Source organism: Kocuria salsicia (assembly GCF_007681555.1).
In the GTDB taxonomy this organism is placed as follows: Bacteria; Actinomycetota; Actinomycetes; order Actinomycetales; family Micrococcaceae; genus Kocuria; species Kocuria salsicia.
The window spans coordinates 113,668-575,040 of sequence record NZ_VELE01000001.1 but is presented as its reverse complement, the minus strand read 5'-3'; the positions used below and the strand labels follow the sequence as shown (position 1 = coordinate 575,040).

The following is a 461,373-nucleotide window of genomic DNA, read 5'->3' as shown; positions in this document are numbered from 1 at the left end:
ACCTCCGCCGGGGCGGTGGAGGTGGCGCGCACGGCGCCGTAGTCTGGCGGTGCCCGTGACAGCACGCGGCTCCAGATCCCGCGAAGGAGCAACCATGACGCAGCCCATCCCGGACCCCAACCCGCTGGACGATCCCGAGGTGCACAACGAGATCCTCGGCAAGGACGAGTTCTCCGAGACCTCGGGGGACGAGGACGACGCCTGGGAGGAGGACGACGCCCAGTGGGGCCAGGACGACGACCCCCTGAAGCACCCCGAGGGCGCGGACGCCCGGCAGCTCGCGGACGACGAGGACCTCATGGTTGAGCCGGGTACGGACCCGGAGCTCACCGACCCGGAGGTCGAGCGGATGATCGACGACCCGCAGGCTGACGAGGAGGTCAACGAGTCCCTCGAGGACGCAGGCTTCGACAGCTCCGATCCCCTGGTGGACGAGGACTGACCGTCCGGGGGTGCCCTCTCCAGCAGCGGAGGGGGCACCCGCCCGGGTGACCGGACGCCGCGGCGTCGTCGATCACTCCGGACGCGGCGGTCGGCGCCCCGCGGGGAGTGGACACGGGAAACACGTGGTGCGCAACCGTGTCCGGGCGGAGGTCTATCCTGTTCCCATGACTCGTTTCAGCCCCATGGAGTGGCCGGTCATCCGCCAGCTCCGCACGGGGGACCGCACCGGCCGCAGCTCTGCGGTGGAGTCCCAGCACACCCGTGACCTCACCGCCCGCACCGCCACGGCGGACCGGGTGGTGCAGAGCATCTGTCCCTACTGCGCGGTGGGCTGCGGACAGAAGGTGTACGTCAAGGACGAGCGCGTCATCCAGATCGAGGGTGACCCGGACTCGCCGATCTCCCGCGGGCGGTTGTGCCCCAAGGGCTCCGCGAGCGAGCAGCTCGTGAACTCCCCGGGCCGCCAGACCCAGATGCTCTACCGGGCGCCCGGCGCCTCGGAGTGGCAGCCCCTGGAGCTTGACACCGCGATCGACATGATCGCGGACCGCTTCCTCGAATCCCGACGCCGAGGCTGGCAGGACGCGGACGAGGACGGCCGTCCGCTGCGGCGCACCATGGGCATCGCGTCCCTGGGCGGCGCCACGCTGGACAACGAAGAGAACTACCTGATCAAGAAGCTGTTCACCGCGGCAGGGGCGGTGCAGATCGAGAACCAGGCCCGGATTTGACACTCCGCCACGGTTCCCAGTCTGGGAACCTCGTTCGGTCGCGGTGGCGCGACCCAGTCCCTGCAGGATATGGCCAACGCCGACTGTATCGTGATCCAGGGCTCCAACATGGCCGAGTGCCATCCCGTGGGCTTCCAGTGGGTCACGGAGGCCAAGGCGCGCGGTGCCAGGGTCATCCACGTGGACCCGCGCTTCACACGCACTTCCGCGGTCGCTGACAAGCACCTGCCCATCCGGGCGGGATCGGACATCGTGCTGCTCGGTGCGCTCATCAACCACGTGCTGAGCAACGACCTCTGGTTCCACGACTACGTGGTCAACTACACGAACGCCTCCAACCTGATCAGCGAGGACTTCGAGGACGCCGAGGACCTGGACGGACTGTTCTCCGGCTACGACGAGGAGAGCGGCGGCTACCACCTGAAGTCGTGGGCGTACCAGACCGAGGACTCCGAGGGGCAGGACTCCCGCGGAGAGGCGTCCGACGACGCCGCGGGCCGCGGCGTCGACAACCACGTCTTCGGCGTCGAGCACGAGCACGCCAAGGGTGCCAAGCAGCGGGCCGAGGCCGGTGGCGACAAGTTCGGCAGCGGCGGCGCACCCGTGGGCGGGGGCGCTTCAGTGCGGGACGAGACCCTGCAGCACCCGCGCACGGTGTTCCAGATCCTCAGGCGCCACTATGCGCGGTACACGCCGCAGATGGTGCGGGAGGCGTGTGGCATCTCGGAGGCGGACTTCGAGTACCTGGCACGCTCCGTCACGGAGAACTCCGGACGGGACCGCACCACGTGCTTCGCGTACGCGGTGGGCTGGACCCAGCACACGCTGGGAGCCCAGTTCATCCGCACCGCGTCCATCCTGCAGCTGCTGCTGGGCAACATGGGCCGGCCCGGTGGCGGCATCATGGCGCTGCGCGGGCACGCGACCATCCAGGGCTCCACCGACATCCCCACCCTGTTCAACCTGCTGCCCGGCTACCTGCCCATGCCCTCGGTGACCCAGCAGTCGTTCTCCGACTACGTGGACGGCATCCGCACCACGGAGCAGAAGGGCTACTGGGCGAACGCAGAGGCGTACGCCGTCAACCTGCTGAAGGCGTGGTGGGGCGACGCCGCCACGGCCGAGAACGAGTGGGCGTACGACTACATCCCCCGCATCAACGGTGCCCACGGCACCTACCAGACGCTCATGGCCATGCTCGAGGACAAGGTGGAGGGCTACTTCCTCCTGGGGCAGAACCCCGCCGTGGGCTCGGCCAACGGACGGATGCAGCGGCTGGGCATGTCCCACCTGAAGTGGCTCGTGGTGCGGGACCTGAACATGATCGAGTCCGCCACGTGGTGGAAGGACGGCCCGGAGATCGCCTCGGGGGAGCTGAAGACCGAGGACATCCAGACCGAGGTCTTCTTCATGCCCGCGGCCACGCACGTGGAGAAGTCCGGCTCGTTCACCCAGACCCAGCGGCTCGTGCAGTGGCGCCACCAGGCCGTGGCTCCCCCGGGAGACGCGCAGAGCGAGCTGGAGTTCTTCTTCGAGCTCGGCAAGCGCATCCGGCAGCGGCTCGCGGACTCCGAGGACCCCCGGGACCGTCCCCTGCTCGACCTCACGTGGGACTACCCGCTGGACGAGCAGGGCGAGATCGATCCCGTCTCCGTGCTGGCCGAGATCAACGGCCGGTTCGAGACCGGGGAGAACGCCGGCGAGCCCCTCAGCAGCTACGGCCAGATGACGGCGGACGGCAGCACGTCCGGCGGGTGCTGGATCTACGCGGGCATCTACGCGGACCGCGTCAACCGGGCGGCCATGCGTGTTCCGGGGTGGCAGCAGGACGAGATCGCCTCGCAGTGGGCGTGGGCCTGGCCCGCGAACCGCCGCATCCTCTACAACCGCGCCTCCGCGGACCCGCAGGGCAGACCGTGGAGCGAGCGCAAGAAGCTCGTGTGGTGGGACGAGGAGAGCCGGCGCTGGACGGGAAAGGACAATCCGGACTTCCCCGTGGACAGGGACCCCTCGGCCCGGCCGGGACCGGACGTCGCCGGGCCTGACGGCCTGGCGGGCAACGACCCGTTCATCATGCAGGCGGACGGCAAGGGCTGGCTCTTCGCGCCCAAGGGCATGCTGGACGGGCCCCTGCCCACGCACTACGAGCCGCAGGAGTCCCCGGTGGCCAACCCGCTGTACGCGCAGCAGCAGAACCCCACGCGGGTGATGTTCCCGCGGGAGGACAACCTCTCCGCGGCCAGCGGTGACGCACCGGGAACGGACGTCTACCCGTTCATGTTCACCACGTACCGGCTCACGGAGCACCACACCGCCGGCGGGATGAGCCGGTGGCTGCCGTACCTCTCCGAGCTGCAGCCCGAGATGTTCTGCGAGATCTCCCCGGAGCTCGCGCAGCTGAAGGGGCTGGAGCCCTACGGGTGGGCCACCATCGTCTCGCCGCGCTCGGCCATCGAGGTCAAGGTCCTGGTGACGGACCGCATGACCCCGCTGACCGTGGCGGGCAAAACGATCCACCAGATCGGCCTGCCGTACCACTGGGGTGCGGGAACGGACGCGGTGGTCACCGGTGACGGTGCGAACGACCTGCTGGGCATCACGCTGGACCCCAACGTGCAGATCCAGAACTTCAAGACGGGTTCGTGCGACATCCTCCCCGGGCGGCGGCCGCGCGGTGCGCAGCGCAACGAGCTGGTGCGCGAGTACCAGCAGCGGGCGGGCCTCACGGTGCGCACGGGCATGGATCGGATCACGGATCCCGAGCGGGAGCTCAACCAGGATCCGCTGCGAGCACGCGACAGCGGTGACACCGCGGGCCGGTCCACGGCCTACCACCCGGGGGAGCACCCGGAAGACCAGCCCGCGAACCGCCCGGCGGACCAGGAAGAGGACACGTGAGCACGGACCGGATGACGCCCACCTCGGCCTTCGAGGATGACACCTACTGGGAGCACTCGCACCCGCGGCGCGGCTTCTTCACGGACACCTCCATCTGCATCGGCTGCAAGGCCTGCGAGGTGGCGTGCAAGGAGTGGAACCGCAACCCCGCGGACTCGGACTACCAGATCCTCGGTTCCTCCTACGACAACACGGGCGGGCTCGGCGCGGACACATGGCGCCACGTCGCGTTCATCGAGCAGTCCCACGAGCGGATCGAGGAGGCCCGGGAGTCCGGGCGCGCCCTCGTGAGCCTGGGGATGCCGCGGGTGGGACCCCCTGCGACGTCGCCCGCGCCGTCGTCCGGTGGGTGCGCATGCGGCTCCGCAACCGGGGCCGACGCCGCGGCGGCGGCCACCGCTTCGCAGGGCGGGGCGTGCGGCTCGGGCGCGTGCGCGTGCGGTTCCACTCCGGACCCGGTCGACGCCGACGCGGCGGGGCCCGGGTGCGCGTGCTCGTCGCAGTCCACGCCGGGCGTCACCGCGCCCCTGGGCTGCGGCTCGGGGGGTGGCTGCGGCGGTGGCGCCGGGGCGTCGTCGACCCGCGGCACGCACGGCACGGACGCGGACGACTCGCCCGTGCTGGACACCCCGGACTTCCGCTGGCTCATGTCCTCGGACGTGTGCAAGCACTGCACCCACGCCGGCTGCCTGGACGTCTGCCCCACGGGGGCGCTGTTCCGCACGGAGTTCGGCACGGTGGTGGTGCAGGAGGACATCTGCAACGGCTGCGGCACGTGCGTGGCCGGGTGCCCGTTCGGTGTGATCGAGCGCCGCAACGACGGTCTCGTGGAGCCCAAGACTCAGCGCGGCGCCCCGCCCATGCCGGACACCGTGAAGGTCCCGCAGGACGGCATCGCCCAGAAGTGCACGCTGTGCTACGACCGCATGAAGAACGACCAGACCCCGGCGTGCGCGCAGGCGTGCCCCACCACGTCCATCAAGTACGGCGAGCGGGAGAGCATGCTCGAGACCGCCCAGCACCGCGTGACCCAGCTGCACGAGCAGGGCAGGACCGAGGCGCGGTTGTACGGCGCAAACCCCAGGGACGGCGTGGGCGGCACGGGCTCCATCTTCCTGCTGCTCGACGAGCCGGAGGTCTACGGCCTGCCGCCGGATCCCCGCGTGCCCACCGCGGACCTGCCGCGCATGTACAAGCGGGCGGGCGCCGCGGTGCTGGGGATGCTGGCGCTGGGTGCGGTGGCCTTCACGGCGGGTGACCGCGCATGAGCATCTCGCCCTACGACAGCTACCGCCCGCCCGAGGAGCCCCACCGCAAGCGGCGGCGCCGCAACCGGCCCGCCGGCGGGGGTGCCTTCCGCCGCGGTGGTGGGGACGGCTCCCGCGAAGTGGCCATGGTGCCCGAGCCGGAGTTCACCTCCTACTACGGCCGTCCGATCGTGAAGGCCCCGCCGTGGGACTCGAAGATCGCCACGTACCTGTTCCTGGGAGGGCTCTCCGGCGGCTCCGCGATCCTGGCGCTCGGCGGCTGCCTCACGGGCAGGTCCGCCATGCGCCGCAACGGTCGGCTGGCGGCGCTGACCGCGGCTGGGCTGGGCGGCATCGCACTGGTGGCAGACCTCGGGCGCCCGGAGCGCTTCCTGCACATGATGCGCACGTTCAAGCCCACCTCTCCCATGAGCGTGGGCTCGTGGGTGCTCGCGACGTTCTCCACGAACGCGGGGGTGGCCGCGGCCGTGGAGCTGGACCGCATGACGGGAGAGCGCCTGCCGCTGGGCCCGCTGCGCCCCGTGCTGCACGCGCTGGAACTTCCCACGAGTGTGGCCGCCGGCCTGCTCGGGGCGCCCATGGCCACGTACACGGCCATACTGCTCAGCGACACCTCTGTGCCCACGTGGCACGAGATGCACGGCCACCTGGCGTTCGTGTTCGCGTCCTCGGCATCCCTGGCCTCGGGCGGGCTGATCCTGCTCACCACACCCACGTCAGAGACGGGGCCCGCGCGCTTCTTCGCGGTGGCCGGTGTGGCCGGTGAACTCGTGGCCATGCACGTGATGAAGGGTGAGATGGATCCCGTGACGGTGGAGCCCCTGGAACAGGGCAAGCCCGGTGAGTGGCTGGAGTGGAGCGAACGGCTCTCGATCCTCGGGGGTCTCGGCGCGCTGCTCGGCGGACGACGCCGCTGGGTCGCCGCGGTCTCCGGCGCCGCCTTGATGACGTCCTCGGCCCTCACCCGTTTCGGCGTTTTCTGGGCCGGCAAGGAGTCCGTGAAGGACCCCAAGTACACGGTGATCCCGCAGCGCAACCGCCTCAACAAGCGGCGCGCGGCGGGTATCACCGACGACTCGATCACCACGGGCCCGCAGCACCCGGAGGGCTGAGACCACGCTTCCGCGCGGCTGCCGCCGGATGGTGCGCCCGCCGCCACCGCAACGGTCTCTTCACCGCGTGCTGCGGTGGCGCGGACGAGCAGGCGCCGCACCCTCGGTTAAGCTCACGCCTCAGCGCACGGTGACGAAGGTCTGCGCCGCCTCCGGAAGCACGGTGGTCTCGCCGATCACCGGGTATCCCGGGACCTCGCCGATCACCAGAAGCCCGCCGGAGGTCTGGGCGTCCGCGAGCAGCAGGAGTGTCTCCTCCGGGACGTCGGCCCCGGCGGTGAGGGAGGGACGCACCCAGTCCAGGTTGCGGCGGGTGCCGCCGGAGACGAAGCCGTCCCGCAGGGCCTCCGCCGCGCCGTCGACCAGGGGAACGGCGGCGGCGTCGATTGTGGCGCCCACGCCGGAGGCCCGGCACATCTTGTAGAGGTGGCCCAGCAGGCCGAAGCCGGTGACGTCCGTGGCGGCCTCCGCCCCGGCGGCCAGTGCCGCCTCGGACGCCGACTTGTTCAGTGACGTCATGGTCTCGATGGCCGCAGGGAAGATCTCACCGGTGATCTTGTGGCGGTTGTTGAGCAACCCCACGCCGATCGGCTTGGTGAGGGTGATCGGCAGACCGGCCCGGGCGGCGTCGTTGCGCATTAGGCGCTGCGGGTCCGCTGTGCCCGTGACGGCCATGCCGTACGTGGGCTCCGGAGCGTCGATCGAGTGCCCGCCGATCACCGGGCAGCCCGCCAGCTGGGCCACGTCCAGTCCACCCTGGAGCACCTCCGACATCAGCTCCATCGGCAGCAGCTCGCGCGGCCAGCCCACCAGGTTGATCGCGACGACCGGGGTGCCGCCCATGGCGTAGACGTCCGAGAGGGCGTTGGCGGCGGCGATCCGCCCCCAGTCGTACGCGTTGTCCACCACGGGGGTGAAGAAGTCCGCCGTGGAGAGCACAGCGAGGTCCGGGCGCACGAGAACCGCTGCGGCGTCGTCGCCGTCGTCCAGACCCACCAGGACGCCCGGCGCGTTCTGACCGGTCAGTCCGCGAACCGCGTCCTCCAGCTCTCCCGGGGGAATCTTGCACGCGCAGCCTCCACCGTGGGCGTAGCTCGTGAGGCGGCCGAGACCGACTGCGGGGTCATGGGCGGGGGAGTCCGCGGGGCGTTCACTCATGGGACCAGTGTAGGAACGCGCTCCGACAGCCTACTGAGCTCACGTGTCCGCGGGCGGTGATACATTCGGCCGCGGAGGCGTACGTGTCCTGGTGGGCGCCCCGGTCTTCAAAACCGGTGAGACCGAGCACCTCGGTCTGGCGGGTTCGATTCCCGTCCGCCTCCGCCAACCATCGCGTATCACGACCCCGGGGCTGCTGCGGTCAGGCCCGCGACCGATAGGTCCCGCTCCCGGGAGGCTGCCCCGCCCCAGCGCGGGCGGTGGGGTGCGGGGTCGTCGCGGACAGCCACGCGCAGCGCCCGCCGTGCACCGGGCCCGCGCTCACCCGGGCGCCGGGCGGCCCCTGCGCGACCGGGGCGCCCGCGGGGAGCGGCGTCCAGACATCCACTCGAGGAGCAGCGTGAGCACAGAGGACCCCCGCCGTCGCATCCCCCGCACGGACCGTGTGCTTGCGGACCCGCGGGTCCGCGCGGCGGCCGCAGGACTGGGCGACGCCGCCGTGCGCGCCGCCGTCCGCGCCGCGCAGCAGCGCGCGCGGGGCGGGGAGATCGCCCCGGAGGCCGTGGTGGAGGCGGTGGTCGCGGGCCTGAGCGCGCGCGGCGCGAGCTCCCTGAGCCCGGTGCTCAACGCCACGGGCGTGGTTGTGCACACCAACCTCGGGCGGGCCCCACTGTCCCACGCCGCGAAGCAGGCCCTGCTCGCCGCCGCCGACTACGTGGACGTGGAACTGGACCTGGCCACCGGGCAGCGCTCCGCGCGCGGCGCGGGGGCCCGGGAGGCGCTGCTGGAGGCATGCCCCGCAGCGGAGGACGCTCTGGTCGTCACGAACGGCGCCGCCGCGCTGGTGCTCGCCACCACGGCCCTGGCCGGCACCCGAGAGGTGGTCGTCAGCCGGGGTGAGTTCGTGGAGATCGGAGCCGGATTCCGGCTCTCGGACCTCATGGAGTCCACGGGGGCGCGTCTGCGCGAGGTGGGCACCACCAACCGCACCCACCTGGGCGACTACGAGGCCGCTCTGGGTCCGGGGACGGGCTGCATCCTCAAGGTCCACCCCAGCAACTTCCGGGTGGCCGGCTTCACCGCGGCCGTGCCGCTGCGGGAGCTGCGCTCCCTCGCGGACGCGCACGGCGTGCCGCTCGTCGTGGACGTGGGCAGCGGCCTGCTGACCCCGGACCCCACCCTGCCGGACGAACCGAGTCTCGCCGAGGCCCTGGAGGCTGGGGCGGACGCGGTGATCGCGAGCGGGGACAAGCTCCTCGGCGGGCCCCAGGCCGGTCTGCTGCTGGGCCGCGCGAAGACTGTTCGGCGCCTGGCGCGCTTCCCGCTGGCCCGAGCAGTGCGCGCGGACAAGCTCACCCTCGCGGCGCTGGAGGCCACGCTGCGTGGGGGGCCCACTCCCGTCGGCCGGTCCCTGCACGCGGACCCCGAGCGGCTGCGCGAGCGCGCGGAGGCACTGGCCAGCGTGGTCGGCGCGGAGGCGGTCCCGCATGACGGCCGCGTGGGCGGGGGCGGCGCACCGGGGGTGCCTCTGCCGGGCTGGGCGGTGCGACTGCCGGAAGCGGCCGCCGAGGCGCTGCGGCTGGGCACCCCCGCGGTGCTGCCGCGCGTGCACGACGGCGCGTGCCTCGTGGATCTGCGCTGCATCCCGGAGGCGGACGACGCCGCACTGACCGACGCCGTGCGCGCCGCGCTGGAGGGACTGCGCTGATGTACGTGGTGGCAACCGCCGGTCACGTGGACCACGGCAAGAGCAGGCTTGTGCGGGCGCTGACGGGTATTGAGCCGGACCGCTGGGACGAGGAGAAGCAGCGCGGGCTCACCATCGACCTCGGCTTCGCCTGGACCGCGCTGCCCTCGGGGCGGCACGTGGCGTTCGTGGACGTCCCCGGGCACGAGCGCTTCCTCGGCAACATGCTTGCCGGTGTGGGACCGGCACCCGTGGTGTGCTTCGTGGTGGCCGCCGACGAGGGCTGGCAGGAGCAGTCCGGCGACCACCGGGACGCCGTGGCGGCCCTGGGCATCAGCGACGGGCTGATCGTGGTCACCAAGGCGGACCGCGCGCCGGAGCGGGTGGCCGACGTCGTGGCCCAGGCCCGCGCGGAACTGGCGGGAACGGGACTCGCCGAGGCCCCCGCCGTCGTCGTGTCCGCGCAGGACGGCACAGGGCTCGACCGGTTCCGCACCGCGCTCGACGACGTGCTGGCCCGCGTTCCCGCTCCTGACCCGGACGCGCGCGTGCGGCTGTGGATCGACAGGACGTTCACCATCTCGGGCGCTGGGACCGTGGTCACGGGGACGCTCACGGCGGGCACCCTGCGCGCGGGGGACCGCATGGTGCTGCGCGGGGCCGCGGGGGAGCAGGACGTCACGGTGCGCTCCCTGCAGAGCCAGAACACGTCGGTGCCGGAGATCGGGCCAACGAACCGCGTGGCCGTGAACCTGCGCGGCACGAGCAAGGACGCGATCCACCGCGGGGACACGCTGCTGACCCCGCGGGCCTGGCCGGTCACCGACGTCCTGGAGGTGAGGAGGGAGCGCGGGGAGCCCTTCACGGAGGTCCCGGAGCAGGTGGTGGTGCACGCCGGAACGGCCGGGGTGGGCACGCGGCTGCGACCGCTGGACGCCGAGCACGCCCGCCTGCAGCTCGACCACCCGTTGACGCTGGTGCCGGGGGAGCGGCTGGTGCTCCGCAGCCCGGGGGCGCGCGTGGCGCTCGGTGGTGCTCGCGTGCTGGACGTGGACCCCCCGGCTCTAAACCGCCGCGGTGCCGCGTCGCGGGAGGCGGCGCGGCTCGCGGAGATTCCCGAGCACGGGGACCCCGTGGCCGAGACGGTCAAGTACGGCGCGGTCTCTGCCGCCCGGCTGCGGCTGCTCGGATTCCCCGCCGAGGCCGCACCCGCCGGTTCGCCCGTGCTGGTCACGGACGGATGGTGGATCCACACCCCGCACCTGGACCGGTGGGCTCGCGAGCTGCGCGACGCCGTGGCGGCCCTGCGTGCGCGGGAGCCCCTGGCCCCGGGACTCTCCCGCGGTGCCGCGGCCACCGCACTGGGGGAGCCCGCCGCCCACGTGCTGCGCGCCGTCGTGACCCGTGCCGGTCTGGAGGAACGGGACGGGTACCTGCTCGTGCCCGGTCACGGGGGCGGGCTGGGCGCGGCCGAGACCGCCGTGGCCGCGCTCGAGGACAGGCTGCGCGCCACCCCCTTTGCTGCGCCCGAGGCCTACGAGCTCGACGACCTGGGACTGGGATCCCGCGAACTGGCCGCGGCGCAGCGGCTTGGCCGGCTGCTGAGGCTGCCCGGCGACGTCGTTCTGCTGCCCACTGCCCCCGCGCTCGCCATGCGCGAGCTCGCGCGCCTGCCGCAGCCGTTCACCACGAGCCAGGCCCGCCAGGCGTGGGGCACCACGCGCAGGGTCGCCATCCCCTTGCTCGAACACCTCGACGCGAAGGGCTGGACGCGCCGCGAGGACGGCAGCAACCGCAGCATCGTGCGCTGAGGAGCCCTGGGGCGACGACGCCGCGCGGCGGCCGGCGCGGCGGCTGCCGGTTCGCGCTGCGGTCCGGGGCACCGGGGGACCGTCCGCGTGACCTGCGGCAGGACGTGTGGCCCACTGACATGCAGGACGTGGCGCCCGACCTGTCGCGGGCCCTGCCACAGGCCGTGAGTGTGTCGGACGCCCCGCGTAGGATGACCGACACCGAACGCACCCCGTGGACCCCAGCGGTCCCCGACCCAGCCAAGGAGAAGCCATGACCGAGAACCCCGCACAGGAGCCCGGCGAGCAGAACGCCCAGCCGCCGCTCGAGAACGGCACGCCGGATGCGGCTCAGAACGGCGTCCAGGGTGGCGCCGCGCAGGGCGCGCCGCAGAACCCGGCCGGCAACGGGGCGCCCCAGGGCGAGACCATCGGTGCCACCGGGGACGCGCAGGACTCCACTCTGGAGAAGGACCCCTCCGAGTGGGTCAGCGGCGACGAGCCCATGACCCCCGCGCAGAAGTCCTACCTGGACACCCTCGCCAAGCAGGCCGGCGAGGAGCTGCCCGCGGACCTGACGAAGGCGCAGGCCTCCGAGCACATCGAGCGCCTCAAGGGTTCCTCGAACTGACCGACCCGGGTCTGTCCCGAGGACGCTTCCGGTGGGTCGCACCGCCGCGGTCTCACGACGGCGGCGAGCGGCCCACCGGCACCTCACGACCCTGCTCCGAGCGCGCCGGGCCCGGGTGACAGCCCCGTGCGACGCTGTCATCCGCTTTGGTGGCGCACGGACGGCGCAGTAGATTGACCGGCGTGCCGCAGGAAACGAAACCCACGCTGAAGACCACGCTCATCGGCTCCGGAGAGCACCGCCTCGTGTTCCTTCACGGGCTGTTCGGGCGGGGCAAAAACTTCACGAACATCGCCAAGGCCCTGCAGCCGGACTTCACGTGCCTGCTCGTGGACCTGCCGAACCACGGTGACTCGGCCTGGACGGAGAGCTTCGGCTACGCCGCGATGGCAGACACCGTGGCGGACGAGCTGCGCCGGGACTTCGCCGCGGACGGGCCCGTGGACGTGCTCGGGCACTCCATGGGTGGGAAAGTCGCCATGCTCCTGGCGCTGCGCCACCCGGACGTGGTGCGCAGGCTCGTGGTCGAGGACATCGCCCCCGTGGACTCCCAGGAGGCGGACACGGAGGCCTCCCGCGGGAACTTCGAGCACCTGCTCGGCTCCCTCAAGCGCCTGGACCTCACGGGCATCACGCACCGTTCCCAGGCCGACGCCGCCCTGCGCACCGAGATCCCCGAGGAACAGGTGCGCGGCTTCCTGCTCCAGAACCTGCGCCACCGCGACGGCGGCTTCGGATGGCAGCCCAACCTGGACCTGCTCCACGACCAGCTGGACGACGTGGGCGGCTGGCCAGAGGAGGACATCGCGGGCCGGACCTTCACCGGACCCGTCCTGTGGATGGCCGGCGAGAACTCGCCCTACATCCAGGACGCGGACGCACCGGTGATGCGTGCCCTGTTCCCCCGGACCGTGCGGATCACCGTGCGGGACGCCAGCCACTGGGTGCACGCGGACCGCCCGGACGAGGTCGTCATGGCGCTGCGCACGTTCCTGCTCGCGGACCGCTGAGCATGGTCCGCACACCCCGCACCGCGACGGTTCCGCGCGGGACTCCACGGCTCAGGGTGTGCTCCTGGTGGTGGCCGCCACCCTCGTCACCCAGACGGGTGCTGCCATCGCCGTGAGCCTGTTCGACGAGATCGACGCCCTGGGGGCCGTGTTCCTCAGACTCGCCATGGCCGCGGTGGTGCTGTGCGCCGTCGTCCGGCCCTCCCTGCGGGGGATGACCCGCGGGGCCCTCGGCGTGGTCCTGGCGTTCGGTGTCAGCCTGGGCGGGATGAACATGCTCATCTACCAGGCGTGGCGCGCCTGCCGCTGGGGGTCGCGGTGACCATCGAGCTGCTCGGGCCACTTGTCCTCTCCGTCGTGCTCTCCCGTCGGCTCACCGGGGTGCTGTGGGCCGGGCTCGCGCTCGCGGGTGTGCTGCTGCTCAGCGGAGTGGGTCCCGGAACGGAGATCCCCGATCCCGCGGGGGGGCTCTTCGCGCTGGGCGCGGCCTCCCTGTGGGTGCTCTACATCCTGATGTCCCGGCAGGCCGGGCGGTCGTTCCCCGGAGTGCAGGGGCTTGCGCTCGCCATGGTGGTGGGCGCGGTGCTCGCCGCGCCCTTCGGGATCGTCAGCGGCGGGGCGGCACTGCTGCGGCCGCACGTGCTGCTCATCGGTCTCGCCGTGGCCCTGATGTCCTCCGCGTTGCCGTACGCACTGGAACTCGCGGCGGAGACGTTCTCGATCCTCGTGAGCATGGCGCCCGCCGCCGCTGCACTCGTGGGGTGGCTGATCCTGGGGCAGGAGCTCGGGGCGGCGGAGCTGGCGGGTATGACGCTCGTGATCCTCGCGAGCGTGGCGGCGGTGCGGGCCGGGCGTGCGCCGTCGAAGGGGCCGACGCCGCCCACAGCCTGAGTGCCGGGACGTCCGGCCTAGCATGGGCAGCATGGGATTCACGCGCGCCGAACTCGACTCCTACCGCGACTGCACGGTCTCGGACCTGCTGCCGGACCCCTTGCGGCTGCTGTTCGTGGGCATCAACCCCGGACTGTGGACGGCCGCCACGGGGGCGCACTTCGCCCGGCCGGGCAACCGCTTCTACCCGGCCCTGTACCGGGCGGGGATCACCGACACACTCATCCACGCGGCGGACGGCTACGACCCCGCGGACCTCGACCAGCTCATGAGTCGGGGGATAGGCATCAGCAATGTGTGTCCCCGGGCGACGGCCCGTGCGGACGAACTCACTCTGGACGAGTTTCACGAGGGGGCCCAACGGCTCGACGCCCTGATCCGCGAGAAGCGGCCAGCGGTGGTGGCGGTCCTCGGCATCACCGCGTACCGCGCTGCTTTCGACCGTCCCAAGGCCACCGCGGGTAAGCAGGAGTCCCCATGGTCCGGCACGGAGCTGTACGTGGCACCGAACCCCAGCGGCCTCAATGCGCACTCCTCGCTGGACAACCTCGCACAGACCTACGGCGAGATCGCCCGGGCGGCGGGGATCGCCACCCACGTTCCCGAGGACTGAGGGGCCGCGGCAATCCTCCGCGCACCGCGGGGTCAGGACGGCGCGGGTTGGAACGACAGCCACGCCGGGGCAGAACAGCGGGGGGCGGCAACCCCGCCAGGCAATCTTCTGAGAGTCAGTCCGCGCCGCCCGCTGTGTCCTGCAAGTCGAACACCCGCAGCCCAGCACGGGCGTCCCCGTGGGCCCCGTGGCCCCGCGCGAACTCGGCCCAGGCGCGCCGCAGCCGAGCGCCGTCGTAGAGCACCTGGGCCCACGTGTGGCCCTCCACGAGAGGTGTGTGCTCCCAGACCCCGTGGCCCGGGAAGAGCAGCGGGAGCTCCGAGATGTGTGCACCGGCCACGGGATTGCGGCCCACGCCCCACGAGAACTCGTACCGCGCGCCGATGCCGCCGGCGTGCGCGTGCCGACGGGCGAAGCGAACCGCACCCTCCCCGTAGATCCGCCGGGTGAACGGTGCCACGAGGAACCGGTCCACGCGGGCTCCGCCGCGAGGACTGTGCATCCGGCGCAGCAGCGGCGGGATGCGGGCTGTGAACAGCGCGGCCTCGCGGACGGTGTTGCCCACCAGGACCTCCACGCGGTCGGCGGCCTTGCGCCAGCGGGCGTCGAGCTCCGACTCCGGCGGCAGGGGCGCCTGGCCGTACTGGAGTCCGAACGGCATCTGCCCCTTGAGCCCGTACCGGGTGGCGGCCTTCGCCACCCGCTGCTGCATGGCCCGCACGGCGGGCAGCGGCGCATCCTTCGCCAGTGGTGCGGCCACGGATGCCATGAGGGCGTTCATCTTCGCCCGGCCGGGGAGCAGCCCGAACGGCGAGCTCTGGATGATGGCGCGGCGAAAGAGCCCGCGGGTGCCGTCCGCGATCATCAGGTGTGCGACGGCGTCGCCGCCCGCCGACTGGCCGAACGCCGTGACGTTGCCGGGGTCCCCGCCAAAGGCCTCGATGTTCTCCCGCGTCCAGCGCAGTGCGGCGATCAAGTCCAGCAGGCCGAGGTTCGCGGGGATGTCCTTCCCATCGCCGAGAAACCCCAGCAGCCCTAGACGGTACGTGACGCTCACGATGACCACCCGTTGCTCACTCACCAGCGCGGCGGGGTCGTAGAAGGGCGCGTCACCGGCACCGGCGGCATAGGAGCCACCGTGGATCCACACCATCACGGGCAGCCCGGCGTCCGGCGCTGTCCCGGCGGGCACCGTGACGGACACCCGCAGGCAGTCCTCGTCCTGGGGCAGGTCGCCAATGTTGCTGCCCACGATGTCGTCCAGGAACGGCATGGGCGGCTGGGGGCAGGCGGGTGCCGGATCGGTCGCGTGGATCACGTTGGTGGCCGGGGGCAGCGGTGTGGGGAGTCCATAGCGTTCGGCCCGTGCATACCGGATGCCGGTGGCACGGTCCACGGGCCCATCGTGGCGGCCGAGCACCGTGCCGCACGGGGCATTCCACCGGGGCGCCCGGGCAGCGTGCGCATTCTCGCCCTGGAGCTCTGAGGCAGGGATCGGTGGGAGCCGCTGCCCGGCGGGCTCAATCGCGGGAGGCTCAGCCACGGGAGTCGTCCAGCCACATGGTCATGCCCTTGGTCAGCGGCGCAGGGTCCGTGAACCCGCGCCCGGCGTGCAGCGCCTGTCCGGGGCGGTCCGCCATGAGGCTCACGTACGCGCCCGGGGGCGTGGAGGTGCGGATGGTCTCCAGCAGCCGGTCCAGGACGGCGCCGCCGAGGCCCTGCCCCTGGTGCTCGGGCAGCACGGCCATGTCGATCACGTGGAAGTACCACCCGCCGTCGCCGATCACCCGGCCCATGCCCACGGTCTCTCCGGAGGCGTCGTGGCGCACGCGCAGCGCTGCCCACGCCCCGTGGGTCCCGGCTTCTGCCTGCTCCTCGGTCTTGGGGCTCATGCCGGTCTCCCGGCGCAGTCTCAGGTAGTCCGCCACGTCGGGCGGGCCGTCCAGCAGGGTGTATCCGGGGTGCACGGTGGTCATGGCACCATCCTGGCCCACCCCGCCGACACGCATAAGCGTTCCGGCCGTGGGCTGCCGCGTCCGGTCCCTCGGGGCGGGCCCGCGTCACGCCGGGACACCGCTGGAGACCACCGTCAGGCCGCCCCCTATGCTGTACGGGGCGCCGAGCGGCGTGACCGGGAGGTGAGGGCGCACGGTGAGCTTCGAGGCGGACGTCGTCTTCGACGTCGTGGACCTGCTGGGTGTGCTGACCAACGGCATCCTGGGCGGAGTGGTGGCGCGGCAGCTGCGCATGGACCTCGTGGGGTTCACGGTGCTCGCGATCCTCTCCGGCCTGGGCGGGGGCATCCTGCGCGACACGCTGCTGCAGCAGGGCTTCCCCGTGGCGCTGACGAATCCGGCCTACCTCACGTCCTCGCTCGTGGGCGCGGTGCTCGCGTACCTCATGGTCTTCGGCAGCACGTGGACCTTCCGTGCCCTCTTCCTCGCGGACTGCCTCTCGGTGGGCTGCTGGGCCGCGACGGGCACGGTCAAGGCCCTCGGGGCCGGTCTCGCGTGGCCGCCCGCCATCCTGCTGGGCGTTGTCACCGCGGTGGGCGGCGGCATGATCCGCGACGTCGCCGTCGGCCGGCTCCCCGCGATCTTCGGCGGCAACACCCTCTACGCCACCAGCGCCCTGATCGCGAGCGCCCTCATGGCGCTGTTTGCGGGACTCGGCCACCCCACGTGGGGCATGGCCGGCGCGATCGTGGTGAGCGCCGCGGTCAGCATCTCCGCGCGGCGCTTCGGCTGGCGGCTGCCCGGCCCGGCGAACCTGAGCCCGAGCACCCTGCGCAAGCTGCGACGTCGTCCCCGACAGGGCAGGCACGCGCGCCGGCGGTGAGGAACGGTGCTCGCCGGGTGGCGACGACGACGCCGCGTGGCCGCCTTGCCCGCGACCGGACGCTCAGCGGATCAGGGACTTCCACCGCATGGCCGGCTTCTCCACGAGCGTCCATGAAAGCCACGCAAGCGGCAGTACGAGAAGGAGACAGAGCAGGCAGTACCCCCCAGTAGCCCAGCGTGGTGTGCACACCCAGCACCACGAGCAGCTGCTGCAGGGGAAAGACATAGATATAGGTGCCGTAGGACCGGTCCGTGCGAGAGCAGAGCCGGACCGGGAGCACGGCACCGAGCCACAGCAAGGCGTAGGCCAGAGGCAGAGCCGAGACGATGTCGCCGTACGGTACCTCCCAGCGTGAGGCCACTAGCGCGAGCCCGAGGGCGGGCACGCCCAGCCATGCGCTGAGGGGCACCGACGACCGGGCCGCCCACAGGATCATCCCCGCGAAGAAGAAACCGGCCAGGCGCAGGCCGTTGAGGTAACGGCTCGTGGTGACGTCCAGGGGACCGTGCGCCAGGACCGCCAGCACGAGCACCGCCACGAGCACCCCCGCGAGCCAGGGCAGCGGGCGCCGTCTCACGATCCCGACCGAGAGGACGAGACCAGCGGCCAGGTACGCGACGCCCTCGAACCACAGGGTCCACAGGGAACCGTTCCAGACTCCCGGATACGGCACCCCGAGCAGCAGGTGCTCGATGCCCCACTGGTGGATGGAGAGGCTCGCATTGTGGAGGACGTAGTCCACGGCGCGGCCCGCGATCCAGGACTCCCCGCTCAGTCGTGCCGTCAGGGGAGCGACCAGGAACGCCGTCGTCAGCAGCGCCACCCAGAACGCGGGGTACAGGCGCAGCGCCCGCCGCCAAAGGAAGCTGAGGAACGAGGTGCGCACACGAGAACCGGCGATCAGGAAGCCGGAGATCGCGAAGAATCCGTTGACAGCCATGCCGCTGAGGTCGTGCCACCGCTGTTGCTCGAAACCGCCCAGTACCGCGCCGTGACCCACGACCACGAGGGCTGCCAGGGTCAGGCGGATGAAGTTCAGGGCGTTGTCATGCGTACCCAGCCGGTCACCGAGCACGCGCCGAGGCGGGAGGTGGGTGCCGGGGGATGCAATGGTCCGGACGGAACGCAGCCGCCGCGTGGGGGGATGGGGAGCCACCCTCGCAGAGTAGTGGAGCGGAGCCTGCTCTAGGGTGAGGACATGGCCCTCCCCAAGATCGTGCTCTTCTACGTCTTCACCCCGCTCGCTGACCCGGAGGCCGTGCGGCTGTGGCAGCTCACCCTCGCGCGGGCGTGCAACGTCACGGGCCGGATCATCGTCTCGGAGCAGGGCATCAACGCCACGGTGGGCGGGGACATCCAGGACGTGAAGGCATACGTGCGCGCACTGCGGGAGTACGCCCCGTTCAAGCACGCGGACGTCAAGTGGTCGGACGGAGTGGGCAACGACTTCCCGCGGCTCAGCGTGAAGGTCCGCCCGGAGCTGGTGACCTTCAACGCCCCGGACACTGTCACCGTCACCGCGAACGGCGTGGTGGGTGGCGGCACGCACCTGTCCCCGCGCGAGGTGAACGAACTCGTGGCGCAGCGTGACGACGTCGTCTTCTTCGACGGCCGCAACGAGCTGGAGGCGCGCATCGGCAGGTTTCGGGATGCCGTCGTGCCCCAGACCGGGACCACCCGGGACTTCGTGGCCGAGCTGGACTCCGGCGCCTACGACCACCTCAAGGACAGGCCGGTGGTCACCTACTGCACCGGCGGGATCCGCTGCGAGGTGCTGAGCGTGCTGCTGCGCAACCGCGGTTTCCGGGACGTCTACCAGCTGGACGGCGGCATCGTCCGCTACGGCGAGGCCTACGGCAACGAGGGGCTGTGGGACGGTTCCCTCTACGTCTTCGACAGGCGCATGCACGTGGAGTTCTCCCCGGACGCCCGCTCCCTGGGTCGCTGCGCGCAGTGCCACGAGCCCACGCCGCGCTACGTCAACTGCGCCGATCCGCAGTGCCGCCGCCAGTTCCTGTGCTGCGAGTCGTGCACGGCCTCCGGTGCCCGCACCCGCTGCCCGCAGTGCGTGCCCGTCCCCGCGTGAGCCGCGCCCACCGACCCTGACAGGAGCCACATGGACAACCCACAGCCCACCGTCACCGACGCTCGGGTCCTCACGCTGCGCACGGGTGAGGTGCGTCGGCAGCACTGGGGCGGTCGTGACATCAGCACGGCGATCGAGAAGACCGAGCACCAGGGCCGCGTCTTCGTGAGCGGGTCCGGATTCATCGGGGACGAGCAGGGAGATCTCGTGCACCACGGCGGCCTGGAGAAGGCCGTGTGCTGCTACCCGGCCGAGCACTACGATGCGTGGCGCTGCGAGGGGCGTGACCTGGGGCCCGGCGCGTTCGGGGAGAACCTCACGCTGCGGGGCGCCACGGAGGACCGTGTGCACCTGGGCGACGTCTTCCAGGTGGGCACGGCGCTCGTGCAGGTGACGCAGCCTCGCACGCCGTGCAACACGCTGTCCCGGCGCTGGGCCGACGCCGAGCTTCCCCGTGACATGGAACGCCTCGGCCGGACGGGCTTCTACCTCCGTGTGCGGCGCGAGGGCCACGTCCGCGCCGGGGACGCGTTCGAGTTCGTGAGCCGGCCGTCCGGCGCGGTGTCCGTGGCCGACGTCGTGCGCGTCATGGCCGCGGGCGTCACCGACCGGGACGCGCTGCGGGCCTTGACCCGCGCCCCCGAGTTCCCTGAGCGGTGGCGCCGTCAGATCCTGCGGCGGCTGGGGGAGCAGAGCCTGCTCTGACCGGGGTGGCCGCCGCCGGCGGTCCAGAGGCGCGGCACGTTCTGGGCCGGGCCCGCCCTGGGGCCCGCGGCCCGGCAGGAGCGCGACGACGCCGCTCGCGCCGTGGCGTCCGGGCCGCGCGGTACCCTCGGGGCGCCACGATGTCGTGATCCCGCCCTGCCGAGCCCGGCCCGGACCCGGGGGCCGCACGCTGAGAACCGAGAGAAGGGCACACCCATGAGCGAGACCCCTGAGCGGCTGCTGCCACACCCTCTGACCGGTCAGCTGTTCGCGTCGCCCGTGCCGCCCGGGACAGGATGGCCCGAGGACCCCGCCGCGCCGGACACCCCCGTGGCGCACACCGCGCGGCAGGTCCGCGAGCTCGCGGCGACCGCCCAGGACGTGGACCAGCTCAACGCCCTGTGCAGCGTGTGCAGCGCGTGCGAGCGGCTGGTCGAGTGGCGGGAGGACGTGGCCGAGCGCAAGCGCGCCTCCTTCGCCGGTGAGCCCTACTGGGGCAGGCCCGTGCCGTCCTATGGGGATCCGCACGCGCGGTTCGCCGTCGTCGGGCTTGCCCCCGCGGCGAACGGGGGCAACCGCACGGGCCGCATGTTCACCGGCGACCGCTCCGGGGACTGGGTCTACGCGGCCCTCCACCGGGCGGGTTACGCCGAGCACGAGACCGTCTCCACCGCCGGGGACGGCCAGGCGCTGCACGGCGTCCGCATGATCGCCCCGGTGCGCTGCGCACCACCGGCCAACAAACCCACCCCGGAAGAGAAGGCCACCTGCAGCGGCTGGTTCGACCGCGAGATCGAGCTGCTGCCGGAGCTGCGCGGCATGCTGGCCCTCGGCGGCATCGCGTGGCAGACGGTCCTCGCGGCCACCGCCCGCATGGGCTGGGAGGTTCCCCGGCCCAGACCCAAGTTCGGCCACGGCGCGGTCGCATGGCTGCGCACCCCGGACGGGCGGGACATCCGGCTCGTGGGCTGCTACCACGTGAGCCAGCGCAACACCTTCACGGGCCTGCTGACCGAGCAGATGCTCGACGACGCCCTGGCACTGGCCGCGGCGCCCGTCGAGTGAGTGCCCACGCCCCGCAGGATGCGCTCCCAGCCCACGCCGGAGGAGCGGCCCGGTGCACGGGCCCGAGGCTGCTCTGGCTGCGGGATCCGCCATTGATGCCGTCCCCCGGGCTTGCACGGCTTGCACACTGAGCCCTCGTACCGCTGGCGGTAGGCTCGTCCACCATGAACGTATGTCCCTGCGGAGGTCTCCCGGCCGGTGCGTCCCTGCCCGAGTGCTGCGGCCCGGCGCTCGCGAACGAGGTGTGGCCAGCCACGGCGGAGACGCTGATGCGCTCGCGGTACACGGCGTTCGCCACCGGCGCGGAGGACCACCTGTTCCGCACGTGGCATCCCCGGACCCGCCCTACGGACACGTCCGTTGACCCGGAGACCCGCTGGACGGGGCTGGCCGTGGAGCGGGTGGTGGATGGCGGCGCAGAGGACGACCACGGCGTCGTCGAGTTCACCGCGTCCTACGTGAGCAACGGCGAGCCGGGCCGCCTGCACGAGGTCTCCGAGTTCACCAGGCGCGCGAAGCGCTGGATGTACGTGGGCCCCGCGTCCGAGTGATTCCCACGTGGCCGCTGGGCGTCGAACCTCGGGGCACGAGATACCCGGCCGCGGCTCGCGTCACGTAGCGCGGCCGCGTTCTCACGGGCTGGCCGGGCCCTCCGAGCGGGGGAGCGGCAGTAGGGTGGCCGCATGAACATCGAGATCCGCAAGGGTGACATCACGAAGGTCCACACGGACGCGATCGTCAACGCCGCGAACTCCAAGCTCCTCGGGGGCGGAGGCGTGGACGGTGCGATTCACCGAGCCGCCGGGAAGCAGCTGCTGGCCGAGTGCAGGCGGTTGCGCGAGACCACGCTGCAGGACGGTTTGCCGGCCGGTCAGGCCGTGGCCACGGACGGCTACGACCTCCCCGCCCGCTGGGTGATCCACACGGTGGGCCCGGTGTACGCGAAGACGAAGGACAAGAGCGACATCCTGGCGTCGTGCTACCGCGAGTCGCTGCGCGTGGCGGACGAGCTCGGGGCAAAGTCGGTCGCCTTCCCCGCGATCTCCGCGGGCATCTACGGCTGGCCCATGGACAGTGCCACGCGAATCGCCGTGGACACGGTCCTGGCCTCGGACACGAAGGTGGGCACGGTCGTGTTCGTCCCGTTCTCGGAGGACGCGGAAGGGGCCTTTCAGGAGGCGTTGAGGACGTCGAGAGACGCGTAGCACTGCCGGAACCTCTGCACTGACGGAGCAAATGCAGAAAACCGCGCCAAAGTCTGCGCCTGCTCCGCAGTTGCAGCCCCGGCCCTCAGACCAGGCCCAGCTCCGTCACCGCCGCGCGCTCCGTCTCCAGCTCGGCCACGGACGCGTCGATGCGCGTCCGCGAGAACTCGGAGATCTCCAGCCCCTGCACGATCGACCAGTCCCCGCCGGAGGTGGTCACGGGGAAGGAGCTGATGAGCCCCTCGGGCACGCCGTAGGAGCCGTCGGAGACCACCGCCATGGAGGTCCAGTCCCCGCGGGGGTTGCCGAGCATGAGGTCCCGGGCGTGGTCGATGGTGGCACTCGCGGCGGATGCGGCGGACGACGCTCCGCGGGCCTGCAGGATGGCCGCACCGCGGTGGGCCACGGTGGGGATGAACGTGTCCGTGACCCAGTCCCGAGAGACAAGTTCGGTGGCCGGGCGACCGGCCACCGTGGCGTGGTCGAGGTCCGGGTACTGGGTGGCGGAGTGGTTGCCCCACACGCTCAGGTGCTTGACGTCGTTCACGGACGCGCCGGTCTTCTCGGCCAGCATGGCCACACCCCGGTTGTGGTCCAGCCGGGTCAGGGCACTGAAACGTGAGGCGGGGATGTCCGGTGCGTTGCGCTGCGCGATCAGGGCGTTGGTGTTGGCCGGGTTGCCCGTGACCACCACCCGGACGTCGTCGTGGGCGGCGTCGTTCAGGGCGCGGCCCTGCTGCGTGAAGATCGCACCGTTGGCCTCCAGCAGGTCACCACGTTCCATGCCCTTGGCGCGGGGCCGGGCGCCCACGAGCAGGGCGAGCTGCGCACCGTCGAAGACCTCGTGGGGGTCGGATCCGATCTCCACGTCCTGCAGCAGCGGGAACGCGCAGTCCTGCAGCTCCATCACGGTGCCCTCCAGGGCGGGCAGTGCGGAGGGGATCTCCAGCAGCCGCAGCCGCACGGGCCGCTCCCGTCCCAGCAGGTCGCCGTTGGCGATCCGGAAGAGCAGGCTGTAGCCGATCTGACCGGCGGCCCCGGTCACGGCAACGGTCATGGGGTTGAGGCTCACGATGCTTCCTCCTGGGATGCGCAGTGCCTGTGGGGTGCGTGACGGGGACGTCCGTGGAATCGAGGCTATCAGCGGGCCCGGTTCAGCGCACGGCGTAAGCACCTGTCGAGGCCCTGGGTGGCGCACCAGAATGAAGCCATGACTACCACCGCATTCCAAGGAACCCCCGTCCACACCGTTGGCGAGCTGCCCTCCGAGGGCGAGGCCGCCCCCTCGTTCGAGCTGGTGAACACGGACCTCGCGCCGGTCACCTCGGACGAGTTCACGGGCCGCCGCGTGGTGCTGAACATCTTCCCGTCCGTGGACACCAGCGTGTGCGCCCAGTCCGTGCGTGAGTTCAACAAGCGCGCCTCCGCCCTGCAGGACACCACCGTGGTCTGCGTCTCCAAGGACCTCCCGTTCGCGCTGGGCCGCTTCTGCGGTGCCGAGGGGATCGAGAACGTGGTCACCGCCTCCGCCTTCCGCTCCGCGTTCGGCGAGGACTTCGGCGTCACCATGACCGACGGCCCGCTGGAGGGCCTGCTCGCCCGCTCGGTCGTGGTGGTGGACGAGAACGGCACCGTGGTCCACTCGCAGCTGGTCCCGGAGATCTCCGAGGAGCCGGACTACGACGCGGCTGTGGCCATCCTGTCCTGACGCGCCCGTGAGCGCGGGGCCAGGTCACGCCAGGACCCCGTTGCGAACGAAGAGCGTCATGGACAAGCGCTGGCCGAACGGACGGTGCCTTGTACAAACGCCGCAGTGAACGAACGCCGCCGTGTCCCCGGGAAGGGGACGCGGCGGCGTTGTCGTGCCAGGAGCGCCGTCCCGATGCTGCCCGTGGTGCGCGGCGCTCCCGGAGAAGCGCCGCGCACCCCGAGCGGAACCAGGCCGCGCGGATCCGCCCGGTCGGCTCAGGCGGAGAGTGAGTCCATGATCCGGTTCAGCGTGGCGGAGGGACGCATGACGCCCGAGACCAGTTCAGGCTTGGGCCAGTAGTAGCCGCCCAGGTTCACCGGGGAACCCTGCACACCGAGCAGCTCGGCGTTGATGGCGTCCTCGTTGGCGCGCAGCTCGGAGGCGACCTTCTGGAATGCCTGGGCGAGCTCGGCGTCCTCCGTCTGCTGGGCCAGCTCCTCGGCCCAGTACAAAGCCAGGTAGAAGTGCGAGCCGCGGTTGTCGAGTTCGTGGACCTTGCGGGACGGGGACTTGTTCTCGTCCAGGAACGTGCCGGTGGCCCGGTCCAGGGTGTCCGCGAGGACCTGCGCCTTGGCGTTGTCGTAGCGCGTGGCGAGGTGCTCGAAGGACGCCGCCAGTGCCAGGAACTCACCGAGGGAGTCCCACCGGAGGTGGTTCTCCTCCAGGAGCTGCTGCACGTGCTTGGGCGCGGAGCCACCGGCACCGGTCTCGAACAGGCCGCCGCCGTTCATCAGCGGGACGATCGAGAGCATCTTCGCGGACGTGCCCAGCTCCAGGATGGGGAACAGGTCCGTGAGGTAGTCGCGCAGCACGTTGCCGGTCACGGAGATGGTGTCCTCACCGCGGCGCAGGCGCTCGATGGTGAACGCGGTGGCGTCCACGGGGGAGAGGATGCGGATGTCCAGCCCGTCCGTGTTCTCGTCCGCGAGGTAGGTGTTGACCTTCTCGATGAGGTTGCGGTCGTGGGCGCGGGTCTCGTCCAACCAGAACACGGCGGGCATCCCGGACTCGCGGGAGCGCCGCGCGGCCAGCTGCACCCAGTCCTTGATAGGGGCGTCCTTGGCCTGGCAGGCGCGCCAGATGTCACCCGGCTGGACCTCGTGGGACATCAGCACCTCACCGGCGGAGTTGACCACCTGAACGCTGCCGGCCTCGGGGATCTCGAAGGTCTTGTCGTGGGAGCCGTACTCCTCGGCCTTCTGCGCCATCAGGCCCACGTTCGGGACGGTGCCCATGGTGGTGGGATCGTACGCACCGTTCTCTCGGCAGTCGTCGATGACCGTCTGGTAAACACCGGCGTAGGAGGAGTCCGGCAGCACGGCCAGGGTGTCCTTCTGCTCGCCCTCGCGGCCCCACATCTGCCCGGAGGTGCGGATCATCGCGGGCATGGACGCGTCCACGATCACGTCCGAGGGCACGTGCAGGTTCGTGACGCCCTTGTCCGAGTTCACGTAGGCGAGCTCGGGCCCGTTGTCGATGGCCTCCTGGAACGCGGCGGCGATCTCCTCGCCGTTCTCCAGCTGGGAGACCCCGGAGAGGATCGCGGCCAGGCCGTCGTTGGGGGACAGACCCGCCTTCTCGAGGTCCGTGCCGTAGCGCTGCAGGACGTCCTTGAAGAACGCCTTGACCACGTGGCCGAAGATGATGGGGTCCGAGACCTTCATCATGGTGGCCTTCAGGTGCGCCGAGAAGAGGATGCCCTCCTCCTTGGCGCGGGCCACCTGCTCCTCGAGGAACGCGTCCAGCGCGGCGGCGCTCATGAACGTGGCGTCCACGACCTCACCGGCGAGCACAGGCACGGACTGCTTGAGCACCGTGGTGCCGTGGTCCGTGACGTGCTGGATGGTGAGGGTGTCCTCCGCCGGCATCACCACGGACTGCTCGTTGGTGCGGAAGTCGTCGTGGCCCAGGGTGGCCACGTTGGTCTTCGAGTCCCTGGACCAGGCGCCCATGGTGTGCGGGTGCTTCTTGGCGTACTCCTTGACGGCCTTCGGCGCGCGGCGGTCCGAGTTGCCCTCCCGCAGCACGGGGTTCACGGCGGAGCCCTTGACGCGGTCGTAGCGCGCGCGGATCTCCTTTGCCTCGTCCGAGGAGGCGTCCTCCGGGTAGTCCGGGAGGTCGTAGCCGTCCGCCTGCAGCTCCTTGATGGTGGCCTTCAGCTGCGGGATGGACGCGGAGATGTTGGGAAGCTTCACGATGTTGGCTTCCGGGGTCTTGGCAAGCTCCCCCAGCTCGGCCAGGGTGTCCGGGACGCGCTGCTCATCCGTGAGCCGGTCCGGGAACTGGGCCAGGACGCGGGCGGCAAGGGAGATGTCCCGGGTCTCCACCTCCACACCGGCGGTCGACGCGAAGGCCTCCACCATGGGCTTGAACGAGTACGTGGCCAACATGGGTGCTTCGTCGGTCTCGGTGTAGATGATCTTGGGCATGAGCAATGACTCCTTGCATTGACGGTCACCGGGCTACCCTCCAGCCTACCCGCTGCGGGGGCGGCGCAGGCGGGCCCTGCGGGCCAAAAGCCCCGTCCCCGCGCGGATTTCCGGCCGTGGTCACCTGCGCCCACGGTGCCGGGGAGACCTCCGTCACGTGCCCTGCGTCCAGGGCCGTGAAGGGCCCATGGAGGGCGGGCGGCGGGGACGACGACGGCGCGCGGCACCCCGCGAGAGGTGGCCGCGCGCCGTCGTGGGCTCTGGGGGCGGGGGATCAGTCGGACACGGCCGTGCGGATCCGCTGCCGCTCCTTCTCGAGCTTGCGCAGGCGGTGCCCGAGCGTGAAGATCCGCACCGATCCCACGAGCGCCATGATGAGGGCGCCGGCGATGGCAGAGAACAGCATGGCCACGCCCAGCGGCAGGCTGAACTCCCAGGCCATGTACTCGAAGCGGGTGCTCACGTTGTTCTGGATGATGAACACGAGCAGCAGGATCAGCACGACCACCCCGAGGATCAGAGCGGCCCACACCGTGCCCGAGACCCCCCGCTTGGCGGGCTTGTCGAGGGCCGGGTCCACGGGGGCCTGCTGGCCCGTGGCGTGTGCCGACTCCGAGGTGCGGGGCGGTTCGGAGGGGCGGGGCTCGACGTCGTCGGCCGCGGTGGTCCGGGGGGCGCTTGCACGTTCCTCGGCCACGGGCGACGGCGCCGCCCGGCCGGCTCCCGCGCGCTGCTCGCCGGGGGCGGGGGAGCCGAGGGGCTCGCCCGCCGGACCCCGGGTGCCGCGCGGGCGCGCGGCGTCGTCCCCGCCCGGCTCGCGTGCGGCGGTGGTGCGGTCGTGCGGCGTGGTGCTCACTGGGGGCCTCCCGGGACGGTGACGGTCTTGCGTGGTGGCACCAGGGTAGGCCAGCGGCGACGGTTCGGGGACCGCTTTCCTGGATGCGCGACACGCACGGGATGCCGACACGCCCACAACACGCTGACACTTTGACACGAATCAGGTTATCCACGGGTAACCTCTCGTTCACTGTGAGACGCACCACGGTCATGGGTGAAGCCAGCCACGGCCGGGGAATCCATCAGCGGGGGTGCAACGCACATTCCATGGACACCACATCGGGAAAAACCGACACGGGAAATCACACCTTCAAGGGCAAGGCTGCCCTCTCCGTGGCGGCGATCGCCGCTCTGACGCTCACCGGCTGCGCCAGTGTGGGCGGCGGCGCGGACGGCAAGGCCAGCGGTGACAGCAGCGCAGCGGGCCAGGACGGCGGCGTCGTGACCGTGGCCGAGACCAACAAGTTCTCGGGCGCGAACCCCGGCTACACCAAGACGAACCTGGACATCAACGGCCACGTGGCGGAGATGACCCGCGAAGGGTTCACCACGGTGGACCCGGAGCAGAAGATCCACCCCAACGAGGGCTTCGGCACGTACAAGAAGACCTCGGACGACCCCCTGACGGTCGAGTACACGCTCAAGGACCCGCAGTGGTCGGACGGCAACAAGATCGACAAGGCCGACCTCATGCTGTGGTGGAGCGAGCTCTCCGGCTACGCGAACGACTCCAGCGAGGACGGCAAGACCGGCAAGGACTACTTTTCGATCGCCGGCTCCACGGACATCCTGGGCTCCACGGAGATGCCCACGTTCTCCGAGGACGGCAAGACCATGACCGTCACGTGGGGCAAGCAGAACGCGGACTGGGAGATCGCCTTCGACGAAAACTACCTGATGCCCGCGCACGTGGTGGCCAAGAAGGCCGGGATGTCCGAGGACGAGCTGCTCAAGGTGCTGGAGAACCAGAAGAAGGGGGGCTCCAAGAGCCCGCAGAAGCAGCCCGATCTGGAGAAGATCGGCAAGGCCTGGGACACCTCCTTCAACTTCACGTCCACCCCGGACGACAAGGACGTCCTCGTGGCCAACGGTCCGTACACGATCGACACCGTGGTGGAGAACAACTCCGTCACGCTGAAGAAGAACGAGAACTACAAGGGCGAGCACCAGGGCAAGCTGGACGAGATCACCCTGCGCACCATCGGCGACGCCACGGCTCAGATCCAGGCGCTGCGCAACGGCGAAGTGGACATCATGCAGCCGAACAACGTCAACAAGGACACGATGGACCAGGTCAAGCAGATCGAGAACGTGAACGTGCAGCAGGGCGACCAGCTCGCGTACGACCACGTGGACCTGAACTTCGGCTCGGACACCTTCAAGGACAAGGAGACCCGCGAGGCGTTCCTGAAGACCATCCCGCGCCAGCAGATCCTCGACCAGCTGGTCAAGCCGGTCAAGGAGGACGCCGAGGTGCTCAACTCGCAGATGTTCGTTTCCAGCCAGGGCGATGCCTACACGAAGGCCGTGGAGAAGAACGACGCCAAGAAGCTCTACGGGGACGTGGACATCGACGGCGCCAAGAAGCTGGTCGACGGCAAGACGCCCACGGTGCGGATCCTCTACAACAACGGCAATCCGCAGCGCGTGGACACCTTCCAGCTGATCAAGGAGTCCGCGGAGAAGGCCGGGTTCAAGGTCGAGGACCTGGGCGACCCGAACTGGTCCGAGAAGCTCTCCGACGGCGACTATGACGCGTCCCTGTACGGCTGGGTCTCCCCGGGCGTGGGCACCGAGATGCTCTCGCAGATCTTCAAGACCGGCGGCGGCGGCAACTACAACAAGTACTCGAACGCGGACGTGGACAAGCTCGTGGACGAGGCCCGCGCCAACCTGGACGAGTCCTCGCGCAACGACCAGATCGCTGAGGTGGACAAGCACACCTTCGAGGACGCCTACGGCCTCCCGCTCTTCCAGTCCGCGGGCTACGTGGCCACCTCGGACAAGATCGCCGGCGTGGACAAGTACCAGCCGAACCAGACCGGCGTGTTCTGGAACGTCTCCGAGTGGAGCCGCAAGTAGGGCGGCAGAGCCCCGACGACCGGGTCAACCCCTTCACGAGCACTGCGTGGGCGCGGGATCCCCGCGTCTGCGCAGTGCCGTGACCACCACTCGTCCTCCGAGGCAGCGACATGACTTCTTACATCCTCAGACGGCTCATCACAGCCGTGCTCATCCTGCTGGGCGCGTCCTTCATCGTGTACCTCATGACGGCCGCGTCCGGTGACCCTCTGTGGGACCTCTACGGCAACCCCAACGCGCAGCAGCTGATCCCGGCTCGCGTCGAGGCGCTGAACCTGGACACCCCTCCCGTGCTGCGCTATTTCACATGGCTCGGCGGGGCCGCCGGGTGCCTCGTGCCCTTCGCGGACACCTGCTCCCTGGGTGTGAGCCGCGAGGGCCAGGAGGTGACGAGCCTGCTCTCCTTCGCCATGGGCCAGACCATCATGCTCGTGACCGTGGGGACGATCCTCGCGATCGTCGTGGGCATCACCCTGGGCATCGTCTCCGCCCTGCGCCAGTACTCCGGGCTGGACTACGGCATCACGTTCCTGACCTTCCTGTGCTTCTCGCTGCCGAGCTTCTGGCTTGCGGTGCTGCTCAAGGAGGTCGTGGCCATCCAGTTCAACGACTTCCTGCAGAACCCGGCCATGTCCATGGGCTCGATCCTGCTGATATCGCTCGTGCTGGGCGTGATCTGGTACCTCGTCTCCTTCGGCAGGCCGCGGACCCGCATCCTGATGGGGGTGCTCGGCTTTGTGGTGACCTTCGGCGTCGTCTACTTCGTGCTGGCCACCAACTGGCTCAACCACCCGTTCCTGGGCATCCCGCTGATCGCCCTGACCGGGATCCTCGTGGCCGTGATCGCCACGGTGCTCATGGCGGGGCTGCGCAACCGGCGCGCCCTCTACGCCGCGCTCGGCACCGTGCTCGTGGGCCTGGTGCTGTACTTCCCGGTGCAGTCCCTCTTCAAGGGCGCCGGGGTCTGGACCGTGCTGGGTCTGACGGTCGTGATGGTCCTGGTGGGCGCCGGGATCGGGTACTTCGCCGGCGGCTACGACCGCGGCCAAGGCGCCCGGGTGGCCGGTGTCACCGGGTTCTTCGTGGCGCTGCTGCTCGTGCTGGACCGTTTCATGCAGTCCTGGCCGAGCTACGTGAACTCGGGGCACATCCGCGGCCGCCCGATCGCCACGGCCAACTCGGCCACCCCCGGGCTCACCGGTGACTTCTGGACCATGGGTCTGGACCGCTTCACCCACCTGCTGCTGCCCACCATCTGTCTGACGCTGCTCGCGCTGGCCTCCTACTCCCGGTACTCGCGGGCCTCGATGCTCGAGATCATGGGCCAGGACTACGTGCGTACTGCGCGCGCCAAGGGCCTCTCCGAGCGCACGGTGGTCATGCGCCACGCGTTCCGCAACGCGCTGATCCCGCTGGCCACGCTCGTGGCCTACGACATCGGTGGGCTGATCGGCGGTGCCATCATCACGGAGTCGGTCTTCGCGTTCACCGGCATGGGCCAGCTCTTCGTCCAGTCCGTGCGCAACGTGGACCCCAACCCCGTGATGGGCGTCTTCCTGGTCACCGGCATCGTCGCCATGGTCTTCAACCTGGTGGCGGATCTGGTGTACTCCGTACTCGACCCGCGCGTGAGGGTGAAAGCATGAGCCAGCCACAACCGATCGACGTCCCCCAGCCTGTGGGGCAGGTCCCCGAGGCGGGAGAGAAACCCCAGGACGTGCACGGCAAGAGTCAGGGCCAGCTGGTGCGCCAGCGGTTCTTCGGCAACACGGGCGCGGTGGTCTCCCTGGTGGTGCTGCTGTTCATCGTGGTGCTCTCCGTGACCTCCCTGGGCGTGGTGCCCGTCCCCGGCTGGTGGAAGTGGAGTCCGGACGCCACCGGCACCGTGCTCGACGGTGGGCGGCCCACCCTCTCCCTGCTGCCCCCGGGTCTCGGGGAGCACCCGTTCGGCCAGGACAACCTGGGGCGGGACCTCTTCGCCATGGCCATGCAGGGCACGCAGTACTCCCTGGTGGTCATGATCGTGGTGGGTGTCGTGGCTGGGCTCGTGGGCACCGTGGTGGGTGGCCTCTCGGGCTACTTCCGCGGCTGGACCGAGGCCGTTCTGATGCGCCTCACGGACGTCATCATCATCATTCCGCTGGTGATCCTGGCGGCCCTGCTCGGGCGCCTCGCCATCACCTGGGTGCGCAGCCACGGCCTGCCCACGTTCGCCACGGTGGTGGCCCTGGGCCTGCTCGTGGGCCTGGCCTCATGGCCACCCCTGGGGCGGCTGGTGCGCGGCGAGTTCCTGACCCTGCGCGAGCGGGAGTTCGTGGACGCCGCACGCCTGGCGGGGGCCTCCAGTGGACGGATCATCTTCAAGCACATCCTGCCCAACACCGTGGGCGTGATCACCGTGAACATCACGCTGCTGATGTCCTCGGCCATCCTGCTGGAGACCGCGCTGTCCTACCTGGGCCTCGGCATCCAGGCGCCGGACTGGTCACTGGGCCGTCTGATCAGCGAGAACCAGACCGCGTTCGCCACCCGCCCCTGGTTGTTCTGGTGGCCCGGCGTGTTCATCGTGGCCATCGCCCTGACCATCAACTTCATCGGCGACGGCCTGCGGGACGCCTTCGACCCGCGCCAGCGCAAGTTCAACCCCCGGCGGGCCCGGGAAATCGGCTCCGGCCGTGACGAGCACGCGAGCGACGCAGCGACGACGGCGACGGCGTCGTCCTCCGGGGGCGCGGCCGGCACCCCTGCCGCTGACGGCGGGGGCGTCCGGTGACCTGCCGCGGGCAGCGCGAAGCTCGAGTGCTTCCCGGTGTCGGTCACCAGGGTCACAGCGAACCGGGTGCCCACGTCCACGATCCGCGCCCACGGCACGCAGACGGTGCGCAGGGGATTCACCAGGCGCACCTCCCGCTCGTGGACCTCCAGCCGGGGACGCCAGTAGAGCGTGTAGCCCAGCCCCGCGAGGGCCAGGGCACCCAGCACGGCCGCCGCGTGGTGGGCCGGGGTGCGGCCCCAGCCCGAGACGCCCACCGACAGTCCCAGCAGCACCAGGAATCCTGTGAGCCACGGGGCCGACGCCGCGCGGTAGATCTCGTGCTCCGGTGCTGTGTCGTAGCTGGTCGGCATGGTCCCCATGCTAGGCAGTCTGCGGCCCCGCACCGTGAACCCTCCGCTGCCCGGCACCGCAGTGCCCCGCACTCCGCGCGCGTCCGCCCCGCGCACCACGTTCTCGATACGATGGAGCACACACGATGAGCACCTCGAACCAGCCCCACGGCGTCCCCGAGGGTGCGCCCGATCCTCGCGACGGAGCCCAGTCTCCGGATGCGGTCCCCGCGCAGGGCCCGACCGCCGCCGAGCACAACGCCCCGTGGGACGGCTCGCTGGCCGGAGACGGCCGAGTGGCCACGTCGCCGACGGGTGATGCCGCGGCGCAGAACGCCGGGGCCCAAGGTGCTGAGACCAGCCGCGCCGAGGTCCTCGGGGCGAGCGAGGGCGTCGCGCCGGACAGTTCCGGTGCCACGTCGGAGGCGGGGAACGCCGTCGACGGCTCGACCGCCACGGACGCCAGCGCCGCGGCCGGGACGAAGAAGCGGGGCCGCCGAGCCCTGCGCGCCGAGCCCAGCGCCCGGCGTGGCCGCTCCCGGACGAAGGTGGCCCGCGGGGAGCCCGTGCTGAGCGTGCGCGGCCTGAGCGTGGACTTCGGCGTGGACCGCGAGTGGGTTCCGGCCGCGATCGACCTGGACTACGACGTCGCCGCCGGTGAAGTCCTCGCGATCGTGGGTGAGTCCGGCTCCGGCAAGTCCGCGAGCTCGATGTCCATGCTGGGGCTGCTGCCGTCCAACGCGCGGGTGCGTGGCTCGGCGAAACTCGGCGGTGAAGAGCTGATCGGGCTGCGGGGCAGTGCCCTGCGCCGGGTGCGCGGTGAGGAGATTGCCGTGATCTTCCAGGAGCCCATGACCGCGCTGAACCCCGTGTACACGGTGGGCCAGCAGATCGTGGAGACCCTGCGCCTGCACCGGGACATCTCGCCCACGGAGGCCGCGGAGCGCGCCAAGCAGATGCTCACCATGGTGGAGCTGCCGGACCCAGAGAAGGCGTTCCGCTCGTACCCCCACCAGCTTTCCGGCGGCCAGCGCCAGCGCGCGATGATTGCCCAGTCGCTCTCGTGCGACCCCAAGCTGCTGATCGCGGACGAGCCCACCACTGCTCTGGATGTGACCGTGCAGGCCGAGATCCTGGACCTGATCCGCAACCTCAAGGACCAGCTGGACTCAGCGGTCATCCTCATCACGCACGACATGGGAGTGGTGGCGGACCTCGCGGACAAGATCGCGGTCATGCAGAACGGCGTGATCGTGGAGCAGGGCAGCGCCGAACAGATCTTCTCCGCTCCGCGCCACCCCTACACGCGCACCCTGCTGGAGGCGGTGCCGCACCTGGGGCAGGGTACGGAGGGGGACGAGTCCGTGGACATGGTGGCCGCGCTCGAACGCTCCGTGGCCGCGCCCATCGTGGTGGACCGGAGCACGGCAGAGTCCGCCTCCATGGACACGCTCGCCCAGCGCGTGGTGGCACCCATCCTGCAGCTGAAGGACGTGGCGATCGAGTACCCCAAGCAGGGCCGCAACCCGGCGTTCCGCGCGGTGGAGGGCGTGAGCCTGACCGTGGCCTCGGGTGAGACCGTGGGCCTGGTCGGGGAGTCCGGATCCGGCAAGACGACGATCGGGCGCGCCGCCGTGGGCCTGCTGCCGGTGGTCGAGGGCTCGCTGGTGGTCGACGGCGTTGAACTCCACGGTGCCCCGCGCTCCACGCTAGACCGGGTGCGCAAGGACGTGGGCATGGTCTTCCAGGACCCGTCCTCGTCACTGAACCCTCGGCTCCCGATCGGCGAGTCCATCGGCGAGCCCATGTACCTGGCCAAGGTGGCCAAGGGTGCCGAGCTGCAGCACCGGATCGAGCAGCTGCTGGACCAGGTGCGGCTGCCGCGCAACTACCGCAACCGCTACCCGCACGAGCTCTCCGGCGGTCAGAAGCAGCGCGTGGGCATCGCCCGGGCCCTGTCCCTGAAGCCCAAGCTGCTTGTCGCGGACGAGCCGACCTCCGCGCTGGACGTGTCCGTCCAGGCTACGGTGCTGGACCTCTTCGAGGAGCTGCAGGCGGAGATGGGCTTCGCGTGCCTGTTCGTCACCCACGACCTCGCGGTGATCGACCGGCTCGCCCGGCGCATCGTGGTCATGCAGCACGGGCACATCGTGGAGCAGGGCTCGCGCGAGACGGTGCTGCGCCACCCGGAGCAGGAATACACCAAGCGGCTGCTCGCGGCGGTGCCCGTGCCGGATCCGCAGACCCAGCGCGCGCGGCGAGAGCTGCGCCAGCAGCTGGCGGAGACGCTGCCCTGAGCTCCTGAGCTCCTGAGCTCCTGAGCTCCTGAGCCCCTGAACCGCGGATGCCAGGAGGGCCCATGACGGAACCGCAGATGACCGGTTCCCGCCCTGGGCCCTTCGTCATGGCGCGGCTCACGGTCGGCTCACTACAGTGGGGTCCATGACGAACCCTTTGCGCGTGACCTCGGACCTCGCCCGACTGCGGCGGGAGACCGAGAGCTTCCTGGCCACCGTGGACTCCCTCTCAGACGCAGAGCTGGCTGAGCCGTCGCTGTGCGAGGGGTGGGACCGTGCCCACGTGGTCGCCCACCTGGCCTCCAACGGCCGGGCGCTCGTCCGGCTGGTCGACTGGGCCACCACGGGGGAGGCCCAGCAGCCCTACGACTCCCGGCAGGCACGGGAACAGGACATCGAGGCGTACGCGGTCCTGCCCCGGGAGGAGCTGGTCCAGGCGTTCGTGGACAGCGCCCGCTTCTTCGCTGAGCAGTGTGAGCGGCTGGAGGGGGAGCTGGCGGTCGAGGTGCTGGACCTGCACGGCAAGCCCATTCCCGCCGTGTCCATTCCCGCCGTGCGGATCACGGAGATCGTGCTGCACCACTGGGATCTCGACACCTCCTGGTCGCTCGCGCAAGCAGAGCCCGAGTCCGTGCTCGACGCGCTGGAGGCCGCGGTGAAGACCATGCGTGCCAAGAACGCTCCGGGCATGACGCTACGCACGGACGAGCACGACGAGTGGGTCGTCGGCGACGGCGGTCAGCTCGTCACCGGGGACCGCGTGGGCCTGCTGCTGTGGCTGGCCCGCGGAGAGACCGCCGCGGTCGAGACCGAGGGAGCACTGCCGGAGCTGCCGAGCTGGTGAGACCCGGGACGACGGCGGCGCGCGCCCGCGCTGCCGAGGGAATGGACCCGGCGACGTCCCGTCAGGAGAAGACCACGATGCCGTAGGCCGTGAAGAGCACGAGGTGAGCCGCCCCGTGCACGGCGGTGACGCGGGGCGCCGCGAGCGCGACCGTGGACAGCGCGAGCGTGACCCCGAGCAGCAGCAGGTTCGCGGGACTTTCCGCCAGCACCACGGTCTGACCTGTGAGCAGGCCGATCACGAGCACGGCGGGAATCGTCAGGCCCACGGTCGAGACCAGTGCACCGTGGCACAGGTTGCTCGCGCGCTGGATCCGCCCGGCACGCGCCGCCCGCAGAGAGGTGATGGACTCCGGCAGAAACACGATGCCTGCGATCAGCACCCCGGCCACGGCGGGCGGGGCGCCGGCGCGGCCCAGAGCGTCGTCGAGCAGCGCGGCCATGTCGTGGGAGAGCAGCACCACGGGCAGGACACTCACCACGAGGACCACCAGGCGCGCGGGCAGCTCGGGGCGGTGCGCGCGAAGGACCTCTCCCAGCGGAGGGCGGGACGCGGCGTCGTCGTCCCCGGTTCGAACGCTGCCGCTGGTGCCGGGAACAGGGGAGCTCACCGGCGCAGCGCCGCCCACCTCCGTGAAGTCCTCCGCCTGCGCGCCCGTCTGGCGCCACAGGAAGACGGCGTAGCAGCCCAGGGTCACAGCGACGACCGCGATCACCTGCCAGGGACGGAACGCGCCGTCCGTGCCGAGCGCCGCGGGCAGCCCGAAGGCGAGCATGCACAGCACCACGAGCAGGGACAGGTAGGTGGAGACGCCAGTGCGGTTGGGTTGCAGGTGCCCGTGCGCCAGACCGCCCACGAGCAGACAGAGTCCGACCACGAGGTTGAGAATGATCATGGACACCGCCATGACCGAGTCGCGGGCGATCGTGGGGTGCTCACCGGGGCCGAGCATGACGGCGCAGATCAGCACCACCTCGATCATCACGATCGACAGGGTGAGTACGAGGGACCCGTAGGGGTCGCCCAGCCGGCGCGCGAGCTGCTCCGCCTGGTGGACCACGCCGGTCGAGGCGAAGATGATCACGCCTACGATCACGGCGAGCGCAACCAGCAGCGGGACTGCCGGCACGGGTGGCGTCAGGAGATCAGAGACTGCCCACAGCACGAGGACGGTGAGCCAGCCCACGGCGGCGCGGGCGGTCGTCAGGGGTGTCAGGACACGGCGCAGGGCGGCGGTCATCTCGGGTCACCTGGTTCCTCGGGGCCGGGGGCACCGGTCGGCGCGGGACCGTGTGCTGCCCCGCTGGAGGCGGGGTCGTCCCCGGAATCTAGGACGGCGACCGGGTCGTCCCGGCAGCCGGGGGGGGGGGGGGAGAGACTGCGCCGCGGCGGCCCCTGGCGGGTGGGGCCGCCCCCCGGGATGTCGAACGGTCCGGGTCCGACGGCGCGCGGCGCGGTGCCGCGCGGTGGGATCAGTCGCGCACGCCGAAGAGCCAGGGGTCTGCGCGGTCGGTGTGCGGGTCCTCGAAGTTCACGAACGTGCGGCCCTTGGCGGAGACCACCTTGTACTCCTGGACCACTTCGAGGCTCAGTCGTTCACGGTGCTCGACCTCGGCGATCACCGCGGCGGCGCCAGAGCGGTCCGGGAGGGTGGCGGGGTAGGCGAGAGCACCGACGAGGATGCTCGGAGCCTTCTCCCGCGCGATGGCACGCAAGGAGTCCAGGATCTGCTCGGGTCGCATGCCGGCGGCCTCCTGCGGGTCCACGGAGTTCAGCTCGAACTCTCCGTCCTTGCCACCGGTCACGAGGAACGCAGGGAAGGTGCCGTAGGCGGTCACCTGCTCCTCGACCACGGCCTGCACGTGGCTCAGTGCGGTGTCCACGGTCTCCACGGCGGAGTCCGAGATCCACTGCCGCCAGGCGTTGTCGTGGTCCGCGCGGGCGCGGGCGGCCTCGGCCCTGGTCATCCGGGACGTGCCCCGGGCGGGCGTGGAGCGGCGTCGGGAAGGGCGAGCGGAGGACTGAGCCACGAAGGAGGACCCCTTAGAACGGTGGAGCGGCAACGGGTGTGATGAGTCCAGGGTAGGCGCTCGCTAGACTGGATCGGAAACACTTTAGTCAATCCCAGGAGCATGCATGTCTGCGATCAACCGCGAACAGGTGGCGCACCTGGCGGAGCTGGCGCGGATCGAGATGACGGACGAGGAACTGGCCCGGGTGGCCGGGGAACTCGAACTGATCGTCTCGTCCGTGGCCTCCGTCAGCGAGGCCGCTGGACCCGACGTCCCCGCCACGAGCCACCCGCTGCCGTTGCAGAACGTCTTCCGCGATGACGTCGTGGGTGAGACGCTCACCCAGGAGGAGGCCCTCCTGAATGCCCCGGACGGCCAGGACGGCAAGTTCCGTGTCCCCGCGATCCTGGACGGTGAGTGAGCATGAGCGAGTCGATCATTGAACTCTCCGCCGCTGAGCTCGCGGCGAAGCTGGCCTCCGGCGAGGTCGCCTCGGTGGACGCCGTGCAGGCGCACCTGGACCACATCGAGGCCACGGACGGCACCGCGCTGGACGCGCAGGACCGCTCCCGCGGTACGGACGGGCTCAACGCCTTCCTGCACCGCAACACCGAGGAGGCGCTGCGGGTGGCGCGCGAGGTGGACGAGGCCCGCGCGAACGGTGAGGAGCTTCCCGAGCTCGCGGGCGTGCCGGTGGCCGTCAAGGACCTCATCGTCACGAAGGGCCAGCCCACCACGGCGGCCTCCCGCATGCTCGAGGGCTTCATGAGCCCGTACGACGGCACCGTCACCCGCAAACTGCGCGCCGCGCGGATGCCGATCCTCGGCAAGACCAACCTGGACGAGTTCGCCATGGGCTCCTCCACGGAGCACTCCGCCTTTGGCCCCACTCGCAACCCGTGGGATCTCACCAAGATCCCGGGCGGCTCCGGTGGCGGTTCCGCCGCGGCGGTCTCCGCGTTCCAGACCCCGCTGGCCCTCGGCACGGACACCGGCGGCTCCATCCGCCAGCCGGCCGCCGTGACCGGCACCGTGGGCGTGAAGCCCACCTACGGCTCGGTCTCGCGCTACGGCGTGATCGCCATGGCGTCCTCGCTGGACCAGGTGGGCCCGTGCTCGCGCACCGTGCTCGACGCCGCTCTGCTGCACGAGGTCGTGGGCGGCCACGACCCCGCAGACTCCACCTCCCTGCCAGACCCGGTGGGCGGCTACGCTCAGGCCGCGCGCACCGGCGCCGCAGACGGCGGGCTCAAGGGCCTGCGCGTGGGCGTGGTCAAGCAGCTCACCGGTGACGGCTTCCAGGCCGGCGTGCAGCAGCGCTTTGAGGAGTCCCTCGAATTGCTGCGCCGGGCCGGTGCGGAGATCGTGGAGGTGGAGACCCCCAACTTCGAGTACGCGCTGGGCGCCTACTACCTGATCATGTCCTCGGAGGTCTCTTCCAACCTCGCCAAGTACGACGGCGTGCGCTTCGGTCTGCGCGTCACGCCCGAGGGCACGCCCACCATCGAGAAGGTCATGGGCGCCTCGCGCGCCGCGGGCTTCGGCGACGAGGTCAAGCGCCGCATCATCCTGGGCACGTACGCGCTGTCCGCCGGGTATTACGACGCCTACTACGGCTCGGCGCAGCAGGTGCGCACCCTGGTGCAGCGCGACTTCGCCGCGGCGTTCGAGAAGGCCGACGTGCTGATCTCGCCCACTGCACCCACCACAGCGTTCGACATCGGCGGCGTGGACGAGTCCGCGGACCCCATGCAGATGTACCTCAACGACATCGCCACGATCCCCACCAACCTGGCCGGGATCCCCGCGCTCTCGCTGCCCGGTGGGCTGGCGCCCGAGGACGGGCTGCCCGTGGGCATCCAGTTCATGGCACCGGCACGCGAGGACGCCCGCGTCTACCGCGCGGGGGCAGGCCTGGAGCGGCTGCTCGCAGAGAAGTGGGGCGGGCCACTGTGGCAGCACCGCGGCGACGTCGCCGGCACCGTTCATGATTTCGCGGCCACCGCCGCGCAGGGAGGCAAGTGATGAGCCAGGACGTGCTGTCCTTCGAGGAAGCCCTCGAGCGCTTCGACCCCGTGCTGGGGTTCGAGGTGCACGTGGAACTGAACACGAAGACCAAGATGTTCGACGCCGCCCCCAACACCTTCGGGGACGAGCCCAACACCAACATCACACCGGTGTCTCTGGGCCTGCCCGGGGTGCTTCCCGTGGTCAACGGCAAGGCCGTGGAGTCCGCGATCAAGCTGGGCCTCGCGCTGAACTGCTCGATCGCCGAGAAGTGCCACTTCGCCCGGAAGAACTACTTCTACCCGGACACGCCCAAGAACTTCCAGACCTCCCAGTTCGACGAGCCCATCGCGTACGAGGGCTACCTGGACCTGGAGCTGGAGGACGGCACGGAGTTCCGGGTGGAGATTGAGCGCGCCCACATGGAGGAGGACGCCGGGAAGCTGACGCACATGGGCGGTGACGCCGGGCGCATCCAGAACGCCCAGTACTCCCTGGTGGACTACAACCGCGCCGGCGTGCCCCTGATCGAGATCGTCACCAAGCCCATCGAGGGTGCGGGGGAGCGGGCGCCGGAACTGGCCCGCGCCTACGTGGCCGCGATCCGCGAGATCGTGAAGAACCTCGGCATCTCGGACGCCCGCATGGAGCGCGGCAACGTGCGCTGCGACGCGAACGTGTCCCTGATGCCCAAGGGCGCCACGCAGTTCGGTACGCGCTCGGAGACGAAGAACGTGAACTCGCTGCGCGCCGTGGAGCGCACCGTGCGCTACGAGATCCAGCGCCACGCCGCCGTGCTCGCCGCGGGGGAGAAGGTCACGCAGGAGACCCGCTTCTGGCACGAGGACACCCGCTCCACCACGGCCGGGCGACCGAAGTCGGACGCGGACGACTACCGCTACTTCCCCGAGCCGGACCTGGTCCCGGTGGTCACCACCGCGGACTGGATCGAGGAGATCCGCACCACTCTGCCGGAGCCGCCGTCCGAGCGCCGCAAGCGTCTGAAGGCGGACTGGGGCTACTCGGACGAGGAGTTTCGCGACGTCGTCAACGCCGGCGTGATGGATGAGATCGAGCGGACCATCGCCGCGGGTGCCTCCGCCGCCACGGCCCGCAAGTGGTGGATGGGTGAGATCGCCCGTCTGGCCAAGCAGCGCGAGGTCGAGATCGCGGAGCTGCCCGTCGCCGCGGAGCACGTGGTGGAGCTGAACCAGCTCATCGAGGGCGGCAAGATCAACGACAAGCTTGCCAAGAAGGTCCTGGGCTTCGTCGTCGACGGCGAGGGCACGCCGGGAGAGATCGTCGAGGCCCGCGGCCTCGCGGTGGTCTCCGACGACGGCGCGCTGAGCACCGCCGTGGACGACGCCATGGCCCAGATGCCGGACGTCGTCGAGAAGATCAGGGGCGGCAAGGTGCAGGCCGTGGGCGCGCTGATCGGACCCGTCATGAAGGCCACGCGCGGTCAGGCGGACGCCGGGCGCGTGCGCCAGATCATCCTGGAGAAGCTCGGCATGCAGGGCTGATCCGCACTCTTCGCACGAGTGGTCGCTGAGGGCCGGTCCGGAAACGATCCCGGACCGGCCCTCAGTCCTTCCGGTCCTCGCTGAGCTTCCACTCGTGCAGCCCGTGCTCCCGCGCGGAGTCCGTGGTCACGATCCCCGCGATGCGCTCGCGGATGGCGGCGTCCTCCGCCTCCGAGCGGCAGACCCCCGAGGGGGCGTCCGACGCCACGGGGCACCACGCGTAGGCCCCGCCCTGCGTGTTGGAGCTCGGGACCCAGGCGAGATCGCTCACGCGCCAGTCGCCGTCGCCCGAGCGCGCGAACTGGAAGCGCGCCGTAATGCCCTGATTGTTCGTCTCGTTCACGGGCGGGGCGGTCTCGGTGACGTTGTTGCCCACCCCGTAGACGATCCACGTGTCGCGGTAGTTCTCGATCGGCTGGACGCTGTGCGAACCGTGGCCGTACACGGCGTCGAACACACCGGAGTCCGCCAGGGCGTGGGCGGTCGTCCGCTGGTACTCGTCCGCGGTGTCCGTGTACTCGAGGATCGAGTGCATCGCGGCCACCACCACGTCCGCGCCCTCTTCCCGGGCCTTGCGGGCCTGCGCGACGGCGTGCGCCACGTCCTCGCGCGCCGCCTGCTCCCCGACGGCCGGGTCCGCCCCGTCACGCAGCCGGTCCACGCGCCAGGGTTGGTCCGCGGTCTTCTCGTTGAGGCTGTTCGTGCCCGTGACCACGGCGAGCTTCCCGGTGGGGGTGTCCACGATCATCGGCTCCTCGGAGTCCGCCTCGGTGGCGTACGAGCCCGTGTGCTGCAGACCGGCGTCGTCGAGGGCCCGCAGGGTGCGCTCCACGCCCTCGGTCCCCTGGTCGATCGAGTGGTTGCTCGCGGAGGTGCAGGCGTCGTAGCCCGCGCCCTTCGCCGCCGCGAAGATCTCGGGTGGCACGTTGAACTCGGGGTACGCGGAGTACGGCCCGCCGCTCGGGGCCACGGGAGTCTCGGCCTGGCACACGGCCACATCCGCGTTCTCCAGGTACGGCTTCTGCTGGGCCAGCAGGGGAGCGAAGTCGAAGTTCGCGCCGCCGGTCTGGGCCGGGTCCGCGGCGAACCGGCTCCACAGGCCCTCGTGCAGCAGCAGGTCGCCGCTGACCGCGAGGCTCAGGCACGTGTCCTCGGGGCACGCCGGGCCCTTGCCGGGTTCGGTCCGGTGGGACCCCGTCGAGTCCGTGGAAGCGGCTGCGGACCGGTCGGGTGCGGTGCCTTCGCCTTCCGCACCGGCCGAGCCGCCGGAGGACGACGACGACGCCGCGGCGTCGCCTCCCGCCCGCTCGCCGCCCGCGTCCCCGCCACCGGTCGGCGAACCGCAGCCGGTGGTGACCAGCAGCGTCGCCGCCGCGACCGCCACGGGCAGACGCCCGCGCAGGCGTGAGCGGTGGTCGGGGGTCCTGGCGGTCGTCGGCAGGGGAGTCATGCCCCGATGCTAGCGCCGGGTGAGGCACGCCACCATGACGATTTAGGACACGGCCGTGTGACCGAATTGCCGTCAGAACTTCCAGATCGCCGGTTCAGAGGTTAGGCTTTCCTAAGTTTTGCAGTCGAGATGAGCGGGGACGATCGTGGGTCGGTCGAACAACCAGGTGCGCGGTGGCCGCGCGAGCGTCGAGGAGCGGGCGGTCTCTCTCGCCCACCGGATGCTCGCCGGCTCGGGCCAGGCGAGCGTCGTGGCGTACCGGCTGGACGAGCAGCCCGTGCTGAACTCCGTGGCCCACGGCTTCACCCGCCGGGGGGAGCTCGTGGTCGCGGCGGTCGTGGACCCCGCAGAGGTGGGCGAGGAGCTCGGTGTCACGGGGGAGCCCCTGGAGGTCCGCGTGGACATCACCAAGGTTGCGCCCGAGCCCAACGTCCGCATCGTGGCGGCCAGCGCGCACCTCCTCGCGTCCCTCGAGTGGCTGCACCCCCTGGATGCCGAGCTGCTCGCGGGCACCGGGGAGCTCCCGGAAATCGTGGCCGCGGTGGCGGCCGCACCCAACGGCCGCCTGGGCGTTCTCGACGTCGCCCGCGTGGTCCTCCACGACGGCGCCGGTGTCACGCCGCTGACGTTCGGCCAGCTCCTGGACCACCGCCACGGCGCCGTCGGAGACCCCGCCGAGGCCGTGGTGAACACGGAGGCCGCCGGTCTGGACGTGGTCACGGGCGTGGACCGCACGGACCTCGCGGTCATGTGCGACGCGGCGGAGCAGGGGTGGATGACCGCCCACATGCTCACCCAGAAGCCCTCGCTGAGCGGCTGCGCCCACACCACCAACAAGGACTTCGTGGTGGACGTGGACCTGACCGGGGTCACGGTGCTGCGCCACGGTGCGCAGCTCACGAGCGTCTACTTCATCCCGTTCGAGCAGGGCAGAACCTCACCGGCGGAACTGACCAACAACATCAGGACCCTGCTGGGAGCCCACGCCGCCGCGTGAGCCGCGGCGCATAACGAGCACGAACACGACGAAGGACCGCGGGGGTGTCCCGCGGTCCTTCGTCATGGGTGAGGTCGTGCGACCGAAGTGGCCGGCAGGGTGTCCCCGCCGGCCTGCTGCGAGGGGTCAGGCCGCCTCGTAGCTGCTGCAGTTGGCATCCGCGGTGACCTCGATGGAGGACGCGGTGCACAGCAGGTCCTTGTTGTGCTTGCACTCAAGACGCTGGCAGGCACCCACCTGGCCGTTGGCCGTGGGCAGGCCGCCGCGGGCGTCCAGCGAGATGAAGGTGGTGCAGGAGGCCTCGGAGCCCTGGCCGCCCACGGTGATGGCGGGGGCCTTGCAGCCGTTGTCGTTGAAGGCGCAGCCGGTGGCGGTGCAGGCGGACACAGCGGTGAGAGTAGCCATGAAATTCTCCTCGGTTGGTGTGGTGCTCTGTGCAACAAATGACGTTGGAACCAGATTAAAACCCTTTTCCGAAGCCGTCTAGCAAGTTCAACCTTACAACAGACGGGTATTTCCTAATTGCCGCCGCGCGGTTAGCGGTCAGCACAGGAATACCTCACCGGATTAAGAAAACATTCTGTTTCCTAATGTCCGCCCGGCGGTACGAGAGCGCCGGGCGCCCCTCCCATGCCGCGCCGTTGCGGGGGTGGGAGGGCACTGGAGTTGGCCGCGCGGCTCTGGTGGAGCGGGCCCCGCGGGGGCCCGGAACGGCGTCGTCGTCCCCGGGGGGCCCGGAAAGTCCCGTCAGAAGAGCAGGCCCGAGAGGGAATATACGAGAAATCCTGCCACGAATCCCACGAGGAAATTCTTCGTCCCCAGTTTCACCAGCACGGAGACCGCCGCCGCGAGCAGCAGGCGGCCGAGCTGGGCGCCGGAGTCCGCCTCGAGCAGCGTGTAGACCACCAGGATCAGCATCAGCCCCGCGGGCAGCAGCGCCGCGAACTCCTGGAGGTCCTCCCGGTCCCGGTAGCGGTGCGCGACCAGCACCGGGACGAAGCGCAGCGAGAACGTCACGGCGGCGCACACAATGATGGCGGGGATCATCTCAGACCGTCCCTTCGGCTGCCGTCGCGGAACCGTGCCCACGGCGGCCCGAGGAACGGCCCGGCCGGGATCCCGCGAACCGGACCAGCAGGACGCACAGCAGGGCGTAGCAGAGCATGGCCCCCAGCAGGAACAGCGAGCGGGGCAGCAGCAGCCCCACGCCGATCGAGACACCCGCTGCGGCGAGGATCGCGACTCGGCGCGAGGCCCCTGCCAGGGCGTCCACGAACAGCAGGGAGAACAGGCCGGTCAGGGCGAAGTCGAACCCGTCGAACGAGTCCGGCACCAGCCCACCCGCAAACGCACCCACCGCGGCTCCGAAGACCCAGTAGAAGTGGGAGACGCCCTGGACCAGCAGTAGCTCGCGCTGCGTGGTGGGGTGCACGCCGCTGCTGATGAGCGCGTAGGCCTCGTCCGTGAGGGCGTAGGGGCCGTACACCTTGGCGAACGGCGAGTGCAGCAGGTGGGAGGGGTAGGAGAAGCCGTAGAAGATGTGACGGCTGTTGACCAGCAGAGTAGTCACGACGATCTGCGCGAGACCCACGCTCGCCGCCACCAGACCCACGAGCAGGAACTCGATGGAGCCGGCGAAGACCACGAGCGCCGTGAGCGGCGCGAGGTACGGGGCGAAACCCAGGGAGACGCTGTATGCGCCGAAGGCCATTCCCAGGGGCAGATAACCCATGGCCACGGGCACCGTGACCCGCAGCGCCCAGGCGAGGCTGCCCTTCTCCGTGTTCATGGGGCCACTCCTGGCTCTCGGGACTGACGGTGTGCGGGGGCCGCCCGGTGGCCCGGTGGCCCGGTGGCCCGGGCCACCGTAGCGCGCGGACGCCGCGGCGTGGACCGCGGGCGTCACACGGGCGCCTGTAATCTACGACACATGACCTCCCGCTACGCGCACCCCGAGCAGCTCGTGACCACCCCGCGGATTGCAGGACTGGCGGCTCACCGCAACGGGCCGGTGGTGGTCCTGCGCCAGGAGCCCGCTCCGGACGGCAAGCGCTTCGTGAAGCACGCGTGGTCCGTGCTCCGCGACGGCGCGCCCGTGCAGCTGACCCACGACGAGAACGGGGTGCAGGAGGTGCGCCCCACGGGTTCCGGGGCCGTGTACTTCACCTCCGAGCGTCCGGTGCCCGGTGAGGACGCCAAGCGCACCCGGCTGTGGCTGCTCCCCGGGCACGGTGAGGCCCGTCCCGTGCTGGACGCCCCGAACGGGATCTCGAACCTGCAGCTGGGCGGGGGGCGCGTGTTCTTCGTCTCCGGCCTGCACCCCGGGGCCCGGGGCGCGGCGGACGAATTCGCCCGCAACCGGGAGATCCACGACCGTCGCGAGGAGACCGGAGTGAGCGCCGTTCTCTACGACCATGCACCCATCCGGTACTGGGACCACGACCTCCCGGCCGCGCAGGACGCCCTGTGGTTCCTCGACCCCTCGGGCCGGGTGCGACGTGTCGAGCTGCCCACGGGACGGTTCCTCGACTACTCCGTGGCCCCGGACGGGACGTGGCTGCTGGCGACCATCGGCACCCTGCTGCCCCGCGGGGTGCAGCGCTCGCAGCTGTGGCGGGTCCCGGTCTCCGGCGACGACGTTGCGGACCCCGACGGCGTGGCACCCCCCGGTCCGCAGCTGCTGCACGACTCCGCCGAGGCCGAGTCCTGGGACTGCGGCGAGGTCAGCCCGGACGGCACGCGCGTGCTGCTGACGCGGGAGCGGCTGTGGCGCGACGGTGTCAACATGGCGCTGTCCCTGTGGGTGCACGACGTCGCGACGGGCGCCGAGACCGAAGTGGTTCCCGCGGACGAGCACTGGGCCCACGAGGGGCGCTGGATCGACGACGAGTCCTTCGTGTGCACCGCGGACCACAAGGGGCGTGGCATCGTGCTGCGCGTCCACTGCCCGCGGGACGGGCAGCCGCGAGTGGTCGTCGAGGCGGGCGGGGACGGTCAGGACTGGACGTACTCGTCGGTCCAGCCGGCCGGTGACGACCTCGTGGGACTGCGCGCGAGCTACGCGCACCCGGCGGAACTCGTGCGGTGGCCCGTCGGTGCGGGGGCGGTGGCCGAGGGGAAGGGCGTGGCGGCGTCGTCGAACGGCCTCGCGGAACCGGAGACCGTGGGCGGTCTGGTCCCCGAGGACACCGTCCCCGGGCACCTCGAGGAGGTCACCACCACCGCGGCGGACGGCACGGAGATCCGCGCGTGGCTCGCCCTGCCCGTCGACGAGCACACCGGGCCGCACCCGCTCCTCGTGTTCGTCCACGGCGGGCCGTGGGGATCCAGCAACCAGTGGAGCTGGCGGTGGAACCCGTGGCCGTTCGTGGCACGCGGCTACGCGGTGCTGCTGCCCGATCCCGCGATCTCCACGGGCTACGGGCAGTCGATGATCGAACGCGGTCAGCAGCAGCTCGGGGGTGCGCCCTTCGACGACGTCATGGCCCCCACGGAGGCGGCCACGGCCCGGGCGGACGTGGACCCCGCACGGCAGGCGCTGCTGGGCGGCTCCTACGGCGGGTACATGGCCAACTGGGTGGCCACGCACACCGAGGACCGGTTCCGGTGCATCGTCACGCACGCCTCCCTGTGGAACCTCGACTCGATGGGCGCCACCACGGACAACACGGTCTGGCGCGAGGCCCTGGAGCCCGCGCAGGCCGCGGTGTACTCGCCGCACCGCTTCGTGGAGCGCATCCGCGTGCCGCTGCTCGTGATCCACGGGGACAAGGACTACCGCGTGCCCATCGCGCAGGGGCTGGAGCTGTGGTCGGACCTGCAGCTGCGCACCACCGTGGCCGGCCACCGGTTCCTGTACTACCCGGACGAGGGGCACTGGATCCTCAAGCCCGCCAACGCGCGCACCTGGTACGAGACGGTGCTCGCGTTCCTGGCCGAGCACGTGCTGGACGAGGACTGGACGCGCCCCGAGCTGCTCGGCTGAGCCGGACGGGCACGACGGCGCGGCCCGGGTGGCGCGGTGGTGCGGCGCGGGCGCGACGTCGCGGCATGCGCTGGCCCGACGGCGCGGCCCGGGTGGGCGGCCCCGGGAACCCGGGGTGCGGCGTCGTCGTCGGCGCGTGACGGCGGAGAGATCCATCACGTGTGCGCGGGAGGGTGCGCGCGGGGGAGTAGAATCACCAGGAATCCCCTCTGCCTCTATCTTGCGAAGAGAGACTTGTGTATGTCTGAAAACACCGCCCAGCGCGCCGATCTGCGCAACGTGGCCATCGTGGCCCACGTTGACCACGGCAAGACCACCATCGTGGACGCCATGCTCCAGCAGACGCACGCGTTCTCCAGCCACGGGGAGGTCGAGGAGCGCGTCATGGACTCCGGGGACCTGGAGCGCGAGAAGGGCATCACGATCCTCGCGAAGAACACCACGGTGTTCTACGACGGCCCCGCCGCGAACGGCGAGACCATCACCATCAACGTGATCGACACCCCCGGCCACGCGGACTTCGGCGGGGAGGTGGAGCGCGGGCTGTCCATGGTGGACGGTGTGGTGCTGCTCGTGGACGCGTCCGAGGGCCCGCTGCCTCAGACCCGCTTCGTGCTGCGCAAGGCCCTCGAGGCCAAGCTGCCCGTGATCGTGGTCGTGAACAAGGTGGACCGTCCGGACGCCCGGATCGAAGAGGTCGTCTCGGACACCATGGACCTGCTGCTGGGCCTGGCCTCCGACATCGCGGAGGACCACCCGGACCTGGACCTGGACGCCGTGCTGGACGTCCCCGTGGTCTACGCCTCCGGCAAGGCCGGCCGTGCCTCCACGGACCAGCCCGCGGACGGCGAGCTGCCGGAGAACGAGGACCTCGAGCCGCTGTTCAAGACGATCATCGAGCACATCCCGGCGCCGTCCTACAACCCCGAGGGAGTGCTGCAGGCCCACGTGACCAACCTGGACGCCTCGCCGTTCCTGGGCCGTCTCGCCCTGCTGCGCATCTTCAACGGCACCCTGAAGAAGGGCCAGACCGTGGCCTGGGCGCGGCACGACGGCACCCTGAAGAGCGTGCGGATCTCCGAGCTGCTCGCCACCAAGGGCCTGGACCGCGTCCCCGCCGAGAGCGCCGGACCCGGTGAGATCGTGGCCGTGGCAGGCATCGAGGACATTACAATCGGCGAGACGCTCACGGACCTGGAGAACCCGGCTCCGCTGCCGCTGATCACCGTGGACGACCCCGCGATCTCCATGACCATCGGCATCAACACCTCCCCGCTGGCCGGGCGCGTCAAGGGCGCGAAGGTCACTGCACGCCAGGTCAAGGACCGCCTGGACAAGGAGCTGATCGGCAACGTCTCCCTGAAGATCCTCCCCACGCAGCGTCCGGACGCGTGGGAGGTCCAGGGCCGCGGTGAGCTCGCGCTGGCCATTCTGGTGGAGCAGATGCGCCGCGAGGGCTTCGAGCTCACGGCGGGCAAGCCCCAGGTCGTCACCAAGACCGTTGACGGCAAGGTGCACGAGCCGTACGAGCACATGACCATCGACGTCCCCGAGGAGTACCTCGGCGCGGTCACGCAGCTGATGGCCGGGCGCAAGGGCCGCATGGAGGGCATGAGCAACCACGGCACCGGCTGGGTGCGCATGGAGTTCAAGGTTCCCTCGCGCGGTCTGATCGGCTTCCGCACCAGGTTCCTCACGGACACCCGCGGTGCTGGCATCGCCTCCTCCTACGCGGACGGCTACGAGCCGTGGGCCGGTGACATCGAGTACCGCACGAACGGCTCCATGGTGGCGGACCGCGCCGGCGTGGTGACGCCCTTCGCCATGATCAACCTGCAGGAGCGCGGCTCGTTCTTCGTGGAGCCCACCTCGGAGGTCTACGAGGGCATGATCGTGGGCGAGAACTCGCGCGCGGACGACATGGACGTGAACATCACCAAGGAGAAGAAGCTCACCAACATGCGTGCGGCCTCCTCCGAGACGTTCGAGAACCTGACCCCGCCGCGCAAGCTCACGCTCGAGGAGTGCCTCGAGTTCGCCCGCGAGGACGAGTGCGTGGAGGTCACCCCGGAGGCCATCCGCATCCGCAAGGTCGTGCTGGACGCCAACGAGCGCCTGAAGGTCGCACGCGCCCGGGCCCGCGCCTGATCGTGGTCGACCCGAAGTACCCGGGCGGGGGACACGCCACCGCGGGCGCAGTGGACTCGCTGCTGCCCGAGGGCGTGGACCCCGCCCGGGCGCGTCTGCTCTTCGTGCACGCGCACCCGGACGACGAGGCCGTGAACACCTCGGCCACGATGGGCCACTACAGCGCCCTGGGGGCCGAGACGGTGCTACTCACCATGACCCGTGGTGAGCGCGGCGAGGTCATCCCGCCCGCACTCCGGTACCTGGAGGTGGGTCAGCCGGGCTGCCCGGACACGGACGGCACCGCCCTGGGGCTGTACCGGATCGCGGAGCTCGACGCCGCCGCGCGCGCCATGGGTCTCGCGGACCGGTTCTACGCGGGGGAGCCCCCGGCGCAGGACCCGCGCGTGGGATTCGCGAACGGCGCGGGGAAGTACGTGGACTCCGGCATGAGCTGGGGTCCAGACGGCTACGCCCAGCCGGCCCTCGACGTCTCGCCCGCCGCCCTGACGGCGGCGGATCCTGAGGAGACGGCCGCGCACGTGGCTGCCGCGATCCGGGCGTTGCGCCCGCACGCCGTGGTCACCTACGCGGACGACGGCGGCTACGGCCACCCGGACCATGTGGCAGCCCACCGGGTCACCCAGCGCGCGGTCGAGATCGCGGCGTCTGCACCGGACGCCGCGGACGCCGTCTGGGACGTCCCCCTCTTCTGGGGCATCGAGAGCCAGGTGGACCCCGCCGACCCCCGGCTGCAGGCCGCGATCCACGGGGAGCTTGCCGTGAAGCGAGCCGCCATGGCGGCCCACGCCACGCAGATCGTGCTCGCGGAAGACCCGGAGGACCGCAGCTACACGATGTCCAACGGGGTGCCGCAACGCATCAACACCACCGAGACGTACCGGCTGCTGCGGCGGGCGGGCGCATGAGCACCTCCTCGCCGCAGCGCCGCGAGGCCCCGTGGGCGTCCCCCGAGGGCCAGAGATCGTACGAGACACCGGCGATGGACGAGCTGTCGGCGCCGGACGAGGAACGGACGACAGACGGGCCACGGGCGTCGGACGAGCGCCCCGGCGCAGCGTCGTCGGCCCTGACCTCCGTGCTCACCGGCGTGCTCGTGGGAGCGGTGGCCACCGCGATGCACGGTGGGATCTGGTACCTGGACGGGTGGTGGCTGCCGTGGGGGCTCGTGTTCTCCGGTGCTCTGCTGCTGTGCGCGGGTCTGTGGTGCGGCACCTCCACCCGCAGGGTCTGGGCCGCCGCGGTGCCCGGCCTGGCCACGTACCTGATCGCCTGGGCCACGGCCTACCTCCGGCAGGGTTCGGCGCTCGTGGTCACCCAGTGGAGCGCGCCCATCGGCGTGGTGGGCATTGCGTGGTTCGTGGTGGTCTTTCTGGCCGTGATGGCCTCGGTGATTGTTACGGGACGTTGGCTGGCCCGCCGGTGCACGCGGTAGCGTCAAAGGCCCGTCGCTAGAATGGTCGAAGTTTTGGGAACAGAAGGAAAGGTCCAACAACCGTGACTTACGTGATCGCTCAGCCCTGCGTGGACGTCAAGGACAAGGCGTGCGTGGAGGAGTGCCCCGTGGACTGCATCTACGAGGGTGAGCGCAGCCTGTACATCCACCCGGACGAGTGCGTGGACTGTGGTGCGTGCGAGCCGGTGTGCCCCGTGGAGGCGATCTACTACGAGGACGACACACCGGACGAGTGGGCCGACTACTACAAGGCCAATGTGGAGTTCTTCGACGACCTCGGGTCTCCGGGCGGAGCCGCGAAGCTCGGCAACACCCACAAGGACCACCCCCTGATCGAGGCGCTGCCTCCGCAGAACCAGGACTGAACCGGTGGATGAGCGCCGCGGCTTCGGCCTGGACCTGCCCGACTATCCCTGGAACGCGCTGGCTCCGTACCGTCGTCTCGCCGAGGAGCACCCGGGCGGTGTCGTGGACCTGTCCATCGGCACGCCGGTGGACCCCACGCCGCTCGTGGTCCAGGACGCCCTGGCCGCCGCCGCGGACGCACCCGGGTACCCGACGACGCACGGTACCGCCGCGTTGCGCGAGGCCGTGGCCGCGTGGTATGCCGAGCGGCGCAACGTTCCCGGGCTGGATCCCGATGCCGTGATGCCCACCGTGGGCTCCAAGGAGCTCGTCGCGTGGTTGCCGCTGCTACTGGGGCTGGGCCCCGGGGACGTCGTCGTGCGGCCCGTGGTGGCCTACCCCACCTACGACATCGGGGCCCGGCTCGCTGGCGCCGAGGCCGTGGCCGCGGACTCCCTGGACGAGCTGGACCCGGCCGTGCGCGAGCGCGTACGCATGGTGTGGGTCAACTCCCCGGGCAATCCCACCGGCATCGTGCGGGACGTCGAGTCCCTGCGCACCCTGGTAGACCAGGCCCGCGCCCAGGGTGCCGTGGTGGTCTCGGACGAGTGCTACGCGGAGCTCGGCTGGGGCGCGTGGGACCCGTCGGAGGGCGGCGAACCCGTTCCGTCCGTACTGGACCCGCGCGTGAGCGGCGGGGACATGTCCTTGCTGTTCAGCGCGTACTCGCTGTCCAAGCAGTCGAACCTCGCCGGCTACCGCGCTGCGTTCCTCGCCGGTGACCCGGCGCTGATGCCGTCATTGATCAACTCCCGCAAGCACGCCGGGATGATCGTGGCGTACCCCGTGCAGGAGGCCATGCGCGTGGCCCTGGGGGACACCGTCCACGTGGCCGCGCAGAAGGCGCTCTACCGGGCCCGCCGCGCGGCGCTGAGGCCCGCGGTCGAGGCCTTCGGGCTGCGCGTCGAGCACTCGGAGGCCGGTCTCTACCTGTGGAGCACCGCGGGGGAGGACACATGGACCACCGTGGAGCGCTTCGCCCGCCTGGGCATCGTGGTGGGGCCGGGAACCTTCTACGGGGACGCCGGCGACGGCTTCGTCCGGCTGTCCCTCACGGCGTCGGACGAGCGCATGGCCGCCGCGGTGGAACGGCTCCGCACCGGGCGCTGAATGCACCTCCCGCGGGGCGGGAAAGTGGAATCGGGATCACACCAACGGGTAAGTTGGTGCCGGATCAATCTGTGTTCCCACCCGGCCCGCGTGCATGTCACCCGCCACGACGGTGTGGCGGACAGGGCCGCGAACAGGTCGCGGGACACCCCAGTCGAATTGCGAAGGACTCACCATGACAGAGGCCAAGAAGTCCACCGACAAGGTGGAGCTGAACTACGAGAAGGGCAAGTCCCTCGAGCTCCCCGTGCTGGAGGTGACCGAGGGCAACAAGGGCTACGGCGTGGGCTCCCTGCTCAAGGAGACCGGCAACGTCAGCTTCGACCCCGGGTTCGTGAACACCGCGAACACGCGCTCCACGGTGACCTACATCGACGGTGCCCAGGGCATCCTGCGCTACCGCGGCTACCCCATCGAGGAGCTTGCGGAGCACTCCAACTTCCTGGAGACCGCCTACCTGCTGATCTACGGCGAGCTTCCCACGCGTGAGCAGTACGAGGACTTCCAGCACCGCATCACCACGCACACCATGGTGCACGAGGACATCAAGATGTTCTTCAACGGCTTCCCCCGCTCCGCGCACCCCATGCCCGTGCTGTCCTCGGCCGTGTCCGCGCTGTCCACCTTCTACTCGGACTCCCTGGACCCGTTCAACAAGGAGCACGTGGAGATCTCCACCATCCGCCTGCTCGCCAAGGTCCCCACTCTGGCCGCGTACGCGTACAAGAAGTCCGTGGGCGAGCCGCAGCTGTACCCCCACAACAACCTCAACTACGCGGAGAACTTCCTGCGCATGTGCTTCGGTGTGCCCGCCGAGGACTACGAGGTGGACCCGGTGGTCGCCAAGACCCTGGACATCCTGTTCATGCTGCACGCGGACCACGAGCAGAACTGCTCCACCTCCACGGTGCGCCTGGTGGGTTCCTCCCACGCCAACATGTTCGCGTCCGTCTCCGCGGGCATCAACGCCCTCTACGGCCCGCTGCACGGCGGTGCCAATGAGGCCGTGCTTGCCATGCTGGACCAGATCCAGAACCGTGGGCTCTCCGCGGACGAGTTCATGGAGAAGGTCAAGAACAAGGAGGACGGCGTCCGCCTCATGGGGTTCGGGCACCGTGTCTACAAGAACTACGATCCCCGTGCCCGCATCATCAAGGGCTACGCGCACGACGTCCTGGCCAAGATGGGCGGCAACAACGAGCTGCTGGACCTGGCCATCGGCCTGGAGGAGAAGGCCCTCGCGGACGACTACTTCGTGGAGCGCAAGCTCTACCCGAACGTGGACTTCTACACGGGTTTGATCTACAAGGCCATGGGCTTCCCGGAGAAGATGTTCACCGTGCTCTTCGCGATCGGCCGCCTGCCCGGCTGGATCGCGCAGTGGCGCGAGATGATCGAGGACCCCGAGACCAAGATCGGCCGTCCCCGCCAGCTCTACGTGGGCGAGGGTGAGCGCCACTACCCCACGACCAACTGACCGCTCCCCACACGACGCCGCCGCCCCGGTCACCTTCTCGGTGACCGGGGCGGCGTTCTCATGGGGCTTCGGCTGCGGCATCCCACCGCAGTACCGTGGTTGGGGCGGCCGGGGCTGCCCCAACGGCGATGGCGCTTCGGAACCAGCCCGGTTGAGCGGGCCCGGCGGCACCAGCCGAGGGACCAGCTCCGGGAGAGGGCTCAGCCCTCGTAGCCGTTGGGGTTGTTCTTCTGCCAGTTCCAGTGGTCGCGGCACATGGTGTCCATGTCGCGGTCCGCGGACCAGCCCAGCTCCGCCAGGGCGGAGGCGGGATCGGCGTAGGACACGGCGGCGTCGCCGGGGCGGCGCGGGGCGATCTCGTAGGGGATCTCGCGCCCGGAGGCCTTCTCGAACGCCTCGCGCACCTCCAGGACGGAGTAGCCGCGGCCGGTGCCCAGGTTCCACACGTGCACCCCGGGGTCCTCGCTGATCCGGTCCAGGGCCTTGAGGTGGCCGTCCGCGAGGTCCACCACGTGGATGTAGTCGCGCACGCCCGTGCCGTCCGGGGTGGGGTAGTCACCTCCGAAGACCATGAGCTTCTCGCGCCGTCCCACCGCCACCTGGGCCACGAAGGGCATGAGGTTGTTGGGGATGCCGGAGGGGTCCTCGCCGATCCGCCCGGACTCGTGCGCGCCCACGGGGTTGAAGTAGCGCAGCAGCGCCACGGACCAGCGCTCGTCCGCCGCGGCGAGGTCCGAGAGCATGTCCTCGATGTGCTCCTTGGTGCGCCCGTAGGGGTTCTGGGCATCCATCTCGAGCTTCTCCGTGAGCGGCATGGTCTCGGGGGCGCCGTAGACCGTGGCCGAGGAGGAGAAGACGATGGAGCGACACTCGTTCTCATCCATGGCCCACAGCAAATTCACGGTGCCACTGACGTTGTTCGTGTAGTACCACAGGGGCTTCTGCGCGGATTCCCCCACGGCCTTCAAGCCCGCGAAGTGGATCACGGCGTCCGGGCGGTGCTCGCGGAACACGCGGTCCAGGCCGGGGCGGTCCAGCAGGTCCACCTGCTCGAACGCGGTGACGTCCCGTCCGGCGAGTTCCGCCACGCGCTCCAGCGAGGTCCGCGAGGAGTTGGAGAGGTTGTCCAGCACCACGACGTCGTGCCCCGCCTCGAGCAGCGCCAGGACCGTGTGCGAGCCGATGTATCCGGTTCCCCCGGTGACAAGAATCTTCATGGACTCCACCCTATCCAGTGGGCCCCGGGAAACGGGTGTGGCCGGCGTCGCCAGAGGGCGGCGCCGGCCACGAACCGGGCGACGGGACTCAGTTGGCGTGCAGCACCGAGTTCAGCTTCACGGAGCCGCCGCTGCGGGGCAGGGCCTCCACTGCGCCGGTGGTGGAGTTGCGGCGGAACAGCAGGTTGTCGAGGCCCGAGAGCTCGGACGCCTTGACCACGCGGGGCTCCGCGGCGGCGTCGTCGAGCAGAGAGACCCGCGTGCCAGCGGTGACGTAGAGCCCGGCCTCCACCACGCAGTCGTTGCCGAGGGAGATCCCCACGCCGGCGTTGGCGCCCAGCAGGCACCGCTCGCCCAGGGTGATGCGCTGCTTGCCGCCGCCGGAGAGCGTGCCCATGATGGACGCGCCGCCACCGATGTCCGTGTGGTCGTGGACCACCACGCCGGCGGAGATCCTGCCCTCGACCATGGCCGCGCCGAGTGTGCCCGCGTTGAAGTTCACGAAGCCCTCGTGCATCACGGTGGTGCCCTCGCCCAGGTGGGCGCCCAGGCGCACGCGGTCCGCGTCCCCGATGCGCACACCGGAGGGGACCACATAGTCCACCATGCGGGGGAACTTGTCCACGGAGAAGACCGTCACGGGCCCTCCCGAGCGCAGGGCCAGCAGGGAGCGCGTGAGCTCCTCCGCGAGCACCGGCCCGCGGCTGGTCCAGGCCACGTTGGTCAGCAGACCGAAGAGACCGTCCAGGTTGAGGGTGTTCGGCCGCGCCAGGCGGTGGGAGAGCAGGTGCAGCCGCAGGTAGGCGTCGGCGGTGTCCTGCGGGGCGTCGTCCAGGTTGATGACAGTGGTCACGATCTCGGAGCGCACGTTGCGGTCCGGGTCCGTGGTGGCGGCCACACGCAGGTCTGCCTCGTAGCTCGTGTCGGGGTTGGCGCGCAGGGCGGGTGCGGGGTAGAAGACGTCCAGGACGGTCCCCGCGCGCTCGCCGGAGTCCACCACGGTGGCCAGGCCCACCGCGGAGGCCGTGCGGGAATTCTCGGTGCTCTCGCTCGTTGAAGTCATGGTCCCATCCTAGGGGGAGCGCCGGCACGCACAGGCGACGACGACGCGGCGTCCCCGCTGGTGGGACGGGCCCGGCCCGTTGATGCGAGGGCCACGCTCAGCCGAGTGGCCCGGCGCTGGAGGCCGTTGCGGTGACTATGCTGGCAGCCATGGCAGCCGATCAGCAGACCCCCGTACTCGACCTCACCACGGACCCCGCGGACCTCACGGCGGCGCTCGTGGACGTGGAGTCCGTCTCGGACCACGAGACGCCCCTCGCGGACGCCGTGGAGGCGGCGCTGCGGGCGCTGCCGCACCTGAGTGTGCACCGGGACGGTGACACCGTGGTGGCCCGCACGGACCTGGGACGGGCCGAGCGCGTAATCCTCGCCGGACACCTGGACACCGTGCCCCTGCCCTCCGTGGAGGGGGCGCTGGGCACCGTGCCGTCCGTGCGGCGTCGTGAGGGGGAGCGGGACGTGATCTACGGTCGCGGCACCACGGACATGAAGGGCGGCGTGGCCGTGCAGCTCGTGCTCGCGCAGCAGCTGCGGGAGCCGAACCGGGACGTGAGCTACGTGTTCTACGACCACGAGGAGGTTTCCAGTGACGCCAGCGGCCTGGGGCGCGTGATGCGCAACGCACCGGAGCTGCTCGAGGCGGATTTTGCGGTGCTGCTCGAACCCACCAACGGCACCGTGGAGGGCGGCTGCAACGGAACCATGCGCTTCCGCATCACCACCCACGGAAAGGCGTCCCACTCGGGGCGCTCGTGGATCGGGGAGAACGCGATCCACAAGCTGGCGGAGGTGCTGGCCACCCTGGCGGGCTACGAGCCGAAGACCGTGGGCGTGGAGGGACTCGACTACCGCGAGGGCCTCAACGCCATCCGCGTCGGTGGGGGAGTGGCGGGCAATGTCATCCCGGACACCGCGTGGGTGGAGATCAACTACCGCTTCGCCCCGGACAAGACCCTGGAGCAGGCGCAGCAGCATGTGCGCGAGGTCTTCGAGGGCTACGAGATCGAGTGGCAGGACCTCTCCCCGGCGGCGCGCCCTGGTCTGGACCGCCCCGCCGCCGCCCAGTTCGTGGCGGCGGTGGGCCAGGAGCCCCAGCCCAAGTACGGATGGACGGACGTAGCCCGCTTCTCCGAGCAGGGGGTCCCTGCCGTGAACTTCGGACCCGGGGACGCGCTGCTCGCCCACACGGACCACGAGCACGTGCACGCCGACGCCGTCCGCGAGTGCCACCGCGCGCTCCTCTCCTGGCTCTCCTGAGACCAGACGCGCCCCGCCTCGGGGGCGCACGGCGAGCGTGCAGAGCGGGACAGTAGCCTGTCCTGCATGCACACTGCCGAGTCATTGAACGAGCACACCATGCCCCCGGAGCGCCACAAGGGCCCGGTGGTGCTGCGCCGCGAGCAGCTGCGCCGCAGCACCTCCGACGAACGGCTGCTGGACCAGCGCCCCGCCCCGCCGGAGGACTTCACCCGCACAGATCCGTGGCGCGTGCTGCGCATCCAGGCGGAGTTCGTGGAGGGCTTCGACGCCCTCGCCCACCTGGGACCGGCGGTAGCCGTGTTCGGTTCCGCGCGAACCGCACCCGAGCACCCCGAGTACGAGCAGGCCCGAGAGCTCGGGCGCGCGCTCGGGGAGGCGGGGTACGCCGTCGTGACCGGGGGCGGGCCCGGCGTCATGGAGGCCGCCAACCGCGGCGCCGTGGACGCCGGCGCGAAGTCCGTGGGTATCGGCATCGAGCTGCCCCACGAGCAGCACCTGAACGAATGGGTGGACCTGGGGATCAACTTCCGCTACTTCTTCGCCCGCAAGACCATGTTCGTGAAGTACAGCCAGGGCTTCGTGGTGCTGCCCGGGGGCTTCGGCACCCTGGACGAGCTCTTCGAGGCGCTGACGCTGGTGCAGACGGGCAAGATCACGCGCTTCCCCGTGATCCTGCTCGGCACCGAGTACTGGGGTCCGCTCGTGGACTGGATCACCAGCACGCTCGTGGCCAGCGGCAAGGTCGCCGAGGGGGACCTGGACCTGCTGCGCGTGACCGACAGCGTGAGCGAGGCCGTGGCCGTGCTGACCGAGGTCCACGCGGGCTCCGAGTCCCTGCCCGACGACGCCGCGCCCGGTTTCGGGGCATGAGCCGGGCGGCACTCGATCCGGCCGCCCGCGCTACCCCGTCCGACTGCACCGCACGGGTGCGGCACGCCCTCGCGCGGTGCCCGTGGTGGCTCGCGGTGGTGCTGGTCTACGGCCTCTCGCGGTTGTGGGGCTGGGTGGTGTTCGCCACGATCGGCGGGCAGCAGGGCCCGGGGCCGTGGGGCGACGGCGCCCTGGGCTACCTGGACTTCGTGAACACCTGGGACGCGGACTGGTACCACCGGATCTTCAACGAGGGGTACCCCTCCACGCTTCCGGTGGACACCCTCGGCACGGTGGTGGAGAACCAGTGGGCCTTCTACCCGGTGTATCCGCTGCTCGTGCGGGGCATCACCGGACTCACGGGCACCGGGTGGGCAGGCACCGCGGCCACCGTGTCCCTGGTGGCCGGATTCGGGGCGGCCCTGGTGCTGTACCGGCTGTTCTGCAGCGCACCCGTGATGACGCAGCCGCGCACGGCGGGCGGGGTCTCCCGGCCCGCGCTGTGGGCTGTGGCTGTCTTTGCCTTCAACCCTGTGGCGCCCGTGCTGCAGACCCCCTATGCAGAGTCCCTGAGCATGCTCTTCCTGTGCGGCGCGATCCTGTGCGTGGTCCGCGAGCGGCCCGTGTGGGCGGTGGTGCTCATTGCGGCGCAGGCTCTGACACGGCCAACTGGGGTGGCGCTCGCTGCAGCCCTGGGCGTCTGGTGGCTGTGGCGCAGCGTGCGGGACGTCCGCGAGCGGCGTCGGCCCTGGTACCGTTGCGCGGATCGCTGGCTGGCCGTGGCCCTGTGTGCGTGCGTTGCCGCGCTCGCGTGGCCGGCCGTCGCGTGGGCGGTGACCGGGGAACCGGACGCGTACACCGCGACGGAGGCCGCGTGGCGGGGCAGCGGAGTGGTGGTTCCGGTCGTGCCCTGGTTCCACGAGGCGGCGACCTTGTTCGGCCCGGTCGGGGGCCTGGTGGCCCCGGTGGTCCTCATGGTGGTTGCGGTGCTGCTGCTGCGGTCCGCACCGGTCAAGCGCTCACTGCCGTTCTTCGTGCGCGTGTGGCTCGCCGCGTACGGGATCTATCTGCTGCTCGTGCTCAACCCACAGACCTCCACGTTCCGGCTGCTGCTGCCATGGGCCCCCGCCGCGGCCGCCCTGGTGCACGTGAGCGACTCGCGGGCCTACCGCGTGCTGCTGGTGATCACGGGCGCTGTGCTGCAGTTCGTGTGGGTCGGGTGGCTGTGGCACTGGAAGCAGCTGCCCGGCGGAGGCGACTACCCGCCGTGACGGCCGTTCCCGGACCAGTGTGTGTGTTCGATACCATGGAGGGCGTCAGTACACACGAAGAGGAGCTCTCAGATGGCGGCCATGAAGCCGAGAACTGGTGACGGACCCATGGAGGTCACCAAAGAAGGACGCAGCCTGATCATGCGGGTCCCCCTGGAAGGCGGCGGGCGTCTGGTGGTCGAGCTCAAGGCGGACGAAGCGGCGGAGCTGCGCGAGTGCCTGGCGTCGGTGACCCAGTAGCACCGGCGTCCACCCCACCTCATGCAGCGAGGGCCCCCGAAACCGGGGGCCCTCGCTGTGTGTTTGGGGTCTTCCGAGGGGGGATTCAGCCGGCCCAGTGCGCGCCGAGTCTCATGCCGGCGGCGGCGGCGAGCAGGCTCCAGAACGCCGTGCCGAGCACCATGGCCAGCATGGCGCCGCCGCGGTGGCCGCGGGCCAGTCGAACGGCGTCCACCATCGCGGTGGAGAACGTGGTGTAGCCCCCGCACAGCCCCGTTCCCAGGGCCATGGTCCACACGGGACCGAGCACCATGCCCAGCCCGCTCACGAGCCCCAGCACGAACGAACCCGTGACGTTGACGACGATCATGGCCCACGGGAACGGACGCTTTTGACGCGAGGCGATCAGCCGGTCCACGAGGAAGCGCAGCACCGCGCCGGCGGCACCGCCCAGGGCGACGGCGAGCACGGCGATCACGGGGCCCCTCCATCCTGGGTGGCGCGCCCGGCGGCGTCGGACGAGCGCTGCAGTGCAGGTGCCGGATCCCCTCGCCCGGCCGCAGGACGGTCCCGCAGGGCGCTGCCGGCGAGAACCCCGAACGCTGCAGCGAGCAGACCGGCCCCGAGCGTGACCACGGCGTAGCCGAACGCCCCGGCGGAGTCACCGCCGTCGACCAGCTGCCACATCTCCTCGGCGAACGCGGAGTACGTGGTGAAACCGCCCAGCAGACCGGTGCCCACCAGCAGCCGCACGGTGTGGGCGCGCGTGCTCTCAACACCGGGGCGGGTCAGGAACTCCAGCAACAGGCCCAGCAGGAACGCACCCAGGGCGTTGACGGCGAACGTGGGCCAGTGCCACAGGGACCCTGCGGGCAGCACGTGGGCGACCCCCCAGCGGCCCAGGCTGCCGAGCGCTCCGCCGACGGCCACGAGCGCGGCGTCCCGCACGGGTGCCCGGCTCACCGGCGGACGGCCAGCAGCACGCCGGTGCCGGTGGACAGCACCGCGGTGGACAGCCTCGGCTCGTCGCGCAGCGTGCGCACGACCTCCCGCATGGCCACGGTCTCCTCCTGGCGCTGCGCGGGCTGGGGCACGAGGTCCTGGTGCAGGGCGTCGTTGACCACGAGCATCCCGCCGCGGCGCAGCAGCCGGGCACCCTCGATCACGTAGTCGGCCGTGCTCGCCACATCCGCGTCGATGAACACCATGTCGTAGGCGTTCTCGGTGAGTCGCGGCAGCACGAGCCCAGCCGCCCCGGAGATGGTGCGGGTGCGCTTGGTCTCGAACCCGGCCTCCCGGAACGTGTCTCGCGCGGCGCGCAGGGCACGGATGTCCGTGTCGATCGTGGTGAGGACGGACTCGGCGGGCATCCCGCGCAGCAGCGCGAGGCCCGAGACACCCGCACCGGTGCCCACCTCCACCGCGGTGGCGGGGCGGGCCGACGAGGCGAGGACGGTCAGCAGCGCGGCGGTCGCCGGGGTCACGGGGTCCAGCCGCAGGGCCAGGGAGCGCTCGCGGGCACGGAAGGCGGTCTCGTCCTCCGTGGCGTAGGCCTCGCAGTAGGCCCAGCTCGTGGTTTTATCCGTGGTCATGGACGCGGGGTGCCCTTCGCTGCTGTGTCTCGACGGTGCGCTCCCGGGTCCAGTGGACCCCGCGCTCCGCGGTTGGTGGACACGGCCTCGCGGCCGGGTCTCTTCGCTAGGCTCAGCTTATCGCGGACCGTGCGCGGCGTCGGGAACACCCGGAGGACGCCCAGAGCTCTGTCAGGCTCCTGCACCACAATGGTCGCCGGAACGGCCCGGAACGGAGCCACCACCGGGGACGAGCTGAGCGGGAAGGGGAGCACATGGCCACACGTCTCGAGGGCCCTAGCACCCCGCGCACTCGTCTGCCGGGCAGGCGCACCGCGGGGCTCGTGGCCGCCGTTGCGGCGTGCGTGTGCGTGGCGCTGCTGACCGCGGTGGCGTTCACCGTGGGCAAGCGCTCGCAGCCGGAGGAGCAGCTCAGCGCCCGGGCCACCGCCACGTGGGCGCCCGGGGCCCAGGGGATGGTGGACACGACCTCCGAGTCGGACATCGGCACCCTCCGCTCCCAGGGCTGGGCGCTGCCTAGCCTCTCCTCGCAGGGCTACTCCATCGCGGACATCCGCCAGACCCGGGTGGGCGGACAGCCCGCCGTCGTGCTCTCCCTGCACAACGACCACGGCACCGTGACCATTGTGGAGCAGCGCGGACGGGTGAACGCGGAAAACCCACTGGACGGCGTCACCGGGTTGCCGGTGAGCGCGGAGGGCATGGCGGCCTCCTCGATCTCCGGGTCCAGGATGTGGCTGGAGCGCCGCGAGTGGCGCGCCGTCGTGGCACGCACGGACGCGGTCTACACCGTGACGTCCCAGACCCCTCCGGCGACCATGGCGCAGACGGTCAGCGGAATCGTGGCGGAGGACCGGGGTCGGGTGAGTTTGCCCTCCGCGCAGGACGAGGGGTTCGCCGCCACCGTGGCGGACGGGCTCCGGAAGATGTTCGGGTAGGAGCGCCCCCGCGGGGGAGCTCCCTGACGTTGATAGGCTCGGCGAGTGTTCGGGATTTCTGGCGGAGAAGCCATCATCATTCTCATCGTGGCCCTGGTGATCATTGGGCCCGAACGGCTTCCCGAGTACACGCAGAAGTTCAAGGAGATGGTCAAGGCCGTCCGCCGCTACGCCACGGGTGCCACGGACGACCTCAAGGAGACCCTGGGCCCGGAGTTCTCGGACCTCGACTGGCGCAAGCTAGATCCCCGGCAGTACGACCCCCGTGTGATCGTGCGGGAGGCCCTGCTGGAGGAGGACCAGGACCGCGCGGCGCAGTCCCCCCGCGAACCTGCGCCGGGCACTCCCACGGTGCGACGGCTGGCCCGCGGCGAACGGGCGCCGTTCGACACCGAGGCCACCTGATCAGCCCCTCGGCGTGATTCCGAGGCTCTTCCCGGCGAGTCCCCGGCCCTGCTCGTCCAGAGCCCGGGCCACGTCCCACATCGCGGTGGCCGCGGGGGAGTCGGGGTTCGCCCACACAGCGGGAACCCCCCGGTCAGAGGCCTCCCGCACGGTGACGTCCAGGGGCACGCTGCCCAGCAGGGGGACGTCGTAGCCCAGCCGCTCGGTGAGGGACCTGGCGATCGTCTCGCCCCCGCCGGACCCGAAGACCTCCATCCGGGTGCCGTCTGGCATCACCATGGCGGACATGTTCTCCACGACCCCCGTGACCCGCTGCTCCGTCTGCTCGGCGAGCGTCCCCGAGCGCTGCGCCACGCTCACGGCAGCGTGCTGCGGGGTGGAGACCACCACCACGCCGGAGCGCGGCAGCAGCTGGCCCACCGAGATCGCGATGTCCCCGGTGCCCGGGGGCAGGTCCAGCAGCAGGTGGTCCAGGTCCCCGAAGTGCACGTCCGTGAGGAACTGCTCCACGGCCCGGTGCAGCATGGGGCCGCGCCACGCGACCGGTTGGGACGGGTCCACGAACATCCCGATCGAGATGACCTTAATGACACCGCGGGACCGGTGCCCGGCTCCCGCAGCGCTGTCCTCGGGCCGCCGGTCCACGCCCTCCGGGACCTCGACGACGGGCGGCAGGATCATGTCTCCCACGCGCGTGGGCGCCTGCGTGATGCCCAGCAGACCGGGCACGGAGAAGCCGTGGATGTCCGCGTCCACGATGCCCACGGTGCGTCCCATCGCTGCGAGCGCCGCCGCGAGGTTCACCGTGACGCTCGACTTTCCCACGCCGCCCTTGCCACTCGTGACAGCGTGCACACGCGTGAGGGTGTGCGGGTCGGCGAAGGGGTTGCTGCGGTGGTGGCCGAGACGTTCCTGCAGCTCCTGGCGCTGGGCCGGGGTCATCACCCCCACGTCAATGGTGACGTCCGTGACCTCGGGGACCTCCCGCAGGGCGGCGGTGAGGTCCGCCTCGATGGTCGAGCGCAGCGGGCACCCGGAGACGGTCAGCAGCACGCTGACCCGCGCCGCCCCGTCCTCCAGGGTTGCCGAGGGGATCATCCCCAGCTCCGTGACGGGGCGGCGCAGCTCGGGGTCGAGCACCCCGTCCAGGGCGGCTCGCAGCCGTGGGTCGACGTCATCCGTGGTCATCGCCGTGCTCCGTCCGTGTTCTTGGGCTGCGCGTCCTGCGCACCGCGCTGCGCCGCGCGCTCGTCCTGGTCCTGGATGATCTCCTCGAGCAGCCCGCGCAGCTCGGAGCGCACGTAGTCGCGGGTGGCGACCTCGCGCAGCGCGATCCGCAGGGACGCGATCTCCCGGGTGAGGTACTCGGTGTCCGCGAGGTTCTGCTGACCACGCTTGCGGTCCTCCTCCGCGACCACGCGGTCACGGTCGTCCTGCCGGTTCTGCGCGAGCAGCAGCAGGGGAGCCGCGTAGGAGGCCTGCAGCGAGAGCATCAGAGTGAGCAACGTGAAGTTCAGCGACCGGGGGTCGAACTGGATCTCCTCGGGGGCCATGGTGTTCCACCCGAGCCAGATGGCCACGAAGACCGTCATCCACAGCAGGAACTGGGGGGTGCCCATCCACCGAGCGATCGACTCGGTGGACTGGCCGAAGGCGTCCGGGTTGGGCCGGAACCGGGTGAGGAACTCCTGGCGCTTCTCCCGCGGCTGGTCCAGGGGACCGGGGGAGTACTGCGAGGACGGGTTCTGTCTTGAGCTACTCATACCGCTTGCCCACCTTTCGAACAGGGGTTCCGTCGTCGTACGTGCGCCAGTCCTCGGGCAGCAGGGCGTCCAGGACGTCGTCGATCGTGACCGCGCCCACGAGCCGGTCCTGGTCGTTGACGACGGGCAGGATCGTGAGGTCGTACGAGGCCAGCTCGCGCGCCACGTCTGCCAGGGATGCCTGGTCCGAGACGGGCTCGATGGAGCGGTCGATCAGGTTGCCGATGGCCTCGGGCGGGGGATAGCGCAGCAGCCGCTGGGTGTGCACGAAACCCAGGTACTTGCCCGTGGGAGTCTCCAGGGGCGGGCGGCACACCAGCACCGCGGACGCCGCTGCGGGGATGATCTCCTCCTGGCGGATGTGCGCCAGGGCCTCCGCGACCGTGGCCTCCGGGGAGAGCACGATGGGCACGGGGGTCATCAGCGAACCGGCGGTGCCCTCCTCGTACTCGCGCAGTCGTCGGACGTCCTCGGCGTCCTCGGGCTCCATCATGGTGATCAGTCGCTCGGCCTCTGCCTCCGGTAGCTCGTTGAGCAGGTCCGTGGCGTCGTCCGGGTCCATCTCCTCGAGCAGGGCGACGGCGCGCTCGTTGTCCAGGTGCGTGAGGATGAACACCTGGTCCTCCTCGGGCAACTCCTCCAGGACGTCCGCGAGGCGTTCGTCTTGCAGCTCTGCGGCGATCTCGAGCTTGCGCTTGTCCGGCATGTCCCGCAGCTCGTCCGCGAGGTCCGCCGCCTGGTCCTCCTCGTGCTGCGCGACCCACTGGGTGGCCGGCTGGTGGCCCGCGTTGGAGGGGTCGTCCGTGTCCTCCCAGTCCACGATCAGCGTCTGGTTGCGACGCCGGATCAGACCACCGGTCGTCTGAGAGCGGCGCACGAAGAGCTGCGAGATGACCCAGTCCCCCCGGTTGCCGGACTTCTCCATGGCGACGTCCTCGATGGTCGCCGTGCCGGAGCCGTCCAGGAGCACCACCGTGCGGTCGAAGAGCTCTCCCACCGCTAGCGTCTCGGCACCTCGCTGCTCGAAGCGGCGCAGGTTCACCAGGCCCGTGGAGATGATCTGGTCCGCGTCGATGCTCGTCACCCGGGTCATGGGCACGAACACGCGTTTCTTTCCCAGCACCTCCACCACGAGACCCACCACGAGGGGACGGTTCATCACCGACGGGCGGGAGCCGGGGCGCAGCAGGACCACGACGTCGCGCAACCGCCCCAGGCGGTCGCCCAGGGGGTCGAAGACGTCCAGGCCGATGAGCCTGGCGACGAAGATCTTGGAAAGGTTTGTGCTCACCTGCCCAGCCTAGTGAACACGGCGACACGCACGCATTCCGGGCGCGGAGATCCGGTTCACGGGCCCCGCGGAGAGGGGAGGGGGGCGTCGTCGTGTTCACCGGTCGCGATGCCCCGGCGTTCTCCCGGCGGGCTCCGGGGCGGATACGGGACAATGGTGGACATGAGCAACTCGAGTCGAGGTCCCGCACAGCTGTCCATCGCCCCGGAGATGCCGCGCGGCGAGGTGGTCGGTCGCTACCGCACCTACGCGCAGGCACAGAAGGCTGTGGACCACATGGCGGACGAGAACTTCCCCGTGGCCATGGTCTCGATCATCGGAAGCGACCTGAAGTCCGTGGAGCAGGTCACCGGGCGCCTGTCCTACCCGCGCGTAGCCCTGCAGGGTGCGCTCAACGGCGTGGTCTTCGGTGCGTTCTTCGGCCTGCTCATGTCCCTGCTGGGCGGCGCGAACATGGCGGCCTCCCTGGGGCTGACCATGGTGCTGGGTGGCGCGTTCTGGATGCTGATGGCCACCATCACGTACGCGATGTCACGCGGCAAGCGGGACTTCACGTCCACGAGCCGGATCGTTGCGGGCAGCTACGAGGTGCTGGCGGCGCCGGAGGTCGCGGGCCAGGCGCGGCAGGTGCTCAGCGCCATGGAGCGCGGCCAGGCCGCGGGACAGAACGGCCAGGGCCAGCCCCCCGCCGGGTTCGGCGGGCAGGCGCCGCAGGGCGGCCAGTGGGGCGGCCCGCAGCAGGGCGGCCCCCGCAACGGCGGCTTCCAGGGCGGACCGGGCCAGGGTGCACCGCAGCAGCGGCCCCCGTACGGCGGCCCCGCGCAGAACGGCCAGTACGGCAACAACGGCCAGGGCGCCCCGTCGCAGCCCTACAGTCCCGAGCCCTACAACCCGCAGTCCCAGGATCCGCGGACCCAGTCGTCGTCCGCGGGCGGCACCGGCTACGCCGGGGACGCGGCGCGCCCCGACGGCTCCACCGCCGCGGGCCAGTCCGCACAGGAGAGCGCCAACCGCTCGGCGAAGTTCCCCGACCTGCCGGACGGCCGCCCCCAGTACGGCATCCGCATCGACCCCGAGGCCAACGGCACGCCCACGGCCCCCGCGGCCCGCCCCGAGTCCGACCAGAGTCAGCCTGCCCAGGCCCAGCCGGAGCAGACGGCGCCGTGGAACCGCCCGTCCGGCGACGACGCCGCCCAGCGTACGGACGAGACGGAGCGCCTGCCGCAGGACCGCCGCGACTCCTGAGCCGGGACTGGGCGCTCGTCACCCCCACCCCCCCCTACGAAAGAGACCGCGCCCCGCACCATCTCGGTGCGGGGCGCGGTCTCTGCCGTTCGGCGTATCCCGAGCGGGAGGTCAGGCGGCGGGTCCCGCGGCGGGGCCCACGTTCTGGTCCCGGTTCCAGATGCCCTGGATCCAGGACTCGACGTCCTCCGGGCGGCGGGGCAGCGCCTCGGAGAGGTTCTCGTTGCCCTGCTCGGTGATCAGGACGTCGTCCTCGATGCGCACGCCGATCCCGCGGTACTCCTCGGGGATCGCGAGGTCCTCGTTCTTGAAGTACAGCCCGGGCTCGATGGTGAAGACCATGCCCGGTTCGATGACGGCGTCCAGGTACAGCTCGCGCTTGGCCTGCGCGCAGTCGTGGACGTCCAGACCCAGGTGGTGGCTCGTGCCGTGGGGCATCCAGCGGCGGTGGTGCTGCCCGGCCTCGGACAGGGAGACCTCCGCGGAGACGGGAAGCAGCCCCCACTCCTCGAGCCGCTGGGCGAGCACCGTCATGGCGGCCGCGTGCACGTCGCGGAAGCGGTTGCCGGGCACAGCGACCTCGAATGCGGCGTCCGCGGCGTCGAGCACCGCCTGGTAGATCCGGCGCTGCACGTCCGTGTAGCTGCCGTCCACCGGCAGGGTGCGGGTGAGGTCCGCGGTGTAGAGGGACTCGGCCTCCACCCCGGCGTCCACGAGGATCAACTCACCGGGCTTCACGGAGCCGTTGTTGCGGATCCAGTGCAGCACGGTGGCGTTGTTGCCGGCGGCGGCAATCGTGTCGTAGCCGAGGTCGTTGCCCTCCAGGCGGGCACGCGAGAAGAACGCCCCCTCGACCACACGCTCACCGCGCTCGCCGCCGATCGCGCGCGGCAGCACGGAGACGATGTCCTCGAAGCCGCGGATCGTCGCGGCCACGGCCTCGCGCAGCTGGGCGACCTCGTACCGGTCCTTGACCAGGCGCAGCTCGCTCAGCGCCTCGGACAGGGTGGCGTCCTTCGCGTCCGACTGCTCGAGGTCCACGCCAGTGTTGATCCGGGAGGTGTCCACGAGCGCGTCCATGTTCAGGTCCACGTCCCGCACGAGCCGGATGCTCAGACCGCCCAGGGCCGAGTTGCCGGCATCCTTCGTGACCGCGGTCTCCAGTGCGGAGAGGTCCTGCGTGGGCAGCGCGAACTCGTCCTGAAGCTGCTCGAGCGTGGGGCGCGGACCCACCCAGAACTCGCCGTTCTTGGCGTCCGCGTAGAACTCGGCGGAGTCCCGCCCGGCCATCGGGTGGAAGTAGAGGGTGGCCACGTGCCCCGAGCCGTCGTCCCCGGCTCCCTCGTCGGTGGGCTCCATGACCAGCACGGCCTCGGGCTCGTGGTCCACGCCCATGCCGGTCAGGTGGGCGAAGGCCGAGTGGGGACGGAAGCGGTAGTCGGTGTCGTTGGAGCGCACCTTCGGCGCGCCGGCCGGGACCACGAGGCGCTCACCCGGGAACAGTCGCGAGAGCCGGGCGCGGCGGGCGGCGGCGAACTCAGCGACCTCGGAGCGCGGCGTCGTCGTGTGCTCCGGCGCGGCCCAGCCGGAGGCCATGAACTCGCGGAACTGCTCGTTGTCGGGGCGCTGGGACCGGTTGTCCACGCGCTGCTCCATGGGCTGCGCGGCGTCCTCGCTCGCGTGCCCGGATGCTGTGGCGTGCTCTGAGCCCTGCGTCATGGGGCGCTCATCTCCTTCGCGGCGCGGATCCTCGCGCCCGTGGGGTCTGGTGGTGTCCGATCCATAGTGTCACGACGGTCAACCGGGCGGCGCGTGGGAGCCCGCGGGTATCGTGGCACGGGTGAAGATCGACCTGCACACCCACTCCATCGCCTCGGACGGCACCCAGACTCCCGCGGACGTGGCCCGCTCAGCCCGCGAGGCCGGACTCAACGTCTTCGCGCTCACGGACCACGACACGACGGCGGGCTGGCAGGAGGCTGGCGACGCCGCCGTGCGCCTCGGGGTGGCATTCGTCCCGGGGATGGAAGTCACATGCACCACGCAGGACGGGATCTCGGTGCACATGCTCAGCTACCTCCACGACCCCGGATACCAGCCGCTCGTGGAGCGGATCGAGGAGTGCCGCAGCAACCGCCTGACGCGGGCGCGCAGCATGGTGGAACTGCTCGCGGAGGACTACCCGATCTCGTGGCAGGACGTGCAGCACCAAGTGGGTCCGGGCGCCACGGTCGGGCGCCCGCACATCGCGGACGCCCTCGTGGAGCTCGGAGTGGTGCCCACCCGCTCCGCGGCGTTCTCCGGCCTGCTCTCGGGCCGATCCAAGTACTACGTGCGCCACCGGGCCCTGGACCCGGTGGAGGCCATCAAGCTCGTGCGTGCGGCGGGCGGGGTCCCGGTGTGCGCGCACCCCATGGCGCCGCTGCGGGGACGCGTGGCGAGCGCCGCGGACTTCGACGCCATGATCGACGTCGGGCTCGCCGGTCTGGAGGTGGCCCACCGGGACAACCCGGACGAGTCCCGCGCGATCCTCATGAAGCTCGCCGCGGAGCACGACCTGATCGTCACAGGCTCCAGCGACTACCACGGCGCGGGCAAGCCCAACCGGCTGGGGGAGAACTCCACCTCTGTGCGTTCGCTCACGAGGATCTGCGAACAGGCCACCTCTGGCGTGGAGGTGCGCTGGCCCTGAGGTCGGCAGCGGTGACCGGAGCGCGGCGTCGTCGGCGAGGGGCGGCCGCGACCTCTGGTCAAGCCGTCTCCCCACCGGATGGAAAGCAGGTGCTGCCGTCGGTTCGGGACCGGTGGTCGGGACAGTCGGTGGGCGGCGCGTCGTCCTCGGCCTGCTCGGCGAACGGCCCGCTCAGGGGGCGCGCAGCACCGGGACGCCCGGGAGGCGGCGGTGCATGACCGCCACGGACTCCGGGTTGCTGTCCACCAGCACGAACCGGCGGTCCAGGGCGGCGCAGACCGCGCCGGTGGTCCCGGAGCCGGCGAAGAAGTCGAGCACCCAGTCACCGGGGCGCGATGACGCCGTGACGATGCGCCGCAGCACCCCCTCCGGCTTCTGGGTGGGGTAGCCGGTCTTCTCCCGGCCCGTGGGGGAGACGATCGTGTGCCACCACACGTCCGTGGGCAGCTTGCCGCGGGCGGCCTTGGCCGGGCCCACGAGACCGGGGGCCATGTACGGCTCGCGGTCCACGTCCTCGGAGTTGAAGTGGTAGGCGTCCGGGTCCTTCACATAGACCAGGATGGTGTCGTGCTTCGCGGGCCAGCGCTTGAGCGTGCGCGCCCCGAAGTCGTAGGCCCAGACGATCTCGTTGAGGAAGCACTCCCGCCCGAACAGGGCGTCCAGCAGGATCTTCACGTAGTGCACCTCGCGATAGTCCAGGTGCACGTACAGGGTCCCGTGGCTGGCGAGCACGCGCCGGGCGTGCAGCAGCCGGGGCTCCAGGAAGCCCAGGTAGTCCGCGAAGGAGTCCTCGTAGCGGCGCAGGCTGCCGAGCACCGTCTCGTAGGAGCGGCCCGCGAAGCCCACGCGGTCGCCCTCGCCCGCCGCACGGTGGATGGAACGGGTGGTGCGCCGCACCTGGTCCCGGCCCGTGTTGAACGGGGGATCCAGGTAGATCAGGGAGAAGCTCTCGTCCGGCAGCGACTCCAGGACCGTGAGGTTCTCACCGGCCACCACGGCACTGACGCCCTGCGGGTCGAACGCGAAGGGCGCCCGCGCCGTCATCCGCCTCAGTCCTGGGCGGCGGGGGAGTTCTGCTCGCCCTGGGCGGGCCGGTTCTGACCCGAGGGACGGCGTCGCCGACGACGCCGCTTCGCCCCGGTTCCCGAGTTCTCCATGGACTTCTCGCGTGGAGCCCGGGTGGAGTCCTCGCGGGAGCCCTCACCGCCGGCCTTCTCGCCAGCGGAGCCGTCCCGCGAGCGCTCGCCCGAACGGCCGGGGCCATCCGAGCGACCGCGGCCCGAGCCCCGGGAGCGGCTACGGCCGGAGCCGCCGCCGGAAGTGCCCGAGCGACGTCGTGACCCCGAGCCGTCGCGCGAGCCGCCCGGGGAGCGCTTGTCGCCGCGCGCCGGGCGGGCGTCGCCCAGGTCCTCGAGCTCCTCGCCGGCGAGGCCCTCGAGCGTGCGCTGGGAGCGGGGCAGCTTGCCCTTGGCCGTGCGCGGGATGTCGAGGTCCGTGTAGAGGTGCTCGGAGGATGAGTAGGTCTCCACGGGCTCGGGGATGCCGAGATCCAGGGCCTTGTCGATCAGCCGCCAGCGGGGGACGTCGTCCCAGTCCACGAACGTGATGGCCGTGCCCTTGTTGCCTGCGCGCCCGGTGCGGCCCGTGCGGTGCAGGTAGGTCTTCTCGTCCTCGGGGCACTGGAAGTTGATGACATGGGTGACGTCCTCCACGTCGATGCCGCGGGCGGCCACGTCCGTGGCGACCAGCACGTCAACCTTGCCGTGGCGGAAGGCGCGCAGCGCCTGCTCACGGGCACCCTGGCCGAGGTCCCCGTGCAGGGGAGCGGCGGCGAAGCCACGGTGGATCAGCTCGTCCGCGAGCTTCGCGGCTGCGCGCTTGGTGCGCGTGAAGATGATGCTGCGTCCGCGGCCCTCGGCCTGCAGGATGCGCGCCACCACCTCATCCTTGTCCAGGTGGTGTGCGCGGTAGATGACCTGGCGGATGTCCTTCTTGGTGGTGCCCTCGTCCGGGGCGGCCGCGCGGATGTGCATCGGGTGGGTCATGTAGCGGCGCGCCATGGCGACCACGGGGCCCGGCATGGTGGCCGAGAACAGCATGGTCTGTCGCACCTCGGGAACGCTCGCGAGCAGCTTCTCGACGTCCGGGAGGAAGCCGAGGTCCAGCATCTCGTCCGCCTCGTCCAGTACGACCATGCGCACGTGGCTCAGGTCCAGGTAGCGCTGCCGGCTGAGGTCGATCAGGCGCCCGGGGGTGCCCACCACGACCTCCACGCCCTTCTCCAGCTCGGCGATCTGCGACTCGTAGGGCCGCCCGCCGTAGATCGTGGCCACGCGGGCGTTGCGGGTCTTCGCGGCGATCGCGAGGTCGCTGCCCACCTGCACGGCGAGCTCACGCGTGGGGACCACGATCAGGGCCTGGGGGGCGCCAGGCTTCTTGAGCTGCTCCCACCCGGCGTCGTCCCGCCCCACGGCGCGCTGCAGCGCGGGGATGCCGAAGCCGAGGGTCTTGCCCGTGCCGGTCTTGGCCTGGCCGATGATGTCCTGCCCGGACAGCGCGATGGGCAGCGTCATGGCCTGGATGGGGAACGGGGAGGTGATGCCGTGGGCGGCGAGGGCGTCCACGATGTCCTGGCGGACGCCGAAGTCCGCGAACGTGGTCTCGGCCACGGGCTCGGCGGTCTCGACGGCCTGGGTCCCGGCCTCGTCGAGCTCGGGGGCTTCGTCCTGCGGTGTTGCGGTGATGTCGGTCACGAAAGTCCTTCACGGGTTGGCGCGGGGCACGAACCGCGGTGTCCGCTGCCGAGTCCGTCCTGGTGGACGGGCGGCGCGGGCCGGGGGCCGCCGCGCGGTGAGAGGAAGCCGATCGTGAAACGCACCCCGTCCGAGCGCTCTGCGGAGGGCGCTGGGGCTCTCCGGGCGGGATCCTCGAAAACGGGTGACAAGTGAACGTGACGGTCTCGTGGGACGACCGGTCATCCTGGCAAACAGTCCCAGTGTACCTGCTGCACGCACGGTGCCCCCGGACGGGAGGTCCGGGGGCACGCACGGCGGGTCCTGGTGGTGGCGCCGGGCGGCGTCGGGCGTCCCGGGGCGTTTGAGCGGATCAGCCGAGGGGCAGCGGCGTGAAGCCCACCTTGCGCTTGGTCTCCTGGCCGGTCTCCACGTAGCCGATGCTCGCGGCGGGGACCACGGTGGTGCTGCCCTTGGTGTCCTGGAGCACGAGCGGCGTGCCGGACTGCAGGGCCTCGCTGACCTTGGCCTGGACCTCCTCCGCGCCGAGCTCCGAGTTCACGACGAGCTCGCGGGCCACGTTCTGGATGCCGATCTTGATTTCCATGGCTTGCCTCCTGCGACGGCGCGCGCTCACCGCGCGCCGGTGGGTGTCCTGTGTGCCGGACTCGGTGCCACCTCCGGGGCGGCGTGCCGTGTCAGGCGTGATCGTCGCCGCTCAGTCTAGGAGCCGCCTCGGCCCGGCCCTCGTCGAGCATCCTGATTCCGCCCCAGGCTAAACGGAAAACCTGCTCCTGCACCTCCTCCCGGGGGCCGGAGTCCGGGTGGTTGACCCAGAACACCGCGGAGGACTGCACCATGTGCACGAGACCGCGGGAGAGCAGGGTGGCCTGCAGCGCGGGGATGCCCGCGTTGGGTCCCAACAGGGCTGCCACGGCCTCCGCGACCCGCTCGTAGAACTCGTCCAGCTGGGCGGCAACCTCCGGGAAGGACATCAGGTCCGCGGAGAACACGAGCTTGTGGGCCACGGGGCTGGTGCACACGAAGCCGAAGTGCGTGTCGATCACGTTGCGCACCCGCTCCTTGTCCGTGTCCGCAGCGGACAGGGAGGCCTCCAAGCGCTCGGAGAGCTCCCGGAGCGTGAACTCCACGAGGCCGAGGAACAGCTCACGCTTGCCGGGGAAGTGCTGGTACAGCACGGGCTTGGACACACCCGCCGCCGTGGCGATCTCGTCCATGGACGTGGCGTGGTAGCCGCCCTCGGAGAAGACCCGCAGGGCGGTGCTGAGTAGCTGCTCCCGACGCTGGTCCCGGCTCATCCGGCGTGCTCGGGGGTGCTCGGAACGGCTGCGCGCCTCGCCGAGATCGGTCGCGTTCATGGGGTCCTCCTCCGGTCCGGGCGGCACGCCCGTGGTGTCGTCATCCCGCGGCACGCGGTCGGGGGGTGTCTGAGGAGGATCGTTCAGCGGGGGGTTCCTGTGCTTCCCCTGCGGTGCTGGGTGAACCGACCTCCAGGCCGTACAGCGCTTCCAATCCGGTGATGTACTCGTCCGCGCGGCCCTCGGCGGCGAGCTGGCGGGCCCGCACGGTGGGCGTGTGCAGCAGCGAGCGCACCATGCGGCGCATGGCCAGCTCGATCTGCTCTTCCGCACCCGTGCAGCCGTGGTGGGTGCGGACCTTCTTGAGCTCCGCGTCCAGCACGGACATGGTGTGCTTGCGCAGTGCCACGATCGCCTCGTCCATGCCCCGTGCGCTGCGGGCCGCCTCGAAGCGCTGGGCCGCGTGATCCACGATCTCCCGCGCGGCACTCACGGACTCGAGGGTCTCCTCGGGTGCGGCCACGCGCACGGACTCCAGGGTGATCAGTTCCACCTCGGGCAGGTCCGCGACGGCGGGGTCGAAGTCCCGCGCCAGGGCGAGGTCGACCACCGTGCGGGGCCCCTCCGGGAACACGTCCGCGGGCATGGGCGCCGAGCCTCCGGAGCAGCCGATGACGACGTCGGCCCGGCGCAGCGCCGCGGGCAACTCCACCTGCGTGACGGGGGAGCCGCCGCGCTGGTCCGTGAACTGCTGGGCGCGCCCGGAGCCGGAGTAGACCTCGATGTCCGCGCAGCCTCGGTCGCGAAGGGCAGCCATGGTGGCGCCGGCGTAGGCGCCGGTGCCGAAGACCAGGGCGCGGCGGCGGGGCCACTGCCCGGGGGTGATGTCATCCGCGAGGTCGAGGGCCACCGAGACGATGGACCGGCCACGCTCGCCGAGCGCGGTGCGGGTGCCCACCTCGCGCGCGGTGCGGGCGGCGGCCTCGAAGAGCTGGACGAGGTGGGGGGAGGCGGTGCCGGACTGGCGGGACTGGTTCAGGGCGCGTCGCACCTGACCGGTGATCTCCCGCTCGCCGACGACGGCGGACTCCAGCCCGGATACCACGGTGAAGAGGTGGCGGGGCACGCCCTCACCCTCGTGCGCGTCCATGGTCTCGAGCACGAAGCCCGCGTCCAGCCCGCAGCGTTCGGAGATCCGTTGGGCAACGTCCTGCTGGGCCCGGTGCACGAGACCGGGGGCCTCGCCCGGGACCTCGCCGTAGAACTCCAGCCGGTTGCAGGTGGACAGCGTCACGGCGCCCGCCAGCGCTCCCGTGGAGACGGCGTCCTCGGCCACACCGAGGGCTCCGGTGCTCAACCGGGCAACAGTGTTGAGGTCAACGGATCGGTGGGATGCGACAAGACAGAAGAGAACCACAATCAAGCCATCCTAGACGAAGTCGATGCGCTACGCCCAGCATAGCCACGGGCGGCCCCTGGGCCCGGAAGGGCAGCCCCTCGACTCGGGCAGGCGGGCGGGCCCGGCACCGGGCGGGACGGACAGTCCGTCGCCAAAAGTCCCAGGTCTCCTTTGGCACAATGGGGAGCACTATGGCTTCCCAGATCGAGCGCGACGGCGACCACCGCGACCCCCTCAGCAGCGAGACCCCCGCCGCGGCCGCGCCAACCGTGGCGGACGGCACGGGCGGGTCCCGCCGGGCCGCGCCAGGACCGGGCACGCCAGGCCCGGACGCGGCAGGGGTGCACGAGGCAGTCTGGGCGCGGCGCCTGTCCCGCGTGCCGCAGGGCCACCCGCTGCACGGCACGGTCCGTGACTCTGCTCTCATCCGCACGCTGTGCGCCCTGCCGGTCCCGCACACCCCCGTGTGGTTCATGCGTCAGGCGGGCCGCTCCCTGCCGGAGTACCGCGAGGCGCGCCGAGGCACGGGGATGCTCGAGGCGTGCCTCGACCCGGCCCTCGCGGCGGAGATCACGCTGCAGCCGGTGCGCCGCCACGGCGTGGACGCCGCCATCTTCTTCTCGGACATCGTGGTTCCCATGAAGCTCGCGTCCGTGGACGTGGACATCGTCGCCGGGCGCGGCCCGGTGCTGGCGCATCCGGTGCGCACCGCCGCGGACGTCGCCGCCCTGCCCGAGCTGCCGGACGCGGCCCTGGACCCGATCCGCGAGGCTGTGTCCCGCACCGTCGAGGAGCTCGGGGACACCCCTCTGATCGGCTTCGCGGGAGCCCCGTTCACCATTGCCGCCTACGCGGTGGAGGGCGGGCCGTCCCGGGACCACCTGCGGCCGCGCACGATGATGCACGCGGACCCCTCGGCCTGGAACGCCCTGGCGCAGTGGGCGGCCCGCACCTCCGGGGCGTTCCTGCGGGCGCAGGTCGAGGCCGGGGCGAGCGCCGTGCAGCTGTTCGACTCATGGGCCGGCTCCCTCTCGCTCGCGGACTACGAGCAGCACGTCCGGGCGCACTCTGCGCAGGCGCTCGCGGCGGTCGAGGACCTCGGCGTGCCCCGGATCCACTTCGGCACCGGCACGGGGGAGCTGCTGGGTGCCATGCGCGACGCCGGTGCGGACGCCGTGGGCGTGGACTACCGGATCCCGCTGGACGAGGCCTCCCGGCGGCTGGGGGAGCGTACCGTGGTGCAGGGCAACATCGACCCCGCCCTGCTGGGCGCACCGCGGGAGGTCCTGCACGAGCACACCCGGGACGTCCTGCGCCGCGGCCGCACCGCACCCGGACACGTGGTCAACCTGGGCCACGGTGTTCCCCCGGAGACGGACCCGGACGTGCTGAGCGAACTCGTGACCTTCATCCACAAGGAGACCCGGTGACAACTTCCTCCGGTGAGAAACGGCGCACCCCCAGGCGCCCTCGGACCGCACTCGTGGTGGGTGGCGGCGTGGCGGGTCTCACGGCCGCGCGCGATCTCGCCGCGGCGGGGCTGCGCGTGACCCTGGTGGAGGCCTCCGACCACTTCGGCGGGGCCGTGGGTGCACACCAGGTTGCGGGACTCGTGCTGGACTCCGGCGCCGAGTCCTTCGCCACCCGTTCCACCGCCGTCCCGGAGCTGCTGGACGAGCTCGGTCTCGCGGACCGGGTGGTCACCCCGGACCCGGCGGGCTCTTGGCTCTACCTGCCCGAGGGCGCCATCCCCGCACCGCACTCGGGCGTGCTGGGGATTCCCGCGGATCCCTCCGACCCCGAGCTGCGAGTCCCCCTGGGACGCGCCGGACTCGCGCGGGCACGGCTGGACCGGGTGCTGCCCGCGACCGTGGGAGCCGGCGAGCGCACCGTGGGCGGTCTCGTGCGCGCCCGCATGGGTCAGCGCGTCGTCGACAGGCTCGTGTCCCCGTTCGTCTCCGGCGTCTACTCCATGCACCCGGACCGTCTGGATGTCGACGCCGTCGCGCCCGGTCTGCGCAGCAGACTGCGAGAGCTCGGCAGCCTGGGGGCCGCGGCCGGCGCGCTGCGCGAAATCACCCCCGCCGGCTCGAACGTCGCGGGGCTCGACGGCGGGATGAATCTGCTGAGCGAGCGCCTGGTGGACGACGCCGAGCGGCTGGGCGTCAAGCTCGTCACCCGCTACGACGTGATCGCGCTGGACCGCGATCCCCGCCGGCCGGGCTGGATGGTCATCCAGCGCCAGCCCATGGACGGGGACAAGACGGCTGTGGCGCGCGGCGAGCTGCTCGTGATGGCCACGGACGGGCCCACCGCGGTGCGCCTGATGGGCAGCCACATGCAGGACGCCCAGAACTACACCCCGCGCTCCGGTCCGCGCATTGCGCTGGCCACGCTCGTGCTGGACTGCCCCGCCCTGGACCCCGCCCCGCGCGGCACGGGTCTGCTCGTGAGCGAGGACGTCCGGGACGTCCGCGCGAAGGCCCTGACCCACGCGAGCGCCAAGTGGAAGTGGGTGGCCCGGGAGGCCGGTGAGCACCGGCACGTCCTGCGGCTGTCCTACGGCCGTGCGGCGCAGCGCGGCTCCGGCCCCTCCCCGGAAGTGGCGCTGGAGGACAAGCACCTCATCGCCCTGGCCCTGGGGGACGCCAGCACGCTGCTGGGGGTCCCCATCGAGCCGGAGCAGCTCGTGGGTGCGGACGTCGTGCGCTGGCACGCGGCGCTGCCACGCACGGATGCGGGGCACAGCGCCCGAGTCACGGGCTTCCGCCGGGCGCTGAAGGAGATCCCGGACGCCGCCGCCGTGGGCGCGTGGCTGTCCGGAACGGGTCTCGCGGCGGTTGTCGCGGACACCCGAAAGCAGGTCCGCACGCTGCTGGAGCACCACGGCTACGACACCGGCACCCCCTCGGGGAGCGCGGGCACGAGCCCGCACTAGGCACCGCGGTGCGCGGGCGTCGTCGTCGTGGGCAAGGAGGCCCGTGCGCGGCGGCGGACGCGCGGCGCGGAACGGAAGAGAACGAGAAGTCGAAAGGAACGCACAGGATGAGTGAGCACGCAGCGAAGACGCAGGAGCACGGCGGCCAGGAGGCCGCGCAGGGCGGCGGGGACAAGCTCTACTGGTCCCAGTACACGGTGCTGGAGCGCACGGGTGACCGGGCGCAGGACGCGGACTCGGCGGCCAGCAGAGAGAGCTTCGACGCCCTCGTGGCGCGGCTGGCGGAGCGGGACGTGACCGTGCGGGGCGTGTACGACGTCTCCGGGATGCGCGAGAGCGCGGACCTGATGCTCTGGCTGACCGGCAAGGAGCCGGACGCCCTGCAGTCCGCCGTGCGCGAGCTGCGCCGGGAACCGCTGGTGGCCGGCACCCGCCAGTCCTGGAACGCCATGGGCGTGCACCGCGAGGCCGAGTTCACCTCGAACCACTCGCCGGCCTTCGCGCGGGGTGTCGAGCCGAAGGACTGGGTGTGCGTGTACCCGTTCGTGCGCTCCTACGACTGGTATTACATGAACCCCGAGCGCCGCAGCGAGATGCTCAAGAACCACGGCATGAAGGCGCGCGACTACCCCCAGGTGCTCGCGAACACCATCGCGTGCTTCGGGCTCAACGACTTCGAGTGGCTGCTGGCGCTGGAGGCCCCGGAGCTTGTGGACCTCGTGGACATGATGCGTCACTTCCGCAACACCGAGGCGCGGCTGCACGTGCGCGATGAGACCCCCTTCTACACGGGCCGCCGGATCCGCACGGACGAGATCGGTGAGGTCCTCGCCTGAGATGACTGAGATCCGCGACGACCAGACCAACGCCCTCAGCGCGGCGCGCAGCGCGGCGCCGCACGACTTCCAGGCCCTGATCCTCTCGTCCTTCGGCGGACCCGAGGGCCAGGAGGACGTCATCCCGTTCCTGCGCAACGTGACGCGCGGGCGCGGCATCCCGGACGAGCGGCTCGAGGAGGTGGCCACGCACTACCGTGCCAACGGCGGTGTGAGCCCCATCAACGCCCAGAACCGCGCGCTGCGGGACGCCCTCGAGGCGGAGCTCGCGCGGCGGGGGATCGAGCTGCCCGTGCTGCTCGCCAACCGCAACTGGGACCCGTACGTGGCGGACGTGCTGCGCGAGTGCCACGAGCGCGGCTACACGGACCTGCTGGTGATGGCCACGAGCGCCTACTCGGGCTACTCCAGCTGCCGCCAGTACCGCGAGGACTACGGCGTGGGACTCGAGGAGACCGGGCTGCAGGATCAGATGCACGTGGAGAAGATCCGGCAGTACTACGACTCCGAGGGCTTCCTGCGTCCCTACGCGCGCAAGCTGCGCGACTCGCTGCAGGCCCTGCGCTCCCGCACGGATGGCGGCCTGCGGGTGCTGTTCACCACCCACTCGGTGCCCATGACGGACGCCAACGCCGCCGGCCCGCAGCGCATGGACTTCGAGGGCGACTCCGCCTACGTGGCCCAGCACCTCGCCGCCGCCCGCTGGATCGTGGAGCAGGTGGGGGAGGAGATGGCCGACGTCGAGTGGGAACTGGTCTACCAGTCCCGTTCCGGGCCCCCGTCCATGCCGTGGCTGGAGCCGGACATCTGCGACGTCATCGAGTCGCTCCCTGAACAGGGTGTGACCGGAGTGGCCGTGGTGCCGCTGGGCTTCGTCTCCGACCACATGGAGGTGCTGTGGGACCTCGACACCGAGGCCCGCGACGCCGCCGCCGAGGCGCAGCTCGAGTTCGAGCGGATCCCCACGGCGGGAACGGACCCCGAGTTCGTAGCCGCCCTGGTGGACCTCGTGGAGCAGCGGCTGGGGACTCCCACCGCACCACCCAGGATCTCCGCGTGCTCGCGCGGCACCTGGTTCGACGAGTGCGCTCCGGACTGCTGCGTGAAGGTGTTGCACGGGCGGGACGAGCCCCGGCCCACGATCGCCCAGCGGCCGCAGGGGGAGCCCATCCCCGTGGACCTGGACGCTGACGGCGGGGTGGTCCTGCGGTGAGCGCCGACTTCTTCACCGTGGGCACCCGCGGCTCCCAGCTCGCGATGACCCAGACCCGCTGGGCCGCGGACGCCGTGACCCGCGCCGGGGGCGTGCCCCACGAGGTCGTCACCGTACGCACCGAGGGGGACGTCCTCACGGGTCCCCTCTCCCAGCTGGGTGGCACCGGCGTCTTCGCGACCGCCCTGCGCTCGCGCGTGCTGGAAGGGGACGTGGACCTCGCGGTGCACTCCCTCAAGGACCTGCCCACGGCGGACGTCGAGGGACTCGTGGTCGCCGCGCTGCCCGAGCGCGAGGACCCGCGGGACGCCCTGTGCGCCCGCGACGGCCTCACCCTGGAGGAGCTCCCCGAGGGGGCGGCCGTGGGAACGGGCTCGCCGCGGCGCGTCGCGCAGCTGCGGGCCCTGCGCCCGGACCTGCGCATCGTGGACATCCGCGGCAACGTGGGCACCCGCCTCAACCGCGTGGCGCCGGCGGACCCGGGAGATCTGGACGCCGTCGTGCTGGCCGCCTCCGGACTGATCCGGCTGGGACTCGAGGGACGGATCACCCAGTACCTGGACCCGCACCTGATGCTCCCCGCTCCCGGGCAGGGTGCGCTGGCGCTGGAGGTGCGCGCGGACCTGGACCCGGACACCGGGCTGGCCCGCGGCCTGACCGCCGTGGACCACCTGCCCACGCGCCTGGACGTCACCGCGGAGCGCACCGTCCTGGCGACGCTCGAAGCGGGCTGCGCGGCCCCGGTGGGCACGTACGCGCGCCTGGTGGACGGTGTCCTGGAGCTCGAGGTGGTCGTGGCCGACCCGGACGGCTCCGAGGTCATGCGGCACGCGGCGTCCCTGCCGGACGCGGACCTCGAGGGTGCCGCGGCCCTGGGCGCGCACGTGGCCCAGGAGCTGCTGGGCAACGGTGCCGGACGACTGGCGCGGTTGAGCCTGTGACCCCAGCGCGCGTGCTCATCACCCGCGATCCCGCCGCAGCGCACGAGCTCGCCGCGCTGCTGCGGGAGCGGGGCCACGAGCCGTGCGCGTCCCCGATGCTGGAGGCGCAGCGTCCGGCCGATCCCTCGGAGTTGGCGGGGCTGCTCGACCAGGCCGCTCACCCGTCCGCGCCCACGTGGCTGTGCGTGACGTCGGCCACCACGGTGGCCGCGCTCGACGCCGTTGCGGAGTCACCGGGCTGGGGCGCGCAGCTGGAGGCGGCGCGCGCCACGGGCCTGCTCCGTGTGGCCGCGGTGGGAGAGGCCACCGCCCGGGCGCTGGGGGAGTACGGTGTGGGGCTGGACTTCGTGCCGTCCCGCGTCCAGAGCGCGTCGGGAATGCTCGCGCAGTGGCCCGAGCGTCCTGGCGCACACCCGGGTGAGGGCGCTCGGGAGGCTCACCGCGCGTCCCGGCAGACGGGCGAGACGCCGCTGGCGCTCGTTCCCGTCTCGGCCCTCGGCTCGGACACCCTGGGCCAGGGTTTGCGCGAGCGGGGCTACGACGTGCGGCGGGTGACCGCGTACGAGATGGTACCCGTGCCCGCCCGACGGCCCGTGCCCCGCCGCCGTCCCGAGCCCCTGGCCGGGAACACGCCTGCCGGAGAACAGGCGAGCGAGGAACCGGCAGCGGTGGGGCCGACTGGCGCGGAGCCGGTGGTCGAGGAGCTGGCTCCGGGGGCCGCCCGGGCCGCCTGTGTGGCGGGTGGGGTGGCGGCGGTGGTGGTCACGGCACCGTCGCGGGCCGCCGCACTGCTCGACGGGCAGCGGCCCGCCGCCGACGTCGCATGGGTCGCGATCGGCGAGCCCACCGCCCGCGCGCTGCGGGAACGGGGCCTGAGCCCCGTGACCGCCACCTGGCCGACGCCGCGGGACCTGGCGGACGCGGTCGACGCCGCGCTCGGCACCGCACGACCCGACGGCCGCACCACGGCCGAAACAGACGCACGACCAACGACCTGCACCGACACGGATCAGGAGAACGAGAAGATGAACGACGACGAGATGTCCTACAACCTGGTGGCGCGCCCGCGCAGGCTGCGCACCACCCCCGCCATGCGCCGGTTCGCGGCCGAGACGCGGGTGACGCCCTCCGAGCTGATCCTGCCGGTCTTCGTCAAGGAGGGGCTGAGCGAGCCGCAGCTGCTCGCGTCCATGCCGGGCGTGGTCCAGCACAGCATGGACTCGCTGAAGCGCGCGGCCGCGGAGGCCGTGGAACTCGGTCTCGGCGGCTTCATGATCTTCGGTGTCCCCGAGACCCGCGACGCGGTGGGCTCGGCGGCGCTGGACCCGGAGGGGATCCTCAACCGCGGCATCCGTGCCGTGAGGGAAGAGGTGGGGGACGAGATCGTGGTGATGTCGGATCTGTGCCTTGACGAGTTCACGGACCACGGCCACTGCGGCGTGCTGGACGGGCAGGGCTGCGTGGACAACGACCGCACCCTGGAGATCTACGGTCGCATGGGCGTGGTGCAGGCGCAGGCCGGAGCGCACATGGTGGCTCCGTCCGGGATGATGGACGGTGAGGTGGGCGTGATCCGTGCCGCGCTGGACGCAGCCGGGCAGCAGGAGACCTCGATTCTCGCCTACAGCGCCAAGTACTCCTCTGCCTTCTACGGACCGTTCCGCGAGGCCGTGGACTCCACGCTCACGGGGGACCGCAAGGCCTACCAGATGGATCCCGCCAACCGCCGCGAGGCCCTGCTGGAGATGCAGCTGGACCTCGACGAGGGCGCGGACATGGTCATGGTCAAGCCGGCCATGAGCTACCTGGACATTCTGCGCGAGGTCGCGGACGCCTCCCCGGTGCCGGTCTCCGCGTACCAGATCTCCGGGGAGTACGCGATGATCGAGGCCGCCGCCGCGAACGGGTGGATCAACCGGGACGCCGCTGTGCGGGAGTCCGTGCTGTCCATCAAGCGCGCGGGCGCGAACTCAATCCTGACCTACTACGCCACGGAGCTCGCGAGGTGGTTCCGTGACGAGAACGGCCGGTAAACGCACGAGCGCCGCGCGTGGGTCTGCCGCGCCACGGTGTCCCCGGGAGCCGCTCCCGGCGAAAGGAATGAAGTGATCTCATGAGTGTTTCGCAAGAACTGTTCGACCGCGCCCGTCGGGTGATGCCCGGGGGAGTGAACTCCCCCGTGCGCGCGTTCAACTCGGTGGGCGGCACCCCGCCGTTCATCGCCGCAGCAAAGGGCCCCTACCTCACGGACGTGGACGGCCGGGAGTACGTGGATCTCGTGTGCTCGTGGGGTCCCGCCCTGCTGGGCCACGCCCACCCCGTGGTGACCGAGGCCGTGCACGAGGCCGTGGAGCGTGGGCTGGGCTTCGGTGCCTCGACCCGCGGGGAGACCGAGCTCGCGGAGCTCGTGGTGGACCGCGTGGCACCTCTGGAGGAGATCCGCATGGTCTCCACGGGCACGGAGGCCACCATGACGGCCCTGCGCCTGGCCCGTGGCTACACCGGGCGGGACCTCGTGGTGAAGTTCGCCGGCTGCTACCACGGCCACGTGGACTCCCTGCTCTCCGAGGCCGGTTCCGGGGTGGCCACCCTCGCCCTGCCCGGTTCCGCCGGAGTCACGGCCGCCACGGCCGCCCAGACGCTCGTGGTGCCCTACAACGATCTCGCCGCCCTCGAGGCCGTCTTCGCCGAGCACCCGGGAGAGATCGCCGCCGTCATCACCGAGGCCGCCCCCTGCAACATGGGCGTGGTCACCCCGGCGAACGAGTTCAACGCTCAGATCCGGCGTCTCACGCAGGACAACGGCGCCCTGATGATCCTCGACGAGGTCCTCACGGGCTTCCGTGTGCACGAGGCCGGCTACTGGGGACTGAGCAACGAGCACGGCGAGGACTGGGCCCCGGACCTCTTCACGTTCGGCAAGGTCATCGGCGGGGGACTGCCCACTGCCGCACTCGGCGGACGCCGAGAGATCATGGAGCACCTGGCGCCCACGGGTCCCGTCTACCAGGCGGGCACGCTGTCCGGGAACCCCGTGGCCATGGCCGCGGGCCTCGCCACCCTGAAGCTCGCGGACCGGATCGCGTACCAGACCATCAACCGGCGCTCGGAGCAGCTGCGCGCCGGGCTGCGCGAGGCGTTCGACGCCGCCGGGCTCGACTACTCGCTCCAGGAGGCGGGCAACCTCTTCTCCGTGGCGTTCGGCACCCGCGAGCACGGCGTGCACGACTACGCGGACGCCAAGGCGCAGGAGAGCTTCCGCTATACCCCGTTCTTCCACGCGATGCTCGATGCCGGGGTCTACCTCCCGCCCTCGGTCTTCGAAGCCTGGTTCCTCTCCGCGGCCCACGACGACTCGGCGATGGAGCGGATCCTCTCGGCACTGCCCACCGCCGCGGAGGCCGCTGCCTCCGCGCAGCCGCCGCAGGACTGAGCGGGCACCCCGGGCCGCCGCACACGGTGGCCGCGAGGATGTGACAACGGCGCGGCCCCTTCACGGGGTGCCGCGCCGTTTTTCTCTCGGCAGGTCGGCAGGTCGGCAGGTCGGCAGGGCAGCGGGGCCGTCTGAGCCAGCGGGTCAGCGGGCAGCGGGGTCACCAGGGTGCTCGGAGCGGAGGTGCCCAGAGGCGCGGGCGACTCGGCGCGGCCGTGACCAGGGCGCGGGTGCGCGGGGCGGAGGACGTCAGGGGCGCGGGTGCACGGGCCAGGTGCCGTCCACCACGGCGGCTGGATCCTTGCGCCGGAAGTACTCCTGCAGGGAGGCGGCCTGCTCGGCGGCCCACCCGATCTGCTGCTCGTGCAGCCGGGCGGCGGGCTGGCGCAGCTCGGCGAAGCGCGTGGCGAGCGCGGTGGCGAGGCGCTCGGTGGCGAGGGCGTCCGCGGCGGAGGTGTGGGCGGCGTCGAGCACCACGCCGTACTCCTCGCACAGCGCGCCCAGGGTGCGCTTGCCGCGGCGATAGCGGTGCACCTGCTTGTTGAGAACGAACGGGTCGAGCACGGGCAGCGGTGCGGGCGCGGTGAGGCCGTGGCGTTCGTTCTCACGCGCGAGGACCGTGAGGTCGTAGGCGGCGTTGAAGGCGAGCACCGGCACACCGTGGTCCCAGAGCCCGGCGAGGACGTCGTCGAGCTCCGCGGTGACCTCCGCGGCGGGGCGGCCCTCCGCGCGGGCGCGCTCGGTGCTCACGCCGTGCACCGCTGCGGCCTCCTCGGGGATCTCGACCTCGGGGTCCGCAAGCCACTCCCACTCCCGCAGCACGTCCCCGGAGGGCGAGACCAGCACCACGGAAGCCGTCACGATACGCGCCTGCTGCGGGTCCCGGCCGGTGGTCTCCAGGTCGAAGCACGCGCGGGGACCGTCGGTCCACGACGAATCTGGGTCCACGAGGGTGCCCTCGAGCGGGTTCACGGCGGCGCCACTGAGCGGTGCGCCCGTGGCGGGCGGCTGCGGGGAGCCGACGACGTCGGGCGCGGCGGTGCCGTGCGGCGCCAGGTCCCGGGGCGGTTCTGCGGGAGCCGTCGGCGCGGCGTCCACCTGCGGGGAGTTGACGTGCGGTGCCTCGAACAGGGCGGGCTGGCCAGGGAGCGCCGGTTCCGGGGCCGGGTCACCGGCGCCGGCCGGCGGCGTGGGCGCGTCGAAGAGCGCGGGCTGGTCGGAGTCCTCGGGACGGTGCGCGGAAGCCATGACCTCACGGTACCGGGAGCCGCCGACATGCTTATGAGTGTCGGAACGCCGTGGTCTGATGTGGTCATGCAAACGCAGCGTGAAGCGTCCTGGCGCGTCCTGCCGCCGCGCGGACTGGGCTCGGCCCAGGCCCCCGCGGTGCTGGACCCGGCTCAGGAGAGGGTTGCGGACCTGCCGCCCGGCCACGGTCCCGTGCTGGTCCTCGGCGCCCCGGGAACGGGTCGCAGCACCGTCACGGTCGAGGGCGTGGTGCGGCGCATCGCCGCTGGCGCGGATCCCCAGCGCATCCTCGTGCTCACGCCGTCGCGGGAGACCGCCGCCACGCTGCGGGACCTCGTCAGCAGCCGGGCCGCAGCGACCATCAGCACGCCGCTCGTGCGGGCCTGGCAGGCCTACGCGTTCGACGTCCTGCGGCGCGCGCTGGCCGAGGGACTGCTCCCGGGGGTCGCCACCGCCCCCGTCCTGCTCTCCGGGCCCGAGCAGGATGCCTTCCTCGCGGAGATGATGCGCGGCCACGAGGCCGGGTACGGGGGCGCGGTCGTGTGGCCCCCGGAACTGGACCAGGCCTTGGGCACGCGGGGGTTCCGTGGGCAGCTGCGGGAGCTCTTCGACCGGATGAACGAGTACCGTGTGGCGCCTGAGCAGCTCGCGGCCTGGGCCGAGCCCCTCGGCCATCCGGAGTGGCGCACTGCCGCGGCGTTCCGAGCCGAGTACCAGCAGATCCGGGCCCTGCGGATGCCGAACGCGTTCGACCCCTCAGAGCTCGTGGACCGGGCCGCGGGCGTCCTGGAGGAGAATCCCGAGTTCCTCGCCCGGGAGCAGCAACGGCTGGATGCCGTGCTGGTGGACGACCTCCAGGAGGCCACCCCCTCGGCCCACCGGCTCATCGGTGTGCTCACGCGCGGCCGGGACGCCGTCTACACGGCGGATCCTGACACCACAGTGCAGGGATTCCGCGGCGCCCGTCCGGACCTGTTGCGCACCCTGGAGGAACGGGTGGCCACTGCGGCCCACCCCCTGCAACGGCTGCACCTCGGCACGAGCCACCGCATGCCGCGGCAGGTGAACCTGGCATGGCAGCGGGTCGCGCGCGCGGTGTCCGTCGTGGCGGGTGCCCGCACCGACCGCTCGCCCGCGCCGCCGGAGACCGAGGGTGAGGATGCCCGCGTGGGCTCGGTGCGGGTGGCGCTCTTCGAGTCGCCGACCGCCCAGGCACGCTGGTGTGCGGACCACTTCCTGCGGCTGCATGTGCTGGACGGTGTGCCGTACCGGGAGATGGCCGTGGTGGTCCGCAGCGGCTCCCAGCTATCCGGGCTCACCCGTCAGCTCGCCGCATTGGGAGTCCCCACCACCACCTCCGCGGCGGAGACGCCGCTGCGGGACGAGCCCGCCGTGATCCCCCTGCTCAACGCCCTGCGCATCCTGCTGGCGGCGCAGGACCGCGGCGTCGGGCCCCAGGACGCGTTGAGGAACGCGACGGACGGTGCGGCTGAGACAGCAACAGACACAGAGACCGGGGACGGGACAGACGCCGCCGGGGACCTGGACCGTGACGAGCGCGGCACCATGCTCACTGCCACCGCGGCCGTCTCCCTGCTGACCTCGCGGATCGGCGGCGCCTCACCCATGGAGGTCCGCCGGATCCGCCAGAAGCTGCGCGGCTACGAGCTGCGCACGGGCGGTGGCCGCACGAGCGACGTCCTCCTGGTGCAGGCCCTCACGGACGGGGTGCTCCTCGAACTCGCGGAGGTCCGCTCGGACGCTGCCGCCCGTGTCGCGGACATGCTGCTGGAGGGCCAGAACGCGCTCCAGGAACCGGGGGCCACGGCGGAGTCCGTTCTGTGGGCCCTGTGGGAGGCCTCGGGCGTTGCCCCGAGATGGCGCCGTCGTGCCCTGGCCGGTGGAGCGGAGTCGGTGCGCGCGGACCGGGACCTGGACGCCGTTGTCGGCCTGTTCGAGGCCGCCGAGCGCTTCGTGGACCAGGTTCCCGGCGCCACGGCGCGTGCGTTCATGGAGTACATGGACCACCAGGAGCTGCCCATGGACACCCTCGCCGCGCGCGCGCCCGCTGAGGACAACGTGGCGGTGATGACACCGGCGGGGTCCGCGGGACGGGAGTGGAAGCACGTGGTGGTGGCTGGCGTGCAGCAGGGCGTGTGGCCCAACACGGCACTGCGCGGGCAGCTGCTCGGCACGGACGTCCTCACGGACGCGCTGGACCACGGGCCGGAGCAGGCCCTGCGGCTAGGGGTGGTGGACCGGCTGCGGCAGGTGCGCTTCGACGAGCTGCGCCAGTTCTCGACCGCCGTCTCCCGGGCGGGGGAGAGTCTCGTGGTCACTGCCGTGGCCTCGCAGGACGAGCAGCCCTCCGAGTTCGTGAACCTGGTGGTAGGGAACGAGGGACAGGACACCGGGATGGTCGTCGAGCACCTCACCGCACCCGAACCCCTCACCCTGCGGCAGCTCACGGGCACCCTGCGCCGCACCCTGACCAGCGGCGCCTCCGACGAGCACGAGCGGGAGGCAGCGGCTCGGCTGCTGCACGATTTCGCCACCGCGGCGCAACCGGTGCGCGGGGCGGCCCCCGACGAGTGGTGGGGCCACGCCCCGCTCTCCAGCGAGGAAGCACTGTTCGACGCCGAGGAGGCGGTGCGTGTCTCGCCGTCCAAGATCGAGACGATCCACCGTTCACCACTCGACTGGTTCGTCGCCGAGGCCCGGGCCACCGAGGTCACGGACCTCAGCCGCAGCCTGGGCACCCTGGTCCACGACATCGCCGAGAACATGCCGGAGGCGGACGCCACGGAACTGGTGGCCGAACTGCGACGCCGCTGGCCCGCGCTCGGCATGCCCGCCGGGTGGACGGGCGCGCAGGAGCTCGAGCGCGCGGAGGAGATGCTCCGCAAGTTCGCCCAGTACGCCCGGGACATGGGTGGCAAGCACGGACGGCGGCTGGTGGGCGTGGAGGGAAGCTTCGAGGTGCTCGTGCGGGACGCCGCCAGGGATGCGCTGCTCACGGGTCGGGTGGACCGTCTCGAGGTCGACGCCCACGGACGCCATGTGGTGGTGGACCTGAAGACGGGCCGCTCGAAGCCCTCCAAGGAGGACCTCCCCGAGCACCCCCAACTCGCGGCGTACCAGGTGGCGCTGCAGGCCGGGGCCGGGCAGGCCATGGCAGAGCTCAGCCGCGCCGAGGACCTGCACGAGGCGCACCGGCCCGAGCGGATCGAGCTGCCCGAGGGAGTCGTGCTCGCCCAGCCTGGTGGTGCCCTGCTGGTCCAGCTCGGGGACGCCACGAAGACCCCGGGCGTCCAGGTGCAGGAGCCGCTGGACGAGGAGCAGAGCTGGGCGAGGGAACTCATCACCCGGGCCGCCGCACTGGTGGCGGGAACCCGGTTCGAAGCGCGCCACACGGCGGCCCAGGAGTCCGGGTTCGGCATCCGGTGCTCGGTGCCGTGGGTGTGCCCGCTGTGCGCACAGGGGAGACAGGTGACGGAGAAGTGACCGTGCAGCAGAACTTTGAGGAAAAGGTCCGGTACTCGCCGGAGCAGATCGCCGAGGCGCTGGGGGAGCACCCGCCCACCGAGCAGCAGTCGACGGTGATCTCCTCGCCGCTGACGCCCCGGCTGGTGGTGGCGGGAGCGGGGTCGGGCAAGACGACCACCATGTCGGACCGCGTGGCGTGGCTCGTGGCCAACGAGCTCGCGCAGCCGGAGGAGATCCTCGGCGTCACGTTCACCCGCAAGGCCGCCGGCGAGCTCTCCCAGCGGATCAACCACAAGTTGCGCAAGCTGCGCGCCACGGGGCTGATCACCGAGCCGGACGACGGGGACGACGCCCCGGAGGCCGTTCAGGAGCCCACCGTGAGCACCTACCACTCCTACGCGAACTCCCTGGTGCGCAGCTACGGCCTGAGACTCGGCGTGGAGTCGGACACCGTGCTGCTCGGGCAGGCCCAGGCATGGCAGCTGGCCCACGACCTCGTCCAGGGCTGGGACGGGCCCCTGCCCGCAAAGGTTCCGGCGGCCTCCACACTCACCACGGGACTGATGAAGCTCGCCTCCGAGGCGTCCGAGCACCTGGTGGACGCCCACCGCGTGCGCGAGTACGTCCACAACCTGCGGCTGCGCTGCCAGGGCGCTCCCCCTGCCGGCCGCAAGCGCAGCCCCGGGGGCAAGGTCAACGACGCACTGGCCCGAATGGAGCAGACGGAGGTCCTCGCCGAGCTCGTGGAGCGCTTCCACGCCGTGAAGCGAGTCGACTCCGCACTGGACTACGGGGACCTGCTCGCCCTGGCCGCCCGGATCGTGCAGGTGGACCCCCAGGCCCGCGCCGTCGAGCGGGACCGTTTCCGCGTGGTCCTCCTGGACGAGTTCCAGGACACATCCCACGCCCAGCTCGCCCTGTTCGCCGGGCTGTTCGGGGAGGGGCACTGCGTCATGGCGGTGGGGGACCCGCAGCAGTCGATCTACGGGTTCCGTGGCGCGTCCTCCGGGCAGCTGTTCAGCTTCGTGGAGAACTTCCCGCGCAGAGGGGCCTCCGAGGAGGACCCGGCACAGTTCGCGGACACCAGTTTCCTCACCACCGCGTGGCGCAACAGTCTCTCGGTGCTGGACGTGGCCAACACCGTGGCCCAGCCCCTGCGCACACCCCCGCCGTGGAGCCGCTCGGCCGCCACCGTGGAGGTCCCCGCACTCGACCCCGCCCCGGGCGCGGTGCGGGGCAGGGTCCGGGTCAGCAGGTTCCTCACGGACACGGAGGAGGCTCGGGAGGTCGCCGGCCGCATCCACGAACAGCGTGCTGCGCACAAGGGCCAGCCCCTCGAGGAGATGCCCACCATGGCGGTGCTGTGCCGCCGTCGGGCCCAGTTCGAGCCCCTGCGCCTGGAGCTCGAGGCGCTGGACATCCCCTACGAGGTGGTGGGCCTGGGCGGGCTGCTGGACACCCCGGAGGTCGGCGACGTCGTCGCCATGCTGTACGTGCTCACGGATCCGGGCCGCTCGGACGCGCTCGCCCGGCTGCTGACCGGCGCCCGCTGGCGGCTCGGCACCCGGGACCTCGCGGCCCTCGGCGACTGGGCCGCGGCGCTCGAACGAGGCCACGAGCGCGCGGCCCGGGGCGAGACCGACGATCCCACCCGCGCCGACGGCGGTCCCGCCGGGGACATCACGGGCGGGAACGCCACGGGTGAGCACGCACCGGGTGGGCACGCACCGGGTGGGACCGACGCAGCCGAGGAGACGGTCGTCATGGCGGACATCGTGGACCGGGCGAGCCTGATCGAAGCCCTGGAGACCCTGCCCCGCGAGGACTGGGTGTCCCCGCGGGGTCGCAGCATCACCCCGGAGGGGATGCGAAGGCTGCGGGCGCTGCGCCAGGATGTCCGGGAGCTGCGACAGGTGCTCGGAGACGAACTGACCAGTGTGCTCCACGAGGTGGAGATGGTCCTGGGCCTGGACGTGGAGCTCGCCGCCCTGCCGGACACGGATCCGGTGCACGTTCGGCGGAACCTGGACGGTTTCCACGACCAGGCCGTACAGTTCACGGCCACCACGCGCACGCACGACGTCCCGGCGTTCCTCGAGTGGCTGGAGGCGGCCTCCCACGAGGAGAACGGTCTGGAGCTGCCGCCGTCGCACACCCGGCACGACGCCGTCCAGCTGCTCACGGTGCACGCCTCCAAGGGGCTCGAGTGGGACCATGTCCACGTGCCCGGGCTCAACCGGGACGACTTCCCCAGCAAGAACCCGTCCGCGTGGACGGGGGAGGCGGCCAAGCTGCCGTGGCCCCTGCGTGGGGACGCCCACCAGCTGCCCCAGTGGGAGGCGCGCACCGAGGACGTGCGGGAGCTGGAGGAGTCCTTCGCCGAGTTCCTGGAGGACGTCTCGGAGCACGACCTGGCAGAGGAGAGGCGCCTCGCCTACGTCGCGTTCACGCGCGCCAAGTCCCTCCTTGAACTGTCCGGGAGCGTCTTCCGGGGGGCCTCCAAGGGTGCGAAGGACCCGTCGCCGTTCCTGCTCGAGGCGCGGGAGCTTGCAGAGGGGGTCAGCGCAGGTATCGAGCTCGGACCGTGGGTGGAACCGGAACCCGGTACCGCCAACCCGCAGCTGGACACCCGGGTCAGCGCCCTGTGGCCCTACGACCCCGTCGAGGGCCCGGAGATCGTGCGCACCGCGCGGGACGCAGAGGGGGAGCTCACGGAGACTGTGCTGCCGCCGGCGCACCGGGGGCGTCGCGCCCGGTTGGACGGCGCGGCCCGTGCCGTGCGCGAGGGTGGCTTCGACGCGACGCGCGACCTCACGGACCAGGATCTCGAGTGCGGCCCCGCGGGAGATCTCGTGACCCGGTGGCGGCGGGAGGCGGAGCTGCTGCTGGCGCGTCGTGAGGCCACCGACGAGCTGCGGACCGTCCACATGCCGTCCCACGTGTCAGCCTCCGCACTGGTGGCCATGGACACGGACCCCGAGGAGTTCGTGAGCACCCTGCGGCGGCCCATGCCGCGCCGTCCGGGCACCGCCGCCCGCGCGGGGACCGCGTTCCACTCGTGGGTCGAGGACTTCTTCGGGGACACGGCCATCTTCGACCTCGACGAGCTGCCCGGCTCGGACGACTACGTGGACGAGGACCTCGACCTGCCCCGTCTCACGGAGACCTTTCGGCGCAGTCCGTGGGCCACCCTGCAGCCCTATGCGATCGAGCTCCCCGTGGAGACCCCGGTGGGCTCGCTCACCGTGCGCGGCCGCATCGACGCCGTGTTCCGCACAGGGGACGGCTGGGAGCTCGTGGACTGGAAGACCGGCCGGGTGCCGCGAGGACGGGACCTGCGGCGCAAGGCGGGGCAGCTGGCCCTGTACCGGCTGGCCTTCGCAAGGCTGCAGGACGTGCCCCTGGAACGGGTGTCCGCCGCGTTCTACTACGTGGCCGCGGACGAGGTGGTCCGTCCCCACGACCTCGCCGGGGAGCGTGAGCTCGAGCGGATCGTGGAGTCCCTCTACCAGAGGGGCGTCCCTGGCTCGGATCAGGACCCGGATCGGGGCCCGGGCTCCGAGACCTGGCCCGGCCGGACGCGGCGGTCGAATCCGGCGGAGGAGGCTGGGAACTAGGCGTCGGTGCGCCGGCTCACCGCGGCGGCGGTCGAACCACCGTTCCCGGGACGGGCGGGCCGGAGCCGGGGCCCGTCGTCGCCCGCGGATGTGGCTCCGGGGGCTGTAGAAGCCGTTCCCTGTGTCCCGGTCGCCACACCGTCCGCGTTCTCCGCAGCACCCGGGCCCGGCACACTGTCGGGAGCGGACGGGCCGTCCAGGTCCGATGCCGCGGGACGCCCCCACGACCCGACCCGGCCGGTCGTTCGGCCGAGGGGCGACGGACCGTGCTCGTCCACATCGAGGCCCGTCACCGTCGCGTCCACCGTGGCCCGAGCACCGGGCGCGTCCACCCCCGGGGTCGGCGAGGCACTTGCGCGGACGTCCTGCGCGAGCGTGGCGAGCATGCGCTCGGCGTTGTCCACCATGGACGGGATCCCGCGGTCCACGCCGCGCACGAGCCACTCGGCGAGCGCGAACTCGGCCTTGAGGTGCGCGCGCCGCAGCAGGTGGCGGTCCGGCGGCTGCACCGCGCTCACGGAGTACGCCTCGAGCACGGTGTCCACGAAGGTCGGGTCTGCCATGCCCACGAGCCACGAGAAGTCCTGGGCCGGGTCGCCCACATGCAGGTCGCTCCAGCCGGTGAAGGAGACGAGCGACCCGTGGTCCACGGTGACGTTGTCCTCGTGCAGGTCGCCGTGGACCACGCGGGTGGAGAACTGCCAGAGGGTGGTGTCCTCCAACGCGTCCTCCCAGCGGCGCAGCAGCTCACCGGGGATCAGCCCGGTGGTGGCCGCCTGGTCGAGGTCGTGCAGCATCCGCTTGCGGCACTGCTCCGCAGAGTAGGCGGGAAGGTCCGCGTCCATGACGAGGGCGCGGGGCAGAGAGTGCAGGGTCCCGAGCGCGCGACCGAGCTGCACCGCCAGCGGTGCCCGTGGCGCGGCACTCGGGGAGGGCACGTGCAGGGGCGGCTCGGGGTCCTCGTTCTGCCGCTGCAGCTGCCGGAGGCTGAGGGTGTGCCCGGGCAGGTGCGAGTACACGAAGGTGCGCAGCCCGTTGTGCGCCACGGAGCCGGCCACGGAAGGCAGGTGGAAGGGCAGGCGGGCGCGTACGGAGGGTGTGAAGGCCTGCAGCACCAGGTGCTCCGTCTCGAGGCGCATGCTCGACTCGGTGTTCAGGGGGCTGCGGACGCGCCAGCGCCGACCGTCCGCGTCCTGGATGATGCACGAGCGGAAGTCCGCGGGGTCGTCGGGGGAGGGACCGGTGGCCACAGGGGCCACCCCGGGCACGGCTGCGGCCGCCACGGCGGCTAGCAATTCGGGGGTCGTCCTCACCTCACCCACCCTACCGGCCTCGGCCCGGGGCGGGCTGTCCACCGCGGCCCGTGAGGATGTCCGGACCCCGGTCTACAGTGGTCGGGTGATCTCATCCCAGGACCGTCCCGGCGCCGTCGCGCCACTGCTCGACGACGCCCAGCTGCCCTTCGCCGGGCGCCCGTTCGACCGGGACGCGGTCGCCCGGGAGCACAGTGATCTCGTGGCTGAGGCGCTCGCCTCGCCCACCGCGCGGGTGCTCGTGCTGCGGGGCTCCCAGGCCCCCGCGCGCGACGGCGCCCTGGTCCTCCCGCTCGTGGCGGAGGTCCCGGGACCCACGGATGATGCCCGCCGCCCGGACGTGTACCTGGGCCGCCTGGCGGACGGCACCCAGGTGATCCTGCGCACCTTCCCCGAGGACACCCAGCTGTCCGGTCTCGACGGTGCCCGGTGGGAGGGGCTGCGCACGCTGGCCACCGTGGTGGACCCCGAGCAGACGTCGTTGCTCGTCACGGCGCAGGCGGTGGCCTTGTGGCACCGCGACCACCCGCGGTGTCCTCGCTGCGGGGCGCTCACGCAGAGCATCCGCTCCGGGTGGGCCCGGCGCTGCCTCGAAGACGACTCGCTGCACTTCCCCCGCACGGATCCAGCGATCATCGTGGCGGTGGTCGAGGACGGCCCGGACCCCGCCTCGCAGCGCATCCTGCTGGGCCGCTCGGCGGCATGGGCCGGCAACATGTACTCCACGTTCGCGGGTTTCGTGGAGCCTGGGGAGTCCGCGGAGCAGGCGGTGGTCCGCGAGGTCGGGGAGGAAGCGGGGATCACCGTGCACACGGTGCAGTACCAGGGCTCGCAGCCCTGGCCGTTCCCGCGCTCCCTGATGCTCGGCTTCCGGGCTCTTGCGAGTTCCGACGCCGCCGTGGCGGACGGCGAGGAGATCCTCGAGGTCCGCTGGTTCACCCGGGAGGAGCTCGTGGCGGCTGTCACGGACGGCACCGTCACCCTGCCGGGCGCCGTGTCCATCGCACACGCCCTGATCGTCAGCTGGCTCGGTCACAAGCTGCCAGAGACCGGGTGGTGAGCGTGGCGGAGCAGCGTGTCGAGGAGCAGAGCGCGGAAGAGCGGATCCTGGGCGGGCTGGACCCGGAGCAGCGAGCCGTGGCCACCACCCTGCACGGGCCGGTGTGCGTCCGGGCCGGAGCGGGCACGGGAAAGACGCGAGCGATCACGCACCGGATCGCGTGGGGGATCGCCTCCGGTGTGTACACCCCGCAGAAGACCCTGGCCCTGACCTTCACGGCGCGGGCGGCCAACGAGATGCGGCAGCGGTTGCGCGTGCTCGGGGCCCCGGGCGTGCAGGCCCGCACCTTCCACTCGGCTGCGTTGCGGCAGCTGCAGTACTTCTGGCCGCAGGCCGTGGGCGGGCCGCCCCCGGAGATCGTGAACCACAAGGCCCGGCTGATCACCGAGGCGGCGCAGGCCATGAGGCTCACCACGGACCGCGCGACCGTCCGTGACGTCGCCGCGCAGATCGAGTGGGCGAAGGTCACCATGCTCACCCCGGACACCTATGTCCAGGCGGCGGAGGGCCGTGACATGCCCGCGGGTTGGGACGTGCGCACCATGCAGCGGCTCTACCAGTCCTACGAGGACCTCAAGGCGGACCGCCACCTCATCGACTTCGAGGACGTCCTGCTGATCACCGTGGGCATCCTGGAGGAGGACGAGCGGATCGCGGCGGCGGTGCACTCCCAGTACCGCCAGTTCGTGGTGGACGAGTACCAGGACGTCTCCCCGCTGCAGCAGCGCCTTCTCGACGCGTGGCTTGGCTCCCGGGACGACCTCTGCGTGGTGGGGGACGCCTCCCAGACCATCTACTCGTTCACCGGGGCCACGTCCCGGCACCTGCTGGAGTTCCCGGCGCGCTACGCGGGTGCCACGGTCGTGGAGCTCGTGCGGGACTACCGCTCGAGCCCGCAGGTGGTCAACACCGCCAACAGGCTGCTCGCGGCCCGCCGCCCCACACTCGGCACCGCGCCGGACACATGGGCCACCCCGCTGCGGCTCGTCTCGCAGCGCCCGGCGGGGCCCGAGCCCACCTGGAACGAGTATCCGGACGACGAGGCCGAGGCCGCCGGCGTCGCGGTCCGTGTCCGGGATCTCATCGACGACGGCGTGGCGCCCCACGAGATTGCCGTCCTGTTCCGCACCAACGGGCAGTCGCAGGCCTTCGAGGCGGCGCTCGCGGACGCTGACATCGGCTTCCAGCTGCGCGGTTCAGAGCGGTTCTTCAACCGTCCCGAGATCCGCCATGCCATCGTGCAGATCCGCTCCGCCGCCCGCACCGAGGGTGCGGACCGGGCGGACGTGCCCCAGCAGGTGCGGGACATGCTGCGCTCGCTCGGCTACAGCGACCGCGCGCCGCGCTCGGACAGCGCCACGCGGGCCAGGTGGGAGTCGCTGCGCGCCCTCGTCTCGCTGTCGGACACCATGGCCGCCCGGGCGGCGGAGAAGGACGAGACGCTGTCACTCGCGGGTTTCGCCCAGGAGCTAGAGCGCCGCGCCACCGCACAGGAGGCACCCGTGATGGACGGGGTCACGCTCGCCTCGATGCACTCCGCGAAGGGCCTCGAGTGGGACGCCGTCTTCCTGGTCGGGCTGTCCGAGGGGCTCATGCCCATCTCCTTCGCAGACACCCCGGAGGCCGTGGACGAGGAACGACGTCTGCTCTACGTGGGGATCACCCGCGCGCGCGAGCACCTCGTGTTCTCGTGGTCGCTCTCGCGCACGCCGGGTGGCCGCCCGAACCGCTCGCGCTCGCGGTTCCTCGACGCCGTGCTGCCCCCGGCGTCGGGCGCGCCCGCGCGCCGTCGTTCCCGGTAGGACGACGACGCCGCGGCGGCTCAGCCCCGGTGGTCCACCTCGTCCCAGAACTCGCGCGCCAGGTGCGCGAAGTCCTCAGCACGCTCGATCTGTGGCCCGTGCCCGGTGTCCGCGAAGCGGTGGGTGCGAGCGCCCAGGGCCTTGGCGCCGCGCGCCATGTGCCGGAACGGCAGCACCGTGTCCTTGTCGCCCCACACGATGAGCACGGGCACGCCGGTGGCCCGGACGCGGGGGAGCAGCGCCCTGCGCCAGCCACCCTTCACGCCCGCGACTCCACCGAGCGAGCGCAGCATCCCCAGGAACGCGTCCGTGCCGCCGGGGCGCCCGGCCAGCTCGTAGCCGTGCTGCACACGCTCCTCGGTGACGAAGGCGGGGTCGTGGTACATCGCGCGTTCGGAGCGCCTGGCGCCCTCACGGCTGGGGCGCATGGCGCGCTCGCCCAGACCGGGGATGCTCGCCAGGCGCAGCGCGGGACTCACACCGCGGCCGAAGCCGGCGGAGTCCGCGAGCAGCAGGCTGCGCACGAGCTCCGGGTGGTCCGCGGTGAGCTGCATCGCCACGGCGCCGCCCAGGGAGTTGCCGACCACGTGGGCCGGGGCGACGCCCTGCGCGCGGAGGAACCCAGCGACGTCGCCCGCCAGGCGTTCCAGGGTCATGCCGCCGTCCGGGGCGGGGGAGTCCCCGAAGCCCGGGAGGTCCACGCTCCACACCTGGAAGGAGTCCTCCAGCAGCTCGTGCTGGGCCTGCCAGTCGGCGCGGCTGCGGCCGATGCCGTGGATGAGCAGCACCGGGGCGCCCTGCCCGCCCACGCGGTACGCGATGTCGTTGCTCAGCCGAGCGCTCACGACGCCACCGCCGCGGTCTCAGGGGTGGCCGGTGTGAACTCGAGCTGCCCGTCGCGCTCGCTGCCCGGTCGGAACAGGACTTTGTCCCGCAGGTAGTTCTGCCGCACGTGCCACGCCCCGTCCGGACCCTGGCGGGGGAGCAGGTGGGCGCCGCGCTGGATGTAGCCGGAGGCCAGGTCGATCAGGGGGCGCAGCTGGGACCGCGGCCCCTTGTAGCGCGGCGTCACGGCCACGGCGCCCCGGCGGTCCGTCTGGTCCAGCAGCCGACGGAAGTAGTCGGTGATGAGATCCACGCGCAGCGTCCACGACGAGTTGGTGTAGCCGATCGCGAAGGCGAGGTTCGGCACGCCGTCGAGCATCATGCCCCGGTAGCTCACCCGCGTGGCAGGATCCACGTGCTGGCCGTCCACCTGGACGTCCACGGCCCCGAAGAACTGCACGTTCAGGCCGGTGGCGGTGACGATCACGTCTGCCGGCAGGTGCCGTCCGGAGGTGAGGTCGATGCCGTCCGCGGTGAAGCGTTCGATGGTGTCGGTGACCACCTCGGCGTCGCCCTCGCGGATGGCCCGGAAGAAGTCGCCGTCCGGGGCGGCGCACAGCCGCTGGTCCCACGGGTCGTACTCGGGGGTGAAGTGCTCGTCCACGGGGAAGGTGGGACCCAGGTGCTTCACCGCGCCCTTGTGCAGCAGCTCGCGCATGGCCTGTGGGCGGCGGCGGCTGAACTCGTAGATGAACATCCCGCGTGCGATGTTGCGCCACCGGTTGGCCTCCCCGGCCAGGCGCGGCGGGAGCCAGGAGCGCAGCTTCATGCCCGCGGTGTCCCTGCCGGGCACGGAGGCCACGTAGGAGGGGGAGCGCTGCAGCATGCTCACGTGCGCGCCGCGCTCGGCGAGCGCCGGGAGCAGGGTCACGGCCGTGGCGCCGCTGCCGATCACGACGACGCGCCGGCCTGCCACGTCCACGTCCTCGGGCCAGTGCTGGGGGTGGATGACCGTGCCCCGGAATTCCTGCAGGCTCGGCCACTCGGGCGTGTAGCCCTCGTCGTAGCGGTAGTAGCCGGTGGCCATGAACAGCCAGCGCGAGCTCAGTCGCGAGGTCTCCCCGGTGTGGACGTCCTCGTGGGTGACTGTCCAGGTGCTGGTCTCGGAGGACCACTGCGCGCTGCGGACCCGCTGTCCGAAGCGGATCTCGGAGGTGACACCCGCCTCGTCCGCGGCCTCGCGCAGGTACTCGAGGATGGTGTCGCCGGTGGCCAGGCTGCGCTCCCCGGTCCAGGGGTGGCTGCGGTAGCCGAAGGTGGCCATGTCCGAGTCGGAGCGGATGCCGGGGTAGCGGAAGAGGTCCCACGTGCCCCCGAGGTCGTCCCGGGCCTCCAGGACGGCGACCGTCCGCCCGGTTCCCGCAAGTTCGCGCGCGGCCCCGATGCCCGAGATGCCTGCGCCGACGACGATCACGTCAACGTCGTACGTGCTCATGGTGCGTCCCACTCCCTGTGGTCCTGTGCTGATGTGCTCGGTGTCCCGCCGCTGCCAGCCGGTGCCCTGCCCACTGTGCCGACTGCGTGCACGGCCCGGTGTCGGGCGGGTGTACTAACGCGTGTTAGTGTCTGTGGCACCGAGTGTAACAGGTCACATCAAGGGCGTCAGGGGCCAGGCTGTCAGAAGCTCAAAGCACCGGTGCATCTGTGCATCGGAGGACCAGGGTGCGCGGTGGTGCATCCAGCGCGTCTGCCCTGGGCGGAGCACGGCGGGAGAAGGAGCACGCGTATGGACGGTCAGGAGATCTCGCCCCGGCGGGCCACGAGTGCGGACGTCGCGCGGCTGGCGGGCGTCTCGCGCACCACCGTGAGCTTCGTGCTCAACGACACCCCCACCCAGTCGATCTCCGCGGAGACCCGACGCCGCGTGCTCGCCGCGGCGCGAGAGCTCAGCTACGCGCCGTCGGCCGAGGCGCGGGCGCTCAGCCGGGGCCGTTCCACGTCCGTGCTCGTCTACCTGCCGCCCGCCCGTTCCCTGACCGAGGAGATAGGGCGGATCGTGGAGCGGCTCTCCATGCTGTTCGACGAGGCCGGGCTGTCAATGGTCATCCACGCGTGGACCCGCCGCCCCGCGGCGCAGGTGTGGTCCTCCGTCACCCCGGCCGCGGTGCTCGCGTGGGACCTGACGGACGAGGACGCGCAGCTGATGCGCGGCAACGGCGTGCGCGGCGTGGCCTCCTGGACGGGCACGGACGCGATAGGCCGGTGGGTCACCGGCGCGAGGGAGCAGGACAGCGCACGGCTCCAGGTGGGACGGCTCGTGGCCGCCGGCCACCACCGGCTCGGCTACGCGGTCACGGGGGCAGACCACATGCACGGTGCATCCCAGTGGCGCTGCGAGGTGCTTCGCCGTGAGTGCGAGCAGCGCGGCCTTCCCGCACCCGGCGTGATCAGGTTGCCCGCGGATCCGTCGCGAGCCGCGCAGGCACTGGAGCAGTGGCGTGCCAGTGCGCCCGGGGTCACGGGGATCTGCGCACACGACAGCACTGCGGCGCTGGCCGTGCTGGCCGGTATGCGACGACTGGGGTGGCGCGCCCCGGAAGACCTCGCGGTGGTGGGCGTCAGCGACTCCGCAGCGGCGGCCCTGGCCGATCCGCCGCTGACCATGGTGGCGCTGGATCCAGAGGTCACCGCGCGCTACATCGTGGACGTCGTCACGGCGCTCGTTGCCGGGAGTCCGACACCGCCTGCGCCGTCCAGCGGCGGAGCGATCCTCGTGGACCGTGATTCCGTCTGACCCACCGCGGGCCCAGGCGACACGCTTCACGGGCCCATGAAGGACAGCGAGCACAGGCATCCGGGCTCGGGCGGCAGCAGAATCCGCCGCAGGCCGTGGTGCAGGGTGGGCCCCGCGAGGCACTGTCCCGCTGGAGGTTCACCGAGCTCCGCGGCGTCGTCGAAACCGAGCGCGAGGGACAGCAGGATTCCCGCGATCTCGCCTGCCACCACGGTGCGGGTCACCCGGCGGAAGGGCTGCGCGCGTTCCGAGAGGGCGGGTGCGGTCGCCACCAGCGGGTGCTCGCGGACGAACGCGCGGGCGTGGCGGGCAGCACCGGTCACGCAGCTGCGGCACGGCCGGTGCGCCCAGTCCGTCACGGGCCAGCGCACCACGCACGCGCCGTCCGTGAGCACCGTGAGGGTGGGCAGGTGCCCATCCACGTCCGGCACCGGGGGCTCTCTGAGATCCGCCAGGAGATCGCCCGCCACCGACCACGCGTGGACCGCGACTGCCCCGCCCACGGCGGCGCTCGGAAAGAGCTCCGGCGCGGTGAGGGGCACGCAGCGCGGGGAGCGCCGCCGGAGCATGGCGCGCATGGCGAGCTCCCGGGGCAGTCCTTCCGTCTGCGCGGGGTAGGGCCCGTCGAGGGCGTCCAGGGCGAGCACGCGAGACCGGTCGTTGACGTCGAAGAGACAGACCCCGGCGTCCGCCAGGGCGAGGGCCACCGCCGCCGCGAGCGGGTCGAGCCCGGTGAGGAGCACCCGGACATCGTCCACCCTCGGCACGGCGGCGCCCGGCCCCGCGAAGTTTTTGGGTGGTGATGCCGAGGTGGCGCGGACGGTGGACGTGCGCTGAGTCATGGCACCACTGTTCGACGCGAACCAGGCGCCGGGCCAGGCGCCGCGGGTAATCCACAGGGCGGATCGGCTTTGGCCACGCCCGGGTGGGGTGGTGGACTGGTGACATGCCCAGGAGACGAGCCCCCCAGCAGGCGCAGGACATGCCGGAGATCATCGTGCAGCGCAGCGCGCGACGCACCAAGACCGTGAGCGCCCACTTCAGCGGGGAGGCGATCGTACTTGCGGTGCCCCAGCGGGCCACCCGGGCGCAGATCGCGCACTGGAGCAGCACGCTGGTCCCCAAGGTGGTGGCGAAGCGTCGGACGGCGGAGGCCGCGGCCCGGCAGCGATCGACCGACACCGCGCTGGAGGAGATGGCCCAGCGGCTGTCCCGCACGTACCTGGACGGCGCGGCGCGACCCACGAGCGTGCGGTGGTCCGCGCGGCAGCACACGCGCTGGGGCTCGGCCACGCCCAGCACGGGAACCATCAGGATTGCCCGGCGCCTCGCGGACGCGCCCTCATGGGTTCTTGAGACCGTGGTGCTGCACGAACTCGTCCACCTGCTGGAGGCGCACCACAACGAGCGCTTCTGGGAGCTGGCGCGGCGCCATCCCAGAGCGAACGACGCCGCCCAGTTCTTGGACGGCGTCGCATGGGCAGAGCGTCACGGGGCCGGGGAGCCCGAGGATAGCGTTGCCAGTACTCAGCCCCGGTAGGCCCCGGGCTGGCGTCGTGCCCGGGGCCCGCACGGCGCCTGGTGGACCCAGCCGCGTCTGGTGGACCACCGCGTTCTCAGCGGATCGGGAGAGCAGGGCAGGTCAAGGAGACCCGGCGGATCGAGCGCACCGAGCACACCTGGTGGACCGAACAGACCCGGCGGACCCGTGGTGGCCGGTCCGCCGGACACCGGCCCCGTCTCAGCGCGCGGAGGGCCCCTCGGGGTCGGTGCCATCGGCGGGATCCTGGCCCTGCGGCCCGTTCTTCCCGGGCCCGTCGTTCGAAGCTCCGTCGTCCGCAGTGCCGTCGTCAGAAGCCCCGCTGTCCGGAGCACCGCTGTTGGCAGACCCGCTGCTCCGGGAGCTGTCGTCCTGAGATTCGTTGCCTTGTGCTCCGGCGGCCTCTGAACCTGGGGCCTCCGAATCGGTGGTCTCCGACCCGGACGCCCCGGACCCGTCGTCGTAGCCGCCCGAGAGCAGCTTCTCGAGGGCGGCGTCCATCTCCTCGTCGCTGGCCGTCAGCAGTCCGCGGCGCTCCTCGAAGCCCTGGGGGTCGTCGAGGTCCTCGTCGGTGGGCAGCAGCTCGGGGGACTCCCAGAGGCCGTCCCGCTCGGTGGTGCCGCGCTGCTCCTCCAGGTACGCCCAGAAGGCGGCCGCCTCGCGCAGTCTGCGTGGCCGCAGCTCGAGACCCACCAGGGAGCCGAAGGTGCGCTCGGCGGGCCCGCCCTCCGCGCGGCGCCGCGCCATCATCTCGGTGAGGGCGGGAGCGGACGGGATGTTCTGCGTGGCGGCCACAGTGACCCTGTTGACCCAGCCCTCGATGAGCGCGAGAACGGTCTCCAGCTTGGCCAGCGTGGCCTCCTGGCTGGGCGTCATCTCGGGGCTGAAGACCCCGGAGGTCAGGGCGTCCTGGATGCCGGAGGGGTCCGAGGGGTCCAGCTCCTGGGCGATGGACTCGATGCGCTCCATGTCGATGTGGATCTCGGAGGCGAAGGCCGTGATGAGGTCCAGCACGTACTGGCGCAACCAGGCGACGCCGTGGAACAGGCGCGTGTGGGCGGCCTCGCGGATGGCCAGGTAGAGCATGACGTCCGAGGCGGGCAGGTCCAGCCCCTCGCTGAACTCGGCCACGTTGGACGGCACCAGGGCGCACTTGTCCTTGGCCAGGGGGATCCCCACGTCCGTGGAGGAGAGCACCTCGCACGACAGCGCGCCCACCGCCTGACCGAGCTGCATGCCGAACATCATGGACCCGGCACCGGCGAGCATCCCGGAGAGGTCCGCACCGCCCATGGCCTGGGAGAGCTCCGGCGGAAGCTGCTGGGTGAGGGCCTCCGTCATGGCCTTGGACACCGAGGTGGCCACCGGCGCGGACATCTCCTGCCACGTCTGCCACGTGGCCTCTACCCACTCGGCTCGCGACCACGCGGACGGCAGCACCGGGGCCTCCCCGAACGCGGTCTTCTCCGTGAGCCACAGGTCCGCGAGCTTCATGGCGTCGCTCACGGCGCCCTTCTGCTTCTCCGTGACGGACGGATCGCCCTTCTGGGCGGCGGCCTGCCGGGCGTTCTGGTGGGCCAGCTCCCAGTTCACGGGTTCACCGCTGCCGGAGGAGCTCATCATGGACCGGATCTGCTGGAACATCATGGACATGGCCTGCGGGTCCACGGGCATCCCGGCGGGCATGTCACCGGGCTTCATGGCGCCGGAGCCAAGCAGACGTTCGAACATCTCCTGGAACGGGTCTTTGGGGTTCTCCCCGTTCTCGTCGTTGGGAGGATTCGAAGGCATGGGACCGCCAATCATCGAAAGAAGTCTGGGACTGCTTCCAGACTATCGGGAGGGCCCCAGCCCGAACCACTGTTCCCGCTCCCGGTTCGCTGACGGCTCAGGTCCTGCAAGCCACTTGAGAATGGGCGCCGGGACGCATGGCAAGGGGGTTGCCGCACCCACTGGCCGGGGGAGCTGTCCACAACCCGGGCGACGTCGTCCCAGGGACTGCGGGGGAGGGCACGTGCCGGGCACGACGACGCCGCGTGGCGACCCCGCGGCGTCGTCACCCCGTACCAGGGGGGAGCGGGGCGCGGCGCGCCGAGTACCATGGGGCGGTCCAGGAGGCCGCGGGAAGGGAACGAGACGTGACAGCTGAGCAGAAGGGGCGGTGGCGCGCACGCGTGCGACGGCCGTCGTTGCCCTCGGCGGCGCTCGCCGGTATGAGCGTGCTGCTCGTGGCCGGTGTGGTGCTGCCCGCACCGTACGTGGTCGAGGCCGCCGGACCCACGTTCAACACCGTGGGCAGCCACGACGACAAGCAGCTCGTGAAGATCACGGGCGCCGAGACCTACCCGAGCAACGGCCAGCTGGACCTCACCACGGTCTACGTCCAGGGTGGGCCCTCCGGCCGGATCAACTCCATCAACGCGATCCTCGGCTGGCTGGACCCCACGGAGGCCGTGCTTCCCGAGGACACGCTCTACCCGCCGCAGACCACGGGCCAGCAGGTGGACGAGTCCAACGCCGTTGCCATGACCACGTCCCAGGAGGACTCTGTGGCCGCGGCCATGACCTACCTGGGCAAGCCCTTCACCACCACGCTCACCGTGCACGCACTCGTGGCCAGCGGGCCTGCGGAGGGCGTCCTGCAGGCGGGGGACGAGCTTGTGTCCGTGAACGGCACGCGCGTCACGTCCCTGGACGGGCTTCGCAAGCAGCTGGATGCCGCCGGGGCCAGGGGTGCCGAGATCACGGTGCGCAGGGACGGGAAGGAGACCACCCGGCACGTGGCCCTCACCCGGGATGCGGACGATTCGCGCTGGCAGCTCGGCGTGTACCTTGTGCCCCACTACGACTTCCCCGTGGACGTGGACTTCCAGCTCGACCAGGTGGGCGGACCCAGCGCGGGCATGATGTTCGCGCTCGGGATCATCGAGGAGCTCACCCCCGGGTCCATGGCAGGAGACCAGCACATCGCAGGGACCGGGACCATTTCCCCGGACGGCACGGTGGGTCCCATCGGAGGCATCCGCCAGAAGCTCGAGGGCGCCAAGGACGCAGGGGCCACCTACTTCCTGGCGCCATCGCAGAACTGCGACGAGGTGGTGGACCACGTCCCGGACGGGCTCACCGTGGTGGAGGTGAACACCCTGGGCGAGGCCGTGAACTCGGTGGAGCACGCCGCCGCAGGCAACGTCACGGACCTGCCCAGCTGCGGCACGCGGTGACACCTCCGACACCGCGCAATTGCGCGTGTCAGAAGGGCTCAGCACAATAAGGTTGACACTGATCGTCGACAGACCGTCAGCCGCGCCCAGGAATCTACGAGGTATGCAGTGACCGCCGGATCCACATCCCCCCGTCCATCCAGCAGGTCCGCGACGGGCCGGCGCAAACGAGGGGCACTGCTGCCCACGGTGATTGCGGTGGTGGTCCTCATCGCGCTGTTCGTGGGCTTCACGCAGGTCTACACGAACGTCCTGTGGTTCCAGCAGCTCGGCTACCTGCGGGTTTTCATCACCCGGAACCTCGCCGTGGTCGGGCTGTTCGTGGTGGCCGCGCTGATCGTGGCCGGCCTCATGTTCCTCAGCCTGTGGCTCGCCTACCGCAACCGCCCCCGCGGTGAGGAGCGGATCAGCGAGAACATGCAGAAGTACCAGCAGGCGCTGGACCCGGTGCGCAAGGTCGTCATGGTGGCAGTGCCCGTGATCTTCGGGCTCTTCGCCGCCTCCACGATCGCCTCCCAGTGGAAGACGGTGCTGCTGTTCTTCAACCAGGAGCCGTTCGGGCAGACGGATCCGCAGTTCAACCTGGACCTAGGGTTCTACGTCTTCACCATTCCGTTTCTGCGCCTGCTCCTCGGGTTCCTGGTGACGGCACTGCTGCTCGCCGGGGTGGGTGGGCTGCTCATGCACTACGTCTACGGCGGCATCAGGATCCACGAGCGCGGGATCGACACCACCCGGGCGGCCCGCGTGCAGCTGGGATCGATCGCGGCCGCGTTCCTGGCCCTGCAGGCCGTGAACTTCTGGCTCGACCGCTACTCCACCCTGACCTCCAACTCCGGCAAGTGGACGGGCGCGCTCTACACGGACGTCAACGCGGTGATTCCCACCAAGGGGATCCTCGCCGTCGCTGCCGTCCTCGTGGCCATCCTCTTCGTCGTGGCCGGGTTCATCGGCCGCTGGAAGCTTCCGCTGATCGGCGCCGCGATGCTCGTGGTGGTGGCAGTGGTGGCCGGCGGGCTGTACCCGTGGGCCATCCAGCGATTCCAAGTGACGCCCACGGAGCAGGCCCTCGAGAACGAGTACATCCAGCGCAACATCACCATGACCCGCCAGGCCTACGGGCTGGACGACACCGAGGTCACCCCCTACGACGCCACCACGAAGACCGAGCAGGGCGCACTGCGTCAGGACACGGAGACCACCTCCAACATCCGCCTGCTGGATCCGAACGTGGTCTCCTCCGCGTTCGCCCAGCTCCAGCAGTTCCGGCCGTACTACCAGTTCGCGGACAACCTGAACGTGGACCGCTACGACATCGACGGCCAGACGCAGGACACGGTCATCGCCACCCGCGAGCTGAACCCGGACCAGATCCAGGGCTGGTACAACCAGTCCGTGGTCTACACGCACGGCTACGGCGTGGTCGCGGCCTACGGCTCACGGGTGCAGGAGGACGGCAAGCCGCAGTTCATGCAGGCTGGCATCCCCTCGAAGGGCCAGATCTCGGACGACTACGAGCCGCGCATCTACTTCGGTCAGAACTCCCCGGAGTACTCGATCGTGGGTGGCGGCGAGGGCGACGCCCCGCTCGAGCTCGACCGGCCCCAGACCAACGAGGGGGACGCCGCGGACGCGAAGACCACGTTCAGCGGTGACGGTGGGCCCAACGTGGGCAACCTGTTCAGCAAGCTCGCGTACTCCATAAAGTTCCAGTCCACGGACATGCTTCTCTCGGACGCGGTCCGTCCGAACTCCCAGATCCTCTACGACCGCAACCCGCGGGAGCGCGTGGAGAAGGTGGCCCCGTACCTGACAGTGGACGGGAAGCCCTACCCGGCGATCGTGGACAACAAGGTGGTGTGGATCGTGGACGCGTACACCACCGCGGCGTCCTACCCCTACTCCACGCCGTCAGTCCTGCAGGACGCAACCCAGGACACGCAGACCGCCCAGGGCACGGCCGCCGCGCTGCCGCCGGAGCGGGTGAACTACATCCGCAACTCGGTCAAGGCCACCGTCAATGCCTACGACGGCTCCGTGGACCTCTACGCCTGGGATGACGAGGACCCGGTGCTCAAGGCCTGGCAGAAGGTCTTCCCGAGCACGGTGAAGCCGTACTCGGAGATGTCTGCGGACCTCATGTCCCACGTGCGGTACCCGGAGGACATGTTCAAGGTCCAGCGGGACCTGCTGAACAGGTACCACGTCACGGACGCCAACAGTTTCTACGCGAACGACGACGTCTGGTCCGTCCCCAACGACCCCACCCAGCAGAACCGCAGCGTCTCGCAGCCGCCGTACTACCTGTCCATGCGGATGCCGGGGGAGAAGGAGGCGAACTTCTCGCTCACCTCCTCGTTCATCCCCCAGCAGAACGAGTCCGGCAACAGCCGCAACGTGATGTACGGGTACCTCTCCGCGAACGCGGACGCGGGTACCGGCCAGGCGGGCGTAAAGGACGAGAACTACGGCAAGCTGCGGCTGCTGGAGCTGCCACGCTCATCGGTGGTTCCCGGTCCGGGGCAGGCCCAGAACCTGTTCAACTCGGACACGGACGTGTCGCAGGATCTGAACCTGCTGCGCCAGGGTGCGTCCGAGGTGATCAACGGCAACCTCCTGACGCTGCCCGCCGGTGACGGGATGCTCTACGTCCAGCCGGTCTACGTGCAGTCCTCCGGCGACGCCGCGTACCCCACGCTGCGCAAGGTCCTCGTGGGCTTCGGCGAGAAGGTCGGCTACGCGCCCACGCTCGACGGTGCGCTGGACCAGGTATTCGGTGGCAATTCGGGTGCCACCACGGACAAGGGCGCGGGCGTGGACGAGAAGGCCGCGGAGGCGGCCCAGGGTGGGAGTTCGAGCGGCTCCAGCGACGACGGGGCCAAAGCCACCGCGAGCCCATCCCCTTCGACATCGTCGTCCGCGGAGCGCTCGGCCTCGCTCCAGGAGGCGCTGGACAAGGCGAACACCGCCATGAAGGACTCGGACAAGGCCCGGCAGGACGGTGACTGGGCCAAGTACGGCGAGGCCCAGGACCGGCTGCAGCAGGCCATCGAGGACGCCTTGCAGCAGGAGGGCGCCTCGCCCTCGAAGTGAGCACCTGCTTCCCTCGCCAGGGGCGGCTCCCGGGTTCCGGGGGGCCGCCCCTAGCTCGTCGGGCGTCGGACGGACGTGCCGAACGTGAGGCCGGGCGGGGGGAACCCCCCGATTTGCACGACCAGCCAACCCTCCGTATAGTTGTGGATGTCGCCGCGGGGTGGAGCAGTTCGGTAGCTCGCTGGGCTCATAACCCAGAGGTCGCAAGTTCAAATCTTGCCCCCGCAACCACGAAGAAGGCCGGTTCCCGAAGGAGCCGGCCTTCTGGCATGTCCGGACCCGTGAACGGTCGGCGGCGCGGGGTATAGATTCGAATGCGCGTATGAGTAGGGCGTGTCACCGGGGATGCCGCCTGCGGGTGCGAGCACGCCGCCACCGGTCCCGTTCGACGGGCGCCGGCGGCGTGGGTTGCAGCAGGCAGCCACACGGCCCGGTGGGGCCGCTCAGCTCACCCGTCGGAGCGCACACCCACCTTGCGGGCCGGACTTCCGGCCCAGATCTCGTTCTCACCGGTGTCGCCCGTGAGCACGGAGTTGTCCCCCACGGTGCTCCCCGCACCGATCCGGTTGGCCCCGCCCAGCACCACGCAGCCGGGGAAGAGCACGGCGTCGTCCCCGAAGTGCAGCCGCCCGAACGGGGACTGCTCGCGGGGCAGATGCGCGTCCTGCCGACCGATGATCACGTTCTGGTCGATCCGCAACCGATCGCCCAGGGTGACCTCGGCGTCGACCACGGTGCCCATGCCGTAGTGCACGAGCCGCAGGCCATTCCCACCCCTGCCCCCCCGGGGGATGGAAGTGTTCGCGGGCGCCAGCGCGAGCCGCGCCCACCGGTGCCGACGTAGTGGCACGAGTTTCTCGGGCAGTCCCATGCCAGCGCAGACGAGTGGACCCGCGGGTCCCTGCCCGGGGCCGCCGCGGAGCCCGGTTGCCGCGGCTGGCGGACAGGGCCGGGGTCCGGTCCCGGGGGCGCAGGTCACTCCGCTTTCGCGATGGCTCGTGGCCCGCACAGCACGACGCCGACGGGCCCGTGGAGGGGCACCGGTGGCGCGTCGTGCGTTGCAGCGCTCGTCAACCGCGGCAGCGGCTCAGCGGCGACGCCGCGATGTGCCGAAAATGGACCGCGTGATCTCCCGGCCCAGCACGGACCCGGCTGAGCGCATCATCGAGCGCACCGCGGGATTCTCCATGACGGAGCCCAGGAAGCCGCCGTCCTCCTGCTCTTCGCGACGACCGCGGGGAGCGTCGTCACGGTCCTCGTCAGGACGTCGTTCCTCCGGGCGCTCCTCACGGGGCGCCTCGGGTGCCGCGTCCGTGCCGTCGGAGTCCGCCTGGGCCTTCTCCCGCCGCCCGCGCAGCAGCTCGTAGGCGGACTCGCGGTCCACCGCCTCTCCGTACCTGGACAGCAGCGGGGAGGCGGCGACCGCGGTGTCCACGGTGTCGGCCGGGGCCGGCTGCATCAGCGACTGCGGGGCGCGCATCCGGGTCCACGCCACGGGAGTGGGCGCGCCGGTCTCGGACAGCACCGTGACCACGGCCTCGCCGGTGGCGAGCTGCGTGAGCAGCTGCTCCAGGTCGTAGGCGCTCTTCGGGTAGGTGCGCACCGCGGACTTCAACGCCTTGGCATCGTCAGGGGTGAACGCGCGCAGGGCGTGCTGCACACGGTTGCCCAGCTGCGCCAGGACGTCCGAGGGGATGTCCTTGGGGGACTGCGTCACGAAAAAGATCCCCACGCCCTTGGAGCGGATCAGGCGCACGGTCTGCTCGATCGAGTTCAGGAACTCCTTGGAGGCGTCCTCGAAGAGCAGGTGGGCCTCGTCGAAGAAGAACACCAGGCGGGGCTTGTCCGCGTCCCCGACCTCGGGCAGGTCCTGGAACAGGTCTGCGAGCAGCCACATCAGGAACGTTGAGAACACGCGGGGGTGCTGCTGCACCTCGGAGAGCTCGAGGCAGGAGACGACGCCGCGGCCGTCCTCGGCCGTGCGCAGCAGGTCCGCCGTGTCGAACTCGGGCTCCCCGAAGAACACGTCCGCGCCCTCGTTGGCGAACGTGGTCAGCTCGCGCAGGATCACTCCGGCCGTCTGCTTGGACAGGCCGCCGATTTCCGCGAGCTCCTCCTTGCCCTCGGGTGAGGTCAGGTGCACGATCACCTCGCGCAGGTCCTTGAGGTCCAGCAGCGCATAGCCCTTGGAGTCCGCCCAGTGGAACACGAGTCCCAGGGAGGACTCCTGCGTGGTGTTCAGGCCGAGCACCTTGGACATCAGCGTGGGACCGAACGAGGTCACGGTGGCGCGGATCGGCACCCCCTTGCCCTGGCCGCCCAGGCTGTAGAACTCCGTGGGGCTTGCGGTAGGCGTCCACTGCTGGCCCACCGACTCCGCGCGCTGCGCGACCTTCGGGTTCTCCTCGCCGGGCTGCGAGATGCCGCTGAGATCGCCCTTGACGTCCGTGAGGAACACCGGCACACCCTGGGCGCTGAGCTGCTCCGCGAGGGCCTGCAGGGTCTTGGTCTTGCCCGTTCCGGTGGCACCGGCCACCAGACCGTGGCGGTTCAGAGTGGACAGGGGCACGCGGACCGGTGCGTCGGTGTGGGGACCGTCTTCGTCCAGGGCGGCACCGAGCTCGAGGCACGGGGCCTCGCTCGCGTAGCCGGTGCGGATGGCCTCGAGCTGCTCGCGGGCGCTGCCCGTCGTCGTCGCCACGACTCAGACTTCCTCGGAGGAGACGATGTTCTCCCCGTCCTTGGCGCCGGAGCCGGCCTTCAGCGCGGCGAGCCGGGCCTCGATCTCCGTCTGCTGGCCCATGTTCTCCAGCGCCTCGAACTGACGGTCCAGGGAGGAGTCCGCGAGCTCCTGCTGTCCGGCCACCCTTGCCTCCTCGCGGCGGACCTTCTCCTCGAAGCGGGAGACCTCACTGGTGGGATCCATGACGTCGAAGGACTTCAGGGCGTCCTGGACCTGGGACTGAGCCTGCACGGTCTTCTGGCGGGCGGCCAGCTCGTCGCGCTTGGTGGAGAGCTCCTGGAGCTTGCCGCGCATGCTGTTGAGCCCGTCCTTGAGCTTGTCCACGACCTCCGTCTGGGAGGAGATCTGCGGCTCTGCGGCGCGCGCCTCGTTCTCGGACTGGATCTGGCGCTGCAGTGCCACCTTGGCGAGGTCGTCGAACTTGCCGGCCTCCAGCTCCTTGCCGGCCCTGCGGAACTCGTCCGCCTTGTTGGACGCGGCGAGGGCCTTGTTGCCCCACTGCGCGGCCTCCTGGACGTCCTCCGCGTGGTCCTTCTCCAGCAGGCGAAGGTTGCCGATGGTCTGGGCCACGGCGGACTCTGCCTCGCGGATGTTCTCCGTGTAGTCGCGGACCATCTGGTCCAGCATCTTCTGCGGGTCCTCCGCAGAGTCGATCATGGCGTTGATGTTGGCCTTGGCCAGCTGGGCGATGCGCCCGAAAATCGACTGCTTGCTCATGTCGTTCTCCTCTTCTCGTGTGTCGGATGGAGCTGAGATCTTGCGGGTCAGGGCGGTGCGTGGCAGCCCGTGGGGACCCGGGGCGGCTCAAAAGCTGCCGCCCACCCCGCCGTCGAAGCCGCCGCCGTCGCCGAAACCACCGCCGAAACCGCCCCCGAAGCCGCCGCCGTCGCCGAAACCGCCGTCGTGGTGGCCGCCGCCGTAGCCGCCGCCCCCGTTGAGGATGCCGCCCAGCAGGATGCCGCCGAGCACCGCACCGCCAAGACCGTTGCTGCGGCGCCCGCCGTAGCCCATGCCGCCGTAGCCGGTGGGAGAGCTGTAGAACTGGTCGACGTCCGCGGTCGCGGAGCGCTGTGCCTCCTCGGCGAGCCGGATGGACTGGTTGGCCTCGTTCAGTGCACGCTCTGGATCGGACTCCTGCAGCTGCTGGGCGATCTGCAGGTGGCGCTCTGCCTCCGCGAGCTGGGTGCGCGCTTGAGCGCCCACGCCGCCCCGGCGCGCCCACACGTAGTCCGACGCCGTGGTGAGGCTCGCCTGCGCGCTCACCAGCGTGTGGGAGAGGGTCTCGCGGGCAGAGCGGGCGCGGTCCTGGGCGTTGCGGACGTCCTGAAGCCCCTTGTCCAGCTCCGCCTTCGCCTGGGCCAGGCGGCGGGCCGAGCCCACGGGGTCGTAGTGGCCCGAGGACATCTGCTCCGTGACCGTCTGCAGCACAGAGCGCACCCCCGCGGCGGCACCCGCGAGCTCGGGGCGAGAGCCGTGCTGCACGATCCCCTCGGCCTCGGCGACGTCCCGCTGCGCGATGCTCACGGCATCCTTGAGGGACTCCTCGGCCTTTGCCAGCTCGCGGCGCGCGTTGTCCACCGAGGTGATGAGCCCCTCGGCCTGACCCGTGGCCTCCTCGGCGGCCCGGATCGCGAGCACCCCTTCGGAGACCTCACCGGAGTCCAGGTGCTGCTGCGCCTGCTGGATCGAGGACTCCGCGAACTCGAGGCGGTCCCGCGCCTGGGTGCCGTTGTCCGCCACGGGGGCCAGGGCGGCGTCGTCGTAGGTCCCGTGCAGCGAGACGAGCGTAGCCTCGGCGTCCGCAAGGCGTGGCCGCGCGTCCGCCACGGCGCGGCGGACCCCCTCCAACGCCTCGGGGGCGCGGGTCTCCAGCTGCCGCAGCTGGGTGAAGTTCTTCTCCTGCTCCGCGAGCGGCGCCCTGGCCTGCCGCGTGCGGTCGATGATCTCACCGAGCCACGCGCGCTGGTCCGCCTCGGTGTCCGGGATGTCGTCCTCGAGCTTCTGCTGCAGCTCGAAGGACTCCCGCATGTGCTCCTTGGCGCGGGCGATCGCCTCCTGGAACGGCCGTGTCTGCTCCTCGCCGTACTGCAGCTGCGCGAACGCGAGCTCCTGCTCGGAGTGCTGGATGGCGTTGTCCGCCTCCACGAGTGCCGAGCCGGCCTGCCTGTGGAGCTCCGGCAGGGGCACCAGCGGACGCTGCGGCGCGCCACCGCGCTGCTGCTGGCCCCCCGGTACGTCTGCGCCACGACGACGTCGCTTGCGCGCCACGACCACGGCACCCACGCCCGCGGCGGCGAGCCCCCCGACCGCCACGGTGCCCAGAACCGCACCGCCACCGCCGCCCAGACCGCCGCTGAGGGCAGAGTCGATGCCCTTCACCGCGCCCTCGGCCGCGCCGTTCCAGTCACCCTTGTTCAGTGCGGGGGCAATGTCATCGGTGTAGATCTTCTGTCGATCGCTGGTGGAGAGTGGCCCGGCGGAGCTGGCCAGGAATCGTGCCTGGCGAGCCTGTGTGGCCACCGCCAGCACGGCGTCGTTGCTGCCGAGACCGTTGTTGGAGGCGAACTGCTTCGCCCACTGCTCCGGGTCGGTGGGATCCGTGAAGCGCTCTACGTAGACCACGTAGAGCGTGATCTGGTGTTCCTGGGACAGGGACGCGATCGAGTCCTGCAGCGCGGAGGTGTCACCGAGCGCGTCCGCTGAATCCACGACGCGGACGCCCGGATCCACCGTGGGCGGGGTCTCGGCCAGTGCTGCGGGGGAGAGGAGCATCAGGGAGGAACCTGCGAGTGCGGCCGCCGACAGTGTGCGCCGCCAGTAGGTGCGTGAACTCATGACCCTCGTTCTTTCGACGTCAGCCCGGTGGTTCGGCGCCTCCCGTGATCGTCGGTGCGTTCTGCGCGGGAGCGGCGCCGCTCAAGTCACAGAATACGCTGAGCACAGGTGCTGGATCCGTGATGTCAGCGCGCACCCCGGAAAGGTTGAGCTGATTCACGAGAACCCGTCAGTTCTCACAGCACCGACACAGCACGGGCGCGCATACTGTGGCAACGGAAAGAGACCGGCCCAGGAGTCGGTACCTGAGGTTCTGAGGAGAGAAGATGGCCGATTCCCACGATCCCCGCGACGGCGGCGATCCGCAGCGTCCCGTCCCCCGCTACGGAGAGCAGGCCTACAGAGCGAGCGACTCCGGGTCGACCGGCGCCGCGGGGGACACCGGGGCCGATCCGCGGCACGGTTCGCCCTGGAACCCGAACGACACTCAGCCCATTCCCCCCGCATCCCAGAACGGCCACAACGGCTACGGCTCGGGCAGCGCGGACGGCCAGGCTGGCGGGTACGGCGGGGGTTACGACGGTGCGTCGTTCCAGGGCGGCTCCGCGGCCCACCCGGGTGAGGGCGGCACGAAGACCCGCCGCAAGTTCTCCGCCGGCGCGATGGTGGCAGGCATGGCGCTCGCCGGTCTGCTCGGTGCGGGGACCGCGATCGGCACCGGTGCGGTGGCCGGTGGGAGCAGCTCGTCGACGAGCGCGAACAGCTCCCCGGTGATCGTCAACAACACGGACTCGGTCAACGAGATCACGGGTGCCACGCAGAAGGCGTCCCCCTCCGTGGTCACCATCTCCGCGACGTCGGGCAGTGAGGGCGGCACCGGCTCCGGCGTGGTGCTCGACGACCAGGGCCACATCCTCACCAACACCCACGTGGTCACACTCGACGGCGCCACCTCCAACGCGAACCTGGAGGTGCAGACCGCGGACGGCTCGGTGCGCAAGGCCACCGTCGTGGGCACGGACCCCGAGTCCGATCTCGCCGTCATCAAGGTGGACCCCTCCGGGCTGACCCCCGCAGAGTTCGCGGACTCGAGCAAGCTCAACGTGGGCGACGTGGCGATCGCGATCGGTGCTCCTCTCGGACTGAGCGGAACCGTCACGGACGGCATCGTGTCCACGCTCAACCGGACGATCGCCGTCGCCTCCTCGGCGGCGCAGGAGACCCCGGAGGACTCCCAGCAGGGCGGCGGCGGGCAGGACTTCTTCTTCAACTTCCCGGACAACGGGCAGTCGGGCTCGCAGTCCGCGAAGTCGAGCGTCTACCTCAACGTCCTGCAGACGGACGCGGCGATCAACCCCGGCAACTCGGGTGGCGCGCTCGTGAACTCGAGCGGTCAGGTGATCGGCATCAACGTGGCGATCGCCTCGGCGGCGGGGTCCTCCTCGAACGACTCCTCCAGCTCGGGGAACATCGGGGTGGGATTCTCGATCCCGTCCAACACAGCCAAGCGGGTCGCGGACGAGATCATCAAGGACGGCAAGGCCACGCATGGCTACCTGGGCGCGTCCGTCTCCTCCTACACGCCGTCCGGGAGCAACTCGGGGCAGTTCTCCTCGGGCGCCCTGGTGCGCAGCGTGGAGAGCGGCTCCCCGGCCGCGGACGCCGGGCTGAAGGCCAACGACGTGGTCACGAAGTTCAACGGCAAGTCCATCACGGACGCCGATGCGCTGACCGCGGGCGTCCGCGAGCTCGCGGCCGGTTCCCAGGCGGAGCTCACTTTCCGCCGCGGCAACGACGAGAAGACCGTCACGGTCACCGTCGGCAACGCGGCGGACCACACGAGCAACTAGCCACTGCACGGGGACAGCCCCGGACGGAGCGCCCCTCGACGACGGCGCCCTGCGCACCCGGGTGCGCAGGGCGCCGTCGTTGTGCGCTACGCTGGGCCGCCGTCGCCGTGTTCCCCGGCGTGGTGGCTGCGGTACCGGCCCCGCGCCGCCGTCGTCCCCGGCTCAGACGCCGTCCGGGAAGCCCAGCTGGCGCCAGGCCTCGTAGAGCGCGATGGACGCCGAGTTGGCGAGGTTGAGGGAGCGGCGGCCGGGCAGCATGGGGATGCGCACGCGTTCGCCCACGTGCGGGTCCTCCAGGACGTCCCCCGGAAGCCCCGTGGACTCGCGGCCGAAGAGCAGGACGTCCCCGTCCCGGTAGTCCAGCTGCGTGTGGCGGGTGCTCGAGTGGGACGTGAACGCGATCACGCGGGCATCCCCGAGCGAGTCCCAGAGCGCGTCAACGCTGGGGTGCACGTCCATGACTGCGAGGTCGTGGTAGTCCAGGCCCGCGCGGCGCAGGTTGGCATCGTCAAAGTTGAAGCCCAGGGGCTCCACCAGGTGCAGCCGTGCGCCGGTGCACGCGGCCAGGCGGATCGCGTTGCCCGTGTTGCCGGGGATCTCGGGGGTGTGGAAGACGAAGTGCAGCATGGGGGCGATTGTAGGCGCGCCTAGAATGGGGACCATGCCCACACCCCGCGTCTACATGGATCACGCCGCCACCACGGACATGCTCCCGGAGGCCGTTGAGGCGTTCGTCGAGCAGGCCCGCAGGGGCGGCAACCCGGCCTCCCTGCACTCCGGCGGTCGCGCCGCGCGCATGACGCTGGAGACGGGGCGGGACCAGATCGCGGCAGCCCTCAACGCGGAACCGGTCGAGGTCATCCTGACCTCCGGCGGCACCGAGGCGGACAACATGGCGGTGCTCGGCCTCTACCGTGCGGCACGGGAGGCCGACCCTCGTCGCACGGTGATCGCGCTGTCCACCGTGGAGCACCACGCCGTGTCCGAGACAGCCGAGTGGCTCGTTGCCCACGAGGGCGCGGAGCTCGCGTGGCTCGAGGTGGCCGAGGACGGCCGCGTGGACCCCGCCGCGCTCGCGGACCTGCTCGCGCGGCGCGGTGACGAGGTCGCGCTGGCCACGGTGATGTGGGCGAACAACGAGGTCGGCGCCGTCCAGCCCGTGGCGGAACTCGCGGCCCTGTGCGACGACGCCGGGGTGGCCTGCCACGTGGACGCGGTCCAGGCGTTCTGCGCCGTGCCCGTGGACGCCCATCTGCGCGGCATCAGCACCCTCGCAGTCTCGGCCCACAAGCTCGGCGGCCCGATGGGTGTGGGTGCGCTCTACGCCCCACGCACGGTGAAGCTCGCCGCAACCAGCTTCGGGGGAGGTCAGGAGCGCAGTGTCCGCTCCGGCACCGTGAACGCGGCGGGTGCCGCGGCGTTCGGCGCGGCGGTCGAGGCGGCCCGGTCCGATCTGCGCGGGGAGTTCCTGCGCCGCGCACGCCTTCGCGACGCCCTCGTGGCCGGGATCCGGGAGCGGGTCCCGGACGCCGTTCTGCGAGGGCCCGAGCCGGGTGCCCCGGAGGCGGAGTGGGAGCATCCCACCCGGCTGCCGGGCAACGCGCACTTCACGTTCCCCGGTTGCGAGGGGGACTCCATGCTCTTCCTCTTCGACGCGGCCGGGGTGGCGCTGTCCACCGGCTCGGCGTGCAACGCGGGCGTGCCGCGCGCCTCCCACGTGCTGCTGGCCATGGGCGTGCCGGAGGAGACTGCCCGCGGCGCGCAGCGCTTCTCGCTTGGGCACACGAGCACGCAGCAGGACGTCGAGCGCGTCCTGGACGCGGTGGGCGAGGTCTACGAGCGCGCCCGCACCGCGGGCCTCTCGGGACACGTGCCCGGAGCGTTCTGAGCAAGGCGCCGCCTGAGCACGACGACGCCGCGGCCCGTGCCGCTCGGACGTCCCGGCGCCGGGCACCCGCTCCGGCGTGCGGCGTCGTCGGGAATAGCGGCCGGAGAGGCACCGTTGTTAAGGCGTCCCACTCGACGACCTTCCCTGGAGGCACCCCGTGCGCGTTCTGGCAGCCATGAGCGGCGGCGTGGACTCGGCAGTGGCCGCGGCACGCGCCGTGGACGCCGGGCACGACGTCACCGGCGTCCACCTGGCACTGTCCCGCACCCCCGGCACGCTGCGCACCGGAGCGCGCGGGTGCTGCACGATTGAGGACTCCCGGGACGCGTGGCGCGCCGCGGAGAAACTGGGCATCCCGTACTACGTGTGGGACTTTTCCGAGCGCTTCCAGGCGGACGTGGTGGACGACTTCGTGGCCGAGTACGCCGCGGGGCGCACGCCGAACCCGTGCATGCGCTGCAACGAGAAGATCAAGTTCGCTGCCCTGCTGGAGAAGGCGCTCGCCCTGGGCTTCGACGCCGTGTGCACCGGCCACTACGCCAAGGTGGTGGAGGACGCGGACGGGCACAAGGAGCTGCACCGCGCCGCCGACTGGGCGAAGGACCAGTCCTACGTGCTGGGCGTGCTGACAGCCGAGCAGCTGGAGCACGCCATCTTCCCGCTCGCCGAGACGCCGTCCAAGGCTCAGGTGCGCGCGGAGGCGGAGCAGCGGGGGCTGTCCGTGGCCAAGAAGCCGGACTCCCACGACATCTGCTTCATCCCGGACGGCAACACGCGCGGGTGGCTCGAGGACCACATGGACCTGGACTCCGGGCGGATCGTCGACACCGAGGGCAACGATCTGGGCGAGCACCGCGGGGCCCAGGCCTACACCGTGGGACAGCGCCGTGGCCTGCACATCGGCCGCCCCGCCCCGGACGGCAAGCCCCGGTTCGTGCTGGAGATCCGGCCCAAGACCAACGAGGTGGTCGTGGGCCCCGAGCAGTTGCTCGCGATCGACGTCATGGAGGGGATCCGGCCCTCGTGGGCGGGTCTGGCCCCGCGCGAGGTCGCGGCCCTGGGGGACGCGACGGACGCCCGTTCCGAGGAGTTCCCGGTGACCGTGCAGGTGCGCGCCCACGGCGATCCCGCACCGGCCACCGCCTCGCTGAGCCGCGAGGCCGGTGAGCCCCGTCTGCACGTGCGCCTCGCCGAGTCCCAGCGCGGCGTCGCACCCGGCCAGACCATGGTCCTCTACCAGGGGACGCGCGTGCTGGGGCAGGCCACGATCGACTCCGCGCACGCGGACCGCCCTGTCGTCGCGGCCTCCTGAGAGCGTTTCGGGGCGCCGCGCCGCGGTGATTACAGTGGACGCATGACCTCAGCCACGCACCCGACCGGCCGCCCCGAGGACCACGCCCCTGTGGATTCGGCAGCATCCTCCGTCCCGCACCGCACGTCCGAGACCGCGCTCGAGCGGCTCGACTCGATCCGCGGCACGATCGACAACATCGACGCCGCTCTGATCCACCTGCTCGCGGAGCGCTTCAAGGCGACCCAGCGGGTGGGCAAGCTCAAGGCCGAGAACGACCTCCCGCCGTCGGACCCGGAGCGTGAGAAGGCACAGATCCAGCGGCTGCGCAGTCTCGCGGAGGCGGCCCACCTGGACCCCGAGTTCGCGGAGAAGTTTCTCACCTTCATCATCAGCGAGGTCATCCGTCACCACGAGGCCATCTCCGAGGACCGCCACCGCGGCCACGACGCATGAGCGCCCCCACGGGGGACGCCGTCACAGCCACCCTCACCCGGGCGCTGCGGGGGACGGACCTCTTCGAGACGTTCACCGTGCTGCGCGGTGAACTGGGGGCTCCCCACCTCGCGAGTGTTCCCGTGCTGCCGGACCGGGGGCCCCAGGCAGAGCTCGCGGCCCGCACGAGTGCCGTTCTCGACTCTCTGCACGCGGACCGGCAGCCCCACGGGTGGCGGATCACCTCGGTGCCCGGTGCTGACTCCCGGCAGGCCCGGGCCCTGCTCGCGAGCGACCTCAACGTGGTCGCGGACGTCCTGGGTGCCGAGTCCGGTTCGGACACCGGGCGCGTGTCCTTCTCCATGCTGGGCCCCGTCTCGCTGGCCGCCACGGTCCACGTGCACAACGGCGAGAAGCTGCAGTCCGATCCAGGCGCGCGGCGGGACCTCACGCAGTCGTGGCGCGCCGGGCTGGGCGAGCTGCTCGCAGCCCTGCGGCGCAACACGGACGGCCGCGGCACGGTGCTGGTGATCGAGGAACCCGAGCTGGACCGGGTGTTGCGCGGCACTATTCCCACCGCCAGCGGCTACCGCACCCTGCGCTCGCTGCCGCGCCACGAGGTGCGGGCGACCCTCACCGAGGCCGTCGGTGCAGCGCGCGACGCCGGTGCGGAGCGTGTGCTGCTCGCCGCCGGTTCCGCGGAACCGGCCTGGGCGTTGCGCACGGGGGCGGACACTGCGGTGACCGCGCTGCCCACCGGTCCCACAGAGGCGTGGGAGCCCCTCGCCGCCCTGCACGAGGCGGGGGTGGGGCTGTGCTTCGACACCGCACCCGTGACCGGTCGTCCCGCCGTGCGCGCCCACGTGGAACGGGTGCTGCGTCCCTGGACCGAGCTGGGCATGAACCCCGCCGCGCTGCTGGGGACGCTGCTGGCGCCGTCGTCGGCCGTCAGCGAGCTCACCCCGCCCGAGCTGCCGGGCGCGCTGCGACGCGTGACCGGGCTCGGGGACGCGCTCACGGAAGCGTGCAGCGAGGCCTGAGCCCCACCAGGCCGTAGAATCTCAGCAGGACGCGGGGCGCCCGGTTGTGGCCGCACCCGATGGAGGACTCGAGTGCGAAAGCGGGCCATGAAGGCGAGAATCTTGGTAGTGGACGACGACGCCGCGCTGTCGGAAATGATCGGCATCATCCTGGCTTCGGAGGACTTCGAGCCGGTGTACTGCTACGAGGGTTCCAGTGCGCGCGAGGTCTTCCGCGCCTCCGAGCCGGACCTGATCCTGCTGGACCTGATGCTTCCGGGCATTGACGGCATCCAGGTCTGCCAGCAGATCCGTGCCGAGTCGGACATCCCCATCGTGATGCTCACCGCCAAGTCGGACACCGCGGACGTCGTGCGCGGGCTGGAGGCCGGCGCGGACGACTACGTCCCCAAGCCGTTCAAGCCCGCCGAGCTGGTGGCCCGCGTCAAGGCGCGGCTGCGCCCCACCGACCGCAGTGCCTCGCAGGAGATCACCCTGGGGGACATCGTCATCGACGTCACCGGGCACACGGTGACCCGCGACGGCGAGGAGATTGCCCTGACCCCGCTGGAGTTCGACCTGCTCGCCACTCTCTCGCGCTCCCCGCACCAGGTCTTCAGCCGCGACGAGCTGCTGCGAGACGTGTGGGGCTATCCCCACGCGGCGGACAACCGGCTCGTGAACGTGCACGTGCAGCGGCTGCGCTCCAAGGTCGAGCGCGACCCCGAGAACCCCGAGGTGGTGCTGACCGTGCGGGGCATCGGCTACAAGGCGGGCGGGCACCCGCATAGATGACGGTCGCCTCGGTGGACGCTGCGGCGCGCAAGCCCGGCCCGCGCCGTCGCCCCAAACGCTTCCGCAGGCTCCGGCTGAGCCGTCGTGTGCTGTTACGCCGCTGGCGGCAGTCGCTGCAGTTCCGGGCCATCGCGGTGGCGCTCACGCTCACCTCCATGGCGTTCTTCGCCACGGGCAGCTTCCTGTCCCACCAGATCGCGGACCGGCTTTTCACGGACCGTCTCAACCAGGTGCTCGAGGAGGCGCGCACGGACATCGGCACCGCGCAGGCCAGCTTTGACGCCTCGGACGCCTCGGACCGCACCGAGGTGCAGGCGCTCATCAACTCCACACTCGGCAAGCTGAGCCAGGACCCCAGCACCACGGACCACCGCTGGGTGCTGATCCCCCTGGACCAGGGGACGGGGCAGTCCTTCGTGGGGGTGCAGACGGAGAGCTCGTGGATGACCTCGGCATCGGTGCCCCAGCAGCTGCAGCAGCGCGTGGCGAGCGGGGACGGCACATACTGGCAGCCGGCGTCCGTGCGGATGGCCGAGAACGGGCCGGAGCAGCCCGTGATCGTGATCGGGGACGTGGTCCAGCTCAACCAGAACTCCCGCTACGGCCTCTACTTCGTCTACGACTTCTCGGACCCGCAGGCCACCCTGGACTCGATCCACGCCGTGCTGCTGCTGTCCATGGTGGCGCTGCTGCTGCTCGTGGGAACGATTGTGTGGTACGTGACCCGCGAGGTGGTGCGTCCGGTCTCCAACACGGCCCGCGTCTCCCAGCGCCTGTCCGAGGGCGACCTGGACGTGCGCATGGACGTGCGCGGCAGCAATGAGGTGGCACGGCTGAGCCGGTCCTTCAACCGGATGGCGGACTCCATCCAGAACCAGATCACGCAGCTCGAGCAGCTCTCGTCCATGCAGCAGACGTTCGTCTCGGACGTCTCCCACGAGCTGCGCACGCCCCTGACCACGGTCAAGATGGCCGCCGAGGTGCTCTACAACGCCCGCGACGACTTCGATCCCGTGAACCGGCGCTCGAGCGAGCTGCTGCACAACCAGGTGGAGCGCTTCGACTCGATGCTCTCGGACCTGCTGGAGATCTCCCGTTTCGACGCCGGCGCGGCGCGGCTGGACATGGCCTCGACCGACATCTTCGCCGTGATCTACGACGTTGTGGAGGCGGCCGCGCCGATCGTCCTCACCTCCGGCTCGGAGCTCACCGTGCGCTCGACCCTCACCCGCGCCGTGGTGCAGATGGACCAGCGGCGCATCGACCGGATCCTGCGGAACCTGGTGACCAACGCGCTGGAGCACGGGGAGAGCAAGCCCGTGGACATCTACGTGGGCGCGAACGAGAACTGCGTGGCGGTGGCGGTGCGGGACCACGGCATCGGCATGACCGAGGAGCAGGCCAGCAAGGTGTTCAACAGGTTCTGGCGCGGCGATCCCGCCCGCGCCCGCACCGTGGGCGGCACCGGCCTGGGGCTGGCGATCGCTACGGAGGACACCCTCCTGCACGGCGGACGGCTCGAGGTCTGGGCCGAGCCGGACAACGGCGCATGCTTCCGCCTCACCCTGCCGCTGCTGCGCGTCCAGCCCCTGGACCCGGAGCTGCCGAACCCCCTGCCCATGCCGCCGGACGTGGACTCCGCCGAGTCCACGGCGCGCGTCACGGACACCGGCTCCCTCCAGCTGACGGCGCCCACGCGCTTCGTGAGCGAGCCGGCCACGGGCGAGCTGCGCATCGACATCCCGGGGGCACGCGATGGACAGGACCCCTCGGCGGGCCCCGCAGCCCCGGAGCACGGGGACGGCTCCGGCGACGGCCGCGGTCAAGGACACGGTGACGCCACCGTGGACGTGACAGGGGGCGGTCACGGTGGGCGCGGCGTCGTCGCCGGCGCGGGAAGCGGTCAGGGCACGGGCTCGAGCCCGGCCGCGGACGGCCGCGGGACGGAGGAGTCATGACGGTACGGAAGCACTCGCGGCAGGTGACGGGACGGACCGGCGGAACCCGGACCGGGAGGACGCGCGCGAAGCACCGGCGCGCCCGGTACACCGGTGCGCTGACTGCCGTGGCACTCGGTCTGATGCTGTCCGCGTGCGGGGCCATGCCGCGCTCCGGGCCGGTGCACAAGGTCATCGAGCCCACCGAGCAGTCCGAGCAGACCGCCATGGCGTTCAACCCCCAGGCCCCGCAGGTGGGGGCCTCGGCGCAGGAGGTCGTCGAGGGCTTCCTGGCCGCCGGGGTGGGAGCGCAGGACGACTACTCCGTGGCGCGCAAGTACCTCACCCCGCAGCTGGCCACCACGTGGAAGCCGGACACCCGCGTGCTCATCCACTCGGGTGAGCCCACCACCGTGCCCCGGCTCAACGAGGGCGAGTTCCGCACGAGTCTGGAGATCAGCGGGGAGCTGGGATCCAACGGCGTCCTCACATCCCAGCCCTCGGGCAGCACACGGGTGCTGGACTTCATGCTGACATCGGTGGACGGCCAGTGGCGGATCTCCAAGGCCCCGGACGGCGTGATCGTGCCGAGGGCCGACTTCGAGCAGATCTTCGACCCCATCACGCTCTACTTCTACTCCGCGAAGGACCCGAACTACCTGGTGCCGGATCCCCGGTGGTTCGTCAAGCGATCCACGGCCTCGACCGCCGCCGTGCGCGCCCTGCTGAGCGGGCCGGCGGGATATCTGGGGGGCGCGGTGACGAGCGCGCTGCCGCAGTCCGCGTCCCTCTCCCGCTCGTCTGTGCCCGTGTCCGGGGGGGCCGCCACGGTGGCACTGAGCCTCGCGAACTTCGACCCCGCGGATGTGGACGAGGCCCACCGCATGGACCAGCAGCTGCGGGCCACCCTGCAGTCGGTGCCGAACGTCGAGGACGTGGACCTCACCATCAACGATGCCCCCGTGGAGACCACCGGGCGGACGAGCAGCGAGGCCGTCCGCTCGGTCACCGTGCCCAACAGGCAGATCGGCGTGTCCGAGAACCACCTCGCGTTCTACCAGGGCGGGCAGTCCGAGGAGATCCCCAACGTGACCCTGCCCGAGGGCGCCTCGGTCGCCCGCCCGGCCATGGGCACCGAGGCCACCGTCTTCGGATTCGTCAACAACGCGGACTCCGCCGTCTACACCGTGGCCCCGGGGAGAGAGCCGGAGCGGCGCTGGTCCGGCACACAGCTGACCCGCCCCAGCTTCGACCGCATGGACTACGTGTGGGGCTCCGACCGTTCCGGGACGGTGCACGCGGTCCGCGCGTCCGACGAGGGCGAGGGCATGACCGTGAGCGCGCAGTGGCTGGAGAACCAGCACGTGGCATCCCTGCGGATCTCGCGGGAGGGGAGCCGGGCGCTCGTGGTCACCACCACGGGAAGCTCCTCCCGCGCCACGGTGTGGCTCGCGGGCGTGGTCCGGGATGACTCCGGACGCCCCACAGAGCTCGTGAAGGGCAACGCGGTGGCGGCGGACGTTGACGTGGACACGGCCCAGTGGATCAGCGCGGACGAGTTCGTCACCACGGCGCTGGACCAGGACGGCAACGCGAAGCCCCGGCGCTACACCGTGGCCGGGCGCTACGACGAGCTGCCCTCCCTGAAAGGCGTGACTTCGATCGCCGGCGGCAACGGCCCGGCCGCGGTGTACGGCGCCTCGGACGGCAAGCTGTACATGCTCACCGGCAGCTCGTGGGCCCTGCAGAGCGAGACGGTCACGGACACCGCGTTCGCGGGGTGAGACGGGGCTGATCCGGTGCGACATGCCTCGCCCCCTCCGCGAGGCGCACCCGGGGCCCGTGCGGTCTGCGCTCCCCACGGCTCTTGCGCGCTGTGGCCCGCCCGCCGCACGGTGTGGAGTGGTCCCATGATGACGACGCCGCGCCGCCCGCTCCCACGGCCGGCTCACCGCCCCGGGGCGGCGTGGGACGCCCGTGCCGCGCGGTTCGGCGGCTGGTGGGCCCAGGCCTTGGAACTTGTCCTGCCCGTGACCTGTGCAGTGTGCGGAGAACCGGGCAGGGCCCTGTGCCGCGAGTGCCGGATCGTGCTCCGGCGTGCCACGGCGCGCCCCCGTTCGCTGGTGCCCCCTCCGCCGCTTGCCGCCGCAGGGGTGCGTGTGTGGACGGCGGGTGAGTACGAGCACGAGCTCGCCTCCTGCCTCCTGGCGTTCAAGAACGGTGGACGCACAGACCTCGCCCCGGTCCTCTCGGCCGTGCTCGCCCCGGTGCTGGCCGCGGCCGCGCGGGACGTCCGGGAGGCGGCGGCTCCGGGGACGGTGCCGCTGTACTGGGTGCCGGTGCCCACGAGCGCCCGCGCGCGGCGTCGTCGCTGGCTTGATCCCGTGGCGAGCATCCTCGGGGGTGCCCCTCTGCCACGGAACACCTGTGTCACTGCCGCCGTGTCCCACCGGCGGGTGCGGGGACGAGGCACCGGGAGCCAGAAAGGGCGCGGCGGGGCCCAACGGGAACGAGCGCTGCGCGCAACGATGCGTGCCTCTGGAGTGCGCGGCGCGGTGTGCGTGGTCGTGGACGACGTCCTCACCACGGGTGCCACGGCGGCCGAGGCCGTGCGGGCGCTGCGGGCCGCCGGGGCGTGCGTGCCCGCTGTTGTGACCCTCGCCGGGGTCCGCGTCCCGCGTTCACCCCAGGAGAACGCATGGACGTCCGAGGTGGCGGTCAGTGAATTTCCTCACGGATTCATCTAGCGTTGGATCACGGGAATCAAAGGTGTCCCGCGTGGGCGAGCCACTGGTCCCACACCGTCCTCAAGCTCTGGAGGTTCTCATGGAACTGAACATCAAGGGTCGCAACATCACTCTGCCGGACCGTTTCCGGGAATACGTCGAGTCCAAGAGCGAGCGGTTCCAGCAGCTGGGCGACAGGGTGGAGTCCATCGAGGTCAAGGTGACCAAGGACAACCCTGGTTCCGGGCGCCAGGGGATCCGTGTGGAGATCACAGTGGTCGGTCGCGGTCCCGTGGTCCGCGCGGAGGCCCGCAACGACGACAAGTTTGCGGCATTCGACGAGGCCTACGCGAAGCTCATGGAGCAGTTGCGCCGGGCGCGTGACCGTCGCAAGATCCACCGCGGAGGCCACCAGCGTTCCGTCGCCGTCCACGAGGCCACGGGCTCCCTGCCCGTGGTGCCGAGCGATGCCGGGCCCACGTTCGGCTCCGAGCAGGAGCTGGCCGCCGCCGAGGACGAGGTGTTCGACGACGATTTCGTCCTGAGCGACACCCCCTCGCCCGTGGAGATCCGCCGCAAGCGCTTCCCGGCACACGAGATCACCGTGGACGAGGCCGTGGACCAGATGGAGCTCGTGGGCCATGACTTCTTCCTGTTCGTGGACAAGGACACGCAGGAGCCCTCGGCCGTCTACCGCCGCAAGGGGTGGGAGTACGGCGTGATCAGCCTCAGCGCGGACGGCGCCTCCGGCGAGGAGAAGGTCGCCTACCAGGCAGACGCCACTGCCCCCTGAATCCGCCCGCCGGGCATCACCGCCGAGCACCCCGCACCACCACCGGGCCCCGTGACCACGTCGCGGGGCCCGGGTCGTGGTCACGGGCGGCGTGCGTCCCGCGAGCACGCGGGAATCGTCCAGCCTCACTCACGTACACTGTTCGGCGGTGCACCCCCAGCCCATCTCCGGTGCCCACCACCGATCTCGGAGGAGCGAACACACGTGGCGTCATTCCTGGAAAAAGTCCTTCGCACGGGGGACAAGCGTGTCCTGAAGCGGCTGAGGACTTATGCGGACGCCGTCAACAGCCTCGAGGACAGCTTCAGGGAGCTCTCCGACGCCGAGCTGCGGGCCGAGACGGACTCGTTCCGGGAGCGCATCGAGGGCGGCGAGTCGCTCGACCGGCTGCTTCCGGAGGCGTTTGCGGCCGTGCGAGAGGCGGCTTCCCGCACGCTCGGCCAGCGCCACTTCGATGTCCAGATCATGGGCGGTGCGGCGCTGCACCTCGGCTACATCGCCGAGATGAAGACGGGTGAGGGCAAGACACTCGTGGCCACCCTGCCCGCGTACCTCAACGCGCTCACTGGCAAGGGCGTCCACGTAGTGACCGTCAACGACTACCTGGCCGAATACCAGGCGAACCTCATGGGCCGCGTCTACCGCTTCCTCGGGCTGGAGACGGGTGTGATCCTCAGCGGACAGGACCCGGCCACCCGCCGGGAGCAGTACAGCGCGGACATCACCTACGGCACGAACAATGAGTTCGGCTTCGACTACCTGCGCGACAACATGGCCTGGAGCAAGGACGAGCTCGTCCAGCGCGGACACAACTTCGCGATCGTGGACGAGGTGGACTCCATCCTCATCGACGAGGCCAGGACCCCGCTGATCATCTCAGGGCCGGCCTCCGGGGAGGCGAACCGCTGGTACCGCGAGTTCGCGACCGTCGTGAAGAAGCTCGTCCCGGAGACCGACTACGAGGTGGACGAGAAGAAACGCACCGTGGGCGTGCTCGAGCCCGGGATCGAGAAGGTCGAGGACTGGCTGGGGATCGAGAACCTCTACGAGTCGCAGAACACGCCGCTGATCGGGTTCCTGAACAACGCCATCAAGGCCAAGGAGCTGTTCCGCAACAACAAGGACTACATCGTGGCCGGTGGCGAGGTGAAGATCGTGGACGAGCACACCGGTCGTGTGCTCGCCGGTCGCCGCTACAACGAGGGTGTCCACCAGGCCATCGAGGCCAAGGAGGGTGTGGAGATCAAGCCCGAGAACCAGACGATGGCCACGATCACCCTGCAGAACTACTTCCGTCTCTACGACAAGCTCTCCGGCATGACGGGCACCGCCCAGACCGAGGCGGCGGAGTTCATGAACACGTACGAGATCGGCGTCGTCGCCATTCCGCCGCACCGGGGCATCGCCCGCGAGGACAAGCGGGACGTGGTCTACAAGAACGAGGCCACCAAGTACGCCGCCGTGGTGCGGGACATCGAGGAGCGCCACGAGAAGGGCCAGCCCGTGCTCGTGGGCACGGCCTCTGTGGAGAAGTCCGAGTACCTTTCCCGGCTGCTCGCCAAGCGCGGGGTGCGCCACGAGGTGCTCAACGCCAAGAACCACGCCCGTGAGGCCGCGATCGTAGCCCAGGCCGGGCGCAAGGGCGCGGTCACGGTCGCCACGAACATGGCCGGGCGCGGCACGGACATCATGCTGGGCGGCAACGCCGAGTTCAACGCCGTCGAGAAGATGGCCGAGCTGGGGCTGGACCCGGAGCGAGACGCCGAGAAGTACGAGGCGAAGTGGCCCACGGTGCTCGAGCAGTGCGAGGCCGCCACCCGCAGCGAGCACGACGACGTCCTGGAGGCGGGCGGCCTGTACGTGCTCGGCACGGAGCGCCACGAGTCCCGCCGCATCGACAACCAGCTCCGCGGCCGCTCGGGTCGTCAGGGCGATCCCGGGGAGTCCCGGTTCTACCTGTCCCTCTCGGACGACCTCATGCGCCTGTTCAACCCGGGTGCCGCCCAGCGTCTGATGGCCATCGCCCCGGATGACGTCCCTGTGACCGGGCGCCTGATCACCTCCGGTATCGCCAACGCCCAGAACCAGGTGGAGGGGCGCAATGCCGAGCAGCGCAAGAACGTGCTGAAGTACGACGACGTGCTCAACCGCCAGCGCGAGGTGGTCTACCGCGACCGTCGTCGGATCCTCATGGGCGAGGACATCAAGGGGCAGATCGAGCAGTTCACCGAGGAGATCATCACCTCCACCATCACCGACCGCACCCGCGTGGGACACTCCGAGGACTGGGACCTGGACGAGCTGTGGACCGCTCTGCGCGCCATCTACCCGATCTCGATCACGCACCAGGAAGTGGTGGAGGAAGCCGGCGGTCTTCCCCGTCTCTCTGCGGACTTCCTGCAGGAGCAGATCCTCTCGGATGCGAAGGTCAGCTACCAGGAGCGTGAGGAGCAGCTGGGCTCCGAGGCCATGCGCAACCTGGAGCGCCGGGTGCTGCTGTCGGTCATCGGGCAGCGCTGGCCGGAGCACCTGTACGAGATGGACTATCTCAAGGAGGGCATCGGGCTGCGGGCCATGGCCCAGCGCGATCCCCTGGTGGAGTACCAGCGCGAGGGCCACGCCATGTTCCAGGACATGATGGCCGCCATCCGTGAGCAGACCGTGGTCACGCTCTTCAACCTCGAGGTCCGCAGGCAGCGCACCGGTGAGACTGGCGGGGCGGTCGAGCTGACCACGCCGCAGCGCCCGGCGTTCCTGCAGTACACGGCTCCCGACGAGGACGGAGAGCCCCGCGCGGCGGTCGAGGCCGAGGCGCAGCCGGCGCCCGGCTCAGAGGCCGGAGCGGCCCGGGCGGCGTCGTCGGCCTCGTCGACCACCGCCTCGGCTGCGGCTTCCGCCGCTACCGCTACCGCGACGTCGGACGGCGAGGCCGGTGGGGACGCAGACTCCGGGACGAACCGGGCCCAGCGGCGCACCAAGGCCGGCAAGGGCGCAGCCAGGACCAGGCGCAGCAAGCGCCGCTGAGCCGATGGCTCCCAGCACGGGAGCATTCAGCCGACCTCGAGGTGGGTGACCCGCCACTGGCGGCTGATCCGCTCGATGCGCAGCGCCACCGCGCGTGCCCGGGTGGTCTCCTCGACCACGAGCGAGGCTTCCCAGCACCCCGGGGCGGGACTGCACACGCGCACGCGACGGATTCTGGAGGCGCGGTGCACGTCGAATGCCGCACGCCGTTCGGGGCACTGCTCCTGCACGAGCTTCAGCATGGCCGCACGCTGCGTGAAGCGCTCGACCACCTCCGGTTCCGTCCACCGGGACAGCTGCGAGGCCGGACGGGTTCCCGCCAGGATCTCCACGGCAGCCTGGCCGATACTGCGCGCCATTGCTCCCACGCGCTCCATCTCATTCTTGCCGGTCAGCGCGGCGGCGGAACGGTCCTGCCGCCAGGTGTAGCCACCCGCGGGAGTGCGGGGTGCGGATTCGGGAACGGCGACGCTCATGGTGTGCTCCTCGTGGTTCGTGGTTCGTGGTTGCTGGTTGCTGGTTGGTGCGATGGGGCCTCTGGCGCATCGGGGCTGCGCGGCGTGCGGTCTGCGGATTCAGCCTCGTCCTGCCTGCGCTGTCAGCAAGTGCGGTGGCACGCGCAGCTGGTCCCCGGGGTGGATCAGGTCCCCGTGCTCGGCGAGGGCGTTGTGCTCCAACCAGGCGCTGAGGGTCTGGGGGAGGAGCGCGTCCGAGACGTCTGGGCCCAGCAGCTGGGACGTGAGGTCCCAGAGGGTGTCCCCGGCCATGACGGTGATGACCCCGTCCGCCACGCGATCCCGGGCGGGAGGATTGGTGGTCGGACTCGTTGTGCCGAGCGGCGCCCCTGCCCGCGTGTCAGCCTGGTCTGTGCTCTGGCCGAGCGGCAGATCCGTGGTCGAGGGCGTGCCTGCGGCGGGCGTCTCAGCCGTGCTCCTTCCGGCGGTGGGCGAACCGTCAGCGGGCAGGTCGGGGCTCTCCGGGGCGTCAGGGTCTGTCGCGGTGTCGGGTTCCGACGCCGTGGCATCCGTGGTGCTGGGCTGCTCGCCGGGCGCTGCGAGCTGCTCCGTGCCCGAGGCCGCGGAACCCCAGAACGGGTCCAGTGCGGCGTCGTCGGCGTGGGCGGGAGCGAGGACCGCGAGCTGGATGCCCACGGCGGCCGCCGTCGTCCGTGCGACAAGGCCCGGGGTGAGCCGAGTGGCCCAGCGCTCCAGGCCGGCCCAGCGCAGCCGTCTCGCGACCGCGGCGACGTAAAGCATGGCCAGTCCGCCGATCCACCACCCGGCCACGGCCAGGCACGTCCCGGCGGCGAGCACGGCGACGGCCAGGGTTGGGTCGTCGGTGGCGCCCGCGGAACGGAGGCGATCGGCCTGCACCCATCCGAGGGCTCCCAGAGGTGCAGCCGCGAGGGGAACCACGAGCCAGAGCGCCGCACGCGGTGACGGTGCGGAGGATTCGATCATTGCTCGTGGCATGTCGGACTCCTGATGATGTTGTTTGATGTCGTTTGATATTTTTAGATCATTCAGAGGTTTCACTCGGGAGTCAATCAAAGAACCAAATGCATGGAGCCGGAACGGGAGAGCGGCTGGGGCCCGAGCGCCCGGTGCCCTACGGTGAAGCGCAGGTCCTGCAGGGGCGCCGCCCCGGAGGGTGGCAGCTGGGCAGGGATCGGCACGGAGAGGCAGAGCTGGACATGCGGTGGGACGAGCTCTTCGAGGACATGGAGGCGCAGCTCGAGCAGGCGCACGTGCGCACCGTCGAGCAGGAGGCGGTGGAGACGGCGCGGGCGGAGCTCTCGCGGCTGTCGCTGCTGGAGCGGCTGGCCGCGCACAGGGAGCGCCCGGTACGGTTGCGACCCACACGGGGCGACACGCTGGAGGGCGTCCTGGCGGATGTTGGCGCGGGGTGGGTCGTGGTGCGGGAACGCCATCTGCAGCACCTGGTTCCGCTGCACAGTGTGGCGTGGTGGGAGGGGCTGCCGCGGCGTTTCGAGGTGCTGCCCGAGAGGTCCACGATCCGCAGACTCGGCATGGGCCACGTGCTGCGGGCCCTGAGCACGGCGCGGGTTCACGTGCGCGTGCTGCTGCAGGATCCAGCCGGTCAGGGTGAGCTGGAGGGCACGCTGGACGCGGTGGGGCAGGACTTCTTCGACGTGGCGGTGCACCCCGAGGACGAGTTCCGGCGACGCCGCGCGGTTACAGCGGTGCGCACGGTCGGATTCTCGGCGGTCGCCCTGGTCTCCTCGCTCGACACCGGGTCGGACGCGCTGTGAATCTCGGCCGAGCTCAGTGCAGGGTGCCCTCGCGCACCGCGGTCTGCGTGCGCTCGTAACCCTGCTGGATGTACTCCTCGAGCTTGCTCTTCTCCACGCGCCACTGTCCGCGGCCCCCCACCTGGATGGCCGGCAGCTCTCCGGAGCGCACCATCGCGCGGGCCTGCGCCACGGAGACGGAGAGGATCTCCGCGACGTCGGAGAGCGTGAGGAATCGTTGCTGCGTCACGGCCCTGTCTCACTTCCTTTGGCGCTGTTCGATGTCGAATCATCGGAGTTCACCGGACATTGTCCCACGTGGGGTGAGTGGGAACCGGCTATCAACAGGATCGACCGGGCATGGAGGCGTGGACATCTCTGTCCACAGTGTGTCCCGTCACACTTTCCAGCGCACTTCCGCGCGGGGCACACTCGGGTGGATCCGGTGGGTGCCGGGCACTGGGGAAAGGATGAGCACATGGGCAGCTCGGCATCGCAGGGGCGGGCATCCAGCACGGCGGCGAGGTTCCGGAAACCGTCCTGGCGTGACCCGCGGCTGCTCGTGGGTCTGCTGCTGGTGCTCGTCTCCGTGATGGGCGTGGTGCTTCTGGTCGCCACGGCCAACAGGAGCCAGCCGTACTACGCCGCCGCCGGGGACCTCGCGGTGGGGCAGCGGATCACCCGAGAGGACCTCACCACCGTGGACGCGCACCTCCAGGACGCGTCCGAGCGCTACCTTTCCGCCTCTCGGGAGCTGCAGGAGAACACCGTGGTGACCCAGCGCGTGGCGCAGGGAGAGCTGGTCCCCGCCACCTCGCTGGGCACTGCCGACGAGCTGGACAGGACCCCGGTGGGCATCAAGCTCGAGACGCCAGTCCCCGCCCAGGCCGGGCCCGGTTCCCACGTGGACGTGTGGGTGGCGCAGCCCAAGCCCACGGGTCGGGGGTACCAGGAGCCCAGGAGGCTCGTTCCGGGCGCGGAGATTGCCCGGGTGGACACCACAGACACCGCGCTCGGCGGCACGGGCGGCGTCACCGTCCACGTGCTCGTCCGCCAGGCGCAGGTGGGCCCGCTGGTGGACGCCCTCGGCAACGACGCCAAGGTCACCCTGGTGCTCGACGTCACCGGGAGCGGCTCGTGAGCATCTCCGTAGCCACCCTGGGGATCAGCACGTGGGAGCTGGTGGACCGGCTCGAACGGCTGCACGGAGACGTCACGGTGGTGCGGCGCTGCATGGACCTGTCGGAGCTGCTTGCCTGCTCGCACACCGGGATGGCGGACGTGGCACTCGTCGCGGAGGGCGCCGAGGAGCTCACAGGGAGTCTGCTGGAGCAGCTCGGCGGCAACGGCGTGAGCGTGCTCGTGGTCGAGGGGCACGACAGCTCACGGCTGTCCCGGCTCGGCGTGGGCAGCGTGGCCGTGGCGGCCTCGGGCGAGGACCTCGCGCAGCGGATCCGCCTGGCGGTGCGGGGATCCGTCGGCGGTCACGCCGGGAACCGGCCCGGCGTGGGGGCGATCGGTGCGACGTCGGCGGCCGCGGTGGAACACGAGGACAGCGCAGCTCCCGATGACGCTTCGGCGGGACAGGGGCGCAGCGGCGACAAGGGCAGTGCCGGCGGGGGCACGGCCGGGACCGGCACGGTCGGTGGTGGCCGGGACAAGCGCGGCAAGGCCGTGGGCCGTGCGGGCGGCGGTTCGTCCGACGCCACGGGGCGGAAGGCCCCCGGCAAGAGCGCTCGCGGGAAGGGACGCGGCCGCGCCGCAGATCCGGCGGGCGTCTCCGACGGCGCACGTGGCAGCGGCTCGGCGCGCGGGGAGTCCCCGTCCGCGGCACAGCCCACGAAGGGGGCTGGAGCCGCCACCTCGGCTGGTCCGGAGATGAACGAGCTCGGCCTGCGGTCCGGGGGGAACACCTGGCGGCCGGATGCTGACGCCGTGTCCGCATCCCCCGGGTCGGCCGAGGTCGGTTCTGGGGCCCGCGGACTCGTGACCGTGTGGGGCCCCGCGGGTTCCCCGGGCCGGACCGTGACCGCCGTGAACCTCGCCGCGGAGGCCGCTCTCCTCGGCGTGCGCGTGCTGCTCGTGGACGCGGACACCTACGCCGCCTCGGTGGCCGCGAGCCTCGGCATGCTGGACGAGGCCGCCGGGCTCGCCCAGGCCTGCCGGCTGGCGGACCAGGGCCGCATGGACGAGGCGGGGCTTCGGCGCTGCGTCACGGCGGTCTCAGTGGCGGGTGGCTCGATGGACGTGCTGACCGGGATCACCCGTCACGACAGGTGGCCGGAGATCCGAGGGTCCGCGCTCGAGAGCGTCCTCAAACGGGCACAGCTGGACTACCAGCTCGTGGTGGTGGACGTCTCCTCGTGCCTCGAGGCGGACGAGGAGATCAGCACGGACTTCCTGGCCCCGCGCCGCAACGCTGCGGCCCTCGGCGCAGTCGCTGCGGCGGACACGGTGATCGCCCTCGGCGGCGCCGACGCCCTGGGGGTGCCCCGGCTCGTGAAGGCGTTGCCCGACCTCTGGCAGGCCACGCCCTCCGCCCGCCTCGTGGTGGTGGTGAACAAGCTGCGACCCGCGGCCGCGGGGCGCTCCGCGGGCGAGGCCGTGCGGGAGGCCTGGGACCGGTTCTCGCCTGGCCACCCCGTGGCCCACACTCTTCCGTGGGATCCGGCCGCGTGCGACGGCGCGCTGCTCGCCGGCGCGGTGCTCGCGGAGACGGCCCCGCGCAGCGCACTGCGGGTCGAGCTGGCCGCCCTCGTGCGCGTGCTGGAGCACCCGGAGGAAGACTCGGGTGCAGCGCAGGCCACCGTCAGGGGGACTAGGCTGGGGCGTCGAATGGGCGCGTGGTTGCGCCGCGGTTGACGGTCGGAAAGCGAGCCTGCCATGTCCTTCACGGACCCCCTGCGAAGCGTCCCGGACTTCGATGCGGGGGACGCCGAGTGGCTGCACCTGCTGGTGGGCGACTGGCAGATGGTCGCAGACCTCGGCGTGGGAGACCTGTTGCTGTGCTTCCCCCGCTCGGTGGTCTCCGCCGCGCAGAGTCCCACGGGCCGGCCCATCCCTACGGAGGACAGCGATTTCCTCGTGCTGGCCCACGCCCGGCCCACGACCGGGCCCACCGCGTACCAGAAGGACATGGTGGGAGAGACCGTTGGCGGGGACGTAGCGCGGACCCTGCGCAGGGCGTGGATCGACCAGCGCATCGAGAAGGTGGGTCCCTCGGAGTGGTCCAGCCTCGCGCCGCGGTCCGTGACCCTGGTTCCGCTCGTGCGAAACAACCGGACGATCGCTGTCGTGAGCCTGACGGCCGAACCCCACCACGACAGGCTGCCCTCCCACATGGAGCTGGTGTACCGGCAGTCGGCGAGCGACCTGCTGCGGATGGCCAACGAGGGCACGTGGCCGGACTTCGCCGTGCGCATCGACTCCAGGCGTGGAGCGCCACGGGTGGGCGACGGCCTGATCCGTCTCGACACGGACGGGGTCGTGGAGTTCTGCTCGCCCAACGGCCTCTCGACGTTCCGCAGGCTGGGCCTGCAGGGGGACCTGACGGGGCAGAACCTGCTCCACGCGGCTCGGCAGCTGAACCTCAACGCCCCGGGGGTGGACGAGACCCTGGCCCCCGTGCTGGCCGGGACCATGCCCTGGCGCGCGGAGCTCTCGGCAGTGAAGGCCTCGGCCTCGTTGCGGGCCTTCCCGTTGCGTCGCGGCACGGAGCGCGCGGGCGCACTCGTGCTGTGCCGCGACGTGACCGAGTTGCGGCGTCGTGACCTGCAGCTGGTCTCCAAGGACGCGACGATCCGCGAGATCCACCACCGGGTGAAGAACAACCTCCAGACCGTCTCCGCCCTGCTACGGCTCCAGTCGCGGCGCATGAACTCCGCCGAGGGCAGGAACGGTCTGCAGCAGGCCATGCGCCGTGTGAGCTCGATCGCCCGGGTGCACGAATCCCTCTCACACGAGATCTCCGAGGACGTGGACTTCGACGACCTCATCCGGCACCAGGTGAAGCTCGCCGTGGAGACGGCCTCCGCCTCCCAGCACGTGCGCACCGAGGTGCACGGGGAGTTCGGACGGCTGCCGTCCAAGAGTGCGACGTCGGTGGCGCTCGTGGTCAACGAGTTGGTCGCGAACGCGGTGGAGCACGGGCTCAGGGACAGCAACGGCACCGTGGAGCTGAGCGTGGCGCACCTGCAGGACGAGGTGGACGCCGCGGGGACCACCCACCGGGTCCTGGAGATCACGATCGACGACGACGGCAGGGGCATGGGGGACACCGTCATCGAGGAGTCCGGAGTGAACGCATACCGCCCTCCGGCCGAGGGGGAGGGGCTCGGGATGCAGATCGTGCGCACGCTCGTGGCGAGCGAGCTGGGCGGCGGCATCAGGTGGCAGCCTGGAGAAACCGGTGGGACCAGGGTGGTCATCACGGCGCGGTTCCCCCAGCAGACGTCGGGGCGGCGCTGAGTCGAACACGTGGGGCGCCCGCCGCGGCGGGGCCATCACCTCCCGGCGCTGCCCTGCAGCGGCCGCGCCAGTTCCATCCGAGCGAGGGCGCGCGGGTTCGCACCGGGGAGTGGGCAGGAACCAGGTGAGGTGCCCCGGACACGCCGACGGCCCGCGCACGTCTCTCTCCGAGAGGGTGCGCGGGCCGCGGAGTGTGGGACGTCAGGTCCCCGGTGCGTGGCTGCTCAGGAAGCGCGGCGGGCGCGGGCGGCGCGACGCTTGAGCGCGCGACGCTCGTCCTCGCTCATGCCACCCCAGACGCCGGCATCCTGACCGGACTCCAGGGCCCACTGCAGGCAGGTGTCCATGACCTCGCACGTGCGGCACACGGACTTCGCTTCCTCGATCTGCAGCAGGGCGGGGCCCGTGTTGCCGACAGGGAAGAAAAGTTCGGGGTCTTTCTCGAGGCAGGCTGCGCGACTACGCCAATCCATGATGGCTACACCGCTCCTTTCAGGTTCGGGTGTGCCGGTCCGCGCACGTGCCGCAGTGCGCGGCGGGCCGTCGCGGCAGGGGGTGCTGGGGAGGGGCACACAGAAAAGGCCCGGGGGATCGGGCCTTTTGGGATCTTTTGGTAGTTTCCCACGTAAACACACCGGAAACAAGAGTGTGAGCGCTACATCACAGGTGGGAAAGATGCGGGTTACTCGCGCGTACCGAGGGTCCGTGGAGACTGCCTGACCTCCCCGTGGGCGTGGGCGGGATGTGCGTTGCGCGGTGGTTGTCGCGGATCACCCGCAGCCCTCTGCTCACGCCCCAGCCGCACGGGGGGGGGAGGGGCACGGGCGGTCACTAGAGTGGAACGTGTCGTTCTTCCATTGAAAGGTCCTGTTCATGCTCAGCCCGGCGTCCCGTCCCTCCCCGGAGCTCTCCGAGGTCCGCCCGCGGACGGCAGGGGTGGTGACTGTGCTCGTGGCACTGGAAGCGGTGGCGCTGCTGGCCGTCGCGGTGGGTCTGATCGCATCGCTGTTCTCGGTCCACGTCCTACCTGTGGGCGGCATCGTCTTCGCAACCCTCGTGATGGCCGGGGGAAGCCTGTGGCTCGCGGCGGCCGCCCGGGGCACGTGGGGTGGCCGACGCTGGCCGCGGGCCGCGGTCCTCGTGTCGCAGGCGTTCCTCCTGATCGTGGCGATGTCCCTCCTGCGGGTGACGCTGGGGTGGTGGGGAATCCTGATCGCGGCGGTCCCCGTCATGACCATCCTGTGCCTCTTCGCCCCGCCCACCACGGCGTGGATGCACCGGACCCGCGATGATGCCGCCCGCTGAATCGACGCGGCACGGCGGCGGTGGCGCCGCTCGCTCGGGACCCGTTCCCGGATGGACAACGCTCGGTCGGGTGGCCCGCAAGTGCTGAAACCATCCCGTACGGCTGACCCCGTCGGCTCCGCCGCGGGCTCACGCACCGCTCCCCCCAGACGGACGCGGCACGGGTGCCGGGCTCTGCAGCAGCTCGACGAGACCGCGGTGCACCCAGAATGCCCTGCCCGCTGGGCCGCCCAGGGGCTGTCCCGTGAGCGGTGCTCCGAACAGGTCGCCGTCGAACGCGCGGCGGGGCCGGAGCAGGAGAGCATCCGCGCGGTGCCGCCACGAGAGCAGGGGCGGGAACGTGGATGTCAGCGAGTCGCTCAGGTGCACGGAGAGCACCAGGCGTGGGCCCGGTCGGCTCCCGGGTGGGCCCTGCGCCTCCCCGTCCGGCCGCTCGGAATCCACCCGGCCGAAATCCTCCCGCGCGGAAACCCGCGGCTCCCACGCCGCCGCCAGGGCACGAATCGCCTCGATGGGCAGGGCGTCAGCGTCGTCGATCACGATGGTCACAGGGCGGGGGATCGCGCGGGCTTGCCGCAGGAGGGTCTCCACCTCCGCCGTTGTCCTGGGGGATGCCCGCACGACGCGATGGCTTGGGGTCAGCGCGGTGGGCCCGGTGTCCGCAGCGGCTCCGAGCCCGTTCGCAGTGCAGGCGGAGCCTGCTCGCGACCCCGCAGTGGTCCGCGTGGTCGCCGTTTCCACGACCCTCGGTGTGGTTCTCTCGCACTCCGACAGGCGTTCGGCGGCGCCGTCGAGGAACGTGGTGCGTCCAGAACGGGCGGGTCCGGCCACCACGAGGGTGGCGCCCGGCCCCCACGGGTGCACGACGACCTCGCCGTGCCGGGAGACGCCCAGGAGCAGGCCCGGGACGGCACGCGCGGGCGGCTGCCACGCCTCGGGCAGGGGGAAGGAACGGGGCCAGGCGTCGATCCCCGCTGACGCGAACGCGGGAACCGGTGACGGGCGTGACCCGGGACCGGGAAGTGGTGCGGTGCCGACCGCGAGCTGCACGACTGCCGAACCGTCCGTCGGCTGGGTGGTGCCCGGAGTGGTGCACCGGGCAGCACCCGGCCCGAAGTAGGCCGCGCGCAGGACGTGGTGGGCCATCGGTGGCAGGCGCGGCCACTGCAGCAGGGCTTCCGGGGCCTGACCCACCGGGAAGTAGAGACGGCATGATCCCAGCTGCGCGGATCGCCCAGCGAGCAGCGCCCTGTCGCCGGCGACGAGGGCGGAGAGCCCGCGTGCAGGACCCACGGCCACGAGTGCCAGCAGCTCGTCCTCGAGGTGCGACCACGCCCCTGAGCGGAGGATCTGGCTGCAGCGGTCCCAGTCGTCGACGGCCAGGACTGCCCGCGGTGGTTTCTCCCCGGCTGCCGCCCCGGTCCGGTCGAGAGCCTCTCGCAGACGCTCGAGCAGATGTGCCAGGTCCGCGGGCCGGTCAGCCCGAGCCCAACCGCGCAGCGCCCCGTGCCGGGGCAAGCCCTCCGCGCTCGCGAGACCAGGGACCTCCGTGCCGGTCGCTGTCACGAGGTAGACCACGGGTGCCTGCTTTCCTCCGCCGGTTCGCGAGGTGCGGGCGCTCGCCGTGAGATCCGACGACGCCGCTGCCGCACCCGTACCCGCGTCCGCGCAGCGCCGGGCGAGCGCGGAAAACGGCTCACGCACCACGGACGGTCGGCCGATCAACAGCAGTGGTCCGTCCGCCCACGGTTCCCACGTGGACCGCCCGCACCAGTGTTCGGCCGGGTTCTCCCCGGGGCCGAGGTCCACGCCGGTGCCCTCGTGCTCTACAGTTCGGGCAGTGCGGGGCAGGGGCAGCGGTACCGCCAGCGACGCGGGGTCCGGTTCCACGGGACCCGCCCACGCCGCGCGGATGTCGGCCACTGCGGCGTCGATGCCCTGCACGGTGTGGTCTGAATGGCCGCCGTCGACCGCCGCTGTCTGCATCGGGCGGTGCAGGGAAGGGAAGTGCATCGTCAGCGGTGCGGGTGCCGGTGGAGACATGCGGGTGGCCACGGCGCACTGCACAGCCACCGGGCCGCCGTCGCCGCGGTGCAGGAACCCGCGCCCAGGGATGGCGGGGATGCCCGCGGCGGCGGACGTCCCGAGCACGTCCATCGACTCCTGCTCCGTGCGCACCCGCAGGCACAGTGCCTGGGTGACGTTGGCGCGGACGTCCGCGGGCAGTGCCCCCTGGGGCCGCTGGGTGGCGAGCACCAGGTGGACGCCGAGGGAGCGGCCCACCGCGGCGATCACGGCCAGCTGCTCGGCGGCGTGCGGGAACGAGTCCGTGAGCATCTTGGCCTCGTCCACCACGACCACGAGCTCCCGGACCACCGGGTCCGGGCCAGCGTGCTCAAGCGCCTGGGCCATGTCCACGAATCCGCACCGGGCGAGGACCCGCTCGCGGCGCTGCAGCTCCGAGCGCAGGAAGGCCAGCGCACGTCGTACCTCGTCGGGGCCGAGATCGGTGAGCAGCGTGGTGGGGTGCGGCAGCGCCGTCAGGGGCGCGAGGGCCGCGCCTCCCTTGAAGTCAACCATTACGAACTCGAGACGACCGGGAGGGGCGGCCGCCGCGAGCCCCAGGATGAGCGTGCGCAGCACCTCCGATTTGCCGCACCCCGTGGTGCCGGCGATCAACAGGTGAGGGTTCTCGTCGTCGAGACCGATCCTCTCTGCGCCCGTGCCAGAGACCCCGATCGCGGTGCTCAGGCGCAGGGAGGTGGTGCCGGGCGCTCGCGGTTGGGCGCGGTTGTCGGGAACGTGCCCCGGTGCGTCGTCGCGCAGGAGCTCGTGCGTGCCCAGCAACCGGGGGAGAGAACGGTCCCCAGCAGTCCCGGCGCGCCCCACCGCACGCTTCCAGGTTCCCAGGGCCCGCGCCGCGGTCTCCCGTGCCACGGTGTCGGCCAAGAACTCCACGGTGACGCGCTGCTCTGCCGCGCACAGACCGGGGACCGCGGTGTCCACCGGGGTCGTGAGGCGGTACCGCGCACCGTGGGACGTGAGGAGGGCTGCCGTTGCATCCGGACAGCCCCCGCGCGCCACGACCACCCGCACCGCGTCCGGCCCCGGTGGCGATGCCCCCGCGTCCTGCGGGGTCAGGACTTCGAGCGTTGTGAGGGCCAGCGGGTCGGGTTCCGTGGCCCGGGTGGACGCGGGTCTCGGACCTGGCTGCACGACGTCGTGGTCAAGCGGGGGATGCCACGAGATCCCCGGGGAGAGAACGAGGCCGTGCAGGGCCTGCGGACCGGTGAACAGCTGAAGCACCAGGGAGTCGAGGACACCGCGCAGCCGTTGCCCGTTCAGCTGGATGGTGAGCGAGGGGACGGCGGCGAGGTCCAGGAGCACGGGAGCGCGGCGGTGGCTCACACTCGCGAGCGGTGTGCCGCGTTCTCTCGTGAGCTGCGCCGCTCGCGGCCCGTGACCAAGCCGCACCCAGCGGGAGTGGCGTGCGGAAGGGGGTGCGGCGTGCCCGTTCGAGGGCTGAAGCGGGACGTGGAGTCCCTGGCGCGTGGCAGGGTCTCCTTGCAGCGCGTCGCACCGCTCCACGACCTCCGCGGACGACGGCGCGGCGTGGGCACTGCGGCGCAGGTCCCGGTCGAGCGCGGCGGCCACCCGGTGCCGGTGCTCCTGGCGGGCGCCCCGTTCCGAGGCCCATCCCGCGAGCGAGGTGGCCGCGCCGAGTGCGCTGAACAGGAGGAAGAACCACCAGCCGGTGGCCACGGCGATGCCGATGCCCGCCACGAGCGGCAGCAGGCCGGTCACCAGGGCGATCCGGCCAGCGTGCCGGCCCGGGTGCTCCAGCCGAAGAGGGCGCGACGGATCGGCCTCCTGCGCCGAGAAACCCGGCGGGGGCAGCGTCGGATCGGGCCAGCAGGTCTGCGCCACCACATCCCGGGGGAACATGCACCGGGCCCAGGACTCGTGCTCACCGTCGGACACGCGCACCCGGTCCCCGTGGGAGAGCACGGTCCCGCGGGGGAGAAGCCGCAGCCCGGAACCGTCCATGACGAGCGTTGTGCGGCGCGAGCCGTCCGTGGCACCGGTGTCGGTGGGTGGAACCGGGAGCAGCCGGGGAACGCCGTCGAGCAGCTCGAGCCGGAACCGGCCCCGCTGCAGCGGGAGCCTCAGCCCGACGGCGTCGCCCTCGACGACGACGAGGTGAGCGACGTTTTCGGACGCCACCGTGGAGGGCCCGTTGCGGCACGCCGTCCGCTCGGAGCCGGCGGGGGATTCTGGGGTGCCGGGATGGCCGGTCCCGGGATGCCCTTCACCTCGCGGGGGCGCAGCATGCGCCGAGTCCGCAGGATGCGGCCCGGAACCTGCCTCGCAGCACGGGGGATCCGCTCGTGCGCCCGTCAGCTTGCCCTCACCATCAGCGGGGCCCGCGGCCCGCAGGACGATCGTGGCGCCGTCGTCCAGGGGCGGGTGCCCCACCCGCGTCAGCTCCAGAGGGACCCCGTCCACGCTGGCTTCGTGACCTGGACCGAGGTGCCGGAGCAGTTCCCGGGCGAGCTCCTGCCCGCTCGTGTCGGCGGGCGCCGAGAGGGACACGGTGTGGAAATCCTGGGACCCGTGCCAGACCAGGCGGAGGGAGAGCTGCATGGGTCCACTGCAGTCGACCCGAGATCAACGGGGGTGGCGCCCCGACGTCCTTGGGGAGGCACAGGACCCACGAGGCTGCCCTGCGGATCGGGGGAGGGCGCTCGCCGTGCACCCACCACAGGGGCGCAACCCCGCGGTGAATCATGAGACAGTAATGCCCATGAGACCCCGCAAGGTTGTCATCGTCAGCCGCATCTTCCTCCCCGAACCGGCCGCTGCCTCCTTCCGCCTCGCCGCTCTCGCCAGGGGCTTCGCTGCCGAGGGCGCGGACGTCACGGTGCTGACCACCCGGCCGCCGCGCTCTATGGCTGCCGTGCGCGTGGACGAACCGTACGAGATCGTGCGCGTGCCCGTGCTGCGGGACAAGGAGGACTACGTCAGGGGCGTCGCCCAGTACCTGAGCTTCGACATTCAGGCCTTCACCCGTCTGCTGGTGATGGACGCGGACATCGTGGTGAGCGAGCCGCCGCCCACCACGGGCGTGGCCGTGTGGCTCGCGAGCGCGCTGCGTCGTCGGCCGTACATCTGGTACAACCCGGACGTCTGGACCTCCGCGACGCTGAACATGGACGTTCCCGGATTCGTCACGCAGGGGATGCGCGTGGCGGAGACGATCGCCGCCCGGCGCGCTGGCGGCGTCATCACCGTCTCCGAGTCCATGGGCGAGGAGCTCCACCGTGTGACCGGCGCCCGCTGGGACAGGATGTTCGTGGCGGAGAACGGGATCGACACGGACACCTTCACGGCGGACGGGCCCACCGAAGCTGTGCCCGGGCCCTATTTCGTCTACGCCGGCTCCATCTCGGAGTGGCAGGGCATGGACATCTTCATCGAGGCGCTGGCGCAGATCCTGCCCGAGCACCCGGACGTCACGCTCCAGGTGCTGGGTCGGGGCTCCGACCTCACGCGGGTGCAGGAGATCGCACAGCGGCTCGCCCCGCAGAACGTGGTCTTCCACGGCGTCCAGAGTCCGGCTCGCACCGCGGCCTTCACTCGCGGGGCGGTCGCCGCCCTCGCCTCGGTGATCCCGCACACCGGTTACGACTTCTCGAAGCCCACCAAGCTCTACGCGGCCGCCGCGTGCGGCACACCCTCCATCTACGCCGGGGTGGGGGTAGGGGCACGCCTGGTCGAGGAGAACGACCTGGGAACCCCCGTGGAGTTCACGCCCGACGCCGTGGCACAGGCCATGCGGCGAGCGCTCGGGGATGCTCGGTCCGGAGACAGAGCGGCGCAGCGCGAGCGCCGCAGCCGGTGGGCACGGGAGCACGCCTCCCTGGGGGCCTCTGGACGCGCCGCCGCCCGGTGGGTGCTCAGCGGTTTCCAGGAGTCGGGCCACTGAGCCGCGGGAGTCAGCCGGGCGGCATGTTGGGCGCCCGGTGCGCACCCGTCTGGACGACGACGTCGCGACGCGGGACGACGCCGCGGCCCACGGCCGTGCCGACGCCGGGGCGATGTCCTGGCACTGGGCGGCATCGCCCCGGGAAGTCTCGGGCGGCCCCGCGACCTGGGGTGATGCCGGGCACTCGGCACGCCACGGCCAGCGGGTCACACAGGGCCCTCGTGGCCTGGTCCGGTATTTTTAGCGCAGACGATGTGCGTGCATGGAACGTGGAAGAGGGTAGGAGAGACAGATGAACACTGATCTTGTGGTGGTGGGCTCGGGGCTTTTCGGTCTCACCGTGGCCGAACGGGCCGCGCGCGAGCTGGGTCTGAAGGTCACGATGATCGACCGGCGGCCGCACCTGGGCGGCAACGCCTACAGCGAGAACGAGGAGCGCACGGGCATCGAGGTGCACCGCTACGGCGCCCACCTCTTCCACACCTCCAACGAGCGCGTGTGGGAGTACGTGAACCGCTTCACCCAGTTCACCAACTACGTGCACCGCGTCTACACCCGCCACCAGGGCGAGGTGTACCCCATGCCCATCAACCTGGGCACGATCAACCAGTTCTTCCGGGCCGCCTACTCTCCCGGTGAGGCACGCGAGCTGATCCGCGAGCAGGCGGGCGAGCTGGCGGGCACGGACCCTCAGAACCTCAACGACAAGGGCATCCAGCTGATCGGCCGCCCCCTGTACGAGGCGTTCATCAAGCACTACACGGGCAAGCAGTGGCAGACGGATCCCAAGGACCTGCCCGCCTCCATCATCTCCCGGCTTCCGGTGCGCTACACGTACGACAACCGCTACTTCAACGACACCCACGAGGGTCTTCCGGTGGACGGCTACACCGCGTGGCTCGAGCGCATGGCGGACCACCCGAACATCGACGTCCGGCTGGAGACCGATTTCTTCGACGACTCCCAGGAGTTCTCGAAGGACAACGTTGTGGGTCAGGTCCCGGTGGTCTACACCGGTCCCGTGGACCGCTACTTCGACTACGCCGAGGGCGACCTCTCCTGGCGCACCATCGACCTGGAGGAGGAGGTGCTCGACATGGAGGACTTCCAGGGCACGTCGGTGATGAACTACCCGGACGAGGACGTCCCGTTCACCCGCATCCACGAGTTCCGCCACTTCCACCCGGAGCGGGACTACACGAGGGACGCCACGGTGATCATGCGCGAGTTCTCCCGTTTTGCTGAGAAGGGCGACGAGCCCTACTACCCCGTGAACACGTCCGAGGACCGTGAGAAGCTGTTCGCCTACCGAGACCTCGCCAACGGTGAGTCCTCCGTGCTGTTCGGCGGACGCCTGGGCACGTACAAGTACTTGGACATGCACATGGCCATCGGCTCCGCGTTGTCCATGGTGGACAACAAGATCGCACCGCACTTCACGTCCGGTGCACCCCTGACCAGTGGAGGAGTGGACGCGTGAGCGCCGATAACGCCCAGAAGACAGAGCAGTCGGCCGACGGGAACCACGAGTACCTGGCGAAGATCAACACCCAGCCGAGCACGCAGACGGATCTGCGAGAGGTGGCCCGCGTGATTTTCCCCGCCGACAAGGACCTCGACGCGCTGCCGCTGTACATCGACGGGCCCATCAACAGGGAGGGCCCGTCCTCCGCCGGCTCGGACACCGCCAACCAGCACCCGGACGACATCATCTCCCGGCGCTCGGTGCGCATCCGCGCGGGCCGCCGGGTGTCCTTCGGCTCCTACTTCAACGCGTTCCCAGCCTCGTACTGGCGCCGCTGGACCGTGGCGGACTCGGTGGTGCTGCGTGTGCGCACCACGGGTGCGGGCTCTCTGATCGTCTACCGCAGCAACGCCCGGGGTGTCTCCCAGCGCGTCGAGGACCGCCGCGTCAGCGGGGAGACCACCTGCGAGTTCGAGCTCACGCTCGCACCGTTCGGCGACGGCGGGTGGTACTGGTTCGACTTGATCTCCGACGAGGAGGGCATGGTCCTAGACGAGGCCTCGTGGCTGGTGCCCTCCCAGGGCCGTCCCGTGGGGCGGGTGACGCTCGGCGTGACCACGTTCAATCGGCCGGACTACTGCGTGAACACCATCAAGACCATCGCGAACGCGGACGGCCTGGACGAGGTCCTGGACGAGCTGATCATCGTGGACCAGGGCAACAAGCTGGTGCAGGACGAGCCGGACTTCGCGGAGGCGCAGAAGGCCATGGGCGGGAAACTGCGCATGATCCGCCAGGGCAACATGGGCGGTTCCGGCGGCTTCGCCCGCAACATGTACGAGGTCGTGGAGGGGCGGCAGGGTCCGGACGGCGTCGAGAAGTCCGATTACGTGCTGATCCTGGACGACGACATCCTGCTGGAGTCCGAGGGCGTGCTGCGCGCGGCTGCTTTCGCGGACATGTGCCACACGCCGTCGATCGTGGGCGGGCACATGTTCGACATGTACAACAAGCCGCTGCTCAACGCGTACGCGGAGGTCGTGAACTCCTACCGCTTCCTGTGGGGTCCCATCGACGGCCTCGGCGCCGTGGACTTTGCCGAGCGTGGTCTGCGCTCCCGGCCCAGGCTGCACCGCCGCTGGGACGCCGACTACAACGGCTGGTGGATGTGCCTCATTCCGAGGGTGATTCTCGAGGAGATCGGGCTGTCGCTGCCGGTGTTCATCAAGTGGGACGACTCCGAGTACTCCCTGCGCGCCAAGGCCGCGGGCTACCCGACCATCTCCCTCCCGGGCGTTGCGGTGTGGCACGTGTCCTGGGCGGACAAGGACGACGCCGTGGACTGGCAGGCGTACTTCCACGAGCGCAACCGCCTCATCGCGGCACTGCTGCACTCGCCCTTCTCCAAGGGCGGGCGCATGCTGCGCGAGTCCATGACCACGGAGACAAAGCACGTGGTGTCCATGCAGTACTACCCGGCCAGGTCGGTGCTGCTGGCCATCCAGGACGTTCTGGACGGCCCGGACCGCCTGCACGAGATGCTGCCCAACCGCATGCCGCAGATCCGGGGCATGAAGGACAAGTACTCCGACGGTCGCGTGGTCAAGGACCTCTCCCAGCTGCCCCCGGTGCGGCGCGCCAAGCCGCCCAAGCGCATGGAGGCTCCCAAGTCGCCCACCAAGGCCCAGCTCATCCCGTGGGCGCTGCGCACCGTGCTCAAGCAGACGCTGCGCCCGGTGCGTGAGATGGCCAGGGAGTACCCGGAGGCCACCGTCGCCCACATGGACGGGCACTGGTCCTACCTGGCGACCCTCGACTCCGCGATCGTCTCCAACGCGGACGGCACGGGTGCCTCCTGGTATCGCCGGGACCCTGCGCAGGTGCGTGAGCTGATGGCGGAGAGCACCAAGCTGCACGCCGAGCTGCTGTCCCGGTGGGACGAGCTGAGCGAGCAGTACCGGGCTGCGCTGCCGGAGATCACCTCCCCTCAGGCCTGGGCCCGCACGTTCGCGGAGAACGGTCCCGCACAGTAGTTCCCTCCCGCCCGACGCCGCACGCCTGAGCAGGCGTGCGGCGTCGGCGTGTATTCCGGTCACGGCGCGTGAGGCGCGCCACGAAAGGACGGCAGATGCCAAACGAAGCCCCCGCCACTCAGCTGCGGCCACCCGGGCAGGACCGCGGCCTGAGGGACGTGTTCGCCAACCGGTTCCTGCTCAGGCTGATCGTGGACAAGGAGATCCAGATCCGGTACCGAGGCACGGTGCTCGGACTTCTGTGGTCCTACCTCAAACCGGGAGTGCAGTTCCTGGTGTTCTACATCGCCATGGGCGTCTTCCTGGACCTCAACAGGGGGATCGAGAACTTCGCCGTGTACCTGTTCTCCGGGATCGTGGTGATGAACCTCTTTGGGGAGGTCTTCGGCAACGCGTCCCGCTCGGTCGTGGCCAACGGCGGACTGCTGAAGAAGATCTACCTGCCGCGGCAGCTGTTCCCCGTCTCCAACCTGCTCGTGGCCTTCATCCACTTCGTGCCGCAGCTGGTCATCCTGCTGCTCGCGTGCTTCGTCACAGGGTGGCACCCGGGGATCAAGCAGCTGCTCGCGGTGTTCGTGGGAACCGCGATCATCGCGGTGTTCTCCCTGGCCCTGGGCATGCTGTTCACCACGTTCAACGTGTTCTTCCGGGATGCCGAGAACATCGTGGACCTCATCATCATGGTCTCCACGTGGGCCTCCCCGGTGCTCTACCTGTGGACCATGGTGCACGAGAAGCTGTGGGACTGGGTGTACTACGTGTACATGCTCAACCCGCTCACGGTGGCGGTGGAGCTGTTCCACTACGGTTTCTGGTTCCCCACCACGGACTCTCCGCAGACGTGGCACATCCCGCCGCACCTGCTCACGGGGTGGACCCCGTTGGCCATCGTGACCAGTCTGATCGTCTTCTTCGTGGCGGACCGGTTGTTCCGGGCCCACGAGGGCAACTTCGCCCAGGAGCTGTGAACCATGTCCAGTGCAGTCAACGAGAACACACCGGGTCGCACGGACGCGGACCTCGCCATCCGGGTGAGCCACATGACCAAGGAGTTCGTGCTGCGCCACACGCGCTCCATGAAAGAGGCCTTCGTCTGGCTCGTGAAGGGCCGCAAGGGGGACCTGACCGCCAAGTTCACGGCACTCAACGACGTCTCCTTCGACATCCACGACGGCGAGACGGTCGCGCTGCTGGGCTTCAACGGCTCGGGCAAGTCCACCACGCTGAAGATGATCTCCGGTGTGATGAACCCGGATTCGGGTGAGATCCTCACGCGCGAGAAGGTGGCCGGCCTGATTGAGGTGGGTGCAGGCTTCCACCCGGACCTCACGGGCCGGGACAACGTCTACCTCAACGGCGCGATCCTGGGTATGACCAAGGAGGAGATCGACGAGAAGTTCGACGACATCGTGGCCTTCTCGGAGATCGCGGAATTCATCGACACCGAGGTGAAGTTCTACAGCTCGGGCATGTACCTGCGACTCGCGTTCTCCGTGGCCGTCCACACGGATCCCGAGGTGTTCCTGGTGGACGAGATCCTCTCGGTGGGTGACGAGCCCTTCCAGAAGAAGTGCATCGGCCGCATCAAGGACCTGGTGCGACGCGGCAAGACCCTGGTGGTGGTCTCCCACGACCTCAACCTGGTGATGGACATCTGTGAGCGCGGCATCGTGATGGACCACGGCACCAAGGTCTTCGACGGCAGCGTGCACGGCGCGGTCGCGCACATGCGCAACCAGCCGGAGGAGGACGTTCGCCGGGAGCACGAGGAGGGCTTGGCCCGGGCGCTGGCGGACAAGCGCCACAAGCGGGAGTGGCAGGCCCGCGAGGCCGCCGAGCGCGGCGAGGAGTTCGTGCCCCAGTACGATCCCGACCTGGACGGGCCCCTGCCGGGCTGAGCTCGGCACTGTTTCGGACCGGATGACGACGGCGCCGCGAGAGACCATCTCTCGCGGCGCCGTCGTCATCCGGTCCAGGGTCAGTCGCCGCAGCCGGTGATCTTGTAGAGCTTGGCCTCGGGGCCGGTCTGGGCCAAGAGCTCGAAGCCCCTGTCAGGGGTGAGCTGGTCGTAGCCGCGCGTGTCGAAGTAGGCGAAGGGGTTCACCTGCCGGGTTCCGAAGTCCAGGACGTACTGCACGTTGTGCTTGTGCAGCGCGGGGCAGACCTCCGGGTCCGTGGTCAGTTCGTCGAGGTGGTGCGCGATCACGGAGGCCTCCCGGTCCGCGACGAGGCCGTTGTGGGGGAACAGCACCTTGACGTCGGAGACGGCGTAGGCCTGGGAGGTGCCCGTGAGGGGGTTGCCGAAGACCACGGCGTCCTGCGGCACGTACTCGGGAAGCTGCTCCAGCAGCTGCTCCTCGGCGGGGTCGAGCAGCGCGTACGGGTGGGCGCCGCCGCCGGCGTAGAGCGACTTGCCGTAGTTAACGACGTCCGTCATGGGCTCCGTCTGCACGGCCTGCCACCCCAGGACCACGGCCAGGAGGCCGCCCACCACGGCCGCGGTGCGGGTGCGCATCAGGGGACGCGTACGCTCGGCGGCCCGGCGGACGGCGGGAGAGGTCCCGGAGCGCTGGGAGAGCTTCAGGACGAAGGTGCGCACGTGCGTGACTACCCAGTGCAGCACAGCGAGCGCGCCGGCCACGGAGAGGGGAACGGCCATGACGGGGATGAGCGCGAGCAGTCGATTGGAGTCGTTGTACCAGACCCCGGTCCAGTCGTAGCGCAGCGGGAAGTTCCGGGAGGAGGCCACCAGGACGTAGAGCCACATCAGCAGGACCCACGCACCCACCAGCCAGCGAGAGGTGTGGCGCAGCAGGGCCGCGGCGCCGAGGAGCACCAGGACCATGAGCACCCAGGGGGCGTGCGGCGCGCCGGGGTAGACGGTGGCGAGCGCTTCACCCACGGCCTGGGGCTGGGTCGCGTGCGGCTTCCACGAGGAGGAGTCCCAGGAGGCCCGGGCGGAGAACCAGATCTGCTGCAGCACCAGGAGCATGGCCACGAGGGCGACGGCGCCGAGCAGCTTGCGCCACCACGCCCGGGGGGAGCGCAACTCCCGCCACCACAGGGTGAGCAGCATGATCCACAGGATCGCAAGCCCCAGCACCACGGTGGAGGGGTGGGCCAGTCCCATGGCCCCCGTGACCGCCAGGACGGTGATCCACAGGGCGAGCTTGGACCGGAGGTAGGGGCCCCGGGAGAGACCGAGCGCGTCCGTGAGCAGACCCAGCCATAGGGGCAGGAACGCGATGGACATGGCGTTCGGGAACAGGTTGCCATAGAAGCTCAGCAGGTAAGGGAACGCGGGGAAACTGGAGGCCATGAGGCCGGTGGCCACCGCCACCGCGGGGCGGGAGCCCAGGACCCGCGTGGTGAAGTACAGGCAGCCCAGCACCCACACGACCCCGCACACCAGCATGGTCATCGCGTTGGCGGCCAGGGCCACGGGTAGGTGGCCCACCGCGGTCACGAAGGCCACGGAGTTGTGCCAGGCCGCGGGGTAGAACGAGGGGTCCGTGACGCCGAGCCCGCCGATCGTCAGCGAGGACGCGGTGCCGGTGTCCTCGATGTAGCGCACGGCGTTGTAGTGGAAGTTCGCGTCGTAGGTCTGGGAGAGCGCGTCGGGGACCTGGAGGATCAGGTACAGCCTCTGCACCACGATCCCGACGCCGAGAACCGCCCCGCACCAGATGCCCACCGTGGGGGCGGTGATCCGCTCCCGCCACGGGACGGTGCCCGCCCACGGAGCCGCGGCGACGCGGCGTCTTGCGGGGATCATGACAAGCCACAGCAGCACCGCCACTCCTGCGAACGCCGCCGTGACGGTGAGGGGGTTCCACGGCACGCCGAGCATCCCGTAGACCACCGCGGAGGCGCTGAACCCCGCCACGGACAGGGGGACCACGCTCGCCCACCGCGCCAGGCCGCGCAGCCCCAGGGCCACGCTCAGCAGCGCGCCGGGCAGGACCATGAGGACGGCCACCAGGGTGTAGGGGGGAAGTGCTTCAAGCCAGCTCAAGGGATCCAGGGCTCCAGACGGGGAAGGCGGGAGGGTCTGTGGGAAGTTTAGTGGACCGCCCGGCGCCCACCCCCGCGACCTGCGGGCCCCGCCTGCGCGCCGGAGGTCCCCAGCCGACTGTGGAACAATGAGGGGTGTGAGTCGAGCCTGGATAGTGATGCCCGTGTACAACGAGGCCCAAGTGGTGGGAGAGGTCCTGGAGAGTCTCCGGAAGACCTTCCCGCACGTGGTCTGCGTGGACGACGGCTCCCGGGACGACTCCGCGCAGATCTGTCGGGACGCAGGGGCCGTGGTGGTCCAGCACCCGATCAACCTGGGGCAGGGTGCGGCGTTGCAGACGGGTTTCGAGTACGCGCTGCAGGATCCGGAGATGGACTGCGTGGTGACGTTCGACTCGGACGGCCAGCACCGCGTGATCGATGCGTACGACATGGTTCAGCGCATCCGCAGCGGCGAGGCCGAGGTGGTCCTGGGGTCGCGGTTCCTTGACGACCGCACACAGGTGTCCTCCTTGAAGCGACTCGTGCTGCGCACGGCGGCGTTCGTGTCCAAGTTCACGAGCGGCATGGACCTCTCGGACGCGCACAACGGCCTGCGGGCCATCAACCGGGACACGCTCGGCAAGCTGCACCTGAAGCAGAACCGCATGGCGCACGCCTCCGAGATCGTGAACCGGTTCGCGGAGATCCAGCCCAATTGGGTGGAGCACCCCGTGGAGATCATCTACACGGACTACTCGCGCGGCAAGGGCCAGTCCCTGCTCAACGGCGTGAACATCCTGGCCGAACTGTTCGTGAAGTAACGGGGCACTGCAATGACCATCGTGGTTCAGATCGTTCTCATCCTGGGCGTGGCCTACGGCGCGCTCACCCTGGTGCGCGGCGGCGCCAACGCCAAGCACCAGGCCATCCGCCGTCTGGGAGCGGTCGCCTTCTTCCTCTTCGCCGCCGTCTCGATCCTCGTGCCGGACCTGGTCACGCAGGTGGCCCGCCTGCTGGGGATCGGCCGTGGCACGGACCTCGTGCTCTACGCGCTCGTGGTGCTGTTCATGGTCTCCCAGTACAGCGCCGCCCAGCGCCGCCGCGTCGAGGAGGTCAACATCACGCGACTCGCCCGGCACATCGCCATTGCCGAGGCCGAGAAGCCGTGGGAGCCCGACGGCGCCCACACCGAGCGCGCCTCCGTGCTCACCTTCGCAGCGGCCTCCCCGCTGCAGCGTCCCGCCGAGGCACCCCACGTGGGGCCCGCGGGCCCGGACGTGTCCGTCGAGCGTCCCGCCACCGCTGCCCCCGGCGACGACGCCGCTCGCGGGGGTTCCACGGCCGTCTGACCTTCCGCACGTGCTCCACTGTGGTTCGGAGCACCGCGCATCACCCTGCCTTCGGCAGTCCCCGTCTTGTGGCCGGAGGGGCAAGGTGTTCCCGTTCCCTCGACCAGTGGGTGGTGGGTGTCACGTTGCATGAGGATGCATTCTGCGTCCGAGCATGACGCGTCGTGCTGCGGGCATCGGCGCAGGTCATGACGGGTTATCCACAGATCGGGCCCCGGGCCGTGTTCGCGGCCGGAAATTTCCCCTAGCGTTCCCTCCAGAGTTGACCAGCCAGTAACGGGTTCGGGGGAACCCCAGGGGGAGCCATGGCCACCGTTGTCGAGGACGCGATCGGACTGATCGAGGCGGACGTCCGCGAACAGATCCGGCGTACCGGGCTGGACCCGTTGCACGAGGTCGAACCCACGCGCCGGATCGTGGCCGCGGTCGTGGCCGAGTACGACGTCCGCTCCGCGCAGGCCGGGCTGCCCCGGATCCAGGACCTGGAGGCCGCGCGCAAGACCGTGCTGGACCTCGTCGCGGGCTACGGGCCGCTGCAGCCGTACCTGGACGATCCCGAGGTCGAGGAGATCTGGCTCAACGGTCCTGCGTAAAACGCGTTTAGGTTTCTTGGTGTCAGGAGGTCACAACGACCTCACCGGACCCAAGAAGGGCGAGCACCATGAGCAACCGCACCGAATCCCAGATCCCCACCCCCGCCGAGATCAAAGCATGCCCCAAGTTCAAAACCTGGACCCTTGGCATCACACCCGGGCCCACCAGCCACCTGCACCAGGCCTGGAACGGCGACTACCTCTGGATTTACGGGGGGATGCTCTATGACTCCACCAGTCACACCATCTCCGCCTACTCCATGAAGGACGCCACGGACCGCGAGCGAACTGCCGTGAGCCGCGCCCTCGAGGCGCGCCGCCGCCAATGGTTCCAGGGTGACGGAGAAACCACCCGCGACAAGATCCTCAGCGACGAGAACTGGCAGCCCGTGGACGGCCGGGAAGGGGTCTACGTGGTCGCCCTCGCCCGGGCGTGCCCCTTCGGCGGACCAGACACGGGAATGGAACCCGGCGCCGCCAGTGAGATCGGCGAAGACTACGGCCACTTCGAGACGATGCTGGACACCGACGTGGACGGGCCGGACGGCAAGCGCCTTGAGTCCGAGTTCATCCTCACCCGGGTGTGGTCCCCGGAGCACGGGGTGCAACTTGCCCTGCGAATCGAGGACCGGAAAGTGGACGGCCCCGGGCACCCAGTGAACAACCTGGTGGCGTTCCACCAGCGCCTCGGCGAGGAGCTCGACCGTCTGCTCGAGGACCACCCGGAGCAGGCCAGCTACTGATCCGGTGGGTAGCCAAGTAACAGGGGACACCAGGGGATAAGAGAGCGGCCCTCAGCATCACGCTGAGGGCCGCTTCTTCATGCCAGGGAGACGGGGCTACGGGGTGCCGTCGTTCTGTTCCGCCATGTACTCCGACTGGATCTCGCCGCTGGTCTTGCAACGCCCCAGAGAGGGCTCGAAGCACTCCGACCCGACCTGGTACTCGAAGCCAGGTTCCACGTACCCCTCATAGCTGTAGTACTCCTCGGAGGGTCCCACGTAGCCGTTCTCGTCGGCCTCGGGGCGCTGGTGCCCGTTGGACTCAGTGCTGTTGTCAGCGCTCTCCTGGGAGGCGCAGTAGTCCTGGACATCCGCCATGGCCTCGTCCGTCAGAGGGCCGGCTGGGAAGTAATCCGACGCGCACTTGCCTCCACTGGCGAGAAACTCATTCAAACTCGTCGTTTGCCCATCCTGGTCCGCCGGGGGGCCGCCGATCGCGCTGCCTGACCCTTCGGACCCTCCCGTCGGTTCATCGCTCGGCGCCGCCTCTGAGGGCTCCCCGCTCTCAGAGGCGCTCGCGGTCGCAGTGGCAGTGGGCGTGGCGCTCGCCGTGTCAGTCGGGGAAGCGCTCGGACTGCTGGACGCGCTACTGGGCGATTCGGCAGGGGCGGTCTCGTTTGAGCCGCACCCGCTCAAAGCGAGCGTTAGGAGGGCTAGAGGGACGATGTAACGACGCATGGATTGGTCTCCTGGTGGGGATCGGCTGGGATGCGGGGGACGATGCCAGGGCTGCAGGTACTTCAGCAGCCGGCACACTGAGGATGCGGAGTCACCTGCCCCATCGCTGCAGTGCCCCCGTCTGAGGTGCGGACCGCCACGAGGTCGAGTGCCGCGATGTTCGGATCATCCGTGTGCTGACGGAGGGCGTCTGCGACCTCCTTGACCATGGGGCCCGCATAGTTGGTGGTGGCATTGGCCCCCATTGGCAGCTTGAAGTCAATGATCACATCGTCGTCCTCAACACCGATCTTCGTGATCGGTGTGTTCGGGTTGTACAGATGCGGCAGATCGGCCCGCAGGTACTCGTCCACGGAGGCTGAGGGCCCCCTGTGGTTAGGATCCCACGCGGGAACCTGGGTTGCCGCAGGCTCCTCGGCCGCCTGGGTGGCGTCCGCGGCCGGAGCCTCCCCTTGGGCGTCCTGCTCGGACATCGTTTCCCCGGTGTGGACGTAGCTTTCACTCGGGGTCGCAGTGACCGTGACCGTAGGGGCGGCCTCGGGAGTGAAGGCGGCGCACCCGGTCAGGACGAAGGATGCGGCGACGACGGTGAGGGGGATGGTGTAACGGCGCATGGGGGTGCTCCTAGGTTCGGTTCAGTCGAGTTTTGGCATGGTCTCTGGGACCGCGGGGGATTACCCGCCGTACCCCTGGTCCAGCTTCCGCTTGGAATAGAAGTGCTCGACACCGTGCCGGTCCACGATGACTACACCCGTGGCCGGGTTGTTGTCGGTCCAATCCGGGTCCGCGAGAGTGTGCGCGTACCGCCACCCGTCCTGACTGTCGGAGTCCTCAAGCCCGGTCTCCACGGTGATCTCGCCGGGCGCCGTAGCTGTCATGGACTTCATGCCGCACACCCAGGAGAGCGACGTCTCCGCACACGCGTTCTCCCACGAGCTCGCGCCCGCGTTGCTGGCAAGGGACTGCTGGTAGCCGGCCATCCATTCCTTGCCCTTCTGCTCGTTCATATCGTTCTGGATCATCGTCCAGGTCATGATGACGGCGACGGCCACGAGGGCCCAAAGGCTGGCGATGAGGGCGTTACGGCGCGTGATGTGGCGCATGGGGGGGGTCCTTAGCAATGGGGGTTGCTTCCGCTAAGTATTCCCGCCCCAGAGCCTGATACAGGTTGGGGCGGGAATGTTACCTGGGGGTCAGTGCGTGCCCCGCAGCTCACGGGTACCGTGCCGGTTTGCCGCCCGGCGCTCCCGCTGAGCCAAGAACCGCTCCAGTTCGGCCTTGATGACCGCCGCGTCCTGGGCGGTGTTCGCCGAGACCTGCACGTAGATGCTCTTACCGGCTCAGTACCTGCCGCACGGTGGACGCGTGCCAGGTGCGCCCGGTGGCGGTGGGGATGCTCTCATCGTTGAGGGCCGCGGCGATCTTGGCGTAGGACAGACCAGCGGCGCGCTCGCGGTGGATCCGGTCCACAGTGGCCTGGGGGAGCGCAGACGGGCGGCCCATGTGCTTGCCGGTGGTGGCTTTGATCTTGGCCATGCCGTCACGGGTCCGTTCGGCGATCTTCTTCCGCTCCATCTCCGCGAACGTGCAGGTGACCTGTGCCATGGCGGCGCCAGTGATGGTGGACGTGTCGATCCCCAGGTCCAAACAGATCAACGCCCAGTGCTGCCGGGTTGCGGTCTCGAGCAGACCGGCGAAGTCGGCGACGGAGCGGGAGAGTCGGTCGAGCTTGGACACGGCGAGCGCATCAGCTTTCCCGGCTTTGAGGTCCGCGAGGGCTTGGGCGAGCACTGGGCGGTTCTTGAGTGTCTTGGCGCTCGCCGCGTTCTCGCGTCGCAGGTCGAGCTCCCAGCCCAGCCGGTCCGCTTCGGCTCGGAGGGCGGCGATCTGCACCTCAGGGCCAATATCCTGCTTGCTGGTGGAGACGCGGACGTAGCCGATGACGTGCAGACGGGGGGTGGTCATGCCCTGATCATACACAAAGGGAACCCTTTATGTATGTTTTGCGCGGTAGCCCATCACGAAACCCTCCACCCCAGCGCGGGTCGCTCGGTCCACAGGGTCCGCATCGTCAGCAGGCAGCGCGGCCAACATGCTCGCGAGCGCGTCCACCGCCCGGTCCGCGTCGTCCGGGGCCATGCCCGCGAACGTCTCCCTCACATCGTCCATGCCCTCATCCTCTCAACCTCTCGGTGGGCGGGCCCTGTCCCAACCCCGCCCACCGGGGTGTTCGTCCTGCTGCTGGTCCTACGCGGCCGCGTCTGGGGTTGGTTCCGGTGTGCACCGCCGCTGGTCCTCACGCGCCGCTTCGACCCCGGCCTCCACAGCACGCGCCTGCCACGACACGGGTACCTCCTGACCGGCGGGCCGCGCACGGGCACGCTCCATGCCCACATCCTCGAACACCCAGTCCGCCAGCTCGCGCAGGTCACGGGCGAGGCGGTAAGGATCTGGGTCCGGGTAACCCACTCCGTCGAGCTTGACCAGGGTGGGGGACTTCACCCCGTCTGGTGCCGTGTTGCCGGGTCCATAGAAGGGGATCTCCCCATGCTCGGCCCGGACCGCGGCCCGCATCTCAGACCACGCGTCGGAGGCCGCGTAGGCGCGCCGCAAAAGGTCCTCCATGGCCGTACGCACCTCGGCGGTACTGAGGTCCACCTGGGTGGCCTGCGCGGCCTCTACGAGCTCACGGTGGCGGGCTTGGGCCTTCTCCTTGACCACGGTGGCCTGTTCGGCGTCAACGGAGGTCTGGGCACGCTGGACCCGCTTGGCCTTGATCCCGGCGTCTCCTTGGGCGCCGGCCAGTTCCAGGGGGTCCACGGTTTCGCCAGCCACTGCCCGATCTTCGAGGGCGGAGAACGCGGCCGCGGCGCTCTGGTGTGCCTGGGTGGCCTGTTCGAGGGTGGTCTGGGCTTCTCGCAGTCGTCGTTCAGCTCTGGTGCTCATTGTTCTTCTTTCTCGGGGTGGGGTAACGGGCGTCATGCTTCAGCCACGTTTTCGCGGTGGTGGCCTGTGTGGCCTTGTGGAGGGTTTCGAGGTCCGGGCGGCGGTACACGGTGCCGTTGACCCAAAACACGGTTGTGCTGGGCCGCCCCAGGTCCACTAGGGGCACCCCGGACAGACCCTCGGGGCCCTCCCCTCCCGCGAACGGGGAGAAGGCGCCGCACTCGGCGAGGACCCTGGCACGGAGTTCGTCCCATGTGGCGATGTCTCGGACGCCTTCCCGGAAGTAGTCCTCAATGGCCTTGATGAGGGGCATCCCGTAGGACCCGAACCGGCGCATGCCCTCCACCGCGGCCACGAGGTCAGGGCTGGGCGTCATGGGTGGCGCCGCCCAGGGGACGCAGGTAGTCGGCTACGGCGAGTCGGATGAACCCTGCACGGCTGGTGCCGGTCAGCGAGCGCAGGGTGTCCACCCGGCGGACCATCTCGGGCGGCATGGCCACCACGAGGCGCTGCAGGTGGGGCGTGCTCACAGGCCCACCCCGTCCGCCCACGCGTCGAACCGTTCGGTCTCACGGGCCGTGTGGAGGGACGCCGCGGTGGCCTGGGACAGTGCACAGGTGACGGCCACTTCGGCGACCTGGGCGGGGTTGGTGGTCTCCCCGAATCGGAGGGTGGTGAGTTCTCGCCAGATGGACTCCCCGAATGTTGCGAAGTCCGGGGGGTTGTTTGGGTCAAGGTGGGCCATGGGCGCTCCTGGTGGTCGTGCCCCGGGGCTGGGTGCCCCGGGGCGGTGATACCAATGTGGGGTCAAACCGATGCCGAAAGGTGGACGGCGGGCAATGTCACCGGGCGCTCGCAGGCCGGCGTTTCCGCCGTTTCCCGGGCACTGGGCCACTCATAGCCGTGAACCGTTCCTGGGCCAGCAGCAGGCGGCGTCGCAGGTCCGGGAGCGCGTGCTGGGGGATGAACACGACCCCGGTGCCGCCGTCGAGTTCGAGGCCGTTCAGGGACCCGCGGCGGGTGAGCCGGGCGCGGACCTCGTGCGGGTCCACCGGGGCGAAATCGGTAAGTCCATTGCGCGAAAGTTTTTGCCCCTCCGCGGTCTCTTGTGGCCCATGGGACGCCAGTCCATTGCACGCCATTGCCGGGGTCGTTTTGCCGGGGGCGGCAGCTCCTGTGGTGACAAGTTCCGCGGACTGCTGGGCCGCGCTCGTGGGGTCCTGTGGCCGCGGTTTGTTACTGTCCTGTGCGTTGCTCTGGTGGGTGTTCATGGGGTGTCCTTCCGGTGCTGGTGGAGCTGGTGTTGGAGTGCGCGGTTGATGTGCTGAGTTGCATGTTCCGGGCGTCCAGTGCCCGCACGAGGTGTTGCAGGTCCGCCTGGGCTGACCCCGTTTTGTAGGTCCAGTCGTTATGAGAGTCGTCCTGTTGCCCGCGGTCGCGGGCAGGGAGACTGGTCAGATCATGACGAACAGCAGGAAGCGTCACACCCCGGAGCAGGTCGTCCGTAAGCTCGGGCAGGCCGACAGGATGCTCGCCGATGGTCAGGACGTCGCGGCGGTGTGCTGGGAGCTCGGGGTGTCCGAGCAGACGTACTACCGGTGGCGGAACCAGTACGGCGGCCTCAAGGCCGACGACGCAAAGCGCCTGAAGGAGCTGGAGAAGCAGAACGCGACCCTGAAGCGTCTGCTCGCGGAAGCGGAGCTGGAGAAGGCCGCGCTCAAGGAGCTGGCTGAGGGAAACTTCTAAGCCCGGACAGGCGCCGCGCCGCCGTCGATCACCTCAAGCGCAAGCTGCGGGTGAGCGAACGGATGGCGTGCCGTCTGGTCGGGCTGAGCCGCTCCGCGTACCGGCGACCGCTCAACCTGAGTTGGGTCACTTTGACAGGTTCTTGGGGTCGGGATCGCGATGACCTGCGGCGATGCGTCGGGTTAGTGCGTCGCTGTCGCGCGTCAGACTTGGTGGTGAGCCTTCCTGATGGTGGGCACGTCGGTCGGGGGCCGGGCAGACAAGACGTTGATGGGGCTCTCCAGGCTCATATGAGGTCATGCAAGGCCTTCGACCGGCGCTCCTCGTCGGTCACCCCACCGGCGAAGGGGTCGTGGACGGTTCAGATCAAAGACAGACCCCCTGCGGGGCCGCCAGTCAAGTTTCGGGTCACACGCCCCCTTGCCGGGGGACAGTTACATCCTCTACGTCTAGGCTTGGCAGAACCATTCAGATAACCACGCTAAGGAGCGGTGCATCATGAACGAGGCCAAGGCGAAGGCTGCCGAGGAGATCCGGGCGACGAAACAGAGGGAGGGACTCTCCTGGGCCGAGATCGCCGAGGCGATCGGCAAGCCGAAGGAGTGGACCGTCTCCGCCCTCCTCGGGCAGCATCCCGTCCCCGAGGATGCGGCGGTGAAGGTGGGCGAACTGCTCGGGCTCAGCGACGAGTCGGTGCAGGCGCTGCAGCGTCAGCCCTACCGGACGGGGCTTGGCGATGCCGCCAACGATCCGACGATCTACCGCTTCATCGAGGCGATCAACGTCTACGGCCCGGCGATCAAGGAGTTGATCCACGAGGAGTTCGGCGACGGGATCATGAGCGCGATCAACTTCAAGCTCGACGTGTCCCGACGGCCCGACCCCTCGGGTGACCGGGTCGTGGTGACCCTCGACGGCAAGTTCCTCGACTACAACTGGTGACCGGGTCGGCGGCACCGGCCTCGGTGCCGCCGTCATCGGTTCATGGGATGAGTCGGCTCACTTCTTGGACTTCTTCTTCTTCTTGGACATCTTCGAGTCGTCCTTCTTCTTCGACTTCTTGGCGGCCCTGTCCTTGACCTTTTCGTCGACGGCGATCGCGTCGGCGGAGGTCGGGATGGTGGCCGCGGTCGCGGCCGCGAGGTCGGGGGCCATCTCCTCGAGCAAGGCCTGCTTGTCCTCAAGGGTCGTGGCGAGGTCGGCCTCGAGCTCGGCCCGGCGCGACTCGATCGCGGCGATCGCCGACTCGCGGGTCGCGTCGTCCGCGTGGGCGTCGCGCAGTTCGGCGGCCTCGAGGCTGACGTCCATGCTCGCGTCGATGGACTTCTGCACGATGCCGGCGGACTCGGCGTACAGCTCGGGCGACATCGTCTTCGCCAGCCTTCGCCGCTGGACCTCCGGGCTCCAGCGCACGCGTGGCCACTTCAGCTCCATCTCGATCAGGGCCCGGGTGAGGATCTCCGTGATGGCGAGGCGCGAGTACCATTTGCGGTCGGCGGGCAGCACGTACCAGGGTGCGTGCTCCGTCGAGGTGCGGCGGAAGACGTCGGCATACGCCTCCTGGAACTGGTCCCACTTGGAGCGGGTACCCAGGTCGCCGGTGGAGTACTTCCAGCGCTTGTCCGGTCGGTCGATGCGTTCCATCAGGCGCCTTGCCTGCTCGTCGTAGGACGGCATCAGGGCGAACTTCAGCACGGTCGTCCCGCCGTTGACGAGGGTGCGCTCCCAGCGGTTGATCTCGGCGAAGCGCGGCTCCCACACGTCCTGGTCGACCAGGTTGTCGACGCGCACGACGAGCACGTCCTCGTACTGCGAACGGTCGAAGACGCCGATCAGGCCCGGCTTCGGAAGGGCCTTCTTGATCCGCCAGAGGTAGTGGTGGCTGCGCTCCTCGGCGGTCGGCACCCCGAAGCTCCTGAGGGCCACGCCCTGCGGGTCGACCATGCCCATCACGTAGCGGACGATCCCGCCCTTTCCCGCGGTGTCGAGGCCCTGGATGATCACCAGGACGTTGCGCTTGCCGCCCGCGCGCCCGTTGGCGAAGAGGCGTTCCTGCAGTTCGGAGAGGAGCTTTCCGCGCTCGGCGGTCAACGTCTCGGCGGCGGCCTTGTCCCCGATGAACCCGAAGGTCGAGGCGCGGTCGAGGCTGTCCAGATCGAACTCTTCGCCCGCCCGCAGCGCCTCGCGCGGGTCAACGGTCCACAGGTCAGACATCGGTGTCCTCTCGTCGTCGGATGGAGAGAAAGTCTAGTGGCCGCCGTCCGAGGTTGTCTGATGCTTTGCGGGTATCCGACCGCCGCCGATCGACGTGCGGCAGGGGTGCTCGGTGGATGACGAGCGGCGGCCCCCCGAAGGGATGGGTGCCGCCGCCCAGCTTGGGTTCAGCCGACCGACAGGCGGATCTCGTTGTTCCAGGGGTCGAGCACCGACATCGTCCTGCCGTCGAAGGGGGCGGCTCACGCCTTGCTCTTGGCGTTGGTGAGCATCCCTTCGACCCGGCGGTGGTGGTAGTCCTGCTCGGTGTTGTCCTGCCTGTTTGTGTCCTGTGCGGTGAATGCTTTCTGCTGTTCCATGAGGTGTTCTCTTTCTCGTACCCCCTGACTCTCGGGTGGGCCGGAGTCAGGGTTGAGTCAGGGTCCAGTCAGGGGGCCTGACCCCCGAGAGTCAGCGGATAGTCAGGGCGAGTCAGGGGTGAGAGTCAGGCCCCCTGACTCTCCCGGGCCCCCCTTAAGGGGGCCGGGAGTCAGGCCACCGGTCAGGACGACCAGTGAGAGAGGCCGTAGCCCTTCTTGTTGTCGTGGAGAACCTGGCCGGAATCGACAAGCTCTCGTAGCGCCTGAGTGACGGTTGGCTGGGATCCGCCAACTCTGCTGCGGATGCGGTCCCGCCCCTGCCAAGTGCCAACGGCGGAGAGGTAGTCGAGGATCTGCTGCCCCTTGGCATCTGCGATGCTCTCGGGCGTGATGTGCCCCAGGATGGTGAGGGTCCGCCCCTGCGCCGCCAACCGGGTCTTGGGCATGCCCTCGATCCGCCCCATGGTCTTGAGGAACCGGGACGCGCCTGGTTCCTCCCCCTCGCGCATCAGCGTCCACACTGCAGAGCAGGACCCCAGGAACGCGGAGGCACCACGGGCGCGCTCGCCGTTGTGCCCGGCGTGCAGGGTGACCATGGATTCCTGACCGCCGAGCTCCCGCACGAACTCGTCCCAGGCCGTGAGCAGCCGCTGCACGTCACTGTTGGAGTTCTCGTCCAGCCCGAGCGAGGCCAGCAGCGGCCCTACGGGGTCGAGGATGTACGTGTGGGCGCCGCCGTACCGTTTCACCAGCTCGGCGCGCACGGCGGGATTCGTGAAGTCGAACCCTGAGCCCAGCCCGTTGAGCAGCACGGTCTCCACCTTGTGGGTATTGGCGATCCCAGCATCCTCGTACCAGTCCAGGAGCATGTCCTCGGTCATCTCGAAGTCGAACACGACGACCGCGGGGCCCTCGCAGTCGGGGACGGCCTCGGTGGTGTACTTCCCGAGGAACTGACCGCCGTCCACCAGGGCCCGCACCACGTTGGTGGTCATCGTGGTCTTGCCGGCCTTGGGTGCCCCTACAAGGTTGATGCGCCCCCCGGCGGGCCACATGTCTTGGATCCGCCAGCGAGGGCGTGTGCGGGGCGCTGCGAGCCGGTCCGCGAGGTTGGACAGCGCCGGGAGTTCCGAGACTGTGGAGGACTCGGCCGCGATCCGTCGGCGCGCCTCCTCGCGGATCTGCATGCGCTCCATCTCGTTGACGACCATGCGTTCGTAGGTCGCAGCTGGGTCTTCGAACTCGGCGCTCGCCGGGAAGTCGGCGAATGGTTCTACGGTCATGCTGCTGCGCCCCCTTGAGCGTTGGAGCCTCTTGGGGCGGCTGCGGATCGGATGGTCTTGACGGCTTCGGCCTGGGGAAGACCGGCGGTTTCGGCTGCGTGGAGCAGAGCGGTGGCGTACTCCTGGGTCAGCAGCCCGTCCTGGGCCAGCTGCCACGCCGCCCAGTTGAGTGTGCTGTTCCGCTGCCCCTCGGGAGCGGTGGACACAGTGCGGAGCAACCCGGCCACACGACGGTCCGCCTGCGACCGTGTGGGAGGGGCCACGGGCATGGGGCGGCGCTGTGCGGGCTCCTGCGGGGCCAGCATGTCGCGAAGCCACTGGGGGAGAGGCAGGAGCTTCCCAGGATCTCCGGAAGGCGTGTAGGTGCCTTGCTTGAGGTTGGTCCCGGGCCCGCAGGCGTATCCACCGCGGGCGCGCACGTCGACCTGCCATTCCAGCCCGGTACGGTTCCGGATCCTGGAACCGGCCGGTGCCCGGAAGTACAGGTGCAGCCCCCCGCTCGGTGTGGTCACAGTGAACGTGTCGAACATGGACGCGCTGGGGGAGTGGCGGGACCAGAGGTCCGCGAACACGTCCACCCCGTCCCGGATCCCGGGCCGGTCCCACTCAGGCGGAGGGGTGGAACCATGAGAGTCACAGTCGATCACCACCAGCCCGGAGCGGCCGCACGCAATACCCACGCCGGCATCCTTCGGCCACCGGTCGAGCTGGGCGGGGTCCACGGTGGCCCGCTTCTCCCAGTCCATGATCGCCGGCCGCTTCTCACCCGGGATCAACGGCAACAGGTGGAAGCCGTGGATAGCGAGCGCGTAAAGCCAATCCCGAGTAGAATTGGTGGTGTTCAGAGGATTTTGTTGAGAGACCCCTGGGGTGCCCACCCGGGGGTTTTCTTCTGCCGTCATGCTGCAGCACCCCCACGGTTCTCCACGGGGCGCAGGAGACCTGCGAGCGCGGCCTTCTGGGCGTCGTTGAGCGGGGGAGCTTCGGCCACGAGGCGGGCTACGTAGGCGTCCACACGGGCCGTTTGCAGGGAGGCACGGGCCTCGGTGAGTTCGGGATCATCCGCGGCGCGAGTGCGGGAGAGGGATGCGACGCGTGCGCGCTCGCGGGCGCGGTCTGGGTCGATCCGGTAGGGGCGCTTGGAAACAGACAAGTCCGTCGGCCTTTCGGGCATGGCTAGTAGCCAAGCCCGCGCCAACGGACCTTACTGTCATTCTGAGGGCGGCTTCGGGGTCAGGAGTTGCCGCTTCCTGAGTGTCATGGTCTGACGAGCACGACACTCACGAGTATACCTCTAATCAATTAGTAAAGCCATACCACTGCCATGAAGCCCATGAGGGAATCGTGCCGTCGTCGCTCACTCGAACCATGCCGTCCTCGCTCCCCGGCATCGGCGAATATCGAACGGCTCGATGTTCCTTCGCGGACAAAGTGCTTAGATACGCCGCGATCTCCTGGAGAGTTACTTCGGCACGGCCTGCTTCAGAAATAGCGCCGAAAAGGATGTCAGCGGTGGACCACACATTGGGCTTCCGCCGGTTCAAGCCCCGCAGGGAGATTGTCTGTGGGTGGCCACCGCGGGCGCACTGTTTGCAATGCAACTTCCAGGTCTCATGGTAGACCTGGCGTGATTCTCCGGGCTCGTCGAATTCAGCCTCAGGGCGCCGATAGGCAACCCCTGGCCCCCGGCCCAGCCACTGCCCGATCACACGGCCGTCATTCAAAGGGGCGACTGGCGGGCACCAGCCGAACATGCCGATGGTCTTGCCCGGCTTGTGGGAGCCCCCTACCCCCGAACAAGTGATCCTGATTCTCGCTGTGTTGTCCATGATCGCCGCGAACTGGCGGGGTTCCATGCTCATGCCTTCCATTCGATCTTCACGGATTCGGGGTCCCGTCCCCGGCCCGGCCCGGCGGGCAGGATGGTTATGGTCATCAGGGTGTCCACGATCTCTCGCTTCACCAGCAGGGTGGCGTCCTCCCAGCGGGCCACAGCATCCTCGCCGGCTATCGCGGCCGCGGCGCTCGCCGGTGTCAGGTCCGCCAACTGTGCCCGAGTCTTGTCCAACTGGGGGCGGACCCCGGCGGTGATCCTGGACAGCTGCTCACCAGTGATCGTGCCCGCCGTGAACAGGTCCGCCGCCTCGGACAGCTTGGCCTCGAGCGCCTCGGCCTGCGAGCGCAGGTCGTCCCCCCGGGCTGGATCCACCGTGGGGAGCGTCTCGAGGACGTCAGGCTGCTGCAGACGCCCCAGCACGGCACCCTCAACCACAGCGTCCACCAGCCCCATGGAGCGGGCCACACGGGTGCAGTCTCGGCACCCGTAGGACGGCATGCCGTCACGGCCTCTGCTCTTCAGGTAGCGCATCTTCCCACCGCACCGGCCGCACTCGGCGATCCCGGTCAACAGGTAGGCGGGGGTGGTGCCGTGCTGCACCCGGCGCCCCGGGTCCGCCAGGAGCGCCCGGACCCGGTGCAACTCGTCCTCGGTGATGAGCGGTTCAATCACGTCGGAGGGGAACAGCTCACCCTTGTGCTCGCGGAGCCCGGCGTTCGCGGCCCGCCGGAGGGTCTGCCGGACCGTGCCAGTCCTCCATCCGTTACCCCGCTGGGTGGGCAATCCGTCCGCGTTCCAGCGAGTCGCGATGGAGCGGATCGATTCACCGGCAAGGAGGCGAGCGACCCCGTCGCGGACCTGCTCCGCCTCGGGTGGGTAGGCGACGTCTCGGACCCCGGACCGGCGCGCCTGGTCCTTGTAGACCCTCCGCCACCCAAACGGACACAGCCCATTGGGGAGGCCCTGCTCAGCCCGCTCGCGCTGCTTGCGGCGGATACGTCGCGCCATCTGGTCCGTCTCATGCCGCGCCACACTGCCCTTGATCCGGGCCGTCATCCTCCCCTGGGGGGTTGCAAGGTCGATCTCACCGCCGATGGACACCAGCGCGATGCTGTGGGCGTCCGCGAGGTCGATCACGTCCTCGAGCTCCCTGGGGGTTCGGGTGAGCCGGTCCACGTCCCACACAATGAGCGCGCCGGCTGTCCCGTTGGCGAGGTCCCGGAGCATCTGCTGGTACTGGGGGCGGACCTTCGCCCGGGTGGCGGAGGTGTCGTTCTCCACGTACTCATGGACCACGGCCCACCCGCGGGCGCTCGCGGCCTGCCGACAGTCCTCGAGCTGACGGTTCACACCCAGGCTTGTGCCCTCAACGTCACGGCTGATGCGGGCGTAGATGACAGCGTCCATAAAAGAGATTCTAGCTCAATCTTGACACCGGCCGAGGTGTACGTGGCACGCGGCGGGGAGTCCGAGCTGACGAGTCTCGTGCTGAGCGAGTCCCAGGTGCGCACCCTCGTGGAGCGGATGCTGAAGTCCTCCGGCCGGCGTTTGGACCTCAGCTCCCCGTTCGTGGACGCGTCCCTACCGGACGGCTCCCGGCTGCACGTGGTCATTCCTGACGTCACCCGGGCGCACTGGGCGGTCAACATCCGCAAGTTCGTGGCCCGGGCACGTCGGCTGCAAGACCTCGTGGCCCTCGGCTCGATGACGGTGCAGGCGGCGGAGTTGTTGCACGCCGCGGTGGACTCCGGCCTGAACGTCCTGGTCTCGGGGGCCACGCAGGCGGGGAAGACCACCATGCTCAACTGTCTGTGCGCGGCGATCGGTCCCCGGGAGCGGGTGATCACCGTGGAGGAGGTCTTCGAGCTCAAGGTGGCGCTGCGCGACGTCGTCGGCATGCAGTGCCGGCAGGCCAACCTGGAGGGGACCGGTGAGATCCCGCTGCGGCGGCTCGTGAAGGAGGCGCTGCGGATGCGCCCCGACCGCCTCGTGGTGGGGGAGGTCCGGGAGGCTGAGAGCCTCGACATGCTGATCGCGCTGAACGCGGGTCTGCCGGGGATGTGCTCGATCCACGCGAACTCGGCCCGGGACGCCGTCACCAAGATCTGCACCTTGCCGCTGCTCGCCGGCGAGAACATCAGCAGCGCGTTCGTGGTGCCCACCGTGGCCTCGTGCTTCGACATGGTGGTCCACTGCCACCGTGCCCCGGACGGGCACCGCTGCGTGGCCGAAATCCTGGGAGTCGGCAACCGGGTGGAGAACGGGGTGATCGAGACCTACCCCGTCTTCCAGCTGCGGGACGGCATCCTGCGAGCGGTCGCCTCCGAGGTGCCCGCGGCGCACAAGTTCGTGCGCGCCGGGTACTCGCCGGCGGTTCTCCTCCACGACGACGCCGCCCCGGGCCCCGGGGACGAGGGCACCTCGGAACCGGTGTGGACTCGCGGTGGGTCGTCCCACCAGACAGGGGAACGGTCCTCGGCCGAGGACCTCACGGCAGTGAGCAGCGCGGGCGGCCCGGCTCCCGGTGCACGTCGCAACGGCTCCGGTCCACGCCGGGGCAGCTCCGGCCCGCGGGGCAACGGATCCGGTCCACGTGGTGAGGCGTCGAGCGGGCGTGCGGGGCGGGTCTCCCGGTGAGCGCGCTGCTCGGAGCCCTGCTCGGCACGGGGATCTTCCTGGTGTGGTGGTCCTTCTGGACCCGGCCGTCCGCCCCGCGCACCCGGCACGCGCGCACGGGCAGGTTCCGCACCCTGATGATCCAGGCGGACCTTCCCGCGGTCTCGCTCGCCGCATTCGTGGGCCTCAGCGTCCTGCTCGCGTCAGTTGCTGGCGTCCTGGTGCTGGCGCTGACTTCCGCCGCTGTCTTCGGACTCTGTGTCTTCCTGGTGTCCCTGTGCACTCCGCTCTGGTTCGTGCGCCGCCGCGCCCGTCGTCGCACCGCCGTGTTCCGTGAGGTGTGGCCGGACGTCGTGGACCACCTGCGCTCGGCGATCCGGGCGGGCATGGGGCTGCCGGAGGCGCTCATGCAGCTGCAGTACCGCGGCCCGGAACCGCTGCGGCCAGCCTTCGCGCGGTTCGCCGCCGACTACCGTGCGAGTGGTCAGCTGCACGGATCGCTCACGATGCTCAAGCAGCGCCTGGCCGATCCTGTGGCGGACAACATTGTGGAGGCCCTGCGGGTCACCCGCGAGGTGGGCGGCACGGATCTCGGCCGGCTGCTGGGGACGCTCTCGGAGTTCCTGCGCGAGAACGAGCGCACCCGCAGCGAGCTCGTGGCCCGGCAGTCCTGGACCGTCAACGCCGCCAGGCTCTCCGTGGCCGCCCCGTGGCTCATCCTCGCGCTGATGGCCACCCAGCCCGCCGCGGTCCAGGCGTACAACACAGCGGTCGGTGCCGCCGTCCTCCTGGGAGGCCTCGCGGTGTCCGTGGTGGCCTACCAGCTGATGCTGCGCCTCGGCGCGCTGCCCACCGAACGGCGGGTGCTGCGATGAACGCCACCGTGGTCTCCGCCCTGCTCGGTGCGATCCTTGCCCTGGGGTTGTGGCTCGTGCTGGTCGCCACCCGGGCGGTGGGCGTGCCGGGCTTCGCGGAGCGCATCGCACCCCAGCTGCGCGCCGCCGAGCTGGCGAACGGCTTGAGCGATCCCGCGTGGTCCTCCCGGCAGACCCGCGGCACGGCGCTGGCCGGTGCGGTCGGGGGCGCGGCCATGGAATGGCTCCTGCGGCGTGCCGCGCCCCTGTTCTCCAACGCGGACGTCCTGACCCGCCGGCTCGTGCGGGGCGGCTGCCGCAAGGACGTCATGGACTACCGGGCCGAGCAGGTGCTCTGCGCGGTGGCGGGCGCCGTGGCTGGCTGCGCCCTCGGTGTCGCCCTGGTGCTGCGGGAGGACGTGAACGTCGCGATCCTCGCCGTCGGGGCCGTGCTGGGTGCCGGGGTGGGCGTGTGGCTGCGCAGCGACCTGCTCACCCGCAGCATCCGCGGCAGGGAGAAACGGATGCTTGCCGAGTTCCCCGCCGTGGCGGAGCTCATGGCGCTCGCGGTGGGTGCTGGGGAGAGCACCGTGGGTGCGCTCGAGAGGGTCTGCCGCGTGGCGGAGGGGGAGCTCGCGGGAGAGTTCCGGGCCGTCCTCGCCCAGACGCGGGCCGGTGCCGGGCTCACGACGGCGTTGCAGGACTTCTCGGCCCGCACGGACGTGGTCGCCCTGGGACGCTTCGTGGACGGCATCGTGGTAGCCATCGAGCGGGGCACTCCGCTCGCGGACGTGCTGCGCGCTCAGGCCCAGGACGTCCGCGACCACGACAAGCGCGTCCTGATGGAGATCGCGGGCAAGAAGGAGATCGCCATGCTCGTGCCCGTCGTGTTCTTCATCTTGCCCTTGAGCGTGGCGTTCGCGGTCTTCCCGGGCCTTGCGGTCCTCAACCTGGGGTTCTGAACGGCAGTCCCCGCCTCACTTCCACGAAGGAGAAACCCATGAAGCACCTGATCCGTCCGCTCGCCCTGCTGGGCTGGCTGCTCACCACGGCGGTGCCCGCGCGGCTGCAGGCCGACGGTGACGAGACCGACCGGGGTGACGTGCCCGGCTGGGTCATGCTCACCCTGATGTCCGCCGTGCTCGTGGCGGGGCTGCTGCTGATCGCACGCCCGGCGCTGGAGGGGCTGTTCCAGGATGCCATCAACAGGGTCTCCGGTCTCTGAGCCTCTCGCGCCCCGCCGCGCGGGCACGGGGGGAGCGCTGGCCGTGGACGAGGGCAGCGCCGTGGCGGAGTACGTCATGGTGCTGGCGCTCGCGAGCATCCTGTTCGGGATCATCCTCCAGGTGGGATTTGCCCTGCACGTGCGCAACACCCTGATCGACGCCGCCGCGACGGGTGCCCGGTACGCGAGCCTCGCGGACCGCACCGACGCTGACGGCGCCGAGCGCACCCGCGGGATCATCGCGGACACCGTGGGGGAGCGCTACGCGCAGGAGATCTCGGTGTCCCGGACCAGCGTGGGTGCGCTGCCCGCGGTGGAGATCCACGTCGTCGCCCCGCTGCCGGTGCTCGCAAGCCTCGGCCCTCCCGAGGGACTGGAGGTGAGCGGCCATGCGGTGGACATGGACTCCTGAGGCGAGGCAGGAACCGCTCGTGGACGACGACCCGGACCGGGGCAGCGCCATCGTGGAGTTCATCGGGCTCGGCCTGCTGCTGCTCATCCCCGTCATCTACCTGGTGGTCACCGTCGCCCGGGTGCAGGCGGCGTCCTTCGCAGTGGTCGCCGCGGCCGAGCAGGCGGGTCAGGCGATCTCCGTGCTGGAGGCGAAGGACGTGGACCGCACGGGCATCCACGACGTCGCCGCCGTGGCCGCGCAGGACCACGGCTTCGCCCCGCAGGACCTCACGGTCACGGTGGACTGCTCGGACGGCACGTGCGCCTCCCCGGGTGCGGTGGCGCGCGTCCACGCGAGCATCCGCGTGGGCCTGCCGGGCATGCCCGGATTCGCGACGGCCACGGTCGCGAACCTGTCGGCGGACGTCTCCGTGATCGCGGGGCGGTACTCGTGAGGCCGGTGCTGACGACGGCGGGGCGCGGGCGTTCCGGTCCGTTCACGCTGCTGCGCTCGCGATGGGCGGCGGAACCTGACGAGGACCCGGACGCGGGCCAGACCACCATCGTGCTGATCGGCTTCGCCCTCGTCTCGCTGCTGCTGGTGGTCACTGTCCTCGCGATCACGAGCGTGTACGTGGGCCAGCGGCAGCTGCAGTCTCTCGCGGACCGCGCGGCGGGTGCGGCGGCGGACACCTTCACCGACGTCGACCGCTCCGGCTCGGGTCCGCCCACGCCCATCCTCACGGACGAGGGCGTCTCCGGGGCCGCCACGAGCTACCTCGGAACCGTCGGCGCGTTCCACGACGTGAGCGGCCTGGCGGTGGGCGGGCCCACCGGCTCCACGGACGGGACGACGGCTCAGGTCTCGCTGACTGCTGTGGTCCACCCGCCTGTGGTCAACGTCGTCGTGCCCGCCGGTGTGCCCATCAGCGCCACCGGGGATGCCCGGGCCGTGATGCGTCGCTGAGGCATGACGCCGTGTGACACGGTGCCGAAACCCGTCCCGCGTCCGCCACCTCGGCCCCCGCCGAGCGCCCCGTGCGCCGCATCTGGCACTACCACGCGGTGGCCCCGGGCCTGCTCGTGCTGCGCGTGGTCCTGGGCAACACGTTTCTGATGCATGGCTGGCAAGATGTCCCGGAGTGGCGCTTCTCCGGCACCGCACAGAGCTTCGAGGGCATGGGCGTCCGCGCGTCCACCGCGTCCGCGGCCTTCGCGATCACCGTCGAACTGGTCGGCGGCATTGCGCTGATCCTCGGCGTGCTCACCCGCATTCCGGCCGCACTGCTGGCGCTGGACAGGGCAGCGGGCGTGGTCAGCGACTCCGGAGGTTTCGCGCCACCTGGCGTAATGCACCGTAGCGGCGGTACAGCCCGATCAGGGGGAGCACACCGCCCGCGCGGCGGACGGCCTGGTGGCGCACCGTGCGGAACAGCTCCCGCCGCAGCGCGGGACCGAGAGTGGCGCGGGATGGACGTCGCATGGCAGAGGCCTTTCGGGTGAGAGGACTGGGAGGACTTGTCAGTACTGTTCCCAGTTCCGGGGCAGTGCGGCGGAGGTGTCGAACGGCTCACGGTCCGCGACGGCACCGGATCGGTCGATCACCGTCACGTGCTGGGAGGATCCGCGCCGGGAGCCGCCGCTCACGTGTGCTCCGGTGTCCGCGACCACGTTCACCAGCTCCACGCCGGAGCCCACGTGCACACCGTCCAGCAGCACACAGTTGCGCACCACCGCACCGTGCTCCACCGTCACGTTCTGCCCGAGCACCGAGTGATCCACCGTACCGGCCACGTGCGAGCCGGGAGCCACCAGGGAACGGATGACCGCGGCGTCGTCGTCGACGAATGCGGGGAGCAGAGGGAGCTGTCCGCTCCAGACGGGCCAGGAGGGGTCGTCCAGGACCGCGCCGTCGCCGTCGAGCAGCTGCTGCTGGGCGGTCCAGAAGGACTGGACGGTCCCCAGGTCCATCCAGTACCCGCTGTGGCGGTGCTCCACCACCCTGTGGTGCTCCAGGACGTGGGGGATGAGGTCCTCGCCGTAGTCGCCGAGCTGGCCCAGCTGATCGTGCAGCGTCTCGAGCGAGTCCAGCAGCACGTCCGTGGTGAAGAGGAACATCTCCCCGGCCACCAGATGCCCCGAGGGTGCCTCGGGCTTGTACTCGAAGCCCGTGACCTCCCCGGACTCGGAGGTCTGGACCACGCTGTAGCGGGAGGGGTCCTCCGTGACCTCAGTGGTGACCATCGTGAGGTCAGCGCGCCGGCCCAGATGGGTGTCGACGACGTCCCTGAAGTCCACGGTGTAGAGGTGGTCCGCGGAGAGCACCAGCACGAGGTCCGGGGCCGCCTCCCGGATGACCGCGGCCTGCCGGAAGATGGAGTCCGAGTTGCCCGTGGCGAAGCCCTCCCCGTCCGCCCCCTCGTAGGGAGGCAGCACGTGCAGCCCGCCGTGGGAGCGGTCCAGGTCCCAGGGGCGGCCACCGGCCATGTAGAAGTTGAGGTCGTGGGGCAGGTACTGCTGCACCAGCCACACGTCCGTGATGTGCGAGTGCACCAGGTTGGACAGCGAGATGTCGATGAGGCGGTACGTGCCGCCCACCGAGAGGGCAGGTTTGACGGTGTGCTCCGTGAGTGCGCCCAGACGGGAGCCCTTGCCTCCCGCCAGGACGAGTGCGAGCACTGCAGGACGTTCCATCGACGGTCTCCTCGGTGAGCAGGCGGGGTGGATCCGAGCCTACCGGCTCCCGGGGCCCGCGGGCCATGACGTAAAGTGGTCTGCCATGGCCTCCATTGACTACGCTGCAGAAATCCGTGCCCTCCGCGCCACCTACGACTCCGTGGCGGCGGTCAGCGACGTCGAGTCCATGAAGACGCAGATCGCGGACCTCTCGGAGCAGGCGGCGGCCCCGGACCTCTGGGACAACCCGGAGGAGGCCCAGAAGGTCACGTCCCAGCTCTCCCACGCGCAGAGCAAGGTGGACCGGCTGAACAAGATCCACGGGCGCATCGACGACCTCGAGGTCATGGTGGAGCTCGCGGAGGACGAGGACGACCAGGAGACCCGGGACGCCTCGGCCGTGGAGCTTGAGTCCATCCGCAAGGCGCTGTCCGAGCTGGAGATCCAGACCCTGCTGGCCGGCGAGTACGACGAGCGCGAGGCCGTGGTCACCATCCGCTCCGGTGCCGGCGGCGTGGACGCCGCCGACTTCGCGGAGATTCTGATGCGCATGTACCTGCGCTGGGCCGAGCGCCACGGCTACCCCACCAAGGTGCTGGACACCTCCTACGCGGAGGAGGCCGGGCTGAAGTCCGCCACGTTCGAGGTCAAGGCCCCGTACGCGTTCGGCACGTTGTCCGTGGAGGCCGGCACCCACCGTCTGGTGCGCATCTCCCCGTTCGACAACCAGGGGCGGCGCCAGACCTCGTTCGCCGCGGTGGAGGTCATCCCGCTCATCGAGTCGGACGACACCGTGGAGATCCCCGAGACCGAGCTGAAGGTGGACGTGTTCCGCTCGTCCGGTCCCGGTGGGCAGTCCGTGAACACCACCGACTCGGCCGTGCGCATGACCCACATTCCCACGGGGATCGTGGTGTCGATGCAGAACGAGAAGTCGCAGATCCAGAACCGTGCGGCCGCGCTGCGCGTGCTGCAGTCCCGTCTGCTCCTGCAGCGCCAGGAGGAGGCGGACGCCAAGAAGAAGGAGATGGCGGGGGACGTGAAGGCGTCCTGGGGCGACCAGATGCGCTCGTACGTGCTGAACCCCTACCAGATGGTCAAGGACCTGCGCACCAACTACGAAGAGGGCAATCCCAGTTCCGTGTTCGACGGCGGGATCGACTCTTTCATCGACGAAGGCATTCGCTGGCGTGCAGGCGCGCGCCGCGACGACGAGAGCTGAGAGACTCTCACCGGCCGCGCGGCGTCGTCGGTCCCCGAGGGTGGGGGCCGTAGCGTGCACGGGGACCGGGGGAGCAGTGAGGAAAGAACAGGCCGATGGCCAAGAAGAACGCTGATGACGGCCGCCAGATCGTGGCCAACAACAAGAAGGCGCGCCACGACTACAACATCTACGACACCTATGAGGCCGGTCTGGCGCTCATGGGCACGGAGGTGAAGTCGCTGCGCATGGGGCGGGCGTCCCTGGTGGACGCGTTCTGCCAGTTCGACAACCGCGGTGAGCTGTGGCTCGAGCACGCCCACATCCCTGAGTACCTGCAGGGCTCGTGGACGAACCACTCCGCGCGGCGGCGGCGCAAGCTGCTGTTGCACCGCTCCGAGCTGGACAAGATCGCGGGCAAGACGCGCGAAGCCGGTTACACCATCATCCCGCTGTCCCTGTACTTCGTGCACGGCAAGCGCGTGAAGGTGGAGATCGCGGTGGCGCGCGGCAAGCGCGAGTACGACAAGCGCCAGACCCTGCGCGAGAAGCAGGACAACCGCGAGGCCCAGCGCGCCATGCGCTACCGCAACATGCGCGGCTGAGCCCTTCGACTCACGGCGTCCCGGCCGGTACCTCCAGTGCGAGGTGCCGGCCGGTCCAGTTCCTGCGCAACCAGCGGTCGTGGGAGGCCACGACCACGGTCCCCGGGTAGTTCGGCACCGCCGCCTCGAGCTGCGTGGCGAGCACGAGTGAGAAGTGGTTGGTGGGCTCGTCCAGCAACAACACGTGCGGCGGGTCCGCGAGCAGCACCGCCAGGGCGAGTCGACGCCGCTGACCCACGCTGAGCTCGCCGAGCCGACGGTTCTCGTCCCGCCCGGCCAGCAGCCCGAAGGTTCCCAGGGGTACCGCCTCGGCCCGTTTTGTGCCGACGATGTTCCGGTAGACGGCGGCCACCGTGCTGTCCGGATCGGCGGTGGCCAGGGTGTCGTCCTGGCCCAGCATCCCCACGCGCAGCCCGGGTGCGGTGTGCACCGAGCCGCCGGTGGGACCCAGCCGACCCGAGAGCAACCCCAGCAGCGTGGACTTCCCCGCGCCGTTGGATCCGGTGAGCAGCCACTTCTCACCGGCACCCACGCTCAGGGACACGGGGGCGAGGCGTCCCTCCACCGAGGCGTCGACGGCCGTGACCGCTGGTCCTGACGCCCGCAGCCGGTGCTCCGCGGCGGGGTCGGCGGCTGTGAGACCGCGGAAGAACAGCTCGGCGGGTGGCTTGCGGATCTGCTTCTCCTCGAGCTCGGCCAGCCGGGCGCGGGCGTCGTTCACGCGGCGGGAGACCACCGTGGCGTTGCGGTCCGCGTAGAACTTCTTGGCGGCCCGCGCCTCCGTGCGGGGGCCGCGTCCCGCGTGCCCCACGGTGTGCTGGTCCTTCACGGCGGCCCGCAGTTCCCTGAGTCGCTCCTGCTCGTCCCGGTAGGTGCGCTCCCAGCGCTCGCGGGCGTCCATGCGGGAGAGCACGTATTGGGAGTAGCTGCCGCTGAACCGGGTGACGCCGATGCCGGTGCCCGTGCCGTCGCCCACGAGGTCGCCGGTGGTGGCGTGCGGCTGCGGGGTGGGGTCCAGGTCCACGAGCGAGGTGACGGTCTCGTCCAGGAACGCGCGGTCGTGGCTCGCGAAGAGCACTGGCCCTCGCCATTCGCGCAGGGTGGCGGAGAGGAAGCCGATCGCCGCGTCGTCCAGGTGGTTCGTGGGCTCGTCCAGCAGCAGCACGTCCGGGGCGCGGAGCAGGGTCCACGCCAGGGACAGCCGGGCGCGCTGCCCGCCGGAGAGCTCCCCGGTGGGCCGGTCCCGGGGGATTCCCCCGAGGCCCAGGCCCTCCAGAACCGTGGAGATGGTGGTGTCCACGTCCCACGCTCCCGTGCGCTCGGCTTCCTCGAGGGTGTGCGCGTAGGCGGTGGCGGCGCGCTCGTCCTGCGGGGCGGCGGCGAGGGCGCGGGCGGCGTCGTCGACGGCGCGCGCCACGTCGCGCAGGTGCCGCACCGCTGTCTCGACGGCGTCCGCCACGGTCTCGGCGGGGAAGAAGGGCGGTTCCTGGTGCAGCAGACCCACGCGCACGGGGGAGCCACCGGGTACGGAGAAGCGCACGGTGCCGGCATCGGGATCCTGGACGCCGGCGATGATGCGCAGCAGGGTGCTCTTGCCGGAGCCGTTCCCGCCGATCAGACCCGTGGGGCGACCGGCCGGGACCGTGAAGGAGACGTCCGTGAGGACCCGGTGGGTCCCGTAGGAGCAGGAGACGCCGTCCACCGTGAGGTGGGCGGAGGCGCCGTGGGCGGAGACGGGTGTGCGCAGCTGTGTGGTGGTCATCAGAGTCCTGGGATGGGCGCGGTCCCCGCCGGGCAGCGGCCTCGGGCGCGGGGAGTTCAGAAGGGCTCATCGGGACATGGCCCCCACCGTAGGCCACGGTGGGGGAGCGGGCAAGGGCCGCACGGGACACCTTCCCCCGTCCGATCCGGGCGGCCTGTTGACGTGTGGTCAGGGGCGGGCGTATTCTTGTGTGTCCACGAGGTTCTCCGGTACTGGTACCGGGCGCACGTGGTGCTCATTGAAAAATGAATACGGGGATGATCGGTTTCGACGATGTGAGTTGAGACAGGGGAAGCGGGTCGAGGACACAGAGTTATCTCGTAAACGCTCTCTGTAAAAATATAAGTGCCAAATCCAAGCGCACTGACTTCGCTCTCGCTGCGTAAGTAGCGACAGCAGTCTGTCAGCCCAGGTACACCTTCGACCTGGGATCTGACATCAGCTAGAAGGTCACTGCTCTGGACGTACGTCACGGACGTCCAGAGGACTTCTACGTGACTGAGTCCGGCGGCCACTCGTGTGCGAGATGGCCGGGACTGAGAAACCTGCAAGCACACTGCACCCGGAGAAGCCCTGACAAAGCTGCATCGGACGGGGGTTCAATTCCCCCCATCTCCACTGGAACGGCCTGGGCCGCGACGTCGTGAACACGACCTCGCGACCCAGGCTTTTTTCGTGCGCCCGCCCCGCTGCATGCGTGCAGCGAACCCGCGGGCGCAGAGCCCCGTGTGAAAGACTGGAGTCCGCAACGGACCACCACCACCGAAAGGCAGGCGCCTCCATGAGCGAACGTCCCTCCGAGCAGTCCGGCTCCTCGTCGGCCTCCGACCGCGAGCAGCCCCGGTACGGGCAGTACTCCGAGAACCGCCCCCAGACCCCGGGGCAGGCCCAGCCCGAGTACGGCCAGTACGGGGACCACGCCACAACCGGTCAGTACGGGGACGCCGGCCACCAGGGTGCGGACCGCTCCAGCTACCGGGGCGGCTACGGCGAGCCCGCCGGGCCCCAGCAGGGCTACTCGCAGAACGGCTACGGCGAGCACAGCACCCAGCAGGGATACGGCAACCAGGGGTACGGCAACGAGGGCTACGGCGTCCAGTCCGGCACGGGCGAGCAGGACTACTCGGGCCAGAGCTACGGGAACCAGACCGGCGGCGGGTACCCCACGCACTACCAGAACGACTACTCGCAGCAGTCCTACGGACAGGGCTACAACGGCTACCAGCAGGGCCCGGTGCCAGGCAAGGGCCTGGCGATCGCGTCCCTCGTGCTGGGAATCCTCGGCATCCTGACCTTCTGGTTCTTCGGACTCGGCGGCCTGCTGGGCCTGGTGGGCCTGGTGCTGGGCATCATAGGCCTGGTCAAGATCCGCAAGTCCCGCCGTGACTCCCCGGCCCTGGCCATCGTGGGCATCGTGCTCTCGGCCCTCGCGCTGATCGGCGGGGCGTTCATGGCCGCCATCTTCGTGTGGGTCATGGGCTCGATGGGCGACTGCATGCAGTACGCCCAGCAGCAGGACCAGACCCAGATGGAGCAGTGCATCAACGAGAGGCTGGGCACCTCGATCGACTCCTGACGGGGTCCCTGGCGGGGCCGGTCACGGTCCACGCCGTTGCTCCCGGTACGACGACGCCCGGCACAGCTGTTCGCAGCGGTGCCGGGCGTCGTCGTGTCCGGGTCTTCGTACCCGGCTCTCCGTGTCCGGGTTCTTCTCGCCATGCCCTTCGCGCCTGCCCGTTCGTGCCTGGCTGTGACGCACGGGCTCCGGGGCGCGTGCGGGAATCGACCGGAGCGTGAGGGCGGCCGCTCCCGGCTCAGGACTCGCGGGTGCCGAGGGCGTCCAGAGCGGCGTCGTGCAGGAGGCCGTTCGTGGCCAGGGCGTTGCCCCCGAAGGGGCCGTCCTCCCCGGCGAGGGACGTGAACCGCCCGCCGGCCTCGGTCACGATCGGCACGAGCGCGGCCATGTCGTAGAGGTTCAGCTCGGGTTCGCACGCGATGTCCACCGCGCCCTCCGCCACGAGGCAGTAGGACCAGAAGTCACCGTAGGCACGGGTGCGCCACACGGTGTCCGTGAGATCCAGGAAGCGGTCGCGCACGCCGAGGTCCCGCCAGCCGCCGAGCGAGGAGTAGGACAGGGAGGCGTCCTGGAGCGTGGACACCGAGGACACGTGCAGGCGCTGGGCCTGGGAGAGGGAGCGGCCGGTGAACGCGCCGGAGCCCTTGGCTGCCCACCAGCGGCGGTTCAGGGCGGGTGCGGAGACCACGCCCAGCACCACCTCGCCGTCCTCCACGAGGCCGATGAGTGTGGCCCACACGGGCACGCCGCGGACGTAGTTCTTGGTGCCGTCGATCGGATCCACGACCCACTGCCGGCCTCCGGAGCCCGTGGTGCCGAACTCCTCGCCGATCACGGCGTCACGGTTGCGGATGCGTCCCAGCTGCGAGCGGATGATCTGCTCCGCCTCCCGGTCCGCGTCCGTCACGGGCGTGAGATCCGGTTTGGTCTCCACCGTGAGGTCCTGGGACTTGAAGCGCTTCATGGTCAGGCCGTCCACGGAGTCCGCCAGGATGTGGGCCAGGCGCAGGTCGTCCGTGTGGTTGCTGGGTGCTCGCATGTCCCTACGTTATCGCTTGTCCGAGCCGCTTTTCGCTGTCGCCCCGCTGTGTCTCCCCGCGCGACGCCGCCAGCAGGCGCCGCAGGGACTCGAGCCTTCCGGGGGCGGCGGGTGAGGCCTCCGGCCGGTGCACCCACGCATCGAGCGCGCAGCCGGGGGAGTCCTCCGTGTGCAGGCACCCGCGGGGGCAGTCCGCGGTGGCGGGGACCAGATCCGTGAACGCGTTGAGGAGGTCCTCCTCCGCCACGTGCGCGAGTCCGAGCGAGCGGATGCCGGGGGTGTCCACCACCCACGTGCCGGGGCGGGTGCCCGGGACGGTCAGGGCCAGCGCGGAGGAGGACGTGTGCCGCCCGCGGCCGGTGACGTCGTTGACGCCGCCGGTGGCGCGCTGAGAACCGGTGAGCGCGTTGACGAGCGTGGACTTCCCCACGCCGGAGGGCCCCAAGAACACGCTCACGTGCCCGTCCAGGACGGCGCGCAGCCTGTCGAGGGACTCGGGGGAGACCTCCAGCGAGGTGTCGTGCAGACCGGCCTCGGGGCGCTGACCGCGTTCCGTGGCGCGCTGCGTGGTCACCGTGAGGACGTCGAGGTCCTCGAAGTGCTCGAGGAACTCCGTGGGATCCTGGAGGTCCGTCTTGGTCATGCACACGACGGGGGTGATGCCGGCGTCCCAGGCGGCCACGAGCCCGCGGTCCACGAATCCGGTGCGAGGCGTGGGGGAGGCGGCGGCGAGGACGAGCACCAGACGGTCCGCGTTGGCCACGATCACCCGCTCCACCGGGTCGGTGTCGTCCGCGCTGCGTCGCAGCACCGTGGAACGGGGCTCGATCCGCACGATCCTGGCCAGGGTGTCAGCCTCCCCGGAGACGTCTCCGACCACTCCCACACGGTCCCCGGGCACGATGGGCTGACGCCGCAGCTCCTTGGCCCGGACGCACAGCACGGTGCGCGGGGTCGGGCCGTCCTCGTCCACCACGCACGTGTACCGGCCGCGGTCGACGGCGACGACACGTGCGATCACGGCGTCGTCGTGCGCCGGGCGCTGCTTGGTGCGGGGACGCGAGCCCCGCTTGTTGGCCCTGACGCGGACGTCCGACTCGTCCCAGCTCCTGCCCGCCACCGTTCAGGCCTCCGAGCCGAGCGTCCGGGCCCACATCACCGGGAAGTCCGGCAGGGTCTTCGACGTGGTGGCGATGTCCTCGACCTCGATGCCCGGGACACGCAGCCCCAGGATCGCCCCGGCGGTGGCCATGCGGTGGTCGTGGTAGCTGTGGAACACGCCGCCGTGCAGGGGTGCGGGGGTGATGACCAGTCCGTCCGGCGTCTCCTGCACGTTCCCGCCCAGGGCGTTGAGCTCCGTGCTCAGCGCCGCGAGCCTGTCCGTCTCGTGCCCCCGCAGGTGGGCGATGCCCCGCAGCCGGGACGGCGTGGTGGCCAGCGCGCACAGCGCGGCCACGGTGGGGGCCAGTTCGCCGGCCTCGGAGAGGTTCAGGTCCACCCCGCTGATCTGCTGCGGACCGCTCACCGTGAAGGTGGTGCCATCCAGCTGGGCCTGCGCGCCGAACTGGGGCAGGATCTGCCGCCAGTGGTCGCCGCCCTGGGTGGTCTGCACAGGCCAGTCCGGGATGCTGACCGATCCACCGCTCACCACGGCGGCCGCCAGGAAGGGGCCGGCGTTGGAAAGGTCCGGTTCCACGGTGACGTCCATCCCTGTCACTGCTCCGGGGGTCACCCGCCACTCGGCGGGACCAGTGCGCTCGGCGTCCGCGCCGGCCTCGCGCAGCACCGCCACGGTCATGTCCACGTGGGGCAGGGACGGCACGCCCCCCGAGCCCTCGTGGCGCAGGACGAGGGGGGCGTCGAAGGCAACGGCCGCCAGCAGCAGGGCGGAGACGAACTGGGACGACCCGCTCGCGTCGATCGACACGGTTCCCCCGGCCACGGCTCCGGTTCCGAGGACGCGCAAGGGCAGCGTGCCCCGGCCGTCGTCCTCGACGCCCACTCCGAGCTCGCGCAGCCCCGCGACCACGGGACCCATGGGGCGGACGCGGGCTCCGGCGTCGCCGTCGAAGTCCACGGCCCCGTCACGCAGTGCTGCCAGCGGCGGGACGAAGCGCATGACCGTGCCGGCGAGACCGCAGTCCACCGCTACGGGCTCCTCGAGCGCGCGGCCCACCGGCATGGGGGTGACGCGCAGATCCGGGCCGAAGGGGCCGGGATCGGGGAGGGGGGTGACCACCGCGCCCAGCTGCTCGAGCGCGGCCACCATCAGGGCGCTGTCACGCGAGTGCAACGGCTTGCGCAGCACCGAGGGCCCGGAGGCCAGCGCCGCGAGCACCAGGTACCTGTTGGTCAGGGACTTGGACCCGGGGATCGCCACCGTGGCGGAGACGGGAGTGGCTCGCCAGGGTGCGGGCCAGTGCGGGCCTGGGGACTGCGGCAAGCCGTTGCTCGGCGTCACGTGGGTACGGCTCCTAGTTCGAGACGGCGTCCTGCACGGCCTTCTCGGCCTGCGCCAGCTTCTTCTTCGTGTCCTTGCCCACCTTCGCGGCGTTCTTGCGGACGTCGTCCGCGAGGTGGCTCGCGCGCCACGCCAGCGAGGGGTTGCCGGAGGTGTCCACGGCGGCGATCATCACGGCACCGAGCAGGGACACGTTCTTCAGCAGACCGGCACGGCGGGTGGCCTTGCCCTCGGCAGAGCCCGTGTCCGCGGAGCGGTACTGGGTGTAGCCGTTGAGCGCGGTGGTACCCAGCAGCACGGTGGCCGAGAGGCGGGGCAACTTGCTGATGGCCAGCAGGGACGCAGCGGTGACCTGCGCGGCGGCGACACCCTGGGCGACGACGGCGCGGTTGGCGGTCACGGGGCGCAGCTGGGGGACAGCGGACTCCACGGCCTTCAGCACGGGATCCAGCTGCTGGGCGGCCGCGGACGAATTGCGGAACGCATCAATGCCTCCGGCGATGTAGCCGGTGGCCAGCAGCGGGCGGGCGAGACGACGAACGATGCTCATGGTTCTCCTCCTAGCATCCCGGCACTTCCGGGAGGGCACACCGACCATCCTATCGGCCTGCGCCCGTGCCTCCCCGGGAATACCCGCGTGCGGACGGCGTGTTATGCCGAATGGACAGACGGCGCCGCGCCCACGGTGCCGTGCCGCGTACGAGCCACGGAATGGGGTGATCACTGCAGATGCCGGTCGCGACCCTAGACTTGGGAACGATGAACGATCAGCGAAGTCAAGACTCCCGCGCAGTGGACCACCCGGAGGAAGTGCCCGCCGGGGAGGAGTCCACGCAGCAGCGGCGCGAACGGTTCGAGCGCGACGCCATGCAGTACGTGGACCAGCTCTACGCCGCCGCGTTGCGCATGGCGCGCAACCCCTCCGATGCCGAGGACCTGGTGCAGGAGGCCTACACCAAGGCGTTCTCCGCGTTCCACCAGTACAAACCCGGGACCAACCTCAAGGCCTGGCTGTACCGGATCCTCACGAACACCTACATCAACCTGTACCGCAAGCGTCAGCGCGAACCCCGCCAGGCCAACACGGACGCGGTGGAGGACTGGCAGCTGCATCGAGCGGAGTCGCACACCTCCACAGGTCTGCGCTCTGCCGAGGTTGAGGCGCTGGACCACCTGCCGGACTCGGACGTCAAGCGGGCACTGCAGGAGCTGCCCGAGGAGTTCCGCCTGGCGGTCTACTTCTCCGACGTGGAGGGATTCGCGTACAAGGAGATCTCCGAGATCATGGACACGCCCATCGGCACCGTGATGTCCCGGTTGCACCGGGGGCGCAAGCTTTTGCGAGAGAAACTGGGCGACTACGCCCAGGAACGAGGATTTGACACGTCCAAAACCCGCAAGGGCAAGGACGGCGCACCAGCGAAGGATCGAGGCTGAAAACATGACCGACAAACCGTGCCACAACGGCTGCACGGACGAGCGCATCCGCAGGATCTACGAGTACCTGGACGGCGCGCTGACCACCGAGGACCTCGAAGAGATCCACGCGCACCTCACGGACTGCCCGGAGTGCGCGCGTGAGTACAACTTCGAGTGCATCATCCGCTCGGTCATGAAGCGTTCGTGCTGCGAGACGGCGCCCACGGAGCTCAAGCGCTCGATCCTCGAGCGGATCGACGCCCAGTGCCGGGAGCACCCGGTGGCCTGAACAGTCATCTGTTCCAACCCCGGACGTGCAGAACGCCCGTGACCATGACGGTCACGGGCGTTCTGTGGTTCGTGTGCAAGACCTCAGGAGTTGGGCCGCTTGCCGCGGTTTGCCGAGTTCTTACGACGATCCTTGCGCTTACGTCCACGCTTGCTCATGATGTACCTCCTGCAGTGATTGGCTGGGACATCGTCTGTCAGTATCTCACATCCTCGCGCCGGTGCGAGCCACCCGAGCAGGCCACGGTTGCGAGCGACCGGGGACAACGACCCGCGTCCGCGGAGTGCGTGTGCGTACCGGGTTCCGCTCGGGTCAGCGGGGCTCGGGCAGCTGCAGCCAGGAGTACCAGCCACGGTGCAGCACGAGCCACGCGATGAGGCCGTAGCCGGCCTGTCCCGGGTTGCCGTGGTTCGCGGCGAGGTCCTTGCGCCACTGCTCGTGGTGCTGCAGGGGGTTGAACGTGTCCACGTACACGTGGTTGCGGCGGGTGGTGACGTCCCCGTAGGCGGCGGAGAGGTCAGCGATCTTGCGGTTGCGCTGCGGGTCCAGCGTGGGGGGAGGCCCCACCACGAGCACCTTGACGTTGTTCTGGGTGGCCTGGTCCACGATGTTCGCCATGTTCAGGCGGGAGCGCGCGGACGTGATGCCTAGGTCGATGTCCAGCACGGAGGGCGCGATGACCAGGCGGTTGTCGCAGGCCGGGTCGAAGCGGCGTGCCGCTTCGTCGAACCAGCGCTCGTTGAGGGTCTCGCTGCCTTCGCCCGGCGCCGCGAGGTTGTACGCGTCCACCGGGACGACGTCGCGGGGGGTGCGGGCCATGACGCGGCCGAACCAGCCGAGCGCGCGGGGGTCGTCCACGCCGGCCAGCAGTTCGTCTCCCACGGCCACAATGCGGATCCTGCGTTGGTCCACTCTTCTACATCCTTCGGGTTGCCGCGCGGACCGGGGTGGCCGCGCTGTCGTCGATCCCCCGCTGCCACGGACTCGACCAGGCCGGGTGCGGAACAGCGGAGGATCCGTTCCGGTGCCCCGGCGTGCGGTGTGCCCCGGCCCGCAACCGGAGCGCACCGCACGGGGATCTCACTCGCCGCGGTCGAACGCCTGCTGCACGAGGGTCTCCAGCTCGGCGGCGTGGCGCTTGGCCGAGCCGTTCGCGGGGGAGGCGGAGGCAGGGCGCGAGGCCAGCGTGACGGGGCGGTCCAGCTGGGGCACCAGGTTCACGGCCATGAACGGCCACGCGCCCTGGTTGGCAGGCTCGTCCTGCGCCCAGATGATGCGCGCATCCGGGTAGCGGTCCAGCTGCGCCTTGATCTCGTCCGTGGGCAGCGGGTAGAGCTGCTCAACGCGCACGATCGCGGTGGAGTGGTCGTCCGACTTTTTCCGCTGGGCCGCGAGGTCGTAGTACAGGCGGCCGGAGACGAGGATCACGTCCGTGACCTTGGCGTCGTCGAACTCCGCGGCGTCCGGGATGACCGACTGGAAGTTGCCGCGCGTGAACTCCTCCACCGGGGAAGCGGCCGCCTTCAGGCGCAGCAGCTGCTTGGGGGTCGCCACGACCAGCGGACGGCGGGGACGGGAGTACGCCTGGCGCCGCAGCAGGTGGAAGTGGTTCGCCGGGGTGGAGGGCTGAGCCACGATCATGTTCTTCTCCGCGCACAGCGACAGGAAGCGCTCGATGCGGGCGGAGGAGTGGTCCGGGCCCTGGCCCTCGAAGCCGTGAGGCAGCAGCATGACCAGGTTGGAGCGCTGGCCCCACTTCTGCTCCGCGGAGGAGATGAACTCGTCCACGATCGTCTGCGCACCGTTGATGAAGTCGCCGAACTGGGCCTCCCACACAGTGAGCGCCTCGGGGCGCTCCACAGAGTAGCCGTACTCGAAGCCCAGCACGCCGTACTCGGAGAGCAGGGAGTTGTAGATCGAGAACCGTGCCTGGTCCGCAGAGAGGTTGTTCAGGGGCGTCCACTCCGCACCGTTCTCGGCATCGAAGAACACCGCGTGACGCTGGGTGAACGTGCCGCGGCGGACATCCTGGCCGGACATCCGTACCGGAACGCCGTCCATCACGAGGGAGCCGAAGGCCATGAGCTCGCCCATGCCCCAGTCGATGCCGCCCTCGAGAGTCATCTCCCGGCGCCTCTCCGCGAGCTTCTGCAGCTTGCGGTGCATGGTGAAGTTCTCGGGGAAGTCCACGTGGGCCTCGCCGATGCGGCGTGCGGTCTCCTCGGAGATGGCCGTGGTCTTGGGCACGGACACCCCGGAGTCCGCCTGCTGGGCGGAGGGGCGCTCGATGTTGGCGATCGCCGCGGCATCCCCGGTGACCAGGGGAACCGTGGAGTTCTGGGCTTCGTGCGTCTCCGCGAAGACCCGCTCGAGGCGCTCCTGGTAGTCCTTCAGTGCCCGGTCCGCCTCCTCTTGGTTGATGTCACCGCGGCCCACGAGGTTCTCGGTGTAGATCTTGCGGGTGGAGCGCTTGCCGTCGATCAGCGAGTACATCAGCGGCTGGGTCATCGAGGGGTCGTCGCCCTCGTTGTGGCCGCGGCGGCGGTAGCACACGAGGTCGACCACGACGTCGTGGTGGAAGCGCTGGCGGTACTCGAAGGCGAGCTGCGCCACGCGGGTCACGGCCTCGGGGTCGTCCGCGTTGACGTGGAAGATCGGTGCCTGCACCGTGCGGCCCACGTCCGTGGAGTAGGTGGAGGTGCGGCCCGCGGAGGGCGAGGTGGTGAAGCCCACCTGGTTGTTGACCACCACGTGGATGGTGCCGCCCACGTTGTAGGCGTCCAGCCCGGACATCTGCATGACCTCGTAGACGATGCCCTGCCCGGCCATGGCGGCGTCGCCGTGGACCTGGATGGGCAGCACGGGGAACTCGCCGTTGCCCTCGGGGCCGGCGCCCAGCACGTCCGTCTTGGCGCGGGCGATGCCCTCGATCACGGGATCCGCGGCCTCAAGGTGGGAGGGATTCGCGGCCAGGTAGACCTGGGTCTCGTTGCCGTTGTCGGAGGTGAAGACGCCCTCGGTGCCCAGGTGGTACTTCACGTCGCCGGAGCCCTCGGAGGCGCGCGGGTCCTGGCTGCCCTCGAACTCGCGGAAGACCTGGGCGTAGGACTTGCCCGCGATGTTGGTGAGCACGTTCAGGCGCCCGCGGTGGGCCATGGCGATGCCCACGCCCGCGAGGGAGGCGTCCGCGGCGTCGGAGATGATCGCGTCCAGCAGCGGGATCAGGGACTCGCCGCCCTCCAGGGAGAAGCGCTTCTGGCCCACGTACTTGGTCTGCAGGAAGGTCTCGAAGGCCTCCGCGGCGTTGAGACGCTCCAGGATGTGGAACTGCTCCTCACGGGCCGGCTTCTGGTAGTCCCGCTCGAGCTTGGACTGGAACCACTCGCGCTGCTCGGGCTCCTGGATGTGCATGTACTCCACACCCACGGTGCGGCAGTAGGCGTCCCGCAGCCGGCCGAGGATCACGCGCAGGGTGAGCAGGTTCTGGCCGCCGAAGCCGCCGGTGGGCCACTCGCGCTCGAGGTCCCACAGGGTGAGGCCGTAGGTGCGGATGTCCAGGTCCGGGTGCTTGCGCATCACGTACTCGAGCGGGTTGGTGTCCGCCATGAGGTGTCCACGCACGCGGTAGGCGTGGATCAGCTGCTGGATCCGCGCCACCTTGTTGATCTGGATCTCGGGGTTGACCTGGTTGTCAACGGCCCAGCGGACGGGCTCGTAGGGGATGCGCAGGGCCTCGAAGATGTGGTCGTAGAAGTCGTCCCCGCCCAGCAGGTAGTGCTCCACGAGCTTGAGGAACTCGCCGGAGCCGGCGCCCTGGATCACGCGGTGGTCGTAGGTGGAGGTCAAGGTGATGATCTTGGAGACCGCGTTGCGGGCGATCGTGCGGGGGGAAGCGCCCTTGTACTCGGCGGGGTAGTCGAGCGCGCCCACGCCGATGATGCACGCCTGGCCCTTGGACAGCCGCGGCACGGAGTGCACGGTGCCGATGCCGCCGGGGTTGGTCAGGGAGACGGTGGTCCCGGCGTAGTCGTCCATGGTGAGCGCCCCGTTGCGCCCGCGCTTGACGATGTCCTCGTAGGCGGTCCAGAACTGGAGGAACGACATCTCCTCGGCGCCCTTGACGTTGGGCACCACGAGGTTGCGGGAACCGTCCTTGTTGGGGATGTCGATCGCGATCCCGAAGTTTACGTGCGCCGGGTGGACGGCGGCGGGTTTTCCGTCCGAGTCGTCGTAGATCACGTTCATGGACGGGAAGTTGGACAGCGCACGAATGACGGCGTAGCCCACGAGGTGGGTGAAGGAGACCTTGCCGCCGCGGTTGCGGGCGAGGTGCGAGTTGATGACCAGGCGGTTGTCGATCAGCAGCTTGGCCGGCACGGCGCGCACGGTGGTGGCGGTGGGGACCGTGAGAGAGGCCTCCATGTTGGCGGCCACGGCCTTGGCGGGACCGCGCAGCTTGACCACGGTGTCCTCGGCCGGCTTCTCCTTGGCGGCCTTCGCGGACGCCTCGCCCTGGTGATCCTCCGGCTGTGCACGGATGGGGCGCTTGGTGCCGGAGGCCTCCGCGGCGTCGGCCTCGGTGTCCACGCCCGCGGGACGGCCCTTGGCCTTCGATCCGGTGGCGGCGGGAGCCGGGGACTTCGCGCGCTCGGGCGCGGCAGCGGCCTTGGGAGCGGACGCCGACGACGACGCCGCGGCGCCGGTCCCCGAGCTCTTCGCACCGGATGCCTGCGCGCCGGAGCTCTGAGTGGCGGAGTTCTGCTTGGGGGAGGCCTGCTTGCCGGAACCCTGCGCGCCGGAAGCCTGGTTGCTGGAGGCCGCGGGCTTCGCGTCCGAGTCGCTGCGACGGGAGGACGAGGCGACCTCTGAGGGCTTGTCGCCGCCGTCCATCTGCTCGAAGATGGGCCACCACTTCTTGTCCACCGAGTTCTTGTCCGCCTGGTACTTCTCAAACAGCTCGTCCACGAGCCATTCGTTGCCGGCGAATTCTTCAGGGATAAGGTGCTGCGGCTGCTCTGGCACGAGTGATACGCCTCTTCCGTAAGTGCTGTGTGTCCCGGGCGGCGAGCTGGTCCTCGTGGCCCGCTGGTGGCTCCCACGGAGCTTACCCGCCGTGGCTGACCTGCAGTGGCTTCGCGCTCGCAAAGCCGTGCCGACTTTCCAGTCTAGTAAGGCAGCTGGGCGCGTGCCACCCGTGACGGTGCGCTCCCGCACCGCACCCGGCACTAACCCGCAGCCCTGCCCGGCCCCGGCCCGCGCGGCCTCGGCGGGGACACCGTAGACTCCCGTGACGTGCGCTACCTCACGACTCCGACCACGGACCTCACCTACAACGACGTCTTCCTCGTGCCCTCCATGTCCCGGGTGACGTCCCGCTTCGACGTGGACCTCACGCCCGGCGACGGCACGGGGGCCACGATCCCGCTCGTCGCCGCGAACATGACCGCGGTGACGGGCCGCCGCATGGTCGAGACCATGGCGCGGCGCGGCGGCCTGGGCATCCTCCCGCAGGACGTCCCGCTGGACGTGATCGCCGAGGTCACGGCCTGGGTCAAGGACCGCTCCCCGCTCTACGAGACCCCCGTGGTGCTGCCCGGCACGAGCACCATCCACGACGCCCTGGGCATCATGCACAAGCGCCCGCACGGTGCCGTGCTCGTCACGGACGAGGAGGGCGGCTACGCGGGGGTCGTGCTGGACGCGGACTGCCGGGACGTGGACCGCTTCACGCAGCTGCGCGACCTCGCGCGGGCGGACGGACCCGTGCTTCAGGTCTCGGAGCTTCCCGCCACCTCGGACCCCGCCGCGCTGCGCGCCGCCTACGACACGCTCAGCGGCGCCCGCGTCCAGGCCGCACCCGTGCTGCGCGGACGCGAGGTGGTGGGGCTGCTGACGCGGCAGGGACTCGTGCGCTCCACCATCTACACGCCCGCGCTGGACATCTCCGGGCGGCTGCGTGTGGGCGCCGCGGTGGGCATCAACGGGGACGTCTCCGGCAAGGCGGCCAGGCTCCTCGCGGCCGGGGTGGACGTCCTCGTGGTGGACACCGCGCACGGACACCAGGTCAAGGCGCTCGAGGCACTGGCGGCCGTGCGCGCGCTGGACCCGCAGGTCCCCGTGGTTGCGGGCAACGTGGTCACCGCGGACGGCGTCCGGGACCTCGTCTCGGCCGGTGCGGACATCGTGAAGGTGGGGGTCGGACCCGGCGCCATGTGCACCACCCGCATGATGACGGCGGTCGGGCGCCCCCAGTTCTCGGCGGTCGTCGAGTGCGCGGAGGCCGCGGCGGACCTCGGCGCACACGTGTGGGCGGACGGCGGCGTCAAGCACCCGCGCGACGTCGCCCTCGCCCTCGCCGCCGGAGCAAGCCAGGTGATGGTGGGCTCCTGGTTCGCGGGAACGCACGAGAGCCCGGGGGAGATCAACGTGGACGCGAACGGTCGCGCCTACAAGGAGTCCTTCGGAATGGCCTCGGCCCGTGCGGTGCGCCACCGCACGGTCGGCGAGGACCGCTTCGCCCGCGCCCGCAAGGCCCTGTTCGAGGAGGGCATCTCCAACTCCACCATGTACCTGGACCCGCAGCGCCCCGGCGTGGAGGACCTGCTGGACCACATCACGTCCGGGGTGCGCAGCTCGATGACCTACGCGGGGGCCGCGAGCCTCGAGCAGTTCGCGGCGCGCGCCGTTGTCGGCGTCCAGTCGCAGTCCGGCTACGACGAGGGTCGCCCACGCTCGGAGTCTTGGACGTGAGGCGCGGGGCCATGTGCCGACGCGGGCGCGAGTGGGTGTTCTCATCTGGCCGCTAATTGAGAATTGTTCGTGATAAGCTCGCTCACGCTCACGTGCCACCGATTCTCACGGCCCCGGTCGGGATCGCGACGGGAAGGAACCCCATGACCCAAGGACGCACCACTCGCACCGGCGGGCGCACCGTGGCCGCCGTCGCGCTCGCCGCGTTGACGGGTCTGACACTCGTGGGGTGCGCGAACGGCTCCACCGGCGGATCGGACGAATCCTCCGACGGTGGGAAGATCCGCGTGGTCACCTCCACCACCGTGTACTCGGACCTCACCTCCCAGGTGGGAGGGGACAAGGTCGAAGCCACCCCAGTAATTGACTCGAGCGCCCAGGACCCGCACTCCTACGAGGCCACCACGCAGGACAGGCTGCGGGTGGGTGAGGCGGAGCTCGTGGTGGAGAACGGCGGCGGGTACGACGAGTTCCTCTCGGGCCTCACGTCCAAGGACCAGCGCGTGGTCGACGCCGTCGACGTCTCCGGGCTGCGGAGCGGGGACCAGACGCGGGAGGCCGAGGACCACTCCCACGCGGCCGAGGACGGCCACCACGACCACGGCGACTTCAACAAGCACGTGTGGTATGACCTTGAGAGCATGCAGAAGGTCGTGGACGCGATCGCTACGCAGCTCGGCGAGGTGGACCAGGAGAACAAGGACTACTACGCGGACAACGCCAAGCGGGTCTCCTCCGAGCTGGGAACGGTGCGGGACGAGGTCTCGAAGATCGGGGCCTCCGGCGGCTACGTGGCCACCGAACCGGTGCCCGGGTATCTTCTGGAGGACGCCGGTCTGCACGACGACACCCCCGCGGAGTTCACCGCCGCGATCGACTCCGAGTCGGACGCCTCCCCGGCCGTGTTCAGCAAGACCGTGGACCTGGTCAAGAGCGAGCACGTCTCGCTGCTGGCGTTCAACAAGCAGACCTCCACGGGCCAGACGGAAAAGCTGCGCACCGCCGCGCAGGACTCCGGGACGCCCGTGGTCGAGTTCACCGAGACCATCCCGGACGGCCAGAACTACCAGCAGTGGATGACGGAGAACACCCAGCACGTCGCCCAGGCACTCACGAAGTAGGACCATGCAGCCAGCCACACCACGCACCGGCCCCGCCGGGCCCGGACCGCAGAACGACGCGGCCGCACCGGCCACGGCGGCGGACGCCGCGCCCGCGATCAGCCTGCGGGACGCCGAGCTGGCGTTCGGGGACCGCGTCCTGTGGTCCGGGCTGAACCTCGACGTGGCACCGGGGGAGTACCTCGCCGTGCTCGGGGCCAACGGCACGGGCAAGACGAGCTTCCTGAAGGTGCTGCTGGGCCTGCTGCCCCTGACCTCCGGGACCGTGTCCGTGGCCGGAACCCGACCGCGCGTGGCTGCCGCCCACGTGGGCTATGTGCCCCAGCAGCGCGGCTTCCCCGCGCGGACCCCGCTGCGCGCCAAGGACCTCGTGGCCCAGGGCGTGGACGGGCACCGCTGGGGCGTCCGGCTGCACCCGCGGCGCGTGAACCGGCGCGTGGCCGAGCTCCTGGAGCGGGTGGGCGCCACGGAGTACGCGGACGCGCCCGTGGGACTGCTCTCCGGCGGTGAGCAGCAGCGGCTGCGCGTGGCCCAGGCGCTGGCGGCGGATCCCTCCGTGATGCTGTGCGACGAGGCCCTGCTTTCTCTGGACCTGCACCACCAGCACGTGGTCAGCGAGCTCGTCCACGAGCAGCGCGAGCGCCACGGCAGCACCGTCGTCTTCGTGACGCACGACGTGAACCCCATCATCGACCACGTGGACCGCATCCTGTACCTCGCCAACGGCTCGTTCCGGATCGGCACCCCGGACGAGGTGCTGCGTTCGGACGTGCTCTCGCAGCTCTACGGCACCGACATCGAGGTGCTGCGTAGCAACGGCCGGATCCTCGTGGCCGGACGCTCCGACAGCACCCACCACACCGACTCCCCGGAGGAGATCATCCCGTGATCCTGGCCGAGATCGACTGGAGCTCCTTCCTCAGCTCCGTGTTCGTCTTCGACGACTACGGCGAGCTGTTCGTGCTCGTGCGCAACTCCCTGTGGGCTGGCGCCGTGCTGGGGCTCGTGGGCGGCGTGGTGGGCACGTTCGTGATGATGCGCGACCTGGCCTTCGCGGTGCACGGGATCGCCGAGCTGTCCTTCGCGGGTGCGGCCGCCGCGCTGCTGATCGGCGCGGACGTGATCACCGGGTCCCTCGTGGGCTCCGTGCTCGCGGCGCTGATCATGGGCTTCACGGGCCTGCACGCCCGGGAGGGCAACTCGTTCGTGGGCGTGCTGATGCCCTTCGGCCTGGGCCTGGGCATCCTCTTCCTCTCGCTCTACGAGGGGCGCTCCTCCAACAAGTTCTCGCTGCTGACCGGGCAGATCGTCTCGGTGTCCTCGCTGCAGCTCACCTCTATGGTGGTGCTCTCGGTCCTGGTGCTCGCCGTGCTCGTGGCCGTGTGGCGGCCGCTGACATTTGCGAGCACCGACCCGTTCGTGGCCCGCGCCAAGGGTCTGCCCGTGCGCGGGCTCTCGATCCTGTTCATGGTCCTGCTGGGGGTCTCCGTGGCGCTGTCGGTGCAGATCGTGGGGGCGCTGCTCGTGCTCGCGCTGCTCATCACCCCGGCCGCCGCAGCCATGAACCTCACCTCGAGCCCCGGGCGCACCGTGGTGCTCTCCGTGCTCTTCGCGGAGCTGGCCATGGTGGGCGGGATCCTGCTGGCACTCGGGGGGAACATCCCGATCAGCCCCTACGTCACCACCATCTCGTTCGCCCTGTGGCTCGTCTCGCGCGTGGTGCGCGCCGTCCGTGAGCGCTCGGCCTCCTACCGTCGCGCGGTGACGGCAACGGCAACGACGACGACGCCGCGCGGCGCCGTGGCCGCGGACGGCACCGGGGCGGCCACGGCGTCGTCGACCCCGGCACCGTGACCCGCGGGGATCCGGACGCCGCGGGGCAGGATGTTCAACACGGGCAGGGTGCTCAGCAGGGGCAGGACGCTCAGAAGAGGATCTGAACCGCCGCCGGCACGACCTCCAGGGACACGGGCAGGGGTCCCAGGCGCTCGCCGTCGCCGTACGCGGCGGCCTCGTGCGTCCCCTCGCCCTCGGTGGCCGCACCGTGCACCGCCACGCGGGCGGACACGGCGGGCTCCACCGAGACCTGCGGCAGCGCCAGGTGGGTGCCCCGGAACAGCTGCGGGAACCGCCAGACCAGGCGCAGCGGGTCCACGTCCGCGACCATGAAGAGGTCCAGCGCACCGTCCGAGGGGTCCGCGTCCGGCAGGATGGTGAGCCCGCCGCCGATCGAGGACGTGTTGGCCAGCACCAGGAACGAGAGGTCCCGGTCCGTGGCGTGGAGCATGCCGTCCGGGGAGGTCCACGACAGGTCGTAGCGCCGTGCGCGCATGGACAGCGCCTCGACGGCCAGCGCGACGGCGTACTTCGCGGAGACCTTGACCCGCGACCAGCGGTTGGCGCGCGCGTTGACGCGGGCGTCCAGACCGAGACACACCGCGGTGGCGCACAGGTGCTCGGTGCCGTCCGCGCAGGTCACACGGACCATGTCGGTGCTGCAGGGCTCGGACTCGAGACCGCGCAGCACGCGTCCGGCCGCGCGCTCCACGTCCCCCACGGGGATGCCGTGGAACCGGGCGAGGTCGTTTCCCGAGCCCGCCGGGACGAGCCCGAAGGGGAAGTCCACTCCCTGTCGGCGCAGGGCGTCCAGGCACTGCAGCACCAGGTGGGCCATGCCGTCCCCGCCCACCGCGACGACGGCCGCGATGCGCGGGGAGTCCGCGCGCAGAACGGCGACGAGCCGGCGGGACAGCTCCGCAGCGGTGGGCGCGGCCACGGGCACGGGCCGGTAGCCGCCCGCGCGCACGATGCCGGCCGCCCTGGCGTAGGCGGTGCGACCGGTGCGGGACGAGCCGTTGTGGACGAGCAGAATGTCTGAGGGTGGCTGCGGACTCACCGGTTCCGGCCCCGGGTGCGGGAGCCGTGCAGGGTGGAGGACGTGGTGGCGCGCGTCTCGTCCCGGGGGTCACTGGTCCCCGCGCCGGTCCCGGCGCTCGGCGCAGGGTCGGTCTCCGCCGGGGACCCGGACGCCTGCTGGTCCTCGGGATCGCCCCCGGCCTCAGCCCTCGCCGCCGCGGCGCACTCGGCGCAGATGCCGCTGATCTCCACCGTGTGGTCCACGTCTGCGTAGCCGTAGCGGCGGGCGGTCTGCTCCGCCCAGGACTCCACCTGTGGGGCCTCCAGCTCCACGGCGGCCCCGCACGAGCGGCACACCAGGTGGTGGTGGTGGTGCTCGGCCTCGCACCGGCGGTAGATGGCCTCGCCGTCCGAGCTGCGCAGCACGTCCACCTGTCCGAGCTCCGCCATGGACTGCAGGATGCGGTACGTGGTGGCCAGAGAGACCGACTCCTCCCGCTCCTGCAGCACGCGGTGCAGGTCCTGGGTGGAGATGAAGTCGTCCAGGTGCTGCAGGGCCCGGACGACGGCGCGGCGCTGCTTGGTGTTGCGCACTTCCGCGTGCTGCGTCTTCCTGGTGGTCACCCGGGTGTCCTTTCCATGGGCGGGCTGGTGCGGCCATCGTAGCGCGGGGCCCCGACACCCCGATCGCGGCTGGCAGCGTACCGGCCCCGGCACGGCAGGGCGAGCGGGGGAGCGACGGCGCCGCGGCGTCGTCGCCGCAGTCGGGACGGGCGGTGGAAGCTGGGCCTGCTCCCGAACCCGTCCAGCCGCTAGGGTGAGGACATGCTGCTGACCAAGTTCACCCACTCGTGCGTGCGTCTGGAGAAGGACGGCGCGGTGCTCGTGATCGACCCCGGGACGTTCTCCGAGGTGGAGGAGGCGCTCGCGGGTGCCGGAACCGTGCTGGTCACCCACGTGCACGCGGACCACTACGACGCCGACCGGCTGGTGGCCGCGCTGGCCACCTCCCCGGGGCTCACGGTGTACGCGCCCCGGCAGGTGGTCGAGGAGCTCGCGCCGCGGGTGGCGGACGCCGACCGGCTGCACGCGGTGGAGGCGGACGGCGAGTTCACCGCGGGCCCGTTCACCGTGCGCACCTACGGGGGGCAGCACGCCCTGATCCACCCCCTCATCCCCACAATTGAGAACGTGGGATACGTGGTCGACGGCGCGGTGTTCCACCCCGGGGACTCGTTCACCGTCCCGCAGGGTCTCACGGTGCCCACCGTGCTTGTGCCGTTGCACGCCCCGTGGTCCAAGATGTCCGAGGTGATCGACTTCGTCATCGCCACGCGGGCCACCCGGGTGCACCAGATCCACGACGCCCTGCTCTCCGAGACGGGCGTCGGCGTGGTGGAGAAGCAGGTCTCGCACTTCGCCGGGGTCTACGGCACCGAGTACCAGCACCTGGACCCGCGCGAGAGCGTGGAGATCGTACCCGCATGACTTCACCCGTGCCCCAGCCTTGCCCCTCTGCCCCGTCAGCTGGGCGACCGACCGGCTGAGCAGCCGAACTCGGGTGCCGTCCGTGTACCCGCCCGACCGAGTTCCACCGCATCCCAGTGAAAGGACACCGCCGTGAGTTCAGTGTTCACCAAGATCATCGAGGGAGACCTCCCCGGCCGTTTCGTGTGGCGCGACGAGCAGTGCGTGGGCTTCCTGTCCATCCAGCCGCTCGCGCAGGGACACGTGCTCGTGGTGCCGCGCCAGGAGGTGGACGCGTGGGTGGACCTGCCCGCGGACCTCGCCGCACACCTCATGACGGTGTCCCAGAGCATCGGGAAGGCCATCGACGCCGCGTTCAAGCCCAAGCGCGTTGGCCTCATGATCCAGGGCTTCGAGGTCCCGCACACCCACCTGCACGTGTGGCCCACCAACTCCATCGAGGAGTTCGACTTCGCCAACGTGGACCAGGACCCCGACTCCGCGGTCATGGACGAGTCCGCGCGGCGGATCCGTGAGGCGCTGATCGCCCAGGGCCACGCGGACGAGGTCGAGCAGGACTGACCCGCCCCACGGTCGCCTGAGTCGGCCGTCGGCGGCCGACACCGAGCACGTCACGCGCACCGCACGAGGCGCGGGCCACCCGACGGTGGCCCGCGCCTCTGTCGTGCCGGTGTGCCGAGTCCTGCCGGGCGGGCGCCTCTGCCTTCCACTGCTCTGGTGCTCCGGGTCATCCCGGGGCTCCGGTGTCGGCGGACCGTGGGCCCCTGCTCAGGAGCGCTCGCGTAGCTTCTTGCGGATCCGCTTCTCCGAGACCGAGTGGGCGGTGCCGAGCTCCTGGGCGAAGAAGGACACGCGCAGCTCCTCGAGGTCCCACCGCACGGCGGTCAGCGCCGCGGGCACCGGCACGGTGGCCGGGACGGCCTCGCGGACGCGACGGTACTCGGCCTCGAGGTCGTGCACCGTCTGCATGGCCACGGCGTCGCGCTGCAGGTGCCCGGAGAGCTTGTCCAGCCGCGCGTTCACCCCGGCCAGGTAGCGGGGGAGGTGCTGCAGGGCCTGCCACCCGGTGCGGGCCACGAACCCGGGGTAGACGAGGCGCTCCACCTGTTCCGACATGTCCTTGAAGGCGGCGACGGCCCCCATGGAACCGGGTTTCTTCAGCCGTTTGCGCACCGTGGTGGCCTCCGTCAGCGTGGTGGTCACCAGTGAGGTGACGGCGAAGACGGTGTCGATGAGCTCCGCACGCACGTGCTCGGCCACGCGGTCGAACTCCTCGCGGGTGAACGGGGGCTCCTGCGGCACGAGCCGGTCGATCGCGGCCACCGTGCAGTCGTGGATCAGCGCCTCCACCGAACCGTGCGGGTTCTGGGTGAAGATCAGCCGCTCCTTCTGGCTCAGGTGCTCCACCACGTAGCGGTGCACCGAGGGCAGGACGCGCTGCAGCAGTGCAATCACGCCGGCGCGCTGGGCGGCGCGCTGCTCCTCGGAGTCGCTGAGGATCCGCAGGTCCACGCGGGGGACCTCCGTGGTCCCCGGTGTCGCCGGGGGCACGGCCACGAGCGTGGGGTAGCCGGTGACCGTCTGACCGGCCACGAGCGTCTCCACGCTGCGGGGCGGGTCCGGCTCCGGCCAGGCCGTGAGGTCCGTGCGCTCCAGCGACGCGGTCGGCGGGGTGGCCTGGGCGCCGTTGCCGCCCGGGCGACGTCGTCCCGAGCCCGAGCGGGCTCCGTCACGAGAGCCCGAGTGTCCGGCGCTCGCCCCTGCCGACTCCGAGCCCCGCGACCGTCCGCCCGAGCCGGCAAAACCGGTGCCGCGACGGCCTCCCGGGCCCGCGGCGTCGTCGTCTGCGTGGGCGGCGTCGTAGAGCTGGGCCGCGGCACCGCCCAGGGACGCCGCGAGCGCCTCCCGGACCCTGGGCCGCAGCCGCTGCTTGAGCTCCGTGAGGTCGTCCCCACGGCCGAGCACGGCGTTGCGGGCGTCGCGCACCTCGAAACGCATCCGCAGGTGGGGCGGCAGCGCCTCCGGGCGGAAGTCGGCGGCCGTGACAGTGTGCCCGCGCAGGCGCTGCAGCACCGTGGCCAGGGAGGTGAGCAGCGAGTCCCGGGCGGGGTCGAACTCCTCGTCCAGGCGGGCGACGGCGCTCGCGGCGGTGTCCGGGGCGGGCACGAAGTTGCGGCGCACGGCCTTGGGCAGGGACTTGATCAGGGCGGTCACGAGCTCCACCCGCAGCCCGGGGATGTGCCACTCGAACTGCTCGGGGGACAGCCGGTCCAGGAAGAGGACGGGGATCCGCACGGTGACCCCGTCCGCGGTGTCAGCGCCGGGGGCGAACTCGTAGTCGAGGTCGAGGCTGAGCTCGCCGTCCGGGGTGGAGACCGTCCAGGAGCGGGGGAAGGACTCCGTGTCCAGCGCGGGAGCCTCGGGGGCGATCAGGTCCTGCGGTGTGAGGTCCAGCAGGTGCTCGTCCTCGTGGCGAGCCTTCTTCCACCACGAGTCGAAGTGGCGCTGGGAGACCACCTTCTCGGGGACGCGGGCGTCGTAGAAGTCGAAGAGCACCTGGTCGTCCACCCGCAGGTCCTTGCGGCGCATGCGGTTCTCGAGCTCCTCGACCTCCGCGAGTGCCCGGCGGTTGCGCTTCACGAACGTGTGGCGCGTCTGCCAGTCGCCCTCCACGAGGGCGTGGCGGATGAACAGCTCGCGCGAGAGCGCGGGGTCGATCGAGGAGAACAGCACGGGCCGTTCGCTCACCAGGGGCAGGCCGTAGAGCGTGACCTTCTCCGAGGCCATCACCGCACCGCGGGAGCGGGACCAGTGGGGCTCGGAGTAGCTGCGCTTGACGAGGTGCGGGGCGATCTCCTCGACCCACTCGGGGGAGATGGCCGCGTTGGTGCGCGCCCACAGCCGGGAGGTCTCCACGAGCTCCGCGGACACGAGCCAGTCCGGGGACTTCTTGAACAGGGCGGAGCCCGGGAAGATCGCAAAGCGTGTGCCGCGCGCGCCCCGGTACTCCCGGCTGCGCTCGTCCCGCACGCCCACGTTGCTCAGCAGCCCGGAGAGCAGGGACTTGTGCACGGCGTCCTGGTTCGCGGCCACGTCGATCTCGCGCGAGCCGCCGGCGTCGATGCCCACCTGCCGCGCGATCTGGCGCAGCTGGGCGTAGAGGTCCTGCCACTCCCGGATCCGCAGGAAGTTCAGGTACTCCCGCCGGCACAGCTTGCGGAACTGGGAGGACGAGAGCTCGTCCTGCTGCTCCTGCAGGTACTGCCACAGCAGCCCGAAGGAGAGGAAGTCTGAGGTCTTGTCACGGAAGCGCGCGTGGAACTCGTCCGCGGCCTGGCGCTTCTCGAGCGGGCGCTCCCTCGGGTCCTGCACGGTGAGCGCGGCGGTCAGCACGAGCACCTCGCGCACGCAGCCGCGGCGCTGGGACTCCACGATCATCCGGCCCAGCCTCGGGTCCACCGGCAGCGCGGCGAGGATCTCGCCCGTGCGGGTGAGCGGGCCCTTCGCCCGTTCCCCGCCCCGCGGACCGCGGCCGCGGCGACCACGCCGGGAACGCTGCCGTGCGGAGGACGACGACGCGGCGGCGTCGTCCTCGTGCGGGTCCCCGGAACCCCGCAGCGCACCGAGCTCGCGCAGCAACAGGACCCCGTCCTTCACAGCGCGGGCGTCCGGTTTCTGCACGAAGGGGAACTCCGTGATGTCCGAGGGCTGCGAGACCACGCCCACGGAGATCATCTGCAGGATCACCGCCGCGAGATTCGTGCGCAGGATCTCCGGGTCCGTGAACTCGGGGCGGGACTCGAAGTCCTCCTGCGAGTACAGCCGGATGCACACGCCGTCCGAGGTGCGCCCGCTGCGGCCAGCACGCTGCTTCGCCGAGGCCTGCGAGATGCGCTCGATGGGCAGCCGCTGCACCTTGGTGCGGGCCGAGTAGCGCGAGATCCGCGCCGTACCCGGGTCCACCACGTACTTGATCCCCGGCACCGTCAGAGAGGTCTCGGCCACGTTGGTGGCGAGCACGATCCGCCGGTGCGAGGAGGGGGAGAACACCCGGTTCTGCTCCGCCATGGACAGCCTGCCGAACAGCGGCAGGATCTGGGTCCCGGCCAGCGAGCGGTGGGAGTCGATGACCTTCTGCAGGGCGTCCTGGGCGTCCCGGATCTCCCGCTCGCCCGCGAAGAACACGAGGATGTCCCCGCGGGGCTCCCGGGAGAGCTCGACGACGGCGTCGCACACCGCGTCGATCGGGTCCCGGTCCTCGTCCGCGAGCCCGTCCCCGGTCTCCTCCTCGTCCTCTCCGCCGTCCCCGCTGCGCTCCTGGCTCAGCGGCCGGTAGCGGATCTCCACGGGGTAGGTTCGTCCGGAGACCTCGATGATCGGGGCAGGCTCAAGCTCAGCCTCCGAGTGAAGCGGATCCGGCTGCGCAAAGTGCTCCGCAAAGCGCTGCGGGTCGATGGTCGCCGAGGTGATCACGATCTTCAGATCCGGACGCTGGGGAAGCAGCTGGCGCAGGTAGCCCAGCAGGAAGTCGATGTTCAGGGAGCGCTCGTGGGCCTCGTCGATGATGATCGCGTTGTAGCGCGAGAGCGTGGGGTCGTGGCTGATCTCGGCCAGCATGATGCCGTCCGTCATCAGCTTCACCCGGGAGTCCCGGCCCACCTCGGACGTGAAGCGCACCTGGTAGCCCACGGTGTCGCCCACGCGCTCGCCGAGCTCGTGGGCGATCCGCTCGGCCACGGAACGTGCGGCGATCCTGCGGGGCTGGGTGTGCCCGATCAGGCCGCCCTCGCCCAGACCAAGTTCCAGACACATCTTGGGCAGCTGGGTGGTCTTTCCGGAACCCGTCTCACCGGCGACCACCACCACCTGGTGGTCGCGGATGGCGGCCATGATGTCCTCCCGCCGCGCACTGACGGGCAGGTCTTCCGGGTACACGATGCGGGGTGCGGTGCTGGGCTCAGTCATCTCATCGAGAAGTCTACGGGTCGCCTCCGACACGCGAGTGTGACGGGGTTCCGGCCCAGGTCACGAGCCCCGTTGTCCTCACATGTGAGCTCCGTCGCATTTTTCGACCGATTGTTAGGTAATATCCAGTCACCACTCATCCTGCGGGGAAAGGACACCCACATGAAGCGTTTGCTCCCGATCACCGCGGCGGCCACCGCCGCCGCGCTGCTGCTCACAGGCTGCGGATCCGGCGGTGACGAGAAGTCCGACGAGAAGAAGGACGTCACCGTGGGGATCTCCCAGTTCGTGGAGCACCCCTCCCTCGACGCCGCGCGGGAGGGGTTCGTGCAGGCCCTCAACGACGCCGGGTACAAGGAGGGCGAGAACCTCACCCTCGACGTCCAGAACGCCTCCGGGGATCAGGCCACCGCCACGAACATCGCCTCCAACTTCGCCTCCTCCAAGGACGACCTGATCCTGGGCATCGCCACGCCGTCGGCGCAGTCCCTCGCGCAGGCTGTCACCGACAAGCCCGTGCTCTTCACCGCCGTGACCGACCCTGTGGACGCAGGCCTCGTGGACTCTGCCGAGAAGCCGGGCGGCAACGTGACCGGCACCACGGACATGAACCCCGTGGCGGACCAGATCAAGCTGGTCAAGGAGCTCAAACCCAGTGCCAAGTCCGTGGGCATCATCTACAGCTCCGGCGAGACCAACTCACAGATCCAGGTGGACGAGGCCAAGAAAGCCGCGGAGTCCGAGGGCCTGAAGGTCGTGGAGAAGACCGTGACCACCACGGCCGAGGTGGCCCAGGCCGCCGAGTCCTTCGACACGGACGCGATCTACGTGCCCACCGACAACAAGGTCGTTGCCGGGCTGGAGGCCGTGATCTCCGCCGCCGAGTCCAAGAAGATCCCTCTGATTGCCGGCGAGGGTGACTCCGTGGAGCGCGGTGCGCTGGCCACGCAGGGCCTTAACTACAAGGACCTCGGCAAGCAGACGGGTGAGATGGCCGTGCGCATCCTCAAGGACGGGGCGGAGCCCGCGGACATGGCGGTGGAGTCCCAGAAGGACACCAAGCTCATCATCAACGTCAAGGCCGCGAAGGCCATGGGCGTGGAGATCCCGCAGAGCCTGCGGGACAAGGCCGACCAGGTCATCGAGTAGCACCGGTGATCGCTGGAATCGAGCTGGGCCTGATCTACGCGATCATGGCCCTGGGGGTCTACCTCACGTTCCGCGTGCTGGACTTCCCGGACCTGACCGTGGACCAGTCCTTCACGAGCGGCGCCGCCACCGCCGCGATGGTCATCATCAACGGCGGCAGCCCGTGGCTCGCCACCGCGGTGGGATTCGTCGCGGGCGGTCTGGCCGGGCTGATCACGGCGCTGCTGCACACGAAGGCCCGCATCAACGGGCTGCTCGCGGGCATCCTGACCATGACGGCCCTGTACTCCGTGAACCTGCGGCTCATGGACGGCAAGGCAAACCTCGCGCTGCTGAGGGAGGACACCGTCTTCACCCCGCTTCGCGAGGTGGGGCTGCAGGGAACCATCGGGGGAGTGCTGCTCCTGCTGGTGGGCGTGCTCGTGGTCAAGGTGCTGCTGGACTGGTTCCTCTACACGGACGCCGGCCTGGCCATGCAGGCCACGGGTGACAACCCGGAGATGATCCGCTCGTTCGGGGTCAACACGGACAGGCAGAAGATCCTCGGGCTGTGCCTGTCCAACGCGCTGGTGGGTCTTGCGGGCGCGCTGATCGCCCAGTACCAGGGCTTCGCGGACATCGGTATGGGCATCGGCATGATCGTGGTGGGCCTCGCCTCCGTGATCCTGGGCCAGGGCATCTTCGGGACCCGCACCGTGGTGGTCACCACGCTCGCCGTGGTCCTGGGCTCGGTGCTCTACCGCCTGGTCATCACCGTGGCGCTGCAGGCGGGCCTGAACCCCTCGGACATGAAGCTGATCTCCGCGGTGCTCGTGGTGATCGCACTGGTGCTCCCCCAGCTGAGCGTGTTCAAGCGATGGAAGCGGCGCCGCACGCTCAGAGCCGCCCAGGAGGTCCAGGCCGACGTGGGCGCGACCACCGAGCACCCGGTCACCGCGGCCATTGGCGCCGTCGACGCACGGAAGGGAGCGTGATCCCGTGCTGAGCATCACCGACGTCCGCAAGACGTTCTTCGCCGGGACGGTCAACGAGCGGGTGGCTCTCAACGGCGTGAGCCTCACGGTCAACGAGGGGGACTTCGTCACCGTCATCGGCTCCAACGGCGCGGGCAAGTCCACCCTGCTCAACACGGTCTCCGGGACGATCATCCCGGACAGCGGGGAGATCAGGGTGGGGGACCGCACGGTCACCCGCCTGCCCGAGCACCGCAAGGCCAGGTGGATCTCCCGCGTGTTCCAGGACCCCATGAAGGGCTCCTCGCCCACCCTGACGATCGAGCAGAACATGGCCATCGCCCAGCGCCGGGGACTCTCCCGAGGTCTCTCACGTGGCGTGACCAGGGCTCGGCGCCAGGAGTTCACCGAGGAGCTCAAGACGCTGCAGCTGGGGCTCGAGAACAGGCTCGGGGCGAAGGTGGGTCTGCTCTCGGGCGGTCAGCGCCAAGCACTGTCGCTGCTCATGGCCACGTTCTCCGCCCCGGAGATCCTGCTCCTGGACGAGCACACGGCGGCGCTGGACCCCCAGCGCGCGCAGCACGTCACGGAGATCACCGAGCGGATCGTGAACGAGCGGCACCTGACCACGCTGATGGTCACGCACAACATGGAGCAGGCGCTTCGGCTGGGCAACCGGCTGATCATGATGCACGAGGGGAGGATCCTCTTCGAGCTCGACGCCGAGCAGAAACGGGGCGCCACGGTGGCGGACCTGCTCGCGGAGTTCCGCAAGCTCCAGGCCGCCACGGGCGAGCCCGCGCTGGATGACGCTACGCTTCTGGAGACAGCTCGCAGCGCCGGGCCCAACGCCGCCGCGGAAGCAGTGGCACCGGGTGGCGCACCAACGGGTGGCTCCTCCGCCGCGGAGGTGGCACCGGAGAATCGGTGATCCCAGTGAATCAGCCCCATCGCAGACAACGACTCACCTCCGTCGTGACAGCGGTGGGGCTGATCCTTCTCTTCGTGTGCTGCTTCACGCTTCCCGAGGGGCTCGTGGCCCTGGGCCGGGCGGCCGCCGACCACGGGGGAGAGCCGCTGAACGCCAGGGGCTGGACGATGGTGCTCCTGGGTTTCGGGACCCTGGGGGTCGGGGGAGTCCTCACGATCGTGGGAGTGGTGCTGCGGCGCACGGCCGCACCGCAGCCGGTGGCGGAGGACGCGCTGCTGGAGGAGCAGTACGTGGGGGACGACGTCGTCAGCGCGTACGACCCGCTGCAGCTGCACCCGAACCTGCGGACGCGGGAGCAGCGGCGCGAACGGCGCTGAGACACTGCTCTGAGACGACGGGGTCCTGCGCTCCCGAAGGGCGGCGCCCGCACAGCGCGGAGGTTCGTGTGCGCGGGCGGGGTGAAGAGGGCATGGAAAGTGCCCGCGACAGAATGCGAACCTACGGCCTTCTGCGTCGTCGGTACCAGCAGCGGGTAATAGGGGCGTGGGGAACGAATAGGTGTCAACTGATCGTTGGCGTTGAGAGGCGCTGGCGGGGAGGATGTCATCATGGCTGGTCCTTATCCCGGAGAGTTCCGTGAGGACGTCATCGCGGTCGCTCGTCGCCGTGAGAGTGGTGAGAGTGGCGACACCATTAAACAGATCGCTACCGACTTCGGTATCAGCGAAGCGACCCTGCAGAACTGGCTCCGTCAGGCCGACGGTGCAGAAGGAAATCGGCCTGGTCACGCTGCGGCACACGCGGCGGAGGCTCGGGAGCTGAAGAAGCGGATCCGCCTCCTCGCGCAGGACAACGAGGTGCTCAGGAGGGCTGCGGCGTATCTGTCGCCAGCGAATCTGCGCCTCGGCAGCTGCCCACAATGACATACCCGCTCGTTGCCGAGCTCGCCGAAGCGGGGATACCCGTGACGGTGTCGTGCCGGGTTTTCAAGCTTCCCAGGCAGCCCTGCTATCGGTGGCGCCGCTCCCCGGTCCGAGACGCGGACCTCCTGGGCGCGCACCGCATCCACGCACTGCGTGCTGCCCGCGATGGTGACCCTCCATTCCGGTACCGGTGCCTGCGGGAGGAGGCGCGGCGGGCCCGCCGGTGTTCGAGGGCCACCTCCAGCGGGTCTTCTGTGGCGACGAACCGAACCGGCTCGCTCTGCTGTTGCGCGATCAAAGACGTGTTCTCCAACCACGTCGTCGGATACGTGATCCCGGACCGGATGACCGCGAAGCTCGCCGTCAACCAGCCCAGGACAGACTCGGCGGGTTGACGCCCATCGAGTTCGAAGCCCGCTAGCCGAGCCGCTCACACTCGCGGCCTAAACCGAAACTGTCACCGGTTCGTTTTCCACCCCCTCCCGCAAACGAACGTTTATGGCGGACCGCAAACAACGGTCGAAATGAACAAGAACGGGGGGATCCGCCACACAGTTGTCGCGGCGAGTGGCCTGACTCGACTTATGACAAAGACAATGACACGAAGATGCACGCAACTGAGTCCACTACTGTGTGGAATTGGGGCAGCCAAGGCTCCGCAGGTCCGCAGGGAGTCCCGCAGTGTGGGGGTGGAGGTTCTAAGAGGGCCTGGGCCATTAGGACCTGTGCGGTGTCGACCGCACCCCTACCCGGATTGCCCGAGGCTGGTCACGAGGTTAAGGGCCACAGCGATGACGAACGTGCCGAAGGCGTAGGCCAGCAGGGAGTACCCAAACGCCACTCGACGCATCTCGGTCGAGGACAGTTTGGCGTTGAAGGTGTAGGTCATCCCCACCATGAAGGACACGAAAGCGAAGTCGCTGTAGGTCGGGTCCTGTCGTTGCTCGAAAGTGAACTCGTGTTCCTCATCATGGTAGTACAACCTTGCTAGCTTGAACGCGTAGACCGTGTTGATCAGCGCCCAGGAAACCACCACCGAGACCAGTGCCAGGACCCCCGACAGGGTACCGACCACGTCGGTCTGCCGCGATCGCAGCAGGCCGAACACGACGGCTACGAGACTGACCACGGTGGCACCAATGATCAGCGCGTCCACAACTCGCCGGGCCTTTCCTTCCTCCCGGGCGATAGCGCGCGTGGTGCGGGCATCGGCCCGCCAATACCGGGCCCACGCCCAGAACAGGAACGTGAGGCCGGCACAGATCCAGCCGAGCAACCCGATGATCTCGGCCGCAGCCCCCAATAAGGCGGCCACGACCGCCACCGCGATCCCTACCATCATGGAGAAGAAAACCTTGCGATTGATGTGCGATTTCATGACAAACTCCTGTCATCACGGACAAATAGACGGCGCTCGGCTCGCTCGCGCACCCCTCCGCGGATAAGCGGGGTCACGCGGATCAACCCGGTCCAGATCGACTGCAGCGCCACTAGGTACAACCAACGGGGCCCGCTAGCGTGAATGGCCTGCACGTAGGGATTTGCGATCAGCAAGCACAGGGTGGGGAGCAGCCTCGACGGAACACCCCAACTCAACACGCTCCTGGAGCGTCTCGTGCCGGGCAGGACGTTGGTCGCCATGTGAGGCGCGCAAGAGCAAGTGGGTACGGACGATAACGTTCCATGGCATCCGCATCGCCACGGACTGTCCTTCCTCCGCGGCTCTCTGACGAACAAACCTCCGAGAAAAGGCCTGTATTTGAAGCGATGGCCGCCCCGGGGAACAGTCGCAATCATTTAACGATGTGACTATCTTCAAGTTCACTCTACGCCTGAAGTACATCGTCCCTTGGGCAACCCGCATCCAGGCGGCGACGCGTTGCGTACTGCGTACCTCAACGCGTACTTGGCCACTACTCACTCCGGGCACCAAAAGGGCCCCTGATCGGCGTTTCTCATGATCAGGGGCCCTACCTTGTGCCCGCGACAGGATTCGAACCTACGACCTTCTGCTCCGGAGGCAGACGCTCTATCCACTGAGCTACGCGGGCGTGTCAGGTGCGCCACCCGTTTCATCCGGGCTGCAACGACGACTCGACGATACTACCAGGTGCACTCGGTGCACGAATCCGCACCAAACCGGGCCCGCACGGGCCCGCGAGCGTGTGAACCGTACCGGTCCGTGGCCGCGGGAACCGCTGCGCGTGACGGTCGGCGAATCGGTCCGCATGCACCTGCCCCGCTACACTGTCACAGTGACTCCTGAAGAACTTTCCTCCGCCGTCTCCGCATGCCTGCAGGACGCCGTGGCCGCCGGTGAACTCACCGTCGTGGACGGCGTCGACCTGCCCGAGGCGAAGGTGGAGCGCCCGAAGAACCGTGACCACGGCGACTGGGCCACCACGGTGGCCATGCAGGTGGCAAAGAAGGTGGGGCGCAGCCCTCGGGACGTCGCACAGATCCTCTCCGAGCGCCTCGCGCAGGTGCCCGGTGTGAAGACCGTGGACATCGCGGGCCCGGGGTTCCTCAACATCACGCTCGACGCCGCGGCGGCCGGTGAGCTCGCCCAGTCGATCGTGGAGCAGGGCGCGGCCTTCGGCACGGGGGAGACACTGAAGGGCACCACCATCAACCTGGAGTTCGTCTCCGCCAACCCCACCGGCCCCATCCACCTGGGCGGCACCCGCTGGGCCGCGGTGGGGGACTCCCTCGCCCGGATCCTGGGCGCGCAGGGCGCGAACGTGGTGCGCGAGTACTACTTCAATGACCACGGCAATCAGATCGATCGCTTCGCCCGCTCCCTGCTGGCCCGCGCCCGCGGCGAGGCCGCGCCGGAGGACGGATACGGCGGCCAGTACATCTCGGAGATCGCGGACCAAGTGCTCGCGCTGCACCCGGACGCGCTGGAGGCGGAGGACCCCCAGGAGGTCTTCCGGGCGGCCGGTGTGGAGCTGATGTTCGAGCAAATCAAGTCCTCGCTGCACGAGTTCGGGGTGGACTTCGACGTCTTCTTCCACGAGAACTCGCTCTTCGAGGGCGGGCAGGTGGAGACCCTGCTGGAGCAGCTGCGGACCTCCGGCTCCCTCTACTTCAAGGACGGCGCATGGTGGCTGCGCTCCACGGACCACGGGGACGACAAGGATCGCGTGGTCATCAAGTCGGACGGCAACGCCGCGTACATCGCCGGGGACATCGCATACTTCAAGAACAAGCGGGATCGTGGTGCGGACCTGTGCATCTACATGCTGGGTGCGGACCACCACGGCTACGTGGCCCGGCTCAAGGCCGCGGCGGCGGCCCTCGGGGACTCCCCGGACGCCGTCGAGGTGCTGATCGGGCAGATGGTCAACCTGGTGCGCGACGGCCAAGCCGTGCGGATGTCCAAGCGCGCGGGCACCGTGGTGACCATGGAGGACCTCGTGGAGGTCGTGGGCGTGGACGCCGCGCGCTACTCGCTGACCCGCTTCTCCGTGGACTCCAACATCGACATCGACCTCGACGTTCTCACGAAGCGCTCGAACGAGAACCCCGTCTTCTACGTGCAGTACGCCCACGCCCGCACGTGCGCGGTGAGCCGCAACGCCGAGGCCGCCGGTGTCTCGCGCACGGACGAGCAGGGGCAGTCCTTGTTCGACGCCGCGCTGCTGGAGCACCCGCGCGAGGCGGACCTGCTCGCGGCGCTGGGACAGTACCCGTCCGTCGTCGCGCAGGCCGCGCAGTTCCGCGAGCCGCACCGCGTGGCCCGCCACCTCGAGGCGCTGGCCGGTGCCTACCACCGCTGGTACGACGCGTGCCGGGTCACGCCGCAGAGCGAGGACCCCGTGGCCCCGATCCACCACAGTCGACTGTGGCTCAACGACGCCGTGCGCCAGGTCCTCGCCAACGGCCTGGACCTGCTCGGCGTGAGCGCCCCCGAGAGGATGTGACCCGTGTCCGAAACCTTTGAAACCCACCCCCTCGCACCGGCCTGGCTGGCAGTCCCCGCTGACCCGGCGGAGCTAGACCCACTGGTCTTCACGCGCCAGTACACCCGTGACGCGGACGGGTGCGTGTGCGTCTCCGGTGTGCCCGTCACGGAGCTCGCGCGGCAGTACGGGACGCCCAGCTACGTGCTCGACGAGCGCACCTTCCGTGAGCGCGCCCGAGCGTTCCGCGAGGCGTTCGAGGATGCGCTGCGCCCCCTCGGCATCGAGGTGGCCGTCTTCTACGCCTCCAAGGCACTGCTCACCACCGCCGTGGTCGGCTGGGCCACCGAGGAGGGGCTCAATGTGGACACCGCCTCCGGGGGTGAGCTGGCCGTCGCGCTCGCCGCGGGGGTCGATCCCGCACGCATCGCGCTGCACGGCAACAACAAGTCGGCCGCAGAGTTGGAGCTGGCCCTGCGCGTGGGCGTGGGGCGCATCGTCGTCGACTCCCTCGCGGAGATCGAGCTGCTCTCAGGACTCGCCCGTGACCGGGGCACCCGCGCGCCGGTGATGATCCGTGTGACCCCGGGCGTGCACGCCTCCACGCACGAGTTCATTGCCACGGCCCACGAGGACCAGAAGTTCGGCCTCTCCCTGAACCCAGCGCGGGACGGAGAGGACTCTCCAGCGCTGACGGCCGTGGCGGCGTGCCTGGAGGCCTCCGACGCCCTCGACCTGCGTGGGCTGCACTGCCACATCGGCTCCCAGATCTTCGCCGCCGAGGGTTTCGGTCAGGCGGCCGAGCGCGTGCTCGCGCTGCGAGAGGCAGTGGCGGCCCGCTGGGACGTCGTCCTGCCCGAGGTGGACCTGGGCGGTGGCCACGGAGTGGCCTACACCGCCGAGGACGCACCGCGCGAGGTAGCGGCCATCGCGGGTGACCTCGCCCCCCTGCTGGCCGAGTCGCTGGAAGCCTCCGAGCTGCCCGCACCACACCTTTCCTTCGAGCCGGGGCGCTACATCGCCGGTCCGTCCGGCTGCACCGTGTACACGGTGGGCACGGTCAAGACCGTGACCGTGGCCCCGGGCGTGCAGCGGCGCTACATCTCCGTGGACGGCGGCATGAGCGACAACGCCCGTCCCGTGCTCTACGACGCGGACTACACCGCGGTGCTCGGCAACAGGGTCTCCCACGAGGCCCCAGTGCTCAGCCGCGTGGTGGGCAAGCACTGCGAGTCGGGGGACGTCGTCGTCAAGGACGTCTACCTCCCGGGCGACGTCGCGGCGGGGGACCTGCTCGTCGTCCCCGTGACTGGCGCCTACTGCTGGGCGCTGTCGAGCAACTACAACTGGCTGCCGCGCCCTGGAATCGTGTCTGTGGCACCGGACGGTGCCACGCGCGAGATCGTGCGCCGTGAGACGGTGACGGACCTGCTCGGCAGGGACACCGGTGTCGTCGATCCCGCGGGCGCCATCACCGCGCACGCGCGCCCCGCATCCTGACCCCCCCCCCTTCCCGAAGCCCCCTTCCCAAGGAACCCGAGGACCATGAACACATCAGCCCCCGCACGCGAGACCCCCGTCCTGAAGGTCGGCCTGCTGGGTGCCGGCACCGTGGGTTCCCAGGTGGCCCGCGTGCTGCTCACCCAGTCGGACGAGCTGGCGCAGCGCACCGGTGTGCGGCTCGCGCTGACGGGTATCGCGGTGCGGGACGTCACCGCTCGCCGGGACGTGGAGCTGCCACCGGAGCTGCTGACCACGGACGCGGACGCCGTGATCGACCGGGCGGACGTGGTCGTGGAGCTGACGGGCGGCATCGAGCCCACGCGCACCCGCGTGCTACGTGCCCTCAAGGCCGGGAAGTCAGTGATCACGGGCAACAAGGCATTGCTCGCGGAGTCCGGGCGCGAGCTGCAGGACGCCGCCGCGGGGTCGGGCGCGCAGCTGTCCTACGAGGCGGCCGTGGCCGGCGCCATCCCGATCGTGCGTCCCATGCGGGACTCGCTCGCCGGGGACAGCGTCAACCGCTTCCTGGGGATCATGAACGGGACCACGAACTTCATCCTGGACCAGATGGACAGCACCGGTGCCGCGTTCGACGACGCCCTGGCCGAGGCTCAGGAACTCGGCTATGCGGAGGCGGACCCGACGGCCGATGTCGAGGGCCACGACGCCGCGGCCAAGACCGCCGTGCTGGCGTCCCTGGCGTTCCACTCCAGCTACACGATCGCGGACGTTCACTGCGAGGGCATCACCGGGGTCACCGCGGACGACGTCGCGGCGGCACGGGAGGCAGGCTACGTCATCAAGCTGCTCTCCGTGGGAGAGCGCTGCGGGGACGGCGTGAACCTGCGGGTGAACCCGGTCATGATCCCGCGCGATCACGTGCTCGGCGGGGTGCGCGGGGCGTACAACGCGGTGTTCGTGGAGGCGGAGAACGCCGGGTCGCTGATGTTCTACGGGCAGGGCGCAGGCGGTGACCCCACGGCGTCGGCCGTGCTCGGGGACCTCGTCTCCGCGGCACGGGCCATCGCGCTGGGGGCCACGGGGATCCCGCTGGAGCCCTACGCGGCCCTTCCTGCCGTGAGCATGGACGACGTCACCACACGGCTGGCCGTTACCCTGGCCGCCAACGACCGGCTGGGCGTGCTGGCACGGCTGGCGAAGGTATTCGCGGACCACGGCGTGTCGATCTCCACCATGCAGCAGAGCGAGGACCCCCGCGAGAGCGACACGTCCCTGCTGCGACTGGTGACCCACAGCGGCCGCCACGAGTCCCTGATGGCCACGGTGGAGGCGCTGCGCGAGCTGCCGGTGGTGCGGGACGTCGTGTCCGTCACTCCGGTGGAAGCCGGAGAATGAGTTCCGGTGCCCGCCCACCGAGGGGCGGAGCACCGCGTGGAAGCAACGAGTCGAACCGAGGAGAGCGCCGCATGGCACACGTCTGGAAGGGCGTCATCAACGAGTACAGGGACCGGCTGCCGGTCACCGAGCAGACAGAGGTCGTGACCATGGGGGAGGGCGGCACGCCGCTGATCCGTGCGCGTGCGCTCTCCGAGCTGACCGGCTCCGCCGTGTGGCTGAAGTTCGAGGGAATGAACCCCACCGGCTCCTTCAAGGACCGCGGGATGACCATGGCAATCACCAAGGCCAAGGAGGAGGGCGCCAAGGCGGTGGTCTGCGCGTCCACCGGCAACACGTCCGCCTCCGCCGCCGCGTACGCGAAGCAGGCCGGAATGCGCTGCGCCGTGCTGGTGCCCGAGGGCAAGATCTCCATGGGCAAGATGTCCCAGGCCGTGGCGCACGGCGCGGACATCATCCAGATCGACGGCAACTTCGACAACTGCCTCGAGGTGGCGCGCAAGCTCTCCGAGTCCTACCCCGTGTTCCTGGTGAACTCGGTGAACCCGTACCGCATCGAGGGGCAGAAGACCGCCGCGTTCGAGGTGGTGGACACCCTCGGTGACGCACCGGACATCCACGCGCTGCCGGTGGGCAATGCGGGGAACATCACCGCGTACTGGAAGGGCTACCGCGAGTACGCGCAGGACGCCACGGCCACGGACGGCACCGCGCTTCCCGCCGTGGCCACGCACACCCCCGTGATGTGGGGCTTCCAGGCGGAGGGCGCCGCTCCGCTCGTGCTGGGCCACCCAGTGACCGAGCCGGAGACGATCGCCACGGCCATCCGGATCGGCAACCCCGCCTCGTGGCACACCGCCGTGGCCGCCCGGGATGAGTCGGGCGGGCTCATCGGCTCCGTCACGGATGACGAGATCCTGGAGGCGCACCGCTGGCTCTCCTCGCGCGAGGGCGTGTTCGTGGAGCCGGGCTCCGCGGCGAGCGTCGCGGGTCTGCTCAAGCAGGCGCGCGCCGGTCAGGTCCCCTCCGGGAAAACCATCGTGGCCACGGTGACGGGCCACGGCCTCAAGGACCCCCAGTGGGCGGTCAAGGGCGCCGAGGCGGAGGACGCGCAGGCGGCCGCGCCCAAGCGGGTGGCTTTCGACGTGGTCTCGGTGGCCGCGGCCCTCGGTCTCGAGTGAGCGGGTCCGTGGTGAGCGAGACACACGCAGCCGGCCCCGGCAAGGACGGCGCGCCCGGCCACGGTGCCGCCTCCTCTGAGGACGGCGCCCCGCTCGGTGCGACCGTCACGGTCGAGGTCCCTGCCTCCACGGGAAACGTGGGGCCCGGTTTCGACTCGCTCGGGCTGGCCCTGGGCCACTACGACACCGTGCGGGTCACCCGGATCGCGAGCGGCCTGGAGTTCGACCTCACGGGGGAGGGCACAGACGGCGTTCCGCGCACCCCTGAGCACCTGGTGCTGCGGGCAATGCAGGCCGCCTTCGACGCCGCGGGTGCGGGAGCGCTGCCCCCGTTACGGCTCGAGGCGCACAACGTCATCCCGCACGGCCGAGGCATGGGCTCCTCGGCCTCGGCGGTGGTGGCCGGGGTGCTCGCGGCGAACGCTCTGCTCCCCATCCGCTCCCGGCTGAACCCGGACGAGGTGCTGCAGGTGTGTTCCAGGCTGGAGGGCCACCCAGACAATGTGGCGCCCACGCTGCTGGGCGGTTTCACGGTGTCGTGGCAGGAGACGAGCCGCTTCCACAGCGCCCCCGTGGACGTGCACCCGGACGTCGTCCCCGTGGTGGCGATCCCGGACTTCGAAGTGGCCACCGCGGTGGCCCGTGGACTGCTCCCGGACACCGTGGCCCATCGCGCCGCGGCGGTCAATGCGGGCCGCGCGGCCCTGCTCGTGGTAGCCCTGGGCGGGCGCCCCGAGCTGCTGCTGCCGGCCACGTTCGACCTGCTCCACCAGCGGTACAGGGCGCAGGCGATGGCCCCGAGTGCCGCTCTCGTGGAGGGGCTGCGCGAGCGCGGCCACGCCGCGCTGATCTCCGGCGCGGGACCCACGGTGCTGGTGCTCGCCAACGGGCCGCAGGGTGCCGAGCGCGCGGCCGAGGCGGTGCGTGCGATCGCCGCCGACGCGGCGTCGCCGGCACACTCCCACCACGGCGGGCGGGTCTCGTGGCGTGTCCTCACTCTGCACGTACCGCGCGAGGGTGCTAAGGTGAGTGTATCCACGCAATAGGCCCCGGGCTCCTGTCCGTCCAGGACGGGCCAGCCCCGTAGTCGAGCGTCATGCGCGGTTTTCCACCGCAGGTACTCGAACAGCATCGCCTCTCTGCGATCCTCTCTCGTGCAGACCCGCCACCTCTGTGATGTGGCAATTCGGTCCCACGAGGGATTCGGGGGTCTCCATTGCTGATGTCGCGTGCTCACGGCACGCACACCCGTGGCCCGCAACGGGCGGCCCACACCATCACCGCCGGGCTGCTGGCGATCTGGATGCCGCAGCCCCCACCGAGTCAGAAGGAACCTTCGTGACAGAATCCACCGCCCCCGAACAGGGAACGGAAACCTCGCAGGCCCAGAGCACCGGACTCTCCGGACTCAAGCTTGCGCAGCTGCAGGCCCTGGCCGCTCAGCTCGGCATCACCGGTGCCCGCCGGATGCGCAAGTCCCTCCTGGTCGAGGCGATCGAGGCGCACCAGCGCGGGGGCGCCGTCGCCGCCCGCGACAAGGCCGTCGAGGAGAAGATTGAGCAGACCGCTCGCCAGGCCTCCCGCCGCCACAAGGACACGGACGGCGACGACGCCGCCAAGGCCGGCACCGCGGAGGGCACCTCCCAGAGCGGCTCGGGCGGCACCGAGGACACCAGGTCCTCGGACGCGTCCTCCGCAGAGGGGGAGGACGGTGAGTCGAACGGCAAGCGCCAGAACGGCTCGCGCCGCTCCCGCCGTGAGGCCGGCTCCGCCGAGCGGCAGAACGAGCAGTCCTCCCAGGAGGAGAAGTCCGAGAACCAGAAGAACGGGTCATCGGACTCCGGCGAGGAGATCAAGGACGGTTCCGGCCGCGGCGGACGCAACCAGCGTTCGCGCGGCAACCGCGGGGAGAAGTCCTCACCGCAGGAGAATTCCGGCGCCAAGGACGAGAAATCCCAGGATGCCAAGCGGGACGAGAAGTCCGATGGCGGCCGTGGCCGCGGCAACCAGAAGGACTCCAAGGACGGCGGCCAGGACCGCAACGACCGCGGCAACCAGCGCGACTCCAAGGACTCCGGGGACGGTGGCCAGGAAGGCTCGAACCGCAACGAGCGCCGCAACCGCAACAACAACGGCGGCAACGACGGCGAGAACGGTTCGCGCCGCAACCGCCGCAACCGCAACCGGAACGACCGGGACAACCGCGGCGATCGCAACGACCGCAACGAGCGCCGCAACCGCCGCAACCGCAACAACGGTCCCGACGTAGACGACGTCGAGATCACGGAGGACGACGTCCTGCTGCCCGTGGCCGGCATCCTGGACGTGCTCGACAACTACGCGTTCGTGCGTACCTCGGGCTACCTGCCCGGGCCCTCGGACGTCTATGTGAGCCTGTCCCAGGTCAAGAAGAACAACCTGCGCAAGGGCGACGCCATCGTGGGTGCCATCCGGGCGCCGCGCGAGGGGGAGCAGCACAACAACTCCCGCCAGAAGTTCTCCGCGCTCGTGCAGCTGACCACGGTCAACGGCCGCAAGCCGGAGGAGAACAGCGAACGCGTCGAGTTCAACAAGCTCGTGCCGCTGTACCCGCAGGAGCGCCTGCGACTGGAGACCGACCCGAAGAAGATTGGCCCCCGCGTGGTGGACCTGGTGGCCCCGATCGGAAAGGGCCAGCGCGGTCTGATCGTCTCCCCGCCCAAGGCGGGCAAGACCCTGATGCTGCAGTCGATCGCCAACGCGATCACCACGAACAACCCCGAGGTCCACCTCATGATGGTGCTCGTGGACGAACGGCCCGAAGAGGTCACTGACATGCAGCGCACGGTGAAGGGCGAGGTCATCGCCTCCACCTTCGACCGTCCCGCGGACGACCACACCACGGTGGCGGAGCTCGCGATCGAGCGCGCCAAGCGTCTCGTGGAGATGGGAATGGACGTGGTGGTCCTGCTGGACTCCATGACCCGCCTCGGCCGTGCGTACAACCTTTCCGCCCCGGCCTCCGGACGCATCCTGTCCGGCGGCGTGGACTCCGCGGCGCTGTATCCGCCCAAGAAGTTCTTCGGCGCGGCGCGCAACATCGAGAACGGCGGCTCGCTCACCATCCTGGCCACCGCGCTCGTGGAGACGGGTTCCAAGATGGACGAGGTCATCTTCGAAGAGTTCAAGGGCACGGGCAACATGGAGCTGCGGCTCTCCCGCCAGCTCGCGGACCGGCGCATCTTCCCGGCCGTGGACGTCAACTCCTCCGGCACGCGCCGCGAGGAGAACCTGCTCTCGTCCGAAGAGATCAAAATCATGTGGCGCCTGCGCCGTGTGCTCTCCGGTCTCGAGCAGCAGCAGGCCCTGGAGCTGCTCACGAGCAAGCTGCGGGACACCCAGTCCAACGCCGAGTTCCTGCTGCAGGTCCAGAAGACCACGCTCGCGGGCCACTAGGACGCCAACCCCGCGTCACGTCCCGCCCGTCGAGAAGGAGAACACCCCATGTCCGATCCCGTGCAGCCGCTGCTGGATGAGCACGCCCAGCTGCAGCACGAACTGGCGGACCCCGCCGTCCACGCGGATGCGGGCAGGGCCAGGAAACTGGGTCGGCGGTACTCCGAGCTCAACGCGATCGTGGAGGCGCACCGCAGGGTCGAGCGGCTGTCCGAGGACTTGGAGGCCGCGCGCGAACTCGGGAGCATGGATCCCGAGTTCGCCGCGGAGGTCAAGCCCCTCGAGGAGCAGCTCGGCGAGGCCCGTGAAGTGCTGCGCCGCAAGCTGGTGCCCAGGGACCCGGACGACGGCCGCAACGTGATCCTCGAGGTGAAGGCGGGGGAGGGGGGGGACGAGTCCGCGCTCTTCGCCGGGGACCTGCTGCGCATGTACATGCGCTTCGCGGAGCAGTCGGGGCTGAAGACGGAGATCCTCTCCTCGACCCCCACGGAACTGGGCGGCTACAAGGACGTCCAGCTGGCGGTGAAGGGAAACTCCCCGGACCCGTCCGAGGGCGCCTGGGCACGGTTCAAGTACGAGGGAGGGGTGCACCGCGTGCAGCGGGTTCCCGTGACGGAGTCCCAGGGGCGCGTGCACACCTCGGCCGCCGGGGTGCTCGTGTTCCCGGAGGTGGACGAGCCGGACGAGATCGACATCAGCCAGAACGACCTCAAGATCGACGTCTACCGCTCCTCGGGTCCCGGCGGGCAGTCCGTGAACACCACGGACTCGGCCGTGCGGATCACGCACGTCCCCACGGGCATCGTGGTCTCCATGCAGAACGAGAAGTCCCAGCTGCAGAACCGTGAGGCGGCAATGCGCGTGCTGCGGGCGCGCCTGCTCGCGCACCAGCAGGAGCAGATCGACGCGGAGAACGCGGCGGCCCGCAAGTCGCAGGTGCGCACGGTGGACCGCTCCGAGCGCATCCGCACCTACAACTTCCCCGAGAACCGCATCGCGGATCACCGCACGGGCTACAAGGCCTACAACCTGGACCACGTGCTGGACGGTGCCCTGGAGCCCGTCATCACGTCCGCGGTCGAGCTCGACGAACGCCACCGGCTGGAGCAGCTGAGCCAGGACTCCGCTGGGCAGGGGCCCTCGGGCCGGAAGAGCTGAGCCGTGACCACGACTCTCGCCCAGGCGATCGGGTGGGGCCGGCGCGAGCTCGCGGCCGCGGGCGTCCCCTCCCCGGACGCCGATGCCGTCCTGCTCGCCTCCCACGTCCTGGGCCTGGGCCGCGGGGAGACCGAGGCGAAGGCCATCCTGGGCGCGCCCGAGCCTCCTGGCTACCGGGGCCTCGTGGCGCGCCGTGCCCGGCGGGAACCCCTCCAGCACATCACCGGCCGAGCGCCCTTCCGACAGCTCGAGCTCGCCGTGGGGCCGGGGGTCTTCGTGCCACGGCCGGAGACCGAGCTGCTCGTGCAGCTGAGCCTGGACGAGGCACGGCTGTGGCGCGAGCACGGGGAGCTGCACCCCGCCGTCGTCGATCTCGGGACGGGCAGCGGGGCGATCGCCCTGGCTGTGGCCACCGAGGATCCGGCGTGCCGTGTGAGCGCGGTCGAACGGGAGCCAGAGGCCCTGCGGTGGACGCGCCAGAACCTCGCGGGCTCCCCGGTCCGTCTGCTCGAGTGCGACTACCGGGATCTCACGCTCGTAACGGCGGGCAGCTTCTGCGTGGTCGTGACCAACCCGCCGTACGTGCCCGACGGGGAGATCCCAGAGGACCCGGAGGTGCGGGATTACGACCCGCCCACCGCGCTCTACGGCGGCGACGAGACCGGGATGCGTCTGCCGTGCGCGGCGATGGACACGGCTTTGCGCCTGCTTCGCCCCGGTGGAAGCTTCATCGTGGAGCATGCGGAGTCGCAGGTGGCTGCCGTGGCCGAGGCACTGGTTGGGCGGGGTTTCACGGATGTAAGGCTGCACCACGATCTCGTGGGCCGGCCCCGCGCGACCACCGCTGTCCTGCCGGGAGAACGCTCCTGAGCCACGACCGACGGTTGCAGGCAGGGCGGGCCTACGCCCTGGGTGGGAGCACTGCACCCGTGACGACGAATCCCGGACAACAGAAGCCTCGACGGCGTCATGCTCCGGGGAATCAGACGAAGTACGTGAGCGGAGGAGAAGCCCGTGAGTGAGATCAGGCCCTGTGGGGACCAGCAGCAGCTGGACGAGGCCGTGGCGGCTGCCGCGGAGGTCGTGGGCGGCGGCGAGTGCATCGTGTTGCCCACCGACACGGTCTACGGCATCGGCTGCGACGCCTTCTCCGCCGCCGGGGTGCAGGCCCTGCTGGGCGCCAAAGGCAGAACGCGGGAGATGCCCCCGCCCGTGCTCATCGCCCGGCCCGAGGTCATGGACGCCCTCGCGGACCAGGTCTCGGCGGACGCCCGCGCGCTCGCGGAGGCCTTCTGGCCGGGTGCGCTGACCATCGTGTGCTGGGCGCAGCCCACGCTCGGCTGGGACCTGGGGGAGACCCACGGCACGGTGGCGCTGCGCGTCCCGGACGACCGCGTGTCGCGAGCGGTGCTCGAGCGGGTGGGTCCCATGGCCGTGAGCTCAGCGAACCGCACGGGCATGCCCGCCGCACTGACCGCGCAGAGCGCCCAGGCGATGCTTCAGGACCGGGTTCCGTTCTACCTCGACGACGGCCCCCGCCCGGTTGTGTCCACCGCCGCGGGCGCACGGGACGTGGCCTCGACCATCGTGGACTGCACGGGGGAGACGCCCGTGGTGCTGCGCCACGGTGCCATCACGCTCGAGCGGCTGCGTGAGGTCGTTCCTGCGGTCCACGGCGGCGCCATGGAGCCTGGCCAGGACGCCGCGACAGGCACCCCCGCGGAGGGCGTAGCCGCCGCTGCAGCCACCACGTCGGCCGAACCAGCTGCCGGAACCGTCGGCGCGACGGTCCCGTTGGCCGCGTCGCCCGCCGAGGACGGTACAGCGGCAGTGGCAACGGAGACCGGCGCGTCGGCGCAGACCGCCGCGGGTGCGGCGTCGTCGTCGGCCTCGCATGGCACGGCAGAGACGACGGACGTGACGTCCGCGGCCGGGACGACCGGTTCTGCCGACGCCGCGGACGACGGCGACGTCGCGGCGCAGTCCTCCGCGGCGCACGAAGTGCCGCGGACCCCCACCACCCGGGATGCCTCCGATGTCTCGGACGAGGAGCTCATCAACGCCATGGTGCAGGACGGCGCGCCCACAGCGGAGAGCGCCGTCGACCAGGGCAGGGACCGCCGTGTGCGTCACGAACCCCGGTGGGACGGCACGAGCGCCCTGAGCATAGAGGACGCCGAACGTCTCGTGGGGGAGTGATCCCCTGACCTCACACAAGAACTCGCCCCCGTGCAGTGCTGCTGCGCCGCGAGGGGGCGGGCTCGTTGTTGGAAGGGGTCAGCGTCCGAGTGCGAGGTGCGCTTCTCGCAGGATCTCCTGGACGTGGGGCTGCGGAATCACGCCGTGCTCGTGGGCCCACCCGGGGACCTGCCGCTGGCCGAACCAGGTGACCTCGAGGCGGCGGATGAGACCCGCGTAGCGGTGTCCCACCGCGTCGGAGCCGAAGCGTGCGCACGCGATCACTGCGCGGCACAGCAGCGGCGGGAGGTTCAGGGGGTGGCGCCGGCCGGCGTCGCGCAGCACGGAACCGGTGGTTGCGCCCTCCCAGGGCTGCAGGATCACCGGCGGAAGCTCGCCCCGGAACTCGCCCACGGACGCGGTGAACTGCGCGAGCGCCGTCACCGAGGTCACGGGCGTGGGTGCGGTTCCGTCGCCGGCCACCGAGCTCAGCGGAGAGGAAGCGAAGCGGGCCAGCATGCGAGTCGTCCGACGGGCCGTGCCCATCACGGAGGTCGCCCGGATCACGGTGAGCTCCGGGGCGCTCGGCTCCTCGCTCCACTGCGAGTGCAGCCGGTACAGCGCGGACTCGCCGAGGGCCTTCGAGAACGAGTAGGGGGAGAACGGCGCCGTGCGGATGGACTCGTCGAGCACCGGTGCGTCCGCCTGCACCGATGCGGAGCTCATGTGGATCACCCGGCGCACACCGGTGCGGTGCGCCGCGAGCGCCACGAGCACCGGGAGCAGGGCGTTGGCGCCGGTCAGCGACTGCTGGTGGGTCTGGTCCGGTGCGGCGAGGCCCGCGGCATTGACGACGGTGTCGGCGCCCGCGAAGGACTCGGCCAGGTAGTCGATCACGGACTCCAGCCGGTGCGCGTGCTCAATCACGTGGTGGACGGTGGTCGCCGGAGAGGCCAGGCGGGGTGTGGCCACCGGGGTGACCGGGATGTCACGCGCCCGGAGGGCCGTGGTGATGGCGGAACCGATGAAGCCCGTTGCTCCGAGGACGCGCCAGCTGTGAGCCGTCACTGTGTATCTCCTCCCGTGATGGTCCTCCCATCGTACGGTAGCGCCGGAAGAGGACGGGGCCCGGCGCGCACCCGCAGCGGGCGTCCGGGTGACGTTGAGCGGGCACCATGGTGAGCGTTGATAGACTCCGGGAATTCGCCGGGCTCCGGCCCGCAGCGCGTCCGCCCGCGGCGGAGGGGAGCGCGACGGAGCAGCTTGGACTACCACACGACCAGATCGCCGGGGGCGTCATGACGGAAACCTACCCGAGGGCCGTGGCCCCCACGAACCCCATCGTGAGTGTTGCCTGCGTCACGCAGGACAGGCCGCGGGATGTGGCGGTGCTGATCGACGGGCTGCGCTCACAGACCGATCCCGTGGCGAGCCTGTGCCTCGTGGACGCTGGACGCACCGCACTGGACGAGGCCGCCCTGCGCGAGCAGATCGGGGGGGCTTTCGAGCTGCACTACCGCCGCTCCGTGGCGAACCTGGGGGGCGCCGGCGGCTTCTCCCTGGCCATCCTCACGGCCCTGGCCAGCGGAGCGGAGCAGGTCTGGCTCATGGACGACGATGCCCACCCGGAGGACCCCGACTGCCTGCGCGTGCTGCGCACGGCCGCCCGTGAGCGCGGTCTCGCCGTGGTCTCGCCCCTGATCGTGGCACCGCAAAACCACGAACTCCTCTCCTTCCCGTTCCGCCTCGACGGCGGGATCACGCACCGGCGCGAGGACCTCGTTCCGCTGGGTTTCATCGACTCCTACGCCAACTTCTTCAACGGGGCCCTCATGGATGAGTCCGTCTTCTTCCGTGTGGGCCTGCCGGACCTGAAGCTGTTCCTGCGCGGGGACGAGGTGGACTTCCTGGTGCGCCTGCGCAAGAGCGGGCTGCCGTTCGGCACCGTGACCACCGCCGCCGTCTCCCACCCGCCGGGCTGGGACGAGGAGCACGTGGTGATCCCCGGAAGGCTCCAGGTGCTGATCCCCCCGGGCGAGTTCAAGCAGCGCCACTTCTTCCGCAACCGCGGCTACGTCTCGTGGCGCTACAAGCGGTTCGTGCAGCTGGGCGCGGACGTGATCGGCTACCCGGCGCACTATCTCAAGAACCGGGACCTCGAAGGCCTGCGCACGTGGGTGCGGCTCTACGGCAACGGCATACGCGGACGTGGTTTCGGTGGCCCTCGCTGAGCCGCTGACCCCGTCCGAGCTGCCCGCGCGCTTCTCCCTGCTGCTGCCCGTGTACGCGGGGGACACACCCGAGCGCCTGCGCCGGGCGGTCGAGTCCAACACGGTGGAGCAGACCAGGCCCCCCGCCGAAGTCGTGGTCGTCCAGGACGGCCCTGTGCCGCCTGAGCTCCACGCCGAGCTCGAGCGTCTCGAGCGCGGGTGCCCGGTTCCCGTGCGCCTCGTACGCATCCCCGAGAACCATGGGCTCGCCCACGCACTGCGCACGGCCCTGCCCAGCTGCTCGTACGACGTCGTTGCGCGCGCGGACGCGGACGACGTCGCCTACCCTCGCCGCTTCGAGCTGCAGCTTCCGTTGATCGAGGCCGGCGCGGACCTCGTGGGGGCGTCGATGCACGAGATCGGCGACGACGAGGGCACGCCCCTGGCCCTGCGTGCGGCGCCCGTGGGGGCGCGGCGCATCATGGCGGTGAGCAGGCGCCGCAACCCCATCTCGCACCCCACCGTGGTGCTGCGCCGCAGTAGCGTGGAGCGCGTGGGCGGCTACGAGGACGCGCCGATGGCGGAGGACTACTGGCTGTGGGCACGCATGCTCCACGCGGGCGCGGACGTGCGCAATGTGGCCGAGCCGCTCGTGGGGTACCGGGTCTCCGCCGGCTCCTACGAACGCCGCGGCGGGTACAGCGTGCTCAGGGCGGAACTCGCGCTCCAGGCCCGGTTGCGGGCGCTTGGCCACGTGGGGTTCCTACAATGGGCAACGAACGTCATGGTGCGCGGCGGCTACCGGTTCGTGCCCGTCCGAGTGCGAGAAGCGGCCTACCGGCTCATGGTGGGTCACCGCAGCGGCTGATCCGCGCGCCCGAAAGGACTACGCCCCCATGCCCAACCCCCCGAGACCCACCACCCGAGGCGAGAAGCCCGTCGCGTGGCTGTGGATCCAGATGATCCTGGATTCCGCCGCGTGGATCGTGGCGCTGTGGGTGGCCGTCCTGCTGCGCTTCGAGCTCGACGTCGAGCTCGTCTCCGTGGGCGGTGTGGTGACCGCGTGCGTGGTGGCGGTGGCCCTGCAGCTGCTCTTGGGGTTCTCATTCGCCCTCTACAAGGGCCGGTACTCGTTCGGCAGCTTCGAGGAGGCCAAGCTGCTCGTGGTCGTCACGGTCATCGTGACGGCGCTGCTCGAGGGTGTGCTGCTCGTCTTCGGCGTCACGCTGCGGGTGCCGCGGTCGCTCGGTTTCATCGCCTTCCCCTTCGCGTGCCTGCTGATGGCCGCGTTGCGCTACCTGAAGCGGATGTACCAGGAGTCCACCGCCAAACCCGGGGACGAGGCCCAGCACGTGGTGATCTTCGGAGCAGGCGCCCTGGGCACGTTCCTGGTGCACCGCATGATGCAGGACCCCGCATCGGGCTTCCTGCCGGTGGCCCTGCTCGACGACGACCCGGCCAAGAAGCACCTGCGCATCTCCTCCGTTCCTGTCATGGGCACGCTGCACGACGCCGCATCCGTGCTGGAGCACACTCGCTCCGGTGTGCTGATCGTTGCGCTGGCGGACGCGGATCCCCGCACGATGCAGCGCGTGTCGGAGACCGTGGAAGGCACCGGCACACGCGTGATGACCGTGCCCCCGCTGAGCGAGATGCTCGCCGGTGGGAACCAGGGCATGGACCTGCGCGACATCTCCATGGAGGACCTGATCGGCCGTCGGCCCGTGGACATCCATGTGGACGCCATCGCCGGCTACATCACCGGCAAGCGGGTACTTGTCACCGGCGCGGGCGGGTCCATCGGCTCCGAGCTGTGCCGTCAGCTGGTGGGCTTCGAGCCTGCTGAGCTGATCATGGTGGACCGGGACGAGACCGGATTGCAGGCCACCCAGATCTCCATCACCGGCCGCGGGCTTCTGGACGGCAAGGACACCGTGCTGTGCGACATCCGGGACGGGGACGCCCTGACCCGGGTGTTCCAGGAGCGCAGGCCACAGGTGGTGTTCCACGCGGCCGCGCTGAAGCACGTCTCCCTGCTGGAGCAGTATCCGGACGAGGCGTGGAAGACCAACGTGATGGGCTCCCTGAACGTGCTGGAGGCGGCGGCGTCGGTGGACGTGGACGTCTTCGTGAACGTCTCCACGGACAAGGCGGCAAACCCCACCACCGCGCTGGGCCACTCCAAGCGGGTCGCCGAGAAGCTCACGGCCTGGATGGGAGAGCAGACCGGCAGGCGCTACGCGTCCGTGCGATTCGGCAACGTCTTCGGCTCCCGCGGCTCCATGCTTCCCCTGTTCGCGGAGCAGATTCGGCAGGGTGGGCCGATCACCGTCACCCACCCGGACGCCACGCGCTACTTCATGACCATTCCTGAGGCCTGCCAGCTCGTGATCCAGGCCGGAGCGATCGCCCGCGGGGGAGAGGTGCTGATCCTGGACATGGGCGAGCCCGTGCGGATCATGGACATCGCCCAGCGGCTGCGGGCCATGTCCGGGCGGGAGGACATCGCCATCGAGATCACCGGGCTGCGCCACGGGGAGAAGCTGCATGAGGACCTGATCGGCACGGGGGAGACAGACGAGCGTCCCTTCCACCCCAAGATCTCCCATGCCAAGGCTGAACGTCTCGACCCCGCGAACCTGGACCGGCACGTGTGGAAGGTCCGCGGCGGCATGGTGTTCACGGGATCCATCCCCCAGGTTGTGGTGAGCACTCAGCCCAGGATCACGAGCTTCTCGGTGCCCCGCGCGGCGCGGTGCGTGTCCTCCCAAGAGGACGGGCGCGAGAGCGGGCACTCCTCGGCGGACACGCCGCGTGGTGCAACAGGCGGCGCCGTCGGGGCTTCCTCGGCGAGCCCTGATGGCAAGGGCGGCCATGCCGGCGACGGCGCGGGCCGGGTCCCGCAGCCACCCGCTGATCCGCACACCCCGGGGTTGAGCGTCCGAGACAACGAGGGGCACCGGGCATGAGCGCCGTGCTCACGGGCCTCCTCGCCCCCGCGCCAGCAGTGCTGGCGTTGACCGCGTCGTCGCCGGGCGCTGCCACCGTGCCGCGTGCCGCGCAGCTGCCGGCCATGGCCGAGCCCGGCGCGGTGACGGGCGGGGACGCGTTGTCGATGCTTCTGGGGCTGGCGCCTTGGACGCTGCTCCTGGCCTTCGTGCTCTCTGCGGTGCTTCCCTTCACGGTGAAGCCGTGGCTGACCCGCTGGGGGGTCGTCGACATCCCTTCGGACCGCTCCTCACACTCGAAACCCGTGCTGCGCGGCATGGGGCTCGCTGTGGCTGTCTCGCTCGTGCTCACCTACGGGACCTGCCTGCTGACCGGCCTGATTCCGGTGGACCGCTCGGTGGCCGTGGTGGTGCTCGCGATGACCCTGGCCCCGGCGGCCCTGGGCTGGGCGGAGGACTACCACGGCGTCTCCATCGGCATGCGCCTCGGCGCACAGGCTCTCGTGGGCGCCGTCGGCACGGCGGCGTTGATCGTCACCCTGGGCGTGCCCGCGTGGTGGTGGCCCGTGGGCGTCGTCGCGACCGTCGCGTACATCAACATCGCCAACTTCATGGACGGCATCAACGGGATCTCAGGTCTGCACGGCGGGGCCGTGGGGCTGCTCTACGCGTGGGCGGGTGCGGCCAACGGGATGCCCTGGATGGTCTGCGCCGGTCTTGCCCTGGCCGGAGCGTTCCTCGGGTTCCTGCCCTGGAACCTGGGACGCGGCACGGTCTTCCTGGGCGACGTCGGGTCCTACGTCCTCGGTGGCGCCATCGCGGCCATCGCGATCGCCGCCTTCCTCTCGGGTGTGTACGTGGAATACCTGCTGCCCCCGCTCCTCGTCTACCTCGCGGACACGGCCGTGACGCTGGTGCTGCGCATTCGTCGCGGCGAGGTCTGGTACAAGCCGCACCGTCAGCACGTCTACCAGCGCCTCACGGACGTGGGACTGTCCCACGTCCAGTCCTCGCTGGTGGTCACGGCGGCCACGGTGCTGGTCAGTCTGATCTCGTTGTACGGGCTGCGGGCGGACGGCACGGGCTCGGCGATCGCAGGCCTCGCCGTGGTGCTCGTCATCGTGGTGTACCTCGGCTCCCCGCAGCTGTTCTCGCGGCTCCAAAGGGTGAGGGGCGGGGCCGCATCGTGACGACTCGCCCAGAGACCGGGCGCGCCGGGGAGGACATCCCTCGTGCCGCCACCGACACGGCATCCTCCGTTGCCCCGCCAGCCGCGTCAACGATCCCGCAGTCCTACGGCCCGGGCGTGCGCCGCAGCTCCTTGGCCTGCCTCGGCCTCGGGGCGCTCCTCGTGCTGGTGGCCGGCCTGGGAACCTCCGACACGCTGCGCTCCGTCGTGCTCGGCGCGGGCCTGGTGGCCCTCAGCTCGAGTGCCACGGTGCTTGTTGCGGCGCAGATGTACCGGGTGGCCCCCGCAGCCACGGCCCCTGCGCTCGCGGCCCTCTACCTGCTCAAGGTACTTGTCCTGGGATGGGTGCTGCTCGTGGTGGGCGCCCCCGGATGGTTGGCCTCGCGGGCCTTCGCCGTGACGGCGCTGGCCTGCCTCGTGCTCTCGACTGCTGTCTTCGCGCTGCTCGTGCGGCGCGTCACCGCCGGAATGACGCCCCGCTCCGAGCTCGCGCTGCCAGACGCTGCTGGCGGCGCGAACCGGCCCCTGGGGGGCCTCCCAGGGAACAGGGACGCCACCGTCGGATCTCACCACCACGAGAGCGAGACGCCATGACCGCGACACCGGACCAGCCCGGCTCTCCGGGACCCACCGACCCGGACACTGACGGGTCTGCTGCCGACCGGCTCCGCAAGGCGTCCCACCGCTACCGAGACGCCGCGCGTGGGGAGACCCTGCAGACTGCGGGGGAGCTGGTCGAGGAGGGCGGTCTCGGCGGAGGACTCGCCGTGTTGCTCTACATAGTGGTCGGTGCGGTGTTATGGAGTTTGGTAGGCTGGTTCCTGGATCACCTGCTGGGAACACGGTGGATTGTGATCGCGGGTGCCGTCTTCGGCGCGTCCGCCGGGGTGTACCTCGGCTACCTCCACATGAGGGACGCCTTGAACCGCAGCCAACCCCCGCAGAAGACCACGTCGGAGACAAGGAAGTCATCTGAACCGGGCCACCGGCCCGGAGCATGACCGGTCTGGATACCGCAGAAAGGACCCGTATTGAACCCCGCCCTGAGGATTCCGGCCGAATTCGTGGCCCCTTCCACGGAAGACGCCCATCTTCCCCCGTTCTTCGAACTCGGGTCCCTCGCCTTCGGCAAGCAGTCTCTGCTGATCCTTCTGTCGGTGGTTCTGATCGCCGGCTTCTTCATGTTTGTGATTCGCCGCCGGGCCATGGTGCCCTCCAAGGGCCAGTACGTGGGCGAGATGGGCTACGGCCTAGTTCGCAACCACCTGGGTCGGGACATCATCGGGGAGAAGGACTTCCGGCCCTACGTGCCGCTGCTGTTCAGCTTCTTCTTCTTCATCCTGGTCAACAATCTCTTCGGGTCGATCCCCCTGCTCCAGCTTCCCACGCTGTCGCACCCGGGTTCCGCCTACGTGCTGGCCGCCATTGCCTACGTCGTGTGGGTCGGTGTCGGCATCAAACGTCACGGTCTCGGCCACTTCATGGTCAAGATGACCATGCCGCCGGACGTGCCCAAAGTCCTCTACGTGATCCTGATCCCGCTCGAGTTCCTCTCGAACATGATCATCCGTCCGGTGACGCACGCGCTGCGTGTGTTCGCCACGATGTTCGCGGGTCACATGGCCATCATGGTCGCAGCTGCGTTCATGGCGTACCTCGCCACCGAGGTGGGCGGCGTGCTCGGCATCGCCGGCTCGGCCTTCGGCCTCGTGCTGGGACTGTTCATCTACTTCCTGGAGGTTCTGATCCAGATCCTGCAGGCCTACATCTTCACCCTGCTGTTCGCCGTGTACGTACAGGGCGCACTGCAGGAGGGGCACTAGCCCCACGAAGGAGCGCCGCCTCCGGGCCGCTCATCTGACCATCGTCCGTTCACGGTTCTCGTAACGGCACCACCGCTCGCTCCTGCGGGCACCCAGAAAGGAAACATCCACAATGGAAGGTTCGCTTAGCGTCATTGGCTACGGTCTTGCTGCCATCGGCGGTGGTATCGGTGTGGGGCTCATCTTCGCTGCCTACATGCAGTCCGTCGCTCGCCAGCCCGAGTCCCAGCGCGTGATCCAGCCGATGCTGTTTATGGGCTTCGCCGTGGTCGAGGCCCTCGCCATTCTGGGCTTCGTCCTGGCGTTGCTCTGAGGCGCCCCTCAGAACACGCCCTAACTAGAGAACAGGAATCGCGCTCATGAACGCACTGGTGTTGGCAGCCGAGGAGGCGAAGAGTCCTCTCTTCCCCGACGGCTGGGAAATGCTGATCACCTTCATCGGGTTCGTGATTCTGCTCTTCATCGCGTTCAAGTTCATCGTCCCGGCGTTCGAGAAGGTCTACAAGGACCGGGCGGACGCCATCGAGGGTGGACTTGCCAAGGCGAAGGCCGCTCAGGCCGAGGCCAAGGCAGCACGCGACGAGTACAACCAGCAGCTCGAAAGTGCCCGGCTCGAGGCCCAGAAGATCCGTGAGGAAGCTCGCTCAGAGGGCGAGAAGATCCTGGCGGACTTCAAGGATCGCGCCAACCTGGAATCCGCGCGGATCACCGAGAACGCCCACAAGGCCATCGAGGCCGAGCGTGCGGCGGCCGTGGTGTCCCTGCGGGACGAGGTCGGCACTCTGGCAACGCAGCTCGCGTCCAAGATCGTCGGGGAGTCCTTGAACGACGACGACCGCGCCAACCGCGTGGTCGATCGCTTCCTGGCTGACTTGGACGCCGAGCAAGGCCGTACGGGAGCTGCACGGTAATGGCAGAAGCATCGAACGAACCCTACCGACCCCTCACAGTGGACGTGGACCGCTGGGCCGGGGCCGCGAGCACCGGGATCACGAAGCAGCTCTTCGAGATCCTGGACATCGTGGACGCCAACGGCCCACTGCGCCGGGCACTCACGGACCCCTCGCGCTCCGCAGAGGACCGTGCCCGCCTCGTGCACACGCTGTTCGACGGCCGGGCCAACGACGTCGCCGTGGACATCGTCGCGGAACTCGCCTCCCAGCGAAGCGCCACCGAGCGCCAGCTGGGGGACGGGATCGAGCGGACGGCCGTGCAGCTCGCAGCCGCGGCCGCCGAGAACCGTGGCGGTGTCGACGCTCTCGAGGCGCTCGTGGACGAACTCATCGGGTTCAAGTCCATGCTGGAGCGCTCCGCCGAGCTGCAGCGCGCGTTCTCGGACGCGCGTGCGAGTGCCGAGGCCAAGGTGACCCTTGCCCGACGTCTTATGGCGCCGGGGTCCGAGGAGGCCGCACTGCTCGTGGAACGCGCGGTCAGCGAACCGCGCGGCTCGCTGCCCGGGCGGCTGCTCGAGCACTTCGCCCAGTGGGTCGCGGACCGGCAGCATCGTTGGATCGCCCGCGTGCAGACGGCTCGGCCGCTGCGCGAGGACCAGCTGGCGAAGCTGCGGGACGCGCTGAACCGCCTGTACGGACGGGATCTCAAACTGACCACGGAGACCTCTCCGTCGCTGGTGGGGGGTCTGCGCGTGCAGGTGGGCGAGGAGATCATCGACGGCTCGGTCACCCACCGGCTGGATCAGCTGCAGCAGCGGATCGCGGCCTGATCCTCTCGTGGAGCGAGGATCGCGGGGAGTCGGTCGATGCCGGCATCTCGTCGCGTTGCCTCCACGGGCGGCCCACGCGGCTGCACGGCGATGGGGCAACGCATCGCGACAAGAACAAGCCTGGTCATTGCTCACGCGATGATCACACGACGTAGAGAGCAGGGACAGCAGATGGCCGATGTGACCATCAATGCCGACGAGATCCGTAGCGCGCTGAACGATTTCGCCGCGTCCTACGATCCCGGCAACGTGGAACGAGTAGAAGTAGGACGCGTGTCGTCCGCGGCAGACGGCATCGCCCATGTGGAGGGCCTTCCCTCCGTCATGGCCAACGAGTTGCTCAAGTTCGAGAACGGGGTGCTGGGCCTGGCCCTGAACCTCGACACCCGCGACATCGGCGTCGTGGTCCTCGGCGACTTCCAGGGCATCGAGGAGGGCCAGGAGGTCCACCGCACCGGCGAGGTGCTCTCCGTGCCCGTGGGCGAGGGCTACCTCGGCCGCGTCGTGGATCCGCTCGGCGAGCCCCTCGACGACCTCGGGCCGGTCGCCACGGACGGCCGCCGCGAACTCGAGCTGCAGGCCCCCGGCGTGACCATGCGCAAGTCCGTGCACGAGCCGCTGCAGACCGGCATCAAGGCCATCGACGCCATGATCCCGATCGGTCGCGGCCAGCGTCAGCTGATCATCGGCGACCGCCAGACCGGAAAGACCGCCATCGCGGTGGACGCCATCCTGAACCAGCGCTCCAACTGGGAGTCCGGAGACGTCGAGAAGCAGGTCCGCTGCATCTACGTGGCGGTCGGCCAGAAGGCCTCCACCATCGCCGCTGTGCGCCAGACGCTGGAGGACAACGGTGCCCTGGACTACACGACCATCGTGGCGGCCCCGGCCTCGGAGTCCGCGGGTCTGAAGTACCTGGCTCCCTACGCCGGCTCGGCCATTGGCCAGCACTGGATGTACAACGGCAAGCACGTGCTGATCGTCTTCGACGACCTCTCCAAGCAGGCCGAGGCCTACCGTGCGGTGTCTCTGCTGCTGCGCCGTCCGCCGGGACGCGAGGCGTACCCCGGCGACGTGTTCTACCTGCACTCTCGCCTGCTCGAGCGCTGCGCCAAGCTCTCGGACGAGCTGGGCGCGGGCTCGATGACCGGTTTGCCCATCATCGAGACCAAGGCGAACGACGTCTCGGCGTTCATCCCCACCAACGTCATCTCCATCACCGATGGCCAGATCTTCCTCCAGTCGGACCTGTTCAACGCCAACCAGCGTCCCGCCGTGGACGTGGGCATCTCGGTGTCGCGCGTGGGCGGCGCCGCTCAGGTCAAGGCCATGAAGAAGGTCTCCGGCACGCTGAAGCTCGAGTTGGCGTCCTACCGCTCCATGCAGGCGTTCGCCATGTTCGCCTCGGACCTGGACGCCGCCTCCCGCCAGCAGCTGACCCGCGGTGAGCGTCTCATGGAGCTGCTCAAGCAGCCCCAGTACACGCCCTACCCCGTGGCGGACCAGGTCGTCTCGATCTGGGCCGGTACCACGGGCCAGCTCGACGACGTCGAGGTCGCCAACGTGTCCGAGTTCGAGCACGCGCTCCTGGACCAGGTGCGCCGCACGACCAACGTCATGGACTCGATCAACTCCACCGGCAAGCTCGAGGGCGACGCGATCGAGGCCCTGAAGACCGCGGTGGCCGAGGTCAAGCGTGACTTCCACGGTTCCAAGCACGGCATCGAGCCGGGCGTGGAGGAGCACGACAGCCTCGGCGCCACCGCTGTGAACCAGGAAACGATCGTCAAGAAGTAGCCGCTTCCGGTGGTGCGCCGGTCTTTGGCGCACCACCGCGGTGCTGAAAGGAAATTTCATGGGAGCGCAGATTCGGGTCTACCGACAGAAGATCGCATCCACGTCGTCGATGAAGAAGATCTTCAAGGCGATGGAGATGATTGCGACCTCGCGCATCAACAAGTCCCGGCAGAGCCTCGAAGGTGCGTACCCGTACGCCAACGCGCTGACCCGCGCGGTTTCCCAGATCGCCACGCAGCACAACATCACCCATCCCCTGACCACCGTTCCGGACGAGGTCCGGCGGGCGGCCGTCGTGGTCTTCACGTCGGACCGTGGGCTGGCGGGTTCCTACTCCTCCAACGTGCTCAAGCGCACGGAGGAGCTGCTGGAACTGTTGCGTTCGCAGGGCAAGGAGACCCGCGTGTACCTCGTGGGCCGCAAGGCCAAGGCGTACTTCGACTTCCGGCACCGCGACTACGACGACTTCTGGACGGGCAACACGGACAGCGCGAGCACCGAGCGCGCCGAGGAGCTTACCGAGCGTCTGATGAGCGACATCAACGCCCCCTACGAGGATGCAGGCGTGGACGAGGTCCTCCTCGTCTACACGCAGTTCAACTCCATGGTGAACCAGGAGCCGCGGGTGCTGCGCCTGCTGCCCCTGGAGGTCGTGGATGCGAACGACCTGGGCGATGAGGTCTCCCAGCGCTACGAGGCGCTGGAGGACACGCACAGCAACTTCGAGTTCGAGCCGAACCCGGAGGAGCTGTTCAACCAGATCCTTCCCAGGTATGTGAAGGCCCGCATCTACTCGGCACTGTGCCACGCGGCGTCGAGCGAGCTCGCGTCCCGCCAGCGCGCCATGAAGGCCGCGGGGGACAACGCCACCGAGCTCATCAAGAAGTACACGCGCCTGATGAACAACGCCCGCCAGGCGGAGATCACGACCGAGTTGACCGAAATCGTCAGTGGCGCCGAGGCCCTCTAGGCCCGCGCTGCCCATTGCCAGCCGAAACGAAGTGAGAGAAATGACTGCCACTATCAACGACCAGGCGACCCAGCCGGTCGCGGGGGGCGGCACCGGCCGCATCGCCCGCGTGATCGGACCCGTGGTCGACGTCGAGTTCCCCGAGAACCAGGTTCCGGACCTCTACAACGCGCTGACCGCTGACTACGACTTCAACGGCAAGCCGCGACGGATCACCTTCGAGACCGCCCAGCACCTCGGCTCCAACGTGGTGCGCGCGATCTCCCTGCAGCAGACCGACGGCCTGGTGCGCGGCACGCCCGTGCAGGACACCGGCGCCCCGATCTCCGTGCCCGTGGGCGAAGTGGTCAAGGGCCACATCTTCAACGTGCTCGGCGACTCCCTGGACTTGGCCACCTCCGAGCTGGACGTCCAGGAGCGCTGGCCCATCCACCGCAAGGCGCCGTCCTTCGCGGAGCTTGAGGGCAGCACCGAGATGATGGAGACCGGCATCAAGTCCATCGATCTCCTGACCCCCTACATCAAGGGTGGCAAGATCGGTCTGTTCGGCGGTGCCGGCGTGGGCAAGACGGTGCTCATCCAGGAGATGATCACCCGTGTGGCCCGCAACTTCGGCGGCACCTCGGTGTTCGCCGGCGTGGGCGAGCGCACCCGTGAGGGCAACGACCTGTGGGTCGAGATGGAGGAGGCCGGGGTTCTCAAGGACACCGCCCTCGTGTTCGGCCAGATGGACGAGCCGCCCGGAACGCGTCTGCGCGTGGCACTGACCGGTCTGACGATGGCGGAATACTTCCGCGACGTCATGAACCAGGACGTGCTGCTGTTCATCGACAACATCTTCCGCTTCACGCAGGCGGGCTCCGAGGTCTCCACGTTGCTGGGCCGCATCCCCTCCGCCGTGGGCTACCAGCCCACGCTGGCGGACGAGATGGGTGTCCTGCAGGAGCGCATCACCTCCACGCGCGGTCACTCCATCACGTCGATGCAGGCCATCTACGTGCCGGCGGACGACTACACGGACCCGGCTCCGGCCACCACGTTCGCGCACCTGGACGCCACCACGGAGCTCTCGCGTGAGATCGCCTCGCGCGGTCTGTACCCCGCGATCGATCCGCTGTCCTCCACCTCCCGCATCCTGGACCCGCAGTACGTGGGCCAGAAGCACTACGACGTGGCGACCCGCGTGAAGTCGATCCTGCAGGAGAACAAGGAACTGCAGGACATCATCGCGATCCTCGGCGTCGAGGAGCTCTCCGAGGAGCAGAAGGTCGTGGTCTCCCGCGCCCGTCGCATCGAGCAGTTCCTTTCCCAGAACACGTACACAGCGAAGCAGTTCACCGGTGTGGAAGGCTCCACGGTTCCCCTCGAGGAGACCATCGAGGCCTTTGGCAAGATCTGTGACGGGGAGCTGGACAATGTCCCGGAGCAGGCCTTCTACAACGTGGGCGGTCTGGACGACGTCATGCGGCGCTGGGACGAGATCAAGGCCGAGACGGGCGAGAAGTAGAGATGGCCGAACTCATCGTGGAAATCGTCGCCCTGGATCGGAAGATCTGGAACGGCACCGCCCGACTCGTACGGGTGCGGACCACCGAGGGCGAGATCGGCATCATGCCCGGGCACGAGTCCATGGCTGGGCTGCTCACCGCCGGGGAGTTCGCGATAGACCGCGTGGAGGGTGACCGCCTGCGCGGCACCATCGACTCCGGTTTCGTCTCCGTCGACAACAACCGCGTCACGGTCGTCGCGGACGAGGTCTCCCTCGAGTCGGAGAACCGGTCCGCCTGACCGGATCGCCTGACCCGTCGTCATCGACCCTCGTGCCTGCTGGTGCGGGGGTCGACGACGTTGTGAGGTCTCCGCGGTGTCGTCACGGCCGCGCACGGTCACCGTGGCTGGCGCCGTTCCCAACTCCCCCAGACAATGCCGTGGCCACCAGGAGGAACCGTGGAAGAAATGATCGAGGTGCAGGGCCCGTCTGCCGTGGCCGGGGCACTGCCGGTGTATGGCGCCAAGAACAGCGTGCTCAAGCTCATGGCGGCCACGCTGCTGGCGGTGGGACGCTCCACCATCACCAACGTTCCCGAGATCCACGACGTCACCGTCATGGCGGAGCTGCTGCGGCGCCTGGGCTGCGACGTGTCCTACCGGCCGGCTGAGCACGAGGTCAGCATCGACGTCCCCGAGGAGCTCGGGCACCAGGCCGACTACGACCTCGTGCGGGCCATGCGCGCGTCCATCTCCGTGCTGGGGCCGCTGATGGCACGCTGCCACCGGGCGGAGGTGGCCCTGCCCGGGGGAGATGCGATCGGTACGCGCGGTCTCGACATGCACCGCGCCGGGCTGGAGGCCATGGGCGCCCAGCTGAGCATTGAGCGGGGCTTCCTGCGAGCCAGCGCGGACGGCGGGCTCGGGGGAGCGACGTACCGTCTCGGCTACCCGTCCGTGGGTGCCACGGAGAACCTGATGACGGCAGCGACCACGGCCCGGGGCGTGACCGTGCTGGAGAACGTGGCGCGTGAACCGGAGATCGTGGACATCGGCCGGATGCTGCGGGAGATGGGTGCCCGCATCGAGGGGCTCGGCACCACCACATTGACGATCCACGGGGTGCCCCGGCTGTCTCCGGTCACGCACCGCACCGTGGCGGACCGCATCGTCGCGGGCACCTGGGCTTTCGCCGCTGCGGTGACGGGTGGCAGAGTGGAGATCCAGGGGGCGGAACCCGAGCACCTGTCCGTGGTCCTCGACAAGCTGCGATGCGCGGGCTGCGAGATCGACACGCGCGAGGGACGGTTCGTGGTGCAGGGCCCCGAACGACCACGAGCCATCAACGTCTCCACGCTTCCGTACCCCGGGTTCCCCACGGACCTGCAGCCGTTCGTGGTGGCCCTCAACGCGGTGGCGGAAGGTTCCGGGATCATCACGGAGAACGTGTTCGAGGCTCGCTGGGGCTTCACGGCCGAACTCGAACGGCTGGGGGCGCGTGTCCGGCTGGACGGCCACCACGCCCGCGTGGACGGCGTCCCGGCTCACGAGCTCTCCGGCGCGCCCGTGGAGGCCATGGACATTCGCGCCGGCGCGGCCCTCGTGATCGCGGGCATGGCCGCCCAGGGCGTCACGGAGGTCTCCGGGGTGGAGCACATCGACCGCGGCTACGAGCACTTCGTGGACCACCTCGCCAACGCGGGTGTCCGGGTGCAGCGGCGGATCGCGCGCGGCTGGAGCTGAGCCGGGCGCGGGTCCCGGTCCTCCGGAACCCGCGCCCGGGCTGTCGGCGGGGGACCGTTCCCGGTCGGCTGTTCCGCCGCCGCATCCCGTGCCCGTCCCACCCCGGGCACGAGAAAACCCCCGCCACCTCTCGAGGTGGCGGGGGTTTCGTCCGGGGACGCGACTCAGATGAGGGTCACACCGGTGGCCTGGGGGCCCTTCTGGCCCTGGCCGATCTCGAACTCGACGCGCTGGTTCTCTTCGAGGGTGCGGAAGCCGCCCGACTGAATTTCGCTGTAGTGGACGAAGACGTCGCCATCAGCGTCGTCCGGCGTGATGAAGCCGAAGCCCTTTTCTGCGTTGAACCACTTAACGGTGCCCTGAGCCATAATGGGGCATCTCCTTCTGGAGTAATAGTGCGTGCACATGGATGTGCACCTGAACTGGTACCGCGAGAAGGCTGTGGATGCGGCTCACGATATGTTGTGCCACAGCGCCAGTCAGAACTTCACGCTCGCTACCATTCCTGCGAGCATGTCAAACATGATGCGAGAACACCTCAAGCATCACATACTGTTGCGGGACGGTCAATCGTTCCGCGTGGCCGCGGCGAATGTGTCGCCAAGATCTCAGTGGTAGCGCACTGGTCACTCTGAGCTCCGCAGGACACCACGACCTGCCATCCGGAGCGGTTGCAGCGACTGCGGCCCAGGAGGGAAGCGGCGCGTGCTGCCGGCCGGGGAGGCTCAGAAGAGTCGTGACTGCGTGTCGACGGCCCCGCGCATCTCGTCGTAGTCCAGGCTGAGGCACTCGATGCCGCGGTCGCGGGCCAGGGTGCGGGCCTGGGGTTTGATCTGCTGGGCCGCGTAGACGCCGCGGACGGGCCGCAGCAGGGGATCCCGGTTGAGGAGCTCGAGGTAGCGGGTGAGCTGCTCCACGCCGTCGATGTCGCCACGGCGCTTCAGCTCGATCGCCACGGTGGCCCCGTTGGCGTCCCGCGCGAGGATGTCCACGGGTCCGATGGTGGTGGGGTACTCCCGGCGCACGAGGGAGAAGCCCTCACCCAGGCGGGTGATCTGCTCGGCGAGCAGCCTCTGCAGGTCCGCCTCCACTCCGTCCTTGACCAGCCCCGGGTCCGCACCGAGCTCGTGGTGGAGCTGGCTGTGCACGGTGGTGATGTGGATGAGCAGGCGGTCGTCCGACTTGCCCGCGCGGACCTCCCACACCTCGGTGACTCCCTCCGCTGCAAGCTCCTCGGAGGGTTCGCGGACGTGGAGCGTCGCGGGTGGGCTCATCCAGTTCAGGGGCTTGTAGGAGCCGCCGTCGGAGTGCACGAGCACCGAGCCGTCGGCCTTGAGCATGATGAGTCGGCGGGCCGGGGGAAGGTAGGCGTTCAACCGTCCCTCGTAGCGCACCGAGCAGTCTGCAATCATTAAACGCACCAGGACAGCCTAGCGGCAGGCGTGGGTTGCGGCGGCGTCGTCGCTCACCGGGCGTCCTGGCGCGGGACGAAGACCTCACGGACCAGCAGCAGCCCCGCGGCCGCGGTGGGGATGGCGATGAGCGCACCCAGCACGCTCCACAGCGCGCCCCCGGCGGCGACGGCAATGACGGCCACCGCGCCCGGCACCGCGACAGCCCGGGCCATGATGCGCGGAGAGACCACGTAGGCCTCGAGCTGGAGGTAGGCGAAGTAGCAGATGGCGTAGGGGATGGCCGTGTCCCACCCGCCGAGGGAGGCCGCGATCGTGACAAGAATGCCGGCGAGCACGCCGCCCACGAGCGGGATGAACGCGAGCAGTCCCACGAAGAGCACGAGAAGGGTTGCGTAGGGCACTCCCCACACGTTCATGAGGATGAACGCCACGGCTGCGTTGATCAGCGCCACGCACGCCTGGCCCATGACGTAGTTGCCCACACCGTTGGTCATCCGCTCGCCGAGCTGCTGCACGCGGGCGCGGCGGCTCGCGGGGGCCAGCCGGTAGCACCACGCTTTCATGGTGGGCAGGGAGAAGAGGAAGTACAGGCTCAAGGCCATCACGATCAGCGTTCCGGTGATCGCGTTGAGCACCACCCCGCTCACGTTGACCACGGAGCCGAAGATGCCGCCCAGGAAGTTCTCGTCAGTGGTGATCCGCTTCTGCAGCCCGTCCGCGGCGGTCTGCACGGAGGAGGCGATGTCGAAGCGGGCGTCCAGGGTGTGGAAGAGGTCCGATTGCATGAAGTCGTTCACGAAGTCCGGGCCCCGCGCGGCAATCTGCTGCGCCTGTTCGACCATGCGGGGCACTACGCCCAGGATGAATCCGGTGATCAGCAGCGCCAGGGCGACGATCACAATTCCCGCCGCGAGCGGGCGGGGAAGGCCTTTGGATTCGAGCCACCGCACCAGGGGGTCGAGCCCCAGGCAGATGAACGCGGCCGTCACGATCCAGCCGACCAGCCCGCCCACGTTCGTGAGCACGTAGTAGACGAGCAGCGCGAGGCCCACGCCCACCGTGAGCATGAAGCCCGTCTGGACCGGGTGCGCCCGCACGTCACCCGGGCGATCCCAGGGGGCGCGGCGCCCATCCTGGTCCCCGGCGGGTTCCGGCGGCACCTCGAAGCGCTGGCGGGAGGGCCGGAATCGCGCGGGCGGCCTGCGTCGTGGATCGGAGGTTGTGCTCACGCCGGAAGCGTACATCGCGGCGCCGTCGGGACATCCCCGCCGCCCGGTGCACATAATGGAAATGACGACATCCGCGTGCTGTGTGGCACGGCGGGCACATTTTCGACCCGCGCTCCTCGAGGGCGCGGCTTCCGAGGAGGTCAGCCATGAGCGAGTTCCCCCCTTCACCGTCAGGACGTCAGGCCGGTGCGTCGGCCCGTGGACAGCAGGGTGCGCCCGGGCAGGGAGAGCAGCAGGTTCCCGCGTCTGTGCGCGGTGCCGTGGACCTGGGCGCGGCTACGGGCGGCGCGGCCGCCGGCGGGGCACCCCAGGCGGCGCAGGCGGCGTCGACAGCTGCGAACACCAGGGGCGGTTCCTACCGGGTGGCCCTGAACACCGGGAACTTCCAGCAGTACGCGGAAGCTTCCACGCAGTACCCGGTGGTCGTGGTGCTGCACGCGGCGCAGAGCCCGGAGTCGGAGAGCTTCGTTGACCTCGTCGCGAAGGTCGTGGACGGTTTCGACGGCAGGCTGCTGCTGGGCACGGTGGATACGGCCGCCGAGCCGCAGATCGCGCAGGCATTCCAGGCCCAGTCGGTTCCCACGGTGCTCGCCCTGCTGGGCGGGCGCGTGGTGCCGCTCGTGACCTCGACCGTCCCCGAGGAGCAGCTGCGCGGGCTGCTCGGCGAGCTGCTGGGCCTCGCGGAGCAGAACGGTGTCACCGGCACGGCGGAGCCCACGGATGCTGGGAACGGGGAGCCTGCACCATTGCCGCCCCTGCACCAGGAGGCGGTGGACAAGCTGGAAGCCGGTGACCTCGACGGCGCCGAGGCCGCGTACCGCAGGGCACTCGCCGAGAACCCCGGGGACCACGACGCCAAGCTCGCGCTCTCCCAGGTCCACCTGCTGCAGCGCGTGAGCTCCATGAACGCGAAGGCCGTGCGCGACGCCGCGGCGTCCGACCCGGAGGACCTGCAGGCGGCGCTCGCCGTCGCGGACCTCGACCTCTCCGGGGGTCACGTGGAGGACGCGTTCCGGCGGCTGCTGAACCTCGTGCGCACGAAGGCCGGCGACGAGAAGGACACCGCCCGGCAGCGGCTGGTGGACCTCTTCGACGTTGTGGGAGCAGACGACCCCCGGGTGGTCGCCGCCCGTTCGCAGCTCATGCGCGCGCTGTTCTGATCCGTTCGCGGTGTGGAGCAGTGACACCGGGGATGCCGGTTCCTAGGCTGGGAGCATGAGCATCCCCACAGACGGACCCACGACCCCGCGCCGCGAGCCCGGCCCAGGGGCCGCCACGACCGAGCGCACCCACCAGGACGTCCCCCGCCCGCAGGACCACGACCCCGCTGCGCGCCCCGGTGCGGCTGCGCTCGTGGTGCGGGCGCTCACCAAGGTCTACGGCCACGCGGAGCGCCCCGCCGCGGACCACGTGGACCTCACCGTCCCGCGCGGCTCCTTCTACGGCCTCGTGGGTCGCAACGGCGCGGGCAAGACAACCACCCTGTCCATGGCCACCGGACTGCTGCGTCCATCCTCCGGCACCGTGCTGGTGGGCGGCGGCAGCCGTGACGAACTCGTGGACGTGTGGGGGGACTCCGTGCGCGCCAAGCAGCGCATGGGCGTGCTGCCGGACGGCGCGCACCTCTTCGACCGGCTGACCGGCCGCCAGCTCGTGGCCTACTCGGGCCTGCTGCGCGGGATGGACAGGGAGGTCGTCAAGCAGCGCACGGAGGACCTGGTGAAGGCCATGGACCTTCAGGACGCCGCCGGACGCCAGGTGCAGGACTACTCAGCGGGCATGACGAAGAAGATCGCGCTCGCCGCCGCCATGATCCACGCGCCCAGCCTGCTCGTGCTCGATGAGCCGTTCGAGTCCGTGGACCCCGTCTCCGCCGCCAACATCCGCTCCCTGCTGTACCAGTACACGGAGGCGGGCGGGACCGTGGTGGTCTCGAGCCACGTCATGGACCTCGTTCAGCGCATGTGCGACCACGTGGCCGTGATGGACCAGGGGCGCGTGCTCGCTCAGGGCACCACGGCGCAGGTGTGCGACGGTCTCTCGCTGGAGGACCGCTTCGTGTCCCTCGTGGGCGGTCGCACGGACGCAGGGGAGGAGCTGCAGTGGCTTCGTCCCGAGTGAACCCCGACCAGTACCCTCTCGACCCTTCGCGCACCACATCGGGGCGTGCGCAGCCCCGGGACGGCACGACGTCGTGCGCGGAACCCGGTGCTGCCCCGTGGGACGGCACCGGGAGCCCGACGGCGCACGGTACGGACGCGCGCGATGCCGCCACGACGGTACCTGCGGAAGCCGACGCCGCGGTGCCCCGCTCCGTGCACCCGGCGGGTGGCGGGGCAGCTGCCACCGTGCGGCACCTCGGGGTGCTAGAGGAGGCCCGTCGGCTCGCCTCACTGAAGTGGCGGGTGCTGCGCAACACGCTGTCCCGCAGCACGTGGGTGCTCGTGGGGACGATCCTCGGAGGGCTCTATGCCCTTGGCGTGCTCGCGATGCTGATGATCTCTCTCTACTTCCTGGGCGCGGAGGAGCTGCGGTGGGTGGTCACCGCGTCGGTGCTGCTGGGCACGGCGCTGCTGCTCGGGTGGTGGATCCTGCCCGTGGCCACGTCCAAGGCGGACGCGACGCTCGACCCCGCCCGGCTGGGACTCTTCCCGCTGAGCACGTCGGGTCTGCTGGTCGGACAGGTTCTGGGTGCGCTGATCGGCATCCCCGGAGCGCTGACGCTCGTTGCGGGCCTCGGGTGGGCGGTGGCATGGCGGAGCTCTCTTCCGGCGGTGCTCGTGTCCATTCCATGCGCGCTGCTCGGGTTGCTGCTTGCGTTCGTGGGATCGCGCTGCGTCTCCGCCGTGAGCCTCCGCCTGGCTGGTGGCCGGCGCACCACGGAGACGGTCTCGATCGTGGCGCTCGCGCTCGCGGTCCTGACCGGCCCGATCATCACCGCCCTGGGTGCCGGTCTGGAACGGGTCTGGGGCCTGCTCCCCACGTGGGCGGCGGTGCTCGCATGGACACCGCTGGGGGCCGTGTGGGCCGTGCCCGGCGACGTCGCCCTGGGCCACTGGGGCGCGGCGCTGGCCCGCCTGCTCATCACCGCGGTGTCGATCGTCGCCCTCACGGTCCTTGCCCGTGTGGCCCTGCGCCGTGCCCTGGGGGACGCCGCAGCCGGAGCCGCCCGCGGCAGCACGAAGGCCATGGAGGGCATCGGGCTCTTCGGCCGTGTGCCCGCGACGCCCACGTGGGCGGTGGCCGTCCGCTGCCTGCTCTACTGGATGCGGGACCCCCGATACAGCGCGTCCCTGGTGATGGTCCCCGCGATGTGCGCGGTCGCGTGGTTCCTCACCTCGCAGTCCGGGTTCGTAGTCTGGCTGCTGCCTGCGGGCATCGCCCTGCTGATGGCCTTCGCGATCTCCGCGGACATCTCCTACGACAACTCCGCGTTCAGCCTGCACGTGCTGGCCGGGGTCCCCGGGCTGGCGGACCGGCTCGGGCGGGTGATGGCGCTGTTCGTCGTGAGCGTGCCCCTGGTGGCCGTGGCGCTCGTCGTGTGGCTCGTGCGCGCGGGGGACTGGGGCGCGGTGCCAGCAATGCTGGGCCTGTGCGCGACCCTGCTGCTCGGGGGTGCCGGAGTGGTCTCGGTCGTCTCTGCGCGCTACACCTATCCCACACCGCCCCCGGGGTCCACGCCCATGAAGAGCGCCCAGGGGTTCACCCTGCTGAACCTGGTGATGCAGTTCGTGCTCATGGGGGTGATCGTGCTGCTCGGCCTGCCCGCTCTCGCCCTGCTGGTCGTTTACCTGATCTCCGGGGACCACACGTGGAGCTGGCTCGCGCTGGCCGTCGGCCTCGTGGAGGGTCTCGCGCTGCTGTGGATCGGTGCGCGCGCAGGCGGGCGGTGGCTCGACGCGCGCGCCCCGGAGCTGCTGCAGGAGGTCTCCGCCTACCGGTGAACAGGGAAGTCGGCACTGGCACTCGGGGTACAGTGGGAGACATGGAATTCACCGATGCCCAGGAATCCCAGGTACCTTCCGTGCGGTCCTCCCGGGTGGTCAGCAGCACCGAGTCGGCGACCGAGCCGCAGACCGTGGGTGGCACCTCCACCATTGAGCGCGAGGACACCCGCCAGTTCGCGGAGCCCGGTGACCACGAGCGCTTCGCGCACTACGTCCGCAAGGAGAAGATCATGGAGTCGGCGCTGTCCGGCGAACCCGTGATCGCCCTGTGCGGCAAGGTGTGGACCCCCGGTCGGGACCCGCAACGCTTCCCGGTGTGCCCGGAGTGCAAGGAGATCTACCAGGGCCTGCGCCCCGGCAAGGACAAGCCCGAGAACTGACTGGCATCCCAGAGCAGTGAGGCCCCGCAGAGCTGCGGGGCACCCGACGGCGCCCGCAACTGAGCGGGCGCCGTTGCCGTGCGACGTCGTTCCCTCGTGTGAGGACGACGCCGCCGCGGTGGTCGCGCGGTGCGCGACCGGGGCAGTGCGCGCCGCCGAGCGCGCGGAGAGGACGAACACCACGTGTCTGACGACGACCAGCTGTCCCTTTTCGGGGCGGCCGCAGATCTTCCCCCGGCCTACCCGGACAGGGCCGCGTGGGGCACCGCACCCAAGCTGCGCGCGTGGCAGGCCGAGGCGATCCAGCGCTACGAGGCCGCCCAGCCCCGCGACTTCATGGCCGTGGCCACCCCCGGGGCCGGCAAGACGACCTTCGCGCTCACGGTCGCGAAGAAGCTGCACGACTCCGGTGCTGTCCAGCGCGTGACGGTGGTGACCCCCACCGACCACCTCAAGCGGCAGTGGGCAGACGCGGCCTCGCGCGTGGGGCTTGCCATCGACCCCAACTTCAAGAACGCGGACGGCCAGCACGGCCGCGGCTACATGGGCGCGGCCGTGACGTACGCGCAGGTGGCGAACAAGCCGTTGCTGCACCGGGCGCGCACCGAGGCCGGGCGCACGCTCGTGATCATGGACGAGATTCACCACGCGGGCGACGCCCTCTCCTGGGGCGACGGGCTGCGGGAGGCGTTCGAGCCCGCCACGCGGCGGCTCGCCCTCACGGGCACGCCGTTCCGCTCCGACACCTCACCCATACCGTTCGTGACCTACGAGGAGGACGGCGAGGGCATCCGGCGCTCCACGGCGGACTACACCTACGGGTACTCGAACGCGCTGCACGACCACGTGGTGCGCCCCGTGATCTTCATGGCCTACTCGGGGCAGATGCGCTGGCGCACCTCCGCCGGTGAGGAGATGGCCGCCCAGCTCGGAGAGGGCTTCACCAAGGACATCACCTCCCACGCGTGGCGCACCGCGCTGGACCCGAACGGCCAGTGGATCCCGTCCGTGCTGCGGGCCGCGGACCAGCGGCTCACGCAGGTGCGCCGAACGGTTCCCGACGCCGGTGCGCTCGTGATCGCCACCGACCACCAGGACGCGAAGGCCTACGCCGAACAGCTGCACGCGATCACGGGGGAGCGTCCCACCGTGGTGCTCTCGGACGACAAGGCGGCGTCGAACAAGATCGACCAGTTCTCCGAGTCGGACAGGCGCTGGATGGTGGCCGTCCGTATGGTCTCCGAGGGTGTGGACGTGCCGCGTCTCGCGGTGGGCGTCTACGCGACTTCGACGTCCACACCGCTGTTCTTCGCGCAGGCCGTGGGGCGCTTCGTGCGCGCCCGCAAGCGCGGCGAGACGGCCTCCGTGTTCCTCCCGTCCGTCCCGGCGCTGATGGCGCTCGCCAACTCCATGGAGGAGGAGCGGGACCACGCGCTGGACAGGCCCAAGAACATGCCCGGCGTGGTGGACTTCGACCAGCCCATGGAGGAGGGCTGGGACGACGACCTCCTGGACGCGGCAAATCGCGAGGAGAAGGCGTCTTCCGCGCTGGCCCAGGGCAACTTCCAGGCCCTGGACTCGGACGCCTCGTTCCACGGCGTGCTCTTCGACGGCGGCGCGTTCGGCGGGGGAGCGGCCGTGGGCTCCGAGGAGGAAGCCGAGTACCTCGGGATCCCGGGGCTTCTGGACCCGGAGCAGGTCTCGGCGCTGCTGCGGGAGCGCCAGACGCGCTCGTCACAGCGGCAGGGGTCGGGCGCCTCGCAGCCGGAGCAGCCCATGGTTCCGGACCACCGCCGGCTCAAGGAGCTGCGCTCTCAGCTGTCGAAGAACGTCTCCGCGTGGTCCGCCCGCACCGGCACGCCCCACGGCGTGATCCACAACGAGCTGCGCGCCAAGTGCGGTGGCCCGGCAGTGGCGCAGGCCTCGGAGGAACAGCTGGACGCGCGGATCGCGCTGCTGCAGCGGTGGTTCATCGGCCGCAAGTGAGCACTTGCCGCAGGCCGACGACAACACGGTCGTTCAGCGCCGTTCGCTCGGCGCCGTTCAGTCGAGTTCGGTGACGACCTCCGCGCCCGTGTCCTCGAGCTCTGCCACGGCCTGCTCACCGCGCTCGCGGTCCACCGGGGCGGTCAGGGGCAGCAGCACCCGCGTCTCGTAGCCGGCCTCCACAGCGTCCTTGGCGGTCGCGAGGACGCAGTGCTCCAGCGCGAGGCCCACGACGTCTACGACCTCGACGTTGCGCTCCCGCAGCCAGTCGTCCAGACTCACCCGCTCCTCGTCCGCGCTCTCCTCGGGCTCGCCCATCGGAACGTCGACGTCCGGGGCAGAGAGGCCCTCGAAACCGGAGTAGGCGGCGTCGTAGGCGCCCTTGCGGAAGAACTCGGCCACGTGCTCCGTGTCCAGGTCCGGGTGGATCTCCGCGCCGCGGGTCTCCGCGACGCAGTGCACCGGCCAGCTCGTACGGTAGTCCGGGGTCTCGCTGAAGTGTGAGCCGGGCTCGATGTGCCAGTCCTGCGTGGCCGCCACGGCATCGTAGTCCGCGTGGTGGTCCTCGAGGTACTCGGAGACCGCAGCGGCCACCGCCGCGCCACCCGGCACAGCCAGGCTACCGCCCTCGCAGAAGTCGTTCTGGATGTCCACGATCACAAGTGCGGTGCGCATGATCGCCTTCCTTTCGGTGTTCTCAGCCCGGTGTGCTCAGTGGGCAGTGCCGGGTTCGATGACGGTGGGAATCACGGGCTCGCCCTCCGAGAGCCTACGAGCCGCGCGCGGCAGCTCCGCGATCGACTCGGCGTGGCGAGTCCGGGCCCGCACCACGGCCTCGGGGCCGGTGAAGCCCTCGCGTAGCTCGCCGCCCGTCACGTAGTCCACGAGCAGGGGGCGGTCGTCGCCGTCGTCTTCGGGCAGGTGGGAGACGCCCACCATTTCGTGCGTGGCCACGCCCTGGGGGTTGCGACGGCGCAGCGCGTACTTCTCGCCGCCCACGGACGCCTTCCCGGACGAGGCCTTCGCCACGGGTTCCATCGTGCCGGAGGCACCCTCGCGTGAGACGAGCTTGTAGACCATGGACGAGGTGGGGGCGCCGGAGCCGGTGACGAGCCGCGTGCCCACGCCGTAGGCGTCCACGGGAGCGGCCCGCAGCGCGGCGATGGCGTACTCGTCGAGGTCGCTCGTCACTGTGATCTTCGTGTGCTGGTTGCCGAGCGTGTCCAGCAACGCGCGCACCGACGACGCCTGGGTCACGAGGTCCCCGGAGTCCAGCCGCACGCCCCCGAGGTCCGGGCCTGCGATCTCCACGGCGAGTCGGACGGCCCGCTCGACGTCGTACGTGTCCACGAGCAGCGCAGTGGAGACGCCCAGAGCGTCGAGCTGCGCGCGGAACGCCTGCTCCTCGGTGTCGTGCAGCAGCGTGAAGGAGTGCGCGGCGGTGCCCACGGTCTTCACGCCGTAGCGGAAGCCCGCCTCCAGGTTGGAGGTGGAGTCGAAGCCGGCGACGACGGCGGCGCGCGCCGCGGCCACGGCGGCCTGCTCGTGCGCGCGGCGCGAACCCATCTCGATGCACGGCCGGCCCCCCGCGGCACCCACCATGCGTGACGCGGCGGAGGCCACGGCGGAGTCGTAGTTGAGGACGGAGAGGATGAAGGTCTCCAGCACGCACGCCTCGGCGAACGAGGACTCGACACTCAGCAGGGGTGAGTGAGGGAAGTACGTCTCGCCTTCGGCGTAGCCGCGGATCTGGCCCGTGAACCGGAAATTCTCCAGGTATGCGACGGTGGCGGCGTCGACGACGTTTGTGTCACGCAGGAAGCGCAGCTGCTCGTCCGTGAAGCGGAACTGCTCGAGGCCTTCGAGCAAGCGGCCCACCCCGGCGAAGACGCCGTAGCGCCGGCTGTGCGGCAGCCGCCGGGCGAAGACCTCGAAGACGCTGCGCCGCGACGCCGTGCCGGCGCGCAGGGCCGCCTGCAGCATGGTCAGCTCGTAGTGGTCCGTCAGCAGGGACGTGGGCTGCGGGTGCCAGGAGTAGGTGTGCTCGTTCACCCCGCCAGCCTAGTGCGCGCGCTCGACGAGCACATCCCGCCTGCGGATACGGGAACGCGCGACTACCATGAGGACAATGTCCGGTTCCTACACGGCGGCCCACACCCCGGCCCCCAGCACCAGCGCGGTTCCCGCGGTCCTCATGAGCGCCGCACCCGCGGAGTCCCCGACGGTCTCACGGGACGAGCAGGCCGCCACGGCCGTGAACGTCCCGTGGAACGTGGTGGTCTGGGACGACCCCGTCAACCTCATGAGCTACGTGGTCTACGTGTTCAGGGCCCACTTCGGCTACCCGGACGCCAAGGCCCGCACGCTCATGCTGGAGGTCCACCACCAGGGGAGATCCATCGTGTTCACGGGCTCGCTCGAGGAGGCCGAGGCGCACGTGAGTGCACTGCACGGCTACGGCCTGTGGGCGACCTACGAGAAGGCCGGGGAGAACTGATGGCACACGGGTTCAAACGCACGCGCAAGGGCATCACGGCTCGTTTCGAGCGTCCGGAGGTACGGCTGCTGCAGAAGCTGTTCTCCGACGTCGCCACCACCCTGGAGCCCGAGCCCCGCGAGGACGCGGACCCGCTCGAGTCACTCGTGGGGTGGGACGAGGAGGTCCCGGAGCCCGAGGACCCCGCGGTGCGTCGGCTGCTGCCCGCCGCGTCGTCGGACCCGGAGCAGGCCGCGGAGTTCCGGCGTCTCACTGACCGCACCCTGCGCGAGGGCAAGACCGCCGCGCTGCGGGCGTCCTCGCTCGCGCTCGAGTCCGATCCGGTGCTGCTCACCCCCGAGCAGGCGCAGGACTTCGCCCGCGCCCTCAACGACGTCCGCGCGGTGCTCGCCGCCCGGCTGGGCATCGAATCGCCAGAGGATGCCGAACGAGTGGGAGAGCTCACGGACTTCAGCCGCACGGAGACTGTGGAGGACTACATGGCGGTGGTCTACAACTTTGTCTCCTGGCTTCAGGAGACTCTCATGACGGCGCTGCTGAAGACGCTGCCGTCCCGGTAGCCCCGGCCCTGTTACCGGGTGACTCATGTGGGAGGTGCTCCCCGAAAAGCACTACAGTTTTCCGGTATGCAGGCTGAGCACGGACGTCGACCAGGACCAAACCCCAACTCGCCCATCGGCGTCTTCGACTCCGGTGTGGGCGGGCTCACGGTGGCCCGCTCGATCATCGACCAGCTGCCCCACGAGGAGATCCTCTACGTGGGCGACACGGCTCACGGGCCCTACGGCCCCCTGCCCATCGCGGAGGTCCGCTCCAACGCCCTGCGCATCATGGACGACCTCGTGGACTCAGGCGTCAAGCTGCTCGTGATCGCGTGCAACACAGCCTCCGCCGCCGTGCTGAGGGACGCCCGCGAGCGCTACACGCGCGGTTACGACATCCCGGTCACCGAGGTGATCCAACCGGCCGTGCGTCGAGCCGTGGCCACCACGCGCACGGGCCGGGTGGGCGTGATCGGCACCGAGGCGACCATCGGCTCGCGCGCCTACGACGACACCTTTGCCGCCGCACCCCAGCTGGAGATCACCTCCGTGGCGTGCCCCGAGTTCGTGGAGTACGTGGAGCGCGGCGTCACCACGGGCCCGCAGCTGCTGCGCACCGCCCAGGAGTACCTGCAGCCGCTCAAGGACGCCCAGGTGGACACGCTGGTGCTCGGCTGCACGCACTACCCGCTGCTCACCGCGGTGATCTCCTACGTCATGGGGGAGAGTGTCAACCTGGTCTCCTCCGCGGAGGAGACCGCGCGGGACGTCTACCGCTCGCTCATGGACCACGGCCTCGAACGCGATCCCGACCTTGCTCCCCACCACGAGTTCCTCGCCACGGGGGACCCCGTGGGCTTCGAGACGCTCGCGCAGCGCTTCCTCGGTCCCGAGGTGGTCCGGGTGCGCCACACCGCCTCCGTGGCGGAGCAGTACCCCACTGGCTCGCTCGCCACGATCCACCCGGCTCAGCGCTGAGCCGGCGGCAGAAAGGTCAACACATGCTGCTCACCGTGGTCGGCAACACCGGCAGCTTCCCCGGTCCCGACGCGCCTGCCTCCTGCTACCTGCTCAGCGGCGAGGACGCGGACGGCCGGACGTGGCGGATCGTGCTCGACATGGGCAACGGGACACTGGGCGCCCTGCAGCGCCACATCCAGCTCGATACCATCGACGCCATCATGCTGTCCCACCTGCACCCGGACCACTGCGTGGACGTGGGAGGACTGCACGTGGCGATCAAATGGGATCCCCGCAGCTGGACGGCCGGGAGCATCCCGCTGTTCGGCCCGTCGCAGCTGCCGACCTACCTCAACCAGCTGCACCTGCTGCCTCCGGAGCACTCGATGGACACGGAGTTCGAGTTCCACGTGTGGCAGCCCCTGTGCGCCGTGACGGTGGGACCGTTCACCGTGACCCCGTTCCCGGTGAACCACCCGTGCCCCGAGCCGTACGCCCTGCGCGTGGAGTACCGGGGGCCCTCCGGGACCGAGGTGCTGACCTACTCGGGGGACACGGACGCGTGCGACGAGCTCGTGGAGGCGGCACGGGACGCGGACCTGTTCCTGTGCGAGGCGGCCTACCAGGAGGGGCGTGAGGACGGGTTGCGCGGCATCCACCTCACCGGCCGGCGCGCGGGAGAGACGGCCGTGGCCGCGGGAGTGCGGCGGCTGCTGCTCACCCACCTGCCCGTCTGGAACTCCCCGGAAACCGTCGAGGCAGAGGCAGCCGCGGTGTACGACGGCTCGGTGGAGGTGACGCGTGTGAACAGGCGCTACGACGTCGCCCGCCCCACCGAACGTTCGGTCGACGCGTTGGCACCGGCCGGAGCCGACGACTAGGCTGAGGCGCATGACCTCGCCTTCCGATCCGGCCACGTCCACCACCACCGCCGAGGGTCAGAGCGACTCGTCCGCTGAGCAGCTTGTTCGCTCGGACGGCCGCGGAGTCGCGGAGCTGCGACCCATCACCGTCACCCGCGGGTGGTCCGAGCAGGCAGAGGGCTCCGCGCTCATCGAGTTCGGCGGCACCAAGGTGCTGTGCACGGCCTCGCTCACGGAGGGCGTGCCACGCTGGCTCAAGGGGCAGGGGCGCGGCTGGGTCACCGCCGAGTACGCGATGCTCCCCCGCGCCACCTCCACCCGCTCGGCCCGCGAGTCCGTGAAGGGCAAGATCGGCGGGCGCACCCACGAGATCTCCCGGCTGATCGGCCGCTCGCTGCGCTCCATCATCGACCTCGAGGCCCTCGGTGAGAACACCGTGGTGCTCGACTGCGACGTCCTGCAGGCGGACGGTGGCACCCGCACAGCGTCCATCACCGGTGCGTACGTTGCACTCGCGGACGCCCTCGCCTGGGCCCGCGAGAACGGCATCCTCAAAGCCGGCGCCCAGCCCCTGACCGACTCCGTGGCCGCCGTGTCCGTGGGCATCATCGACGGCGTGGCTATGCTGGACCTGCCTTACGTGGAGGACGTGCGTGCGGAGACCGACATGAACGTGGTCGTCACCGGCTCCGGAGACTTCGTGGAGGTCCAGGGCACTGCCGAGGGTGCGCCCTTCCGGCGGGACGAGCTCGACTCCCTGCTCGACCTCGCGGTGGCAGGGTGCGCACAGCTGGCGCAGATCCAGCACAGCACGCTGGATGGCACCCGTGACCGCTGACCCGCACGGTGCCCGCATCGTGCTGGCAACCCACAACCAGGGCAAGGTCCGCGAGCTGCAGAGCATGCTCGAGACGGCGGGGTTCTCCGGCACCGTGGTGGACGCCGCAGCGGCCGGACTGGGCGACGTCGTTGAGACCGGCGTGACCTTCCGGGAGAACGCCCTGCTCAAGGCGCGCGCCGCGGCCGCCGGGTCCGGTCTGATCGCGCTGGCGGACGACTCCGGTCTTGCCGTGGACGTGATGGGTGGGGCGCCTGGAATCTTCTCCGCGCGCTGGTCCGGGACGCACGGCGACGACGCCTCCAACCTCGACCTGCTGCTCGCCCAGCTCTCGGACATCGCGCCCGAGCATCGCCGTGCGAAGTTTGTGTGCGCCGTGGCCGTGGTGGGCCCGAGAGGCGAGGAGCACGTGGTTCACGGCGAGCTGCCCGGGACCATCCTGACCGCACCCGCCGGGTCGAACGGCTTCGGCTACGATCCCGTTCTGGCCCCTGAGGGGGAGGGCGGACGCAGCTGCGCGGAGCTGAGCCCCGAGCACAAGAACCGGATCAGCCACCGTGCGCGTGCCATGGCCGAGGCCCTTCCCATCCTGCTGGACCTGCTCCAGCGGGACTGCGGCGCCGCCCCGGGAGCGGACAGCAGGAGCGACGTCGTGGCGACCGAGGCCACCTCCTTTCCCGCCACGGAGCCCGAGGGCTGACACATGACCTTCGCGTGCGGACACCTCCCCTTTGCCGGAGCCGTCGAGGCGGTCCTCGCAGAGGCGGGCGTGAGCGTGGACCGCTCCGAGTGGGAGCTGCACGCCGGTGGATCGGCGCACATCGTGGTCAACGCCGGGCACCTCATGAGCGTGCGGATCGCCAAGAACCCCACGTCCGGAGAGAACGTCCGGCGGCGGACCGAAGCCCTCACGCGGCTGCCCGACTTCGACTTTGCAATTCCCCGGCCGCTGACCCCGGTGCTGCAGGACGGGCGCTACACGGCCGTGGGGATGACCTGGTTGCCGGGGGCCCCGCGCGCGCCGGGGTCGGCCGACCCCCGGGAACTCCGCCGGGCGCTGGAGCAGATCCGGCACGCGGACGCCCGTGACGCCGAGCCGTGGCTGGACCGCCCGGGCCAGCACTGGGGCGGACACCGCCGCCGGCACGTTCTCCTCGACCAGGTGCTGCCCCTGCTGCTGCCGCGCACCAGGGACCGGGCCATGAGCGCGATCGAGGACCTCGTGGCGCTGGAGAACGTGACTCCCCAGCTGGTCCACGGGGACCTCATGGGCTCCAACATGCTGTGGGACGGTGAGCACCTGGTGGGTGTCATTGACTGGGACCATGCCTGCATGAGCGACCCCGCCTACGAGGTTGCCTCGCTCGGACTGTGGTTCGGCTGGTCGAGCGTGCGTGATGCCACCGATCCCGAGAGCTACGAGCGCGCGAAGCTGCACGCCAGGATCTTCCCCCTGCAGGCCATTGCCTACGCACTGCACCACGAGCTGGACGCCGCACAGATCCGGCAGGCCGTGGAGAAGGCGGACGCGTGGTACGAGACGCGGGCAGTTGCGGCCGCCTGAAGATCGTGGCGGGGCCGGCCGCCTTCGGGCAGACCACTCGCGGCCGGGTCGGTTTCTGCCGGATCGCTCTCTGCCAGATCGGTCTTGACCAGACGCGTCTCGAGCAGACCGCGCGTGGCCTGGCGTGTCTGGGTGTCGGAGTCGTTGCCTAGGCTCGGAGCGTGCCCGTCAGTTTCACCGCCATCGACTTCGAGACCGCCAACCGCAGCCTGGCCTCCGCATGCGCCCTTGGTGTGGTGCGGGTCCAGGACGGGCAGGTGGTCGACACGCGCTACTCGCTGCTCCGGCCACCTCCGGGTTACGACGCCTTCGAACCGGGAAATATCCGAATCCACGGCATCCGGCCCGCGGACATCCAGAACGCCCCGAGCTTCGAGGCGGCCTGGGGCTGGGTGTGCCGCGCGATCACCCCGCAGGACCCGGACGCGGTGCTTGTGGCGCACAATGCGGTCTTCGACACGGGGGTCGTCAAGGCCGCCAACAGCGCCTGCGGTGGGACGGCCCGCCCCTGGGACTACGCGTGCACCCTGCGTCTCTCCCGCGCGGCGTACACCCTGCGCTCCTACGCTCTGCCCTCGGCATCCCGCGCCGCGGGGGCCGAGGTGCAGGAGCACCACAACGCCCTCAGCGACGCGCTGGCCTGCGCGGGAATCGTGCTGGACCTGGCGCGGCGCAGTGGGGCGGACAGCATGGCCGAGCTCGCGGCGCACTACGGGGTGAAGATGCAGCGCGCAGAGCTCTGAGGGGTTCGTGCCCGGTCGGGCGGTGCGGGGCCGAGCCGGGTTGTCACGTGCCCGCGGCCTCGGGGAATACCGGTCAGTGTTGCCACTTGCCACTCGCCTGCGGCCTCGGGAAGCCGGCCAGGGCGTGAGTCTCATCCGCAGGCTAGGAGCGCTCGGTCAGGGCCGCCACAGGGAGGTCCAGTGCTCCGCGAGGCGGAGGAGTTCGGTGCGCACCGGGTCTACGGCATCCCGCGACTCGGTGTCCTCGGCGCTTTCGGTGATCCCGGCCCTCTCGGTGTTGCCAGTGTTCTCGGTGCTGCCGCGGTGTGATCCCGTCGGGGCCCCCAAGATGGGAGCATCGCCGGGGGAGTCGGTGCCGTCAGACGTCATGGGTTCCGCAGCCTGCTGATCCCCAGCCCGGGGCGCATCCTCTGCCTCCACCCGCGCGGCTGCGAGTCCCCAGCGGGCGGCCGCGACGACGACAACCACCTGTTGCGCCGCGCAACTCGTCACACCGCGATCCGTGAGCAGGGCGCAGGCGTTCCGAGCGACGTCATCTCCCGAGCCGGGCCAAGCGCGGCCCTCCGACACACGGCTACCGGCATGGCCCCCACGCGCGGAGTCTCCACTCGCGAGGAACTCGCGACTTGCTGCGTCCTCGACCGCGAGCAACGCCGCGAGGCCGAGAGCTAGCGCCTGGGTGGCCGTGTCACCCGTGCCCAGCCGCCCCGTGAGGGTCTCGGGAGCACCGGTCCAGAGTGCAGCGCGCGCGTCCGCATCGGCCAGGGTTGCGAGCAGGTCACGTGTGCGCGGGGCGGGCCTCGTGATCGCGGAGGAAACCCGGGCCGTCTCTGCGAGAACCTCTGCCAGGGAGGCGTCTGAACTGCGGGCTCGAATGGCCGCGTGGACCGTGAGAACCAGGGCTGTCGCCGCGGTCTGTGCCTCCGGGCTGCCGTGGGTGATCGCCGCCGAGTCGAGCGCCAGCACAATGAGCGACTTCCATCCCACGTTCGGAATCAGGCCGTACGGCGCAGTGCGCGCCAGCACCTCGGGGCTCTGTGCGTCCGGCAGGACCGGCCTCACGACCTCTCCGAGGCGACCGGTGGCGAGGGCGGTGAAACTGTCCCCCTCGTGCGGACCAGCGGCGGAGAGCGCCGGAAAGTCACGGTCCAGGACGTCAGTGGGCGGTCTGGGGGCGTCGGACGGGAGCTGCGCCCCGTTGGCGACGGCCCAGCGGAGATACGCCAGCCACGCGCAGGCGGTGGGGTCAGCGGACTGGCCGTCGTTGGCCCAGCGCGCGACCTCGTTGAGCGCACTCACCGTGCGGGCCGAGAGCTGGACGGCCTCGTTCCCAGCGGCTGGTTCCCCTGCGGACCACGGTGCCAGGAGGACGCTGCGCACCGCGTTCGGATAGTCCGACGACGACGGATCCAGGCCGTGGTCTCGGTCCAGCAGTTCAGGGGTCCCGGGTGACGTCATGGTTCCAGTCTATGAAAGGTGTGACTCCACGGCGCGGCTCGATTCAGTCCTCATTGCCTGACTCCAGGGCTCCCCGGCCCTGGGTTTCCGGCTCCCCGGCTCCTGGGCCCCTGACTTCCTGGGTCTCAGAGTGCGCGTCAGCGGCGACCACCCGGGCAGCCGAGTCCCGCGGGGTTGACCAGGCAGTCGTCGGCGACGTTGTGCACCGTGGCCCGCCACACCGTGAGCGCGACGGGCGGCGACGTGACCTGGTTGTAGCCATTGACCGGCTGCCACCCGGTGCCCGCGATGTTGTACTCCCCGTAGAACGAGGTGGTGAGCGTCAGGCTGTAGTCACCGGTGGCCGTGTAGACGTGCGAGGTGTCGGTGGGGACGTCCCATTCCCCGTCTGCCAGCGGGGCGCCCGTGAGGGGTGTGGGGCCGAGTGTGCTGCCGTCGCCGTAGTTCCAGGTGTACTGCACGGGATAGGCACGGACCGACACGGGATAGCCGCCCAGGGTGGTCTCAAAAGTCTGGGGCTGAGCCACCGCGTAGACATTCGTGTTCATGTTCTTCAGGGTGTCCGGGGCTGGTTGGGCGTGGTTCTCCGCAGGTGCCACCGCGAGCTGTTGGAAATCCTGGAGCGTGAAGACGGGCAGGGGGACGTAGCCTTCATCGTCTGCACCCTCAGCCTGTCCCTGGGCCACGCACATCTGTGTCCCGCGAGCAGAACGCTGGCCGTCTCCGGCGCCACCCACCACGACGTCCATGTTCACACCCTTGGCTCCCGAGTCATCGGTGCACTCCTGCGACGTCCGGCAACGCGTGAGCGCGGATCCCTTGTCGTCGACGCAGGGATCCTGCAGACCGTAGGTCGTCCGGTTCTTGGCCGTGTCCATGAGCTGCGAGTTGAAGAAGATGGAGTCGTCGTTCGACATCAACGCGTTGCGCAGAGCTTTCTGAAATGCGGCATCCTTGTCGGGATCCCAGGGTGCACCGTTGGCCGTTGCCCCTAAGCCACCCGAAGATACCCCAGAAGTGGCGTTTGCGCCTGGAGCGCGATTTGCATCTAATTTGATAGTGATGGAACTGCCATTAGCACTCGCGGATGTATTGACGGAGCCGTCTTCGCGCCCGTTGCCAAATCCCCCATAGTTACTGCCATCGTCGCCTCTTGCTGGCGTCATAGTTAATGATAAACATATAACGGCAAGGATAGTCCACGTGCTAAAGGTTCGCATCACATCGATCCTCGCGGAGATGCGGTAACGTACAGCCAGGACCCCTCTTTGTACAATATGTAGACATCAAAGCGGTCTTTTAGGTCAAAGGGAATCTGTCGCTCTATAACCTTACCACCCCTGAAGGTAACCAGCCCGTAATTTACCGTTTCGACAGGTAGGTTGTACCCGCCGTCGGCACGCTTAATAAATGAATCAGGGATAATTTTTTGAATTTCCAATCCGCCGCCGGACCAGTTTCCGTCGGAGTACGCGCGATCGAACGAGTCGTATTGCTCAACACAATTCGCGCAGTCCGTAGAGGTGACTTGGCGTATTAACGAGGTATCGCCGGTTTGAATGGAGTACCACTGTGCATCGGCTCGGTAGTTGAGGAACGCTTGCGCACCGGCCTCCGTCTCCTGCTTGGCCTCCTCGGGCATGACGGGTTTCGGCACGTTCCTCGCGGGGTGCGCGAGGGTGGCGGGTTCGTAGTCGCCCGGAATCTTTTGGCCCGTGGCGAGCACGGTGGGCTCCTGGGGGCGCCAGTCGTCGGGAAGGGGGCTCTCCGAGCCGGACGGTGCGGGCGTCGTGGTGCTGGTGTCATCGGACCCGGTGTTGGCGGTGGACTCAGCCGATGCACTGGCGTGGGAGGGTGACAACGAGTTGGACGACGCCGTGGCTGTCTCCTCGGGGACGTTGCCACCACCCGTGCACCCCGTGAGCAGCACCGCCGCCAGGACCGCGGCGGAGACCCCCGTTGCACGGCGGCTCCTCGCTGCGACATCGTGGATGCCCATGATTTCCCCCTAGTCTCGAAACATCGGGTGTGACGTGTCGAACATCTCCCAGAGCATAGGGGGTGCTTCGCGACGCAAGCCACGCCTGCGGACGAACTGTGGACAGTAGGAAATATGCGCATGCATGACCGCAGGTCAGGGCCGGGCAGGAATCCCGAATCCGCTGAAACAATTCCGCGTGTTCACGGTGAGAGCCTGCACCACCCGTCCACGGGCATCGGGACAGCATCCCTCCACACGGCGCGGGATCCCATATGCGTGTCTGTGCTCCGTCTTACATTGAGCCCATGCTGATCCTTCACACCTCCGACTGGCACCTGGGGCGGACCTTCCACGGCGTCGACATCCTGGATGTCCAGGCGCGTGCCATGGGCGAGATCGTCGACTGGGTCCGCCGGTACGGAGTGGACGTGGTCCTGGTAGCCGGCGACGTCTACGACCGGGCCCAACCCCGGACCGAGGTGGTGGAGCTGCTGAACACGACCCTCGCGCAGATCCGGGAGGCGGGTGCGTACGTAGTGCTGACGAGTGGCAACCACGACTCCCCGGCACGCCTGGGCTTCGGCTCCCGCATCATGGCCCACGGCGGGGTCTTCCTCCTGACCACCCTGGAGGGATCCGCTCGGCCGGTTCTGTTCTCGGAGTCGTCCTCCGGAGGAATCACGGCCACCCGGGTGGAGATGGCCGGCCAGGGGACCGGCGGGCGAACGGCTGCGCAGCTTCCGTCCACGGGTGATGACGCCGCAGTCCTCGCGGTCTACGGCATTCCCTACCTGGATCCGCGGGCCACCGCGCCGCTGCTCGACTGCACACCCACCCACCAGGCGGTGCTGGGTGCGGTCATGCACCGTGTGGACGAGGACCGGGCCTCACGAGGTTCACCCGCATCCGTGGTCATGGCGCACGCCTTCGTCACGGGGTCCGAGGCCAGCGATTCCGAGCGCGTGGTGGACTCCGGCGGACTGGGGACTGTCTCCGCCCAGGTCTTCGCGGCGCACGACTACGCGGCACTGGGCCACATCCACCGACGCCAGCGCATCACGGAGACGGTTCGCTACAGCGGCTCACCCGTGGCCTACTCCTTCTCGGAAGCCACCCACGCCAAGGGCGCGTGGCTGGTGACGGTCGGCGGAAATGGCGTGGACGACGTCGTGCCCCTCGACCACCGGGCTGGCCTGCGGCTGGCACGGCTGAGGGGCCCCCTGGAGTCCCTGCTCTCGGACCACGCGCTGGCGCCCTCCGAAGATGCCTGGTGCCAGGTGCTCCTCACGGACGTGGAACGCCCAGCATCCGCCATGGAGCGGGTGCGCACGCGCTTCCCGAGAACAGTGGAGCTGAGGTGGGAGCCCGACGGAGGTCGGGCCAGTACCGAGCGCGACTACGGCGCACGCCTTGCGGAGGCCACGACCACAGAGGAACTGTGTGCCCAGTTCTATCAGCACGTCCGCTCGCGGGCACTGACTGCGCAGGAGTCGGCGGAGATCTCGGACGTCGTCTCCGTCGTGCAAAGCAGGGGAGTGGAACAGTGAAACTTCACCGTCTGGAGATCACCGCCTTCGGGCCGTTCCCGCAGCACGAGACCGTGGACTTCGACGCCCTCAACGAAGCCGGGGTCTTCCTGCTCAACGGCGAGACCGGCGCAGGCAAGACGAGTGTGTTGGATGCCGTCTGCTTCGCCCTCTACGGTTCCGGGCCCACCACGGTGGGCAAGGGTGGTCGCAAGGTTCAGCACAGCGACCACGCGGAGCCCCACACGGCTCCGCGCGTGGAAGTGGAGTTCACCGCGTCCGGTCGCCGGTGGTGCGTCACCCGGACCCCGGCGTGGCGAGAACCCTCCACGCGGGCGACCTCCGGATGGCGCGACCGGCACGCCACGGTGTTGCTACGCGAGTACACGGAGGGGCAGTGGGCTGACCGGGGGCACCGCCCGGACGACGTGGGCCAGGCCATCCACCACGCCGTGGGCCTCAACCGGGAGCAGTTCACCCAGGTGATGATGCTGCCCCAGGGAAAGTTCGCCCAGTTCCTCCAGGCCGGATCGCGGGAGCGGGAGGAACTCCTGGAGACACTGTTCGGCACGGATGTCTACGCGGACGTGCAGGAGGAGCTGAAGGCCCGGGCGGACGCAGCCAAAACCGACGCGGCCTCGGCCCAGCTCGAGTGGGAACGCTCCGAGGAGCTGCTCTCCCGCGTGGGAGAGCGCCTGTCCCGACTCAACGAGCAGGATCCGCGGACCGGTCTGCCCGCAAGGGGATCCGTCCCGTCACCGGCTGACTCAGCAGACGGAGTGCGCAGTGCGAGCGAGGAGGATTCCCCGGACGACGGCGGTGATGACGAGGTCAGCGGCGGCGAAACCTCTCCTCCGGAGGGACCCGCTAGCCTCTCGGAGCGGTGGCATGCCCTCGTGTCCGATGGCGAATCGGCGCTCGCGGGAGCCGTAGCGGCCCGTGATGAAGCTGCCGATCGCCACGCATCTTCTCAGCAGCGGATCACGGAACTGGAGGTGCTGAGCGGGCTCCTCGCCCGTTTCGACCGGCTTACGGTGCGTCGTGCCGAGCTGCGGGCGCAGTCGCAGCGCCTCGGGGACGCGAGACGTCGGCTCGAGGAGCACGCGGCGGCCGAGGGCTTGGCGGAGCCCCTGGCATCGGCGATCCGGGCTCGACGGCGCGCGGCGGATTCTGCCTCCGCGGTCGAGGCGGTGCGGGCGGCGCTCACGGAGACCTCTGCGGGGGCGCGCTCGCTCCGGGATGTCCTGCGCGACCGGCCCGATCTGGTCCGAGAGCTGGAGGGCACCCCCGAGATGCCCCGGCAGCTGCGGGACGCGGCCGTGACGGCTCGTGAGGCGGCCCGTGGAACGGCGGAGCGCGCCCGCCTCCTGGCCCAGGAGGAGACCGCGCTGCAGCGGGACGAGGAGAGTCTGCGCACACTTGAGCTGCGATCCGAGGAGATCACAGCGGAGCTGACCGCACGGCACGCGGACCTCGCACGGTGGGAGGACTCCCGCCAGGAGCTGGAACTGCAGGTCAAGGACGAGGGCCTCGTGAGGGAGCGTGCCCGGGCGGCGCGCGAGGCGGTCGAGGCCAGCCGCGACTATGCCCGGGCCCGTGACACGGAGAACGCGCGGGCCGCAGAGTTCGAGTCCGCCGAGACCGCCCGGCGTGAAGCGGCCCGCCAGGTGGAGTCCCTGGAGACCCTCCGATATGCCGGTGCCGCCTCCAGCCTCGCCCGGGAACTCTCCGAAGGGGATCCGTGCCCCGTGTGCGGTTCCACGGTGCACCCGTGCCCGGCCACGGGGGAAGAGGAGCAGGACGTCACCCCGGGGATGCTGCAGCGCGCCCGGGAGGATCGGGAGACGGCGCAGAACACCGCCGATGCGGCCCACCACCGCTGGCAGCAGGCCCAGCGCACGAGCGCGGAACACCTGGCGCGCGGTGCCGGTGAGGACCTCGCAGACGTCGTGGAGCGGGCTCGACTGGCCCGTCTCGCCGAGGAGGCCGTCGAGTCCGCCCTCGCGGAACTGCAGCGCGGCACGGAGGAAATCGCCACCGTGTACGACACCGTGACCCGTCTCGAGACGGAGGAACGGAACACCACCACACAGATGGCGGGTGTGCGCACGGGGGTGGAGGCGGCACGTGGTCGCTGCGCATCGGAACGGGAGCGCGTGGCCCGTGCCATCGGGCCTTTCGCGACCGTCCAGGACTGCGTCCGGGCCGCTGAGGAGCTCGTGCAGCTCACCACCCGCTGGTCCGACGCGCAGGACGAGCGGGACGCAGCCCGGCACGAGAAACGCACGGCGGAGGAAGCCCTTGACCGTGCGCTCGCGCGGTCCCCCTTCAGCAGGGAGGTGGACGTCCACGCGGCCCTCATGGACGAGGAGGAGGCCACCGAAGTGACCGACTGGGTCGAACGCGTCGCCAGCGAGGTCGCGGCGCTGGACGCGGAACTCGCAACCCAGGACATGCAGCGCGCGGCTCGGCTCACCGAGCAGCAGCGCCACGAGGTTTCGGCGGAGGCACGTGAACGCGCTCAGGCCGAGTGCGAGGAGGCCGCGCGCCACAGGGACGCACTCAACCGGCTGCTCGGAGGCCTCGAGGACCTCACGGTCGAGGCGCGATCCCACGCGCGCGAGGCACCGGCCCGTGAAACGGCGTTGCAGGCCGCCCGGGACCGGGCGGAACGCCTGAGCGGGCTCGCGGGCGTGGCCACCGCCACCACCTCGGAGAACTCCCTGCGCATGACACTGACCTCTTTCGTTCTGGCCGCGAGGCTTGAACACGTTGCGGCCGTCGCCTCGGAGCACCTCTCCACGATGTCGTCCGGGCGGTTCGCCCTGGTGCACACCGACCAGACCCGGGGCAGTGGCAAGTCCGGCCTTGGACTGGAAATTGAGGACGCCTGGACCGGAGCACGCCGCGGCACCGAGACCCTCTCCGGGGGTGAGTCGTTCTTCACCTCGCTGGCGCTGGCACTGGCGCTCGCGGACGTCGTGCGAGCCGATGCCGGGGGCACGGAGATCGACACGCTGTTCGTGGACGAAGGCTTCGGCTCCCTCGACGAGCAGACACTGGAACAGGTCCTGGAAACCCTGGACGGGCTGCGCCGCGGTGGGCGGGTGATCGGGGTGGTCTCCCACGTGAGCGAGATGAAGCAGCGGATCGAGACCCAGCTGGTGGTCACCAAGACTCCCCGGGGTTCCCACCTGCGTGTCGAGACCGGCTCTGCGGTGCTCACGTAGGCTGAGACGGTGAGTACCGCGACCCGCACCCAGGTGCCCGTTTCCGCGCCGCCCGATCCCGGCGCGCGGGAGCGGCTCGTCCGCAGCGACCGCCAGCTCAGCGCGATCACCCTGCTGCTGAGGTTGCCCCAGGTCATGGCTCCGCTCGGGGTGCTCACGTGGGTTGCGGTGTCCGCTTCCTCGGCATGGGCCGCGGCCCTGAGTTCCGCCGCGCTCTGCCTAGGCATGGCGGTGTGCGCCGTGGGCATGGCACTGTTCTCGAACGTCCGCTGGCGGCAGTGGGCCCTGGCCGGGATCGCCCTGATCCAGGGCGGGGTCATGTGGCAGCTCTCCCTGGTGGACGTCTCCACGGTGCCCGTCGCGTGGGGTGCGGTCTCCGCCTTCGTTCCCTTCTTCATTGCGGGCCTCTCCCTGACGCCCATGGGCCTCGCAGCCCGTCTGCGCTGGGCCTCCGTCCTTCAGGGACAGGGCCGTCTCGAAGCCTTCTCGTCGGCCATGCGGCGGGAGTCAGTCAACGAGGCTCTCGCCACCGTTCTGGGTGCGGCCCTCACCGGACTGCTCGCGGTGGTCATTGGCCCGTCCTCCGTTCTGAAGGTCTCCGCCACGCTGTCCCTGGTCACCATCGCGTTCTTCGTGGCCCACCGTTCGTCCCGCTATCCGCAGGCCAACATGCCGGTCCACCTGCTGTGGCGGGACCGTTCCCCGTTGGGCGTCCCCCGCTCCACCACGTTCCGGCTGCGCCACGGACTGCTCTACGGCATCGGGGCGCTCAGCGCGCTGCTCGGAGCGGTGCAGGGCTGCCTGGCCGTGTACTCCGTGTCCCTCGACAGCGGGGAGACCATGGGTGCCATCTACGCCCTCCTGGGATTCGGCGCAGCCGTGGGTTCGAGTTTGGCGGTGCGGTTCCGGCACCGCATCACGGCATCCAACATGATGGTGCTCTCGGGCACGGGGGCCCTGGTGGCATCCATGCTGCTCTCCGCACCCTCCGGGTCTCTGGGGTACTCGGTGGTGCTGCTGCTCGTGGGTCTCTTCTCTGGCCCCAGCCTGCTGTGCCTGCACAGTTCCGCTGGTCAGGTGGGCGTTACCACGGGGTTCCTGGGCCTGGTCGCCCAGATGTCAGTGGTCTCCAGCGCTTCCTCGGCCGTGGGGCTGATTGTCTGCGCCTACCTCGGCGTGCACCGCGACTACATGTCCGCGGCCATGGGACCGGTGGCGGCGGCGATGCTCCTTCTGGGCACGGCGCTCTTCTTCAGCTACACGCTGCGCCGCTCTCCGGTCCGCGATCCCAGGATCTGACCTCCGCACGGCCGCCGGGGGAGACTACGACGCCGCCCCGGCGCCTTCACCGTGGAAGGCACCGGGGCGGCGTCGTCGGCCAGAGGCCGGACCGTGTCAGTGACCGCGCGCGATCCACTCGCCCAGGTGGGGCTTCTCCTCGCCGATCGTGGTTGCGTCTCCGTGCCCGGGGAGCACGAGCGTGTCCTCCGGCAGCGTTAGCAGGCGCTTGTCGATCGAGTCGATGATCGTCGGGAAGTCGGAGTAGGAGCGTCCCGTGGCTCCCGGCCCGCCCTGGAAGAGGGTGTCGCCGGTGAAAACCACGCCGTGCTCACCGAGATCGGGGGCGTGGAAGACCACCGAGCCGGGGGAGTGGCCGGGCGTGGCGATCACGGTGAAGGCCACGGTGCCAGCGGTGAGCTCCTGGCCGTCGTGCAACGGTTCCGGTTCGGTCCCCTCGGGGTGGACGGCGTGCCACAGCATGACGTCCTCGGGGCTCATGAGCACGGGAGGGTTGCCGTCGAGCTGCTCCACGACGTCCCGCACGGCCCTGATGTGGTCGTCGTGGCCGTGGGTGAGCAGCACGTGGGTGACGGTGCGGCCGTCCACTGCCGCGAGCACGGCCTCGGGGTCGTGGGCGGGATCGATCACCACGCACTCGGCCTGGTTGCCCACCACCCACACGTTGTTCTCCACGTCCCACGTCTGCCCGTCAAGGCTGAAGGTGCCCTCCGTGACGCAGTTGGTCACGCGCACACCGTCGCGGGGGTCGGTGACGACGATCTCGGGTGTCCGAGTCACCGGGACACCTCCACGACGGAGCGGAGGACCTTGCCGGACTTCATGGTCTCGAACGCCTCGTCCACCTGGGCGAGGCCGATGCGCTCAGAGACGAACGCGTCCAGGTCCAGGCGGCCCAGCACGTACTGGTCCACGAGCATCGGGAAGTCGCGGGAGGGCAGGGTGTCCCCGTACCACGCGGACTTGATGGACCCGCCGTGCGAGAACACCTCGTCCAGGGGGATCTCGGCGACCGTTCCGGGATTGGGCACGCCCACGAGGACCATGCGCCCCGCGAGGTCCCGGGCCTGGAAGGCCTGCATGAAGGTGTCCGGCACGCCGACGGCGTCAATGACGAGGTCCGCGCCGTTGCCGTGGGTCAGCTCCCGGATGCCCTCCACGGCGTCCGTCGAGCGGGAGTTGATCACGTGAGTTGCTCCGAGGCGCTGCGCGGTCTCGAGCTTCTCGTCGTCCACGTCCACCGCAATGATGGTGGTCGCACCGGCGAGAGCGGCACCGGCGACGGCCGCGGTCCCCACGCCGCCGCAGCCGATCACGGCCACGGACTCACCGCGCTTGACGGCGCCGGTGTTCAGCGCTGCACCGATCCCCGCCGTCACACCGCAGCCGAGCAGGCCCACGGCCGCGTACTGCTCGTCCTGCAGCGGGGTCTCGATCTTCGTGCACTGGCCGGCCGCCACCAGAGTCTTCTCCGCGAATGCCCCGATGCCGAGTGCGGGCTCCAGCTCGGTGCCGTCCTCGAGCGTCATCTTCTGCGTGGCATTGTGGGTGTTGAAGCAGTACCATGGCTCGCCCCGCCGGCACGCGCGGCACTCGCCGCACACCGCACGCCAGTTGAGGATCACGTGGTCACCCACCTCCACCTCGGTGACGCCTTCACCCACCGCGCTGACCACCCCGGCGGCCTCGTGGCCCAGGAGGTAGGGGAAGTCATCCCCCACGCCGCCTACCTTGTAGTGAAGGTCCGTCTGGCACACCCCGCACGTGAGCACGTCCACGAGTGCCTCGCCCGGCCCGGGATCCGGGACCAGGACGGTCTCCAGGGTTGCCGGCTCGTTCTTGGCGCGTACCACGACGCCCTTGACCTTGTGCATGCGGTTGCCTCCGTCGACTCGAATTCTGTGTCCTTCCCAGTATGCGTGGTGCCCCGCGAGCAGGGCACCGGTCGTGCGTCGTCGTTCGCCCACCGAGAAAACGCGCCTGACGCGGATCGCGCCCCGGCCGAGGGCAAGACCGGGGAGGCTCGAGGGGCCCGCACGGTGGTCACCGCGTGGGCCCCTCGGTGAGGAACAGGCTGTGCCGGAACCGGCTCAGGAGTCCTGGGAGTAGTCGATGTGCTGGGTGTGCAGCCGGATCTTGCGGCCCTGCGCCTCGAGCTCCTCCTCCTTCTTCTGCAGCTTCTCGGCCTGGGTGATGTCGCGCGGGGGAAGCTGGATGGTTCGCTCCGCGCGAATGCCGCCCTGCAGCTGGCGGACGCGCTCGATCTCCGCGTCCACCTCCGCGCCCAGAAGCAGCACGTTGTTCATGATCCACAGTCCCAGCAGCAGGATGATCACGGAGCCGATCACGCCGTAGGTTGCGTTGTACTTGGCGAAGTTCGCCACGTAGAACGCGAACGCCAGGCCGGCCACAGCCATGGCCACCAGGGCAATCGCGGCACCGGGGCTCAGCCACTTGAACTTGGGTTGCTTCACGTTGGGCGTGGCGTAGTAGAGGATCGCGATGAGCAGCACGAGCAGGAGGATGACCACGGGGATCTTGGCCCAGTTCCAGACAGTCACGGCGGTGCTGCCCAGGCCCACGAGGTCCCCGAGGGTCTGTGCGATGTCGCCCGAGATCACCACCATCATCATCACCAGTGCCACGATCAGGACCATCACGAGGGTCACGAGCAGCATGACCGGCTTCAGCTTCCAGAAGGGGCGCCCCTCCGTGACTTCGTAGATGCGGTTCATGGCCCGCGCAAAGGCCCCGGTGTAGCCGGAGGCGGTCCACAGGGCACCGACGATGCCGACGACCAGTGCCAGCCCTGCCCCCGACTGCGTGGTGAGCTGGGAGATGGGGCCGGAGAGCAGCTCCACCAGTGCCGAGGGGGCGTACTGGTCCAGGAAGTCCAGGATCGCGGTGGTGGTGGCCTCGCCCTGTCCGAAGACGCCCAGCAGGGACACGAGCGCGAGCAGCGCCGGGAAGATCGACAGGACGGCGAAGTACGTCAGGGAAGCCGCGAGGTCGGTGCACCCGTCCTTCGAGAACTCGGCCAGGCCGCGTTTGAAGATGTACCCCCAGGACCGGCCCTGGAGCTGGTGGGGGGACTCGGGCTTCGAGTCGTGGTCAGGGTGCGGAGCGGCGTCCTTCCGGTGGACGGTGGACTCCGGGTTCTGATCGGTCATGGGGGTCCTCTCGGGGAGCGGAAGGCACGGATGCGGAGCGGGATTACTCCCAGAAGTGTACTGACTTCACGGTCCACAGTCCGGCACTTACGGTCACGGCGCTCGCGCGCTCCGGCGACGACGTCGCTCCCCGCCCTGCCGTCCGTCATGGAACCCCCGGGCTCGGGGTTACGGGATCCAAAGCCAGCCGCCGCGGAACCCCGCCGCGCGCCGTCGCGCCCCCGGACGACGACACCGCGCCCGTGAGAACTCACGGGCGCGGTGCGGATGTGAGGCGCGTGTCAGCGCGACAGCGAGAGCGCGTACTGGTGGATCCGCTCGCTGAGCCGCGTGAGGACCCTGATCTCCTGGGCGTCGAGCGCAGTGCTCATCACGTCCGCGACCTTCTGGTCATTGTCCTGCGAGATCTCGTCGTGGAGCCGGTTCCCGGCCTCGGTCAGGGCCACGCGCACTCCGCGCAGGTCCTGGGAGTCCTGACGGCGAGTCACGAGTCCCTTGTTCTCGAGACGTTCGAGCATGCGGGACAGGCTCGACTGCGTCAGCAGCACGTGGCTGTTGAGGTCTCGCAGCCTCAGGCCCCCACGGTCAGCGCTGTGCAGCGTTGTCAGCACCTCGAACTCACGACGGGACAGACCGCGAAGATCGACTTCGCGCTGCAGCTCCCGCGTGACGGAGACATGGCAGCGACTCAAGGCATCCCACGCCTCGATACTCCCCCTTGACGTCATACTTCCCCCTTTAATAACGCCCACCCCCCGATGGGCGTTATCTACATGCTACGAGAGGGTACTGACAGTTCTCTTATGACCTGTGTCCACACTTCTGGCCGAAGCCACGGGGCCTGTCCACGAAAAGGGGGCACCGGGAAAAGAGAACGGGGGCCTCCGCACACTGTGCACGAAAGCCCCCGCGAAAGAGCGCGTGAGATCTACTTGATGCCGAGCACCGAGGCGGTGTGGCCCATGATCTCGTCCGCGAGCCCCGGGTTGTCGTTGAGCTTCACACCGTAGGCGGGGATGAGTTCCTTGATGCGGGGCTCCCACTCGGACATCTTGGCCGGGAAGCACTTGGTCAGGAGGTTCAGCATGATCGGCACCGCGGTCGAGGCGCCGGGGGAGGCGCCGAGCAGGGCCCCAATGGAGCCGTCCGCGCTGGTCACGAGCTCCGTGCCGAACTGCAGCACGCCACCCTTCTGGGGATCGGGCTTTATGACCTGCACGCGCTGGCCCGCCTCGATCAGCTCCCACTGGGACTCCTCCGCGGTGGGGTAGTACTCGTGGAGGGCGTCGATGCGCTGCGAACGGGTCTTGGTCAGCTCGCCCACCAGGTACTTCACGAGGTCCAGGTTGGCCATGCCCGCGCGGGTCATGGGGTACAGGTTGTGCGCGCGCACGCTCTTGGGTAGGTCCAGCAGGGAGCCGTGCTTGAGGAAGTTGGGCTTGAAACCGCCGTACGGGCCGAACATGATGGCGCGCCGGCCGTTGACGTAGCGCGTGTCCAGGTGGGGCACGGACATGGGCGGGGCTCCCACGGAGGCCTGGCCGTAGACCTTGGCGTTGTGCTGGGCGGTCACGGTGGGATCCGTGTTGCGCAGGAACAGCCCGGACACGGGGAAGCCGCCGTAGCCCTTGGCCTCCTTGATCTTGGACTTCTGCAGCAGCGGCAGGGCACCGCCGCCCGCGCCCAGGAACACGAAGCCCGCGCGGATCACGCGGTTGTTGTCGCTGTTGAGGCGGTCCACCACGGACACGAGCCAGGAGCCGTCGCTCTGGCGCTCCAGCGTGGTGACCTGCTGGCCGTACTGGATGCTCACGCCGCGGCCTCCCAGGTGGCGCAGCAGCTGGTTGGTCAGAGAGCCGAAGTCCACGTCCGTGCCCTCGGGAGCGAACGTTGCCGCTACGCGCCCGGCACCGCGGCCGTGCATGGTCAGGGGAGCCCACTGCGCGATCTGCTCGCGGTCCTCGGTGAACTCCATGCGCTCGAAGAGCTTGTGGGGCTTGAAGGCGTCGTAGCGGGCGCGTAGGTAGTTCGCGTGGTCGTCGCCGAAGACCATGGAGATGTGGGGCACGGAGTTGATGAATGTGCTGGGCGCGCCCAGCGTGCCGTTCTCCACGAGCGAGCTCCACAGCTGGCGCGTGATCTGGAACTGCTCGTTGATGTTCAGTGCCTTGGTGGCGCTGACTGTGCCGTCCGAGGCCTGGGGGGCGTAGTTGAGCTCGCACAGGGCGGAGTGGCCGGTGCCCGCGTTGTTCCAGGCGTTGGAGCTTTCGAGGCCGGCCGCGTCCAGGCGCTCCAGCACCGTCAGCTTCCACTCCGGCTGGAGGTCGTTGAGCAGTGTGGCCAGGGTGGCGCTCATGATGCCGGCACCCACAAGGACGACGTCGGCGGTTTCGGTGTGCTGAGGTGAAGTCACGTTTTCTCCCGTGCGTGCGTGATGGGCGCGGCATCGCACCCTGGCGTTCGTCGTCCAGGGTATCGCCCGCCCGGGGCAAGTCCCAACGGGTGGGGCCGAGGTCAGGCGAGCTGGAGCTCGTTGAAGCGCTCGAAACCCGTTGAGGTGAGGGGGAAAGAGGTCACGCGGGAGTTCACGGCCACTGCGGAGACGGGGTGGCACAGGGGGACGGCCGGCACGATGTCGGACACGCGGTTGTTGAGGGCCTTGTACGCGGCGCTGCGAGAATCGCCGTCCGGCATCATCGCGGCACGGTTGACGGCCGTCATGATCCCGTTGTCCGAGTAGCCCATCCGGGAGTCCGGGTTCCCGAGCAGCGGCGCCATGAAGCTGTCCGGGTCCCGGAAGCTGCCGCTCCAGCCGAGCAGGCTGAACGCGTGGCCCTTCTCCGGGTCCGTGACCACGTCCGCGTAGCCGTCCGCCCAGTTCACGGGAACGGGCTTGATCGAAAAGCCGGCCCGCGTGAGCTGTGCCGAGATCTGCGCGTACACGCGCTCGGGCTCCTGAAGGTACATGCGGGAGGTGTGGCGCGGGTAGTAGAAGGGTAGCCGCTGCCCGTTGTACGCGCTGGCCTTGAGGAGGTCCTTGGCGTGCTGCGGGTCGTAGCCGGGGATCTGGAGGTTGTCGCCGTCCACGTTGAACCGGGCCGGGACGAACTGGTTGGCCACGTTCGTGCCGTTGGGGAACAGGGACTTGGCGATCGCACCGCGGTCGATGGCGGCGGCGACGGCGCGGCGCACGTTCACGTCTTGCAGGATCGTGGCGCTCGGGTTCAGGCCGAGGTAGCTCACGGAGTACGGGTCTCGGTAGAGCACCTGCACGCCCTGCCGGGCCAGGGGACCGAAGGCGTCGAGCCCCACGAGATCGTACGCGTCGACGTCGCCGGAGAGCAGCAGCGCGCAGCGCACGTCGGCGTCGGGGACCACGCGCATCTCGAGCGTGCCCACGTCTCCGAGCTGTCCCCAGTAGCGGTCGTGGGCCACCAGGGTCACGGAGCTGTCCGAGGCGGAGTCGAAGCGGAAGGGTCCGGTGCCGACGGGGTGCTCCTCCCCGGAGCCGTCCGCGATGCTGGCCGGGGAGGCGATCCCGAACGCCGGCTGGGTGAGTGCGGAGAGCAGGGCCGTGTAGGGGCGGGTCAGGTGCAGGACCACCGTGTGCTCGTCAGTGGCCTCCACCCCGGAGTACGCGGTGCTGATCTGCGGGTTCGCGTGGCCGTGGCGGAAAGTCGTGGCGAACGCGCAGCGCGGTGCCCAGGACTCGTCCGACTCCGCCTGCGCCTGCCACTTGTCGAAGTTGGCCTTGACAGCCTCGGCATCCAGCGGGGAGCCGTCGTGGAAGACGACGTCGCGGCGCAGCGTGAACGTCACGGAACGGCGGTCGTCCGAGACGGTCCACGACTCGGCGAGACCGGGTGCCGGCTCTCCCGTGGAGCGGTCGGCGGAGACCAGCCCCTCCAGGATCTGGGCAGAGATCCGGGAGGTCTCCTGCGAGTTCCGGCGCGACGGATCCAGACCGGCGGGCGCGGCCGCGTGGGCCAGGGCGAAGTGCCCACTGGGCACGGATGCGCCGGCGGACGGGCGGGCCGTGGCGTTCGAGCAGCCCGACAGTGCCAGCCCGAGACCGGCGGCGGCCAGGAAGCTGCGCCGGCCGAAGCGGTTCTCAGCGGCCATCGGGACCTTTCTGGCGTCGTCGGAAAGTCCTGCGCTCGGCAGGCTGGGCATGGTGCGCAAGACGGGACTCGAACCCGCACGCCGTGAGGCACAGGAACCTAAATCCTGCGTGTCTGCCAGTTTCACCACTCGCGCAGTCGCCGGCCGCGGGGATGCTCCGCGAGCCGGCGAGATCGTGACCCATCCTAACCAGTCGCCGTGGCCGACTGGGGTGGATCCGGGCCGCGGTGGGGCCGTGCCGTGTGGCACCAGCCGGCGACGTCGACGCCGGCTGGCTCAGGCGTCGAGGCCCAGGTCCCGACGGAGCTTGGCCACGTGGCCCTTGGCGCGCACGTTGTACTGCGCGAGCGTCACCGCGCCCTGCTCGTCCACCACCACTGTGGAGCGGATGAGCCCCTCGTAGACCTTGCCGTAGTTCTTCTTCTCGCCCCACGCGCCGTAGGCCTCGGCCACGCGGTGGTCCTGGTCCGAGAGCAGGGGGAAGCCGAGCTCCTGGGCGGTCGTGAAGCGTTCCAGCGCGGCGGGGGCGTCCGGGGAGATCCCGATCACGCGGTAGCCCTCGGCGGAGAAGGAGGCCATGCTGTCGCGGAAGTCGCACGCCTCGGTGGTGCACCCGGGGGTCGCCGCCTTCGGGTAGAAGTACAGGACCACGCGCTCACCGTGCAACTGCTGCGACGAGACGGTCTCGCCGTGCGCGTCCGGCAGGCTGAATTCGGGGGCGGGATCACCGGGGGACAGGTGTGCGGACACGGTGGATTCCTTCCGTCGTGGGAGACACGTGTTCCCCCAGTATGCGCCCTGCACGTTCAGTGCAGTCGTGGAGCATGGACGATCCGGTCTGTCGTCGCAGTGCTCGGAGTGTCCCTGGTCCCCCTCGGTCGAGTCGTTCCCGCGGGCCGCGAGGATCTCCGCGGAGCAGATCTTGACAGGCCGCTCCGACAAGGGCGGATGCTGCGTATATCCGCAGGGAATTGACCGCTCAGCGAACTTACTGTAATGCTCCGGAAATTTTTGTGCGGATATGATCAGCACATGCAAGACAGGAACCAGTGGCCTACGAACCGACTGCTCTCCACGGCAGCGCGACTCGTGGAGCACGCGTGGAACGAGAACCTTGCGTCGCTCGGCGTCACCCACGCGGGTGTCATGGCACTGGACGTCCTGCGCTCCGAGGGCAGCATGACGCAGGCGCAGCTCGCGCACCAGGTGCGGGTGCAGGCACAGACCATGGGCAAGACGCTGCACCGCCTGGAAGTCCACGGTCACATCACCCGGTCGAAGAACGAGCAGGACCGGCGCTCGCACGTGGTGAGCATCTCCCAGGCGGGCGAGCGGGTGCTGGAGGACGCGGCCGGGCTCGAGCGCGGGCTGCTGGGCGCGGGCGACGAGTCTGACGAGCAGTTCCGGCGCCGGCTCGCGGAGATCATCTCCTCACTCGGGGGAGCCCGGTGGCGCAAGGAGGTCCAGGAGGACCCCGACGTCGGCTCAGCAGACACCTCGGCCTCTGTTGAGGGTGTGCACGCGTCGGTGGCGAGTTCCTCGATCACGGGAGCCCCGGGCTCTGCCTTGTAGGTCTTCGGTTCCTCGCTCGTCAGCGCCATGGGCCTCACGCGCCGTCGCTCCCACTGTCCCCGGGCTTGCACGGAGCGGTGCTGCTGAGCCCAACCCGGCGTCCGTGTCAGCTCGGGGTGACCCCGAACGTGGCGGGGTCCACGGGGCGCCTGTGCCGGGGGAGCGCCTCCAGGACGAGCAGGTATGACTCGGTGACGAGTTCCTGCACGAGCTCGCGGTCCAGCTCGGCACTCGAGCGCAGTGTGATCCAGTGCTTCTTGTTCATGTGGTAACCCGGTGTAACAGCCGCGTACTGCTCACGCAGTGCTCGCGCGTCCTGGGGGCTCGCCTTGAGCGTGAGCAGCGGTTCCCCACCGAGCTCCGTGAGCAGCATGAAGACCTTGCCGCACACCTTGAACACGTCCCAGGCTGGACCGAAGGGGTGCTCGAGACCCGTGCCGGGCAGCTCGTCGGCACGCTCGCAGGCCCACTGCTGCACCGTGTCCCCACCTGATGTCTGCACGTGGCGCGCGCCCTCCGGTTGGTGGGCGGGAACCATGCGGGTGCCACCTCTTCGCTGGTCAGGTGCCGGAATCTCTGCGGGATGGGTGCCGTGCTGGACAGGCACAGAGACATGACGAAGGCCGGGTCACCTCGGTGACTCGGCCTTCGTCGTTCGTGCTGGTGCGCCCCCAGGGACTTGAACCCTGAACCCATTGATTAAGAGTCAATTGCTCTGCCAATTGAGCTAGAGGCGCATGGCGCTCGGGAAGATGCTTTCTGCTTTCGCCGTTGCCTTCTTCCTCGCAACGAGAAACAACTTTAGCATCACCGCGGAGGGAGTCAAATCAGGGGTGGGCCGGGGGCGATGCCGTCCTCGCGGCAGGCTGTCGAGAGGGCCGCCTGAGTAGACTCCGAGCATGGATTCCACGCCCCGGGACATCGCCCTGACCGACCTGCATGTGATCTCCCTCCCCGAGCCGCGCCTGTTCGAGGAGATCAGTGCGGCCACCTCGGGCTTTCGCTGCGTGCTGTGGGACCTCGTGGGGGAGCCGGAGGGGTGCTCTCGCGAGGAGGTGGACATCGCCGTGGCCCCCTACTACTCGAACCGCTGGCGCAAGGACACCTCGGTGCTGAGCGACGTGGCCCTGCTGCAGCTACAGTCCACGGGCTACGACGGCGTGCCGGAGCAGATCGGCCCGGACGTCGCCCTCGCGGCAGGCGGGTGGGTCCACGCGGCGGGCACGGCCGAGGTGGCGCTCGGCCTGATGATCGCCGCCCAGCGCGAGTTCGACCGCGCGATCGTGAACCAGCGCGCGGGCCGCTACGAGCGGTACTTCTCGCGCTCCCTCGCGGACTCGCGCGTCACAGTGGTGGGGACGGGGGAGATCGGCCGGGCCGTCATCGCGCGCCTGGAGCCCTTCGAGGTGGAGGTCACCCGGGTGGCCTCGAGCGCCAGGGAGGATGCCTCCGGGCGCGTGCACGGCGTAGCCGAGCTGGAGGAGATCCTGCCGCGCACCGACATCCTGGTCCTCGCGCTCCCCCTCAACGATGCCACCGAGCACCTCGTGGGGGAGTGGATGCTCTCCCTGCTGCCGGACGGCGCACTCGTGGTCAACGTGGGTCGCGGCGCCGTGGTGGACACGGCGGCCCTCACGGCTGAGGTGACGGCCGGGCGCCTGCGGTGCGCGCTCGACGTCGTCGACCCGGAGCCGCTGCCCGGTGACCACGCGCTGATGGCGGCGGAGGGTTCCATCGTGCTGCCCCACATCGGTGGCTCGAACGACTCCTTCCGGCCCCGCATCCGCACGCTGGTGCTCGAACAGCTCGAGGCCCTCCAGCAGGGGCGGAGCCCGCAGTTCCTGGTGCAGCCCGGACGGCTCGACCTGCCGCGGGACTGAGCCCCGGAGGCCCCGGGAGCCCGAGTGCGGCGCCGTGTCTCGCACCCGTCTCATTCTGGTGTCCACATTCTGAGACGGGGTGTCCGCGGATTGACACGGAGGTTTCCCACGTCACACCATGAGGGCATGAATACGGCACTGCGCACCCTCGTTGACCTCGTACCGGTCGTCCTCATTGGACACCGGGCCTGAGGCGTACCGAGCACGCACCCTCCAGGCCCTCAGCCCACGGAACCCGTGGCCAGGGCCTTTTTCATGTACCACGACGTCCCACCCGCTCGTTCCCGCCCCGCACCACCCCGCTCGGCGCCACGCACATCACAGCACGTAAGGACACAGCACTATGAGCAAGGACCAGCCGATCTCACCGGCGGTGATGGCACAGCGACGTGCGCCGTCCGCCGCGGTCGCCCAGGCCGCGGAGACGGACCCGGCACGGCTGACGGGCGCCGCGGCGGAGGTCGTGGGCCCCGAGGAGATGACCGGCTCCCAGGCGATCATCCGCTCCCTCGAGCAGCTGGGCGTGACGGACGTCTTCGGCCTGCCGGGCGGTGCGATCCTGCCGACCTACGACCCCCTGCTGGACACCGAGAAGATCAACCACATCCTGGTGCGCCACGAGCAGGGGGCTGGCCACGCGGCGGAGGGCTACGCGCTGGCCTCGGGTCGTGTGGGCGTGTGCATCGCGACGTCCGGACCCGGTGCCACGAACCTCGTCACCCCGTTGGCCGACGCAAACATGGACTCGATCCCGATGCTCGCGATCACTGGCCAGGTGGCCAGCTCCTCGATCGGCTCGGACGCCTTCCAGGAGGCGGACATCGTGGGCATGACGATGCCCGTGACCAAGCACTCGTACCTGGTCACCAACGCCCAGGACATCCCGCGCGTGCTCGCCGAGGCCTACCACCTGGCCTCGACCGGGCGCCCCGGGCCGGTCCTCGTGGATGTGGCGAAGGACGCGCAGCAGGCCACGATGACCTTCAGCTGGCCCCCGGCCATGGAGCTGCCCGGGTACCGCCCGGTGACCCGCGGTCACTCCAAGCAGATCAAGGAGGCCGCACGCATGATCGCGGCCGCCGAGCGTCCCGTGCTCTACACCGGCGGCGGCGCCATGCGCGCGGATGTCGCGGACGAGCTCAAGGAGCTCGCGGAGCTCACAGGCGCCCCCGTGGTGACCACTCTGACCGCCCGCGGCATCTTCCCGGACTCGCACCCGCAGAACATGGGCATGCCGGGGATGCACGGCACGGTGCCTGCGGTCTTCGCGATGCAGCAGTCGGACCTTCTCGTGACACTGGGCGCGCGCTTCGACGACCGCGTCACCGGGCAGCTGGACACCTTCGCCCCCGGGGCCAAGGTAATCCATGCGGACATCGATCCGGCCGAGATCTCCAAGAACCGGATGGCGGACGTGCCCATCGTGGGGGACCTCAGGCACGTGATCCCGGACCTCACGCAGGCCGTGCGCGAGGTGGTCGAGGAGTCCGGCACGTCCGACCTCGAGGCGTGGTGGTCCGCCCTGAACACGCTCAAGGACACGTACCCGCTGGGCTACACCAGCACCGACGACGGCCACGGCAGCCCACAGCACGTGATCGAGCGGATCTCCGCCCTCACGGGCCCCGAGGCCGTGTACGCGGCGGGTGTGGGCCAGCACCAGATGTGGTCCGCGCAGTTCGTGGACTACGAGCGTCCCCGCCAGTGGCTGAACTCCGCGGGGCTCGGCACCATGGGCTTCGCGGTCCCCGCGGCCATGGGTGCCAAGGTGTCCCAGCCGGACCGGGTGGTGTGGGCAATCGACGGCGACGGCTGCTTCCAGATGACGAACCAGGAACTGGCCACGTGCGTGATCAACGACATCCCGATCAAGGTGGCGGTCATCAACAACTCGTCCCTCGGCATGGTGCGGCAGTGGCAGACCCTGTTCTACGACGGTCGCTACTCCAACACCGAGCTGAACACGGGGCACAACTCCCGCCGGGTCCCGGACTTCGTGAAGCTCGCCGAGGCATACGGCTGCGCGGCGCTGCGCTGCGAGCGGGACGAGGACGTGGACGCCACCATCAAGGAGGCTCTGGAGATCAACGACCGGCCCGTCGTGATCGACTTCGTGGTCTCGGCGGACGCGATGGTGTGGCCGATGGTCCCCGCGGGTGTGTCCAACGACCAGATCCAGATCGCCCGCAACATGACGCCCGAGTGGAACACGGAGGACTGATCGATGAGCCGACACACTCTTTCCGTTCTGGTGGAGGACAAGCCGGGCGTGCTGACCCGCGTGGCAGGGCTCTTCGCCCGGCGCGCGTTCAACATCCACTCGCTGGCCGTGGGCCCCACGGAACTGTCCGGGATCTCGCGCATCACGGTGGTGGTGGACGCGGACGGTGAGCTGCTGGAGCAGGTCACCAAGCAGCTGAACAAGCTGATCAACGTGATCAAGATCGTGGAGCTCACGGCCGAGTCCTCGGTGCAGCGAGAGCACATCATGGTCAAGGTCCGCGCGGACGCGAGCACGCGCCTGCAGGTCACGCAGGCGGCGGACCTGTTCCGCGCGACCATCGTGGACGTCTCCACGGAGTCCGTGGTGATCGAGTCCACGGGTTCGCGCGAGAAGATCCACGCCCTGCTGGACGTCCTGGAGCCCTTTGGAGTCCGGGAGATCGTCCGGGCCGGCACCGTGGCCCTGGGCCGCGGCCCCAAGTCCATGTCGGACAGGGCCCTGCGCCACTGACCGGCGGCCGCGCGAGCGGGCCGCCCACAGACCCGATCCCGGCTCCGCCGCCCGGCGGAGCGCGGATCACGCACAACCCCACCCGCTATCCAAGGAGACAGAGCAAGCTCATGGCCAAGATCTACTACAACGACGACGCCGACCTCTCGATCATCCAGAACCGCTCCGTGGCGGTCATCGGCTACGGCTCGCAGGGCCACGCCCACGCGCTGAACCTGCGCGACTCGGGTGTGGACGTCCGCATCGGCCTGAACGAGGGCTCTACATCCCGCGCCAAGGCCGAGGCCCAGGGCCTGCGCGTGCTGTCCATCGCGGACGCCGCGAAGGAAGCCGACGTCATCATGATCCTGACCCCGGACCAGGTCCAGGCCCAGGTGTTCAACGAGTCCATCAAGGACAACCTCGAAGAGGGCGACGCGATCTTCTTCGCGCACGGCTTCAACATCCGCTTCGGCTACATCGAGGCGCCCGAGGGCGTGGACGTCGCCATGGTTGCCCCCAAGGGCCCGGGCCACACCGTGCGCCGCGAGTTCGAGGCCGGGCGCGGCGTGCCGGACCTCGTGGCCGTGGAGGTCGACGCCTCCGGCCAGGCCCTGCAGCTCGCGCTGTCCTACGCGAAGGGCATCGGCGGCACCCGCGCCGGCGTCATCGAGACGACCTTCACCGAGGAGACCGAGTCGGACCTCTTCGGTGAGCAGGCCGTGCTGTGCGGCGGCATGTCCCACCTGGTCCAGTACGGCTTCGAGGTCCTGACCGAGGCCGGTTACCAGCCCGAGATCGCGTACTTCGAGGTGCTCCACGAACTGAAGCTGATCGTCGACCTGATGGTCGAGGGCGGCATTGCCAAGCAGCGCTGGTCCATCTCGGACACCGCCGAATACGGCGACTACGTCTCCGGCCCCCGCGTGATCGACCCCTCCGTGAAGGAGCGCATGCAGGACGTCCTGAAGGACATCCAGGATGGCGTCTTCGCGGACCGCTTCATGAAGGACCAGGCCTCCGGCGGCAAGGAGTTCGCCGAGCTGCGCGCCAAGGAGGAGAAGCACCCCATCGAGACCACGGGCCGCAAGCTGCGCTCGCTGTTCGCGTGGGAGCAGACGGACGAGGACTACACCGAGGGCACGGCCGCGCGCTGATCCGCGCTGGTTCCGTGGCCCCCGCGAGGGCTGCGGCCTGAGACCCGACGACCTCGCCGCGGCGCCCCTCCCCACGGAGGGCGCCGCGGCGACGTCGTGCCCGGGGGTCGATAGAGTGGTGGGGTGACTGAGCAGACTCCCTTCTACGTGACCACCGCCATCTCCTACCCGAACGGGGCCCCGCACATCGGCCACGCCTACGAGGCGATCGCCGCGGACGCGCTGGCGCGCTTCAAGCGCCTGGACGGCTTCGACACCCGGTTCCAGACCGGCACGGACGAGCACGGCCAGAAGATGCAGCAGACGGCGGAGCAGCTCGGCGCCACGCCTCGGGAGCTCGCGGACACCAACTCGGCGCGCTTCCGGGCCATGGACGACGAGCTGGGGATCAGCTACGACCGCTTCATCCGCACCACGGACGATGACCACCGCGCGGCCTCGCAGGAGCTGTGGAAGCGGATGGAGGCCAACGGGGACATCTACCTGGACAAGTACGCCGGGTGGTACTCCGTGCGGGACGAGGCCTACTACGCCGAGGACGAGACCGAGGTTCGCGCGGACGGCCAGCGCTACTCGATTGGAACCGGCACCGAGCTGACGTGGACGGAGGAGGAGAGCTACTTCTTCCGGCTCTCCCGCTACCAGGACCGCCTGCTGGAGCTGTACCGCACCGGGTTCGTCCAGCCGGAGGCGCGCTCCCATGAGGTTGCGTCCTTCGTGGGTGGGGGGCTGCAGGACCTCTCGATCTCGCGCACCACGTTCGACTGGGGGATTCCTGTGCCGGGCAACCCGGACCACGTCATGTACGTGTGGGTGGACGCCCTGACCAACTACCTCACCGGGCTCGGCTACCCGGACACCGAGGACCCGCTGTTCCGCCAGTTCTGGCCCGCGCACGTGCACCTCATCGGCAAGGACATTGCGCGCTTCCACGCCGTGTACTGGCCGGCGTTCCTGATGTCCGCCGGCCTGGAGCTGCCGCGCAAGGTCTTCGCCCACGGGTTCCTGTTCAACCAGGGCGAGAAGATGTCAAAGTCCGTGGGCAATGTGATCGACCCGCACGCCATGGTCTCCGAGTACGGCCTGGACCAGCTGCGCTTCTTCCTGCTGCGCGAGGTGCCGTTCGGCCAGGACGGCAACTACTCGCACGACGCGATCGCCGGGCGCATCAACTCGGACCTCGCCAACGACCTCGGCAACCTGGCCCAGCGCAGCCTGTCCATGGTCGCCAAGAACCTCGAGGGCACAGTTCCGGAGCCGGGCGAGTTCACGCAGGAGGACCGGGAGATGCTCGCTCAGGCCGACGCCGTGGTGGCGGACTACCGGGCCGCGTTCGACTCCCTGGCGTTCCACCGCGGGCTGGAGTCCGTGTGGCGGGTCATCGCGTCCGCCAACCGGTACTTCACCGCTCAGCAGCCCTGGGTGCTGCGCAAGACCGACCCCGAGCGCATGGCCACCGTGCTGTACGTGACGGCCGAGGTGCTGCGGATCGTGGCCCTGCTGGTGCAGCCGATCATGCCGGGCTCGATGTCCCGCCTGCTGGAGCAGCTCGGCCAGCCCGAGGGAGAGGCACGTGGCTTCGAGGCCCTGGGCACACGCATCGCGCCGGGCACCGTGCTTCCCAAGCCCTCCGGGGTCTTCCCCCGGTACGAGGAGCCGGAGGCGCTGCAGGGCTGAGCTTGGCTCAACCGTGGAGTGGCGGTGGGCACCAGGGACAGGTCACGGGTGCCCATCGCCGTTTCGTCTCATTATCTGATACAGCGGTTCAGCATGTGGATGGAGGGCGCACGGCGTGCCTAGGCTGAGCGCATGAGCGAAACGACAGCCCCCGCACCCGCCCGCAGCCACTCGATCGCCGTTCTGCCCGGTGACGGCATCGGGCCGGAGGTTGTTGCGGAGGCCGTCAAGGTGCTCGACGCCGTGACCAGTCCGGCCGGGGTCACGCTCGAGAAGACCACCTACCCGCTCGGAGCTGAGCACTGGCTCGAGACCGGGGAGGTCCTCAACGAGGACACGATGGAGCGGCTGCGCGGCCACGACGCCATCCTCTTCGGTGCCGTGGGTGCCGCACCCAACGACAAGCGGGTGCCCTCGGGGATCCTCGAGCGGGACCTGCTGCTCAAGCTGCGGTTCGGCTTCGACCACTTCGTCAACCTGCGCCCCGCCACGCTCTACCCCGGGACCACGAGTCCACTGGCCAATCCGGGAGAGATCGACTTCGTGGTCGTGCGCGAGGGCACGGAGGGGCTCTACGCCGGCAACGGCGGCACCCTGCGTACGGGCACCGAGCACGAGATCGCCACCGAGGTCTCCGTCAACACCGCCCACGGTGTACGCCGGCTGGTGCGCTACGCGTTCGAGCTCGCCGCGAGCCGCGAGCGCAGGAAGCTGACCCTGGTGCACAAGCACAACGTGCTGGTCAACGCCGGTCGCCTGTACCAGCGCACCGTGGACGAGTTCGCGGAGCAGTTCCCCGAGGTCGCGGTGGACTACATGCACATCGACGCCGCCACGATCTTCATGACCACGGACCCCGCGCGCTTCGACGTGATCGTCACGGACAACCTCTTCGGGGACATCCTCACGGACCAGGCAGGGGCAGTGACGGGTGGCATCGGGCTCGCGCCGAGTGGCAACATCAACGCCGAGCGCACCGCGCCGTCCATGTTCGAGCCCGTGCACGGTTCCGCGCCGGACATTGCGGGGACCGGCACCGCCCAGCCCACCGCCGCGATCCTGGCCGGCGCGATGATGCTCGAGCACCTGGGCCACGCGGACCTGGCCGAGCGGGTCGAGCGGGCGGTGCGCCGGGACCTGGAGCTGCGCGGCACGAGCGCGCGCAGCACGTCCCAGGTGGGGGATGACGTCGTCGCCCTCCTCGGCGAGCCCGCCGTCTAGATCCGCCCCCGCCGAGACCGGCTGCGGCCCAGATCCTGGGCGGGGCGCGCCCGACCCGGCATACTGCACGAAGAAGACTGCGTTCCTGCCCTCTCCGCCGGACGGGTGACGTGGACACGTTGGCAAGAGGAGAACACCCGTGAGCACAGAATTCGTCAAGCAGCTCAACACCCACCCGGCCACCGACGAGGTGCGCGAGGCCGTCCTGGAGAACCCGGGATTCGGGCAGCACTTCACCGACCACATGGTGTGCATCGACTGGCAGGGGGACGTGCAGGAGAACGTGGGGCGGTGGGACAACGCCCGGTTGCAGCCCTACGGCCCGCTGAGCCTGGACCCGTCCACGGCGGTGCTGCACTACGGCCAGGAGATTTTCGAGGGACTGAAGGCCTACCGGCATGCGGACGGCTCGGTGTGGACGTTCCGCCCCGAGGCCAACGCCGCGCGCCTGAACCGTTCCGCCCAGCGACTTGCCCTGCCCACGCTGCCCGAGGAGGTCTTCGTGGACTCCATCAGAGAGCTCGTGGTCCAGGACCAGCAGTGGGTTCCGTCCGGGGAGGGGGAGTCCCTGTACCTGCGCCCGTTCATGATCGGCACCGAGCCGTTCCTGGGGGTGCGCCCCTCCCGGCAGGCGCTGTTCTCCGTGATCGCCTCACCGGCCGGGAACTACTTCGGTTCCGTGGAGCCCGTGGACATCTGGCTCTCGCGCACCTACGCCCGCGCCGGCAGGGGTGGAACGGGGGCCGCGAAGTGCGGCGGCAACTACGCGGCGTCGCTGGTCGCCCAGATGGAGGGGGACGCCCACGGCTGCAGCCAGGTGGTCTTCCTGGACCCCGAGCGCGACGACGCGATTGAGGAGCTCGGCGGGATGAACGTGTTCTTCGTCTTCGACGACAACCGTCTGGTCACCCCGGAGCTGACCGGAACCATCCTCGAAGGCATCACCCGCGACTCTGTCATCCAGCTGGCACGGGAGCGCGGCATGACGGTGGAGGAGCGCGCCTTCACCCTGGACGAGTGGCGCGAGGGAGTGCGCTCGGGTCACCTCACGGAGGTCTTCGCGTGCGGCACTGCGGCCGTGATCGCCCCCGTGCGCCAGCTCGTGGGCCACGACGAGACCATCGGCCCGGACGACGCACAGCCCGGTGAGGTGACCATGTCCATTCGACAGCAGCTGCTCGACATCCAGACGGGGAAAGCCGAGGACACCCACGGCTGGCTGACCCGCCTGGTCTGAGCACCTGCCCCGCACCGCCTCGCGGTACCGCACAGCCGCCCCGTTCCGTGCCCCGGGACCGGGGCGGCTGTGTAGCCTGTGAGCATGCGTATCGCCCGTTTCACACACGAGAACGAAATCCACTACGGCACGGTCCACGGCGAGCCAGGGGACGAGACCCTGCAGTACCTCACCGGGGACCCGCTCTACGTGGGCGTCCAGGAGCTGGACCGCACGGTGGACGTCTCGGAGGCACGCCTGCTCGCGCCGGTGATCCCGCGCTCCAAGATCGTGTGCGTGGGGCGCAACTACGCGGACCACGCCCGGGAGATGGGCAATGACGTTCCCACCAGGCCGCTGCTTTTCTTCAAGCCGAACACCGCGGTCTCCGGCCCCGGTGACCCCGTCACGCTGCCGTCCTGGACCGAGGAGGTCTCCTACGAGGCGGAGCTCGCCGTGGTGATCGGTCGCATGTGCAAGGACGTCCCGGTGGAGCGGGTTCCGGAGGTGGTGTTCGGCTACACGGCCGCCAACGACCTCACCGCGCGTGACGCCCAGCGCACGGATGGTCAGTGGGCCCGGGCCAAGGGCTTCGACGGCGCGTGCCCACTCGGCCCGTGGATCGAGACGGAGCTGGACACCTCCGCGCTGTCGGTGCGCTCCAGCGTCAACGGCGAGCTCAAGCAGGACGGCAACACCGAGGACATGATCTTCGATGTCCCCACCCTGGTCTCCTACGTCTCCGAGGCCTTCACCCTGCTGCCCGGGGACGTGATCCTCACGGGCACCCCCGCCGGCGTGGGGACGGTGGACGACGGCGACCGGTTGAGCGTGGACGTCGAGGGGATCGGCGAGCTCACCACCGTGCTGCGCCGGTAGCACCCGGGTTCCCCACCACGGACGTGTCGACGCCGCCGCCGCGGTGCCGCGTGGTCGTCGCGGCTTCTCCGGACAGGGCCTGTGGACGGAACCCGGACACCGCACCCTGGCGCCGCCCCCGGCCGCAACAGCCCGGCCGCGCGGCCCGGGAGGTGGCGGGGCGCGGCGTCGTAGAATGGGCCCATCATGACTGACGACGCAGCGACCTTGCACCCCAACGTTCCCGAAGGCACCCCCGTGCGCGTGCGCTTCTGCCCATCACCCACGGGCACCCCGCACGTGGGCCTGATCCGCACCGCCCTGTTCAACTGGGCGTGGGCGCGCCACACCGGCGGCACCCTGGTGTTCCGGATCGAGGACACGGACGCCGCCCGCGACTCCGAGGAGAGCTTCCAGCAGATCCTCGAAGCGCTCGGCTGGCTGGGCATCACGTGGGACGAGGGCGTGAACGTGGGCGGTCCCCACGAGCCCTACCGGCAGTCCCAGCGCGGCGAGATCTACCAGGACGTGCTCGCGCGCCTGGTGGATGCGGGCTACGTCTACGAGGACTTCTCGACCCCCGCAGAGGTCGAGCAGCGCCACCGCGACAGGGGCGAGGACCCGAAGCGCGGCTACGACAACTACGACCGCGACCTCACCGAGGAGCAGAAGGCCGCATACCGCGCCGAGGGCCGTCAGCCGGTGCTGCGGCTGCGCATGCCGGACGAGGACATCTCCTTCACGGACCTCGTGCGCGGGGAGATCACGTTCAAGGCCGGCTCCGTCCCGGACTTCGTGGTGGCCCGCGCCAACGGCAAGCCGCTCTACACACTCGTGAACCCGGTGGACGACGCCCTGATGGGTATCACCCAGGTGCTGCGCGGCGAGGACCTGCTCTCCTCCACCCCGCGCCAGATCGCCCTCTACCGGGCGCTGATGGGCATCGGCGTTGCCGAGTTCATTCCCGAGTTCGGCCATCTGCCCTACGTCATGGGCGAGGGCAACAAGAAGCTGTCCAAGCGGGATCCGGAGTCCAATCTTTTCCTGCACCGGGACAACGGGTTCATCCCCGAGGGCCTGCTGAACTACCTGGCCCTGCTCGGCTGGTCCCTGTCCGCGGACGAGGATATCTTCACGGTCGAGCAGCTCGTGGCCAACTTCGACATCCACGACGTCCTGGCCAACCCCGCGCGCTTCGATGTCAAGAAGGCCACGGCGATCAACGGCACGCATGTGCGCATGCTGGACCCGCAGGACTTCCGGGACCGCCTGATCCCGTACCTGCGCGCGGCAGACCTGGTGGGGGAAACCCTCACCGCGCGGCAGAACGAGATCCTCGACCTCGCCGCACCGCTCGTCCAGGAGCGCATGAACCTGCTCGGGGAGACAGAGGGCCTGCTCGGGTTCCTGTTCCGCGCGGACGACGAGATCGTCGTGGCCGAGGACGCCGCCAAGCAGCTCAAGGACAGCGCACCCCAGGTCCTCGACGCCGCCGTCGCCGCGCTCGAGCCGCTCACGGAGTTCACCGCCGCGAGCATCGAGGAAGCCCTGCGCGAGGCCATCGTGGACGGCCTCGGCATCAAGCCGCGCCTGGCATTCGGCCCCGTGCGCACCGCGGTGTCAGGCCGCCGCATCTCGCCGCCGCTGTTCGAGTCCCTCGAGATCCTCGGCAAGGACTCCTCGCTGGCGCGGATCAGGGCCCTGCGGAACACGCTCGAGTCCTGAACCCGCCGCCGTCCTCCCACGACGGTGCGCGGCCGGGGGCCTCCTCCCGTGCGGAGGGGACCCCCGGGGCCCAGTTTGGCAGTCGCTCGGCACATGGGTATAGTTGTTGCTCGTTGCGCGGCACGGAGCAGTCGAGTCGGGTGACAGCCATTGGGATATGGTGTAATTGGCAACACAGCGGTTTCTGGTACCGCCGTTCTAGGTTCGAGTCCTGGTATCCCAGCGATTCTTCCTCGTGAATGGAGACGTTCGCGAGTGTGAGAACACCGTTCTGTTCAGCCTGACACGGCGAATTGGAACAACACACCGTTGATGTTACTGTTTGGTGCGTCAACCGGGCCGCAGGAAAGTTCACGCGGCCCACGAAAAGTACATGGCCCCATCGTATAGCGGCCTAGTACGCCGCCCTCTCACGGCGGTAACGCGGGTTCGAATCCCGCTGGGGTCACGCGACACAAAACCCCGGTTTCCACGGAAGCCGGGGTTTTGTCATGTCCGGATTCCGCGGCGTTGTCGGCACTGCGCGCCGGCGGCATGCCGAGCTGCTGGCACAATGACCGTGTGAACACCCACGAGACCCCGGCCGTGCCGCTCATCGAGGCCCTGGAGGGCACGCGCGAGCTCCTGCGTTCAACCACCCTGCCACTGGCCACCGCCAGCGCGCCCCAGCAGCGAGAGGACGCCGCCCGCGCCGTCGCCCAGCTGGACGACTACGTGCTGCCCCGGGTGCGTTCCCTGGACGCGCCCCTGCTCGCCGTGGTCGGAGGCTCAACGGGGGCGGGGAAGTCCACGCTCGTCAACGCCCTCGTGGGCCACCCCGTGACCCGGTCCGGGGCGATCCGCCCCACCACACGCAGGCCGCTGCTGATCCACCACCCGAGCGACGCCGGGGCCTTCACCACCCAGCGCGTGCTGCCCCGTCTGGCCAGGGTGCACGGCACCGTGGTGGCCGCGGGGCACACGCCGCCCGCGGGGGAGTCGGGTGACGGGACCGTCGAGGACACCGGGTCCCTCGTGCTGCTCGCGGACACGAACATCCCCGAGGGGCTCGCGATCCTCGACGCCCCGGACGTGGACTCGATTTCCAACGACAACCGTGCGCTCGCCGCGCAGCTGCTCTCCGCAGCGGACCTGTGGCTGTTCGTCACCACCGCCAACCGCTACGCGGACGCCGTCCCGTGGCAGCTGCTGCGCAACGCCGCGGGCCGGGACATCACCGTGGCCGTGGTGTTGGACCGGGTGCAGGCTTCCTCCGCCAAGGAGATCGAGGATGACCTCCGGCGGATGCTGGACGAGGAGGGCCTCGGGGCCGCGCCGATCTTCGTGGTGACCGAGTCCCCGCTGAACGAGACCGGGATGCTTCCGGCGGCGGCGGTGGAGCCGGTGCGCGAGTGGCTCGAACGCCTCGGCGCGGACGCCCAGGCGCGCTCCGAGATTGCGGCGCGCACCCTCGGCGGAGCGGTGCGCGAGCTGGCGGACACCACCGAGCGCACCGGCGAGGCCGTCGCCGCGCAGCAGCGCACCGAGGAGCACCTGCGCCGGGAGGTGTCCACCTCCTTCGGCGAGGCGCTGCGGGCGATCGTGGACTCCACGCGGGACGGCACCCTGCTGCGCGGAGAGGTGCTCTCCCGGTGGCAGGACTTCGTGGGGACCGGCGAGTTCTTCCGCAGCCTGGAGGCCGGGATCGGCCGGGTGCGGGACCGGATGACCGCGTTCTTCAAGGGCCAGCCGACGCCCGAGGTGCGGGTGGAGGAAGCCATCGAGACCGGGCTGCAGGCGGTGATCGTGGAGAACACGGCGCGCGCCGCGGAGTCCGCGGAGCGGCGCTGGCGGGACGAGCCGTCCGGGCAGGTGCTGCTCGCGGGACGGGACGCCTCCGCCCTGCCACCGGACTACCCCGAGCAGGTGGCCGAGAGCATCCGCGCCTGGCAGTCAGACGTGATGCTCATGATCCAGCAGGAGGGTGCGGGTAAGCGGACGCGTGCGCGGGCGATGTCCCTGGGCGTGAACGCCCTGGCCGTGATCCTGATGATCGCCGTGTTCTCGACCACCGGAGGGCTCACGGGACTGGAGGTCGGGATCGCCGGCGGCTCCGGTGTGGTGGGCATGAAGCTGCTCGAGGCCGTCTTCGGTGAGGACGCCGTGCGCCGCATGAGCGACCAGGCGCGCAGCAACCTTGAGTCCCGCATCCAAGGCCTTCTGGACCAGCGCGCCAAGCTCTTCCTGGACTCCATCGACGAGCTGGGGGAGCACCCCACCGCCCAGGAGCTGCATGCTGCGGCCGAGCTCGTGCGCCGGGAGAGTGAGGCCCTGTGAGCCCCCGTTCCCGGAACGAGACGGTAAGCCTGTCCGAACGGATCGAGGGGCTCGCACGGGCCACCGAGATCGCGGAGGGCCGCCTGGACGCGGACGTGGTGCAGCGGGCCCGGCACACGCTCGACACGGCCGGGCAGCGGCGTGCGCTGTCCGCGGACCACACGGTGGTGGGGTTCTTCGGCGCCACAGGCTCCGGGAAGTCCACGCTGTTCAACGCCGTGGCTGGCAAGGAGCTGGCCCGCGCAGCGGCACGCAGGCCCACGACGTCGAAGCCCCTGGCCGCCATCTGGGGCGAGGAGGGCAGCCAGCCGCTGCTGGACTGGCTTGACGTGGCCGACCGCCGGGTGGTGGGCCCCGCACTCAGCGTCTCCACCGGCAGCGGGCGGCGGGCGAGCACAGCGCAGGGTGGGCTCGTGCTGCTGGACCTGCCGGACTTCGACTCGGTGACCAGTGAGCACCGCCAGATCGTGCAGCGCATGGTGGGCCTGGTGGACGTGGTCGTGTGGGTCGTGGACCCACAGAAGTACGCGGACGCCGTGCTGCACCAGGACTTCGTGCAGCCGCTCGCCCGGCACGGGGCGGTGACCATGGTGGTGCTCAATCAGGCGGACCGGCTCGCGGAACGGGACGTGCCGGGCGTGCTCGCCTCGCTCACGGACCTCGTGCGCCAGGACGGGCTGCCCGCCACGGGGCAGAGCGCACCCGTGGCGGTCTCGGCCGCCACGGGACAGGGCATCGAGTTTCTGCGCGAGCGCATCCACGCGGTGGCCGCGGGGCGTGCGGCGGCGGGGCAGCGGCTCGAGACGGACGTGCAGCACGCCGCCCGGGAGCTCGCGGATGCCGCGGGACAGGGCGATCCGCACGGCATCGACAAGGCGGCGGGCGAACGGCTCACCGAGGGGCTCGCGCGCGCCGGGGGGATCGAGATGGTCGCGGACGCCGCTGCCCGCTCCTACCGGTTGAGGGCGGGCAGGCACACCGGGTGGATCGCCACCCGCTGGCTCTCCCGGTTCCGCAAGGACCCGCTCAAGCGCCTGCACATCGAGAGCCACGAGAAGACTTCCGACCCCGGGGTGCACCACACTTCGGTACCCGCGATGGACGCCTCCCGCAGGGCGGCAGCGGACTCCGCAGTGCGCGGCTTCGCGGACGAGGTCTCCGCCGGGGCCGGCGAGCCGTGGCGGCGCAGCGTCAGGGCCGCTGCACGCACCAACGAGCACCGCCTGCCGGACACGCTCGACCAGGCCGTGGCCCGCACGAAGTTTTCGGCCCACCGCTCGTCGTGGTGGTGGCTTGCCTTCGACCTCCTGCAGTGGCTCGCGATGCTCGTCACGGTGCTGGGCCTGCTGTGGCTGCTCGGGCTGTTCCTGGCCCAGTACTTCCAGATCCAGCTGCCGCCCCCGCCCACGGTCCAGGACTTCCCGCTGCCGGTGCCCACGCTGATGGTCCTCACCGGTGTGGTCCTCGCACTGTTCCTCGCGCTCACGGGTGCGGTGCTCGCGTCCCTTGCGTCCCGCGTCCACGCCTCGGGGGTGCGACGACGCCTGCTGCGCTCGGTGCGGGAGGCAGCCACCGAGTCCGTGGAGGCACCGGTGCGCCGCGAGCTCGAGGCGCACCGGGAGTTCGCGGACGCCGTGGCGCGGGCGGGGCTCACGTCGCGCTGACGCGCACCGCCTCACTGAGCTGACGGGCGGCCTGGACCACGACATCCGCGTGCTTCTGTCCGGGCTGCTTGGACAGCCTCTCGATGGGGCCGCTGATGGACACGGCCGCGATCACCCTCCCGGAGGGGCCCCGCACGGGAGCCGAGACCGAGGCGATGCCCGGCTCGCGCTCGCCGATCGACTGCGCCCAGCCGCGACGTCGCACCCCGGCGAGCGTGGTTGCGGAGAACCGGGCGTGCTGCAGGCCCTCGATGAGCCGTGCGTGGTCTTCCCACGCCACGAGCACCTGGGCGGCGGAACCGGCCTTCATGGACAGCTGGGTGCCCACGGGAATCGTGTCCCTCAGCCCGATCGGGCGTTCCGCGGACGCGACGCACACGCGCCACTCGCCCTGGCGGCGGAAAACCTGCGAGGACTCGCCGGTGCTGTCCCGCAGCTGCAGCAGCACCGGGGCGGCCGCGGAGATCAGCCGGTCCTCGCGTGCCGCGGAGGCGAGCTCCACGAGCCGCGAGCCGAGGACAAAACGGCCCTGCACGTCCCTGCCCACGAGCCGGTGGTGGGCCAGTGCGACGGCCAGGCGGTGCGCCGTCGGGCGCGCGAGACCGGTGGCGTCCACGAGGTCCGCGAGCGAAGCCGGGCCTGCCTCGAGCGCGTCGAGGATCAGGGAGGCCTTGTCGATCACGCCCACGCCGGATGGTGAGAAGGAGGACTCCTCCTGCATGGCGGTGCCGGTGCCCCGGCCGCCCAGCGGAGAGCCCAGGGGAGCGCCGGACGGATCCATGGCGTGTGTCGTGTCCATTTTCTGATACTGCCGTCTCAGAATTCGAGAAGCAAGTTCGCGGAGTGGAACTGGTGCCCGGCAGCGGTGACGATGGTGCGAAAGGACGCCTCCGGCACCCGGAGCGCCACGGGCAGCCGCCCGCCACCGGGGCGCCGCAGCAAGAACAGGAGAGACGAGATGACGACGACCGCCGTGACCACCCCGCCGCGGACCCTCGCCGAGAAGGTCTGGAACGACCACCTGGTGCGCCAGGGCGAGGCGGGACGCCCGGACCTCATCTACATCGACCTCCACCTGCTCCACGAGGTCACGAGCCCGCAGGCCTTCGAGGGGCTGCGGCTGGCCGGGCGCGGCCTGCGCCGCACGGACCTCACGATCGCCACCGAGGACCACAACACCCCCACCGAGAACATTTTCTCGACCATCGCGGACGAGACCTCCCGCAAGCAGATCGAGACGCTGCGGCGCAACTGCGAGGAGTTCGGCGTGCGCCTGCACTCCCTGGGGGACTCCGAGCAGGGCATCGTGCACGTGGTGGGCCCCCAGCTGGGTCTGACGCAGCCGGGGATGACCGTGGTGTGCGGGGACTCCCACACCTCCACGCACGGCGCATTCGGCGCGCTGGCGTTCGGCATCGGCACCTCCGAGGTGGAGCACGTGATGGCCACGCAGACGCTCTCCCTGGCCCCGTTCAAGACCATGGCCATCAACGTGGAAGGGACGCTGAAGCCCGGCGTCAGCTCCAAGGACATCATCCTGGCCGTGATCGCCAAGATCGGCACGGGGGGCGGTCAGGGCCACGTGCTCGAGTACCGCGGCTCGGCGATCCGCTCGCTGTCCATGGAAGCGCGCATGACCATCTGCAACATGTCCATCGAGGCCGGCGCCCGCGCGGGGATGATCGCCCCGGACGAGACCACCATGGACTACGTCCAGGGCCGCCCGCACGCCCCGCAGGGCGAGGACTGGGACGCCGCCGTCGAGTACTGGCGCACGCTGCATACGGACGAGGGCGCGGCGTTCGACCGCGAGGTGTTCATCGACGCGGACGAGCTCGAGCCGTTCGTCACCTGGGGCACCAACCCCGGCCAGGGCGTGCCGCTGTCGCAGCCCGTCCCGGACCCGGAGGAGGTCGGGGACGACAACGCGAAGGACGCGGCGCGCCGCGCCCTGGAGTACATGGGCCTCGAGGCGGGCACCCCCATGAAGGAGATCCCGGTGGACACCGTGTTCCTGGGCTCGTGCACCAACTCCCGGATCGAGGACCTGCGCGCCGCCGCGGAGATCGTCAAGGGTCGCCGCAAGGCCGAGAACGTGCGCATGATGGTGGTCCCGGGCTCTGCCAGGGTTCGGCTGCAGGCCGAGGCGGAGGGCCTCGACCGGGTCTTCCGCGAGTTCGGCGCGGACTGGCGCTTCGCGGGATGCTCCATGTGCCTCGGCATGAACCCGGACCAGCTGGCCCCGGGGGAACGGTGCGCTTCCACGTCCAACCGCAACTTCGAGGGTCGGCAGGGCAAGGGTGGGCGCACCCACCTGGTCTCGCCCGTGGTCGCCGCGGCCACGGCCGTGCGCGGCACGCTCAGCGCGCCGTCGGACCTCGAGCCCGCCGGCGCCGCGGCGCCCGTGCCGTCCGGCCTCCAGCCCATGGCCTGAGCTCCGCAGCCCCGACCACCGCACCAGCTACTGAAGGACACCGCCATGGAGAAGTTCTCCACCCACACCGGCGTGGCCGCGCCGTTGAAGCAGTCCAATGTGGACACGGACCAGATCATCCCCGCCGTCTTCCTCAAGCGCATCACCAAGACCGGCTTCGAGGACGCCCTGTTCGCCGGGTGGCGCAAGAATCCGGACTTCGTGCTCAACCGCCCCGAGTACGAGAACGCCTCCGTGCTGGTGGCCGGCTCGGACTTCGGCACGGGCTCCTCCCGCGAGCACGCCGTCTGGGCGCTGCGGGACTACGGTTTCAAGGCCGTCATCTCCTCGCGCTTCGCGGACATATTCCGCGGCAACTCCGGCAAGCAGGGGCTGCTCGCGGCGCAGGTGGAGCAGTCGGACGTGGAGCTGCTGTGGAAGCTCATGGAGGAGCAGCCGGGCATCGAGGTCCGCGTGGACCTGGAGTCCCGCACCGTCACGTGCGGGCCGGTGACCGTGCCGTTCCAGATCGACGACTACACGCGCTGGCGGCTCATGGAGGGCCTGGACGACATCGGGCTGACCCTTCAGCAGGAGGAGGACATCGAGGCCTACGAGCGCACCCGCCCAGCGTTCAAGCCCACCACGCTGCCCGCTCGAACCTGAGCGGTGACTGGACCGGGGCCCGCCGCGAGTCGGTAGAATGTCGAGGTCTCGTGCGCGTTCCGCGTGCGGGCGACGCTTCCCCAGATCGGTAGGTCATGACTTCTCTGCGCATCACCGGCGGCGTGCCGCTGTCGGGTCAGGTGACGGTACGCGGCGCCAAGAACCTCGTTCCGAAGGCCATGGTGGCCGCACTCCTCGGGTCCACGCCGTCCACGCTCGGCAACGTGCCCGAGATCAAGGACGTCGAGGTCGTCACGGACCTGCTCGCGCTGCACGGCGTGGACGTCACGCGTGACGACGCCCTCGGGCAGCTCACTCTCGATCCAACCAATGTCACGCGCGCCCGACACTCGGACATCGACGCCCACGCCGGGGACTCCCGGATCCCGATCCTGCTGTGCGGACCCCTGCTGCACGCGCTCGGTGAGGCCTTCATCCCCGATCTCGGCGGCTGCCGGATCGGGGACCGGCCCATCAACTACCACCTTGAGGTGCTGCGCAACTTCGGCGCCAAGGTGGACAAGCTCGACTCCGGCATCCGGATGAGCGCCCCGCACGGGCTGCAGGGCGCGAAGATCGACCTGCCGTACCCGTCCGTGGGTGCCACAGAGCAGGTGCTGCTGACCGCCACGCGCGCGGAGGGCCACACCGAGCTGCGCGGAGCGGCCACCGAGCCCGAGATCATGGACCTGATCGCCATCCTGCAGAAGATGGGTGCGCTCATCACGGTCCAGACAGACCGTGTGATCCGCATCGAGGGTGTCCCCGAGCTCACGGGCTATGTGCACAGCGCGCTGCCGGACCGCATGGAGGCGGCGTCGTGGGGCTCAGCGGCGCTCGCGACCGGCGGCGACATCTTCGTGGCCGGCGCCAAGCAGGCGGACATGATGACGTTCCTGAACACCTTCCGGAAGGTGGGCGGCGGGCTGGACATCCGCGAGGACGGCATCCGCTTCTACCACCCCGGCGGGGACCTGAACCCGCTGATCGTGGAGACGGACGTGCACCCCGGTTTCATGACCGACTGGCAGCAGCCGCTCGTGGTGGTGCTGACCCAGGCCAAGGGCGTGTCGATCGTCCACGAGACGGTCTACGAGAACCGCTTCGGCTTCACCCGCGCGCTCAACCGCATGGGATCCGTCATCCAGCTGCACCGCGAGTGCCTGGGCTCCGTGCCCTGCCGCTTCGGGCAGCGCAACTTCCTGCACTCCGCCGTGATCTCCGGACCCACGCCTCTGCACGCCACGGACATCCACATCCCGGACCTGCGTGGCGGCTTCTCGCACCTGATCGCCGCGCTGACCGCCGAGGGCGTGTCCCAGGTGACGGGTGTGGAGCTTATCAAACGCGGTTACGAGCACTTCACCGACAAGCTCGACGGGCTCGGCGCGAACTTCGTCGTCGAGGAGTCGTGACGCCGCGGCGTCGTCGGCGCCCCGAACCTGCGTTGGCCGACGTGGCCCACGAAGCATCCCACAGCGGCCAGCGCCTCCCCGGGAGACGGCGCCTGCTGCCCACCGAGGAGTGGATGAACCCATGAGCAGGACCTCCCAGCGCCGCGTGTTCCGCGTGCTGGCGGGCATGGTGATCCCCGTCTACCGGGCGCTCGCCGTGCCGCGCTGGAGCGGGCAGGAGAACTTCCCCGCGCAGGGCGGCTTCGTGGTGGTGGCCAACCACCTCACGGAGATCGACCCCATCACCGTGGCGTACCCCGTCTACAAGGCCGGGATCATGCCGCGGTTCCTTGCCAAGGAATCCCTGTTCCGCGTCCCCGTGATGGGCTCCGTGATCCGGCGGACCGGCCAGGTTCCCGTGTACCGCGGCACCTCGCGGGCCAAGGACTCCCTGGTGGCCGCGCGCGCGGAGCTGGACAGTGGCGGCGCGATCATCGTGTACCCGGAGGGCACCATCACGAGGGACCCGGGCATGTGGCCCATGCGTGGTCGCACCGGTGCAGCCCGCCTGGCGCTGGAGACGGGTGTTCCCGTGGTGCCGATGGCGCACTGGGGGGACCAGGAGATCCTGTACCGGGATCCGCAGGGACACCGCACGTTCAGTGCGTGGCCCCCCAAGAGGGTCACGGGTGTCATCGGCGAGCCGCTTCGTGCACAGGATCTCGTGCCCGGCGGGCTCGTACGTTCCGGTCACCCGTCCCCCGAGGAGCTCGGGCGCGCCACCGAGGTGATCATGGCCGCCGTCACCAGACTCACGGGCGAGCTGCGCGGCGAGACCCCGCCGCCGGAGCCCTTCGACCCCCGCCGTGGCGCGGCGCGGCAGCCGGGAGCAGTGACCGCTGGCGCGGCGTCGATGGACGTGGCTGGCACGGCCGGCGACGGCGCCTCGCCCGCAGAGACCCGTCTCGCCTCGGACGCGGCGCCCGGCAGCGCACCCGCTCCAGACCCGGGCGCCCCGCTCGGGAACGCCGGCGGGAGCGTGGCACCGTGACACGTACCGACGGGACACCTCCCGCCACCTCCGCCACCGTGCCGCGCTCCGAGGCTGGACCCGCCAAGATCACCGTGCTGGGCGCCGGGTCGTGGGGCACCACCTTCGCGAAGGTCCTCGCCGACGCCGCCGCGGACGCCGGTGCCGAGCGCACCGTGTGCCTGTGGGGCCGTTCCCCTGAGGCAATGGCCACCCTCTCCCGCGAGCACCGCAACGAGCGCTACGTGCCGGGCGTGGACCTGCCGGAGGGGCTCGAGTACTCGAGCGACCTCCCGGCGGCCCTGGAGGGTGCGGGACTCGTGGTCGCCGCGATCCCCGCCCAGTCGCTGCGCGCGCAGCTGACGGTGGCCGCCCCGCACCTGGACCCGGACGCCGTCGTGCTGTCCCTCGCCAAGGGGCTGGAGTCCACCACGGGTCTGCGCATGACCGAGGTGATCGCGCAGGTGCTCGGCGCGCACGCGGCCGGTTCGCAGGAGGAGTGGGCAGGGCGCACCTGTGTGCTCTCCGGACCGAACCTCGCCATGGAGATCGCTCGGGAGGAGCCCACGGCGTCGGTCGTGGCCGCCCCGGAGCACGGGACCGCGGCATGGGTCGCCCTTTGCTGTGCCGCCCCGTACTTCCGTCCGTACACCAACGCGGATGTGGTGGGCACGGAGATCGGCGGACTCGTGAAGAACGTGATCGCCCTGTGCGTGGGGATCTGCGACGGTCGCGGCTACGGGGACAACTCGAAGGCCTCCGTGATGACGCGCGGTCTCGCGGAGACCACCCGGCTGGCTCTCGCACTGGGCGGGGACCTCACCACGCTGTCAGGGCTCTCCGGCATGGGTGACCTCGTGGCCACATGCTCCTCGTCCCTGTCCCGCAACCGCACCGCCGGCAGGCTCCTGGGGGCGGGCCTCACGCTCGCCCAGGTGCAGGACGCCATGACCCAGACCGCCGAGGGCATCACCTCGGCGCCCGCCGTCCTCACCCTCGCGCAGCGCCACGGCGTGGACATGCCCATCACGGACGCCGTCGTGAGCGTGCTGCGCGACGGCGCCCCGGTGGACGAACTGGCCCCCAAGCTGCTGGGCCGAGACCTGAAATCCGAAGGGAATACCGCATGAGCACCAGCCACGAGACCGCCGAGGCCACCGCGCAGGGCGAGAGGCCGTGCGTGGCGGTCGTGTTCGGTGGCCGCTCCTCCGAGCACTCCGTGTCCCTCATCACCGCCCGGTCCGTGCTACGCGCGATCGACCGGGACAAGTGGGACGTCGTGAGCGTGGGGATCTCCCGGGACGGCGCATGGTTCCTGTTCTCACAGGAGGAGCTGGAGGCGCTGCTGGAGGAGACGCCCCTGGCGCAGCTGCCGGTCGGGGAGCGCCGTGTGAGCCTTCCCCTGCAGGCCGGCGACAACCGCCTGCTGATCCACGACTCCGGCGAGTTCGGGGCACCGCTCACGAGGGGTCGCCACGTGGACGCCGTCTTCCCCCTGCTGCACGGGCCGTTCGGCGAGGACGGCACCCTCCAGGGGATGCTCGAGCTCGCGGACCTGCCCTACGTGGGGTGCGGTGTCGCCGCCTCCGCGATCGGCATGGACAAGCACTTCATGAAGATCGCTTTCGAGGCCGCCGGGCTCGAGGTGGGCCCCTACACGGTGGTCCCGGACCGGATGTGGCGCACGGACCGTGAGGGTGTGCGCGAGCGGATCGAGGCGCTGGGGTTCCCGGTGTTCGTGAAGCCGGCGCGCGCGGGATCGTCCTTCGGCATTACACGGGTGGACGAGATGTCGCAGCTGGACGCCGCCATGGAGACGGCGCGGGAGCACGACCTGAAGGTCGTCGTCGAAGCGGGCCTCGAGGGCCGGGAGATCGAGTGCGCCGTCCTGGGGGATCACGGGACGGAGCCCGCTCGCGCGTCCCTGCCCGGGGAGATCGAGGTCCAGGGCCACGACTTCTACGACTTCGACGCCAAGTACGTGGAGGACGACGGCGCCACCCTCTCCTGCCCCGCACGGCTGCCGGACGAGGTGATCAAGACCCTGCGCCGCGACGCCGTGCGGGCCTTCAACGCCGTGGACGGTGAGGGACTCGCTCGCTGCGACTTCTTCGTCACTGCGGACAACCGCGTGGTCATCAATGAGATCAACACCATGCCCGGCTTCACGCCCATCTCCATGTACCCCCGCATGTGGGCCGCGAGCGGGCTGGAGTACAGCGAGCTGATCGACGAGCTCATCACGCTCGCGCTCGAACGGCCCGTGGGGCTGCGCTGAGCGAGTGACCCCCCCTGCGCGGCGGGTCCGGCGTCCGCGTTCGGTCGCGTTCCTCTGCTCCTGCGCCCCGGAACATCCTGACCCGGTGACGTGAGCGCCGGGTCAGGACTGTCCCTGCTGCTCCAGGGTGTCCTTGACGGAGAGGCACTGGCGGGTCTGGGGAACGCTCTGCACGGCGGACCCGGTGTCCACCAGTGCCGTGGAGGAGGGCACTCGGCTTCCGTCGAAGAGCACCTCCGTGGCGGGGGAGCGCCCGTAGGTCACGGCGCGCCACTGGTCCTTCTGGTCCTCGACCTCGGAGATCAGCCAGTCCACGCCGTTGACGTTGGTGCACGGGTCCGTGGTGGGGCCCGGCTCGTCCACCCCGCAGCGCACGATCATCGCGGAGGGGTCCCCGTACGCGGTGGTCCCCTGGCTGGACGTCTCGCGGCGGTCTAGGTCGCTGACGACGTCAGGCATCGCCAGCATCACCGAGGCGCACTGCGGGTCCGTGGCGTGCGGGGCGCTCTCCACGGTCACGCTCGATCCGCAGCCCGTGAGTGCGAGCGTTCCGGCGACGAGCGCGCCGAGCCCCGCCGTGCGGCGTCGTGCCCGCGAGGACGCCGCGCCGCGAGCAGGGTGCCCGGTCGTCCGGGCCGTGCCCGGAAGCCTCTCCCCGAGGGGCCTGGTGCCGCGGAAGCGCCGCGAGGCCGGGAGCCCCGTGTCCTGCGCCTGAACCTGCGCGTCGTCCTGAACACGGGCCCGAACCCCGACCGATTTCCGGAACGACGGGCGGCGGTGTGGGGAGGGGAGAACCATGGCATCCAGGATAGGCGGTGGAGCGGGCGCGTAATGCGCGTCGGAGGGTGTGGCTAGGGTGAGACGTATGACGCACGAGTCCGCGACACCGCCGGGGGCCACCGTGTCCCAGGTGAGTGAGTCGCAGCTGCTGCGGGCGTTCCTGCCCGTCGCCACCACGCACGGCCCGCACGTGCTCACCGGACCGGGGGACGACTGTGCCGTGGTGGCCACACCCGGTGGCAGAGTGGTCGTCACCACGGACACGCTGACCGCGGGGCAGGACTTCCTGGCGGTGTGGCCCAGCGGAGACCGCACCACGGGCTGGGACCTCGGCCGCAAGTGCGCGGCGCAGAACCTTGCGGACGTGGCGGCCATGGGTGCCACGCCCACCGCGGTCGTCGTCTCCCTCACCCTGCCCGGGGACACCCCGGTGCAGTGGGTCACGGACTTCGCCGACGGTCTCTCCCGCGCGTTCGAGGAGCTTGGTGCCACGGAGTGCGCCCTCGTGGGAGGGGACCTCGGGCGAGGCCGGGAGCTCTCGGTCACCGCCACCGTGCTGGGACGCTGCGAGCTGGCCCCTGTGCTGCGCGGCGGCGCCGGGGGCGGGGGAACGCTCGTGCACACCGGCGTGCTCGGCCACGCCGCCGCGGGGCTCGACGCCCTCCTGACGCCCGTGCCCGGCCGGTGGGACGAGGTGCCCGGGGAGCTGCGCAGGACTCTGAGCGCGGCCCAGTTGCGACCCCGCCCACCGGTGGGCAGCGGGGTCGAGCTCGCCCGTGCCGGGGCCACCGCCATGCTGGACGTCTCGGACGGCCTGCTGCGGGACGCCCGACGGATCGCCGAGGCCAGCGGGGTGCACATCGACCTCGATCCCACCGCACTGGAGGCCGCTCTGGCGCAGCTGGAGCCGGCGGCGTGGGTCGTGGGCACGGACCCGTGGCAGTGGCTGCTCACCGGCGGTGAGGACCACGGTCTGCTCGCCGTGCTGCCTGTGGATTCCCCTCTGCCCCCGGAGGTCCGTGCGATAGGCTCGTGTGCGCCCGCGGCCCCCGCGCGGGCCCGGTCCGGCAGTTCAGCGCCGGCGGGTTGCGACGCGCGCGGGCAGCATCGCGAGGGCCCGGCCGTCACGATCGCGGGACAGTCCCCGAGGCAGTGGTTCGGGTTCGACGTCGTTGAAGGATGGGATCATTTTGAGCAGTAAGCCCGGATCGTCCACCGAAGAGGTGCGCAGCTGGCTCGACGCCGCCCATCGCGGTCTGTGCGATCACGCGGACGTGCTGGACAACCTCAACGTCTTTCCTGTCGCGGATGCGGACACCGGGGTAAACCTCAGCGTCACCCTGGGCCACGCCGCGCAGGCCGCCCACCTGATCGAGGGCAGGGACGTCGGGGAGCTGCTGCTCTACGCGGGCCAGGCCGCCCTTGAGGAGGCACGGGGCAACTCCGGGATGCTGGCGGCCCTGACGCTCACCGCCATGGGCCACGCCGTGGAGGGCAGCGTGCGGCTGACCGCGGAGCAGCTCAGGGATGCCTTCACGGCGGCCAGGGTCCGCTGCTCCTCCGCCCTCACAGACCCCGTGCCCGGCACCATGCTCTCCGTGCTGCAGGCCGCCGGTGAGGTGCCCCTCCCGGACACGAGCGCCGAGGGCTCGAACCAGCAGCTCGTCGAGTGGCTGGACCTCATGCTGGCCTCGTGCGCTCAGGCGGTCGTGGACACCGTGGAGCAGATCCCCGTGCTCACCGAGCGCGGTACGGTGGACTCCGGTGCCCTCGGCATGCTCGTGATCCTCGCTGCCCTGCGGGCGGAGCTCGGCGGGGACGAGGGTTTCGAGGACCCCGTGACCGCGATCGTGCGCCAGCACGCGCTTCCACTGACGAGCGAACCCCAGGATCAGCTGGAAGGCTGGGAGGTCATGGGCACCATGGACCTGCCCGCCCTGGACGCCGCAGAGCTGCGCCATGAGCTGGACGACGCCGGTGACAGCGTCATCGTCAGCGCCGTGAGCGAGCAGGAGGACGGCTACACGTGGCGCGTCCACGTGCACGTCACGGACCCGGAGACCGCCCTGGAGCTGATGCGACGCCGCGGCAAGGCCCGCAACGTCACGGTCACCTCCCTCGCGGTGGAGCCCCGGTGACCGCCCGCGGGGGTGCCGGTGTCAGCGCCTTCGCCGGGGTCCTCGACCAGCCGCTGACCCGCTACGTCCCCGGCTCCTCGCCGCGCTCCACCGTGGCCCTGCTCGAGAAGGAGCTGGGCATCACCACGGTGGGCCAGCTGCTGGACCACGCCCCGCGGCGCTACATCAGGCGCGGAAAGATCCAGGCCCTCTCGGAGCTCGTGGCGGGGGAGCGGACCTCGTTCGTGGCGCGGGTGGAGAGCTCGAGCACCCGACGGATGCGCAGCGACCCGCGCCGAAGTCTCACGGACGTGGTCGTCTCGGATGACACGGGTGCGAGCCTGAAGATCACGTTCTTCAACGCCTACTCGGCCCAGAAGGACCTTTCCGTGGGCTCACTGGCCCTGTTCACGGGCAAGCCCGAGTTCTACCGCGGCACGCTGTCCATGGCCGGGGCGGACTACGCCCCCGTGGACACGCCCGAGTCACTCGACCGTTCGCCGGACGGCGAGCTGCTGCCCATTCCGGTCTACCCGGAGACGGCCAAGCTCACGACGCCGCGGATCGCGAAGGTGGTCCACCAGGTCCTGCTCACCGCGGACCTCGACTCCCTCGTGGACCCGCTGCCGTCGGAGGTGGTGGTTGTGGAGAAGCTGCCGCCCCCGGGCGACGCCTACCGAGACCTGCACCGGCCCGACTCCGTGGCCGCGTACGAGTCCGCTCAGCGCCGCTTCCGCTTCCAGGAGGCGTTCGTGCTGCAGGCCGAGCTGCGCCGTCGCCGTGCCGAGCACGCCTCGCACCCGGTGGACCCGCGCCCCGTTCTGGCGGACGGCATCCTCGCACGCTTCGACGCCGGTCTGTCGTTCGACCTCACCCGCGGCCAGCGCAAGGTGGGGGAGCAGATCGCGGCAGAGCTCGCGGGCACCGCGCCCATGAACCGCCTGCTGCAGGGTGATGTGGGCTCCGGCAAGACGGTGGTGGCGCTGCGGGCCATGCTGCAGGTGGTGGACAGCGGCGGTCAGGCGGCCATGCTCGCGCCCACCGAGGTGCTCGCCACCCAGCACCACGAGAAGATCACCCGTGCCCTTGGCCCGCTGGCCATGCCGGGCAGGCTGGGCGGGGACGAGCACGCCACCGAGGTCACGCTGCTCACCGGGAGCATGGGCGCCACGGCCCGGCGCAAGGCGCTGCTGGACATCGCGAGCGGTGCCGCCGGGATCGTCGTGGGCACCCACGCCCTGATTCAGGAGGCCGTCCAGTTCGCGGACCTCGGACTGGCCGTGGTGGACGAGCAGCACCGCTTCGGCGTGGAGCAGCGGGATGCCCTGCGGGACAAGGCGGGCCAGAGCCCCCACACCCTCGTGATGACGGCCACCCCCATCCCGCGCACCGTGGCCATGACCGTCTTCGGCGACCTGGACGTCAGCACGCTGCGGGAGCTGCCGGGTGGGCGCCGCCCGATCGAGACCCACGTGGTGGGTCTCGCGGAGCACGGCCCTGCGTGGGAACGCCGGGTCTGGGAGCTCGCCGCTGAGCACGTGGTCAACGGCCGCCAGGTCTACGTGGTGGCGCCGAAGATCGGCGACGACGCCGCGGTGCCGTCATTCACGAGTCTGCGGGAGTCCCTGGAGACCCAGGAGGACGAGCCGGAGGCCGCTACGGTCACGTGGCTCGCCGAGCTGGTTGCGGCGCGGCCGGAGTTGCGCGGTGCTTGCGTGCGGGTGCTGCACGGACGCCAGGAGACCCAGGACAAGGCCCGGACCATGGCGCAGTTCGCGGAGGGGGACGTGGACGTGCTCGTCTCCACCACCGTGGTGGAGGTCGGGGTGGACGTCCCGAACGCCACCCTGATGGTCGTGGTGGACCCGGAGCGCTTCGGGATCTCCCAGCTGCATCAGCTACGCGGGCGGATCGGGCGCGGGGAGCACGCGAGCACGTGCCTGCTCGTGACCCGCGTGGCACCGGACCACCCGTCCCGCGCGCGCCTGGACGCCGTGGCCGCGACCACGGACGGCTTCGAGCTCGCCGAGGTGGACCTGCGGCTGCGCCGGGAGGGCGACATCCTGGGTGCCTCCCAGTCCGGTGGCCGCTCCGGCTTGCGCTGGGTGGGGGTGCTGCGCGACGAGGCCCTGGTGGCCCGCGCCCGCACCGCCGCCGAGGCCGTGGTGGCCGAGGACCCGCAGCTCACCAACCACCCGCACCTGCGCGAGGCGATCGCCCGCGTGCTGGACGAGGACCGAGAAGCATTCCTGGAGCGAGGATGACACGCATCATTGCCGGCCGTGCCGGTGGCCAGCGCCTGAAGTCCGTACCGGGCTCCGCGACCCGACCGACCACGGACCGGGTCAAGGAGTCCCTGTTCGCGCGCCTGGACGCGTGGGGCATGTGCGACGGCGCCCGCGTCCTGGACCTCTTCGCGGGCTCGGGGGCCCTCGGGCTCGAGGCTGCGAGCCGCGGGGCGGCGACCGTGACGCTCGTGGAGCGCGCGGGACCCGCCGCGCGGGTGTGCCGTGAGAACGCGGCGACCCTGGCGGCGTCGTGCCCGGACACCCACATCACCACGGTGCAGTCCTCAGTGGGCGGCTACCTGGGGCGCGCCCCGTTCCACCGCTGGGACCTCGTGCTCGTGGACCCGCCCTACCCCCTGGAGAACGACGAGCTGGTCCGCACCCTGTCCCTGCTCAGGGGCAGGCTCGGCCCGGGCGGCGTCGTCGTGGTGGAGCGCTCGGCACGTACCGAGGAGCCGGTGTGGCCGGCCGGGCTGCAGCGCTTCGAAGTCAGCAACCACGGCGAGACGCGGCTGTGGTACCTCGAGGCGGAGGACGACGCCGCGGCGGCTGAGTAGGCCCCGCCTCAGACGGTGGCCACCAGTCCCGCCATCGCACCGCGCAGCACGTCCGTGCGCTTGCAGAAGGCCAGGCGCAGCCAGTCCGAGTAGAGCCCGCGGTTGCCCGGGCCCACGAACGCGGACACGGGGATGCCCACCACGCCCACCGTCTCGGCCCAGTGGTGCGCGAGGCCCTCGGCGTCCTGCACCCCGGCCAGCGGGTAGAGGTCGCTGACGTCCGCGACGGCGAAGAACGTGCCTGCTGGCATCGGCGGGTTCAGCCCGGCGGCGTGCAGACCGGAAACCAGCACGTCCCGGCGCTCGCGGTAGTCCTCGAGCAGCCGCTCGTAGAACCCGGCGGGTGAGGTCAGCACGGACGCCACGGCGTGCTGCAGGGGCGCGGCGGCGCTGTGGGAGAGGTAGGTCTTCACGGCCGTCACCCCGCGCACGAGGTCCCGCGGGCCGCTGACCCAGCCCACGCGCCAGCCCGTGGCGGAGAACGTCTTGCCCGCCGAAGACACCGTGAGGGTGCGACCCGCAGCTCCCGGGAGCTGGGCAATGGGCTCGTGCGGCCCGTTGTAGCGCAGGTGCTCGTAGACCTCGTCGGTCAGGATGACGGCGTCGAACTCGGTGGCGAGCTCCACGAGCTGCTGCTTGAACTCCCGGGAGGCCACCGTGCCGGTGGGGTTGTGGGGGTCGTTGAGGACCACCGCGCGGGTGCGCGGGGAGAAGGCTGCGCGGACGTCGTCCGGGTCCGGTACGAAGGTCGGCGGCAGCAGCGGAACGGGGACTGTGGTGGCCCCGGCGAACTCGACCACGGCACCGTAGAGGTCGTAGTGGGGCTCGAAGACGACCACCTCGTCCCCGGGCTGCAGCAAAGCCAGCAGGGCGGCGGTCATCCCCTCGGTGGCGCCGGCGCACACGGTCACCTGGCCGTCCGGGTCCAGGTCGAGTCCGTAGTGCTCGCGCTGGTGCGTGGCCACCGCCTCCCGCAGCGCGGGGACGCCCACGATCGGAGCGTACTGGTGGTGGCCGGCGTGCAGAGCGTCCACCGCGGCGGCCACCATCTCGGCCGGCGGGTCAAAGTCCGGGAAGCCCTGGCCCAGGTTCGCCGAACCCGTGCGGCGGGCCAGCGCGGTCATCTCCTCAAAGATCGTGGAGCGCAGCTGGCCGGAGGGATCCAGCAGGCCGCCGCCGGCAGCCATGCGCTGCCACGGTGCGGGGCGGCGGGGGTCCTCACCCGAGGAGCTCGCGGCGTTCGGTCGGTTCTGTGCGGTGCCGGTCATGGACCCAGTGTAGGAACCATCGGGGACACACCCGCATCGCCGGGCCACGGCTAGGGTGGTGCCATGAAACGCGCCATCTGCCCGGGGTCCTTCGATCCGCTGCACCTGGGACACTGCTCGGTGATCCGCCGTGCCGCCCGCCTCTTCGACGAGGTGGTCGTGGCGGTGTCCACCAACCCGCACAAGACCCACCGGTTCACGGAGCAGGAGAGGATCGCGCTGGTCCGCGAGGTCTTCGCGGACGAACCCGGCGTGGTGGTGGAGCCCCTGGAGTCCGGTCTGATCGCCGACTACGCGCAGCGACGGGAGGCCGTGGCCCTCGTCAAGGGGCTGCGCAACGGCGCGGACTACGACTACGAGCTGCCCATGGCCACCATGAACCGCTCGCTCACCGGCGTCGAGACGGTGTTCCTGCCGGGGGAACCCTCGCTGCTGCACGTGTCCTCCTCACTCGTGATGGAGGTCGCGGCACTCGGCGGAGACGTCTCCTCGTTCGTGCCGCCCCAGGTGCTGCACGCGATTCGCACCCGCTGAGTGCGCACCCGCCGGCCCTCGGACTGGCGGGCAACGACGCCGCGCGCCGCGGCCTCCCGTCTCGTCGGATCGCGGGGACCTACGAAGGCGATGCTCGACGGGAACGTGGACGGCGACGTCGTCGTCCACGGGGAGGCGCGATGTGAACAGGGGCCCACCGCGTGCTAAGATGGTCTGTCGGCCAGTGTCGTACGCCAGGAGTTTCGTGAATCACCGCAACAGTTCATCCCTCGCATTCGGTGTCAGGGAGCTCGAACACCGCCCGGGGACCATGGAAACCCTGGACGTCGAGGTCCCCGCACCGAAGGATTTCGGGACGGCGCTCATCGGTTCCCCCGAGGGCGCGCCCATGGATCTGCAGCTGCGGCTGGAATCCGTCCACGACGGTATTCTGGTCAGCGGAACCGTGATCGTCAGTGTTCACGGGGAGTGCAGCAGGTGCCTCGACCCCATTGACTACGAACTACCGGTCGACGTGCAAGAGCTTTTCGTCTTCGAACCGTCCCCCAAGGGTGACGAGAACGTCGAGGACGAGCAAGTGTATGAGGTGACGGACGAGGAGATCGACCTCGAACCGATGCTTCGGGACGCAGTGATCACTCAGCTGCCGTTCCAACCGGTGTGCCGGGCCGACTGCCCGGGCCTGTGCGCCCAGTGCGGCGCACGGCTCGAGAACGACCCGGACCACCACCACGACGTGACGGATCCCCGCTGGTCCGCCCTGCAGGGGCTGCTGACCAAGCCGGATCAGGATGCCGACACGTCGGAGCCGACAACCGACACGAGAGAAGAGAGATAGCCGTGGCTGTTCCCAAGCGGAAAATGTCCCGTGCGAATACGCGGATGCGTCGTTCGCAGTGGAAGGCGCAAGCCCCCCAGCTGGTGAAGACCGTCGAGAACGGCAAGGTCAGCTACAGCCTGCCGCACCAGGCCAAGCTGGTCTCCGATTCCGCCGGCACCCCCTTGTTCTACGAGTACAAGGGTCGCAAGGTCGCTGACGCGTAACGTGGCAACGTTGCCGGATTCCGGCGAACTGCTTGAGCGTCTCGGTGTCGATATCGACACCGAGACGCTTCGCATTGCGCTGACGCACCGTTCCTACGCCTACGAGCACACCGGGGAGTTGCACAACGAGCGCCTGGAGTTCCTGGGCGACGCCGTCCTGCAGCTCGCCGTGACGGACGAGATCTACCACCGCTACCCGGACTGGGACGAGGGGCGGCTCGCCAAGCTGCGGGCCTCCGTGGTCTCGGCCCGGGCGCTGGCCGGTGTGGCCCGCACCCTCGGTCTGGGCCCGCACATCCGCCTGGGCAAGGGAGAGATCCGCACCCACGGTAGCGAGAAGGCGTCCATCCTCGCGGACACCACGGAGGCCGTGATCGGAGCCGTGTACGAGTCCCAGGGGCCCGTTCCCGCGCGCGACCTCGTGCTGCGCATGATGGTCCCGCTGCTGGAGGACACCCGCGTGCTGCACGAGGGCAAGGACTGGAAGACCCAGATCGTCGAGCTGGTCGCCCAGCACGGCCTGGGCACCGTCCGCTACGAGGTCAAGGGCACCGGCCCGGACCACGAGCGCCACTTCACCGCCGACGCCGTGGTGAACGGCGAGGTGCTCGGCCACGGCGAGGGCACCTCCAAGAAGGCCGCCGAGCGCGCCGCCGCTGCCGCCGCGTGCGAGACGATCGCCGCCCGCTTCCCCTCGAAGAGCTGAGGCCTCCGTGCCCGAGCTGCCCGAGGTGGAGGTGGTGCGCCGCGGCGTCGAGCGGTGGATCGTGGGTCGGACGATCGACTCCGTGCAGGTTTTCGACGCGCGGTCACTGCGCCGCTACACGGCAGGCGTGCTGGACTTCCAGGAGAGCCTGACCGGGCTCACGGTGGACGCCGCGCAGCGCCGCGGGAAGTTCCTGTGGCTGCCCGTGCGCGCCCCCTCCGAAGCCGAGCCCTCCCGCGCGCTGCTCGTGCACCTGGGGATGAGCGGGCAGCTGCTCGTCGCCTCCGCGGATCAGCCGGCCCCGCGCCACGAACGGATCAGGCTGGGACTCTCACCCGCTGTGGCCTCAGACGGTTCTCCGCTGCCCGAGCAGGCACGGTTCGTGGACCAGCGGATCTTCGGCGGGATGCTCCTGGACCCGCTCGTCCCCAGCGCTGATGGCCAGGGCACCATCCCGGAGCACGCCTTCCACATCGCCCGTGATCCGCTGGACCCGCTCTTTGACGTCGACGCGTTCCACGCCGCCCTGCGACGACGCCGCACGGGGTTGAAGCGCGCCCTGCTGGACCAGGGGCTCATCTCCGGGATCGGCAACATCTACGCGGACGAGGCACTGTGGGCTGCCCGGCTGCACTGGGCTGCACCCACGGAGACCATGACCGCACCGCGCACGCGGGAACTCGTGGAAGCCTGCCAGCAGGTCATGCTTCGTGCCCTGGACGCGGGCGGCACGAGCTTCGACTCGCTGTACGTCAACGTGAACGGCGAGTCGGGCTACTTCGCCCGGTCCCTGAACGCCTACGGCCGTGCGGGGGAGCCGTGCCACCGCTGCGAGGAGGCCGGCCTCGACGGCGTCATCGTGCGCGAGAAGTTCGCGAACCGGTCCTCGTACCGCTGCTCGCGGTGCCAGCGGAAGCCGCGGCGGGCGCGGCCGTAGAAGCTGGTCAGTAGACGGTCTTCGTCGTGGTGACAGACACGCCGGAACAAGAGAACGGCGGGCGGCCCCGGAAGGGGACCGCCCGCCGTCGTCGTCTCCGCAGCCAGGAGACGGGGAACCTACCGGTCCCGCACGCTCTGCAGGTCCGTGGTCACGCCGCTGTCCTTGGCCTCCGAGGCCACAGAGGAGTCCTCCGCGCGGGCGCGCTGGTCGTCAGCCACTTCCTCCACGCGGTCGAGGGACGTGGAGCCGGTGTCCCTGCTGGGGCGTGGGTGGTCCTTGTAGTACGCCGCGAGCCGCGCAAAGCCCTCGTCCAGGCTCACGGACGGCGTCCAGTCGAGCAGCTCGCGCGTCTCGCGCTGGTCGAACCAGTGCGCGGTCGACATCTGCTCGGCGAGGAACTCGGTCATGGGCGGCTCGTCGTCCCCGCCACGGAACCTCGCGGGGATGTGCGGCCAGACCTTCTCGATCATGCGGCCCGCGAAGCGCGCCACGCCGCCCGGGATCGACCGCGTGGGAGCGGGGACGTCCGCGGCGGCGCACATGCGGGCCACGAGCTCGCCCACGGGGCGCGGTTCGCCATTGGTGACCACGAGCGCGCGGCCGTGCACGGCGTCGATCCGCTCGAGCGCGCGCACGATCGCCTCGGACGCGTTGTCGATGTAGGTGGTGTCGATCATCGCGGCGCCGTGGTCCAGGTCCGGCATGCGTCCGGCGGCCGCACGGTCCACCACGCGCTCCACGAGCTGCGTGTCCCCGGGACCCCACACGATGTGCGGGCGCACCGCGGCCACCTTGAGCTCGCGCTGGCCGTCCATGCTCAGAGCCAGCAGCTCGGCCGCGGCCTTGGAGCGGGCGTAGTTGCCGCGGGCCTTTTCCGGGTTGGCGGGCTCCGCACCCGCGCCCTCGATGGAAACGCCCTCGTGCGCCACGGACGGGGAGGACACGAACACCACGTTGTGCACCCCGGCGTTCTGCGCCTGGCACAGCAGCACGCGCGTGCCGGTCACGTTCACGCGCACGAACTCGGACCACTCGCCCGTGAAGGAGACCTTCGCGGCGAGGTGGATGACGTCGTCCACGCCGTCGAGCGCGCGGGCCACGTCCTCGGGTTCGGTCACCGAGCCCAGCACCTCGTCCACGCCCTCGCGCTCGGCCACCGCGGCGTGGCCGCGCTGGAACACGCGCACCTTCCAGCCGCGCGCGAGCAGGACGCGGGCGACGTCGCCGCCGAGCATCCCGGACGCGCCCGTCACCAGGGCGGTGCGGCCGGTGCCGTCCAGGGTGCCCTGCGTGGCGGTGGCGCCGTCGCGCTCGGGGTCCGCGATCTGGACGGAACCCGCCACGCGGTCTGCGCTGGCCGGGGTGGAGTCCGTGCGGGGCGGCTCCGGGTCGGCGGGACGGGGGTCAGCGGCGCGGTGGCGGCCGCGGGTCTGGTCGTCGCTCACAGGTCACTCAGCTTTCCGGTGGACAGGGCGCGCTCGGCCCAGCCACTCAACGCGGTCCGGTCGATCTTGGAGTTGTGGCGGATGTCGGTGGGCTGCTCGGGGACGACCAGCACCGCGCTCACGGGCAGCCCGGTGGCGAAGTCCACCGTGGCCCGCACACGCTCGCTCAGCTCGGCGGGCGCGAGGTGCGGCTTCTCTGCGCGGGGCACGGTCTCGATCACGGCCACCGCGGACTGCGAGCCCACGGGGCCGACACCGACCACGGCCACGCGGCCCACGCCGGGCACGGTCTGCGCGGCGTGCTCGGCGGCCACCGAGGAGACGGGGCCCTGCGCCATGGTGATCACGTGCGCGAGCCGGCCCTCGTACCAGAGCCGCTCCCGGGCGTCGAAGTGCCCGACGTCCCCGGTGCGGTGCCAGCCGGGGGTCAGGTCCGACTCCCGCTCGGTGATCCACAGCCGGTCGTAGTGGTCCTTGGCGTGCGGCGCACGGGCCACGATCTCGCCGGTCACACCGGGCGTGGTGACGATCTCGTCCGACACGGAGCCGTCCGCCGTCAGCGGCAGGACGCCGAGCTCGGCACCCTCGACCGGGGTGCCGACGCACACGCCGCGGCCCGCGCCGTCGACGCCGCGCTGCGCGTCCTCGCGGGCCGCCCGGATCACGTCCAGGCTGACGTCCGTGAGCGGCAGGGCCTCGGTCATCCCGTACGGGGTGTGCAGCTCGGCGGCGGGCATGAGCTCCTGCAGCCGCGCGAGCAGCTGCTCGGGGATCGGGGCTCCCGCGGAGAGCATGAGGTCCACCCGGGCCAGGGCGTCCCGCTCGGCGGGGGAGAGCGCGTCAGCGGTGGCCAGCACGTTCTCGATGGCCGCGGGGGACGCGAACACCGCGGTCGCCCGGATGGCCATGGTGGCCTCCGCCAGCGCCTGTGCCGTGAGGGTCTTGGGGCTCGTGACGTCCATGTCCGGGGTCACGGACGCCGCACCCAGCGCAGGGCCGAGCAGAGCGAACGGCGCGAAGCCGGCCACCAGGCCGGTTCCGGCGCGCAGGCCGTAGGTGTCCCGGATGGTGTCCCGCATCCCCGCCATCTGGCGGTGGGTGTAGACCACGCCCTTGGCCGGGCCGGTGGAGCCGGAGGTGAAGAGCACGGCGGCCTCGGCGTCCGGGTCCACGGCGGGGATCTCGGCGGGGTCCACGCTCGTCACTGAGTCCATGAGCTCCGCCACCGTGTGCTCCACGCCGAGCAGCTTCTTGGAGACGGGGTCCAGGGAGTCCGCGGCGATCCGCCGTCCCGGCCACCCGAGGGCACGGGCACCCACGAGTGCCTTGCGGATGCCCACGAACCACTGCGGGGAGGAGCCCTTCAGTGCGCGGGTGAGCCCCTTGCGCCCGAGCCCCTGGTCCGCGACCACGATCACGGCGCCGATGCGCAGGCACGCGTAGATCAGCGTGGTGAGCATGGAGCCCGGGGGAACCATGAGGTTCACACGGTCGCCCGGGCGTACGCCGGTGCGCAGCAGGGCCACGGCGAGCCGGTCCACGGAGGCGGACAGCTGCGCCCACGTGACGCTGCGCTCGATGTTCAGCTCGGGCGCGGAGCCGTCCACGGTCCCGGTCACCGGGCCCATGTCCACCACGGCTGGGGTGTCGTCGTTGCGGCGGGCTTCCAGCTCCGCGAAGAAGGGGACGAACGCGGCCCGGCCACGGGCGCGGCGGTCACGGTGGGACTCGACCACGGGGTCGACGCCGCCGAAGCGCTCGTCCAGCCAGGTCAGAATCGCTGTGGAGATGTCCCGTGCCTCGGGCACCAGGTGCTTGGCGCCCTCGTAGCGGTGGACGTCCGCGTGGGGCGCGCGGTGCATGAGGTCCTCGAGGTAGCGCTGCTGGAACACCGGGTCCCCGGTGCCCCACAGCAGCAGGGTGGGGACCTCGCGGGCGCTCATCCGACCCGCGATCCGCTCGTACGCCGCGTGGGACGGGTGCTCCGGTGGTGCGGGGATGTCGGCGACGAAGTGCGCGATGCCCTCGCGGCGCTCACGGGTCGTGTAGGGCGCCTTGTACGCCTTCCTGACGTCCTTGGACGGCGCGGGATCGCACAGGGCGAGCGTGGTGTCCAGGAACGCGGTGGAACCAGTGGTCACGGGCCCGTGCACGGCCTTGTTCAGGGCCAGTCGCAGCGCGGAGGGGATCGGCTCGGCGTCGTCGTGGTGCACGGCGGTGTTGGTCATGACGGTCGCGGCGTGGATCTCGGGGTGCTCCTGGGCCCAGCCCTGCGAGATCAGACCGCCCCAGTCGTGCGCGAGGGTGACCACGGGCAGCCCGGCGGTGTCGAGGCCGATCTCCCGGGTGAGGTCGCCGAGGTCCGTCACTCGGTCCTCGAGGCGGCGGAAGAGCCCGGTGCGCTCGGAGAAGCCCATGTCCAGCTGGTCCACGGCCACCACGCGCCAGGGCCGCTCGGTCTCGGTGGCGGCCCGGACGACGTCGCGCCACAGGTAGGACCATGTGGGGTTGCCGTGCACGGCGAGGACGACGCCCTGGGGCGTGCGCCCGGCGGCGGAGAGGGCCTGTCCGTTGTCGAGCAGGTGCCAGCGGCGCTTGCGGCCAGGCACCGGCTCCACCGGGGCGGTGGAGGCCACGGTGACCACACGGGACCACGCGGGGTCCACACCGGGGAGGGGAGTCTCCGTGAACGGCAGCCGGGCGGCGTCGTCGGGGCAGGAGGAGGGGGAGGAGGTCATGCGTGCGGCTCCGTTCTCTGGGGCGCTCACCAGGCGATTTCCATGAGGGTCGTGTTCAGGCCCGAGCCCACTCCCAGGCACAGCACCCGGGCACCGGGCTCCAGTCGCTCGGCCTCGAGGGCGAGCGTCATGGGCAGGGCGGCGGCGGCCACGTTGCCCCAGTAGGGGAAGGTCAGGGGGACCCGCTCGGGGTCCAGACCCATGTCCGCGATGAGCTTGTTCGTGTGCGAGTTGGAGACCTGGTGGGTGACGTAGGAGTCCATGTCCCGCCAGTCCCAGCCGTCCTTCTCGGCGTCCAGCCAGGCCTCCACGACGAGGCCCACGCCGTGGTTGAGCAACCCGGTGGCATCCGTGAACATGCCGTCCCCGCCTCCGATGCACAGCCGGCTGAACTCGGTACCGGCCCGGGTGACGGAGCCGACGATCCGGTGCCCGTCCGGGTGGCGGTCCGCGGGGCCCACCACGGCCGCGGCCGCACCGCAGCCGAGGGTGAGGGTCGCGAACTCCTGGACCACCTGGTCGCGGGTGATGCCGTCCTGGCTCAGCCGGGCGAGTGCCGCCTCGTGCCATGGGGAGGGATCCTCTCCGGCGACCACCAGGGCGTATTCGATCGCACCGGCGTCGATCATGGACGAGGCCACGGTGAGGGCGTTGACGAAGCCCAGACACGCGTTGGTCATGTCGAAGTTCAGGGCCGAGCTGGGCAGTCCCAGTCGCTCGTGGATGCCCACGGCCACCGCGGGCTCGTAGTTGTCGCGTGTGACCGACGCGTTGATGAACAGCCCGATCTGCTCCGGTCGGATCCCAGCCTGCTGCAGCGCGGCCTCCCCGGCCTCCGTGGCGCCGTCCGTGAAGTGCCGACCGGGGGCCCACCCGCGGCGCTCCTTGATGCCAGCGAGCCGCTCCAGCAGCCCCTTGGGCATCCGCAGGCGCTTGAAGGTGTGCTCCAACTCCTCATCGAACCGGGTGGACGGGATGACCACGTCCGCCTCCGTCTTGGTCACGGACAGGATGGCGGCGTTGCGGTTTGCGATGGTGGAGTTACCGGTCAATGTGGCGCTTTCGATCAGACGCCACCCGTACGGTCAAGGAATCGGTCGCGACGAGCCTCGGCGCTCGGGTGAACAAGCGGGTAGGACCGGCCCAGTCTAACGGCCGATTCTGACAGGTTTCTCCGCCCGCGCGAGGCGTTGGCCCAGTTGCGGATGAACGCCCAGGCCACGCGGACCGTGGCCACCCGGGGAAGTGGCTGGAGCGGGCAGGCACGGGCGACGTCGCCGGGCCCGGGTCCGCGGGTGGCGCCGGGTAGACTCGCTTCCACCCCCGCAGCGCGCGCTCCGCGTGGGCCCGGCGCCCCCTGCCGCCCGCCTGAGCGTCCACCAGCTCGACACAGGAGACCCCCGGCGTGCACTTGAAGACACTCACCGTGCGTGGTTTCAAGTCCTTCGCCTCCGCCACCACCTTCGACTTCGAGCCCGGGGTCACCGCCGTGGTGGGGCCCAACGGCTCGGGCAAGTCCAACGTGGTAGACGCCCTCGCCTGGGTGATGGGCGAGCAGGGCGCCAAGTCGCTGCGCGGCGGGAAGATGGAGGACGTCATCTTCGCGGGCACCTCCGGCCGTGCCGCCCTGGGGCGCGCACACGTCTCACTGACCATCGACAACGCGGACGGTGCACTGCCGATCGAGTACTCCGAGGTCACGATCTCCCGCACGCTCTTCCGCTCGGGCGGCTCCGAGTACGCGATCAACGGTCGCTCGTGCCGGCTGCTGGACATCCAGGAGCTGCTCTCGGACTCCGGGCTGGGCCGTGAGATGCACGTGATCGTGGGACAGGGGCAGCTGGACCGGATCCTGCAGGCCACGCCCGAGGACCGCCGCGGCTTCATCGAGGAGGCCTCGGGGATCCTCAAGCACCGGCGCCGCAAGGAGAAGACCCTGCGCAAGCTCGAGTCCGTGCAGGCGAACCTGGACCGGCTCGAGGACCTCACCGGGGAGATCCAGCGTCAGCTGACCCCGCTCGGGCGGCAGGCCCGCACCGCGCGCAAGGCGCAGCGGATCCAGTACGACGTGCGGGACGCCCGCGCCCGCCTGCTCGCCGACGACCTCGTGGCCGCCCGCGCGGGAATGGACACGGACCAGGGGGCGAGCACGGAGGCCCGGCGTCGCAGGGACGAGCTGGAGAAGTCCGCCGCCGCGCTCGCGGAGCGGCTGCAGGAGACCGAGACCCGGGCTGCGCACACCGCCCCCGCGCTGAACGCCGCGCGCACCAGCTGGTACGAGCTGAGCACCGTGCGGGACCGCTTCCGGGCGCTGTCCGCGCTCGCGGGGGAGCGGCGTCGGCTGCTGGGCAGCGCGGAGGAGCCCGCTCCCCAGGGGCGGGACGCGGGCGCCCTCGAGGAGCAGGCCGCGCGCACGCTCGCCGAGGCCGAGCGGCTCGCGGAACGGGTCGCGGAGGCCCAGCAGACCCTGGACCGCGAGCACGCGGCAAAGGAGTCCGCGGAGGACGCGGCCCGCGCAGCCGAGGCCCACTCCGCAGAGCTCGTGCGGCGCGCCGCCGACCGGCGGGCGGGCCAGGCGCGGCTCGCGGCGGCGGCCACGGCCGCGCGCTCAGGGCTCACGGCGGCCGAGGCGGACGTGGAGCGCGTCCGTACCGAGATCACGGACGTCGTCGCTCGCGCCGAGAGGGCCCGGTTGGAGACCTCATCCCTCGCGGAGGCGGCGGAGACCACGGCCGCGCGGGCGCAGCAGGCGGGCGACCGGGCCGGTGAGGCCGAGGACGCCGTCGAGGTCGCCCAGCGCGAGAGCCGCGCCGCTGAGGCCCGCAGGCAGGCCGCCGCGAGCGAGCTGAAGACCAACACCGTGCGTCTGGAGACGCTGCGTCAGTCCGTGCGCCAGCCCGACGGCTCCGCCTCCGTGGCGGATGTGGTCCCCGTCCTGGGCGAGGTGCCGCGGGCCGTGCGCGTGACCCCGGGCTGGGAGCGCGCCGTTGCCGCAGCCCTCGGGCCGTGGTCGGAGGCGCTCGCCGTCTCCTCGCACACCGCGGCGGCACGCGTCTTCGCGCGGCTGACGGAGGCGGGGCAGGGCCGGGTGCACCTGGTGGTCGCGGAAGGGGACGACGACGCCCGGGACCCCGCCCTCGCCCGGCTCACGCTCCCCGAGGGCTGCGTGGGCGCCGCGGAGGTGCTGAGCGCGGGGGAGACCGGCGGCGACGCCGCCCGGGTGCTGGCCGCCGTGCGCGCCGAACTGGCGACCACCGTCCTCGCCCCCGACGCGGAGACGGCCGTGCGGGTGCTGGACCTCGCGCGCTCCCGGGACGAGACCACGGCCAACGCGGTGCGCGTGGTCACGAGCGACGGCGGTGCGTACTCCCGCCACCGGGCGCAGGGCGGTGCTGTGGAGGCGGCGGGTTCGCTGGAGCTCTACGGGCTGATCGAGCAGGTGGAGTCCCGCACCGCCGAGCTGCGGGACGCTGCCGAGCAGGCCACGCGCGAGGCCGAACGTGCAGAGGCGCAGCGCGCGCAAGCTGTTGCCGCGGCGCGGGACGCCGCGCAGGAGTCCACCCGGGCCCAGAAGGAGGCCGCCGCGGCAGGGGCGGCGCTGAGCAGGGCGGAGGCCACGGCGTCGTCGGCGGACTCCGAGCTGCAGCGCCGCCGGGACGTCCTCGCCATGGCCGAGCAGCGGCTGTCCCAGCGCGACGACGAGCTGCGCCGCGCCGTCGAGCGCGCCGAGTCCGCGGAGACCGGGGACGAGGATGACCTCGAACGTGAGCAGCTGGCAGCTGCCGCGGCGAAGGACCGCGCCGAGGCCGCCGCGCGCGCCGCCCGGGAGGCGGAGACCGAGGCCCGGCTCGCGCTGCGCGGGCTCGAGGAGCAGCAGCGCCACGCGGCGTCACGTGCCGAGGCACAGGCCAGGGCCGCCCGCTCCGAGCGGGCCGCGCAGGCCGAGGCTGCCCGCCGCGCTGAGCGACGCCGGGTGCAGGCCCGGGTCGCGTTCGCCGTCGCCACGGCTGCGGAGCACCTGCGGGCGCGAGCGGAGGAGGCGACCCGTGAGGCCGCCGCCGAGCGGGACGAGATCGAGACCCGGCGCGCCGGACTCGACGAGGCCGCCCAGCGGCTGCGCGCGGAACGCGACGAGGTCACGAAGGACCTGGCCCAGATCACGGAGCAGCTGCACCGCGCGGAGCTCGACCTCGCGCAGCGGCGCGCTCGGCTCGAGGGGCTGGAGACCACCGCGCTCGAGGAGCTCGGGCTGACCCCGGACTTCCTGGTGGACCACTACGGGCCGCATCTGCCGGTGCCTGACGCGGACGTGGTTCTGGAGGAGGCACAGTGGGCCGAGGAGGAGGACACTCCGCGACAGCTCGAGCTGCCGAAGATGACCGACCCCGGCGCGCCGTTCCGCAGGGAGGAGCAAGAGGTCCGGCTGCAGCGCGCGCAGAAGCAGCTCAAGGCGCTCGGCAAGGTCAACCCGCTCGCGCTCGAGGAGTTCGCGGCGCTGGAGGAGCGTCACACGTTCCTGGTCACCCAGCTGGAGGACGTCAAGAACTCCCGCACGGACCTGCGCAACATCATCCGGGACGTGGACCGGCACGTGGAAGAGGTGTTCACGCAGGCCTACCGGGACACCGCCGAGCAGTTCGTCTCCGTGTTCGCCACCCTGTTCCCGGGCGGCGAGGGGCGGCTGCGGCTCACGGATCCCGACGACATGCTCAACTCCGGCGTGGAGGTCGAGGCCCGTCCCGCCGGGAAGAAGATCAAGCGGCTCTCGCTGCTCTCCGGCGGCGAGCGCTCCCTGACCGCCATCGCCCTGCTGGTGGCCATCTTCAAGGCCCGCCCGTCCCCGTTCTACGTGATGGACGAGGTCGAGGCCGCACTGGACGACCGCAACCTGGGGCGGCTGCTCTCCATCTTCGAGCAGCTCAAGGAGAGCTCGCAGCTGATCATCGTGACCCACCAGAAGCGCACGATGGAGATCGCGGACGCCCTCTACGGGGTGTCCATGCGCGGCGACGGCGTGAGCCTGGTGGTGGGCCAGCAGCTCTCGCAGTTGCGCTAGTCACAAACCGCTGACGGCGACGCACGGTCGCGCTGCCGGCCCGTGTCGGCCTCCGGCGGGCGAGTCCTCCTGTGATCCCGAGCCCCTGATACGGACGACGGCGTCAGCACCAATGGCCGCGTGAAGCTCAGTGCCCGTGTCATCCTTCCGTGCTCGCACACGGGGATCGTGCTCGTGCAGGGCCTTCTCGATCGCCGTCGGGACAGAAGCGGAGTCAGCCGTGGACGACCACTTGTCACTGCGCGTGGAGGGTACCGGGAGGGTTTTCGACCGAGCCACGGGAGGATGACGCAGCGCAGCGCCACCATGAACAGCAGCACGACGACCGCCCCCGGTCAGCAGCTCCGTGAGAAGGCCAGCCCCAGACTCTGGAACAGGAGCTGTCCCAGGACGCCGCGAAGCACATAACCGAGGAAGAAGCCGAGCACGTTGTAGCTCGTGGTGCTCGACGACGAACGCTTCGTCCTCATCGTGCCCTCACTCCTTCGTCTCCGTCCGTGTCGCGTCCGGCGCCGTCTCCCGCACCGGCAACCACGCGAGGGCGGCGATCAGCATGAGGGCCCCGGAGACCCCGAACGCCCACCCGAAGCCGGCGGCGTCCGCGAGTGCTCCGGCGATGATCGGCCCGGCGATCTGCCCGGCGTCCGCGCACATCTGGTAGCGGGACAGCACCTTGCCGCCGGCACGGTCCGGACCGATCACGTCGGCCACGGCCGCCTGCTGGCCGGGGTTCAGCGTGCCGGATCCCACGCCCGCGAGCAGTGAGAGCACGGCGAAGGCCACCACGGTGGAGCTGAGTCCCACCCCGATGGTTGCCACGCCGCACACCACGAGTCCCGTGAGAACCAGGGGTTTGCGCCCCCACCGGTCCGTGAGCCTGCCGGTCACCGTCAGCGCGCACGCGTTGCCCACCGCGAACAGGGCCAGTGCCAGCCCGGCGACGGCGGGGCCCTCGCCCACGATCTGCGTGGCCAGCAGCGGAACGAGAGCCACGCGCACGCCCATCGCGGTCCACCCCGTGGAGAAGCTGGAGGCGAGCGCGGCGCGGTACGCCCCGGCGTCGAGCGCGTCCCGGACCCGCATGACCGGCTGGGTGGCCGCGCCTCGCCTGGCCCCGAGCGTCTCGTCCTTGAGCCGCAGCCACACCACGAGCACGGCCACGAACAGTGCCGCGGCGTAGATCAGGAACGGCGCGTGCATCCCCAGCCCGGCCAGCGCGCCGCCGAGCACGGGGCCCAGGATGCCGCCCAGCAGGAACGCCGTCGCGTAGTAGCCGGAGACCCGCCCGCGCATGGTCCGCGGGGAGAGCCGGACGATCAGCCCCATCGCGGAGACCGTGAACATGGTGGAGCCGATCCCGCCCAGGCCGCGGAAGACCAGCAGCTGCCAGTAGGTCTGCGCGAACGCGGTGGCCGCGGAGGACAGCGCCACCACGATCAGACCGATCAGGTAGGTGGGGCGCTCGCCGAGCCTGTTGACCACCGTGCCGCTCACGGGGGCGAAGACCAGCCGGCACAGGGCGAACGCGCTGATCACCGCGGAGGCCGCGGCCACCCCCACACCGAAGCTCGACGCGAACTGGGGCAGCACCGGGGCCACGATCCCGTAGCCGAGTGCGATCACGAACGCCGCGGCGATCAGCACCTTGATGGCTTCGGGGACCTTCTCCCGGGAGGCAGACGGCACGGCGTCCGGGACGGTCTCGACGGGGGGCTCGTCGGGGTCTGTCGGGATGCGGGGCTCGGCGGGATCGCGGGGTTCGAGGTGGGACACGCCTGGCAGTTTATGGGAGATTAGACGGGTGATGACTCCTGAACTGATGTGGATCGTGATAGCCGCCGCGGCGGTGGTGCTGCTCGTGGTGTTCGGCGTGCTGCTGCTGCGCAAGCCCAAGGCCCCGAAGGGTGGGTACCCGGGCACGCGGGACGTGGACGACGTCCCGGACATCACTGACGAGGGCGTGGTCGAGGACAGCCCCGTCGCCACTCTGGAGCGCCCCGAGTCCGCCCGCGGCCGCCTGGAGCGGCTTCGCGGCCGCCTGGCGAAGTCCAACACGGTGCTCGGCAAGGGCCTTCTCAAGCTGCTCTCGCGCGAGCGGATCGACCAGGACACGTGGGACGAGATCGAGGACACGCTGCTCATGGCGGACCTCGGCACGGACGCCTCCGTGGAGCTCGTGGAGAACCTGAAGAAGCGTGTGCGCGTCACGGGCACCAAGGACCCGGGGGAGCTGAAGGCGCTGCTGCGCGAGGAGATGCTCGCCCTCGTGGATCCCACGCTGGACCGCTCCGTTCACACCGAGGCGGTGCCCGGCAAGCCCGCCGTGGTGCTCGTGGTGGGCGTCAACGGCGTGGGCAAGACCACCACGGTGGGCAAACTCGCGCGCGTGCTCGTGGCCGAGGACAAGGACGTCCTGCTCGGCGCGGCAGACACGTTCCGCGCGGCCGCCGCTGACCAGCTCGAGACCTGGGGAGCCCGCGTGGGCGTGCCCACGGTGCGCTCCGAGCAGGAGGGCGCGGACCCCGCCTCCGTGGCCTACGACGCAGTGAAGGCCGGCATCGACCAGGAGGCGGACGTGGTCCTCGTGGACACCGCTGGCCGGCTGCAGAACAAGGCCGGTCTGATGGACCAGCTCGGCAAGGTCAAGCGCGTGATCGAGAAGGCAGCCGAGGTGGACGAGGTGCTGCTCGTGATCGACGCGACCACCGGGCAGAACGGCATGGCCCAGGCCAAGGTCTTCGCCGAGGCCGTGGACATCACCGGCATCGTGCTCACCAAGCTGGACGGCACCGCCAAGGGCGGCATCGTGGTCGCCATCCAGCGCGGGCTGGGCGTGCCCGTCAAGCTGATCGGTCTCGGCGAGGGCCCGGACGACCTCGCCCCCTTCAACGCCGAGCAGTTCGTGGACGCAATCATCGACTGAGCCTGCTCCCCCGCGCGATGCCGACGGCGCCCGCCCCCTTCGTGGGAGCGGGCGTCGTCGTCGGGGCACCGGCACTCGCCCTGGCCCTTGCCCCGGACTGGAACCGGCATCAACACCGGCACCTGAGGAGTTAACACGATCGTCACACGCGGACGTGACGTGAAACACCGGCGTCACGAACCCGCGCCGTCGCGGTAACACCCGCCCCGTTGACTGTGCGCAAGAGGCGCAAAGGCTGTGCCGACACGAAACAGGGACGAGGTGATCCGGGTGGAGTTGACCGCCGGACACGTGTGGACCGTGGTGGCCGCGGGGTTGGTGTTCTTCATGACCCCCGGACTTGCACTGTTCTACGGAGGCATGACCCGCGCCAAGGGTGTGCTGAACATGATGATGATGAGCTTCGCCGCGCTCGGCGTGGTGGGCGTCGTGTGGGTGCTGTGGGGCGGTTCCATGCTCGCCGGGGACCCGGTGCTGGGCGGCCTCACCGCGGATCCGTTCGCGCACTTCGGTCTGCACGGCCTGATGGGCACCGAGGACCTGCTGTCCTCAGACTTCTCCGTGACATTCGCGATCATCACCGTGGCCCTGATCTCCGGCGCGATCGCGGACCGCGCCCGGTTCGGCACATGGGTGGTCTTCACGCTCGTGTGGGTCACCCTGGTCTACTTCCCTCTCGCGTACATGGTGTGGGGTGACGGGCTGTTCTCCGAGGACGGCGCCCTGGGCCGGATCTTCGGCGAGCCGATCGACTTCGCCGGCGGGCTCGCCGTGCACATCAACGCGGGCATCGCGGCTCTGGTGCTCATCCTGCTCATCGGTGCCCGCCGCGGCTTCGGCCGCGACTCGGGCCAGCGCCCGCACAACCTGCCGCTCGTGATGCTCGGCTCGGCCATCCTGTGGTTCGGCTGGTTCGGCTTCAACGCCGGCGCCGCAACCACCGTGGAGCAGGCCGCCCTGATCTGGACCAACACGCTCGTGGCCCCGGCTGCGGCCATGCTGGCCTGGCTGCTCACCGAGCGCATCCGGGACGGGCACGCGACGTCGCTGGGTGCGGCGTCGGGCGTCGTCGCCGGGCTCGTGGCCATCACGCCGGCGTGCGCCAACGTGACCCCGCTCGGCGCGATCCTGCTGTCTGCCGTGGCCGGTGCGTGCTCCGCGATCGCCGTGGGCCTGAAGTACCGGATCCACCTGGACGACTCGCTGGACGTGTGCGGCGTGCACCTGGTCTCCGGCATCGTCGGCACCGTGGCGCTGGGCTTCCTGGCGATCCCCTCCGAGGGCCGGGCCGGGGTGTTCTACGGTGGTGGCTGGGGCCTGCTGGGTACCCAGCTCGCCGCGACCCTCTTCGTGACGCTCTACACCGGCGTCCTCACGCTGGTCATCGGGCTCGTGCTGAAGGCCACCATGGGGCTGCGGATCACCCGCCGGGACGAGGTCATCGGCGTGGACCTCACCCAGCACGCGGAGTCCGCGTACTCGCTGAAGGACGAGGCCACCGGCTACTTCGCCGGGCAGGCCCCCGCGCGGCCCCTGCCCGGGACCGCCGAAGCCCCCGTGCCCGCCGCCAGCAAAGGAGACAACCAGTGAAGCTGATCACCGCAGTGGTGCGACCCGAGAAGTTCAGTGACGTCAAAGACGCCCTGGAGAGCTACGGCGTGCAGGGCATGACCGTGCTGACCGTCCACGGCTATGGCCGCCAGCGCGGGCACCGCGAGGTCTACCGCGGTGCCGAGTACACGGTGGACCTCCTCGAGAAGGTGCGCATCGAGACGGTCGTGGAGGACGGCGAGGTCCAGGACCTTGTGGACGTCATCGTCACCTCCGCACGCACGGGCGAACCCGGGGACGGCAAGGTGTGGGTGACTCCCGTGGAGAACACCGTGCGCGTGAGCACCGGCGAACTGGGTGACGTCGCGCTCTGAGGTCGCACGCGACGTCTTCGGCACAGGCCCCGTCCGGGCGACCGGGCGGGGCTTCGCTTGCTAACCTGGGACACTGAATTCATCCGTTGTCAGACGAAAGCAGCGACCACCCCGTGTTCAATTCACTGTCCGACCGGCTCACAGCGACCTTCAAGAACCTGCGCGGCAAGGGCCGGCTCTCGGAGGCCGATGTCGATGCCACCGTCCGGGAGATCCGCCGGGCCCTCCTCGAAGCGGATGTGGCTGTGCCCGTGGTCCGGGAGTTCACAGCGATCGTCAAGGAGCGCGCGCTCGGCGCGGAGGTCTCGGAGGCGCTGAACCCCGGCCAGCAGGTCGTGAAGATCGTCAACGAGGAGCTGCAGAACGTCCTCGGCGGCGAGACCCGGCGGATCAACCTCGCCAAGACCGGGCCCACGGTGATCATGCTCGCGGGCCTGCAGGGCGCGGGCAAAACCACCCTGGCCGGCAAGCTTGGCAAGTGGCTCACGGACCAGGGCCACAAGCCCGTGCTCGTGGCCTCCGACCTGCAGCGGCCCAACGCCGTCACCCAGCTGCAGGTGGTCGGCCAGCGCGCCGGGGTGCCGGTCTTCGCCCCGGAGCCCGGCGCCACCTCGGAGTTCGACGACCCCACGGGGGATCCCGTGAAGGTGGCCCGCGACGGCGTCGACTTCGCCCGCTCCAAGCTCTACGACGTCGTGATCGTCGACACCGCCGGACGCCTGGGCATCGACCAGGCGCTGATGAACCAGGCGCGCGACATCCGCGACGCCGTGGATCCGGACGAGGTCCTGTTCGTCATCGACGCCATGATCGGCCAGGACGCGGTGAACACCGCCAAGGCGTTCGACGAGGGCGTGGACTTCACCGGTGTGGTGCTCTCCAAGCTCGACGGCGACGCCCGCGGCGGTGCCGCGCTGTCCGTCCGTGCGGTGACCGGCAAGCCCATCATGTTCGCGTCCACCGGCGAGGGCGTGGGGGACTTCGAGCAGTTCCACCCGGACCGCATGGCCTCGCGCATCCTGGACATGGGCGACGTCATGACCCTGATCGAGCAGGCCGAGCGGCAGTGGGACAAGGCCGAGGCCGAGCGCATGGCCAAGAAGTTCACCGACCAGGAGGACTTCACCTTCGAGGACTTCCTCGCGCAGATGCAGCAGCTGCGCAAGATGGGCTCCATGAAGAAGATGCTCTCCATGATGCCCGGCGCCGCCGGCATGCGGGAGCAGCTCGAGAACTTCGACGAGCGCGAGATCGACCGGGTGGAGGCGATCGTGCGCTCCATGACCCCGCACGAGCGCGTGGCCCCCAAGATCATCAACGGTTCCCGCAGGGCGCGCATCGCCCGCGGCTCCGGTGTCACGGTCTCCGAGGTGAACCAGCTCATGGAGCGCTTCGCCCAGGCCCAGAAGATGATGAAGCGTCTCGCCTCGGGCCAGGGCGTCCCCGGTATGCCCGGCGGCATCCCCGGGATGGGTCGCGGCGGCGCGGCCAAGAAGGGCGGCAAGACCAAGAAGAAGGGGTCCAAGTCGGGGAACCCGGCCAAGCGTGCGCAGGAGAACGCGGCGCTGGCCTCGGGCCGGAAGCCCGCGGCCAGCGGCAGCTCCTTTGGAGCGCAGGGGCAGGAACTGGACGCCGAGTCCCTCAACCTGCCCAAGGGCTTCGAGAAGTTCCTCGGAAAGTAGAAAGTAGGCGGTCATGGGTTCGTACCTTCCCGACGACGAGCTGCGGGCGTTCATCGCCACGCTGCCCACCCGGCGACTCGCGTCTGCCGCGCTGATCCGTGACGAGAGCGGTCGCGTCCTGACGGTGGAACCCAACTACAAGGACGGCTGGACCCTGCCCGGCGGCACCGTGGAGGAGGGGGAGGACCCCCGCACCGGGTGCTTCCGCGAAGTGGTGGAGGAGGTTGGCCTGCACCTTCCCGAGGGGCGGCTGCTGGCCGTGAGTCACGGCGTGGCCATGGGCATGTGGGGCGACTCCGTCTCCTTCCTCTACGACGGCGGCGAGATCGCCTCTGACACGCCCATCACGGTGCAGGAGGAGGAGCTGTTGTCCCATCGGTGGGTCGCGCCGGAGGACCTGGAGACCGTGCTCCCGGCGAGCCTCGCGGAGCACCTGCGCGACGCACTCGGAGTTCTCGAGACCGGGGGCGTGGTGGAGCGCGTGGTGAACGGTGGCGGGGCATGAGCGAGACCGCGCACACCACGGCCCGGCAGACGCGCACTGTGGCGCTGCTGCACGCGGACGCACCCCAGCTGCCATTCCTCGCCGGGGCCCTGGGCAGCCCGTTCACCGCCGTCACCCAGGACAGCTGGTCGGCGGTGCTCGTCACTCCGGGCGTGGATCCCCTGGCACTCGCAGCTGCGGGTGACCCGGGCAGCGTCTCGGTGGTGCTCACCTCAGACGGCGAGAGCCGCACCCTGCGCGTGTGCCCGCCCGTGACGGCACTGGACTCGCACGCGGACTGGCGCGAGCAGCTGGCGGAGCTCGCCGAGGCCACCACCCTTCGGTGGGGTCCCGGGGAGCAGGCCGAGACCCCGTCAGACGTGGAGTCTGCCGCGGTCGTGGAGACGGTCGCGTCCCTGCGCGACCTGGACCCGGCAGCCACCGCGCGGCTCGAGAACTACGCCCGCACCCCGAGCTCGGCTCTGCTGCTGGAGTCCGTGCTGCAGCTGCTCGGTCTGCCCGTGATGGCGGCGAAGATCGTCGAGCAGCAGCGGGAGCTCCACGAGTTCGAGGGAGTCGGCGAGTACGAACCGCGGACGACAGGGCTGTCCCTGCTCGACGCCGCGAGCGTGGAGCCCAGCGGCAACGACGTGCTGGCGCGCATCCAGCGGGCCTACGTGCGCCGCCCCGCGCTGCTGCTCGCTGTCGGCGGGGCGGAGGTCGCCCTGGGCGCGGGTCTGGCCGGGCTGGCCTCGCGTGGCGGGCGCGGCGCGAAGCTGCTCGGCTCGGCGTCGGCCCTGATGCTCTCGGACGCCGCGGTGCAGACGGCACTGTGGGCGGCGGTACGGGCGCGCAAACGCCGCTGAGGCGCCGTCGTACCCGAAGAACGAGGGCACGACGCCCACGGGTGCCGGGTGATTTTGACACCTGTGGCACAATGGTCGGGTACTCGAACCGTGCGGACCCTCTCACCGCGCGTGATCTCGTGTCCACAGGAAACCCACGGACCACCCGCCCCACGGGCCGGTGCGTGCGGTGTCCGATCCATTCGAAACAGGAGTAACCACACAAGTGGCAGTCAAGATTCGTCTCAAGCGTATGGGCAAGATCCGCGATCCCCGCTACCGCGTGGTGGTCGTCGACTCTCGCAAGAAGCGCGACGGTCGTGTGATCGAAGAGGTCGGTGTGTACCAGCCCACTGAGAACCCTTCGTACATCAACCTGGTGTCCGATCGCGTGCAGTACTGGCTCGGTGTGGGCGCGCAGCCCTCCGAGGCCGTGCTGGCTCTCATGAAGATCACCGGCGACTGGCAGAAGTTCAAGGGTGAGCCGGGCGCCGAGGGCACCCTGAAGCAGCCCGAGGCCAAGAAGGAGTTCGTGGCCCCGGACAACGGCTCCGTGATCATCCCCGAGGCCATCACGCCCAAGGCTGATAAGGCCGAGGAGGCTCCCGCCGAGGAGACCGCCACCGCAGAGGACGACGCCGAGAAGGCCGAGTGAGCATGCTCGCCGAAGCCCTCGAGCACCTGGTCCGCGGCATCGTGGACGCCCCCGAGGACGTCACCGTGCGTGCCCGTGAGGGCCGCCGCGGTGAGACGCTCGAGGTCCGGGTGCACCCCGACGACCTCGGGCGCGTGATCGGGCGCTCGGGACGCACGGCCAAGGCCCTGCGCACCGTCGTCTCGGCACTGGCTTCCGGCGAGAGCGTTCGCGTGGACGTGGTCGACACCGACCGTCGTCGCTGAGCGGACACAGCACTGGTTCACGGCCCCCGTTCCTCCTTCGGTGAGGAACGGGGGCCGTGTTCGTCCCGTGGCACAGCCGCGGGGGCGATGAGACCCGGGCGGCGACGCCCCGGGAGGCGGCCGCCGGGCGGAGAGGTGCCCCGGGCGGCGCGAACGAGCACGAGAGACCACGAGATCCCACGAGGAGTTGCAATGAGCGTTCGGGTGGCCCGGATCGGCAAGCCGCACGGAGTGCGCGGCGAGGTCACGGTGGAGCTGTTCACCGACGACCCGCAGTCGCGCTTCACCCCGGGGTCGGTGCTGCGCGTTGCGGCGGGGAGACGTCCCCGCGGCGTGCAGGAGCCCCGGGAGCCGCTGCGCTTGGACGAGGTGACAGTGGCGGGTTCGCGCTGGAACAAGAGCGTGCTCGTGGCGAAGTTCGAGGAGATCTCGGACCGCAACGCCGCGGAGGCCGCACGGGGGCTCGAGCTCTTCGCGGAGGTCGCGGACCTCGATCTCGACGACGACGAGTGGCACCAGGACGACCTGCTGGGCCTCACCGTGGTGGACACCACCCGGGGGGATGCCACCATCGGCACGGTGAAGGCGCTGATCCAGGGCACGGTCCAGGACCTGCTCGAGGTGAGCCGCGCGGGGGGCGGTCAGCCCGTGCTGATCCCCTTCGTGGAGGAGATCGTCCCCGAGGTGGACCTGGATCGCGGGGTGGTCCTCGTGACCCCGCCCCCGGGTCTGCTCGAGCTGGGGGAGTCGGAGTAGAGCGTGCGCATCGACGTCCTGAGCATCTTCCCTGAGTACTTCGAACCGCTGCGGCTCTCGCTGATCGGCAAGGCCGTGACGGACGGGCTGCTTCAGCTGACCGTCACGGACCCGCGGGCGTTCGCGACCGACAGGCACCGCACCGTGGACGACACCCCCTACGGCGGGGGAGCGGGCATGGTCATGAAGCCGGAGCCGTGGGCGCAGGCCCTCGAGTCCGTGCTGGGCGCGCAGGACGACGCCGCGGCGTCGCGCCCCGTGCTCGTGGTCCCCTCGCCGGCGGGCGAGGTCTTCACCCAGGAGATCGCCTACGAGCTCGCCGCGGAGAAGCACCTGGTGTTCGCATGCGGTCGCTACGAGGGCATCGACGAGCGGTTCCTGGACTGGGCCAGCGGCGAGGTGCGGGTGCGTCCTCTGAGCCTGGGCGACTACGTGCTCAACGGGGGCGAGGTCGCGGTGCTCGCCATGACCGAGGCCGTGACACGCCTGATCCCCGGTGTGATCGGCAACCCCGAGTCCCTCGCGGAGGAGTCCCACACCGGCGGGCTGCTGGAGTACCCCGTCTACACGAAGCCTGCCACGTGGCGGGAGCGGGAGGTTCCCGAGACGCTGCTGTCCGGGCACCACGGCCGGATCGCGCGGTGGCGCCGGGACCAGCAACTGGCCCGGACCGCGCGGCGTCGTCCCGACATGGTGCTCGCGCTGGACCCGGCCACGCTGGACCGCGCGGACCTCGCGGTGCTCGCCGAGCACGGCTTCCACCCGGAGACCGGGGGCGAGGGTCTGGGCTGGCGCCGTGAGGTGACCCACGAGGCGCCCTGCAGCGGCCCCGATGTGGCATAATGGCACGCTGTGTGTGCGTCGGGCACGCCCCTGCCGCAGGGGGGAGAGCGACCAACGACGCATCGCGCGGACCGGGCATTCCATGATCCGGTCCGGATCTCAGCAGCGCGACCACCCCTCGGGGGCAGAGCGCAGACCACACGTGGGAGACCTGCGGCGATCACGAGGAGTCATGTCATGAACATTCTTGACCAGCTTGATGCCAAGTCGCTGCGCGACGACGTCCCCGACTTCCGTCCGGGCGACACCCTGAACGTTCACGTGAACATCGTGGAGGGCAACCGCTCCCGTGTCCAGGTGTTCAAGGGCTTCGTCCTGGGCCGCCAGGGCTCGGGCGTGCGCGAGACCTTCACGGTCCGCAAGGTCAGCTTCGGCGTGGGCGTGGAGCGCACCTTCCCGGTGCACTCCCCGATCATCGACAAGATCGAGCTCGTGAGCCGCGGCGACGTCCGCCGCGCGAAGCTGTACTACATGCGCGACCGTCACGGCAAGGCTGCTCGCATCCGCGAGAAGCGCGAGCCGAGCAAGTAGGACTCAACCGGGTGCCACAGCACACGGAACACGCGGAGGGCCCGGCAGCTGCCGGGTCCTCCGCCGTGAACAGGCCTGTTTCCACGCGTCGCTGGTGGCTGCGCGTGGTGGCCGTCGCCCTGCTCACGGCCCTCGTGCTGACCGCCGTGCTGCGGGGCTTCGTCGTGGACGTCTACTGGGTGGGTTCCGGGTCCATGGAGCCCACGCTGGAGGGCGGGGACCGGGTGCTCGTGGACAAGCTCGTCTCGGGGGACTCCGTGCAGCGCGGGGACCTGGTGGTCTTCGACGGTCGAGGCTCGCTGGAGCCCCTCCACTCCTCGGACCCGTGGTACGTCCAGGCGGCCCACACCACCGGGCGTTGGCTCGGCCTCACCGGCTCGGACACCGCCTACGTCAAGCGGGTCTTGGCCACAGCGGGCGACACCGTGGCGTGCTGCAGCGCGAACGGGCTGCTCACGGTCAACGGCCAGGAGCAGCACGAGGACTACATCTATCCTGGGGACGCACCCTCCGATATCACCTTCAGCGTGCAGGTTCCCGAGGGGCGGGTCTGGCTCATGGGCGACCACCGCCGCGTGTCCGTGGACTCGCGCTCCCTGCTGGGAGCCCCGGGCGGGGGCCTGATCCGCACGGAGCGGATCGTGGGCACCGCCGAACGCGTGGTGTGGCCCCTGGACCGCGCCCGTTCCCTGAACGGGTGAGGAACCCGGCCGACGGCGACGACGCCGCGGGGCCCGCGGGCGTGGCTCGCGTTCAGGATTGCCTCCGGGCACCAGGGCGGGCCGCTACCGTGGCCCGCAGCAGCAGGTCCGACCACAGAGAAGGAACGCGCAGTGGCTGAGCAGCAAGAACCGGACGTTCCGGGCACCTCCCGTCCCCGCGAGGACCTCGGGGGGCAGACCCCCGCTGGGGCGGCCGAGTCCTCCGCCGACGCCGCGGCCTCGGGCGGGGCGCGCGGCGGCAGGGCACGGCGTCGTCGTCGTGGCTCCGAGAAGCCGACCACCGGGTGGGGCGCGGTGCGCGAGATCCTGATCGTGGTGGTGCTGGCGCTCGTGATCGCGTTCGTGGCCAAGACGTTCCTGATCCGCGGCTTCTTCATCCCCTCCGGGTCCATGGAGCAGACGCTCGAGCTGGACGACCGGATCTTCGTCAACGTGCTGGACGCGCGGATGGGGGAGATCGAGCGCGGGGACGTCGTGGTCTTCGACGACACGCAGGGCTGGCTCCCGGCCAGTGCCAGGACGGGGACGAACCCCGTGCGTGGTGCCCTGGAGTTCGTGGGGCTGCTGCCCGACAGCAGCCAGCAGGCCCTCGTGAAGCGTGTGATCGGTGTGGGCGGTGACCACGTGACGTGCTGCGACGCCTCGGGGAAGATCACCGTCAACGGCAAGGCCCTCGACGAGCCCTACCTCTACCCGGGGGTGCAACCCTCCGAGATCCCCTTCGACGTCACGGTTCCGGACGGCGAGTTCTTCGTGCTGGGCGACCACCGCAACGCCTCCGCGGACTCCCGGTACCACATCGAGACCGGGACCGAGTTCATCAAGCGCGAGGACGTGGTGGGCACCGCGTTCGTGATCGCGTGGCCGCTGGACCGCTTCCAGTTCCTGCACAACCCCGAGGGGTCGTTCCAGGACATTCCCGCGGCCGACAAGTGAGTCCCGCGAAGGCGGCGGCTCCGACCCTCGACGTCGAGCGCCAACTTGCACTCGCGGGTGCCCGCTACGTGGCGGGCATGGACGAGGTGGGGCGCGGCGCCCTGGCGGGGCCCGCGAGCGTGGGCGTCGTGGTCGTGGACGCTGCCCGCTGGCTGGGCCCGGAGGGCGACGTCGCACCGTCCGGTGGGCTGTCGACGGCGCCGTCCGCGGGGGCTCCCTGGGAGGGCGTGCGCGACTCCAAGGCGCTCAGCGCCGCCCGGCGCGCCGCTGTCGCACCGGCCATCCCCTCGTGGGCCGCAGCCCGTGGCGTGGGGCACGCAGAGCCCAGCGAGATCGACGCAGTGGGCATCAACGCCGCCCTGCGGCTCGCGGGGCTGCGCGCTCTTGCCGCGGTGCACGAGTACGGGGTGCCCGTGGACGCGTTGATCCTCGACGGGTCGTACAACTGGCTCGACGTCCCGCCTGTTCTCGGCCAGGACGAGGACCCCGTGGTGCTGCCGCCCGTGGTGCGCACCCTGGTCAAGGCCGATGCGCAGTGCGTGAGCGTCGCGGCCGCCTCGATCGTCGCCAAGGTGGAGCGCGACGACCTGATGGCCGCGCTCGACACCGACTACCCGGCGTACGGCTGGGCAGGCAACAAGGGGTACGGAAGTGTGGGACACCGGGAGGCGCTGGCCCGGTACGGAAGCACTCCGCACCACCGGGTGAGCTGGAACCTGGGCATCTGAGGCAGCGCCCTCGCTCCACACCTGCGCCCCGTGCGTGACCTCGCCTGGGCGTACGGTTCACAGTGGGCGCATGAACACCTTTGCCCCGCACTCCGAAGCACCTCTGATCGAGCCTCCCACTGATCCGCCCACGGATCCCCCCGGCGGTCCGCGCACCGATCCCGCGGAGGGCCCACGTCCTCCCGCGGCCCCGCACCTCGGCGTGGGGCGTGCCGGCGAGGACCTCATCGCCGGTCTGCTCCAGCGCTCGGGGTGGCAGGTGCTGCACCGCAACTGGCGGCCCGTCCGGGCACCGGGCGCACCCCGCGGGGAACTGGACATCGTGGCGGAGCGGCACGGCCGAGTCACGGTCTTCGAGGTCAAGACACGCTCCGGCGGGGACTTCGGCCACCCTGCCGAGGCGGTGGGTGCCGACAAGCTCCGCAGACTGCACGTCCTCGCGCGGGCGTGGGCCCGCGAGAACGCCGCCGCCGTGCCGTCAGTGGACGTCGTGGCGGTGCACTGGCCACGCGGCTGCTCACCCCGGGTGGAGCACGTGGGATCGATCGGGTGGCTCTGACCGGCGCCCTCCTCGGGGTGGCCCGGGCTCGCTGAGGGGGGGTGATTCCCGCTCATCTCGGCAACTCCGACGGATTCCGGCGAGGGGACCATGGCGGAGCACATCACATTCGCCACGGGCGTCTCGTAGGATGGGAGCCTGCATGCGCGTGCCGTTCAGCGGCCGGGGGTGTGATTGGAGGGCCGGATGAAGACAGCGGGGTGGCTTCCACATGTGCTCTCCGCCACGGTGCTGACCGCCGCCGTCTCCCTGTGCGTCGTCGGCTGCGGGGAGGAGCGGAGCGACTCACCGGACACGAGGGCCTCCGCCTCTGCTTCGGCAGACGGCAGCCTGCACCCGGGCACCTTCCGGGCGAATCTCCCCGGCGGTGCGAGCGTGAGGATCACGTTGCCCGCTCCGGATGTCCCAGACCAGAGGATCGACAGGCTGCGCCAGGACGCCAAGGTCGCTCGTGCCACATACGCCACGGTGGAGATCGACAACGAACACGGTGCCTCGCCGGTGTCCGTGAGCCGTCTCGTACTCCGGGCGAAGGACGGCGCCTCCTACCAGCTCGAGCACGTCTCCCGCGCAACGGAGAAGTGGATGCCTCGGGTCCGCGACGAGGAATACCACGCCCGCGACGGGTCGACCCTGCCCCAGGAGACGGCCGAGAAGCTCAGGATGCGTCTGCGGGATGCCGCAGCATCCGCCACGAAGGACATCCCCGTGGGGGAACGGGGCTCCAACCTTCTGGTGGGCGACATCTCCGCGGTCCCGGACAGCTTCGTCAGTCTTGAGCTCATCCCCCAGATCGGTGACCGGGAGGTCACACCGGTGAAAGCCCACCCCGATGGCGGGGAAGGGTCCTCCGACGCACCGGGCACCAGCGGTTCGTCCCGGGTCGACGGCGCCGACGAGGCCGAGGACGCCCCCGCCCCGGACTCCACGGAGCTCCCCGTGGATCCGGGGGCGGCAGAGGACCCCAAGGACCCGGTGCCGTCCTCCCAACCGTCCGCGGCCAACCCGCCCGTGGACCCGGTCGACCCCAACCCCGTCGATCCGGGCCCGGTCGACCCCAACCCCGTCGATCCGGGCCCCGTCGACCCCAACCCCGTCGATCCGGACCCCGAACTCTCGCAGCCCACGGTGCCGGATCCCCCGAACCCGGGTGCGCTCGACCCTCAGACGCCAGCCCCTGTCGACACGGATGCGGCGGTCACCGATCCCGTGGCGACAGCGCCTGAGCAGCCCGAGCCGGTGCCGACAGGCACCCAGATCGCCTCCGGGGCCCTGCGTCCTGCCGATCCGTCGGGCGCGACGGGAGAATTCGCTGCCTCCAGCCCACAGGGTCGCGTGGTGGACGTTGGATAATCCTCCTGTAGAAGTCGGCTGAGCCGCTGGGTGAGGCGGACAGTGCGCGGCCGTCCAGCGTTCCGGCGACCTGCCCGCCGCGCGAATCCCCGGTCCCCACCCCGCGGCGTGCGCACTGCACATCTCTCACGCGCTCCGGCCCTCTGGCGGGCCCTCGGGCACGGTGGACGCATGACTACTTCAGGGGTGATTGCGCGGGGCCCGGCCGGCAGCGGTGGTGGGGACGTGAGTGGGTTTGCACGCAGCCGCAGCGTGGCCCTCGTGGGGCTGGATGGCCACGTGGTGGAGGTGGAGGCGGACATCGGCCAGTCCCTCCCGGCCTTCACGATCATCGGGCTGCCGGACCAGGCGGTGAACGAGTCGAAGGAGCGCATCCGTTCCGCGGCACGACATGCCGGGGTGCCACTGGCCCCTCGCAAGATCACGGTAAACCTCTCACCCGCCACGTTGCCCAAGCGTGGTTCGCACTTCGACGTGGCCGTCGTCATGGCCGTGCTCAGCGCGCAGAGGGTGATCCGCGTACCCCCTGACACCGTGTTCTACGCGGAGCTGGGCCTGGACGGGTCCCTGCGGCCCGTGCGCGGCGTGCTTCCCTCGGTCCTGGCCGCCGTGCGGGCCGGAATCACCCGTGTGGTGGTCGCGGAGGAAAACAGGGCCGAGGCGGAGCTGGTGTCGGGCGCCTCCGTGAGTTCCGCGCGTCACCTCGCGGAGCTGCTGGTGGAGCACGGGGCCGATCCCGCGCTGCTCCAGCGCCTGAGTGTGTCATCTGTCACCCGCGCGGGACGGGGTCCCACCCCGGGGAGCGGGGCCGGGGAGGAGCCGGTCCGTGACCTGCGGGACGTCGTCGGGCAGGTCGAAGGGCGTCAGGCCCTGGAGATTGCGGCGGCGGGCGGGCACCACCTCCTGATGGTCGGCCCGCCGGGTGCGGGCAAGACGATGCTCGCCGAGCGGCTGCCGGGCATCCTGCCGGACCTCGAGGACGAGGACTCTCTGGAGGTCACGTCGGTCCACTCCCTGCGCGGCGACGACGGGTGCTCGGCCCTCGTGCGGCGTCCGCCGTTCCAGGCACCGCACCACAGCATCACGCTCCCGGCCCTGTGCGGAGGTGGCAGCGGCATGCCCCGTCCCGGGGCCATCTCCCTGGCCCACCGCGGGGTGCTGTTCCTGGACGAGGCACCCGAGTTCGACCGGCGGGTCCTCGACGCGCTGCGGCAGCCCCTCGAGTTGGGAAGCGTGACGATTGCCCGGGCGCAGTCCGTGGCGCACTATCCCGCCAGGTTCCAGCTCGTGCTGGCCGCCAACCCCTGTGCGTGCGGCAACGCCGGCGGAACCGGTCAGACCTGTACGTGCAGCGCGGTGCAACGACGGCACTACTTTGGCAAGCTCTCCGGGCCGCTGCTGGACCGGGTGGACCTGCAGCTGCGGGTGCCGGCCGTCACGTACCGGGAACTCAGCTCCACCGGGGACACAAGGCCCGAGGACAGCGCGACCGTCGCCGCACGCGTTCTCGCGGCCCGCAGGGCCCAGGTGGAACGTCTCGCGGCCGTGGGCTGTCGGCTCAACAGCACCGTTCCCGGTTCGCTGCTGCACCGGCGGCTGTCCCCGGGGACGCGTGCCGTCCAGCCCCTGCGTGCCGCCATGGAGCGCAGGACACTCACTGCCCGGGGATTCGTGAAGGTCCTCCGGGTGGCGTGGACGCTCGCGGACCTGGCCGGGAGCACCGTCCCCACCCCGGAGCACGTGCAGCTGGCTCTTTATTTCAAGACGACGGTGACGGCATGAGCGCTGATTCCTCCTCCGTCCGGGCCTGCCGCGTGCGCCTGGCGCGGGTGATCGAGCCTAGCGACGTCGCGGGTCTGCTCCTGTTGGAAGCCCTGGGTCCCGAGGTGCTGTGGCGCAGCATCAGCGAGCTGCAGACACCCAGCGCGGCGCTCGTGTCCGTGTACCGGAAGGCCGCGCAGGAGGCGTTGCCCGGTGCGGGGACTCCCGATCTCGCCCACCGGTTCGCGGCGTGGCGTGCGCGGCTGCCCGTGCCCGATCCCGCGACGGACGCGCGCCACGCGGAGCAGATCGACGCGTGGACCGTGATCCCAGAGGATGCCGACTGGCCGGCCCAGCTCGCATTCCTGGGGATTCAGCAGCCGATCGTGCTGTGGGGCAGGGGCGAGCGCACGGCCCTCAACCGTCTGGAGCGCAGCGTGGCCGTGGTCGGATCGCGCAATGCCAGCGCCTACGGCTCCGCAGTGACGCGCATGATCACCGGCGAGCTGTGCGAGGCGGGCTGGTGCGTGGTCTCCGGCGGTGCCTACGGGATCGACGCCGTCGCCCACCAGACCGCCCTCGAGACCGGGGCGGAGCACGCAACCACCGTGGCCGTGCTGGCCTGCGGGGTGGACAGGGTCTACCCCGTGGCGAACGCCGAACTTCTGGGTCGGATCTGCCACCGCGGCGCGGTCCTGAGCGAGGTCCCCCTGGGGTGCGCTCCCACTCGGTACCGGTTCCTGCAACGCAACAGGATCATCGCTGCCCTCACCCGCGCCACGGTCGTCACCGAGGCTGCGTGGCGTTCCGGTGCCCTGAACACCGCTCGGCACGCGGCAGGTCTTTCCCGGGAGGTAGCCGCCGTGCCGGGGGACGTGCTCGTCGGGGGATCCGCGGGATGCCACCGGCTCGTGCGGGAGGACCACGCGGTGCTCGTGAGCACCGGCGGAGAGGTGCTCGAACTCCTGGGTTCCCTCGGCAATGTGGCAGCTGAGGAGGTCCGCAGCCAGAGGGCGGGCCGGGACCAGAGGCCTGAGGACCGACTGGATCCCGTGCAGCTTCGGGTCTTCGATGCCCTGCCCCTGCACACGGATGCGGACCCCTCCCAGCTGTGTCGTGTCTCCGGACTCGGGCCGGGGGAGGTGCTCACGAGTCTTGCGCAGCTGCGGGAGCTTGGGCTGGCCACGGACTCGCTGCTCGGCTGGCGACGGGTAGGCTCACCGCATGGACGATTGGGCACACGACGCAGCGGTGGCTCGTGAGCAGCGCGCGTCGTCATCTCGAGCCGCTGACCGGGCAGGGGAGAACGCTGGGCAGCGGCGCGGGCGGGAAGCCCCACCGCAGCGTCGTGGCGCGGAAGGCTCGACCGGGCTTGTCCCGGAGGTGAGCCGATCTTCGGAGGTGTGTCGAGGTGATGGGGAGCGCCGAGCTGAGGAGGAGCGCCGATCCGTAACCCCGGGGGAGTCCGCTTCGCCGCAGGGTGACAGCCCTGCGCCGGGACCGTTGGAGGCGTACCTGCCGCAGTTCCGGGCACACCTCGCGCTGGAGCGCTCCCGCAGCGAGCACACCGTGCGCTCGTACACGAGCGATGTTATGGACCTCTCGAACTGGATGCGGGACACCGGGATCGACGCCATGGACCTCCTGGACCGCGACGCGCTCCGGGGCTGGCTCGCGCAGCGTCACCAGCGGGGGCTCGCGCGCAGCTCCGTCTCCCGGGGGATCGCCGCCGTGCACACCTTCTTCCGCTGGGCTGTGGACACCCAGGGGTTGCGGCACGACCCCGCGTCCGGACTGCGCGGTCCGCGACCGGCACGGCACCTCCCTGACGTGGTCGGAGCCGCGGCACTGGCCACCATGCTGGACGACCTTGCGGATGCAGCCCTCGGGGAGCACGACGACGAGCAGGCCGCCGCGTGCGCCGCCCGCGACTGGGCTCTGCTCGAGCTGCTGTACGCAACCGGGGCCCGCATCAGCGAACTCGTGGGCCTGGACAGCTCGCACGTGGACGCCGTGAACCACGTGCTCACGGTCACCGGCAAGGGCGACAAGCAGCGCAGGATCCCCTACGGAGACGCCGCGGGGGAGGCACTGGCCCTGTGGTTCCACCGGCGCCGCACCCTTGCGCGACCCGCGGCCGGCAACGCCGTGTTCGTGGGGGCCCGCGGCGCCCGGATCGACCCCCGGGTGGCGCGGCGCGTCGTGGGCGAGGCCCTGCGCGGCGTCCCGGACACGAGTGCCCGCGGGCCGCACAGCCTGCGCCACAGTGCGGCGACACATCTGCTGGACGGAGGAGCGGATCTCCGAACGGTGCAGGAGCTCCTCGGACACTCCACGGTGGCGACCACGCAGATCTACACGCACGTCTCCGTGGAACGGCTGAAGAGTGCTTACTCACAGGCGCACCCGCGGGCTTGACTTCTGCCCTCCCCGCAGACTCCGGGTTGACCGTCGATGGGCCCTGCTGGACAATGAGAGCGACCGGCGGCTCGCGCGGCCTCGAATCCGCACAGCTCCACCCGGTTGACTCCGAAAACTGAACATGGGCGCCGGGTGACACGGCTGGGGCCTCCGTGCAGGACGTTGGGGAAGACGTACCTACACAACGGAGGAACAGGCTATGTCTTCACCCACCACGCGGGGTGTGCTCTACGTGCACTCCGCACCGCAGGCGCTGTGCCCCCACATCCAGTGGGCCCTGGAAGCCGTTTCGCGTGGCCGAACGGATCTACAGTGGACCCCGCAGAACGCCGAACCCGGGTGCGTGCGGGCCGAACTGGAGTGGTCTGGCCGCGCAGGGACGGGCGCCCTTCTCGCCTCTGCCCTGCGCACGCTCGGACGCCTCCGCTTTGAGGTGACGGAGAACCCGAGCCAGGGCAGTGACGGCTCCCGGTGGTCCTTCACCCCGGACCTCGGCATCTTCCACGCCACCACGGACGCCGCCGGGAACATCTGCGTGAGTGAGGACCGCATCCGCTACGCCTTCGAGGCGGCTGGGGGGGACCCCTCCGCCGTCGTCTCCGAACTTTCCCTCGCGCTGGGGGAGGCCTGGGACGAGGAGCTCGAGCCCTTCCGTCACGCCGCAGAGGGAGCTCCGGTGCGCTGGCTGCACCGCGTGGGCTGAGACCGAGACCTTCCAACGTTCTCTGTGAGCCGCCCGGCGCGGCCGTCCAAGCTTTCCTGTCCCCGTTCCGTTGCGGGGGCTTGCGTCATTGCCCGCACTGCGACGACCGTGCCTGGATGACTGCTCGTCGTGAGCTGTGCAGAACAAACCCTGCGTGGAGATCGCTGCGCCGAGAACAGCGTGTGGCGAACCGAGTGTCGAGAAGCGGGACCTGCCACGGACGTGAGAGAACCCCGGTCACCTTCCGTAAAAGGTGACCGGGGTTCTCCGCACTCGGGGAGTCAGGGCCTCTAGAGCCTCCAGGGCGTCAGCGTGTCCAGCACCTCAGAGCGAGCGGAACGCCGCCACGGAGTTGTGGCCGCCGAAGCCGAACGAGTTGGAGATCGCGACCATGTCCCCTGGGCGGAGTTCACGGGCAGTTGTCACCACGTCGAGGTCGATCTTCGGGTCCTGGTTGTCCAGGTTGATGGTGCACGGTGCCATGCGCTCGGTGAGAGCGAGCACGGTCAGCACACCCTCCACGGCCCCGGAGCCGCCCAGGAGGTGACCGGTCATGGACTTGGTGGCCGAGACAGCCATGTCGTCCACGGCAGATCCGAAGGCCGCCCGCAGCGCGCCCGCCTCGGGCACGTCCCCTACCGGGGTGGAGGTGGCGTGGGCGTTGACGTGCTTGATGTCCGCCGGGTCGATGTCCCCGGAGACCATGGCCTCGCGCAGGGCGCGTGCGGGGCCGCCCTCGTCGCCGGTGGCCGGCGCCGTGATGTGGTGGGCATCCGCGCTGAGACCGGCACCCGCGAGCTCGGCGTAGATGCGGGCTCCGCGGCCGCGGGCGTGCTCCTCGGACTCGAGCACGATGGCACCGGCGCCCTCACCCATCACGAAGCCGTCGCGGTCGATGTCGAAGGGACGCGAGGCGTGCTCGGGGTCGTCGTTGCGGCGGGACAGAGCCTGCATGGAGTTGAACGCGGCGATGGTCATGGGGTGGATCGCACTCTCGGCGCCGCCCACGATCACCACGTCCGCCTTGCCGGAGCGGATCAGGTTCAGGCCCTGGAAGAAGGCTTCGGTGCCGGAGGCGCACGCGGACACGGGAGTGATGGCGCACGCGCGGGCCTTGAACTCCATGCTCACGGAGGAGGCGTTGCCGTTGGGCATGAGCATGGGGACCGTCATGGGCTTGACGCGGCGGGGGCCCTTCTCGACGAGGGTGTCCCACGCGTCCAGCAGCGTCCACACGCCACCGATGCCGGTGCCGAAGGCCACGCCCACACGGGTGGGGTCCAGCTCGTCGCTCGTGTCGGCGTCCGCACCGGAGAACCCGGCGTCGGTCCAAGCCTCGCGCGCGGCCGCCACGGACAGCTGACCCGAGGGATCCAGGCGCTTGGCCTGCACACGGGAGACGACGTCCTCCGAGGGTTTCGGGGACGTGGCACCGATGCGCACGGGCAGGTCGTACTTCTCCACCCAGTCCTGGGTCAGGGCATGGACGCCCGAGACGCCCTTGAGAGCGTTCTTCCAGGTCTCCTGGACGTTCTCACCGATCGGCGTGATGGCGCCGAGACCGGTGACCACTACTTTGCGGGACATGTTTGCACTTCCTCGTGTCCGAAATCGCAGGTGTTCCAGGGGCGGGGATGACCAACCGCCTGGTAGGACGGAGGTGGCGTGCCCCTCGTGCTGACAAGGGGCACGCCACCGCGCGCCGTGGGCTCAGCCCTGGGCGTTGTCGATGAAGTTGACGGCGTCCTCGACGGTCTTCAGGTTCTTGACCTCTTCGTCGGGGATGGTCACGTCGAACTTCTCCTCGGCGTTGACCACGATGGTCATCATCGAGATGGAGTCGATGTCCAGGTCCTCGGTGAAGGACTTCTCGAGCTGCACGGCCTCGGTCTCGAGTCCGGTCTCCTCGTTCACGATCTCGGCCAGGCCGGCCAGGATTTCGTCTTTGCTCGCCATATCGGCTTCCTTTCCTAGAGGTCGCAGTGCGCAACCGTACTGAGTCACACGGGGGTTCGGAAGAACCTCCGGGCGGGGCGTCCGATCACTCGGAACGCTGCAGGACAAGAGGTGTGCGGTCTAACCCTACGACACGCACGGGGGAGGATCAGGGCAGAAGAACCACTTGCGCTCCGTACACGAGACCGGCCCCGAAACCGATCTGCAGCGAGGGCTTGCCCGAGAGTTCGGGGTGTTCCGCGAGCAGGCGGTGGGTGGCCAGCGGGATGGACGCGGCGGAGGTGTTGCCCGCCTCCGCGATGTCCCGGGCCACGACGACGGACTCGGGAAGCTTCAGCACCTTGACCATCTGGTCGATGATGCGCATGTTGGCCTGGTGGGGCACGAAAGCCGCGAGGTCCTCGGGCTCCAGACCGGAGGCCTCCAGCGCCTCCTTGGCCACACGGGCACCCTCCCACGAGGCCCAGCGGAAGACGGTCTGCCCGTCCTGGCGCAGGGTGGGCCACAGGGTGGCGTCCTCGGGCATCTCCCCGGTCTCCGGGTCCACGAGGTCCTTGGAGAAGGTGCGCTGCCCGCCCTGCTCCACGGCGCGGATATCGGTGAGGGGGTGCGTCATGCGGATGGCATCCCACTTGGAGCCGTCCGAGCCCCACACGGAGGGGCTGATCCCGGGAACGTCGGACGGGCCGATGACCACGGCGCCGGCGCCGTCGCCCAGCAGGAAGGAGATGGAGCGCTCGGTGTTGTCGATGACGTCGGAGAGCTTCTCCACGCCGATGACCAGCACGTGGTCCGAGTCCCCGGAGCGCACGAGGGCGTCCGCCTGGGCCACGCCGTAGCAGTAGCCTGCGCACGCGGCGGAGATGTCGTACGCGGCGGCGGGAGTGGCGTCCAGGCGGTCCGCGAGCAGGGCGGCGCACGACGGCGTGAGGTACGGGAAGGTCACCGAGGAGACGATGACCGCGTCCAGCTGCTCGCCGGTGACCCCGGCGGCGGCCATGGCCTCACGGGCGGCGTGCTCCGCCATGTCGATCACGGACACGTCCGCCGGTGCGCGGTGGCGGGTGTGGACGCCGGTGCGCTTGACGATCCATTCGTCCGAGGAGTCGATCCACTGGCAGACGTCTTCGTTCGTGACGATCTCGGAGGGGCGGTAGGCGCCGATACCCAGGATCCGGGTGTGGGCGTTCGGGGTGTTCTGTTTCAAGGTCGCCACGGAAGGTCGACTCCTAACAAGGTGCGGTTCTCGGCGAGTGGGGTGTGCGGTGGGCACACGTCTCAGGTCAGGGTACTCCGCACCGTTTCGAGATCCTCCGGTGTGTTCACCGCGGTGGCTGGCACGCCCTTGAGACCGCGCTTCGCGAGTCCCACGAGGGTCCCAGCGGGGGGCAGCTCCACGATCTGCGAGACCTCCAGCTCGGCCATCGTCTCCATGCAGGCGTCCCAGCGCACCGGGCGGCACACTTGCTCCACGAGAGACTCGAGCACGGCGGTTCCGCCGGTGACGGCAGCGCCGTCGAAGTTGCTGAGCAGCGTGACGCGGGGATCCTGGGGGTTCAGCTGCGGCGCAAGCTCACGCAGGGGTGCGAGGGCGGGCGCCATGTGCATGGTGTGGAAGGCGCCCGCAACCTTCAGCTTCACGACCTTGGCGCGGGTGGGCGGGTTCTCGGCCAGCGCGGTGAGCTGCTCCTCGGTACCGGCCGCGACCACCTGCCCGCCCCCGTTCGCGTTCGCGACGGTGACCCCCGCCGCGGCCAAGGCGGCGGCGACATCGTCCGGTTTGCCGCCCAGCACTGCGGCCATCCCCGTGGGAGTGTCGGCGGCCGCTCGGGCCATCTCCGCGGCGCGCACGCGCACGAAACGCATTGCGTCCGCCTCGGTGAGCACCCCTGCGAGTGCCGCGGCAGTGATCTCGCCGACCGAGTGTCCGGCGATCACGACGTCGTCCCGGGCCTCGAGCTGCGGGGCGAGCAGGCGCCCCGCCACGAGGCCGGCGGCCACGATCAGCGGCTGGGCGACGGCGGTGTCCTTGATCGTCTCTTCGTCCGCCTCCGTGCCGTAGTGCGCGAGGTCCAGCCCGGCAGCGTCCGAGAGCTGCGCGAGATGCTCCTGGACGCCGGGGACCGTCAACCACTCGGTGAGGAAACCTGGCTTCTGGGACCCCTGTCCGGGGCAGACAACTGCAATCACCAGTTCATTCCACCAAGTCACGCGGCACATGACGCCCATGCGGTGTCACCAAGCCGGGGGGCAAGATTTGTGGAGGTCCTACAACTGCGTGTCACCCGCCCGGATTCAGGCGCCCCGCGAGCACCGCACAGTGCAGCACGAAGGCGTCCCGGGGCAGCAGGGGGTCCCAGCCGGTGATGTCGCTGACGCGGCGCAGCCGGTAGCGCACCGTGTTGGCGTGCACGAACAGCTCGCGCGCGGTGGCCTCGAGCGAGTGCCCCACGCTGAGGTAGGTGGTCAGGGTGTCCACGAGACCGGTGGAGGAGGCGGAGAGCGGTTGCCAGACCGCCTCCACCATGGAGCGCAGCGCGAGCGGGTCCCCGTTGATGGCGCGCTCGGGCCACAGGTCCTCGGAGGCCGTGGGCCGCGGTGCCTGGGGCCACGCCGACGCCGCCCGCAGCCCCGCCTGGGCGCGGTCGGCGGACTGCTTGGCGTCGAACACGGAGCCGACCGTCGGACCGTGGACCACAGGGCCGTCCCCGAACACGGCCGCGAGCCGGGCGAGGGACTGGGTCTGGTCACGCAACCCTCCCAGCACCAGCACGAGGCGGTCCGTCTGGATGGCTACAAGGCACTCTGCGGCGTGGCGTCCCGCGGCGCGGCGGATGCGCTCCACACCCACCGGTCCAGTGGTGGCCGGCGCGCGGCCCACCATCACCGTGACGTCCCCCGCGTCCGTCCAGCCGAGCGCGGAGACGCGGGAACGCATGGAATCCGAGTGGTCCCCCCGCATGATCCCGTCCACCACCAGGGACTCGAGCCGGGCGTCCCACGAACCCCGGTTCTCGGCGGCCCGGGCGTAGACGTCCGCGGCGGCGAACGCGACCTCCCGCGAGAAGCGCAGCACGGCCTCGCGCAGCGCCACCTCGTCGTTGTGCTGCGCGAGCTCCGGAACCTTCTCCTCCACCACGTCCACGACGATCCGCAGCACCTGCAGCGCGTTCTGCAGTGTGATGGAGCGGGTCAGGTCCGTGGGCGCCTGCTTGAAGATCTCGGTCAGCACCCACACGGGCTCCTGCGGGTTCTCGTACCAGCGCACGAAGGACGCGATGCCCCGCTGCGCGAGCAGCCCGAGCTCGGAGCGCTCGTCCGGGCGCAGCTGCGAGAACCAGGGGAGAGAGTTGTCCAGGCGCTGCACCGCGACCGTGGATACCTGCCCGAGGTTTGCCTTCAGGTTCTCGAGGGTCCTCGGGTGGGGCGTGCCCTGCTGGCGGCTGCGCAGCGGCCAGGTCACCCGGCGGCTGGAGCGTGACTTGCGGGAGGCTGGCCCGGAGGCGTCGGTGGGCATGAGTCGAGGGTAGTCGATGCGCGCACGCGCGCTCCGCCCCCACGGGTCCGGGGACGACGCCGCCCCCGCACCGTGGAAGGCGCGGGGGCGGCGTCGTCGTGGCCCAGGATCACGAGGGGATCAGGCGTCGCCCCCGGCGTTGCCCGACTTCCCCGCGGCGGGGTTGGCGAGGTCGTAGCGCGTGATGGCCTCGGCCGGAGCAGACCAGTCGATCTCGCCGCGCTTGGCCAGCATCTCGAGCGTGCGCACCACCATGGAGTGCGCGTCGATCGTGAAGAACCGGCGGGCACCGGCGCGCGTGTCCGCGAAGCCGAAGCCGTCCGCGCCCAGCGTGGCCCAGTCGTTGGGCACGTACTGGCGCACGAAGTCCGGCAGCTCCGACGCGTAGTCCGTGGTCGCGACGACCGGGCCGGTGGCACCGGCGAGCGCCTGCGTGATGTACGGCGTGGCCGCACCGCTCTCCGGGTGCATGAACGCGGCGTGCTCGCACGCCATGGCCTCCCGGCGCAGGTTCGTCCACGAGGTCACGGACCACACGTCTGCGGAGACGCCCCACTCCTCGGCCAGGATCTTCTGGGCCTCCAGCGCCCACGGCACGCCCACGCCCGAGGCCAGCAGCTGGGCCCGGGGGCCCTCGGTCTCGGCCGGCTTGAGGAGGTAGATGCCGTTGACGATCCCGTCCACGTCCACGTTCTCCGGCTCCGCCGGCTGGTGGATGGGCTCGTTGTACACCGTGAGGTAGTACATGACGTTGTGGTCCTCGTCCTTGGACCCGTACATGTGCTCGATGCCGCGCTTGACGATGTGCGCGATCTCGTACCCGTAGGCCGGGTCGTAGTGGATCACCGCGGGGTTGGTCGAGGCGATGATCGGGGAGTGGCCGTCCGCGTGCTGCAGGCCCTCACCGGTCAGCGTGGTGCGCCCCGCCGTGGCTCCAATGATGAACCCGCGGGCCAGCTGGTCCCCGGCGGCCCAGAACTCGTCACCGGTGCGCTGGAAGCCGAACATCGAGTAGAAGATGTAGACCGGGATCATGGTCTCGCCGTGGGTCGCGTAGGACGTGCCCGCCGCGGTGAACGCGGAGGTCGCACCGGCCTCGTTGATGCCCGGGTGCAGGATCACGCCCTGCGCGGACTCCTTGTAGGCCAGCATGAGCTCGCGGTCCACGGACAGGTAGTTCTGACCGTTCGGGTTGTAGATCTTGGACGTGGGGAAGAACGCGTCCATGCCGAACGTGCGGGCCTCGTCCGGGACGATCGGCACGATGCGGTGGCCGAAGTCCTTCTCCCGCATGAGGTCCTTGAGGATGCGCACGAACGCCATGGTGGTGGCGGCCAGCTGCTTGCCGGAGCCCTTCTTCCCGGACGCGAACGCCTTGTCCGAGGGCAGGGTGATCTCCGGCTGCTGGTGCGGGCGGTCCGGGAGGTAGCCGCCGAGCTCCTTGCGGCGCTCCTGCAGGTACTTGATCTCCGGCGAGTCCTGGCCCGGGTGGTAGTACGGGGCGTTGTAGATGTCCGCCTCGAGCTGCTCGTCCGTGATCGGGATGCGCAGGTGGTCGCGGAAGGTCTTCAGGTCCTCCAGCGTCAGCTTCTTCATCTGGTGGGTGGAGTTGCGCGCCTCGAAGTGGGGGCCCAGGCCGTAGCCCTTGACGCCCTGGGCGAGGATCACGGTGGGCTGGCCCTTGTGCTCGAGCGCCGCCTTGTACGCCGCGTACACCTTGCGGTAGTCGTGCGCACCGCGCTTGAGGTTCCAGATCTCCTCGTCCGTGTAGTCCGCCACGAGCTCCTTGGTGGCCGCGGAGCGGGCGAAGAAGTGGTCGCGGACGAAGCCGCCGGACTCCGCCTTGAACGTCTGGTAGTCGCCGTCCAGCGTCTCGTTCATGATGCGCACGAGCTCACCGGTGTGGTCCGCCTCGAGCAGGGCGTCCCACTCGCGGCCCCACACGACCTTGATGACGTTCCAACCGGCGCCGCGGAAGAACGCCTCCAGCTCCTGGATGATCTTGCCGTTGCCGCGCACCGGCCCGTCCAGGCGCTGCAGGTTGCAGTTGATCACGAAGGTCAGGTTGTCCAGCTTGTCGTTGGCGGCCAGCTGCAGCACGCCGCGCGACTCCGGCTCGTCCATCTCGCCGTCGCCCAGGAACGCCCAGACGTGCTGGTCCGAGGTGTCCTTGATGCCCCGGTTGTGCAGATACCGGTTGAACTGCGCCTGGTAGATCGCGTTCATGGGACCGATGCCCATGGACACCGTGGGGAACTGCCAGAAGTCCGGCAGGCAGCGCGGGTGCGGGTAGGAGGGCAGGCCGTTCGGGGCCATGGTCTTCTCCTGGCGGAACCCGTCCAGCTGGTCCTCGGTGAGGCGACCCTCGAGGTAGGCGCGGGCGTAGTTGCCGGGGGAGGAGTGGCCCTGGAAGAAGACCTGGTCCCCTCCGCCCGGGTGCTCCGGGCCGCGGAAGAAGTGGTTCAGGCCCACTTCGTAGAGGGTGGCGACGCCCGCGTAGGAGGAGATGTGCCCGCCCACGCCCACGCCGGGACGCTGCGCGCGGTGCACCATGACGGCCGCGTTCCAGCGCAGGAACGCGCGGTAGCGGCGCTCGATCTCCTCGTCACCGGGAAACTCTGGCTCCTGGTCCACGGGGATCGTGTTCACGTAGTCCGAGGTGGTCACCATCGGCACACCCACGGAGTGCGTTCCCGCGTGCTGGAGGAGGGCGCGCATCACGTACTGTGCGCGCTCGGTGCCCTGGGCCTTAATCAGGGCGTCGAAGGACTCGATCCACTCCTGGGTCTCCTGCGCGTCCGCGTCCTGGAGATTGTTCGTCAACCCACTCAAAATGTGGTGATTGCTGTCAGAAGACACGTGAACCTCTCTGTCGTCAGCTCCGCGCTGCGGGATCCCCGGTGTCGGAGCGGTGTGCCGTGCGACGGAAGGGGCCTGCACAGACCGGTCCCGTCATCCATCCATCGTGTCACAGGCTACGTGCTCAGCCCTTGCGACAACACGGTTCCGCCCGTCACACCGCCCGGAGGATACGCCGTCACACGGGGCGTGTCTCACCCCGCCCGGCGCCCGTGGGCTTGAACGTGCACCGGATCCGGTGTTGTCTTTGTTACGCACCGTTGGCACTCCCGTCACGGTGACGACGGTTCCGCACCACCGTTCCGCGGTGCTGTGGAACCCCCGGATCACAGCGCACGGAGATCGCGGCGCAGAAGGAGAGACACGGTGAGCGAGGCGAAAGCCCCCGAAGAGAGCATTGCGGAGCAGCTGAACCTGAAGGACGGCGACTACGTCCAGGAGTTCGGCTACGACGACGACGTCGATGCGCGGCTGCGGGAGCAGATCGAGGAAGCCATCGGCGCGGAGCTCTTCGACGAGGACGCGCAGGAGGTCGTGGACGCCGTCGTGCTGTGGTGGCGTGACGGGGACGGCGACCTCGTGGACGAGCTCGTGGACGTGCAGACCACGCTCGACGACGGCGGTGTGGTCTGGCTGCTGACGCCCAAGGCCGGGCGCGACGACCACGTCTCTCCCGCGGACATCCAGGAGGCGGCGTCCACCGCAGGGCTGCACGTCACGAGTACCGCGCGCGTCTCCTCCGACTGGTCGGTCTCCCGACTGGCACCCAAGCGCAACTTCTGAACCGCGCCGGGCAGATCCCAGATCCCACCGCAAGAAAGGCTCCCATGAGCGTCATCGGTTCCACCGCACCCGATTTCACCCTGGTTAACCGCCACGGCGAGCCCCGCAGCCTTTCCCAGTACCGGGGACGGCCGGTGGTGCTGGTGTTCTTCCCGTTCGCGTTCTCCCCGGTGTGCACGCAGGAGCTGTGCCACCTGCAGGACCACACGGACATGTTCGAGGAGTTCGACGCCACGCTGCTGTGCCTGTCCACGGACAGCCACTTTGCGCTGGACGCCTTCGCGCGCCAGGAGTCCTACGACTTCGAGCTGCTCTCCGACTTCTGGCCGCACGGCGAGGTCGCCTCCGCCTACGGCGTCATGGACGCGGAGGAGGGTTGCGCTCGGCGCCACACGGTGGTGGTCGACGCCGCCGGGACGGTCGTGGACGTCAGCGCGGCGGACATCACCGAGCCGCGCGCCTGGGAGGACCTGCGGCGGGTCCTCGAGTCGCTGCAGCGTTCCTGATGCCCCTCCGGGTGCTGCGTGCCGGATACGGCTCTCCCTCGCGGCAGGACCAGTTCCCGGACCCGCACGCGCTGGACGCCCGTGCCGGTCTGCCCCGGGCGATCGAGCTGCTCGACGGGCGGCGGATCGCCGTGCTCACGGGAGCCGGGGTCAGCACGCCGTCGGGCATTCCCGACTACCGCGGTCCGGACGCCACGCCGCGCACGCCCATGACGTACCAGGAGTTCATGTCCAGCGTGTCCAACCGGCGTCACTACTGGGCCCGCAACCAGTACGGCTGGCACTTCGTCGCCGACGCCGAGCCCACCGCCGCGCACACGGCCATCGCCCGCCTCGAGGCCGCCGGACACGTGGATGGGGTGATCACCCAGAACATCGACCGGCTGCACCAGAAGGCCGGGACCGTGGACGTGGTGGACCTGCACGGCACCTACGCGTGGGTGCTGTGCACCGCGTGCGGTTCACGGTTCCCCCGCGAGCAGGTCTCGCGCTACCTGGACGAGCTGAACCCGGGCTTCTACGACGGCATGGCCTCCGCGCAGGACATCGAGTACGCACCGGACGCGGACGCCACCGTGGAGGACACGGCGGGCTTCCGGGTCTGGGACTGCCCCGTGTGCCAGGGGGTGCTGAAACCGGACGTGGTCTTCTTCGGCGAGAACGCCCCGGCCGAGAAGGTGGCGCGCAGCCGGCGGATCGTGCAGCGCGCGGACGTGCTGCTGGTGGCCGGCTCCTCGCTGACGGTCAACTCCGGACGACGGTTCGTGCGCCAGGCCGCGCGGTCGCAGACGCCCGTGGTGATCGTCAACCACGGGGTGACCGGCGGAGACGCCTTGGCCACCGTGAAGGTGGACGCGCCGGTGGACCGCTTCCTCACGGAACTGGCCCGGAACCTGGGGGCTTGATCCCGTCAGGATCAGCGCATAGACTCCAGGAACGAGACCCCGAGGGTCTGCGGAGGGGAAGCCGCGGAAACCATCGGGGTCTCGCTCTGTGTACGGGCTCCTAGCCCGCCGTGTGCTGGCCCGGCCTACTTCACGGGGTCGATGACCGGCTTTGCGGCCTGCGCTTCACGGCACTGCTGCGCCCACAGTGCCGCCCCCACGATGCCCGCGTTGTTGCGCAGCGCGGCGATCTCCACCGGCGTGCGCAGTTCGAGGTAGGGAACGAACTTCTCCGAGTTCTTGGACACACCGCCGCCGATCACGAACAGGGACGGGGAGAAGAGGAACTCCACGTGCTCGAAGTAGCGCTGCAGCCGTTTCGTGGCCCACTTCTTCCAGGGCAGCTGCTCGCGCTCACGAGCGGCCGCGGAGGCGCGGGTCTCGGCGTCGTGCCCGTCGATTTCCAGGTGGCCCAGCTCGGCGTTCGGCACGAGCTGGCCATTGAGGATCATTGCGGAGCCGATGCCGGTGCCGAGGGTGATGACCATGACCAGACCCTTCTTGCCCTTGCCCGCACCGTAGTGCGCCTCGGCAAGCCCGGCGCCGTCGGCGTCGTTGAGGGCCTCGACCTCGCGGCCCAGCGCCTCGGTCATGAGGGCGTCCACGTCCGTGTTGATCCAGGACTTGTCCACGTTCGCCGCAGACAGCGCCACGCCGTTCTTGATGATGGCGGGGAACACGATGCCCACGTGGCTGTCCGGCTCGGGGGCCTCCGGTCGCGACTGCAGCTCGTCCACGATCTGCCGGACCACACCCGCCACGGCCTCCGGGGTGGCCGGACGCGGCGTGGGGATCCGGAAGCGCTCGCCCACGAGCTGGCCCGTGGTGAGGTCCACGATCCCGCCCTTGGTGCCGGTGCCGCCAATGTCAATGCCGATGCCGTACCGCGATACGACGCCCTGCGGAGTACCTGAGCTCATGAACGGTCCCTTCGGTTCACGGTGGAGAACTGGAGCGGGGCCGATCGGAACGCCGTCGTCCCCCGCGTCGAGTTTACGGGAGGGTGAGGATCTCCACACCGTCCTGCGTGACGACCATGGTGTGTTCGTACTGCGCGGTGCGCATGCGGTCGTGGGTGGTGATCGTCCAGTCGTCGTCCCACTGGTCCCACGCGATGGTTCCGAGCGTGAGCATGGGCTCGATCGTGAAGATCATGCCCGGGACCATCTCGGTGGCGTAGGAGGGTGCGGCGTCGTAGTGCGGCACGATCAGACCCGTGTGGAACTCGCGGCCCACACCGTGACCGGTGAAGTCCCGCACCACCCCGTAGCCGAAGCGCTTGGCGTACTTCTCGATCACGCGGCCGATCACGTTGATCTCGCGCCCGGGGCGCACCGCCTTGATCGCACGGTTGGTGGCCTCCAGCGTGCGCTCCACGAGCAGGCGGGAGTCCTCGTCCACGTCCCCCACGAGGAACATGGCGTTCGTGTCCCCGTGCATCCCGTTCTTGTAGGCAGTGACGTCCAGGTTGATGATGTCCCCTTCCTCCAGCACCGTGGAGTCCGGGATGCCGTGGCAGATCACCTCGTTGAGCGAGGTGCAGATGGACTTGGGGAAGCCGCGGTACTCGAGACAGGAGGGGTAGGCGCCGTGGTCGCACATGTACTCGTGGGCGATGCGGTCCAGCTCGTCGGTCGTGACACCGGGCTTCGCCTCGGCACCGGCGGCCTGCAGCGCCCGCGCGGCGATCTGTCCCGCCTCACGGACGAGCTCGATCTCCTCGGGTGTGTAGACGTTCGAGGCACGGCCCTCATCCGGTTCCGCGCGGCCCACGTACTCGGGGCGCTCGATGCTCCGGGGGACCGGGCGCATCGGGGTGAGGGTTCCCGAGCTCAGGGCCCCCAGGGGCGCGGTGGATCCGGGTGCGGGTTCGAGGTTGTGGCTGGTCACGGTGGGTCTCTGCCTCCTGGGGCGTTCACGTGGTGGGCGGTCCGGGCACGTGGTGGCGCGCCGAACACCTGCTTCACCAACTACCCTAAGCCTTGGGTCCCGGGCTCGTTCCGCCCGGGCCGTTCGCGACCCCGCCAACCGGGCGGGCATGCGGCGCGCGGCGCCGGAGAGTGAGGAAGCACATGGCCGAGTACTGGTACAACCTCTACACCAAGCAGGTCGAGGAGGGCGCCAAGGACGACTACCGCCAGCTGATGGGCCCCTATGCGACCCGCGAGGAGGCCGCACACGCCCTGGAGCGCGCGGCTCAGAACACCAAGCGCTGGGATGACGAGGACGCCGCCTTCAACGGCGACTGAGTCCCTCGTCACGCGCCTCAAGGGCATCACGGGTCTCACGGGCCTCAGGGTTGCACGGTGCTTCACAGGCCTCGCGGGGTGGGGGCGGGCGACGATGCCGGGACGGCTTCCCAGCCCCGGCCCGGGTGGCGCGCCACGCGCCAGTCCGCGGCAGGTACGCGAGCCCACCTACCGGTCCGGCAACCGGTCCAGCCGGTCGGGGGACCCCGGCCACAGGACAACCGGGGCGTTCGTGCTTCCCCTGATCAGCCGCGGTAGGAGTGCTCCTCGCCGGGGAACGCGCCGGAGCGGACCTCGGCCACGTACTGCGCCACGGCGTCGTGCGCGGTCTCGGCCAGCTGCGCGTACTGCTTGACGAACCGCGGCATGGCCCCGGTACGCAGGCCCAGCATGTCCTGCCACACCAGGACCTGGCCGGTGGTCACGTTCCCGGCCCCGATGCCCACGGTGGGGATCCGCAGCTCCTGCTCGACGTCCCGTGCGGCGTCCGCGGAGACCATCTCCAGGACGACGGCGAAGCACCCCGCATCCTGCACGGCCAGGGCGTCGCGGTGCAGCTGCGCGGCGGCGTCGCCCCGCCCCTGGATCCGGAAGCCGCCCAAAGCGTGCTCGGACTGCGGGGTGAAGCCGATGTGTCCCATCACGGGGATGCCCGCGCGCACCACAGCCGCCGCATGCCCGGCCAGGGCCGCACCCGCCTCGAGCTTCACGGCGTGCGCCCCGGTCTCGCGCATCACCCGCACGGCGTTGCGCACCGCCTGCTCGGGGGACTCCTCGTAGCTGCCGAACGGCAGGTCCACGACCACCAGGGCGCGGTTCGTGCCGCGCACGACGGCCCCGGCGAACGTGATCATCTGATCGAGCGTCACCGGAAGGGTCGAGCCGTGCCCCAGCACGGTGTTGCCGAGCGAATCCCCGACCAGCAGCACGTCCACGCCTGCGGCGTCGAAGATCCCGGCGGTGAGGACGTCGTAGCTCGTGAGCATCGAGAACTTCTCACCGGTGTCCTTGGCGCGCTGCAGGTGCAGGGTGCGCACGCGGGAGACCTCAGCGAGGGGACGGGCGGACGCGGAACCGGGCTGGGGAGCACTCATGGCTCCAGCCTACCGGGCGCTTCATGGGCCCCGGATGCGGCCGTCGGCGTGAGCTCCCGGGTGCGGTGCCGCGGCGGTGCATGGCCCCGAGATTCCCCGAGATTCGCGGGGCCGGCGCCGCGGCGGGGTGCGGGCGGCGTCGTCCGCGGGGTTCGAGGGCGGGGCTGCGGGGCGCGCCGAGGATGTCGGTGGGTGTCGTTAGAGTGGGGGCGACGCCCGGCCGGGGACCGGCTCGGGCTCCCAGACCGCTGTGCCGCACGCCCGAGGAATCCGAGGTGGACCGATGGACCGTCAGCAAGAGTTCGTGCTCCGAACGATCGAGGACAGGGACGTCCGCTTCGTCCGGCTCTGGTTCACGGACGTCGTGGGCACGCTGAAGTCCGTGGCGCTCGCCCCGGCGGAGGTCGAGGCGGCCTTCGAGGAGGGCCTGGGATTTGACGGCTCCTCGATCGAGGGACTCTCACGCGTCTTCGAGTCGGACATGCTGCTGCAGCCGGACCCCTCAACCTTCCAGCTGCTGCCGTGGCGCGGCGAGGACGAGCCCACGTCCCGGATGTTCTGTGACCTGAAGACCCCGGACGGCGAGCCCTCCGCAGCGGACCCGCGCGGCGTGCTCAAGCGCGTGCTGGCCAAGGCCTCCGACATGGGGTTCACGTGCTACACCGCGCCGGAGATCGAGTTCTACCTGCTGCGCTCCCCGGACCTCGACCCCGCCACGGGCGAGCCGGTGCCCGTGGACTACGAGGGCTACTTCGACCATGTGCCGGGCGGTGTGGTGCAGGACTTCCGGCGCCGCGCCGTGAGCATGCTGGAGGCCGTGGGCATCTCCGTGGAGTTCTCCCACCACGAGGCCGGGCCGGGGCAGAACGAGATCGACCTGCGCTACGCGGACGCCCTGCAGACCGCGGACAACATCATGACCTTCCGCACGGTCGTGCGAGAGGTGGCGCTGTCCCAGGGCATCTACGCGACCTTCATGCCCAAGCCGTTCTCGCGCCACCCGGGCTCCGGCATGCACACCCATTTCTCGCTCTTCGAGGGGGACACCAACGCGTTCTACGAGGCCGGTGCCGAGTTCCGGCTCTCCCTGACTGGGCGGCACTTCATTGCGGGGCTGCTGCGCCACGCACCCGAGTTCACCTCGGTGACCAACCAGTTCGTGAACTCCTACAAGCGGCTGTGGGCCGGCGACGAGGCCCCGTCCTACATGTCCTGGGGTCACAACAACCGCTCGGCGCTCGTGCGCGTGCCCCTCTACAAGCCGGACAAGGTGCAGTCCTCGCGGATCGAGTACCGCGGCATCGACTCCGCCACGAACCCGTACCTCTCCTACGCGGCACTGCTCGGGGCGGGACTGAAGGGCATCGAGAACGAGTACGAGCTGCCCCCAGTGGAGATGGACGACGTCTTCTCCATGAGCAGCGCCGAGCGCCGCGCCGTGGGCCACCAGCCGCTGCCGAGCAGCCTGCACGACGCCATCCGTGAGACGGAGGACTCCGACTTCATGGCGGAGCTGCTGGGGGAGACGGTCTTCGACTACTTCCTGCGCAACAAGCGCCGCGACTGGGACCAGTACCGCCAGGAGGTCTCGCCGTACGAGCTGCGCACCAACCTGGGCATCCTGTAGGTGGCCGCGGTGAGCGGGGCGACGGGCAGCGCGAAGGAACGGGCGGAGAAGATCTCCGCGAAGGAGCTCATCGCGATCGGTTTCGCGGACGTCACGAACGCCCGGCGCTGGCTCGGCTTCCCGGAACTCGACACCGTGGAGCTGCCGGCGCTGCTGGAGGGCTTGTCCCACGCCGCGTCGCCGGACGTGGCCCTGCAGCTCCTGGTGCGGCTCATGGAGCAGCACCCGGAGATCGGCCGCCGCGTCAACGGGGACCCCGCCGACTCCGAGACCATGTTCCGGCTGCTCGGTGCCTCCGAGGCGCTCGGAGAGTTCCTGCTGCGCGCACCCGAGAACCTCGACCTGCTCGAGATCCGTCCTCAGGTCCGTCCCGGCACGGACCAGCCCGCGGCGCTGCGGGCCGCGCTGCTCGAGTCGGTGGGTGCCGATCCGCAGGCGGAGACCCCCGTGGCCACGGTCACCGGTGCCGACGGCCAGAAGGCGTTGCGCCTGGCCTATCGTCGGGCTCTGGCGCGGGTTGCCGTGCGCGACGTGGGCGCCCTCGATCCCGTGGAGTACATGCCCGCGGTCGGACGCCAGCTCGCGGACCTCGCCGGCGCCGCCCTCGAGGCAGGTCTTGCCCTCGCCCGCGCCCAGTCGAACGAACGGTGGGACCCCGCGGTGGTGGAGCAGGTGCGCCTCGCGGTGATCGGCATGGGCAAGTGCGGCGCGCGCGAGCTGAACTACATCTCGGACGTCGACGTGGTCTACGTGATGGAGACCCGGGCCGCGGAGTCCGGAGAGGTCCCGGACGAGAACACCGCCACGGAGATCGCCACTGAACTCGCGCACCTGCTGGCCCAGGCCATGATGGCCACCGGTCCGGAGCCCGCCCTGTGGGAGGTGGACGCCAACCTGCGCCCCGAGGGCAAAGACGGCCCGCTCGTTCGTACGCTGGACTCCCACGTTCGCTACTACAAGCGCTGGGCGAAGTCCTGGGAGTTCCAGGCGCTGCTCAAGGCGCGCTGCGTGGCAGGGGACCAGGAGCTCGGGCGGCGATACGAGGACGCGATTGCCCCGTTCATCTGGTCCTCCGCCGAGCGGGAGGGATTCGTGGAGTCCGTGCAGGCCATGCGCCGCCGGGTCACCGAGAACATCCCCGAAGCCGACCGGGACCGGCAGATCAAGCTCGGCCCCGGCGGTCTGCGGGACGTGGAGTTCACCGTCCAGCTGCTGCAGCTCGTGCACGGGCGCAACGACGAGACGGTGCGCACCCGCGCGACGACCGAGTCCCTCGCCGCCCTGTCCTCCGGCGGGTACATCGGGCGCAAGGACGCCGAGGATTTCGGTCAGAACTACCGCTGGCTGCGACTGCTCGAGCACCGGATCCAGCTCTTCCGCCTGCGCCGCACCCACCTGATGCCGCGTGACGAACGCGAGCTCGCCGTCGTCGCCCGCTCCGTGGACGGCGCCGCACCGCGTACCCACCCCACGGCGCCGCGGCTCGTGGAGGAGTGGACCCGGGTCAAGCGGACGGTGCGCTCCATGCACGAGCGCATCTTCTACCGTCCGATGCTGGCCGCGCTGGCCAACGCCCCCGCGGACACGACCCTGACCACTGACTCCGCCCGGGACCGCCTGGCCGCCCTGGGGTACCAGGACACGAAGGCCGCCATGCGCCACATCGAGGCGCTGTCCCGCGGAGTGAGCCGACGTGCGGAGATCCTGCGGACCCTGCTCCCCGTGCTGCTCGACTGGCTCGCGGAGGGCGTGGACCCGGACGCCGGGCTGCTGAACCTGCGCCGCGTCTGCGACTCCCTGGGCACCACCCCGTGGTTCCTGCGGCTGCTGCGGGACTCCAACGCCGCGGCCGAGCGGCTGTGCCACATCCTCTCCAGCTCCCGCTACGTGTCGGACCTGCTGGAGACCTCCCCGGAGTCCACGGCGTGGCTCGGGGACGACTCCAAGCTCGCCACGCGCTCCCTCGACGAGCTCGTCACGGAGATGTGGGCCCAGCTCTCGCGGCACCGGGACGCAGCAGAGGCCATGCGTGCGGTGCGCCAGATCCGTCGGCGCGAACAGCTGCGCATCGCGCTGGCGGACACGAGCGGCGTGGCGGACGTGGAGACCACGGTGGCGGGGCTCTCAGACGTGGACCAGGCCACCGTGATGGCGGCCCTGCACCTCGCGCGCACAGAGTACGAGCGGGAGAACGAGCGGTCGGTGCCTGCCGAGATCCTGGTGGTGGCCATGGGTCGGCAGGGCGGCCGGGAGATCGGTTTCGGTTCGGACGCGGATGTGATGTACGCGTACGAGCCGGCGGAGGGTGCAGAGCCTCAGGAGGCACAGGAGGCCGCCGAACGCGTGCTCGCCCGCATGGTTAAGCTGCTCAAGCAGCCGTGCACGCCACCGATCCTGGCGGAGCGGATCCTGGAGATCGACAACGACCTGCGCCCAGAGGGCCGGTCCGGCGCGAAGGTGCGCTCCGTGGCTTCCTACGCGGAGTACTACGAACGCTGGTCCGAGACGTGGGAGCGCCAGGCCCTCACCCGGGCCCGGTACATGGCCGGCTCGGAGGAGGTGGCCCAGGCGTTCTTCCGCGTGGTGGACCGCTACCGGTACCCCGCGGAGTTCACGGACCGCCAGCTCGTGGACATCCGGCGCATGAAGGCCCGGGTGGAGAGCGAGCGGATGCCGCGAGGTGCCGACCCCACGCGGCAGGTCAAGCTCGGCCGGGGAGGTCTCTCGGACGTCGAGTGGCTCGTGCAGCTGCTGCAGCTGCAGCACGGCCACGACGTCCCGGAGCTGCGCACCACGTCCACGCTGCCTGCGCTGCACGCCGCCGTGGCCGCGGAGCTCGTGGGCCCGGAGGACGCCGCCGTGCTCGAGCACGCGTGGAAGCTCGCCACCGACATCCGCAACGGCAACGTGCTGCGCTCCGGACGTGCCTCCGACTCCGTGCCCTCCCGTCGCGCGGACCTCGAGGCGGTCGCCCGCTGGATCGGCTACGAGCCCGGTTCCGCCACGCAGCTGGAGGAGGACTACCTGCGGATCACGCGGCAGTCGCGCTCAGTCTTCGAGCGGCTGTTCTACGGCCGCTGAGTCCCTCCCTCACACTGCCGGGGCTGCTGGCCGCCCACCGCGCGCGTTCTGTCCGTACGCCGCCGGACTTACGGTCGCATGCGGCAGACTTCTGCGTGCACGCCGCGGGACTTCCGTCCGGACCAGGCGTGCACAGCCGGGGCACAGGCTGGAATGCGTGGCGGCTCAGACCCGCGGCGGACAGTGGGGTCATGACAGCTTTCCCCTCCCACGGCGCGGTGCCGTCTCCACGTCAGCGCACCGCGGCGCCGTCACCCCGCCGTCGCCGTTCCACCGCGGTCCGCTCCGAGCTGCCCGTCGGGCCGGTCACGCGTGAGCCCGTGGGCCTGCCCGTGACCGGGGCCGTGATGGACCTGGTGGTCCCCGCGCGGGACGCCCAGCGGGAGCTCGAACCGTTCGTGCGCCGCCTGGACGGTTACCTCACGTGCTACTTCCCGTACGCGTACCGGCTCAGCGTGGTGGACCTCGCCTCCTCGGACCGGACGTTGGCGGTCGCGGAGCGCCTCGCCCGGGAGATGCCGGGAGTCCGCGCCGTGCACCAAGGTTCGGACAACCCCGTGACCGCGCTGCGTGCGGCGTGGGCGGAGTCGACCGCGCCCGTCGTGGCCGTCACCCGGATCGCACCCGGCATGGACTTCGCCGTCCTGGCCCCGCTCGTGGTTCCACTCATCAGCGGCCACTCGGACCTCGCGTTCGGCACCGACGCGGTGCGGGACCCGCGGTTCGCGCGGACGGTCGCGCAGCGCTCCGTCGCCCGGTTCGCCCACCGGCGCCCGCCCGCGGCCCGTGCCGTGCGACGTCGTCGTGCCAGCGCGGGCGTGGTGGCCGTGCGCGCGGACGCCGTCATGCGTGTGCTGCCTCTGCTGCGCGAGGAGGCCGGCACCTTCGAGGCGCAGCTGCTCGCGCTTGCCATCCGCAGCGACATGCGCGTGTTCGGAATGCCCGTGGAGCGCGCCGTGACCTGAGACGTGCGGCACCGCGCGGACCCGCTGTCAGTCGACGACGACGTCGCGCGGGTTCTGCAGCGGCAGCCGCACCTCGAACTCCGTGCGGCCCGGGCGGGAGTGCACCTCGACCGTGCCGCCGTGCGCCTCCACGATCGCCTTGACGATCGACAGGCCCAGACCCGTGGTGTGGCCGTCCGAGCGCCGGGAGGTGTCCCCTCGGGTGAAGCGGCCGAAGATCTCCGGGAGCAGCTCGGGGTCGACGCCCTGGCCGTCGTCGGTGACGGTCAGGATGGCCTCGCGGGCGTTGAGCGAGGGGTGCACGCCGGCGACCACCCGCGTGCCAGCGGCCGTGTGGTTCCGGGCGTTGGCGAGCAGGTTGACGAGCACCTGGTGCAGCTGCCCACCGTCCGCGGAGACGAGCACCGGTTCCGGTGCGAGGTCGAGGTCCCACTCGTGGTCCCCGGCCGCGACGGCCACGTCCCCCACACACTCCACCACCAGCTCGGCGAGGTCCACGGGCTGCCGCGCCGGCGTGGTCTCGTGCGAGAGCCGGGTCAGCAGGAGCAGGTCCGAGACGAGCCCGCCCATGCGCTGGGCCTGCGCGCGGATGCGTTCCAGCGACTGCGCCCCGTTCTCGCTCAGGGGCTCGCTCATGCGCAGCAGATCCGCGTAGCCCTGGATCGAGGCCAGGGGGGTGCGCAGCTCGTGGGAGGCATCCGCCACGAAGCGCGCCATGCGGTCCTCCGACTCCTGGCGGGCGGTGAGTGCGGCGTCCACGTTGTCGAGCATGCTGTTCAGCGCGTGGCCCACGGCCCCCACCTCGTTGCCGGGATCCGCGTCCCTCGCCTCCACACGGTTGGCCTCCGGGAGCCGGGTGGAGCCGAGATCCAGGCGGGAGACCTCGGTGGCCACGTCCGAGACGCGTTCCAGTGGACGCAGGGCGCGGCGGATGCCCCAGCTGCCCAGCAGGCACACGAGCACCACGGCGAGGACGGAGACTGCCGTCACCACGGCCAGCACGGTGCCCAGGGGAGTGTTCACCTGGGACAGCGGCAGGCCCGTGATGATCACATCCCCGGTGGGCGCGGTGACCGCCTGCACACGGTATCTCCCTGCCTCGAGCCTCTCCGTGTGGACCGTGCCGTCCGGGGCGAGGGACTGCAGCCGGGAGCGGTCCGCGTCCGAGAGCGCCGTGACCTCTCCCTTGGCGTCCAGGATGCCGCTGTGCACCAGGGTGCCGCCGTCCACGCGGGCGTTCAGCGTGCCGGCGGCCTGCCCGGGGGCGTCCAGGGGATCCGGCGGGGCTGTGCGCGTGTCACCCTGGGACGACTCATGGGAGGGCTCCTGGGACGGCTGCTGCCCGGTCTGCTGGTCGGTCCTCCGGGAGGGACCGCCGCCGGAGAACCCGTCCGTGCCGGAGAACGTGGTGGCGCGCTGGGAGGCGTCCGCCAGCTGGCGGTCCAGCTGGTCCGTGAGCGAGCTCCGCACGGCCAGGTAGCTGGCCAGCCCCATGAGCACCGCTGCGGGGACGAGCAGGGCCAGCAGCAGGGCGAGCAGCCGGGTCCGCAGCCGACGACGCCGGGCCGGGCGGGCGCCCGTCGCGGCGGAGCTCATACTGCGGGCTTGATGACGTAGCCCGCCCCGCGCACGGTGTGGATCATGGGCGCCCGGCCCACGTCGATCTTCTTGCGCAGGTAGGAGATGTAGAGCTCCACGATGTTCGCCTGCCCGCCGAAGTCGTACTTCCACACGTTGTCGAGGATCTGCGACTTGGAGACCACGCGCTTGGCGTTCTCCATGAGGTAGCGCAGCAGCTCGAACTGGGTAGCGGTGAGCTCGATGTCCTCGCCACCGCGGGTGACCTCCCGCGTGTCCTCGTTCAGGACGAGGTCCCCGACCACGAGCTCCGCGCTGTCCGCCACGGTGGTCCCGGAGCGCTGGACCAGGCGGTGCAGGCGCAGCAGCACCTCGTCGAGGGAGAACGGCTTGGTCACGTAGTCGTCCGCGCCGGAGGCGAGTCCGGCGATCCGGTCGTCCACCTGGTCCTTGGCGGTGAGGAACAGACACGGCACGTCCGCGTCCAGCTCGCGGATCCGGCGCAGCAGCTCGAGTCCGTCGAAGCCGGGGATCATGATGTCGAGCACCAGCACGTCCGGGCGGGCCGTTCTGGCGAGTTCGAGGGCGCTGGGCCCGTCCGCCGCCGTGTGGGGCTGCCAGCCGAGCATGGTCACCCCCATGGCGATCAGGTCCGAGAGCATGCGCTCGTCGTCCACCACGAGCGCGCGGATGGGTGAGCCGTCCGGGTGGGAGAGCGGAGGCAGGGATGCGGCGACGCCGACGGGTGAGTTCTGGGGGCTCATGGCCTCCGATGATAGGCGACGCGCCCACCAGGAGACCGGGAGCACTCGTGGCGCCCCTCTGCCCGGTCCCGTGTCGACGCCGACGGGTCCCGCGTCAACGGGCCCGCCTCTGCACCCGCTTGACCAGGTGTTGCGTGGTGCCCCAGGAGGGAGTCGAACCCCCGACCAAGAGATTAGAAGGCTCCTGCTCTATCCACTGAGCTACTGGGGCGGGCCGCGAAGCGACGACTCAGTTTAGCAACGGTGCGCCTGCCCGCCGGACACGGCCCGGTCCGTGCGGTGCGCCCTGCACAACGCGGGACGCGACGCCGCCCGCCCCGCGTTCTGCACGGATCCCGGCCCCGGTGCTGTCAACGCAGGGGACGGCGCGGAGAGTGGTGTCACCCCGCACCGGGGCCACCGATCGCCCGCAGGCCACCGCGCCGGGGCGCAGCGAACACAAGGAGCACCCCATGAGTGAACAGGTCACACTGCGCGGATTCGTGGGTAAGGACCCGCAGACCCGGATGTTCGACGACGGCACGAGCGTCGCCTGGTTCCGCCTGGCCACCACCTCCCGCCGCTTCGACGCCGCCACGAACACCTGGCACAACGGCACCACCAACTGGTACACCGTGCGCTGCTTCCGCACCCTGGCGATGCACGTCAGGGCCAGTGTCCGCTGCGGTCAGCCCGTCCTGGTCACCGGCAAGCTCGGCATCAACGAGTGGCAGTCGGAGAACGGGCCCCGCACGGAGATCCGCGTGGACGCCACGTCCATCGGCCACGACCTCGCCTTCGGCACCGCCAACTTCGCACGTGCGGGCGGTCGTCCGCAGCAGGGGGCGCTGGACGGGACCCAGAACGCCGGGGACGGCGGGTCGTCGGACCGGCGCAACGAGTCCGGGCCCCGTCACGGCACCGACGGGGAGGACGGCGGTGCCGAGGACGGCTCCGGCGGACGGTCCGGGAAGGACGAGGGCCACGGCGCGAGGTTCCGCTCCAGCCGGTCGCTGGGTCTCGGGGAGGACGGATTCGTGGGCACCAGCTCCGGTGCGGTGTTCGATCTTGCACCGGACGACGACACCTTCGACGGGCTGAGGACTCCGCAGGGGCAGGACGGGCAGGAACTCGAGGAGGAGAAGCAGCCGGTGGGCGAGGGTGCCCGCTGATTCCGCCCCGCACCCGCGCCGGGGCCGGGGGCGGGGCGCTGCCCGTGGCACCCGGCCCGGGGTCGGCACGGTAGCCTGGAGGGTATGGCGGAATTTATCTACACCATGAACAAGGCCCGCAAGAAGGTGGGCGACAAAGTCATTCTGGACGACGTCACCATGTCGTTCTTCCCGGGCGCCAAGATCGGCGTCGTGGGCCCGAACGGCGCCGGCAAGTCGACGATCCTGAAGATCATGGCGGGACTGGACCAGCCCTCCAACGGCGAGGCGCGGCTGAGCCCCGGCTACTCCGTGGGCATCCTGCTGCAGGAGCCCCCGTTGAATGAGGACAAGACCGTCCTCGGCAACGTGGAGGAGGGCGTGGGCGAGATCAAGGCGAAGCTGGACCGCTTCAACGAGATCTCCGCCGAAATGGCCGAGCCGGACGCGGACTTCGATGCCCTCATGGAGGAGATGGGCAAGCTGCAGGAGGAGATCGACGCCGCGAACGCGTGGGATCTCGACTCGCAGCTCGAGCAGGCCATGGACGCGCTGCGCTGCCCGCCGCCGGACGCGGACGTCAAGGTGCTCTCCGGTGGTGAGCGCCGTCGTGTGGCACTGTGCAAGCTGCTGCTGGAGAAGCCGGACCTGCTGCTGCTGGACGAGCCCACCAACCACCTGGACGCGGAGTCCGTGCTGTGGCTCGAGCAGCACCTCGCCTCCTACCACGGTGCCGTGCTGGCCGTGACCCACGACCGGTACTTCCTGGACCACGTTGCGCGGTGGATCTGCGAGGTGGACCGCGGTCGTCTCTACCCCTACGAGGGCAACTACTCCACGTACCTGGAGACCAAGGCCAAGCGCATGGAGGTCCAGGGCAAGAAGGACGCCAAGCAGGCCAAGCGGCTGAAGGAGGAGCTGGACTGGGTCCGTACCAACGCCAAGGGCCGCCAGACCAAGTCCAAGTCGCGTCTGGCGCGCTACGAGGAGATGGCGGCGGAGGCCGAGAAGACCCGCAAGCTCGACTTCGAGGAGATCCAGATCCCGCCGGGACCGCGCCTGGGCAACCAGGTGATCGAGGCGAAGGACCTGCAGAAGGGCTTCGGGGACCGCTCGCTCATCAACGGTCTCTCGTTCTCCCTGCCCCGCAACGGCATCGTGGGTGTGATCGGCCCGAACGGCGTCGGCAAGTCGACGCTGTTCAAGACGATCGTGGGTCTCGAGGAGCTCGACGGCGGCGAGCTGAAGGTCGGCGACTCCGTCCAGATCTCCTACGTGGACCAGAACCGCGAGAATCTTGACCCCGAGAAGTCGCTGTGGGAGGTCGTCTCGGACGGTCTGGACTACATCAACGTGGGCAAGGTGGAGATGCCGTCCCGCGCGTACGTCTCGGCCTTCGGCTTCAAGGGCCCGGACCAGCAGAAGAAGGCCGGTGTGCTCTCCGGTGGTGAGCGCAATCGCCTCAACCTGGCACTGACGCTGAAGCAGGGCGGCAACCTGCTGCTGCTGGACGAGCCCACCAACGACCTCGACGTCGAGACGCTGGCCTCCTTGGAGAACGCACTTCTCGAGTTCCCGGGCTGCGCCGTGGTCGTCTCCCACGACCGGTGGTTCCTGGACCGGGTGGCCACTCACATCCTCGCGTGGGAGGGCACCGAGGAGAACCCCGACCGCTGGTACTGGTTCGAGGGCAACTTCGACGCGTACGAGGAGAACAAGGTGGAGCGTCTCGGCGCGGACGCCGCCCGCCCGCACCGTCTCACGCACCGTCGCCTCACGCGCGACTGACGGTCGCACCCTCCGGATCGCCCCGTGGACCCTCGTGCTCCGCGGGGCGATCCTCGTTCTCGGGTGGACCTCACGGGTGGCGGGCAGAACACGGGTGGGAGACGGGGTGTCTCATCGGTCCGGGCCTGGCGTCGGAGCCCCGGAACGGGGGATGCCCCACGTACGAACCGCGGTGCATGGCGCACCCTGACTAAGGTTAGGCTTGCCTCTGTGTATTCGCGCGACGAGACGACGGCACCGACGACCTACGATCCCCGTGGGGCAGCCGCAGCAACCGGCACAGGGCCGACGCCGCCCGCGTTCGAGACCGTGGTGGTCACGGGGGCCGGCGGGGGAATGGGAACGGCCGTGGTGGCGGACCTGCTGGCGCGGGGCTATGCCGTGGCCGCGCTGGACCTTCCGGAGGGTGACCCGTGGCAGGGTCGGCGCGGACCCGGGGAGGACATCGAGGCCCTCACCATGACTGCCAAGGCGACGGAGACCGGGCGCCTGAGCTACCGCAGCTGCTCGGTGACCGACGGCACACAGGTGGCGAGCACGCTGGACGAGATCGCCGCGACCATGCCGCCGCTGCTCGGCCTGGTGAACGCGGCCGGCGCGCTGGAGACCGGCACGGTCCTGGAGACGGGCGAGGAGCAGTGGCACCGCGTGGTGGGCGTCAACGCCATGGGGGTCTTCCTGGTGACCCGCGAGACCTTGCGGGTGATGGTCAGCCAGTGCGCGCAGGACCCGTCCAACCGGCGCAGCCTGGTGACGATCTCCTCGAACTCCGCGGTGGTGCCGCGGGCTCACATGGCGGCCTACGCGGCGTCTAAGGCGGCGGCCACGCACTTCACCACGAGCCTCGGGCTGGAGTCCGCCCGCTACGGGGTGCGCGCGAACGTCGTGGCCCCGGGGACCACTCTCACCAACATGGTCATGGGCATGTGGGAGGGGCAGGACCGCTCGGCGCAGATGGTGGCCGGGGACCCGGAGGCCTTCAAGACGGGCATCCCGCTGGGCAGGGTTGGCCGGCCGGAGGACGTCACCGGCGTGGTGGGCTTCCTGCTGGGGGAGTCCTCGCGCCACATGACCATGCAGGTGCTCGCGGTGGACGGCGGCGCCGCCCAGCACTGAGCGGCCGGGCAACGAGGGGCCCGAACCGCGGGGAACGCAATGGGCGCCACACGCGCAGAACGCGTGCCGCCCATGGTCGTCGGGCCCGCCCGTGGGCCGGGGCTCAGGCCTCCAGCAGGCCCCGCCAGGCGTCGAGCCGGGGGTCCTCGGCGAGGTCCACGTAGTCGACGTCGTAGCCGCGCGCGATGATCCCCTCGACCACGCCCATGAGGCGTACAGAGTCCAACCCCAGGTCGGTCAGGTCCGCGGACGTGTCCACCTGCTCGGGCGCGACGCCCAGTGCCGTGGCGACCTCGCCGCGCAGCTCCTCGATGATCTCCGCCACCGTGTGTTCCTCTCGCTCCGACAGTGAAATTAGCTAAGGATAGGCTACCCTAATACGCGTTGTCCCAGCCCGTCCCCGGAAGGAACCCAGTCTCGCATGGCGTCCTCGTCGAGCCTCCCTGACCCCGCGGAGTGGTTTCCGCTCACCGGCGCGCAGGAGGGGATCTGGAACGCCCAGCGGCTCGATCCGACGTCCCCGTACTACGTGGTGGGGGAGGTCGTGGAGATCGGCCCGGGGGACGTCGACCCGCAGAGGCTGGCGGACGCGGTTTCCGAAGCCGTCGCGGAGACCGAGACCCTGCGGCTGCGCGTGCGTGAACACGACGGCGCCGCGCAGCAGCGTGTCGTGGACGGGACGGGATACCGGCCCGAGATTCGTGACCTGCGGGCCGCACCAGATCCCTTCGCGCTCGCCGCGGCGGTCGTGGACGAGCAGCGCACGGACATGGCCCTGCGTTGCGCGCCGATGGTGGAGCGGGAGCTGTTCCGGTACACGATCCTGCGCCTGACGGACCAGCACGTGTGGCTCGTGCAGCTCTACCACCACCTCGTGATCGACGGGTACTCGGCGGCACGGCTGAGCCGCAGGATCGCTGCCCTCTACCGCGCCGTGACCACCGGCAATTCCGCGGCCCCGTCCGGCTACCGGTCGTTGCGAGATCTGGTGACCGAGGACCGCGAGTACCGGCAGAGCGAGCAGCGCGCGCAGGACGAGCGCTACTGGGTGGACGCCATGACCCCGCTGCCCCCGGTCGGCGGCAGAGAGGGCGGTGAGAAGCATTCCGGCGGGCGCACCGTGCACATCACGCAGACGCTCTCCCCGCAGGACAGCGATCGCCTGAAGAGCCTGGGCTCGCGCGCTGGCAGCAACTGGGTGGACGTGCTGCTCGGCGCGTACGCGGGGTACGTGCACCGGCTGACCGGGCGCCGCGACGTCGTCATGGCCCTGCCGATGATGGTGCGCACCACCACGGCCGCGCTGAAGACCCCGGCCATGGCGGTCAATGTGCTGCCCCTGCGCGTGCAGGTCTCCGCCGAGGACACCGCCGCGGACCTCGCTTCGAAGGTCTTCGCAGCCATGGTGGGCGTGCGCGAGCACCAGCGCTTCCGCGGTGAGGACCTGCCCGGCGCCCTCGGGGTGCCCGGCGCCGGTGGCCTGCTGCACGGGGTGGGCGCCAACGTGAAGGTCTTCAACCCCGCGCTGGACTTCCACGGCGTCCCCGGGCTGCTGCGCAACGTGGCCGGAGGCCCGCCAGAGGACATGGGTCTCACGGTCACGCCGCTGCCCACCGGGCAGGGTACCGAGATCCAGCTGGGCTTCGAGACGGACCCGAGCCGGGTGACTCGTGACCGCGCGCTCGCCCGGCTGCGCGGGTTCGTCACGCTGCTGCGCGGGCTCCTCGCTGAGAACGCGCCCCGCCTGGGGGCGGTGTCCGCGCTGGCGGGTGAGGAACGGGAGGCGCTCGAGCGTCGTCGGGGTCCGTCGGCCGGTGCCGCGGAGGTCGGCGAGTCCTTCGCTCCCGTGGACCTCACGCAGGCCGTCGCGCAGATCGAGCTCCACCGCCCGGACGAGCCCGTGCTCGTGGACTCCCGCACCTCCCTCACCGGCACAGAGCTCGTGCACCGGGCCCGCGTGCTCGCGGGACGTCTGACGGAGGCGGGGGTGGGGCCCGAGGACGTCGTGGTGCTGGACCTGCCGCGCGGCCACGAGATGGTCCTGGGCATGCTCGCCACCCTGCTCGCGGGCGGCGCGTTCCAGGCGCTGGACCGCGCGCACCCCGCCGAGCGGCGTCGTACGACCACCGAGGACGGCGGCGCGGACGTCGTCCTCACGGATGCGGACGGCGACGCCTCCCTGCGCCCGGGTGCCCGCCGGATCCTGTGGGAGCAGGTCTGCTGGGACGCCCCCGCGTCCGAGCCCGCGGACGCCGCCGGGCCGGAGAACCTCGCCTATCTGCTGCACACCTCCGGGACAACCGGGCGCCCCAAGGGCGTGGAGGTGACCCGGGCGGCGCTCGGCCACCTGATCGCCCACCACCGCGCGCTGCTCTTCCCGCCGTCCGAGCAGCGCGCGCAGACCACGCACCTGCACGTGGCGCACGCCGCGTCCTTCACGTTCGACGCCGCGATCGACCAGCTCTCCTGGCTGTTCGGCGGACACACGGTCCACGTCTACGACGCCACCGTGACAGGGGACGCCCTCGCCTTCCTGGACGCGCTCGCGGAGGACGGGATCGATGTGCTGGACTCCACGCCGTCGCTGGCCGGGGTGCTTGTGGAGTTCGGCCTGCTGCAGCTGCCCGCGCCCACCACGCTGATCCTGGGCGGCGAGACGCTGCCCACATCCCTGTGGCACGACGTCGTGGCCTCGGGGAAGCTCGCGTGGAACCTCTACGGGCCCACCGAGTCCACGGTGGACGCCGTGGCGGCGCCGGTGACCGGGCAGACCCCCACGATTGGGAGGCCCCTGGCCGGCCTCACCGCCCACCTGCTGGACACCGATCTGCAGCCCGTGCCGGACGGTGAAACGGGAGAGGTCTACCTGGGCGGCCCGCAGCTCGCCCGCGGCTACCGGACCCGTGCGATCGAAACAGCCACGCGCTTCGTCGCCGATCCCTTCACACCGGGTGGGCGCCTGTACCGCACGGGCGACCTCGCCCGCTGGGAGCCCGGCGTGGGCTACCTGCTGCTGGGCCGCGCAGATGACCAGGTGGAGATCCGCGGTCAGCGCGTGGAGCCCGCCGAGGTGGAGGCGCTGCTGCACGAGGTCCCCGGCGTGGCCGGGGCGGTGGTCGGCGTGCAGGGTCGGGACGAGGACGCGAGCCTCGTGGCGCACGTGGTGCCGTCGCGCGGTGCCCGCCTGGAGGCCGGGGCAGTGCGCGAGGGCCTGGCACGCCGCGCGCCGTCGCACCTGGTGCCCGCCCACGTGGTGGTGCTCGAGGCGTTCCCCGTCACGGTCGGCGGCAAGGTGGACCGCTCCGCCCTGCCCGCACCGCACGTGCAGGAGAGAATCCGCGGGGCACGGACCCCGGCGGAGGAAGTGCTCACGCGTGTGGTGGCCGAGGTGCTCGGCCGCCGCCGCGGGGCGAGCTGCGCTCCCGTGGCACTGGACCGGGACTTCGTCTCCCAGGGCGGGGACAGCATCAGCGCGCTGAGCGTGGTGGGCGCATCCCGCCGCGCGGGCCTGGACATCGCCGCCCAGGACCTGCTCAACGGCACACCGTTGGCCGTGGTCGCTACGCGCGCCGCGGCCTCGAACACGGACATTGCCGCGCTCGCGGCCGCTCGGGCCGAGGGCGGCACGGGAGAGGAGCTCGACGATGCCGCGGCCCCCTCCCGCGCCGACGTGGACCTCCCCGTGGGGCGCGTGGCGCTCTCACCGTTGGTGCGCACCCAGCTCGCTGCCGCGCCGAACGACCGGGCACTGGCGGGCCACGCGCAGTGGGTCGTGCTGGACACGGCCACCTCCCTGGACCGCGACGCCCTCGCGCGTGCGCTGCAGACGGTCCTGGACCGTCACGACTGCCTGCGCCTGGTGCTCGACACCACCGGTGGGGAACCCGCTCTGCTGGTGCGCCGGGCCGGTGCGGTGCTCGCCGAGGACGTCCTCGCCGGGTCGGAGCATCGCGCCGAGAACGACGCCGCTGCGACTGGCGCCGCTGGCCATTCCGGGCATTGCGTGGAGGACCACGCGGAGGCGCTCGTGGCGGAGCTCGACCCCCGCGCGGGCGTCGTGATCCGCGCGGCCGTGGTGGCCGTGAACGCCGCACAGCCGGTGGTCGCGGAGCAGCCCACGGGGGACCAACTTGTGCTCGTCGTGCACCACCTCGCGGTGGACGCCGTCTCCTGGCAGATCCTCACCGCGGACCTCGAGTGCGCGTACGAGGCCGCCGTGGCGGGGACCCTTCCCGAGACGGACGACGTGCCGTGCTCGTGGCGCCACGCCATGGATGTGATGGCTGCCCGCGCCGGTTCGGACACCGTGCGTGAGGACCTCCCCCACTGGGAGCGTGTGCTCCGCTCCGGCCCCGCCGCGCCCCTGGGCGGCCGTCGCCTGGACCCGGCTGTCGACACCGTGGCCACCGTCCGCACGGCGGACCTCGAGATCACCGGCGACGTCGCACGGGCGGTGCGTGAGACCGCACCCGAGGCGTACCGCATGCGCCCCGACGAGGTGGTGCTCGCCGTCGTGAGCCTCGCCCTCGCCCGCTTCGACCACGCGCGCGGACTGCCCGCCGCGGCGCTGCGGCCGGTGACGGTCGAGGGCCACGGCCGTGACACCCTCGCCCCGGGCTGCGACCTCTCGGGCACGGTCGGGTGGTTCACCACCGAGTCGCCCGTTCACGTGGCGTCGGACGCGCTCGGCCACCCCGTTGTCGGCGACGATTCCGGAACCGACTCCGGGACTGACGCCGTCGTCCGCGCCCGCGTGCTCGGCGCCGAGGACCTCGACGACATGCTCGGCGGCGGGTCAGCACTCTCCGCGCTGCTGCGCGCGGCCAAGGAGGCGCGCCGCACGAGCCCGGACACCGCCGGGTACGGCATCCTGCGCCACCTCGACCCGCTGGGCCGGGAGCGTCTCGCGGATCTGGCCGAGCCGGAGGTCGTGCTCAACGTGATCGCCGCGTCCGAGGAGGACCCGGATGGCTGGTCCACGGACGGTGACCGCTCCTTCGCCGTCGTCGAGTCCCCCGAGCGGCGCCTGACCGAGGCGCTGACCGTCAACGTCTTCCAGAAGGCGGGCCCGGAGCCGGGGCTGGGGATCGAGCTGCGCGCCGCGGGCGGCGTGTTCTCCGCCGCGGACCTCGACACCCTGGGTCAGTCCCTGCGCGAGGCTGCCGCCGCGGTGCACCTGCACCTGCTTCTGAACGAGAACGCCGGGGGAGCGAGTCCCTCGGACCTGACCCACCGCCTCCCACAGCCGGACATCGACGCCCTCGAACGCGAGCACGGCCCCGTGGCGGACGTGCTGCCGCTGTCCCCGCTGCAGGAGGGCCTGCTCTTCCACGCGCTCTCCGACGGAGAGGCGGACGCCTACGTCCTCGCGGCCGCGCTGGAGATCGAGGGGGCCGTGGACCCGCAGCGGCTGCAGGATGCCTTTGACGCCGTGCTGCGGCGCCACCCGGTGCTGCGCGCGGCGTTCGACGCGACCACCGTGGGCGAGCCCGTGCAGGTGGTCCCGCGCGCGGTGACCGTTCCGTGGCGCACCGTGGACCTGAGCGCGACCCCGGACGCCGCCGCCGAGCGCGCCGTGACGGCGCTGCTGACCGAGATGTCCCACCGCCCGGTGGACGTGGCCAGGGCACCGCTCGTGGCCGCCACGCTGGTGCGGCTGGGCCCGGAGCGCAGCGTGCTGATCCTCGGCGCGCACCACCTGGTCACGGACGGCTGGTCCACGCCCCTGATGGTGCGCGACCTCATGGCCTTGTACCGCGGCGAGGGGGACGAGCTGCCCACGGCCCTGCCGTTCGGCGCGCACGTCGCCCGGATCAGCGCCGGGGCCGACGCCGCCCTGGAGGCGTGGCGCACCCGCCTGGCCGGACTCGAGCACCCCACGGTGCTCGGCACCGAGCCGTCGGAGACCGCCGGTGGGAGGACGGAGCAGACCCGACAGGACCTGTCCCTCGCTCCGGGAACCGCGCAGCGCCTCGTCGAGGTGGCGCGGACGAACGGGCTCACCCCCAACACCGTGCTGCAGGGCGCGTGGGCCGTGGCGCTCGCCGCCGTGACGGGCCACGACGACGTCGTCTTCGGCGTCACCGTGTCCGGGCGCCCCACGGACCTGCCCGGCATCGAGAACACCGCGGGTCTCTTCGCCAACACGCTGCCCGCCCGGCTCACGCTGCGCCGCGACGAGCCCCTGCTCGAGGCCTTCGCCCGGCTGCAGGGCGAGCAGGCGGGGATGTCCGCGCACGAGTCGGCGGCGCTCGCCGAGATCGAGCGCGCCGTGGGGCTGGGCGAGCTCTTCGACTCGCTCGTCGTCTACGAGAACGCCCCGGCCGACGACGCCGGGCAGGAGGCACTGCCGCGCGTCACCGGTATCAGCAGCGCGGGCGGGACCCACTACCCGCTCAACGTGATGGTGCCGCCGGGGAACGAGTTCCGCGTGGTTGTGGAGCACGATCCGACGCGCGTGGCCGAGCAGACCGCGCAGCGGTTGTGGGCGGAACTGGCCCGCGCCCTCGAGGCCGTGGCCGGGGATCCCACCGTGACGGTGGCGCAGCTTGCGGCCGGGCACGGCGGATCTGTGGCCGAGGAGGGGCGGCCGACGCCCGAGCACGGTGGAACCCCCATCGGGGAACAGGCGACATCGTCCCGTGTGACGGGCGCGGCCCCGACCGCCGAGGACGGGCAGACGGAGGGCGAGACGACCGGCGCGTCGGCCCAGGCATCGGAGAGCGCCAGGACGGCCGCCGCCGCGCCGGGGACGGCGGGTACGCCGTCATCCACCTCCGGGACGCCCAGGGCGACGTCGACCGCGACGGACGGCGTCGCCACCGTCGTGGCCGCGGAGATGGCCGAGCTGCTGGGCCGCTCCGGAATGGACGTCGACGAGGACTTCTTTGCGCTCGGCGGGCACTCCCTGACCGCCATGCGCCTGCTCGGCAGGCTGAGGCGACGCGGCATCACCGTCTCCCTCGTGCAGGTGCTCGACGCCCGCACCCCGGCCGCCATTGCGCGGCTCGCGGAGGGCGGGGCGGTGTCGTCTGCGGACGGGGCGTCTCCGGACGACGCCGTGTCCGGTGACAACCAGGTGCCCCGCGACCCTGCCGTGTCGCAGCACGGCGCGGTGCCTCAAGACCATGCGATTGCACAGAACCGTGCAGACGCGCAGGACACGCCCCGGATCGAGGACGGCGCACGGGGTGGCGCGGAGGGCCCGACCAGCTCCGCTCCGGTCCTGACTCCCGCGCAGCAACGGCTGTGGTTTGTGCAGCAGCTGGAGGGCCCGTCCACGGTCTACGACGTGCCGGTGGCCCTCGAACTGCGCGGCGCCGTGGACGCGGAGGCACTGCGGGCGGCCTGGCACGACGTCGTGCTGCGCCACCGCGCCCTGCGCACCGTGTTCCCCGCCCAGCGTGACGGCACCGCGGGCGTGCGCGTGCTGGAGGGAGAGGAGCTGCCCGCGCTGCGCGTGCACGACCTCCCCGGTACCTTGGCGGAGACCGCTCCGAGCCGCGAGACGCTGGAGGGCGTCGTCGCCGAGCACCTGGCTGACCCGGCCCAGGCCGTCGACATCACCCGTGAGGCCCCGGCCCGCGCGGATCTGTGGACCGGCGGGGACACGGCGCTGCTGCTGGTCGTGGTGCACCACGTGGCGATCGACGCGGAGTCCGTCCAGCCCCTGCTCGCGGACCTCTCCGACGCCTACGGGGCGCGGGCCGCCGGGCGCGCACCGCAGTGGCCCGAGCCCCCGCACGACGAGCCCGCCGCCGAGGACCCCGAGCAGACGGCGGCGGACGAGAGCTTCTGGTCCGAGGAGCTGCGCGGCCTGCCCGCGGAGCTCGACCTGCCCCTGGACCGTCCCCGCCCGGAGACTCCGGGGCACGAGGGCCACACGGACGTGCTGGAGGTCCCCACAGAGCTGCGCGAACGCATGGACCGCGTGTGCGGCGAGCACGGCGTCACGCCCCTCATGCTGCTGCGCAACGCCGTGGCACTCACGTGGTGGCTGCACGGCGCCGGGCGGGACATTCCCCTCGGCAGCACGGTGGCACTGCGCGAGGACCTCGCGGACGAGCAGCGTGCCGTGGGGTACTTCGTGAACTCGATGGTCGTGCGCTGCGCGGTGGACGCCACCGGCACGGTCGCCGAGAACCTGGCTGCCGTGCGGGGTGCCTCCCTGCGGGCGCTGGAGCACAGCGGGCTGCCGTTCGAGCGGGTCGTGGACCTCGTCTCACCCCAGCGTCAGCGCGCCCGGCACCCCCTGTTCCAGACGCTCGTCTCGCACGAGGCACCCGCCCCGACCCCGGGGATCGGCGCACTGGAGACCTCCGAGGTCACCGTGCGCACCACCACCTCGCGCTTCGACGTGGGCGTGTGGCTCGTGGACGGGGACACCTCCTCGCTGCGCGTTGTGGGGTTCGCGGACCTCTTCGACGCCGAGACCGTCTCCGCCCTCGCGCACCGAGTGCTGCGCGTGCTGGAGCAGGTGGTCGAGGACCCGCGTCGCGCCGTTGCCGCGCTGACGGTGGCGGACGAGGCCTCCCGCGAGATCCACCGGCCTGCGCAGCCCCACCGTTCTGCGGAGGCCCGCCGTTCTGCAGAGCGTCATGATCCTGCGGAGTCCGGCCGTGCGGCAGAGGGCCATCGCCCCGCGGCGAACCGGGACACGGCAGTGAACGCGGGCCCCGCGGAGACCCGGGTTCCGAGCGGGACGGACGCGCACGATGACGTCGTCCCCTGCCTCCCGAACGAGGGCGTGCCGAGCGTTCCCCGGGCCTTCGCGGCCCAGGTGGCACGGACACCGCACCGCGTGGCGCTGCGGGATGCCCAGGGAGACCTTTCCTACGCCGAGCTCGACGCCGCGGTGCGCGAGCTCGCCGCGAGGCTGGTCGCCCGCGGGGTGGGGGAGCAGTCGATGGTGGCCGTGGCCCTGCCGCGCGACCGCTCGCTGCTGACCGCCCTGCTCGCGGTGCAGCGCGTGGGTGCGGTCTACGTCCCGCTGGACCCGGACCACCCCCGCCAGCGCACGAGCCAGGTGCTCGAGGACGCCATGGTGGCCCTCGTAGTCTCCACGGCCGAGCTCGCCGCCGGGCTTCCCGCGGCCGGCGCGGACGTGCTGCTGCTGGGCGCTCCCGGCGCCCCGGAAGAGGAAGGCGTGGACAGCGCCGGAGAGACGGCGTCGGCAGCCGGCGACCTGACCACCTCGGCCCTGCCCGAGATCCCCGCCGCAGACGACGGCCTGGCCTACGTCCTGCACACCTCCGGCTCCACCGGGCGGCCCAAGGGCGTCATGGTCACGCGGGCGAACATCGCCGCGTTCCTGCGCTCCGTGGCAGCGCTGGGCTGGGTCCGGGACCGGGACGCGCTCGTCGCGGTGACCACCGTGGCGTTCGACATCTCCGGCCTGGAGCTGTTCGCGCCGCTGTGCGTGGGCGGCACCGTGCACCTCGCGGACCGCGCAACCGTCCGCGATCCCGAGGCCCTGCTGCGCGTCGTCGCCCGGGCGGATGCGGACGTCCTGCAGGCCACGCCCTCCCTGTGGCGCGGTCTCGTGGAGGCCGCGGAGCACGAGGACGTGGACCTGAGCCGGGTGCGCGCTCTCGTGGGCGGTGAGGCCCTGGACCGGGACCTCGCCGCGCGCATGCGGCAGCGCTGCGCGGAGGTCCGCAACGTGTACGGACCCACCGAGGCCACCGTGTGGGTGACCCACGAGCCGGTCAGGGCCGAGGACCTCACGGGCTCCGGCGCCGTGCCGATCGGCACCCCATGGGAGGGTGTGGACGCCACGGTGCTCGACGACGCCCTCCGGCCCGTGCCAGACGGCGTCGCCGGAGAGCTCTACCTGGGCGGCGTCCAGGTGGCTCGGGGATATCTGGGTCGACCGGCCCAGACCGCGGCGCGCTTCGTTGCCGACCCCGCGCACCCGGGGGCCAGGCTCTACCGCACCGGTGACCTGGTGGCGCGCCGCGAGGGACGGCTGCACTTCCTGCGGCGCGTGGACGACCAGGTCAAGGTCCGCGGGTACCGCATCGAGCTCGGCGAGGTCGAGACCGCGCTGCGCTCGCTGCCCGGCGTGCGCGCCGCGGCCGCGTGCGCGCGTCCCGATCCCAGCGGCGAGCACCGGCTGCTCGGCTACGTGGTTCCCACCGGGGACGACGACGCCGCGGGGCAGAGCTCCGCTGCGGCTGCCCGGGACGCCCTGCGCGAGCTGCTGCCGGAGTACATGGTTCCGGCGGTCGTCACGGTGGTTCCGTGCCTGCCGACGACCCCGAACGGCAAGATCGACCGCGCCGCCCTGCCGGAGCCGGACGGTTCCACGGCGGGCGGGATCGCACCGCGCACCGAGGTGGAGCGTGCCGTGTGCAGCGCCGTGGACGAGCTGCTCGGCCTGACCGGCAGCGGGCCGGAGGACGACTTCTTCGGGCTGGGCGGGGACAGCATCTCCTCCCTGCGCCTGGTCGCGGGTCTGCGGGAGAGCGGCTGGGACCTCACGGTCACGGACGTCTTCACGCACCCCGGCCTGGGTGAGCTGGCCGCGAGCGCCCGGCGCACCGCGAGCACGGTGGATGCCAAGGGCGCCACGGGGGCCCAGAGCACAGTCAGTGTGAAGGGTGCCGAGGGCACCGACAGCACCACCAGTTCCGGGAATGCCGCCAACATCACCAGCGGCGAGGGCAGTGACAGCGCCGTCGACTCCGGCAGCACCGGGGCCGAAACGCGCACGGCCATCCCCGCGGACGCCTTGTCCGTCCCGGTGACCCCCGAGCTGCGGGAGGTCTTGGAGGGGCTGGCTCCGCAGTGGCAGGAGGTGCTGCCGCTGACGCCGCTGCAGGAGGGCATGTACCTCCAGTCGCTCGTGGACGGAGCGGACGGCGCGGACGCCTACGTGGTCCAGCACCGCTTCACGCTGGGGGAGGACGTGGATCTCACGGCCGTGCACCGCGCGTGCGACGCCGTGTACCGGCGTCACCCGATGCTGCGGGCGGGCTTCACCCACCGCGGGGTGCCCGCGCCCGTGCAGTTCCTGCTGCCGGAGGGGCCCATGCCGTGGCACGAGACCACGGTGGACTCGCCCGCCGAGGTGGAGCGGGCGGCGTCGGCGCAATTCCACCGGCGCATCGACCCGCAGCGCCCGCCGCTGATCGGCGCGCTCGCCGTGCACCTTCCGGACGGCACGAGCGAACTGGTGGTCACGCAGCACCACCTGCTCACGGACGCGTGGTCCCAGGCGGTGCTCTTCGAGGAGCTGTTCACGCTCGTCGCTGCCCCGGGCCAGGACGAGTCTGTCCTGCCGCAGCCGGCGGACTTCCGTGAGCACCTGCGTCACGTGGCCTCCCGGGACGTGAACGCGGACACCGCGGCCTGGCGCGAGCACCTGGCCGGGATCGACGAGCCGACCCTCGTGGCCGGCCCCGCGCCCCTGGCCGAGCCCGTGCCGCAGCTCGTTACCCGTCCCCTGGGCGCGGAGCTCGACGCCGCCGTGACCGCCCGCGCCCGGGAGCTCGGTGTCAGCCGGGCCACCCTGTTCCACGTGGCGTGGGGAGTGACGCTGCAGCAGCTGACCGGCCGCGACGACGTCGTCCTCGGCAGCGCCGTGACCGGCCGCGACCCCTCCGTGCCCGGGGCCGAGCGCATGGTGGGCCTGGCCCTGAACACCGTGGCCGCGCGCCTGAGCACCCGACCGCACCAGACGGTCCGGGACGTGGTGCGCCGCGCCTTCGCGCAGCAGGGGGCGATGAGCGCCCACCACCGCGCCGGGCTGGGCGAGATCCAGCGGGCCGCGGGTCACGCCACGCTCTTCGACACCCTCGTGGTGCACCGCAACACCGCGATGGACCGGGAGGACCCGAACGGTCCGTTCGCCGGCGCTGGTGTGCTGCGGGCGCAGGCCCTGGACGCCACCCACTATGCGATGGTGCTCGACGTTGACCCCGGGGACGGCACTCCCGGCTCCGGGACCGTCACGTGCGAGCACCACCCCGAGACGGTCTCGACCGAGCGTGCTCAGTGGGCTCTGGACCGCACCCTCGCGGCGCTGACCGACCTGGCCCGCGGCGACGCCGCGCACACGCGGATGGCCGAGGTGGCCGTGGCCGCCCCGCGCCCCAGCGCAGTGCTCGCACCCGCCCCGGTGCCGGTGCCCGGACCCGGTGAGCCCGGCGGCAGCGTGGACCGCCTGCTGCGGGACCTCGCGCGGCGCTCACCGGAGAGCCCGAGCCTCGTGTGCGGGGACGTGCGGTGGAACGCCCGTCAGGTGGACGAGCGGGTGCAGCGCCTCGCCGCCGTGCTTGCTGACCGCGGGATCGGCCGCGGTGACGTGGTGGGCATCCGCCTGCCGCGCACGGCGGACCACATCGTGGCGATCTTCGCGGTCATGCGCACGGGCGCGGCCTACCTGCCGCTGGACGGCAACCAGCCGGTCGAGCGCGCCGCGCAGCTGCTCGCGGACTCCCACGCGAGCGGTCTGGTCCGCGGCGGGGACTGGGACGAGGTGCCGGGGGCACAGGACGCGCCGTTCGCCGTCGTCGACCTCGACGACGCCGCGGTGCGCGCCGTGCTCGACGGCACCGTGCCCGCCCCGGCCGTGGACCAGAACCGGCTCACCGGCCCCGCGAACCCGGACCAGCCGGCCTACGTGATCTACACGTCCGGCTCCACGGGCAGGCCGAAGGGCGTGCTCGTGGGTCACCGCGGGCTGACCACGATGTACCACAACCACGCCGCCGAGATCTTCGAGCCCACCGTGGCCCGACTGGGCGAGCGGCTGCGCGTGGCCCACACCGTGAACTTCGCGTTCGACATGTCCTGGGAGGAGCTGTTCTGGATGCTCCACGGGCACCAGGTGCACGTGGTGGACGACCGGCTGCGGCTGCAGACCGCGGAGCTCGTGGCGCACTACCACCGGGTGGGGATCGACGTGATCAACGTGACCCCGACCTACGCCCGGGAGCTGCTCGGCCACGGCCTGCTCGAGGGGCCGCGCCACCCGGGGCTCGTGCTGCTGGGCGGTGAGGCCGTGCCGCAGGAGCTGTGGACGCTGCTGCGCGAGACGCCGGGCGTGAGCGGCTACGACCTCTACGGGCCCACCGAGTTCACGATCAACGCGTTCGGCTCGCCCGTCGAGGAGAGCACCTCGCCGTGCCTGGGCCGCCCCGTGCGCAACGCGCGCGCCGCGGTGCTGGACTCCTCCCTCCGCGAGGTGCCCGAGGGCGCCGTGGGGGAGCTCTACCTCTCCGGGGACGGGCTCGCGCACGGCTACGTGGGAATGCCGGGGCGCACCGCCACGACGTTCGTCGCGGACCCGCAGCGCTCCGGCCAGCGGATGTACCGTACGGGCGACCTCGTGCGCCGGGAACCCGGCGACAGGCTCGTCTACTGCGGCCGCAGCGACCGCCAGCTGAAGATCCGCGGCATGCGCGTGGAGCCGGGGGAGACGGAGGCCGCGGCCGAGTCCCTGCCCGGCGTCGCCTCCTGCGCGGTGGACGTGCGGGGCGGCGACGCCGCACGCCACCTCGTCGCGTGGGTCACCGCGGACGACGGCGCCGTGCTGGATCCCGCGGTGCTGCGCGAGCGGCTGCGAGAGCTGCTGCCCGCCCACCAGGTGCCGCGCCGCGTCACCGTGGTGGAGAAGATGCCGGTCACGGCCAACGGCAAGCTGGACCGCGCCGCGCTGCCGGACGAGCCCGGCCGCGCCGAGGGGGCGGGCTCCCCGCGCACCGAGGCCGAGCGGGGGGTGTGCGACGCCGTCGCCGCGGTCCTCGAACTCGACGCCGCCGAGGTGGACGTGACCGGGTCCTTCGCGGACCACGGCGGGGACTCCCTGGCGGCCATGCGGGTGGCGAGCCACGTGGAGCGCCACGCCGGGTTCACCGTGGCCGTGGCAGAACTGCTCGCGGGGACGTCCCTCGCAAGGATCGCCGAGGCGTCGGACGGGTCGCAGGACCCGGTCGAGGACGACGCCGCACGGGACGCCTTCCCGGGCGACGGGACGGGTCTCGCGTCCGACGACACCCGGGACCCGGCCTCGGAGGCCACCGCGACGGTGCCGGAGACTGACGCTGGGGAGGTTCCCCTGGAGGTTCCCGCGGAGCGGGAGACTCCCGTGCCCGGGGCTCCCACTCCGGCTCAGCCCTCCTCCGCTCAGCCATCCTCGGCCCCGAGTACCCGGCTCACCCCGCCCACCCCGGCGCAGCCGGCCCGCGAGGTGCTGCACCTGCGGCGCGGCGAGGGGGTTCCGCTGTGGTGCCTGCACCCCGGTGGCGGCTTCGCGTGGCCGTTCCTGCCGCTCGCGACGCGGCTCGGGGAGCGGCCCGTGAACGGCGTGCAGCTGCCCACGGTGGAGGACGCGGCGGACCGGGGCATCGACACGATGCGGGGACTCGCGCGGTTCTACGCGGACCTGATCCAGGAGGAGCAGCCCGAGGGGCCGTACGACCTGCTGGGCTACTCCTTCGGGGGAACCGCCGCGCACCACGTGGCCGCCGAGCTGACGGCGCGGGGTGAACGCGTGTCCTCGCTGACCGTGCTGGACGCCCACCCCGCGGGACGGGCCACGTCCCACCGCTCGGCGGCGGCCCGCCGGACCCGCGGGGAGCTGCCTGACGAGCACGTGATCGAGCTCGCGGGACTGGCCGAGGACTTCGCCACACGCTCGCCCGAGGTCCTGGACGCCCTGCGCGAGAACCTGCAGCGGTGCACCGCCCTGCTCACCACGTCCGAACCGTGCGCCTACGACGGCCCGGTGACGCTCGTCGTCGCCGACCGGCTGCGGCCCGGCTTCGCCGAGAAGCAGGAGGAGGGCGTGTCCCGCCCCGGGCAGGACGACTGGGATCCGGAGAACGCGTGGCGCGCGTGCCACCGCGGGGAGCTCACGGTGCACCGGCTGCCGTTCTCGCACGCGGGGCTCGCGAGCCCCGAGGGCTGGGACACGATCCTGCCGCTGCTGCCACCGGCACCCACCCGCACCACCGCGGCCCGGTCGCAGGGTCGCTGAGACACCGCACCACCGAGACGCACCACCGAGACGCAGAACTGCTGACACACAGGAGGACGACACCATGAGTACCAACCCGTTCGACGACGAGGACGGCACCTTCCAGGTGCTCGTCAACGACGAGGAGCAGCACTCGCTGTGGCCCGTCTTCAAGCCCGTTCCCGAGGGCTGGACGGTGGCCTTCGGCGGGACCGAGGGCACCCGCCAGGCCTGCCTCGAATATGTAGAGGAGCACTGGACGGACATGCGCCCGCGCTCGCTGCGTGGGGATTCCGCCGACGCCTGAGACCCGCCCACCACGAAGGCCGCCCCCGCACACGTGATGTGTGCGGGGGCGGCCTTCTGCAGGGTGGTTCTGGCGTCTGGCGTCCTTTCACGGGCACGGGGTGGCTCAAACGGCTGCTCGTCTCAGCCGCGGGGGCGGGGTGGCGCCGGGACGGTCTCCAGCAGGTCCTGCACGCCCAGCGCCGTGAGGACGGGGGTGAACTTCAGCCGGGTCTCGGCGAGCTCGGCCTCCGGGTCGGAGTCGGCCACGATGCCGCCGCCCGCGTGCGCGGTGAGGCTGAGACCGTCCTCGGCCAGGTGGCCGCCGCGCAGCAGCACGCGCCAGTGCCCGTCTCCGGAGGCGTCGCACCATCCGACGGCACCGGCGTAGTACCCGCGCGGGGACTCGGTGGCGAGGATGTGGTCGAGCGCGGTGGAACGGGGCGACCCGCACACCGCGGGCGTGGGATGCAGGGCCGCGGCGAGGTCCAGTGCCGTGTGCGTCGGGTCGGCCAGGACGCCACGGATGGTGGTGCCCAGGTGCCAGATCCGCTCCGTGTGCGCGAGCGTGGGCAGGGGCGGCACGTCCAGCTCGGCGCACAGCGGACGGAGGACGGCCTCGATCGCGTCCACCACGTAGCGGTGCTCGTCGAGGTCCTTGTGCGAGGTCTGCAGTGCGAGCGCGGCCTCCCGGTCCAGGTTCCGGTCCTCGGGGCGGCGGGCGGCGGTTCCCGCCAGGGGGTGCGTGGAGACCTCGAGGCCTTCGCGCCGGACCAGCACTTCGGGGCTCGAGCCGATCATGTGCCCGCCGGGCAGCGCGGAGTCCGTGGGGAGACGGACGAGGTACCCGTTGCCCTCACGGTCGTCCGCCACGAAGCGCCGCAGCAGCTCCAGCGGATCCCCCGGCTCGGCGAGGTCCAGGCGCAGGACGCGGGCGAGGACCACCTTGTCGAGGGCGCCCGATCGGGCAAGTTCCACGGCGCGGGCCACGCGGGCCACGTGCTCGTGTGGTTCGGGCTCCTCGTTCCAGGAGCGGACGGTCGGCACGCCCGTGGCGGAGGTGCCGGGCCCCGGAAGGGCGGCGGCGTCCGGGTCCCAGGACTCGGGCTCGAAGAGTGCTGCCGGCTGGCGGGTGTCGAACGGAAGGCACCCGACGACGACGCCGGCGTCCCCGGCGCGCAGGGCGCGGGCCGCATCCTGCCCGGAGCTCCAGCGCTGCCGGATGCCGCGGCCCACGGCGGAGCGGCCGCGCTGGGAGAGGACGAAAGTGGGATCCAAGGCGCGGGAATGGGCTTGTGTGCGGGGAGAAGTCGTCGGCTGGTTCAACACGGTGCTAAGGATAGGCTAACCTAATTGTCGAGTCCACCGACCGCACCCTGGAGTACATCGTCATGCCCATTCCCTCCATCGACAGCTACGCCGTCCCGGCGCCCAGTGAGGCCAACCGGGTGCACTGGCAGCTGGACCCGTCCCGCTGCGCCGTGATGGTGCACGACATGCAACGATACTTCCTCGCCGCCTACGACCGCGGGGCGGAACCGGCGCGCACCGCCGTGAGGAACATGACACTGCTGGTCGAGCACGCCCGGGCCCACGGGATCCCGGTGATCTACTCGGCCCAGCCGGGGGACCAGCACCCGCACCGTCGCGGCCTGCTCAGCGAGTTCTGGGGCACGGGGATGACCGAGGGTGTGGACACCGAGATCATCCCCGAGCTCGAGCCGCAGGAGGGGGACGTGGTGCTGACCAAGTGGCGGTACTCCGCGTTCCAGCGCACGGACCTGCGCCAGGTGCTGAGCCACCTGAAGAAGGACCAGCTCGTGATCGTGGGCGTCTACGGCCACATGGGCTGCCAGGTGACCGCCACCGAGGCGTTCATGCACGACATCCAGCCGTTCCTGGTCTCGGACGCCGTGGCGGACTTCTCCCGGGAGGAGCACCGGGACGCCGTGGACTACGTGGCCAAGCGCTGCGGCTACGTGCTGCAGACCCCGGACGTCCTCACCGCATGGGACGCGGTGGGTGCCGTGCAGGCCGGGGAGGCGGCCCGTGTCTGAGCCGAGCACCCAGGACCTTCCCCCGGTGCTGCCCAACGGCATGCCCGCCGAGGCCGCCCGGCACTACCGCGAGCTCGGACTGTGGACGGGCCAGACGCACCGGGACCTCTTCGACTCCGCGATCAGCGGTCGTCCGGAGCACACCGCCGTGGTGGACCGCCACCGCAGCCTGACCTACCGCGAGCTCGGCGAGGGCATGGCGCGCGCCGCCGCCGTGTTCCGCGCGGCCGGCGTGGGCGAGGGCTCGCCGGTGGTCGTGCAGCTGCCGAACTCCGCCGTGTTCCTCGAGACCGTGGGCGCGCTCTTCGCCCTCGGCGCGGTGCCGGTCTTCGCGCTGCCGGCGCACGGCTCGCGCGAGGTCGAGCACTTCTGCGCCCTCGCCGACGCCGTGGCCTACGTGGGTCCGCGCCGCGGAACGCGGGACCTGCTCGCGGTGGCCGACGCCGTGCGGGAGCGCCGCGGCGACGTCGCCGTGGTCACCGTGGACGAGCGCGTGGCGGAACCGTGGGCCGAGGCCACGGTGGACGGCGACGTCGTCGACGTGCGCGACGCCGCCATGCCCACCACGCGGGTCTCGCCCGCGTCGCTGGCGTTCCTGCAGCTCTCCGGCGGCACCACCGCGCTGCCGAAGCTGATCCCGCGCACCCACGACGACTACCTCTACTCCGTGCGGCGCAGCGTGGAGGTCTGCGACGTGCGCCCCGAGGACGTCATGCTGGTGGCCCTGCCGTGCGCGCACAACTTCACCATGAGCTCCCCGGGGATCCTGGGTGCGCTGCACGTGGGCGCGACCATCGTGATGGCCGCGGACCCCAGCCCCACCACGTGCCTGAGCGCAATCGAGAAGCACGGGGTCACCCAGGCGGCGCTCGTGCCGCCGCTGCTTCTCGCGTGGCTCAACAGCCCGGCGGTGGCCCGCCACGACCCCTCCTCGCTGCGCACCCTGTGGGTGGGCGGCGCCAAGCTCAGCGACACCGCCGCCCGCCGCGTGGGCCCCGAGCTGGGGTGCACGCTGCAGCAGGTCTTCGGCATGGCCGAGGGGCTCGTGAACTACACGCGCCTGGACGACCCCGAGGACCTCGTGGTCACCACCCAGGGCCGGCCGATGTCCGAGCACGACGAGCTGCGCATCCTCGCCGAGGACGGCACCCCCGTGGCACCCGGTGAGCCCGGCGTGCTGCACACCCGCGGGCCGTACACCATCTGCCAGTACCACCGCGTCCCGGAGGTCAACGCCCGCTCGTTCAGCGAGGACGGCTTCTACTGCACCGGGGACATCGTGCGCCAGCTGCCCAGCGGGCACATCGTGGTGGTCGGCCGGGACAAGGACCAGATCAACCGCGGCGGCGAGAAGGTGGCCCCGGAGGCGGTGGAGAACGAGCTGCTCGCCCACCCGGCGGTGCACGACGTCTCCGTGGTGGGCATCCCGGACGAGGCCCTCGGTGAGCGGATCCGCGCCTACCTGATCCCGCGCGCGGAGCACCGGGAGCGGATGCCCACGGCCGTGGAGCTGCGCGGGTTCCTGCGCGGACGCGGGCTGTCCTCGTTCGCCGTGCCGGACGTCTTCGAGGTCGTCAGCGAGTTCCCGCACACCGGTGTGGGCAAGACCAGCAAGAAGGACCAGCGGGGCATGGCGGTGCCGGAGCGGGGCCCAGCGACCGACTGAGCCGAGCCGCCCGACCCACTCTTTTCCCACGAACCACGAATCGAGTTTCCCCATGTACGACCTCATCGGCGTCGGCTTCGGACCGGCGAACCTGGCCCTGGCCATCGCGATCGACGACCACAACCGGCGCTGCCCGGACGCCGAGCGGATCGAGGCGCTGTTCCTCGAGCGCTCACCGCACTTTGCGTGGCACCCCGGCATGCTGCTGCCGCACGCCACCATGCAGATCTCCTTCCTCAAGGACCTCGTCTCCTTCCGGGACGTGACGCACCCGCTGTCCTTCCTGTCCTACCTGCAGCACCGGGGCCGGCTGGACCACTTCGTGAACAAGCAGACGTTCTTCCCGTCCCGCGCCGAGTTCTCGGACTACCTGGGCTGGGCCGCGGACCAGGTCTCTGAGCAGGTGCGCTACGGCGCCGAGGTGCGGGCCGCCCGCGTGGACCCCGAGGACCGCAGCGTGGTGGTCGAGCTCGCGGACGGCGAGCAGCTGCACGCCCGCGCGGCCGTGCTGGCCCCGGGTCTGCAGCCGCGGCTGCCCGAGGGCGTGAGCCTCTCGGACCGGGTGATCCACACGTCCCAGACCGTGCACGCTCTGCAGGGCCTGGAGACCCCCGTGCGCACCGCGGTGGTCGTGGGTGCGGGTCAGAGCGCCGCCGAGGTCGTGCAGTTCCTGCACGATCGGGACGAGCAGACCACCGTGCACTCGGTGTTCGCCAAGGTGGGCTACACCCCGGCGGACGACAGCCCGTTCGTCAACCGCATCTTCGACCCCGCCACGGTGGACCGCTGGCACGGTGCCCCGGAGGACGTCCGGCGCCGGCTCTTCGACTACCACCGCGGCACCAACTACTCCGCGGTGGACCCGGAGCTCGTGGAGGCGCTCTACGACGTCGAGTACGAGGAGCGCGTGAGCGGGCACCGGCGACTGTTCATGGACAGCTGCTCGGAGGTCGTGGCCTACCGGGAGACCCCCGACGCCGTGGAGGTGGACGTCCGAGACCTCACCACGGGGGAGACCACCACCCTGGAGGCCGACCTCGTGGTCTTCGCCTCCGGCTACCGCCCGGCGGACCCGGCCGAGCTCTTCGGCCCGGACGCCCGGTGGTACCGCCACGAGGGCACGGCACCGGCGGTCGCGCGGGACTACCAGTGGATCCCCGCGGACGAGTCCGCACCGCCGGTGTACCTCAACGGGGGTGTGGAGCACACCCACGGCCTGTCCTCGTCGCTGCTGTCCAACCTGGCGGTGCGCGGTGGCGAGATCGTGGACTCCGTGGTCGCGGCCCGTGCCGCGCAGTCCGTGGCCGACGCCGTCGACGCCGCGGGCGCCGTCGGCTCCGGCGCGCACTAGAGACCGCGCCGGTCCGCGCCGGTCAGCTCTCCGGCACGCACCAGACCGCACCCCGGCACCCGGCGGCCGGAGCCACAGACGCCGGAAGCGGGCGGCCCACGGCCCGCCCGGGCAGCAGGCAGAGAGAGGCAGCACATGCAACGCACCACCCGCGAGACCACCGTCTACCCGATCGCGATCCGCGAGCTGCAGGTGCAGCGGATCGAGGACCTGAGCCCGCACATGCGCCGCGTGGTGCTGGGCGGGCCGGGCCTGGAGGCCCACGAGCGCAACGGGGTCCCGGTCCCGGCGTTCCGCAGCACGGGCTTCGACGACGACGTGAAGATCATCGTCCCGGACCCGGTGACGGGGCTGTGCGCCATCCCGGAGCCCCAGCCCGGGGGCACGGTGGCGTGGACGGACGAGTCCGTCGCGCTCGCCCGGACCTACACGGTGCGCTCCGTGGACACCGAGGCGGGGGAGGTCGCCCTGGACTTCGTGTTGCACGGCACGGGCCTGGCCTCGGGATGGGCGCGGCGCGTCCGCCCGGGGGAGAGCGTGTACGTGGCGGGCCCCAAGGCCTCCGCCGCCGCACCCGAGGACGTGGACTGGCTGCTGCTGGCCGGGGACGACACCGCCCTGCCCGCGATCGCCCGCGCGCTGGAGGACCTGCCGCGCGGCACCCGGGTGCACGCCGTCGTCGAGGTCCCCACCGCCGCGGACCGGATCGAGCTGAGCACCGAGGCGGACGTCACCCTCACGTGGGCCGTGCGCGAGGCGGGCGAGGACCTGGTCTCCGCGGTGCAGGGCATCGACTGGCTGCCCGGCGAGGCCTTCGCGTGGGTGGCCGGGGAGGCCCTGAGCATCAAGCCCCTGCGCCGCTGGCTGCGCGAGGAGCGCGGCGTGACCCGCGAGCACACGGACATCTCCGGGTACTGGCGCCGACGGGACGTGGTCAGCGTGGCGGACTCCCCGGACGTCGTGGACGTGGGCGCCACCGGGCCCTCCGCGGAGGCCCGGCTGCACGAGCTCACCGAGCTGGCACCGGCGCTGCTCGTGCGCACCGCGTGCGCGCTCGGCGTGTTCTCCCACGTGGACGACGGCGCCACGAGCGTTCCCGCCCTGGCGCGCGTCCTCGACCTGCCGGAGACCTCGACCGGGCGGCTCGTGCGCGCCCTGCGCGTCCACGACCTGCTGACCGGGGACGACGACGCCGTACTGGCCCTGAGCGAGACGGGCGTCCTGCTCGCGGACCCCGACTCCCGGCTGGTGCGCTCCCTCTCCCCGGCGGCCACCGTGCGGGAGCTCTCCCTCGCGGGACTCGACCGGGCCCTGGCCACCGGCGCCGCCGTGCCCGTGGACACCGACGGCCGCCACTGGGACGAGCTGTGCTCCCAGGACGAGGCCCTCGCGGCGCAGGTCGACGACCAGGTGGCCGAGGAGGCGTGGTTCACCGCACCGGCGGTGCCCGCCGCCGTGGGCCTGGAGGAGTCCGAGACCGTGGTCTTCGCGGGTCCCGGATGCGGTGTCTACGCCGAGGAGGCGATGCGCCGCGTTCCCGGGCTGCGTGCCGTGCTGGCGGGCTCGGACGCCGAGGTGCGCCGGGGTCTGGCGGACGTCTCCGCCGTGCGCCGCGAGCACGTGCAGACCCTCGTCACGGAGGAGCCCGCGGACGTTCCCGACGGCACCGCCACGCTGCTGCTGCTCGACCCGTTCGGCTCCACCCCCGCGGCCGGGCACGCCGCCCTGCTGGACCGGGCAGTGCAGCGGGTGGGGCGCGTCGTCGTGATCACCGCCCTCGTGGACACCGAGACCCCCGACGAGTTCGACGTGGAGGAGGACCTGCGTCGGCTGTGCCTGAGCGGGGGCGAGATCCCCACCCGACGCCGTCTGTCCTCGGTCGCCGCGGACGCCGGGGCGCTCGTCCACGCGGTGAACCCCGTGGGCTGGGGCGTGTGGGCCGTGGAGCTGCGACCCCTCACCGGACGGGTGTGAGCCCGGGTGCGCACGCTGCTCGAACCACCCGTTGACGAGGACCGCCGGACCTACCTGGCCGTGATGCCCTCGACCACCCCGGCGGGGCTGATCGGGCAGGTGCTGCGCTCGCGTCCCGGGCTGACCCTGGGGGCCGCGGTCCTCGCGGTCACCCACCAGCTCGGTGAGGTGCTCGTGCCCGTGGTCGTGGGCCGCGCGCTCGACGGGCCCCTGGCCAGCGGCGACCTGCGCGGCACCGTGCTGGTCGTGGTGCTGCTCGCGCTCGTCTTCGTGCTGCTCAGCTTCTCGTACCGCATCGGGGCCCGCATGGGTCACGCCGCCACGAGCTACGTGGAGCACGAGCTGCGCATGCGCGTGACGGACACCCTCACCCGACCCGAGGGCCTGGGCGGGCGCCGTCGCGCCCCCGGTGACCTGATGACCGTGGCCGGTGCGGCCGTCACGGCGTTCGTCACGGACCGCCTGACCGCCCCGCTCGCCGCGCGCCAGCACCGGGCCCAGGAGACCGCGGGTGCCACGGCCGACGCCGCCGTGGACCACCTCACCGGTCTGCGGGTCATCACGGGGCTGGGAGCGGGCCCCGAGGCGGTCTCCCGCTACCGTGCCGCGGCGGTCGCTGCGCCGAGCTGTGGGCCGCCTCGCACACGGACGATACCGGGGCATGCTGACTCCTCCCCGGGGCCCGGCACGTTCAGGCCAGGACCTGGCCGTTCCGTGCTCTCGTGGTGGGGCGTGCCCCGGTCCTGGCATGGTGGGAACCGGCCACGTCACCACCCGGGAGCAGCCCGGGCCCCGCAGACCACCCCGGAGGTGCCCTATGAGACCCACGGCAGCCACGACCACTGGCACCGACAGTGCCTCCGGGGGTGGCGTGCCCGTCCCGTCCGGGCAGTCTGCGGTGGCCCGGGCGCTCGCGGCTCTGCTGCCCGACGGCGCGGTGGTGGTGGCGGCCACCGAGGACGTCGCGGGGGACCTGCGCCCCGGCGAGGGGGAGTCGCTCGCCCGGGCCGTGCCGTCGCGGATCGCGGAGTTCGCCACGGGGCGGTCGTGCGCGCACCAGGCACTGGATCTGCTGGGCGTGCCCACCGCGACGATCGGACGGGGCGGGCGCGGCGAGCCCCTGTGGCCGGCCGGTGTGGTGGGCAGCATCACCCACTGCGAGGGGCTGCGGGCGGCCGCGGTGGCCCGGGCGGGCGACGTCGCCGGCCTGGGGATCGACGCCGAACCCCACCTCCCGCTGCCCGAGGACGTCGTGGACCTCACGCTGACACGGCCCGAGCGGCATCGGCTGGTGGAGCTTCACCGCACGGCCCCGGACGTGGCGTGGACGCGCGTGGTCTTCAGCCTCAAGGAGGCCGTCTACAAGCTCTGGTACCCGTTGCGCCACGAGTGGCTCGGCTTCGAGGAGGTGGACACCGTGGTGCACCCGGACGGCACGTTCGCCGTGGCGCTGCCGCGCCCGCTGAGCGTCGGAGGTGAACAGATGATGACAGTGCGGGGGCGCTGGGCCCTCACGGGCGGATTCGTGCTGACGGCGGCGGCGCTGGGCCGTTCCAAGCAGTAACAGCGTCCTGGGGACAGTGCCCCGTCAGCGGAACTCGGGAAGGCGCATCATGCCCTCCTGCACCGTGGTGGCGATCATGGTGCCGTTGCGCGTGAACATCTTGCCGATGGACAGCCCTCGCGCCGACGACGCGCTGGGGGAGGTCTGCGTGTAGAGGATCCACTCGTCGGCCCGTGCGAAGCGGTGCCACCACATGGCGTGGTCCAGGGAGGCGACGTTCATGCCCCGGTCTCCCCAGGACCGGCCGTGGCGGCGCAGGATGGGTTCCATCATCGTGTAGTCGGACACGTAGGCCAGCGCCGCGCGGTGGATCGCGGGATCGTCCGGCAGGGGGGAGAGCGCCTTGATCCACACGGCGTTGTACGAGTCCTGGGCACCCTGCCACGGGAGGAAGAGCGGCTGCGTGATGTAGCGCATGTCGAAGGGGCGCTCGAAGGCCTGGGCGCGGGCCTCAGGGATGTCCAGCGCCCCGAGGGTCTCACGCAGGGCCGGCAGCGACTCCGGGTCCGGGACGCCCTCGGGCATCTCGTCCTGGTGCTCCAGGCCCTCGGCGGGCTCCTGGAAGGACGCGATCACCGAGAGGATGGTCTTGCCCTCCTGGTAGGCGTGGATCCGGCGGGCGGAGAAGGAGCGGCCGTCCCGCACCCGCTCCACCCCGAAGGTGATGGGCACCTCGATGTCCCCGCCCCGCAGGAAGTACGCGTGCAGGGAGTGGACGGCCCGGCCCGGGTCCACGGTGCGCATGGCGGCCATCGCGGCCTGGGCGAGCACCTGCCCGCCGTACACCCGTGCCCGGGGGGTGGTGATCGTGTGGCCCACGAAGATGTCCTCCGTGGTCCGGGCGCCACCGCCGTCTGCGAGGTCGAGCATCCGGATCAGCGCGGCCACGGGTTCCTGGGTGGGATCGACAGTCATGGCCCCACTCTAAACCGGCTGACGAATGTGGTCTGATAGAACCATGACCTCGCTCAACATCCCCATCCAGATGCGCTTCTTCGACCAGGACCAGTACGGCCACATCAACAACGTGACCATGCTGCGCTACTTCGAGGACGCCCGCGTGCGACTGACCGCCTCGCCCATCGGCAAGGACCCGGACCACGGCATCCCCGAGGACACCACGTTCCGGGGGGCCGTGGGGGAGCTGCGCACCGTCGTCGCCCATCAGAGCGTGGACTACAAGGAGCAGCTGTTCTTCCGCATGGATCCTGTGTGCGTGCGCACGTGGATCTCCCGCATCGGCGGCTCGTCCTTCACCATCTCCTACAGCCTGCAGGAGGAGGACGGTTCGCACGTCTACGCACAGGGCGAGTCCGTGATCGTGGTCATGGACCCGGAGACGGGCAAGAGCGTCAAGCTCTCGGAGGACCACAAAGCGCTGCTCGCCTCGCTCGAGGACGACGTCGAACTCGACCACGCACGATGAGCACCCCCCACGAGAACCCCGCCGAGGGCTTCGCGCTGCTGGACCAGCGCGACGCCGCGGACCTCGCCACGTACGTGAGCCGGGCCCGTTCCGTGGATCCCCAGGCCGCCGTGCGGCTGCAGGGCATGGACCGCGTGCTCGCCGTGTGGGTCTCCGTGATCCACCCCGCGGGCCTGCTCGACACCGCCCCGGTGGTCCTCGGGCTGCGCACCATGGCCCTCGCGGAGTCCTCGGGCCTGGACACCACGGTTGCTGCCTCGGCCATCACCGACCGCCTTGCGCGCGTGAGCACGCAGGCGGTTCCCGCGGGCGACGACGCCGTGTGGCTCAGTGCCCCACCGCAGCAGGTCAACGCGCCGTGGGCCGGGATCGTCGCACCGCGCACGGGTTGGAGCGCACTGGGTACGGTGGCCGCGCACCACGTGCGGGACGTTGCCCGCCGTGGCGTGCAGGCCGTCTCGGACGCCGTCCCCGCGGACTCGGGTGCCGCGATCGTGCAGAAGGTCCGCTCGCGGGTGTGGGGTGCCTCCTCCGGGTGGGGTCCACTCGACGGCCCGGAGATCCCGGACGGCGCCGCGTTCGCCCTGGACGTCCTCGGCTTCATCCCGTCCCCGGACTCAGACGTCCACGTGGCCGCGGAGCAGACCGGGCAGTGGCTGCGCCTGAGCACCGCCGCGGGCCACGTGCTGGTCAAGCTGCCGCGCTGATGCGGCTCGGCCCCACCACCGCGTCCGACGGCGCGGGGCTCACCCGTGCGCCGTCGGCAGAACCGGGAGCTCCAGCGGTGTTGCGGCCGTCGGAACCACCCGCACCGCCGGGAGCCGCGCCCGCATCTACGGGGCTCAGCCCGGCCGGTTCACCATCGCGTGGGCGGCCCGCTCGAAGTAGTCCCACATGATGCCGTCGTGCAGCGGGGAGAGCTGCACGGCGTCCATGGCCGCGCGCATGTGCGCCAGCCACGTCTCGCGCGCCCAGGTGTCCACGGGGAACGGCGCGTGGCGCATCCGCAGCCGGGGGTGCCCGCGCTGCTCGGAGTACGTGGTGGGTCCGCCCCAGTACTGCTCCAGGAACAACCGCAGCCGCTCCTCAGCCGGACCCAGGTCCTCCTCCGGGTACAGCGCCTTGAAGTCCGGGTCCTCTGCCACGCGCGCGTAGAACTCGTGCGTGAGCTTCACGAACGTCTCGTGCCCGCCCACCTGCGCGTAGAACGAGTCCGACGACGCCGCCTCGGCGGCCTCCCGCGCGTCCCCCACCTGCTGCGGGGGCTGCGCCACGGACCCGCCCGCCGAGCGGGAGCCCACGGCCCCGAGGGTGAACGTGCGGCGCCCAGCGGGGGCAGCGGCCTCGGCGGACAGGTGTTCCGGATTGGCGGCGTCGCTCACCGGGCGGCTCCCTCACCATCGGAGGAGGACTCGCTCAGGGCCGCGGCGTCGATCCGCTGCGCGCGGACCGCGCGGCGTGCCGAGTCCTGGCGTTCGAGCACTATCCGCCGCAGCCCGCTCAGCTCGGGGTCGAGGGCGTCCAGGAAGCGCTGGGCCCCGTCCACGACCTCCTGGGAGTAGGCGCGGGGGAACAGCCCCACCGCGATCTGCTGGGCGATCTCGTGCGTGCGTTCGCGCCACACCCCGGTGACCTCCTGGAAGTACCGGTCCGCGTAGGGGGCCACCAGGGCGTCGTCGTGCCCGCGGAAGAAGCCCGCGATCGCCGCCTGCTGCTGGGAGTTGGGCAGGGCGCCCTGCTCCACCACGAGGCGCCAGGTGTTCGCCTTGGCCTCCGGCGTGGGGATCGCTGCGGACGCGGTCGCAGCCGCGATGGCACCCGTCTCGGTGTTGTCCTCGCGCAGGGCCGCCGCAATGTCGTCGGCGCCCTTGCGGCCGGCCGCCACGAGGGCGATCAGCACGGCCCAGCGGGTGTCGGTGTCCAGCTCCAGGCCCTCGGGGACGCCCTCGCCGCGGGAGAAGCCCGCCACACGCTCGATCTGGGCGTCCGTGCACGCCCGGCGCAGGAACGCGCGGAAGAACTGCCACTGGTGGTCGGAACCCGCCTCGGACTCCTCGACCAGGCGCCACAGGCTCTCCGCGGCGTCCTCCCGGACCTGCTGCGCGTGCTCGGGGGCGAGGTAGTGGTCCAGGGCGGTGTCCAGCTGGCGCAGCTGCACCTGCACGGTCGTGGAGTCCGTCTCGTGGCCCACGTTGGCGAGCACCAGGCGCACGTAGTCGCTCGCGGGGCTCACGCCGTCGTGCACGGAGTCCCAGGCCGCGGCCCACACGAGGGAGCGCGGCAGGGACTCGTCGAAGTCGCCCAGGTGGTTCATCGCGGTGGCCAGGGAGCACTCGTCCAGGCGGATCTTGGCGTAGGCGAGATCGTCGTCGTTGAGAAGCACGAGGTCCGGGCGCTCTCGGCCCACGAGGTCGGGGACCTGCGTGAGCTCGCCGTCCACGTCCAGTTCCACGCGCAGTGTGCGGCTCAGCCGGCCGGTGTCCTCGCGGTGGTCGTAGAAGCCCACAGCCACGCGGTGCGGGCGCAGCGTGGGGTGGCCCTCCTGGCCGATCTGCTCGATCGCGAAGGACGTGATGACCCCGTCCGCGTCCGCGGTCATTCGGGGGATCAGGGTGTTCACCCCGGCGGTCTCGAGCCAGCGCTCGGACCACCGCTTGAGGTCGCGACCGCTCGCCGCCTCCAGCTCCACCATGAGGTCGGAGAGCTCGGTGTTGGACCACGCGTGCTTGCCGAAGTAGCGGTTGAGCCCCGCCATGAACTCCTTCTGGCCCACCCACGCGACGAGCTGCTTGAGCACGGACGCGCCCTTGGCGTAGGTGATCCCGTCGAAGTTCACCAGGACGGCCTCGAGGTCCGGGATCTCTGCCTTGATGGGGTGCGTGGTGGGCAGCTGGTCCTGCGCATAGCCCCAGGACTTCTCACCGGCGGCGAACGTGGTCCACGCGTTCGTGTACCTGGTGTTCTGCGCGCACGCGAGGGTGGACATGTACTCCGCGAAGGACTCGTTGAGCCACAGGTCGTTCCACCAGCGCATCGTCACGAGGTCCCCGAACCACATGTGGGCCAGCTCGTGCAGAACGGTGATCGCGCGGCGCTCCACGAGGGCCTGGGCCGGCTTGGAGCGGAAGATGTAGGACTCCACAAAGGTCACGGCGCCCGCGTTCTCCATGGCGCCGGCGTTGAACTGGGGCACGAAGAGCTGGTCGTACTTCTCGAACGGGTAGGGCACGCCGAACTGCGACTCGTAGAACTCGAAGCCCTGCTTGGTGATCTCGAACATCTCGTCCGCGTCCATGTGCTCGAACAGGGAGCGGCGGGCGAACAGGCCGAGGTCCACGGTGCGGCCGTCCGCAGAGACCAGGCTGTCGGTGGTCTTCAGGTACGGTCCGGCGATCAGCGCGGTCACGTAGCAGGACATCACCGGCGTGGGGGAGAAGTCCCAGCGGGCCACCCCGCCGGAGACGGCCACGGGCTCGGGGGTGGGCTGGTTGGAGACCACCTGCCAGGTCTCCGGTGCGGTCACGGAGAACTCGAACGCGGCCTTGAGGTCCGGCTGCTCGAACACGGGGAACATGCGCCGCGTGTCCGCGACCTCGAACTGCGAGTAGAGGTAGACCTCGCCGTCCGCGGGGTCCACGAAGCGGTGCAGGCCCTCGCCGGTGTTCATGTAGAACATGGTGGACTCGACCACCAGTTCGTTGTGCTCCGCGAGGCCGGGGAGCTGGATGCGCTCGCCGTCGCTGACCTCCGCGGGGCCCAGGGACTCGCCGTTGAGGGTCACCGACTCCACGGAGGCCGTGACCGCGTCGATGAACGTCTCGGACCCGGGCTCGGCCGTGAACACCACGGTGGTGCGCGCCGGGAAGGTCTCCGCCCCCCGGGTGAGGTCCAGGGCCACGCGGTAGGACTCCACCGAGATGGTCCGCGCGCGTTGGGCGGCCTCCGCTCGGGTCAGATTGGTTCCGGGCACGACGGCGTTCCTCTCCTCGACGACACTTCCATGCCCACGCGGGGCATTGGGCCATTATGACAGTCGTCGCAAGACCCGAGGCCCACGGCGGTCGTGCAGCCCGGTGGCCCGGTGGCGCCGCGGCCGAGGGGCGACGGCGCAGGGTCCGGCCGCGGCGATAGGCTGGGCACGTCCTGTTTCCCGGTCCGCGTCCCGTCCGGCGCGGCGGGGGACGTCTGCGGGAAACCACCTAGGAGTTGCAGAAGACCCATGCGCGTGCACATCGCCACCGACCACGCCGGCCTCGAGCTGTCCCACTACCTCATGGAGCAGCTCACGGAGCGGGGCTACGAGCTGATCGACCACGGCCCCGAGGAGTACGACGCCGCAGACGACTACCCGGCGTTCTGCATCAGCGCGGCACTCGGTGTGCGCGAGGACCGCGAGAACGGTCTCGACTCCCTGGGCATCGTGCTCGGCGGCTCCGGCAACGGCGAGCAGATGGCCGCCAACAAGGTGGCCGGGATCCGCGCCGCCCTGGCCTGGAACCTGGACACCGCACGTCTGGCCCGGGAGCACAACAACGCGCAGGTGGTCTCCCTGGGCGGTCGCCAGCATGAGAAGGAGGAGGCGCTGCAGCTCGTCGTCGCGTTTTTGGAGGAGCCGTTCTCGGACGAAGAGCGCCACGTGCGCAGGATCGAGCAGCTCGCCGAGTACGAGCGCACCGGGGACATCGCAGGCAGGCTGTCCGCGATCACGCCCCGCCCGTTCACCCGCGGCTGAGGGCTCCCGCGTGCCCGAGGGACACTCGATCCACCGGCTCGCCCGCCAGCTCGGGGACCTCTTCGAAGGCCAGCAGCTGGGCGTGAGCAGCCCGCAGGGGCGTTTCGCCGCCGGTGCCGCGCTGGTCGACGGCCGCGTGCTCACGAGCGCCCGCGCCCACGGCAAGCACTTGTACCTGGACTTCACCGCGCCGGAGGAGCCGTCGGACGTGCTCGTGCTGCGCTCGCACCTCGGGATCTACGGGGCGTGGAGCTTCGCGGGGGACGAGACGTTCGCGGCGGCGTCGTCGATCGGCGCGCCGCGCCGCGTGGGGGAGCGGGAGACCGGCAGCGCGGAGGCGGACGCCGTGACCTACGACGACGCCGGACGGGTCGTTCCCGAGGCCCCGGTGGGTGCCGTGCGGGCCCGGCTCGTGGGAGAGCACGGCTGGGCGGACCTGCGCGGTCCCGCGCTGTGCACAGTGGAGACGCCGGAGGAGGCCCGGGCCGCCGAGGCGAAGCTCGGACCCGATCCGCTGGATCCTCAGGCGGACCCCGAGCCGTTCCTCGCGGCTGCCGGTCGCAGCAGGCGGGCAGTTGGCGTGCTGCTCATGGAGCAGAACGTGGTCTCCGGGATCGGCAACATCTTCCGCGCCGAGTCTCTCTTCCGCCGCGGGGTGGATCCCCTGCGACCCGGCAGCTCCCTGACGCGCGATGAGCTGCTGGGGCTGTGGGAGGAGAACGTGGCGCTCATGGCCGTGGGCGCGCGGGTGGGGCGGATCATCACCACGGACCTCGCGGACCGCCCGGGTGTGCCCGAGTCCGAGGCGTGGCCCGAGCACGCAAACTACGTCTACCACCGCCACGGCCAGGACTGCCTGCACTGCGGGGCGACCGTGCTCAAGCGGGACCTCAACGGCCGGGGCCTGTACTGGTGCCCCGTGTGCCAGGCCTGAGGTCGGCAGAAGCCAGCAGGGCGGCGTCGTCGGCGTGCTCTCGTCCCGGTGGTGACGCGTTCTTGGCCGACACGCGAAAAACCCCGCAACCGGTGGCTGCGGGGGTTTCATTCGCAATGACGAGGGGGCGACGGGAATCGAACCCGCGTAGCCAGTTTGGAAGACTGGGGCTCTACCATTGAGCTACGCCCCCGGGAACGTTGAAGACAGTACACGAGCACCGTGGGCCGTGCCACCCGCGGCGCCCGGTCCGGGGGCCGGATTTACGGGCTCGGGCGTTCGGCACGATAGACTGTCGTGTTGTCGGCCGCCCACGGGCGCGCCGACGCCCGGTCCGCGCGCCTCCAGCAGTGGTGCGCGCGGGAGGAATTCGCGTGCCCCGCACGCGGCCACGGGGTGTAGCGCAGTGGCTAGCGCGCCTGCTTTGGGAGCAGGAGATCGCAGGTTCGAGTCCTGTCACCCCGACGTCTGGGCGCAACGGCCCGTGCCGTGCAGCCCGTGGACCCACCGGACCGACCCCGGTCCGTTGCAGGCAGTCACCCTACGACCCCAGGAGTACAGCGGAAGTGAAGAGCGCCGTCGAAAAACTCAATCCCACCGAGGCGAAGATCACCATGGAGATCGCCTACGAGGATCTGAAGCCTTTCCTCCAGGAGACCTACAAGGAGCTGGGCAACCAGATCCAGATCCCCGGTTTCCGCAAGGGCAAGGTGCCCTCCAAGCTCATCGACCAGCGCGTGGGCTTCGACTTCGTCGTGGAGAACGCCCTGAACGAGGGCCTCAACTCCTTCTACCAGCAGGCGCTGGCCGAGAACGAGCTCACCCCGCTGTCGCAGCCGCAGGTCGAGGTCCTCTCCAAGCCGGAGCAGGACGATCGCGAGGCCGACACCAAGGTCGAGATCTCCGTGGCCATCCGCCCCGACATCGAGCTGCCCGACTACAAGGGCCTCGAGATCGAGGTCGAGGCGCGTGAGGCCACCGCCGAGGACGAGCAGAAGGCTCTCGACGAGCTGCGTGCCCGTTTCGGCACCCTGAAGTCCGTGGACCGCCCCGCCGCCGAGGGTGACCACGTGACCCTCGACCTGCAGGCGCTCGTGGATGGCGACGAGGTCGACGCCGCGAACGACCTCTCCTACGAGGTGGGCTCCGGCACCATGCTCGAGGGCATGGACGAGGCCGTCACGGGTCTCTCGGCCGGCGAGGACGCCACCTTCGAGACCACCCTGGCCGGTGGCGAGCACTCCGGCGAGCAGGCGACCGTGAAGGTCAAGGTCACCGCCGTCAAGGAGCGCGAGTTGCCCGAGGCCGACGACGAGTTCGCCCAGCTGGCCTCCGAGTTCGACACCATCGAGGAGCTCAAGGAGGACCTGAAGAAGCAGGCCGCCGAGTCCGCCGTGGTCGAGCAGGGCATCGAGGCCCGCGACAAGGTCCTCGACAAGCTCGTGGAGCTCATCGAGGTCCCCGTGCCCGAGAAGGTCGTCGAGGACCAGGTCGCCCAGCACTTCGACTCCGAGCAGGCCCAGGCCTCCGCGGAGCCCGGTCACGACACCGAGGAGCACCGCGCGGAGGTCCGCAAGAACGCCGAGACCGCGTTCCGCAACGAGATCATCCTGGACGCCGTGGCCGAGGCCGAAGAGGTCGGCGTGGAGCAGTCCGAGCTGATCGACTACATCATCAACATGTCCCAGCAGTACGGCATGGACCCGAACCAGTTCGCGCAGATGCTCGACGGTTCCGGCCAGGCCGGGATGATGGTGGGCGAGGTTCGCCGCCGCAAGGCCCTGGGAAAGGTTCTGGAGACCGCCACTGTGAAGGACTCCAACGGCGAGACCGTGGACCTGTCCTCCTTCGTGGGCACCGCCGACGACGCTGAGAACACCGAGGCCACCGAGGCCGAGTGATCCCACCCGCCGTGGTGCCAGGGAGACCTGGTGCGGCGGCCCACGAGACGCCACGGCACCCCGCACGCACGCGGGGTGGCCGTGGCGTTTCGCTGTCCGCGTGCCACCATGCGCCACCAGCGAACAGCCCGGACCACCGGGCCACAGGCCGCGGGGCGGCTACTACGCTTCTGAGACAGCAAGTGATCGTGGGTCCGGGCGTGCCGTTCGGGCAGCTCGGACCCGTCCAGAAGAAAGAGGGCATTCATGACCTCCACTCCCATTCAGCCGTACGGTGCCGCACCGGCCACTCCGCGCATGGAGGACATGGCACCGGGCGGTCAGGACGACTACGTCTACAACCGGCTCCTCAAGGAGCGCATCATCTGGCTGGGCTCCGAGGTGCGCGACACCAACGCGAACCTGATCTGCTCCCAGATGCTCCTGCTCTCGGCGGAGGACCCGGAGGCGGACATCTACCTCTACATCAACTCCCCGGGCGGCTCGGTGACCGCGGGCATGGCCATCTACGACACCATGCAGCTGATCCCGAACGACGTCGTCACCGTGGCCACCGGCCTCGCCGCATCCATGGGTCAGTTCCTGCTCTCCTCCGGGACGAAGGGCAAGCGCTACGCCACGCCCAACGCCCGGATCCTCATGCACCAGCCCTCGGGCGGCATGGGCGGCACCGCGTCGGACATTCGCGTGCAGGCGGAGCTGATCCTGTCCATGAAGCAGCGCCTCGCGGAGCTCACCGCCGAGCAGACCGGCCAGAGCCTCGAGACCATCCTGCGCGACAACGACCGCGACAACTGGTTCGACGCCCCGCGTGCCCTGGAGTACGGCTTCTTCGACCAGATCGCGCAGTCCGCCGGCAACGTGACCGGCGGCGGCGGGACCATGAAGGACTCGCAGTAGCCTGCTCCCGCGCTGCCACGAACCATCCACAGACTTTTCAGGACGGACCAATGAACCTGCCACACGCCACCGCACCGCAGCTGCCCAGCAGCCGCTACGTGATCCCCGACTTCGAGGAACGCACCCCGTACGGCTACCGCCGTCAGAACCCGTACACCAAGCTGTTCGAAGACCGCATCATCTTCCTGGGCGTTCAGGTGGACGACACCTCCGCGGACGACATCATGGCGCAGCTGCTCGTGCTCGAGTCCCAGGACCCGGACCGGGACATCACCATGTACATCAACTCTCCGGGCGGCTCGTTCACGGCCATGACGGCCATCTACGACACCATGCAGTACATCCGCCCGGAGATCCAGACCGTGTGCCTGGGCCAGGCGGCGTCCGCGGCCTCCGTGCTGCTTGCCGGCGGCACCCCGGGCAAGCGCCTCGCGCTGCCCAACGCCCGCGTGCTGATCCACCAGCCTGCCATGGAGGGCCAGGGCGGCGGCCAGGCCTCGGACATCGAGATCCAGGCCAACGAGATCATGCGCATGCGCACGTGGCTCGAGGAGACCATGGCGCTGCACACGAACAAGGACGTGCAGGAGATCAACCGCGACATCGAGCGCGACAAGATCCTCACGGCCAGGGAGGCCCAGGAGTACGGGATCATCGACCAGGTGCTCGACTCCCGCAAGATCAACAAGCCCTCCACGGTCACCCAGGCCTGAGAGGCCCAGGGCCAGGACGCACCGCACGGTCAAGGCGCACCCGTCACGGGGCGTCGTGACCGTCATGCGTCCGTGGGGGATTGGGCGCGGTCGGAACGGCTCGCCTAGAGTGGTTCCAGCATCCGTCGAGACGAAGTGTGAGGCTGATACATGGCGCGCATCGGAGAGAGCGTCGACCTGCTCAAGTGCTCCTTCTGCGGCAAGAGCCAGAAGCAGGTGCGCAAACTCATCGCCGGCCCGCGCGTGTACATCTGTGACGAGTGCATCGAGCTGTGCAACGAGATCATCGAGGAAGAACTCACCGAGGTCACGGAGACGGACCAGGCGGAGCTTCCCCGCCCGCAGCAGATCTACGACCACCTGCAGGAGTACGTGATCGGGCAGGAGCCCGCCAAGCGCGCCCTGGCAGTGGCCGTCTACAACCACTACAAGCGCATCCGGGCCGGTGTCTCCGGGCACACGCTGTCGATCGCCGGTTCCGAGGGGGACGAGGAGGCCATCGAGGTCGCCAAGTCCAACATCCTCCTGGTGGGCCCCACGGGCTCCGGCAAGACATACCTAGCGCAGTCGCTCGCCAAGAAGCTGGACGTGCCGTTCGCCGTGGCGGACGCCACGAGCCTCACGGAAGCAGGTTACGTCGGTGAAGACGTTGAGAACATTCTTCTCAAACTCATCCAGGCCGCTGATTTCGATATCAAGAAGGCGGAGCAGGGGATTATTTACATTGACGAGATCGACAAGATTTCGCGTAAATCGGAGAACCCCTCGATCACGCGCGACGTATCGGGCGAAGGGGTCCAGCAGGCGCTCCTGAAGATCCTCGAGGGCACCGTCGCCTCGGTTCCTCCGCAGGGTGGGCGCAAGCACCCGCAGCAGGAGTTCCTGCACCTGGACACCACCAACGTGCTCTTCATCGTCGCCGGGGCGTTCGCGGGGCTGGAGGAGATCGTCCAGCAGCGCACGGGAAAGAAGGGCATCGGCTTCGGGGCGCCCATCAAGGACACCTCCGAGGTGGACCTCACGGGCCAGGTGCAGCCGGAGGACCTGCTGAAGTTCGGACTGATCCCGGAGTTCATCGGGCGGCTGCCCGTGGTGACCACCCTCTCCAAGCTCTCGGTGCCGGACATGGTGCGGATCCTCACGGAGCCGCGCAACGCCCTGGTCAAGCAGTACCGCAAGCTCTTCCAGCTCGACGGGGTGGAGCTCACCTTCGACCCCCAGGCGCTGGAGGCCATTGCAGAGTTGGCGATCGAGCGCGGCACGGGAGCGCGCGGCCTGCGCGCGATCCTCGAGGACATCCTCATGCCCGTCATGTTCGACCTCCCGGGCCGCGACGACATCGCCGCTGTGCTCGTGACCGAAGACGCCGTGGCGAAGATCGCGGACCCCGAGATCTTCACGCACGAGATGATCGAGGCCGAGCGGCGACGTCACAAGTCCGCGTGAGACCGCGCAGAACGCACGAAAGGATTCAGTATGTCTGAGAAGCAGCACGTCGATTTCTGGTTCGACCCCCTGTGCCCGTGGGCGTGGATGACCTCCCGCTGGATGGAGGAGGTCGTGCGCATCCGGGACGTGGACGTGGACTGGAAGATCATCTCCCTGGGCATCCTCAACGAGGACAACCCCGAGAACCACCACCACGGCCACGACGAGTCCATGTGGCTCGTGCGCGTGATCCAGGCCGCGGCCGAGCAGCACGGCGGCGAGTACTACAAGAAGCTCTACGACGCCATGGGCTCCCGTCGTCACCCCGGTGGCATGCAGGACCTCGAGGCGATCATCACCGAGTCCCTCGCAGAGGTCGGTCTGCCGGCAGACCTCGCCGCGGCCAAGAACTCCACCGAGTACGACGACGCCATCCGGGCGTCCACGGACGAGGCCCGTGCCGTGGCGGGTCAGGACATCGGCACCCCGTGCATCGCCGTGAACGGCGTGGGCTTCTTCGGTCCCGTGTTCACCCCGGCGCCCAAGGGCGAGGAGGCCGGCAAGGTCTGGGACGGCGCCCTGGCGCTGGCGTCCTACCCCGGCTTCTACGAGCTCAAGCGCGGGCGCGAGAAGGGCCCGGACTTCAGCTGAGTCCGCTCCCGCACAGCGAGTGGCAGACCCCGCCCCGGTGGCCTGAGAAGGTCACCGGGGCGGGGGTGCGTCGTCCTCGGGTCGGCCCCGCGAGCCGCTCCAGGTGAACCCGTCCCGCCGTTCGGGCGCCCGGGGGGAGACGCGTGCCGTTACCGCCTCCGGTCGAAACCAGGCGGGATCAGTGCCGGTCCATGCCGCCCGCGAGGGCCCCGACGGCGTCGGCAAAGGCCCGGGGCTGGGCGTTCATGACGTCGTGCGCGGCACCGTCGACAATCCGCTCCTCCGGGTGTCCGAGCCGGTCCCGGGTGTCCTGGAGCGAGCCCCCGGATCGGGTGTCCTCCGCACCCCAGATGATGGCGCGGGGAACGGTGACCGCGCGCGTCTGGTCCTCCTGCAGGTGCAGGATGCCGCTGCGCCCGGCGCTGCCCAGCAGGGAGTGCTCCACGTCCCCCTGCATGAGCGGGCGCATCCACTGCTGGGCGAGGCGGGCGCCGTCGTCACCGTGGAACGCCGTGCACGCGGAGCCGCACGAGCCGGCCAAGGCCGCGCGGTTGAGCCACGTGAAGCGGGTAAAGATTCGGTACGCGCTCGTGGTGTACGGCAGGCGGGCGATGCGGGCCCGCCAGGTGCCGTCACCGAAGTTCAGGTCCTGGGCGTCGCCGTCCGCGAAGATCACACCGCCCACGTCCTCCGGATGCCACAGCGCGGTTCCCCCGGCCACGGCCGCGCCGAGGGAGTGGCCAACGACGACGGGCCGGGGAATTCCCAGCGCCCGGATCGAGCCCGCGACGAGGTCCGCCTGCAACCGCACGTCCTCGGTGTCCGCGCCGCGGGTGTAGCCGAATCCGGGGAGGTCGAACGCGTAGACGTCCCGGCCCTGCGCGGCGATCAGGGGTGCGGTGGCACGGAAGGCGACCGTGGACTCCGCGAAGCCGGGGAGCAGGACCACGGGCGCGGGGTCGGCGGAGGTGTGCTTCCCGGTCGCGGCCCAGTGCTCGTAGTGGACGGCCACGCCGCTTACGTCCGCGTACGCGCCCGCCTCGGGTTCGAGGGTGTCGGGCGGGGTGGTTACGGCGTTGCCCACCACGCTGGCAACCGTGAGCAGCACGAGACCGACGACGCCGGCCAGCACCGCGCGGCGCAGGATGCGGCCGGTCCGTCGCAGGATCCGGCAGTCGCCGGACGGGGGAGGCGCTGAGGGCAGAGTCACCCGTTCATCATCACCCACGGGGGCTGGAACACGTACTGCGGCGGCGCTGCTTGGCCCTGCTGAGCACCGGCAGTTCTTCCACGTCCCGTGGTGCGGGAATCACTTCACCTCGACAGTGCTCTCCAGCGTCGAGTTGCCCAGGTAGTGGCCGACGGTCGCCAAGTGGGTTTCCGTGGCGGCGGACTCGTCGGGTGACTGGATCACGGCGCAGACCCCGCCGTGGGACATCCCTGCCAGAGAGGCGGCTTCGTACTCCTTGTAGTCGGCGTTGCCGCTGAGGGCTCCCACGCCACTCTCCGACACCGCGTACTGGAACGGTCGCCAGTGGTGCCCGTTCGCGGTGGCTCCCGTCTCCTTCAGCTGCTCCTCGGTGGCGGCGTCGGAGCACAGCGCGCCCCAGGCACCCTTCAGCTGCGTAGGCATTGCGGCGTTGAGGTCCTTCTGCGCGTTGGGGCTGAAGATCCGGAAGTTGATGTCATTGCCCTTCAACGTGGTCCCGTTGAGGTCGGCCAGTTTGTCGTTGCTGCCCACGGCCTCGCTGGGCTCGGGGGCTCCCGTGGCCTTGTCGGTCTCGGCAGAGGTCTCGGACGGCGCGAGCGACGTCGTTCCGTTGACGGTGGCGTGCGTGACGTCGTGCGGGTAGTCGTTCTCCGAGGCGAGCACCACCGTCTTCTTCTGTCCCGCGACCACCTCGTACTCGTCGCTGGAGAACGCGTTGTGCACGTCGATGACCCGGTTCTCGGCGTCACCGCTCTCGCTCTCGGCGGCCTCGTAGTCGTTGAGGTAGTCGCCGACCATCGTGTATTCGACGAGCTCGCCCTCGGGAGTGGTGAAGGAGGCGCTGCTGGCACTGACCGGTTGTGTGCCGTGGATGTTGTCCACTGTCACGGCGAGGAAGTGCAGGGGCGTCTCCGACTTCTTCATGAGCGTGCGTGCTTCCTCGACCCCGGCCGGGGCTGCCACGTCTGCTGTGGCCCTAAACGCCACGCCGTCGTCTCCGGAGCCCTCCCAGTTCGTCACGCCCTCGAACGTGCCGTGGTCGGAGGCCTCCTGCGAGGAGCCGGTCCCGTTCTGACCGGCAGAGCAACCGGTGAGCGCGAGGAGGGCCAGGGCGGCGAGGGAGAGGGACTTCTTCATGGGATCGAGCTTTCTGGTGTGGGAGGGTGGCCCGCTCCGCGCGGGGACGAGCCGGTGGTTCATGCTGAGAGCGCCCCGGTGACCTGTCGAGGTCACCGGGGCGCTCTCCGACGCGTCGTCCGTCGAGACGGACTCCGCTCGTCGGCGGATCAGGCCTGCTCGGTCTGCTCCAGCACGACGTCGCTCACGGCCAGCTCGCCGTCCGCCTCCGTGAGGGTGACGTCCGCGGCGTTGCCGGCCGCCTCGAGGTCGTCCAGGCCGCCGCGCAGGCGGGCCAGGACGTCCGCCGGGGCGGAGATGGTGGCTGACTCCACGGCGGTGCGCTGCTTGACCTTGGCCTCGGACTTGGACTTGCGCAGCCCGGACAGGGCCTCGCCCACCACCGTGAGGACCTCGGGATCGCCGTCGCGCGCGAGCCCCGCGTAGCCGTCCGTGACGGGCCACGAGGCGCGGTGCACGGAGCCCGCGCGCCACCAGGACCAGACCTCTTCGGTGGCGAACGGGATGAACGGTGCGAACAGCCGCAGCAGCGTGTCCAGGGTGGTGGCCAGCGCGGCGTGCACCGAGGCCTGGGCCTCGGCACCGCGGGAGCCGTACGCCCGGTCCTTCACGAGCTCCACGTAGTCGTCCGTGAACGTCCAGAAGAAGGACTCAATCAGCTGCAGCGCGCGGGCGTACTCGTACTCGCGGAACGCGGTGGTCGAACGCTCCACGACGTCGGCCAGCTGCGCGAGCAGGGCACGGTCCAGGTCGTTGCCGACCACCGAGGCGTCCGTCCCCGAGCCCAGCACGGAGGCCTCGGTGACACCCTGCGCGAGCACGAACTTGGAGGCGTTGAGCAGCTTGATGGCCAGGCGGCGCCCAATCTTCATCTGCCCCTCGTCGTACGCGGTGTCCGCGCCCAGGCGGGCCGAGGCGGCCCAGTAGCGAACGGCGTCCGCTCCGTACTTCTCGAGGACGTCGTTGGGGACCACCACGTTGCCCTTGGACTTGGACATCTTCTTGCGGTCCGGGTCCAGGATCCACCCGGACAGCGCCGTGTTGGTCCACGGCACGGTCCCGGCCAGCGTCTCCGCGCGCACCACGGTGGAGAACAGCCAGGTGCGGATGATGTCGTGGCCCTGGGGGCGCAGGTCCATGGGGAACGTCTTGGCGTGCAGCTCCTCGTCCACGCCCCATCCTGTGGCGATCTGCGGGGTCAGGGAGGAGGTGGCCCAGGTGTCCAGCACGTCAGGGTCCGCCATGAACCCGCCCGGCTGGTCGCGCTGCTCCTCGGTGTAGCCGGGAGCGGTGTCCGTCGCGGGATCCACCGGCAGCTGCTCGTGGGACGGCAGCACGGGGTGCTCGTAGTCCGGCTCACCGGAGGCGTCCAGCGGGTACCAGACGGGGAAGGGCACGCCGAAGAAGCGCTGGCGGGAGATCAGCCAGTCCCCGTTCAGACCCTCGATCCAGTTCTCATAGCGGGAGCGCATGAACGAGGGGTGCCAGGCCATCTCGCGGCCGCGCTGGATCAGGTCCTCGCGCCGCTCGGGGTCCCGCCCGCCGTTGCGGATGTACCACTGGCGGGAGGTGACCACCTCGAGGGGCTTGTCGCCCTTCTCGTAGAAGTTCACCGGGTGCATGATCTTCTTCGGCTCGCCCTCGAGGTCGCCGGAGGCGGTGAGCATCTCCACCACGGCCTTCTGCGCGGAGAACACGGTCTTGCCGGCCACCTCCGCGTAGTGCTCGGCCGGGGCGCCGTCCGCGATCCACTCGGGCTGCTCGGCGGTGAAGCGGCCGTCACGGCCGATCAGGGCGCGCGTGGGCAGGTTCAGCTCACGCCACCAGGTGACGTCCGTGAGGTCGCCGAAGGTGCAGATCATGGCGATGCCCGAGCCCTTGTCCGGCTTCGCGAGCGGGTGGGCTCGGACCTCGACCTCCACGTCGAACAGCGGCGAGCGCACCGTGGTGCCGAAGAGGTGCTGGTAGCGTTCGTCGTCCGGGTGGGCCACCAGGGCCACGCACGCGGGCAGCAGCTCGGGGCGCGTGGTCTCGATGAAGACCTTCCCGCCGTCGTGCTGGTGGAACGAGATCCGGTGGTAGGCGCCCTCGCGCTCGCGGTCCTCGAGCTCGGCCTGGGCCACCGCGGTGCGGAAGGTGACGTCCCACATGGTGGGGGCCTCGGCCATGTAGGCGTTGCCGGCCTCGAGATCCTTGAGGAACGCGAGCTGGGAGACCCTGCGGGAGTGGGCGTCGATCGTGCGGTAGGTGCGGTTCCAGTCCACGGACAGCCCGAGGGTGGAGAAGAGGTGCTCGAAGACCTTCTCGTCCTCAACGGCGAGCTCTTCGCACAGCTCGATGAAGTTCTGCCGGGACACGACGTCCCAGTCGCGCTGGTTCTTGGCGGGCTTCTCCGGGGGCCGGTAGCCCTCGACGTAGGGTCGGCCGGGCTCGCAGCGCACCCCGTAGTAGTTCTGCACGCGGCGCTCGGTGGGCAGGCCGTTGTCGTCCCAGCCCAGGGGGTAGAACACGTTCTTGCCGCTCATGCGCTGGTAGCGGGCAATGACGTCCGTCTGCGTGTAGGAGAACATGTGCCCCACGTGCAGGGAGCCCGAGGCCGTGGGCGGGGGGGTGTCGATCGAGTACACGGACGCACGGTCGGTGTGCTCGCGGAACGCGTACGTCCCGTTCTCGCGCCACTGCGTGGCGTACTTGTCCTCCAGGCCCTCCAGGGCTGGCTTCTCCGGGACCGCCACTGCGGCGGGGGTTGTGCTCTCGGTGTGCGTGGGCGTGTCTGTACCCGTCGTCTCTTGTGCCATGCCTCCCAGTCTCTCACGGGAGCCCGGGGCCCGGGCCCGTCCAGAGGGGGCGACGACGCCGCCCGCGCCGGTGCGCGGCGCACGGTTGCGGTCCTACGGGGCCGGGTGCGGGCGGCGTCGTCGGTAGAATCGGGGGCATGACGAACAGCACGGAATCGACGTATCCCGCCCCCGCCCGGCTCGGCGACGGCAAGGTGGCCGTGGTCTCCGGGGCCTCCACGGGAATCGGAGAGGCCACCGTGGAACGGCTGCGCGCGAGCGGGTGGACCGTCTACGCCGTGGCCCGCCGCGAGGACCGGCTCGCGGAGCTGGCCGAGCGCACCGGCGCGGTACCGGTGCCCACGGACATCACCGACCAGGCGCAGGTGGACGCGCTGCGGGACCGTGTGCTGGGCGAGGCCGGCACGGTGGACGCCCTGCTCAACATCTCGGGCGGGGCGCGCGGCACGGACTCCGTGGCGGACGCGGACGTGGACCGCTGGCAGTGGATGTACGAGGTCAACGTGCTCGGCACGCTGCGGGTGACCCGCGCGTTCCTGCCCGCGCTGCGGGCCAACGGGGAGGGCACGGTGCTGAACCTGACCTCGCTCGCCGCCATGCGCGCCTACGAGGGCGGCTCCGGGTACAACGCCGCGAAGTACGCGGAGCGCGCCATGACCGAGGCGCTGCGGCTGGAGGAGGCGGAGCACAACGTGCGCGTGGTCGAGATCGCGCCCGGGATGGTGCACACCCCGGAGTTCTCGCTGCGCCGCCTGGACGGGGACGCCGAGGGTGCGGACAAGGTCTACGAGGGTGTCGAGAAGCCGCTCACGGGCCGGGACGTGGCTGAGGTCTGCGCGTTCGCGGTGGAGCTGCCGCACCACGTGGACATCGACACCCTCACCCTCAAGCCCGTGGCCCAGGCGGCACCGCACAAGGTGATCCGCACCACCAGTTGAGCGTGGCCCCGCGTGGCGGCGGGGAACCTCTGGAGCACGGGGCGGTCTCCGCTTGCCAGCGCCGGGACGAGGAATTAGGTTAGGCGAGCCTTATCAAATTCTTTGCTCCAGGAGAGCCCATGCCCCGCGACCTGCCCCAGCCCCGTCACCAGCTCAGCCGCCGCGCCGTCCTCGGCTCCGGCCTGGCCCTGGCCTCCATCGTGGGCCTCGCCGCGTGCTCCACCGGATCCCGCGGAGGCGATGGCGCCGCGACCCCGGGGGCGACCGCCTCGTCCACGCCCACCGACGCGTTCCCCGTGACGGTCGAGCACAAGCTCGGCAGCACCACCGTGGAGAAGGCCCCCGAGCGCGTCGTGTGCGTGGGCGCGAGCAACACCCAGGACTTCGTGGCGGCCCTCGGCGTGGTCCCCGTGGGGATGACCAAGGTCTCGTGGGGCGGCAACGACAAGGGCTCCACGGACTGGTTCGACGCCAAGGTGACCGAGCTGGGCGGGCAGAGCCCCACGACCATCGACGAGTCGGACGGCGTGAACTTCACCGAGATCGCGCAGCTGAGCCCGGACCTGATCATCGCCGTGAACTCCGGGGTGACCCAGGACGAGTACACGCGCCTCACCGAGATCGCCCCCGTGGTGGCCTACCCCACGGGCCCGTGGGTGAACTCGTGGCAGGACATGCAGAAGCTCACCGCCAAGGCCCTGGGCCGCTCCCAGGCCGGTGACGACCTCGTCTCGCAGACCGAGGAGCTCGTCAGCAAGCGCTCGGAGGACCTCGGGGACGCCAAGGGCAAGACCTTCATCTACGGGGACGTCACCCAGAGCCTGGGCTTCTACGGCCCCACGGACGGGCGGCCCCGCTTCCTCACCTCGCTGGGCCTGAGCCTGGCCCCGGTGGTCACCGAGAACATCGACGGTGACGAGTTCTGGCGCGAGTGGCCCAAGGAGCGGGCGGACGAGCTGCAGAGCGACCTCTTCGTGGCGGCCGCAGAGGATGACGCCCAGGCGGAGAAGTTCCGCACCGACTCCGTGCTCAAGACGATCCCGGCGATCAAGGACGGCCACGGGCTGTTCCTGACCTCCAAGCCGGATGTGCTCTCGGGCTACTCGTCCTCGCCGCTGTCCATGCCGCACGCGCTGGACGCACACGTCCCGGCGATCAAGAACGCCCTGGGGGCCTGACCTCCGTGAGCGTGAGCGCCACCGCCGTCCGCCCCGAGGCCCGGGGCTCCACCCGCGCACGCAGGACGGCGCGCGGGCCGGTCCTGTGGCTGGTCCTGCTCGCCGTGCTGGCCGCGGCGGTGGTGCTCTCCGTCTCGTGCGGCGCGCGTCCCATCTCCCTGGACGCCACGTGGCGCACCGTGCCGCAGGTGCTCTTCGGGGACCCGGAGAACGTTCCCGGAGTCACGGCCATCGACGGCGCCGTGGTCCAGACCCGCGTGTGGCGCACGGCGGCCGGTGTGCTCACGGGCGCCGCGCTGTCCGTGGCCGGCGCGCTGCTGCAGGGCGCCACACGCAACCCCCTGGGCGACCCGGGAATCCTGGGCCTCACCGCAGGCGCGGCGTTCGCTGTGGTCACGGGCGGTGCCTTCCTGGGACTCACCGCCACGGTGGACCAGCTCTGGCTCGCGGCCCTCGGATCCGCGGTCGCGATGGCCGCCGTCTACGCCCTGTCCTCCGCCGCACGGGGCGGGGCCCGCCCCGTGACCCTGGCACTCACGGGCGCCGCCGTCTCCGCCGGACTGACCGCGCTCACCAGCTCCGTGCTGCTGAGCCACCAGGCCACCTTCGACACGTTCCGCCGCTGGCAGGTGGGGGAGCTCACCCGCCCGGACGGCTCGTTCCTGCTGCTCGCCACCCCGGTGGTCCTGGTGGGCCTGCTGCTGGGGTGGGCCGTCGCGCGCTCGCTGGACACCCTGACCCTGGGCGACGCCCTCGGGCGCGGCCTGGGCACGCACCCGGCTCTCACCCGTACGCTGGCCGGACTGGCCGTGGTGCTGCTGGCCGGCACGTCCACCGCACTGGTGGGACCGCTCGTGTTCTGCGGGCTGCTGGTGCCCCACGCGGTGCGCGTCCTCACCGGGGTGTCCTACCGCCGCGTGGTTCCGGCGTGCCTGCTCGCCGGGCCCAGCATCGTGCTGCTCGCCGACGTCGTGGCGCGCGTGCTCGTCCCGGACCGCGAGATCCAGGTGGGCATCGCCCTCGTCGTGCTCGGCGCCCCGGCCCTCGTGGCCGTGCTGCGCGGGAAGGCGGTGACCTGGTGAGCACCCTGACCGCACACCCACCGCAGCGCTCCGAGACCGTCACCGCCGTGCGCGCCTCCCGTTCCCGCACCCGACGCCGCACCCGCCGGGTGACCACCGGACTGCTCGCCGCCCTCCTGGTCGCCAGCTTTGCGCGGATCGCCCTGGGCAAATACGTGGTGGCGGTGCCGGACCTGCTCGCCGTGCTGGCCCACGACTACACCGGGCCCGCGGACTACATCGTCTGGCAGATCACCCTTCCCCGCACCGCGCTGGGCATCCTCACGGGAATCGCCTTCGGCCTCGCGGGCCACCTCTTCCAGCGGGTGCTGCGCAACCCCCTGGCCTCCCCGGACATCATGGGCGTCTCCTCCGGAGCCGGCCTCGGCGCCGTCCTCGCCATCACCGTGGGCGGGCTCTCCGGCGCCGCGGTCACGCTCAGCGCGCTCGCCGGCGGTTTCGGCCTCATGGCCGCCGTCGTCCTGGCCGCCGGGGGGACGCGCGCGAACATCGGCAGGCTCGTGCTCACGGGCGTGACGGGGGGCGCGCTCACGAGTGCGGCGATCAACGCCGTGCTCACCCGCGCGGACATCTACGCAGCGCAGGACGCCATGCAGTGGCTCACCGGCTCGCTTGCCGCCGCATCATGGCAGGACATCGCCCGGATGGTGCTCACCCTGCTCGTGCTGCTGCCCCTGTGCGCACTGCTGGTCCCCGCCGTGGACGCCCTCGGAACGGGCGACGCGCTCGCGGCCGGGCTGGGCGTTCGGGTGCCGCGGGTGCGTCTCGCCGCGCTGGGCCTGGCCGTGGCCCTGGTGGCCGTTGCCGCAGCCACGGTCGGCCCGGTGGCGTTCGTGTCCTTCATGGCCGCGCCCGTCGCGCGCGGGCTCGGCGGTGGTGAGGGCAGGGCCCACCACGCCGCACTGGTGGGTGCACTGCTCATGGTGGTCTCGGACTACGTGGCGGCCGAGGCCATCCCCACCCTGGCACTGCCCGTGGGTGTCGTCACGGCCGCCGCGGGCGCGCCCGTGCTGCTGTGGCTGCTGATCGGTCGAGGAAAGGGGGAGGCATGAGTGCTCTCCAGGAACAGGTGGACGCGACCGGGGACCGGCAGCGCGTGGCGTCGTCGCTCGAGGTGCGTGGGCTGAGCGTCGGCTACGGCGGCGCGCCGATCCTGCGGGACGTGAGCGTCTCGTTCCCCGCGGGGCGCGTGAGCGCGCTGGTCGGCGCCAACGGCTGCGGCAAGTCCACGCTGCTGCGCACGTGCGCCCGGCAGCTCACCGCGGACTCCGGACAGGTGCTCGTGGGCGGGGAGGACGTGAGCGCGTGGCACCGCCGACGTTTCGCGCGCACCGTGGGGTTCCTGCCGCAGGACCCGCTGGCGCCCGAGGGCGTGACCGTCCAGGAGCTGGTCTCCCGCGGACGCCACCCCCACCGCGGAGCCTTCGGGCGCTGGCGCGCCGAGGACGACGCCGCGGTGGCCGAGGCCATCGACCTCACCGGGCTGGCCGGGCTGGTGGACCGGCAGGTCACCGCACTGTCCGGCGGGCAGCGCCAGCGCGTGTGGATCGCGCTGGCCCTCGCGCAGCAGACGGACGTGCTGCTGCTCGACGAGCCCACCACCTACCTGGACATCGCCCGCCAGGTGGAGATTCTGGACATTCTGGGCCAGCTGCAGCGGACCCGCGGCATCACACTGGTCATGGTGCTGCACGAGCTCTCGCTGGCCGCCCGGTACGCGGACGTCCTCGTGGCCGTGAAGGACGGCGGCGTGGCCGCCCGCGGACCCGCCCACGAGGTCATGACGGACGAGACCGTGAGCTCCGTGTTCGACATGCGGGCGCGCGTGCTGCACGACGAGGTCACCGGGGCCCGTGTGGTGATCCCGCTGTCCACCGGGCGCGCGGACGCCCCAGCGGAAGGCGCGCGGTCGTGACGCAGCTGACATGCGTGAACGCACGGGTCACGGGTACCGAGCGGTTGAGCGAGCACCTTGTGCGGGTGCGCGTGGCGGGTGAGCAGCTGTGGACGATGCCGTGGGGTGAGCAGGGCCCAGGTCCACGCGCCGACGCCTACCTCAAGGTGCTGGTCCCGCCGCGGCGCGGGCAGCTTCTGGACGTGGACGTCTCGGACATGGCCCGTTGGCGCCGTGAGTTCATGGCCGCGCCGCCCGAGCAGAGCGGCTGGATCCGCACCTACACGGTGCGAGACGCCACCACCGTGGACATCGCCGGGCGGGAGGTCCCCGAGCTCGCGATCGACGTGGTGCTCCACGGGGACCCCGAGCACGGCATGGGCCCCGGGGCCGCGTGGGGCGAGTCCGCGCGGGAGGGCGAGGACGTCCAGCTGCTGGTTCCCGCGGGCGACGCCGCCTGGTGGGCCGCGTGGGACGAGCACCGGGCCGCCGGGCAGGACGTCGTGCTCGCCGGAGACGAGACGGCGCTGCCGGCCGTGGCGGCGATCGTGGACGGCCTCGACCGGGGGGTGCGGGTGCAGGCGGACGGCACGAGCTGCGCGCCGCCTCGACGGCTGGAGGTGGCCGTGGAAGTTCCCACGGGTGGTGACGCCGCGCGGGCTGCCGGACCGCGCGCACTGGAGCGGGCGGAGTCGTCCCCGGGGGACCGTGCGCTGCGTGTGCGGCTCGCGGGCGGCACCGAGCTGTCCTGGACGTGGCTGCCCCGGGAGCACCGGGCACGCAACCTGGCACTGGAGCTGTGGCTGTGGGCCCGGCTCTGCGAACGCTCGAGGCGGGGCTGGAGGCGCGCGGAGCCCGGGACCGCGAGCGCACCCGGGACCACGACCGAGGAACCGGAGTTCGTGTGGAACACGGCGAGCACGCAGGGCCGGGGCACGTACTGGTTCCTCGCTGCGGAATCCTCGGGCGTGAAGTCGCTGCGCCGGATGTGCGTGAGCGCGGGGGTGTCCCGCAGCGACGTCTCGTTCATGGGGTACTGGCGCCTCGGCGCCGCCACAGAGTGACGGGACACGCGTGACGCGTATGTGACGGGTCGGGCGGGCGCGGACGGTGCTGTGCGTAGCATGGCGGAGATCCCACCGTGCCCCGGTGTGTCGGCTCCGCCGTGGCGACCACTCGCTGCAATCGCCGCGCCCCCGGGCCCGGACCACCGCACGAGGACGGCCTCTCACCCGGGCCGCCCGCCCGAGGAGCTCCGCCGGCCATGACCTACCCCCTGGGCCTGAACCTGTCCGGACGCCGTGTCCTGGTGGTCGGCGGCGGTCCCGTCGCGGCGCGGCGGGTGCCGGGCCTGCTGGCCGAGGGCGCCGTCGTCGACCTCGTGGCTCCGCGCGTGACGGGTGACCTGCGTGAGCTGGCCACCGCGGGGGAGCTGACCTGGCACGAGCGCGGTTTCGCCCCGGAGGACCTCGACGGCGCGTGGCTCGTGCTCGCCCACACGGACTCCCCGGACATCCAGGACCTCGTGGCGCGGGAGGCAGAGCGGCGTCGTGTCTTCTGCGTCAAGGGCGGCGACGCCGCGCACTCCGCTGCCTGGGTTCCGGCCACCGCGCGCGCCCACGGTGTGACGGTGGCCGTCAATGCCACGGGCGACCCGGTGCGCGCCAAGCGGGTCGCGGCGTGGATGGCCGCGCGCCTGGAGAGCGGTGAGATCCCCGTGGGCGCGCACCGCGCGTCCGAGGACGGCGTGGAGCGCGAACCGGGCGCGCAGGCCCCGGGCACCGTGGCCCTGGTGGGTGGCGGGCCCGGCGACCCCGGCCTGCTCACGCTGCGCGGCCGTCGGCTGCTGGCCGGCGCGGACGTCGTGGTCGCAGACCGGCTGGGGCCCACGTCTCTGCTTCCGGAGCTCTCCGACCACGCGCGGATCGTGGACGTGGGCAAGCGCGCCGGGTACCACAAGGTCACCCAGGACCGGATCAACGAGACCCTCGTTGCGGAGGCGCGGCTCGGGCACCGTGTCGTGCGGCTGAAGGGCGGGGACCCGTTTGTGTTCGGCCGCGGGGGCGAAGAGGTCGAGTACTGCCACGCCCACAGCATCCGGACCGAGGTGGTACCCGGGGTGACCTCGGCCATCTCCGTGCCCGCGGCGGCCGGGATCCCCGTGACGCACCGGGACCTGGCCCACGGATTCACGGTCATCACCGCGCACGAGGAGCTGCACCACGTGCCCTACCGGGACGGCCACACCCTCATCCTCATGATGGGCGTGCGCGGCCTGGCCCGGCACTGCGAGACACTCGTGGCCGCAGGCTACCCGCCGGAGACCCCCGTGGCGGTGGTCGAGCGGGGGTGGACCCCCGAGCAGCGGTGCACCGTGGGGGACCTGGCGAGCATTGCCGCCACCGCGGAGCAGCGGGGGGTGCGGGCGCCCGCCGTCATCCTGGTCGGCCGGGTGGCCGCGCTGGGGGAGGACGACGCCGTCGGGGAACGCTGAGGACCCCAGCCGGGAGCCCGTGAGGGCTCCCGGCTGCCGTCCCCAGGTAATGTTCCCAGCGAACTGGCCCCGGGCCCTTCCGCTCAGGAGAGACTGCTCAGAGGACCGCGGGTCAGGGGCAGCCTCAGGCGCAGTTGCTCGGAGAACGCCCGCTCACGGCTGGCCCACGGGGATCTTCGCCCCGGAGACGAGCACGCGGTGCCCGTTCCCGGCCTCGGACTCGTCCACCTCCTGCGGGGTGGCGGGGCGGATCTGGTCGCGTTCGAGCACGTACATGCGCGCGTCCAGGTCCGCGGGATCGCCCTCGGGCTCGTTGATGAAGGCCCGGAAGCGGCGCATGCGCTGCGGGTCCGCGAGGGTGGCGGCCCACTCGTCCTCGTACGCCTCCAGGTGCCGCTCCACCTCGGCCTCGAGGTCCGCGCAGATGCCGAGCGAGTCGTCCACGATCACGCTGCGCACGTGCTGGGTGCCGTCCCCGTAGGTCTCGTCCAGCTCCTCGAACCAGCGGGCGGTGCGCTGCAGCCGGTCCGCGGTGCGGATGTAGTACATGAGGTAGCGGTCCACGTAGCGGAAGACCTCCTCGCGCGTGAGGTCCTTGGCGAGCAGCCGCCCGTGCGCGGGGTTGGAGCCGCCGTTGCCGCCCAGGAACAGGTTCCAGCCGTGGGTCGTGGCGATCACGCCCACGTCCTTGCCCTGGGCCTCCGCGCACTCGCGGCTGCACCCGGACACGCCGAACTTGAACTTGTGGGGCGAGCGCAGCCCGCGGTAGCGGTTCTCCATGTCCACGGCGAGCGCCACGGAGTCCTGCACGCCGAAGCGGCACCACGAGTTGCCGATGCAGGACTTCACGTTGCGCAGGGCCTTGCCGTAGGCGGAGCCGGACTCGAAGCCGGCGTCCACGAGCTCCTGCCAGATCCGGGGCAGCTGCTCCAGGCGGGCGCCGTAGAGTCCGATCCGCTGCGCTCCGGTGATCTTGGTGTAGAGCCCGTACTTCTCGCCCACGGCGGCGAGCACGGCGAGCTTGCGCGGGGTGATCTCCCCGCCGGGGATGCGGGGGATGACCGAGTAGGTGCCGTCCTTCTGCATGTTGGCCATGTTGCGGTCGTTGGTGTCCTGCAGGGTGCCGCGCCCGCCGTCCAGCGAGTACGCGTGGACCTGGGAGTGGAGGATGGAGGCCACGGTGGGCTTGCACACCGCGCAGCCGTCCTCGCCGGTGCCGAAGCGGGCGAGCACGGACTCGAAGTCCTCCAGTCCGGTGCTGCGCACGGCCTCGTAGAGCTCGGGCCGGGAGAGCTCGAAGTGCTCGCACAGGGCCTTGGAGACCGAGAGCCCGAGGGCCTTCATGCGCTGCTTGAGGGTCTTCTCCAGCATGGGCACGCACGAGCCGCACTGGGTTCCGGCGCTCGTGCAGGCCTTCAGCGAGGCGACGTCCCGGTTGCCGGCGTCGATCGCGGAGCGCACCGTGCCGAAGTCCACGTTGTTGCACGAGCACAGCACGGCGTCGTCGGGCAGGTCGATGTCCCCGGGCCCGTCCCCGCCGGCGGCGGAGAGGTACACGCCCGGTTCGGCGGGCAGCTCGCGGCCCAGCAGGGGGCGCAGCGAGTCGAAGGGTGCGGTGTCGCCCACGAACACCCCGCCCAGCAGGGTGCGGGCGTCCTGGGCAACCACGATCTTCTGGTAGATCCCGCGCGCCGGGTCCGCGTAGACGACCTCGAGGCAGTCCGGGGTCTTGCCCAGCCGGTCGCCGAAGCCGGCGACGTCCACGCCGGAGAACTTCAGCTTGGTGGCCACGTCGAAGTCCGCGACGGCGCTGTCCCCGCCGAGCAGGTTCACGGCCGTGGCCTCGGCCATGGCGTTCGCCGGCGCCACGAGTCCCCACGTGCGCCCGAGGATGTGGGCGACCTCCCCGATGGACCACACGTGCGGGTCCGCGGTGCGGCAGCCCTCGTCCACCACGACGCCGCCGCGCGGGCCCACTGGCAGGTTCGCGTTCTTCGCGAGGTCGTCGTTGGGGCGGATGCCCGCGGCCATCACCACGAGGTCCGCGTCGATCGTGTGCACCTGGGACTCGTCCCCGAGGGACTCGGCCAGGGACACCGAGACCACGGAGCCGGAGGCGTCCAGGTTCACGGAGGAGATGAACGCGCCGCACTGCACGCCGATCCCCGTGGCCCGGATGAGGTCGTTGACCATGTGCCCGCCGGCCTGGTCCAGTTCGATGGACAGCAGCCACGAGGCCACATCCAGGATGGTGGGGTCCGCGCCCACGTGCTGCAGCCCCTGGGCGGCCTCCAGCCCGAGCAGTCCGCCGCCCACCACGACGGCCCGGGGCCTGCGCCCCAGCCGCGCGGTGAGCTCCGCGACCTCGTCGACCATGCCGCGGACGTCGTCCACCCCGCGGAACACGTGGGTGTGGTCCGAGCCGGGAATGGGGATCACGGCCGCGCGCGAGCCGGTGGCGAGCACGACGTCGTCGTAGGGGTGCTCCTCGCCCCGCTGGTCGGTGACCACCCGGCGCTCGCGGTCCAGGGCCACGGCGCGGGTCTCCGTGAGCAGGTGAACCTCCGGCCGGGACCACAGGGAGCCATCGCCCAGGGTGAGGTCCCGCTCCGGGTCGTCGAAGAGCTGCTCCAGCGCCACGCGGTCGTAGGGCGTGTAGGGCTCCTCCGCGAGCACGGTGATGCTCAGCGGCTCCTCCGCCCGTTCCGTGAGTGCGCGGACCAGGCGGAACGCGGCGGGGCCTCCACCGAGGACGAGGACGGACCGGGGCCTCTCGGCCGCGGGTCGATCGGAGAGCGTTGTCATGGGGTGTCCTTCCGGGGTCCGGCTGGCGTCCCGCGTCCGTGACGGACGCGACACTGCTAGATTAGCGCCGAGAATGCGAATTATCTGGGCGCCCGCGCGGCGCGGTGGGAGGTTTTCCATGGACAGCACGACGTCGCAGGGCACCACGCAGGGGTCTCCGGCCGCCCACGGCGAGGGGGCGCGGCGGCCGTCCGCCCCGGACGCGGAAGGCTGGGTGGACGTGTGCGCGTTCGAGGACCTGGAGGTCAACTGGGGCGAGGCCGCGATCGTGGCCGGGCACGAGTACGCGGTGTTCCGCACCAACGACGACCGCGTGTTCGTCACCGACCACCGGGACCCGCGCTCCGGTGCGCTCGTGATCGCCCGCGGCATCGTGGGCCGCCACGGCGAGCAGCACACGGTGGCCTCACCGCTCTACAAGGAGACCTACGACCTCGCCACCGGGCAGTGCGTGGCCGGCGGGGACTGGACGCTGCCCGTGTATCCCGTGCGGGTGCAGGAGGGCCGCGTGCAGTTCCAGCCCGCGGGGTGAGATCCCGGGCGCGTCGACCACGCCGACGGCGCAGGGAGCCCCGGGGCCATCACGAGCCGGGACAGCGCCCCTGGCGCCGGTCACGCCCGAGCGCCGTACGTCACGGATGCCGGGGGAGGACGACGCCGTCCGGCGCGCTATCATGGACGGGCGCGCCTCGTGCGCGCGGGCGCTGATCCGGCCATCACCGGGGAGCCCCTCCGGAAGAACCGGCCGCCAGCGGCCCCAGTAGAACCGGACGTCCCGGGCACGTGACAGCCCTCAACGAGCGGCCCGCGGCGTCGTCGGCAGCAGCCGGCGAGGCGGCGGACAAGCGAGGTGGTACCGCGCCACCGGCGCCCCGTGCGCCCGGGCGTCCTCGCATCCTGAAACCGTTGTCATCTCAGGATGGAGCACCGTGTCCGACTCTTTCGTGTATCCCAAGGCGAGCACCGACCCCGCCGCTCAGGGTGTGCCGCCCGCACCGCGGCTTCCGCTCATCGAGGAGCGGGTGCTCGAGTACTGGAAGCTGGATCACACCTTCCAGGCCAGCATCGACCAGCGTGAGCGCGGCGAGGACGGCTCCAACGAGTTCGTCTTCTACGACGGCCCTCCCTTCGCCAACGGCCTGCCCCACTACGGCCACCTGCTCACCGGCTACGTCAAGGACCTCGTGGCCCGCTACCAGACCCAGCAGGGCCGCCGCGTGGAGCGCCGCTTCGGCTGGGACACCCACGGTCTGCCCGCCGAGCTGGAGGCCATGAAGCAGCTGGGGATGACCGACAAGCAGGAGATCGAGTCGATGGGCATCGACAAGTTCAACGACGCCTGCCGCTCCTCCGTGCTCACCTACGCCACCGAGTGGCAGGACTACGTGACCCGCCAGGCCCGCTGGGTGGACTTCGAGAACGACTACAAGACGCTGAACCCGGACTACATGGAGTCCGTGATCAGCGCGTTCAAGGCCCTCGACGACAAGGGCCTCGTCTACTCCGGCTACCGCGTGCTGCCGTACTGCTGGAAGGACGAGACGCCGCTGTCCAACCACGAGCTGCGCATGGACGACGACGTCTACAAGATGCGCCAGGACACCTCCCTGACCGTGGCGTTCCGGCTCTCGGCCGACACCTCCTGGGCCGCGGAGCCCGCCGTGGCCGCGGAGCTCGCCGGCGCCGAGGCCATCGCCTGGACCACCACCCCCTGGACCCTGCCCACCAACGAGGCGCTCGCCGTCGGGCCCGCAGTCGACTACGCACTGGTGCCCGGTGCGGGGGAGCTGGCGGGCCGCCGCTTCCTCGTGGCCGCGGAGCTGGCACCCGGCTACGCGAAGGACCTGGGCTACGGCGACGCCGAGGACCCGGCCGCCGCCGTGCGGGACGCGGTCACGGCGCACTACACGGGTGAGCAGCTCGCGGGCATCCGCTACGCCCCGCTGTGGGACTACTTCACCGACGCTGAGCGCTTCGGCACCGAGCATGCGTGGCAGATCCTCGTGGCGGACTACGTGACGACGACGGACGGCACGGGCATCGTGCACCAGGCCCCGGCCTACGGCGAGGACGACCAGTGGACGTGCGCCGAGCACGACATCCCGGTGGTGCTCACCGTGGACGAGAGCGGCCGGTTCTACCCGTTCTTCGCGGACGACTCGCTGGCCGAGGGCGCTCCGCTGGCCGCGCTCGCGGGGCTGAACGTGTTCGACAAGGAGGTAACCCGCACCGTGGTGCGCGACCTGCGTGAGCGCGGCGTGCTGGTGCGTGAGGCCTCCTACGAGCACTCCTACCCGCACTGCTGGCGCTGCCGGAACCCGTTGATCTACCGGGCGGTGTCCTCGTGGTTCGTGAGCGTCACCGCGTTCAAGGACCGCATGGTCGAGCTGAACCAGGAGATCAACTGGATCCCGGGCAACGTCAAGGACGGCCAGTTCGGCAAGTGGCTCGAGAACGCCCGCGACTGGTCGATCTCGCGCAACCGCTACTGGGGCTCGCCCATCCCCGTGTGGGAGTCCAGCGACCCCAACCACCCGCGCCGGGACGTCTACGGCTCGCTCGCGGAGATCGAGCGGGACTTCGGCCGACTGCCGCGCAACGCCTCCGGCGAGGTGGACCTGCACCGGCCGTGGATCGACGACCTCACGCGCCCCAACCCGGACGACCCCACGGGGCAGTCCGTGATGCGCCGGGTGCCCGAGGTGCTGGACGTGTGGTTCGACTCCGGGTCCATGCCCTACGCCCAGGTGCACTACCCCATGGAGAACCGCGAGTGGTTCGAGACGCACAACCCCGGTGACTTCATCGTGGAGTACATCGGCCAGACCCGCGGCTGGTTCTACACGCTGCACATCCTGGCCACGGCGCTGTTCGACCGCCCGGCGTTCCGCAACGTGATCTCCCACGGCATCGTGCTGGGCTCGGACGGGCAGAAGATGTCCAAGTCCCTGCGCAACTACCCGGACGTCAACGAGGTCCTGGACCGGGACGGCTCGGACGCCATGCGCTGGTTCCTGATGTCCTCGCCCATCCTGCGCGGTGGCAACCTGGTGGTGACCGAGCAGGGCATCCGCGACGGCGTGCGACAGATGCTGCTGCCCCTGTGGAACGTCTACCACTTCTTCGGTCTCTACACGAACGCCGCGCACGGGGGAGCGGGCTACGACGCCCAGCTGCGTTACGACGCCGAGCACGTGATGGACCGCTACATCCTGGCCGAGACCGGTGCGCTGGTCACCGACACCAAGCGGCTGTTCGACGAGTACGACATCTGGGCGGCCGCCGAGCGGCTGCGCAGCTACATGGACACCCTCACCAACTGGTACGTGCGCCGTTCCCGTGAGCGGTTCTTCGAGGAGGACACGGAGGCGTTCGACGTGCTGTACACGTGCCTGGAGACGGTCTGCCGCGTGAGCGCGCCCCTGCTGCCGCTGATCAGCGAGGAGATCTGGCGCGGTCTCACGGGCGGGCGCTCCGTGCACCTGACCGACTGGCCGGACGCGTCCCTGTTCCCGCGGGACGAGGACCTGGTCACGGTCATGGACCGCACGCGCGCCATCAGCTCGGCGGGCTCCGGGTTGCGCAAGGCCAACAGCCTGCGCGTGCGCCAGCCGCTCGCAGGCATGACGGTCGCGGTTCCCGGTGCCCATGCCCTGGAAGGCACGTTCCAGGAGATCGTCGCGGACGAGCTCAACCTGCGCTCCGTGACCCTCGAGGACGCGGATGAGGTCTCTGCGGCCGATTACGGCATCTCCCAGGAGCTGAAGGTCAACGCCCGCGCGGCGGGCCCACGCCTGGGCAAGCAGGTGCAGCAGGTTATCAGGGCCACGAAGACGGGTGACTGGTCCGTGAGCGAGGAGGGCGGCGTCGTCGCCGGCGGGGTCGAGCTCCAGGAGGGCGAGTACGAGCTCGTCACCGTGGTCGACGACGCTGCGGCGAGCTCCGCGCGCGCCGTCACCGTGCTGCCGGGCGGCGGTTTCCTGGTGCTGGACACAGGGCTCACGGACGAGCTGCGCGCGGAGGGCGTCGCGCGCGACGTCGTGCGTGCCATCCAGCAGGCCCGCAAGGACGCCGCGCTGAACGTCTCCGACCGTATCCGCACCCGCGTGGCCGCGGACGCCACCACCGTGGCGGCCGTGGAGGCCAACCGCGATCTCGTGGCGGGGGAGACCCTGTCCGAGGAGCTGGAGCTGGTCCCCGCAACGGACCTGAGCGTGAGCGTGGAGGTGGTGTCCGCATGAGCGCGGCGAGCGAGCACGAGAACTTCGCGTCCGTGGAGGACATCTACCAGCACCTGCTCTCCCGCGCGCCGGAGGACCGCATGGCGCCGCGCCTGGACGCGGTGCAGCTGGCCGTGGAGGCCCTCGGGGACCCGCACCGCAGCGCCCCCGTGGTGCACGTGACCGGCACCAACGGCAAGACCTCCACCGCACGGCTGGTCGAGTCCCTGCTGCTGGCCCACGACCTGCGCGTGGGCCGCTACACGAGCCCGCACCTGGAGCGCGTGACCGAGCGGATCAGCATCGACGGCGAACCCGTCTCCGACGAGACCTTCGTGCGGATCTACGGCGAGATCGCCCCGTACCTGGACCTCGTGGACCGCCACCTGGAGGCGGACGGCGCCCCCCGGCTGACCTACTTCGAGACCCTCACGGTGCTCGCGTTCGCGGTCTTCGCGGACGAGCCCGTGGACGTGATGGTCCTGGAGGTGGGCATCGGCGGCTCGTGGGACGCCACCAACGTGGCGGACGCCGCGGTGTCCGTGGTGACGCCCATCGACCTCGACCACACCGGGATGCTCGGTGAAACTGTGGAGGAGATCGCCGGGGAGAAGTCCGGGATCGTGAAGCCCGGCGGGTTCCTCGTGAGCGCCGCGCAGCAGCCCGGCGCCGCCCAGGTGCTGCTCGAACGCGCCACGGAGCTCTCCGTCCCGTTCCGCTTCGAGGCAGTGGAGTTCGGGGTCGAGCAGCGCACCACCGCCGTGGGCGGACAGGTGATCACCCTGCAGGGCCTCGCCGCGCGCTACGAGGACCTCATGCTGCCGCTGTTCGGCGCCCACCAGGCGCAGAACGCCGCGGTGGCCGTGGCCGCCGTCGAGGCCCTGCTCGGGGGCGGCGAGAAGCCGCTGAACCAGGAGCTCGTGGCCGCTGGGCTCGGCGCCGCGTCCTCGCCGGGCCGGCTCGAGCTCGTGCGCACCGCCCCGCCCGTGCTGCTCGACGCCGCCCACAACCCGCACGGGCTGCTCGCCTCCGCGGCCGCCCTGCGCGAGGCGTTCACGTTCACCACCCTGAACCTCGTGGTGGGCGTGCTCCAGGACAAGGACTCCGAGGCCATGTTCCGTGTGCTCGCGGACGAGTACCGCGAGTTCGACGTGACCCTGTGGTGCACGCGCTCGCAGTCCCCGCGGGCCATGGACCCGCAGGAGCTGGCGGAGATCGCCGTGGACATGGGCTTCGACGAGGACGCCGTGCGTGTGGCACCGCGACTGGAGGACGCGTGCTCGGCCGCCGTCCAGGACGCCGTGGACCGGCACGCCTCGGACGGGGCCGTGCTGATCACCGGGTCGATCACCGTGGTGGGTGAGGCGCGTGCGCTGCTCGAGCTGTGACCCCCGCGCCCGAACCCGCCACCCCCGATCCTCGGAAGGAACCGCATGGCCCGCATGAGCAAGGCGCAGCGCGAGTGGCGCCCCGGACAGCCCAAGAAGAAGGGTTCGGTCAAGACGATGTTCGCGTCCAGCGTGCTGAGCATCGAGGCCTTCATCGTCTTCTTCGCCGCGCTGGCCGCGTTCGGACTGGTGGCACGGGACTGGAGCACTCCCGCAAAGGTCTGGCTGATGGTCGGGGCCGTGGTGCTCGCGGCGGTGTTCGTCATGGTGTGCGCCGTGCTGCGCAGGCCGTGGGGCTACGCCGCGGGGTGGGTGCTGCAGCTCGTGCTGATCGCCACGGGGTTCGTGGTCCCGGCCATGTTCGTGATCGGTGCCATGTGCGCCCTGGCCTGGTGGTACGCCGTGGTCAAGGGCGGAAGCATGGACCGGGAGAACGCCCAGCGCGCGGAGGAGCAGCGCCGCTGGGAGGAAGCCCACCCTCAGACCTGAACCGCCCGGGGCGGGCCCTGCCCCGGGCCGCGTTCCCGGACCCCCGGCCCGGGCGGATAGGCTCGCCACAGCACCCGACAACCCGGCAACGGCAGCGCCCTGCAGCTGAGAGGCACAGAGCGCGGTGCACCGCAGTGGACTCCCCGTGAGTCCGTGACCAGCAAGGAGATCCTCATGACGCAGCGCACCCTCGTCCTCGTGAAGCCGGACGGTGTCCAGCGCGGACTCACCGGCCAGATCCTGGCCCGCATCGAGGCCAAGGGCTATTCCCTGGCCGAGCTCAAGCACGTGACGGCCACCCGCGAGGTCCTGGAGCAGCACTACGCCGAGCACCAGGGCAAGCCATTCTTCGAACCGCTCGTGGAGTTCATGATGTCCGGGCCCGTGGTGGCCGCGGTCGTCGAGGGCGACCGCGTGATCGAGGGCTTCCGCAGCCTCGCAGGCGCCACCGAGCCCACCACGGCCGCCCCGGGCACCATCCGCGGCGATCTCGGGCGCGACTGGGGCGAGAAGGTCCAGAAGAACCTCGTGCACGGCTCCGACTCGCCCGAGTCCGCCGAGCGCGAGATCGGCATCTGGTTCGGCTGACCGGCTCTCGCCCGCCGGCAGGACGCGGACCTCGATCCGCAGAGACGACGACGGCGCGTCGCGGCCCCTGGACATGGTCCGGGAGCTCGCGGCGCGCCGGCGTCGCACGGTGCCGGGCGTCCGGCGGGGGAGCTCAGGTGGTCAGGGTGCCCGGGTGGAGAGGGCGCTCAGGTGACGAGGGCACTCAGCCGAAGATGACCGTGGCGAAGCGCACGGCGATCACGCCGAAGACCACCACCAGGGCGGCGATGCCGCTGAACCACGCCCACGCGGAGAGCCCGGAGTCCATCCCGCGCGGGGAGGAGCTGAGGATCCCGGCCTGGCGCATCCGGGCGGTGGTGTGCGCGAGCAGCAGGGTCTGGGCGCACCACACGATCATGCAGTAGAGGCACAGGGCGTTGATGTGGAAGGTGGTCTGCCACCACAGCCACAGGGTGAACACGGAACCCGCCGCGGTGCCCAGCCACAGCAGCACCCAGTACCAGCGCGCGTACCGGGCGCCGGCGAGCACACCCACGGCCACCGCGAGCACCACGGCGTAGGCCACGATGCCGATGAACGGGTTGGGGAAGCCGAAGAGCTCCGCCTGGGGGGTGCGCATCACGGTGCCGCAGGAGAGCCACGAGTTGAAGTCGCAGCTCGAGCGGTGGCCCGCGTCCTGGAAGATCGCGAGCCGTTCGGCCACGAGCACGGCGGAGGCGGCAAAGCCCACCACGGAGCACACGACGGCGAGCCAGGCCCAGGAGCGGTCCGCCCGGGGAACGGGAACGGGAGAGTGGTCCCGGACCGGATCGTAGGGGTGTGCGGCTGGTGCGGGGGATGTTGAGCTCACGCGCCCGATGGTAGACCACCTGTGTGGGCGTCCACTCGGTGCACCGCCGGGCCCGGGTGGGGAGTGCCCGCCGCCGGGATCACCTCCAGGAGGACCGTGTGCGCTGCACCACGCGGAATGCGCGGTGACAGGGGGACGACTGTGAGATACTGCAGGTGGTCGGCCCTCAGCCGCACATGAGGACCCGACCCGGCAGGAGCACCGATCGGCATCGGTGCGGACCCGCGGCTCTCAGAGGATCGAGCGCGTCCGCACCGGTCAAGTCCGCGGTCCCCAGGACCCAGCGGCTCGGGCATCCGTCGGCCCGTGGACGGCGCGCGTGACACACGCCACGCCCGCGGGTACGAAATCGACTTCCGGCGGCCGCGTGGAGAACACCGGCTCGACCGACCGAGCACACCTCGGGCCCGGGTGCGGGCGGTGCCCCGAGCAGGAGCACAACCACACATGGAACCTGAGCAGGAAAACTCCCAGTCCCCCCTGGAGGCCGCGGCCTCCACCCCAGTCGAGCAGGACGCCGCCGCTAGTACCGAGCCGGCCACCGCCTCCGTGGCGAACGACGCCGCTGCGGTTGCCGCGGCCGAGGAGGGCACCACCTCGGCCACGGTCGGCGAGATCCCCGCGGGGGACACCAAGGCCGCCGCCGCACTCGGTGCCTCAGCGCAGCCGTCCGCGGCGGAGCCCACCGACGCCGGTGCGGGTCAGGGCGAGGTCACGCCGTCGGAGTCCGGGCTGCAGCAGAGCGGGGCGGCCGAGACGGCCGAGGCCGTCGAGAACGTGACCGTGGAGGTCACCGAGGAGGAGACCGAGCCCCCCACGCAGGAGAACTTCGGCGCCTTCGGCCCCGGCGCGTCCCTGATGTTCCACGCGCCGGACCCGGACGAGATCCGCAAGGCCGCCGAGGCGCAGGCCGCTCGCCTCCGCGAGGCCGCCCAGGAGCGCGAGGCGCAGCGGGAGGCCGAGCGTGGCGCCCGCGGTGACCACGAGGACGAGGACGAGTTGGGCACCGCCTCCAGCAAGCGGCGTCGTCGTCGGCGCCGTGGCGAGGAGGACATGGAGCTCGTGGACGATTCCGACGGCTCCGTGACCCGCGTGCGCGCCCCCCGCGGCGGCTCCGAGGGCACCGGCCCGGACGAGGTGGTGGGCGTCAAGGGCTCCACGCGCCTGGAGGCGAAGCGACAGCGGCGCCGTGAGTCCCGCCAGTTCGGCCGCAAGCGCCACGTGATCACCGAGGCCGAGTTCCTCGCGCGCCGCGAGTCCGTGGAGCGCACGATGCTCGTGCGCCAGAAGGAGAACCGGATCCAGATCGGCGTGCTGGAGGACGGAATCCTCGCGGAGCACTTCGTCTCCCACACGCAGCAGGACTCCCTGATCGGCAACGTGTACGTGGGCAAGGTACAGAACGTGCTGCCGTCCATGGAGGCGGCGTTCGTGGACATCGGGCGCGGCCGCAACGCCGTGCTCTACGCCGGTGAGGTGGACTGGGACGCCGCCGAGCTCGGCAAGAAGCCCCGCAAGATCGAGAACGCCCTGAAGTCAGGGGACGCCGTCCTCGTGCAGGTCACCAAGGATCCGGTGGGCCACAAGGGTGCACGCCTGACGAGCCAGGTCTCGCTGCCCGGCCGCTACCTCGTGTACGTGCCAGGAGGCTCTATGACGGGGATCTCCCGCAAGTTGCCGGACGTCGAGCGGCAGCGGCTGAAGAAGATCCTCAAGGACCGCCTGCCCGAGGGCGCGGGCGTGATCGTGCGCACCGCGGCGGAGGGTGCCTCCGAGACGGAGCTGACCAACGACATCAACCGGCTGCGGTCCCAGTGGGAGCAGATCCAGGAGAAGGCCGCGTCCACCAAGACGCTCGCCCCGGAGATGCTCTACGCGGAGCCGGACCTGACCATCAAGACCGTCCGCGACGTCTTCAACGAGGACTTCACCGCCATGGTGGTCCAGGGCGAGCAGGCGTGGGACAACATCGAGGCCTACGTGACCTACGTGGCCCCGGACCTGCTGGACCGGCTGCACCGCTGGACCGAGGACGAGGACCTCTTCGAGCACATGCGCGTGGAGGAGCAGATCCACAAGGCGCTGGAGCGCAAGGTGTTCCTGCCCTCCGGTGGCTCCCTGGTGATCGACCGCACCGAGGCCATGACCGTGGTGGACGTCAACACGGGCAAGTTCACGGGCTCCGGCGGCAACCTCGAGGAGACCGTCACCAAGAACAACCTGGAGGCTGCCGAGGAGATCGTGCGCCAGCTGCGGCTGCGGGACATCGGCGGGATCATTGTGGTCGACTTCATCGACATGGTGCTCGAGTCCAACCGCGACCTCGTGCTGCGCCGGCTCGTGGAGTGCCTGGGCCGGGACCGCACCAAGCACCAGGTGGCCGAGGTGACCTCGCTGGGTCTCGTGCAGATGACGCGCAAGCGCATGGGCACCGGACTGCTCGAAGTCTTCTCGGAGCCCTGCGAGGAGTGCGCGGGACGCGGCGTCGTCGTCCACGACCACCCGCTCCAGGGCCGCTCCAGCGCCGCGCCCACGGACCACCGTGGCAACCGCAACGAGCGCAAGCGCTCTCGCTCCGGCAAGCCCCAAAGCAACCAGCAGCAGGGGCACTCCAAGTCCCAGAACCGGGGCGCGGGCTCGGAGGAGCAGGAGAACCAGGCCCGCGCCGAGGCCACCCGCGCTGCGCTCGCGAACATCGCCTCAGCCTCCACGCACGAGGACGACGACGCCGCGCAGCACGGTTCCGGTGCCGAGGCCACCCCGCAGGGTGGCGGCCAGAACCGGCAGGGCTCGGACACGGACGGTACTCCCGAGACTCACGGCTCCGCGGGCACCCACGGGGACTTGGACAACCGCAGCACCTCGGACGGCGAGTCCGACGGCGGCCGCCGCCGCAAGAAGCGCCGCGGCAAGCGCAGCCGGGGCCGTGGGCCGCAGGGCGAGGAGAATGGCACCCAGCAGGAGGGCTCGGCGGACGCGGGAGACTCCTCCGAGGGTGCGGACAGCTCCTCCAGCGTCACGATCCACGGCGAGGTCATCGAACTCCCGCAGGGACAGTCCGGCCAGGACCGCTCCGGCGCGCGTGACGTCGCAGGGCCCGGGGAGTCGCTCTCGCTGGACTCGCTGACGGCGGCGTTCACAGAGGAGACCTCCGGTGACTCCGCGCAGTCGGGGAAGAACCGTGGCGGATCCGGTGCGCCGGAGTCCGAGAGCTTCGACGGCTCCGAGGGCAAGGGCCCCGAGACCGCTGATTCCGGCTCGCGCGGGGGCAGCTCCCGCAACCGTTCGTCCAACGGCCGTGGCGGGTCCCGCCAGGGCAGCCGCCGCGCAGGACGCGACGGTGGTGCCGAGCAGGGCGGCCGTCAGGACGCGGAGTCGAACGCCCCGACATCCACCGGAAAGACCGCAGCGCCCGCGCAGAACGGGGGCGCGGGCAGCCGTTCCGGCGTTCCCGCCACCACTGCCCAGCCAGCGGCCGAGACGCCGGCACCGGCGCGGCGTCGTCGTGGCTCGCGCCGTGCGGTGGCGCCGGCTGCCGCCCCCGGCACAGCGAGCGTGACCACCCAGGAGTACGAGGCGCAGAAGTCCACCGTCAGCCGCTTCACCGCGGCGGCCACCGGCCCGAAGAAGGCCGCGACCATGGACGGGCAGCCCACCGTGGTGGGCGTGGGTGTGAAGGCCCAGGACATCACGATGACCCGCAAGGGAGAGTGAACGCCGCCGCACCCCACTGGTGCGAGAGGTGAACCGATGCCGCAGGGGCGTCCGGAGGGATCCGGGCGCCCCTGTGGCATGATCGGTGGAGCACACACGGGGTGCCGCGCCACGCGGCTGAGAACACACCCGTCGAACCTGATCTAGCTCGCACTAGCGAAGGGATGTCGTGAACACCGCACCCGTCCTCACCGTGCCCCGCGTCCTGTCGATCGCCGGGACGGACCCCACCGGCGGCGCTGGCCACGCCGCGGACCTGAAGTCGATCGCCGCGATGGGCGGCTACGGCCTCAGCGTTGTCACCGCGGTGGTCGCCCAGAACACGCAGGGCGTGCGCAGCGTGCACACCCCTCCCGTCGACATTCTGCGCGCGCAGCTGGACGCGGTCTCGGACGATGTCGAGCTCGACGCCGTGAAGGTGGGGATGCTCGGTTCCGTGGACGTCATCGAGACGGTCCGGCAGTGGCTCGCGGCCGGTCGCGCGCCCGTGGTCGTTGTCGACCCCGTGATGGTCGCCACCGCCGGCGGGCGGCTGCTGGAGCGCGAGGCGGAGGAGGCTCTGCGCGGACTGCTGCCCGCGGCGGACCTCATCACCCCGAACCTTCCCGAGTTGGCGGTGCTCGCGGAGCGCCCCGTGGCCACCACGTGGGACGAGGCGCTCGCGCAGGGCCGCGCCGTCTCCGACGCCTTCGGCACGCGCGTGCTCGTCAAGGGCGGGCACCTGGGCGGCGAGCTCACGCCGGACGCCCTCGTGGTCCCGGGCGTCCACGAGCCGGTGGCCGAGTTCACCGGACCGCGCGTGGTCACACGCAACACCCACGGCACGGGCTGCTCACTGTCCTCCGCCGTGGCCACCGTGGTGGCTCGCACGGGGGACTGGGCCGGGGGCATCGGTACGGCCCGCGAGTGGCTGCGGGCCGCACTGCGCACCGCGGACACCCTGCACGTGGGCCACGGCAACGGCCCGGTGCACCACATGCACCACGTACAGGCCCTGGTCACGGACCCGCAGTTCCTGGCCGAGGCCTGCGCCGCCGACGCCACCGAGGCAGCGGACCCGGACGGCGCCGCCCCCGCGGGCGCAGCCACGCAGGGAGCCCCGGCGGCCTCGGACGTCTCGCCAAGGGAGCCATCCGCCGGCGACCTGGTCCCGGGCGATCGGTTCACCGACGAGCTGTGGGCGGACAGCGCCGAGATCCGGGAGCAGATCGCGCAGCTGGACTTCATCCGGGGCCTGGGGAACGGCACCCTGGGACCCGAGGCGTTCGAGTGGTACCTGGACCAGGACATGCAGTACCTCGAGTACTACTCCCGCGCGCTGGCCCTGCTCGCCGCGGCCGCCCCGGACGAGGACACCCGGGAGCACTTCGCGTCTGCCTCGGCATCGGTGGTCACCGCGGAGACCGCCCTGCACCGCGCCCGCCTGGCCGGGCGGGCACCCCACGAGCCGTCCGAGACAACGAGCGCCTACGCGGATTTCCTGCTGGCCCGCACCGGGCAGGACGGCTTCGCCGTGGGAGCGGCGGCCATCCTGCCCTGCTACTGGCTCTACGCCCATGTGGGGACCGAGCTCATGGAGCGTGCCCGCGCGGTGGGGTGGGAAGAGCATCCGTACGCGGACTGGCTGGCCACCTACAGCGATCCGGGGTTCCAGGCGGCCACCGATACGGTGCGCCGCGCCGTGGACCGCGCGGCTGCCGTCGCCAACCCGGCGAGCCGCTCCGAGATGCGGCGCGTGTTCCTGCGGGCGTGCCGACTCGAACTGGCATTCTTCGCCCAGACCGCGCGGGGGAGCAGCAAGGAGGGGTGATTGGCGTGACTTCCCCGCATCGGGTAGTCTGGGCTGTCGGTGCCGGGCATCGCTGTGCGTCATATCCATGATCCGCACGCGGGAGCGGCACACTCGGGCGAACACCCTGTTCTGATGCGACAGCCACGTGGTACGCGGTCGGTCCTCGACCACCGCAGCGGGCTGACTCGACATTCGCAGCATCCAGGAGTCCGCCCGACCCACACACGCAGTCCATAGATGTCGAGAGAAGTGAGTTCCCAAGTGGTGTACGCGATTGTCCGCGCAGGCGGCCGCCAGGAGAAGGTTTCCGTAGGAGACCTCGTGACCCTTGACCGCGTCGCCGGCGAGGCAGGCAGCACCGTAGAGCTTCCTGCGCTGCTGCTGGTCGATGGGGACAAGGTCACCTCCGACTCCAAGACCCTGGCCGACGTCAAGGTCACGGCCGAGATCATCGAGGACCTGCGCGGTCCCAAGATCTCGATCATGAAGTACAAGAACAAGACCGGTTACAAGAAGCGTCAGGGCTTCCGCGCCGAGCTGACCACCGTCAAGATCACCGGCATCAACGCCTGATCCTCCCGGTCCCCGATACATTTTCAACGAAGGTAGGCACACACCATGGCACACAAGAAGGGTGCGAGCTCCACTCGCAACGGCCGTGACTCCAACGCCCAGTACCTGGGCGTGAAGCGCTTCGGCGGCCAGTCCGTCAACGCCGGCGAGATCATCGTCCGTCAGCGCGGAACGCACTTCCACCCCGGCCTGAACATGGGTCGCGGCAAGGACGACACACTGTTCGCCCTGGCCGCCGGTGTCGTCGAGTTCGGCACCCGCCGTGGCCGCCGCGTGGTCAACATCCAGACCGCCGAGTAGTCAGTTCTTCCGGACCCCAGGGTCCACCCGTCGCCGACTCGTGCGGTGACGACCACTAGAGGGTGGGCGCTCTACGCGCTCACCCTCTATTCTTTTCACCAGAGACCAACGGGTCCCGCGCACGGCGGGCCACCCAGATCCCGAGGAGCCACGTGGCCAGTTTTGTTGATCGAGTCGTCGTGCACGCCACCGGCGGCAACGGGGGCCACGGCTGCGTGTCCGTCAAGCGCGAGAAGTTCAAGCCCCTGGGCGGACCGGACGGCGGCAACGGGGGCGACGGCGGGTCGGTGATCCTGCGCGTGGACGGGCAGTCCACCACGCTGCTGGGCTTCCACCACGCCCCGCACCAGAAGGCCCCGAACGGCGAGCCGGGCAAGGGAGACATGCGCCACGGCTTCAAGGGCCAGGACCTGGTGCTCTCCGTCCCGGACGGCACCGTTGTCAAGGACCGCGAGGGCAATGTGCTCGCGGACCTGCTGGGAGAAGGCAGCGAGTACGTGCTGGCCGCCGGCGGCATGGGCGGCCGGGGCAACGCGGCGCTGGCCTCACCCAAGCGCAAGGCACCGGGCTTCGCACTGCTCGGCACCCCCGGTGAGGAGCAGGAGGTCGAGCTCGAACTGAAGTCCATCGCGGACATCGCGCTCGTGGGCTTCCCCTCCGCCGGCAAGTCCAGCCTGATCGCGGCCATGAGCGCCGCCCGCCCCAAGATCGCGGACTACCCCTTCACCACGCTCGTCCCCAACCTGGGCGTGGTGCAGGCGGGGGACACCCGCTTCACGGTCGCTGACGTTCCCGGCCTAATCCCCGGCGCGTCCGAGGGCAAGGGCCTGGGCCTGGAGTTCCTGCGCCACGTGGAGCGCTGCGCCGCTCTCGTGCACGTGATCGACTGCGCCACGCTGGAGCCCGGCCGCGACCCCCTCACGGACCTGGATGCCCTGGAGGAGGAACTCGCCCACTACGCGGAGGCCGTGCGGGACGAGGACCCCACCGCGGTCCCGCTCACCGAGCGCCCGCGGCTCGTGGTCTTGAACAAGGTGGACGTGCCGGACGCCAGGGAGCTCGCCAACTTCATCCGCCCGGAGCTCGAGCAGCGCGGCTACCCCGTCTTCGAGGTCTCCACCGCCTCCCACGAGGGCCTGCGGGAGCTCGGCTTCGCCATGGCGGCGCTCGTGTCCGAGGCGCGGGAGCAGGAGGAGAGGCGAGCGGAGGAGCAGCGCACGGTGACGGTTCTGCAGCCGGAGCCCGCGCGGCGTCGTCGTGGCCGGGACCGCCGCGAGTTCGTGATCACCCGCGAGGACCGGGCGGAGGAGCCTCTGTACCACGTACGGGGCGAGAAGCCCGAGCGGTGGGTGCTGCAGACGGACTTCAACAACGACGAGGCCGTGGGCTACCTCGCGGACCGCTTCGCCAAGCTCGGCATCGAGGACGAGCTGTTCCGGATCGGGGCCAAGCCGGGCAACGCCGTGCTGATCGGGCCCGAGGAGAACGGCGTGGTCTTCGACTGGGAGCCCACCATGGTGGGCGGCGCCGAGCTGCTGGGCGGGCCCCGCGGCTCGGACCTGCGCATGGAGGAGACCTCCCGGCCCACCCGGCGCGAGAAGCGCGAGCAGTTCTACGACCGCATGGACGCCAAGTCCGAGGCGCGCGCCGAGCTCGAGGAGGAGCGACGGGCCGGGATCTGGACCGAGTCCGTGGACGAGGCGAGGTCCCGTCGCCGGGAGGGCGGCACCGGTGAGACGAAGGAGTCGGACGACAGTGAGTGAGCAGCCGCACCGTGAGAAGACCCCCGCAGAGACGATTGACGTGTCCGCCGTGGAGCAGCAGGCCTCGAAGTCCGCGATCCAGCTCAGCACGGAGAGCCGCGGGAAGAACCGCCGCTCCGCGATCACGAGCCGGGAGCAGCTGCCCGAGGCCCGCCGCGTCGTCGTGAAGGTGGGCTCGTCCTCCCTGACGTCCATCGAGAACTCGATCGACGAGAACGCGCTGCGCGGCATCGTGGACGCCCTCGGGCGGGTCAAGGCACAGGGCGTGGAGATCGTCTTCGTGTCCTCTGGTGCCATCACGGCCGGGCTGCAACCGCTGGGGCTCTCCCGGCGGCCCAAGGACCTCTCCACCAAGCAGGCCGCGGCTTCGGTGGGCCAGGGGCTGCTGATCTCGCGCTACACCGAGTACTTCGCGCGCTACCACGTGACCGTGGGGCAGGTGCTGCTCACGGCAGAGGACCTGATGCGCCACTCGCAGTACAAGAACGCGCACCGCCAGATCGAGCGGCTGCTGGACCTGGGGATCCTGCCGATCGTCAACGAGAACGATGCCGTGGCCACCCACGAGATCAAGTTCGGCGACAACGACAGGATCGCCGCGCTCGTGGCGCACCTGATCAAGGCGGACGCCCTGCTGCTGCTCTCGGACGTGGACGCGCTCTACACCAAGCCCCCGCAGGACGGTGGGGAGCGGATCGCAACGGTCACGGACCCGATCACGGATCTCGAGGGCGTGGAGATCGGGACCATCGGCCGCGCCGGAGTGGGCTCCGGCGGCATGGTCACCAAGGTCGAGGCGGCGCGGATCGCGGCGGCGTCGGGCATCCCGGCGCTCGTGACGTCCGCGGCGAACATCGAGCGCGCCCTCGCTGGGGAGGACGTGGGCACGTGGTTCGCCACGACCGGCGGGCGTCGCAACGTGCGGTTGCTGTGGCTTGCCCACCTCGCGGACATCAAGGGCACCCTGACCCTGGACGACGGCGCCGTGGACGCGATTCGCGGCCGCCGGTCCCTGCTCGCGGCGGGTGTCACGGCCGTGAGCGGCACGTTCACGGCGGGAGACCCGGTGTCCATGGTGGACTCCGAGGGCAGCGAGGTGGGCCACGGGCTCGTCAACTATGGTTCGGACGAGATCCCCGGGATGCTCGGCAAGCGCACCGACGAGCTAGGGGAGGAGTTCGGCGAGGACTACGCCCGCGAGCTCGTCCACGTGGACAACCTCGTGAACCTGCGCCGCCGCTCCGCCCGCACGAAGCTCAAGCAGTAGGCCGCGGCGCCCACCGCCCCCGTTCGACACGCCCGACGAGCTGGCGACACGACGTCGTACCGCTCCCCAGCAAGCCCTCGACAAGCAGGAGGAACAGTGGCCGAGAACATGTCAGTGCTGACCGCGCAGGAGACCTTCGGGGACGACCCCGTGAAGGGTGTGGGCCTGATGGCCGACGACGCCCGCGTTGCAGCCCGCAGCCTCGCCCGCGCCCCGCGCGCGTGGAAGGACCGCGCCCTTAACCTGATGGCCGACCGGATCGAGTCCCGCCGGGACAGCATTCTGGAGGCCAACGCGCGCGACCTGGAGCGCGGGCGCCAGGACGGCACATCCGCCGCGATGCTGGACCGGCTGAAGCTGGACCCCGAGCGGATCACGGGGCTCGCGGACGCCCTGCGCGAGCTCGCGGCACTGCCGGATCCCGTGGGATCGGTGGTGCGAGGGCAGACGCTGGCCAACGGGCTGCGGATGCGGCAGATCCGGGTGCCCATGGGCGTCGTCGGCGTGATCTACGAGGCGCGGCCCAACGTGACCGTGGACATCGCCGGGATCGCCGTGAAGTCCGGCAACGCCGTGCTGCTGCGTGGCGGCTCCGCGGCCTTCGACTCCAACCGGGCGCTCGTGGGCGTGCTGCGGGACGCGCTGGCGGACGCCAAGCTGCCCGCGGACTGCGTGCAGACCGTGGACGACTACGGCCGCGAGGGCGCCAACGCCCTGATGGGCGCGCGCGGCAAGGTGGACGTGCTGATCCCGCGTGGTGGTCGGGGCCTGATCCAGTCCGTGGTCACCAACGCCACCGTGCCGGTGATCGAGACGGGCGAGGGCAACGTGCACGTGTTCGTGGACGAGTCCGCCCCCGCGGAGATGGCCGTGAAGGTGGTGGTGAACTCCAAGACCCACCGCACCTCCACGTGCAACTCCGCCGAGACGCTGCTGCTGCACAGCGGTGCTCCGGAGGCTTCCCGCGAGGTGCTGGCCGCGCTCGACAAGGCCGGGGTCACGCTGCACGTGGACGACCGTGCTGCGGCCCTGCTCCCCCCAGGCTCAGACCACCTGAAGGCCACCGAGGAGGACTGGGCCACGGAGTACCTGGACATGGACATGGCCGTGAAGGTCGTGGACGGGCTGGGGGAGGCGCTCGAGCACATCCGGCGCTACTCCACGGGTCACACCGAGGCCATCGTGACCAACGACCTCGCGAATGCCGAGTGCTTCACCGCCGAGGTGGACTCCGCGGCCGCGCTGGTCAACGCGTCCACCCGCTTCACGGACGGTGGGCAGCTGGGGCTCGGGGCGGAGATCGGGATCTCCACCCAGAAGATGCACGCTCGGGGGCCCATGGGCCTGGAGGAGCTGACCACCACCAAGTGGGTCGTCCAGGGTGACGGCCACGTGCGCTCCTGAGACGTACCATGGAGGGGACGTCCCCCGGGAGGTCCGTCACCACCGCAGACCGGCCCCGCCGGCACGAGAAGGGAAACGCATGAGCTCGCTGCACCTGTTGTCCACCGCCACCGTCCTCGCCGCCGAGGAGGGCCACTCCGTCAACGAGAGCCTCCACGAGCTGGCCCCGGTCTTCGGTGGCATCGCGTTCGCGCTCTTCCTCCTCATGCTGCTCGCGGCCATGTCCTTCTCCTCCCGCGGCACCGCCCCGAAGATTGGGGAGTACGAGGACCCGTCCCAGCTTCCCGCGGACGAGCGTGCCATGCTGGCCGGCGTCGGCGAACCCGTCCGCCACTGATCGACCGATCGGCCCGCGTGAACGCTCCGAGCCCCTCGGCGACGTCCCCTGACGACCTGAAGATCCCCCCGCGCACACCCGGCAGGCTCCGGCTGGGCGTGATGGGAGGCACCTTCGACCCGATCCACCACGGTCACCTGGTGGCGGCGTCCGAGGTGGCCTCAGTCTTCGACCTCGACGAGGTGGTCTTCGTGCCCACGGGCGAGCCGTGGCAGAAGGCCGGCCAGGACGTCTCCGACGCCGAGCACCGCTACCTCATGACGGTGGTGGCCACAGCGTCGAACCCGCGGTTCACGGTGTCCCGCGTGGACATCGACCGCAATGGGCCCACCTACACGGTCGACACTCTGCGGGACCTGCACCGGCTGCGCCCTGACGCGGAGCTGTTCTTCATCACCGGCGCGGACGCGATGGCGGAAATCATCACCTGGAAGGGCGCGGCGGAGCTGTGGCGTCTCGCGCGTTTCGTGGGCGTCACCCGCCCGGGCCATGTGCTCTCCGCACCCGTGGGCTCGGAGAGCGTGTCCCTGCTCAACGTGCCCGCCATGGCCATCTCCTCCACGGACTGCCGGGCCCGCGTGGCCGTCGGCAAGCCCGTGTGGTACCTCGTCCCGGACGGCGTGGTGCAGTACATCAACAAGTACGGGCTCTACCGCGGCCCCGAGCGTCTGGACGCGGGCGCGTCCTCCGCCGGGCCTGCGCAGCCCCCCGCCGGGGAGTGTGCATCCTCCCCGGCTTTCGCCCCCACGGAGTCCACCGAGACCCCCCACTCGGCACACAGGAGCACCGCGTGAGCACATCCTCCGAGAAGAACGACGCCCCTGGCACCCCTCAGAACTGCCCCTGGGCCACGCACCCCGCCACCGGCGAGCACGAGCGGTTGTCCCCGCCCGCCCCCATGATCGAGCTGGACACCCCCGTGTCCTCTAAAGCGGTCAAGCCGCTTGGCCCGCGCCGGCTCGCGCGGCTGCAGCGCGAGATGGCCGAGCACGCGCGGGAGATCCAGGACGCGGAGCGCGCCAACCAGGGCACGGGGGTCGACGACGCCCTGCTCGCCAAGCAGCAGCGGCTCGCGGACCTCGCGGTCCGGGCCGCAGCGGCGAACGAACGGGACCGCCACGATGCGCAGCGCGCGCTGGCGCGCAGCGGAGACGCCGCCGCCCCGGAAGCTTCCGGGGCTGCGGCTGCCGGTGTCATGGTTCCCGGGACGGCCACGCCGCGCGCCGGGGTTCCTCGGACCACCACTGCCGGCATCCCGGCTCCGGGCACCCATGATCCGAGAGCTCAGGCCCCCGATGCTACGGCGACGTCGTGGCCCGCGAGTCCCGTGGACTACGGGCCGGGCCCGGCCACCACTCAGATCCCGATCTACATTGCGCCGGCCGAGGCGACTGCTGCGCCGGCCGCGGCTGAACCGGCCGCCGGCCCCGAAGCCGGGCCGGGGGAGCGTGCGGGGGGTGACGCCGCGGCGTCGTCAACCGAGGACTCGCACCACGCCCCACCCGGCCGGCCCGTCCGCGCCGTGGACGCCGAAGGGCTCGAGCTTTTGGAGCCTGGCGCCTACAGGAGCCGCGGCGGCTGGATGCGGTGGCTGCTGGTGCTGCTGCTCCTGGTGGTCGCGGCGCTGGCCGTGGTCCTGATCATGTTCATCCTGTAAGACACACACCCTTGCGAAAGGACAGCACGCCTCCGTGACTGCAACCACCGAATCCATCGACCTCGTCCGCGCCGCCGCTCAGGCCGCGGACCAGAAGAAGGCGGAGAACGTCATCGCGTTCGACGTCAGCGACAGCCTGGCCATCACCGAGGCTTTTCTGGTGGCCTCCGCGCCCAACGAGCGCCAGGTGGCCGCCGTGGTGGACGCCGTGGAGGACACATTGATTGAGCGCTTCGACCGCCGCCCCCTGCGCCGCGAGGGCAAGGGCGAGGGCCGCTGGGTGCTGCTCGACTACGGCGACGCCGTGATCCACGTGCTGCACGACGAGGACCGCGCGTTCTACGCCCTGGAGCGGCTCTGGGGCGACTCCCCAGCCATCGACGTGCAGCTGCCGGAAGCGCCCGTGGCCCCCGCCGACGCCGCCTCGCCGGCCGTCTGAGCGGCCACCGCGACAATTTGCGCCCGTCCATCCTGACTGTTTAGGATGGTCGAGTTGTTCCGGGGAACTGGAAGCGCAAAGCCCCTCAGCGGGTGCACGGAAGACTCTTCCGGGCGAACGCGGACGGGCAGGCCGTGGTAGAGTTTTCCGAGTCGCACGGGGCTATGGCGCAGCTGGTAGCGCACCTGCATGGCATGCAGGGGGTCAGGGGTTCGAGTCCCCTTAGCTCCACGAAACAGGGAAACCCCTCACCGAGACGGTGAGGGGTTTTTCGCGTGCCCTGGTGCCCCTGGCTCGCAGGTGTCGAGGTGACGCGCGCCCGGCTGTCGTGGACCAGGGGCACAGGTGGTGGCGCTGCCCCTGGCACTCGGCGCTGTCCCCGTTCGTGCAGCTCTCCAGGGTGGAGGTCAGCGTCAGCCCCATGCTCTGCCTGAGGTCGGCGGTGGCGGACTCGTCGACTGCCTCAAGGAGGCTGGCACTCTCGTGGGCAATAACGTGCATTCCTCACTCGCCTTCGAGCGTCCGCGCGTCCACCAGCTCCATACCCGTGAGCGCGTACGAGGGCCACCCGGACACCGCCTCTCTTAGGGAACGGACGCCCGGGAACGGGGGAGCACCTCCCATGAAGGCGATCGTCATCATCGGCAGCACGCGGCCCGTCCGGGTGGGGGGCCAGATCGCTGGGGTCGTGGACCGGATCAGGAGCGAGCGCGGCGTGGACACGAAGGTTGTGGATCTGAGCGAGCTGAACCTGCCACCGCTCAACGAGCCCCAGGTCCCCGCCACCGGGCAGTACGCCCGTGAGCACACCCGCAACTGGGCCGCCACGGTCAGCGGCGCGGACGCCGACGTCGTGGTGACGCCCCAGGACAACGACGGCGACCCCTCGGGCCCGAAGACCGCGATCAACGCGCTCTACAACGAGTGGCAGGGCAGGCTCGGCGCTATCATCAGCTACGGCGGTCGCGGTGGCGGCATGGTCTATGACCAGTTCGCCCAGGTGCTCTCCCTCGTGGGTCCGCAGCTGGACCCCGAGGGTGAGAAACTCTTCCAGTCGCGGGACGACTACGGGGAGAACGGCACGTTCACCGACGCGGAGGCCGCCGTCGGCGCCCAGGCGGCCGAGATCGCGGCGCTTGTGGACCGGGTGATCGCCGCCATGTCAGAGAAGGACGGCGCGCAGGGTTGACGACGCCGCCGCGGGACGGGAGAGCGCCTGTGGCCCGGGGTGCTGACGGATGGAGGCGGATCACCGCGTGAACGACTGGCTGCAGCGCCACCAGGTGCTCCTCTACCTGCTCGCCATCCTGGTGGGCGCGGCGGCCGGGTGGTTCGTGCCGGGCTCGGGCTCCCTGGCCAACCCCGCCGTGACGCCCCTCCTGGCCCTGCTGCTGTACGCCACCTTCCTCGGGATCCCGCTGCGCCACCTGGGCCGGGCCCTGCGTGACTGGAGTTTCCTGGGGACCGTGCTCGCCCTGGACTTCGTGCTGGTGCCGGTGGTCGTGCTGGGGCTGGTGCACCTGTTCGGCATTGAGGGGCCGCTGCTCACTGGGGCCTTGCTGGTTCTGCTGGCGCCGTGCGTGGACTACGTCATCGTCTTCACGGGCCTCGCCGGTGGTGCGGCCGAGAAGCTGCTCGCCGCCGCACCGGTGCTCATGCTGCTCCAGATCCCCGTGCTTCCTCTGCTCCTGTGGCTCTTTCTCGGGCCCGAAGCCGCCGCCTCTCTGCACTGGGGCACCTTCGCCTGGGCGCTGCTCACCTTGATCCTCGTGCCGCTGGCGCTCGCGGCCGCGACGCAGTGGGTGACGGCACAATGGACGACGGCGCGGCGGGCAACGGCGCCCGCCCGCCTGCCCTGCGCGTGGGAGGGTTTCGTGGCGGCGGCCATGGTGCCGCTGATGGTGCTTGTGCTCGCCACCGTGGTGGCCTCGCAGATTGCCGGCGTGGGTGCAAGGGTGTCGGAGCTCGCCCCGCTGGTTCCCCTCTACGCCGCGTTCGCACTGGTGATGACGGCGGTGGGCTGGGGTGTCGGGCGGCTCGCCCTGGGACCGGCTCGCGAGCGCCGGGCGGTGCTCTTCACCGGGGTGACCCGCAACTCGCTGGTGGTGCTTCCCCTCGCCCTGGCTCTGCCGGGCGGCTCGGGGCTCGCACCCCTCGCGGTGGTCACCCAGACGCTCGTGGAGCTGCCGGTGATGGTGGCCCTGGTGTGGGCCGTCCCCCGGCTGGTCCCGTTGCGTGGGGCGCAGAGGCCGGGGGACGGGGCCGAAAAACTGCAAGTCTCCAGCGAAACCTGAAAATCGCCACGGGGCGATGTTTCGAGTTTCACCCGAGACCTGAAAGGAAGTGACTGGGCCGACCGCCGGGTGGGGGAATCGGGGTGGTAACCAGCCCGCCGAAGCGGGCGCGGCGCGGCAGGGCCCGGGGGAACGGCGGCGTTGTCCGCGCCGGCGGAACCGGCCTGGTCCGGGAACTCGACGTAGAGGTTCGGGCCGGAGATCGGGAAGTACATGCCGTCACCGTGGGCCATGTCGTACTCCGTGGCACCGGATCAGTTGACGTACGTGTCGTCCAGGGATGCCTCGATCTGGTACCCCTCGTCGCTGAGGTCCGTGAGGTGCAGCCCCGCACGGTCCACGAACGAGACCGGGACGTTGGACCTGGAGGTCGTCTCCGCCTCGTCGTCGCGGTCGTGGACCACCTGTCACTTCTGCTCGTCCGAGAACGTGGCCAGGAACGCCTGCGCGGACTCGGCCGTCTCGGAGATCGTGCTCGCGGTGGTGGAGCCGTCTGCCGTCGCGTCCTCGGTGGTCGCGTCCGTGCTCGGCACGCTGGTCTTGGTGCTCGCCGTGGCCACGGTGGATGAGGACGCGGCGTTGGCCGGTGCCGAGCAGCCGCTGAGCAGGAGGCTGGAGGACAGCGCGAGGGTCGCGGACCAGACGGCGGTTTTGGGGAGGATCTTCATGGCGGGGCTCCCGTTCGTGACGATCGGTGGTTGACGTGCTCCACGCTAGGAACGGGCCCTGTGCCGGGTTGAGTGCGCGGCTGTGCCGGGGCTGTGACTCTGCGGGGTACGATCTTCGCCATGCCCACCGGTCCTTCGAGGACGGGCACGAAGCGAGCCCGGTGGCGGATCGTTGCGGTACTGGTTCTCCTGCTGGTCCTGATCGCCGCCGCCGTGCTCGTCGCCGTGGACCCGTTCACCTCTGCGCAAGCGCCCACCACCGACTGCACCCGCTACGGTCTCTCCGACGACGACTCCCGGGCCCATCCCCACACCGTGACCCTGCCCACCCAGCAGACGGACGAGGACCAGACGCAGGCCGGTGCGCTGGGTGCGCTGCAGCAGTCCTTCACCTCCAACGGCACCACGAGCAGGTACCACGTGGTGGACGGCGGGGTGGACACGAGCCGCCCCGTGGGCCTGGTGGTGGACCTGCACGGGGACGGGGGCGCGGAGTTCACCGAGCCCGGTGGACGCACCACGTGCCTGGCCGCGGTGGCGGCGTCCCACAACGCACTGTTGGTGGTCCCCCTGACACCCGACTGCACCGGCGACTGCACGTGGTGGCGGGACCTGCGCCCCAATCTGCGGTGGCTGCGGGCCCTGGTCACCCAGCGGCTGCTCACGGACCTGCCCGTGCAGAAGGACCGCGTGAGCTGGCTCGGCTACTCCGGTGGCGCCGAGATGCTCAGCTACGGGGTGCTCAGCGGCGCCCGGGATCTCGTGACCGGCGGTGCGGCAATGGTCGGCGGTGGCGGGTCCCCCGGATCGCTGATGAGCTCGGCGGACGAGCAGCAGAAGAAGGACCTGAAGATGTGGTGGTTCACCGGCGCGGACGACGACGGCACGGACCCCAATTCGGACTTCGACGCCGTGGAGGCCGCCACCCGGGGTCAGCGCTTCTACGAGAATCGCGGATTCCAGCAGACCCGGCTGGAGCTGCTCGCCGGGCACAATCACTTCGACATGCCCGACGCCGCGATCCTGGACGAGCTGCTCTCGGCCGAGGACCCGGCTGCCTCGCCGACCGGCTGAGCCCGCGCGGCCGCCGGGACCCCTGCTGGGTGCTCGACGGGAGACCCAGCGGAGCGCACGGCACGACATGGGTGTCACACACCACAGACGGAGAAGACATCCAGCGTGTTTTCTGACACAATGCCCCGAATCTCCTGAGTATTGCCCCGGCCAGGGCACATACCGTATTCTTGAACCACCATCTGGGCCAGCAGGGGGATTTTTCAACGCTGGAAACCGCGGCGCGTTCAAGGATGCCGCGCTGTCGTCGAGGTCGGGGGACCTGGGGGACGTCAAAGAAGCATCCACAACACACATGTGTCTCGTTCGGAGAAACGCGTGTGTCTCCTCCTGCGCCATCGGTCCTTAGCGAGGGGGAGAGTACACGCAGTGGACAGCCAAGAATCAACAAGCGGGGCACACGCCGCAGGTGCGGGCATCGGCCCGGACCGGGCCGTGTACCCGGTGGAGCAGCCACCGGAACCGCGCACCCTGGTGGACATCGTCCTGGACACCGTGGAGCAGTACCCGGACGCGATCGCGCTCGAGGACGAGAACGAGAGCGTGCCCTATGGCGAGCTCGAGGACCGTATCGAGACCCACGTGCAGCGGCTGTGGGATCTCGGCGTCGGCCGCGGAGACCGCGTGGGCGTGCGCGTCCCGTCCGGCGGGGTGGACCTCTACGTGGCCATCCTCGCGACCCTCTTCGCCGGCGCGGCCTACGTGCCCGTGGACTGGGACGACCCGGACGAGCGCGCCAACACGGTGTGGGAGGAGGCCGGCGTCGCCGCCGTCTTCGGCCAGGGCCTCGAGCTGACCCGCAACCCCGCGGTCACCCCGGGCGAGCAGACGGAGACCCCGCGCACCCGCGACGACGCCTGGATCATCTTCACCTCCGGCTCCACCGGCAAGCCCAAGGGTGTGGCCATCAGCCACCGCTCCGCGGCCGCCCTCGTGGACGCGGAGTCCCAGATGTACCTGCAGCGCCGCCCGCTGAGCCCCGGTGACCGCGTGATGGCCGGGCTCTCCGTGGCCTTCGACGCCTCGTGCGAGGAGATGTGGCTCGCGTGGCGTCACGGCGCCACCCTGGTGCCCGCGCCCCGCAAGATCGTGCGCTCCGGCCCGGACCTCGGCCAGTGGATCGTGGACAAGCAGATCACTGCCGTCTCGACGGTGCCCACGCTCGCGTCCCTGTGGCCCAGCGAGGCGCTGGACCGGGTGCGCCTGCTGATCTTCGGCGGGGAGGCGTGCCCCCTGGAACTGACCAAGCACCTCGTGCGCCCCGGACGTGAGGTCTGGAACACGTACGGACCCACCGAGGCCACCGTCATCGCCACGGGTGCCCTGCTCACCGGTGAAGCGCCCATCCGCATCGGCTTGGCCGTGCCCGGGTGGGAGCTCGCCGTCGTCGACGCCGAGGGCGAGCCCGTGGCCTGGGGCGAGACCGGCGAGCTAATCATCGGCGGCGTGGGCCTGGGCCGCTACCTGGACCCGGAGAAGGACGCCGAGAAGTACGCACCGCTCGAGTCACTCGGCTGGGATCGCGCCTACCGTTCCGGGGACGTGGTGCGCGCCGATCAGGAGGGCATCGTCTTCGCCGGGCGCGCGGACGACCAGGTCAAGGTCTCCGGGCGGCGCATCGAGCTCGGGGAGATCGACACCCAGATGACCCAGGTCCCCGGCGTGAAGCTCGGCGCGTGCGCTGTGCACTCCACCCCGGGTGGCGGAAGCGTCATCGCCGGCTACCTCGTCCCCGAGTTCGAGGGTTCCGTGAACCTCTCCGAGGCGCGGCGCTGGCTCGTGGAGCGGCTGCCGGGCCAGATGGTCCCGGCCCTGTGCCTCATGGACGAGCTGCCCATGAAGACCTCCGGCAAAGTGGACCGCAAGGCCCTGCCCTGGCCGCTGCCCGCCTCCAACGAGGACGGCTCCGCGCCGCTGCAGGGCGATCTCGCGTGGCTCGCGGAACTGTGGGCAGACCAGCTCGGCCCGCTGCCCTTCACCGCGGACAGCGACTTCTTCGCCATGGGCGGCAGCTCGGTGGCACTCGCCCGCCTGGTCTCCGCCCTGCGCAAGACCCACCCGGACACCGAGATCGCCAAGATCTACTCGCACCCCACGCTCGAGTCCATGGCCGGCTACCTGGCCACGCTGGGGGAGTCCCACGACCACAAGCGGGACCCCGAGCCCATCCCCGCCTCCGCAGGATGGCTGCAGGGCGCGTTCCTGCTGCTGCTCAACGTGCTCAATGGCTTCCGCTACGTGGTCGGCTCAGTCATCGTGGTCTGGATCCTCGCCGTGGTCGCGGACGCCGGCTGGGTGCCCAAGCCGCCCCTGTGGCCGCTGATCATCGGGTGGCTCGTGATGTTCTCCCTACCGGGGCGCGTGCTCATCGGCGCGGCCACGGTGCGCCTGCTCACCGCCGGACTCAAGCCCGGGCACTACCCGCGCGGCAGCTGGAACCACGTGCGCGTGTGGGCCGCCGAGCGCCTGGTGGTCTACAACAAGTACGACGTTCTCACCGGCACGCCCATGGCGCGCGGTCTGCACCGGCTGTTCGGCAACCGAATCGGCAAGGGCGCCCACCTGTACAACACTCCTCCCGTCACCGGGCTGGTGAGCGTGGGCGAGAACTCCACGGTGGAGTTCGAGTCCGACCTCTCCGGCTACTGGCTGGACGGGGACGTCTTCCACGTGGGGGCCATCGAGGTCGGCAACGACGCCCGTGTGGGCACCCGCACCCTGCTGGACCCCGGAACCCGCGTGGGCGACGGCGCCGAGGTGCTGCCCGGCTCGCACGTCACCCACAGCATCCCGGACGGGGAGCTGTGGGGCGGCTCCCCGCTGCGCTACCTCGGCACCGCCGGGCTGACCTGGCCTGAAGGCTCCCCGGAGTCCACGGGTGGGCTGAAGACGTGGGGCAAGGGACTGTCCTACCTCATGTACAGCCTCGGCGCGGTCCTCGTGGGCGTGCTGCCGCTGCTCGCGCTGATCCCCGGGGCGCTGATCGTGCTCACCCAGGTCATCCACATCCAGGAGTACGAGATCGTGTTCCCCATCGTGGCCGTGTGGGTCCCGGTGTTCACGGTCGTCACCGCCGTGGTGTGGCTGCTGCTCGTCGTGGCGGTCGTGCGCCTGCTGGCCGGGACCATCGTCCCGGGCTACTTCCCGCAGGACAGCAAGGTGGGGTGGGCCATGTGGCTCACCGAGACGCTCATGCAGCGCACCCTGATCTCCACCTACCCGATCTACGCCTCGTGCATCACCCCGTGGTTCATGCGCCTGCTCGGTGCCAAGGTGGGGCGCAACGTGGAGATCTCCACCGCGGAGACCATTCCGCACCTGACCACGCTCAAGGACGGCTCATTCCTCGCGGACCACGCCCTGGTGACCTCGCACCGCGCTGGCTTCGGCTGGCTGCACGTGGGCACCTCGGTGATTGGTGAGCGCACCTTCGTGGGCAACTCTGGCATCGTGGGACCGGACCGGGACCTCCCTGCGGACGCGCTGGTGGCCGTGCTCAGCTCCGCGCCGTACCATGCCCCCGCCGGGTCCTCCTGGCTGGGTCGCACCGCGGAGCCGATTGCCCGGGCGAAAACCGAGGCGGACTCGGAGTCCACGTTCCAGCCGCAGCGCCGTCTGAAGGCGGCCCGCGCGTTCGTGGAGATCTTCCGCTTCCTGCCCGCCATGGTCTCGGCCTGGCTGGACCTGATCATCGTGTACGTGCTCACCGTGATCTACATGTCCCACGGCATGGGCGCCAGCGGCGTCGTGGCTGCGTTTGCGTGGTCCGGCGTGGTGCTGACCGTGGCGAGCACCGTGGCGTGCCTGGTGCCTGTGCTGGTCAAGTGGGCCCTGATGGGCCGCTTCCGGGCCTCGGAGCGCCCCCTGTTCAGCTCCTTCGTGTGGCGCAACGAGCTCACGGACATCTTCGCGGAGTCCCTGGCCGTGCCCTCCATGATCCGGCTGAGCGTGGGCTCGCCCATGTTCAACGTGTGGGCGCGCCTGATGGGCTCGAAGATCGGGCGCAGCGTGTGGTGCGAGACCTGGTGGCTGCCCGAGTTCGACCTCGTGCACCTGGAGGACAACGTGTCCGTGAACCGCGGCACCGTGCTGCAGACCCACCTGTTCCACGACCGCATCATGCGGATGGAGCCGGTGACCATGCGCCGCGGCTCCACCCTGGGGCCCAACAGCTTCGTGCTGCCGGGCGCCACGATCGAGGAGCGCACCACCGTGGCACCGGGCTCACTGGTGATGCGCCAGGAGACCGTGCCCTCGGACGGCAACTGGGGCGGCAACCCCATCCGCCACCTCGAGGCCGGTGACCAGGTGGTTAGCGCCATGGTGGTGCCCACCCCGGCACTGCCCACCGCCGGTGCCGCCGGCACCGGCACGTCGGCCACAGCGGCGTCGGCCACCCCGGGCTCCGGTGCCACCACGCACGGTGCCACGGAGCCCGGTGCGACAACGAGCAGCATGCCCGCCACGGCGTCGTCGCCCCGTACCGCAGGGTCCACCGCGGTGCCCTCGGCCCACACGGCCACCATCCCCCTCGGGGAGTCAGCCGCCCAGCACAAGGGAGCCACCGAATGACCCAGCAGAGTGTGAATGACGACGTCGTGGAAGGCGACCTCCCGCTCGGGCAGCGCCCGCAGCCGGGGCGCCGCCCACCGCGTGAGGTGTGGTTGGGGGACCGCGGGGACGAGGGCCGCACGGCCGCCGAGAGTGGACTGTGGACCCATGCCACCCCGGTGGTCACCGCCCCGCCGCGCTCCACCTCCGCGCCCCGTCACGGGGCGGTCACGCGCAACGAGACCAGTGCGGACGGGCGGCGCACCAAGCGCCGCATCATGGGCGTGGACGTGGCCCGTGGCTTCGCCCTGATCGGCATGATCGCGGTCCACGTGCTGCCCGCGACCCACGGCGTGGACGAGGAGCCCACCCTGCAGTGGAGCCTGTTCGCCGGCCACTCCGCCGCACTGTTCGCCACCCTGGCCGGAGTGAGCCTCGCGTTCATGACCGGCGGACGCCACCCCCGTAAGGGCAGGGAGGGCCACCGGGCGCGCGTGTCGATCCTCGTCCGCGCGATCGTGCTGTTCCTCATCGGCATGACCATAAACCTGCTGGACCTGCCGGTGTACAACATCCTGATCTACTACGGTCTGATGTTCCTGGTGGCCATCCCGTTCACGCTGATGACCGTTCGGTGGCTGCTTGCCTCCTCGGTGTTCTTCGCGGTGGTCATGCCGTTCGTGATGCAGTGGTCCCTGTCCGTGCTGCCCGCGCACGTCTACGGCAACCCGAGCTACGCGGAGCTGTTCACGGATCCGGGAGCTGTGCTCGCGGAGCTGTTCCTCACCGGCACCTACCCGGCGCTGCCGTGGATGACGTTCATCTGCCTGGGCATGGCCCTGGGCCGGCTGCCGCTGTCCCGTGACCGGGTGCAGGTGCTGCTCGTGATCGTGGGTGCCGTGGTGGCCGCCATCGGCTGGGGGGTGTCCCTGCTGATGCTGTGGCGCTTCGACCTTGAGGACGCCCTGCTCCAGGCGACCCCGTGGATGACGTGGGAGGACGTGTGGACCATCCAGGCCTTCGGCCCGGACCCCCAGATGCCGAACACCACCAACCTGTGGCTGCTGCTCTCCGGGCCGCACACCAACACCCCGTTCGCGCTGTTCAAGAGTGCGGGCATGGCCATGATCGCGCTGGGCATCTTCCTGTTGCTCAGCCGCGTGATCGGCAAGTGGTTGACCTGGCTCGGCGCCATGGGCTCCATGACGCTGACCCTGTACGTGAGCCACCTGGTGTTCCTGTCCTTCGTGTGGACGGACGGCACGCCGTGGTTCTGGTACTTCGTGCAGATCGCGGTCGCGGCGCTGTTCGCGGTGGCCTGGCAGAAGGCGCTGGGCAACGGACCGCTGGAGCGGCTGGTCACGAAGGTGTCGAAGGGCGTGGCCGCCGCGGTCGTGCCGGTCAAGAAGGCGCCGCCGCGACGTCGTGCGGAGACCCGCGCGCGGTGAGCACCCGGTAGCGCGCACCGCATCCGAGGAACGGACCTCAGCCCTGCGGGGCGGGGTCCGTTCGCCATGCCACGGCCAGCCGGGCGTTCTCCCGGGTGCTGGTGCGCACGTCGCCCACGGTCCAGTCCGGGCCGTAGGTGGCGCGGGAGCGGGTGCCCACGTTGATGCTCGCCGGGTCCCGTGCCAGGCCGGTCTGCCAACCCTTCACGAGCGCCTCCACGCGCACCCATGCGCGGGTCACCGCCACACGACGACGCCGCCCGCGCAGTCCCGCGAGCCGGGCGCGGTCTGCGGGGTGCAGGATATCCAGGAGCACGTCCGCCTCCACCTCGCTCTGCAGCCTCTCGACGTCGACGCCCACCTCGCGCAGCGCGGTGACCACCGCCACGAGACCCGCCGTGCGGGAGACCGAGAAGTGGACGGGGCGCAGAGCTCCGAGGGCGGGGGACCAGCCGAGTTCGGGGCCCGCGTCACCGCCCCGCCCGGCCACGGCACTCGCGCGGCCGTGCACCTCGCGGGGAGCGCCGGTGCGCGGGTCGTGCGTCACGGGGGCGTCCCCGGGGGCGCAGCCCAAGCGGTGGCCGAGCACGTGGCGCAGGGCCACGCGGGAGACCACGAACAGCTCCCTTGCGGAGGTCTCCTGGATCCCGCGGGCGCGGGCGAGCTCCTCCGGGGAGAGACAGCCCGTTGCGGACTCGACCCAGGCCGCGACCTCGGACAGCGGCAGCACGTGCAGGGTCAGGTCTGCAGGGGCTCCGGGCACTCGGCGGCGCAGCTGCGCCCAGACGGGCTGGGCCACGGTGACGGTCCGGGCGCTCACAGGGCGCCGTCCGCGGACTCGTCCAGGGCGGCGTGGAGCAGGTCCGGGTGCGCATACAGGCCGTGGTGGCCACCGGGGACCTCCAGGGTGCGCACGGCTCCACCCGTGCAGCGGGCCCACCCAGCCATGGCCTCGGCGGTGGCGCCGCCGTCCTCGCGGGCGTGCACGAGCAGCAGGGGAGTCGCCAGGTGCGGGGGCTGTCCGTCGTAGGACAGGGAGGCGCGCAGGTCCGCTCGCAGCGGGGCGAGGACCATCTCGCGCAGCCCGGGATCGGTGAGCAGCTCCTCGGGGGTGCCGCCGAGGGCGAGCAGCCAGGCGGCCAGCGCGCCGTCGTCCTCCAGGATCGCCGCGAGCTGCGGGTCCGGAGCTGGCGGGGTGGCTTTGGCCGAGAGCACCACGCGCTCGAGGCGCCCCGGGCGCAGCCTGTCCAGGGCGGCGGCGAACTCCACGGCGGGCAGCGCGCCGAAGGAGTGGCCGAGGACCGCGGTGGGAACGCCGTCGGCGTCAAGCACGGGAAGCAGGGCGGCGAGTGCCTCGTCGATGGCGCCGCGCACGCTCACGGGGGTGGGGTCGCCCATGCGGGACTCGCGGCCGGGGCGGCGGTGGACGACCACCTCCGTGCCGGGGTGTAGCAGTGCTCTGCCGCTGAGCCCGCCGCCGCCGGCGTGGGGGAAGACGAGCAGCCGGCGCCGGGGAGCGGCGCCGGCCGCGGGGAAGCGCTCGAGGGCCGCCGGGTGCGGCTCGGGCAGCGGGGTGGTGCCGGGGGCGTGTGTGGTGGCCAACGTCCCGAACCTCCTGGGTCCTGGTGGGGCGCCCCCGCGCAGCCAGCCGCCGCGTGCGGCAAGGGCCCGGGGCTGCGGTGCGCGGTGATCGGGGGATCGTCGCGGGCCTGCTGTGGGGCGTACGGTGCGCGCAGAACGGGGAGGTGACGGGGGCGGTGCCGGGGGAGCACTCGTCCGTGCGGCGGGAGGGTCGTAGGCTCGTTGACCGTGACCCCGCAGGTCTCGGGGAGGTCCGCTGGAGGAGCTCTCGCCGCGCGGGCTGGTCACCACAGTACCCAAGCACACCGGGTACCGCCCCAGAGCGGGCTGGACACCGCCCGGGTGGAGTGTGAGAGGAGAGCGAGATGGCGAAGAAGAAGCACGGCGTGTCGGCCACCCCGGCCACCCTGCAGCTCACAGCGGCGGGGGTGGAGTTCGAGGAGCGGGCCTACGAGCACGACCCGCGCGCGGAGTCCTACGGGTTGGAGGCAGCCCAGGAGCTGGGGGTGGAGGCCCGCAGCGTGTTCAAGACCCTCGTAGTGGAGCTCGACCACGAGGGCTTCGGGGTGTGCGTGGTGCCGGTGGAGATGCGCGCGGACCTGAAGGCCGCGGCCGCCGCACTGGGTGCCAAGAAGGCAAAGCTCGCGCAGCCGGCGGACGTGCATCGCCTGACCGGGTACGTGCTCGGCGGGGTGAGCCCGCTGGGCCAGCGCACCAGGCTGCCCACGGTGGTGGACGAGAGTGCCGGGAAGCTGGAACGGGTCTACGTCTCGGGCGGTCGCCGGGGTCTGGACGTGGGGCTCGCACCACAGGACCTGACTCGGCTCACCGGTGCCGTTGTGGCCCCGGTGGCCGCCCCGTTGCGACACGGCTGACACGTCCCCGCACAAACCCCGAAGGCCCCAGAACCGCGGCGTTCTCGTGGTACTTTGAGATCATATTCTTAGGTGTGCCTAACCTCATGGGCGGAAGACGGGGACATGTTCCAAACTTTTCTGATCGGCCTGCGTGAGGGTCTCGAGGCGGCGCTGATCGTCGCGATCCTCATGGGATACCTCAAGCGGGTGGGGCAGCATTCGGCGCTGAAGCCCCTGTGGACGGGGGTCGTTGCGGCGATCCTCGTGGCCCTGGGGTTCGGCGCGCTGCTCACGTTCGGTCCCTCCACCCTGACCTTCGAGGCCCAGGAGGCCATCGGCGGATCACTGTCCATCATCGCAGTGGGCTTCGTCACGTGGATGATCTTCTGGATGGCCTCCGCTTCCCGCGGGCTCAAGAAAGAGCTCGAGTCCCGCGCCTCTCTGGCCGTGCAGGGTTCCACCGTGGGCATCGTGGTGCTGGGCGCGCTGACCGTGGGCCGCGAAGGACTCGAGACCGCGCTGTTCCTGTGGGCCGCCACCCGCGCCACCGGGAGCAGCGGAGGGATGCTCGCCCCCGCGCTTGCGGCGGTGCTCGGCATCCTCGTGGCCGTGCTCATCGCGTGGGCCATCACCCGCGGACTGCTGCGGCTGAACCTGTCCACCTTCTTCCGCTGGACCGGCGGGTTCCTCGTGATCGTGGCCGCCGGGGTGCTCGCCTACGGCTTCCACGACCTGCAGGAGGCCGGGATCCTGCCAGGGCTCAGCGCCCTGGCCTTCGACCTCTCCGCCACGATTCCTCCCACGAGCTGGTACGGCGTGCTGCTGAAGGGCGTCTTCAACTTCTCCCCGGCCACCACGTGGCTCGAGTTCGCGGCGTGGTGGCTCTACGTGCTGATCGTCATGCCGCTGTTCATCCGCCGATCCCGCTCCGGACGAGCCCGGCCCACCGCCGCAGTGAGCACGACGTCGCACCCCGCGTCCGACGCAGCCGCGGCCACTGCTTGAACCACAGTCCCGCCCGCGGCCACACGCCCCCGCAGCGAGAACTCACAGACCCATCCCACTGCCGTCGACGGCCGAGACCGAGGACCGCCATGCCCCGCACCGCTATGACCCTTTCCGCCCTGGTGACCGCCACCGGGCTGCTCTTCGCCCTCTCCGCGTGCCAGCCCAACGACCAGTCCGGCGCCAAGGACGACGGCACGATTTCCGTGACGAGCACCGACGACAAGTGCGAGGTCTCGGCCACCGAGGCGTCGTCGGGAACCCTGCGCTTCGACGTCAAGAACGACGGCTCGAAGGTCACAGAGTTCTACCTGCTGGGGGAGGACGGGCTGCGGATCGTGGGCGAGGTGGAGAACATCGCCCCCGGCCTGAACCGCACCCTCACCGTCTCCGCACCGGAGGGCAAGTACTTCACGGCCTGCAAGCCCGGGATGGTCGGTGACGGCATCCGCGGGGACTTCACTGTGACCAAGGGTGAGGCCGGGGACCAGGCGGATGCCCAGGACAGCCAGCTCAAGGACCAGGCCACCAGCCAGTACGCGTCCTACGTCAAGGACCAGGCCGAGCAGCTGCTCTCAGGCACCAAGGAGTTCGCGCAGGCCTACAAGAACGGCGACGACGACAAGGCCCGCGAGCTCTACGCCCCCGTGCGCATGCACTGGGAGCGCATCGAACCGGTCGCCGAGTCCTTCGGTGACCTGGACCCCAAGCTGGACCTTCGCGAGGCGGACCTCGAGGACGGCCAGAAGTGGACGGGCTGGCACCGCATCGAGAAGGACCTGTGGCCGCCGGCCACCGGGTACACGGCTCTCGCACAGAAGGATCGCGACGCCCTGGCCGACCAGCTCGTCACGGACACCCAGACCCTCCACGACCGCACCCGCGACATGACCTTCACCGCGGACCAGCTCTCCAACGGTGCCAAGGAGCTGCTCGACGAGGTCGCCACCGGCAAGGTCACTGGCGAGGAGGAGACCTGGTCCCACACGGACCTGTGGGACTTCCAGGCCAACGTGGACGGTGCCCGGATCGCGTACGAGGACCTCTCCCCGCTGCTCAAGAAGCGGGACACGGAGCTGGACTCCACCCTGAAGACCCGGTTCAAGGACCTCCAGAAGCTGCTCGACCAGTACAAGGAGGGCGACGGCTTCGTGACCTACGACAAGCTGAGCAAGGACGACGTCAAGAAGCTCTCCGACGCCGTCAACGCCCTGTCCGAACCCCTGTCCACCGTGACCGACAAGGTCGTGGAGTAACCAGTATGAACGAGGCACCACGGGACGAGCACCCGACCACTACCCGCCGCGGGTTCTCCCGGCGCGCCCTGCTCGGCACGGGCGCCGGGGCGCTCGCCGTGGGCGCGGGGCTGGGTGTGGCGGGGCCTCCCGCGGTTGCCGCACTGCAGGACACGCTCGGGGACCGCGCCCCGGACGACGTCGTGGACTTCCACGGCGAGCACCAGGCCGGGATCGTCACGCCCGCGCAGGACCGGCTGTGCTTCGCGTCCCTGAACGTGCTCACCAAGGACCGTGACGAGCTGATCGGGCTGCTCAAGGACTGGACGGCGGCGTGCCGGCGGATCACCCAGGGCCTGGACGTCACCGAGACGGGCTTCGACGGCGGCTCCGAGTACGCCCCGCCCCAGGACACGGGGGAGGCCCACGACCTCTCGGCCGCCCACCTCACGGTCACGGTGGGATTCGGCCGCTCCCTGTTCCAGGACTCCTCGGGCAGGGACCGGTTCGGTCTTAAGTCCAGGCTTCCGGAGGGGCTGGTCGAGCTGCCCCACTTCCCGGGGGACAAGCTCGAAGACGCGCGCACCGGCGGAGACCTGTGCATCCAGGCGTGCGCCGATGACCCGCAGGTGGCCGTCCACGCCGTGCACAACCTGATCCGCATGGGCTTCGGAGTGGTCTCCACCCGCTGGATGCAGCTGGGCTTCGGCCGCACCTCATCGACCTCCACCGAGCAGGCCACGCCCCGGAACCTCTTCGGCTTCAAGGACGGAACCGCCAACCTCAAGGCCGAGGACGCCTCCGCGATCCAGGACCACGTGTGGGTCACCGACGACTCCTGGCTGCGCGGCGGCACCTACCTGGTAGCCCGGCGGATCCGGATGATCCTGGAGACGTGGGACCGGGAGTCGCTCACCGGCCAGGAGAAGATCATCGGGCGCACCAAGGGCAGCGGGGCACCGCTGTCCGGCGGCGAGGAGTTCACGCCCGTGGACCTGGGGATGATGGGCTCCGGCAACCAGCCGATCGTGCCCGAGGACTCCCACGTGCGCCTGGCCCACCCGGACACCAACGACGGTGTGCAGATGCTGCGCCGCGGCTACAACTACGCGGACGGCACGGACACCGTGGGCAACATGGACGTCGGGCTGTTCTTCATCGCCATGGTCAAGGACCCCGCCACCGGTTTCGTGCCCATCCAGAAGAAGCTCGCCCGCCAGGACGCGCTCAGCGAGTACCTGCGCCACACCGGCTCCGGGCTCTTCGCCGTGCCCCCGGGGGTGTCGCAGGACGCGGCGGACTACCTCGGGCGCCCGCTCTTCGAGGCCTGAGCGCCGCTCGCTACGACGTCGCCGCACTGGCCGTTCGCGACGTCGCCGCCCCGCGCCGTCGTGCCCGGCGGCCGCGACGCGCCCCTCGGGCCGGGACACCGCCCGCCGGGCGGGGCGCTGTCGACAGATCGTTACACGCAGGCCCTGGGCGTCACACGCTGCACTCAGGCCGTCAACACGCCGGAAACACGACCGCGTCAGGATCGAGGCATCCGCGGACACCGCGGGTCCCCGGGCGTGCCCCGCCCGGTGGGGATCCCGCTCCGGGGTCAGCTCCCGTGAGCGACGAAAGGACGGCGGCATGTCCCTGGACGTGAAATCCCGCAGTGAACTCTCCCCCTCGGAACCACCCGGCACCAGTCCGGGTGCCGGGGCTGCAACGGCCGGCACTGCAGAGGGCGGAGCCCGCTCGGCCGCGAAGGAGAGCCTGGAGGACTACACCCTGCGCTTCGCCCCGCGCTCCTACCGGCAGTGGGGACCGGGTGTCGTGGCCACGAGCGCGCTGGGCGGCATCGCCTACCTCGCCGACTTCTCGATCGGCGCGAACATCGGCATGGCCCACGGCACCACGAACGCCCTGCTGGGGATCCTCCTGGCCGCCGTGATCATCTTCGTGACGGGGCTGCCGCTGGCGTACTACGCGGCCCGCTACAACCTGGACCTGGACCTGATCACCCGCGGCTCCGGTTTCGGGTACTACGGCTCGATCATCACCAACGTCATCTTCGCCACGTTCACGTTCATCCTCTTCGCGCTCGAGGGCTCGATCATGGCGCAGGGGCTCGAACTGGGCCTGGGGATCCCCAAACCCGTGGGCTACGCGATCGCCACGATCATCGTGATCCCGCTGGTGATCTACGGAATGAAGTCCCTGGCCCGGGTGCAGGTGTGGACCACCCCGCTGTGGCTCGTGCTGATGGTGATCCCTGTGGGCTACCTGGTGGTCTCGGACCCCTCCTCGGTGGGGGAGTTCCTGGACTACCGCGGTGAGAGCGGGCAGGGCCCCAGCTTCGCCGCCGTGATGCTCGCCGCCGGCGTGTGCCTGTCGCTGATCGCGCAGATCGCGGAGCAGATCGACTACCTGCGCTTCATGCCGCCCAAGACGGAGGAGAACCGCGTGGCGTGGTGGCGTGCCGTGATCCTGGCCGGGCCGGGGTGGGTGGTCTTCGGGGCCGCCAAGCAGATCACCGGGCTGTTCATCACGGTGTACCTGATCGCGCGCCTGGACCCCGCGGCGTCGGCCACGGCCAACGAGCCCGTGCACCAGTTCCTGGGCGTCTACCAGCACATGATGCCGGGGTGGCTGGCCATGGTGCTGGCGGTGGTGCTCGTGGTGATCTCCCAGATCAAGATCAACGTGACCAACGCCTACTCCGGGTCCCTGGCGTGGACCAACTCGTTCACCCGCGTGACCCGCACCTACCCCGGGCGCCTGGTGTTCGTGGGCGTGAACCTGGCGATTGCGCTGACGCTGATGGAGCTGAACATGTTCGACTTCCTCAACACGGTGCTCAGCTTCTACGCGAACTGCGCCATCGCGTGGATCGTCACGGTGGCCACGGACATCGTGGTCAACAAGCACGTGCTGGGCCTCTCGCCCAAGGTCCCCGAGTTCCGCCGGGGCATGCTGCACAACTGGAACCCCGTGGGCCTGGTCTCCCTGGGCCTGTCCGCCGGGATCTCGATCGCCATGTTCTTCGGGGCCTTCGGACCCGGGATCGCCCCGTTCTCCCCGATCTTCGCGGTGCTGATCGCGCTCGTGGCCACTCCGCTGACGGCGATCGCCACCCGCGGGCGCTACTACCTGCGCCGCACGGACGACGGGATCGAGCTGCCCTACACGGACGCGGACGGCAACCCCTCCGACGAACTGCTCACGTGCCACGTCACCGGCCTGGACTTCGAGCGCCCGGACATGCTGCGCTCCAACGAGCCGGGGCCCGACGGCGAGGTCCAGCACATCTCCTCCCTCGCCCTGGCCACGGACAGGACCGGACGGTACGTGCTGCCCGCCCAGCCCTGAGCACGTTCCCTCCCCGCCGGCCCCGTCCGGCACCCGGTGACGCGGGTGCCGGACGGGGCCTCCGGGGTTCCAGGGCCCCGGATGACGACGCCGCCCGGCTCAGCTGCGGTGCGCGGCCCCCGGGTGGTCCAGCGGCAGCCGGGGCCCGGCACCGCCGAAGACCTCGCGGGCGGAGGGAACTCGCGCCGCGCCGTCGTCCCCTGTACCGGAGTCCCCGGCGCCGCCCACGGTGGCCGCCGGTGCCAGCACACCCCGCTCGCGCAGCACCGGCGCCACAAAGCGCCCGAAGCGCTCGAAGTCCGCGGGGCGCACGCACGCGTTGACGTTGAAACCGTCCACGTCCGCGACCCGCGCCCAGCGCTCCAGCTCGTCCGCGATCTCCTCCGGGGAGCCCGTGATCACGGGACCTCGACCGCCGATCGCCACGAACTCCGCCACGCGCCGTGGCGTCCACGAGGCGTCCGGGTCCATGGTCGTGAACGACGCGAGCGCCGACCGGTTGGCGTCCGTCTCGACATGCTCCAGTGGAGCGTCGGGGTCCGCATCGGAGAGGTCCACCCCGGTCCACCCGCCGAACAGCGCGAGAGCCGCGGGCACGTCCACGTACCGGGTGTACTCGGCCAAGCGCTCGTGGGCCGCGTCACCCGTCTCGGCCACGACGACGGCGACGTTCGTGAACGCCTTGACGGAGCGTGGATCGCGCCCGGCGGCTTCGGCCTCCTCGCGGAGCCTGCCGGTCCACCGGGCGACGTGCTCGGGCGTGGGACCGGAGAAGAAGACGGCCTCGGCGTGCTTCGCGGCGAACGCGAGCCCACGAGGGGAGGCCCCCGCCTGGAAGAGGTACGGGGTGCGCTGGCGGGTGGGGGCCGTCAGGGAGGGTGCGGTGACGTCGAAGTACGTGCCGTGGTGGCCCGCGCCGCGCACCTTCGCGGGATCCACGACGACGCCGCTGTCCCGGTCCGCGGCGTACGCATCCTCCGCGTAGGAGCCCTCCCACAGGGCGTAGACCACGTCCATGTACTCGTCCGCGCGGTCGTAGCGCTCGTCGTGGGGCAGCTGCGTCCCCAGACCGAGGTTGCGCGCGGCGGACTCCTGGTAGGAGGTCACCACGTTCCACGCGATGCGTCCGTCCGTGAGGGCGTCAAGGGTGGCGAAGCGCCGGGCGAGGTCGTAGGGCGCCGCGTAGGTCACCGAGGCGGTCACTCCCACGGCGAGGTGCTCCGTGGCCCGTGCGAGCAGGGGCGCGAGCAGCAGGGGATCCAGCTGGGGGACCTGCACCCCGCCGCGCAGGGCGGCGTCCGGGGTGCCGCCGTAGACATCGTAGAGCCCGAGGACGTCCGCGAGGAAGATGCCGTGGAACCCCGCTGCCTCGATCGTCCTCGCCTCCCGCTCCCAGTGGGTCGGTGAGACGTAGTTGCGGGACTCGTCCTCGGGGTGGCGCCACAGCCCGGGGGACTGGTGGACGGGCACGGGCATCTCGAACGCGTTGAACAGCAGCGGACGGGGCATGGGGGCCTTTCACGGGGACGGGTGATGGTGCGGACGGTCGGGAAGCGGCGGTCCGAGCCGGGCGGAGCGGCGCTCGGGCAGGCGGGCGACGTCGTCGGACCGGGCGCTCAGGAGGGGACGGGCACGGGGACTGCCCGGGCGCCGTCGGCCACGGAGTCCCGCGCCATGCGGGCGGTGACCACGGAGACCACGGCGAGGACGCTGAGGTAGCCGCACAGCAGCCACGGCGTTCCCCCGCCGCGCGCCACGAGCCACGCGGCGATCATGGGGGTCAGCCCGCCCGAGAGGATCGTGCCCACCTGGTAGCCCAGGGAGACCCCTGAGTAGCGCAGGTGCACGGGGAACTGCTCGGCGAACAGTGCCGCCTGGGGGCCGTAGATGCTGTCGTGCAGCACGGCCAGGCCCACGAGGTACACGAACGGCAGCAGGGCCAGTGGGCCGTGGTCCAGGAAGAGGAAGTAGGGCCACACGAACACGCCGACCAGTGCGGCCGCGATCCCGGAGATCCGGCGGCGGCCCACACGGTCCGAGAGCCATCCCCACAAGGGTCCGCCCACGATCCCCACGGCCGCCGCGATCAGGATGGAGACCATGACCCACTGGCTCTGACCGCGGTGCTGGGTCACGTAGGTGAGCGTGTAGACGGTGAGGACCGAGAAGATCGCCGGCTGGACCATGCGCTGCCCCACGCACACGAGCACACCGCGCGGGTATTCGCGCAGTACCTCGCGCACGGGGGAGACGGCGCGCTTCTCCTCCGCCCTGACCTCGCGGAACTCCTCGGCATCCGTGACACCGGCGCGGATGACCAGCCCGATCACCACGAGCACCGCCGAGAACACGAACGGCACGCGCCAGCCCCACGCCTGAAACTGCTCCGGCGTGGTCACGGCCTGCACCACGGCGAAGAACGCGGTGGACAGCAGCATCCCCGCCGCCGAGCCGACCTGCGTGAACGAGCCGAACAGCCCCCGCAGCCCGGAGGGGGCGTGCTCCACCGACAGCACGGCCGAACCACCCCACTCCATCCCCGCGGAGAGCCCCTGCAGGATCCGGCAGGCCACCAGCAGCACCACCGCGGCCCAGCCGATCCGCCCAAAACCGGGCAGCAGACCGATCGCCGTGGTCGCCAGCCCCATGGTCAGCAAGGACGCCACGAGCAGCGCCTTGCGCCCGATCCGGTCCCCCAGATGGCCCGCGATGATCCCGCCCAGGGGACGGAAGAAGAACGCGATCGCGAAGGTCGCGAACGAGGCGATCACCGCTCCCACGCCCGAGCCCTGCGGGAAGAAATAGTGGTTGAACACCAGGGCGGCCGCCGCCCCGTAGAGGTAGAAGTCGTACCACTCGATGGTCGTGCCCACGAACGACGCCGCCAGCACCCGCTTCTTCGAGCGCACCGCTGCGCCCGCGGCCCGCAGGCCGCTAGAAGCAGCAGCGGGAGACAGGCCTGGGGCGGTGCCGTGAGGTGTGCTGGGGGTGGCACCGGGGAGCTGCGCCTCGGCAGCGGCGGTGCGCGCGGCGTCGTCGTGCCCGCCACTTGTTGTAACGGTGCCCGCGGGGCGGGGCAGAAGAGTCTCGTCGGTGCGGCCGGATGCGGCGTGGCCCATGAACAGTCCTTCAGACCGGGGCGTCACGAAGCGCAGGGGAACCGGACGCCGTCCTTGCCCGCACCGGTGTGGTCACGGGCCGAATCATCACCTGGGGCACCCCACGACAGCGTCAGAGGGTTGCCGTCCGGCCAGCCAGGGCTGTTGGGCCGGAACTCGTGATTCCTGTACCACCACACAACCACACCCGCCGCGGGGCGGACAACCCGGGACCCGCCGCACATGACGCCGTGTGGCACGGATCGGGGCACGGTGGGTGCAGCAGGGCTGCAAGGGTCTGGGGCACTGGGCCCCGGGGGCACCGAGGACGCAGGAGAGGTGGGAACGGTGTGCGGCCGGGTGCTGGAGAAGCCGGGTTGCCTCGCTATGCGGCCCTCCGGCGCTCCACCCACCACTCGCCCCCCCCCGCGCCGGCTACGGGCCGCGCGCAGTCGTCAACCGCTCAGTAGGCCACCCCGAAGCGCTCGCGGTGGTGCGCCGGGCGCTCCACCTCGTCGAGGAACGCCTCCCCGAAGTCCGCCCCGGAGATCACCGAACGCCCCGACTCGTCGGTGAGCAGCACCTCGCTGCTCGTGCGGTAGGAACCGGTGTGCTCGCCGGGGTTCCACGCGCCGAACTCTCCGGCGGGGGAGATCACGAACCAGTCGAAGGACTCGGGGGTCTCGGCCAGGTCTGTCATCACGGTCTCGACCTCCACGGAGTCCCGGCGCCACTCAGGGTTGAAGTCCGGGGCGTCGTAGACCTTCGGGCCGCCCTCGCTGACCCGCAGGGAGCCAGCCCCGCCGACCATTCCGAAGCGGATGCCCCGGGCCATGGCCTGCTCCGCAATGCCCTTCTCGACGGCGCGCATCACGCCCTCTCCGGCCAGCGTGCCGCGCGGGGACAGGGCGGTGAGCACCACGTCCGTGCCCTCCAGGGCTGCGGCCACCACGGTGGGGTCGGCGACGTCGCCCGTGCGGTACTCGACGCCCGCCACCGGGTGCTCGGGGGCGTTCCTGCTCCAGGCGGTGACCTGGTGCCCGCGCCGGACACCCGCCGCTGCGATGTTGCTCCCGGCGTATCCCGTGCCGCCCAGGACTGCGATGCGTGTCATTTACTTGCTCCTTCTCCGTGCTCCGGACACCAGGGGCGGTGCCGGTTCACAGGAGAACTTCGCGGGCAGGCGGGGTATTCCGGGTGGAGGGTGCGGTGGGTTGGAGCGCGTCGAGTCGCTTATGCGTGTCGGACGGCCTTGGCACCGTCTCAGGAGTCGAATAAAGTTTCGAATATCCGGGGAGGACGGAACGCCATGACTGTGGTGGAGAGCATGGAGGTTGGGTCCTGGGAGGATCCGTGGGACTCGGTGCCGGTGATCGGCGCGGGGGTCAGGGCGGCGCCCAGCAGGCAGGGGCGTGAGCTCATCCCCGAGGGCACTGCGGCCGAGGTGGTCGTGCGCTGCAACGGTGCCGGTGTGCCCCGGGAGGTGGTCCACCGGGGGGGCGTGCACCACGTGGTGGAGCCGCCCGTGCGGTGGTACGAACGGCGGAAATGGTGGGAATCCGAGGATCGCGTGCCCCGTGAGTCCCGCATCAGCATGGTGGACCGGGAGCTGTGGCAGGTTCAGGCGCTGCGGGGCGGGGCGGCCGTGCCCTGCACCTTCCGGCTCGTGCGCAACCAGGTCTCGGACCAGTGGCAGCTGCTCGGGGTGACCCTTGGGTGAGCGGCCGGTGGAGCGGCCCGGAGGTGCTGCACCAGGACCCGCAGCACTTGACAAGTATTCGAATAAAGATTCGAATACGTCCATGCACTTCCCTCATCTCCACGTGGCCTCCGCCTTCAGCGCCCACTACGGTGTGGCGCGCCCGGAGGAGCTGGCGGCCACCGCAGCGGAGCAGCGGGCGGAGATCCTCGCGTGCACGGACCGGGACGGTCTCTACGGCGCGGTCAAGCACGTCCTGGCGTGCCGGGAGCACGGCCTCTCTCCCGTGCTGGGGGTGGACCTCGCGTTGCTCGGCGCGGGCCGTGCGGGCGTGGCGGGCACCCGCGGCGGGCAGCGACGTCGCCCGCTGCCGCCCCGGGTGCTCGGGCGCGTGGTGGTGCTGGCCACGGGAAACAACGCCGGGGCCGGCTACGCCGCCCTGTGCCGCGTGGTCTCCGCCGCGCACCGCGCCCACGACCGGCACCAGGGCCACCCGATCGGTCTCACCACCGCGCAGCTGGCCCGCCACGTCCACCGGGCCGCGGCGCACGGGAAGCCCGGCCTCGTGGTCCTGGTGGGCCCGGACTCGGACGTCGGCAAGCTGCTCGCCGGGCGCCACTACCAGCCCGCGCGCACCGCCCTGGAACGGTGGCGCCGCGTGCTGCCCCCGGGAACCCTCGTGGTGGAGACCGCCACCCACCTCTCTCCCCAGGGAACGCCCCTGAGCACCGGCCACGCGGTGCGCATGCTCCAGATCGGGCACCGGGCGCAGCTGCCCGTGGTGCTGAGCAACGCGGTGCGCTACGCCCACCCCGGCCAGGCCGTGACCGCGGACGTGCTGGACGCCGCCCGCACCCTGATGCCCCTGGATGAGCTCGCGGGCGCGGACCGCGGCGTCCTGCAGCCCAACGGTCAGGGCTGGCTCAAGGACGACGACCGCATGGCCCTGCTCGCCCACGAGATTGCCCACGCCGCGGACCAGGGGGACGCCGGGCGGGACAGGCTGCTCGCAGACACCCACCACCTGGCCGAACGCTGCATCCTGGACCCCGAGCACGATCTCGGGATGGGCCGGTCCGTGATCCCGGAGGCCTCGGTCCTCGGGGTCCAGGGCAACCCGGACCGCGAACTCGCCCGCCGCTGCTACGCCGGCCTTGCACGCCTGCACGGGCACGAGGACTGGGACCGCACCGTGCCGGGACTCAACAGGGAGTCACTGCGCTCGCGGCTGGAACGGGAGCTGGACGTGATCTCCCACCTGGGGTTCGCGGGCTACTTCCTCACCGTGGGGGAGGTCTCGGAGCTGATGAGCGAGATGGACGTGCGCCACGCCGCCCGCGGTTCGGGGGTCTCCTCCCTGGTGGTGCACCTGCTCGGGATCTCCCCGGCGGACCCCCTCGAGTACGACCTCGTCTTCGAACGGTTCCTCTCCCCGCTGCGCCCCAATCTGCCGGACATCGACATCGACATCGAGAGCGCCCGCCGCCACGCCGTCTACCAGCGGATCTTCGAACGCTTCGGCCCCCGGCGCGTCGCCCTCATGAGCATGCAGAATGCCTACCGCTCCCGCGGGGCCGTGCGGGACGCCGGACTCGCCCTCGGCCTCGGCGCCCAGGACGTGGACCACGTGGCGGGCCAGCTGTGGCGCGTCCCCGGAGCCACCCTGCGCCAGGAGCTCACCCGCCGGCCCGAGCTCGCACCTCTCGCGGACAGACTGCGCGGCAACCGGCAGCTGGACCTGCTCGTGGACCTCACCGAACGCCTCGACCGGCTGCCCCGCCACATCTCCATGCACCCGTGCGGGGTAATCCTCTCCGACACCACCCTCCTGGACCGCACCCCCGTGCAGGCCAGCGGGATCGGACTGCCCATGTCCCAGTACGACAAGCACGACATGGACCCCATGGGCCTGATCAAGCTCGACGTCCTGGGCGTGCGCATGCAGTCCACCCTGGCCCACGCCGTCGCCGAGACCGCACGGCTGCACCCCCACGAGCCACCCCCGGACCTCGACACCATGCCCCGGGACGACCCGGACACCTACCGCCTGATCAGCTCCACTCACACCCTCGGGTGCTTCCAGATCGAGTCCCCCGGGCAGCGCGAGCTCATCGGCACCATGGGTCCGCAGGAGTTCAACGACCTCATCGTGGACATCTCCCTCTTCCGCCCCGGCCCCATGCAGGCCAACATGGTCCGCCCCTACCTCGACGCACGCCACGGCTGGTCCGCACCTCAGCACCTGCACCCGGACCTCACCGAGATCCTCGCCGAGACCCACGGGGTGGCCGTCTACCACGAGCAGATCATGCGCATCATGGACCGGATGACCGGCTGCGGCCTCGGCCGCGCGGACGTCTGGCGGCGCCTGCTCGGCTCCCACGGCGAAGCAGCCGTGGAGGCCGCCTTCCGCGACGCCGCCCACGGCCGCGGCTACACCCACCGCACCATCGACACCGTGTGGGAGCTGCTCCACGCCTTCGGCAGCTTCGGATTCTGCAAGGCCCACGCGGTCGCCTTCGCCGTGCCCACCTACCAGTCCGCATGGCTGAAGACCCACCACCCCGAAGCCTTCATGGCCGGCGTCTGGGAGCACGACCCCGGGATGTACCCCGCCCGCCTGCTCGTGGGAGAGGCCCGCCGCATGGGCATCCCCGTACTCGGCCCGGACGTCAACCGCAGCGGCGAGCACCACCGGGTGGAACCCGTCACACCACGCCCCGGCACGGTGGAACCCGCAGACCTCGACCACGGCATCCCCCACACCCAGGACGGTGCCTGGGGAATCCGCATGTCCCTGAACTCCATCACCGGCCTCAGTGCCGCCGAGACCGAACGTCTCCTCGCCGGACAGCCCTACAGCACCCTCGCCGAGGTCAAGACCCGCGCCCGCCCCACCCGCAGAAACCTGCAACGCCTCGCCGCAGCCGGCGCACTCGACACCCTGCTGCGCGGCGCTGGCACCCGCGCCTCCCACACCGACATGGTCCACTTCCTCCGTGAACAGGCAGAGCGCCCCGTCACCGGCAGACCCCCGCGCTCACAGCCGGGGGAGGGTCAGCTGAGCCTGCCCTTGGGGGACGTGGACCTTGCCGGCCTGCCCGCCCGGCTCGCCGAACCGAGCCCCGAGGAACGGGTCCGGGCGGAGATGGACACCATGGGCACGGAGGTCTCCGCCCACCTGATGGACTCCCACGCGCAGCTCATGCGCCGCTACTGCGCCACCCGCGCCGAGGACCTGCTGGGGCTGCGCAACGGGACCGAGGTGGTCGTCGCAGGGGTCCGCGTCTCCACCATGACCCCGCCCATGCGCAGTGGCAGACGCGTGGTCTTCATCTCCCTCGACGACGGTTCCGGGGCGGTGGACTGCACCTTCTTCGATGAGGCCCAGGCCGTCTCCGGCGAGGTGCTCTTCGCCCCCACGCTGCTGCTGGTCCACGGCCACACCCGCCGCACCGGCCCCCGGGGCATCGGCATCCAGGCCGCGCAGGCCTGGGACCTCTCCCGCCCCGAGACCCTGCCGGACCCCTCGGCCCTGCTCGGCTCCCGCCCCACCCCCGGACGCCCACCGCGGCGCAGCGCTCCCGAACGCCCCTCGCCCCGGCAGGTGCAGCCCAGCGCCCCCGAACCCGGCACCTCCGAGCCCAGCGCCCCTGCCTCGCACACCCGGGGGGCGCCCCATGACACATCACCGCACGCCGCACCCCGGCCATGGCGCCCACCCCCGCCTGTGGGAGACTGAGGACCATGGCGAAAGACAGTGGCGGAGGGGATCTGCTGCCGACCGTGGACCAGGTCACCGAGGAAGCGATCAACATCGGCTACCGCTTCGACCAGAAGCTGCAGCGCTGGCGGCAGGGCAGGGCAACCCAGCGCGGGGACATCCCCACCATGCTCGCCTTCGACGGCTACGGCAGCCCCCGCTACGTCCGGGCACTGGGCCGCGTGCTGCTCAAGACGCGCTCGCTGATCCAGGACACGGACGACGCCGACGAGTCGATCCGCGGCTGGCGCTCCTTCTCGTCCGTGCCCTTCGCGTTCGCCCACGTGAACATCTGGTTGGGGGATCACGAGTTCCACCTCGTCGCGGACAAGGGCGGCGTGATCGACGCGGACCTCAACGTGTCCATGGCCCCGGGGGTGCACTCCATCTACATGCAGGCCGAGGGCTCGGAGGTCACGGAGGCCAAAGTCACCGTGGTCTCGGACCAGCAGTACCTGGGGGTCGTGTGCGACGTGGACGACACCGTGATGGTCACCGCGCTGCCCCGGCCGATGCTCGCCGCCTGGAACTCCTTCGTGGCCAACGAGCACGCCCGCATCCCCACGCCGGGGATGTCCACCATGATGGACCGGCTGCGGCGCAAGCACCCGAATGCACCGTTCCTCTATCTCTCCACCGGGGCGTGGAACGTGGCACCCACGCTGCGCCGCTTCCTCACCCGCAACGCCTACCCCTCTGGTGCGCTGCTGCTGACCGACTGGGGTCCCACCACGGAGCGCTGGTTCCGCTCGGGCGCCCAGCACAAGGTCCAGAACCTGCAGCGACTGGCCACCAACTTCCCGCACGTGAAGTGGATCCTGATCGGAGACGACGGCCAGCACGACCCGCAGATCTACGCGGGCTTCGCCGAGCGCTACCCAGACTCTGTGGCGGCGGTCGTCATCCGCAACCTCTCACCCACCGAGGCCGTCCTCGCCAACGGTGCGCGTGTGCCGGACGGTCACCGGGTGATCGCCCCGGAGGGCGTGCTGTGGATCGAGGCCAACGACGGCGCCTCCATCTCGGACCAGCTGCGGGCCGCAGGACTGCTCTGACGTGCCCTGACACGAGCTCCGACCCTCCCTGACCTTCCCCGGCCATCTCTGCCCCCTCTCCTCAGCACCGGCTGCTGGTGCGCAACCCTCGGACGCCACGGGGCAGGCGATCGAGCGCGCCGGACTGGAGCACACCTTCCTGCGGGACAACTTCTACCTGGACGTCCTGCCCCTGTTTGCGGGTGGGGACCGTGTGCTGCGCGGACCCGCCGGGGACGGCCGCGTGGCCGCGGTGGCCCGGGCCGACGTCGCCGACGCCGTCGTGGCGGTCCTGCTGGACCCGTAGCCGCACACGCGCGGCGCCTACACCCTCACGGGTCCCGAGTCGCTCACGATGACCGAGGTCGCCCAGGTCCTCACCTGCGTGACCGGGGAGCAGTACCGCTAAGAGACGGAGACGGTCGAGGCCGCACGCGAGTCCTGCGCCAGCGGTGACCCGTGCCCTCCCGCCCGGGCGACACGGCTCGGCAGTGGTCGGGACACGCGGTGCGAAAAGTTTTTCCGTGACGTCGGGAACGCCGCTTATCCACACCCCGGCGGCGAAAAACCGCGTGCTGCCGGGCACCGGCCACCGGGGGTCCTGTGGACAACCCGGGGGATAACCTCCGAGGCCCTGTGGATCGGGCAACCACATCATCTAGGGCTATGTCCCGGTACGCGCCACAAGATGTAGTATTGATCCAGATCTTCAACCACCTGGCGCACCACCCGGACCACGAGCTGAAAAGCCCCGGAGGCGCCGGAGA

382 protein-coding genes, 11 tRNA genes, 1 other RNA gene, 5 pseudogenes and 2 riboswitches are annotated in these 461,373 nt (G+C 70.7%); of the genes and pseudogenes, 266 read left to right on the top strand and 133 right to left on the bottom strand.

Annotation, left to right across the window (positions count from 1 at the left end; translation table 11 throughout):
* The first annotated feature begins 94 nt into the window (after window positions 1-94).
* The 4 genes from FS770_RS02525 to nrfD all read left to right on the top strand — a co-directional run bounded on the left by FS770_RS02525 (window position 95) and on the right by nrfD (window position 6,453).
* The gene (locus FS770_RS02525; RefSeq protein ID WP_144941966.1) at window positions 95-442 is read left to right on the top strand and encodes a hypothetical protein; all 348 of its coding nucleotides are present in this window, start codon (window positions 95-97) and stop codon (window positions 440-442) included.
* 166 nt (window positions 443-608) lie between these two features.
* The gene (fdh, locus tag FS770_RS02515) at window positions 609-4,073 is read left to right on the top strand and encodes a formate dehydrogenase (protein ID WP_186366668.1); all 3,465 of its coding nucleotides are present in this window, start codon (window positions 609-611) and stop codon (window positions 4,071-4,073) included.
* Complete coding sequence (locus FS770_RS02510; protein ID WP_145009664.1) at window positions 4,070-5,341, top strand: 4Fe-4S dicluster domain-containing protein; 1,272 nt, start codon at window positions 4,070-4,072, stop codon at window positions 5,339-5,341. Before fdh ends, FS770_RS02510 begins: the two co-directional genes overlap by 4 nt.
* Window positions 5,338-6,453 (top strand): NrfD/PsrC family molybdoenzyme membrane anchor subunit, encoded by a 1,116-nt coding sequence (gene nrfD, locus FS770_RS02505; RefSeq protein WP_144941974.1) that lies wholly within the window; start codon window positions 5,338-5,340, stop codon window positions 6,451-6,453. The genes FS770_RS02510 and nrfD overlap by 4 nt, the downstream gene beginning before the upstream one ends.
* A 120-nt stretch (window positions 6,454-6,573) precedes the next feature.
* Here the strand turns inward: nrfD and selD are convergent, their stop codons facing one another.
* Window positions 6,574-7,611 carry a selenide, water dikinase SelD gene (gene selD, locus FS770_RS02500; protein ID WP_145009661.1) on the bottom strand — a complete coding sequence of 346 codons (1,038 nt, stop codon included), beginning with the start codon at window positions 7,609-7,611 and terminating at the stop codon, window positions 6,574-6,576.
* 73 nt (window positions 7,612-7,684) lie between these two features.
* On the opposite strand from selD, the gene FS770_RS02495 reads away from it, so the two are divergent.
* The 8 genes from FS770_RS02495 to FS770_RS02465 all read left to right on the top strand — a co-directional run bounded on the left by FS770_RS02495 (window position 7,685) and on the right by FS770_RS02465 (window position 14,233).
* Window positions 7,685-7,779: transfer RNA gene (locus FS770_RS02495), tRNA-Sec, on the top strand.
* A gap of 232 nt (window positions 7,780-8,011) precedes the next feature.
* Complete coding sequence (gene selA / locus FS770_RS02490; protein WP_145009658.1) at window positions 8,012-9,319, top strand: L-seryl-tRNA(Sec) selenium transferase; 1,308 nt, start codon at window positions 8,012-8,014, stop codon at window positions 9,317-9,319.
* Window positions 9,319-11,109, top strand: a complete 1,791-nt coding sequence (gene selB / locus FS770_RS02485) for a selenocysteine-specific translation elongation factor (RefSeq protein WP_145009655.1) — start codon at window positions 9,319-9,321, stop codon at window positions 11,107-11,109. Before selA ends, selB begins: the two co-directional genes overlap by 1 nt.
* Before the next feature lie 253 nt (window positions 11,110-11,362).
* The gene (locus FS770_RS14270) at window positions 11,363-11,719 is read left to right on the top strand and encodes a DUF3072 domain-containing protein (RefSeq protein ID WP_145009652.1); all 357 of its coding nucleotides are present in this window, start codon (window positions 11,363-11,365) and stop codon (window positions 11,717-11,719) included.
* Window positions 11,720-11,901: 182 nt separating this feature from the next.
* On the top strand, window positions 11,902-12,729 hold the full coding sequence (locus FS770_RS02475; protein WP_145009649.1) for an alpha/beta fold hydrolase: 828 nt from the start codon (window positions 11,902-11,904) through the stop codon (window positions 12,727-12,729).
* A 70-nt stretch (window positions 12,730-12,799) separates the two neighbouring features.
* Window positions 12,800-13,051, top strand: coding sequence for a DMT family transporter (locus tag FS770_RS14240; protein ID WP_342353649.1), 252 nt, complete (start codon window positions 12,800-12,802; stop codon window positions 13,049-13,051).
* Entirely contained in the window at window positions 13,021-13,620 is a 600-nt protein-coding gene (locus FS770_RS02470) for an EamA family transporter (protein ID WP_342353648.1), read from the top strand. Before FS770_RS14240 ends, FS770_RS02470 begins: the two co-directional genes overlap by 31 nt.
* Before the next feature lie 31 nt (window positions 13,621-13,651).
* Window positions 13,652-14,233 (top strand): mismatch-specific DNA-glycosylase, encoded by a 582-nt coding sequence (locus FS770_RS02465; RefSeq protein ID WP_144941983.1) that lies wholly within the window; start codon window positions 13,652-13,654, stop codon window positions 14,231-14,233.
* Between the two features lie 115 nt (window positions 14,234-14,348).
* Here FS770_RS02465 and FS770_RS02460 read toward each other — a convergent pair whose 3' ends face one another.
* Window positions 14,349-15,728, bottom strand: a complete 1,380-nt coding sequence (locus FS770_RS02460; protein WP_145010347.1) for a carboxylesterase family protein — start codon at window positions 15,726-15,728, stop codon at window positions 14,349-14,351.
* 40 nt (window positions 15,729-15,768) lie between these two features.
* Complete coding sequence (locus FS770_RS02455; protein ID WP_145009646.1) at window positions 15,769-16,209, bottom strand: GNAT family N-acetyltransferase; 441 nt, start codon at window positions 16,207-16,209, stop codon at window positions 15,769-15,771.
* 175 nt (window positions 16,210-16,384) lie between these two features.
* Here FS770_RS02455 and FS770_RS02450 point away from each other — a divergent pair, with 175 nt between their 5' ends.
* Window positions 16,385-17,071 (top strand): trimeric intracellular cation channel family protein, encoded by a 687-nt coding sequence (locus FS770_RS02450; RefSeq protein ID WP_144941987.1) that lies wholly within the window; start codon window positions 16,385-16,387, stop codon window positions 17,069-17,071.
* On the opposite strand, the gene FS770_RS02445 is transcribed toward FS770_RS02450, so the two are convergent.
* The gene (locus FS770_RS02445; RefSeq protein WP_186366667.1) at window positions 16,953-18,230 is read right to left on the bottom strand and encodes an acyltransferase family protein; all 1,278 of its coding nucleotides are present in this window, start codon (window positions 18,228-18,230) and stop codon (window positions 16,953-16,955) included. The genes FS770_RS02450 and FS770_RS02445 overlap by 119 nt on opposite strands.
* Before the next feature lie 42 nt (window positions 18,231-18,272).
* On the opposite strand from FS770_RS02445, the gene trhO reads away from it, so the two are divergent.
* The 5 genes from trhO to FS770_RS02420 all read left to right on the top strand — a co-directional run bounded on the left by trhO (window position 18,273) and on the right by FS770_RS02420 (window position 22,135).
* On the top strand, window positions 18,273-19,160 hold the full coding sequence (gene trhO / locus FS770_RS02440) for an oxygen-dependent tRNA uridine(34) hydroxylase TrhO (protein WP_145009640.1): 888 nt from the start codon (window positions 18,273-18,275) through the stop codon (window positions 19,158-19,160).
* A 30-nt stretch (window positions 19,161-19,190) separates the two neighbouring features.
* Window positions 19,191-19,865 (top strand): MOSC domain-containing protein, encoded by a 675-nt coding sequence (locus tag FS770_RS02435; RefSeq protein WP_145009637.1) that lies wholly within the window; start codon window positions 19,191-19,193, stop codon window positions 19,863-19,865.
* A 216-nt stretch (window positions 19,866-20,081) separates the two neighbouring features.
* The gene (locus tag FS770_RS02430; protein WP_144941996.1) at window positions 20,082-20,930 is read left to right on the top strand and encodes a uracil-DNA glycosylase; all 849 of its coding nucleotides are present in this window, start codon (window positions 20,082-20,084) and stop codon (window positions 20,928-20,930) included.
* Between the two features lie 164 nt (window positions 20,931-21,094).
* Complete coding sequence (locus FS770_RS02425) at window positions 21,095-21,481, top strand: YchJ family protein (protein WP_144941998.1); 387 nt, start codon at window positions 21,095-21,097, stop codon at window positions 21,479-21,481.
* A 132-nt stretch (window positions 21,482-21,613) separates the two neighbouring features.
* Window positions 21,614-22,135, top strand: a complete 522-nt coding sequence (locus FS770_RS02420) for an O-acetyl-ADP-ribose deacetylase (protein WP_145009634.1) — start codon at window positions 21,614-21,616, stop codon at window positions 22,133-22,135.
* An 85-nt stretch (window positions 22,136-22,220) separates the two neighbouring features.
* Here FS770_RS02420 and FS770_RS02415 read toward each other — a convergent pair whose 3' ends face one another.
* Window positions 22,221-23,192, bottom strand: coding sequence for a malate dehydrogenase (locus FS770_RS02415; protein ID WP_222126482.1), 972 nt, complete (start codon window positions 23,190-23,192; stop codon window positions 22,221-22,223).
* 153 nt (window positions 23,193-23,345) lie between these two features.
* Here FS770_RS02415 and tpx point away from each other — a divergent pair, with 153 nt between their 5' ends.
* Window positions 23,346-23,843 carry a thiol peroxidase gene (gene tpx, locus FS770_RS02410; RefSeq protein ID WP_145009628.1) on the top strand — a complete coding sequence of 166 codons (498 nt, stop codon included), beginning with the start codon at window positions 23,346-23,348 and terminating at the stop codon, window positions 23,841-23,843.
* Between the two features lie 257 nt (window positions 23,844-24,100).
* Here the strand turns inward: tpx and FS770_RS02405 are convergent, their stop codons facing one another.
* Together FS770_RS02405 and FS770_RS02400 are read right to left on the bottom strand one after the other, a co-directional pair.
* On the bottom strand, window positions 24,101-26,314 hold the full coding sequence (locus tag FS770_RS02405; protein ID WP_145009625.1) for an NADP-dependent isocitrate dehydrogenase: 2,214 nt from the start codon (window positions 26,312-26,314) through the stop codon (window positions 24,101-24,103).
* Window positions 26,315-26,588: 274 nt separating this feature from the next.
* Window positions 26,589-27,170 (bottom strand): LapA family protein, encoded by a 582-nt coding sequence (locus FS770_RS02400; RefSeq protein ID WP_244944703.1) that lies wholly within the window; start codon window positions 27,168-27,170, stop codon window positions 26,589-26,591.
* Window positions 27,171-27,418: 248 nt separating this feature from the next.
* On the opposite strand from FS770_RS02400, the gene FS770_RS02395 reads away from it, so the two are divergent.
* From FS770_RS02395 to FS770_RS02385, 3 genes are all read left to right on the top strand, one after another.
* Window positions 27,419-29,233 carry an ABC transporter family substrate-binding protein gene (locus tag FS770_RS02395; protein ID WP_145009622.1) on the top strand — a complete coding sequence of 605 codons (1,815 nt, stop codon included), beginning with the start codon at window positions 27,419-27,421 and terminating at the stop codon, window positions 29,231-29,233.
* Between the two features lie 110 nt (window positions 29,234-29,343).
* On the top strand, window positions 29,344-30,879 hold the full coding sequence (locus FS770_RS02390; protein ID WP_055086059.1) for an ABC transporter permease: 1,536 nt from the start codon (window positions 29,344-29,346) through the stop codon (window positions 30,877-30,879).
* Window positions 30,876-32,006, top strand: coding sequence for an ABC transporter permease (locus FS770_RS02385; RefSeq protein WP_145009619.1), 1,131 nt, complete (start codon window positions 30,876-30,878; stop codon window positions 32,004-32,006). The genes FS770_RS02390 and FS770_RS02385 overlap by 4 nt, the downstream gene beginning before the upstream one ends.
* A 35-nt stretch (window positions 32,007-32,041) precedes the next feature.
* Here FS770_RS02385 and FS770_RS14195 read toward each other — a convergent pair.
* A pseudogene (locus tag FS770_RS14195) lies at window positions 32,042-32,359 on the bottom strand (PH domain-containing protein); the annotation flags it as partial.
* Between the two features lie 125 nt (window positions 32,360-32,484).
* On the opposite strand from FS770_RS14195, the gene FS770_RS02375 reads away from it, so the two are divergent.
* Together FS770_RS02375 and FS770_RS02370 are read left to right on the top strand one after the other, a co-directional pair.
* The gene (locus tag FS770_RS02375) at window positions 32,485-34,635 is read left to right on the top strand and encodes an ABC transporter ATP-binding protein (protein ID WP_244944702.1); all 2,151 of its coding nucleotides are present in this window, start codon (window positions 32,485-32,487) and stop codon (window positions 34,633-34,635) included.
* A 145-nt stretch (window positions 34,636-34,780) separates the two neighbouring features.
* Entirely contained in the window at window positions 34,781-35,479 is a 699-nt protein-coding gene (locus FS770_RS02370; RefSeq protein ID WP_144942014.1) for a maleylpyruvate isomerase family mycothiol-dependent enzyme, read from the top strand.
* 61 nt (window positions 35,480-35,540) lie between these two features.
* Here the strand turns inward: FS770_RS02370 and FS770_RS02365 are convergent, their stop codons facing one another.
* Together FS770_RS02365 and FS770_RS02360 are read right to left on the bottom strand one after the other, a co-directional pair.
* Window positions 35,541-36,719, bottom strand: a complete 1,179-nt coding sequence (locus FS770_RS02365) for a calcium:cation antiporter (RefSeq protein WP_144942016.1) — start codon at window positions 36,717-36,719, stop codon at window positions 35,541-35,543.
* A gap of 232 nt (window positions 36,720-36,951) precedes the next feature.
* On the bottom strand, window positions 36,952-37,509 hold the full coding sequence (locus FS770_RS02360) for a hypothetical protein (RefSeq protein ID WP_244944701.1): 558 nt from the start codon (window positions 37,507-37,509) through the stop codon (window positions 36,952-36,954).
* A gap of 106 nt (window positions 37,510-37,615) precedes the next feature.
* Here FS770_RS02360 and gatC point away from each other — a divergent pair, with 106 nt between their 5' ends.
* The 3 genes from gatC to gatB are packed head-to-tail and all read left to right on the top strand — an operon-like array spanning window position 37,616 to window position 41,021.
* Window positions 37,616-37,912 (top strand): Asp-tRNA(Asn)/Glu-tRNA(Gln) amidotransferase subunit GatC, encoded by a 297-nt coding sequence (gene gatC, locus FS770_RS02355; protein ID WP_144942018.1) that lies wholly within the window; start codon window positions 37,616-37,618, stop codon window positions 37,910-37,912.
* Window positions 37,913-37,914: 2 nt separating this feature from the next.
* On the top strand, window positions 37,915-39,516 hold the full coding sequence (gatA, locus tag FS770_RS02350; RefSeq protein ID WP_144942020.1) for an Asp-tRNA(Asn)/Glu-tRNA(Gln) amidotransferase subunit GatA: 1,602 nt from the start codon (window positions 37,915-37,917) through the stop codon (window positions 39,514-39,516).
* Window positions 39,516-41,021, top strand: a complete 1,506-nt coding sequence (gene gatB, locus FS770_RS02345; RefSeq protein WP_145009613.1) for an Asp-tRNA(Asn)/Glu-tRNA(Gln) amidotransferase subunit GatB — start codon at window positions 39,516-39,518, stop codon at window positions 41,019-41,021. Before gatA ends, gatB begins: the two co-directional genes overlap by 1 nt.
* Before the next feature lie 61 nt (window positions 41,022-41,082).
* Here gatB and FS770_RS02340 read toward each other — a convergent pair whose 3' ends face one another.
* Window positions 41,083-42,471 (bottom strand): CapA family protein, encoded by a 1,389-nt coding sequence (locus FS770_RS02340; protein WP_186366666.1) that lies wholly within the window; start codon window positions 42,469-42,471, stop codon window positions 41,083-41,085.
* Window positions 42,472-42,616: 145 nt separating this feature from the next.
* On the opposite strand from FS770_RS02340, the gene FS770_RS02335 reads away from it, so the two are divergent.
* Complete coding sequence (locus FS770_RS02335) at window positions 42,617-43,468, top strand: hypothetical protein (protein ID WP_144942024.1); 852 nt, start codon at window positions 42,617-42,619, stop codon at window positions 43,466-43,468.
* 126 nt (window positions 43,469-43,594) lie between these two features.
* Here the strand turns inward: FS770_RS02335 and FS770_RS02330 are convergent, their stop codons facing one another.
* From FS770_RS02330 to FS770_RS02320, 3 genes are all read right to left on the bottom strand, one after another.
* Window positions 43,595-43,873 (bottom strand): DUF1540 domain-containing protein, encoded by a 279-nt coding sequence (locus FS770_RS02330; RefSeq protein WP_055086042.1) that lies wholly within the window; start codon window positions 43,871-43,873, stop codon window positions 43,595-43,597.
* 342 nt (window positions 43,874-44,215) lie between these two features.
* On the bottom strand, window positions 44,216-44,515 hold the full coding sequence (locus tag FS770_RS02325) for an AzlD domain-containing protein (protein WP_145009610.1): 300 nt from the start codon (window positions 44,513-44,515) through the stop codon (window positions 44,216-44,218).
* A 1-nt stretch (window position 44,516) separates the two neighbouring features.
* Window positions 44,517-45,257, bottom strand: coding sequence for an AzlC family ABC transporter permease (locus FS770_RS02320; protein ID WP_145009608.1), 741 nt, complete (start codon window positions 45,255-45,257; stop codon window positions 44,517-44,519).
* Between the two features lie 141 nt (window positions 45,258-45,398).
* On the opposite strand from FS770_RS02320, the gene FS770_RS02315 reads away from it, so the two are divergent.
* The 7 genes from FS770_RS02315 to FS770_RS02285 all read left to right on the top strand — a co-directional run bounded on the left by FS770_RS02315 (window position 45,399) and on the right by FS770_RS02285 (window position 54,049).
* Window positions 45,399-47,453: a S9 family peptidase gene (locus FS770_RS02315; protein WP_145009605.1), complete on the top strand. Its 2,055-nt coding sequence runs from the start codon at window positions 45,399-45,401 to the stop codon at window positions 47,451-47,453.
* Window positions 47,454-47,693: 240 nt separating this feature from the next.
* The gene (typA, locus tag FS770_RS02310) at window positions 47,694-49,601 is read left to right on the top strand and encodes a translational GTPase TypA (protein ID WP_144942035.1); all 1,908 of its coding nucleotides are present in this window, start codon (window positions 47,694-47,696) and stop codon (window positions 49,599-49,601) included.
* A gap of 2 nt (window positions 49,602-49,603) precedes the next feature.
* A complete protein-coding gene (locus tag FS770_RS02305) occupies window positions 49,604-50,509 on the top strand; it encodes a PIG-L family deacetylase (protein ID WP_145009602.1) in 906 nt (301 codons plus the stop codon).
* Window positions 50,506-51,036, top strand: coding sequence for a hypothetical protein (locus FS770_RS02300; protein ID WP_244944700.1), 531 nt, complete (start codon window positions 50,506-50,508; stop codon window positions 51,034-51,036). Before FS770_RS02305 ends, FS770_RS02300 begins: the two co-directional genes overlap by 4 nt.
* Before the next feature lie 62 nt (window positions 51,037-51,098).
* Window positions 51,099-51,422: a ferredoxin gene (fdxA, locus tag FS770_RS02295; protein ID WP_055086032.1), complete on the top strand. Its 324-nt coding sequence runs from the start codon at window positions 51,099-51,101 to the stop codon at window positions 51,420-51,422.
* A gap of 4 nt (window positions 51,423-51,426) precedes the next feature.
* A complete protein-coding gene (gene dapC, locus FS770_RS02290; RefSeq protein ID WP_145009599.1) occupies window positions 51,427-52,572 on the top strand; it encodes a succinyldiaminopimelate transaminase in 1,146 nt (381 codons plus the stop codon).
* Between the two features lie 175 nt (window positions 52,573-52,747).
* Entirely contained in the window at window positions 52,748-54,049 is a 1,302-nt protein-coding gene (locus FS770_RS02285; protein WP_145009596.1) for a citrate synthase, read from the top strand.
* Between the two features lie 200 nt (window positions 54,050-54,249).
* On the opposite strand, the gene galE is transcribed toward FS770_RS02285, so the two are convergent.
* Together galE and dapD are read right to left on the bottom strand one after the other, a co-directional pair.
* A complete protein-coding gene (gene galE, locus FS770_RS02280; protein WP_144942043.1) occupies window positions 54,250-55,266 on the bottom strand; it encodes a UDP-glucose 4-epimerase GalE in 1,017 nt (338 codons plus the stop codon).
* Between the two features lie 88 nt (window positions 55,267-55,354).
* Entirely contained in the window at window positions 55,355-56,329 is a 975-nt protein-coding gene (gene dapD / locus FS770_RS02275) for a 2,3,4,5-tetrahydropyridine-2,6-dicarboxylate N-succinyltransferase (protein WP_145009593.1), read from the bottom strand.
* 149 nt (window positions 56,330-56,478) lie between these two features.
* Here dapD and dapE point away from each other — a divergent pair, with 149 nt between their 5' ends.
* From dapE to FS770_RS02255, 4 genes are all read left to right on the top strand, one after another.
* The gene (dapE, locus tag FS770_RS02270) at window positions 56,479-57,585 is read left to right on the top strand and encodes a succinyl-diaminopimelate desuccinylase (RefSeq protein ID WP_244944699.1); all 1,107 of its coding nucleotides are present in this window, start codon (window positions 56,479-56,481) and stop codon (window positions 57,583-57,585) included.
* Between the two features lie 66 nt (window positions 57,586-57,651).
* The gene (locus FS770_RS02265; RefSeq protein ID WP_144942047.1) at window positions 57,652-58,458 is read left to right on the top strand and encodes an LOG family protein; all 807 of its coding nucleotides are present in this window, start codon (window positions 57,652-57,654) and stop codon (window positions 58,456-58,458) included.
* Entirely contained in the window at window positions 58,455-59,729 is a 1,275-nt protein-coding gene (locus FS770_RS02260; protein WP_144942049.1) for a hypothetical protein, read from the top strand. Before FS770_RS02265 ends, FS770_RS02260 begins: the two co-directional genes overlap by 4 nt.
* A 72-nt stretch (window positions 59,730-59,801) precedes the next feature.
* Window positions 59,802-59,969 (top strand): DUF3117 domain-containing protein, encoded by a 168-nt coding sequence (locus FS770_RS02255; RefSeq protein WP_082810297.1) that lies wholly within the window; start codon window positions 59,802-59,804, stop codon window positions 59,967-59,969.
* A gap of 85 nt (window positions 59,970-60,054) precedes the next feature.
* Here FS770_RS02255 and FS770_RS02250 read toward each other — a convergent pair whose 3' ends face one another.
* The 3 genes from FS770_RS02250 to FS770_RS02240 are packed head-to-tail and all read right to left on the bottom strand — an operon-like array spanning window position 60,055 to window position 61,540.
* Complete coding sequence (locus FS770_RS02250) at window positions 60,055-60,426, bottom strand: fluoride efflux transporter FluC (RefSeq protein ID WP_145009590.1); 372 nt, start codon at window positions 60,424-60,426, stop codon at window positions 60,055-60,057.
* Entirely contained in the window at window positions 60,423-60,911 is a 489-nt protein-coding gene (locus FS770_RS02245; protein ID WP_144942053.1) for a fluoride efflux transporter FluC, read from the bottom strand. Before FS770_RS02245 ends, FS770_RS02250 begins: the two co-directional genes overlap by 4 nt.
* Window positions 60,908-61,540: an O-methyltransferase gene (locus FS770_RS02240; RefSeq protein WP_144942055.1), complete on the bottom strand. Its 633-nt coding sequence runs from the start codon at window positions 61,538-61,540 to the stop codon at window positions 60,908-60,910. The genes FS770_RS02245 and FS770_RS02240 overlap by 4 nt, the downstream gene beginning before the upstream one ends.
* Window positions 61,541-61,794: 254 nt before the next feature.
* Here FS770_RS02240 and FS770_RS02235 point away from each other — a divergent pair, with 254 nt between their 5' ends.
* Window positions 61,795-62,478, top strand: a complete 684-nt coding sequence (locus FS770_RS02235; RefSeq protein ID WP_144942057.1) for a hypothetical protein — start codon at window positions 61,795-61,797, stop codon at window positions 62,476-62,478.
* Between the two features lie 45 nt (window positions 62,479-62,523).
* A complete protein-coding gene (locus tag FS770_RS02230) occupies window positions 62,524-62,883 on the top strand; it encodes a twin-arginine translocase TatA/TatE family subunit (protein WP_144942059.1) in 360 nt (119 codons plus the stop codon).
* Here the strand turns inward: FS770_RS02230 and FS770_RS02225 are convergent, their stop codons facing one another.
* From FS770_RS02225 to FS770_RS02215, 3 genes are read right to left on the bottom strand one after another with little or no spacing between them, the layout of a single operon-like run.
* Window positions 62,884-64,071 carry an Mrp/NBP35 family ATP-binding protein gene (locus FS770_RS02225; RefSeq protein WP_144942061.1) on the bottom strand — a complete coding sequence of 396 codons (1,188 nt, stop codon included), beginning with the start codon at window positions 64,069-64,071 and terminating at the stop codon, window positions 62,884-62,886.
* On the bottom strand, window positions 64,068-64,646 hold the full coding sequence (locus FS770_RS02220) for a DUF1003 domain-containing protein (RefSeq protein ID WP_144942063.1): 579 nt from the start codon (window positions 64,644-64,646) through the stop codon (window positions 64,068-64,070). The genes FS770_RS02225 and FS770_RS02220 overlap by 4 nt, the downstream gene beginning before the upstream one ends.
* Window positions 64,639-65,937 (bottom strand): magnesium transporter MgtE N-terminal domain-containing protein, encoded by a 1,299-nt coding sequence (locus FS770_RS02215; protein ID WP_126874962.1) that lies wholly within the window; start codon window positions 65,935-65,937, stop codon window positions 64,639-64,641. Before FS770_RS02215 ends, FS770_RS02220 begins: the two co-directional genes overlap by 8 nt.
* 162 nt (window positions 65,938-66,099) lie before the next feature.
* Between FS770_RS02215 and FS770_RS02210 the strand changes: the two genes are divergently transcribed.
* Window positions 66,100-67,182: a general stress protein gene (locus FS770_RS02210; RefSeq protein ID WP_186366665.1), complete on the top strand. Its 1,083-nt coding sequence runs from the start codon at window positions 66,100-66,102 to the stop codon at window positions 67,180-67,182.
* Window positions 67,183-67,293: 111 nt separating this feature from the next.
* Here the strand turns inward: FS770_RS02210 and FS770_RS02205 are convergent, their stop codons facing one another.
* Window positions 67,294-68,901, bottom strand: a complete 1,608-nt coding sequence (locus tag FS770_RS02205; RefSeq protein ID WP_145009587.1) for an aminopeptidase P family protein — start codon at window positions 68,899-68,901, stop codon at window positions 67,294-67,296.
* A 121-nt stretch (window positions 68,902-69,022) separates the two neighbouring features.
* Between FS770_RS02205 and FS770_RS02200 the strand changes: the two genes are divergently transcribed.
* Complete coding sequence (locus FS770_RS02200; RefSeq protein ID WP_144942067.1) at window positions 69,023-69,874, top strand: PHP domain-containing protein; 852 nt, start codon at window positions 69,023-69,025, stop codon at window positions 69,872-69,874.
* Window positions 69,875-70,045: 171 nt separating this feature from the next.
* On the opposite strand, the gene FS770_RS02195 is transcribed toward FS770_RS02200, so the two are convergent.
* The 5 genes from FS770_RS02195 to FS770_RS02175 all read right to left on the bottom strand — a co-directional run bounded on the left by FS770_RS02195 (window position 70,046) and on the right by FS770_RS02175 (window position 75,342).
* Window positions 70,046-70,918, bottom strand: coding sequence for a DNA-methyltransferase (locus FS770_RS02195; RefSeq protein WP_144942069.1), 873 nt, complete (start codon window positions 70,916-70,918; stop codon window positions 70,046-70,048).
* A gap of 5 nt (window positions 70,919-70,923) precedes the next feature.
* Window positions 70,924-72,627: a DEAD/DEAH box helicase gene (locus FS770_RS02190; RefSeq protein WP_145009584.1), complete on the bottom strand. Its 1,704-nt coding sequence runs from the start codon at window positions 72,625-72,627 to the stop codon at window positions 70,924-70,926.
* Between the two features lie 352 nt (window positions 72,628-72,979).
* Window positions 72,980-73,213 carry a DUF3107 domain-containing protein gene (locus FS770_RS02185; RefSeq protein WP_055086565.1) on the bottom strand — a complete coding sequence of 78 codons (234 nt, stop codon included), beginning with the start codon at window positions 73,211-73,213 and terminating at the stop codon, window positions 72,980-72,982.
* 91 nt (window positions 73,214-73,304) lie between these two features.
* On the bottom strand, window positions 73,305-73,985 hold the full coding sequence (locus FS770_RS02180) for a TetR/AcrR family transcriptional regulator (RefSeq protein ID WP_145009581.1): 681 nt from the start codon (window positions 73,983-73,985) through the stop codon (window positions 73,305-73,307).
* A gap of 40 nt (window positions 73,986-74,025) precedes the next feature.
* Complete coding sequence (locus FS770_RS02175) at window positions 74,026-75,342, bottom strand: glutamyl-tRNA reductase (RefSeq protein ID WP_145009579.1); 1,317 nt, start codon at window positions 75,340-75,342, stop codon at window positions 74,026-74,028.
* A gap of 173 nt (window positions 75,343-75,515) precedes the next feature.
* Between FS770_RS02175 and hemE the strand changes: the two genes are divergently transcribed.
* The 8 genes and pseudogenes from hemE (at window position 75,516) to hemL (ending at window position 84,685) form a co-directional block, all read left to right on the top strand.
* Entirely contained in the window at window positions 75,516-76,754 is a 1,239-nt protein-coding gene (hemE, locus tag FS770_RS02170; RefSeq protein WP_145009576.1) for a uroporphyrinogen decarboxylase, read from the top strand.
* Entirely contained in the window at window positions 76,751-78,262 is a 1,512-nt protein-coding gene (gene hemG / locus FS770_RS02165) for a protoporphyrinogen oxidase (protein WP_145009573.1), read from the top strand. The genes hemE and hemG overlap by 4 nt, the downstream gene beginning before the upstream one ends.
* Window positions 78,263-78,369: 107 nt before the next feature.
* On the top strand, window positions 78,370-79,098 hold the full coding sequence (gene hemQ, locus FS770_RS02160; RefSeq protein WP_145009571.1) for a hydrogen peroxide-dependent heme synthase: 729 nt from the start codon (window positions 78,370-78,372) through the stop codon (window positions 79,096-79,098).
* A 1-nt stretch (window position 79,099) separates the two neighbouring features.
* The gene (locus FS770_RS02155) at window positions 79,100-80,311 is read left to right on the top strand and encodes a ferrochelatase (RefSeq protein ID WP_145009568.1); all 1,212 of its coding nucleotides are present in this window, start codon (window positions 79,100-79,102) and stop codon (window positions 80,309-80,311) included.
* A complete protein-coding gene (gene hemC / locus FS770_RS02150) occupies window positions 80,308-81,252 on the top strand; it encodes a hydroxymethylbilane synthase (RefSeq protein WP_145009564.1) in 945 nt (314 codons plus the stop codon). Before FS770_RS02155 ends, hemC begins: the two co-directional genes overlap by 4 nt.
* A pseudogene (locus FS770_RS13970) lies at window positions 81,249-82,154 on the top strand (uroporphyrinogen-III synthase); the annotation flags it as partial. The gene hemC and the pseudogene FS770_RS13970, both read left to right, overlap by 4 nt.
* A gap of 138 nt (window positions 82,155-82,292) precedes the next feature.
* Window positions 82,293-83,285 carry a porphobilinogen synthase gene (gene hemB / locus FS770_RS13965; RefSeq protein WP_244944749.1) on the top strand — a complete coding sequence of 331 codons (993 nt, stop codon included), beginning with the start codon at window positions 82,293-82,295 and terminating at the stop codon, window positions 83,283-83,285.
* 80 nt (window positions 83,286-83,365) lie between these two features.
* Complete coding sequence (gene hemL, locus FS770_RS02140; RefSeq protein ID WP_145009558.1) at window positions 83,366-84,685, top strand: glutamate-1-semialdehyde 2,1-aminomutase; 1,320 nt, start codon at window positions 83,366-83,368, stop codon at window positions 84,683-84,685.
* 249 nt (window positions 84,686-84,934) lie between these two features.
* On the opposite strand, the gene FS770_RS02135 is transcribed toward hemL, so the two are convergent.
* Window positions 84,935-85,633 carry a 3'-5' exonuclease gene (locus tag FS770_RS02135; RefSeq protein WP_144942204.1) on the bottom strand — a complete coding sequence of 233 codons (699 nt, stop codon included), beginning with the start codon at window positions 85,631-85,633 and terminating at the stop codon, window positions 84,935-84,937.
* Between the two features lie 366 nt (window positions 85,634-85,999).
* Between FS770_RS02135 and FS770_RS02125 the strand changes: the two genes are divergently transcribed.
* Complete coding sequence (locus FS770_RS02125; RefSeq protein ID WP_145009555.1) at window positions 86,000-89,437, top strand: ATP-dependent helicase; 3,438 nt, start codon at window positions 86,000-86,002, stop codon at window positions 89,435-89,437.
* Between the two features lie 2 nt (window positions 89,438-89,439).
* Entirely contained in the window at window positions 89,440-93,036 is a 3,597-nt protein-coding gene (locus tag FS770_RS02120; protein WP_342353647.1) for an ATP-dependent helicase, read from the top strand.
* Here the strand turns inward: FS770_RS02120 and FS770_RS02115 are convergent.
* Complete coding sequence (locus tag FS770_RS02115; RefSeq protein ID WP_244944698.1) at window positions 93,033-94,349, bottom strand: macrolide 2'-phosphotransferase; 1,317 nt, start codon at window positions 94,347-94,349, stop codon at window positions 93,033-93,035. The two genes, FS770_RS02120 and FS770_RS02115, sit on opposite strands and share 4 nt — an antisense overlap.
* An 85-nt stretch (window positions 94,350-94,434) precedes the next feature.
* Between FS770_RS02115 and nudC the strand changes: the two genes are divergently transcribed.
* Together nudC and FS770_RS02105 are read left to right on the top strand one after the other, a co-directional pair.
* Complete coding sequence (nudC, locus tag FS770_RS02110; protein ID WP_145009549.1) at window positions 94,435-95,409, top strand: NAD(+) diphosphatase; 975 nt, start codon at window positions 94,435-94,437, stop codon at window positions 95,407-95,409.
* Window positions 95,410-95,411: 2 nt separating this feature from the next.
* Window positions 95,412-97,211, top strand: coding sequence for an ATP-dependent helicase (locus FS770_RS02105; RefSeq protein WP_425323818.1), 1,800 nt, complete (start codon window positions 95,412-95,414; stop codon window positions 97,209-97,211).
* 20 nt (window positions 97,212-97,231) lie between these two features.
* Here the strand turns inward: FS770_RS02105 and FS770_RS02100 are convergent, their stop codons facing one another.
* Together FS770_RS02100 and FS770_RS02095 are read right to left on the bottom strand one after the other, a co-directional pair.
* Entirely contained in the window at window positions 97,232-98,056 is an 825-nt protein-coding gene (locus FS770_RS02100) for an alpha/beta fold hydrolase (RefSeq protein ID WP_144942097.1), read from the bottom strand.
* The gene (locus FS770_RS02095) at window positions 98,053-99,531 is read right to left on the bottom strand and encodes a flavin-containing monooxygenase (protein ID WP_145009543.1); all 1,479 of its coding nucleotides are present in this window, start codon (window positions 99,529-99,531) and stop codon (window positions 98,053-98,055) included. The genes FS770_RS02100 and FS770_RS02095 overlap by 4 nt, the downstream gene beginning before the upstream one ends.
* A gap of 291 nt (window positions 99,532-99,822) precedes the next feature.
* On the opposite strand from FS770_RS02095, the gene FS770_RS02090 reads away from it, so the two are divergent.
* The gene (locus tag FS770_RS02090) at window positions 99,823-100,830 is read left to right on the top strand and encodes a LacI family DNA-binding transcriptional regulator (RefSeq protein ID WP_145009541.1); all 1,008 of its coding nucleotides are present in this window, start codon (window positions 99,823-99,825) and stop codon (window positions 100,828-100,830) included.
* 26 nt (window positions 100,831-100,856) lie between these two features.
* On the opposite strand, the gene FS770_RS02085 is transcribed toward FS770_RS02090, so the two are convergent.
* Window positions 100,857-101,672: a hypothetical protein gene (locus tag FS770_RS02085; RefSeq protein WP_244944697.1), complete on the bottom strand. Its 816-nt coding sequence runs from the start codon at window positions 101,670-101,672 to the stop codon at window positions 100,857-100,859.
* Between the two features lie 104 nt (window positions 101,673-101,776).
* On the opposite strand from FS770_RS02085, the gene FS770_RS02080 reads away from it, so the two are divergent.
* Window positions 101,777-102,370, top strand: coding sequence for a M48 metallopeptidase family protein (locus FS770_RS02080; protein ID WP_244944696.1), 594 nt, complete (start codon window positions 101,777-101,779; stop codon window positions 102,368-102,370).
* A 201-nt stretch (window positions 102,371-102,571) separates the two neighbouring features.
* Here the strand turns inward: FS770_RS02080 and FS770_RS02075 are convergent, their stop codons facing one another.
* Complete coding sequence (locus FS770_RS02075) at window positions 102,572-104,161, bottom strand: zinc-dependent metalloprotease (protein ID WP_144942103.1); 1,590 nt, start codon at window positions 104,159-104,161, stop codon at window positions 102,572-102,574.
* A 347-nt stretch (window positions 104,162-104,508) separates the two neighbouring features.
* Here FS770_RS02075 and FS770_RS02070 point away from each other — a divergent pair, with 347 nt between their 5' ends.
* The 3 genes from FS770_RS02070 (at window position 104,509) to FS770_RS02060 (ending at window position 108,915) form a co-directional block, all read left to right on the top strand.
* Window positions 104,509-105,591, top strand: coding sequence for a YlbL family protein (locus tag FS770_RS02070; protein WP_244944695.1), 1,083 nt, complete (start codon window positions 104,509-104,511; stop codon window positions 105,589-105,591).
* A 108-nt stretch (window positions 105,592-105,699) separates the two neighbouring features.
* Window positions 105,700-108,684 carry a UPF0182 family membrane protein gene (locus tag FS770_RS02065; RefSeq protein WP_094394305.1) on the top strand — a complete coding sequence of 995 codons (2,985 nt, stop codon included), beginning with the start codon at window positions 105,700-105,702 and terminating at the stop codon, window positions 108,682-108,684.
* Between the two features lie 154 nt (window positions 108,685-108,838).
* Window positions 108,839-108,915, top strand: a tRNA-Met gene (locus tag FS770_RS02060).
* Between the two features lie 217 nt (window positions 108,916-109,132).
* Here FS770_RS02060 and FS770_RS02055 read toward each other — a convergent pair.
* From FS770_RS02055 to FS770_RS02040, 4 genes are all read right to left on the bottom strand, one after another.
* Window positions 109,133-109,555 carry an acyltransferase gene (locus tag FS770_RS02055; RefSeq protein ID WP_145009538.1) on the bottom strand — a complete coding sequence of 141 codons (423 nt, stop codon included), beginning with the start codon at window positions 109,553-109,555 and terminating at the stop codon, window positions 109,133-109,135.
* A 216-nt stretch (window positions 109,556-109,771) separates the two neighbouring features.
* Complete coding sequence (locus FS770_RS02050) at window positions 109,772-111,385, bottom strand: helicase HerA-like domain-containing protein (protein ID WP_145009535.1); 1,614 nt, start codon at window positions 111,383-111,385, stop codon at window positions 109,772-109,774.
* 3 nt (window positions 111,386-111,388) lie between these two features.
* On the bottom strand, window positions 111,389-112,144 hold the full coding sequence (locus FS770_RS02045) for a PspA/IM30 family protein (RefSeq protein WP_094394299.1): 756 nt from the start codon (window positions 112,142-112,144) through the stop codon (window positions 111,389-111,391).
* 87 nt (window positions 112,145-112,231) lie between these two features.
* Window positions 112,232-114,262, bottom strand: coding sequence for a TPM domain-containing protein (locus FS770_RS02040; RefSeq protein WP_145009532.1), 2,031 nt, complete (start codon window positions 114,260-114,262; stop codon window positions 112,232-112,234).
* A gap of 266 nt (window positions 114,263-114,528) precedes the next feature.
* On the opposite strand from FS770_RS02040, the gene FS770_RS02035 reads away from it, so the two are divergent.
* Window positions 114,529-116,052, top strand: coding sequence for a S1C family serine protease (locus FS770_RS02035; RefSeq protein WP_145009529.1), 1,524 nt, complete (start codon window positions 114,529-114,531; stop codon window positions 116,050-116,052).
* Between the two features lie 162 nt (window positions 116,053-116,214).
* Here FS770_RS02035 and FS770_RS02030 read toward each other — a convergent pair whose 3' ends face one another.
* Window positions 116,215-116,679 (bottom strand): tRNA (cytidine(34)-2'-O)-methyltransferase, encoded by a 465-nt coding sequence (locus FS770_RS02030; RefSeq protein ID WP_055084835.1) that lies wholly within the window; start codon window positions 116,677-116,679, stop codon window positions 116,215-116,217.
* Window positions 116,680-116,713: 34 nt separating this feature from the next.
* Between FS770_RS02030 and FS770_RS02025 the strand changes: the two genes are divergently transcribed.
* The 10 genes from FS770_RS02025 (at window position 116,714) to secA (ending at window position 129,960) form a co-directional block, all read left to right on the top strand.
* Window positions 116,714-117,940 (top strand): cysteine desulfurase family protein, encoded by a 1,227-nt coding sequence (locus FS770_RS02025; protein WP_094394836.1) that lies wholly within the window; start codon window positions 116,714-116,716, stop codon window positions 117,938-117,940.
* Window positions 117,941-118,097: 157 nt separating this feature from the next.
* Window positions 118,098-119,252 carry a tRNA 2-thiouridine(34) synthase MnmA gene (gene mnmA, locus FS770_RS02020; RefSeq protein WP_144942115.1) on the top strand — a complete coding sequence of 385 codons (1,155 nt, stop codon included), beginning with the start codon at window positions 118,098-118,100 and terminating at the stop codon, window positions 119,250-119,252.
* A 42-nt stretch (window positions 119,253-119,294) separates the two neighbouring features.
* A complete protein-coding gene (locus tag FS770_RS02015) occupies window positions 119,295-119,687 on the top strand; it encodes a chorismate mutase (RefSeq protein WP_144942117.1) in 393 nt (130 codons plus the stop codon).
* On the top strand, window positions 119,684-120,706 hold the full coding sequence (locus FS770_RS02010; protein ID WP_144942119.1) for a hypothetical protein: 1,023 nt from the start codon (window positions 119,684-119,686) through the stop codon (window positions 120,704-120,706). Before FS770_RS02015 ends, FS770_RS02010 begins: the two co-directional genes overlap by 4 nt.
* Window positions 120,707-120,793: 87 nt before the next feature.
* Window positions 120,794-121,480, top strand: a complete 687-nt coding sequence (gene mtrA / locus FS770_RS02005; RefSeq protein ID WP_144942121.1) for an MtrAB system response regulator MtrA — start codon at window positions 120,794-120,796, stop codon at window positions 121,478-121,480.
* Window positions 121,477-123,438: an MtrAB system histidine kinase MtrB gene (gene mtrB, locus FS770_RS02000; protein ID WP_244944694.1), complete on the top strand. Its 1,962-nt coding sequence runs from the start codon at window positions 121,477-121,479 to the stop codon at window positions 123,436-123,438. Before mtrA ends, mtrB begins: the two co-directional genes overlap by 4 nt.
* Window positions 123,435-125,201 carry an LpqB family beta-propeller domain-containing protein gene (locus FS770_RS01995; protein WP_244944693.1) on the top strand — a complete coding sequence of 589 codons (1,767 nt, stop codon included), beginning with the start codon at window positions 123,435-123,437 and terminating at the stop codon, window positions 125,199-125,201. The genes mtrB and FS770_RS01995 overlap by 4 nt, the downstream gene beginning before the upstream one ends.
* A gap of 126 nt (window positions 125,202-125,327) precedes the next feature.
* The gene (locus tag FS770_RS01990) at window positions 125,328-126,164 is read left to right on the top strand and encodes a ComF family protein (RefSeq protein WP_244944692.1); all 837 of its coding nucleotides are present in this window, start codon (window positions 125,328-125,330) and stop codon (window positions 126,162-126,164) included.
* 79 nt (window positions 126,165-126,243) lie between these two features.
* Window positions 126,244-126,936 carry a ribosome hibernation-promoting factor, HPF/YfiA family gene (gene hpf / locus FS770_RS01985; protein ID WP_144942123.1) on the top strand — a complete coding sequence of 231 codons (693 nt, stop codon included), beginning with the start codon at window positions 126,244-126,246 and terminating at the stop codon, window positions 126,934-126,936.
* Between the two features lie 204 nt (window positions 126,937-127,140).
* Window positions 127,141-129,960, top strand: a complete 2,820-nt coding sequence (gene secA / locus FS770_RS01980) for a preprotein translocase subunit SecA (RefSeq protein ID WP_144942125.1) — start codon at window positions 127,141-127,143, stop codon at window positions 129,958-129,960.
* A gap of 26 nt (window positions 129,961-129,986) precedes the next feature.
* Here the strand turns inward: secA and FS770_RS01975 are convergent, their stop codons facing one another.
* Together FS770_RS01975 and FS770_RS01970 are read right to left on the bottom strand one after the other, a co-directional pair.
* On the bottom strand, window positions 129,987-130,436 hold the full coding sequence (locus FS770_RS01975) for an Rv3235 family protein (RefSeq protein WP_144942127.1): 450 nt from the start codon (window positions 130,434-130,436) through the stop codon (window positions 129,987-129,989).
* A gap of 99 nt (window positions 130,437-130,535) precedes the next feature.
* Window positions 130,536-131,432, bottom strand: a complete 897-nt coding sequence (locus FS770_RS01970; RefSeq protein ID WP_145009526.1) for a LysM peptidoglycan-binding domain-containing protein — start codon at window positions 131,430-131,432, stop codon at window positions 130,536-130,538.
* Between the two features lie 86 nt (window positions 131,433-131,518).
* On the opposite strand from FS770_RS01970, the gene FS770_RS01965 reads away from it, so the two are divergent.
* Window positions 131,519-132,232: a hypothetical protein gene (locus tag FS770_RS01965; protein WP_244944691.1), complete on the top strand. Its 714-nt coding sequence runs from the start codon at window positions 131,519-131,521 to the stop codon at window positions 132,230-132,232.
* A 13-nt stretch (window positions 132,233-132,245) separates the two neighbouring features.
* Here FS770_RS01965 and FS770_RS01960 read toward each other — a convergent pair whose 3' ends face one another.
* Window positions 132,246-132,461, bottom strand: a complete 216-nt coding sequence (locus FS770_RS01960) for a helix-turn-helix domain-containing protein (RefSeq protein ID WP_055084862.1) — start codon at window positions 132,459-132,461, stop codon at window positions 132,246-132,248.
* Window positions 132,462-132,689: 228 nt separating this feature from the next.
* Between FS770_RS01960 and FS770_RS01955 the strand changes: the two genes are divergently transcribed.
* From FS770_RS01955 to FS770_RS01945, 3 genes are read left to right on the top strand one after another with little or no spacing between them, the layout of a single operon-like run.
* A complete protein-coding gene (locus tag FS770_RS01955) occupies window positions 132,690-133,352 on the top strand; it encodes a CpaB family protein (RefSeq protein WP_145009523.1) in 663 nt (220 codons plus the stop codon).
* Window positions 133,349-135,073, top strand: coding sequence for a CpaE/TadZ family protein (locus tag FS770_RS01950; RefSeq protein ID WP_145009520.1), 1,725 nt, complete (start codon window positions 133,349-133,351; stop codon window positions 135,071-135,073). The genes FS770_RS01955 and FS770_RS01950 overlap by 4 nt, the downstream gene beginning before the upstream one ends.
* A gap of 21 nt (window positions 135,074-135,094) precedes the next feature.
* A complete protein-coding gene (locus tag FS770_RS01945; RefSeq protein WP_145009517.1) occupies window positions 135,095-136,678 on the top strand; it encodes a sensor histidine kinase in 1,584 nt (527 codons plus the stop codon).
* A gap of 224 nt (window positions 136,679-136,902) precedes the next feature.
* On the opposite strand, the gene FS770_RS01940 is transcribed toward FS770_RS01945, so the two are convergent.
* Window positions 136,903-137,151, bottom strand: a complete 249-nt coding sequence (locus FS770_RS01940) for a WhiB family transcriptional regulator (protein WP_055084871.1) — start codon at window positions 137,149-137,151, stop codon at window positions 136,903-136,905.
* Between the two features lie 400 nt (window positions 137,152-137,551).
* Here FS770_RS01940 and FS770_RS01935 point away from each other — a divergent pair, with 400 nt between their 5' ends.
* The gene (locus FS770_RS01935; RefSeq protein ID WP_144942135.1) at window positions 137,552-137,983 is read left to right on the top strand and encodes a hypothetical protein; all 432 of its coding nucleotides are present in this window, start codon (window positions 137,552-137,554) and stop codon (window positions 137,981-137,983) included.
* 129 nt (window positions 137,984-138,112) lie between these two features.
* Here the strand turns inward: FS770_RS01935 and FS770_RS01930 are convergent, their stop codons facing one another.
* A complete protein-coding gene (locus FS770_RS01930) occupies window positions 138,113-142,627 on the bottom strand; it encodes an FtsK/SpoIIIE domain-containing protein (protein ID WP_145009514.1) in 4,515 nt (1,504 codons plus the stop codon).
* Between the two features lie 160 nt (window positions 142,628-142,787).
* Between FS770_RS01930 and FS770_RS01925 the strand changes: the two genes are divergently transcribed.
* From FS770_RS01925 to FS770_RS01905, 5 genes are all read left to right on the top strand, one after another.
* The gene (locus FS770_RS01925; RefSeq protein WP_055082157.1) at window positions 142,788-143,969 is read left to right on the top strand and encodes a glycosyltransferase family 4 protein; all 1,182 of its coding nucleotides are present in this window, start codon (window positions 142,788-142,790) and stop codon (window positions 143,967-143,969) included.
* A gap of 292 nt (window positions 143,970-144,261) precedes the next feature.
* Window positions 144,262-145,449 (top strand): UDP-galactopyranose mutase, encoded by a 1,188-nt coding sequence (gene glf, locus FS770_RS01920; RefSeq protein ID WP_145009511.1) that lies wholly within the window; start codon window positions 144,262-144,264, stop codon window positions 145,447-145,449.
* A complete protein-coding gene (locus FS770_RS01915) occupies window positions 145,446-147,467 on the top strand; it encodes a glycosyltransferase (RefSeq protein WP_144942143.1) in 2,022 nt (673 codons plus the stop codon). The genes glf and FS770_RS01915 overlap by 4 nt, the downstream gene beginning before the upstream one ends.
* 95 nt (window positions 147,468-147,562) lie before the next feature.
* Window positions 147,563-148,435, top strand: coding sequence for an ABC transporter permease (locus FS770_RS01910; protein ID WP_055082150.1), 873 nt, complete (start codon window positions 147,563-147,565; stop codon window positions 148,433-148,435).
* 3 nt (window positions 148,436-148,438) lie between these two features.
* Entirely contained in the window at window positions 148,439-149,365 is a 927-nt protein-coding gene (locus FS770_RS01905; protein ID WP_055082148.1) for an ABC transporter ATP-binding protein, read from the top strand.
* Window positions 149,366-149,445: 80 nt separating this feature from the next.
* Here FS770_RS01905 and FS770_RS01900 read toward each other — a convergent pair whose 3' ends face one another.
* Window positions 149,446-151,482 (bottom strand): DUF6541 family protein, encoded by a 2,037-nt coding sequence (locus tag FS770_RS01900; protein WP_145009508.1) that lies wholly within the window; start codon window positions 151,480-151,482, stop codon window positions 149,446-149,448.
* Window positions 151,483-151,609: 127 nt separating this feature from the next.
* Between FS770_RS01900 and FS770_RS01895 the strand changes: the two genes are divergently transcribed.
* From FS770_RS01895 to FS770_RS01880, 4 genes are all read left to right on the top strand, one after another.
* Complete coding sequence (locus FS770_RS01895; protein ID WP_145009506.1) at window positions 151,610-152,284, top strand: glycosyltransferase family 2 protein; 675 nt, start codon at window positions 151,610-151,612, stop codon at window positions 152,282-152,284.
* Window positions 152,285-152,296: 12 nt separating this feature from the next.
* A complete protein-coding gene (locus FS770_RS01890; RefSeq protein WP_055085486.1) occupies window positions 152,297-152,812 on the top strand; it encodes a DUF2304 domain-containing protein in 516 nt (171 codons plus the stop codon).
* A 305-nt stretch (window positions 152,813-153,117) separates the two neighbouring features.
* On the top strand, window positions 153,118-153,405 hold the full coding sequence (locus FS770_RS01885; protein ID WP_244944690.1) for a hypothetical protein: 288 nt from the start codon (window positions 153,118-153,120) through the stop codon (window positions 153,403-153,405).
* A 68-nt stretch (window positions 153,406-153,473) separates the two neighbouring features.
* Entirely contained in the window at window positions 153,474-154,148 is a 675-nt protein-coding gene (locus FS770_RS01880; RefSeq protein ID WP_145009503.1) for a hypothetical protein, read from the top strand.
* Window positions 154,149-154,244: 96 nt separating this feature from the next.
* Here the strand turns inward: FS770_RS01880 and FS770_RS01875 are convergent, their stop codons facing one another.
* The 11 genes from FS770_RS01875 to FS770_RS01835 all read right to left on the bottom strand — a co-directional run bounded on the left by FS770_RS01875 (window position 154,245) and on the right by FS770_RS01835 (window position 158,863).
* The gene (locus tag FS770_RS01875) at window positions 154,245-154,505 is read right to left on the bottom strand and encodes a hypothetical protein (protein WP_145009500.1); all 261 of its coding nucleotides are present in this window, start codon (window positions 154,503-154,505) and stop codon (window positions 154,245-154,247) included.
* A gap of 422 nt (window positions 154,506-154,927) precedes the next feature.
* The gene (locus FS770_RS01870; protein WP_145009497.1) at window positions 154,928-155,479 is read right to left on the bottom strand and encodes a hypothetical protein; all 552 of its coding nucleotides are present in this window, start codon (window positions 155,477-155,479) and stop codon (window positions 154,928-154,930) included.
* A gap of 60 nt (window positions 155,480-155,539) precedes the next feature.
* Window positions 155,540-155,968: a hypothetical protein gene (locus tag FS770_RS01865; protein WP_145009494.1), complete on the bottom strand. Its 429-nt coding sequence runs from the start codon at window positions 155,966-155,968 to the stop codon at window positions 155,540-155,542.
* 90 nt (window positions 155,969-156,058) lie between these two features.
* Window positions 156,059-156,187, bottom strand: a complete 129-nt coding sequence (locus FS770_RS14190; RefSeq protein ID WP_280525931.1) for a hypothetical protein — start codon at window positions 156,185-156,187, stop codon at window positions 156,059-156,061.
* Between the two features lie 10 nt (window positions 156,188-156,197).
* The gene (locus tag FS770_RS01860; RefSeq protein ID WP_145009491.1) at window positions 156,198-156,830 is read right to left on the bottom strand and encodes a recombinase family protein; all 633 of its coding nucleotides are present in this window, start codon (window positions 156,828-156,830) and stop codon (window positions 156,198-156,200) included.
* Between the two features lie 27 nt (window positions 156,831-156,857).
* Window positions 156,858-157,034 (bottom strand): hypothetical protein, encoded by a 177-nt coding sequence (locus FS770_RS13650; protein WP_186366664.1) that lies wholly within the window; start codon window positions 157,032-157,034, stop codon window positions 156,858-156,860.
* 78 nt (window positions 157,035-157,112) lie between these two features.
* Window positions 157,113-157,811: a hypothetical protein gene (locus FS770_RS01855; RefSeq protein ID WP_145009488.1), complete on the bottom strand. Its 699-nt coding sequence runs from the start codon at window positions 157,809-157,811 to the stop codon at window positions 157,113-157,115.
* Window positions 157,795-158,187, bottom strand: coding sequence for a hypothetical protein (locus FS770_RS01850; protein WP_145009485.1), 393 nt, complete (start codon window positions 158,185-158,187; stop codon window positions 157,795-157,797). The genes FS770_RS01855 and FS770_RS01850 overlap by 17 nt, the downstream gene beginning before the upstream one ends.
* Window positions 158,171-158,341, bottom strand: coding sequence for a ribbon-helix-helix domain-containing protein (locus FS770_RS01845; RefSeq protein WP_145009482.1), 171 nt, complete (start codon window positions 158,339-158,341; stop codon window positions 158,171-158,173). Before FS770_RS01845 ends, FS770_RS01850 begins: the two co-directional genes overlap by 17 nt.
* Entirely contained in the window at window positions 158,338-158,556 is a 219-nt protein-coding gene (locus tag FS770_RS01840; RefSeq protein WP_145009479.1) for a hypothetical protein, read from the bottom strand. The genes FS770_RS01845 and FS770_RS01840 overlap by 4 nt, the downstream gene beginning before the upstream one ends.
* Before the next feature lie 97 nt (window positions 158,557-158,653).
* Complete coding sequence (locus FS770_RS01835; RefSeq protein WP_121845858.1) at window positions 158,654-158,863, bottom strand: hypothetical protein; 210 nt, start codon at window positions 158,861-158,863, stop codon at window positions 158,654-158,656.
* 409 nt (window positions 158,864-159,272) lie between these two features.
* On the opposite strand from FS770_RS01835, the pseudogene FS770_RS01825 reads away from it, so the two are divergent.
* Window positions 159,273-159,670: pseudogene (locus FS770_RS01825) on the top strand (transposase); the annotation flags it as partial.
* Window positions 159,671-160,055: 385 nt separating this feature from the next.
* Window positions 160,056-160,499, top strand: a complete 444-nt coding sequence (cynS, locus tag FS770_RS01820) for a cyanase (protein ID WP_145009476.1) — start codon at window positions 160,056-160,058, stop codon at window positions 160,497-160,499.
* A gap of 57 nt (window positions 160,500-160,556) precedes the next feature.
* On the opposite strand, the gene FS770_RS01815 is transcribed toward cynS, so the two are convergent.
* From FS770_RS01815 to FS770_RS01790, 6 genes are all read right to left on the bottom strand, one after another.
* Window positions 160,557-161,771 carry a PPK2 family polyphosphate kinase gene (locus FS770_RS01815; protein WP_186366663.1) on the bottom strand — a complete coding sequence of 405 codons (1,215 nt, stop codon included), beginning with the start codon at window positions 161,769-161,771 and terminating at the stop codon, window positions 160,557-160,559.
* A gap of 541 nt (window positions 161,772-162,312) precedes the next feature.
* On the bottom strand, window positions 162,313-163,413 hold the full coding sequence (locus FS770_RS01810; RefSeq protein WP_186366662.1) for an ATP-binding protein: 1,101 nt from the start codon (window positions 163,411-163,413) through the stop codon (window positions 162,313-162,315).
* Window positions 163,410-164,315, bottom strand: a complete 906-nt coding sequence (locus tag FS770_RS01805; protein ID WP_145009470.1) for a bifunctional DNA primase/polymerase — start codon at window positions 164,313-164,315, stop codon at window positions 163,410-163,412. Before FS770_RS01805 ends, FS770_RS01810 begins: the two co-directional genes overlap by 4 nt.
* Window positions 164,312-164,566 (bottom strand): hypothetical protein, encoded by a 255-nt coding sequence (locus FS770_RS01800; protein ID WP_244944689.1) that lies wholly within the window; start codon window positions 164,564-164,566, stop codon window positions 164,312-164,314. The genes FS770_RS01805 and FS770_RS01800 overlap by 4 nt, the downstream gene beginning before the upstream one ends.
* A 145-nt stretch (window positions 164,567-164,711) precedes the next feature.
* Complete coding sequence (locus FS770_RS01795; RefSeq protein WP_145009467.1) at window positions 164,712-165,275, bottom strand: hypothetical protein; 564 nt, start codon at window positions 165,273-165,275, stop codon at window positions 164,712-164,714.
* Window positions 165,272-166,657, bottom strand: a complete 1,386-nt coding sequence (locus tag FS770_RS01790; protein ID WP_145009465.1) for a recombinase family protein — start codon at window positions 166,655-166,657, stop codon at window positions 165,272-165,274. Before FS770_RS01790 ends, FS770_RS01795 begins: the two co-directional genes overlap by 4 nt.
* A gap of 27 nt (window positions 166,658-166,684) precedes the next feature.
* On the opposite strand from FS770_RS01790, the pseudogene FS770_RS01785 reads away from it, so the two are divergent.
* The 8 genes and pseudogenes from FS770_RS01785 to FS770_RS13960 all read left to right on the top strand — a co-directional run.
* Window positions 166,685-167,887 (top strand): annotated as a pseudogene (locus tag FS770_RS01785) (TadA family conjugal transfer-associated ATPase); the annotation flags it as partial.
* Complete coding sequence (locus FS770_RS01780) at window positions 167,884-168,741, top strand: type II secretion system F family protein (protein ID WP_145009462.1); 858 nt, start codon at window positions 167,884-167,886, stop codon at window positions 168,739-168,741. The pseudogene FS770_RS01785 and the gene FS770_RS01780, both read left to right, overlap by 4 nt.
* Complete coding sequence (locus tag FS770_RS01775) at window positions 168,738-169,682, top strand: type II secretion system F family protein (protein WP_145009459.1); 945 nt, start codon at window positions 168,738-168,740, stop codon at window positions 169,680-169,682. The genes FS770_RS01780 and FS770_RS01775 overlap by 4 nt, the downstream gene beginning before the upstream one ends.
* A 38-nt stretch (window positions 169,683-169,720) precedes the next feature.
* Entirely contained in the window at window positions 169,721-169,945 is a 225-nt protein-coding gene (locus tag FS770_RS01770) for a hypothetical protein (protein ID WP_145009456.1), read from the top strand.
* A gap of 43 nt (window positions 169,946-169,988) precedes the next feature.
* Window positions 169,989-170,357: a TadE family protein gene (locus FS770_RS01765; RefSeq protein ID WP_244944688.1), complete on the top strand. Its 369-nt coding sequence runs from the start codon at window positions 169,989-169,991 to the stop codon at window positions 170,355-170,357.
* Window positions 170,335-170,793: a hypothetical protein gene (locus FS770_RS01760; protein WP_244944687.1), complete on the top strand. Its 459-nt coding sequence runs from the start codon at window positions 170,335-170,337 to the stop codon at window positions 170,791-170,793. The genes FS770_RS01765 and FS770_RS01760 overlap by 23 nt, the downstream gene beginning before the upstream one ends.
* Window positions 170,790-171,305 (top strand): pilus assembly protein TadG-related protein, encoded by a 516-nt coding sequence (locus tag FS770_RS01755; RefSeq protein ID WP_244944686.1) that lies wholly within the window; start codon window positions 170,790-170,792, stop codon window positions 171,303-171,305. Before FS770_RS01760 ends, FS770_RS01755 begins: the two co-directional genes overlap by 4 nt.
* A gap of 71 nt (window positions 171,306-171,376) precedes the next feature.
* Complete coding sequence (locus FS770_RS13960) at window positions 171,377-171,841, top strand: DoxX family protein (protein WP_244944685.1); 465 nt, start codon at window positions 171,377-171,379, stop codon at window positions 171,839-171,841.
* An 18-nt stretch (window positions 171,842-171,859) separates the two neighbouring features.
* On the opposite strand, the gene FS770_RS01745 is transcribed toward FS770_RS13960, so the two are convergent.
* Window positions 171,860-173,032: a glucose-1-phosphate adenylyltransferase family protein gene (locus FS770_RS01745; protein WP_144942156.1), complete on the bottom strand. Its 1,173-nt coding sequence runs from the start codon at window positions 173,030-173,032 to the stop codon at window positions 171,860-171,862.
* Between the two features lie 85 nt (window positions 173,033-173,117).
* Between FS770_RS01745 and prfB the strand changes: the two genes are divergently transcribed.
* Both prfB and smpB read left to right on the top strand, forming a co-directional pair.
* Window positions 173,118-174,236: a peptide chain release factor 2 gene (gene prfB / locus FS770_RS01740; protein WP_055085474.1), complete on the top strand. Its 1,119-nt coding sequence runs from the start codon at window positions 173,118-173,120 to the stop codon at window positions 174,234-174,236.
* A gap of 95 nt (window positions 174,237-174,331) precedes the next feature.
* Entirely contained in the window at window positions 174,332-174,820 is a 489-nt protein-coding gene (smpB, locus tag FS770_RS01735; RefSeq protein WP_055085472.1) for an SsrA-binding protein SmpB, read from the top strand.
* Window positions 174,821-174,830: 10 nt separating this feature from the next.
* Here smpB and FS770_RS01730 read toward each other — a convergent pair whose 3' ends face one another.
* Window positions 174,831-176,582: an ABC-F family ATP-binding cassette domain-containing protein gene (locus FS770_RS01730; protein ID WP_145009453.1), complete on the bottom strand. Its 1,752-nt coding sequence runs from the start codon at window positions 176,580-176,582 to the stop codon at window positions 174,831-174,833.
* Between the two features lie 253 nt (window positions 176,583-176,835).
* Here FS770_RS01730 and ssrA point away from each other — a divergent pair.
* Window positions 176,836-177,203: a transfer-messenger RNA gene (ssrA, locus tag FS770_RS01725) on the top strand.
* A 160-nt stretch (window positions 177,204-177,363) separates the two neighbouring features.
* The gene (locus tag FS770_RS01720; RefSeq protein ID WP_145009449.1) at window positions 177,364-178,158 is read left to right on the top strand and encodes a DUF4190 domain-containing protein; all 795 of its coding nucleotides are present in this window, start codon (window positions 177,364-177,366) and stop codon (window positions 178,156-178,158) included.
* Window positions 178,159-178,396: 238 nt separating this feature from the next.
* Here FS770_RS01720 and hisN read toward each other — a convergent pair whose 3' ends face one another.
* From hisN to FS770_RS01700, 4 genes are read right to left on the bottom strand one after another with little or no spacing between them, the layout of a single operon-like run.
* A complete protein-coding gene (gene hisN / locus FS770_RS01715) occupies window positions 178,397-179,197 on the bottom strand; it encodes a histidinol-phosphatase (protein WP_144942162.1) in 801 nt (266 codons plus the stop codon).
* Window positions 179,198-179,201: 4 nt separating this feature from the next.
* Window positions 179,202-180,317 carry a ribosome small subunit-dependent GTPase A gene (rsgA, locus tag FS770_RS01710; RefSeq protein ID WP_055085464.1) on the bottom strand — a complete coding sequence of 372 codons (1,116 nt, stop codon included), beginning with the start codon at window positions 180,315-180,317 and terminating at the stop codon, window positions 179,202-179,204.
* A 3-nt stretch (window positions 180,318-180,320) separates the two neighbouring features.
* Window positions 180,321-181,658 (bottom strand): 3-phosphoshikimate 1-carboxyvinyltransferase, encoded by a 1,338-nt coding sequence (aroA, locus tag FS770_RS01705; RefSeq protein WP_145009446.1) that lies wholly within the window; start codon window positions 181,656-181,658, stop codon window positions 180,321-180,323.
* 13 nt (window positions 181,659-181,671) lie between these two features.
* Window positions 181,672-182,208 (bottom strand): DoxX family protein, encoded by a 537-nt coding sequence (locus tag FS770_RS01700; RefSeq protein ID WP_144942166.1) that lies wholly within the window; start codon window positions 182,206-182,208, stop codon window positions 181,672-181,674.
* 209 nt (window positions 182,209-182,417) lie between these two features.
* Here FS770_RS01700 and FS770_RS01695 point away from each other — a divergent pair, with 209 nt between their 5' ends.
* The gene (locus FS770_RS01695) at window positions 182,418-183,095 is read left to right on the top strand and encodes a sigma-70 family RNA polymerase sigma factor (RefSeq protein ID WP_144942167.1); all 678 of its coding nucleotides are present in this window, start codon (window positions 182,418-182,420) and stop codon (window positions 183,093-183,095) included.
* 4 nt (window positions 183,096-183,099) lie between these two features.
* Window positions 183,100-183,366 carry a mycothiol system anti-sigma-R factor gene (gene rsrA / locus FS770_RS01690; RefSeq protein WP_144942168.1) on the top strand — a complete coding sequence of 89 codons (267 nt, stop codon included), beginning with the start codon at window positions 183,100-183,102 and terminating at the stop codon, window positions 183,364-183,366.
* Between the two features lie 83 nt (window positions 183,367-183,449).
* On the opposite strand, the gene FS770_RS14265 is transcribed toward rsrA, so the two are convergent.
* From FS770_RS14265 to FS770_RS01675, 3 genes are all read right to left on the bottom strand, one after another.
* Window positions 183,450-183,524: a 50S ribosomal protein bL37 gene (locus FS770_RS14265; RefSeq protein ID WP_098054049.1), complete on the bottom strand. Its 75-nt coding sequence runs from the start codon at window positions 183,522-183,524 to the stop codon at window positions 183,450-183,452.
* A 154-nt stretch (window positions 183,525-183,678) separates the two neighbouring features.
* Window positions 183,679-184,278 carry a GDSL-type esterase/lipase family protein gene (locus FS770_RS01680; RefSeq protein ID WP_055085455.1) on the bottom strand — a complete coding sequence of 200 codons (600 nt, stop codon included), beginning with the start codon at window positions 184,276-184,278 and terminating at the stop codon, window positions 183,679-183,681.
* Between the two features lie 168 nt (window positions 184,279-184,446).
* Entirely contained in the window at window positions 184,447-188,388 is a 3,942-nt protein-coding gene (locus tag FS770_RS01675; RefSeq protein ID WP_145009441.1) for a multifunctional oxoglutarate decarboxylase/oxoglutarate dehydrogenase thiamine pyrophosphate-binding subunit/dihydrolipoyllysine-residue succinyltransferase subunit, read from the bottom strand.
* A gap of 270 nt (window positions 188,389-188,658) precedes the next feature.
* Between FS770_RS01675 and FS770_RS01670 the strand changes: the two genes are divergently transcribed.
* From FS770_RS01670 to FS770_RS01655, 4 genes are all read left to right on the top strand, one after another.
* On the top strand, window positions 188,659-190,116 hold the full coding sequence (locus tag FS770_RS01670) for a GuaB1 family IMP dehydrogenase-related protein (RefSeq protein WP_145009438.1): 1,458 nt from the start codon (window positions 188,659-188,661) through the stop codon (window positions 190,114-190,116).
* Window positions 190,117-190,259: 143 nt separating this feature from the next.
* On the top strand, window positions 190,260-191,237 hold the full coding sequence (locus FS770_RS01665; protein WP_145009435.1) for a metal ABC transporter solute-binding protein, Zn/Mn family: 978 nt from the start codon (window positions 190,260-190,262) through the stop codon (window positions 191,235-191,237).
* 4 nt (window positions 191,238-191,241) lie between these two features.
* Window positions 191,242-192,126, top strand: a complete 885-nt coding sequence (locus FS770_RS01660; RefSeq protein WP_145009432.1) for a metal ABC transporter ATP-binding protein — start codon at window positions 191,242-191,244, stop codon at window positions 192,124-192,126.
* Window positions 192,127-192,137: 11 nt separating this feature from the next.
* Window positions 192,138-193,091 carry a metal ABC transporter permease gene (locus FS770_RS01655; RefSeq protein ID WP_145010319.1) on the top strand — a complete coding sequence of 318 codons (954 nt, stop codon included), beginning with the start codon at window positions 192,138-192,140 and terminating at the stop codon, window positions 193,089-193,091.
* Window positions 193,092-193,161: 70 nt separating this feature from the next.
* Here FS770_RS01655 and FS770_RS01650 read toward each other — a convergent pair whose 3' ends face one another.
* A complete protein-coding gene (locus FS770_RS01650; RefSeq protein WP_145009429.1) occupies window positions 193,162-194,133 on the bottom strand; it encodes a diacylglycerol kinase family protein in 972 nt (323 codons plus the stop codon).
* Window positions 194,134-194,297: 164 nt separating this feature from the next.
* Window positions 194,298-194,717: pseudogene (locus FS770_RS01645) on the bottom strand (Fur family transcriptional regulator); the annotation flags it as partial.
* A gap of 201 nt (window positions 194,718-194,918) precedes the next feature.
* Here FS770_RS01645 and FS770_RS01640 point away from each other — a divergent pair.
* Together FS770_RS01640 and FS770_RS01635 are read left to right on the top strand one after the other, a co-directional pair.
* Window positions 194,919-195,581 (top strand): MBL fold metallo-hydrolase, encoded by a 663-nt coding sequence (locus FS770_RS01640; RefSeq protein WP_145009423.1) that lies wholly within the window; start codon window positions 194,919-194,921, stop codon window positions 195,579-195,581.
* Window positions 195,582-195,713: 132 nt separating this feature from the next.
* Entirely contained in the window at window positions 195,714-196,142 is a 429-nt protein-coding gene (locus FS770_RS01635; RefSeq protein ID WP_145009420.1) for an HIT family protein, read from the top strand.
* A 207-nt stretch (window positions 196,143-196,349) separates the two neighbouring features.
* Here FS770_RS01635 and hrpA read toward each other — a convergent pair whose 3' ends face one another.
* Complete coding sequence (gene hrpA, locus FS770_RS01630) at window positions 196,350-200,546, bottom strand: ATP-dependent RNA helicase HrpA (RefSeq protein WP_145009416.1); 4,197 nt, start codon at window positions 200,544-200,546, stop codon at window positions 196,350-196,352.
* Window positions 200,547-200,708: 162 nt separating this feature from the next.
* Here hrpA and FS770_RS01625 point away from each other — a divergent pair, with 162 nt between their 5' ends.
* The 5 genes from FS770_RS01625 to FS770_RS13870 all read left to right on the top strand — a co-directional run bounded on the left by FS770_RS01625 (window position 200,709) and on the right by FS770_RS13870 (window position 204,502).
* Window positions 200,709-201,695 carry an ABC transporter substrate-binding protein gene (locus tag FS770_RS01625; protein WP_145009413.1) on the top strand — a complete coding sequence of 329 codons (987 nt, stop codon included), beginning with the start codon at window positions 200,709-200,711 and terminating at the stop codon, window positions 201,693-201,695.
* A gap of 5 nt (window positions 201,696-201,700) precedes the next feature.
* Window positions 201,701-202,669, top strand: a complete 969-nt coding sequence (locus tag FS770_RS01620) for an ABC transporter permease (protein ID WP_145009410.1) — start codon at window positions 201,701-201,703, stop codon at window positions 202,667-202,669.
* Window positions 202,670-202,673: 4 nt separating this feature from the next.
* Entirely contained in the window at window positions 202,674-203,579 is a 906-nt protein-coding gene (locus tag FS770_RS01615; RefSeq protein WP_144942179.1) for an ABC transporter ATP-binding protein, read from the top strand.
* A 44-nt stretch (window positions 203,580-203,623) separates the two neighbouring features.
* On the top strand, window positions 203,624-203,956 hold the full coding sequence (locus FS770_RS01610) for a hypothetical protein (RefSeq protein WP_244944684.1): 333 nt from the start codon (window positions 203,624-203,626) through the stop codon (window positions 203,954-203,956).
* 231 nt (window positions 203,957-204,187) lie between these two features.
* The gene (locus tag FS770_RS13870; RefSeq protein WP_222126480.1) at window positions 204,188-204,502 is read left to right on the top strand and encodes a transposase; all 315 of its coding nucleotides are present in this window, start codon (window positions 204,188-204,190) and stop codon (window positions 204,500-204,502) included.
* 745 nt (window positions 204,503-205,247) lie between these two features.
* Here FS770_RS13870 and FS770_RS01600 read toward each other — a convergent pair.
* Together FS770_RS01600 and FS770_RS01595 are read right to left on the bottom strand one after the other, a co-directional pair.
* Window positions 205,248-205,880, bottom strand: coding sequence for a DUF1345 domain-containing protein (locus FS770_RS01600; protein WP_145009407.1), 633 nt, complete (start codon window positions 205,878-205,880; stop codon window positions 205,248-205,250).
* 600 nt (window positions 205,881-206,480) lie between these two features.
* Window positions 206,481-206,553, bottom strand: a tRNA-Arg gene (locus FS770_RS01595).
* A 204-nt stretch (window positions 206,554-206,757) separates the two neighbouring features.
* Here FS770_RS01595 and argS point away from each other — a divergent pair.
* The 9 genes from argS (at window position 206,758) to FS770_RS01550 (ending at window position 219,239) form a co-directional block, all read left to right on the top strand.
* Window positions 206,758-208,428, top strand: coding sequence for an arginine--tRNA ligase (argS, locus tag FS770_RS01590; RefSeq protein ID WP_186366661.1), 1,671 nt, complete (start codon window positions 206,758-206,760; stop codon window positions 208,426-208,428).
* 3 nt (window positions 208,429-208,431) lie between these two features.
* Window positions 208,432-209,907 (top strand): diaminopimelate decarboxylase, encoded by a 1,476-nt coding sequence (lysA, locus tag FS770_RS01585; RefSeq protein ID WP_145009401.1) that lies wholly within the window; start codon window positions 208,432-208,434, stop codon window positions 209,905-209,907.
* 45 nt (window positions 209,908-209,952) lie between these two features.
* Window positions 209,953-211,266 carry a homoserine dehydrogenase gene (locus tag FS770_RS01580; protein WP_144942465.1) on the top strand — a complete coding sequence of 438 codons (1,314 nt, stop codon included), beginning with the start codon at window positions 209,953-209,955 and terminating at the stop codon, window positions 211,264-211,266.
* A 71-nt stretch (window positions 211,267-211,337) separates the two neighbouring features.
* Complete coding sequence (gene thrC, locus FS770_RS01575; protein WP_145009398.1) at window positions 211,338-212,447, top strand: threonine synthase; 1,110 nt, start codon at window positions 211,338-211,340, stop codon at window positions 212,445-212,447.
* A gap of 11 nt (window positions 212,448-212,458) precedes the next feature.
* The gene (gene thrB / locus FS770_RS01570) at window positions 212,459-213,493 is read left to right on the top strand and encodes a homoserine kinase (RefSeq protein ID WP_145009395.1); all 1,035 of its coding nucleotides are present in this window, start codon (window positions 212,459-212,461) and stop codon (window positions 213,491-213,493) included.
* Window positions 213,494-213,785: 292 nt separating this feature from the next.
* Window positions 213,786-215,882 (top strand): transcription termination factor Rho, encoded by a 2,097-nt coding sequence (gene rho / locus FS770_RS01565; protein WP_145009392.1) that lies wholly within the window; start codon window positions 213,786-213,788, stop codon window positions 215,880-215,882.
* Window positions 215,883-215,930: 48 nt separating this feature from the next.
* On the top strand, window positions 215,931-217,040 hold the full coding sequence (gene prfA / locus FS770_RS01560; protein ID WP_144942469.1) for a peptide chain release factor 1: 1,110 nt from the start codon (window positions 215,931-215,933) through the stop codon (window positions 217,038-217,040).
* 3 nt (window positions 217,041-217,043) lie between these two features.
* On the top strand, window positions 217,044-217,910 hold the full coding sequence (gene prmC, locus FS770_RS01555) for a peptide chain release factor N(5)-glutamine methyltransferase (protein WP_144942470.1): 867 nt from the start codon (window positions 217,044-217,046) through the stop codon (window positions 217,908-217,910).
* 144 nt (window positions 217,911-218,054) lie between these two features.
* Window positions 218,055-219,239 (top strand): L-threonylcarbamoyladenylate synthase, encoded by a 1,185-nt coding sequence (locus FS770_RS01550; protein WP_144942471.1) that lies wholly within the window; start codon window positions 218,055-218,057, stop codon window positions 219,237-219,239.
* A 78-nt stretch (window positions 219,240-219,317) separates the two neighbouring features.
* Here the strand turns inward: FS770_RS01550 and FS770_RS01545 are convergent, their stop codons facing one another.
* A complete protein-coding gene (locus FS770_RS01545) occupies window positions 219,318-220,286 on the bottom strand; it encodes an NAD-dependent epimerase/dehydratase family protein (RefSeq protein WP_144942472.1) in 969 nt (322 codons plus the stop codon).
* Between the two features lie 230 nt (window positions 220,287-220,516).
* Between FS770_RS01545 and FS770_RS01540 the strand changes: the two genes are divergently transcribed.
* The 15 genes from FS770_RS01540 to murA (FS770_RS01470) all read left to right on the top strand — a co-directional run bounded on the left by FS770_RS01540 (window position 220,517) and on the right by murA (FS770_RS01470) (window position 235,109).
* Window positions 220,517-221,449, top strand: coding sequence for a glycosyltransferase family protein (locus tag FS770_RS01540; protein ID WP_144942473.1), 933 nt, complete (start codon window positions 220,517-220,519; stop codon window positions 221,447-221,449).
* On the top strand, window positions 221,436-222,296 hold the full coding sequence (locus FS770_RS01535; protein ID WP_144942474.1) for a glycosyltransferase: 861 nt from the start codon (window positions 221,436-221,438) through the stop codon (window positions 222,294-222,296). The genes FS770_RS01540 and FS770_RS01535 overlap by 14 nt, the downstream gene beginning before the upstream one ends.
* Before the next feature lie 28 nt (window positions 222,297-222,324).
* Window positions 222,325-224,397, top strand: a complete 2,073-nt coding sequence (locus FS770_RS01530) for a polysaccharide biosynthesis protein (protein WP_244944683.1) — start codon at window positions 222,325-222,327, stop codon at window positions 224,395-224,397.
* Window positions 224,394-225,566, top strand: a complete 1,173-nt coding sequence (locus tag FS770_RS01525; RefSeq protein WP_313960150.1) for an MraY family glycosyltransferase — start codon at window positions 224,394-224,396, stop codon at window positions 225,564-225,566. The genes FS770_RS01530 and FS770_RS01525 overlap by 4 nt, the downstream gene beginning before the upstream one ends.
* Entirely contained in the window at window positions 225,563-226,159 is a 597-nt protein-coding gene (locus tag FS770_RS01520) for a hypothetical protein (RefSeq protein WP_144942475.1), read from the top strand. Before FS770_RS01525 ends, FS770_RS01520 begins: the two co-directional genes overlap by 4 nt.
* Window positions 226,156-226,566, top strand: a complete 411-nt coding sequence (locus tag FS770_RS01515) for an AtpZ/AtpI family protein (RefSeq protein WP_244944682.1) — start codon at window positions 226,156-226,158, stop codon at window positions 226,564-226,566. Before FS770_RS01520 ends, FS770_RS01515 begins: the two co-directional genes overlap by 4 nt.
* Before the next feature lie 30 nt (window positions 226,567-226,596).
* Window positions 226,597-227,388, top strand: a complete 792-nt coding sequence (atpB, locus tag FS770_RS01510) for a F0F1 ATP synthase subunit A (RefSeq protein WP_058954379.1) — start codon at window positions 226,597-226,599, stop codon at window positions 227,386-227,388.
* 112 nt (window positions 227,389-227,500) lie between these two features.
* Window positions 227,501-227,701 (top strand): ATP synthase F0 subunit C, encoded by a 201-nt coding sequence (atpE, locus tag FS770_RS01505; RefSeq protein WP_035964663.1) that lies wholly within the window; start codon window positions 227,501-227,503, stop codon window positions 227,699-227,701.
* 46 nt (window positions 227,702-227,747) lie between these two features.
* Window positions 227,748-228,299, top strand: coding sequence for a F0F1 ATP synthase subunit B (locus tag FS770_RS01500; protein ID WP_055084922.1), 552 nt, complete (start codon window positions 227,748-227,750; stop codon window positions 228,297-228,299).
* On the top strand, window positions 228,299-229,111 hold the full coding sequence (locus tag FS770_RS01495) for a F0F1 ATP synthase subunit delta (protein ID WP_144942476.1): 813 nt from the start codon (window positions 228,299-228,301) through the stop codon (window positions 229,109-229,111). Before FS770_RS01500 ends, FS770_RS01495 begins: the two co-directional genes overlap by 1 nt.
* Window positions 229,112-229,282: 171 nt before the next feature.
* Window positions 229,283-230,908 (top strand): F0F1 ATP synthase subunit alpha, encoded by a 1,626-nt coding sequence (gene atpA, locus FS770_RS01490; protein WP_144942477.1) that lies wholly within the window; start codon window positions 229,283-229,285, stop codon window positions 230,906-230,908.
* Window positions 230,909-230,966: 58 nt separating this feature from the next.
* The gene (locus FS770_RS01485) at window positions 230,967-231,878 is read left to right on the top strand and encodes a F0F1 ATP synthase subunit gamma (protein ID WP_144942478.1); all 912 of its coding nucleotides are present in this window, start codon (window positions 230,967-230,969) and stop codon (window positions 231,876-231,878) included.
* Window positions 231,879-231,918: 40 nt separating this feature from the next.
* Window positions 231,919-233,385: a F0F1 ATP synthase subunit beta gene (atpD, locus tag FS770_RS01480; protein ID WP_144942479.1), complete on the top strand. Its 1,467-nt coding sequence runs from the start codon at window positions 231,919-231,921 to the stop codon at window positions 233,383-233,385.
* Window positions 233,386-233,387: 2 nt separating this feature from the next.
* A complete protein-coding gene (locus FS770_RS01475) occupies window positions 233,388-233,666 on the top strand; it encodes a F0F1 ATP synthase subunit epsilon (protein WP_144942480.1) in 279 nt (92 codons plus the stop codon).
* A 159-nt stretch (window positions 233,667-233,825) separates the two neighbouring features.
* Window positions 233,826-235,109, top strand: coding sequence for a UDP-N-acetylglucosamine 1-carboxyvinyltransferase (murA, locus tag FS770_RS01470; protein ID WP_144942481.1), 1,284 nt, complete (start codon window positions 233,826-233,828; stop codon window positions 235,107-235,109).
* 164 nt (window positions 235,110-235,273) lie between these two features.
* Here the strand turns inward: murA (FS770_RS01470) and FS770_RS01465 are convergent, their stop codons facing one another.
* The 3 genes from FS770_RS01465 to FS770_RS01455 all read right to left on the bottom strand — a co-directional run bounded on the left by FS770_RS01465 (window position 235,274) and on the right by FS770_RS01455 (window position 237,753).
* Window positions 235,274-235,477, bottom strand: a complete 204-nt coding sequence (locus tag FS770_RS01465) for a cold-shock protein (RefSeq protein WP_144942482.1) — start codon at window positions 235,475-235,477, stop codon at window positions 235,274-235,276.
* 357 nt (window positions 235,478-235,834) lie between these two features.
* On the bottom strand, window positions 235,835-236,530 hold the full coding sequence (gene nucS, locus FS770_RS01460) for an endonuclease NucS (protein WP_144942483.1): 696 nt from the start codon (window positions 236,528-236,530) through the stop codon (window positions 235,835-235,837).
* Between the two features lie 44 nt (window positions 236,531-236,574).
* Window positions 236,575-237,753 carry an AI-2E family transporter gene (locus FS770_RS01455; RefSeq protein ID WP_244944681.1) on the bottom strand — a complete coding sequence of 393 codons (1,179 nt, stop codon included), beginning with the start codon at window positions 237,751-237,753 and terminating at the stop codon, window positions 236,575-236,577.
* A gap of 146 nt (window positions 237,754-237,899) precedes the next feature.
* Here FS770_RS01455 and FS770_RS01450 point away from each other — a divergent pair, with 146 nt between their 5' ends.
* The 5 genes from FS770_RS01450 (at window position 237,900) to FS770_RS01430 (ending at window position 244,066) form a co-directional block, all read left to right on the top strand.
* The gene (locus tag FS770_RS01450; RefSeq protein ID WP_144942485.1) at window positions 237,900-238,913 is read left to right on the top strand and encodes a tetratricopeptide repeat protein; all 1,014 of its coding nucleotides are present in this window, start codon (window positions 237,900-237,902) and stop codon (window positions 238,911-238,913) included.
* Window positions 238,914-238,968: 55 nt separating this feature from the next.
* A complete protein-coding gene (locus FS770_RS01445; RefSeq protein ID WP_144942486.1) occupies window positions 238,969-239,874 on the top strand; it encodes an ABC transporter ATP-binding protein in 906 nt (301 codons plus the stop codon).
* The gene (locus FS770_RS01440) at window positions 239,856-241,697 is read left to right on the top strand and encodes a hypothetical protein (protein WP_244944680.1); all 1,842 of its coding nucleotides are present in this window, start codon (window positions 239,856-239,858) and stop codon (window positions 241,695-241,697) included. Before FS770_RS01445 ends, FS770_RS01440 begins: the two co-directional genes overlap by 19 nt.
* A gap of 41 nt (window positions 241,698-241,738) precedes the next feature.
* Window positions 241,739-242,080 carry a DUF3039 domain-containing protein gene (locus FS770_RS01435; RefSeq protein ID WP_244944679.1) on the top strand — a complete coding sequence of 114 codons (342 nt, stop codon included), beginning with the start codon at window positions 241,739-241,741 and terminating at the stop codon, window positions 242,078-242,080.
* Window positions 242,081-242,263: 183 nt separating this feature from the next.
* Window positions 242,264-244,066 carry a DEAD/DEAH box helicase gene (locus FS770_RS01430; protein ID WP_144942487.1) on the top strand — a complete coding sequence of 601 codons (1,803 nt, stop codon included), beginning with the start codon at window positions 242,264-242,266 and terminating at the stop codon, window positions 244,064-244,066.
* Between the two features lie 57 nt (window positions 244,067-244,123).
* Here FS770_RS01430 and FS770_RS01425 read toward each other — a convergent pair whose 3' ends face one another.
* Entirely contained in the window at window positions 244,124-244,741 is a 618-nt protein-coding gene (locus FS770_RS01425) for an isochorismatase family protein (protein ID WP_144942488.1), read from the bottom strand.
* A 36-nt stretch (window positions 244,742-244,777) separates the two neighbouring features.
* Window positions 244,778-246,118: a nicotinate phosphoribosyltransferase gene (locus tag FS770_RS01420; protein WP_144942489.1), complete on the bottom strand. Its 1,341-nt coding sequence runs from the start codon at window positions 246,116-246,118 to the stop codon at window positions 244,778-244,780.
* Between the two features lie 76 nt (window positions 246,119-246,194).
* On the opposite strand from FS770_RS01420, the gene clpS reads away from it, so the two are divergent.
* From clpS to FS770_RS01380, 8 genes are all read left to right on the top strand, one after another.
* Window positions 246,195-246,563: an ATP-dependent Clp protease adapter ClpS gene (clpS, locus tag FS770_RS01415; RefSeq protein ID WP_144942490.1), complete on the top strand. Its 369-nt coding sequence runs from the start codon at window positions 246,195-246,197 to the stop codon at window positions 246,561-246,563.
* The gene (locus FS770_RS01410) at window positions 246,563-247,123 is read left to right on the top strand and encodes a DUF2017 domain-containing protein (protein ID WP_144942491.1); all 561 of its coding nucleotides are present in this window, start codon (window positions 246,563-246,565) and stop codon (window positions 247,121-247,123) included. Before clpS ends, FS770_RS01410 begins: the two co-directional genes overlap by 1 nt.
* 66 nt (window positions 247,124-247,189) lie before the next feature.
* The gene (gene murI / locus FS770_RS01405; RefSeq protein WP_144942492.1) at window positions 247,190-248,083 is read left to right on the top strand and encodes a glutamate racemase; all 894 of its coding nucleotides are present in this window, start codon (window positions 247,190-247,192) and stop codon (window positions 248,081-248,083) included.
* A gap of 23 nt (window positions 248,084-248,106) precedes the next feature.
* Window positions 248,107-248,946: an MBL fold metallo-hydrolase gene (locus FS770_RS01400; RefSeq protein ID WP_145009389.1), complete on the top strand. Its 840-nt coding sequence runs from the start codon at window positions 248,107-248,109 to the stop codon at window positions 248,944-248,946.
* Window positions 248,947-248,956: 10 nt separating this feature from the next.
* Window positions 248,957-249,766: a ribonuclease PH gene (gene rph / locus FS770_RS01395; protein WP_144942494.1), complete on the top strand. Its 810-nt coding sequence runs from the start codon at window positions 248,957-248,959 to the stop codon at window positions 249,764-249,766.
* Window positions 249,747-250,466, top strand: coding sequence for an RdgB/HAM1 family non-canonical purine NTP pyrophosphatase (rdgB, locus tag FS770_RS01390; RefSeq protein ID WP_144942495.1), 720 nt, complete (start codon window positions 249,747-249,749; stop codon window positions 250,464-250,466). Before rph ends, rdgB begins: the two co-directional genes overlap by 20 nt.
* Window positions 250,467-250,469: 3 nt before the next feature.
* Window positions 250,470-251,330 carry a phosphotransferase gene (locus FS770_RS01385; protein ID WP_144942496.1) on the top strand — a complete coding sequence of 287 codons (861 nt, stop codon included), beginning with the start codon at window positions 250,470-250,472 and terminating at the stop codon, window positions 251,328-251,330.
* A gap of 161 nt (window positions 251,331-251,491) precedes the next feature.
* Window positions 251,492-252,073 carry a 3'-5' exonuclease gene (locus FS770_RS01380; protein ID WP_144942497.1) on the top strand — a complete coding sequence of 194 codons (582 nt, stop codon included), beginning with the start codon at window positions 251,492-251,494 and terminating at the stop codon, window positions 252,071-252,073.
* Between the two features lie 156 nt (window positions 252,074-252,229).
* On the opposite strand, the gene FS770_RS01375 is transcribed toward FS770_RS01380, so the two are convergent.
* The 3 genes from FS770_RS01375 to FS770_RS01365 all read right to left on the bottom strand — a co-directional run bounded on the left by FS770_RS01375 (window position 252,230) and on the right by FS770_RS01365 (window position 255,530).
* Window positions 252,230-253,531: an ADP-ribosylglycohydrolase family protein gene (locus FS770_RS01375; protein WP_144942498.1), complete on the bottom strand. Its 1,302-nt coding sequence runs from the start codon at window positions 253,529-253,531 to the stop codon at window positions 252,230-252,232.
* Between the two features lie 137 nt (window positions 253,532-253,668).
* Window positions 253,669-254,448, bottom strand: coding sequence for a PKD domain-containing protein (locus FS770_RS01370; RefSeq protein WP_144942499.1), 780 nt, complete (start codon window positions 254,446-254,448; stop codon window positions 253,669-253,671).
* A gap of 302 nt (window positions 254,449-254,750) precedes the next feature.
* Window positions 254,751-255,530: a DUF6318 family protein gene (locus FS770_RS01365; RefSeq protein ID WP_144942500.1), complete on the bottom strand. Its 780-nt coding sequence runs from the start codon at window positions 255,528-255,530 to the stop codon at window positions 254,751-254,753.
* A gap of 287 nt (window positions 255,531-255,817) precedes the next feature.
* Between FS770_RS01365 and FS770_RS01360 the strand changes: the two genes are divergently transcribed.
* From FS770_RS01360 to FS770_RS01350, 3 genes are read left to right on the top strand one after another with little or no spacing between them, the layout of a single operon-like run.
* Window positions 255,818-257,059, top strand: a complete 1,242-nt coding sequence (locus tag FS770_RS01360; RefSeq protein ID WP_144942501.1) for an exonuclease SbcCD subunit D — start codon at window positions 255,818-255,820, stop codon at window positions 257,057-257,059.
* Window positions 257,056-260,268: an AAA family ATPase gene (locus FS770_RS01355; protein WP_244944677.1), complete on the top strand. Its 3,213-nt coding sequence runs from the start codon at window positions 257,056-257,058 to the stop codon at window positions 260,266-260,268. The genes FS770_RS01360 and FS770_RS01355 overlap by 4 nt, the downstream gene beginning before the upstream one ends.
* Before the next feature lie 9 nt (window positions 260,269-260,277).
* On the top strand, window positions 260,278-261,567 hold the full coding sequence (locus FS770_RS01350; protein WP_244944676.1) for an MFS transporter: 1,290 nt from the start codon (window positions 260,278-260,280) through the stop codon (window positions 261,565-261,567).
* A 96-nt stretch (window positions 261,568-261,663) separates the two neighbouring features.
* On the opposite strand, the gene FS770_RS01345 is transcribed toward FS770_RS01350, so the two are convergent.
* From FS770_RS01345 to bcp, 8 genes are all read right to left on the bottom strand, one after another.
* Window positions 261,664-262,347 (bottom strand): MBL fold metallo-hydrolase, encoded by a 684-nt coding sequence (locus FS770_RS01345; protein ID WP_055083363.1) that lies wholly within the window; start codon window positions 262,345-262,347, stop codon window positions 261,664-261,666.
* Complete coding sequence (locus FS770_RS01340; protein ID WP_055083366.1) at window positions 262,344-263,441, bottom strand: S-(hydroxymethyl)mycothiol dehydrogenase; 1,098 nt, start codon at window positions 263,439-263,441, stop codon at window positions 262,344-262,346. The genes FS770_RS01345 and FS770_RS01340 overlap by 4 nt, the downstream gene beginning before the upstream one ends.
* Before the next feature lie 216 nt (window positions 263,442-263,657).
* Complete coding sequence (locus tag FS770_RS01335; RefSeq protein WP_145009387.1) at window positions 263,658-264,737, bottom strand: YihY/virulence factor BrkB family protein; 1,080 nt, start codon at window positions 264,735-264,737, stop codon at window positions 263,658-263,660.
* Between the two features lie 281 nt (window positions 264,738-265,018).
* Entirely contained in the window at window positions 265,019-265,429 is a 411-nt protein-coding gene (locus FS770_RS01330) for a MarR family winged helix-turn-helix transcriptional regulator (RefSeq protein ID WP_232300230.1), read from the bottom strand.
* Between the two features lie 236 nt (window positions 265,430-265,665).
* On the bottom strand, window positions 265,666-267,150 hold the full coding sequence (locus tag FS770_RS01325) for a malate:quinone oxidoreductase (protein ID WP_144942502.1): 1,485 nt from the start codon (window positions 267,148-267,150) through the stop codon (window positions 265,666-265,668).
* A 101-nt stretch (window positions 267,151-267,251) separates the two neighbouring features.
* On the bottom strand, window positions 267,252-268,859 hold the full coding sequence (locus FS770_RS01320; RefSeq protein ID WP_145009384.1) for an ABC transporter substrate-binding protein: 1,608 nt from the start codon (window positions 268,857-268,859) through the stop codon (window positions 267,252-267,254).
* A 50-nt stretch (window positions 268,860-268,909) separates the two neighbouring features.
* Window positions 268,910-268,994: transfer RNA gene (locus FS770_RS01315), tRNA-Leu, on the bottom strand.
* Between the two features lie 141 nt (window positions 268,995-269,135).
* The gene (gene bcp, locus FS770_RS01310) at window positions 269,136-269,609 is read right to left on the bottom strand and encodes a thioredoxin-dependent thiol peroxidase (RefSeq protein ID WP_144942504.1); all 474 of its coding nucleotides are present in this window, start codon (window positions 269,607-269,609) and stop codon (window positions 269,136-269,138) included.
* Window positions 269,610-269,891: 282 nt separating this feature from the next.
* Here bcp and FS770_RS01305 point away from each other — a divergent pair, with 282 nt between their 5' ends.
* A complete protein-coding gene (locus FS770_RS01305) occupies window positions 269,892-270,431 on the top strand; it encodes a MarR family winged helix-turn-helix transcriptional regulator (RefSeq protein WP_144942505.1) in 540 nt (179 codons plus the stop codon).
* A gap of 106 nt (window positions 270,432-270,537) precedes the next feature.
* Here the strand turns inward: FS770_RS01305 and FS770_RS01300 are convergent, their stop codons facing one another.
* A complete protein-coding gene (locus FS770_RS01300; protein ID WP_144942506.1) occupies window positions 270,538-270,969 on the bottom strand; it encodes an MmcQ/YjbR family DNA-binding protein in 432 nt (143 codons plus the stop codon).
* A gap of 123 nt (window positions 270,970-271,092) precedes the next feature.
* Window positions 271,093-271,168, bottom strand: a tRNA-Lys gene (locus FS770_RS01295).
* Between the two features lie 162 nt (window positions 271,169-271,330).
* On the opposite strand from FS770_RS01295, the gene FS770_RS01290 reads away from it, so the two are divergent.
* The 13 genes from FS770_RS01290 to FS770_RS01230 all read left to right on the top strand — a co-directional run bounded on the left by FS770_RS01290 (window position 271,331) and on the right by FS770_RS01230 (window position 286,858).
* Entirely contained in the window at window positions 271,331-272,311 is a 981-nt protein-coding gene (locus tag FS770_RS01290) for an NAD(P)-dependent oxidoreductase (RefSeq protein ID WP_144942507.1), read from the top strand.
* Window positions 272,312-272,654: 343 nt separating this feature from the next.
* Entirely contained in the window at window positions 272,655-274,532 is a 1,878-nt protein-coding gene (locus FS770_RS01285) for an acetolactate synthase large subunit (RefSeq protein WP_145009381.1), read from the top strand.
* Window positions 274,533-274,535: 3 nt separating this feature from the next.
* A complete protein-coding gene (gene ilvN, locus FS770_RS01280) occupies window positions 274,536-275,045 on the top strand; it encodes an acetolactate synthase small subunit (protein WP_055083383.1) in 510 nt (169 codons plus the stop codon).
* Window positions 275,046-275,155: 110 nt separating this feature from the next.
* Window positions 275,156-276,181, top strand: coding sequence for a ketol-acid reductoisomerase (gene ilvC, locus FS770_RS01275; RefSeq protein ID WP_055083385.1), 1,026 nt, complete (start codon window positions 275,156-275,158; stop codon window positions 276,179-276,181).
* A 123-nt stretch (window positions 276,182-276,304) separates the two neighbouring features.
* Window positions 276,305-277,858: a methionine--tRNA ligase gene (gene metG / locus FS770_RS01270; RefSeq protein ID WP_144942509.1), complete on the top strand. Its 1,554-nt coding sequence runs from the start codon at window positions 276,305-276,307 to the stop codon at window positions 277,856-277,858.
* Window positions 277,859-277,990: 132 nt separating this feature from the next.
* Complete coding sequence (locus FS770_RS01265) at window positions 277,991-279,079, top strand: 3-isopropylmalate dehydrogenase (protein ID WP_145009378.1); 1,089 nt, start codon at window positions 277,991-277,993, stop codon at window positions 279,077-279,079.
* 139 nt (window positions 279,080-279,218) lie between these two features.
* Entirely contained in the window at window positions 279,219-280,316 is a 1,098-nt protein-coding gene (locus FS770_RS01260) for a branched-chain amino acid aminotransferase (RefSeq protein WP_144942510.1), read from the top strand.
* 84 nt (window positions 280,317-280,400) lie between these two features.
* Window positions 280,401-281,174, top strand: a complete 774-nt coding sequence (locus FS770_RS01255; RefSeq protein ID WP_145009375.1) for a fumarylacetoacetate hydrolase family protein — start codon at window positions 280,401-280,403, stop codon at window positions 281,172-281,174.
* Window positions 281,175-281,360: 186 nt separating this feature from the next.
* Window positions 281,361-282,878 (top strand): glutamate--tRNA ligase, encoded by a 1,518-nt coding sequence (gltX, locus tag FS770_RS01250; RefSeq protein ID WP_144942512.1) that lies wholly within the window; start codon window positions 281,361-281,363, stop codon window positions 282,876-282,878.
* A 151-nt stretch (window positions 282,879-283,029) separates the two neighbouring features.
* A tRNA-Gln gene (locus FS770_RS01245) sits at window positions 283,030-283,101 on the top strand.
* Between the two features lie 152 nt (window positions 283,102-283,253).
* A tRNA-Glu gene (locus FS770_RS01240) sits at window positions 283,254-283,326 on the top strand.
* Window positions 283,327-283,412: 86 nt separating this feature from the next.
* A complete protein-coding gene (locus tag FS770_RS01235; protein ID WP_145009372.1) occupies window positions 283,413-285,194 on the top strand; it encodes a dynamin family protein in 1,782 nt (593 codons plus the stop codon).
* Window positions 285,191-286,858, top strand: coding sequence for a GTPase (locus FS770_RS01230; protein ID WP_145009369.1), 1,668 nt, complete (start codon window positions 285,191-285,193; stop codon window positions 286,856-286,858). The genes FS770_RS01235 and FS770_RS01230 overlap by 4 nt, the downstream gene beginning before the upstream one ends.
* Here FS770_RS01230 and FS770_RS01225 read toward each other — a convergent pair.
* On the bottom strand, window positions 286,845-287,657 hold the full coding sequence (locus FS770_RS01225) for an IclR family transcriptional regulator (protein ID WP_144942514.1): 813 nt from the start codon (window positions 287,655-287,657) through the stop codon (window positions 286,845-286,847). The two genes, FS770_RS01230 and FS770_RS01225, sit on opposite strands and share 14 nt — an antisense overlap.
* 159 nt (window positions 287,658-287,816) lie before the next feature.
* On the opposite strand from FS770_RS01225, the gene leuC reads away from it, so the two are divergent.
* The 6 genes from leuC (at window position 287,817) to FS770_RS01195 (ending at window position 294,639) form a co-directional block, all read left to right on the top strand.
* Window positions 287,817-289,292, top strand: a complete 1,476-nt coding sequence (leuC, locus tag FS770_RS01220; RefSeq protein WP_144942515.1) for a 3-isopropylmalate dehydratase large subunit — start codon at window positions 287,817-287,819, stop codon at window positions 289,290-289,292.
* A 45-nt stretch (window positions 289,293-289,337) separates the two neighbouring features.
* Complete coding sequence (gene leuD, locus FS770_RS01215; RefSeq protein ID WP_144942516.1) at window positions 289,338-289,937, top strand: 3-isopropylmalate dehydratase small subunit; 600 nt, start codon at window positions 289,338-289,340, stop codon at window positions 289,935-289,937.
* Between the two features lie 95 nt (window positions 289,938-290,032).
* Entirely contained in the window at window positions 290,033-291,352 is a 1,320-nt protein-coding gene (gene murA, locus FS770_RS01210; RefSeq protein ID WP_144942517.1) for a UDP-N-acetylglucosamine 1-carboxyvinyltransferase, read from the top strand.
* Window positions 291,353-291,473: 121 nt separating this feature from the next.
* Window positions 291,474-292,382 carry a lysophospholipid acyltransferase family protein gene (locus FS770_RS01205; protein ID WP_145009366.1) on the top strand — a complete coding sequence of 303 codons (909 nt, stop codon included), beginning with the start codon at window positions 291,474-291,476 and terminating at the stop codon, window positions 292,380-292,382.
* Complete coding sequence (locus FS770_RS01200) at window positions 292,379-293,491, top strand: NAD(P)H-dependent glycerol-3-phosphate dehydrogenase (RefSeq protein ID WP_414672756.1); 1,113 nt, start codon at window positions 292,379-292,381, stop codon at window positions 293,489-293,491. Before FS770_RS01205 ends, FS770_RS01200 begins: the two co-directional genes overlap by 4 nt.
* Window positions 293,488-294,639 (top strand): D-alanine--D-alanine ligase family protein, encoded by a 1,152-nt coding sequence (locus FS770_RS01195; RefSeq protein ID WP_144942519.1) that lies wholly within the window; start codon window positions 293,488-293,490, stop codon window positions 294,637-294,639. Before FS770_RS01200 ends, FS770_RS01195 begins: the two co-directional genes overlap by 4 nt.
* 102 nt (window positions 294,640-294,741) lie before the next feature.
* On the opposite strand, the gene FS770_RS13955 is transcribed toward FS770_RS01195, so the two are convergent.
* Complete coding sequence (locus FS770_RS13955) at window positions 294,742-295,158, bottom strand: DUF3515 domain-containing protein (RefSeq protein ID WP_244944675.1); 417 nt, start codon at window positions 295,156-295,158, stop codon at window positions 294,742-294,744.
* Window positions 295,159-295,504: 346 nt separating this feature from the next.
* Here FS770_RS13955 and thiL point away from each other — a divergent pair, with 346 nt between their 5' ends.
* Genes thiL through rsmD form a run of 4 tightly spaced genes read left to right on the top strand, consistent with a single transcriptional unit; the run spans window position 295,505 to window position 300,381 of the window.
* A complete protein-coding gene (thiL, locus tag FS770_RS01185; RefSeq protein WP_144942521.1) occupies window positions 295,505-296,620 on the top strand; it encodes a thiamine-phosphate kinase in 1,116 nt (371 codons plus the stop codon).
* The gene (locus FS770_RS01180; RefSeq protein WP_244944674.1) at window positions 296,610-297,557 is read left to right on the top strand and encodes a DAK2 domain-containing protein; all 948 of its coding nucleotides are present in this window, start codon (window positions 296,610-296,612) and stop codon (window positions 297,555-297,557) included. The genes thiL and FS770_RS01180 overlap by 11 nt, the downstream gene beginning before the upstream one ends.
* Window positions 297,554-299,800, top strand: a complete 2,247-nt coding sequence (locus FS770_RS01175) for an ATP-dependent DNA helicase RecG (RefSeq protein ID WP_145009360.1) — start codon at window positions 297,554-297,556, stop codon at window positions 299,798-299,800. The genes FS770_RS01180 and FS770_RS01175 overlap by 4 nt, the downstream gene beginning before the upstream one ends.
* Window positions 299,797-300,381, top strand: a complete 585-nt coding sequence (rsmD, locus tag FS770_RS01170) for a 16S rRNA (guanine(966)-N(2))-methyltransferase RsmD (protein WP_145009356.1) — start codon at window positions 299,797-299,799, stop codon at window positions 300,379-300,381. Before FS770_RS01175 ends, rsmD begins: the two co-directional genes overlap by 4 nt.
* Before the next feature lie 8 nt (window positions 300,382-300,389).
* Here the strand turns inward: rsmD and FS770_RS01165 are convergent, their stop codons facing one another.
* A complete protein-coding gene (locus FS770_RS01165; RefSeq protein ID WP_145010310.1) occupies window positions 300,390-301,568 on the bottom strand; it encodes an aminotransferase class I/II-fold pyridoxal phosphate-dependent enzyme in 1,179 nt (392 codons plus the stop codon).
* A 144-nt stretch (window positions 301,569-301,712) separates the two neighbouring features.
* Here FS770_RS01165 and coaD point away from each other — a divergent pair, with 144 nt between their 5' ends.
* From coaD to mutM, 5 genes are all read left to right on the top strand, one after another.
* Complete coding sequence (gene coaD, locus FS770_RS01160; RefSeq protein WP_144942524.1) at window positions 301,713-302,183, top strand: pantetheine-phosphate adenylyltransferase; 471 nt, start codon at window positions 301,713-301,715, stop codon at window positions 302,181-302,183.
* Window positions 302,184-302,388: 205 nt separating this feature from the next.
* Window positions 302,389-302,982, top strand: a complete 594-nt coding sequence (locus tag FS770_RS01155) for a YceD family protein (RefSeq protein WP_144942687.1) — start codon at window positions 302,389-302,391, stop codon at window positions 302,980-302,982.
* 2 nt (window positions 302,983-302,984) lie between these two features.
* Window positions 302,985-303,188: a 50S ribosomal protein L32 gene (gene rpmF, locus FS770_RS01150; RefSeq protein ID WP_094394193.1), complete on the top strand. Its 204-nt coding sequence runs from the start codon at window positions 302,985-302,987 to the stop codon at window positions 303,186-303,188.
* A 1-nt stretch (window position 303,189) separates the two neighbouring features.
* A complete protein-coding gene (rnc, locus tag FS770_RS01145) occupies window positions 303,190-303,894 on the top strand; it encodes a ribonuclease III (protein WP_145009352.1) in 705 nt (234 codons plus the stop codon).
* 7 nt (window positions 303,895-303,901) lie between these two features.
* A complete protein-coding gene (gene mutM, locus FS770_RS01140; RefSeq protein ID WP_144942526.1) occupies window positions 303,902-304,831 on the top strand; it encodes a bifunctional DNA-formamidopyrimidine glycosylase/DNA-(apurinic or apyrimidinic site) lyase in 930 nt (309 codons plus the stop codon).
* A 119-nt stretch (window positions 304,832-304,950) separates the two neighbouring features.
* Here the strand turns inward: mutM and FS770_RS01135 are convergent, their stop codons facing one another.
* From FS770_RS01135 to FS770_RS01125, 3 genes are all read right to left on the bottom strand, one after another.
* Window positions 304,951-306,114, bottom strand: a complete 1,164-nt coding sequence (locus FS770_RS01135) for an NAD-dependent epimerase/dehydratase family protein (protein WP_260983365.1) — start codon at window positions 306,112-306,114, stop codon at window positions 304,951-304,953.
* Between the two features lie 161 nt (window positions 306,115-306,275).
* On the bottom strand, window positions 306,276-309,017 hold the full coding sequence (locus FS770_RS01130; protein WP_145009349.1) for an alpha/beta fold hydrolase: 2,742 nt from the start codon (window positions 309,015-309,017) through the stop codon (window positions 306,276-306,278).
* 26 nt (window positions 309,018-309,043) lie between these two features.
* Window positions 309,044-310,069, bottom strand: a complete 1,026-nt coding sequence (locus FS770_RS01125; RefSeq protein ID WP_144942529.1) for a 3-oxoacyl-ACP synthase III — start codon at window positions 310,067-310,069, stop codon at window positions 309,044-309,046.
* Window positions 310,070-310,422: 353 nt separating this feature from the next.
* Here FS770_RS01125 and smc point away from each other — a divergent pair, with 353 nt between their 5' ends.
* Complete coding sequence (gene smc, locus FS770_RS01120) at window positions 310,423-314,073, top strand: chromosome segregation protein SMC (RefSeq protein ID WP_145009346.1); 3,651 nt, start codon at window positions 310,423-310,425, stop codon at window positions 314,071-314,073.
* Between the two features lie 335 nt (window positions 314,074-314,408).
* On the opposite strand, the gene FS770_RS14185 is transcribed toward smc, so the two are convergent.
* Together FS770_RS14185 and FS770_RS01115 are read right to left on the bottom strand one after the other, a co-directional pair.
* Window positions 314,409-314,543, bottom strand: coding sequence for a hypothetical protein (locus FS770_RS14185; RefSeq protein ID WP_256385980.1), 135 nt, complete (start codon window positions 314,541-314,543; stop codon window positions 314,409-314,411).
* A 7-nt stretch (window positions 314,544-314,550) separates the two neighbouring features.
* On the bottom strand, window positions 314,551-315,846 hold the full coding sequence (locus tag FS770_RS01115; RefSeq protein ID WP_342353645.1) for an MFS transporter: 1,296 nt from the start codon (window positions 315,844-315,846) through the stop codon (window positions 314,551-314,553).
* 31 nt (window positions 315,847-315,877) lie between these two features.
* Here FS770_RS01115 and ftsY point away from each other — a divergent pair, with 31 nt between their 5' ends.
* The 20 genes from ftsY (at window position 315,878) to FS770_RS01015 (ending at window position 334,145) form a co-directional block, all read left to right on the top strand.
* A complete protein-coding gene (gene ftsY / locus FS770_RS01110) occupies window positions 315,878-316,996 on the top strand; it encodes a signal recognition particle-docking protein FtsY (RefSeq protein ID WP_144942531.1) in 1,119 nt (372 codons plus the stop codon).
* Between the two features lie 270 nt (window positions 316,997-317,266).
* Window positions 317,267-318,586, top strand: a complete 1,320-nt coding sequence (locus tag FS770_RS01105) for an ammonium transporter (protein ID WP_244944673.1) — start codon at window positions 317,267-317,269, stop codon at window positions 318,584-318,586.
* Entirely contained in the window at window positions 318,583-318,921 is a 339-nt protein-coding gene (locus FS770_RS01100) for a P-II family nitrogen regulator (RefSeq protein ID WP_126875005.1), read from the top strand. Before FS770_RS01105 ends, FS770_RS01100 begins: the two co-directional genes overlap by 4 nt.
* A 113-nt stretch (window positions 318,922-319,034) precedes the next feature.
* On the top strand, window positions 319,035-320,603 hold the full coding sequence (gene ffh, locus FS770_RS01095; RefSeq protein ID WP_144942533.1) for a signal recognition particle protein: 1,569 nt from the start codon (window positions 319,035-319,037) through the stop codon (window positions 320,601-320,603).
* Window positions 320,604-320,616: 13 nt separating this feature from the next.
* Complete coding sequence (locus tag FS770_RS01090) at window positions 320,617-321,108, top strand: NUDIX domain-containing protein (RefSeq protein ID WP_145009342.1); 492 nt, start codon at window positions 320,617-320,619, stop codon at window positions 321,106-321,108.
* Window positions 321,105-321,953 (top strand): hypothetical protein, encoded by an 849-nt coding sequence (locus FS770_RS01085; RefSeq protein ID WP_145009339.1) that lies wholly within the window; start codon window positions 321,105-321,107, stop codon window positions 321,951-321,953. Before FS770_RS01090 ends, FS770_RS01085 begins: the two co-directional genes overlap by 4 nt.
* A gap of 205 nt (window positions 321,954-322,158) precedes the next feature.
* Window positions 322,159-322,587, top strand: coding sequence for a 30S ribosomal protein S16 (gene rpsP / locus FS770_RS01080; protein WP_126875007.1), 429 nt, complete (start codon window positions 322,159-322,161; stop codon window positions 322,585-322,587).
* A gap of 2 nt (window positions 322,588-322,589) precedes the next feature.
* Window positions 322,590-322,832: an RNA-binding protein gene (locus FS770_RS01075; RefSeq protein WP_055083649.1), complete on the top strand. Its 243-nt coding sequence runs from the start codon at window positions 322,590-322,592 to the stop codon at window positions 322,830-322,832.
* Window positions 322,833-323,024: 192 nt separating this feature from the next.
* Window positions 323,025-323,588: a ribosome maturation factor RimM gene (rimM, locus tag FS770_RS01070; RefSeq protein WP_144942536.1), complete on the top strand. Its 564-nt coding sequence runs from the start codon at window positions 323,025-323,027 to the stop codon at window positions 323,586-323,588.
* Window positions 323,589-323,591: 3 nt separating this feature from the next.
* Window positions 323,592-324,431, top strand: a complete 840-nt coding sequence (gene trmD, locus FS770_RS01065; protein WP_244944672.1) for a tRNA (guanosine(37)-N1)-methyltransferase TrmD — start codon at window positions 323,592-323,594, stop codon at window positions 324,429-324,431.
* A 177-nt stretch (window positions 324,432-324,608) separates the two neighbouring features.
* Window positions 324,609-324,962 (top strand): 50S ribosomal protein L19, encoded by a 354-nt coding sequence (gene rplS, locus FS770_RS01060; RefSeq protein WP_055083644.1) that lies wholly within the window; start codon window positions 324,609-324,611, stop codon window positions 324,960-324,962.
* A gap of 11 nt (window positions 324,963-324,973) precedes the next feature.
* A complete protein-coding gene (gene lepB, locus FS770_RS01055; RefSeq protein WP_145009336.1) occupies window positions 324,974-325,663 on the top strand; it encodes a signal peptidase I in 690 nt (229 codons plus the stop codon).
* A gap of 132 nt (window positions 325,664-325,795) precedes the next feature.
* Window positions 325,796-326,620 carry a signal peptidase I gene (gene lepB / locus FS770_RS01050; protein WP_186366660.1) on the top strand — a complete coding sequence of 275 codons (825 nt, stop codon included), beginning with the start codon at window positions 325,796-325,798 and terminating at the stop codon, window positions 326,618-326,620.
* Entirely contained in the window at window positions 326,617-327,348 is a 732-nt protein-coding gene (locus FS770_RS01045) for a ribonuclease HII (RefSeq protein WP_145009330.1), read from the top strand. The genes lepB (FS770_RS01050) and FS770_RS01045 overlap by 4 nt, the downstream gene beginning before the upstream one ends.
* A 70-nt stretch (window positions 327,349-327,418) precedes the next feature.
* Window positions 327,419-327,907: a YraN family protein gene (locus tag FS770_RS01040; RefSeq protein ID WP_144942540.1), complete on the top strand. Its 489-nt coding sequence runs from the start codon at window positions 327,419-327,421 to the stop codon at window positions 327,905-327,907.
* Between the two features lie 186 nt (window positions 327,908-328,093).
* Window positions 328,094-329,260: a hypothetical protein gene (locus FS770_RS14180; protein ID WP_145009327.1), complete on the top strand. Its 1,167-nt coding sequence runs from the start codon at window positions 328,094-328,096 to the stop codon at window positions 329,258-329,260.
* 225 nt (window positions 329,261-329,485) lie between these two features.
* A complete protein-coding gene (locus FS770_RS01030; RefSeq protein WP_144942542.1) occupies window positions 329,486-331,042 on the top strand; it encodes a YifB family Mg chelatase-like AAA ATPase in 1,557 nt (518 codons plus the stop codon).
* Window positions 331,039-332,283 carry a DNA-processing protein DprA gene (gene dprA, locus FS770_RS01025; protein WP_145009324.1) on the top strand — a complete coding sequence of 415 codons (1,245 nt, stop codon included), beginning with the start codon at window positions 331,039-331,041 and terminating at the stop codon, window positions 332,281-332,283. Before FS770_RS01030 ends, dprA begins: the two co-directional genes overlap by 4 nt.
* A gap of 241 nt (window positions 332,284-332,524) precedes the next feature.
* Window positions 332,525-333,439 (top strand): tyrosine recombinase XerC, encoded by a 915-nt coding sequence (locus tag FS770_RS01020; RefSeq protein ID WP_186366659.1) that lies wholly within the window; start codon window positions 332,525-332,527, stop codon window positions 333,437-333,439.
* 202 nt (window positions 333,440-333,641) lie between these two features.
* Window positions 333,642-334,145, top strand: coding sequence for a DUF3145 domain-containing protein (locus FS770_RS01015; RefSeq protein ID WP_144942544.1), 504 nt, complete (start codon window positions 333,642-333,644; stop codon window positions 334,143-334,145).
* A 324-nt stretch (window positions 334,146-334,469) separates the two neighbouring features.
* On the opposite strand, the gene FS770_RS01010 is transcribed toward FS770_RS01015, so the two are convergent.
* The 6 genes from FS770_RS01010 to aceE form a co-directional block, all read right to left on the bottom strand.
* The gene (locus FS770_RS01010; RefSeq protein WP_145009321.1) at window positions 334,470-335,732 is read right to left on the bottom strand and encodes a beta-ketoacyl-[acyl-carrier-protein] synthase family protein; all 1,263 of its coding nucleotides are present in this window, start codon (window positions 335,730-335,732) and stop codon (window positions 334,470-334,472) included.
* A 123-nt stretch (window positions 335,733-335,855) separates the two neighbouring features.
* Window positions 335,856-336,101, bottom strand: a complete 246-nt coding sequence (locus tag FS770_RS01005; RefSeq protein ID WP_055082136.1) for an acyl carrier protein — start codon at window positions 336,099-336,101, stop codon at window positions 335,856-335,858.
* 148 nt (window positions 336,102-336,249) lie between these two features.
* A complete protein-coding gene (locus tag FS770_RS01000; protein WP_144942546.1) occupies window positions 336,250-337,317 on the bottom strand; it encodes a beta-ketoacyl-ACP synthase III in 1,068 nt (355 codons plus the stop codon).
* 62 nt (window positions 337,318-337,379) lie between these two features.
* Complete coding sequence (locus FS770_RS00995; RefSeq protein WP_186366658.1) at window positions 337,380-338,291, bottom strand: ACP S-malonyltransferase; 912 nt, start codon at window positions 338,289-338,291, stop codon at window positions 337,380-337,382.
* Between the two features lie 91 nt (window positions 338,292-338,382).
* Window positions 338,383-339,618 (bottom strand): PucR family transcriptional regulator, encoded by a 1,236-nt coding sequence (locus tag FS770_RS00990; protein WP_145009315.1) that lies wholly within the window; start codon window positions 339,616-339,618, stop codon window positions 338,383-338,385.
* A gap of 120 nt (window positions 339,619-339,738) precedes the next feature.
* Window positions 339,739-342,477, bottom strand: coding sequence for a pyruvate dehydrogenase (acetyl-transferring), homodimeric type (gene aceE / locus FS770_RS00985; protein ID WP_144942549.1), 2,739 nt, complete (start codon window positions 342,475-342,477; stop codon window positions 339,739-339,741).
* A gap of 366 nt (window positions 342,478-342,843) precedes the next feature.
* Here aceE and FS770_RS00980 point away from each other — a divergent pair, with 366 nt between their 5' ends.
* The 3 genes from FS770_RS00980 to FS770_RS00970 are packed head-to-tail and all read left to right on the top strand — an operon-like array spanning window position 342,844 to window position 344,671.
* Complete coding sequence (locus FS770_RS00980; RefSeq protein ID WP_144942550.1) at window positions 342,844-343,260, top strand: DUF3052 domain-containing protein; 417 nt, start codon at window positions 342,844-342,846, stop codon at window positions 343,258-343,260.
* Between the two features lie 44 nt (window positions 343,261-343,304).
* The gene (locus tag FS770_RS00975; protein ID WP_144942551.1) at window positions 343,305-343,766 is read left to right on the top strand and encodes a redoxin domain-containing protein; all 462 of its coding nucleotides are present in this window, start codon (window positions 343,305-343,307) and stop codon (window positions 343,764-343,766) included.
* Complete coding sequence (locus tag FS770_RS00970) at window positions 343,766-344,671, top strand: Sir2 family NAD-dependent protein deacetylase (protein ID WP_144942552.1); 906 nt, start codon at window positions 343,766-343,768, stop codon at window positions 344,669-344,671. Before FS770_RS00975 ends, FS770_RS00970 begins: the two co-directional genes overlap by 1 nt.
* Before the next feature lie 125 nt (window positions 344,672-344,796).
* Here FS770_RS00970 and ppgK read toward each other — a convergent pair whose 3' ends face one another.
* Complete coding sequence (gene ppgK / locus FS770_RS00965) at window positions 344,797-345,630, bottom strand: polyphosphate--glucose phosphotransferase (protein ID WP_144942553.1); 834 nt, start codon at window positions 345,628-345,630, stop codon at window positions 344,797-344,799.
* A 73-nt stretch (window positions 345,631-345,703) separates the two neighbouring features.
* Window positions 345,704-346,600: a type I methionyl aminopeptidase gene (gene map, locus FS770_RS00960; protein ID WP_144942554.1), complete on the bottom strand. Its 897-nt coding sequence runs from the start codon at window positions 346,598-346,600 to the stop codon at window positions 345,704-345,706.
* Window positions 346,601-346,782: 182 nt separating this feature from the next.
* On the opposite strand from map, the gene FS770_RS00955 reads away from it, so the two are divergent.
* A complete protein-coding gene (locus FS770_RS00955; protein WP_145009312.1) occupies window positions 346,783-346,959 on the top strand; it encodes an SPOR domain-containing protein in 177 nt (58 codons plus the stop codon).
* Window positions 346,960-347,204: 245 nt separating this feature from the next.
* Here FS770_RS00955 and panB read toward each other — a convergent pair whose 3' ends face one another.
* The gene (panB, locus tag FS770_RS00950) at window positions 347,205-348,053 is read right to left on the bottom strand and encodes a 3-methyl-2-oxobutanoate hydroxymethyltransferase (protein WP_144942556.1); all 849 of its coding nucleotides are present in this window, start codon (window positions 348,051-348,053) and stop codon (window positions 347,205-347,207) included.
* Window positions 348,054-348,336: 283 nt separating this feature from the next.
* Between panB and FS770_RS00945 the strand changes: the two genes are divergently transcribed.
* The 3 genes from FS770_RS00945 to FS770_RS00935 all read left to right on the top strand — a co-directional run bounded on the left by FS770_RS00945 (window position 348,337) and on the right by FS770_RS00935 (window position 353,726).
* A complete protein-coding gene (locus tag FS770_RS00945; protein WP_145009309.1) occupies window positions 348,337-349,680 on the top strand; it encodes a glutamine synthetase family protein in 1,344 nt (447 codons plus the stop codon).
* 9 nt (window positions 349,681-349,689) lie between these two features.
* Entirely contained in the window at window positions 349,690-352,761 is a 3,072-nt protein-coding gene (locus tag FS770_RS00940) for a bifunctional [glutamine synthetase] adenylyltransferase/[glutamine synthetase]-adenylyl-L-tyrosine phosphorylase (protein WP_145009307.1), read from the top strand.
* Window positions 352,762-352,952: 191 nt separating this feature from the next.
* Window positions 352,953-353,726, top strand: a complete 774-nt coding sequence (locus FS770_RS00935; RefSeq protein WP_145009304.1) for a glycosyltransferase family protein — start codon at window positions 352,953-352,955, stop codon at window positions 353,724-353,726.
* Window positions 353,727-353,753: 27 nt separating this feature from the next.
* On the opposite strand, the gene FS770_RS00930 is transcribed toward FS770_RS00935, so the two are convergent.
* The 3 genes from FS770_RS00930 to FS770_RS00920 all read right to left on the bottom strand — a co-directional run bounded on the left by FS770_RS00930 (window position 353,754) and on the right by FS770_RS00920 (window position 356,279).
* Window positions 353,754-355,322 carry a HAMP domain-containing sensor histidine kinase gene (locus FS770_RS00930; protein ID WP_145009301.1) on the bottom strand — a complete coding sequence of 523 codons (1,569 nt, stop codon included), beginning with the start codon at window positions 355,320-355,322 and terminating at the stop codon, window positions 353,754-353,756.
* Window positions 355,319-356,068 (bottom strand): response regulator transcription factor, encoded by a 750-nt coding sequence (locus FS770_RS00925; protein WP_144942560.1) that lies wholly within the window; start codon window positions 356,066-356,068, stop codon window positions 355,319-355,321. The genes FS770_RS00930 and FS770_RS00925 overlap by 4 nt, the downstream gene beginning before the upstream one ends.
* Before the next feature lie 135 nt (window positions 356,069-356,203).
* Window positions 356,204-356,279: transfer RNA gene (locus FS770_RS00920), tRNA-Arg, on the bottom strand.
* 241 nt (window positions 356,280-356,520) lie between these two features.
* Here FS770_RS00920 and FS770_RS00915 point away from each other — a divergent pair.
* The 3 genes from FS770_RS00915 (at window position 356,521) to FS770_RS00905 (ending at window position 360,102) form a co-directional block, all read left to right on the top strand.
* Window positions 356,521-357,219, top strand: a complete 699-nt coding sequence (locus FS770_RS00915) for a single-stranded DNA-binding protein (protein WP_145009298.1) — start codon at window positions 356,521-356,523, stop codon at window positions 357,217-357,219.
* Window positions 357,220-357,303: 84 nt separating this feature from the next.
* Window positions 357,304-358,986 carry an energy-dependent translational throttle protein EttA gene (ettA, locus tag FS770_RS00910; RefSeq protein ID WP_145009295.1) on the top strand — a complete coding sequence of 561 codons (1,683 nt, stop codon included), beginning with the start codon at window positions 357,304-357,306 and terminating at the stop codon, window positions 358,984-358,986.
* A gap of 210 nt (window positions 358,987-359,196) precedes the next feature.
* Window positions 359,197-360,102: an SDR family oxidoreductase gene (locus FS770_RS00905; protein ID WP_222126479.1), complete on the top strand. Its 906-nt coding sequence runs from the start codon at window positions 359,197-359,199 to the stop codon at window positions 360,100-360,102.
* A 103-nt stretch (window positions 360,103-360,205) separates the two neighbouring features.
* On the opposite strand, the gene FS770_RS00900 is transcribed toward FS770_RS00905, so the two are convergent.
* Window positions 360,206-360,427, bottom strand: a complete 222-nt coding sequence (locus tag FS770_RS00900) for a phosphopantetheine-binding protein (protein WP_055082429.1) — start codon at window positions 360,425-360,427, stop codon at window positions 360,206-360,208.
* A gap of 96 nt (window positions 360,428-360,523) precedes the next feature.
* Between FS770_RS00900 and FS770_RS00895 the strand changes: the two genes are divergently transcribed.
* Window positions 360,524-375,085 carry a non-ribosomal peptide synthetase gene (locus FS770_RS00895; RefSeq protein WP_145009292.1) on the top strand — a complete coding sequence of 4,854 codons (14,562 nt, stop codon included), beginning with the start codon at window positions 360,524-360,526 and terminating at the stop codon, window positions 375,083-375,085.
* A 64-nt stretch (window positions 375,086-375,149) separates the two neighbouring features.
* Window positions 375,150-375,371, top strand: a complete 222-nt coding sequence (locus FS770_RS00890) for an MbtH family protein (protein WP_144942564.1) — start codon at window positions 375,150-375,152, stop codon at window positions 375,369-375,371.
* A gap of 122 nt (window positions 375,372-375,493) precedes the next feature.
* On the opposite strand, the gene FS770_RS00885 is transcribed toward FS770_RS00890, so the two are convergent.
* Entirely contained in the window at window positions 375,494-376,627 is a 1,134-nt protein-coding gene (locus FS770_RS00885) for an isochorismate synthase (RefSeq protein WP_222126478.1), read from the bottom strand.
* 113 nt (window positions 376,628-376,740) lie between these two features.
* Here FS770_RS00885 and FS770_RS00880 point away from each other — a divergent pair, with 113 nt between their 5' ends.
* From FS770_RS00880 to FS770_RS00860, 5 genes are all read left to right on the top strand, one after another.
* On the top strand, window positions 376,741-377,406 hold the full coding sequence (locus FS770_RS00880) for an isochorismatase family protein (protein WP_144942565.1): 666 nt from the start codon (window positions 376,741-376,743) through the stop codon (window positions 377,404-377,406).
* Window positions 377,399-379,072, top strand: a complete 1,674-nt coding sequence (locus tag FS770_RS00875; RefSeq protein WP_144942566.1) for a (2,3-dihydroxybenzoyl)adenylate synthase — start codon at window positions 377,399-377,401, stop codon at window positions 379,070-379,072. Before FS770_RS00880 ends, FS770_RS00875 begins: the two co-directional genes overlap by 8 nt.
* A 52-nt stretch (window positions 379,073-379,124) precedes the next feature.
* The gene (locus FS770_RS00870; RefSeq protein ID WP_144942567.1) at window positions 379,125-380,423 is read left to right on the top strand and encodes a lysine N(6)-hydroxylase/L-ornithine N(5)-oxygenase family protein; all 1,299 of its coding nucleotides are present in this window, start codon (window positions 379,125-379,127) and stop codon (window positions 380,421-380,423) included.
* A 135-nt stretch (window positions 380,424-380,558) separates the two neighbouring features.
* Window positions 380,559-382,397, top strand: coding sequence for a siderophore-interacting protein (locus tag FS770_RS00865; protein ID WP_144942568.1), 1,839 nt, complete (start codon window positions 380,559-380,561; stop codon window positions 382,395-382,397).
* 817 nt (window positions 382,398-383,214) lie between these two features.
* The gene (locus tag FS770_RS00860) at window positions 383,215-383,961 is read left to right on the top strand and encodes a 4'-phosphopantetheinyl transferase family protein (protein WP_144942569.1); all 747 of its coding nucleotides are present in this window, start codon (window positions 383,215-383,217) and stop codon (window positions 383,959-383,961) included.
* Window positions 383,962-383,985: 24 nt separating this feature from the next.
* On the opposite strand, the gene FS770_RS00855 is transcribed toward FS770_RS00860, so the two are convergent.
* A complete protein-coding gene (locus FS770_RS00855) occupies window positions 383,986-384,876 on the bottom strand; it encodes an acyl-CoA thioesterase (protein WP_144942570.1) in 891 nt (296 codons plus the stop codon).
* A 43-nt stretch (window positions 384,877-384,919) separates the two neighbouring features.
* On the opposite strand from FS770_RS00855, the gene FS770_RS00850 reads away from it, so the two are divergent.
* Window positions 384,920-385,387 (top strand): acyl-CoA thioesterase, encoded by a 468-nt coding sequence (locus tag FS770_RS00850; RefSeq protein WP_144942571.1) that lies wholly within the window; start codon window positions 384,920-384,922, stop codon window positions 385,385-385,387.
* Complete coding sequence (locus FS770_RS00845; RefSeq protein WP_144942572.1) at window positions 385,384-386,094, top strand: DUF8185 domain-containing protein; 711 nt, start codon at window positions 385,384-385,386, stop codon at window positions 386,092-386,094. Before FS770_RS00850 ends, FS770_RS00845 begins: the two co-directional genes overlap by 4 nt.
* 135 nt (window positions 386,095-386,229) lie before the next feature.
* On the opposite strand, the gene FS770_RS00840 is transcribed toward FS770_RS00845, so the two are convergent.
* Both FS770_RS00840 and pepN read right to left on the bottom strand, forming a co-directional pair.
* Window positions 386,230-386,640, bottom strand: a complete 411-nt coding sequence (locus tag FS770_RS00840; protein WP_144942695.1) for a globin — start codon at window positions 386,638-386,640, stop codon at window positions 386,230-386,232.
* A 125-nt stretch (window positions 386,641-386,765) separates the two neighbouring features.
* A complete protein-coding gene (gene pepN, locus FS770_RS00835) occupies window positions 386,766-389,357 on the bottom strand; it encodes an aminopeptidase N (RefSeq protein WP_144942573.1) in 2,592 nt (863 codons plus the stop codon).
* Window positions 389,358-389,606: 249 nt separating this feature from the next.
* Between pepN and FS770_RS00830 the strand changes: the two genes are divergently transcribed.
* Both FS770_RS00830 and FS770_RS00825 read left to right on the top strand, forming a co-directional pair.
* Window positions 389,607-390,119: a ribose-5-phosphate isomerase gene (locus tag FS770_RS00830; protein ID WP_144942574.1), complete on the top strand. Its 513-nt coding sequence runs from the start codon at window positions 389,607-389,609 to the stop codon at window positions 390,117-390,119.
* A gap of 10 nt (window positions 390,120-390,129) precedes the next feature.
* Window positions 390,130-391,053, top strand: coding sequence for an Fpg/Nei family DNA glycosylase (locus FS770_RS00825; RefSeq protein WP_144942575.1), 924 nt, complete (start codon window positions 390,130-390,132; stop codon window positions 391,051-391,053).
* A 122-nt stretch (window positions 391,054-391,175) separates the two neighbouring features.
* On the opposite strand, the gene FS770_RS00820 is transcribed toward FS770_RS00825, so the two are convergent.
* Window positions 391,176-391,246: transfer RNA gene (locus FS770_RS00820), tRNA-Gly, on the bottom strand.
* A gap of 199 nt (window positions 391,247-391,445) precedes the next feature.
* Here FS770_RS00820 and FS770_RS00815 point away from each other — a divergent pair.
* From FS770_RS00815 to FS770_RS00790, 6 genes are all read left to right on the top strand, one after another.
* Window positions 391,446-391,518 (top strand) — tRNA-Pro (locus FS770_RS00815).
* Window positions 391,519-391,619: 101 nt separating this feature from the next.
* Entirely contained in the window at window positions 391,620-392,954 is a 1,335-nt protein-coding gene (tig, locus tag FS770_RS00810) for a trigger factor (RefSeq protein ID WP_186366656.1), read from the top strand.
* Window positions 392,955-393,251: 297 nt separating this feature from the next.
* Complete coding sequence (locus FS770_RS00805) at window positions 393,252-393,854, top strand: ATP-dependent Clp protease proteolytic subunit (RefSeq protein WP_186366686.1); 603 nt, start codon at window positions 393,252-393,254, stop codon at window positions 393,852-393,854.
* Window positions 393,855-393,904: 50 nt separating this feature from the next.
* Window positions 393,905-394,567, top strand: a complete 663-nt coding sequence (locus FS770_RS00800; protein WP_144942577.1) for an ATP-dependent Clp protease proteolytic subunit — start codon at window positions 393,905-393,907, stop codon at window positions 394,565-394,567.
* Window positions 394,568-394,717: 150 nt separating this feature from the next.
* Window positions 394,718-396,013 carry an ATP-dependent Clp protease ATP-binding subunit ClpX gene (clpX, locus tag FS770_RS00795; protein ID WP_144942578.1) on the top strand — a complete coding sequence of 432 codons (1,296 nt, stop codon included), beginning with the start codon at window positions 394,718-394,720 and terminating at the stop codon, window positions 396,011-396,013.
* Window positions 396,014-396,043: 30 nt separating this feature from the next.
* Window positions 396,044-396,646 (top strand): mycothiol-dependent nitroreductase Rv2466c family protein, encoded by a 603-nt coding sequence (locus FS770_RS00790; RefSeq protein WP_144942579.1) that lies wholly within the window; start codon window positions 396,044-396,046, stop codon window positions 396,644-396,646.
* A 178-nt stretch (window positions 396,647-396,824) separates the two neighbouring features.
* On the opposite strand, the gene FS770_RS00785 is transcribed toward FS770_RS00790, so the two are convergent.
* From FS770_RS00785 to valS, 3 genes are all read right to left on the bottom strand, one after another.
* Entirely contained in the window at window positions 396,825-397,856 is a 1,032-nt protein-coding gene (locus tag FS770_RS00785; RefSeq protein WP_186366655.1) for an alpha/beta fold hydrolase, read from the bottom strand.
* A gap of 99 nt (window positions 397,857-397,955) precedes the next feature.
* Window positions 397,956-398,993, bottom strand: a complete 1,038-nt coding sequence (locus FS770_RS00780; RefSeq protein ID WP_145009286.1) for a hypothetical protein — start codon at window positions 398,991-398,993, stop codon at window positions 397,956-397,958.
* 149 nt (window positions 398,994-399,142) lie between these two features.
* Window positions 399,143-401,791: a valine--tRNA ligase gene (gene valS, locus FS770_RS00775; RefSeq protein WP_145009283.1), complete on the bottom strand. Its 2,649-nt coding sequence runs from the start codon at window positions 401,789-401,791 to the stop codon at window positions 399,143-399,145.
* A gap of 137 nt (window positions 401,792-401,928) precedes the next feature.
* Here valS and FS770_RS00770 point away from each other — a divergent pair, with 137 nt between their 5' ends.
* The 7 genes from FS770_RS00770 (at window position 401,929) to cobA (ending at window position 409,377) form a co-directional block, all read left to right on the top strand.
* Window positions 401,929-402,729, top strand: coding sequence for an SDR family oxidoreductase (locus FS770_RS00770; protein WP_145009280.1), 801 nt, complete (start codon window positions 401,929-401,931; stop codon window positions 402,727-402,729).
* Between the two features lie 119 nt (window positions 402,730-402,848).
* Window positions 402,849-403,907 carry an ABC transporter substrate-binding protein gene (locus FS770_RS00765; RefSeq protein WP_145009277.1) on the top strand — a complete coding sequence of 353 codons (1,059 nt, stop codon included), beginning with the start codon at window positions 402,849-402,851 and terminating at the stop codon, window positions 403,905-403,907.
* A gap of 11 nt (window positions 403,908-403,918) precedes the next feature.
* Entirely contained in the window at window positions 403,919-404,989 is a 1,071-nt protein-coding gene (locus tag FS770_RS00760) for a FecCD family ABC transporter permease (RefSeq protein WP_244944671.1), read from the top strand.
* Entirely contained in the window at window positions 404,986-406,041 is a 1,056-nt protein-coding gene (locus FS770_RS00755) for a FecCD family ABC transporter permease (RefSeq protein ID WP_244944670.1), read from the top strand. The genes FS770_RS00760 and FS770_RS00755 overlap by 4 nt, the downstream gene beginning before the upstream one ends.
* Window positions 406,038-406,904, top strand: a complete 867-nt coding sequence (locus FS770_RS00750; protein WP_145009271.1) for an ABC transporter ATP-binding protein — start codon at window positions 406,038-406,040, stop codon at window positions 406,902-406,904. The genes FS770_RS00755 and FS770_RS00750 overlap by 4 nt, the downstream gene beginning before the upstream one ends.
* On the top strand, window positions 406,901-407,947 hold the full coding sequence (locus tag FS770_RS00745; protein WP_145009268.1) for a siderophore-interacting protein: 1,047 nt from the start codon (window positions 406,901-406,903) through the stop codon (window positions 407,945-407,947). Before FS770_RS00750 ends, FS770_RS00745 begins: the two co-directional genes overlap by 4 nt.
* A gap of 200 nt (window positions 407,948-408,147) precedes the next feature.
* Window positions 408,148-409,377, top strand: coding sequence for a uroporphyrinogen-III C-methyltransferase (cobA, locus tag FS770_RS00740; RefSeq protein WP_145009266.1), 1,230 nt, complete (start codon window positions 408,148-408,150; stop codon window positions 409,375-409,377).
* Between the two features lie 153 nt (window positions 409,378-409,530).
* Here the strand turns inward: cobA and nirB are convergent, their stop codons facing one another.
* Window positions 409,531-412,182 (bottom strand): nitrite reductase large subunit NirB, encoded by a 2,652-nt coding sequence (gene nirB / locus FS770_RS00735; RefSeq protein WP_145009263.1) that lies wholly within the window; start codon window positions 412,180-412,182, stop codon window positions 409,531-409,533.
* A 118-nt stretch (window positions 412,183-412,300) separates the two neighbouring features.
* On the opposite strand from nirB, the gene nirD reads away from it, so the two are divergent.
* The 5 genes from nirD to ndk all read left to right on the top strand — a co-directional run bounded on the left by nirD (window position 412,301) and on the right by ndk (window position 418,867).
* Window positions 412,301-412,714: a nitrite reductase small subunit NirD gene (nirD, locus tag FS770_RS00730; RefSeq protein WP_144942590.1), complete on the top strand. Its 414-nt coding sequence runs from the start codon at window positions 412,301-412,303 to the stop codon at window positions 412,712-412,714.
* A gap of 397 nt (window positions 412,715-413,111) precedes the next feature.
* Window positions 413,112-416,423, top strand: a complete 3,312-nt coding sequence (gene ileS, locus FS770_RS00725; RefSeq protein ID WP_145009260.1) for an isoleucine--tRNA ligase — start codon at window positions 413,112-413,114, stop codon at window positions 416,421-416,423.
* Window positions 416,420-417,790 carry a bifunctional folylpolyglutamate synthase/dihydrofolate synthase gene (locus FS770_RS00720; protein WP_145009256.1) on the top strand — a complete coding sequence of 457 codons (1,371 nt, stop codon included), beginning with the start codon at window positions 416,420-416,422 and terminating at the stop codon, window positions 417,788-417,790. Before ileS ends, FS770_RS00720 begins: the two co-directional genes overlap by 4 nt.
* Window positions 417,791-417,835: 45 nt before the next feature.
* Complete coding sequence (locus tag FS770_RS00715; RefSeq protein WP_145009253.1) at window positions 417,836-418,279, top strand: DUF4233 domain-containing protein; 444 nt, start codon at window positions 417,836-417,838, stop codon at window positions 418,277-418,279.
* Between the two features lie 174 nt (window positions 418,280-418,453).
* Window positions 418,454-418,867 (top strand): nucleoside-diphosphate kinase, encoded by a 414-nt coding sequence (gene ndk / locus FS770_RS00710; RefSeq protein ID WP_144942594.1) that lies wholly within the window; start codon window positions 418,454-418,456, stop codon window positions 418,865-418,867.
* A gap of 184 nt (window positions 418,868-419,051) precedes the next feature.
* Here the strand turns inward: ndk and FS770_RS00705 are convergent, their stop codons facing one another.
* Window positions 419,052-419,699 carry a vitamin K epoxide reductase family protein gene (locus tag FS770_RS00705; RefSeq protein ID WP_145009251.1) on the bottom strand — a complete coding sequence of 216 codons (648 nt, stop codon included), beginning with the start codon at window positions 419,697-419,699 and terminating at the stop codon, window positions 419,052-419,054.
* A gap of 447 nt (window positions 419,700-420,146) precedes the next feature.
* Between FS770_RS00705 and FS770_RS00700 the strand changes: the two genes are divergently transcribed.
* From FS770_RS00700 to FS770_RS00635, 14 genes are all read left to right on the top strand, one after another.
* Window positions 420,147-423,413 (top strand): Rne/Rng family ribonuclease, encoded by a 3,267-nt coding sequence (locus tag FS770_RS00700; protein WP_145009249.1) that lies wholly within the window; start codon window positions 420,147-420,149, stop codon window positions 423,411-423,413.
* Window positions 423,414-423,500: 87 nt separating this feature from the next.
* Window positions 423,501-423,595: riboswitch (TPP riboswitch) on the top strand.
* Window positions 423,583-425,223 carry a bifunctional hydroxymethylpyrimidine kinase/phosphomethylpyrimidine kinase gene (locus FS770_RS00695; protein WP_244944669.1) on the top strand — a complete coding sequence of 547 codons (1,641 nt, stop codon included), beginning with the start codon at window positions 423,583-423,585 and terminating at the stop codon, window positions 425,221-425,223. Its footprint overlaps the riboswitch before it by 13 nt.
* Before the next feature lie 243 nt (window positions 425,224-425,466).
* Window positions 425,467-425,778 (top strand): 50S ribosomal protein L21, encoded by a 312-nt coding sequence (gene rplU, locus FS770_RS00690; RefSeq protein WP_055083891.1) that lies wholly within the window; start codon window positions 425,467-425,469, stop codon window positions 425,776-425,778.
* A gap of 45 nt (window positions 425,779-425,823) precedes the next feature.
* Complete coding sequence (gene rpmA / locus FS770_RS00685) at window positions 425,824-426,078, top strand: 50S ribosomal protein L27 (RefSeq protein WP_012398199.1); 255 nt, start codon at window positions 425,824-425,826, stop codon at window positions 426,076-426,078.
* Between the two features lie 152 nt (window positions 426,079-426,230).
* Entirely contained in the window at window positions 426,231-427,841 is a 1,611-nt protein-coding gene (obgE, locus tag FS770_RS00680) for a GTPase ObgE (protein WP_145009247.1), read from the top strand.
* On the top strand, window positions 427,834-429,108 hold the full coding sequence (gene proB, locus FS770_RS00675) for a glutamate 5-kinase (RefSeq protein ID WP_244944668.1): 1,275 nt from the start codon (window positions 427,834-427,836) through the stop codon (window positions 429,106-429,108). Before obgE ends, proB begins: the two co-directional genes overlap by 8 nt.
* 108 nt (window positions 429,109-429,216) lie before the next feature.
* The gene (locus FS770_RS00670; RefSeq protein ID WP_244944667.1) at window positions 429,217-430,512 is read left to right on the top strand and encodes a glutamate-5-semialdehyde dehydrogenase; all 1,296 of its coding nucleotides are present in this window, start codon (window positions 429,217-429,219) and stop codon (window positions 430,510-430,512) included.
* A gap of 79 nt (window positions 430,513-430,591) precedes the next feature.
* Complete coding sequence (locus FS770_RS00665) at window positions 430,592-430,849, top strand: hypothetical protein (protein WP_145009243.1); 258 nt, start codon at window positions 430,592-430,594, stop codon at window positions 430,847-430,849.
* Window positions 430,850-430,950: 101 nt separating this feature from the next.
* Window positions 430,951-431,643 (top strand): nicotinate-nucleotide adenylyltransferase, encoded by a 693-nt coding sequence (nadD, locus tag FS770_RS00660; RefSeq protein WP_244944743.1) that lies wholly within the window; start codon window positions 430,951-430,953, stop codon window positions 431,641-431,643.
* Complete coding sequence (locus tag FS770_RS00655; protein ID WP_145009241.1) at window positions 431,640-432,506, top strand: hypothetical protein; 867 nt, start codon at window positions 431,640-431,642, stop codon at window positions 432,504-432,506. Before nadD ends, FS770_RS00655 begins: the two co-directional genes overlap by 4 nt.
* 34 nt (window positions 432,507-432,540) lie before the next feature.
* Entirely contained in the window at window positions 432,541-432,945 is a 405-nt protein-coding gene (rsfS, locus tag FS770_RS00650) for a ribosome silencing factor (protein WP_145009239.1), read from the top strand.
* A 158-nt stretch (window positions 432,946-433,103) separates the two neighbouring features.
* Window positions 433,104-433,176 (top strand) — tRNA-Ala (locus tag FS770_RS00645).
* A 391-nt stretch (window positions 433,177-433,567) separates the two neighbouring features.
* Window positions 433,568-434,134, top strand: coding sequence for an NADPH-dependent FMN reductase (locus tag FS770_RS00640; protein ID WP_186366654.1), 567 nt, complete (start codon window positions 433,568-433,570; stop codon window positions 434,132-434,134).
* Between the two features lie 67 nt (window positions 434,135-434,201).
* Window positions 434,202-435,239 carry an arsenic resistance protein gene (locus FS770_RS00635; protein ID WP_244944666.1) on the top strand — a complete coding sequence of 346 codons (1,038 nt, stop codon included), beginning with the start codon at window positions 434,202-434,204 and terminating at the stop codon, window positions 435,237-435,239.
* 254 nt (window positions 435,240-435,493) lie between these two features.
* On the opposite strand, the gene FS770_RS13645 is transcribed toward FS770_RS00635, so the two are convergent.
* Window positions 435,494-435,643, bottom strand: a complete 150-nt coding sequence (locus FS770_RS13645) for a hypothetical protein (protein WP_186366653.1) — start codon at window positions 435,641-435,643, stop codon at window positions 435,494-435,496.
* Between the two features lie 3 nt (window positions 435,644-435,646).
* A complete protein-coding gene (locus FS770_RS00630) occupies window positions 435,647-435,907 on the bottom strand; it encodes a hypothetical protein (RefSeq protein WP_144942605.1) in 261 nt (86 codons plus the stop codon).
* A 120-nt stretch (window positions 435,908-436,027) separates the two neighbouring features.
* Here FS770_RS00630 and FS770_RS00625 point away from each other — a divergent pair, with 120 nt between their 5' ends.
* The 3 genes from FS770_RS00625 to FS770_RS00615 all read left to right on the top strand — a co-directional run bounded on the left by FS770_RS00625 (window position 436,028) and on the right by FS770_RS00615 (window position 442,980).
* Complete coding sequence (locus FS770_RS00625; RefSeq protein ID WP_244944665.1) at window positions 436,028-436,981, top strand: alpha/beta hydrolase family protein; 954 nt, start codon at window positions 436,028-436,030, stop codon at window positions 436,979-436,981.
* A 369-nt stretch (window positions 436,982-437,350) separates the two neighbouring features.
* On the top strand, window positions 437,351-441,553 hold the full coding sequence (locus FS770_RS00620; RefSeq protein ID WP_244944664.1) for a Pls/PosA family non-ribosomal peptide synthetase: 4,203 nt from the start codon (window positions 437,351-437,353) through the stop codon (window positions 441,551-441,553).
* On the top strand, window positions 441,550-442,980 hold the full coding sequence (locus FS770_RS00615; RefSeq protein WP_144942606.1) for a DUF418 domain-containing protein: 1,431 nt from the start codon (window positions 441,550-441,552) through the stop codon (window positions 442,978-442,980). The genes FS770_RS00620 and FS770_RS00615 overlap by 4 nt, the downstream gene beginning before the upstream one ends.
* Before the next feature lie 37 nt (window positions 442,981-443,017).
* Here the strand turns inward: FS770_RS00615 and FS770_RS00610 are convergent, their stop codons facing one another.
* Both FS770_RS00610 and FS770_RS00605 read right to left on the bottom strand, forming a co-directional pair.
* Entirely contained in the window at window positions 443,018-443,800 is a 783-nt protein-coding gene (locus tag FS770_RS00610; RefSeq protein ID WP_145009235.1) for a 4'-phosphopantetheinyl transferase family protein, read from the bottom strand.
* A complete protein-coding gene (locus FS770_RS00605) occupies window positions 443,797-444,582 on the bottom strand; it encodes a thioesterase II family protein (RefSeq protein WP_244944663.1) in 786 nt (261 codons plus the stop codon). Before FS770_RS00605 ends, FS770_RS00610 begins: the two co-directional genes overlap by 4 nt.
* 344 nt (window positions 444,583-444,926) lie before the next feature.
* Here FS770_RS00605 and ybaK point away from each other — a divergent pair, with 344 nt between their 5' ends.
* The 5 genes from ybaK to FS770_RS00580 all read left to right on the top strand — a co-directional run bounded on the left by ybaK (window position 444,927) and on the right by FS770_RS00580 (window position 451,012).
* Window positions 444,927-445,436: a Cys-tRNA(Pro) deacylase gene (ybaK, locus tag FS770_RS00600; RefSeq protein WP_145009233.1), complete on the top strand. Its 510-nt coding sequence runs from the start codon at window positions 444,927-444,929 to the stop codon at window positions 445,434-445,436.
* A 105-nt stretch (window positions 445,437-445,541) separates the two neighbouring features.
* A complete protein-coding gene (efeU, locus tag FS770_RS00595; RefSeq protein ID WP_145009231.1) occupies window positions 445,542-446,423 on the top strand; it encodes an iron uptake transporter permease EfeU in 882 nt (293 codons plus the stop codon).
* A gap of 89 nt (window positions 446,424-446,512) precedes the next feature.
* Window positions 446,513-447,679, top strand: a complete 1,167-nt coding sequence (gene efeO / locus FS770_RS00590; protein WP_244944662.1) for an iron uptake system protein EfeO — start codon at window positions 446,513-446,515, stop codon at window positions 447,677-447,679.
* Between the two features lie 5 nt (window positions 447,680-447,684).
* The gene (gene efeB / locus FS770_RS00585) at window positions 447,685-448,989 is read left to right on the top strand and encodes an iron uptake transporter deferrochelatase/peroxidase subunit (RefSeq protein ID WP_144942610.1); all 1,305 of its coding nucleotides are present in this window, start codon (window positions 447,685-447,687) and stop codon (window positions 448,987-448,989) included.
* 301 nt (window positions 448,990-449,290) lie between these two features.
* The gene (locus FS770_RS00580; protein ID WP_144942611.1) at window positions 449,291-451,012 is read left to right on the top strand and encodes a purine-cytosine permease family protein; all 1,722 of its coding nucleotides are present in this window, start codon (window positions 449,291-449,293) and stop codon (window positions 451,010-451,012) included.
* A gap of 99 nt (window positions 451,013-451,111) precedes the next feature.
* Here the strand turns inward: FS770_RS00580 and FS770_RS00575 are convergent, their stop codons facing one another.
* The 3 genes from FS770_RS00575 to FS770_RS00565 all read right to left on the bottom strand — a co-directional run bounded on the left by FS770_RS00575 (window position 451,112) and on the right by FS770_RS00565 (window position 455,224).
* Complete coding sequence (locus FS770_RS00575) at window positions 451,112-452,521, bottom strand: NtaA/DmoA family FMN-dependent monooxygenase (protein ID WP_144942612.1); 1,410 nt, start codon at window positions 452,519-452,521, stop codon at window positions 451,112-451,114.
* Between the two features lie 107 nt (window positions 452,522-452,628).
* Window positions 452,629-454,131 carry an MFS transporter gene (locus tag FS770_RS00570; protein ID WP_244944661.1) on the bottom strand — a complete coding sequence of 501 codons (1,503 nt, stop codon included), beginning with the start codon at window positions 454,129-454,131 and terminating at the stop codon, window positions 452,629-452,631.
* A gap of 45 nt (window positions 454,132-454,176) precedes the next feature.
* A riboswitch (SAM riboswitch) is annotated at window positions 454,177-454,295 on the bottom strand.
* Window positions 454,296-454,573: 278 nt separating this feature from the next.
* Window positions 454,574-455,224 carry an NAD(P)-dependent oxidoreductase gene (locus tag FS770_RS00565; RefSeq protein ID WP_145009229.1) on the bottom strand — a complete coding sequence of 217 codons (651 nt, stop codon included), beginning with the start codon at window positions 455,222-455,224 and terminating at the stop codon, window positions 454,574-454,576.
* Window positions 455,225-455,419: 195 nt separating this feature from the next.
* Here FS770_RS00565 and FS770_RS00560 point away from each other — a divergent pair, with 195 nt between their 5' ends.
* The 3 genes from FS770_RS00560 to FS770_RS00550 all read left to right on the top strand — a co-directional run bounded on the left by FS770_RS00560 (window position 455,420) and on the right by FS770_RS00550 (window position 460,627).
* Entirely contained in the window at window positions 455,420-455,830 is a 411-nt protein-coding gene (locus FS770_RS00560; protein ID WP_244944660.1) for a hypothetical protein, read from the top strand.
* Between the two features lie 82 nt (window positions 455,831-455,912).
* Window positions 455,913-459,551: a DNA polymerase III subunit alpha gene (locus FS770_RS00555; protein WP_145009225.1), complete on the top strand. Its 3,639-nt coding sequence runs from the start codon at window positions 455,913-455,915 to the stop codon at window positions 459,549-459,551.
* 5 nt (window positions 459,552-459,556) lie between these two features.
* The gene (locus tag FS770_RS00550; RefSeq protein ID WP_144942616.1) at window positions 459,557-460,627 is read left to right on the top strand and encodes an App1 family protein phosphatidate phosphatase; all 1,071 of its coding nucleotides are present in this window, start codon (window positions 459,557-459,559) and stop codon (window positions 460,625-460,627) included.
* Window positions 460,628-461,373: the final 746 nt, after the last annotated feature.

Excerpts from the sequence above, each read along its gene's own strand:
- FS770_RS00850 (WP_144942571.1), top strand. The coding sequence starts at position 384,920 with ATGACCTCGCTCAACATCCCCATCCAGATGCGCTTCTTCGACCAGGAC.
- FS770_RS00860 (WP_144942569.1), top strand. The coding sequence starts at position 383,215 with ATGAGACCCACGGCAGCCACGACCACTGGCACCGACAGTGCCTCCGGG.
- FS770_RS01360 (WP_144942501.1), top strand. The coding sequence starts at position 255,818 with ATGCTGATCCTTCACACCTCCGACTGGCACCTGGGGCGGACCTTCCAC.
- FS770_RS14180 (WP_145009327.1), top strand. The coding sequence starts at position 328,094 with ATGAAGACAGCGGGGTGGCTTCCACATGTGCTCTCCGCCACGGTGCTG.
- FS770_RS01930 (WP_145009514.1), bottom strand. The coding sequence starts at position 142,627 with ATGCAGCTCTCCCTCCGCCTGGTCTGGCACGGGTCCCAGGATTTCCAC.
- FS770_RS01795 (WP_145009467.1), bottom strand. The coding sequence starts at position 165,275 with ATGAGCATGGAACCCCGCCAGTTCGCGGCGATCATGGACAACACAGCG.
- cobA (WP_145009266.1), top strand. The coding sequence starts at position 408,148 with ATGACCTACCCCCTGGGCCTGAACCTGTCCGGACGCCGTGTCCTGGTG.
- FS770_RS01290 (WP_144942507.1), top strand. The coding sequence starts at position 271,331 with ATGGATTCCACGCCCCGGGACATCGCCCTGACCGACCTGCATGTGATC.
- FS770_RS01475 (WP_144942480.1), top strand. The coding sequence starts at position 233,388 with ATGGCCGAACTCATCGTGGAAATCGTCGCCCTGGATCGGAAGATCTGG.
- FS770_RS02155 (WP_145009568.1), top strand. The coding sequence starts at position 79,100 with ATGACTGAGATCCGCGACGACCAGACCAACGCCCTCAGCGCGGCGCGC.
- hemQ (WP_145009571.1), top strand. The coding sequence starts at position 78,370 with ATGAGTGAGCACGCAGCGAAGACGCAGGAGCACGGCGGCCAGGAGGCC.
- FS770_RS02330 (WP_055086042.1), bottom strand. The coding sequence starts at position 43,873 with ATGGCTACTCTCACCGCTGTGTCCGCCTGCACCGCCACCGGCTGCGCC.
- FS770_RS02055 (WP_145009538.1), bottom strand. The coding sequence starts at position 109,555 with ATGGGACTGCCCGAGAAACTCGTGCCACTACGTCGGCACCGGTGGGCG.
- FS770_RS02205 (WP_145009587.1), bottom strand. The coding sequence starts at position 68,901 with ATGACGCAGGGCTCAGAGCACGCCACAGCATCCGGGCACGCGAGCGAG.
- FS770_RS02300 (WP_244944700.1), top strand. The coding sequence starts at position 50,506 with ATGAGCACCTCCTCGCCGCAGCGCCGCGAGGCCCCGTGGGCGTCCCCC.
- FS770_RS01965 (WP_244944691.1), top strand. The coding sequence starts at position 131,519 with ATGCATGGAGCCGGAACGGGAGAGCGGCTGGGGCCCGAGCGCCCGGTG.
- FS770_RS01955 (WP_145009523.1), top strand. The coding sequence starts at position 132,690 with ATGGGCAGCTCGGCATCGCAGGGGCGGGCATCCAGCACGGCGGCGAGG.
- FS770_RS01205 (WP_145009366.1), top strand. The coding sequence starts at position 291,474 with ATGAGCAGGACCTCCCAGCGCCGCGTGTTCCGCGTGCTGGCGGGCATG.
- rdgB (WP_144942495.1), top strand. The coding sequence starts at position 249,747 with ATGGCACCCGTGACCGCTGACCCGCACGGTGCCCGCATCGTGCTGGCA.
- FS770_RS01890 (WP_055085486.1), top strand. The coding sequence starts at position 152,297 with ATGACCATCGTGGTTCAGATCGTTCTCATCCTGGGCGTGGCCTACGGC.
- FS770_RS00800 (WP_144942577.1), top strand. The coding sequence starts at position 393,905 with ATGAACCTGCCACACGCCACCGCACCGCAGCTGCCCAGCAGCCGCTAC.
- FS770_RS00640 (WP_186366654.1), top strand. The coding sequence starts at position 433,568 with ATGAAGGCGATCGTCATCATCGGCAGCACGCGGCCCGTCCGGGTGGGG.
- FS770_RS01435 (WP_244944679.1), top strand. The coding sequence starts at position 241,739 with ATGGAATTCACCGATGCCCAGGAATCCCAGGTACCTTCCGTGCGGTCC.
- FS770_RS02340 (WP_186366666.1), bottom strand. The coding sequence starts at position 42,471 with ATGACTCCCCTGCCGACGACCGCCAGGACCCCCGACCACCGCTCACGC.
- gatC (WP_144942018.1), top strand. The coding sequence starts at position 37,616 with ATGTCTGCGATCAACCGCGAACAGGTGGCGCACCTGGCGGAGCTGGCG.
- FS770_RS00700 (WP_145009249.1), top strand. The coding sequence starts at position 420,147 with ATGGAACCTGAGCAGGAAAACTCCCAGTCCCCCCTGGAGGCCGCGGCC.
- dapD (WP_145009593.1), bottom strand. The coding sequence starts at position 56,329 with ATGACTTCAACGAGCGAGAGCACCGAGAATTCCCGCACGGCCTCCGCG.
- FS770_RS00770 (WP_145009280.1), top strand. The coding sequence starts at position 401,929 with ATGACGAACAGCACGGAATCGACGTATCCCGCCCCCGCCCGGCTCGGC.
- FS770_RS02240 (WP_144942055.1), bottom strand. The coding sequence starts at position 61,540 with ATGACCACGGATAAAACCACGAGCTGGGCCTACTGCGAGGCCTACGCC.
- FS770_RS01165 (WP_145010310.1), bottom strand. The coding sequence starts at position 301,568 with ATGGCTGCCGGCGGCGGCCTGCTGGATCCCTCCGGCCAGCTGCGCTCC.
- rph (WP_144942494.1), top strand. The coding sequence starts at position 248,957 with ATGACCTCGCCTTCCGATCCGGCCACGTCCACCACCACCGCCGAGGGT.
- FS770_RS01525 (WP_313960150.1), top strand. The coding sequence starts at position 224,394 with ATGAGCGCCGTGCTCACGGGCCTCCTCGCCCCCGCGCCAGCAGTGCTG.
- efeU (WP_145009231.1), top strand. The coding sequence starts at position 445,542 with ATGTTCCAAACTTTTCTGATCGGCCTGCGTGAGGGTCTCGAGGCGGCG.
- FS770_RS00870 (WP_144942567.1), top strand. The coding sequence starts at position 379,125 with ATGTACGACCTCATCGGCGTCGGCTTCGGACCGGCGAACCTGGCCCTG.
- ilvN (WP_055083383.1), top strand. The coding sequence starts at position 274,536 with ATGAGCCGACACACTCTTTCCGTTCTGGTGGAGGACAAGCCGGGCGTG.
- FS770_RS00715 (WP_145009253.1), top strand. The coding sequence starts at position 417,836 with ATGGCCCGCATGAGCAAGGCGCAGCGCGAGTGGCGCCCCGGACAGCCC.
- galE (WP_144942043.1), bottom strand. The coding sequence starts at position 55,266 with ATGAAGATTCTTGTCACCGGGGGAACCGGATACATCGGCTCGCACACG.
- FS770_RS00895 (WP_145009292.1), top strand. The coding sequence starts at position 360,524 with ATGGCGTCCTCGTCGAGCCTCCCTGACCCCGCGGAGTGGTTTCCGCTC.
- FS770_RS02090 (WP_145009541.1), top strand. The coding sequence starts at position 99,823 with ATGGACGGTCAGGAGATCTCGCCCCGGCGGGCCACGAGTGCGGACGTC.
- FS770_RS01450 (WP_144942485.1), top strand. The coding sequence starts at position 237,900 with ATGAGCGAGTTCCCCCCTTCACCGTCAGGACGTCAGGCCGGTGCGTCG.
- FS770_RS00630 (WP_144942605.1), bottom strand. The coding sequence starts at position 435,907 with ATGAAGATCCTCCCCAAAACCGCCGTCTGGTCCGCGACCCTCGCGCTG.
- leuC (WP_144942515.1), top strand. The coding sequence starts at position 287,817 with ATGACGACGACCGCCGTGACCACCCCGCCGCGGACCCTCGCCGAGAAG.
- FS770_RS01925 (WP_055082157.1), top strand. The coding sequence starts at position 142,788 with ATGAGACCCCGCAAGGTTGTCATCGTCAGCCGCATCTTCCTCCCCGAA.
- FS770_RS01400 (WP_145009389.1), top strand. The coding sequence starts at position 248,107 with ATGCTGCTCACCGTGGTCGGCAACACCGGCAGCTTCCCCGGTCCCGAC.
- FS770_RS13870 (WP_222126480.1), top strand. The coding sequence starts at position 204,188 with ATGGCTGGTCCTTATCCCGGAGAGTTCCGTGAGGACGTCATCGCGGTC.
- FS770_RS02015 (WP_144942117.1), top strand. The coding sequence starts at position 119,295 with ATGACCTCAGCCACGCACCCGACCGGCCGCCCCGAGGACCACGCCCCT.
- FS770_RS02125 (WP_145009555.1), top strand. The coding sequence starts at position 86,000 with ATGCAAACGCAGCGTGAAGCGTCCTGGCGCGTCCTGCCGCCGCGCGGA.
- FS770_RS01445 (WP_144942486.1), top strand. The coding sequence starts at position 238,969 with ATGAGCATCCCCACAGACGGACCCACGACCCCGCGCCGCGAGCCCGGC.
- FS770_RS00720 (WP_145009256.1), top strand. The coding sequence starts at position 416,420 with ATGAGCGCGGCGAGCGAGCACGAGAACTTCGCGTCCGTGGAGGACATC.
- FS770_RS00970 (WP_144942552.1), top strand. The coding sequence starts at position 343,766 with ATGCCCCTCCGGGTGCTGCGTGCCGGATACGGCTCTCCCTCGCGGCAG.
- FS770_RS02435 (WP_145009637.1), top strand. The coding sequence starts at position 19,191 with ATGGACAACCCACAGCCCACCGTCACCGACGCTCGGGTCCTCACGCTG.
- FS770_RS02235 (WP_144942057.1), top strand. The coding sequence starts at position 61,795 with ATGGCCACACGTCTCGAGGGCCCTAGCACCCCGCGCACTCGTCTGCCG.
- FS770_RS01730 (WP_145009453.1), bottom strand. The coding sequence starts at position 176,582 with ATGACCACCACACAGCTGCGCACACCCGTCTCCGCCCACGGCGCCTCC.
- FS770_RS02465 (WP_144941983.1), top strand. The coding sequence starts at position 13,652 with ATGGGATTCACGCGCGCCGAACTCGACTCCTACCGCGACTGCACGGTC.
- FS770_RS01870 (WP_145009497.1), bottom strand. The coding sequence starts at position 155,479 with ATGCGCCGTTACACCATCCCCCTCACCGTCGTCGCCGCATCCTTCGTC.
- mtrB (WP_244944694.1), top strand. The coding sequence starts at position 121,477 with ATGACGGTCGCCTCGGTGGACGCTGCGGCGCGCAAGCCCGGCCCGCGC.
- glf (WP_145009511.1), top strand. The coding sequence starts at position 144,262 with ATGAACACTGATCTTGTGGTGGTGGGCTCGGGGCTTTTCGGTCTCACC.
- FS770_RS01540 (WP_144942473.1), top strand. The coding sequence starts at position 220,517 with ATGACGGAAACCTACCCGAGGGCCGTGGCCCCCACGAACCCCATCGTG.
- FS770_RS02325 (WP_145009610.1), bottom strand. The coding sequence starts at position 44,515 with ATGATCCCCGCCATCATTGTGTGCGCCGCCGTGACGTTCTCGCTGCGC.
- FS770_RS00990 (WP_145009315.1), bottom strand. The coding sequence starts at position 339,618 with ATGCCCACCGACGCCTCCGGGCCAGCCTCCCGCAAGTCACGCTCCAGC.
- FS770_RS00865 (WP_144942568.1), top strand. The coding sequence starts at position 380,559 with ATGCAACGCACCACCCGCGAGACCACCGTCTACCCGATCGCGATCCGC.
- FS770_RS02525 (WP_144941966.1), top strand. The coding sequence starts at position 95 with ATGACGCAGCCCATCCCGGACCCCAACCCGCTGGACGATCCCGAGGTG.
- FS770_RS01855 (WP_145009488.1), bottom strand. The coding sequence starts at position 157,811 with ATGAGCACCAGAGCTGAACGACGACTGCGAGAAGCCCAGACCACCCTC.
- FS770_RS00790 (WP_144942579.1), top strand. The coding sequence starts at position 396,044 with ATGTCTGAGAAGCAGCACGTCGATTTCTGGTTCGACCCCCTGTGCCCG.
- FS770_RS00935 (WP_145009304.1), top strand. The coding sequence starts at position 352,953 with ATGACAGCTTTCCCCTCCCACGGCGCGGTGCCGTCTCCACGTCAGCGC.
- FS770_RS01010 (WP_145009321.1), bottom strand. The coding sequence starts at position 335,732 with ATGTCCCGCAAAGTAGTGGTCACCGGTCTCGGCGCCATCACGCCGATC.
- FS770_RS01770 (WP_145009456.1), top strand. The coding sequence starts at position 169,721 with ATGAAGCACCTGATCCGTCCGCTCGCCCTGCTGGGCTGGCTGCTCACC.
- efeB (WP_144942610.1), top strand. The coding sequence starts at position 447,685 with ATGAACGAGGCACCACGGGACGAGCACCCGACCACTACCCGCCGCGGG.
- FS770_RS00560 (WP_244944660.1), top strand. The coding sequence starts at position 455,420 with ATGACTGTGGTGGAGAGCATGGAGGTTGGGTCCTGGGAGGATCCGTGG.
- rsrA (WP_144942168.1), top strand. The coding sequence starts at position 183,100 with ATGACCGACAAACCGTGCCACAACGGCTGCACGGACGAGCGCATCCGC.
- FS770_RS01500 (WP_055084922.1), top strand. The coding sequence starts at position 227,748 with ATGAACGCACTGGTGTTGGCAGCCGAGGAGGCGAAGAGTCCTCTCTTC.
- rplS (WP_055083644.1), top strand. The coding sequence starts at position 324,609 with ATGAACATTCTTGACCAGCTTGATGCCAAGTCGCTGCGCGACGACGTC.
- nirD (WP_144942590.1), top strand. The coding sequence starts at position 412,301 with ATGGACAGCACGACGTCGCAGGGCACCACGCAGGGGTCTCCGGCCGCC.
- FS770_RS02225 (WP_144942061.1), bottom strand. The coding sequence starts at position 64,071 with ATGACCACGGATGACGTCGACCCACGGCTGCGAGCCGCCCTGGACGGG.
- FS770_RS01495 (WP_144942476.1), top strand. The coding sequence starts at position 228,299 with ATGGCAGAAGCATCGAACGAACCCTACCGACCCCTCACAGTGGACGTG.
- rsmD (WP_145009356.1), top strand. The coding sequence starts at position 299,797 with ATGACACGCATCATTGCCGGCCGTGCCGGTGGCCAGCGCCTGAAGTCC.
- FS770_RS02180 (WP_145009581.1), bottom strand. The coding sequence starts at position 73,985 with ATGAACGCGACCGATCTCGGCGAGGCGCGCAGCCGTTCCGAGCACCCC.
- FS770_RS01720 (WP_145009449.1), top strand. The coding sequence starts at position 177,364 with ATGAGCGAACGTCCCTCCGAGCAGTCCGGCTCCTCGTCGGCCTCCGAC.
- FS770_RS01665 (WP_145009435.1), top strand. The coding sequence starts at position 190,260 with ATGACCCAAGGACGCACCACTCGCACCGGCGGGCGCACCGTGGCCGCC.
- nrfD (WP_144941974.1), top strand. The coding sequence starts at position 5,338 with ATGAGCATCTCGCCCTACGACAGCTACCGCCCGCCCGAGGAGCCCCAC.
- FS770_RS01600 (WP_145009407.1), bottom strand. The coding sequence starts at position 205,880 with ATGAAATCGCACATCAATCGCAAGGTTTTCTTCTCCATGATGGTAGGG.
- typA (WP_144942035.1), top strand. The coding sequence starts at position 47,694 with ATGTCTGAAAACACCGCCCAGCGCGCCGATCTGCGCAACGTGGCCATC.
- nadD (WP_244944743.1), top strand. The coding sequence starts at position 430,951 with ATGGGAGGCACCTTCGACCCGATCCACCACGGTCACCTGGTGGCGGCG.
- hrpA (WP_145009416.1), bottom strand. The coding sequence starts at position 200,546 with ATGACTGAGCCCAGCACCGCACCCCGCATCGTGTACCCGGAAGACCTG.
- FS770_RS00665 (WP_145009243.1), top strand. The coding sequence starts at position 430,592 with ATGAGCTCGCTGCACCTGTTGTCCACCGCCACCGTCCTCGCCGCCGAG.
- FS770_RS01005 (WP_055082136.1), bottom strand. The coding sequence starts at position 336,101 with ATGGCGAGCAAAGACGAAATCCTGGCCGGCCTGGCCGAGATCGTGAAC.
- FS770_RS01580 (WP_144942465.1), top strand. The coding sequence starts at position 209,953 with ATGAACACATCAGCCCCCGCACGCGAGACCCCCGTCCTGAAGGTCGGC.
- hisN (WP_144942162.1), bottom strand. The coding sequence starts at position 179,197 with ATGCGAGCACCCAGCAACCACACGGACGACCTGCGCCTGGCCCACATC.
- murI (WP_144942492.1), top strand. The coding sequence starts at position 247,190 with ATGCAGGCTGAGCACGGACGTCGACCAGGACCAAACCCCAACTCGCCC.
- FS770_RS00550 (WP_144942616.1), top strand. The coding sequence starts at position 459,557 with ATGGCGAAAGACAGTGGCGGAGGGGATCTGCTGCCGACCGTGGACCAG.
- FS770_RS02195 (WP_144942069.1), bottom strand. The coding sequence starts at position 70,918 with ATGACGGCGCGGGCGCCCTTCGCGTTCGACCCGCAGGGCGTCAGTGCC.
- FS770_RS01040 (WP_144942540.1), top strand. The coding sequence starts at position 327,419 with ATGAACACCTTTGCCCCGCACTCCGAAGCACCTCTGATCGAGCCTCCC.
- FS770_RS01195 (WP_144942519.1), top strand. The coding sequence starts at position 293,488 with ATGAGCACCAGCCACGAGACCGCCGAGGCCACCGCGCAGGGCGAGAGG.
- prfB (WP_055085474.1), top strand. The coding sequence starts at position 173,118 with ATGGCCTCCATTGACTACGCTGCAGAAATCCGTGCCCTCCGCGCCACC.
- selB (WP_145009655.1), top strand. The coding sequence starts at position 9,319 with ATGTACGTGGTGGCAACCGCCGGTCACGTGGACCACGGCAAGAGCAGG.
- FS770_RS01815 (WP_186366663.1), bottom strand. The coding sequence starts at position 161,771 with ATGTCTGACCTGTGGACCGTTGACCCGCGCGAGGCGCTGCGGGCGGGC.
- FS770_RS02040 (WP_145009532.1), bottom strand. The coding sequence starts at position 114,262 with ATGAGTTCACGCACCTACTGGCGGCGCACACTGTCGGCGGCCGCACTC.
- FS770_RS00570 (WP_244944661.1), bottom strand. The coding sequence starts at position 454,131 with ATGGGCCACGCCGCATCCGGCCGCACCGACGAGACTCTTCTGCCCCGC.
- efeO (WP_244944662.1), top strand. The coding sequence starts at position 446,513 with ATGCCCCGCACCGCTATGACCCTTTCCGCCCTGGTGACCGCCACCGGG.
- FS770_RS01975 (WP_144942127.1), bottom strand. The coding sequence starts at position 130,436 with ATGAGCGTCGCCGTTCCCGAATCCGCACCCCGCACTCCCGCGGGTGGC.
- FS770_RS01465 (WP_144942482.1), bottom strand. The coding sequence starts at position 235,477 with ATGGCTCAGGGCACCGTTAAGTGGTTCAACGCAGAAAAGGGCTTCGGC.
- FS770_RS01075 (WP_055083649.1), top strand. The coding sequence starts at position 322,590 with ATGCTCGCCGAAGCCCTCGAGCACCTGGTCCGCGGCATCGTGGACGCC.
- FS770_RS01940 (WP_055084871.1), bottom strand. The coding sequence starts at position 137,151 with ATGGATTGGCGTAGTCGCGCAGCCTGCCTCGAGAAAGACCCCGAACTT.
- FS770_RS00615 (WP_144942606.1), top strand. The coding sequence starts at position 441,550 with ATGACCCAGCAGAGTGTGAATGACGACGTCGTGGAAGGCGACCTCCCG.
- FS770_RS01265 (WP_145009378.1), top strand. The coding sequence starts at position 277,991 with ATGAGCGAAACGACAGCCCCCGCACCCGCCCGCAGCCACTCGATCGCC.
- FS770_RS00915 (WP_145009298.1), top strand. The coding sequence starts at position 356,521 with ATGAGTGAACAGGTCACACTGCGCGGATTCGTGGGTAAGGACCCGCAG.
- FS770_RS01905 (WP_055082148.1), top strand. The coding sequence starts at position 148,439 with ATGTCCAGTGCAGTCAACGAGAACACACCGGGTCGCACGGACGCGGAC.
- FS770_RS01130 (WP_145009349.1), bottom strand. The coding sequence starts at position 309,017 with ATGACCTCCTCCCCCTCCTCCTGCCCCGACGACGCCGCCCGGCTGCCG.
- FS770_RS00580 (WP_144942611.1), top strand. The coding sequence starts at position 449,291 with ATGTCCCTGGACGTGAAATCCCGCAGTGAACTCTCCCCCTCGGAACCA.
- FS770_RS00880 (WP_144942565.1), top strand. The coding sequence starts at position 376,741 with ATGCCCATTCCCTCCATCGACAGCTACGCCGTCCCGGCGCCCAGTGAG.
- FS770_RS00625 (WP_244944665.1), top strand. The coding sequence starts at position 436,028 with ATGCCCACCGGTCCTTCGAGGACGGGCACGAAGCGAGCCCGGTGGCGG.
- FS770_RS00555 (WP_145009225.1), top strand. The coding sequence starts at position 455,913 with ATGCACTTCCCTCATCTCCACGTGGCCTCCGCCTTCAGCGCCCACTAC.
- ettA (WP_145009295.1), top strand. The coding sequence starts at position 357,304 with ATGGCGGAATTTATCTACACCATGAACAAGGCCCGCAAGAAGGTGGGC.
- hemE (WP_145009576.1), top strand. The coding sequence starts at position 75,516 with ATGGCTTCCCAGATCGAGCGCGACGGCGACCACCGCGACCCCCTCAGC.
- FS770_RS01425 (WP_144942488.1), bottom strand. The coding sequence starts at position 244,741 with ATGCGCACCGCACTTGTGATCGTGGACATCCAGAACGACTTCTGCGAG.
- FS770_RS02375 (WP_244944702.1), top strand. The coding sequence starts at position 32,485 with ATGAGCACCTCGAACCAGCCCCACGGCGTCCCCGAGGGTGCGCCCGAT.
- clpX (WP_144942578.1), top strand. The coding sequence starts at position 394,718 with ATGGCGCGCATCGGAGAGAGCGTCGACCTGCTCAAGTGCTCCTTCTGC.
- FS770_RS01745 (WP_144942156.1), bottom strand. The coding sequence starts at position 173,032 with ATGGAACGTCCTGCAGTGCTCGCACTCGTCCTGGCGGGAGGCAAGGGC.
- FS770_RS02265 (WP_144942047.1), top strand. The coding sequence starts at position 57,652 with ATGCACACTGCCGAGTCATTGAACGAGCACACCATGCCCCCGGAGCGC.
- FS770_RS01895 (WP_145009506.1), top strand. The coding sequence starts at position 151,610 with ATGAGGGGTGTGAGTCGAGCCTGGATAGTGATGCCCGTGTACAACGAG.
- thrC (WP_145009398.1), top strand. The coding sequence starts at position 211,338 with ATGGCACACGTCTGGAAGGGCGTCATCAACGAGTACAGGGACCGGCTG.
- FS770_RS00845 (WP_144942572.1), top strand. The coding sequence starts at position 385,384 with ATGAGCACCCCCCACGAGAACCCCGCCGAGGGCTTCGCGCTGCTGGAC.
- dapE (WP_244944699.1), top strand. The coding sequence starts at position 56,479 with ATGGCAGCCGATCAGCAGACCCCCGTACTCGACCTCACCACGGACCCC.
- FS770_RS01990 (WP_244944692.1), top strand. The coding sequence starts at position 125,328 with ATGATGACGACGCCGCGCCGCCCGCTCCCACGGCCGGCTCACCGCCCC.
- FS770_RS02085 (WP_244944697.1), bottom strand. The coding sequence starts at position 101,672 with ATGACTCAGCGCACGTCCACCGTCCGCGCCACCTCGGCATCACCACCC.
- ppgK (WP_144942553.1), bottom strand. The coding sequence starts at position 345,630 with ATGAGCTCAGGTACTCCGCAGGGCGTCGTATCGCGGTACGGCATCGGC.
- FS770_RS01995 (WP_244944693.1), top strand. The coding sequence starts at position 123,435 with ATGACGGTACGGAAGCACTCGCGGCAGGTGACGGGACGGACCGGCGGA.
- FS770_RS01875 (WP_145009500.1), bottom strand. The coding sequence starts at position 154,505 with ATGGCGGATGTCCAGGACTACTGCGCCTCCCAGGAGAGCGCTGACAAC.
- FS770_RS01885 (WP_244944690.1), top strand. The coding sequence starts at position 153,118 with ATGGCCACCGTTGTCGAGGACGCGATCGGACTGATCGAGGCGGACGTC.
- FS770_RS13650 (WP_186366664.1), bottom strand. The coding sequence starts at position 157,034 with ATGGACGATGTGAGGGAGACGTTCGCGGGCATGGCCCCGGACGACGCG.
- FS770_RS02385 (WP_145009619.1), top strand. The coding sequence starts at position 30,876 with ATGAGCCAGCCACAACCGATCGACGTCCCCCAGCCTGTGGGGCAGGTC.
- FS770_RS00855 (WP_144942570.1), bottom strand. The coding sequence starts at position 384,876 with ATGACTGTCGATCCCACCCAGGAACCCGTGGCCGCGCTGATCCGGATG.
- FS770_RS01660 (WP_145009432.1), top strand. The coding sequence starts at position 191,242 with ATGCAGCCAGCCACACCACGCACCGGCCCCGCCGGGCCCGGACCGCAG.
- FS770_RS02095 (WP_145009543.1), bottom strand. The coding sequence starts at position 99,531 with ATGAGCACGTACGACGTTGACGTGATCGTCGTCGGCGCAGGCATCTCG.
- FS770_RS01865 (WP_145009494.1), bottom strand. The coding sequence starts at position 155,968 with ATGCGCCACATCACGCGCCGTAACGCCCTCATCGCCAGCCTTTGGGCC.
- atpD (WP_144942479.1), top strand. The coding sequence starts at position 231,919 with ATGACTGCCACTATCAACGACCAGGCGACCCAGCCGGTCGCGGGGGGC.
- FS770_RS01375 (WP_144942498.1), bottom strand. The coding sequence starts at position 253,531 with ATGACGTCACCCGGGACCCCTGAACTGCTGGACCGAGACCACGGCCTG.
- FS770_RS02390 (WP_055086059.1), top strand. The coding sequence starts at position 29,344 with ATGACTTCTTACATCCTCAGACGGCTCATCACAGCCGTGCTCATCCTG.
- clpS (WP_144942490.1), top strand. The coding sequence starts at position 246,195 with ATGTCCGGTTCCTACACGGCGGCCCACACCCCGGCCCCCAGCACCAGC.
- FS770_RS02025 (WP_094394836.1), top strand. The coding sequence starts at position 116,714 with ATGCCCACACCCCGCGTCTACATGGATCACGCCGCCACCACGGACATG.
- ndk (WP_144942594.1), top strand. The coding sequence starts at position 418,454 with ATGACGCAGCGCACCCTCGTCCTCGTGAAGCCGGACGGTGTCCAGCGC.
- FS770_RS01850 (WP_145009485.1), bottom strand. The coding sequence starts at position 158,187 with ATGACGCCCAGCCCTGACCTCGTGGCCGCGGTGGAGGGCATGCGCCGG.
- FS770_RS02415 (WP_222126482.1), bottom strand. The coding sequence starts at position 23,192 with ATGACCGTTGCCGTGACCGGGGCCGCCGGTCAGATCGGCTACAGCCTG.
- FS770_RS01370 (WP_144942499.1), bottom strand. The coding sequence starts at position 254,448 with ATGTCGAACGACGACTCCATCTTCTTCAACTCGCAGCTCATGGACACG.
- FS770_RS01805 (WP_145009470.1), bottom strand. The coding sequence starts at position 164,315 with ATGACGGCAGAAGAAAACCCCCGGGTGGGCACCCCAGGGGTCTCTCAA.
- hemL (WP_145009558.1), top strand. The coding sequence starts at position 83,366 with ATGAGTGTTTCGCAAGAACTGTTCGACCGCGCCCGTCGGGTGATGCCC.
- FS770_RS01530 (WP_244944683.1), top strand. The coding sequence starts at position 222,325 with ATGCCCAACCCCCCGAGACCCACCACCCGAGGCGAGAAGCCCGTCGCG.
- FS770_RS01235 (WP_145009372.1), top strand. The coding sequence starts at position 283,413 with ATGCCGAGCTGCTGGCACAATGACCGTGTGAACACCCACGAGACCCCG.
- FS770_RS01840 (WP_145009479.1), bottom strand. The coding sequence starts at position 158,556 with ATGGCCCACCTTGACCCAAACAACCCCCCGGACTTCGCAACATTCGGG.
- FS770_RS02455 (WP_145009646.1), bottom strand. The coding sequence starts at position 16,209 with ATGACCACCGTGCACCCCGGATACACCCTGCTGGACGGCCCGCCCGAC.
- cynS (WP_145009476.1), top strand. The coding sequence starts at position 160,056 with ATGAACGAGGCCAAGGCGAAGGCTGCCGAGGAGATCCGGGCGACGAAA.
- FS770_RS02045 (WP_094394299.1), bottom strand. The coding sequence starts at position 112,144 with ATGAGCAAGCAGTCGATTTTCGGGCGCATCGCCCAGCTGGCCAAGGCC.
- FS770_RS01515 (WP_244944682.1), top strand. The coding sequence starts at position 226,156 with ATGACCGCGACACCGGACCAGCCCGGCTCTCCGGGACCCACCGACCCG.
- FS770_RS02430 (WP_144941996.1), top strand. The coding sequence starts at position 20,082 with ATGAGCGAGACCCCTGAGCGGCTGCTGCCACACCCTCTGACCGGTCAG.
- FS770_RS02185 (WP_055086565.1), bottom strand. The coding sequence starts at position 73,213 with ATGGAAATCAAGATCGGCATCCAGAACGTGGCCCGCGAGCTCGTCGTG.
- FS770_RS00780 (WP_145009286.1), bottom strand. The coding sequence starts at position 398,993 with ATGAAGAAGTCCCTCTCCCTCGCCGCCCTGGCCCTCCTCGCGCTCACC.
- rpmA (WP_012398199.1), top strand. The coding sequence starts at position 425,824 with ATGGCACACAAGAAGGGTGCGAGCTCCACTCGCAACGGCCGTGACTCC.
- FS770_RS01700 (WP_144942166.1), bottom strand. The coding sequence starts at position 182,208 with ATGAGCATCGTTCGTCGTCTCGCCCGCCCGCTGCTGGCCACCGGCTAC.
- tpx (WP_145009628.1), top strand. The coding sequence starts at position 23,346 with ATGACTACCACCGCATTCCAAGGAACCCCCGTCCACACCGTTGGCGAG.
- leuD (WP_144942516.1), top strand. The coding sequence starts at position 289,338 with ATGGAGAAGTTCTCCACCCACACCGGCGTGGCCGCGCCGTTGAAGCAG.
- murA (WP_144942517.1), top strand. The coding sequence starts at position 290,033 with ATGACTTCTCTGCGCATCACCGGCGGCGTGCCGCTGTCGGGTCAGGTG.
- FS770_RS01775 (WP_145009459.1), top strand. The coding sequence starts at position 168,738 with ATGAACGCCACCGTGGTCTCCGCCCTGCTCGGTGCGATCCTTGCCCTG.
- FS770_RS01365 (WP_144942500.1), bottom strand. The coding sequence starts at position 255,530 with ATGGGCATCCACGATGTCGCAGCGAGGAGCCGCCGTGCAACGGGGGTC.
- FS770_RS01860 (WP_145009491.1), bottom strand. The coding sequence starts at position 156,830 with ATGACCACCCCCCGTCTGCACGTCATCGGCTACGTCCGCGTCTCCACC.
- ybaK (WP_145009233.1), top strand. The coding sequence starts at position 444,927 with ATGGCGAAGAAGAAGCACGGCGTGTCGGCCACCCCGGCCACCCTGCAG.
- FS770_RS01760 (WP_244944687.1), top strand. The coding sequence starts at position 170,335 with ATGCGGTGGACATGGACTCCTGAGGCGAGGCAGGAACCGCTCGTGGAC.
- atpE (WP_035964663.1), top strand. The coding sequence starts at position 227,501 with ATGGAAGGTTCGCTTAGCGTCATTGGCTACGGTCTTGCTGCCATCGGC.
- gatB (WP_145009613.1), top strand. The coding sequence starts at position 39,516 with ATGAGCCAGGACGTGCTGTCCTTCGAGGAAGCCCTCGAGCGCTTCGAC.
- coaD (WP_144942524.1), top strand. The coding sequence starts at position 301,713 with ATGAAACGCGCCATCTGCCCGGGGTCCTTCGATCCGCTGCACCTGGGA.
- FS770_RS01485 (WP_144942478.1), top strand. The coding sequence starts at position 230,967 with ATGGGAGCGCAGATTCGGGTCTACCGACAGAAGATCGCATCCACGTCG.
- FS770_RS02260 (WP_144942049.1), top strand. The coding sequence starts at position 58,455 with ATGAGCCGGGCGGCACTCGATCCGGCCGCCCGCGCTACCCCGTCCGAC.
- FS770_RS02030 (WP_055084835.1), bottom strand. The coding sequence starts at position 116,679 with ATGCTGCACTTCGTCTTCCACACCCCCGAGATCCCCGGCAACACGGGC.
- selD (WP_145009661.1), bottom strand. The coding sequence starts at position 7,611 with ATGAGTGAACGCCCCGCGGACTCCCCCGCCCATGACCCCGCAGTCGGT.
- nirB (WP_145009263.1), bottom strand. The coding sequence starts at position 412,182 with ATGACAACGCTCTCCGATCGACCCGCGGCCGAGAGGCCCCGGTCCGTC.
- rimM (WP_144942536.1), top strand. The coding sequence starts at position 323,025 with ATGAGCGTTCGGGTGGCCCGGATCGGCAAGCCGCACGGAGTGCGCGGC.
- FS770_RS02075 (WP_144942103.1), bottom strand. The coding sequence starts at position 104,161 with ATGCCTTCGAATCCTCCCAACGACGAGAACGGGGAGAACCCCAAAGAC.
- FS770_RS01015 (WP_144942544.1), top strand. The coding sequence starts at position 333,642 with ATGTCTTCACCCACCACGCGGGGTGTGCTCTACGTGCACTCCGCACCG.
- FS770_RS00750 (WP_145009271.1), top strand. The coding sequence starts at position 406,038 with ATGAGTGCTCTCCAGGAACAGGTGGACGCGACCGGGGACCGGCAGCGC.
- FS770_RS00890 (WP_144942564.1), top strand. The coding sequence starts at position 375,150 with ATGAGTACCAACCCGTTCGACGACGAGGACGGCACCTTCCAGGTGCTC.
- gltX (WP_144942512.1), top strand. The coding sequence starts at position 281,361 with ATGACTGACGACGCAGCGACCTTGCACCCCAACGTTCCCGAAGGCACC.
- FS770_RS02395 (WP_145009622.1), top strand. The coding sequence starts at position 27,419 with ATGGACACCACATCGGGAAAAACCGACACGGGAAATCACACCTTCAAG.
- FS770_RS01320 (WP_145009384.1), bottom strand. The coding sequence starts at position 268,859 with ATGGCCGCTGAGAACCGCTTCGGCCGGCGCAGCTTCCTGGCCGCCGCC.
- ilvC (WP_055083385.1), top strand. The coding sequence starts at position 275,156 with ATGGCCAAGATCTACTACAACGACGACGCCGACCTCTCGATCATCCAG.
- FS770_RS02010 (WP_144942119.1), top strand. The coding sequence starts at position 119,684 with ATGAGCGCCCCCACGGGGGACGCCGTCACAGCCACCCTCACCCGGGCG.
- FS770_RS01810 (WP_186366662.1), bottom strand. The coding sequence starts at position 163,413 with ATGACCGTAGAACCATTCGCCGACTTCCCGGCGAGCGCCGAGTTCGAA.
- mtrA (WP_144942121.1), top strand. The coding sequence starts at position 120,794 with ATGAAGGCGAGAATCTTGGTAGTGGACGACGACGCCGCGCTGTCGGAA.
- smpB (WP_055085472.1), top strand. The coding sequence starts at position 174,332 with ATGGCCAAGAAGAACGCTGATGACGGCCGCCAGATCGTGGCCAACAAC.
- FS770_RS01255 (WP_145009375.1), top strand. The coding sequence starts at position 280,401 with ATGCGTATCGCCCGTTTCACACACGAGAACGAAATCCACTACGGCACG.
- FS770_RS01410 (WP_144942491.1), top strand. The coding sequence starts at position 246,563 with ATGGCACACGGGTTCAAACGCACGCGCAAGGGCATCACGGCTCGTTTC.
- FS770_RS14270 (WP_145009652.1), top strand. The coding sequence starts at position 11,363 with ATGACCGAGAACCCCGCACAGGAGCCCGGCGAGCAGAACGCCCAGCCG.
- FS770_RS02285 (WP_145009596.1), top strand. The coding sequence starts at position 52,748 with ATGACAGAGGCCAAGAAGTCCACCGACAAGGTGGAGCTGAACTACGAG.
- FS770_RS01640 (WP_145009423.1), top strand. The coding sequence starts at position 194,919 with ATGCTGCTGACCAAGTTCACCCACTCGTGCGTGCGTCTGGAGAAGGAC.
- FS770_RS01285 (WP_145009381.1), top strand. The coding sequence starts at position 272,655 with ATGAGCAAGGACCAGCCGATCTCACCGGCGGTGATGGCACAGCGACGT.
- FS770_RS01305 (WP_144942505.1), top strand. The coding sequence starts at position 269,892 with ATGCAAGACAGGAACCAGTGGCCTACGAACCGACTGCTCTCCACGGCA.
- FS770_RS01625 (WP_145009413.1), top strand. The coding sequence starts at position 200,709 with ATGAAGCGTTTGCTCCCGATCACCGCGGCGGCCACCGCCGCCGCGCTG.
- FS770_RS00575 (WP_144942612.1), bottom strand. The coding sequence starts at position 452,521 with ATGCCCCGTCCGCTGCTGTTCAACGCGTTCGAGATGCCCGTGCCCGTC.
- FS770_RS01945 (WP_145009517.1), top strand. The coding sequence starts at position 135,095 with ATGTCCTTCACGGACCCCCTGCGAAGCGTCCCGGACTTCGATGCGGGG.
- FS770_RS01085 (WP_145009339.1), top strand. The coding sequence starts at position 321,105 with ATGAGCGAGACCGCGCACACCACGGCCCGGCAGACGCGCACTGTGGCG.
- FS770_RS01970 (WP_145009526.1), bottom strand. The coding sequence starts at position 131,432 with ATGCCACGAGCAATGATCGAATCCTCCGCACCGTCACCGCGTGCGGCG.
- FS770_RS02320 (WP_145009608.1), bottom strand. The coding sequence starts at position 45,257 with ATGAACACGGAGAAGGGCAGCCTCGCCTGGGCGCTGCGGGTCACGGTG.
- FS770_RS01300 (WP_144942506.1), bottom strand. The coding sequence starts at position 270,969 with ATGGTTCCCGCCCACCAACCGGAGGGCGCGCGCCACGTGCAGACATCA.
- FS770_RS14185 (WP_256385980.1), bottom strand. The coding sequence starts at position 314,543 with ATGAGGACGAAGCGTTCGTCGTCGAGCACCACGAGCTACAACGTGCTC.
- FS770_RS01225 (WP_144942514.1), bottom strand. The coding sequence starts at position 287,657 with ATGGACACGACACACGCCATGGATCCGTCCGGCGCTCCCCTGGGCTCT.
- FS770_RS02315 (WP_145009605.1), top strand. The coding sequence starts at position 45,399 with ATGACCTCCCGCTACGCGCACCCCGAGCAGCTCGTGACCACCCCGCGG.
- FS770_RS02035 (WP_145009529.1), top strand. The coding sequence starts at position 114,529 with ATGGCCGATTCCCACGATCCCCGCGACGGCGGCGATCCGCAGCGTCCC.
- panB (WP_144942556.1), bottom strand. The coding sequence starts at position 348,053 with ATGAGTGCTCCCCAGCCCGGTTCCGCGTCCGCCCGTCCCCTCGCTGAG.
- FS770_RS01090 (WP_145009342.1), top strand. The coding sequence starts at position 320,617 with ATGGGTTCGTACCTTCCCGACGACGAGCTGCGGGCGTTCATCGCCACG.
- valS (WP_145009283.1), bottom strand. The coding sequence starts at position 401,791 with ATGGCACAAGAGACGACGGGTACAGACACGCCCACGCACACCGAGAGC.
- FS770_RS01335 (WP_145009387.1), bottom strand. The coding sequence starts at position 264,737 with ATGACCGATCAGAACCCGGAGTCCACCGTCCACCGGAAGGACGCCGCT.
- thiL (WP_144942521.1), top strand. The coding sequence starts at position 295,505 with ATGACGCACGAGTCCGCGACACCGCCGGGGGCCACCGTGTCCCAGGTG.
- FS770_RS02080 (WP_244944696.1), top strand. The coding sequence starts at position 101,777 with ATGCCCAGGAGACGAGCCCCCCAGCAGGCGCAGGACATGCCGGAGATC.
- hpf (WP_144942123.1), top strand. The coding sequence starts at position 126,244 with ATGGAACTGAACATCAAGGGTCGCAACATCACTCTGCCGGACCGTTTC.
- dprA (WP_145009324.1), top strand. The coding sequence starts at position 331,039 with ATGAGCGCTGATTCCTCCTCCGTCCGGGCCTGCCGCGTGCGCCTGGCG.
- trhO (WP_145009640.1), top strand. The coding sequence starts at position 18,273 with ATGGCCCTCCCCAAGATCGTGCTCTTCTACGTCTTCACCCCGCTCGCT.
- FS770_RS00805 (WP_186366686.1), top strand. The coding sequence starts at position 393,252 with ATGGAGGACATGGCACCGGGCGGTCAGGACGACTACGTCTACAACCGG.
- FS770_RS02420 (WP_145009634.1), top strand. The coding sequence starts at position 21,614 with ATGAACATCGAGATCCGCAAGGGTGACATCACGAAGGTCCACACGGAC.
- FS770_RS02220 (WP_144942063.1), bottom strand. The coding sequence starts at position 64,646 with ATGAGTAGCTCAAGACAGAACCCGTCCTCGCAGTACTCCCCCGGTCCC.
- FS770_RS00670 (WP_244944667.1), top strand. The coding sequence starts at position 429,217 with ATGTCAGTGCTGACCGCGCAGGAGACCTTCGGGGACGACCCCGTGAAG.
- FS770_RS01385 (WP_144942496.1), top strand. The coding sequence starts at position 250,470 with ATGACCTTCGCGTGCGGACACCTCCCCTTTGCCGGAGCCGTCGAGGCG.
- FS770_RS00765 (WP_145009277.1), top strand. The coding sequence starts at position 402,849 with ATGCCCCGCGACCTGCCCCAGCCCCGTCACCAGCTCAGCCGCCGCGCC.
- FS770_RS02370 (WP_144942014.1), top strand. The coding sequence starts at position 34,781 with ATGACGAACCCTTTGCGCGTGACCTCGGACCTCGCCCGACTGCGGCGG.
- FS770_RS01880 (WP_145009503.1), top strand. The coding sequence starts at position 153,474 with ATGAGCAACCGCACCGAATCCCAGATCCCCACCCCCGCCGAGATCAAA.
- FS770_RS02255 (WP_082810297.1), top strand. The coding sequence starts at position 59,802 with ATGGCGGCCATGAAGCCGAGAACTGGTGACGGACCCATGGAGGTCACC.
- FS770_RS01340 (WP_055083366.1), bottom strand. The coding sequence starts at position 263,441 with ATGCACAAGGTCAAGGGCGTCGTGGTACGCGCCAAGAACGAGCCGGCA.
- prfA (WP_144942469.1), top strand. The coding sequence starts at position 215,931 with ATGTCCGATCCCGTGCAGCCGCTGCTGGATGAGCACGCCCAGCTGCAG.
- FS770_RS01910 (WP_055082150.1), top strand. The coding sequence starts at position 147,563 with ATGCCAAACGAAGCCCCCGCCACTCAGCTGCGGCCACCCGGGCAGGAC.
- FS770_RS02405 (WP_145009625.1), bottom strand. The coding sequence starts at position 26,314 with ATGCCCAAGATCATCTACACCGAGACCGACGAAGCACCCATGTTGGCC.
- FS770_RS00830 (WP_144942574.1), top strand. The coding sequence starts at position 389,607 with ATGCGCGTGCACATCGCCACCGACCACGCCGGCCTCGAGCTGTCCCAC.
- ftsY (WP_144942531.1), top strand. The coding sequence starts at position 315,878 with ATGACTCCTGAACTGATGTGGATCGTGATAGCCGCCGCGGCGGTGGTG.
- atpA (WP_144942477.1), top strand. The coding sequence starts at position 229,283 with ATGGCCGATGTGACCATCAATGCCGACGAGATCCGTAGCGCGCTGAAC.
- gatA (WP_144942020.1), top strand. The coding sequence starts at position 37,915 with ATGAGCGAGTCGATCATTGAACTCTCCGCCGCTGAGCTCGCGGCGAAG.
- FS770_RS00565 (WP_145009229.1), bottom strand. The coding sequence starts at position 455,224 with ATGACACGCATCGCAGTCCTGGGCGGCACGGGATACGCCGGGAGCAAC.
- FS770_RS01790 (WP_145009465.1), bottom strand. The coding sequence starts at position 166,657 with ATGGACGCTGTCATCTACGCCCGCATCAGCCGTGACGTTGAGGGCACA.
- FS770_RS02365 (WP_144942016.1), bottom strand. The coding sequence starts at position 36,719 with ATGACCGCCGCCCTGCGCCGTGTCCTGACACCCCTGACGACCGCCCGC.
- FS770_RS00930 (WP_145009301.1), bottom strand. The coding sequence starts at position 355,322 with ATGAGCTCCGCCGCGACGGGCGCCCGCCCGGCCCGGCGTCGTCGGCTG.
- FS770_RS00955 (WP_145009312.1), top strand. The coding sequence starts at position 346,783 with ATGGCCGAGTACTGGTACAACCTCTACACCAAGCAGGTCGAGGAGGGC.
- hemB (WP_244944749.1), top strand. The coding sequence starts at position 82,293 with ATGTCCTACAACCTGGTGGCGCGCCCGCGCAGGCTGCGCACCACCCCC.
- FS770_RS02425 (WP_144941998.1), top strand. The coding sequence starts at position 21,095 with ATGAACGTATGTCCCTGCGGAGGTCTCCCGGCCGGTGCGTCCCTGCCC.
- FS770_RS00925 (WP_144942560.1), bottom strand. The coding sequence starts at position 356,068 with ATGAGCCCCCAGAACTCACCCGTCGGCGTCGCCGCATCCCTGCCTCCG.
- FS770_RS00975 (WP_144942551.1), top strand. The coding sequence starts at position 343,305 with ATGAGCGTCATCGGTTCCACCGCACCCGATTTCACCCTGGTTAACCGC.
- FS770_RS01695 (WP_144942167.1), top strand. The coding sequence starts at position 182,418 with ATGAACGATCAGCGAAGTCAAGACTCCCGCGCAGTGGACCACCCGGAG.
- FS770_RS01935 (WP_144942135.1), top strand. The coding sequence starts at position 137,552 with ATGCTCAGCCCGGCGTCCCGTCCCTCCCCGGAGCTCTCCGAGGTCCGC.
- FS770_RS00945 (WP_145009309.1), top strand. The coding sequence starts at position 348,337 with ATGGACCGTCAGCAAGAGTTCGTGCTCCGAACGATCGAGGACAGGGAC.
- FS770_RS02210 (WP_186366665.1), top strand. The coding sequence starts at position 66,100 with ATGAGCAACTCGAGTCGAGGTCCCGCACAGCTGTCCATCGCCCCGGAG.